Annotated in this window: 478 protein-coding genes, 3 tRNA genes, 1 other RNA gene, 10 pseudogenes, 2 riboswitches and 1 other annotated feature (2 of these 495 running past the window's edge); of the genes and pseudogenes, 339 read left to right on the forward strand and 153 right to left on the reverse strand. The window is 41.3% G+C overall.

Going from position 1 to position 461,373, the window contains the following annotated elements; translation table 11 throughout:
* From B9Y89_RS11725 to spo0A, 10 genes are all read left to right on the forward strand, one after another.
* Positions 1-324 carry the final stretch of a polyprenyl synthetase family protein gene (locus B9Y89_RS11725; RefSeq protein ID WP_303393580.1) on the forward strand. 564 nt of this gene lie to the left of the window's left edge, so only the last 324 of its 888 coding nucleotides appear in the window; its start codon lies off the left edge, out of view; its stop codon occupies positions 322-324.
* 85 nt (positions 325-409) lie between these two features.
* Positions 410-631 (forward strand): hypothetical protein, encoded by a 222-nt coding sequence (locus tag B9Y89_RS11730; RefSeq protein WP_085523408.1) that lies wholly within the window; start codon positions 410-412, stop codon positions 629-631.
* Between the two features lie 674 nt (positions 632-1,305).
* Positions 1,306-1,917, forward strand: a complete 612-nt coding sequence (locus B9Y89_RS11740) for a CNNM metal transporter family protein (protein WP_085523410.1) — start codon at positions 1,306-1,308, stop codon at positions 1,915-1,917.
* 5 nt (positions 1,918-1,922) lie between these two features.
* The gene (gene dxs / locus B9Y89_RS11745; RefSeq protein ID WP_085524717.1) at positions 1,923-3,824 is read left to right on the forward strand and encodes a 1-deoxy-D-xylulose-5-phosphate synthase; all 1,902 of its coding nucleotides are present in this window, start codon (positions 1,923-1,925) and stop codon (positions 3,822-3,824) included.
* A gap of 4 nt (positions 3,825-3,828) precedes the next feature.
* Positions 3,829-4,647 carry a TlyA family RNA methyltransferase gene (locus tag B9Y89_RS11750; protein WP_085523411.1) on the forward strand — a complete coding sequence of 273 codons (819 nt, stop codon included), beginning with the start codon at positions 3,829-3,831 and terminating at the stop codon, positions 4,645-4,647.
* Positions 4,648-4,734: 87 nt separating this feature from the next.
* Positions 4,735-6,438: a DNA repair protein RecN gene (gene recN / locus B9Y89_RS11755; protein ID WP_085523412.1), complete on the forward strand. Its 1,704-nt coding sequence runs from the start codon at positions 4,735-4,737 to the stop codon at positions 6,436-6,438.
* 117 nt (positions 6,439-6,555) lie between these two features.
* Positions 6,556-7,857: a SpoIVB peptidase gene (gene spoIVB / locus B9Y89_RS11760; protein ID WP_085523413.1), complete on the forward strand. Its 1,302-nt coding sequence runs from the start codon at positions 6,556-6,558 to the stop codon at positions 7,855-7,857.
* 36 nt (positions 7,858-7,893) lie between these two features.
* Positions 7,894-8,031 (forward strand): hypothetical protein, encoded by a 138-nt coding sequence (locus B9Y89_RS19060; protein WP_176222199.1) that lies wholly within the window; start codon positions 7,894-7,896, stop codon positions 8,029-8,031.
* 292 nt (positions 8,032-8,323) lie between these two features.
* On the forward strand, positions 8,324-8,791 hold the full coding sequence (locus B9Y89_RS11765; protein ID WP_085523414.1) for an NUDIX hydrolase: 468 nt from the start codon (positions 8,324-8,326) through the stop codon (positions 8,789-8,791).
* A gap of 344 nt (positions 8,792-9,135) precedes the next feature.
* Positions 9,136-9,945 carry a sporulation transcription factor Spo0A gene (gene spo0A / locus B9Y89_RS11770; protein WP_085523415.1) on the forward strand — a complete coding sequence of 270 codons (810 nt, stop codon included), beginning with the start codon at positions 9,136-9,138 and terminating at the stop codon, positions 9,943-9,945.
* A gap of 131 nt (positions 9,946-10,076) precedes the next feature.
* Here spo0A and B9Y89_RS11775 read toward each other — a convergent pair whose 3' ends face one another.
* Complete coding sequence (locus tag B9Y89_RS11775) at positions 10,077-10,628, reverse strand: DUF3231 family protein (protein ID WP_085523416.1); 552 nt, start codon at positions 10,626-10,628, stop codon at positions 10,077-10,079.
* Between the two features lie 404 nt (positions 10,629-11,032).
* Between B9Y89_RS11775 and B9Y89_RS11780 the strand changes: the two genes are divergently transcribed.
* The gene (locus B9Y89_RS11780; protein ID WP_085523417.1) at positions 11,033-11,236 is read left to right on the forward strand and encodes a hypothetical protein; all 204 of its coding nucleotides are present in this window, start codon (positions 11,033-11,035) and stop codon (positions 11,234-11,236) included.
* Positions 11,237-11,275: 39 nt separating this feature from the next.
* Here the strand turns inward: B9Y89_RS11780 and B9Y89_RS11785 are convergent, their stop codons facing one another.
* The 3 genes from B9Y89_RS11785 to B9Y89_RS11795 are packed head-to-tail and all read right to left on the reverse strand — an operon-like array spanning position 11,276 to position 13,702.
* Positions 11,276-12,301 (reverse strand): FUSC family protein, encoded by a 1,026-nt coding sequence (locus tag B9Y89_RS11785; protein WP_176222200.1) that lies wholly within the window; start codon positions 12,299-12,301, stop codon positions 11,276-11,278.
* A gap of 29 nt (positions 12,302-12,330) precedes the next feature.
* Positions 12,331-13,419 (reverse strand): mechanosensitive ion channel family protein, encoded by a 1,089-nt coding sequence (locus B9Y89_RS11790; protein ID WP_085523419.1) that lies wholly within the window; start codon positions 13,417-13,419, stop codon positions 12,331-12,333.
* Between the two features lie 40 nt (positions 13,420-13,459).
* Positions 13,460-13,702, reverse strand: a complete 243-nt coding sequence (locus B9Y89_RS11795; protein WP_085523420.1) for a DUF2627 domain-containing protein — start codon at positions 13,700-13,702, stop codon at positions 13,460-13,462.
* Between the two features lie 129 nt (positions 13,703-13,831).
* Here B9Y89_RS11795 and B9Y89_RS11800 point away from each other — a divergent pair, with 129 nt between their 5' ends.
* The 9 genes from B9Y89_RS11800 (at position 13,832) to B9Y89_RS11840 (ending at position 25,236) form a co-directional block, all read left to right on the forward strand.
* Entirely contained in the window at positions 13,832-15,898 is a 2,067-nt protein-coding gene (locus B9Y89_RS11800) for a sigma-54 interaction domain-containing protein (protein WP_085523421.1), read from the forward strand.
* A 331-nt stretch (positions 15,899-16,229) separates the two neighbouring features.
* On the forward strand, positions 16,230-17,324 hold the full coding sequence (locus tag B9Y89_RS11805) for a Leu/Phe/Val dehydrogenase (RefSeq protein WP_085523422.1): 1,095 nt from the start codon (positions 16,230-16,232) through the stop codon (positions 17,322-17,324).
* A gap of 32 nt (positions 17,325-17,356) precedes the next feature.
* On the forward strand, positions 17,357-18,469 hold the full coding sequence (gene buk, locus B9Y89_RS11810; RefSeq protein ID WP_085523423.1) for a butyrate kinase: 1,113 nt from the start codon (positions 17,357-17,359) through the stop codon (positions 18,467-18,469).
* Positions 18,470-18,474: 5 nt separating this feature from the next.
* Positions 18,475-19,899, forward strand: coding sequence for a dihydrolipoyl dehydrogenase (lpdA, locus tag B9Y89_RS11815; RefSeq protein ID WP_085523424.1), 1,425 nt, complete (start codon positions 18,475-18,477; stop codon positions 19,897-19,899).
* Between the two features lie 68 nt (positions 19,900-19,967).
* A complete protein-coding gene (locus B9Y89_RS11820; protein WP_176222297.1) occupies positions 19,968-20,906 on the forward strand; it encodes a thiamine pyrophosphate-dependent dehydrogenase E1 component subunit alpha in 939 nt (312 codons plus the stop codon).
* A 13-nt stretch (positions 20,907-20,919) separates the two neighbouring features.
* A complete protein-coding gene (locus tag B9Y89_RS11825; RefSeq protein WP_085523426.1) occupies positions 20,920-21,903 on the forward strand; it encodes an alpha-ketoacid dehydrogenase subunit beta in 984 nt (327 codons plus the stop codon).
* Positions 21,904-21,924: 21 nt separating this feature from the next.
* On the forward strand, positions 21,925-23,196 hold the full coding sequence (locus B9Y89_RS11830; RefSeq protein ID WP_085523427.1) for a dihydrolipoamide acetyltransferase family protein: 1,272 nt from the start codon (positions 21,925-21,927) through the stop codon (positions 23,194-23,196).
* A gap of 189 nt (positions 23,197-23,385) precedes the next feature.
* Positions 23,386-23,817, forward strand: coding sequence for a BrxA/BrxB family bacilliredoxin (locus tag B9Y89_RS11835; protein ID WP_176222201.1), 432 nt, complete (start codon positions 23,386-23,388; stop codon positions 23,815-23,817).
* A gap of 162 nt (positions 23,818-23,979) precedes the next feature.
* Positions 23,980-25,236 (forward strand): ammonium transporter, encoded by a 1,257-nt coding sequence (locus B9Y89_RS11840; protein ID WP_085523428.1) that lies wholly within the window; start codon positions 23,980-23,982, stop codon positions 25,234-25,236.
* A 58-nt stretch (positions 25,237-25,294) separates the two neighbouring features.
* Here the strand turns inward: B9Y89_RS11840 and prli42 are convergent, their stop codons facing one another.
* The gene (gene prli42 / locus B9Y89_RS19065; protein ID WP_176222202.1) at positions 25,295-25,387 is read right to left on the reverse strand and encodes a stressosome-associated protein Prli42; all 93 of its coding nucleotides are present in this window, start codon (positions 25,385-25,387) and stop codon (positions 25,295-25,297) included.
* Positions 25,388-25,637: 250 nt separating this feature from the next.
* Here prli42 and B9Y89_RS11845 point away from each other — a divergent pair, with 250 nt between their 5' ends.
* The 7 genes from B9Y89_RS11845 (at position 25,638) to rnz (ending at position 34,957) form a co-directional block, all read left to right on the forward strand.
* On the forward strand, positions 25,638-26,753 hold the full coding sequence (locus tag B9Y89_RS11845; RefSeq protein ID WP_085523429.1) for a M20/M25/M40 family metallo-hydrolase: 1,116 nt from the start codon (positions 25,638-25,640) through the stop codon (positions 26,751-26,753).
* A gap of 113 nt (positions 26,754-26,866) precedes the next feature.
* On the forward strand, positions 26,867-28,072 hold the full coding sequence (locus B9Y89_RS11850) for a DNA polymerase IV (protein ID WP_085523430.1): 1,206 nt from the start codon (positions 26,867-26,869) through the stop codon (positions 28,070-28,072).
* A gap of 52 nt (positions 28,073-28,124) precedes the next feature.
* Complete coding sequence (gene helD / locus B9Y89_RS11855) at positions 28,125-30,455, forward strand: RNA polymerase recycling motor HelD (protein ID WP_085523431.1); 2,331 nt, start codon at positions 28,125-28,127, stop codon at positions 30,453-30,455.
* Positions 30,456-30,620: 165 nt separating this feature from the next.
* Positions 30,621-31,565: an AAA family ATPase gene (locus B9Y89_RS11860; protein WP_085523432.1), complete on the forward strand. Its 945-nt coding sequence runs from the start codon at positions 30,621-30,623 to the stop codon at positions 31,563-31,565.
* Complete coding sequence (locus B9Y89_RS11865) at positions 31,562-32,752, forward strand: DUF58 domain-containing protein (RefSeq protein ID WP_085523433.1); 1,191 nt, start codon at positions 31,562-31,564, stop codon at positions 32,750-32,752. Before B9Y89_RS11860 ends, B9Y89_RS11865 begins: the two co-directional genes overlap by 4 nt.
* Positions 32,739-33,947 carry a DUF4129 domain-containing protein gene (locus B9Y89_RS11870; RefSeq protein ID WP_085523434.1) on the forward strand — a complete coding sequence of 403 codons (1,209 nt, stop codon included), beginning with the start codon at positions 32,739-32,741 and terminating at the stop codon, positions 33,945-33,947. The genes B9Y89_RS11865 and B9Y89_RS11870 overlap by 14 nt, the downstream gene beginning before the upstream one ends.
* Before the next feature lie 98 nt (positions 33,948-34,045).
* Positions 34,046-34,957: a ribonuclease Z gene (gene rnz / locus B9Y89_RS11875; RefSeq protein WP_085523435.1), complete on the forward strand. Its 912-nt coding sequence runs from the start codon at positions 34,046-34,048 to the stop codon at positions 34,955-34,957.
* Here rnz and namA read toward each other — a convergent pair.
* Positions 34,954-35,976, reverse strand: a complete 1,023-nt coding sequence (gene namA, locus B9Y89_RS11880; protein WP_085523436.1) for an NADPH dehydrogenase NamA — start codon at positions 35,974-35,976, stop codon at positions 34,954-34,956. The two genes, rnz and namA, sit on opposite strands and share 4 nt — an antisense overlap.
* A 136-nt stretch (positions 35,977-36,112) precedes the next feature.
* A complete protein-coding gene (locus B9Y89_RS11885; protein WP_254901240.1) occupies positions 36,113-36,850 on the reverse strand; it encodes a glycerophosphodiester phosphodiesterase in 738 nt (245 codons plus the stop codon).
* 210 nt (positions 36,851-37,060) lie between these two features.
* Between B9Y89_RS11885 and B9Y89_RS11890 the strand changes: the two genes are divergently transcribed.
* The 3 genes from B9Y89_RS11890 to B9Y89_RS11900 are packed head-to-tail and all read left to right on the forward strand — an operon-like array spanning position 37,061 to position 40,498.
* On the forward strand, positions 37,061-38,680 hold the full coding sequence (locus tag B9Y89_RS11890; RefSeq protein ID WP_085523437.1) for a M20/M25/M40 family metallo-hydrolase: 1,620 nt from the start codon (positions 37,061-37,063) through the stop codon (positions 38,678-38,680).
* Positions 38,681-38,713: 33 nt separating this feature from the next.
* Positions 38,714-39,685, forward strand: a complete 972-nt coding sequence (locus B9Y89_RS11895; protein ID WP_176222203.1) for an MBL fold metallo-hydrolase — start codon at positions 38,714-38,716, stop codon at positions 39,683-39,685.
* 15 nt (positions 39,686-39,700) lie between these two features.
* Entirely contained in the window at positions 39,701-40,498 is a 798-nt protein-coding gene (locus B9Y89_RS11900; protein ID WP_085523439.1) for an SDR family NAD(P)-dependent oxidoreductase, read from the forward strand.
* Positions 40,499-40,536: 38 nt separating this feature from the next.
* Here the strand turns inward: B9Y89_RS11900 and B9Y89_RS11905 are convergent, their stop codons facing one another.
* Complete coding sequence (locus tag B9Y89_RS11905) at positions 40,537-41,559, reverse strand: ABC transporter permease (RefSeq protein WP_085523440.1); 1,023 nt, start codon at positions 41,557-41,559, stop codon at positions 40,537-40,539.
* A 2-nt stretch (positions 41,560-41,561) separates the two neighbouring features.
* Positions 41,562-42,425 (reverse strand): ABC transporter permease subunit, encoded by an 864-nt coding sequence (locus tag B9Y89_RS11910; protein WP_085523441.1) that lies wholly within the window; start codon positions 42,423-42,425, stop codon positions 41,562-41,564.
* Between the two features lie 300 nt (positions 42,426-42,725).
* Here B9Y89_RS11910 and B9Y89_RS11915 point away from each other — a divergent pair, with 300 nt between their 5' ends.
* Positions 42,726-43,028, forward strand: coding sequence for a DinB family protein (locus B9Y89_RS11915; protein WP_254901241.1), 303 nt, complete (start codon positions 42,726-42,728; stop codon positions 43,026-43,028).
* A 9-nt stretch (positions 43,029-43,037) separates the two neighbouring features.
* Here the strand turns inward: B9Y89_RS11915 and B9Y89_RS11920 are convergent, their stop codons facing one another.
* From B9Y89_RS11920 to B9Y89_RS11930, 3 genes are read right to left on the reverse strand one after another with little or no spacing between them, the layout of a single operon-like run.
* Positions 43,038-43,250 carry a hypothetical protein gene (locus B9Y89_RS11920; RefSeq protein ID WP_085523443.1) on the reverse strand — a complete coding sequence of 71 codons (213 nt, stop codon included), beginning with the start codon at positions 43,248-43,250 and terminating at the stop codon, positions 43,038-43,040.
* A 41-nt stretch (positions 43,251-43,291) separates the two neighbouring features.
* The gene (locus tag B9Y89_RS11925) at positions 43,292-43,636 is read right to left on the reverse strand and encodes a YolD-like family protein (protein ID WP_085523444.1); all 345 of its coding nucleotides are present in this window, start codon (positions 43,634-43,636) and stop codon (positions 43,292-43,294) included.
* 16 nt (positions 43,637-43,652) lie between these two features.
* Entirely contained in the window at positions 43,653-44,888 is a 1,236-nt protein-coding gene (locus B9Y89_RS11930; protein WP_085523445.1) for a DNA polymerase IV, read from the reverse strand.
* Between the two features lie 377 nt (positions 44,889-45,265).
* Between B9Y89_RS11930 and B9Y89_RS11935 the strand changes: the two genes are divergently transcribed.
* The 5 genes and pseudogenes from B9Y89_RS11935 to B9Y89_RS11955 all read left to right on the forward strand — a co-directional run bounded on the left by B9Y89_RS11935 (position 45,266) and on the right by B9Y89_RS11955 (position 48,561).
* Complete coding sequence (locus tag B9Y89_RS11935; RefSeq protein WP_085523446.1) at positions 45,266-45,700, forward strand: GNAT family N-acetyltransferase; 435 nt, start codon at positions 45,266-45,268, stop codon at positions 45,698-45,700.
* Positions 45,701-45,907: 207 nt separating this feature from the next.
* Positions 45,908-46,933, forward strand: a complete 1,026-nt coding sequence (locus B9Y89_RS11940) for an Rpn family recombination-promoting nuclease/putative transposase (RefSeq protein WP_085523447.1) — start codon at positions 45,908-45,910, stop codon at positions 46,931-46,933.
* Between the two features lie 219 nt (positions 46,934-47,152).
* A pseudogene (locus B9Y89_RS11945) lies at positions 47,153-47,606 on the forward strand (ASCH domain-containing protein).
* Positions 47,607-47,669: 63 nt separating this feature from the next.
* Positions 47,670-48,092, forward strand: coding sequence for a metallothiol transferase FosB (fosB, locus tag B9Y89_RS11950; RefSeq protein WP_085523448.1), 423 nt, complete (start codon positions 47,670-47,672; stop codon positions 48,090-48,092).
* A gap of 22 nt (positions 48,093-48,114) precedes the next feature.
* On the forward strand, positions 48,115-48,561 hold the full coding sequence (locus tag B9Y89_RS11955; protein ID WP_085523449.1) for an NUDIX hydrolase: 447 nt from the start codon (positions 48,115-48,117) through the stop codon (positions 48,559-48,561).
* A gap of 161 nt (positions 48,562-48,722) precedes the next feature.
* Here B9Y89_RS11955 and B9Y89_RS11960 read toward each other — a convergent pair whose 3' ends face one another.
* Entirely contained in the window at positions 48,723-50,009 is a 1,287-nt protein-coding gene (locus tag B9Y89_RS11960) for a DUF2254 domain-containing protein (RefSeq protein ID WP_085523450.1), read from the reverse strand.
* A gap of 140 nt (positions 50,010-50,149) precedes the next feature.
* On the opposite strand from B9Y89_RS11960, the gene B9Y89_RS11965 reads away from it, so the two are divergent.
* Positions 50,150-50,938 (forward strand): GNAT family N-acetyltransferase, encoded by a 789-nt coding sequence (locus B9Y89_RS11965; protein ID WP_085523451.1) that lies wholly within the window; start codon positions 50,150-50,152, stop codon positions 50,936-50,938.
* Positions 50,939-51,615: 677 nt separating this feature from the next.
* Here B9Y89_RS11965 and B9Y89_RS11970 read toward each other — a convergent pair.
* Entirely contained in the window at positions 51,616-51,936 is a 321-nt protein-coding gene (locus tag B9Y89_RS11970; RefSeq protein WP_085523452.1) for a thioredoxin family protein, read from the reverse strand.
* A 185-nt stretch (positions 51,937-52,121) separates the two neighbouring features.
* Here B9Y89_RS11970 and B9Y89_RS11975 point away from each other — a divergent pair, with 185 nt between their 5' ends.
* A complete protein-coding gene (locus tag B9Y89_RS11975) occupies positions 52,122-52,445 on the forward strand; it encodes an iron-sulfur cluster biosynthesis family protein (RefSeq protein WP_085523453.1) in 324 nt (107 codons plus the stop codon).
* 97 nt (positions 52,446-52,542) lie between these two features.
* Positions 52,543-54,036: a gluconokinase gene (locus B9Y89_RS11980; RefSeq protein ID WP_085523454.1), complete on the forward strand. Its 1,494-nt coding sequence runs from the start codon at positions 52,543-52,545 to the stop codon at positions 54,034-54,036.
* Positions 54,037-54,096: 60 nt separating this feature from the next.
* Here B9Y89_RS11980 and B9Y89_RS11985 read toward each other — a convergent pair whose 3' ends face one another.
* Complete coding sequence (locus tag B9Y89_RS11985) at positions 54,097-55,014, reverse strand: hydroxymethylglutaryl-CoA lyase (protein WP_085523455.1); 918 nt, start codon at positions 55,012-55,014, stop codon at positions 54,097-54,099.
* A 355-nt stretch (positions 55,015-55,369) separates the two neighbouring features.
* On the opposite strand from B9Y89_RS11985, the gene B9Y89_RS11990 reads away from it, so the two are divergent.
* The 6 genes from B9Y89_RS11990 (at position 55,370) to B9Y89_RS12010 (ending at position 60,136) form a co-directional block, all read left to right on the forward strand.
* Complete coding sequence (locus B9Y89_RS11990) at positions 55,370-56,803, forward strand: MDR family MFS transporter (protein WP_085523456.1); 1,434 nt, start codon at positions 55,370-55,372, stop codon at positions 56,801-56,803.
* Positions 56,800-56,946 (forward strand): hypothetical protein, encoded by a 147-nt coding sequence (locus B9Y89_RS19070; protein WP_176222204.1) that lies wholly within the window; start codon positions 56,800-56,802, stop codon positions 56,944-56,946. Before B9Y89_RS11990 ends, B9Y89_RS19070 begins: the two co-directional genes overlap by 4 nt.
* Positions 56,947-56,950: 4 nt before the next feature.
* Complete coding sequence (locus tag B9Y89_RS11995) at positions 56,951-57,571, forward strand: NUDIX hydrolase (RefSeq protein ID WP_369596730.1); 621 nt, start codon at positions 56,951-56,953, stop codon at positions 57,569-57,571.
* Between the two features lie 73 nt (positions 57,572-57,644).
* Complete coding sequence (locus tag B9Y89_RS12000) at positions 57,645-58,187, forward strand: GNAT family N-acetyltransferase (RefSeq protein WP_085523458.1); 543 nt, start codon at positions 57,645-57,647, stop codon at positions 58,185-58,187.
* Positions 58,188-58,378: 191 nt separating this feature from the next.
* Positions 58,379-59,158: a class I SAM-dependent methyltransferase gene (locus tag B9Y89_RS12005; protein ID WP_085523459.1), complete on the forward strand. Its 780-nt coding sequence runs from the start codon at positions 58,379-58,381 to the stop codon at positions 59,156-59,158.
* A gap of 225 nt (positions 59,159-59,383) precedes the next feature.
* Positions 59,384-60,136, forward strand: coding sequence for a MerR family transcriptional regulator (locus B9Y89_RS12010; protein WP_085523460.1), 753 nt, complete (start codon positions 59,384-59,386; stop codon positions 60,134-60,136).
* Positions 60,137-60,466: 330 nt separating this feature from the next.
* Here the strand turns inward: B9Y89_RS12010 and B9Y89_RS12015 are convergent, their stop codons facing one another.
* Entirely contained in the window at positions 60,467-61,378 is a 912-nt protein-coding gene (locus B9Y89_RS12015) for an aldo/keto reductase (protein ID WP_085523461.1), read from the reverse strand.
* Positions 61,379-61,516: 138 nt separating this feature from the next.
* Between B9Y89_RS12015 and B9Y89_RS12020 the strand changes: the two genes are divergently transcribed.
* From B9Y89_RS12020 to B9Y89_RS12220, 41 genes are all read left to right on the forward strand, one after another.
* Entirely contained in the window at positions 61,517-61,807 is a 291-nt protein-coding gene (locus tag B9Y89_RS12020) for a hypothetical protein (RefSeq protein ID WP_085523462.1), read from the forward strand.
* 29 nt (positions 61,808-61,836) lie between these two features.
* Positions 61,837-62,640, forward strand: a complete 804-nt coding sequence (yidC, locus tag B9Y89_RS12025) for a membrane protein insertase YidC (RefSeq protein WP_085523463.1) — start codon at positions 61,837-61,839, stop codon at positions 62,638-62,640.
* 164 nt (positions 62,641-62,804) lie between these two features.
* The gene (locus tag B9Y89_RS12030; protein ID WP_441351483.1) at positions 62,805-63,794 is read left to right on the forward strand and encodes a threonine/serine dehydratase; all 990 of its coding nucleotides are present in this window, start codon (positions 62,805-62,807) and stop codon (positions 63,792-63,794) included.
* Between the two features lie 19 nt (positions 63,795-63,813).
* Positions 63,814-65,502, forward strand: coding sequence for a PucR family transcriptional regulator (locus B9Y89_RS12035; RefSeq protein ID WP_085523465.1), 1,689 nt, complete (start codon positions 63,814-63,816; stop codon positions 65,500-65,502).
* Between the two features lie 233 nt (positions 65,503-65,735).
* The gene (locus tag B9Y89_RS12040) at positions 65,736-66,941 is read left to right on the forward strand and encodes a M24 family metallopeptidase (RefSeq protein ID WP_085523466.1); all 1,206 of its coding nucleotides are present in this window, start codon (positions 65,736-65,738) and stop codon (positions 66,939-66,941) included.
* A 16-nt stretch (positions 66,942-66,957) separates the two neighbouring features.
* Positions 66,958-67,920: a cyclodeaminase gene (locus tag B9Y89_RS12045; RefSeq protein WP_085523467.1), complete on the forward strand. Its 963-nt coding sequence runs from the start codon at positions 66,958-66,960 to the stop codon at positions 67,918-67,920.
* Positions 67,921-67,936: 16 nt separating this feature from the next.
* Positions 67,937-69,139, forward strand: a complete 1,203-nt coding sequence (locus tag B9Y89_RS12050; protein WP_085523468.1) for a cystathionine gamma-synthase family protein — start codon at positions 67,937-67,939, stop codon at positions 69,137-69,139.
* Between the two features lie 12 nt (positions 69,140-69,151).
* Positions 69,152-70,354: a M20 metallopeptidase family protein gene (locus tag B9Y89_RS12055; RefSeq protein ID WP_139822796.1), complete on the forward strand. Its 1,203-nt coding sequence runs from the start codon at positions 69,152-69,154 to the stop codon at positions 70,352-70,354.
* Between the two features lie 163 nt (positions 70,355-70,517).
* Positions 70,518-71,570, forward strand: coding sequence for a homoserine dehydrogenase (locus B9Y89_RS12060; RefSeq protein WP_085523469.1), 1,053 nt, complete (start codon positions 70,518-70,520; stop codon positions 71,568-71,570).
* 17 nt (positions 71,571-71,587) lie between these two features.
* On the forward strand, positions 71,588-73,042 hold the full coding sequence (locus B9Y89_RS12065) for an aldehyde dehydrogenase family protein (protein WP_085524721.1): 1,455 nt from the start codon (positions 71,588-71,590) through the stop codon (positions 73,040-73,042).
* Between the two features lie 80 nt (positions 73,043-73,122).
* Complete coding sequence (locus B9Y89_RS12070; protein ID WP_085523470.1) at positions 73,123-74,667, forward strand: BCCT family transporter; 1,545 nt, start codon at positions 73,123-73,125, stop codon at positions 74,665-74,667.
* Positions 74,668-74,942: 275 nt separating this feature from the next.
* Positions 74,943-76,058, forward strand: a complete 1,116-nt coding sequence (gene mmgD / locus B9Y89_RS12075; RefSeq protein WP_085523471.1) for a citrate synthase — start codon at positions 74,943-74,945, stop codon at positions 76,056-76,058.
* A gap of 64 nt (positions 76,059-76,122) precedes the next feature.
* Positions 76,123-77,559, forward strand: a complete 1,437-nt coding sequence (locus B9Y89_RS12080; RefSeq protein WP_441351501.1) for a bifunctional 2-methylcitrate dehydratase/aconitate hydratase — start codon at positions 76,123-76,125, stop codon at positions 77,557-77,559.
* A 13-nt stretch (positions 77,560-77,572) separates the two neighbouring features.
* Positions 77,573-78,487: a methylisocitrate lyase gene (prpB, locus tag B9Y89_RS12085; RefSeq protein WP_085523473.1), complete on the forward strand. Its 915-nt coding sequence runs from the start codon at positions 77,573-77,575 to the stop codon at positions 78,485-78,487.
* 317 nt (positions 78,488-78,804) lie between these two features.
* Positions 78,805-79,344 carry an NUDIX hydrolase gene (locus tag B9Y89_RS12090; RefSeq protein WP_085523474.1) on the forward strand — a complete coding sequence of 180 codons (540 nt, stop codon included), beginning with the start codon at positions 78,805-78,807 and terminating at the stop codon, positions 79,342-79,344.
* 14 nt (positions 79,345-79,358) lie between these two features.
* Positions 79,359-80,525 carry an endonuclease Q family protein gene (locus tag B9Y89_RS12095; RefSeq protein WP_085523475.1) on the forward strand — a complete coding sequence of 389 codons (1,167 nt, stop codon included), beginning with the start codon at positions 79,359-79,361 and terminating at the stop codon, positions 80,523-80,525.
* 118 nt (positions 80,526-80,643) lie between these two features.
* Complete coding sequence (spoIIM, locus tag B9Y89_RS12100) at positions 80,644-81,267, forward strand: stage II sporulation protein M (protein ID WP_085523476.1); 624 nt, start codon at positions 80,644-80,646, stop codon at positions 81,265-81,267.
* A 113-nt stretch (positions 81,268-81,380) separates the two neighbouring features.
* Complete coding sequence (gene fur / locus B9Y89_RS12105) at positions 81,381-81,833, forward strand: ferric iron uptake transcriptional regulator (RefSeq protein WP_085524722.1); 453 nt, start codon at positions 81,381-81,383, stop codon at positions 81,831-81,833.
* A gap of 160 nt (positions 81,834-81,993) precedes the next feature.
* Positions 81,994-82,218, forward strand: coding sequence for a YqzK family protein (locus B9Y89_RS12110; RefSeq protein WP_085523477.1), 225 nt, complete (start codon positions 81,994-81,996; stop codon positions 82,216-82,218).
* A 1-nt stretch (position 82,219) separates the two neighbouring features.
* Positions 82,220-83,107, forward strand: a complete 888-nt coding sequence (gene xerD, locus B9Y89_RS12115) for a site-specific tyrosine recombinase XerD (RefSeq protein ID WP_085523478.1) — start codon at positions 82,220-82,222, stop codon at positions 83,105-83,107.
* A gap of 12 nt (positions 83,108-83,119) precedes the next feature.
* Positions 83,120-84,304 (forward strand): phosphopentomutase, encoded by a 1,185-nt coding sequence (gene deoB, locus B9Y89_RS12120; RefSeq protein WP_085523479.1) that lies wholly within the window; start codon positions 83,120-83,122, stop codon positions 84,302-84,304.
* Positions 84,305-84,325: 21 nt separating this feature from the next.
* Positions 84,326-85,153, forward strand: coding sequence for a purine-nucleoside phosphorylase (locus B9Y89_RS12125; protein ID WP_085524723.1), 828 nt, complete (start codon positions 84,326-84,328; stop codon positions 85,151-85,153).
* 1 nt (position 85,154) lies between these two features.
* Positions 85,155-85,973 (forward strand): purine-nucleoside phosphorylase, encoded by an 819-nt coding sequence (locus B9Y89_RS12130; protein ID WP_085523480.1) that lies wholly within the window; start codon positions 85,155-85,157, stop codon positions 85,971-85,973.
* A gap of 29 nt (positions 85,974-86,002) precedes the next feature.
* Entirely contained in the window at positions 86,003-87,304 is a 1,302-nt protein-coding gene (locus tag B9Y89_RS12135) for a pyrimidine-nucleoside phosphorylase (protein WP_085523481.1), read from the forward strand.
* Between the two features lie 233 nt (positions 87,305-87,537).
* Positions 87,538-88,725, forward strand: coding sequence for a D-alanyl-D-alanine carboxypeptidase family protein (locus tag B9Y89_RS12140; protein ID WP_085523482.1), 1,188 nt, complete (start codon positions 87,538-87,540; stop codon positions 88,723-88,725).
* A gap of 88 nt (positions 88,726-88,813) precedes the next feature.
* Entirely contained in the window at positions 88,814-89,164 is a 351-nt protein-coding gene (gene spoIIAA / locus B9Y89_RS12145) for an anti-sigma F factor antagonist (RefSeq protein ID WP_085523483.1), read from the forward strand.
* Positions 89,165-89,608, forward strand: coding sequence for an anti-sigma F factor (gene spoIIAB / locus B9Y89_RS12150; RefSeq protein ID WP_085523484.1), 444 nt, complete (start codon positions 89,165-89,167; stop codon positions 89,606-89,608).
* Between the two features lie 11 nt (positions 89,609-89,619).
* The gene (gene sigF, locus B9Y89_RS12155) at positions 89,620-90,378 is read left to right on the forward strand and encodes an RNA polymerase sporulation sigma factor SigF (protein WP_085523485.1); all 759 of its coding nucleotides are present in this window, start codon (positions 89,620-89,622) and stop codon (positions 90,376-90,378) included.
* A 124-nt stretch (positions 90,379-90,502) separates the two neighbouring features.
* On the forward strand, positions 90,503-91,126 hold the full coding sequence (locus B9Y89_RS12160; RefSeq protein WP_085523486.1) for a stage V sporulation protein AA: 624 nt from the start codon (positions 90,503-90,505) through the stop codon (positions 91,124-91,126).
* Entirely contained in the window at positions 91,119-91,538 is a 420-nt protein-coding gene (locus B9Y89_RS12165; protein ID WP_085523487.1) for a stage V sporulation protein AB, read from the forward strand. The genes B9Y89_RS12160 and B9Y89_RS12165 overlap by 8 nt, the downstream gene beginning before the upstream one ends.
* Positions 91,539-91,557: 19 nt before the next feature.
* Complete coding sequence (spoVAC, locus tag B9Y89_RS12170) at positions 91,558-92,016, forward strand: stage V sporulation protein AC (protein WP_085523488.1); 459 nt, start codon at positions 91,558-91,560, stop codon at positions 92,014-92,016.
* Positions 92,017-92,031: 15 nt separating this feature from the next.
* Positions 92,032-93,045 carry a stage V sporulation protein AD gene (gene spoVAD / locus B9Y89_RS12175; RefSeq protein WP_085523489.1) on the forward strand — a complete coding sequence of 338 codons (1,014 nt, stop codon included), beginning with the start codon at positions 92,032-92,034 and terminating at the stop codon, positions 93,043-93,045.
* Between the two features lies 1 nt (position 93,046).
* On the forward strand, positions 93,047-93,397 hold the full coding sequence (gene spoVAE, locus B9Y89_RS12180) for a stage V sporulation protein AE (protein ID WP_085523490.1): 351 nt from the start codon (positions 93,047-93,049) through the stop codon (positions 93,395-93,397).
* Between the two features lie 5 nt (positions 93,398-93,402).
* Entirely contained in the window at positions 93,403-93,963 is a 561-nt protein-coding gene (locus B9Y89_RS12185) for a stage V sporulation protein SpoVABEA (protein WP_085523491.1), read from the forward strand.
* Positions 93,956-95,461, forward strand: a complete 1,506-nt coding sequence (locus B9Y89_RS12190; protein ID WP_303393585.1) for a spore germination protein — start codon at positions 93,956-93,958, stop codon at positions 95,459-95,461. Before B9Y89_RS12185 ends, B9Y89_RS12190 begins: the two co-directional genes overlap by 8 nt.
* A gap of 145 nt (positions 95,462-95,606) precedes the next feature.
* Complete coding sequence (lysA, locus tag B9Y89_RS12195) at positions 95,607-96,935, forward strand: diaminopimelate decarboxylase (protein ID WP_085523492.1); 1,329 nt, start codon at positions 95,607-95,609, stop codon at positions 96,933-96,935.
* 50 nt (positions 96,936-96,985) lie between these two features.
* A riboswitch (FMN riboswitch) is annotated at positions 96,986-97,126 on the forward strand.
* Positions 97,127-97,240: 114 nt separating this feature from the next.
* Positions 97,241-98,326 carry a bifunctional diaminohydroxyphosphoribosylaminopyrimidine deaminase/5-amino-6-(5-phosphoribosylamino)uracil reductase RibD gene (gene ribD / locus B9Y89_RS12200; RefSeq protein WP_254901242.1) on the forward strand — a complete coding sequence of 362 codons (1,086 nt, stop codon included), beginning with the start codon at positions 97,241-97,243 and terminating at the stop codon, positions 98,324-98,326.
* Between the two features lies 1 nt (position 98,327).
* Complete coding sequence (gene ribE, locus B9Y89_RS12205; RefSeq protein WP_085523493.1) at positions 98,328-98,951, forward strand: riboflavin synthase; 624 nt, start codon at positions 98,328-98,330, stop codon at positions 98,949-98,951.
* The gene (locus B9Y89_RS12210; RefSeq protein ID WP_085523494.1) at positions 98,944-100,146 is read left to right on the forward strand and encodes a bifunctional 3,4-dihydroxy-2-butanone-4-phosphate synthase/GTP cyclohydrolase II; all 1,203 of its coding nucleotides are present in this window, start codon (positions 98,944-98,946) and stop codon (positions 100,144-100,146) included. The genes ribE and B9Y89_RS12210 overlap by 8 nt, the downstream gene beginning before the upstream one ends.
* 12 nt (positions 100,147-100,158) lie before the next feature.
* Positions 100,159-100,623 carry a 6,7-dimethyl-8-ribityllumazine synthase gene (gene ribH / locus B9Y89_RS12215; RefSeq protein WP_085523495.1) on the forward strand — a complete coding sequence of 155 codons (465 nt, stop codon included), beginning with the start codon at positions 100,159-100,161 and terminating at the stop codon, positions 100,621-100,623.
* Positions 100,624-100,734: 111 nt separating this feature from the next.
* On the forward strand, positions 100,735-101,106 hold the full coding sequence (locus B9Y89_RS12220) for a GNAT family N-acetyltransferase (RefSeq protein ID WP_085523496.1): 372 nt from the start codon (positions 100,735-100,737) through the stop codon (positions 101,104-101,106).
* Here B9Y89_RS12220 and B9Y89_RS12225 read toward each other — a convergent pair.
* Complete coding sequence (locus B9Y89_RS12225; protein ID WP_085523497.1) at positions 101,100-101,501, reverse strand: DUF309 domain-containing protein; 402 nt, start codon at positions 101,499-101,501, stop codon at positions 101,100-101,102. The two genes, B9Y89_RS12220 and B9Y89_RS12225, sit on opposite strands and share 7 nt — an antisense overlap.
* Positions 101,502-101,624: 123 nt before the next feature.
* Between B9Y89_RS12225 and B9Y89_RS12230 the strand changes: the two genes are divergently transcribed.
* From B9Y89_RS12230 to B9Y89_RS12300, 15 genes are all read left to right on the forward strand, one after another.
* Entirely contained in the window at positions 101,625-101,864 is a 240-nt protein-coding gene (locus B9Y89_RS12230; RefSeq protein WP_085523498.1) for a hypothetical protein, read from the forward strand.
* 56 nt (positions 101,865-101,920) lie between these two features.
* On the forward strand, positions 101,921-102,736 hold the full coding sequence (locus B9Y89_RS12235; protein ID WP_085523499.1) for a segregation/condensation protein A: 816 nt from the start codon (positions 101,921-101,923) through the stop codon (positions 102,734-102,736).
* Complete coding sequence (gene scpB, locus B9Y89_RS12240; RefSeq protein WP_176222205.1) at positions 102,729-103,304, forward strand: SMC-Scp complex subunit ScpB; 576 nt, start codon at positions 102,729-102,731, stop codon at positions 103,302-103,304. The genes B9Y89_RS12235 and scpB overlap by 8 nt, the downstream gene beginning before the upstream one ends.
* A 173-nt stretch (positions 103,305-103,477) precedes the next feature.
* Complete coding sequence (locus tag B9Y89_RS12245; RefSeq protein ID WP_085523501.1) at positions 103,478-103,822, forward strand: hypothetical protein; 345 nt, start codon at positions 103,478-103,480, stop codon at positions 103,820-103,822.
* Positions 103,823-103,949: 127 nt separating this feature from the next.
* Entirely contained in the window at positions 103,950-105,098 is a 1,149-nt protein-coding gene (locus B9Y89_RS12250; protein WP_254901244.1) for a D-alanyl-D-alanine carboxypeptidase family protein, read from the forward strand.
* Positions 105,095-105,688, forward strand: coding sequence for a nucleoside recognition domain-containing protein (locus tag B9Y89_RS12255; RefSeq protein ID WP_085523502.1), 594 nt, complete (start codon positions 105,095-105,097; stop codon positions 105,686-105,688). The genes B9Y89_RS12250 and B9Y89_RS12255 overlap by 4 nt, the downstream gene beginning before the upstream one ends.
* 3 nt (positions 105,689-105,691) lie before the next feature.
* Positions 105,692-106,222 carry a spore maturation protein gene (locus B9Y89_RS12260; protein ID WP_085523503.1) on the forward strand — a complete coding sequence of 177 codons (531 nt, stop codon included), beginning with the start codon at positions 105,692-105,694 and terminating at the stop codon, positions 106,220-106,222.
* A gap of 189 nt (positions 106,223-106,411) precedes the next feature.
* Positions 106,412-107,131: a pseudouridine synthase gene (locus B9Y89_RS12265; protein WP_085523504.1), complete on the forward strand. Its 720-nt coding sequence runs from the start codon at positions 106,412-106,414 to the stop codon at positions 107,129-107,131.
* A 129-nt stretch (positions 107,132-107,260) separates the two neighbouring features.
* Positions 107,261-108,913: a cytochrome c biogenesis protein ResB gene (locus B9Y89_RS12270; protein WP_085523505.1), complete on the forward strand. Its 1,653-nt coding sequence runs from the start codon at positions 107,261-107,263 to the stop codon at positions 108,911-108,913.
* Entirely contained in the window at positions 108,910-110,112 is a 1,203-nt protein-coding gene (gene ccsB, locus B9Y89_RS12275; RefSeq protein ID WP_085523506.1) for a c-type cytochrome biogenesis protein CcsB, read from the forward strand. The genes B9Y89_RS12270 and ccsB overlap by 4 nt, the downstream gene beginning before the upstream one ends.
* A gap of 57 nt (positions 110,113-110,169) precedes the next feature.
* Complete coding sequence (locus B9Y89_RS12280) at positions 110,170-110,889, forward strand: response regulator transcription factor (protein ID WP_085523507.1); 720 nt, start codon at positions 110,170-110,172, stop codon at positions 110,887-110,889.
* The gene (locus B9Y89_RS12285; RefSeq protein WP_139822797.1) at positions 110,886-112,670 is read left to right on the forward strand and encodes an ATP-binding protein; all 1,785 of its coding nucleotides are present in this window, start codon (positions 110,886-110,888) and stop codon (positions 112,668-112,670) included. Before B9Y89_RS12280 ends, B9Y89_RS12285 begins: the two co-directional genes overlap by 4 nt.
* A 43-nt stretch (positions 112,671-112,713) precedes the next feature.
* A riboswitch (cobalamin riboswitch) is annotated at positions 112,714-112,892 on the forward strand.
* 122 nt (positions 112,893-113,014) lie between these two features.
* Positions 113,015-113,989: an ABC transporter substrate-binding protein gene (locus tag B9Y89_RS12290; RefSeq protein ID WP_085523509.1), complete on the forward strand. Its 975-nt coding sequence runs from the start codon at positions 113,015-113,017 to the stop codon at positions 113,987-113,989.
* A complete protein-coding gene (locus B9Y89_RS12295) occupies positions 113,952-115,010 on the forward strand; it encodes a FecCD family ABC transporter permease (RefSeq protein WP_085523510.1) in 1,059 nt (352 codons plus the stop codon). Before B9Y89_RS12290 ends, B9Y89_RS12295 begins: the two co-directional genes overlap by 38 nt.
* Before the next feature lie 7 nt (positions 115,011-115,017).
* Complete coding sequence (locus B9Y89_RS12300) at positions 115,018-116,235, forward strand: ABC transporter ATP-binding protein (protein ID WP_085523511.1); 1,218 nt, start codon at positions 115,018-115,020, stop codon at positions 116,233-116,235.
* Between the two features lie 33 nt (positions 116,236-116,268).
* Here B9Y89_RS12300 and B9Y89_RS12305 read toward each other — a convergent pair whose 3' ends face one another.
* Positions 116,269-116,757: an inorganic diphosphatase gene (locus B9Y89_RS12305; RefSeq protein WP_085523512.1), complete on the reverse strand. Its 489-nt coding sequence runs from the start codon at positions 116,755-116,757 to the stop codon at positions 116,269-116,271.
* An 88-nt stretch (positions 116,758-116,845) separates the two neighbouring features.
* A pseudogene (locus B9Y89_RS19660) lies at positions 116,846-116,950 on the reverse strand (ferredoxin); the annotation flags it as partial.
* Positions 116,951-117,044: 94 nt separating this feature from the next.
* On the opposite strand from B9Y89_RS19660, the gene B9Y89_RS12310 reads away from it, so the two are divergent.
* From B9Y89_RS12310 to B9Y89_RS12330, 5 genes are all read left to right on the forward strand, one after another.
* Entirely contained in the window at positions 117,045-118,085 is a 1,041-nt protein-coding gene (locus B9Y89_RS12310; protein WP_085523513.1) for a YpbB family protein, read from the forward strand.
* Entirely contained in the window at positions 118,082-119,575 is a 1,494-nt protein-coding gene (locus tag B9Y89_RS12315) for a RecQ family ATP-dependent DNA helicase (protein ID WP_085523514.1), read from the forward strand. The genes B9Y89_RS12310 and B9Y89_RS12315 overlap by 4 nt, the downstream gene beginning before the upstream one ends.
* 3 nt (positions 119,576-119,578) lie before the next feature.
* Positions 119,579-120,178 (forward strand): CPBP family intramembrane glutamic endopeptidase, encoded by a 600-nt coding sequence (locus B9Y89_RS12320; protein ID WP_085523515.1) that lies wholly within the window; start codon positions 119,579-119,581, stop codon positions 120,176-120,178.
* Positions 120,168-120,386 carry a hypothetical protein gene (locus B9Y89_RS12325; RefSeq protein ID WP_085523516.1) on the forward strand — a complete coding sequence of 73 codons (219 nt, stop codon included), beginning with the start codon at positions 120,168-120,170 and terminating at the stop codon, positions 120,384-120,386. Before B9Y89_RS12320 ends, B9Y89_RS12325 begins: the two co-directional genes overlap by 11 nt.
* A gap of 198 nt (positions 120,387-120,584) precedes the next feature.
* Positions 120,585-121,034, forward strand: coding sequence for a DUF2663 family protein (locus tag B9Y89_RS12330; RefSeq protein WP_085523517.1), 450 nt, complete (start codon positions 120,585-120,587; stop codon positions 121,032-121,034).
* 35 nt (positions 121,035-121,069) lie between these two features.
* Here the strand turns inward: B9Y89_RS12330 and B9Y89_RS12335 are convergent, their stop codons facing one another.
* From B9Y89_RS12335 to B9Y89_RS12345, 3 genes are read right to left on the reverse strand one after another with little or no spacing between them, the layout of a single operon-like run.
* The gene (locus tag B9Y89_RS12335) at positions 121,070-121,639 is read right to left on the reverse strand and encodes a manganese catalase family protein (protein WP_085523518.1); all 570 of its coding nucleotides are present in this window, start codon (positions 121,637-121,639) and stop codon (positions 121,070-121,072) included.
* Between the two features lie 28 nt (positions 121,640-121,667).
* On the reverse strand, positions 121,668-121,931 hold the full coding sequence (locus B9Y89_RS12340) for a spore coat protein CotJB (RefSeq protein WP_441351484.1): 264 nt from the start codon (positions 121,929-121,931) through the stop codon (positions 121,668-121,670).
* A gap of 6 nt (positions 121,932-121,937) precedes the next feature.
* Entirely contained in the window at positions 121,938-122,165 is a 228-nt protein-coding gene (locus B9Y89_RS12345; protein ID WP_085523519.1) for a spore coat associated protein CotJA, read from the reverse strand.
* A 145-nt stretch (positions 122,166-122,310) separates the two neighbouring features.
* Between B9Y89_RS12345 and B9Y89_RS12350 the strand changes: the two genes are divergently transcribed.
* From B9Y89_RS12350 to B9Y89_RS12590, 49 genes are all read left to right on the forward strand, one after another.
* On the forward strand, positions 122,311-122,694 hold the full coding sequence (locus B9Y89_RS12350) for a hypothetical protein (RefSeq protein WP_085523520.1): 384 nt from the start codon (positions 122,311-122,313) through the stop codon (positions 122,692-122,694).
* A 5-nt stretch (positions 122,695-122,699) separates the two neighbouring features.
* Positions 122,700-123,479, forward strand: coding sequence for a metallophosphoesterase (locus B9Y89_RS12355; protein ID WP_085523521.1), 780 nt, complete (start codon positions 122,700-122,702; stop codon positions 123,477-123,479).
* 81 nt (positions 123,480-123,560) lie between these two features.
* Positions 123,561-124,139, forward strand: coding sequence for a genetic competence negative regulator (locus tag B9Y89_RS12360; protein ID WP_085523522.1), 579 nt, complete (start codon positions 123,561-123,563; stop codon positions 124,137-124,139).
* 213 nt (positions 124,140-124,352) lie between these two features.
* Complete coding sequence (locus B9Y89_RS12365) at positions 124,353-125,279, forward strand: D-alanine--D-alanine ligase (RefSeq protein ID WP_085523523.1); 927 nt, start codon at positions 124,353-124,355, stop codon at positions 125,277-125,279.
* A gap of 169 nt (positions 125,280-125,448) precedes the next feature.
* On the forward strand, positions 125,449-126,720 hold the full coding sequence (locus tag B9Y89_RS12370) for a Glu/Leu/Phe/Val family dehydrogenase (protein ID WP_085523524.1): 1,272 nt from the start codon (positions 125,449-125,451) through the stop codon (positions 126,718-126,720).
* Positions 126,721-126,825: 105 nt separating this feature from the next.
* On the forward strand, positions 126,826-127,833 hold the full coding sequence (locus B9Y89_RS12375; protein WP_085523525.1) for a YpdA family putative bacillithiol disulfide reductase: 1,008 nt from the start codon (positions 126,826-126,828) through the stop codon (positions 127,831-127,833).
* A complete protein-coding gene (locus tag B9Y89_RS12380; RefSeq protein ID WP_085523526.1) occupies positions 127,833-128,804 on the forward strand; it encodes an asparaginase in 972 nt (323 codons plus the stop codon). Before B9Y89_RS12375 ends, B9Y89_RS12380 begins: the two co-directional genes overlap by 1 nt.
* A 122-nt stretch (positions 128,805-128,926) precedes the next feature.
* The gene (prsW, locus tag B9Y89_RS12385) at positions 128,927-129,607 is read left to right on the forward strand and encodes a glutamic-type intramembrane protease PrsW (RefSeq protein WP_085523527.1); all 681 of its coding nucleotides are present in this window, start codon (positions 128,927-128,929) and stop codon (positions 129,605-129,607) included.
* 119 nt (positions 129,608-129,726) lie between these two features.
* Positions 129,727-130,692, forward strand: coding sequence for a spore cortex-lytic enzyme (gene sleB, locus B9Y89_RS12390; RefSeq protein WP_441351485.1), 966 nt, complete (start codon positions 129,727-129,729; stop codon positions 130,690-130,692).
* A 15-nt stretch (positions 130,693-130,707) separates the two neighbouring features.
* Entirely contained in the window at positions 130,708-132,024 is a 1,317-nt protein-coding gene (ypeB, locus tag B9Y89_RS12395) for a germination protein YpeB (RefSeq protein WP_085523529.1), read from the forward strand.
* Between the two features lie 90 nt (positions 132,025-132,114).
* Positions 132,115-132,768, forward strand: a complete 654-nt coding sequence (locus B9Y89_RS12400) for a flagellar brake protein (protein WP_085523530.1) — start codon at positions 132,115-132,117, stop codon at positions 132,766-132,768.
* A gap of 46 nt (positions 132,769-132,814) precedes the next feature.
* A complete protein-coding gene (locus B9Y89_RS12405) occupies positions 132,815-133,021 on the forward strand; it encodes a DUF5359 family protein (RefSeq protein ID WP_085523531.1) in 207 nt (68 codons plus the stop codon).
* An 89-nt stretch (positions 133,022-133,110) separates the two neighbouring features.
* Positions 133,111-133,785, forward strand: a complete 675-nt coding sequence (gene cmk, locus B9Y89_RS12410) for a (d)CMP kinase (protein ID WP_085523532.1) — start codon at positions 133,111-133,113, stop codon at positions 133,783-133,785.
* Between the two features lie 4 nt (positions 133,786-133,789).
* Positions 133,790-134,380 (forward strand): lysophospholipid acyltransferase family protein, encoded by a 591-nt coding sequence (locus B9Y89_RS12415; protein ID WP_085523533.1) that lies wholly within the window; start codon positions 133,790-133,792, stop codon positions 134,378-134,380.
* A 133-nt stretch (positions 134,381-134,513) separates the two neighbouring features.
* The gene (gene rpsA, locus B9Y89_RS12420; protein ID WP_085523534.1) at positions 134,514-135,656 is read left to right on the forward strand and encodes a 30S ribosomal protein S1; all 1,143 of its coding nucleotides are present in this window, start codon (positions 134,514-134,516) and stop codon (positions 135,654-135,656) included.
* Between the two features lie 85 nt (positions 135,657-135,741).
* Positions 135,742-136,350, forward strand: coding sequence for a YphA family membrane protein (locus tag B9Y89_RS12425; RefSeq protein ID WP_085523535.1), 609 nt, complete (start codon positions 135,742-135,744; stop codon positions 136,348-136,350).
* 97 nt (positions 136,351-136,447) lie between these two features.
* Positions 136,448-137,764, forward strand: coding sequence for a ribosome biogenesis GTPase Der (gene der / locus B9Y89_RS12430; RefSeq protein WP_085523536.1), 1,317 nt, complete (start codon positions 136,448-136,450; stop codon positions 137,762-137,764).
* Between the two features lie 13 nt (positions 137,765-137,777).
* The gene (gene plsY / locus B9Y89_RS12435) at positions 137,778-138,380 is read left to right on the forward strand and encodes a glycerol-3-phosphate 1-O-acyltransferase PlsY (RefSeq protein ID WP_085523537.1); all 603 of its coding nucleotides are present in this window, start codon (positions 137,778-137,780) and stop codon (positions 138,378-138,380) included.
* Positions 138,381-138,392: 12 nt separating this feature from the next.
* Positions 138,393-139,442: an NAD(P)H-dependent glycerol-3-phosphate dehydrogenase gene (locus tag B9Y89_RS12440; protein ID WP_085523538.1), complete on the forward strand. Its 1,050-nt coding sequence runs from the start codon at positions 138,393-138,395 to the stop codon at positions 139,440-139,442.
* Positions 139,443-139,519: 77 nt separating this feature from the next.
* Positions 139,520-139,780, forward strand: coding sequence for a stage VI sporulation protein F (locus B9Y89_RS12445; protein WP_085523539.1), 261 nt, complete (start codon positions 139,520-139,522; stop codon positions 139,778-139,780).
* 251 nt (positions 139,781-140,031) lie between these two features.
* Entirely contained in the window at positions 140,032-140,226 is a 195-nt protein-coding gene (locus tag B9Y89_RS12450; RefSeq protein ID WP_085523540.1) for a DUF2768 family protein, read from the forward strand.
* 18 nt (positions 140,227-140,244) lie between these two features.
* The gene (locus tag B9Y89_RS12455; protein ID WP_085523541.1) at positions 140,245-140,958 is read left to right on the forward strand and encodes a hypothetical protein; all 714 of its coding nucleotides are present in this window, start codon (positions 140,245-140,247) and stop codon (positions 140,956-140,958) included.
* 191 nt (positions 140,959-141,149) lie between these two features.
* Entirely contained in the window at positions 141,150-142,628 is a 1,479-nt protein-coding gene (spoIVA, locus tag B9Y89_RS12460; protein ID WP_085523542.1) for a stage IV sporulation protein A, read from the forward strand.
* A gap of 243 nt (positions 142,629-142,871) precedes the next feature.
* Entirely contained in the window at positions 142,872-143,144 is a 273-nt protein-coding gene (locus tag B9Y89_RS12465; protein WP_085524728.1) for an HU family DNA-binding protein, read from the forward strand.
* Between the two features lie 145 nt (positions 143,145-143,289).
* Positions 143,290-143,853: a GTP cyclohydrolase I FolE gene (gene folE / locus B9Y89_RS12470; RefSeq protein WP_441351486.1), complete on the forward strand. Its 564-nt coding sequence runs from the start codon at positions 143,290-143,292 to the stop codon at positions 143,851-143,853.
* Positions 143,854-143,893: 40 nt separating this feature from the next.
* Positions 143,894-144,139: a trp RNA-binding attenuation protein MtrB gene (gene mtrB / locus B9Y89_RS12475; RefSeq protein WP_139822799.1), complete on the forward strand. Its 246-nt coding sequence runs from the start codon at positions 143,894-143,896 to the stop codon at positions 144,137-144,139.
* Between the two features lie 216 nt (positions 144,140-144,355).
* Positions 144,356-145,120, forward strand: a complete 765-nt coding sequence (locus B9Y89_RS12480) for a heptaprenyl diphosphate synthase component 1 (RefSeq protein ID WP_176222206.1) — start codon at positions 144,356-144,358, stop codon at positions 145,118-145,120.
* Positions 145,120-145,833 carry a demethylmenaquinone methyltransferase gene (locus B9Y89_RS12485; RefSeq protein ID WP_085523546.1) on the forward strand — a complete coding sequence of 238 codons (714 nt, stop codon included), beginning with the start codon at positions 145,120-145,122 and terminating at the stop codon, positions 145,831-145,833. Before B9Y89_RS12480 ends, B9Y89_RS12485 begins: the two co-directional genes overlap by 1 nt.
* Before the next feature lie 25 nt (positions 145,834-145,858).
* The gene (gene hepT, locus B9Y89_RS12490; RefSeq protein ID WP_085523547.1) at positions 145,859-146,827 is read left to right on the forward strand and encodes a heptaprenyl diphosphate synthase component II; all 969 of its coding nucleotides are present in this window, start codon (positions 145,859-145,861) and stop codon (positions 146,825-146,827) included.
* 133 nt (positions 146,828-146,960) lie between these two features.
* The gene (gene ndk / locus B9Y89_RS12495; protein ID WP_085523548.1) at positions 146,961-147,404 is read left to right on the forward strand and encodes a nucleoside-diphosphate kinase; all 444 of its coding nucleotides are present in this window, start codon (positions 146,961-146,963) and stop codon (positions 147,402-147,404) included.
* A 237-nt stretch (positions 147,405-147,641) separates the two neighbouring features.
* Positions 147,642-148,409 carry a CheR family methyltransferase gene (locus tag B9Y89_RS12500; RefSeq protein WP_085523549.1) on the forward strand — a complete coding sequence of 256 codons (768 nt, stop codon included), beginning with the start codon at positions 147,642-147,644 and terminating at the stop codon, positions 148,407-148,409.
* 110 nt (positions 148,410-148,519) lie between these two features.
* On the forward strand, positions 148,520-149,677 hold the full coding sequence (gene aroC, locus B9Y89_RS12505) for a chorismate synthase (RefSeq protein ID WP_085523550.1): 1,158 nt from the start codon (positions 148,520-148,522) through the stop codon (positions 149,675-149,677).
* Between the two features lie 248 nt (positions 149,678-149,925).
* Positions 149,926-150,948 (forward strand): anthranilate phosphoribosyltransferase, encoded by a 1,023-nt coding sequence (trpD, locus tag B9Y89_RS12510; RefSeq protein ID WP_085523551.1) that lies wholly within the window; start codon positions 149,926-149,928, stop codon positions 150,946-150,948.
* Positions 150,941-151,705, forward strand: a complete 765-nt coding sequence (gene trpC, locus B9Y89_RS12515) for an indole-3-glycerol phosphate synthase TrpC (RefSeq protein ID WP_085523552.1) — start codon at positions 150,941-150,943, stop codon at positions 151,703-151,705. Before trpD ends, trpC begins: the two co-directional genes overlap by 8 nt.
* Entirely contained in the window at positions 151,702-152,352 is a 651-nt protein-coding gene (locus B9Y89_RS12520) for a phosphoribosylanthranilate isomerase (RefSeq protein ID WP_085523553.1), read from the forward strand. Before trpC ends, B9Y89_RS12520 begins: the two co-directional genes overlap by 4 nt.
* On the forward strand, positions 152,339-153,535 hold the full coding sequence (gene trpB, locus B9Y89_RS12525; protein ID WP_085523554.1) for a tryptophan synthase subunit beta: 1,197 nt from the start codon (positions 152,339-152,341) through the stop codon (positions 153,533-153,535). Before B9Y89_RS12520 ends, trpB begins: the two co-directional genes overlap by 14 nt.
* Positions 153,528-154,343 (forward strand): tryptophan synthase subunit alpha, encoded by an 816-nt coding sequence (trpA, locus tag B9Y89_RS12530; RefSeq protein WP_085523555.1) that lies wholly within the window; start codon positions 153,528-153,530, stop codon positions 154,341-154,343. The genes trpB and trpA overlap by 8 nt, the downstream gene beginning before the upstream one ends.
* Positions 154,340-155,428, forward strand: a complete 1,089-nt coding sequence (hisC, locus tag B9Y89_RS12535; RefSeq protein WP_085523556.1) for a histidinol-phosphate transaminase — start codon at positions 154,340-154,342, stop codon at positions 155,426-155,428. Before trpA ends, hisC begins: the two co-directional genes overlap by 4 nt.
* On the forward strand, positions 155,418-156,521 hold the full coding sequence (locus B9Y89_RS12540; protein ID WP_085523557.1) for a prephenate dehydrogenase: 1,104 nt from the start codon (positions 155,418-155,420) through the stop codon (positions 156,519-156,521). Before hisC ends, B9Y89_RS12540 begins: the two co-directional genes overlap by 11 nt.
* Before the next feature lie 9 nt (positions 156,522-156,530).
* The gene (gene aroA / locus B9Y89_RS12545; protein ID WP_085523558.1) at positions 156,531-157,823 is read left to right on the forward strand and encodes a 3-phosphoshikimate 1-carboxyvinyltransferase; all 1,293 of its coding nucleotides are present in this window, start codon (positions 156,531-156,533) and stop codon (positions 157,821-157,823) included.
* 165 nt (positions 157,824-157,988) lie between these two features.
* Positions 157,989-158,858 carry a hypothetical protein gene (locus B9Y89_RS12550; RefSeq protein ID WP_085523559.1) on the forward strand — a complete coding sequence of 290 codons (870 nt, stop codon included), beginning with the start codon at positions 157,989-157,991 and terminating at the stop codon, positions 158,856-158,858.
* A 19-nt stretch (positions 158,859-158,877) separates the two neighbouring features.
* Positions 158,878-160,128 carry a tetratricopeptide repeat protein gene (locus tag B9Y89_RS12555; protein ID WP_085523560.1) on the forward strand — a complete coding sequence of 417 codons (1,251 nt, stop codon included), beginning with the start codon at positions 158,878-158,880 and terminating at the stop codon, positions 160,126-160,128.
* Between the two features lie 61 nt (positions 160,129-160,189).
* Positions 160,190-160,729, forward strand: a complete 540-nt coding sequence (locus B9Y89_RS12560; RefSeq protein ID WP_176222207.1) for a ReoY family proteolytic degradation factor — start codon at positions 160,190-160,192, stop codon at positions 160,727-160,729.
* Between the two features lie 88 nt (positions 160,730-160,817).
* Positions 160,818-161,285, forward strand: a complete 468-nt coding sequence (locus B9Y89_RS12565) for a DUF2487 family protein (RefSeq protein ID WP_085523562.1) — start codon at positions 160,818-160,820, stop codon at positions 161,283-161,285.
* Positions 161,286-161,407: 122 nt separating this feature from the next.
* Positions 161,408-161,920: a ubiquinol-cytochrome c reductase iron-sulfur subunit gene (locus B9Y89_RS12570; RefSeq protein ID WP_085523563.1), complete on the forward strand. Its 513-nt coding sequence runs from the start codon at positions 161,408-161,410 to the stop codon at positions 161,918-161,920.
* A gap of 3 nt (positions 161,921-161,923) precedes the next feature.
* Positions 161,924-162,595, forward strand: a complete 672-nt coding sequence (qcrB, locus tag B9Y89_RS12575; RefSeq protein WP_085523564.1) for a menaquinol-cytochrome c reductase cytochrome b subunit — start codon at positions 161,924-161,926, stop codon at positions 162,593-162,595.
* A gap of 30 nt (positions 162,596-162,625) precedes the next feature.
* Complete coding sequence (locus tag B9Y89_RS12580) at positions 162,626-163,396, forward strand: menaquinol-cytochrome c reductase cytochrome b/c subunit (RefSeq protein ID WP_085523565.1); 771 nt, start codon at positions 162,626-162,628, stop codon at positions 163,394-163,396.
* Positions 163,397-163,451: 55 nt separating this feature from the next.
* Complete coding sequence (locus B9Y89_RS12585) at positions 163,452-164,033, forward strand: lipoprotein heptaprenylglyceryl N-acetyltransferase LhaT (protein ID WP_085523566.1); 582 nt, start codon at positions 163,452-163,454, stop codon at positions 164,031-164,033.
* Between the two features lie 130 nt (positions 164,034-164,163).
* Positions 164,164-164,949: a sporulation protein YpjB gene (locus B9Y89_RS12590; protein ID WP_085523567.1), complete on the forward strand. Its 786-nt coding sequence runs from the start codon at positions 164,164-164,166 to the stop codon at positions 164,947-164,949.
* A gap of 31 nt (positions 164,950-164,980) precedes the next feature.
* Here the strand turns inward: B9Y89_RS12590 and B9Y89_RS12595 are convergent, their stop codons facing one another.
* Positions 164,981-165,856 (reverse strand): YitT family protein, encoded by an 876-nt coding sequence (locus tag B9Y89_RS12595; RefSeq protein WP_085523568.1) that lies wholly within the window; start codon positions 165,854-165,856, stop codon positions 164,981-164,983.
* Between the two features lie 141 nt (positions 165,857-165,997).
* Between B9Y89_RS12595 and B9Y89_RS12600 the strand changes: the two genes are divergently transcribed.
* From B9Y89_RS12600 to B9Y89_RS12670, 15 genes are all read left to right on the forward strand, one after another.
* Positions 165,998-166,342 carry a nucleotide pyrophosphohydrolase gene (locus tag B9Y89_RS12600; protein WP_085523569.1) on the forward strand — a complete coding sequence of 115 codons (345 nt, stop codon included), beginning with the start codon at positions 165,998-166,000 and terminating at the stop codon, positions 166,340-166,342.
* Entirely contained in the window at positions 166,342-167,145 is an 804-nt protein-coding gene (gene dapB / locus B9Y89_RS12605; protein ID WP_085523570.1) for a 4-hydroxy-tetrahydrodipicolinate reductase, read from the forward strand. Before B9Y89_RS12600 ends, dapB begins: the two co-directional genes overlap by 1 nt.
* A gap of 9 nt (positions 167,146-167,154) precedes the next feature.
* Positions 167,155-167,568, forward strand: a complete 414-nt coding sequence (mgsA, locus tag B9Y89_RS12610) for a methylglyoxal synthase (protein WP_085523571.1) — start codon at positions 167,155-167,157, stop codon at positions 167,566-167,568.
* Between the two features lie 22 nt (positions 167,569-167,590).
* Positions 167,591-168,727 (forward strand): N-acetyl-alpha-D-glucosaminyl L-malate synthase BshA, encoded by a 1,137-nt coding sequence (gene bshA / locus B9Y89_RS12615; protein WP_085523572.1) that lies wholly within the window; start codon positions 167,591-167,593, stop codon positions 168,725-168,727.
* 5 nt (positions 168,728-168,732) lie between these two features.
* On the forward strand, positions 168,733-169,941 hold the full coding sequence (locus tag B9Y89_RS12620; RefSeq protein ID WP_139822800.1) for a CCA tRNA nucleotidyltransferase: 1,209 nt from the start codon (positions 168,733-168,735) through the stop codon (positions 169,939-169,941).
* Entirely contained in the window at positions 169,914-170,894 is a 981-nt protein-coding gene (locus B9Y89_RS12625) for a biotin--[acetyl-CoA-carboxylase] ligase (protein ID WP_254901245.1), read from the forward strand. Before B9Y89_RS12620 ends, B9Y89_RS12625 begins: the two co-directional genes overlap by 28 nt.
* Positions 170,895-170,914: 20 nt before the next feature.
* Entirely contained in the window at positions 170,915-171,757 is an 843-nt protein-coding gene (gene panB, locus B9Y89_RS12630; RefSeq protein WP_085523574.1) for a 3-methyl-2-oxobutanoate hydroxymethyltransferase, read from the forward strand.
* Complete coding sequence (gene panC / locus B9Y89_RS12635) at positions 171,754-172,602, forward strand: pantoate--beta-alanine ligase (RefSeq protein ID WP_085523575.1); 849 nt, start codon at positions 171,754-171,756, stop codon at positions 172,600-172,602. The genes panB and panC overlap by 4 nt, the downstream gene beginning before the upstream one ends.
* Before the next feature lie 192 nt (positions 172,603-172,794).
* Positions 172,795-172,974, forward strand: coding sequence for a YpmA family protein (locus B9Y89_RS12640; RefSeq protein ID WP_085523576.1), 180 nt, complete (start codon positions 172,795-172,797; stop codon positions 172,972-172,974).
* Positions 172,971-173,447 (forward strand): hypothetical protein, encoded by a 477-nt coding sequence (locus B9Y89_RS12645; protein ID WP_085523577.1) that lies wholly within the window; start codon positions 172,971-172,973, stop codon positions 173,445-173,447. Before B9Y89_RS12640 ends, B9Y89_RS12645 begins: the two co-directional genes overlap by 4 nt.
* A gap of 25 nt (positions 173,448-173,472) precedes the next feature.
* Complete coding sequence (locus B9Y89_RS12650; RefSeq protein WP_085524729.1) at positions 173,473-174,654, forward strand: pyridoxal phosphate-dependent aminotransferase; 1,182 nt, start codon at positions 173,473-173,475, stop codon at positions 174,652-174,654.
* A 26-nt stretch (positions 174,655-174,680) separates the two neighbouring features.
* The gene (asnS, locus tag B9Y89_RS12655) at positions 174,681-175,973 is read left to right on the forward strand and encodes an asparagine--tRNA ligase (protein ID WP_085523578.1); all 1,293 of its coding nucleotides are present in this window, start codon (positions 174,681-174,683) and stop codon (positions 175,971-175,973) included.
* A gap of 133 nt (positions 175,974-176,106) precedes the next feature.
* Entirely contained in the window at positions 176,107-176,820 is a 714-nt protein-coding gene (locus tag B9Y89_RS12660) for a DnaD domain-containing protein (protein ID WP_085523579.1), read from the forward strand.
* A gap of 6 nt (positions 176,821-176,826) precedes the next feature.
* Positions 176,827-177,498 carry an endonuclease III gene (gene nth, locus B9Y89_RS12665; protein ID WP_085523580.1) on the forward strand — a complete coding sequence of 224 codons (672 nt, stop codon included), beginning with the start codon at positions 176,827-176,829 and terminating at the stop codon, positions 177,496-177,498.
* 74 nt (positions 177,499-177,572) lie between these two features.
* The gene (locus B9Y89_RS12670; RefSeq protein WP_176222208.1) at positions 177,573-178,847 is read left to right on the forward strand and encodes a glycoside hydrolase family 18 protein; all 1,275 of its coding nucleotides are present in this window, start codon (positions 177,573-177,575) and stop codon (positions 178,845-178,847) included.
* Positions 178,848-179,065: 218 nt separating this feature from the next.
* On the opposite strand, the gene B9Y89_RS12675 is transcribed toward B9Y89_RS12670, so the two are convergent.
* Positions 179,066-181,762, reverse strand: coding sequence for a transglycosylase domain-containing protein (locus B9Y89_RS12675; protein ID WP_176222209.1), 2,697 nt, complete (start codon positions 181,760-181,762; stop codon positions 179,066-179,068).
* Positions 181,763-181,817: 55 nt separating this feature from the next.
* Entirely contained in the window at positions 181,818-182,429 is a 612-nt protein-coding gene (recU, locus tag B9Y89_RS12680) for a Holliday junction resolvase RecU (RefSeq protein WP_085523583.1), read from the reverse strand.
* A 108-nt stretch (positions 182,430-182,537) separates the two neighbouring features.
* On the opposite strand from recU, the gene B9Y89_RS12685 reads away from it, so the two are divergent.
* The 3 genes from B9Y89_RS12685 (at position 182,538) to B9Y89_RS12695 (ending at position 184,402) form a co-directional block, all read left to right on the forward strand.
* Entirely contained in the window at positions 182,538-183,536 is a 999-nt protein-coding gene (locus B9Y89_RS12685) for a DUF2515 family protein (protein ID WP_085523584.1), read from the forward strand.
* 132 nt (positions 183,537-183,668) lie between these two features.
* Positions 183,669-183,971 (forward strand): hypothetical protein, encoded by a 303-nt coding sequence (locus tag B9Y89_RS12690; RefSeq protein ID WP_085523585.1) that lies wholly within the window; start codon positions 183,669-183,671, stop codon positions 183,969-183,971.
* 65 nt (positions 183,972-184,036) lie between these two features.
* Positions 184,037-184,402 (forward strand): YppE family protein, encoded by a 366-nt coding sequence (locus tag B9Y89_RS12695; protein ID WP_139822802.1) that lies wholly within the window; start codon positions 184,037-184,039, stop codon positions 184,400-184,402.
* Positions 184,403-184,436: 34 nt separating this feature from the next.
* On the opposite strand, the gene B9Y89_RS12700 is transcribed toward B9Y89_RS12695, so the two are convergent.
* The 7 genes from B9Y89_RS12700 to B9Y89_RS12730 form a co-directional block, all read right to left on the reverse strand.
* A complete protein-coding gene (locus B9Y89_RS12700) occupies positions 184,437-184,637 on the reverse strand; it encodes a hypothetical protein (protein WP_085523587.1) in 201 nt (66 codons plus the stop codon).
* 119 nt (positions 184,638-184,756) lie between these two features.
* Positions 184,757-184,987 carry a spore germination protein GerPB gene (locus tag B9Y89_RS12705; protein ID WP_085523588.1) on the reverse strand — a complete coding sequence of 77 codons (231 nt, stop codon included), beginning with the start codon at positions 184,985-184,987 and terminating at the stop codon, positions 184,757-184,759.
* Positions 184,988-185,053: 66 nt separating this feature from the next.
* Positions 185,054-185,434 carry a spore germination protein GerPE gene (locus B9Y89_RS12710; protein WP_176222210.1) on the reverse strand — a complete coding sequence of 127 codons (381 nt, stop codon included), beginning with the start codon at positions 185,432-185,434 and terminating at the stop codon, positions 185,054-185,056.
* Positions 185,434-185,619 (reverse strand): spore gernimation protein GerPD, encoded by a 186-nt coding sequence (locus tag B9Y89_RS12715; RefSeq protein WP_085523590.1) that lies wholly within the window; start codon positions 185,617-185,619, stop codon positions 185,434-185,436. The genes B9Y89_RS12710 and B9Y89_RS12715 overlap by 1 nt, the downstream gene beginning before the upstream one ends.
* Entirely contained in the window at positions 185,616-186,263 is a 648-nt protein-coding gene (gerPC, locus tag B9Y89_RS12720; protein ID WP_254901299.1) for a spore germination protein GerPC, read from the reverse strand. Before gerPC ends, B9Y89_RS12715 begins: the two co-directional genes overlap by 4 nt.
* Before the next feature lie 66 nt (positions 186,264-186,329).
* Complete coding sequence (locus B9Y89_RS12725) at positions 186,330-186,539, reverse strand: spore germination protein (protein WP_085523592.1); 210 nt, start codon at positions 186,537-186,539, stop codon at positions 186,330-186,332.
* A gap of 107 nt (positions 186,540-186,646) precedes the next feature.
* Complete coding sequence (locus tag B9Y89_RS12730) at positions 186,647-186,910, reverse strand: DNA alkylation repair protein (RefSeq protein ID WP_085523593.1); 264 nt, start codon at positions 186,908-186,910, stop codon at positions 186,647-186,649.
* A 123-nt stretch (positions 186,911-187,033) separates the two neighbouring features.
* On the opposite strand from B9Y89_RS12730, the gene B9Y89_RS12735 reads away from it, so the two are divergent.
* From B9Y89_RS12735 to B9Y89_RS12760, 7 genes are all read left to right on the forward strand, one after another.
* A complete protein-coding gene (locus B9Y89_RS12735; protein ID WP_369596731.1) occupies positions 187,034-187,468 on the forward strand; it encodes a MarR family winged helix-turn-helix transcriptional regulator in 435 nt (144 codons plus the stop codon).
* Positions 187,469-187,585: 117 nt separating this feature from the next.
* Complete coding sequence (locus tag B9Y89_RS12740; protein ID WP_085523595.1) at positions 187,586-187,933, forward strand: hypothetical protein; 348 nt, start codon at positions 187,586-187,588, stop codon at positions 187,931-187,933.
* Between the two features lie 194 nt (positions 187,934-188,127).
* The gene (locus B9Y89_RS19075; protein ID WP_176222211.1) at positions 188,128-188,271 is read left to right on the forward strand and encodes a hypothetical protein; all 144 of its coding nucleotides are present in this window, start codon (positions 188,128-188,130) and stop codon (positions 188,269-188,271) included.
* Between the two features lie 163 nt (positions 188,272-188,434).
* Positions 188,435-188,638, forward strand: coding sequence for a DUF2188 domain-containing protein (locus B9Y89_RS12745; protein ID WP_085523596.1), 204 nt, complete (start codon positions 188,435-188,437; stop codon positions 188,636-188,638).
* 179 nt (positions 188,639-188,817) lie between these two features.
* Positions 188,818-189,885, forward strand: a complete 1,068-nt coding sequence (locus B9Y89_RS12750; RefSeq protein ID WP_176222212.1) for a CdaR family transcriptional regulator — start codon at positions 188,818-188,820, stop codon at positions 189,883-189,885.
* Between the two features lie 132 nt (positions 189,886-190,017).
* Positions 190,018-191,157, forward strand: a complete 1,140-nt coding sequence (locus B9Y89_RS12755; RefSeq protein WP_085523598.1) for a glycerate kinase — start codon at positions 190,018-190,020, stop codon at positions 191,155-191,157.
* A gap of 13 nt (positions 191,158-191,170) precedes the next feature.
* On the forward strand, positions 191,171-192,625 hold the full coding sequence (locus B9Y89_RS12760; protein ID WP_369596732.1) for a GntP family permease: 1,455 nt from the start codon (positions 191,171-191,173) through the stop codon (positions 192,623-192,625).
* Between the two features lie 50 nt (positions 192,626-192,675).
* Here B9Y89_RS12760 and B9Y89_RS12765 read toward each other — a convergent pair whose 3' ends face one another.
* Positions 192,676-193,536 (reverse strand): chemotaxis protein, encoded by an 861-nt coding sequence (locus tag B9Y89_RS12765; protein ID WP_085523599.1) that lies wholly within the window; start codon positions 193,534-193,536, stop codon positions 192,676-192,678.
* Positions 193,537-193,980: 444 nt separating this feature from the next.
* Here B9Y89_RS12765 and B9Y89_RS12770 point away from each other — a divergent pair, with 444 nt between their 5' ends.
* The gene (locus tag B9Y89_RS12770) at positions 193,981-194,997 is read left to right on the forward strand and encodes an LCP family protein (RefSeq protein ID WP_254901246.1); all 1,017 of its coding nucleotides are present in this window, start codon (positions 193,981-193,983) and stop codon (positions 194,995-194,997) included.
* A gap of 121 nt (positions 194,998-195,118) precedes the next feature.
* Positions 195,119-196,171: a DUF2325 domain-containing protein gene (locus B9Y89_RS12775; RefSeq protein ID WP_085523601.1), complete on the forward strand. Its 1,053-nt coding sequence runs from the start codon at positions 195,119-195,121 to the stop codon at positions 196,169-196,171.
* A gap of 431 nt (positions 196,172-196,602) precedes the next feature.
* On the opposite strand, the gene B9Y89_RS12780 is transcribed toward B9Y89_RS12775, so the two are convergent.
* Positions 196,603-197,583: a TIGR00341 family protein gene (locus tag B9Y89_RS12780; protein WP_085523602.1), complete on the reverse strand. Its 981-nt coding sequence runs from the start codon at positions 197,581-197,583 to the stop codon at positions 196,603-196,605.
* Between the two features lie 221 nt (positions 197,584-197,804).
* Here B9Y89_RS12780 and B9Y89_RS12785 point away from each other — a divergent pair, with 221 nt between their 5' ends.
* The 21 genes from B9Y89_RS12785 (at position 197,805) to B9Y89_RS12885 (ending at position 221,804) form a co-directional block, all read left to right on the forward strand.
* A complete protein-coding gene (locus B9Y89_RS12785; RefSeq protein ID WP_085523603.1) occupies positions 197,805-199,853 on the forward strand; it encodes a thioredoxin domain-containing protein in 2,049 nt (682 codons plus the stop codon).
* Positions 199,854-199,973: 120 nt separating this feature from the next.
* Positions 199,974-202,256 (forward strand): DEAD/DEAH box helicase, encoded by a 2,283-nt coding sequence (locus B9Y89_RS12790; protein ID WP_085523604.1) that lies wholly within the window; start codon positions 199,974-199,976, stop codon positions 202,254-202,256.
* Entirely contained in the window at positions 202,247-203,491 is a 1,245-nt protein-coding gene (locus B9Y89_RS12795; RefSeq protein ID WP_085523605.1) for a ribonuclease H-like domain-containing protein, read from the forward strand. Before B9Y89_RS12790 ends, B9Y89_RS12795 begins: the two co-directional genes overlap by 10 nt.
* Positions 203,492-203,734: 243 nt before the next feature.
* Positions 203,735-204,304 carry an SLOG family protein gene (locus B9Y89_RS12800; protein ID WP_085523606.1) on the forward strand — a complete coding sequence of 190 codons (570 nt, stop codon included), beginning with the start codon at positions 203,735-203,737 and terminating at the stop codon, positions 204,302-204,304.
* Positions 204,305-204,379: 75 nt separating this feature from the next.
* Positions 204,380-204,694: a cell division regulator GpsB gene (gpsB, locus tag B9Y89_RS12805; protein ID WP_085523607.1), complete on the forward strand. Its 315-nt coding sequence runs from the start codon at positions 204,380-204,382 to the stop codon at positions 204,692-204,694.
* A 56-nt stretch (positions 204,695-204,750) separates the two neighbouring features.
* Positions 204,751-205,151: RNase P RNA component class B (gene rnpB, locus B9Y89_RS12810), an RNA gene on the forward strand.
* Positions 205,152-205,266: 115 nt separating this feature from the next.
* Positions 205,267-206,403 (forward strand): THUMP domain-containing class I SAM-dependent RNA methyltransferase, encoded by a 1,137-nt coding sequence (locus tag B9Y89_RS12815; protein ID WP_217807187.1) that lies wholly within the window; start codon positions 205,267-205,269, stop codon positions 206,401-206,403.
* Positions 206,404-206,483: 80 nt separating this feature from the next.
* Positions 206,484-207,995 (forward strand): carboxypeptidase M32, encoded by a 1,512-nt coding sequence (locus B9Y89_RS12820; RefSeq protein WP_085523608.1) that lies wholly within the window; start codon positions 206,484-206,486, stop codon positions 207,993-207,995.
* A 32-nt stretch (positions 207,996-208,027) separates the two neighbouring features.
* Positions 208,028-208,438 carry a CoA-binding protein gene (locus tag B9Y89_RS12825; protein ID WP_085523609.1) on the forward strand — a complete coding sequence of 137 codons (411 nt, stop codon included), beginning with the start codon at positions 208,028-208,030 and terminating at the stop codon, positions 208,436-208,438.
* Positions 208,439-208,753: 315 nt separating this feature from the next.
* Positions 208,754-210,736: a DNA topoisomerase IV subunit B gene (parE, locus tag B9Y89_RS12830; RefSeq protein ID WP_085523610.1), complete on the forward strand. Its 1,983-nt coding sequence runs from the start codon at positions 208,754-208,756 to the stop codon at positions 210,734-210,736.
* 3 nt (positions 210,737-210,739) lie between these two features.
* Positions 210,740-213,178 carry a DNA topoisomerase IV subunit A gene (parC, locus tag B9Y89_RS12835; protein WP_085523611.1) on the forward strand — a complete coding sequence of 813 codons (2,439 nt, stop codon included), beginning with the start codon at positions 210,740-210,742 and terminating at the stop codon, positions 213,176-213,178.
* A gap of 128 nt (positions 213,179-213,306) precedes the next feature.
* The gene (locus B9Y89_RS12840; protein ID WP_254901247.1) at positions 213,307-214,788 is read left to right on the forward strand and encodes a spore germination protein; all 1,482 of its coding nucleotides are present in this window, start codon (positions 213,307-213,309) and stop codon (positions 214,786-214,788) included.
* A gap of 27 nt (positions 214,789-214,815) precedes the next feature.
* The gene (locus B9Y89_RS12845; protein WP_176222213.1) at positions 214,816-215,910 is read left to right on the forward strand and encodes a GerAB/ArcD/ProY family transporter; all 1,095 of its coding nucleotides are present in this window, start codon (positions 214,816-214,818) and stop codon (positions 215,908-215,910) included.
* Positions 215,907-216,992 (forward strand): Ger(x)C family spore germination protein, encoded by a 1,086-nt coding sequence (locus B9Y89_RS12850; RefSeq protein ID WP_085523614.1) that lies wholly within the window; start codon positions 215,907-215,909, stop codon positions 216,990-216,992. Before B9Y89_RS12845 ends, B9Y89_RS12850 begins: the two co-directional genes overlap by 4 nt.
* A 125-nt stretch (positions 216,993-217,117) precedes the next feature.
* A complete protein-coding gene (locus tag B9Y89_RS12855) occupies positions 217,118-217,690 on the forward strand; it encodes a YitT family protein (RefSeq protein WP_085523615.1) in 573 nt (190 codons plus the stop codon).
* Between the two features lie 90 nt (positions 217,691-217,780).
* Positions 217,781-218,935 carry a stage II sporulation protein P gene (gene spoIIP / locus B9Y89_RS12860; protein WP_176222214.1) on the forward strand — a complete coding sequence of 385 codons (1,155 nt, stop codon included), beginning with the start codon at positions 217,781-217,783 and terminating at the stop codon, positions 218,933-218,935.
* A 104-nt stretch (positions 218,936-219,039) separates the two neighbouring features.
* A complete protein-coding gene (locus B9Y89_RS12865) occupies positions 219,040-219,435 on the forward strand; it encodes a fluoride efflux transporter FluC (RefSeq protein ID WP_085523617.1) in 396 nt (131 codons plus the stop codon).
* Complete coding sequence (gene crcB / locus B9Y89_RS12870; RefSeq protein WP_085523618.1) at positions 219,432-219,794, forward strand: fluoride efflux transporter CrcB; 363 nt, start codon at positions 219,432-219,434, stop codon at positions 219,792-219,794. Before B9Y89_RS12865 ends, crcB begins: the two co-directional genes overlap by 4 nt.
* A 112-nt stretch (positions 219,795-219,906) precedes the next feature.
* The gene (gene resA, locus B9Y89_RS12875) at positions 219,907-220,461 is read left to right on the forward strand and encodes a thiol-disulfide oxidoreductase ResA (RefSeq protein ID WP_254901248.1); all 555 of its coding nucleotides are present in this window, start codon (positions 219,907-219,909) and stop codon (positions 220,459-220,461) included.
* Positions 220,462-220,482: 21 nt separating this feature from the next.
* Positions 220,483-221,187, forward strand: a complete 705-nt coding sequence (locus tag B9Y89_RS12880; protein WP_085523619.1) for a cytochrome c biogenesis CcdA family protein — start codon at positions 220,483-220,485, stop codon at positions 221,185-221,187.
* 20 nt (positions 221,188-221,207) lie between these two features.
* Positions 221,208-221,804, forward strand: coding sequence for a TlpA family protein disulfide reductase (locus tag B9Y89_RS12885; RefSeq protein ID WP_085523620.1), 597 nt, complete (start codon positions 221,208-221,210; stop codon positions 221,802-221,804).
* A gap of 49 nt (positions 221,805-221,853) precedes the next feature.
* Here B9Y89_RS12885 and B9Y89_RS12890 read toward each other — a convergent pair whose 3' ends face one another.
* A complete protein-coding gene (locus tag B9Y89_RS12890) occupies positions 221,854-223,815 on the reverse strand; it encodes an LTA synthase family protein (RefSeq protein ID WP_441351487.1) in 1,962 nt (653 codons plus the stop codon).
* Between the two features lie 473 nt (positions 223,816-224,288).
* Here B9Y89_RS12890 and mug point away from each other — a divergent pair, with 473 nt between their 5' ends.
* Positions 224,289-224,807 carry a G/U mismatch-specific DNA glycosylase gene (mug, locus tag B9Y89_RS12895; RefSeq protein ID WP_085524734.1) on the forward strand — a complete coding sequence of 173 codons (519 nt, stop codon included), beginning with the start codon at positions 224,289-224,291 and terminating at the stop codon, positions 224,805-224,807.
* Here mug and B9Y89_RS12900 read toward each other — a convergent pair.
* The gene (locus B9Y89_RS12900; RefSeq protein ID WP_085523621.1) at positions 224,804-225,901 is read right to left on the reverse strand and encodes an NAD(P)/FAD-dependent oxidoreductase; all 1,098 of its coding nucleotides are present in this window, start codon (positions 225,899-225,901) and stop codon (positions 224,804-224,806) included. The genes mug and B9Y89_RS12900 overlap by 4 nt on opposite strands.
* An 89-nt stretch (positions 225,902-225,990) precedes the next feature.
* Positions 225,991-226,213, forward strand: a binding site (T-box leader).
* 56 nt (positions 226,214-226,269) lie between these two features.
* On the opposite strand from B9Y89_RS12900, the gene tyrS reads away from it, so the two are divergent.
* The 3 genes from tyrS to B9Y89_RS12915 all read left to right on the forward strand — a co-directional run bounded on the left by tyrS (position 226,270) and on the right by B9Y89_RS12915 (position 229,174).
* Positions 226,270-227,526, forward strand: coding sequence for a tyrosine--tRNA ligase (gene tyrS / locus B9Y89_RS12905; protein ID WP_085523622.1), 1,257 nt, complete (start codon positions 226,270-226,272; stop codon positions 227,524-227,526).
* Positions 227,527-227,654: 128 nt separating this feature from the next.
* Entirely contained in the window at positions 227,655-228,605 is a 951-nt protein-coding gene (gene glsA, locus B9Y89_RS12910; protein WP_085523623.1) for a glutaminase A, read from the forward strand.
* Positions 228,606-228,691: 86 nt separating this feature from the next.
* A complete protein-coding gene (locus tag B9Y89_RS12915; protein WP_085523624.1) occupies positions 228,692-229,174 on the forward strand; it encodes a ribonuclease H-like YkuK family protein in 483 nt (160 codons plus the stop codon).
* Positions 229,175-229,201: 27 nt separating this feature from the next.
* On the opposite strand, the gene B9Y89_RS12920 is transcribed toward B9Y89_RS12915, so the two are convergent.
* The gene (locus B9Y89_RS12920) at positions 229,202-230,560 is read right to left on the reverse strand and encodes an MATE family efflux transporter (RefSeq protein ID WP_085523625.1); all 1,359 of its coding nucleotides are present in this window, start codon (positions 230,558-230,560) and stop codon (positions 229,202-229,204) included.
* A 176-nt stretch (positions 230,561-230,736) separates the two neighbouring features.
* Here B9Y89_RS12920 and B9Y89_RS12925 point away from each other — a divergent pair, with 176 nt between their 5' ends.
* From B9Y89_RS12925 to B9Y89_RS12940, 4 genes are all read left to right on the forward strand, one after another.
* Positions 230,737-231,954, forward strand: coding sequence for an alanyl-tRNA editing protein (locus B9Y89_RS12925; RefSeq protein WP_085523626.1), 1,218 nt, complete (start codon positions 230,737-230,739; stop codon positions 231,952-231,954).
* A 98-nt stretch (positions 231,955-232,052) separates the two neighbouring features.
* Complete coding sequence (locus B9Y89_RS12930) at positions 232,053-232,397, forward strand: YojF family protein (RefSeq protein WP_085523627.1); 345 nt, start codon at positions 232,053-232,055, stop codon at positions 232,395-232,397.
* Positions 232,398-232,423: 26 nt separating this feature from the next.
* On the forward strand, positions 232,424-233,092 hold the full coding sequence (bshB2, locus tag B9Y89_RS12935) for a bacillithiol biosynthesis deacetylase BshB2 (protein ID WP_085523628.1): 669 nt from the start codon (positions 232,424-232,426) through the stop codon (positions 233,090-233,092).
* A 116-nt stretch (positions 233,093-233,208) separates the two neighbouring features.
* Positions 233,209-233,586 (forward strand): retropepsin-like aspartic protease, encoded by a 378-nt coding sequence (locus B9Y89_RS12940; RefSeq protein ID WP_085523629.1) that lies wholly within the window; start codon positions 233,209-233,211, stop codon positions 233,584-233,586.
* A gap of 4 nt (positions 233,587-233,590) precedes the next feature.
* Here B9Y89_RS12940 and B9Y89_RS12945 read toward each other — a convergent pair whose 3' ends face one another.
* On the reverse strand, positions 233,591-234,412 hold the full coding sequence (locus tag B9Y89_RS12945; protein WP_085523630.1) for an SPL family radical SAM protein: 822 nt from the start codon (positions 234,410-234,412) through the stop codon (positions 233,591-233,593).
* A 263-nt stretch (positions 234,413-234,675) separates the two neighbouring features.
* Between B9Y89_RS12945 and B9Y89_RS12950 the strand changes: the two genes are divergently transcribed.
* Positions 234,676-235,191 (forward strand): GNAT family N-acetyltransferase, encoded by a 516-nt coding sequence (locus B9Y89_RS12950; RefSeq protein ID WP_176222215.1) that lies wholly within the window; start codon positions 234,676-234,678, stop codon positions 235,189-235,191.
* Here the strand turns inward: B9Y89_RS12950 and B9Y89_RS12955 are convergent.
* The gene (locus B9Y89_RS12955) at positions 235,188-236,417 is read right to left on the reverse strand and encodes a winged helix-turn-helix domain-containing protein (protein WP_085523632.1); all 1,230 of its coding nucleotides are present in this window, start codon (positions 236,415-236,417) and stop codon (positions 235,188-235,190) included. The two genes, B9Y89_RS12950 and B9Y89_RS12955, sit on opposite strands and share 4 nt — an antisense overlap.
* A gap of 169 nt (positions 236,418-236,586) precedes the next feature.
* On the opposite strand from B9Y89_RS12955, the gene B9Y89_RS12960 reads away from it, so the two are divergent.
* Positions 236,587-236,850 carry a hypothetical protein gene (locus B9Y89_RS12960; RefSeq protein ID WP_085523633.1) on the forward strand — a complete coding sequence of 88 codons (264 nt, stop codon included), beginning with the start codon at positions 236,587-236,589 and terminating at the stop codon, positions 236,848-236,850.
* Between the two features lie 61 nt (positions 236,851-236,911).
* Here the strand turns inward: B9Y89_RS12960 and B9Y89_RS12965 are convergent, their stop codons facing one another.
* From B9Y89_RS12965 to B9Y89_RS19610, 3 genes are all read right to left on the reverse strand, one after another.
* On the reverse strand, positions 236,912-238,402 hold the full coding sequence (locus B9Y89_RS12965) for a M1 family metallopeptidase (protein WP_085523634.1): 1,491 nt from the start codon (positions 238,400-238,402) through the stop codon (positions 236,912-236,914).
* 163 nt (positions 238,403-238,565) lie between these two features.
* The gene (locus B9Y89_RS12970; protein WP_085523635.1) at positions 238,566-239,018 is read right to left on the reverse strand and encodes a CBO0543 family protein; all 453 of its coding nucleotides are present in this window, start codon (positions 239,016-239,018) and stop codon (positions 238,566-238,568) included.
* Positions 239,019-239,050: 32 nt separating this feature from the next.
* The gene (locus tag B9Y89_RS19610; RefSeq protein WP_085523636.1) at positions 239,051-239,554 is read right to left on the reverse strand and encodes a CBO0543 family protein; all 504 of its coding nucleotides are present in this window, start codon (positions 239,552-239,554) and stop codon (positions 239,051-239,053) included.
* Between the two features lie 157 nt (positions 239,555-239,711).
* On the opposite strand from B9Y89_RS19610, the gene B9Y89_RS12980 reads away from it, so the two are divergent.
* From B9Y89_RS12980 to B9Y89_RS13010, 7 genes are all read left to right on the forward strand, one after another.
* Positions 239,712-240,437, forward strand: a complete 726-nt coding sequence (locus B9Y89_RS12980) for an ABC transporter ATP-binding protein (protein WP_441351502.1) — start codon at positions 239,712-239,714, stop codon at positions 240,435-240,437.
* A complete protein-coding gene (locus B9Y89_RS12985) occupies positions 240,437-241,459 on the forward strand; it encodes an ABC transporter permease (RefSeq protein ID WP_085523638.1) in 1,023 nt (340 codons plus the stop codon). The genes B9Y89_RS12980 and B9Y89_RS12985 overlap by 1 nt, the downstream gene beginning before the upstream one ends.
* Positions 241,460-241,495: 36 nt before the next feature.
* Complete coding sequence (locus B9Y89_RS12990) at positions 241,496-242,152, forward strand: TetR/AcrR family transcriptional regulator (protein WP_085523639.1); 657 nt, start codon at positions 241,496-241,498, stop codon at positions 242,150-242,152.
* Positions 242,153-242,165: 13 nt separating this feature from the next.
* On the forward strand, positions 242,166-242,789 hold the full coding sequence (locus B9Y89_RS12995) for an NUDIX hydrolase (protein ID WP_085523640.1): 624 nt from the start codon (positions 242,166-242,168) through the stop codon (positions 242,787-242,789).
* Positions 242,790-242,804: 15 nt separating this feature from the next.
* Positions 242,805-243,344: a cysteine hydrolase family protein gene (locus B9Y89_RS13000; RefSeq protein WP_085523641.1), complete on the forward strand. Its 540-nt coding sequence runs from the start codon at positions 242,805-242,807 to the stop codon at positions 243,342-243,344.
* 40 nt (positions 243,345-243,384) lie between these two features.
* On the forward strand, positions 243,385-244,035 hold the full coding sequence (locus B9Y89_RS13005; protein WP_254901300.1) for an NAD(P)-binding domain-containing protein: 651 nt from the start codon (positions 243,385-243,387) through the stop codon (positions 244,033-244,035).
* 218 nt (positions 244,036-244,253) lie between these two features.
* Positions 244,254-244,808: a histidine phosphatase family protein gene (locus B9Y89_RS13010; protein WP_085523643.1), complete on the forward strand. Its 555-nt coding sequence runs from the start codon at positions 244,254-244,256 to the stop codon at positions 244,806-244,808.
* 154 nt (positions 244,809-244,962) lie between these two features.
* Here the strand turns inward: B9Y89_RS13010 and B9Y89_RS13015 are convergent, their stop codons facing one another.
* On the reverse strand, positions 244,963-246,192 hold the full coding sequence (locus tag B9Y89_RS13015; RefSeq protein ID WP_085523644.1) for a macrolide family glycosyltransferase: 1,230 nt from the start codon (positions 246,190-246,192) through the stop codon (positions 244,963-244,965).
* A 234-nt stretch (positions 246,193-246,426) separates the two neighbouring features.
* Between B9Y89_RS13015 and B9Y89_RS13020 the strand changes: the two genes are divergently transcribed.
* The 4 genes from B9Y89_RS13020 to B9Y89_RS13035 all read left to right on the forward strand — a co-directional run bounded on the left by B9Y89_RS13020 (position 246,427) and on the right by B9Y89_RS13035 (position 249,372).
* Positions 246,427-247,083 carry an HAD family hydrolase gene (locus tag B9Y89_RS13020; protein WP_085523645.1) on the forward strand — a complete coding sequence of 219 codons (657 nt, stop codon included), beginning with the start codon at positions 246,427-246,429 and terminating at the stop codon, positions 247,081-247,083.
* A gap of 238 nt (positions 247,084-247,321) precedes the next feature.
* A complete protein-coding gene (locus B9Y89_RS13025) occupies positions 247,322-247,564 on the forward strand; it encodes a hypothetical protein (protein ID WP_085523646.1) in 243 nt (80 codons plus the stop codon).
* A gap of 78 nt (positions 247,565-247,642) precedes the next feature.
* Positions 247,643-248,773, forward strand: a complete 1,131-nt coding sequence (aroB, locus tag B9Y89_RS13030) for a 3-dehydroquinate synthase (protein WP_085523647.1) — start codon at positions 247,643-247,645, stop codon at positions 248,771-248,773.
* A gap of 20 nt (positions 248,774-248,793) precedes the next feature.
* Positions 248,794-249,372 carry a histidine phosphatase family protein gene (locus tag B9Y89_RS13035; protein ID WP_085524735.1) on the forward strand — a complete coding sequence of 193 codons (579 nt, stop codon included), beginning with the start codon at positions 248,794-248,796 and terminating at the stop codon, positions 249,370-249,372.
* Positions 249,373-249,444: 72 nt separating this feature from the next.
* On the opposite strand, the gene ehuA is transcribed toward B9Y89_RS13035, so the two are convergent.
* The 4 genes from ehuA to ehuB all read right to left on the reverse strand — a co-directional run bounded on the left by ehuA (position 249,445) and on the right by ehuB (position 252,567).
* Positions 249,445-250,218 carry an ectoine/hydroxyectoine ABC transporter ATP-binding protein EhuA gene (gene ehuA / locus B9Y89_RS13040; protein ID WP_085523648.1) on the reverse strand — a complete coding sequence of 258 codons (774 nt, stop codon included), beginning with the start codon at positions 250,216-250,218 and terminating at the stop codon, positions 249,445-249,447.
* Positions 250,211-250,936 carry an ectoine/hydroxyectoine ABC transporter permease subunit EhuD gene (gene ehuD / locus B9Y89_RS13045; RefSeq protein WP_085523649.1) on the reverse strand — a complete coding sequence of 242 codons (726 nt, stop codon included), beginning with the start codon at positions 250,934-250,936 and terminating at the stop codon, positions 250,211-250,213. Before ehuD ends, ehuA begins: the two co-directional genes overlap by 8 nt.
* Entirely contained in the window at positions 250,933-251,598 is a 666-nt protein-coding gene (locus B9Y89_RS13050; RefSeq protein ID WP_176222299.1) for an amino acid ABC transporter permease, read from the reverse strand. The genes ehuD and B9Y89_RS13050 overlap by 4 nt, the downstream gene beginning before the upstream one ends.
* A gap of 72 nt (positions 251,599-251,670) precedes the next feature.
* On the reverse strand, positions 251,671-252,567 hold the full coding sequence (gene ehuB, locus B9Y89_RS13055) for an ectoine/hydroxyectoine ABC transporter substrate-binding protein EhuB (RefSeq protein ID WP_085523650.1): 897 nt from the start codon (positions 252,565-252,567) through the stop codon (positions 251,671-251,673).
* A gap of 496 nt (positions 252,568-253,063) precedes the next feature.
* On the opposite strand from ehuB, the gene B9Y89_RS13060 reads away from it, so the two are divergent.
* The 6 genes from B9Y89_RS13060 (at position 253,064) to B9Y89_RS13080 (ending at position 257,862) form a co-directional block, all read left to right on the forward strand.
* Complete coding sequence (locus B9Y89_RS13060; RefSeq protein ID WP_085523651.1) at positions 253,064-253,924, forward strand: formate/nitrite transporter family protein; 861 nt, start codon at positions 253,064-253,066, stop codon at positions 253,922-253,924.
* Positions 253,925-253,955: 31 nt separating this feature from the next.
* Positions 253,956-254,558, forward strand: a complete 603-nt coding sequence (locus B9Y89_RS13065; protein ID WP_085523652.1) for a GNAT family N-acetyltransferase — start codon at positions 253,956-253,958, stop codon at positions 254,556-254,558.
* A 175-nt stretch (positions 254,559-254,733) separates the two neighbouring features.
* Positions 254,734-254,877: a hypothetical protein gene (locus B9Y89_RS19080; RefSeq protein ID WP_176222216.1), complete on the forward strand. Its 144-nt coding sequence runs from the start codon at positions 254,734-254,736 to the stop codon at positions 254,875-254,877.
* Between the two features lie 192 nt (positions 254,878-255,069).
* Complete coding sequence (locus B9Y89_RS13070) at positions 255,070-255,612, forward strand: O-acetyl-ADP-ribose deacetylase (RefSeq protein ID WP_085523653.1); 543 nt, start codon at positions 255,070-255,072, stop codon at positions 255,610-255,612.
* A 111-nt stretch (positions 255,613-255,723) separates the two neighbouring features.
* Positions 255,724-256,731 carry an NAD(P)/FAD-dependent oxidoreductase gene (locus B9Y89_RS13075; protein ID WP_085523654.1) on the forward strand — a complete coding sequence of 336 codons (1,008 nt, stop codon included), beginning with the start codon at positions 255,724-255,726 and terminating at the stop codon, positions 256,729-256,731.
* A gap of 186 nt (positions 256,732-256,917) precedes the next feature.
* Positions 256,918-257,862 carry a metal ABC transporter solute-binding protein, Zn/Mn family gene (locus B9Y89_RS13080; protein ID WP_085523655.1) on the forward strand — a complete coding sequence of 315 codons (945 nt, stop codon included), beginning with the start codon at positions 256,918-256,920 and terminating at the stop codon, positions 257,860-257,862.
* Positions 257,863-257,906: 44 nt separating this feature from the next.
* On the opposite strand, the gene B9Y89_RS13085 is transcribed toward B9Y89_RS13080, so the two are convergent.
* From B9Y89_RS13085 to B9Y89_RS13105, 5 genes are all read right to left on the reverse strand, one after another.
* Positions 257,907-258,323: a Fur family transcriptional regulator gene (locus B9Y89_RS13085; protein WP_085523656.1), complete on the reverse strand. Its 417-nt coding sequence runs from the start codon at positions 258,321-258,323 to the stop codon at positions 257,907-257,909.
* Positions 258,301-259,173, reverse strand: coding sequence for a metal ABC transporter permease (locus tag B9Y89_RS13090; protein ID WP_176222217.1), 873 nt, complete (start codon positions 259,171-259,173; stop codon positions 258,301-258,303). The genes B9Y89_RS13085 and B9Y89_RS13090 overlap by 23 nt, the downstream gene beginning before the upstream one ends.
* The gene (locus tag B9Y89_RS13095) at positions 259,166-260,053 is read right to left on the reverse strand and encodes a metal ABC transporter permease (protein ID WP_176222218.1); all 888 of its coding nucleotides are present in this window, start codon (positions 260,051-260,053) and stop codon (positions 259,166-259,168) included. The genes B9Y89_RS13090 and B9Y89_RS13095 overlap by 8 nt, the downstream gene beginning before the upstream one ends.
* Positions 260,040-260,756 (reverse strand): metal ABC transporter ATP-binding protein, encoded by a 717-nt coding sequence (locus B9Y89_RS13100; RefSeq protein ID WP_085523659.1) that lies wholly within the window; start codon positions 260,754-260,756, stop codon positions 260,040-260,042. The genes B9Y89_RS13095 and B9Y89_RS13100 overlap by 14 nt, the downstream gene beginning before the upstream one ends.
* A gap of 129 nt (positions 260,757-260,885) precedes the next feature.
* Positions 260,886-262,133, reverse strand: a complete 1,248-nt coding sequence (locus tag B9Y89_RS13105; protein WP_085523660.1) for a YeeE/YedE family protein — start codon at positions 262,131-262,133, stop codon at positions 260,886-260,888.
* 244 nt (positions 262,134-262,377) lie between these two features.
* On the opposite strand from B9Y89_RS13105, the gene B9Y89_RS13110 reads away from it, so the two are divergent.
* The 3 genes from B9Y89_RS13110 (at position 262,378) to B9Y89_RS13120 (ending at position 264,568) form a co-directional block, all read left to right on the forward strand.
* Positions 262,378-263,877, forward strand: coding sequence for a sodium-dependent transporter (locus B9Y89_RS13110; protein WP_085523661.1), 1,500 nt, complete (start codon positions 262,378-262,380; stop codon positions 263,875-263,877).
* Position 263,878: 1 nt separating this feature from the next.
* Positions 263,879-263,983, forward strand: a complete 105-nt coding sequence (locus B9Y89_RS18810; RefSeq protein ID WP_139822803.1) for a methionine/alanine import family NSS transporter small subunit — start codon at positions 263,879-263,881, stop codon at positions 263,981-263,983.
* 399 nt (positions 263,984-264,382) lie between these two features.
* Positions 264,383-264,568, forward strand: coding sequence for a Fur-regulated basic protein FbpA (locus tag B9Y89_RS13120; protein ID WP_139822804.1), 186 nt, complete (start codon positions 264,383-264,385; stop codon positions 264,566-264,568).
* A 17-nt stretch (positions 264,569-264,585) separates the two neighbouring features.
* Here B9Y89_RS13120 and B9Y89_RS13125 read toward each other — a convergent pair whose 3' ends face one another.
* A complete protein-coding gene (locus tag B9Y89_RS13125) occupies positions 264,586-265,557 on the reverse strand; it encodes a bile acid:sodium symporter family protein (protein WP_085523664.1) in 972 nt (323 codons plus the stop codon).
* A 277-nt stretch (positions 265,558-265,834) separates the two neighbouring features.
* On the opposite strand from B9Y89_RS13125, the gene B9Y89_RS13130 reads away from it, so the two are divergent.
* Both B9Y89_RS13130 and B9Y89_RS13135 read left to right on the forward strand, forming a co-directional pair.
* The gene (locus B9Y89_RS13130) at positions 265,835-266,272 is read left to right on the forward strand and encodes a GNAT family N-acetyltransferase (protein WP_254901249.1); all 438 of its coding nucleotides are present in this window, start codon (positions 265,835-265,837) and stop codon (positions 266,270-266,272) included.
* Positions 266,273-266,550: 278 nt separating this feature from the next.
* Complete coding sequence (locus B9Y89_RS13135) at positions 266,551-267,174, forward strand: GNAT family N-acetyltransferase (RefSeq protein WP_369596733.1); 624 nt, start codon at positions 266,551-266,553, stop codon at positions 267,172-267,174.
* 70 nt (positions 267,175-267,244) lie between these two features.
* Here the strand turns inward: B9Y89_RS13135 and B9Y89_RS13140 are convergent, their stop codons facing one another.
* Complete coding sequence (locus tag B9Y89_RS13140; protein ID WP_085523666.1) at positions 267,245-267,508, reverse strand: hypothetical protein; 264 nt, start codon at positions 267,506-267,508, stop codon at positions 267,245-267,247.
* 737 nt (positions 267,509-268,245) lie between these two features.
* On the opposite strand from B9Y89_RS13140, the gene B9Y89_RS13145 reads away from it, so the two are divergent.
* From B9Y89_RS13145 to B9Y89_RS13175, 7 genes are all read left to right on the forward strand, one after another.
* Positions 268,246-268,728, forward strand: coding sequence for a DUF2975 domain-containing protein (locus B9Y89_RS13145; RefSeq protein ID WP_085523667.1), 483 nt, complete (start codon positions 268,246-268,248; stop codon positions 268,726-268,728).
* A 9-nt stretch (positions 268,729-268,737) separates the two neighbouring features.
* Positions 268,738-268,953 (forward strand): helix-turn-helix domain-containing protein, encoded by a 216-nt coding sequence (locus tag B9Y89_RS13150; RefSeq protein WP_085523668.1) that lies wholly within the window; start codon positions 268,738-268,740, stop codon positions 268,951-268,953.
* A 96-nt stretch (positions 268,954-269,049) separates the two neighbouring features.
* Positions 269,050-269,841 (forward strand): DUF817 domain-containing protein, encoded by a 792-nt coding sequence (locus B9Y89_RS13155; protein ID WP_085524738.1) that lies wholly within the window; start codon positions 269,050-269,052, stop codon positions 269,839-269,841.
* A gap of 152 nt (positions 269,842-269,993) precedes the next feature.
* Complete coding sequence (locus tag B9Y89_RS13160) at positions 269,994-270,260, forward strand: hypothetical protein (protein WP_085523669.1); 267 nt, start codon at positions 269,994-269,996, stop codon at positions 270,258-270,260.
* A 103-nt stretch (positions 270,261-270,363) separates the two neighbouring features.
* A complete protein-coding gene (locus tag B9Y89_RS13165; RefSeq protein ID WP_441351488.1) occupies positions 270,364-270,942 on the forward strand; it encodes a non-oxidative hydroxyarylic acid decarboxylases subunit B in 579 nt (192 codons plus the stop codon).
* Between the two features lie 14 nt (positions 270,943-270,956).
* Positions 270,957-272,378, forward strand: coding sequence for a non-oxidative hydroxyarylic acid decarboxylases subunit C (locus B9Y89_RS13170; protein ID WP_085523670.1), 1,422 nt, complete (start codon positions 270,957-270,959; stop codon positions 272,376-272,378).
* 17 nt (positions 272,379-272,395) lie between these two features.
* Complete coding sequence (locus tag B9Y89_RS13175; protein WP_085523671.1) at positions 272,396-272,629, forward strand: non-oxidative hydroxyarylic acid decarboxylases subunit D; 234 nt, start codon at positions 272,396-272,398, stop codon at positions 272,627-272,629.
* Between the two features lie 191 nt (positions 272,630-272,820).
* Here B9Y89_RS13175 and B9Y89_RS13180 read toward each other — a convergent pair.
* Positions 272,821-272,894 (reverse strand) — tRNA-Pro (locus B9Y89_RS13180).
* Between the two features lie 228 nt (positions 272,895-273,122).
* Here B9Y89_RS13180 and B9Y89_RS13185 point away from each other — a divergent pair.
* The 6 genes from B9Y89_RS13185 (at position 273,123) to B9Y89_RS13205 (ending at position 282,092) form a co-directional block, all read left to right on the forward strand.
* Positions 273,123-275,114 carry an acetoacetate--CoA ligase gene (locus tag B9Y89_RS13185; protein ID WP_254901250.1) on the forward strand — a complete coding sequence of 664 codons (1,992 nt, stop codon included), beginning with the start codon at positions 273,123-273,125 and terminating at the stop codon, positions 275,112-275,114.
* 118 nt (positions 275,115-275,232) lie between these two features.
* Complete coding sequence (locus B9Y89_RS13190) at positions 275,233-276,936, forward strand: ABC-ATPase domain-containing protein (RefSeq protein ID WP_085523673.1); 1,704 nt, start codon at positions 275,233-275,235, stop codon at positions 276,934-276,936.
* 284 nt (positions 276,937-277,220) lie between these two features.
* The gene (locus B9Y89_RS13195; RefSeq protein WP_085523674.1) at positions 277,221-277,718 is read left to right on the forward strand and encodes a DUF4362 domain-containing protein; all 498 of its coding nucleotides are present in this window, start codon (positions 277,221-277,223) and stop codon (positions 277,716-277,718) included.
* Positions 277,719-277,995: 277 nt separating this feature from the next.
* Positions 277,996-278,124, forward strand: a complete 129-nt coding sequence (locus B9Y89_RS19390) for a hypothetical protein (protein ID WP_254901251.1) — start codon at positions 277,996-277,998, stop codon at positions 278,122-278,124.
* Between the two features lie 56 nt (positions 278,125-278,180).
* Entirely contained in the window at positions 278,181-279,707 is a 1,527-nt protein-coding gene (hutH, locus tag B9Y89_RS13200) for a histidine ammonia-lyase (protein ID WP_085523675.1), read from the forward strand.
* Between the two features lie 216 nt (positions 279,708-279,923).
* Positions 279,924-282,092, forward strand: coding sequence for an anthranilate synthase component I (locus B9Y89_RS13205; RefSeq protein WP_217807189.1), 2,169 nt, complete (start codon positions 279,924-279,926; stop codon positions 282,090-282,092).
* Between the two features lie 88 nt (positions 282,093-282,180).
* On the opposite strand, the gene nhaC is transcribed toward B9Y89_RS13205, so the two are convergent.
* A complete protein-coding gene (nhaC, locus tag B9Y89_RS13210; RefSeq protein ID WP_085523677.1) occupies positions 282,181-283,599 on the reverse strand; it encodes a Na+/H+ antiporter NhaC in 1,419 nt (472 codons plus the stop codon).
* Positions 283,600-283,816: 217 nt separating this feature from the next.
* Here nhaC and B9Y89_RS13215 point away from each other — a divergent pair, with 217 nt between their 5' ends.
* Positions 283,817-285,478: an FMN-binding glutamate synthase family protein gene (locus tag B9Y89_RS13215; protein ID WP_085523678.1), complete on the forward strand. Its 1,662-nt coding sequence runs from the start codon at positions 283,817-283,819 to the stop codon at positions 285,476-285,478.
* A gap of 221 nt (positions 285,479-285,699) precedes the next feature.
* On the forward strand, positions 285,700-286,239 hold the full coding sequence (locus B9Y89_RS13220; protein ID WP_085523679.1) for an NADPH-dependent FMN reductase: 540 nt from the start codon (positions 285,700-285,702) through the stop codon (positions 286,237-286,239).
* A gap of 29 nt (positions 286,240-286,268) precedes the next feature.
* Here the strand turns inward: B9Y89_RS13220 and B9Y89_RS13225 are convergent, their stop codons facing one another.
* The 4 genes from B9Y89_RS13225 to modA all read right to left on the reverse strand — a co-directional run bounded on the left by B9Y89_RS13225 (position 286,269) and on the right by modA (position 289,538).
* Positions 286,269-287,117 carry an MBL fold metallo-hydrolase gene (locus B9Y89_RS13225; RefSeq protein ID WP_085523680.1) on the reverse strand — a complete coding sequence of 283 codons (849 nt, stop codon included), beginning with the start codon at positions 287,115-287,117 and terminating at the stop codon, positions 286,269-286,271.
* Positions 287,118-287,242: 125 nt separating this feature from the next.
* Positions 287,243-287,959: an EcsC family protein gene (locus B9Y89_RS13230; protein WP_085523681.1), complete on the reverse strand. Its 717-nt coding sequence runs from the start codon at positions 287,957-287,959 to the stop codon at positions 287,243-287,245.
* A gap of 116 nt (positions 287,960-288,075) precedes the next feature.
* On the reverse strand, positions 288,076-288,735 hold the full coding sequence (gene modB, locus B9Y89_RS13235) for a molybdate ABC transporter permease subunit (protein ID WP_085523682.1): 660 nt from the start codon (positions 288,733-288,735) through the stop codon (positions 288,076-288,078).
* The gene (gene modA, locus B9Y89_RS13240; RefSeq protein WP_176222219.1) at positions 288,732-289,538 is read right to left on the reverse strand and encodes a molybdate ABC transporter substrate-binding protein; all 807 of its coding nucleotides are present in this window, start codon (positions 289,536-289,538) and stop codon (positions 288,732-288,734) included. Before modA ends, modB begins: the two co-directional genes overlap by 4 nt.
* A 162-nt stretch (positions 289,539-289,700) precedes the next feature.
* Between modA and B9Y89_RS13245 the strand changes: the two genes are divergently transcribed.
* From B9Y89_RS13245 to B9Y89_RS19395, 10 genes are all read left to right on the forward strand, one after another.
* Positions 289,701-290,039, forward strand: a complete 339-nt coding sequence (locus B9Y89_RS13245; protein ID WP_085523684.1) for a YckD family protein — start codon at positions 289,701-289,703, stop codon at positions 290,037-290,039.
* Between the two features lie 330 nt (positions 290,040-290,369).
* Positions 290,370-291,341, forward strand: a complete 972-nt coding sequence (locus B9Y89_RS13250) for an efflux RND transporter periplasmic adaptor subunit (protein WP_085523685.1) — start codon at positions 290,370-290,372, stop codon at positions 291,339-291,341.
* A gap of 6 nt (positions 291,342-291,347) precedes the next feature.
* Complete coding sequence (locus tag B9Y89_RS13255) at positions 291,348-292,031, forward strand: ABC transporter ATP-binding protein (RefSeq protein ID WP_085523686.1); 684 nt, start codon at positions 291,348-291,350, stop codon at positions 292,029-292,031.
* Positions 292,028-293,206 carry an ABC transporter permease gene (locus B9Y89_RS13260; protein ID WP_369596734.1) on the forward strand — a complete coding sequence of 393 codons (1,179 nt, stop codon included), beginning with the start codon at positions 292,028-292,030 and terminating at the stop codon, positions 293,204-293,206. Before B9Y89_RS13255 ends, B9Y89_RS13260 begins: the two co-directional genes overlap by 4 nt.
* Positions 293,207-293,278: 72 nt before the next feature.
* On the forward strand, positions 293,279-293,950 hold the full coding sequence (locus B9Y89_RS13265) for a response regulator transcription factor (protein WP_085523687.1): 672 nt from the start codon (positions 293,279-293,281) through the stop codon (positions 293,948-293,950).
* A 10-nt stretch (positions 293,951-293,960) separates the two neighbouring features.
* Positions 293,961-295,187: a sensor histidine kinase gene (locus tag B9Y89_RS13270; RefSeq protein ID WP_085523688.1), complete on the forward strand. Its 1,227-nt coding sequence runs from the start codon at positions 293,961-293,963 to the stop codon at positions 295,185-295,187.
* Between the two features lie 385 nt (positions 295,188-295,572).
* On the forward strand, positions 295,573-296,691 hold the full coding sequence (gene proB / locus B9Y89_RS13275) for a glutamate 5-kinase (RefSeq protein ID WP_085523689.1): 1,119 nt from the start codon (positions 295,573-295,575) through the stop codon (positions 296,689-296,691).
* A complete protein-coding gene (locus B9Y89_RS13280; RefSeq protein ID WP_085523690.1) occupies positions 296,688-297,935 on the forward strand; it encodes a glutamate-5-semialdehyde dehydrogenase in 1,248 nt (415 codons plus the stop codon). Before proB ends, B9Y89_RS13280 begins: the two co-directional genes overlap by 4 nt.
* Positions 297,936-298,034: 99 nt before the next feature.
* Positions 298,035-298,970: an alpha/beta hydrolase gene (locus tag B9Y89_RS13285; RefSeq protein WP_085523691.1), complete on the forward strand. Its 936-nt coding sequence runs from the start codon at positions 298,035-298,037 to the stop codon at positions 298,968-298,970.
* A gap of 202 nt (positions 298,971-299,172) precedes the next feature.
* On the forward strand, positions 299,173-299,295 hold the full coding sequence (locus tag B9Y89_RS19395; RefSeq protein WP_254901253.1) for a hypothetical protein: 123 nt from the start codon (positions 299,173-299,175) through the stop codon (positions 299,293-299,295).
* 22 nt (positions 299,296-299,317) lie between these two features.
* Here B9Y89_RS19395 and B9Y89_RS13290 read toward each other — a convergent pair whose 3' ends face one another.
* Entirely contained in the window at positions 299,318-300,307 is a 990-nt protein-coding gene (locus B9Y89_RS13290) for an MBL fold metallo-hydrolase (RefSeq protein ID WP_085523692.1), read from the reverse strand.
* Between the two features lie 153 nt (positions 300,308-300,460).
* Between B9Y89_RS13290 and B9Y89_RS13295 the strand changes: the two genes are divergently transcribed.
* The 13 genes and pseudogenes from B9Y89_RS13295 to B9Y89_RS13360 all read left to right on the forward strand — a co-directional run bounded on the left by B9Y89_RS13295 (position 300,461) and on the right by B9Y89_RS13360 (position 310,309).
* Positions 300,461-301,024, forward strand: a complete 564-nt coding sequence (locus B9Y89_RS13295; RefSeq protein ID WP_085523693.1) for a TetR/AcrR family transcriptional regulator — start codon at positions 300,461-300,463, stop codon at positions 301,022-301,024.
* 119 nt (positions 301,025-301,143) lie between these two features.
* Positions 301,144-301,905: an SDR family NAD(P)-dependent oxidoreductase gene (locus B9Y89_RS13300; protein WP_085523694.1), complete on the forward strand. Its 762-nt coding sequence runs from the start codon at positions 301,144-301,146 to the stop codon at positions 301,903-301,905.
* A 19-nt stretch (positions 301,906-301,924) separates the two neighbouring features.
* Positions 301,925-302,377, forward strand: coding sequence for a MaoC family dehydratase N-terminal domain-containing protein (locus tag B9Y89_RS13305; protein WP_085523695.1), 453 nt, complete (start codon positions 301,925-301,927; stop codon positions 302,375-302,377).
* The gene (locus tag B9Y89_RS13310; RefSeq protein ID WP_085523696.1) at positions 302,370-302,789 is read left to right on the forward strand and encodes a MaoC/PaaZ C-terminal domain-containing protein; all 420 of its coding nucleotides are present in this window, start codon (positions 302,370-302,372) and stop codon (positions 302,787-302,789) included. Before B9Y89_RS13305 ends, B9Y89_RS13310 begins: the two co-directional genes overlap by 8 nt.
* 79 nt (positions 302,790-302,868) lie before the next feature.
* Positions 302,869-304,491 carry a long-chain fatty acid--CoA ligase gene (locus B9Y89_RS13315; protein WP_085523697.1) on the forward strand — a complete coding sequence of 541 codons (1,623 nt, stop codon included), beginning with the start codon at positions 302,869-302,871 and terminating at the stop codon, positions 304,489-304,491.
* Positions 304,492-304,528: 37 nt separating this feature from the next.
* Positions 304,529-305,698 carry an acyl-CoA dehydrogenase family protein gene (locus B9Y89_RS13320; protein WP_085523698.1) on the forward strand — a complete coding sequence of 390 codons (1,170 nt, stop codon included), beginning with the start codon at positions 304,529-304,531 and terminating at the stop codon, positions 305,696-305,698.
* A gap of 32 nt (positions 305,699-305,730) precedes the next feature.
* The gene (locus B9Y89_RS13325; protein ID WP_085523699.1) at positions 305,731-306,048 is read left to right on the forward strand and encodes a hypothetical protein; all 318 of its coding nucleotides are present in this window, start codon (positions 305,731-305,733) and stop codon (positions 306,046-306,048) included.
* A 157-nt stretch (positions 306,049-306,205) separates the two neighbouring features.
* Positions 306,206-306,391: a type Z 30S ribosomal protein S14 gene (locus B9Y89_RS13330; RefSeq protein WP_085523700.1), complete on the forward strand. Its 186-nt coding sequence runs from the start codon at positions 306,206-306,208 to the stop codon at positions 306,389-306,391.
* A gap of 132 nt (positions 306,392-306,523) precedes the next feature.
* Positions 306,524-307,728, forward strand: a pseudogene (locus tag B9Y89_RS19400) (MFS transporter); the annotation flags it as partial.
* A gap of 183 nt (positions 307,729-307,911) precedes the next feature.
* On the forward strand, positions 307,912-308,079 hold the full coding sequence (locus tag B9Y89_RS19085; RefSeq protein WP_176222221.1) for a hypothetical protein: 168 nt from the start codon (positions 307,912-307,914) through the stop codon (positions 308,077-308,079).
* 133 nt (positions 308,080-308,212) lie between these two features.
* On the forward strand, positions 308,213-308,557 hold the full coding sequence (locus B9Y89_RS13350) for an ASCH domain-containing protein (RefSeq protein WP_085523704.1): 345 nt from the start codon (positions 308,213-308,215) through the stop codon (positions 308,555-308,557).
* Positions 308,558-308,594: 37 nt separating this feature from the next.
* Positions 308,595-309,335, forward strand: coding sequence for an AAC(3) family N-acetyltransferase (locus tag B9Y89_RS13355; protein WP_254901302.1), 741 nt, complete (start codon positions 308,595-308,597; stop codon positions 309,333-309,335).
* Positions 309,336-309,556: 221 nt separating this feature from the next.
* Positions 309,557-310,309 (forward strand): DUF1189 domain-containing protein, encoded by a 753-nt coding sequence (locus B9Y89_RS13360; RefSeq protein ID WP_085523706.1) that lies wholly within the window; start codon positions 309,557-309,559, stop codon positions 310,307-310,309.
* Between the two features lie 124 nt (positions 310,310-310,433).
* Here B9Y89_RS13360 and B9Y89_RS13365 read toward each other — a convergent pair whose 3' ends face one another.
* A complete protein-coding gene (locus B9Y89_RS13365; RefSeq protein WP_254901303.1) occupies positions 310,434-310,706 on the reverse strand; it encodes a TM2 domain-containing protein in 273 nt (90 codons plus the stop codon).
* A 102-nt stretch (positions 310,707-310,808) separates the two neighbouring features.
* A complete protein-coding gene (locus tag B9Y89_RS13370) occupies positions 310,809-311,969 on the reverse strand; it encodes an MFS transporter (RefSeq protein WP_176222222.1) in 1,161 nt (386 codons plus the stop codon).
* A gap of 173 nt (positions 311,970-312,142) precedes the next feature.
* Here B9Y89_RS13370 and B9Y89_RS13375 point away from each other — a divergent pair, with 173 nt between their 5' ends.
* The 13 genes from B9Y89_RS13375 to B9Y89_RS13425 all read left to right on the forward strand — a co-directional run bounded on the left by B9Y89_RS13375 (position 312,143) and on the right by B9Y89_RS13425 (position 324,547).
* On the forward strand, positions 312,143-314,374 hold the full coding sequence (locus B9Y89_RS13375; RefSeq protein ID WP_176222223.1) for an FUSC family protein: 2,232 nt from the start codon (positions 312,143-312,145) through the stop codon (positions 314,372-314,374).
* 60 nt (positions 314,375-314,434) lie between these two features.
* Positions 314,435-315,421, forward strand: a complete 987-nt coding sequence (locus B9Y89_RS13380; RefSeq protein WP_085523709.1) for an aldo/keto reductase — start codon at positions 314,435-314,437, stop codon at positions 315,419-315,421.
* A gap of 112 nt (positions 315,422-315,533) precedes the next feature.
* Positions 315,534-316,181, forward strand: a complete 648-nt coding sequence (locus B9Y89_RS13385; protein WP_085523710.1) for a lysozyme family protein — start codon at positions 315,534-315,536, stop codon at positions 316,179-316,181.
* A gap of 59 nt (positions 316,182-316,240) precedes the next feature.
* Positions 316,241-317,323: a tyrosine recombinase XerS gene (gene xerS / locus B9Y89_RS13390; RefSeq protein ID WP_085523711.1), complete on the forward strand. Its 1,083-nt coding sequence runs from the start codon at positions 316,241-316,243 to the stop codon at positions 317,321-317,323.
* Positions 317,324-317,660: 337 nt separating this feature from the next.
* On the forward strand, positions 317,661-319,151 hold the full coding sequence (locus B9Y89_RS13395) for a carboxylesterase/lipase family protein (RefSeq protein ID WP_085523712.1): 1,491 nt from the start codon (positions 317,661-317,663) through the stop codon (positions 319,149-319,151).
* 272 nt (positions 319,152-319,423) lie between these two features.
* Positions 319,424-319,498: a putative holin-like toxin gene (locus B9Y89_RS19615; protein WP_369596744.1), complete on the forward strand. Its 75-nt coding sequence runs from the start codon at positions 319,424-319,426 to the stop codon at positions 319,496-319,498.
* Between the two features lie 434 nt (positions 319,499-319,932).
* Positions 319,933-320,277 (forward strand): ArsR/SmtB family transcription factor, encoded by a 345-nt coding sequence (locus tag B9Y89_RS13400; RefSeq protein WP_176222224.1) that lies wholly within the window; start codon positions 319,933-319,935, stop codon positions 320,275-320,277.
* A 13-nt stretch (positions 320,278-320,290) separates the two neighbouring features.
* A complete protein-coding gene (locus tag B9Y89_RS13405) occupies positions 320,291-321,592 on the forward strand; it encodes an arsenic transporter (protein ID WP_254901254.1) in 1,302 nt (433 codons plus the stop codon).
* Positions 321,593-321,729: 137 nt separating this feature from the next.
* Positions 321,730-322,149: an arsenate reductase (thioredoxin) gene (gene arsC, locus B9Y89_RS13410; RefSeq protein ID WP_085523715.1), complete on the forward strand. Its 420-nt coding sequence runs from the start codon at positions 321,730-321,732 to the stop codon at positions 322,147-322,149.
* A gap of 30 nt (positions 322,150-322,179) precedes the next feature.
* The gene (locus B9Y89_RS13415) at positions 322,180-322,506 is read left to right on the forward strand and encodes a YnfA family protein (RefSeq protein ID WP_085523716.1); all 327 of its coding nucleotides are present in this window, start codon (positions 322,180-322,182) and stop codon (positions 322,504-322,506) included.
* A 384-nt stretch (positions 322,507-322,890) separates the two neighbouring features.
* Positions 322,891-323,520: a hypothetical protein gene (locus tag B9Y89_RS13420; RefSeq protein WP_085523717.1), complete on the forward strand. Its 630-nt coding sequence runs from the start codon at positions 322,891-322,893 to the stop codon at positions 323,518-323,520.
* A 157-nt stretch (positions 323,521-323,677) separates the two neighbouring features.
* Entirely contained in the window at positions 323,678-323,845 is a 168-nt protein-coding gene (locus tag B9Y89_RS19090; protein ID WP_176222225.1) for a hypothetical protein, read from the forward strand.
* Between the two features lie 108 nt (positions 323,846-323,953).
* Positions 323,954-324,547 carry a class I SAM-dependent methyltransferase gene (locus tag B9Y89_RS13425; protein WP_085523718.1) on the forward strand — a complete coding sequence of 198 codons (594 nt, stop codon included), beginning with the start codon at positions 323,954-323,956 and terminating at the stop codon, positions 324,545-324,547.
* 13 nt (positions 324,548-324,560) lie between these two features.
* Here the strand turns inward: B9Y89_RS13425 and B9Y89_RS13430 are convergent, their stop codons facing one another.
* The gene (locus B9Y89_RS13430; protein WP_085523719.1) at positions 324,561-325,283 is read right to left on the reverse strand and encodes a DUF4396 domain-containing protein; all 723 of its coding nucleotides are present in this window, start codon (positions 325,281-325,283) and stop codon (positions 324,561-324,563) included.
* Positions 325,284-325,469: 186 nt separating this feature from the next.
* Between B9Y89_RS13430 and B9Y89_RS13435 the strand changes: the two genes are divergently transcribed.
* The 8 genes from B9Y89_RS13435 (at position 325,470) to B9Y89_RS13470 (ending at position 334,053) form a co-directional block, all read left to right on the forward strand.
* The gene (locus tag B9Y89_RS13435) at positions 325,470-325,799 is read left to right on the forward strand and encodes a metal-sensitive transcriptional regulator (RefSeq protein WP_085523720.1); all 330 of its coding nucleotides are present in this window, start codon (positions 325,470-325,472) and stop codon (positions 325,797-325,799) included.
* A gap of 14 nt (positions 325,800-325,813) precedes the next feature.
* Positions 325,814-328,210 (forward strand): heavy metal translocating P-type ATPase, encoded by a 2,397-nt coding sequence (locus tag B9Y89_RS13440; RefSeq protein WP_085523721.1) that lies wholly within the window; start codon positions 325,814-325,816, stop codon positions 328,208-328,210.
* Between the two features lie 48 nt (positions 328,211-328,258).
* Positions 328,259-328,465, forward strand: a complete 207-nt coding sequence (gene copZ, locus B9Y89_RS13445) for a copper chaperone CopZ (protein WP_085523722.1) — start codon at positions 328,259-328,261, stop codon at positions 328,463-328,465.
* A 155-nt stretch (positions 328,466-328,620) separates the two neighbouring features.
* Complete coding sequence (locus B9Y89_RS13450; RefSeq protein ID WP_085523723.1) at positions 328,621-329,775, forward strand: AI-2E family transporter; 1,155 nt, start codon at positions 328,621-328,623, stop codon at positions 329,773-329,775.
* Between the two features lie 92 nt (positions 329,776-329,867).
* Positions 329,868-330,491 carry a sporulation membrane protein YtaF gene (gene ytaF, locus B9Y89_RS13455; protein ID WP_085523724.1) on the forward strand — a complete coding sequence of 208 codons (624 nt, stop codon included), beginning with the start codon at positions 329,868-329,870 and terminating at the stop codon, positions 330,489-330,491.
* Between the two features lie 131 nt (positions 330,492-330,622).
* A complete protein-coding gene (locus tag B9Y89_RS13460; protein ID WP_085523725.1) occupies positions 330,623-331,324 on the forward strand; it encodes a response regulator transcription factor in 702 nt (233 codons plus the stop codon).
* Between the two features lie 244 nt (positions 331,325-331,568).
* Positions 331,569-331,946: an ArsR/SmtB family transcription factor gene (locus B9Y89_RS13465; RefSeq protein WP_085523726.1), complete on the forward strand. Its 378-nt coding sequence runs from the start codon at positions 331,569-331,571 to the stop codon at positions 331,944-331,946.
* The gene (locus tag B9Y89_RS13470; protein ID WP_085523727.1) at positions 331,930-334,053 is read left to right on the forward strand and encodes a heavy metal translocating P-type ATPase; all 2,124 of its coding nucleotides are present in this window, start codon (positions 331,930-331,932) and stop codon (positions 334,051-334,053) included. The genes B9Y89_RS13465 and B9Y89_RS13470 overlap by 17 nt, the downstream gene beginning before the upstream one ends.
* Before the next feature lie 76 nt (positions 334,054-334,129).
* On the opposite strand, the gene B9Y89_RS19620 is transcribed toward B9Y89_RS13470, so the two are convergent.
* Entirely contained in the window at positions 334,130-334,531 is a 402-nt protein-coding gene (locus tag B9Y89_RS19620; protein WP_369596745.1) for a DUF1189 family protein, read from the reverse strand.
* 286 nt (positions 334,532-334,817) lie between these two features.
* Between B9Y89_RS19620 and acs the strand changes: the two genes are divergently transcribed.
* From acs to B9Y89_RS19405, 11 genes are all read left to right on the forward strand, one after another.
* Positions 334,818-336,767: an acetate--CoA ligase gene (acs, locus tag B9Y89_RS13480; RefSeq protein WP_085523729.1), complete on the forward strand. Its 1,950-nt coding sequence runs from the start codon at positions 334,818-334,820 to the stop codon at positions 336,765-336,767.
* Positions 336,768-336,924: 157 nt separating this feature from the next.
* The gene (locus B9Y89_RS13485; RefSeq protein WP_085523730.1) at positions 336,925-338,625 is read left to right on the forward strand and encodes a pyruvate oxidase; all 1,701 of its coding nucleotides are present in this window, start codon (positions 336,925-336,927) and stop codon (positions 338,623-338,625) included.
* Positions 338,626-338,687: 62 nt separating this feature from the next.
* Positions 338,688-340,184 (forward strand): helix-turn-helix domain-containing protein, encoded by a 1,497-nt coding sequence (locus tag B9Y89_RS13490; RefSeq protein WP_176222226.1) that lies wholly within the window; start codon positions 338,688-338,690, stop codon positions 340,182-340,184.
* A 157-nt stretch (positions 340,185-340,341) separates the two neighbouring features.
* Positions 340,342-341,955 (forward strand): BCCT family transporter, encoded by a 1,614-nt coding sequence (locus tag B9Y89_RS13495; RefSeq protein ID WP_085523732.1) that lies wholly within the window; start codon positions 340,342-340,344, stop codon positions 341,953-341,955.
* Positions 341,956-342,010: 55 nt separating this feature from the next.
* Positions 342,011-343,549, forward strand: a complete 1,539-nt coding sequence (gene hutH, locus B9Y89_RS13500) for a histidine ammonia-lyase (protein ID WP_085523733.1) — start codon at positions 342,011-342,013, stop codon at positions 343,547-343,549.
* Positions 343,550-343,603: 54 nt separating this feature from the next.
* On the forward strand, positions 343,604-345,265 hold the full coding sequence (gene hutU, locus B9Y89_RS13505; protein ID WP_085523734.1) for a urocanate hydratase: 1,662 nt from the start codon (positions 343,604-343,606) through the stop codon (positions 345,263-345,265).
* Between the two features lie 116 nt (positions 345,266-345,381).
* Positions 345,382-346,596 (forward strand): imidazolonepropionase, encoded by a 1,215-nt coding sequence (gene hutI / locus B9Y89_RS13510; protein ID WP_085524742.1) that lies wholly within the window; start codon positions 345,382-345,384, stop codon positions 346,594-346,596.
* Positions 346,589-347,539 carry a formimidoylglutamase gene (hutG, locus tag B9Y89_RS13515; protein ID WP_085523735.1) on the forward strand — a complete coding sequence of 317 codons (951 nt, stop codon included), beginning with the start codon at positions 346,589-346,591 and terminating at the stop codon, positions 347,537-347,539. Before hutI ends, hutG begins: the two co-directional genes overlap by 8 nt.
* Before the next feature lie 173 nt (positions 347,540-347,712).
* The gene (locus B9Y89_RS13520) at positions 347,713-348,393 is read left to right on the forward strand and encodes a Crp/Fnr family transcriptional regulator (RefSeq protein WP_254901255.1); all 681 of its coding nucleotides are present in this window, start codon (positions 347,713-347,715) and stop codon (positions 348,391-348,393) included.
* Positions 348,394-348,441: 48 nt separating this feature from the next.
* On the forward strand, positions 348,442-349,389 hold the full coding sequence (locus tag B9Y89_RS13525; RefSeq protein WP_085523736.1) for a WD40/YVTN/BNR-like repeat-containing protein: 948 nt from the start codon (positions 348,442-348,444) through the stop codon (positions 349,387-349,389).
* Between the two features lie 587 nt (positions 349,390-349,976).
* The gene (locus B9Y89_RS19405; protein ID WP_254901256.1) at positions 349,977-350,234 is read left to right on the forward strand and encodes a hypothetical protein; all 258 of its coding nucleotides are present in this window, start codon (positions 349,977-349,979) and stop codon (positions 350,232-350,234) included.
* A gap of 777 nt (positions 350,235-351,011) precedes the next feature.
* On the opposite strand, the gene B9Y89_RS13535 is transcribed toward B9Y89_RS19405, so the two are convergent.
* The 9 genes from B9Y89_RS13535 to B9Y89_RS13570 form a co-directional block, all read right to left on the reverse strand.
* Positions 351,012-351,227 carry a hypothetical protein gene (locus tag B9Y89_RS13535; protein WP_085523737.1) on the reverse strand — a complete coding sequence of 72 codons (216 nt, stop codon included), beginning with the start codon at positions 351,225-351,227 and terminating at the stop codon, positions 351,012-351,014.
* A gap of 142 nt (positions 351,228-351,369) precedes the next feature.
* Positions 351,370-351,519 carry a M3 family oligoendopeptidase gene (locus tag B9Y89_RS18815; RefSeq protein ID WP_139822806.1) on the reverse strand — a complete coding sequence of 50 codons (150 nt, stop codon included), beginning with the start codon at positions 351,517-351,519 and terminating at the stop codon, positions 351,370-351,372.
* Positions 351,520-351,751: 232 nt separating this feature from the next.
* Complete coding sequence (locus tag B9Y89_RS13540) at positions 351,752-352,081, reverse strand: hypothetical protein (protein WP_085523738.1); 330 nt, start codon at positions 352,079-352,081, stop codon at positions 351,752-351,754.
* Positions 352,082-352,252: 171 nt separating this feature from the next.
* Positions 352,253-352,945: an N-acetylmuramoyl-L-alanine amidase family protein gene (locus tag B9Y89_RS13545; RefSeq protein ID WP_085523739.1), complete on the reverse strand. Its 693-nt coding sequence runs from the start codon at positions 352,943-352,945 to the stop codon at positions 352,253-352,255.
* 48 nt (positions 352,946-352,993) lie between these two features.
* The gene (locus B9Y89_RS13550) at positions 352,994-353,851 is read right to left on the reverse strand and encodes a polysaccharide deacetylase family protein (RefSeq protein WP_085523740.1); all 858 of its coding nucleotides are present in this window, start codon (positions 353,849-353,851) and stop codon (positions 352,994-352,996) included.
* A 387-nt stretch (positions 353,852-354,238) separates the two neighbouring features.
* The gene (locus B9Y89_RS13555) at positions 354,239-355,405 is read right to left on the reverse strand and encodes an acyltransferase family protein (RefSeq protein ID WP_176222227.1); all 1,167 of its coding nucleotides are present in this window, start codon (positions 355,403-355,405) and stop codon (positions 354,239-354,241) included.
* Positions 355,406-355,419: 14 nt separating this feature from the next.
* The gene (locus tag B9Y89_RS13560) at positions 355,420-356,067 is read right to left on the reverse strand and encodes a GDSL-type esterase/lipase family protein (RefSeq protein ID WP_085523742.1); all 648 of its coding nucleotides are present in this window, start codon (positions 356,065-356,067) and stop codon (positions 355,420-355,422) included.
* Positions 356,068-356,534: 467 nt separating this feature from the next.
* Positions 356,535-358,382 carry a sensor histidine kinase gene (locus B9Y89_RS13565; protein ID WP_085523743.1) on the reverse strand — a complete coding sequence of 616 codons (1,848 nt, stop codon included), beginning with the start codon at positions 358,380-358,382 and terminating at the stop codon, positions 356,535-356,537.
* Positions 358,379-359,059, reverse strand: coding sequence for a response regulator transcription factor (locus B9Y89_RS13570; protein WP_085523744.1), 681 nt, complete (start codon positions 359,057-359,059; stop codon positions 358,379-358,381). Before B9Y89_RS13570 ends, B9Y89_RS13565 begins: the two co-directional genes overlap by 4 nt.
* 427 nt (positions 359,060-359,486) lie before the next feature.
* Between B9Y89_RS13570 and B9Y89_RS18820 the strand changes: the two genes are divergently transcribed.
* Positions 359,487-359,792, forward strand: coding sequence for a type 2 periplasmic-binding domain-containing protein (locus B9Y89_RS18820; RefSeq protein ID WP_139822807.1), 306 nt, complete (start codon positions 359,487-359,489; stop codon positions 359,790-359,792).
* Here the strand turns inward: B9Y89_RS18820 and B9Y89_RS13580 are convergent.
* The 12 genes and pseudogenes from B9Y89_RS13580 to B9Y89_RS19425 all read right to left on the reverse strand — a co-directional run.
* Positions 359,755-360,627, reverse strand: coding sequence for an AraC family transcriptional regulator (locus tag B9Y89_RS13580; protein ID WP_085523746.1), 873 nt, complete (start codon positions 360,625-360,627; stop codon positions 359,755-359,757). The two genes, B9Y89_RS18820 and B9Y89_RS13580, sit on opposite strands and share 38 nt — an antisense overlap.
* A 220-nt stretch (positions 360,628-360,847) precedes the next feature.
* Positions 360,848-361,477, reverse strand: a complete 630-nt coding sequence (locus tag B9Y89_RS13585) for a hypothetical protein (RefSeq protein ID WP_254901257.1) — start codon at positions 361,475-361,477, stop codon at positions 360,848-360,850.
* A gap of 102 nt (positions 361,478-361,579) precedes the next feature.
* Positions 361,580-361,900: a hypothetical protein gene (locus tag B9Y89_RS13590; protein ID WP_085523747.1), complete on the reverse strand. Its 321-nt coding sequence runs from the start codon at positions 361,898-361,900 to the stop codon at positions 361,580-361,582.
* 19 nt (positions 361,901-361,919) lie between these two features.
* Positions 361,920-362,585: pseudogene (locus B9Y89_RS19410) on the reverse strand (Tn3 family transposase).
* Between the two features lie 172 nt (positions 362,586-362,757).
* Positions 362,758-363,317, reverse strand: a pseudogene (locus B9Y89_RS13600) (YdeI/OmpD-associated family protein).
* 112 nt (positions 363,318-363,429) lie between these two features.
* Positions 363,430-364,386 (reverse strand): aromatic acid exporter family protein, encoded by a 957-nt coding sequence (locus B9Y89_RS13605; protein WP_441351489.1) that lies wholly within the window; start codon positions 364,384-364,386, stop codon positions 363,430-363,432.
* A 520-nt stretch (positions 364,387-364,906) separates the two neighbouring features.
* Positions 364,907-366,511: an ABC transporter permease gene (locus tag B9Y89_RS13610; protein ID WP_085523749.1), complete on the reverse strand. Its 1,605-nt coding sequence runs from the start codon at positions 366,509-366,511 to the stop codon at positions 364,907-364,909.
* A gap of 27 nt (positions 366,512-366,538) precedes the next feature.
* Complete coding sequence (locus tag B9Y89_RS13615) at positions 366,539-367,420, reverse strand: ABC transporter ATP-binding protein (RefSeq protein WP_085523750.1); 882 nt, start codon at positions 367,418-367,420, stop codon at positions 366,539-366,541.
* A gap of 137 nt (positions 367,421-367,557) precedes the next feature.
* A complete protein-coding gene (locus tag B9Y89_RS19415) occupies positions 367,558-367,935 on the reverse strand; it encodes a hypothetical protein (protein WP_254901258.1) in 378 nt (125 codons plus the stop codon).
* 63 nt (positions 367,936-367,998) lie between these two features.
* Positions 367,999-368,178, reverse strand: a pseudogene (locus B9Y89_RS19420) (TetR/AcrR family transcriptional regulator); the annotation flags it as partial.
* Between the two features lie 300 nt (positions 368,179-368,478).
* The gene (locus B9Y89_RS13625; protein WP_085523752.1) at positions 368,479-368,862 is read right to left on the reverse strand and encodes a VOC family protein; all 384 of its coding nucleotides are present in this window, start codon (positions 368,860-368,862) and stop codon (positions 368,479-368,481) included.
* A gap of 116 nt (positions 368,863-368,978) precedes the next feature.
* Positions 368,979-369,164, reverse strand: a pseudogene (locus B9Y89_RS19425) (helix-turn-helix domain-containing protein); the annotation flags it as partial.
* A gap of 83 nt (positions 369,165-369,247) precedes the next feature.
* Between B9Y89_RS19425 and bla the strand changes: the two are divergent.
* Positions 369,248-370,147, forward strand: a complete 900-nt coding sequence (gene bla / locus B9Y89_RS13635) for a class A beta-lactamase (RefSeq protein ID WP_441351503.1) — start codon at positions 369,248-369,250, stop codon at positions 370,145-370,147.
* 369 nt (positions 370,148-370,516) lie between these two features.
* Here the strand turns inward: bla and B9Y89_RS13640 are convergent, their stop codons facing one another.
* Entirely contained in the window at positions 370,517-371,962 is a 1,446-nt protein-coding gene (locus tag B9Y89_RS13640) for a DHA2 family efflux MFS transporter permease subunit (RefSeq protein WP_085523754.1), read from the reverse strand.
* A 267-nt stretch (positions 371,963-372,229) separates the two neighbouring features.
* Positions 372,230-375,391 (reverse strand): efflux RND transporter permease subunit, encoded by a 3,162-nt coding sequence (locus B9Y89_RS13645; RefSeq protein ID WP_085523755.1) that lies wholly within the window; start codon positions 375,389-375,391, stop codon positions 372,230-372,232.
* A 158-nt stretch (positions 375,392-375,549) separates the two neighbouring features.
* On the opposite strand from B9Y89_RS13645, the gene B9Y89_RS13650 reads away from it, so the two are divergent.
* Positions 375,550-376,407: a TetR/AcrR family transcriptional regulator gene (locus B9Y89_RS13650; RefSeq protein ID WP_085524745.1), complete on the forward strand. Its 858-nt coding sequence runs from the start codon at positions 375,550-375,552 to the stop codon at positions 376,405-376,407.
* A 436-nt stretch (positions 376,408-376,843) separates the two neighbouring features.
* Here the strand turns inward: B9Y89_RS13650 and B9Y89_RS13655 are convergent, their stop codons facing one another.
* From B9Y89_RS13655 to B9Y89_RS13690, 8 genes are all read right to left on the reverse strand, one after another.
* Positions 376,844-378,766: a glycoside hydrolase family 28 protein gene (locus B9Y89_RS13655; RefSeq protein WP_139822809.1), complete on the reverse strand. Its 1,923-nt coding sequence runs from the start codon at positions 378,764-378,766 to the stop codon at positions 376,844-376,846.
* Positions 378,767-378,783: 17 nt separating this feature from the next.
* Positions 378,784-379,863, reverse strand: a complete 1,080-nt coding sequence (locus tag B9Y89_RS13660) for a M24 family metallopeptidase (protein WP_085523757.1) — start codon at positions 379,861-379,863, stop codon at positions 378,784-378,786.
* 39 nt (positions 379,864-379,902) lie between these two features.
* Entirely contained in the window at positions 379,903-381,183 is a 1,281-nt protein-coding gene (locus B9Y89_RS13665) for a TRAP transporter large permease (protein ID WP_085523758.1), read from the reverse strand.
* On the reverse strand, positions 381,184-381,681 hold the full coding sequence (locus B9Y89_RS13670; protein WP_176222229.1) for a TRAP transporter small permease: 498 nt from the start codon (positions 381,679-381,681) through the stop codon (positions 381,184-381,186).
* Between the two features lie 61 nt (positions 381,682-381,742).
* Positions 381,743-382,753 carry a TRAP transporter substrate-binding protein gene (locus tag B9Y89_RS13675; protein WP_085523760.1) on the reverse strand — a complete coding sequence of 337 codons (1,011 nt, stop codon included), beginning with the start codon at positions 382,751-382,753 and terminating at the stop codon, positions 381,743-381,745.
* A 15-nt stretch (positions 382,754-382,768) separates the two neighbouring features.
* Positions 382,769-383,584 (reverse strand): 5-deoxy-glucuronate isomerase, encoded by an 816-nt coding sequence (iolB, locus tag B9Y89_RS13680; protein ID WP_085523761.1) that lies wholly within the window; start codon positions 383,582-383,584, stop codon positions 382,769-382,771.
* Between the two features lie 55 nt (positions 383,585-383,639).
* Positions 383,640-385,145 carry a tagaturonate reductase gene (locus B9Y89_RS13685; protein ID WP_176222230.1) on the reverse strand — a complete coding sequence of 502 codons (1,506 nt, stop codon included), beginning with the start codon at positions 385,143-385,145 and terminating at the stop codon, positions 383,640-383,642.
* 31 nt (positions 385,146-385,176) lie between these two features.
* Positions 385,177-386,682 carry a UxaA family hydrolase gene (locus tag B9Y89_RS13690; RefSeq protein WP_085523763.1) on the reverse strand — a complete coding sequence of 502 codons (1,506 nt, stop codon included), beginning with the start codon at positions 386,680-386,682 and terminating at the stop codon, positions 385,177-385,179.
* Positions 386,683-386,862: 180 nt separating this feature from the next.
* Here B9Y89_RS13690 and B9Y89_RS13695 point away from each other — a divergent pair, with 180 nt between their 5' ends.
* Entirely contained in the window at positions 386,863-387,867 is a 1,005-nt protein-coding gene (locus B9Y89_RS13695) for a LacI family DNA-binding transcriptional regulator (RefSeq protein WP_085523764.1), read from the forward strand.
* Positions 387,868-387,903: 36 nt separating this feature from the next.
* Here B9Y89_RS13695 and B9Y89_RS13700 read toward each other — a convergent pair.
* The 5 genes from B9Y89_RS13700 to B9Y89_RS13725 all read right to left on the reverse strand — a co-directional run bounded on the left by B9Y89_RS13700 (position 387,904) and on the right by B9Y89_RS13725 (position 392,302).
* Positions 387,904-387,974 (reverse strand) — tRNA-Ala (locus tag B9Y89_RS13700).
* 6 nt (positions 387,975-387,980) lie between these two features.
* Positions 387,981-388,055, reverse strand: a tRNA-Gly gene (locus tag B9Y89_RS13705).
* Positions 388,056-388,273: 218 nt separating this feature from the next.
* Complete coding sequence (locus tag B9Y89_RS13710; RefSeq protein WP_085523765.1) at positions 388,274-389,938, reverse strand: amidohydrolase; 1,665 nt, start codon at positions 389,936-389,938, stop codon at positions 388,274-388,276.
* Between the two features lie 51 nt (positions 389,939-389,989).
* Positions 389,990-391,462 (reverse strand): sodium:solute symporter family protein, encoded by a 1,473-nt coding sequence (locus B9Y89_RS13715; RefSeq protein ID WP_085523766.1) that lies wholly within the window; start codon positions 391,460-391,462, stop codon positions 389,990-389,992.
* Between the two features lie 291 nt (positions 391,463-391,753).
* Positions 391,754-392,302, reverse strand: coding sequence for a GNAT family N-acetyltransferase (locus B9Y89_RS13725; protein WP_085523767.1), 549 nt, complete (start codon positions 392,300-392,302; stop codon positions 391,754-391,756).
* 194 nt (positions 392,303-392,496) lie between these two features.
* Here B9Y89_RS13725 and B9Y89_RS13730 point away from each other — a divergent pair, with 194 nt between their 5' ends.
* Positions 392,497-392,784, forward strand: coding sequence for a hypothetical protein (locus B9Y89_RS13730; protein ID WP_085523768.1), 288 nt, complete (start codon positions 392,497-392,499; stop codon positions 392,782-392,784).
* A gap of 31 nt (positions 392,785-392,815) precedes the next feature.
* On the opposite strand, the gene B9Y89_RS19490 is transcribed toward B9Y89_RS13730, so the two are convergent.
* Positions 392,816-393,433, reverse strand: coding sequence for a lytic transglycosylase domain-containing protein (locus B9Y89_RS19490; protein WP_303393581.1), 618 nt, complete (start codon positions 393,431-393,433; stop codon positions 392,816-392,818).
* A gap of 237 nt (positions 393,434-393,670) precedes the next feature.
* Positions 393,671-393,835 (reverse strand): hypothetical protein, encoded by a 165-nt coding sequence (locus B9Y89_RS19095; RefSeq protein ID WP_176222231.1) that lies wholly within the window; start codon positions 393,833-393,835, stop codon positions 393,671-393,673.
* A gap of 524 nt (positions 393,836-394,359) precedes the next feature.
* Between B9Y89_RS19095 and B9Y89_RS13740 the strand changes: the two are divergent.
* Both B9Y89_RS13740 and B9Y89_RS13745 read left to right on the forward strand, forming a co-directional pair.
* Positions 394,360-394,737, forward strand: a pseudogene (locus B9Y89_RS13740) (CAP domain-containing protein); the annotation flags it as partial.
* Between the two features lie 147 nt (positions 394,738-394,884).
* Positions 394,885-396,153 carry an MFS transporter gene (locus B9Y89_RS13745; RefSeq protein WP_369596735.1) on the forward strand — a complete coding sequence of 423 codons (1,269 nt, stop codon included), beginning with the start codon at positions 394,885-394,887 and terminating at the stop codon, positions 396,151-396,153.
* A 91-nt stretch (positions 396,154-396,244) separates the two neighbouring features.
* Here B9Y89_RS13745 and B9Y89_RS13750 read toward each other — a convergent pair whose 3' ends face one another.
* On the reverse strand, positions 396,245-396,541 hold the full coding sequence (locus B9Y89_RS13750; protein WP_085523771.1) for a hypothetical protein: 297 nt from the start codon (positions 396,539-396,541) through the stop codon (positions 396,245-396,247).
* Between the two features lie 254 nt (positions 396,542-396,795).
* Between B9Y89_RS13750 and B9Y89_RS13755 the strand changes: the two genes are divergently transcribed.
* Positions 396,796-397,614, forward strand: a complete 819-nt coding sequence (locus B9Y89_RS13755) for a DUF2935 domain-containing protein (protein ID WP_085523772.1) — start codon at positions 396,796-396,798, stop codon at positions 397,612-397,614.
* Between the two features lie 9 nt (positions 397,615-397,623).
* Here the strand turns inward: B9Y89_RS13755 and B9Y89_RS18830 are convergent, their stop codons facing one another.
* Positions 397,624-397,746: a DALR anticodon-binding domain-containing protein gene (locus tag B9Y89_RS18830; RefSeq protein WP_139822810.1), complete on the reverse strand. Its 123-nt coding sequence runs from the start codon at positions 397,744-397,746 to the stop codon at positions 397,624-397,626.
* A 119-nt stretch (positions 397,747-397,865) separates the two neighbouring features.
* Entirely contained in the window at positions 397,866-399,158 is a 1,293-nt protein-coding gene (locus B9Y89_RS13760; RefSeq protein WP_085523773.1) for an Nramp family divalent metal transporter, read from the reverse strand.
* Between the two features lie 169 nt (positions 399,159-399,327).
* On the opposite strand from B9Y89_RS13760, the gene mntR reads away from it, so the two are divergent.
* Positions 399,328-399,759 (forward strand): transcriptional regulator MntR, encoded by a 432-nt coding sequence (gene mntR, locus B9Y89_RS13765; protein WP_085524747.1) that lies wholly within the window; start codon positions 399,328-399,330, stop codon positions 399,757-399,759.
* A gap of 106 nt (positions 399,760-399,865) precedes the next feature.
* Here the strand turns inward: mntR and B9Y89_RS13770 are convergent, their stop codons facing one another.
* Positions 399,866-401,302, reverse strand: a complete 1,437-nt coding sequence (locus B9Y89_RS13770) for a PAS domain-containing sensor histidine kinase (RefSeq protein ID WP_085523774.1) — start codon at positions 401,300-401,302, stop codon at positions 399,866-399,868.
* A gap of 126 nt (positions 401,303-401,428) precedes the next feature.
* Between B9Y89_RS13770 and B9Y89_RS13775 the strand changes: the two genes are divergently transcribed.
* The gene (locus tag B9Y89_RS13775; protein WP_085523775.1) at positions 401,429-402,475 is read left to right on the forward strand and encodes a M20/M25/M40 family metallo-hydrolase; all 1,047 of its coding nucleotides are present in this window, start codon (positions 401,429-401,431) and stop codon (positions 402,473-402,475) included.
* 43 nt (positions 402,476-402,518) lie between these two features.
* Here the strand turns inward: B9Y89_RS13775 and B9Y89_RS13780 are convergent, their stop codons facing one another.
* Positions 402,519-403,358 (reverse strand): patatin-like phospholipase family protein, encoded by an 840-nt coding sequence (locus tag B9Y89_RS13780; RefSeq protein WP_085523776.1) that lies wholly within the window; start codon positions 403,356-403,358, stop codon positions 402,519-402,521.
* A 130-nt stretch (positions 403,359-403,488) separates the two neighbouring features.
* Here B9Y89_RS13780 and B9Y89_RS13785 point away from each other — a divergent pair, with 130 nt between their 5' ends.
* Entirely contained in the window at positions 403,489-404,130 is a 642-nt protein-coding gene (locus tag B9Y89_RS13785; protein ID WP_085523777.1) for a queuosine precursor transporter, read from the forward strand.
* Positions 404,131-404,142: 12 nt separating this feature from the next.
* Positions 404,143-404,637, forward strand: coding sequence for a preQ(1) synthase (gene queF / locus B9Y89_RS13790; protein WP_085523778.1), 495 nt, complete (start codon positions 404,143-404,145; stop codon positions 404,635-404,637).
* A 99-nt stretch (positions 404,638-404,736) separates the two neighbouring features.
* On the opposite strand, the gene B9Y89_RS13795 is transcribed toward queF, so the two are convergent.
* From B9Y89_RS13795 to kapB, 6 genes are all read right to left on the reverse strand, one after another.
* The gene (locus B9Y89_RS13795) at positions 404,737-405,777 is read right to left on the reverse strand and encodes a hypothetical protein (RefSeq protein WP_085523779.1); all 1,041 of its coding nucleotides are present in this window, start codon (positions 405,775-405,777) and stop codon (positions 404,737-404,739) included.
* Between the two features lie 129 nt (positions 405,778-405,906).
* The gene (locus B9Y89_RS13800) at positions 405,907-406,320 is read right to left on the reverse strand and encodes a (4Fe-4S)-binding protein (RefSeq protein WP_176222232.1); all 414 of its coding nucleotides are present in this window, start codon (positions 406,318-406,320) and stop codon (positions 405,907-405,909) included.
* A gap of 76 nt (positions 406,321-406,396) precedes the next feature.
* On the reverse strand, positions 406,397-406,606 hold the full coding sequence (locus B9Y89_RS18835; RefSeq protein ID WP_139822811.1) for a hypothetical protein: 210 nt from the start codon (positions 406,604-406,606) through the stop codon (positions 406,397-406,399).
* Positions 406,607-406,796: 190 nt separating this feature from the next.
* Positions 406,797-407,279 carry a dihydrofolate reductase gene (locus B9Y89_RS13805; protein ID WP_085523781.1) on the reverse strand — a complete coding sequence of 161 codons (483 nt, stop codon included), beginning with the start codon at positions 407,277-407,279 and terminating at the stop codon, positions 406,797-406,799.
* A gap of 30 nt (positions 407,280-407,309) precedes the next feature.
* On the reverse strand, positions 407,310-408,266 hold the full coding sequence (locus B9Y89_RS13810; RefSeq protein ID WP_085523782.1) for a thymidylate synthase: 957 nt from the start codon (positions 408,264-408,266) through the stop codon (positions 407,310-407,312).
* 21 nt (positions 408,267-408,287) lie between these two features.
* Positions 408,288-408,677: a kinase-associated lipoprotein KapB gene (gene kapB / locus B9Y89_RS13815; RefSeq protein WP_085523783.1), complete on the reverse strand. Its 390-nt coding sequence runs from the start codon at positions 408,675-408,677 to the stop codon at positions 408,288-408,290.
* 153 nt (positions 408,678-408,830) lie between these two features.
* On the opposite strand from kapB, the gene hpaB reads away from it, so the two are divergent.
* The 3 genes from hpaB (at position 408,831) to B9Y89_RS13830 (ending at position 411,989) form a co-directional block, all read left to right on the forward strand.
* The gene (gene hpaB, locus B9Y89_RS13820; RefSeq protein WP_085523784.1) at positions 408,831-410,288 is read left to right on the forward strand and encodes a 4-hydroxyphenylacetate 3-monooxygenase, oxygenase component; all 1,458 of its coding nucleotides are present in this window, start codon (positions 408,831-408,833) and stop codon (positions 410,286-410,288) included.
* Positions 410,289-410,370: 82 nt separating this feature from the next.
* Positions 410,371-411,318 (forward strand): hypothetical protein, encoded by a 948-nt coding sequence (locus tag B9Y89_RS13825; RefSeq protein WP_085523785.1) that lies wholly within the window; start codon positions 410,371-410,373, stop codon positions 411,316-411,318.
* A gap of 23 nt (positions 411,319-411,341) precedes the next feature.
* Complete coding sequence (locus tag B9Y89_RS13830) at positions 411,342-411,989, forward strand: hypothetical protein (protein ID WP_085523786.1); 648 nt, start codon at positions 411,342-411,344, stop codon at positions 411,987-411,989.
* Here B9Y89_RS13830 and B9Y89_RS13835 read toward each other — a convergent pair.
* The 4 genes from B9Y89_RS13835 to B9Y89_RS13850 form a co-directional block, all read right to left on the reverse strand.
* Positions 411,982-413,133, reverse strand: coding sequence for an acyl-CoA dehydrogenase family protein (locus B9Y89_RS13835; RefSeq protein ID WP_085523787.1), 1,152 nt, complete (start codon positions 413,131-413,133; stop codon positions 411,982-411,984). The genes B9Y89_RS13830 and B9Y89_RS13835 overlap by 8 nt on opposite strands.
* 167 nt (positions 413,134-413,300) lie before the next feature.
* Complete coding sequence (trhO, locus tag B9Y89_RS13840) at positions 413,301-414,227, reverse strand: oxygen-dependent tRNA uridine(34) hydroxylase TrhO (RefSeq protein WP_441351490.1); 927 nt, start codon at positions 414,225-414,227, stop codon at positions 413,301-413,303.
* An 82-nt stretch (positions 414,228-414,309) separates the two neighbouring features.
* A complete protein-coding gene (locus B9Y89_RS13845) occupies positions 414,310-414,540 on the reverse strand; it encodes a DUF2164 domain-containing protein (protein ID WP_085523788.1) in 231 nt (76 codons plus the stop codon).
* 59 nt (positions 414,541-414,599) lie between these two features.
* Positions 414,600-415,037, reverse strand: coding sequence for a BrxA/BrxB family bacilliredoxin (locus B9Y89_RS13850; protein WP_085523789.1), 438 nt, complete (start codon positions 415,035-415,037; stop codon positions 414,600-414,602).
* A gap of 176 nt (positions 415,038-415,213) precedes the next feature.
* On the opposite strand from B9Y89_RS13850, the gene B9Y89_RS13855 reads away from it, so the two are divergent.
* Together B9Y89_RS13855 and B9Y89_RS13860 are read left to right on the forward strand one after the other, a co-directional pair.
* Entirely contained in the window at positions 415,214-415,621 is a 408-nt protein-coding gene (locus B9Y89_RS13855; protein ID WP_085523790.1) for a ribonuclease HI family protein, read from the forward strand.
* Positions 415,621-416,538, forward strand: coding sequence for a DMT family transporter (locus B9Y89_RS13860; RefSeq protein WP_085523791.1), 918 nt, complete (start codon positions 415,621-415,623; stop codon positions 416,536-416,538). Before B9Y89_RS13855 ends, B9Y89_RS13860 begins: the two co-directional genes overlap by 1 nt.
* 30 nt (positions 416,539-416,568) lie before the next feature.
* On the opposite strand, the gene B9Y89_RS13865 is transcribed toward B9Y89_RS13860, so the two are convergent.
* Positions 416,569-416,793 carry an IDEAL domain-containing protein gene (locus B9Y89_RS13865; RefSeq protein WP_085523792.1) on the reverse strand — a complete coding sequence of 75 codons (225 nt, stop codon included), beginning with the start codon at positions 416,791-416,793 and terminating at the stop codon, positions 416,569-416,571.
* Between the two features lie 212 nt (positions 416,794-417,005).
* Between B9Y89_RS13865 and zwf the strand changes: the two genes are divergently transcribed.
* A complete protein-coding gene (zwf, locus tag B9Y89_RS13870; protein WP_254901259.1) occupies positions 417,006-418,514 on the forward strand; it encodes a glucose-6-phosphate dehydrogenase in 1,509 nt (502 codons plus the stop codon).
* A gap of 14 nt (positions 418,515-418,528) precedes the next feature.
* Entirely contained in the window at positions 418,529-419,143 is a 615-nt protein-coding gene (locus B9Y89_RS13875; RefSeq protein ID WP_085523793.1) for a cyclase family protein, read from the forward strand.
* Between the two features lie 44 nt (positions 419,144-419,187).
* On the opposite strand, the gene B9Y89_RS13880 is transcribed toward B9Y89_RS13875, so the two are convergent.
* Positions 419,188-420,414 (reverse strand): MFS transporter, encoded by a 1,227-nt coding sequence (locus B9Y89_RS13880; RefSeq protein WP_085523794.1) that lies wholly within the window; start codon positions 420,412-420,414, stop codon positions 419,188-419,190.
* Positions 420,415-420,573: 159 nt separating this feature from the next.
* Here B9Y89_RS13880 and B9Y89_RS13885 point away from each other — a divergent pair, with 159 nt between their 5' ends.
* A complete protein-coding gene (locus tag B9Y89_RS13885; RefSeq protein WP_085523795.1) occupies positions 420,574-420,870 on the forward strand; it encodes a hypothetical protein in 297 nt (98 codons plus the stop codon).
* Between the two features lie 133 nt (positions 420,871-421,003).
* Here the strand turns inward: B9Y89_RS13885 and dat are convergent, their stop codons facing one another.
* The 10 genes from dat to B9Y89_RS13935 all read right to left on the reverse strand — a co-directional run bounded on the left by dat (position 421,004) and on the right by B9Y89_RS13935 (position 428,463).
* On the reverse strand, positions 421,004-421,843 hold the full coding sequence (gene dat / locus B9Y89_RS13890) for a D-amino-acid transaminase (protein WP_085523796.1): 840 nt from the start codon (positions 421,841-421,843) through the stop codon (positions 421,004-421,006).
* A 72-nt stretch (positions 421,844-421,915) separates the two neighbouring features.
* On the reverse strand, positions 421,916-422,683 hold the full coding sequence (locus B9Y89_RS13895) for an SDR family NAD(P)-dependent oxidoreductase (protein ID WP_085523797.1): 768 nt from the start codon (positions 422,681-422,683) through the stop codon (positions 421,916-421,918).
* Between the two features lie 75 nt (positions 422,684-422,758).
* On the reverse strand, positions 422,759-423,556 hold the full coding sequence (locus tag B9Y89_RS13900; RefSeq protein WP_085523798.1) for a GDSL-type esterase/lipase family protein: 798 nt from the start codon (positions 423,554-423,556) through the stop codon (positions 422,759-422,761).
* 19 nt (positions 423,557-423,575) lie between these two features.
* Entirely contained in the window at positions 423,576-423,878 is a 303-nt protein-coding gene (locus B9Y89_RS13905) for a hypothetical protein (RefSeq protein WP_085523799.1), read from the reverse strand.
* A 5-nt stretch (positions 423,879-423,883) separates the two neighbouring features.
* Positions 423,884-424,309, reverse strand: coding sequence for an acyl-CoA thioesterase (locus B9Y89_RS13910; RefSeq protein WP_085523800.1), 426 nt, complete (start codon positions 424,307-424,309; stop codon positions 423,884-423,886).
* A gap of 108 nt (positions 424,310-424,417) precedes the next feature.
* On the reverse strand, positions 424,418-424,549 hold the full coding sequence (locus tag B9Y89_RS13915) for an FbpB family small basic protein (protein ID WP_085523801.1): 132 nt from the start codon (positions 424,547-424,549) through the stop codon (positions 424,418-424,420).
* Between the two features lie 77 nt (positions 424,550-424,626).
* Entirely contained in the window at positions 424,627-425,184 is a 558-nt protein-coding gene (locus B9Y89_RS13920; protein ID WP_085523802.1) for a GNAT family N-acetyltransferase, read from the reverse strand.
* A gap of 118 nt (positions 425,185-425,302) precedes the next feature.
* Positions 425,303-425,605, reverse strand: coding sequence for a DUF3870 domain-containing protein (locus B9Y89_RS13925; RefSeq protein ID WP_085523803.1), 303 nt, complete (start codon positions 425,603-425,605; stop codon positions 425,303-425,305).
* Between the two features lie 4 nt (positions 425,606-425,609).
* A complete protein-coding gene (locus B9Y89_RS13930; RefSeq protein WP_254901260.1) occupies positions 425,610-427,295 on the reverse strand; it encodes a thiamine pyrophosphate-dependent enzyme in 1,686 nt (561 codons plus the stop codon).
* Between the two features lie 4 nt (positions 427,296-427,299).
* Positions 427,300-428,463 carry an LL-diaminopimelate aminotransferase gene (locus B9Y89_RS13935; RefSeq protein WP_085524750.1) on the reverse strand — a complete coding sequence of 388 codons (1,164 nt, stop codon included), beginning with the start codon at positions 428,461-428,463 and terminating at the stop codon, positions 427,300-427,302.
* Between the two features lie 188 nt (positions 428,464-428,651).
* Here B9Y89_RS13935 and B9Y89_RS13940 point away from each other — a divergent pair, with 188 nt between their 5' ends.
* Genes B9Y89_RS13940 through B9Y89_RS13950 form a run of 3 tightly spaced genes read left to right on the forward strand, consistent with a single transcriptional unit; the run spans position 428,652 to position 432,168 of the window.
* Positions 428,652-430,145, forward strand: coding sequence for an aldehyde dehydrogenase family protein (locus B9Y89_RS13940; RefSeq protein ID WP_085523805.1), 1,494 nt, complete (start codon positions 428,652-428,654; stop codon positions 430,143-430,145).
* A 14-nt stretch (positions 430,146-430,159) separates the two neighbouring features.
* A complete protein-coding gene (locus B9Y89_RS13945) occupies positions 430,160-431,335 on the forward strand; it encodes a saccharopine dehydrogenase family protein (RefSeq protein WP_085524751.1) in 1,176 nt (391 codons plus the stop codon).
* A gap of 53 nt (positions 431,336-431,388) precedes the next feature.
* On the forward strand, positions 431,389-432,168 hold the full coding sequence (locus B9Y89_RS13950) for an IclR family transcriptional regulator (RefSeq protein ID WP_085523806.1): 780 nt from the start codon (positions 431,389-431,391) through the stop codon (positions 432,166-432,168).
* Positions 432,169-432,208: 40 nt separating this feature from the next.
* Here the strand turns inward: B9Y89_RS13950 and B9Y89_RS13955 are convergent, their stop codons facing one another.
* Both B9Y89_RS13955 and B9Y89_RS13960 read right to left on the reverse strand, forming a co-directional pair.
* A complete protein-coding gene (locus B9Y89_RS13955; protein ID WP_085523807.1) occupies positions 432,209-433,399 on the reverse strand; it encodes an acyl-CoA dehydrogenase family protein in 1,191 nt (396 codons plus the stop codon).
* A gap of 18 nt (positions 433,400-433,417) precedes the next feature.
* The gene (locus tag B9Y89_RS13960) at positions 433,418-434,608 is read right to left on the reverse strand and encodes a CaiB/BaiF CoA transferase family protein (protein ID WP_441351491.1); all 1,191 of its coding nucleotides are present in this window, start codon (positions 434,606-434,608) and stop codon (positions 433,418-433,420) included.
* 289 nt (positions 434,609-434,897) lie between these two features.
* Here B9Y89_RS13960 and B9Y89_RS13965 point away from each other — a divergent pair, with 289 nt between their 5' ends.
* On the forward strand, positions 434,898-436,256 hold the full coding sequence (locus B9Y89_RS13965; RefSeq protein ID WP_085523809.1) for a dipeptidase: 1,359 nt from the start codon (positions 434,898-434,900) through the stop codon (positions 436,254-436,256).
* Between the two features lie 13 nt (positions 436,257-436,269).
* On the opposite strand, the gene B9Y89_RS13970 is transcribed toward B9Y89_RS13965, so the two are convergent.
* Complete coding sequence (locus B9Y89_RS13970) at positions 436,270-436,833, reverse strand: HAD-IA family hydrolase (RefSeq protein ID WP_085523810.1); 564 nt, start codon at positions 436,831-436,833, stop codon at positions 436,270-436,272.
* 306 nt (positions 436,834-437,139) lie between these two features.
* Here B9Y89_RS13970 and B9Y89_RS13975 point away from each other — a divergent pair, with 306 nt between their 5' ends.
* Positions 437,140-438,561 carry an alanine/glycine:cation symporter family protein gene (locus B9Y89_RS13975; RefSeq protein WP_085523811.1) on the forward strand — a complete coding sequence of 474 codons (1,422 nt, stop codon included), beginning with the start codon at positions 437,140-437,142 and terminating at the stop codon, positions 438,559-438,561.
* 50 nt (positions 438,562-438,611) lie between these two features.
* Here B9Y89_RS13975 and acnA read toward each other — a convergent pair whose 3' ends face one another.
* The 5 genes from acnA to B9Y89_RS14000 form a co-directional block, all read right to left on the reverse strand.
* The gene (gene acnA, locus B9Y89_RS13980; protein WP_085523812.1) at positions 438,612-441,341 is read right to left on the reverse strand and encodes an aconitate hydratase AcnA; all 2,730 of its coding nucleotides are present in this window, start codon (positions 441,339-441,341) and stop codon (positions 438,612-438,614) included.
* Between the two features lie 135 nt (positions 441,342-441,476).
* Positions 441,477-442,205, reverse strand: coding sequence for a GntR family transcriptional regulator (locus B9Y89_RS13985; RefSeq protein ID WP_085523813.1), 729 nt, complete (start codon positions 442,203-442,205; stop codon positions 441,477-441,479).
* On the reverse strand, positions 442,198-442,959 hold the full coding sequence (gene nagB / locus B9Y89_RS13990) for a glucosamine-6-phosphate deaminase (RefSeq protein WP_085523814.1): 762 nt from the start codon (positions 442,957-442,959) through the stop codon (positions 442,198-442,200). Before nagB ends, B9Y89_RS13985 begins: the two co-directional genes overlap by 8 nt.
* Positions 442,956-444,119, reverse strand: coding sequence for an N-acetylglucosamine-6-phosphate deacetylase (gene nagA, locus B9Y89_RS13995; protein WP_085523815.1), 1,164 nt, complete (start codon positions 444,117-444,119; stop codon positions 442,956-442,958). The genes nagB and nagA overlap by 4 nt, the downstream gene beginning before the upstream one ends.
* A 165-nt stretch (positions 444,120-444,284) precedes the next feature.
* Positions 444,285-444,608, reverse strand: coding sequence for a MerR family transcriptional regulator (locus B9Y89_RS14000; RefSeq protein ID WP_085523816.1), 324 nt, complete (start codon positions 444,606-444,608; stop codon positions 444,285-444,287).
* A gap of 300 nt (positions 444,609-444,908) precedes the next feature.
* On the opposite strand from B9Y89_RS14000, the gene B9Y89_RS14005 reads away from it, so the two are divergent.
* From B9Y89_RS14005 to B9Y89_RS14015, 3 genes are all read left to right on the forward strand, one after another.
* Positions 444,909-445,910, forward strand: a complete 1,002-nt coding sequence (locus tag B9Y89_RS14005; RefSeq protein ID WP_176222233.1) for an acyltransferase family protein — start codon at positions 444,909-444,911, stop codon at positions 445,908-445,910.
* A 190-nt stretch (positions 445,911-446,100) separates the two neighbouring features.
* Positions 446,101-446,400 (forward strand): hypothetical protein, encoded by a 300-nt coding sequence (locus B9Y89_RS14010; protein ID WP_085523818.1) that lies wholly within the window; start codon positions 446,101-446,103, stop codon positions 446,398-446,400.
* 138 nt (positions 446,401-446,538) lie between these two features.
* Positions 446,539-446,961: a DUF2621 family protein gene (locus tag B9Y89_RS14015; protein ID WP_085523819.1), complete on the forward strand. Its 423-nt coding sequence runs from the start codon at positions 446,539-446,541 to the stop codon at positions 446,959-446,961.
* Between the two features lie 168 nt (positions 446,962-447,129).
* Here B9Y89_RS14015 and B9Y89_RS14020 read toward each other — a convergent pair whose 3' ends face one another.
* The 7 genes from B9Y89_RS14020 to yneA form a co-directional block, all read right to left on the reverse strand.
* Complete coding sequence (locus B9Y89_RS14020) at positions 447,130-447,606, reverse strand: CcdC family protein (RefSeq protein ID WP_441351492.1); 477 nt, start codon at positions 447,604-447,606, stop codon at positions 447,130-447,132.
* Between the two features lie 345 nt (positions 447,607-447,951).
* Positions 447,952-448,788, reverse strand: coding sequence for a M15 family metallopeptidase (locus B9Y89_RS14025; RefSeq protein ID WP_176222234.1), 837 nt, complete (start codon positions 448,786-448,788; stop codon positions 447,952-447,954).
* Positions 448,789-449,195: 407 nt separating this feature from the next.
* Positions 449,196-449,408 (reverse strand): YneF family protein, encoded by a 213-nt coding sequence (locus B9Y89_RS14030; protein WP_085523822.1) that lies wholly within the window; start codon positions 449,406-449,408, stop codon positions 449,196-449,198.
* 75 nt (positions 449,409-449,483) lie between these two features.
* Positions 449,484-449,927, reverse strand: coding sequence for a sporulation inhibitor of replication protein SirA (gene sirA, locus B9Y89_RS14035; protein ID WP_176222235.1), 444 nt, complete (start codon positions 449,925-449,927; stop codon positions 449,484-449,486).
* A 125-nt stretch (positions 449,928-450,052) separates the two neighbouring features.
* Complete coding sequence (gene tkt, locus B9Y89_RS14040) at positions 450,053-452,044, reverse strand: transketolase (RefSeq protein WP_139822812.1); 1,992 nt, start codon at positions 452,042-452,044, stop codon at positions 450,053-450,055.
* A gap of 170 nt (positions 452,045-452,214) precedes the next feature.
* A complete protein-coding gene (locus tag B9Y89_RS14045; protein ID WP_085523825.1) occupies positions 452,215-452,451 on the reverse strand; it encodes a DUF896 domain-containing protein in 237 nt (78 codons plus the stop codon).
* Between the two features lie 217 nt (positions 452,452-452,668).
* A complete protein-coding gene (gene yneA / locus B9Y89_RS14050) occupies positions 452,669-452,959 on the reverse strand; it encodes a cell division suppressor protein YneA (RefSeq protein WP_085523826.1) in 291 nt (96 codons plus the stop codon).
* A 155-nt stretch (positions 452,960-453,114) separates the two neighbouring features.
* Between yneA and lexA the strand changes: the two genes are divergently transcribed.
* Complete coding sequence (lexA, locus tag B9Y89_RS14055) at positions 453,115-453,738, forward strand: transcriptional repressor LexA (protein ID WP_085523827.1); 624 nt, start codon at positions 453,115-453,117, stop codon at positions 453,736-453,738.
* Positions 453,739-453,872: 134 nt separating this feature from the next.
* Positions 453,873-454,436, forward strand: coding sequence for a hypothetical protein (locus B9Y89_RS14060; RefSeq protein ID WP_085523828.1), 564 nt, complete (start codon positions 453,873-453,875; stop codon positions 454,434-454,436).
* Between the two features lie 17 nt (positions 454,437-454,453).
* Here B9Y89_RS14060 and B9Y89_RS14065 read toward each other — a convergent pair.
* The 7 genes and pseudogenes from B9Y89_RS14065 to B9Y89_RS14095 form a co-directional block, all read right to left on the reverse strand.
* Positions 454,454-454,624, reverse strand: a pseudogene (locus B9Y89_RS14065) (DUF4256 domain-containing protein); the annotation flags it as partial.
* Between the two features lie 6 nt (positions 454,625-454,630).
* Positions 454,631-454,910: pseudogene (locus tag B9Y89_RS14070) on the reverse strand (VOC family protein).
* 335 nt (positions 454,911-455,245) lie between these two features.
* On the reverse strand, positions 455,246-455,533 hold the full coding sequence (locus tag B9Y89_RS14075) for a hypothetical protein (protein WP_085523830.1): 288 nt from the start codon (positions 455,531-455,533) through the stop codon (positions 455,246-455,248).
* A gap of 26 nt (positions 455,534-455,559) precedes the next feature.
* The gene (locus B9Y89_RS14080; RefSeq protein WP_085523831.1) at positions 455,560-456,213 is read right to left on the reverse strand and encodes a helix-turn-helix domain-containing protein; all 654 of its coding nucleotides are present in this window, start codon (positions 456,211-456,213) and stop codon (positions 455,560-455,562) included.
* Entirely contained in the window at positions 456,200-457,339 is a 1,140-nt protein-coding gene (locus tag B9Y89_RS14085; RefSeq protein ID WP_085523832.1) for an FtsK/SpoIIIE domain-containing protein, read from the reverse strand. Before B9Y89_RS14085 ends, B9Y89_RS14080 begins: the two co-directional genes overlap by 14 nt.
* Complete coding sequence (locus B9Y89_RS14090; RefSeq protein WP_085523833.1) at positions 457,339-457,527, reverse strand: hypothetical protein; 189 nt, start codon at positions 457,525-457,527, stop codon at positions 457,339-457,341. The genes B9Y89_RS14085 and B9Y89_RS14090 overlap by 1 nt, the downstream gene beginning before the upstream one ends.
* 130 nt (positions 457,528-457,657) lie before the next feature.
* The gene (locus B9Y89_RS14095; protein ID WP_085523834.1) at positions 457,658-458,050 is read right to left on the reverse strand and encodes a hypothetical protein; all 393 of its coding nucleotides are present in this window, start codon (positions 458,048-458,050) and stop codon (positions 457,658-457,660) included.
* Positions 458,051-458,357: 307 nt separating this feature from the next.
* Here B9Y89_RS14095 and B9Y89_RS14100 point away from each other — a divergent pair, with 307 nt between their 5' ends.
* The 4 genes from B9Y89_RS14100 to B9Y89_RS14125 all read left to right on the forward strand — a co-directional run bounded on the left by B9Y89_RS14100 (position 458,358) and on the right by B9Y89_RS14125 (position 461,013).
* A complete protein-coding gene (locus tag B9Y89_RS14100) occupies positions 458,358-458,567 on the forward strand; it encodes a helix-turn-helix domain-containing protein (protein WP_085523835.1) in 210 nt (69 codons plus the stop codon).
* A gap of 723 nt (positions 458,568-459,290) precedes the next feature.
* Positions 459,291-459,701, forward strand: a complete 411-nt coding sequence (locus tag B9Y89_RS14115) for a hypothetical protein (protein ID WP_085523838.1) — start codon at positions 459,291-459,293, stop codon at positions 459,699-459,701.
* Positions 459,702-459,715: 14 nt separating this feature from the next.
* On the forward strand, positions 459,716-460,138 hold the full coding sequence (locus tag B9Y89_RS14120; protein WP_085523839.1) for a helix-turn-helix domain-containing protein: 423 nt from the start codon (positions 459,716-459,718) through the stop codon (positions 460,136-460,138).
* A 2-nt stretch (positions 460,139-460,140) separates the two neighbouring features.
* Positions 460,141-461,013, forward strand: coding sequence for a tyrosine-type recombinase/integrase (locus tag B9Y89_RS14125; protein ID WP_085523840.1), 873 nt, complete (start codon positions 460,141-460,143; stop codon positions 461,011-461,013).
* Positions 461,014-461,133: 120 nt separating this feature from the next.
* On the opposite strand, the gene B9Y89_RS14130 is transcribed toward B9Y89_RS14125, so the two are convergent.
* On the reverse strand, positions 461,134-461,373 hold the 3' portion of the coding sequence (locus B9Y89_RS14130; protein WP_085523841.1) for a holin. The gene runs 36 nt beyond the window's last position; 240 of the gene's 276 nt are visible here — the last part of the coding sequence; its start codon lies off the right edge, out of view; the stop codon is at positions 461,134-461,136.

Below are 461,373 nucleotides of genomic sequence, written 5' to 3' on the forward strand. Positions count from 1 at the left end.
GTTGAGGCCGGTGCCAAAATTGCCGGCGCCGCTTATGAGCAACAAAAGGCGTTGATGTCGTATGCTCGTTATATTGGGCTCGCCTTCCAGATTCGGGATGATATTCTGGATGTTGAGGGTGAAGAAGGTACCTTAGGAAAATCAGTTGGTAGTGATGTGACCAACGAAAAAAGCACGTATCCGAAATTGTTAGGACTTGAAGAAACGAAAATTAAGTTAGATCACTATATTGAGAAAGCCCTTCATAGTCTCCAAGAGGCGAATGTCCCTTTTCCTAGGCGATTACAGGAATTAGCGTATTATATCGTTGAAAGAGATTATTAAAATAAGTGAAATGACTCATTCCTCTGTATATGTTTTTGTTCTAGATATCAAACTAAGAACAAACATGAAACGGAGGGATTTTATTATGTACAATCCGAGACAATGGCAAATCGAAAACTTGAAAAAGTCAGGGGTTCCTGCCGATCTCTTTGATGATGTCATCATTTCTGATTATGAACCCTATCCGGGACATCTTAATAAAGTGAAACAATCGTCACATGCCTTATCGGATGTTGAAGAACTGTCTACTCAAGAGAAGTCGGATTCGAAAAGCTGGCAACAGCGGAACAATGACGATTGGGCTTAACTTATAGTGCATTGAAACTGGATAGTAAGTATGATATAATAATCACAGAATGCCAAGGTGGTGCAGTATTCTAGTCAGCCAACCGTTTTTGAAGGCGGGCCTAAAAATCCGCCAAAGGGCACATCGATGAAGTTCCTGATTTTGGCTTGGAGCGCCCAGCTTTGGGTCAATATTGGGAGTAAAGAATGTAGGGCGATCCACAAGGGCATGTGGGCGATGACCCTGCATTCGCGGAGACTCAGAGCAGCTTGTAGCTGTTTTGAGGAAAACCTGATGATGGCCGTCTGATTAGACGTCACCTGTCAGTGTAGCCTGCCTTGAGTGGGGATGAGGGGATTATGACTTTATAGGCACACCGTGTTTGGCCGACTGGTTGTGGCTAATGTCATATGAAATTATCGCTGCAAAAGAGGCTAAGAAACGGCTTGGACTGTTGAGGAAAACTCCTAGACTGTTCATTTAATGACATTTAAAGGGGATTGTAGTGCGGACTAAGTGGTGATCCAGTTCAACGCTTGGTGACAACGTTGGTTAGGCTTTAAATGGAAACTACCGGGACGGCGACGTCTGGGCAGCCTTTCGGGAAAACCTACTGGACCTAAGCCGCAGCGTTTACCCTTTAAGTGACCACCGTTTTATTCCTATCTTTTACATATAATAAGGAAACGATTAGGATGAAGATTAATATAAAGAAATCCATAAAATGGAGTTTAGGAATAGCCGTTATCACGCTCGTGTTAGCGGCTCTTTTTTCGATAATCTCCAATGGCCTTTTAAGTGGTCTTTCATGGTATGCCGGTGTTGTTATCGTATTGGCCATTGTCATAACGGGCATTTGTTTTGATATTATTGGCGTAGCGGCCACTGCCTCTGATGAAAAACCATTTCATGCTATGGCTGCGGATAAAGTTCCAGGGGCCAAACATGCTATTATGATTGCCAGGAATGCCGATAGATTTGCGAGTTTTTGTAATGATGTGATTGGTGATATCTCGGGTGTTGTCAGCGGGACGGCTTCAGCCGTTGTTGTCTTAGATTTGGTCATTTCGCTCGGACAGGGAGAAGGGTCATTTCTCTATAGCCTTATATCAGTTATTTTCGCGTCTCTGGTAGCGGCCTTAACGGTTGCTGGGAAGGCTTTTGGCAAAACAATTGCTATTAGTAATGCCACGAAAATTATCCATTATGTGGGTCGATTATTATACTTCTTTGAGACCCGGTTCCGTGTTAAAATTATTAATACCAAAAAAAAGAAGGTCACGAATCGTAACGTCAAAGGTGAGTGATGACATTGGATTTAGAATCCATACAAAATCCTGATTTTTTAAAGACCTATTCGGTTAAAGACATGGAGGCACTAGCCCAAGATATCCGGCAATTTTTAATTGAAAAATTGTCAGTGACGGGGGGGCATTTAGGTCCTAACCTTGGTGTCGTTGAATTAACTTTAACGCTGCACAAACTATTTGATAGTCCTAAGGACAAAATTATTTGGGATGTCGGACATCAATCTTATGTTCATAAAATATTGACTGGCCGATCTAATCAATTTGACGGCATCCGTCAATTCCATGGTATGTGCGGATTTCCGAAGCGGCGTGAAAGTGAACATGACGTTTGGGAAACGGGACATAGTTCAACATCTCTTTCGGCTGCGATGGGAATGGCAACTGCTCGAGACATCAAAGGGACAGATGATCATGTGATAGCAGTCATCGGTGATGGTGCGTTGACCGGCGGCATGGCATTGGAAGCGCTCAATCACATTGGGCACGAACAAACTGATATGACAATTATTTTAAATGATAATGAAATGTCAATCGCCCCCAATGTTGGCGCCCTTAATAATATGTTAGGACGTTTGCGAACGGCTGGGAAATATCAACGTGTCAAAGACGACGTTGAATTGATTATGAAAAAAATCCCTGCTTTTGGAAGCCGGTTGGCATCGGCGGCTGAACGTGTCAAAGATACTTTTAAATACATGTTTGTTTCAGGAATGTTTTTTGAAGAATTAGGCTATACGTACTTGGGTCCGGTGAATGGTCATGATTTTGAAGATCTTCATACGAGTATCCAATATGCCAAAAAGACAAAGGGGCCGACAATTGTTCATGTCTCGACGCAGAAAGGTAAAGGCTACAAACCAGCCGAGACGGATTCTGTAGGAACATGGCATGGTCCCGGACCTTATAAAATTGAATCCGGTGACTTTATCAAACCAGTTGATCCGCCGCCTGCTTACAGTCAAGTGACAAGCGATACAATTGAAGCCTTGGCTCATGAAGATGATCGTATTGTGGTCATTACGCCTGCCATGACAGTGGGGTCAAAACTTGAAAAGTTCCGAAAAGCATTTCCTGATCGGCTGTTTGATGTTGGCATTGCTGAACAGCATGCGACAACGATGGCAGCGGGTCTAGCGACACAAGCAATGAAACCCGTTGTTTCGATTTATTCAACATTTATGCAAAGGGCTTATGACCAATTAGTGCATGATGTCTGCCGCCAGAACTTAAATGTGTTCTTTACTGTGGATCGTAGTGGTTTAGTAGGGGCTGATGGTGAAACCCATCAAGGTGTATTCGATGTTGCCTTTTTACGCAGTCTCCCTAACATGGTCATCATGATGGGTAAAGATGAAAACGAGCTGCGCCAGCTTGTTAATACAGGCATTCAATATGATGAAGGTCCGATTGCTTTAAGATTACCAAGAGGTAATGGTCTCGGTGTGCCAATGGACAATGATTTACAAACGTTTCCCATTGGGCAGTGGGAAACGCTACGTGAGGGTACGGATCTTGCCATACTCTCCTTTGGTCCAATGCTGCAAACCGCTTTAACTGCTGCCAAGCAACTGCAATCTGAAGGTGTATCAGCCAGAGTCATTAACGCACGATTTATCAAGCCTTTGGATGAACAGATGTTGCAGGGCTTAGCTGAAACAGGGATGCCGGTACTGACGGTTGAAGAAAGCATTTTACAAGGTGGTTTTGGCAGTGCTGTGCTGGAATACTTTCATCAACATGGCTACCATCATCAACAAGTAAAGAACATGGGAATTCCTGACCGGTATATTGAACATGGCAATGTCAAAGATCTACTTAAGGAAATTGGCTTAACGGATCAAGACATTGTTCGCGAAGCCAAATGGCTGCTTCCGAAAACTCAGGAAACAAAGAAGGCGCACTAAGTCAATGAAAGAACGTATTGATGTCATACTCGTTAACCAAGGATATTTTGATTCGAGAGAGCAAGCTAAACGCGCGGTCATGGCCGGTCTTGTTTTCTCTGGATCAGAACGCATTGACAAGCCCGGAAGCAAGATTGATGCCAATACTCTCTTAAGGGTTAAAGGCCAATCAATCCCTTATGTTGGTCGGGGTGGTCTGAAACTTGAAAAAGCACTTGACGTTTTTGATTTAACGGTGAAAGATCATCGAATGCTTGATATCGGATCATCGACAGGTGGTTTTACCGACTGTGCGCTGCAGAATGGTGCTGCACTTGTTTATGCATTAGATGTCGGCTATAATCAATTGGCGTGGAAGCTGCGCCAGGATGAGCGTGTGGTTGTTATGGAACGGACAAACTTCCGTTATAGCACACCGGATGATTTCATTTGTGGTACTCCATCTAGGGCAACGATTGACGTATCCTTTATCTCTTTAAAAATGATCTTCCCAGTTTTAGATGCTATATTAACTCCTGATGGTGAAGGAATTGCTCTGATTAAACCTCAGTTTGAGGCTGGGCGTGATGAGGTCGGTAAAAAGGGGATCGTTCGGGACCCTGGTGTACATTTGGATGTGATTAAGGATATTGTCACGTTTATGAAGGAAACGGGGTTTAGTGTACTTAGTCTAGATTCGTCTCCGGTCACTGGTGGAGACGGTAATATTGAATTCCTATGCCATTTTAAACGTCATGGGCAAGAGGATGCAGAGATCGTCCCTAGTGAAGCAGATATAAGACATATTGTTGAAAAAGCCCACCAACGTCTGAAGCAGCGATAATCGTTGCTTCTTTTTGTATGGGTTGACGATTGGCATGATTAAGCTAATATAGGATTAGGAACATTCGTTTCGGAAAGGATGGTTGCCATGCTCGCCGAATTACATATCGAAAATTTTGCTATTATTGATGAAGTCCATTTAACCTTTGAGAAGGGGTTGACGGTTTTAACTGGGGAAACGGGTGCGGGAAAATCCATTATTTTGGATGCGATTCATCTGCTTCTTGGGGCCAGAGGTTCAGTGGAATACGTCCGTCATGAAGCTAATAAGACGGATATCGAAGCGCTGTTTCACATCGGAGATGATCATCCTAGTCATCAGGGATTGGATGAACTAGGGATTGAGATTGAAGAAGGCATTTTAATTATCCGGAGAACCATTTCGAAAAATGGTAAAAGCACGTGTCGCATCAATGGAAAACTCGTGACATTGGCTCATGTACGAACAGTTGGTCAATATTTAGTTGATATTCACGGTCAGCACGAACATCAAGAATTGATGCAATCCGACAAACATATCCTGATGCTTGACAGATTTGGCGGTGAACCTCTTAAAGAGGCTAAAACTTCTTATAAGGTGCATTATGATGAAGCTAAGGCTATTCAGACAAGAATACAGACCTTACAGGAAAATGAACAGCATGTTGCACAACGATTAGATTTATTAGCTTATCAAATCAATGAAATTGGTGAGGCTGAATTGACGGTTGGTGAGGAAGAAGATCTTCTCGAAGAACGGACAAAATTGGCTAACTTTGAACGCTTGTATCAAGGCCTTAACCAGAGTTATGACGCAATTAACAGTGACAATAAAGGGTTGGATTGGCTTAGACAGGCTATGAACGAATTAGAAGATGTTCAGGAGCTTGATAAAGGATTAAAATCCGTGTACGAACAGGTTGCTAACAGTTTTTATATTCTTGAAGAACAGGCCTTTTATCTTCGCGATCAATTGGACACAATGGAATATCAGCCGGAAAAGTTGGAAATGATTGAAACAAGACTTAATGATATTCAAATGCTTAAACGAAAGTATGGCTCAACGATTAGTGATATTCTCGAGCACTTTGACAATATACAAAAAGAGTATGATGAATTAAAGCATCGCGATGTAACTTTAGATGGGTTGCAACATGATTATCAAGTCGCGATGGATAAACTCAGAGAAAAGGCTGATCGCCTTCATAACCTTAGGTTAGAGACGGCAGACAGTCTCGCTCAAAATATTAATCAGGAATTAAACGACTTATACATGGAAAAAGCCGTATTTGATATTTCAGTACGGCAATCAGATCAAATCGAACGAATAGAAGGTTATGGAGCAAACGGGGCTGATCATGTTCAGTTTTTGATTGCTAGTAATCCTGGCGAACCGCTGAAACCACTGGCAAAGATCGCTTCAGGCGGAGAGTTGTCCCGGATTATGTTAGCGATTAAATCACGTTTTAAATCATTTCAGAATGTCACCTCCATCATTTTTGATGAAGTCGATACGGGTGTCAGTGGCCGTGTAGCGCAAGCCATGGCAGAGAAAATATACGGTCTGTCAGCGTCTTCGCAAATTTTTTGTATTACGCATTTACCACAAGTTGCTGCGATGGCTGATCACCATCTATATATATCTAAACAAACCGATAATGAACGGACAGCGACGAAGGTCGATACCTTAACGGCAGGCGAGACCGCACAAGAAATCGGACGTATGATCTCAGGGGCAGAAATGACCAATTTAACCATGCAGCATGCCGAAGAATTGCTTGATCTTGCTGAGGAAATGAAATCAGGCTCATGAAAAGCTATCCACTCTTGGATAGCTTTTTCGTTACAAATAGTTATAATTCAGGCCACGGAAGGTAACCTTATAAATGCGGTGATAAAAGGTGTGGGTTAGGAGCGAGGAGAGTGAAATATGAGGCGTTCGGACTTCTTTAGAAAGGTGACAGGCATGATTCTCCTTGGCTTCTTATTGAGCCTTGGATTTTTTCAACCCATTAAAGAATATTTCCATATACCCCAAGAAATAACACTTTTTAATAGTGAGTCTTCAACGCTCGCTTCAAGTATACCGGCATCGGCCAACCTTGATGTTACTGATCAGAACATTGCGGCTGCATCAGCAACAAAGGATCAAGTTCAAATGACGGGAAAAAAGACAGGGGACACTGAGATGACTGTATCAGTCGGTAACGTTCCTGTAAAAAAAGTCGATGTGAAAGTGTCACCTGATTTAAAATTGGTTCCAGGAGGGCAATCAGTCGGTGTACAACTTAGTTCGAAGGGTGTCATGGTTGTAGGATTTCATTTAATTAAAACCCAGCAAGGTGAAAAATCACCCGGCGAAAAAGCAGGTATACAAGTCGGGGACATCATTACTAAAATCAATGGCAATCAAATTGAAAGCATGTCAGACGTTAAAAAGTATGTGAGGCAATCTGGTGAATCAGGCGAACCACTCAAATTAACGGTCAAGCGTCATGACAAGGTTGTTAAGAAGGAACTGCAACCTGTTAAGGATAAACAAAGTCAGAAGTACCGAATTGGTATCTATATTCGTGATTCGGCAGCAGGGATTGGTACGTTAACCTTCTACGATCCCAAATCCGGAAAATATGGCGCTCTCGGTCACGTGATTTCAGATATGGATACGAAGGAACCGATTGTCGCCGATGATGGAAAAATTGTTAAGTCTGAAATAACCGCGATTGATAAAGGCGAAGATGGTCAACCAGGAGAAAAAATTGCTCAGATTAAGTCAGATGGTAAGGCTATAGGTAATATTACTAAAAATACACCATTTGGTATTTATGGTGAACTCAATCAAGAACTTAAGAAAAGCCAATTCAATAAGCCAATGCCAATTGCCTTACCGAAGGAAGTTAAAGAGGGTCCGGCAAAAATATTAACGGTTATAGACGGAAATAAAATTCAGGCTTTTGATGTTAAAGTCGTGAACTCCATCTCGCAGAAATTCCCTGCAACCAAAGGCATGGTGATCAAAATCACTGATCCTAAATTATTGGATAAAACCGGCGGTATTGTTCAGGGGATGAGCGGCAGTCCGATTATTCAAGATGGAAAAATAATTGGCGCTGTGACTCACGTTTTCGTTAATGACAGTACTCAAGGCTATGGCGTTCATATCGAATGGATGCTGAAAGAGGCGGGTATTGACATTTATAAAGATGATCAAGGCAGAAAAGAAGCGAGCTGATCCAAGCTCCTTCTTTTTTTTGCTATCTGGTTTTGAATGATAAAAATTATTGGAACGATTGACGCTTATTTTGGAACGGTTCGGGTTGAATCTGGAACGGTGAATGCCCGTTTTGGAACGGTCAAGGCTCAATTTGGAACGATGAAAACATTCCTAGGAACGACCGGTTTTTGAACGCCAGCCGTCAAATAAGCAACGCTCAAGAACAAAAGGGATAAAATATGGAGAACTTTTGGGACGCATTTTGCGTCTTTTTTTAATGTGAAATTGCCGACGATGCCTTGGCAGGGATCTACAATATGAGTGGAGAAGTTGGTTGAAGCATGATATTGATTTAGAGCAGTGCTTTCACTTAAAAGAAGCTATAAACGAAAACGAAAAGAAATATAAATAGAGGGGATATTGAATTGTTGAGGCATAGAGAAGTTAATTGAAGCAGGAGTTTAGCAGGGGAGGAAGAACAAACATGGATGCCGTATTTGAAACTGAACAATCAATTTTTAATTATCGTGTAGCAGGAGTTTGGATAGAAGGGGATCATGTATTGTTACATAAGGCAGTAGACGATGATCATTGGGCACTTCCTGGGGGCAGAGTCAAAATTGCCGAAGAATCTGAAACAAGTATTAAAAGAGAAATGGTTGAAGAACTTGGCATCGAAGTTAAGGTTAATCATACCATTTGGATCATTGAAAACTTCTTTAACTTCGGTTCAAGAGACTATCACGAAATTGGATTTTATTATAACATTTCACCGGTTGATCGTTCATCTCACCTTACAACCGATGCTTTTTACGGACTTGAGGGAGAACGGCTCATTTATCAATGGGTCCCCATTGAAGAACTGAACAATCTTATCTTATATCCCGTCTTTTTAACAGCAGCTTTAAAAGACATACCTACGCATACGGAACATTTGGTTGTTAGACAATAAATTCAAACGATGTTTGGAGGATTAAAATAAATATTGCTCATTTTTATCCTTTTCTAGAAAACTCGAATGTAACGGATAAAAATGGCGTTAATTGGCTACTTTATTATCAAAAATAGTAGTTCAAAAGTGACCTATTTGATAAGAGCGAGTTAAGGGTTTAGCTCGCTCTTTAAGATTTTTCGACAAGCGTGTTGATTATTGACTCTATTCGTCGAAAAAACGAGTATTTGGGAGAAAACAAGAGTAAAATCGAAAAAACCTAGAAATTTTGAAAAACAGAAAAGGAATTCTTTTATTTTTGTCGAAACTGTATTATGGGAAAATAAGCTTGAGGAGGAACTGCATTGGAAAAAATTAAAGTGGTTTTAACGGATGATAATCAGGAACTCACAACGTTGATTCAAGAGTATATGTCCACACAGGAAGATATTGAAATTGTTGGAACAGCCTTTAATGGGCAAGAATGTCTGTCCGTTATACAAGACACGAAACCAGATGTTCTTGTATTAGATATTATTATGCCTCATTTGGACGGTCTCGGAGTTTTGGAACATATCCGTAGTGATGGATCAATGCCGCAGCCGAATATTATTATGTTAACGGCGTTTGGACAAGAAGATGTGACTAAAAAAGCGGTTGAGTTTGGGGCTTCTTATTTTATTTTAAAGCCATTTGACATGGAAAACTTGGCGAATAACATTCGGCAGGTCAACGGGAATAAGACACCGTTAATGCAAACGGGTCGCAGTGTTGCCGAAAGCATGGTACAGGGAACGAATGTTGAATCTAAGCCAAAAACCCAAAATCTCGACGCCAGCATCACAAATATTATTCACGAAATCGGTGTTCCAGCGCATATTAAAGGCTATATGTATTTACGTGAAGCGATTTCCATGGTTTATAAAGACATTGAGTTACTAGGTTCCATTACTAAAGTCCTTTATCCAGATATTGCGAAAAAGTACAAAACGACATCAAGCCGCGTCGAACGCGCGATTCGTCACGCTATTGAAGTAGCATGGAGTCGCGGCAACATCGAATCGATCTCGAAAATGTTCGGCTATACGGTTTCCATGTCGAAGGCGAAACCTACAAACAGTGAATTTATTGCGATGGTCGCTGACAAACTGAGGATTGAACATAAGGCGGTATAACTCATAGAATCTTACATAAATGACTATTGAAGCAAAGCACTTTATGGCAGAGTTCAGAGCTCTGCCTTTCCTTGAGTTAAACGAATGTATGTAGCAGGATTATAAAAAGCGATAGATGTCGCTGCGACTTTTTAATGATCATTAGGCATACCTGGTGGATAATAGTGGGGTGGAACCTTTATCCAGCCTCGCTTACGCATGAACACTTTCATTTCCGCACCGAATACAGCTTTTTCAGCTTGAAACTCCATAAACATGAGTGAAACATCACTTCTTATGGCTTGGGTAGATGCTGTAGCGCATAATGTCGTTGCATAAGCTGTTTTTATTGAAATACCGTTTGCAATTTCATCGTCCGTTAATTTGACACCTAAAGGAATGTCTTTTGGGTTGGAATCTGGCTTGTTTTCTGGCATTGGCGGTAAAGTGACGCCTTCTTTTAGCATGAAATTTTCTATCCGCTTTGTTTGTGTTTGACATTCTTTTTTACTTTTTTGAAGAACCTGCCTCAGTTCATCATCTGTGGTCGTATTTAGGGCTGCTTTCATATACATTTCCGCTTCATTAATAGTTGTATAATAAAACCAACAATAATAAACTTCACCTACATGTAAGGGTTGCTTGGGTTCATTGTCAACAAGGGTTTTCATTGTCTTCAAAGCCGCTTCAATTGGATTAGCCATGCTTAAGCCTCCGTACATTTTAAAAAATTTTTTCGCTGTGTACGATATTCGTGTTAGATTGGAAAGATGCTTTAACGTTTCTTTCTGATCGTGTTAATAATCCAAAGCGTTTGTAGAAACGAGGCAATCATTGCTATTGCTGTTTGGACGACGTTTAGTTTTCTGTTTTGTTGTCTATTTGTAAACAATTTTATCACCAATAACACCTTCCTTGCCGTTATACCTAAAATTAGTTTGCCCATACTGTTTATCGAAATATGCAAATTTATCATGGCGTTTGTTTTTCGTTTTACAAATCGCTATGACTTTATGGAGCCAAAAAACTTGAAATCACGCCTATAACCTTTTATCATCATACTCAATGAGCCACATTTACTTGATGTTTTTGATAGGAGGAAGAAACAATGGAAGATAAAATAGCAATAACTTCTGGTGATGTTGAAATAATATATAATATGGCGACAACGTTGTTTCAGGCGTTATCTATGGGTGAAACCTTGACTTCTGAAGAGCAGGAGTTATTGAGAAAATTATTTGACAGCGTTAGCGAAGAAGAGCAACAAGAGTTAGAGTCTACATATGATCAGGTTGTGAACTATTTCAGATAAATAATTAAAAGGGCTTGGATGATCATCCAAGCCCTTTTATTAGGAATTTCTATGTTTCTGTGCTTTATTCTGGAGTTCCTCGATCACGTCATGCAAAGACAGCAATTCATATAAAAGTACCAGGCGCTCAGAAAAATGGTGTCTGTATAGGTCACTCTGCGTACAATTTTCATGTTCTCGAATATGAACAAAAAGATCATCCAATTGTTCGACCAAGACATAGTGCTTGTCGGATATGCCTTCGCCAAGATTTTGATAGATTTCGCCAAGGGAACATCCAACTTTTTTAATTAATGCTTTCTCAGATTCAGTGTAAGCATCTTCAGGCAAATCAATATAGATCATGTTACCTATGTGGTACATGACTTTTTGTAATTGTTCAAGGATGCGCTGATCACGATTCAATGTGTACAATTCTTCAGTAGAGCGGCGATGAAAACGGGTTTCATTCTGCTGGTAGCGAACGAGACGAAAGGCGCGCTCCAAATCATGATTTAAATTTTGGTATTTCGTCATCGTTTGTTCACATTGACCCAGTTCATTCGTGAAATATCGATTAAGAATATCGCCCGTCTCATAGTAGATGGTTGTAATTGACTTTTGAATCATTTGCAAGTACTTTGGTGGCAAAATAAAGTAATTAATCAGTGTGGCCACTGTTATCCCCGTTAATGTCGTAGCGAGACGAATCATAAACGAATCTAAGTAATTCCCATAAGTTTCCGGAATCATGGCGACAGCCGTTAATACAGCTACGATCATACCAACGTGCAATTTCAAGATATGACAGGTGATTAAGGTTAAACAAGCTGCTAATGTATAGGTTATGGCATGTTCTTGTAGAATGAATTCAAAAAACATTGCATAAGCAGCACCGATTGCTGATGCCGGGAATCGTATAAGTCCTTTTTTTATGGAGTCCGCGGATGTAGGCTCAATTGATACGATTGCAGCAACAACCGCGAACATAGGTGGCCAATGCAGCCATTCACAGATATAGGCTGTAATTAACGCAGCAAGACACGTTTTTATAATACGATTACCGATCCAATGACTGACATTCATTCGTTTCCATCTCCAAAACTTGGTGTTCATTAATGATCGCGTTGACCTTCCTGACTAGGGTGCTCTTGGTAAAAAATATCTTGAGACGGCAAAGCCAATTTCACGCCATTCCTATCAAGAATGGCCATAATCTTAAGATTAATATCTTCTCGGACACTTAACCATTTGTCCCAATTGGTGCTTTTAGTAAAAAAGTACAATAATATATCGTGACTTGATGGATTAAACTCGTAAAAATGGACATAAAACTCTGGGTCAATATCATCATGATCATGAAGCAGACTGCGTATATCGTCTGAACATTGCTTAATTAACTGTGGTTCCGTGTGGTAGTGGAGGCGCAAATGAAAATAAATTTGCCGCTTCCCCATTCGCGACCAGTTAGTAATAGGATCATTGGCTAATGTAGAATTTGGAACTGTTACTAAGGATTGTTCGAAGGTCCTCACTTTTGTTGAACGAAAATTAATATCTTCAATAATCCCTTGGACTGAGGGTGTTTCAATCCAATCGCCGATTGTAAATGGTGTTTCCGTGATAATGATAATACCGCCGAACATATTGCTTAAAGTATCCTTAGCTGCTAAAGCGATGGCTAATCCGCCGAGCCCCATTCCAGCCACTAATCCGTTAATGGGATATCCCCACTCATACGCAATGATGGTAATTACAAGGACAATAATGGTTAATTTAGACACCTTTGTAATAAACGGTGTGACAATTTGATCAAATTTAAAATTGTATTTGGTTTTGACACGATAGAAAATGTCATGAACGGATGTGTCAGCCAAATTATAGAGTCCCCAACCGACCAGTCCGATCAAGATGGTTCGAAACAAGTGGGAAATCAACATGTCAATATCAGCCGAAAAAGGAAGATAGGTTAATGAAAAATAAATGCCCAGCCATTTAAATGCAAAATTTAATGGACGGTGAAAAGCGGTCAGTATCCTGTTATCCCAATCGGTTTTTGTACGTGTTGTTAGGTTCGTAAAAAATTTAAGAAAAACCTTTGAGATAGGTGCGCTTAAAAACCAAAATAAGATAAAAATGAGGACGGCGATACCGATATTGACGAAATTAAATGACTGAAACCAATTTACAAGATCGTCGATCATACCAAAACTCCATTCAAGTAGCGAAATGAAGCCGCAACATTTAGCGGCCTTTATTTTTATAACGTTTAGAAACATAGTTGCGTTTTCGGTCACGGTACAAAATCCAACCAGCAACGAACGCGATCCCTACTATGAATACAATGAACCCGACTAGAAATTGCAACCATAAAAAAGGGTAGGGAACGTTTAATAAGTTAAATAGGGTATCACGCATTAATTTAACGCCATAAACAGCAAGGATACCGGGAAAAACTAAAATAATCAAGGCCATCAATCGGGTCATAAACAGTCACCTATTTTCTCAGACTCTAGTTGTTATTTTAGACAAGTTTCAGCACACTGTCCATTGTATGAAAAGAAATTCTCGGATATAATATAGGTATGAAAAAACTTGCAAAGGTGGTGACTGTCCATGAAAACAGTTGCCATTATTGGCGGCACAGATCAAGCGTTAAGATTAATGACGGCATTTTCAACCCATGATAATATTTCAATCCAATGGTTGATTGTTTCGGATTCAGCTGATCCTGCCATCTCGTATGCTGAAAATCAAGGTATTAAAATATCTCACAATTGGGAACGTGTCATTGCTGATTCGATTGATTTGATCGTTTTTACGGTACCGAACCATCCTAAATTCATGTCAATCGCCCAGAATAAAGGGAATGGCAGTGTTATTATTCCTTATCAAGTAGTTGAACAGATGACCAAATTAGTTGATGAAAAGGAAGCTCTCATTCAACAATTGAAGGATCAAACGTATCAACAAACGATGATTTTAACCTTGACTCAGGATGCTATGATTGCGATCGATGTGAATGAACAAGTGACCGTTTTTAATCCTAGTGCCGAGCGTATGACGGGCTTATCGCATCAAGATGTTATGGGTCGGGCAATTCAAGAAGTTATGCCGACGTCAAAGTTGCCACGGGTTTTGGCATCGGGTCAATCTGAAGTGAATCAGGGCCAAGATCTTGATAACGGAACCAAAATTATTACAACTCGGCAGCCGATACGTGCTCATGATGGCTTCATCTATGGCGCTTTTGCAGTGTTCAAGGATATTACAGAGGTTGAGCAACTGGCTGAAGAAGTCACGAATCTGAAAAGTATTCAAACTATGTTGAATGCAGTTATTCAGTCTTCAGAAGAAGCGATTTCTGTTGTTGATGAGCACGGTAAAGGGATCATGATTAATCCTGCTTATACGAGAATGACTGGATTAACGGAAGAAGATGTTATCGGGAAACCGGCAACAGCGGATATTTCCGAAGGGGCCAGCATGCATATGAAAGTCTTACAAACACGTAAGCCGGTCAGAGGCGTCCGCATGAAGGTTGGACAAGCCAGAAAAGATGTCATTGTTAACGTCGCTCCTATTATTGTGAATGGCAAGTTAAAAGGCAGCGTGGGGATTATCCATGACATGTCAGAAATCACGAATATGACAAAGGAACTGAACCGTGCCCGACAAATTATCCGAACATTGGAAGCGAAATATTCATTTGATGACATTAAGGGTCACTCCGAGGAAATTGAGCTCGTCATTGAACAAGCTAAATTAGCGGCTACGACACCAGTAACGATTTTATTACGCGGTGAATCAGGCACGGGCAAAGAGTTATTCGCTCACGCGATACATAATGCTAGCAAACGAAAATATAACAAATTTGTTCGCGTCAATGGTGCGGCTATTTCGGAACACTTATTGGAAAGTGAATTGTTTGGGTATGAAGAAGGGGCTTTTACGGGTGCTAAGAAAAGCGGCAGACGAGGATATTTTGAAGAGGCGGATGGCGGGAGTTTGTTTCTTGATGAGATCGGTGAATTGTCATTGCAGATGCAAGCTAAGTTATTGCGTGTTCTTCAGGAAAAAGAGATTGTTAGAGTTGGCGGCACGAAGCCGATCCCCGTCAATGTACGAGTGATTACAGCGACAAACGTTAATCTTGAGAAACGCATCGCTGATGGAGCTTTTCGCGAAGATCTATACTATCGCTTGAATCGAATGCCAATTTTTATTCCGCCCTTAAGGCAACGCAAGGAGGATCTCGCCCCGTTGAGCCATCATTTGTTAAATAAAATCAACCAAGACTTTGGGCGTAATGTGGAGCGCATCTCAGAGGCGGCACTGGATCAATTAAAGGTCTATCATTGGCCGGGGAACGTTAGAGAGCTCGAGAATGTCTTGGGCCGAATCGTGATTCACATGGGTTTTCATGAAAATGAAATTATCGCGGGTCATATCCCCACATTGAAACATGAATCATTGGAGGATACGACACAGCCAATAACGATTGATAGCAATGGTAAATCGCTAAATGCTACAATGGAAACTTACGAAAAACAAGTGATTCAACAAGCTTTGGCTGAAAATAACGATAATAAAACAAAAACGGCCCAACAGTTAGGCATTTCCGTCCGGGCGCTTTATTACAAATTGAACAAGCACAACCTTGAAGAAAGTAGCACGCAATAACTTGCATGTGTGCAAAATATTGCAGAGATGCGATCATTGAAATGAAGCGCTTTCATAGAAATCGGACTTGGCATTGAAATTGCATATGACTGTTGAATGAAAATGGCGTTCAATCGATGGGGATCTATTTAACCAAAAGGCTGTCTTATAAATGATTGCTGTTTTTAAGAAATCTTAGATGAAATCACGTAGACTCCTGCGGGAACTGCGGCCAGAGAGCAACAATCTATACGAAAAGAGCTTGCCGAAAAGATCCCTTCGTCAAATAAACTGAACGCTATGAATGTTGAGGCTAGTTGTAAAGGCTTGAGGCAAACAAGGAGGCTACATGATGGAAATTACAAAATATATGGAAACGCATGATTATGAACAATTGGTTGTCTGTCAAGACAGGGAATCTGGATTAAAAGCATTTATTTGCATTCATGATACGACGCTAGGTCCAGCGCTTGGTGGAACAAGGATGTGGACGTACGATTCAGAAGATGATGCTATTGAAGATGCGATGCGCTTGGCTCGCGGCATGACTTATAAAAACGCAGCTACAGGACTTAATCTTGGCGGCGGTAAAACAGTCGTGATGGGTGACCCGCGAAAAGATAAAAATGAAGCCATGTTTCGTGCACTAGGTCGGTTTATACAGGGATTGAATGGTCGTTACATTACAGCAGAGGATGTTGGAACAACGGTGGATGACATGGATTTGATTCATGAAGAAACCAATTATGTCACAGGGATTTCTCCAGAATTCGGATCATCTGGTAATCCGTCTCCTGTCACAGCTTATGGTGTTTACAAAGGAATGAAGGCATCGGCCAAAGCCGCATTCGGTGATGATTCTTTAGATGGGAAGACGGTTGCTGTTCAAGGGGTTGGTACAGTCGCATTTACGCTATGCGAACATTTGCATGAAGAAGGAGCCAACTTAATCGTTACGGATATTAATGAAGAAGCCGTCGAGCGCGCCGTAAAAGCCTTTGGTGCCAAAGCTGTTTCTACCGATGAAATTTATAGTGTCGATTGTGACATTTTTGCTCCTTGTGCATTGGGTGCGGTCATTAATGATGATACGTTACCTTCCTTAAAAGCAAAAGTGATTGCAGGATCGGCGAATAATCAATTGAAGGCTGATGAACATGGTGAAGCCTTGTACAATAAAGGCATTGTTTATGCACCGGACTATGTTATTAATGCTGGCGGGGTTATTAATGTAGCTGATGAGCTCATCGGATATAATAGCGATCGAGCGTTGCGTCGGGTCGAAGGGATCTACGATAATTTGATGAAGGTTTATCAAATTTCTGATCGTGATCATATCGGTTCCTATAAAGCGGCTAATCGTTTGGCGGAAGAGCGTATTCAAGCATTGAAAAATGCTCGCAGTACATTTCTCAAGAACGGAAAAGATATTCTTAGTATGCGTTAATAACCACGAAAAAGTGTGATGGAGGTCAGGCAATGGCCAAGACAACAGACTATCGAATTTTAGCCATCAACCCAGGCTCTACATCAACAAAAATATCTGTGTTTGCGAATAATAAAGCGATTTTTACGACCAAAATTCACTATGATACTGATCATTTATCAGCTTATCAATCAATGACAGAACAATATAGTATGCGGAAAGCGTCCATATTAGAGCACCTTGATCATGATGGTCTTAATTTGTCTAGATTAGATGCTGTTGTCGGACGTGGCGGTTTGCTCCGTCCCATTGAAGGTGGTACCTATGAAGTAAATCAACCGATGTTGTCCGATTTACATCAAGGATTTGCTGGACAACACCCTTCGAACCTTGGCGGCATTATCGCGCATGATATTGGTCAACAATTGAATATCCCCGCCTTTATTGTTGATCCTGTCGTTGTTGATGAACTGGCACCTGTGGCCCGGTTTTCTGGCTTGCCTGATGTTGAAAGGAAGAGTATTTTTCATGCCTTAAACCAGAAGGCTGTAGCCAGAAAGGCGGCTCAACAATTGGGTAAGAACTATCATGAAGCACGAATGATTGTCACACATATGGGCGGCGGTGTTACAGTTGGCACGCATGACTGTGCCAAGGTCGTTGACGTTAATAATGGATTGCATGGTGAAGGACCGTTTTCCGCTGAACGAGCGGGCACTGTTCCGACTGGCGATCTTATCCAAATGTGTTATTCCGGTGACTATGATGTCAATGAACTTATGAATAAAGTTGTTGAGCGCTCAGGTCTTGTTGGATATTTGGGGATCAATGATCCTGATCAAATCGAACAAATGATTGCAAATGGTCATACTCAAGCGGAACAGGTTTATGATGCAATGGCGTATCAAATGGCTAAAGAAATTGGTGGAGCTGCCACGGTTTTATGTGGGGAAGTCGATATTATTGTATTGACAGGTGAGTTTGCTTACAGTAAAACGCTAATATCAAAAGTCACTAAGCGTGTTGATTGGATTGCGGATGTTGTTGTTTTACCTGGTGAAGATGAGATGCAGGCGCTTGCGGAAGGGACGTTGCGTGTGTTGACAGGCGAAGAGCGCGCAAAACAATATCAGGGACAATCTATAAGTCAAATGGAAAGGACGTGAGATAAGTGGCCGAAAACTATGACCTTGTGATTTTAGGTGGTGGCACCGGTGGCTATGTAGCGGCTATCCGGGCATCGCAATTAGGGTTAAAAACCGCCATAGTAGAGTCGGATGTATTAGGCGGCACGTGTCTTCATCGCGGTTGTATACCAAGTAAAGCATTGCTTCGTAGTGCTGAAGTTTATGCGACGGCACAGGCAGGAGAGCAATTTGGTGTCTTTGCCGATCGTATTGAACTTGATTATGGGAAAGCCCATGAACGTAAATCGCAAATTATCCAGCAGTTACATACCGGTGTTAAGCAGCTAATGAAAAAAGGACAAATTGATATTTATAACGGCTTCGGACGGATTCTTGGACCCTCAATTTTCTCTCCGATGCCTGGAGCGATTTCTGTGGAAATGAAAGATGGCAGTGACAACCAAGTGCTAATCCCTGAAAATGTCATCATAGCTACAGGGTCAATGCCGCGATCTCTGCCTAATTTAGCTATTGATGGTGATCGAACTCTGACGTCAGATGATGTGGTCAACATGACTGATCTACCCAATTCTTTGCTCATTGTTGGAGGTGGCGTGATCGGCGTTGAGTGGGCTTCCATGTTCGCTGACTTTGGGGTTGATGTAACAGTGCTTGAATATGCCAATCGGCTGATACCAGGAGAAGATCAAGCGCTTTCCAAAGAATTGCAAAGGCAATTGAAGAAAAAAGGGGTACGTGTTGTCACGGGTGCGGCAGTGCAAGCCGACACGCTTGATAAAGGTAACGATGATGTCAAGGTGTCCGCGGTCGTTCAAAATGACACACAAGTCTTTACAGCTGATAAATTGTTAGTGTCCGTAGGAAGGGTGCCGAATACGCAAGATATTGGCTTACAAAATACAAGTATTAAAACGGAACGTGAATGCATTCAAGTCAATGAATACGGTCAAACTCATGAATCGCACATATATGCCATTGGCGATGTTATAGGCGGTTTACAGTTGGCTCATGTTGCTTCGCACGAAGGGATAACGGCTGTCGAGCATATTGCGGGTGTCTCGACTGACCCGGTTGATTCATTAAAGGTTCCCCGCTGTATCTATACACGTCCTGAAGCGGCTAGTCTGGGATTGACCGAAGAACAGGCCAAGGAAAAGGGTTATGACATCAAGCAAAGTACGTTTTCTTTTAACGCGATTGGTAAGGCGCTTGTTTTTGGAGAAGCTGATGGGTTTGCCAAAATGATTGTGGATAAACAGACTGATGATTTATTAGGTGTTCATATGATGGGTCCGCATGCGACAGATATGATATCCGAAGCAGCCCTTGCTCAATTACTAGATGCAACACCTTGGGAGATTTCGGAAGTGATTCATCCTCACCCAACGTTATCAGAAATTATGGGGGAAGCGGCTTTGGCTGTTGACGGCAACGCCATTCATTCTTAAGGGAGGTTATTCCATTGGCTGAAAAGCGTCATGAACAACTTGGTTTATCTGATGAAACGGTATTTAATATGTATGAGGCCATGTTGTTGGCAAGGAAAATTGATGAACGGATGTGGTTATTAAATAGGGCGGGCAAGATACCATTTGTGGTGTCGTGTCAAGGTCAAGAAGCAGCACAAATTGGCGCGGCTTTTGCTCTTGATCGCGCAAAAGACTACATCGCACCTTATTATCGCGATTTGGGTCTAGTTTTAGCATTCGGAATGTCAACCCAGGACATTATGCTGTCTGGTTTTGCCAAAGCTGAAGATCCCAATTCAGCGGGTCGACAAATGCCAGGGCATTTTGGCCAAAAGAAAAATCGGATTATGACGCAGTCATCACCGGTGACAACCCAAGTGGCTCATGCGGTTGGGGCTGCTCTTGGTGGGAGAATGAGGGGCGAAGATATAGTCGCCTTAACAACATTTGGTGAGGGCTCATCGAATCAAGGTGATTTCCATGAATCTGCCAATTTTGCTGGTGTACATCAATTACCCGTGATTTTCATGTGCGAGAACAATAAATATGCGATTTCAGTTCCAATCAAGAAACAACTCGCTTGCGAACAGGTTTCTGATCGTGCAGCTGGTTACGGCATGCATGGCGTAACGGTGGACGGTAATGATCCGCTCTCTGTTTATGAGGCCATTAAGGAGGCGGCTGATCGAGCGCGGGCTGGCAATGGCCCTTCGCTTATTGAAACGGTATCCTATCGATTAACCCCACATTCCAGCGACGATGATGATCGAGCGTACAGAGAAAAAACTGAGGTTGATGAAGCTAAAGAGAAAGACGGAATCATCTTATTTGCTCAATATTTACGAGACAACGGTGTGATGACAGAAGACAAGGAAAATGACCTTCAAGAACGGATCAAGCGTCTTGTTGATGAAGCGACAGATTATGCCGAAAACGCCCGCTATGCTGAACCCGAATCGGCATTAAACTACGTTTACGAGGAATAGGAGGAGACATTAAATGCCTGTGATTTCATATATTCAAGCTGTAAACGATGCGCTGCGCGAAGAAATGAACCGTGATGATCATGTGTTCGTTATGGGTGAAGATGTGGGCATCAACGGAGGGGTGTTTAGAGCAACAGAGGGCTTGATTGACCAGTACGGAGAAGACCGGGTGATTGATACACCCTTGGCTGAATCGGCGATTGCTGGTGTGGGGATCGGGGCAGCGATGTACGGGATGAGACCTGTTGCTGAAATGCAATTTGCTGACTTTATTATGCCGGCGGTGAATCAGATTGTATCGGAAGCTGCAAAAATACGCTACCGGTCTAATAATGATTGGCAGGCGCCGATCACTATACGCGCTCCTTATGGAGGCGGTGTTCACGGTGCACTTTATCATTCTCAATCGGTTGAAGCCTTGTTTGCTAATGTCCCTGGTTTAAAGATTGTCATGCCTTCGACTCCCTATGATGTGAAAGGGTTGTTGAAAGCTGCGATTCGGGATAATGATCCTGTTTTATTTTTTGAACATAAACGCGCGTACCGCTTAGTTAAAGGTGAAGTGCCCGAAGAAGATTATACGTTGCCGATTGGCAAAGCCGACGTCAAGTGTGAAGGAGATGACATTACCGTTATCACGTACGGATTATGTGTTAACTTCGCCTTGCAAGCAGCAGAAAAGCTTGAAAAAGAGGGGGTATCTGCGCACATCCTTGATTTACGCACTGTATATCCGCTTGATCAAGAGGCCATTATTGCGGCTGCGGCTAAAACGGGGAAGGTTTTGCTTGTGACTGAGGATAATAAGGAAGGTAGTGTGATGAGTGAAGTTGCCGCCACCATTTCCGAACATTGTCTGTTTGATTTAGATGCTCCAATCCAAAGGTTAGCAGGACCTGATACTCCATCCATGCCCTATGCGCCGCCGATGGAGAAATACTTTATGATGAATCCGGAAAAAGTTGAGCATGCCATGCGTGAGCTCGCAGAATATTAACATGGAACGGAGGGAAAACCTTTGGCCAAAGAAAAAGTGTTAATGCCGCAACTCGGGGAAAGTGTGACCGAAGGAACGATTAGTCAATGGTTGATCAGTCCTGGTGATCATGTTAATAAATATGATCCGATCGCCGAAGTCACAACCGATAAAGTGAATGCCGAGGTTCCCATTTCACTGACAGGTGAAATCGTTGAACTTGTGGCAGGAGAAGGCGATACCATTGAGGTCGGTGAGTTGATTGCCTATCTTGAAACAGAAGAAAAGGCTTCAAATGATGATGTCGGTAAAAATAATGCCCAGTCGGTCGCGGATACTCATACAACACCAGATCATTCAAGCGAATCATCGATGAAAAAGCGTTATTCACCAGCTGTCCTACGTTTGTCTCAAGAACATGACATTGACTTGAATCAAGTTGAGGGCAGTGGAAAAGGCGGCCGGATCACACGGAAGGATTTAGAGAAGTTGATCGCTTCCGATCATTCATCACCAGCTAATAATGGGGCTAATCCGGAACCGCAGCCAACGCCGCAGCCGAAACAACCAGCACAGTCGCAAGATCGTTCAGTTGATATCCCGATTGGCGAAGGGGATCGTGAAGTGCCAGTAACAGGCGTTCGTAAAGCGATTGCCGATAATATGGTCAAAAGTAAACACGAAGCACCGCATGCTTGGACGATGATAGAAGTTGATGTAACGAATTTAGTCAATTACCGGGGTCAAATTAAAGATGAGTTTAAATCCAAAGAAGGCTATAGTTTGACATTTTTGCCGTTTTTTATTAAATCCGTTGTGGAAGCATTAAGGGAATATCCAAGAGTCAATGCGATGTGGTCAGGCGACAAAATCATTGAGAAAAAAGACGTTAATATTTCAATGGCGGTTTCAACGGATGATGCCTTATATGTTCCAGTCATCAAGCAAGCGGATGAGAAAAGTATTAAAGGACTCGCGCACAGTGTCCATGATTTGGCTGGAAAAGTCCGGCGTCAGCAGTTGTCTGCCGATGATATGCAAGGCGGAACGTTTACTGTTAACAATACAGGATCATTCGGTTCGGTTCTGTCCCAGCCGATTATCAATTATCCGCAAGCGGCGATTCTCTCAGTGGAATCCATAGTAAAGCGTCCGATTGTTATGGATAATAATATGATTGCTGTTAGAGATATGGTGAACCTATGTCTTTCGCTAGATCATCGGATTTTAGATGGGCTCATTGCCGGTCGTTTCCTCCAAAGTGTGAAGAATAAATTAGAAAATATAACTGAAGACAATACATCGATCTATTGATTAAAGCTGCCGGCCGGAGCCAACAGCTTCAATCAGAATAATAGGGGGTCTTAAGGATATGGAGGTGTTGCTTACTCAAGTAGATACCCTAATCTAAGATCCTATAAACATTAAAATGTTTTCAGTTTTGCATTGGGTTATAAAAGCGTTAAAATGAGTATAAAGATAGACAAAAGGAGTGAAGATACAGTGAGTATGGATTTTAATATTTTTATGAACGATGTCGTTGATAAGTCCCGGAATGAAATTACTGAAGCGGGTTATCATGAACTTCGCACGCCCGAGGCTGTCGATGATGCACTTCAGAAAGACGGAACGGCGCTGGTTATGGTCAATTCCGTTTGCGGTTGTGCTGGCGGTGTTGCTAGACCAGCTGCTTCCTACGCAGTTAATTGCTACCATCGTCCTGATCAATTCGTGACCGTATTTGCGGGTCAGGATAAAGAAGCGACAGAGCGTGCGCGCGAATACTTTGAGGGCTACCCACCGTCGTCACCATCGTTTGCGCTTTTAAAAGATGGGAAAATTACATCAATGATTGAGCGTCATGATATTGAAGGTTTCGAGCCTCATGAAGTGGCGGCCAAACTTGAGAAATTATTTGATGACCATTGCGCATAAAAAAAAGTCCGGTATTTACCGGGCTTTTTTTTATGCGATATTTTAATTAGGGTGTTAGGTTTCATTACAAATAAGTTTGAAATGAACACAACCTTGATTATGATAATAACTAAATAAAGAAGCAATCATGTTATAAAATCTTACAAACGGGGGTTGCGTAAAATGGAAGGTACTCTAGACAGTCTTTGGACAATGATTGGTGCCATTTTAGTTATTTTAATGTTGGGGGGCTTCATTTTACTTGAAGCTGGTTCGACGAGGATGAAAAATGCCGGTCACATTGCTGGGAAAACAATCTTAACATTTGGTATTGGTTCATTAGTGTTCTGGGCACTTGGGTTTGGCCTGATTTTTGGCGATGATGCTGGTGGATTTTTAGGACTAGGTCACTTCTTCTATGACGGCGGTCAATTTGCCGATACGAACCTATCGACACCTGTTTATTTCGTTTTTCAGTTAGCTTTTGCTGCAATTTCTTTAACGATTGCGTTTGGTGGCTTTGCAGAAAGAGCGAAGATGGTCGTCTACGTTATTTTCTCCATCATGTTTTCCATTGTCGTTTACCCAATTATTGCCCATTGGGTATGGGGCGGCGGTTGGTTATCATCACTTGGAACACAAGATTTTGCTGGGTCAACCGTTGTACATCTAACTGGAGCGATGGCTGCCTTAGCAGCAACAATCATTTTAAAACCACGTCTTGGGAAATATGGGAAAAACGGGGTTGTCAATTCGTTTCAAGGACATAATCAAGTTTATACATCACTCGCTGTCTTATTGCTATGGGTCGGCTGGTTTGGATTCAATGCTGGTAGTACTGTTAGTGTTGCGGATGCCTTTTTCGGTTATGTAGCATTGAATACCCAATTGGGGGCAGCTGCGGGTGCTGTCAGTGCATTAATTGTTTCATGGATCATATACGGTAAGGCTGATGTGTCTTCGATTTTAAATGGGACGATTTCAGGACTTGTTGCTATAACGGCATCATGTGCGTTTGTTGAACCATGGGCTGCTGTTGTGATTGGTCTTGCTGCGGGTGTGATTACGATTTTGACAGCCCGGATGCTTGAGAAGAAACAAATAGACGATCCAATTTTTGCGGTATCAGTCCACGGTACCCCAGGTGTATGGGGGACATTGTCGACAGGTCTATTTGCAACACCTGAACTTGCAAGCATCGGTCAAGCAGGATTGTTTTACGGCGGCGGTTTAACGCAGTTAGGTGTGCAAGTGTTAGGTGTTGTGGCATCTGGAGCGTTTGCCTTTGTCATTTCTTATGTATTGTTAAAATTGACGCAAGGACTAACAGGTTCATTACGCGTTAGCAAAGAAGAAGAAATGATGGGACTCGATATGAGTGAACACGGCGTCTATGGCTATCCTGAGTTAATGTACGATGATCCAAATAAAGTGAGTTAACAATTGAAAATAACATGCATGACAGACCGTGAGTCGGGTGCTCACGGTCTATTTCATATTAAAGCATCATACCGAGCGATCCGAGGAGTGTTGTTAATATTAATGCGCCAAGCATAATCCAAACAACGGCCTTGAAAGTTTTATTTTTCATAGCAGCAACCTCCCAATTGATTGTCCCTTCACCATTGTATAAAGGGTGGACAAAAAAGACAAGGATATCCATCTAAAATAAAAGGGTTTAACAAATGACAGTTAAGAAAATACTTGCAGGTAACGATAAGAAAGGAGATTAGATGCCTAACTCGATAAAAAAGGACAAGCATTAGGCTAAAAAATATATACAAATTCCGTTATAATAGATGCTGTGACGATACATACATATAGGAAGGTGCTGAAACAGCATGGCTAATCAAGATCGTGTGTTAAATACATTTTTGGAACTTGTACAAGTTGATTCTGAAACGGGTGAAGAGAGTACCATAGCTGAAACTTTGAAGGAAACGTTTACGAATCTCGGGCTCAGTGTTGAAGAAGATCAAGCTTGCGAACAGACGGGTCATGGTGCTAATAATTTAATTATTACTTTTACTGGTGAGGACGGCTATGATCCAATTTATTTTACTTCACATATGGATACAGTTGTTCCTGGTAAAGGGATACAACCTGAGGTCAAGGACGGCTACGTCACCTCTGATGGGACAACGATTTTGGGTGCCGATGATAAAGCAGGATTAGCTGCTATGATAGAGGCTATCCGCGTCATTCAAGAAGATCAATTGCCGCATGGTGACATTCAATTCGTGATTACCGTTGGTGAGGAGTCCGGATTGGTCGGTGCCAAAGCTTTGGATGACAAGCTTGTTCACGCCAAGTATGGCTATGCTTTAGACAGTGACGGTACTGTCGGACATATTATTACTGCCGCACCAACTCAAGCGAAATTGAATGCAACAATTTACGGTAAGACAGCTCATGCCGGTGTTGAACCTGAAAAAGGTGTTTCAGCCATAACAATTGCTTCTAAAGCGATTGCTAAAATGCCGTTAGGTCGTATTGATAAGGAAACAACGGCTAATATTGGTCAGTTTCAGGGCGGTCAGAAAACCAATATTGTGTGCGATCAAGTCGATATCCTTTCTGAAGCTCGTTCCTTGGTTAAAGAAAAATTAGATAAACAAGTCGAGGCCATGCAGAATGCCTTTAATCAAGCTGCGGAAGACATGGGGGGCAGTGTGGATATTGATGTTAATATCATGTACCCGAATTTTAAATTTAAGGCTGACGATCATGTTGTTGAGATCGCCAAACGAGCCGCGAAGGCAATTGACCGGGAACCTGTGCTACTTGAAAGCGGCGGCGGCAGCGACGCTAATGTGATTGCCGGAAAAGGGTTTCCGACCGTTAATTTAGGTATTGGCTATGAGAACATTCACACGAAAGAGGAAAAAATGCCGGTGGCTGAATTAGAAAAAGCTGCGGAAATGATTATCGCCATCGCAAAAGAAGCGAAACAATAAGCACGGTGGAGGGTGGAGACTCGTTCCGAAGTACGGAACGAGTTTTTATGTGAACCCAAAACGGCTGATGGGTTATAATAAAAGATAGAATAAGATGGATGAGGTGATCGGTGATGAGTCATCAGCATCCGAATGGCAATATCATTTTTCATATTGATATGAACAGTTTTTACGCTTCTGTAGAAGTCGCTAACCACCCAGAATTAAAGGGTAAGCCGCTTGCGATTGCCGGAAGAGCGGAAGAGCGGCGGGGTATTGTCGTAACGAGTAGTTATGAGGCGCGGGCACAAGGCGTCAAGACGACGATGCCGGTATGGGAAGCGAAACGATTATGTCCGGATTTGATTGTGAGGCATCCCGATTTCTCTTTGTACCGGGAAACATCAAGGCAGATTTTTGCGATATTAAAAGATTACACGGAACTTGTGCAAAAGGTATCAATTGATGAAGGTTATATGGATGTGACAAACAGTAGTACTGGCACGCACCCTGTTGAGCTCGCTCGACAAATACAAGACCGCATCTTGCAAGAGATCAGCATTCCTTCAAGTATTGGTATTGCGCCGAACAAGTTTTTAGCTAAAATGGCGTCTGATATGCAAAAGCCGCTCGGAATGACCATCTTAAGAAAACGAGATATTAGTGAAAAATTATGGACGCTTCCGATTGGTGATATGCATGGCGTCGGTTCAAAGACAGAAGAAAAATTACGGGGATTAAACATTGACACAATCGGTGATCTAGCCAATACGCCGGCACTAAAACTAACTGAATGGTTTGGGGTCCAAGGAGGGCGCCTGCATGAGCGCGCCAACGGTCATGATGCAAGGCCTGTGGATCCTTATGCTGAAAACACTTTTAAAAGCATTGGTCAGTCGACAACCTTGTCTCGTGATACGACTGAGACCCAAGTTGTCAGACAAATATTTGGGCAATTAGCCTCTAAATTGGAAGCACAATTGCGGCAAAAACAAGTTTGTGCTTATCACCTCAGCATGATGATTCGCTATAGTAATTGGCAAACAATCACCCGGGCGACGATGCTAAGTCAACCAGTTTTCCGTCAGGATGATCTCGTTCGTTTAGCGATGGAACTGTTTGATCGTCACTGGGATGGTCGGCCCCTTCGTCTTTTAGGGCTTACGACATCGTCGTTTGAAAATATGGCTACGGCTACGAAACAACTTGATCTTTTCAGTTACGAAAATGATGCTAAACAAGAGCCTATTAATCATATGATTGATGAATTGAATGACAAATACGGAAAAACGATGCTTAAGCGCGGCAATCAGTTGTATCGCAATGATCAATCGGAGTAAACTAGAAGGAATGATTTTAGGGAAGAATGAATTGAATTTGGGGGTGGCCCGAATGAGTATTGATCAAACGGAATGGAAACAAGAGCAGCAGCGGGTGAATAATGTTATTGACCAAGCTAAAGAGAAAATGAAAACATTAAAAGCAAGCGGTGCTGATGTGAAATCGGACGTTTTGCACTTACGCCGGAATTTTTGGGATGATGTGACGGTCAACTTTGACGAACCTGATGATATTATTGAAACTTATGCGAGTATTACTCAACAAGCCGGAGTATTATCGGAACGTGAACGCAGCCATGGTCTCGTCAATCAACAACTGAAAACATTAGAAAGGATCACGGCATCACCTTATTTTGGTCGCATTGATTTTCATGAGAATGGGGAAAAGACGTCAGAGCCTATCTACATTGGCATCGCTTCATTACTTGATCGACATGATAACGACTTCTTGGTTTACGACTGGCGGGCACCTGTCTCAAGTCTTTACTATGATTATCCACCGGGCCCGGGTGAATACGATACACCTGAAGGGACCATTGCCGGAAATATTGATCTCAAACGACAGTATGTCATTAAAGACGGCCACATTGATGGCATGTTTGATACAGGGCTAACCATTGGTGATGGTTTGTTGCAACAGGTGCTCGGCCAAAATGCGAGCCAGCATATGCAAAATATTGTCGCAACCATTCAACAAGAACAAAATCGCATCATCCGTAATAGCGGCAATCGCATATTAATTGTTCAAGGTGTAGCTGGTAGCGGCAAAACGTCGGCCGCTCTTCAGCGGGTCGCCTATTTACTATATCGTCATCGCGGCGTTCTGCAATCAGAAAACATCCTGCTGTTTTCACCTAACAACATTTTTACCAGCTTTGTTTCTTCTGTTCTTCCAGAGCTTGGTGAAAATAACATGCAGCAGTCAACGTTTCAGGAATACTTAGAGCATCGGCTTAGAGACATGTTTACTATCGAAGATGCGTTTGCGCAACAAGAGGCTCTTCTAACAATCGATGACCCTGAGACTTACAAACAGATGCAAACCAGCATTCAATTTAAGGCAAGTCTGGATTTCAAAGATATGATTGATGCTTATTTACGGGAACTATCTGAGGCGGGGATTGTGTTTCAGTCGCTTGTTTTTCGTGATAATGTTCTAGTTTCTTCAGAACAGATGCGGCAACAATTTTATGCCTATGACTCAAACATCTCTATTCCTAATCGTATGGAAATGTTGGTGGAATGGCTGAAGACTCAGATTAATCGTCAAGCCCGAATCGAACTGAAGAAAAATTGGGTCGAAGATGAGATTGAGTTATTAGATCCTGAGGATTATCGCAAAGTGTATCAAAAGATGCAGAAAGAACAACCTGATGTTGATACGTTTGCTGATTTCGAAACGGAACAGACGATGCTCGCCAAATTAGTCGTTAAAAGAGCTTTTCGACCCTTGCTTCAAACTGTTAAACAGCTTGATTTCATTGATGGTACCGCCATTTATAAGCGATTATTTACCAAATGTATGCCACAGTCGGCAAGTCTTCCGGATGATTGGGAGACCATAGGGGCGAAGACGATTGAACGTATTAGCCAAGGACAGCTTGCCTATGAAGATGCAACACCTTATCTATATCTCAAAGATCATATTGAGGGTAGACGAACGAATACGGCGATCAGGCATGTATTTATCGATGAGGCGCAAGACTACTCACCGTTTCAATTTGCCTTTATCCGATTTCTGTTTCCTTACAGTAAAATGACGATTCTGGGTGATCGGCACCAAGCTATCTTTTCACATGCGATTCATTCATTGACAGAACGTCTGCCGCAATTATTCCCTAAGGATGAGCAGGAAACGTTCTCGATGAATCGAAGTTACCGGTCAACCCGGCAAATTGTAGAATTCACCCGTGAACTATTGCCTGATGGAGGGTCCATCGAGGCTTTTAATCGCGAAGGCAGCCGACCGACACTTACGACAGTCTCTGATACGGCATCATTACGACATCATGTTGTTGAACAAATTCGCTGCCTGCAAACGGGTGATCATCAAACCATTGCCGTGATCTGCAAAACGTTTCAAGAAGCTGAGTCGACCTATGAGGCGCTTCGTGATGACATCGACCTGAATCTCATTGATAAGGAAACGGTCACTTATGAAGCAGGTGTTCTTGTGATTCCAGCTTATTTGGCCAAAGGGATTGAATTTGATGCGGTGATCATCTATAATGCTTCAGCTCAGCAATATGCACGAGAAGATGAACGACGGTTGTTTTATACCGCTTGTACCCGGGCTATGCATGAACTGTACATTAATGCGCTAGTTCAACCCACGCATTTACTTGATGATGTTTCGCATGATAAATTTGTGTCCGATTCATGAAGCGAAACCACCCGATCTTCTCATTTTAGAAGATTTGAGGTGGTTTTTTTAATGGGTAGCTGGTAAATGATTTGAGCAATATTGCCGCAATTCTTGCAATCAGATAAAATGTGAATAATAGAGATTGTTTTAAATTTTTTGATGTAATATGTACAGGGGGTCACAATGAAACATTTATTAGAAGATTTAAAGACGAATATCGGCAAGGTGCTTGTCGGTAAAGATGATATTGTCGAACTACTAACGATCGCCTTAGCAAGTGGTGGTCATGTTTTGCTTGAAGATGTTCCTGGGACAGGAAAAACAATGATAGCGAAAACGCTAGCTCGTTCAATTAATGGTCAATTTCAAAGAATCCAAATGACACCGGATATTTTGCCTGGTGATGTGACGGGCATTCAAATGTATAATCCGAAGACCCAAACGTTTGAGGTCAAATACGGGCCGGTCATAACTAATATTTTGTTAACTGATGAAATTAACCGGGCGACACCGCGGACGCAATCGAGTCTACTCGAAGTCATGGAGGAACGCCAAGTCACCATTGAAGGGCAAACCGTCACCGTTGATCCGCCATTTCTAGTGATCGCCACGCAGAATCCAATAGAACAACAAGGAACGTTTCCGCTCCCGGAAGCGCAAAAGGATCGGTTCTTTATGCAAATTCAATCGGGTTATCCGTCAAAAGAAGAAGAACGGCATATTCTGCAGCTATTTCGTAGCCATTCACCTCTTGAGGCCTTGCAAACGGTTGTTGAAATGGAGGATATTATCCAATTGCAGAAGGCGGTCACTCAAGTGTCGTTTTCAACTGATGTGGAAAACTATTTGCTAGATGTTGTGCAAGCGACACGGCAAATGGACATCATCGATGCCGGGGTTAGTCCGCGTGGGACCTTAGCATTGATGCGTGGGGTTCAAGCGCGTGCCTATCTTCATGGACGTGATTTTGTTATTCCGGAAGATGTTCAAACACTAGCGGCTCCCGTACTCGCTCACCGTCTTGTTTTGACGATGGAAGGTGAGATGCAGTATACCAAGCGGCAGGCTTTGCAAACCGTCATGGAAGGTATCCATGTGCCGGTGGAAAACGGTGCGGTTGAGCGATGATAGAAGAGCGAAAAGTGCTTTTTCCGTCGGTGGCACAGTTAATAACAGGCATTTCTATATTAGCTATTTTCATCGGTTATTTTTTTGAAATGGAACAACTACTCGTGTTGGACGTCATGATTCTCCTTTTGCTATTGTTCCTGACCACTTATCTTAAATGGATTGGAAAAGATCTAACCTTAACGAGTCAAACACCCAAGCTTAGAATGTACAAAGGTGATCGTAGCGAAGTGGTGTTAACCATTCAGAATCCGAGCCGGTGGCCGGTGATCAGCGGTCAATTGACAATGTCGGCTGATGATCAAGTGACCTTTCCGGGGATACAAAAATCAGCTACAGGACACTATGCTGTTCCGTTTAAGCTCTCGGGACGTCGTGAACGAACCCTTCGTATCCCTGTTGAAGGTCTCCGCCGCGGGCATGCCAAACTCAAAATCCATGATATCAGACTCTATGATCCATTCAATCTATTATACTTTCAGATTGATTTTGGTTGGAGGATTCATTCCACGATGGTTGTGTTTCCTAATCAGAAAGCCATCGGTGGTTTACAACGTGTCACAACGATGTCTATAGGTGAACAGGCGAGCCAGCAGTCACTGTTTTTCGATCAGACGCAGCCTATGGGGATTCGCGAGTATCAATCAACGGATTCTAGTAAGCATATCCACTGGAAAGCAAGTGCTAAGACAGGTGAACTACAGACGAAAACATTTGAGAGGACGACGCGGATGATTTGGTCGATTGTGCTGTGTCATCATCCCGTTACGCAAAGGAAAATAACGATGGCACAACTGGAACAACAAATCGCTTATGCCGCTCACTTATGTTGGATCGCGGAAAAACAAGGGATTCAGATCGAATTGTTCTGTAATTCAAAACCCCGAGGTGACACGTTGCTGCATTTGCCACCTGATTCTGGACGGATTCACTTGTTCAAAGCACTCGAATTTTTGGCACTGATTAGCAACAAGCAAATTAAAATTCGTCCGGAATTAGCGTTTAAAGACATCGGCCGACGTTTTGATGGTCAACGTGTCGTCTTTTTTATGAATCAATACGCGACAGGCGATCAGCAATTGATGGGGCAATGGTACCGACAAGGGCATAAGCTGTTTAGATTGGATCTTGACAGCGGCGCTTTAAAACGATTAAGCGGGGGAGGACAGCCGGATGCCGTCTCATAAGCACATGACTGTTTTTCTCTATTTCCTACTTGAATTATCAATGGCAATGGTGCTGTTTGCACCGGTTGATCCAAGTGGATCATTCTGGACATCGGCGGCTGTCCTTTTAATCATGGGAGGCGCTCACTGGACTTGTTTCTACCTCATTTATAAAAAATCGGGTGAGTTAGTTTTAGCCGCTTGTTTAGCCTGTTCCGTCCTCATTGGCCTCATTACTTTTCTATCTGGTGTCGCTTTTATGTTTGCGGCTATTCTATCTGGATATCTTTGCTGGCGCGTCATTCGCAGCTTTGAGCGTTATGAGCAAGAGGACGTTTGGCGCTTATTTATTAATGCTCTTACAATTACCTTCATTTATTTTGTGATTGCACCATTGTTTCCTCCTATTCATGTTGGATGGTTAACAGTTGTCCCAGTGTTTTTGATGCTTGCGATTCGTTTAGCCTTGAATGTTGTAGGTGGCGACATTGACTGGCGCGGGTTCTATGTTGTTGGAGGGACGGCTGGATTAACGATCGTTACCGGTTTGTTGATTTTCCTCCTAATGCCAGTTTGGAAGACAGTAATTGGATGGGTTGGTAGTGGTATTGCTGGTATCGTCTATTTGATTTTAAGTCCGATATTCAAATGGCTTCGTTCCCTTGTGTCTTATGACCATTTAAATGTGGATATGGGGACATTGGGTAAGGAAAACGAGAAACAACCGAACAAGATGCAAGAGGCTCTTGCGCATACATCACCGGATACCTCATGGTTGTTATGGATAGAGTTTGTTGTCGTTGCTCTAATTGTCATTGTCGTTTTTATTGTTTTATGGCGCAAACGGTTCAAAATGTCATGGGATGAAACGAGTGTTCAAGTATCTTCAGGTGAACAAGGACTTAGCCGTACGTCCGGTCGTAATGGGCGATTTACCCAGCGTGCAAAGCCGCCAAATGATGCGGTTCGAAAGGCCATGTTCCAATTTCAAAAGAAAATGAAAAAGGCTGGCTTTGGCAGGCATGTACATGAAACATTGAGCACTTGGCTCGAGCGTCTGCCGATATCTACCGATGAACAAACGACCCTGAGCCATCTTTATTACCAAGTTCGTTATGGGCAATATACTCCAAGCGATGCCGAAGTGAGACAATTCGAGACTTTAACGAATGCCGTTTATGACCAGGTGAGGCGTCACTCCAACGATCAGTTTTAAAATTAAGGCTATGTTAAAGGTCATTTAAGGATTTGCCTATGCAGATGGCCATCAAGTACAATAAGAGAGATAAATGAGATGAAATCGTGGTGGTAAAAATGGAATTAGTTTTTTTAGGGACAGGTGCCGGCGTCCCTGCAAAGGAACGGAATGTCAGCAGCGCTGCGCTCGTCATGCCTGAGCATCAAGGGGAGATGTGGCTGTTTGACTGCGGCGAAGCGACGCAACAGCAAATCCTGCGTACGAAGGTGACGTTACCTAAAGTCAAGCATATATTCATCAGTCACATGCATGGGGACCATATTTTTGGGTTGCCAGGTTTACTAGGTAGCCGGTCGTTTCAGGTCAAAGATGAACCGTTGACGATTTACGGTCCAAAAGGAATTAAACGATTTGTCCAAGAAGCGCTCCGTTCATCCAATACCCATTTGCAATATCCATTAGAGATCATTGAAGTCGAAGACGGTGCTGGCTACGAGATTGGGGCAATGACTGTCACAGTACGGCGCTTGGAACATGGCATTCCATGTTACGGTTACCGTGTGAGTGAGGCGGACAAGCCAGGGACGCTACTTGTTGATAAATTGCAGGCTGAAGGGGTAGAGCCGGGCCCGATATATAAGCAATTTAAAGAACAGGCAACCGTTACATTGGCTGACGGACGGACGTTAAATAGCGCTGATTTCATTGGTGATGCCAAAAAAGGGAAACATCTGGCCGTGATCGGTGACACACGCTTGTGTGATGCCGCTTCCGAACTGGCGCGGGATGTTGATGTACTTGTCCACGAGGCGACATTCATGGATCATCAAGCTGAAGCTGCTCGACAATTTCACCACTCAACGGCCAAACAAGCGGCAGAAACAGCTAAAGCGGCCGGAGCCGCTTCGCTGATTCTTACTCATATTAGTTCAAGATATAAAGATAGTAGTCAAGACCTTTTGGTTGAGGCACAGGCTTCGTTTGCCAATAGTTATTTGGCCGAAGACCTGTGGAGTTATACGTTCTAATATTTCCAACCGCGTTCATATTGACGTGGTCCTTTGATTTCAGTCCTTAATTCTTTGGCAGCTGTTAGCGGCCAATAAGGGTCACGCAATAGTTCGCGGGCAAGTAAGACCAGATCAGCGCGGTCATTTTGTAGAATTTCTTCCGCTTGCCAGCCTTGTGTAATCAGGCCGAGAGCCCCGGTAGCAATTTCAGCTTCATGTTTGATCCTATCCGCGTAAGGGACTTGGTATCCTGGAAAGGCGTCAACTCCGACAGGGACAACACCGCCGGAACTGCAATCGATAAGATCAACGCCGCGCCTTTTCATTTCTTTCGCATAATAAATAAAATCATCTTGGGTGTTGCCGCCTTCCGCATATTCATTTGCACTAATGCGGACGAACAACGGTCCGTTCCACACATCATTAACAGCCTCGATGACTTCTGCTAAAAAGCGGAATCGATTCTCACGAGAGCCGCCGTATTCATCATTACGGTGATTGGTTAAAGGACTTAAAAATTGATTAATCAGATATCCGTGCGCGCCGTGAAGTTCGATTATGTCGAAACCAGCTTGTTTGGCACGATAGGCACCATCTTTGAAAGCCTGAACGGTTTCTTTAATTTGCCCCCCTGTCATGGCTTCAGGCGTTGACATATCTTCGTTGAAAGCTAAGGCGGAGGGAGCATGAATGGTACCGTTAAGATTTGCCTTTCGTCCGGCATGTCCTAACTGAATCCCAATTTTGCTGTCTTGCTCATGGACGAGATCAACGACTTGCTTAAGGCCGTCGATTTGTTCATCATCCCAAATGCCCAAGTCGTAATCGGATATCCTACCTTGCGGGGTGACGGCGGTTGATTCGACGATAATTAATCCGACTTGGCCGACAGCCCGGCTTGTATAATGAGTTAAATGCCAATTCATAACCTTGCCGTCTTCATTGCTACACGAGTACATGCACATCGGTGACATAACGATGCGGTTTTTTAATTCAACATTTTTTATTTTATAAGGTGAAAATAACTTTGTATTCATCCTTCATCGCAACCTTTCTCTAATATTATGACTTTATAGAACGATATTATAGCATAAAAAAAACACTCACTCTTCTAATATGCTTTAAAGGTCATCAAAAAACCTCCACCACTTGCGAAAAGGGTAGAGGCTTTGCTTATGGCTTATATTGTCTTCGGACTTTGTCAGCGACAGCTGGAACATCAGTAATGATAGCGTCAATATCCCAGTCCATCATTTGCCGCATGGTGCGTGCCTGATTAATGGTGTAAGCTCGGACCGCAAACTGATATTTATGCATTTGCTTAATTAATCCCGGCGTAATGTTGCGCCGGTGCGGATGAATGCCCGAAGCATTCAGTGCCTTGGTGTATGTCCATGGCTCCGGCATTGGTTTTCTATATAATAAAGCTGTATTGGCCTCAGGGGCCATTTGCTGCAAATGATACAGACTATCATGGTTAAAGGATGAAAAAAACGTTCGCTCCATCATATTGAACTGATTCACAAGATCTAGAACGGAAGGCGTTAATCCTTCGTATGCAAAGCCATTGTTTTTCAATTCAATATTGAGATGCATTGAGGTCGGACCAATCCACTTCAGAACCTCTTCCAATGTAGGAATAGTTGTATTGTGATACAACCGCCACCATTTTCGTGTTCCTGCCCGTAATGATTGCAATTCGCTAACGGTCAGGTCCTTTACGTATCCCACACCGTTGGTTGTCCGGTTAACTTTCTCATCATGAATGACGACGGGGATGCCGTCTTTTGACAGCTGTACATCCAATTCGATACCGTCTGCTTTTTCTTTTAGTGCGTGTTTAAATGCCGGCATCGTATTCTCGGGGAATTTATAGTTCGCACCGCGATGCGCAAAAATTTGTGTTTGCAATACCGGTTCCCTCCAATCACTATTTATATCTTAAATCGGACGATTCATTTATTAAAGGATTTTACTTAAAAAAATCGAAATACTGTAGCAGGAATATCTATGGATCAACATAGAATGATCACACCACTATAGGATCATCACTAACATCCACAACGTCGTGCTGCGAATGCTGATGTTAGCACATCATATGCGTCACTGGGAGGCGATTTGATGAATCAGAAATGGCAATCGAAGGAGCAACTCACTCGTCTGTTAACACAATTAGTTGAATTTCCTAGTATCACGCATTCAGATGCGGAAATCGCCATTAGTGAGTATATCCAATTACGATTAAGCGAATGGCTTTATTTTCAAGAACATCCCGATCAATTAGCGCTGCACCCAACAAAGGATGGTCGCAAACTCGTTTCCGCCTTATTTAAACATCCATCATCCAAGAAAACAATTGTCCTTTTGAGTCATATGGATGTTGTTGATGTGGAAGATTACGGTGAATGGAAGAACCTTGCTTTTCGCCCGCAAGAATTAACCGATACTTTCTATAAAAATATCGCACAGATCCCTGAAGATGTGCAAAAAGATATGGCACAAGGCGAATGGTTATTCGGCCGTGGTTCTATGGATATGAAAGCGGGCTTATCGCTCCAACTAAGTCTACTTGAACAAGCGTGCTCAAGTGAGTTTGATGGTAATGTCTTGTTCTTAACCGTCCCGGATGAAGAAGCGAATTCCTTAGGAATGACAACAGCTGCTCATATTCTGTTGAAACTGGCTGATCAATATGATTTGGAATATAGCGCTTGTTTGAATACGGAACCGATATTTTCACGCTATCCAGGTGACGACCAATACTATGTCTATTCAGGTTCCGTTGGAAAAGTTTTGCCGGGATTTTTTTGTTACGGTAAAGAGACCCATGTTGGTGAACCCTTTGCAGGTGTTAATGCCAATCATATGGTCGCACAACTTTCGAAATTGATGGAATTGAATACCGATTTTTGCGAGCGCGTCGGTGATGAAGTGACACCACCGCCGACGAACCTCATGCAAAAGGATCTTAAAGAAGGCTATTCCGTACAGATTCCACATACGGCCGTGGCTTTATATAATGTGATGTTAATGGAAAAATCATTGGATGCCATTCATGCACAACTGCTTGATATCGGGAAGCAGGCAGCAAAAAATATTCAGACACAGTTTTATGAAAGAGCTAAACAATTTTCTGAATGGGTGAGTTATCAACCTGATCCGATCGGCGTTAACGTATTAACCTATGGAGAGTTGCGGCATGCAGCTATTGAACGTTACGGCCAGGATGAAATCGATCGGCGGGAGATGTATACGCTCACTAATTATCAAGACCTTGGTGATCGTGACTTAACAACTCGTTTGGTGTTTGATTTAGCGAGTTTATGTAAACATTTGGCACCGATGATTGTCTTGTTTTACAGTCCGCCGTTTTATCCAGCTGTTGCTTCACATAACCATGAGCGTATTCAAAAGGCCATCGCATCACTGCAGGCTGAAGCCGAGCAACAATTCGCGATTAAGTGGGAACAGCAACATTTTTTCCCGGGCTTGTCGGACTTGAGTTACACCTCTTTACGCGAAGATGGGGCGTCACTCGGACAGTTAACAGGCAATATGCCTTTGTATGGTGAGCGATATGATCTGCCTGTCGAAGCGCTGCAAAAGCTTGATATCCCGGTGATGAACGTTGGTCCCTATGGTAAGGATGCCCACCAATGGACGGAACGTTTGAATGTTGATTTTTCATTCGGCCCCTTAAAGCGCCTGTTAGCACATACCGTCCAAGAACTGTTAAAATAGAAGGATACTAGCAGGAGAATGGGGAGACGGGAAATGACCGCGATTCATCAAGTAACGGACGGCATTTGGCAGATCACCCTGCCAACGCCGTTTAAAATTGGACCTGTAAATGTTTATCTCATCCATACTGACCGGTGGACACTGGTTGACGCAGGGGTAAAAACAAAAGAAGCGGAACAACTACTCACGGAGAGCTTGTCCGTGCTCGGATTGACACTCAGGGATATTCAGCAAGTTGTATTGACGCATCATCATCCTGATCATATTGGTTTGACTCATCTATTTCAGGAGCACGCGGCGATTATGGGTCATCCACGCGTTGAACCTTGGCTGTCGAAGGATACACGGTTCACAGCTCGTTATGAAATGTTTTTTGATCAACTTTATCGGGAAATGGGTGTTCCAGAGGCTTACCGGGACAAGGTACCGACTTTAAAAGACTATTATCATTATACGTCGACAGGGACCTTAGATGTGACGATTGATGCCGGTGATACGATTGAAGGATTAGATGAGTGGCGACTCATCTATACACCAGGACATGCACAAAGTCATCTCTCCTTAATAAGAGAGGCAGATGGCGTACTATTGGGAGGGGATGTGTTGTTAGAACATGTTTCATCCAATGCGATTGTGGAACCGCCTTATCACGATGAAGAATCGGAACCTTTGACTTTGCTGCAATACCGGAAAACGATGCAAGCGTTACTAGATGAGCCGTTCAACCTGACATTGCCGGGCCATGGGGAGCCTTTTTATAACGGGAAAAAATTGATCGACCAACGATTACATAGACAAAAGGAACGTAAGGACAAAATTTTTAACCAAATAGCGAGTGAGGGCAGTTCAACGTTTGCGTTAGGGAAAGCATTATTCTCACGCGTGTATGAGAGCCAGCTTGATTTGGTCATGTCCGAGGTGCATGGATTTCTCAAGTGGCTTGAAGTGGATGAACAGGTATCGACAGTTTTAAATGATGGGATCGTTTATTATAAACAAAAATAAAGCGGAGGCAAGAATATGGCTGATCACAAGTTACAACAAAAAACCATTGTTATCACCGGTGCTTCCGGTGGTATTGGAAGTCAGATGGCTTTGCTTGCCGCAAGTCTTGGTGCTGTTCCTATCTTGGTTGCGAGATCAGTTGACAAACTTCAAGCTTTAAGCGCTGACATTTATGAACAATATCGTATCGAGGCTGATTATTATGCGCTTGATGTCAGTGATGTTGAGGCCGTCAGTCGGACGTTTGCTGAAATCCAGGCCAATCATCCTCCGATTGATGTGCTGATTAATAATGCTGGTTTTGGTGTTTTTGATCATTTTCATGAAGCTCGTATGGATGATGTGAAGAAGATGATTGACGTTAATGTCGTTGGACTGATGGCCTGTACACGAGAAATAATGCCGCAGATGATGGACCGGCGCCAAGGGCATATCATTAATGTGGCTTCTGTTGCCGGAAAATTGGCGACACCGAAATCAATTGTTTATTCGTCGAGTAAGCATGCGGTTCTTGGGTTTTCCAATGGATTACGCATGGAACTTGATGGTACAGGGATCCATGTCACAACGGTTAATCCAGGGCCGATTCGCACGAATTTTTTTAATATTGCTGACCCTGACGGGGTTTACTTAAAGAATGTGAACCGGTTTTTGCTTGAACCCGATCAAGTCGCCAAAGCAGTGATGGCTGCGATTAGGAAACCGAGGCGCGAGGTTAACCTGCCGAAGTATATGAATATAGGAACGACATTATACAATCTTGTACCAGGATTGATTGAGAAAACTGCCGGAAAACTATTTAAAATGAAGTAGGTGAGCCCATTAACTACGGTTAATGGGCTTTGAGGATCTTAGCCCTGATGCGTTTGGTTGTGCCTGACGAAAGCAAACGCATTTTCACCGGCATCGGGCGCGGATTGGTGTTGGTTGTTAACCGTGGTTTTTCTTCGTGAATGATGAGGTTCCGATGCCGACTTAAGCCCTTCGAGTACAAAATTCATGGCGAGAATGGCTAAGGCAAACATCACGAGTGGTGTTAGTGGGATCCATGGGTGAACTTCTAAATATTGATAGCCTTTTCCGATTAATCCTGACCATTCTCCTGAAAGGGAAGTAAAGGTAGTTCCACCAGGGCCCATCCCAACGTCGGTTCCACCGAAGAATAATTGTAACAAACCTAAATGGACAAGAATGATCAGGACTTGTATGACCTGCTGTGCAAACTGAATCCAGAGTTTGGGTGCTAAATGGGGCATAATGTGCTTTTTCAAAATATGAAACCGGCTTGCCCCCATAACTTCAGCACCGGTAATGAATGCTTGTCTTAAAATGTAAGTCATATCACTTCCGATCTTAAGTGTTGTTGTTGGCAAAGCAATCACCGTTAATATGACAACTTCAAAAATCACGCGTGTCCCAAAACTGTATTCGAATTGTCCAATCGCTCCCTGTTCCATCAAAACGGGTTCTAACAAAAGATACGCTAATAAGGCCATCGGAACGTAATGAAAGGATTCCGCTATTTTAGATATCATTTGGTTGAATCGCATGAGGTACTGGCCATAGAAAATCCCTAATACAAACGAAATCATCATACGAAAGATAGCAACCAAAAAGGCAATGCCAATTGTCCACTTGGCGCCTAGCAAAACTTTATAAAATAAGCTTTCTCCTAAATTATTAGTCCCAAGGGGTGGATAGTCCGCTGGTGTTAATGGGGATGATGCCGCAAGTTGACCATCCTCATACAGAACATCTTTTTCTGGTATGTAACTATCGAAGACAAAAGTATGGATGATACTGGATATAAAAAGAATAAATAAAAACAAGAACCCGGTCAGAAACAGCGGATTTTTGCAAAGTGCTTTGACCATAGTTATATTTCCACCCTTTCTGCAGTGGTCTTTTCAATCACCACTTGCCCAATAGCTAAAAATAGAAAGATAGGCAGAAAAAGCATGAGACATCCCACTGTTAAAATGGTCGGCGTCAAACGTTCTAACATAAAGTTGATCAGGCCGTTCACATTAAAAATATATTCAGCAATTAAGACATTCGAAAGCATCACCCAGAGTACATACTTGGAATCAATGAAAATACGGATGAAGGCATTGCGGAATATATGACTAAGAACAACGTGGTGCTTCTTTAATCCTTTTCCTTTTGCTAGTTCCACGTATGGTTGTTCCTTCTCGACATCAAAATCTAAAACCATTGTTCGATAAAGCATTAAGCAGGGTATAACTGTCAGCGCCATCATTGGTAAAGCAAACGCTTCATCCTCTCCATAGGAAGCAACATTAAAAAGGTCGAACCCCGTTGTTTGATATACCCATATCGTTCCAAAAATGAATAAAGCCATGATCAAGACGTCTGGTAGCGATTCCAACATAAATACAATAAATTTAACCGGCTTGACAAGCTTTTCCGGCAACATAGCTGTCACGCATGCGGCGGCTAACGCCAATAAGAAAGCACAAGTGAAACTGACAAAGAACAACGTCATTGTGTTCTGCCAAGGTTCAAGCAATCTTGGTAGCAATGCTCGTCCAACCCCGTTATCAATATATGTGAGCGACCATGGCTGGGCCATATTGGCAACAACGTTGCTCAGACTGCTAAGATATGACGGAATATTCAGATGAATACCATCAAACAAAGCGGGTACCGAGCCAATTAGGAATAGTCCGAACCCTGCTAGAATAAATTTTAACGATAAACGGTAGGTGAGGTGTTGCAATTTGACTGTCTCCTTATATATTTGGACTTAGTAAACAATTATGAATAATAGGTCATTAATCCTAAGTATATCTAATCATTCTTCTTATGACAAGATAGTTATTTAAATATTTTAAAAATAATGGGTACAGGGGAACCTATTTCACTAATCACTATCGTCAAGCGGGGAAAGTGTTAATTGCTCCAGTTGAAGTGAAATTTACGGATACGAACTTAAGCAACTGATCTTGTTTATGTCTCGAATGAGCGAAAGAGCATTGTGAGTGAACAAGCCAATTGAAGGAGCATTAGGGGATTTGCTTTGAAAAAGGGAGTGACCCCGGTACATTCTGAGTCAGTTATCAATGTAGAAGACATACGTCATGTTTTTAAAGAGGTGGATCTGCTTGTTGATGAATTTCTAAAGACGTTCCAAGGGCAATGGGATCTTTCCCTGACCGGGCCTGTTCCTTGGCAAGATGAAGAGGAATCACTGACAACATTGTGGCTCTTCACACATACAACCACCCATGAATTTCATCACAAAGGGCAAATGGTATCAATGGGCCGGCAATTAGGGTATATACCGTTCGATACGGATTTGATAGAGCCAGCCAATGATTAAACTTGTTGGTTAGCGGTATTGATTATTTTCAGCCCAGTTAGTATACTGGCCGCTTCCGTCGCAATGCGGGCAATCATCCGGTGACATATCATCAAAAATATGTGAAGGCATATGAAATCCTGTGCCGTGGCAGTCGGGGCATTTGCCTAACAACTCCATGTTTGATCGGTGTTTTTCATACTTTCGGGCATTCCGATTGGAAATGGCTTTCATCAATCCCATTCTGTTCACCTCAGCATTAGGATGGTCAATCAAATGGGATTTTATGATTCGCCAACATCCAGAATATCACTGAACTCGATCCACGTCTCTCCGTTATTATTGGCTATCTTTATTTGGCCTCGTTCGGCATCCCATTTCTGGATCGTTCCTGTCACCAACAGGTCATCATAAGGGTGAAAAACGTGTAATTGTATGGGGTGGCCTTCTGTCATAGCGGCGGTCATTTTCTGTCCGATAAGCGCTGTTTGTTGCTCATCGAGTATAGGTTTTCCGTGTCTTTCCAGATCTTTTTGATGTTGTTGGATTTTCTGTTTATGTTCTGGCAGCATCATCCGGCTTGACTCCCACATCAGATTATGTCCAGGTGTTAGTTTATTTGGGTTCATGTGTTCACCTTCTTTCTTATTTATAATGGCCGCCAATCTTTTCTGCCCGGCTAAATGCCTGCCCAGCCTTAGTCAGAGAGGAGGCATGGACAAGCGCCGCCGGTCCATATTTAGCATAAATAGCATCCATGGCTTGATTAAGATTATCCTTTTTGATCGATCTGTCAAACAAATTGAGTTGATACACATTGTCCGGTTCGAGCTGCGATAGCGCAACACCGACACTACGAACGGGCAAACGATCCCAGTGTTGACAAAAAAGTTCAAACGCTGCCTGGAAGATATCCATCCCAAAATTCGTAGGGGCAAATAATTTTGATTGCCGGTGAAAGCCGGTTGGCTCATCAAAGTTAGCCCCACGGACGCCGACGGAAATCGTATGTCCCCGGTAATGCTTTGATCGCGCACGACGCGCGACTTCCTCGCTCAATTCCAGTAAAACAACCTTGATATCTTTCAACTTCTCGTAATCCCGAGGCAACGTCATATGATGGCCGACGGCTTTTTGCCCATCATGGGTTTTGACGGTGACAGGGGAGTGATCGATCCCATTGGATGTTAACCAGAGCCGTTCACCATTGATGCCCCAGCGTTTCTTCAGAATATGTACGGGAAATTGGGCGAGTTGGCCAATGGTACGAATGCCCATGTGCTCGAAATGGTGGGCCATCCGACTACCAACACCGAACATATCCCCGATCGGTAATGGCCACATTGTTTGCTGCATATTGGCATGATTTAATTCAAAAATCCCTTCTTTTGATTTCTTAGCAAACGCATCACAGGCGATTTTGGCCATCACTTTGTTGGGTCCAATACCAACTCTCGCTTTGATGCCGTTGGTATCTTTCTCAATAGCGTCTTTAATCTTCTGTGCTATTTCCCAAGGGTTACCAAATAACTGTTGGCTACCCGTCACATCTAAAAATTGCTCATCCACCGAAAAGATTTCCACCAAATCCGTGAATCGTTCGAGTATCTTCGTAATTCGAATCGAAACATCAATATACCGTTCCATGCGGGGCCTGATGATCACCGCCTGCGGACATTTCTGCTGCGCTTCCCATAACCGCCAAGCATTTTTTACGCCATATTGTTTGGCAAGCGGGCATGCAGCTAAAACAACACCGCTTCGCCGCTCGGGGTCACCCGATACAATAACCGGTTTATCTTGCAGATTCGGGTTATCTGCTTTTTCCACCGAAGCATAAAACGACTGCATATCAACAAGAAAAATGACTTTGTTTGTCATGGAAAGAAATCACCCTTCAGAACTAGGTATAAGGAATGGGAACAAAAGTTCTAACAATATTATATGCGAATGTGTGTTCTTTATTCAATGGTAATTGTTGCATGTATCGTACATGTGACGTCGTTATGTGAACCAAAATGAAAATTATTCAAAAGTTGACTGCTATGAAGTACCATTAAAGAAAAGCATTTTTCTTTAATGGATGTCGTGTCGTTTAGAAAAGCTGTCAAGGAGGGGCAACGAAATGCCGGTAACTACCTGTCAATCTTTGTTTGAGTCAAACTGGATCAAATGAGGATTATGGCTTGAGTGGTGGTCATTAGAGATTTTGAACAAACGTTTACAGGATTAAATATGAATGGGGGGGGACGGTTAGTTTGGAATATAAAAATGTTAATCAGCTACCTAATCATGAACTGCTGAACGGTATTTTATGCTTGCATGAAAGTATTTTCAAAGATTCTGATACCCTCATTACCCGAATGGAAAGCAAGCCAAAATTACTTATTACAATGGGGTTGGAACAAGGAAAAGTAGTAGGATATAAAATAGGTTATGAACTTGATTCTGACAAGTTTTATAGCTGGCTAGGCGGCGTTGATGGCGGTTATAGAAATCAAGGGATAGCATCCGAGTTAATGAAGACACAACATAACGATTTAAAAGAGAAGGGTTATAAAATTGTCCAAACGAAAACAAAAAATAAATGGCGAAACATGCTCATTTTGAATATCAAACAAGGTTTCAATGTCATTAGGACATACACAGACGAAAAACGGGAACCAAAAATCATTCTTGAAAAAAATTTATGAAGCTGAAACGACGGATGGACTATTGTGCTACAGTAAATAATGGTAATATTAGTGACTTAGCCCATTATTTCAGGCCAATAATAAGAAGTGTAAAAAATAATACGAACACTTGTTTCTGTATCGAGTTTATATTATAATAAATGCAAACCTCTACGAATAACCTCTTAGACATTAATTGTCATGAATCCAAAAGGATGTGGTAAACTAATGTCAAATTCATCTATGGTTTTAATTCACGAAGAAGCGCCCGCTTATACCGATTATGACCGTCTTTGGAAAGACCTTGTTACCAATAAGTTTGATGATTTTCTTTTGTTTTTGATGCCTGAGCTTTATGAACAAATTAATTGGCAAAAATCGCCGGATTCGCTGGAACAAGAATTTCACCGGCTGTTTCCGGAAAAGAAAGGGAAGCGCGTCTCAGACAAATTGCTAAAAGTGCAATTAAAAAACGGCCAAGCGCAGTGGATCCTTGTGCATGTTGAAATCCAAGGCTCAAAGGATCGGGATTTTTCTGAACGCATGTTTCAGTACTTCTACCGGATTTTTGACAAACATCAAGAGAAAATCGTTGCAATTGCTTTGTTAACTGATGAATACCCATCTTTTAAACCGACAGCCTTTACTTACAAGTTTTACGGGACACATCTTTCTTATAACTATAATACATTTAAACTCTTGGATATGAATGAAGCAGAACTTCTGAAATCAGACAATCCTTTTGCCTTGGCTGCTCTAGCTGGTATGTACGTTGCTAAAAGTAAGGACAATGTTAATCAACGCTATCAGTTCAAACGACAGTTATTCCGTCTTTTGTTAAGCGACAATCCAGGGATTCCAAAAGAGGATATATCCGATCTTTTGTATTTTATTGATTTTTTGATCAAAGTGCCATCCAGCTTAACGAAGCAACTTGAACATGAAATGGAGCCAGTTTCCCGAGGAGGTGATCGAATGACACAGTTCATGGATGGGGAATTGCCACCAACCATCAAGGGACTAGTTGAAAAAATGAAGGAAAGAGGAATGGAAAGAGGAATGGAAAGAGGAATGGAAAGAGGAATGGAAAGAGGAATGGAAAAAGGAATGGAAAAAGGAATGGAAAAAGGAAAGTCTGAAGAACAGAAAGCGATAGCAAGAGCATTGCTAGAAGAAGGTCTAGCAATAGAGACCATAGCTAGGGCGACAAAACTTGATAAAGAAACACTTAATCAAATCAAGAATGCGGAGTAAATGAGTCATTTGAGGTAAAGATTCACTTTGAGTATATTTATGATCTCCCTGAACGTGAGAGCGTATCATTTTTAGACATGGATGAAAGTGAGGTTAGGTACGGAGTGCCATACCTATAGGTTAGTGGCACTCCATTTATCTGAAATGTCTTTAAACTAAGCCATACACAATTTATAATGTGTAAATAGATAGAGAAGACGGAGTGTGGAGGAACAAACTATGAATCAAGCAGCACAAATCTATTGGAATGAATATTGGAAAGGGCACAAAAAGCCTCAGTCAGTGAGTGCATGGCAATTCGGGGCTGATCCGGACAAGTTAGCTCAATTAGTGATAGATGGTTGTAAAAACAGCTACGTGTTCGGCCTATGTTTTCTATGAGTTGGGCAATGAACCGTTACCAACAACGGAGGATTATAGCATTATTTTAAACAGTGATGACCTACCTTTGGCAATCATTAAAACGGTGGAAGTGATGTTCACACCGATGAATGAAGTTTCTAAAGCATTTGCTATTGCTGAAGGAGAAGGGGACCGAACATACCAATATTGGTGGGAGACTCATGAACAATTTTTTAGAAGAGAGCTAAGTGATATAGGACGTGAATTTTCAGAAGATATGTTGCTTGTCTGTGAGCGTTTTAAAGTAGTTGATGTGAAGGAAGAATCCTAGTATTCGGTAATGGTGCACTAATTGAACAGGCTATGAAAATGATAACTGACAGGAGTATATAATTTGAATATTCAAGGAATTAACCATTTACTGTTTTCGGTGTCAAATTTAGAAACATCCATACATTTTTATGAAAACGTGTTCAATGCAAAGTTATTAGTTAAAGGAAACAGCACAGCTTATTTTGATTTGAATGGACTTTGGCTTGCCCTTAACGTAGAAGAAGATATACCCCGCCAGGAAATTCTTCAGTCTTATACGCATATCGCTTTCACTCTTGCTGAGGATGAATTCAGTAAGGCGTATAGACATTTGAAAAATTTGAATGTCAACATTCTTGAAGGAAGGGAAAGGGACGAAAAAGATAAAAAATCCATTTATTTTACTGATCCAGATGGCCACAAACTTGAATTTCATACAGGTTCCTTACAAGATAGAATCAATTATTATAAACAGGATAAACCCCATATGCACTTTTACGTTTAGTTAGTCGGAAAGGTTGATTTCAATGACTGATTACATATTAGATTTGAGAAAACGTGTGGGAAATATGCCCTTGGTATTGAGTGTGGCGGGTTGCCTCATAGTTGATGAGCAGCATCGTGTGCTTTTGCAACATCGAGTGGACAATGATACATGGTCCATTCCAGGAGGTATCGTAGAACCGGGTGAATCTGTCGAGGATACTGTAAAAAGAGAAGTGTATGAAGAGACAAACCTTCAAGTCAACCAAATTGATTTTTTTAATATTTATTCCGGTGATTCGCAGCACTATATTTACCCTAACGGAGATGAAGTATTCTTTGTCAATATAGTATATGTAAGCAGGGAATATTCCGGGCAGTTAATGATAGATCATGTTGAGAGTAAGAATACAAAATTTTGGGATATCAACGAATTGCCTCAATTAACCCCACCTAACAAAAAAATATTAGCTGAATTTGCTCGTTACTGATTCGTTTAGGGATCACCCAAAAATGTTCGTGGTCACATTTTTGGGTGGTCAATTTAAAAGGCTCAGAATTCCTTTGCCTTTCACGTTGCGTGGTGTTTTAGTGGCTACAGACATTCAGGTGGTATGGCATGATTGTACACAAGTATTTGCTAATCATTGATTCACTCACAAGCATGATCCACCTTTTCAACCATCCTGCTCAGATGCTGAGCGTCCAAAGTAGATAAATTGTCCCAATCGACGACATCCAAAACATAGGCCTTAAACTGCCAAACGTCTTTTTTGACAGGTTTATCACTGACAAGCGCAATTTTATATAGAACTTCAAGAAGACCATGGATCACCGAAACATCACCTTGACCATAGTAGCGAATTTGATAAAAACTCTTGTATAGATAATCGCCAAATGTTTTCGGTTCGATGATGAGTCTCAATTGATCTTTGTTGTCCGTATAGTACGCCCAAGGCTTGTGATCTTTCCCTAACTCAATTAACAACCCACCAAGACGGTTAATGCAGTTAATCGCTGTATGGGGGTCGTTAATGGATGGTGAGATTGACTTAAGAGCGATATCCACTATTTTTTGCATGGCAAATTCGATGTCTTGAATCGGCGTTCGCTCATCACCAATGATAATGCCTTGTGGTGATTTCAGTCCATCTGAATTTCCTTCAGACCAATAGAAAAACAGTGGCATGTTTTTTGGGACATAATCACCGATTTGAAAGTTTGCCTTAAGCACGACGTGATGTTTTTGAGCCCAGTCGATAAGGGATCTATAGTCAATTGTTTGAATATATCCTGATCGGTCAGAATGTATCACTTGTTGTGTTGTTGCTTTAAGACCATTAAGATCGGCATCATCCCATTCTGTATATCTGCCATAATAGTTTCTGGACAAGACCTTATTGATAATGCCTGATGCTTCATTTCTTATTCTTCCGATTAAAAAATTGACCTTAACCCAACGAGAGGCATGATGCATAAACAGAATAAAACAAGCTAGACAAGCAATAGCGATGATGACGGCTGCTATGGGGCTGATTAATGCTTTTTTTGAGTTCTCGGTCAATAGCAAAAGGTTGATTAAGATGAATATAAATCCAAATGAATCAACACCCAGCACATGCTGGGTCACTCGGCTGCGCATGAAATCTTGTAACGTTCTTGGTGAAAACAATGAAGAATAGGTTGTCAGCACAACCATGATGGATGAAAAACTGATTGTTGTCATTGTTAAAATTGCCGTTATTAGTGATGAATATAACGTCTTCGCTATCTTTTGATCGGTTAACCATAAATCAGGGATGTGTTTAGCTATATTTGCCATCACCCAATGATCGACAGTTGCTACAAGGGTAACAGCAATTAAAGATAAGATACTATATATTGTCGGTACAAACCAAAAACTGTCGCGAATACTTATCCATAATTGGGTCCGGTTCATGTTGAATCACACCTTTCTAGATAATACCGTTATTCCCTGTGGGTGCGACCGAAAAACTTGTTTTATTTATAAGAAATTTTCCTTGAAATGCTTTCTGTTCGTGATATGATAGTAGAAATTTATTTGAAGGGGGCAGGGGAATGATTCGGCAATTAAGTGAAGAGGATCGCCAAGCTTGTTCTAAGCTGGTGCAAGATAGGCCGGCGGAGAATTTGTTTATTATTGGTGATTTGGAAGCTTATGGGTTTGATGAAAGTTTTCAGGATGTATGGGGTGACTTTGATAAAAGCGGGCAAATGCGGGGCATTCTGCTTCGCTACCGGGATAATTTTATTCCATATGCTCCGGCAGCATTTGATGCTAAGGGATTTGCCGCCATTATTGATCAAGATACCCGTGATCACAAAATCTTGTCCGGTATTGCTGGGATTGTAGAGCAAGTGATGCCTTATCTAGAATCTTTGCCTACGAAGACAAGGGATTTGTACTATGCTAAATGTGAACAATTGGAGCCGCTAAAAAGGGTCAGTGCCGATGTTCGTCAAGGAAGTATCGATGATGTTCCTGCTATTCTTAAACTGCATGAGCAGATACCTGAATTTGAAGCACAAGAGGGACGCGGAGAAAGCTTAAGCAAGAACATCGAGACAGGTGTGGCCCGGATCTATTATGTCAATGAGGGCGATACTATGGTTTCCAGTGCGATGACAACGGCGGAGAATAGCCAATCGGCCATGATTGTTGGTGTTTGTACACTTGATGAGTATAAAAAGCAAGGATATGCTACTTCTTGTATGGTGCAACTATGCCGTGATTTGTTAGCTGAAGGAAAAGAATTGTGTTTGTTTTATGATAACCCCGACGCTGGCAATATATATAAGCGGTTAGGCTTCAAAGATATCGATCGTTGGGTGATGAATGATCTATAGGAATTATAGAACCCCCAAAGAGACCCAAACGCTTATTCAAGCGAATGGGTCTTTTTTAGTGTCACCCGGAACGGACTAACCGCTCAGGAGTTTTCCGATGACGCCGGCAAGCACAACTCCGGCTCCAACAAGTCCTAAGATAATTAAAATGTCTTTAAATGTTAACTGGTTCATATGATTCCCTCCCTCTACAAAATCTAAGAGGAGTCTGCTGTACAGACTCCTCTTAGATAAAAAATAAAGAGTCTGTTCCTAAAAAACAGACTCTACCCGCAAAACGGCATAAAGGAGCCTGCTTAACCAAGGGTATGGGTGTGAATCAACCCTAGGTGACAGGCTCCTCCGGATCACGCCTTTTATTAAGTTACGCTCATTATAACATGAACCTGATGCGTTTTCATTAAAATTGATGGATTTTGTTCAAAAATTAATCAAAAGAGGAAACGATGTGGAAATACGGCGCATGAATCATGAATAAATGAAAAAAATATGGAGTGGGAGGTGAATGTGACCATGAGTGAACACGTCAATCGACCGCAAAAGCCAAACCATGCGCAAGACAAAGCACAGCAAGAGAAACGAGATGGTTACGGCAACAAAAAAGTTGAAGGCCCGAACCGGCCATCGACGTAAATTCAGTAAAAAACGCTCGGTCTTCAACAGACCGGGCGTTTTTATTACTTCTCTAACTTGTTAAGAAACTCGTTAACGTCTTCAGGGCTTTTGGCATCGGCACTGTGTAAGTGCGCGATCTTTTCGCCGTTCTGAAATACGAGTAAGCTGGGAATACCCATCACTTCATAGGTCTGTGCGGCTTCTGGAAACGCATCGCGGTCAATTTGGTACCAATCGTATTGTTGATGTTCTTCGATAATATCACCGATAAACATATTCATGCGCTTGCAATCAGGGCACCAGTCCGCTTCAAACTTGATAATGGTTGGTTTGTCGCTATTAATGGCTTGGTTCAATGTTTCTTGTGTATCAATATTTGTCAATTTTTATCACCCCTATATAGAAAGTCTATAACGATACTCTCATCATAGCAAATTATGCCTATCAGGCGAAAACATCATGCTTAAGAAACGTTAAGAGACATATAGAGTGAGGCATGGATACAGCGAATGGTGATTTTAATATGGTACAATGGTAGCGTGAAAAATTGGGATAAGGAGTTCAAAGAATGGACATTCATATAACGGAAGCAGCAAGAGAGCGGCTGGGTCAATCGATCAATAACGATCAGTATCAGTATATCAAAATTGCTTATGATACAGTGGGATGCGGTTGTGTTAATGATGGCGTCTTTCATTTAATTTTAACGAATGTTCCGGATCAAGGTGATCGAGAAATTGAAGGCGAATTACTACCGTTTTTGATTCAAGAACAATATGAAGTGTTCTATGATAAGACGATGGTGATTGATTATGCTACTAAATACAATATATTTCAACTTAAGAGTCCGAATCAAATGCTTGATCCACGGATGAAGCTTACGACAACTTAATAAGGGTAGTTATATCTAGTCTATTGAAAGTAGATAAGGTTTCGCTCATAATTGGGAGCGAGTGTGCATGAAGGTAGATGAGGAGGTTAGGCACAGCATGATATACACAGGAATTGATATTGGAACAACCAGCACGAAGACAACAGCTTATGATGCTTCTGGATCCGCTGTAGCCCAATCGGAAAAAGATTATCCGTTATTAACGCCGGAAACAGATTATGCAGAACAGGATCCTGAAACGATATTTCAGGCGGTTATGCAAACGCTAACGGACGTCAGTCAGCAGGTTGTTCAGCAAGGCAATACGATTGCGGCGGTTAGTTTCAGCGCGGCAATGCACAGTTTGATTGGATTGGATGCTAATAATGAATGTCTCACGCGTTCGATTATATGGGCTGATCGCCGGGCTAAATGGCAAACTCAGAATTTGAAGGAGTCATCAGCAGGCAGTACGCTCTATCATCGAACGGGAACGCCGATCCACCCGATGTCCCCCCTTACCAAGCTCATGTGGTTTAAGGAAGAACAACCTGAGCTCTTTTATAAGACGAAAAAGTGGATATCAATTAAGGAATATATATTTTACCGGCTCTTTGGTGAATTCGTTGTTGATTACTCAATTGCCTCGGCAACGGGAATGTTTAATTTAAAAAACTTAGAGTGGGATGAGGAAGCACTTCAGATTGCGGGTATTGACAGCGGCCAGTTATCCCAGCCTGTACCGACGACGTATGTTGTCAAAGGTCTACATAAGGATAATGCCACCCAACTTCAGATCGCTGCAGATACACCTTTTATCATCGGAGCGAATGACGGCGTGCTCGCTAATTTGGGTGTTGGTGCGATTCGTAAAGGTGTGGTGGCTTGCACAGTCGGCACAAGCGGTGCGGTTCGTGCGGTTGTTGATCACCCGATTACGGATCCTAATGAACGCACCTTTTGTTATGCGTTGACGGACGAGCTGTGGGTGATTGGCGGACCGACCAATAATGGGGGAATTGTTCTTCAGTGGTTGCGGGATAACATTTTCTACGACATGAAAAAACCAGATGATGGTGATCCTTATGAAGCCATGACAGCATTAACGACATCCGTGCCACCGGGTGCTGAAGGGTTATTGTTTGTACCATCTTTAGCCGGTGAAAGGTCACCGTCTTGGAACCCTGACACAAAGGGTGTGTTTTATGGTTTAACACTGAATCATACCCGTGCCCACATGATCAAAAGTGCGATGGAAGGCGTTATGTTACAACTGTACACTGTTGTTGATGCACTGCAAAAAATGGGGGTTGAGCCGAAAGAGTTCCGGGCAACTGGAGGATTCACCCATTCTCCTGAATGGTTGCAAATGGCGGCAGATATTTTTGACGCACCGATAAAAATTCCAGCCAATCCACAAAGTGCTTGTTATGGAGCGACCCTGTTAGCTAAACACGCGCTCGAAGACCAGGGAAGTATCCATGAATATGATGATATTGCTATGGGAGAGGCGATTGATCCTGATAACGAACGAACTCACGCCTATGCTCCGGTTAAAAAGCGATTTATGGAAGTTTCCCGGATTAGTTCCGATCAATTAAGTGTTTATTAGGATATAAGTATGGTTAGCAAAACCCGTTGGCGAGTGATTGCCAACGGGTTTTTATTAGAATTAATTCTGCGCTGAAGCCTGTTGCTTAAGATCATAGAGTTTACTGTCGAGTTGTCTTGTGATATGTGGTTTTACAATATTGACAGCTTCAATGATTGAATCCATGTTGATACCTGTATCAATACCCATTTCGTGTAGCATAAATATGACGTCTTCTGTGGCAACATTGCCACTCGCACCAGGGGCGAATGGACAGCCGCCGAGGCCTCCGGCTGATGTATCAAACCGAGTTACACCGGCCTCAAGACAAGCGTAAATGTTAGCAAGAGCGGTTCCTCGGGTATTATGAAAATGGCCGGTGATGGACAGTTGATGACCTAGTTCTTTTTGCAAGTGTGAAAAGACGTCATAAACATCCTTGGGATTAGCCATACCCACTGTGTCTGCGACGCTGAGTTCATCGACACCCATATCAGCAAACCGCCGGCAGAGTTGGAATGTGGCTTCTGGATCGATTCTACCTTCATATGGACAATAAAAGGCTGTTGATATACAAGCCCGTATAAACTTATCATCCATTTTTAGGTTCTGAATTAAGGGCTGCCATTCTTGCAAACTTTCTTCAGTTGTTCGATTAATATTATTTTGATTAAAGGAATCACTCACGCCGACAAAAACAGCGATGTGATCAGCCCTTGATGCATAAAATCGTTCAACTCCCTTTTTGTTGGGGACTAATACATAATTCGTTTGGTCATCAAGGCAACCGTGAATAATTTCTTCGGCATCTTTCATCTGCGGAACCCATTTTGGTGAAACGAAAGAGGTTAGCTCCATTTCTATAACGCCTGCTTGCTTTAACGATTGGATAAAAGCAATTTTGCTCTCGGTTGGAACAAGATTTTTTTCATTTTGTAAGCCATCACGAGGCCCAACTTCGACAAGCGTTACTTTTTCGGGTAGTATTGATCCGGACATAAAAAACCGCCTCCTAAAGCGTTTTCATTATTATTTTATCTGCATAAGCTGTTGTTTGGCAAATATATTGTAAAAGGGTTATGCTGGTGAAGAAATCGGTATCATTGATATAAAAAGTGGATAACAAAAAACTATTTGAAAAGATATCGGCTGTCCCTTAGTAGCTTAACTAAGGGACAGCTTTGATATTTGACCCGATAATAACAGTATGATATTAATAGAAAGTCCAATATTAGTTAACCAAGCGAAAAGATAAAATCTTAAATGATGAAATTGACTCAAGAGACTCAAAAATGATTGATATTTTCATAGAGTGATCAATTATAGAAAAGAGACAAAGGGAGTGGGATCGAGGATGGAACATACACATTCACAGAATCAGACGTTTAAAAAGGCCCCAATTGTTGCATTACTCCTTTCAGGGGCATTTATCGCTATTTTAAATCAAACCCTCATGATCACAGCGATCCCACCGATTATGGATGAAATGCATGTCACGGCAAACACGGCACAATGGTTAACAACCGTTTTCATGCTCGTCAATGGTGTCATGATTCCGGTAAGTGCTTTTTTAATTGAACGATTTTCAACGAGACAATTGTTTATTACGGCAATGGGCATTTTTGCGGTAGGCACTGTGATCGCTGGTATAGCCCCTAACTACGGCATATTATTGTTCGGCAGGGTTGTTCAATCGAGCGGAGCCGGTATTATGTTGCCGCTTATGCAAACGGTGTTTTTAATGATTTTTCCTATAGAGAAACGTGGCGCAGCGATGGGTCTAATCGGTCTTGTCATTTCCTTTGCTCCGGCTATTGGTCCGGCGCTTTCCGGCTGGGTGACAGCCAATTATTCCTGGCGTGTTTTATTTGCTATCATTTTACCTATTGCGATTATAGACATTATAATTGCCATTTTCGCGATGAGAAATGTGACCCAACTAACCTATCCAAAAGTCGATATCATATCAATTATTTTGTCATCCTTTGGTTTCGGTGGTTTGCTATATGGGTTCAGCAATGCAGGAAACAATGGCTGGGCAAGTACTAATGTGATCATTGCATTAGCGATTGGTGCAGTCTCGCTCTGTCTATTTATCTGGCGGCAAATGAGGATGGAGCATCCTATGCTTGAATTTAGAGTGTTTAAGTACAAGATTTTCACCATAGGAACAATCATTGGTATGATCACGTTTATGGGTTTAATTGGGGCTGAGACCCTCATTCCTCTTTATATGCAAAACATGCGGGGTTTCACGGCAATGGAGTCCGGTCTTGTACTTTTGCCTGGGGCGCTCATCACGGGGATTATGTCACCCATTACGGGTCGCATCTTTGACAAAGTCGGTGCGCGGTGGTTAGCTATTTTGGGATTGTCAGTCATCACTTTGGGGACATTTCCTTATACCAACTTAACGCCTTCAACATCATTCGCATACTTAACAATCATGTATGCAGTGCGCATGCTGGGCATAGCCATGGTTATGATGCCGGTGACGACTGCAGCGTTAAATCGACTGCCACGGCATCTAATTCCTCATGGCACGGCGATGAATAATACAATGCGACAAGTTTCAGGATCCGTCGGAACAGCATTGCTCGTTACGGTGATGACCAATAGTATCGTTTCGGCAAAACAACAAACCGTTCCTCATCCAGAAATACATGGTGTCAATATCGCCTTTTTCGTGGCTACTATTCTAGCCCTTATTGGTGTTGGTTTATCATTTTTTATAAAGAAGACCTCCCCCTCAGCAGAGAAACAAGAAAGTAACAAAATGGAGGCGTGAGAAAAGAAAAGGATATTATTAGGGGCAGTCACATCTTCAGTGCTGTCCCTTTATTTAATGGACTTACGATTTCCGAGAAATTCCCTTATACTTATAATGATGTTATTGATTTAACAGAAGGGAAGTTAAATTATGGAGAATGAACAGGTGAAAATATTTGATGAACATCGAAATCAAATCGGAATGACCACGCGTCAAGAAGCACATAAAGTCGGTTACTGGCATGAGACATTCCAATGTTGGTTTGTCAGTCGAGAAGATCAAACATATTACATTTATTTTCAAATTCGTAGTGCTACCAAAAAGGATTTTCCAAATCTTTTAGATATTACAGCTGCTGGACACTTGTTAGCTGATGAAACGGTCGAGGATGGGGTCAGAGAAGTGAAAGAAGAACTGGGCATTCATGTCTCTTTTGAAAAACTAGAGCCGTTAGGAGTTATAGAAGATAGTATCATTCAAGAAAATTTTGTTGATAGAGAGTTCGCGAACGTCTTTTTATATCCATGTCAATATCCTTTTGCTGAATATAAACTACAAAAAGAAGAAGTATCAGGGATTGTTAAAGCAGATTTTAACAATGTTTATCAACTTTGGTTGGGAGACAAACGTGACATCAGCGTTGAGGGGTTTGAAATAAATGAGGATGGAAGACGTGACCCTATTAAAAAAACGGTCAGTAAAAATAGTTTTGTTCCACACAAGCATTCCTACTATGAAAGCATTCTAAAATGGATTGATCAGCGTATTAACCACACCCAAACGTGAAGGTGAAATTATTGTCATTAAAAGAACAGAAATTTTGATTCATAGATTAGTAGAAAAGAAAAGGGGTATTTCATTGGTTCATCATTTAATAACAGACCGTTTGCTTTTACGTCCTTATAAACGAACAGATGCTTGTAGGGTTCAAGCATTGGCAGGAGAGAGAGAAGTCGCAGAAACAACCCTAGCGATTCCTCATCCCTATCCAGTCGAAGCTGCCGAGTCTTGGATTGAAAGTCATGCCAAGCTCATTGAGAATGGGGAGGCTTATCCGTTTGCGATGGTTTTACGTGATGACAATTGGCTCATCGGCACAATGACTATAAGAGTTGATCACCAGCATAACAAGGGGGAACTGGCTTATTGGGTCGGCAAGGATTATTGGGGACAAGGGTATGCGACAGAAGCCGCTAAAAGAATTACCCAGTTTGGTTTTGATGAACTAACATTAAATCGTGTTTTTGCCCAAGCAATGAGCAGGAATAAAGGTTCAACGAAGGTGATGGAAAAGGTTGGGATGAGCTATGAAGGGACCCTGAAACAAGAGCTTTTCCATTGGGGAAAGTATGAAGATGTTGATGTATATGGCCTTTTGAGATCGGCGTATGATCAGCAGTAGGTTAGGAGTTGTATAGATGATCCAACTCAAAAATATGGACATTTTTTATCAATTAATAAAGATGGCTACATAATAAATGACACGAATATTAATAATGATAAGTTAATCTTATCAATACGTATAATAACATAAACATATCTTTATCCTTGTTTCTGAGTTATTATAAAATTAGAACAAGGAAGGAGAGCGACATGCCTATTGATTTTCATAATAGTGAAAACCGCTCGACGTATGCGACAAGGGAAACAAATCTCAGTTGGATGAACAAGGTAGATGAGATCGTCAATATTAAAGGAAAAACAGTCCTAGATATAGGATGTGGAGGCGGAATTTACACAAAGGCCCTTGCAGACATGGGGGCCGCTCATGTAACAGGCTTAGATTTTTCAGAACAGATGCTGACCTCTGCACGGGAAACCTGCAAAGGATATCATAATATTGATTTTAAAGTTGGTAACGCTTTAAATACAAAATTGCCCGGTAAACAATTCGATATTGTTATGGAAAGAGCCGTCATCCATCATATTAAGGATTTGGACACTTGCCTTGAAGAGATGTTCAGACTCCTTAAAAATGAGGGTTCATGCATCATTCAGGATAGAACACCCGAAGATAGCCTGCTGGAAGGTAGCCCATCTAATATAAGGGGATACTTTTTTGAAAAATATCCTGAATTAAGTGATAGGGAAAGGTTACGACGGCATTCAAGTAGTGATGTCCAGCAAATTTTAAGGAATGTCGGTTTCCGTGAGATCAAAGCATATCAATTATGGGAAACGAGAAAAGTTTATAACACATTAACGGAGCTGAGAAACGATTTACTTAATCGCACGGGGCGTTCAATTCTTTATGAATTGACTGATAATCAGCTGGAGAATCTTGTTGATGAGATTCAACAGCAGGTAAAACAAGTCAATGAACGAATGATTGTTGAAAAAGATCGATGGACGATTTGGAAGGCCATTAAATAGTTAAAAGATGATGACTCCGATTTAAAGTAGGTTGATAACAATATCAACGGCGGTTGATGAGGGGCCACCACCTTCTACTAAGTATGTAGCTGCTTTTGAGTATTTCTCCGCAACAGTGTGCTAATCTCTGAGTATATTGTTTCGGAGGATTTTTTATGTCAAGTTTGATTTGACCCTCACGTTGCGTGGTACTTTATAGTAGCAGATGTAGGGAGGTCAGGATGGATGACAATGAAGGTAAAGGAAGTCGCTAATTTAGTCGGTATTAGTGTGCGCACACTGCATCATTATGATGACATTGGCTTACTAGCCCCGGAGGAGACAACCGAATCTGGTTATCGCCTATATTCCAACGAGAACCTTGAGACCTTGCAACAAATTTTATTTTTTAAAGAACTTGGCTTCCCTCTTAAGAAGATTAAAGCAATCATCAACAGTCCGTCTTTTGATCGCCTCGAGGCATTAGAACTCCAACGGCAAATGTTACTTGAGGAGCGCAAACGTATTGATAGAATGGTTGCGACGATCGATAAGACAACACAACACATGAAAGGAGGGGTTGAAATGTCAAACAAGGAAAAGTTCGAAGGATTTGATTTTAGCCATAACCCTTACGAGCAAGAAGCTCGTGAGCGTTGGGGCGATAAAGCTGTTAATAGATCTAACGCTAAACTAGGAAACATGTCAAAAGATGAACAACAAGCGATGAGCGATAAGATGAATGCCATCTATCGCAGACTTGCGGCTCTTCGAAAGGAATCACCGCAATCGGATGAAGCCCAAGGAGCTATTAAAGAGTGGTATGACTTTTTGAACAGCAACTTTGGTGGTTATTATTCTCTGGATGTATTCAAAGGGTTGGGGCAAATGTATGTTGATGATAAGCGCTTTACCCAAAACATCGATCAGTTTGGCGAAGGCTTAGCGGTATTCATGCGTGATGCCATGGCAATGTATGCTGATCGCAACAAAACATAATTCTAAAAGCAACAATCTTTTATAGCCATCTACAAAATGGAGGCTGGAACAAAAGTATATAGTTACAAAATCATCCGAACGATTAAAAAATCAGTTCGGATGATTTGTTGAAAATAGTCATTCCTGTCATCGCTTCGTCAAAATCCTTCGCTTGCCGCGGGCACGGCCTCAGCTAACTTGGTAAAGAAAACCCCTTTACCAAGTGGATCTTCGGCTCGTGCTGTTCCCGCAGGCGTCTACGTATTTTGACGACGCTTAGAATTTGCTTTCATATCTTATTGTTCGGTTTTTTGAGTATCCTGTTTTAGATTTGTCCCAGCCTCTTGTTTCTTACCGATGATTGTCGTACTTGTTAGCTTTTGAAATCGATTGAATCGCAGCCAGCTCTTTCGCCGATAGTTCTGGGGAGACAGACGTTTGAATATTGTTTTCCAGCTGTGATGGTTTGCTGGCCCCGGGAATAGCGGCAGCTACGGCTGGATGATGCAGGGCATATCTGATTGCGGTTTGTGATAATGGTCTGTTTCCTGACGTCTGTTGTTGGAGCTGCTTAACAATTTCCTGAAGTTCTTCGGCGGAATAGTCCAGATATCCATTCTCTGGAATTTTGTTCTCGCCATTGTCAGATAGAATACCTTTGCCAACGGGGCCGCGGGTGATCACGCTGATGTTGTTTTCAGCGAGCAGTGGCAACACGGTTTCTTCAGGGCGCCGGTCTAAAATACTGTATTGCATCATGACACTGACGATGTTTGAACGATGGACATATTCCCGGATAACATTGGGACGGATAGAGCTGATGCCGTAGCAACGGATGTATCCTTCTTGTTTTAATTCTTCAAATGCCGCAATGGTTTCATCAATCGGATCATCGATCGTACCGCCATGAAGCTGGTAGAGGTCAATATAATCTGTGCCTAGACGTTTCAAGCTCTGTTTGCACGCTTCTTTTATGTAGGCTTTCGATGGATCCCAGTGCCAGTTTTCTTTACCGGCTTCCCAGTGGTTGCCGCCTTTTGTTGCTAGGATCACGTCCTCACGCCGCCCTTTAAGCGCTTCACCAACTGTTGTTTCCACGTTACCAAATCGGTATAGATCAGCGGTGTCGACAAAGTTAACACCTTCATCAATCGCTTTCTGAATCATATAGACACCGTCTTGGTGATTCTCAGGTAAGGACATGCTGCCAAGGCCGATTTCACTGACGAATAATTCTGATTGTCCTAATTGATGGGTTTTCAAGTAAACGACCTCCTTTGTAATTCTATTTCTATTATAAGAACCTTGACCCACAAAAGTCGAGTCATGAAACCTCGTTGCTTTATAGACGTAAATGAAGTAGGATAAAAATATGAGTCCAATTTGAAGGAGGGAAACAGTGTGTTCGAAATGTTATTTGACTTGCCGATGGATCTCCAAATCTATTTGTTTTTAATGTCCGCACTGTTAATGATCTCCCTTCAGTCAGCTTGGAGTTATTTTCCCGGTACCTATTACTTTTACGCTTTTTACGGAACTAAGCCGATTGATAGGGCTTATATTATAAAAAGTTTACGATATAGCGTTGGATTGACACTTCATCAGATTGTTGATTGGATAACGAGATGTGCTCAGCGGAAAGACCGGTCTAGTGATGATGACGACGATCATTGTCTTCTCCTTATTTTATAAATATGAGTGGATATTTAAGGAGGAGACGATTGAAACAGTTATTACAATTATCTTTAATCACGAGTATAATTCTATTATTGAGCGGATGTTCAGGGAACGGGAATGCTGCTGGAGGCTTTCTCCATGAAACATTCGTAGCGCCATTTACCCATCTAATTGAATGGACAGCAGGTTTATTTTCTGGGAGTTACGGTCTTGCGATTGTCCTCATTACATTGGTGATTCGCGGGGTATTGATGCCATTTATGCTGAAACAATTTAAAAATCAGCGGCAAATGCGCGAAAAGATGGCGGTTATGAAGCCTGAAATGTCGGACATTCAGGAGAAAATTAAGCAAACCAAAGATAAAGCGGAGCAGCAAAGATTGCAACAAGAAATGATGATGCTTTACCGGAAGCACGGTGTCAATCCATTATCAATGGGATGTCTCCCGCTCATCATCCAAATGCCGATTCTTATGGGATTTTATTATGCGATTCGGAGTTCTGAGGATATTGCCACGCACAATTTTCTCTGGTTCAATTTGGGGGCTCCAGATATTCCGCTAGCATTGTTGGCAGGCGTGATTTACTTTTTACAATTCAGGGTTCAACAAAGCTTTATGCCGGCGGCAGCGACAGATAATCAACAGGCGAACGAGATGATGAAGTGGATGGGATTAATTTCACCAGCTTTTATTCTCATTATTTCTTTTAATGCTCCAGCTGCATTGCCGCTCTACTGGTCGATCGGTGGATTGTTTTTAATCGGGCAAGCTGTTTTTGCCAATAAAATTTATTTTCCCCGTTATGAGGCCTCACAGGTGGAGAATACGAATAAAACAACGGAATAATTGACGAACACGCACACGAGTTGTGCGTGTTTTTTACAGCCAATTCGTGATAATTTTTATGTCGAAAGGCTTCTCGAATTCATTCTCATTTCGTAACATATATAAAAGTTATCTTTTAACGAATCGTTTTAACGGGTACATAAAATATGAGGGAGATGACGCTATTGAATAACGATGAAGTAACGATGGCCCATGTTTGGAAAGCCAAACGGCGGATTCGTTCGCTTGTAAGACCGACACCGTTAATCCATTCTGCGTCTTTGTCAGATGTGACAGGGGCCAATGTTTATCTCAAACTGGAGACGATGCACCCAACAGGGGCCTTTAAATTGAGGGGGGCAGCCAACAAAATTTTAAGTCTTTCACTAGAACAGCAGCGGCAAGGTGTCGCCACTTTTTCTACTGGTAATCACGGTATTGCGGTCGCCTATGTTGCCAAACAATTAGGCATTCCGGCTACCATTTATTTATCAAGACGAGTGCCGCAAACAAAGATCGATCAACTCGAGAGATTAGGTGCCCAAGTTGAAAAAGTTGGTGAGAACCAGGATGATGCTGCAGCGTGCTGTTATGAATACCAAGATAAAAAGGGCTATACCGTCATTAAACCGTTTGATGACATTGACATTATTGCCGGTCAGGGCACCATCGGCCTGGAAATTCTTGAAGCATGTCCTGACATTGATAAAATGCTTGTTCCGTTATCAGGAGGCGGGCTGTTAGCGGGTATCGCTTTGGCTCTCAAACAAACGAATCCTCATATCGATGTGACCGGCCTGTCAATTGAAGGGGCTGCCGTCATGCATGAAAGTTTAAAAGCAGGTCATCCTGTCATTCTGCCGGAAGAGGATACATTGGCTGACAGTTTGCTTGGCGGTATTGGTGCTGATAACCTCTATACATTTAAAATGGTTCAACGATACATGGATCATAGTTTGCAAGTATCAGAGACGGCAATTGCGGACGGCATGATCCATCTTTTAACTCACCACAAAATGGCGGTTGAAGGTGCAGCCGCTGTGGGTCCCGGTTGGTTGCTTCAGCAGACGCTTGAGCCCGATCAGACTGTTGTTGCTGTCATAAGTGGAAATAATGTCAACGTTAATGAATTAGCTCGGCTTGTGACCGATCAAAATCATCAACATCAAATGTAATAGGCTGGAGTGAAGACCCTTGGATTTGACAATGTCTGAAGTGATGCAGTTGTCGATTATGGAAACGGCAAAGGTTAAAACCGCCCAACGAAAACTAAAAGGATCCCCTGTCGAATGGGTATCGGTGATTGAAACGCCTGTTGAAAATTTTATCCGGAAAAATGAATTTGTTTTAAGTACGGGCGTTGGATGTGGTCAGGACCCCGAGTTATTGAAAGAATTTGTGATAGATGTGATGGATTCGGGGGCCACGGCTCTAGCGTTTGCTACGGGGCGTTTTGTGTATGACATTCCCGACAATATTCTTGAGATGGCGGAAGAACAAGGTTTTATTATTATTGACATCCCTTGGGAAATCCGGTTTAGTGATATTTTGCAATTGGTGATGGAAAAGTTAAATAGTGTGAACCGGGAACAATTGAAACAAACGGAACATATTCAACAGCAACTCATTCATTTGGTCTTACGGGGAAAAAGTTTTAATGAAATTCTTCAATATCTTTACCATCATTTACAAATGCCTTTAGCCATGCTTGACCGTAAAGGTGAACTATTGACCCAGACTCATTTTAATAAAGGCTTGTTAGATAATCTTTTATCTGAATTGCATGATAAATTCCAGGGTAATCAATCCGCAGTGGGTACTGACCATCCTCTATATCAGAATCTTGTGAAACTACCGCGTAAGCCCCAATCTATCTATGCGATGGCTATTGAATCCAATGGCTATTTGCAAGGGTATTTGTTGCTTGGTTCGGAGAGTCAGACCTTCTTATACAATCCGATGGTGATGCATATTTTAGAACACGCCACAACAGCGGCGGCTCTATGTTTTCTCAAACAAAATACCATTGAAGAGACGGAACTACGTATTAAGGATGATTTTCTATTAAATATGGTCAAAGGTAAATTATTTCTTGATGAGGATATCTATCACCGGGCTGCCTTCTTTGATTATGATCTTGAGCTTCCATACACATGCATTATTGGCGAACTTAAGAATTTACCTGAGATTTACCGCGACCATTCATCAACACGCTTATCCTTTGACGAGTGGCTCCGTGGTATGAATTACTACATTCAAAAGGAAATTAATCAATCTGGAGAAACTTTGCAGCGACGATTAATGACAGCTTTCGATGATCAAACGATTATTATCTTCTTGGAAAGCTCTGGCGGGAATCAACAGGCCTTCGTCAACGATTTTTTAGATAGTGTGGAACGTCGGCTTCATTCTCTACTGCCAGGTTTGACCGTTTTATGGGGGATTGGGACGCATAAAGACGGGATTGAGGTATTTGATCGCAGCTATGAAAAAGCAACGATGGCTTTGGATATCGGAAAACGTCAAAACAGAAGTGGAGAGCGGACTTTTTTTGCTGATACCCAGATGAACCGCTTGTTGTTGACAATTGCGGATCATCAAGAAATCAAGGATATGACCTCGGGTATCATCAATCCAATTATAGATTATGACAAAAAACGTGACATGGATTTGATTGGGACGTTTATGGCTTATAACCGGAATAAAGGCAATGTTAGTCAAACCGCGCGCATTCTTAATCTGCACCGTCAATCCTTGCTATACCGGTTACGGAAAATAGAAGCTTTAACCGAATTATCTCTGGTTAATGCGGACGACTTGTTCTTGTTGGAATTAAGTATCAGACTTTGGACATTAGGAGATTTGAAGAAACGACAGATTTAAAAGGATCTTTTATTTTAAACCAAGTTTTAGAACCACGTTTTTATGGTTCTCGGCTTGGTTTTTTTGTGTAAGTCCCCATATACAGTGCCTGGCACCTCTAAAGACACGGCACTGCTAAATATGTATGAATCAATTAACGAAAATTTATACAATTTGGTCATTGTCGATAATGTAGGCCGTTGAGTAAGATAATAGTACATTACTTAAAGGTTAGCTGGAAGGAGGCGTCGGATATGTTGCCATTTGCAATCAACGAATATCAAGAGAGGATCAATCAAGTTAAAGACATCATGCAGAAGCGGGGAATTGAGGTATTGTTGATTACAAACCCGGCGAACATGAACTATTTATCGGGTTATGATGCCTGGTCATTCTATGTGCATCAAATGTTAGTGATTATTTTGGATGAAGATCAACCGTTGTGGCTGGGTCGATATCAAGATGCTAATGGGGCCAAAGCAACAACGTGGCTTTATGATGACAACATTATTCCATATCCGGATTATTATGTTCAATCGAAGACCTATCATCCTATGGGATTCATCGCGAGCATTTTAAGTCAAATTGGCCAGGGTAATCGTCATATCGGCGTTGAAATGGAGAATTATTATTTTTCAGCGAAAGCCTATGAAATGTTAAAAACAAATCTACCTAACGCCACGTTCAAAGATGCCAGTCAACTTGTCAATAATGTTCGTCTGATAAAATCGGATCAAGAAATTGAATATATAAAACGTGCGGCAGAGATTGGCGGGCATGCCATGCAAAAAGGGATTCAGGGGATCCATGCAGGTGTTCGTGAAAATGATGTCGCGGCAACAATCTATCATGCTTTAATATCTGGCACGGACACATACGGTGGTGATTATCCAGCTATCGTTCCATTACTGCCAGCAGGGAAAAAAACATCAGCGCCTCATTTGACATGGTCGGAGGATCCCTATCAAGCAGGTGAAGCAGTGATTGTTGAGTTAGCAGGTTGCTATAAACGGTATCATGCGCCTCTTGCCCGGACTGTTTCCATTGGCAAGCCGTCACAAGCATTCAGTGATTTATCCCTTGTTCTTACAGAAGGCTTAAATAAGGCGCTGGAAGCAGTAAAACCAGGGGTCACTTGTGAAGAAATTGAGCGGGTGTGGCGTGAATCCATTGCCAAACACGGCATCAAGAAGGAGTCGCGTCTTGGCTACTCCATGGGACTTAGTTATCCACCTGATTGGGGAGAGCATACCGCTAGTCTGCGCCCGGGCGATCAAACAGTTTTACAGCCAAACATGACTTTTCATATGATTCCGGGTCTCTGGTTCGACAATCAAGGCATTGAAATTAGTGAGTCATTTCGTGTTACAGAACAAGGTTGTGAGGTTTTTTCTAATTACCCTCGTGAACTATTGATACAGGAACCGTTACCAATTGATCAAAGCGGTAAAATCAGTTAAGAAGAGGTGAATCAAATTGGATATTTTTCAAGAAAAGGAGATTCGATCGACCGTTTCTCTTAATCATGAAGTCATCACTGTTATTGAATCCGCCTTTAATCAATTGATGACCCAATCGGTGCACATGCCTCCGATCATGCGGGTTGACGTTCCGGAAAACAACGGGGAGGTTGATGTGAAATCGGCCTATATCCCTGGGTATGATACCTTTGCCATTAAAGTATCCTCTGGTTTTTTCGATAACTGGAAACAAGGATTACCGAGTGCGAGCGGTTTAATGATGCTGATTAGCAGTCAGACCGGTGTTCCAGAAACCATTTTGCAAGATAATGGGTATTTGACAGATGTACGGACCGCTGCAGCTGGTGCGGTCGCGTCAAACTATTTAGCACGTGAAGCCACCCAAATTGCTGGTATTATTGGTTCAGGCGCACAAGCCCGCTACCAAACGAAGGCATTGGCTCTTGTCCGCAATCTTCAAGAGGTGATTGTCTACGGACGGACACCGGAAAAAGTCCAGCAATTTAAGAAGGATATGGAGCATGAATTAAAGATTCCCGTCAAAATGGCCGAATCGGCGGAAACCGTTGTTCGTAATAGCGATACCGTGGTGACGACAACACCAGCAGAGTCACCGGTTATCCGATCTGATTGGCTGCATCCAGGGCTTCATATCACTGCAATGGGTTCGGATGCTGAGCAGAAACAAGAGCTGGATTCAGATGTTTTAGAACAAGCGGATAAAGTTGTCTGTGATGTTAAAAGTCAATCTCTTAGGCTTGGAGAATTGCGTAGCTGTCCATCGGATCAAGTGATCAATAATGTCTATGAGCTTGGGCAACTGACAACGGGTAAGGTTAAGGTGCGTGAACGTGAGGATGCCGTTACCGTCTGCGATCTTACCGGAACCGGTGTCCAGGATACAGCTATCGCCCGCTACGCTTATGACAAGTTGAAACAACCAACTTATTCAAAATAATGAGGGAGGAGATCATATGACAAAGGACATTAACCAAGGAACAAAAGCTGTATGGGCTGGGGAGAAGGATCAACTTGCATTTGGTGCGACACAGGTTCCTGTTGTGCATAGTGTATCATTCGGGTATGAGGACATGGATGAATGGTACGATGTTGCTATCGGCAAGAAACCGGGTCATATCTACGGGCGTAACACGAATCCAACGGTGCAAGCATTCGAAGATAAAGTTAAGGCATTAGAAGGAGCCGAAGCGGCAACGAGTTTTTCAACGGGGATGGCGGCTATCAGTAACACACTTTCGACTTTCCTTGCTCCAGGGGACCGAGTTGTTTCTATAAAAGACACATATGGCGGCACGAACAAAATTTTCACGGAGTTTTTACCTAGACAAAATATTGATGTTGAGCTCTGTGAAACCGGTAATCACGAAGCATTGGAAGCCGAGATCGCTAAAGGCTGTAAAATTCTTTACCTTGAAACACCGACAAATCCCACTGTGAAAATAACAGATATTGAAAGAATGGTTACAGCTGGTAAACAAGTAGGAGCCATGGTGATTGTCGATAATACGTTTGCGACACCTATCAATCAAAATCCATTGACCTATGGTGTTGACCTAGTGATTCATAGTGCCACGAAGTTTTTAGGCGGGCATGCAGATGCACTGGGGGGTGTCGTTTGTGGTGATAAAAATCTTGTCGAACCTATTTATCATTACCGAGAAATTAATGGGGCAACGCTTGATCCTATGGCCGCTTATTTACTATTAAGGGGCATGAAGACCCTTAAATTAAGACTTCGCCAACAAGGAGACAATGCGATGGAGCTCGCTAACTATCTCAAAAGCGTTGAGTGGGTGGATGATGTCTTCTATCCGGGACTTCCGGAACACTCCGGTCATGATATTGCAACGAAGCAAATGCGTCATTATGGAGCGATGTTGAGTTTCTCTGTTAAAGGCGGGGTTGAGACGCTTAGGCATTTGCTTCCTTCCTTGAAATATGCCAACCGCGCCGCCAATCTCGGCTCGGTGGAAACAGTCGTTGGTCCGTCACGAACAACCAGTCACGTTGAATGTACGCCTGAAGAGCGCGCAGCTATGGGCATTCCAGAAGGTCTGATTCGCGTCTCCGTTGGTATTGAGGATATTGATGATATTATCCAAGACTTTCAAACCGCTTTTGAAGGCTTACCTAAAGAACGGTTGGTTAACGGATAGGAGGTTGCCCAATTGCCTATAAAATCAACGGATGTCAAAGCGAGAGCTGATGCCATCCAAACTCAGTTGACCCATTGGCGCCGCCATCTTCACAAGTATCCGGAATTAGGTTTTGAAGAAACAGCCACATCACAGTTTGTGGAGCAAGAATTAAGGAAAATGGGCGTTTATGAGCTAGTTAAAGACATTGGTGGCACAGGAATTGTTGCGATCCTTCACGTTGGCGCGGGTCCAGTGGTCGGGCTCCGCGCTGACATGGATGCCCTTCCGGTTCAAGAAACAACGGGTGAAGACTATCAATCTCAAAATGTGGGTGTGATGCATGCTTGTGGCCATGATGCTCATACAGCCATGTTACTTGGAGTCGCCCATCTTTTAGCTGACGAATATAAGCAAGGTCACCTCCATGGCACGATTAAATTACTGTTCCAGCCTGCCGAAGAAACAGCAGACGGCCACGGCTTGACTGGTGCTCCATATGTGCTCCAGTCAGGGGCGCTAGATGATATTGATATGATCGCGGCATTGCATATGTGCCCATGGCGTAACCCCCATGAAATACAAATCAATGACGGTCTGAGCATGGCTAATATTGATAATTTTAAAATGATAGTTAAAGGATCAGGAGGACACGGAGGCTATCCTCATCAAGGAAGCGATCCTATTTGGATGACTGCTAACTTATTACAAAATGTGTATGGGCTCATTAGCCGGCGGATTGACCCCTTGGAGGTTGGAACAATCAGTGTCGGTGAGATCAAAGGCGGTCAGGCACCCAATGTTATTCCAGAGGATGTCTATTTATCGGGAACAATGCGCTCGTATACACCGGAAACACGGGCGCAGTTGATTCATGAACTTAAGTCAATTACCGAGGTGCTACAAGGATTTGGCGGGACTGTAGATTTGGAAATAGAGCGGGGTGAGCCAGCGTTAAACAATGATCCACATGTCAATGAACTTATCCGTGCTGCTGCTACATCTGTGGATCCTGAAATAACAATTTATAATGGACCGTTTGGCATGGGTGGTGAAGATTTTGGCCACATAATTGAGACCATCCCCGGTGCGATGTTTTTTCTCGGATGTGCCCTTTCTGATGGGAAGCAACGTGATTTACACACATCAGGTTTTCAAATCGATGAACGGGTTCTGCCGATCGGAACGGCGATATTAGTTGAGACCCTTCATCAAATGATTAAGGACTGCCGGTAACAAGATTGGAGCACTTCCCCGCTTTTCTAAGGACTACCCTTATCATTTTAACGGAGAAGGAAGGGATCGACTAAAAACCGCAACGTTCTGTTGCTGCCGCTAATGCTAGTACATCCTGTGCGTTACGACGTAGTAAAAATGATTATAGAGGGAGGAATATGTTTTGGCTCATAAATTAGCTTTTGTCGGGTTTGGTGGTGTTGGGCAGGCTTTAGCAGACATTATCTTGGACAAAAAGGAAACCTTGAAAGAACAAATGGGAACGGAACCTATCATTGTTGCCATTTCTGATGTTATGAAAGGAGCCGTTTATCATCCAGATGGCTTAGATATTGAGACTTTATTGAAAACAGTGAGAGAAACGGGTTCGGTTGAGCAATATCCTAATGTTCCGGGCTTAAAGACAGGAATGAATAGCATCGAAACGATTCAACAGACGAATGCAGATACCATTGTTGAAGTGACTTATACAGATGTACAAACGGGTCAACCGGCGATTGATCATTGCCGGATGGCGTTCCAAAACAGTAAAAACGTGGTAACGACGAATAAAGGGCCGATTGCACTTGCTTACCATGAATTATCACAACTTGCAGCCGATCATCATGTCTTTTGGGGATTTGAGGGCACGGTCATGAGTGGGACACCAGCACTACGAATGCCGAAAACAACGCTTGCTGGCAACGAGATTACAGAAATCAAAGGTATTCTAAATGGCACAACCAATTATATATTGTGTGAAATGGAAGCTGGTTTAACTTATGATGAGGCTCTAAGTAAAGCCCAAGAACTCGGGTATGCCGAAGCGGATCCCACAAGTGATGTTGAAGGCTACGATGCCCGCTACAAAACCGTTATTTTAGCCAACTATGTGATGGGGGCGCCATTGGACGTTTCAGATATTAAGTGCCAGGGAATCACGGGTCTGAATCAAGGGGATATCGAAACTGCCCAAGAGCAAGGTGAAAAGTGGAAGCTGATTGCCAGGATTCGAAAAGAAGAGGGGGGCATCAAGGCAAGTGTTCAACCTGAGCGAATCTCCGCTGATGATCAGCTTGCGGCTGTTCATGGCCCTGTGAATGCCATTATTTATGAATGTGATCTGGCTGGAACAATCATGTTGACGGGTGCGGGTGCAGGTTTGCAGGAAACAGGTTTCTCATTGCTTATTGATCTAATCAATGGGGTGCGAGATCGATCTTTGGCCAAAACATGACGAAAGGCGGGTTATTAATGACGACACAAGTTAAACTGCAGAAAATGTTTTTAGCAGGTGAATGGGTGAGCCGATCACATACCATTGACGTTTTTAACCCACAAAATAGTGAGATGATAGCATCAGTACCGGCGGCTTCCCGTGAGGACATGTTATTGACCATAGAAAAAGCCAAAAAGGGCACGCAGATGGCTTCGAATATGCCAGCTCATCAGCGGATGACCATCATTCATCATGCGGCCGATTATATCGAGGCTCGCCGTGACCGATATGCTCAAACCATTGCCACGGAAAGTAGTAAAACGATTCGCGAAGCGACGGGTGAAGTGAAAAGGTGTATCGAGACCCTACGCCTTAGTGCCGAGGAGGCCCGGAGAATTACGGGTGAGACGATTAACTTTGATCAAGCGGAAGGTAGTGAACATCGGGTCGGTTATTATTATCGGTTTCCGATTGGGGTTATAGGTGCGATTACTCCATTTAATGATCCGCTCAATCTCGTCGCTCACAAAGTGGGGCCGGCGATTGCGGCAGGTAATGCGATTGTCGTCAAACCAGCGTCAGTGACGCCATTAAGCGCTCTACTGTTAGCGGAGGCATTTGAGAAGGCGGGGCTAGCCAAGGGCATTCTCTCAGTTGTGACGGGTTCGGGCGGTGAGATTGGCGACACGTTAATCACACATCCCGATGTTAAAATGATTTCATTTACCGGTGGCTTGGAAACGGGACGAACAATTGCTCATAAGGCGGGGCTAAAAAAAGTAAGTATGGAGCTTGGTTCCAATTCACCGGTGATTATTTTAGAAGACGCGGACTTGGATAAAGCGATTGAGGCGTGTATATCCGGAGGATTTTCCGCCGCTGGGCAAAATTGTATCGGTGTGCAACGAATTCTTGTTGAGACTCCCGTGTACGAACGATTTGTTGAGCAGTATGCGCAAGAAGTAAGTCGATTAACCGTCGGGGATAAATTTTCGGAGTGGACGGACGTTGGCCCCATGATTAATGAACAGGAAGCGAAACGGGTTGAAAATTGGGTCAATCGTGCTGTCTATAGAGGCGCAACGCTGCTGACAGGTGGTCGACGTGAGCGCGCTTTTTATTATCCGACAGTCTTGACAGATGTTCCGAAAGATGCAACGTTAACCCGTGAAGAAATCTTTGGACCGGTTGTTTTGATCTATCCTGTCCCGGATCTTTCTCATGCCGTCGATTTGGCCAATGATGTCGATTATGGCCTGCAAGCAGGCATTTTTACCCAGAACTTGGATAAGGTCTTTCGTACGATTCGAACAATCGACGCGGGTGGTATTATGATTAATGATAGTAGTGATTACCGCATTGATGGTATGCCATTTGGCGGTGTGAAGGGATCCGGATTAGGGCGTGAAGGCGTCAAGTATGCGATCGAAGCTATGACGGAACCCAAAGTTGTTTGCTTTAATCTTAACGATCGATTAGCTAGTGAATAAAGGGAGCCTGAGTCTCGGGCTTCCTTTTTTAGACAAAATATATTCTGATAATTGAAAAAGCATTTGTTAGGAGGGTTTCGGTGGTTAACTATTTTAAAAACAGTGTTTTTTGGGTGTCATCTGTTATTGTTCTAGGTTTTGTGATATGGGGGGCTGTTTCACCTGATTCGCTGTCAAAACATGCATCATCAGTGTATGGATTTACGGCGAACGCATTCGGGTGGTTTTATCTTGTGACTGTGCTCATCATTATCTTATTTTGCCTGACGCTTGCATTTAGTAAGTGGGGAAAGCTTAAATTAGGTCGCGATGACGATGTGCCCGAATATTCATTATTTACTTGGATCGCGATGCTTTTTAGTTGTGGATTCGGTATCAGCATTGTTTTCTGGGGTGTTGCCGAACCGATGACCCATTTTATAAAAACACCTCCGGTGGATGTCAACGCAGGAACGCCTGAAGCAGCTCGGGTAGCTATGCAATACACCTTTTTTGATGAGGGGATTCATCAATGGGCAGCATTCACAATTGTCGGCTTGGCCATTGCTTATTTCCATTTCCGAAAAAAAAGACGAAGTATGGTTAGTGAAACATTGAATCCTGTTTTACGAGGAAGAAGTCAAACATCAGTTAAAAAGGTGATCGATATCCTTGCGATCATTGCAACCGTTGTTGGTGTTGCGACTTCTCTAGGCATGGGCATTTTGCAAATCAACGGTGGTTTAAATGAAGTGTTGGATGTCCCGAAAACAATCTGGACCGAATTGGCCATTGTGGGTATCATGCTTATTTTATATATGCTATCTGCACTGACAGGATTGAATAGAGGGATAAGGTACTTAAGTAATATTAATCTGTCACTTGCGCTTATATTAATGATCGTCGTCCTATTCTTAGGTCCAACGGTCTTTGACTTGAAAATCTTTGTCACTGCATTAGGTGATTACATCCAAAACTTCTTCCAAATGAGTCTGCATCTTCAACCCTATGAAGGAGGATCCTGGGTGAAAAAATGGCCGGTCTTCTATTGGGCTTGGACGATTGCGTGGTCGCCATTTGTTGGCATGTTTGTCGCTAGGATATCGAAAGGTCGAACCATTCGGGAATTTATTTTGGGTGTGCTTCTTGCGCCGCCTTTCATCGGTTTAATATGGATTTCAATATTTGGTGGTGCAGCGTTACATATGGATCTTTTTCAAGGTACATCAATCGCTGATGCCGTTCAAGGTGATATCACGAGCGCATTATTTGTTACGTTGCAAAACTTTCCTTTAAGTACTTTACTATCGATTTTGGTGATTCTATTAATTTTCACCTTTTTAATTACATCAGCTGATTCAGCCACGTTTGTCCTAGGGATTATGACATCAGAAGGAAATATGAATCCTCCTGTTATTCTTAAAGTCATTTGGGGCGTTCTCATTTCAGCCATCGCCGCTGTATTGATTGTCAGCAGTGGGCTGGAAGGTCTGCAAACAGCCTCACTGATTTCTGCGCTGCCGTTTGCTGTGATTATTTTCGGCATCATTGCTTCTTTGATTAAATCTCTCCGAAAAGAATCGGTTGGGCAAGTAACAGATAGGCGAGCCCATATATATAAAGAGAACCAAACAGAAGCTAAATAAAAAATGGGTCTCGTCCTTAACATGTCTTTTTGTTGGGGGCGAGATTTTTCCATTAGTGAAACCGTTTTAAAAAATCGCTGATTTTCACGGTGGATCATGTTATGATGATAGTAGTCAGACTAATGTATACACTTAGAAAATTTTTGTCAGGTCATTTTTAGCAGGGAAGTTAAGGAACATCGGCTAAATTTCGCAGCATCCTGTTGCAACGCCGGTCTAAGCACGTCCTGTGCGCGGCAACATAGTAAAAATGATTTCAGAGGGAGGAGAACTTATTGGTAGCAGAGCAAACCTATCAACCGGGGCTTGATGGTGTCGTCGCTTCGCAGACAAGTGTTTCTTACTTGGATGTCGCAGCTGAAGAAATTGTGATTAGAGGTTACGATTTAATTGAATTAGCTGAAAATAAGTATTACCTTGACATTGTAGGATTACTATTGGAAGGTCAATTGCCTGATCCATCGAGAAAAAAGGTGATTGAGTCGGAGTTGAAGCAAGACTATCATTTACCTGATGAAGTTCTAACATTGTTCAGGCAGCTTCCGAAGCAGACCCATCCGATGGATGCGCTTCGAACCGGTATTTCATTTTTAGCGGGTTATGATGCTGATATTGAAGACCGCACGGAAGCAGGAAACCGGAAAAAAGCGCTTCGTCTATTAGCTAAAATACCGAATATTATTGCTAATAGTTATCATATAATTAATGGTCGCGAACCTGTTAGACCAGACAATACCTTGTCTTATAGCGCTAATTTTTTGCGCATGATGACCGGGCGTGACCACAACCAATTGGAAACCGAAATTTTTGATCAGTCGCTGGTCGTCTATAGTGAACATGAGATGCCCAATTCAACGTTTACTGCGCGGGTCATTGCTTCAACACATGCTGACATTTATGGTGCGTTAACAGGAGCGGTCGCTTCATTGAAAGGCCATTTGCATGGAGGGGCGAATGAAGCTGTGATGCGTATGCTTTTGCAAGCGGATACAAGCGATGGGTTTAGAAAAATCCTTTATGATAAATTAAAGAATAAAGATCGGATTATGGGCTTCGGTCACCGTGTCTATATGAAAAAGATGGATCCAAGAGCCAACTTGATGAAACGGGCACTTAAACGTTTAGCGGATGAAAAAGGTCGCCTGGATCTTTATGATATGTGTGTAACGGGTGAAGAGGTGATGAAAGAAGAGAAAGGGTTATATCCTAATCTCGATTATTATGCGGCACCGGTCTATTATTTACTAGGTATTCCTATTGACTTATATACGCCAATTTTCTTTGCCTCCCGAACTGTCGGGCTCGGTGCCCACGTCATTGAACAACATAACCATAATCGACTGTTTCGGCCGCGTGTCGAATACAACGGCCCACGCAATCTGCATCCGTAGGTAAGTTTAAGAATAAGATATTCATAGATAATTATAGACAGAAAGGAAACGATCGATGACAGAGATGAATGTACAAAACAAATCGAGAACCGATGCGTTGTTAGAGGAGATTGCGGACTATGCTGTGAACGAGCAGATTACTAGTCAAGAAGCGTTGGAGACAGCCCGCTATGTATTGATGGATACGTTAGGCGGCGGTTTTTTGGCACAACGTTATCCAGAGTGCAGGAAACACTTGGGGCCAATAGTCCCGGGAACCATCGTCCCAAACGGGGTTCGTGTGCCAGGTACGTCGTTTGAACTTGATCCCGTTCACGCTGCTTTTAATATCGGCTGTATGATACGATGGCTGGATTATAACGATACATGGTTGGCAGCGGAATGGGGACATCCATCAGATAATTTGGGAGCTATTTTGGCGACAGCTGACTATATCAGCCGCAAGCGGGTTGCTGAAGGCAAACAGTCCATTAAAATGGAACAAGTACTTCAGTCCATTGTTAAAGCCCATGAAATTCAAGGGGTGCTTGCACTTAATAATAGTTTAAATAGACATGGACTGGATCATGTGTTGTTCGTTAAAGTCGCATCAACAGCTGTCGTGACGGCCATGCTTGGTGGGACAAAAGATGACGTGGTCAACGCCTTATCACAAGCATGGATTGATAATTCTAGTTTGCGGACCTATCGCCATGCCCCGAATACCGGTTCAAGAAAATCCTGGGCAGCGGGTGATGCATGCAGTCGTGCTGTTCGCTTTGCATTAATGACATTGAATGGTGAAATGGGTTATAAAACGGCATTATCGGCTCCAGGATGGGGATTTCAGGATGTTTTGTTCGGAGGTCAAAAGCTAACGCTCGCACGCAAATTAGGTTCTTATGTGATTGAGAATGTTTTATTTAAAATTTCCTATCCAGCAGAGTTTCATGCACAAACAGCGCTTGAAGCGGCCATTGAACTTCATGATGACGTCGCCGGTCGTATTGATGACATCGATCAGGTAACGATTACTACTCACGAATCGGCGATCCGTATCATTGATAAGACGGGCCCGCTGGAAAACCCGGCTGATCGTGATCACTGTATTCAATATATTACAGCCGTTGGCTTGATTTACGGTGAACTGACGGCTGATCATTATGAGGACACCGTAGCCCAAGATCCGCGCATTGATCGTCTTAGAGATAAAATGACAGTTGTTGAGGAACCGCGGTACAGTCAAGAGTATCTTGACTCAGAGAAACGTTCGATTGCGAATGCCGTTCAAGTAGAGTTTAATGATGGTTCCAGCACTGAACAAATTGCGGTTGAATATCCGATAGGCCATCGTCGTCGCAGAGACGAAGGCATTCCGCTTCTGTTACAAAAATTTGAGAACAACTTACGAACACGATTTCCTCACAGACAGGTCAAACAGATCTATACGCTTTGTCAAGATGAAGCAACACTCAAAAATACGAATGTCAATGATTTTATGAAACTTCTCGTGACACCGTGAAAGGAGTCTATTCATGACTTGGATTGTGAATGAAGCATCATCCCAGGAACAATTAGCTGAAACGTTTAAACAATACATGCACGATAGCGAAATTTTAAAAATACCTGGTGCGCATGATGGCATGTCTGCTCTGATTGCTAAGCAAACGGGTTTTGAGGCCATCTATCTATCGGGAGCTGCTTATACAGCGAGCCGAGGTTTGCCTGATCTAGGCATGATTAACTCAGAAGAAATTACAGCAAAAGCGCGTGAGTTGGTGAGAGCTTCAAATTTGCCTGTCCTCGTTGATATTGATACTGGGTACGGCGGAGTACTAAACGTTGCGCGAACCGCTCAAGAGATGTTAGAAGCGCGTGTGGCTGCTGTGCAAATCGAAGACCAGGAGCTTCCGAAAAAGTGTGGTCATCTTAATGGAAAGCAATTAATACCTAAAGAAGAGATGATGGAAAAAATTCATGCGATTAAGGAAATTGCTCCTCATCTCGTTGTGGTCGCTCGAACAGATGCGAAAGCCGTTGAAGGTGTTGAAAGTGCCATCGAACGGGCGAATGCTTATGTGGAAGCGGGCGCCGATGCCATTTTTCCTGAAGCTTTCACAACGGAAGATGAATTCCGTCAAGTAAGCAGCTCGATATCCGCACCGCTACTCGCCAATATGACTGAATTTGGAAAAACACCTTATTATACAGCTGATGAGTTTGCCGCTTTTGGTTACAGTATGGTCATTTATCCAGTAACTTCCCTTCGCGTGGCTGCCAAAGCCTATGAAAAAGTGTTCCAGGACATTTATCAGAAAGGCACGCAAAAAGATCGCTTGGATGATATGCAAACCCGGGAAGAATTGTATGATACGATCCAACACTATGATTATGAAAACTTAGATAATAAAATCGCAAAAACGATTTTGCCAGAGATGGAAAATAAATAGATATTTTTAAATGAGAATGAGACAAAAGTATATTCGTCAAAGAATCATCCGAACTTGTTGATTAATCCGTTCGGATGATTTGTTTTAAATCGTCATTCCTGTCATCGCTTCGTCAAAATACGTCGCCTTCCGAGGGCACGGCCTCTCCATATTTTGACTACGCTAGAATTTGCTTGAGATATCTTACTTGTTCGGTTTCCTGAGTATCTTGTTTTGGATTTGTCCAGCCTTGCTCATACTAAGCCAAAGTTGCCTAAATTATGTTATCCTTAAAATAAAAATAGGTAGGTATGTTAATAATAGAAAGTGGTGACGGCATGAGTGATTTAACAGAAAAGACGATTCAGTCTAAGGACATTTATCAAGGAAAAGTGATCAATCTACAGGTTGATGATGTTGAATTACCGGATGGAGGGACCAGCAAACGCGAACTCGTCAAACACCCTGGTGCGGTTGCGGTCATCGCGGTAACCAAAGATGGACGTCTCGTTTTAGTCCGGCAGTATCGTAAAGCTTTAGAAAAAACGATTTATGAAATTCCAGCGGGGAAATTGGAACCGGGTGAGGCGCCTGAAGTAACAGCTAGACGTGAATTGGCGGAAGAGACTGGTTTTCAATGTGATCAACTTGAACCTCTCGTATCTTTTTACACATCACCAGGTTTTGCGGATGAGCTTGTCCATGTGTTCTATACTGATACGCTGACAGACGGCGAACAGCAACTAGATGATGACGAATTTCTCGATCAACACGAAGTCACGGTAGACGAAGCCTTACAAATGATTGCTGCCCAAACCATTCATGATGCTAAAACCGTCTATGCAGTGCAGTATTTACAACTAAAGAAACATATTTAAAAAGGGCGATTCTATTGAAACATTATTATTCTGACTTACACATCCATCTCGGGAGAACCCCTTCAGGACGACCCGTTAAAATCACTGGTTCTGACTCACTAACGATTGATAACATTCTGACTGAGGCTTTTTATAGAAAAGGTATGGATATTGTTGGCGTCATTGACTGCCATGTCCCAGAAATCCTTGAACATCTTAAATCAATGGCGTCTGATGGGGCCGTTGACGAACTCGCCGATGGTGGCGTACAGTACCAAGGTTTAACCTTGATGCTCGGCACAGAAATAGAAGTTTATGATCACCATTGTCATGGACCGGCTCACGTACTCGCCTTTTTTCCTTATATTCATAAAATAGAGCAATTTAGCCAGTGGCTTGCGCAACACGTTACTAACATTACCCTTAGTACCCAAAGATACTTTGGGACCATCCAAGCGTTACAAACAAAAATCCATGATCTCGATGGACTATTTATCCCAGCACATATATTCACACCATTTAAGAGTGCCTATGGTGTGGCTGTTAAACGCAGTTTAGGAGAAATCTTTGATCTTGATCAGATTGACGCTGTCGAGTTAGGGTTGAGCGCTGACACCGGTATGGCTGATCAAATCCCGGAGTTGCATCAATTCACGTTTCTAACCAATTCTGATGCTCACTCCACCCCAAAAATTGCTAGAGAATATCAGACATTCGCGATGGAGGCACCGACATTTTCGGAATTCAGACGCGTTCTGAAAAAACAAGGCAACCGAAACGTGGTCGCTAATTACGGTCTGAATCCACGCCTTGGAAAATATCATAAAACATGTTGTGCAATTTGTTTCCATCAAATTAGGGATGACGTCCGTGTCTGTCCTTATTGTGGGAGTCAACGCATAATAACAGGTGTATCCAATCGTTTACAGGAACTGAAGTCGGAGCATGGGAAAAGTCCGGAGCGTCCTCCATACATTCATCAAGTTCCTCTTGAGTTTATACCCAAAGTAGGCCCCAAGACCCTTACCAAATTAATCACGGCCTTTGGCAGCGAAATGAATGTGATGCATGAGGTGAGCACTGCTGAATTACAGGATGTAGTTGGACGGCAAGTCGCAAATTTAATCGTTAAAGGGCGGGATGGCAGCCTAGCTTTCGAAACAGGCGGTGCTGGCCGCTATGGAAGAGTTAAAGATGAATAACTCGTGAGGTACTAGTTACGGGTCATTTTCTGATGCAAACTATTAAAATCCTAGTCATAGATTGTCCCTTCTATCATATAAATAAACTAAGCAATGTGATTAGGAGGGAATACCATTGATGCAATATAAACAAGCTTTGGTTCGCCACTTGCAGGATAATATCTCTATCTATGTTTTTACGATTGTTTTATTTGTTATGGGAATTATATTTGGTGCAGTGATTGTCAATAGTTTGCCTTATGATGCCAAAAACGATTTATACCATTATTTGAATCAGTTTTTTACTGAAATGAATAAAGGAGCGATTGCTGCCCCAAATACGATGTTAGGCGAGAGTTTCTCCCATTCCTTACAATACCTTGGATTCATCTGGATATTAGGATTGTCAATTATTGGGCTTCCCATTGTTTTCATTCTATTATTCATTAAAGGGATTGTCGTTGGTTTTACTGTTGGGTTCCTCGTCAATCAAATGGGATTACATGGTTTCTGGTTAGCACTTGTTAGTGTGTTTCCGCAAAATCTGATGATCATTCCTACATTTATCATTGTCAGTACGGCGTCCGTAGCTTTCTCTCTACGTATTATCCGGCAGTTGTTAATGAAAAGTCGAAAAGAACCGCTGTTTCCGCAATTTACCCGCTACGCTGGGGTTATGTTTGGTATTTTGGCCATTGCATTCGTGGTTGCCTTGTATGAGGCCTATTTATCTCCCGTATTAATTAAAGGTGTTGTCGGTTGATTATCAAATTATAATTATTATAAAAAGCAGATTAAAATTATTATAATTTGACACTCGTTTTCGCAATGCTTATAATTATGATGTAAGATTGCGAGGGAGGCAATGTCATGACTATGGAGAGCCGGCTTGATCGAATAAAAAAGCAACTTCATTCACAGAAATATAAATTAACACCGCAACGCGAGGCCACTGTACGCGTTTTACTAGAAAACGAAGAAGACCATTTAAGTGCCGAAGATGTCTACCTCCTCGTTAAAGAAAAAGCGCCGGAAATTGGTTTAGCGACCGTGTATCGGACGCTTGAACTGTTATCAGAATTGAAAGTCGTTGATAAAATTAACTTTGGTGACGGGGTTTCAAGATATGATTTACGACAAGAAGGAGCTGACCATTTCCATCACCATTTAGTGTGTATTGAATGTGGAACGGTTGATGAGATTCAAGATGATTTGCTTGGTGATGTTGAAAAAATCGTTGAAAGAGATTGGCAGTTTAAAATTAAAGATCACCGCCTAACATTCCACGGAATTTGTCATCGATGTCAAGAAAAGAGTCAAGCAGAATGATAGTGTGGTAGCCAAAACCTTTTCCATATCTAAACCGGGAAGGGTTTTTTAATCAACTAAGAATACATATTAGATTCGGGTGGACATGTATATTTCACTAGTGTTTTGGCATACCTTGTAATAAAGATAGCTATGCCGGGGTGAGATTATGAGGTCTGCAATGAAAACAATTTTTGATACAATGAAAGTGTTTCTTCTATTTGTCAGTTGCACGGTTTTATTCTATTTCGGGTTGAAGTGGTTAGATCAAAATTATGATAGCTTTCATAAATACGATGAACCTGATGGAAAAGCGGTTAAAGTTTTTTCACAAAACGATTCGAAAACTAGTGAGGATCTGGGTTGGCCTAATCGTTTGCTACAATTTATAAGAGACGGGGAGTAACATGAAGGATCAAATCAATGATTTTATTCACTACTTAGTTGTCGAACGAGGATTATCAGATAACACTGTTAAATCGTATCGACGTGATTTGTTACAATATGTCAATTATCTCCAAAATTCCTATGTTAAGGCATGGACAGATGTCAACCGTGATCAGATTTCCTATTATTTATTGCATTTAAAGGACGCTGGGCGGGCTTCTTCGACGGTTGCGCGACAAATCGCTAGTATTCGTGCTTTTCATCAATTTTTATTGCGGGAAGGCATCGCGGGGCATGATCCCTCACATCATGTCGGTGTTCCGAAGACCGAGCGAAAACTGCCTAAAGTCCTATCAATGAAAGAAGTGGAATCGCTACTAGATACGCCTAACTTAATGCGTCCCATTGGTGAACGGGATAAGGCCATGTTGGAAGTTTTATATGCGACGGGTTTACGTGTCACTGAATTGATAGAGTTGAACCTTGACGATCTGCACCTGACCATGGGTTTTTTGCGCTGTATTGGTAAAGGCAATAAAGAAAGGATTATTCCCCTTGGAAGACAAGCGATTCAAGCAGTACGTACATATATTGAAAATGGCAGACCTCGAATGTTAAAAACATCCCATACTGATGCGTTGTTCTTGAATCATCATGGACGTCGTATGTCTCGTCAAGGATTTTGGAAAGTTCTTAGGGGATTGACACGTGATGCAGGGATTACTAAAGCTTTGACGCCACATACCTTACGCCACTCATTTGCCACTCATCTTTTGGAAAATGGAGCTGATTTACGAGCTGTGCAAGAAATGCTTGGACATGCTGATATTTCAACAACGCAAATTTATACTCATGTATCGAAGCATCGACTGAAGGATATTTATGCAAACTATCATCCAAGAGCGTAAGGAGGAGATTTTGTGACTGGACACACATTTAATCGGGTCTTTTTAATTGTATTGGATTCTGTAGGTATTGGTGAAGCCCCTGATGCACCACAATTCGATGATGCGGGGGCCGATACATTTGGCCATATTGCGGACAAGATGGATGGCTTGCATTTGCCGAATTTAAGTCAATTTGGGCTTGGTAATATTCGTGCATCTATTCAAGGTGTTGAACCTGTCGATCGCCCCGAGGCGGATTATGGACTGATGCAAGAAGCATCTAATGGAAAAGACACGATGACGGGTCACTGGGAGATTATGGGTCTCTATATTGATAAACCGTTCGTGACCTTTCCAAATGGTTTTCCTGATGAACTCATTCAACAATTAGAGGCTAAGAGCGGGCGAAACGTGATTGGTAACAAGGCTGCCTCTGGAACCGAAATTATTAAAGAATTAGGCGAGCAACATATGGCAACCGGTGACTTGATCGTTTACACTTCTGCTGATTCCGTATTACAAATCGCTGCACACGAAGACGTCATCCCCGTTGCTGAACTTTATAGGATCTGTGAGATGGCCCGTGAATTAACTATCGATGAGCCTTACATGCTCGGACGTGTGATTGCTCGTCCATTCATTGGTGAGCCGGGACAGTTTGAAAGAACAGCTAATAGACATGATTATGCGTTGAAGCCGTTTGGTCATACGGTCATGAATGAATTGGAAGAGCAAAACTTCGATGTTATTGCTCTAGGGAAAATCAATGATATTTATGATGGGGAAGGTGTCACCCGAGCAATTAAAACAAAGGATAATATGGACGGCGTCAATAAACTAATCGAAACGCAAAATGAGACGTTTAATGGCCTGGCGTTTCTTAATCTTGTTGATTTTGATTCTAAGTATGGTCACCGCCGCGACCCTGAAGGCTATGGTGAGGCACTGCAAGCGTTTGACCGCCGTTTACCGGAGATAGTAAAGCAGCTAAAAGATGATGATGTTCTAATCATCACGGCCGATCATGGTAATGACCCAACTTATAAAGGGACTGATCATACGAGAGAACTTGTACCTTTATTCGTTTACCATAATCAATTAAATGGAGGGCATCAGTTGTCAAAGCGGGAGACATTTGCGGATATCGGTGCAACTGTTAGTGATAACTTTAGCATTCCAATGCCCAAACATGGAACAAGCTTTTTAAGAGACATTTAAATGGGGCCTGAGGTGAGAGATATGGCAATCAAAACATACGTACAAGAAGCACTTGAAGTTTTACAGGAAAAAGTAACGATAACCCCAGACATCGGTTTGATTCTTGGGTCAGGTCTAGGTGTGATGGCCGAACAGTTGGAAGATGCGGAAACAATTCCTTATACTGAATTGTCGCATTTTCCGGAGCCAACGGTTGCTGGACATGCTGGTCAGTTTGTGTTCGGTCATTTGAATGGGGTCCCTGTGGTTGCGATGCAGGGTAGGTACCATTACTACGAAGGGTATACTTTAACACAAGTAACCTTTCCTATTAGAGTGCTGCATGAATTGGGGATCAATCAATTAGTGATTACCAATGCGGCTGGAGGCGTTAATACGGGTTTTGATCCCGGAGACCTGATGTTGATGACCGATCACATTAACTGGATGAATGACAATCCATTGATTGGACCTAATGATGAAAAATTAGGAGTGCGATTTCCAGAGTTGGCAGAGGCCTATGATAAAGATTTGCAGCAGCTAGCAAAAGCGGCTTCGGCGTCAGCTGGCATTGATTTACGTGAAGGCGTTTACATTGCCGTCACGGGTCCGAGTTATGAAACACCCGCAGAAGTCAAGATGATACGCAAGCTTGGGGGCGATGCTGTCGGCATGTCAACCGTTCCAGAAGTCATTGTCGCTAAACATGCCGGTATGAAAGTTCTCGGCTTGTCTTGCATATCAAATATGGCCGCCGGTATTCTTGACCAACCGCTCAGCCATTCAGAGGTGATTGAAACAACGGAACGAGTCAAGACCGATTTTCAAGCACTAATCAAAGCCATTGTTCAACGGATGGGGGACAAATAATATGTCATTACAGGATAAAGTTAGTGAAGCCATTAAAATCGTTCAAGAGCATGCTCATGTCGAACCTCAAGTAGGTCTGATTCTTGGCTCCGGTCTAGGCGATTTAGCTGAAGACATTAAGGATGCCTTGGTCATTCCATATAAAGATATACCGTATTTTCCAGAGTCGACAGTTGCCGGGCATAAAGGCCAACTCGTCATCGGTGAATTAAATGGCAAACAAGTGGTGGCTATGCAAGGCCGGTTTCACTTCTATGAAGGTTACAACATTCAAGACGTGACGTTCCCGGTCCGGGTTATGCAGGGGCTTGGTATTCACCGTTTAATTGTGACGAATGCCTGTGGAGGCATGAATCAATCATTCGAACCAGGTGACTTGATGATTATTAATGACCATCTTAATATGACCGGTGAAAATCCACTCATTGGTAAGAATGATGATACTTTTGGTCCGAGGTTCCCTGATATGAGCGAAGCCTACAGTAAAGATCTTAGAAAGCTTGCGAAATCAATAGCTACTAAAGAAGATATTAAAGTACAAGAGGGTGTTTACGCTGGGATTACTGGACCTTCATTTAATACACCAGCTGAACTGATTATGCTACGTCATCTCGGAGCAGATGCTGTTGGTATGTCAACGGTGCCTGAGGTGATTGTCGCGAATCATATGGGCATGGAGGTCCTTGGTATTTCTTGTGTCACGGATATGGCGATTGGAGAAGCATTGGAACCATTGACGCATGATCAAGTCGTTGCGGTTGCTGATCAGACAAAGCCGACATTCATCCGCTTGGTTCGTTCGACATTAGAAGCAATGTAAACATCTTTATCATGATGAGGTGAAGAGACATGCGAATGGTTGACTTAATTCAAAAGAAGCGCGATGGTAACGCGTTATCTGCAGAAGACATTCAATTTATCGTTCATAATTATACAAACGGGAATATTCCTGATTATCAGATGTCCGCTTTCGCAATGGCCGTTTACTTTCAAGGAATGGAAGACGACGAAATTGCTGATTTAACCTTGGCGATGGCAGGATCCGGTGATTCTATTGACTTGACACCGATTGAAGGGATTAAAGTTGATAAACATTCAACCGGGGGTGTAGGTGATAAAACCAGTTTTATTGTAACACCGCTTGTTGCCGCGGCTGGTGTTCCCGTTGCCAAAATGTCAGGAAGAGGGTTAGGTCATACAGGTGGCACGATTGACAAATTGGAAGCGATTGAAGGTTTTCAAACAGAGCTAACAAGGGATCAATTTATTGACAATGTCAATAAGCATAAACTATCCCTTGTCGGTCAAAGTGGTAACTTAGCTCCAGCTGATAAAAAATTATATGCACTTAGAGATGTCACGGCGACAGTGGATTCGATCCCGCTCATTGCTAGTTCAATTATGAGTAAAAAAATTGCCTCAGGTGCTGATGCGATTGTTCTTGACGTAAAAACAGGTTCTGGCGCTTTTATGAAAACGCTTGAGGCATCCAAAGCGCTTGCAAACGAAATGGTGTCTATTGGCAACAATGTTGGTAGAAACACCATTGCTGTCGTCAGTGACATGAACCAGCCGCTCGGTTATGAAATCGGCAATGCCAACGAGATTAAGGAGGCTGTAGAAGTCTTAAACGGGAGAAATATTGAAGACTTACGCAAACTATCATTGGAATTAGCGGCTCACATGACCGTTTTAGCCGAGGCTTATCCTGATTATAAGACGGCTTATCAGACGCTTCAGAAAAAACTTGATAACGGTGAAGCGTACGAAGCATTTAAAACATTTATAGCCAGTCAAGGCGGCGATGTAGCATCCATTGATGATTTAGATCAGTTGCCACAAACGGAGTATCATGTTGAAGTAAAGGCGGAGCAAAGTGGCTATGTTACCGGAATTGATGCTGAGTCTGTAGGTGTTGCTGCGATGCACCTTGGAGCAGGCCGAGCAACCAAAGATGATGTCATCGATCATGCCGTTGGGATTACGTTGAAACATAAAATCGGTGATTATATCAATAATGGCGATGTTATAGCGGTATTACATAGCAACAGCAACAATCCGACATCTGTCATCGAACAACTGAAACATGCGATTGCTATTTCTAAAGAAGAACAACAGAAACCAGTACTGCTTTATAAAGTCATCGACTAATGCTTTTGTAAAAAAATTACTAATAAGGAATAAAATAAAACATTGCTAAGTAAAACGTTTGACTCTTTGTCAAGCGTTTTTTTATTCGTGCTCAACTAAAAACAGTTATTTTACTTTCCCACTTACTATAAAGTAAATTTTTTCTTTAAAGTTTTATGCAGTTGGGTTTTAGATATGCAAAGATTGGAAAGGATAAAGAAGACATAATGTGTATCTATTGGAGGGATCAAGCGATGAAAAAAATAAAACAACTGACGACAGCTGGATTAGCAACATTAATGATTTTTATTCTAACAATACCTGCATCTTTTGTTCAGGCAAAAGAGAAATCAACGTCTGAGCCTATCGTCGAGAATGTGAAGTCAGCGATTTTATTGGAGCAAGATACTGGTGAAGTTCTGTATCAATCCAATGCACAAAAAGAATTACCGCCGGCCAGTATGACGAAAGTTATGACAATGTTACTGATTTTCCAAGCGCTTGATCGCGGTGATTTATCATTAAAGGATAAAATTAAGGTGAGTGAACACGCAGCATCGATGGGTGGGTCACAAGTCTATCTTGAAACCGGCGAGGTCATGACGGCTAAAGACATGATCAAAGCGATTGCCATTGGATCAGCAAACGATGCTTCGGTGGCGATGGCTGAACACATCGCGGGTTCCGAGAAAATGTTTGTGAAACAGATGAATCAAAAAGCTAAGAAAATGGGGCTAAAGCACACGCATTTTGAAAATCCGACGGGACTTCCTGAAGAAAACCATTACTCAACTGCTAAGGACATGGCCACTATGGCTAAGGCATTATTGCATTATAAAGATGTTTTAGAATATACATCGACATATGAAGATTACCTGCGTGAAGATACGGATGATAAATTTTGGCTAGTTAATACAAATAAGCTTGTGAAAACCGAAGACACGGTAGATGGCTTGAAAACAGGTTTTACGAATGAAGCTAAGTATTGTCTGACCGCGACCGCCAAGAAAAATGATATGCGCGTGATTTCGGTTGTTATGGGGGCGCCGTCGACAAAAGAGCGCAATAAACAAGTTATGAATATGGTGAATTATGCATTCGCGAATTATAAAACGAAACAACTTGTGAAAGCGGGTAAGCATGTCAAGCAAGTGCCAGTGAATAAGAGTGCGCGCGGAAATGTTTCTGTTGTTACCAAGGATCGTGTTGTCTTATTAACGAAAAAAGGGGACAAATTAAACCAAATCAAAAAAGACATTAAAATGAATCAAAATTTGCAAGCACCTATTGATAAAGGCACGGTTGTCGGTCGCTATGTAGTCAAGAGGGATGGAAAGACTGTGTCGGAAACGCCTTTAATTGTTAATGAAAAGGTCGAGGAAGCTTCATGGTGGCAATTATTTAAACGTATGGTCGGAAAAGCAACGAATGGGTCGTGGTAAGTCGAATCACCACTAGTTTTGTCATGATGAAGGATTGACAGATGCAAATAGCGAAAAGACTCATTAGCCCAAAAAGGAGGAGAGGCCAGTGAGTCTACAGATCAATCTGGAAACAAAAAATCAAGTGTTGTGTATCAGACTTTCAGGTGAATTGGATCATCATACGGCTGAACAACTACGTAATCAAGTGAATTTGGCTTTACAAAACCAAAATATAAAACATATGCTTTTGAACTTAGGTGAACTCAGATTTATGGATAGTTCGGGTTTAGGTGTGATTTTAGGTCGATATAAGCAAATTGCCGCGGGTGGCGGTGAAATGGTTGTCTGTTCGATTTCACCTGATGTTCGCCGTTTATTTGAAATGTCAGGGTTGTTTAAGATTGTTAGGTTAGAAGAAGATGAGTCCTTTGCTCTTCAAACTTTGGGGGTGGCTTAGATGAATAAGAATGAAATGACGCTGGAATTTTCCGCACTTAGTGAAAATGAATCATTTGCTCGTGTGACAGTGGCTTCGTTTGTCGCTCAGTTGGATCCAACAATGGATGAATTAACAGAGATCAAAACGGTTGTCTCCGAAGCGGTTACGAATGCGATTATTCACGGTTATCAAAACAACGGTAAAGATAAGGTTTATATTAAAGCAGTATTGGTTGACGGAACGGTTAATATTATGATTCGTGACGAAGGCATTGGAATTGAGAATATTGATGAGGCAAGACAGCCGCTATTTACAACGAAACCAGAACTCGAACGATCGGGAATGGGTTTTACCATCATGGAAAATTTCATGGATCACGTCGACATCATGACAAACGAAAATCAAGGCACAACCGTTCATTTAACGAAACATTTGTCAAAGAATAAAGCGTTGTGCAATTAGGAGACCTGCCTATGAATGTCAATGTCGAAAAGACGTCCAAAGATAAACTGTTGGATAATGATGAAATCAAAAACCTAATTCATAGAAGTCAACAAGGGGAGCAAGAAGCCAGAGACTTAATTGTTGAAAAAAACATGCGGCTCGTATGGTCTGTCGTCCAAAGGTTTCTTAATCGCGGATATGAATCCGATGATTTATTTCAAATCGGCTGTATTGGTTTGCTAAAATCCGTTGATAAATTTGATTTGAGTTATGAAGTGAAATTTTCGACATATGCTGTTCCGATGATTATTGGTGAGATTCAACGTTTCATAAGGGATGATGGAACGGTAAAGGTCAGCCGTTCTTTAAAAGAAACCGGCAATAAAGTTAGGAAAAAAAAGGACGAGCTATCTAAACAGTTAGGACGGAATCCGACTGTTCAAGAATTGGCGGAGGCCCTTGATATATCGGTCGAAGAAGTCGTGATGTCACAAGAAGCCATCCGCTCACCATCTTCCATTCATGAAACAGTATATGAAAATGATGGCGACCCCATCACTCTAATGGACCAAATTTCTGATGATGATGAACATAAGTGGTTTGATAAAATTGCTTTGCGTGATGCCGTGCAGCATTTACAGGAACGCGAACGACTCATTGTTTATTTACGTTATTTTAAAGATCAAACGCAATCGGAAGTTGCCGGACGTTTAGGCATTTCGCAAGTTCAAGTATCACGATTAGAAAAGAAAATATTAGAGGATATTAAAGGCCAGATGGTTGATTAACCATCTGGTTCTTTTTTGTCTTAAAGAAAGTTTTCTTTATGTAATGGGAATTACTGGACCCTTTAATTGTTTCGCATGAATGGAGCCATTTAGAAACATACTAAAGTTCAAAGGGGGTCGTGTGATGTCAGAGGTATCCATTTACGTTCGTATGCGGCAAAAAATAATGGTGAACGTCAACGAAGTGGTAACCATTGGTACATTGGCAAACATTGTTGCCCCTGAGCATATCAAAAAGCGGTTGGTTAGTATGAATATTTATCACATCACGCCAGCCGATAATAAGTTTACGGTTGTTGACGTTATGGATATTATCACAAATATTTATAAACAGTTTCCAGAGGCCGACATTCAAACCGTTGGTCCCACACAGACCATTCTAGAAGTTAAACCAAAAAAGCGAAAAAGTCGACCGCTTCTCTTTTTACTCATTTGGTTAATCTTGTTCATTGGTTCAGGTCTTACGATTATGAACTTCCATGAGGATGTGGCTATGGGAGAGGTTCATCAAAAATTATATTCACTTATTACAGGGGAGCATAAGGGTAAACCACTGATATTGCAAATCCCATATTCATTGGGATTAGGTATCGGGATGATCCTTTTTTTTAACCACATTTTCAAAAAGAAATTTAACGAAGAACCCAGTCCGCTAGAAGTTGAGATGTTTAATTATCAGCAAGATCTTGATCAGTATGTGATTGTTCACGAGTATCAGAAACGGCAAACAGGACAATCAAATGATTGAAGAGGTTGTTCTTATCATCATCGGTTTCTCTGGCGGATTGGCGGTTGGCTGTGGATTTGTAGCTTTTTTAACCGTGCTTGGCATCATTCCGCGTTTAACTCAGTTATCAAAAACGAACCACCTCATTAGGTGGCTTGAATGGGGTGTTGTATTAGGTGCCATCATTGGAACAAGTATCAGTTTATGGAATATTAAGTTAGCGCTACCGTCATTTTTACTGATCCCGATTGGTCTGTTCTCTGGTTTGTTTATCGGTATGCTGGCAGCGGCCCTTACGGAAGTTTTGAATGTGCTGCCTATATTAGCTAAAAGAATTGGTATTAATCAACAAATTTTAATATTACTAATGGCTATTGTTCTAGGGAAAATTTGTGGCTCTTTATTCCATTGGACTTATTTTGTCAACCATTAACAGCCTAAGGAGGAAGCAAATGAGTAAGAAGTTAAATGATCAGAAAAACTATAAACAAAATATAAAACCTTATCAGCCAAAACCTAAATATGTAAAAAATTGTATCAAAGCCTTTATTATAGGAGGATTAATTTGTCTCATAGGTCAACTCATTGAGAATGCTTATTCTGCAATGTTTGATTTCTCGGAGAAGACCGCTGGTGATTATACAGTGGGTACGTTAATTTTGATTTCATCTTTGTTAACGGGATTTGGGGTATACGATCGCATTGGTCAATTTGGAGGAGCTGGTGCATTAATCCCTATAACAGGATTTGCTAATTCGGTGACGAGCTCAGCACTGGAAAGCAAGAGTGAAGGCATTGTTTTAGGCATAGCAATGAATTTATTCAAACTAGCCGGGGCTGTGATTGTCTTTGGTATCCTCTCGGCTGTTGTTTTTGGCTTGTTAAGAGTTTTCATAGGAAATTTAATGTAGGTCAGGGGGCAAATTATGGCTAAAGTTGGAAAACAAACATGGCAATATCAAAATAATATTTACTTACATTCAACTGGGACAACAGTTGGTCCATTGGAAGCAAAAGGTCCATTATCAAGCCATTTTGACCTTTCACATAATGATCTTCATTGCGGAGAGACGAATTGGGAATTAGCCGAACGTCGACTTATGAGGGAGGCAATTGACATATGTTTGAAAAATGGAGAGAAACAGCCAGAAGATGTAGATATGTTCCTTGCTGGTGATTTGCTTAATCAAACCGTCACCTCAAACTTCATTGCAAGTGAGTACCAAATACCTTATTTGGGAATGTTTGGGGCCTGTTCAACATCTATGGAAACTTTAAGTGTGGGTGCATTATTGGTTGATACGGGATATGCTGAGCAATCTCTGTGTGCTGTTAGCAGCCATAATTCAACGGCCGAACGACAATTTCGTAACCCTACAGAGTATGGAGGACCTAAGCCTGACACGGCAACATTTACTGTAACAGGTGCAGGAGCTGCCCTTGTCAATCAAGAATCATCACCTGTTCGTTTGACTTCATCGACTATTGGTCGTGTATTAGATTGGGGCATTGGTGATCCAAATGATATGGGTTCAGCTATGGCCCCGGCAGCAGCTGACACGATCTATAATCATTTACAGGATATGGGTCGTCAACCTGAAGACTATGACATGATCGTTACGGGAGATTTGTCTAGTGTTGGAAGTCCAATCGTCAAACAATTGCTGTGGGAGAAAGGTATGGATGTGAGCAATGTCCATCAAGACTGTGGTTTAATGATTTATCGGCCTGATCAACCTGTTTTTGCCGGCGGCAGTGGGACAGCCTGCTCCGCAGTTGTTTCTTACGGTTATATTGCCAATCAAATTCGACAAGGGACGATCAAGCGAGCTCTTATTGTTGCAACAGGGGCACTCCTTAACCCTATGATTATTCAACAAAAACAAACGATCCCTTGTATAGCACATGGTGTTGTACTTGAATCGGCGGGAGGCGAGTAACATGGAATACCTGTTAGCGTTTGTCATCGGCGGGTTGATTTGTGTTGTCGGACAAATCTTTTTAGATGTATTTAGATTGACGCCTCCATATGTGATTGTCACATTTGTCGTATTAGGGGCAGCATTGGATACATTTGGATTGTATGATAAATTGATTGAATTTGCTGGTGCTGGAGCAACCGTTCCAATCACCAGCTTCGGCCATTCTTTACTCCATGGAGCGATGCAAGGTGCGGAAAATCATGGATATATTGGTGTCGCTATGGGGGCCTTTCAACTAACGTCTACCGGAATAACGTCAGCAATATTATTTGGTTTTCTCATCGCCTTAATTTTCAAACCGAAGGGATGATCACCGTGGTCAAACATGTCATTTTAATAACCGACGGTGACAAATATGCCCGTCAGGCAGTTGAGTTGACTGCCGATAAACTCGGCTGTCGATGTATTTCCCGATCGTCTGGAAATCCGACGCCATTAACCGGGCCGCAGTTGGTGGAATTTATACAAGAAACACCTTATGACCCAATACTAGTCATGTTTGATGATTGTGGTTTTAACGGGGAAGGTCCAGGAGAAAAGGCGCTAGAATTTGTTGCTACTCATGAGGACGTCCAACCACTTGGTGCTATTGCCGTTGCTTCTAATAGCAGCTTTCATGAGTGGTCAAGAGTCGATGTCAGTATAGACCAATTCGGCCATCTCAGTGAATATGGTGTAGACAAAGATGGTGTTCCTGATCTGGAACTGGGTCGTGTTGCCGGTGACACTGTCTACGTTCTCGATCGCCTAAATCTGCCTGTGATTGTTGGCGTTGGAGATATTGGCAAAGTCGGTGGATTTGACCGACCGGAAAAAGGAGCTCCAGTAACTATGGAAGCCGTCAAGTTAGTGATGGAAAGGAGTGGTTATCATTAAACAAGGGGAAAAACATAAAGAACCGATTAAAAAGCGTATTGAAGAGAATAAGGCCTATATGAAGGAACGGCTCAATATTGGCAGTCGCAACTTCGATGTCGGTGTTCGTGAATTTGACATTCTAAGTAACAAAGTTGAATTATATTATTGTACACCATTGACAGACTCCACACTCGTGGTGCAAATGTTTAGAGAAATGCTGCGAATGGTGGATCTGCATCAGTCAAACATAAGCTTGCGAAAAACAATTAAGCAGCATATGACACACCAACAAGTCAAAGAAATACAAACCTTGGATGAAGTTGTTGACAACATGTTATCTGGGTTAATTGTTATACTAATTGACGGCGAAACAGTTGGGTTAGTCATGGATGTCCGTCACTATCCCGGGCGTACCCCTAAAGAACCCGATGTAGAAAAAGTGGTTCGAGGTTCTCGGGATGGTTTTACAGAGAATATTATTGAAAACACAGGGTTAATTCGTCGGAGAATCCGGGATGAACGGTACCGGAGTGACATTATGCAAATTGGGGAGCGCTCAAAAACAGACGTTTGTTTGTGTTATCTTAATGACGTTGCGAATCCAGAATTGGTTAAGACGATCAAAGAAGAACTGAAAAAGATTGAAGTTGATGGTATTCCAATGGCAGATAAAGCTGTTGAAGAATTTCTCATTAACCAAGGCTATAATCCCTATCCGATGGTTCGCTATACTGAGCGTCCTGATGTGGCTTCTGCCCATGTCTTTGAAGGACATGTCTTAATAATTGTTGATACATCACCTAGTGTGATTATTTTGCCAACAACCTTGTTTCATCACGTTCAGCATGCTGAAGAATATCGAGAGACCCCGGCAGTTGGAGTATTTATGCGTTGGGTTCGATTTATTGCGATGCTTATGTCGGTGTTCTTAATGCCTATATGGTTGTTACTGGTTCAACATAATGAGTTATTGCCAGCTTCGATTGATTGGATAGGCCCCCAAAAAGAAGCTTATCATATTCCCTTAGTGTTACAAATTCTGCTCGCCGAAATTGGAATTGAAATCATTCGGATGGCGGCCATACATACACCAACATCGTTGTCAACGGCCCTTGGCTTAATTGCTGCTGTCCTTATTGGACAAATAGCGATTAAGGTTGGTATCTTCGTTTCAGAAGTGATCCTTTATACCTCGGTTTCCGCGATTGGTGCCTTTGCAACGCCGAGTTATGAGTTAGGTGTGGCCAATAAAGTGGTGCGATTTATTCTTATAATAGTCGCCGCTGCGTTTGGTGTCCCCGGATTTGTCATTGTCTCGACTGCTTTAATTATTTATCTTGCCAGGACAAAGAATATCAACACTCCTTATCTCTGGCCACTTATTCCATTTAATCCAATGGCATTCCTTAATATTATGATTAGAACAACCATGCCAATGTCAGAAATTCGACCAAGTATCGTTAGACCACAGAATAGTACAGAGCAACCGTCCAACCAAGGTAAGCGTCAAAATTAAGTTCAATCTTGGGATGTCTATTAATTGATATCCCCATTTTTTATCGTTTGATTATTTCGCTTGTTTACTTCATGGCTTGACTCTGCTATAATTATGTGAAATTTTCAATTTAGCAGTAAAAAACCAGCATAAAGGAGTACGGATTATGCGTGGGACACAGTCAATCAATCATTTAGGCCATTTAACAATCGGTGGTGTCGATACCACATGGTTGGCTCAATCATTCGGCACCCCTCTTTATGTATATGATGTTGCGTTAATGAAACAGAATGTTAACTTAATGAAACAAGCTTTTGAGGAGTTCCCCGTCCAATGGCAAATAGCTTATGCGAGTAAAGCATTTTCATCAGTGGCGATGTACCAACTCGTTGATCAATTAGGTCTAGCGCTGGATGTTGTGTCGGGCGGTGAGCTATATACAGCTATCCAAGCAGGATTAGATCCGAAACACATCCATTTTCATGGCAATAATAAAAGCGAACAGGAGTTGTCATTTGCGCTTGATCAGGGTATCGGTACAATTATTGTTGACAACGATTTTGAGTTAGATATGTTATCAGAATTAACCGTGGCTAGGCAGCAATCCGTTGACGTGTTATTCCGCATAACACCAGGGGTTGAAGCACATACGCATGAATATATCACGACGGGGCAGGAAGATTCGAAATTCGGATTCAATGTCAATGATCAGACGATTGAGAACGCTGTCCGGCTGGCCCAGAGTCATTCATTAATGAATTTAAAAGGACTGCATTGGCATATTGGGTCGCAAATTTTTGAATCGATGGGCTTTGTTACAGCGATAAAAAATATGTTTGGACATATCAAAGCTTGGCGGGATCGTTTAGGTTTTACACCTGAAATTCTCAATGTCGGCGGAGGATTTGGTATACAATATACAAAGGAAGACGATCCAATACCCCTAGATACTCATATTCGTGAAATTGTCCAACAAATACAACAAGCAAGTGAACAACTTAAAATGCCAGTTCCTGAAGTATGGGTGGAACCGGGGCGGGCACTCGTTGGTGAAGCTGGAACAACGCTTTATACAGCAGGTGCCAAGAAGCATGTACCGGGGATCCGAACTTATTTGTCAGTTGACGGTGGTATGACGGATAATTTGCGTCCAGCTCTGTATCAATCAAAGTACGAAGCGATGAATGCATCGAAGGCAGATATTAAGGCAGACCAAACCGTGTCTTTGGCAGGCAAGTGTTGCGAATCCGGCGATATGCTGATTTGGGATGCTTGTTTACCTGAAACATTACCTGGTGATTTAATTGCTGTCTTTTGTACAGGGGCCTATGGCTATTCGATGGCGAACAATTATAACCGATTGCCGCGTCCTGCCGTTGTGTTCGTTGAAAATGGTGATGCCCAGTTGGTGGTTAGACGGGAAACTTATGCTGATCTTGTTCGACATGATCTGGATTATACTTTGTCGCTTTCAGGTGTGGGTAATAAAAGCTAATGATTAGACAAGTTGATGATTGAGCTATTATACTAAATACAGTTGAATAAGGAGACCTTCGGGGCAGGGTGTAATTCCCGACCGGCGGTAGTGAAATGAACGATGTGTTTCTAAGTCCGCGACGCGCAAATGCGCTTGATCTGGTGAGATTCCAGAACCGACAGTGAAAGTCTGGATGGGAGAAGGTTAACAACAACCTAATGGGACTGTCTTTATGTCCTAATTGGGTTGATTGGTATAGTAGATAGTCCCGGAGAAGCTTTGCTTTTTCGGGGCTTTTTAATATGGATTGAGGTGAGAAACATTTGTCTGATGAACACTATATGTCACTGGCTTTAACATTAGCCGAACAGATGCAAGGACAAACGAATCCTAATCCGGTTGTTGGAGCAGTAGTTGTTCGCGCTGGGTCAATTGTCGGATTGGGTGCCCATTTACAAGCAGGCGGCCCACATGCGGAAGTTCATGCCCTAACAATGGCCGGCAAACAAGCTGAAGGTGCCACCATATATGTGACCCTTGAACCTTGTAATCATTATGGGCGAACACCGCCTTGTACGGATCTCATCATTAAATCAGGCATTAAAAGAGCGGTCATCGCCACCATTGACCCTCATTCTAAAGTGAGTGGAAGCGGGATTACGAAACTAAGAAACCATGGCATTGATGTTACTGTCGGGGTCATGGAAAAGGAAGCCCAAGACGCTAATAAAATATTTTTTCACTATATCGGTCAACAACGCCCCTATGTTACCGCAAAGATGGCGCAGAGTATTGATGGCAAAGTCGCTACAAAGACAGGGGCAAGTCAATGGATAACATCGAAACAAGCTCGTGATGATGGCCACTTACTTAGACGAGACCATGACGCAATCTTGGTGGGCATTGGTACGGTTCTTAAGGATGACCCAACCCTGACCAACCGATCGTCTCTAGGGGGCAAACATCCAACGAGAATCATTCTTGACCGCGAGTTACGTATCCCCTTGAATGCAAAGGTTGTGGCAGACAGAAAAGCGGATACTTGGATTTTTACAACCGAATATGCTGATCAAGACAAATGGGCGTCCTTATCGAATGATGAACATATCAAAGTCATTGATACAAAGGCAGGTACGATCGATGAGGTTTTAGAGACGCTGGCATCTGCTGAGATCACATCACTCTTAGTTGAAGGAGGCCCGACAATTATGGGACAGTTCTTACAAGGAGGGCATGTTCAGGAGCTAATTGTGTATACCGCACCGAAAATCATTGGTGGACAAGCTGCTTATACATCGGTGGCAGGAGAAGGCATTGACTTATTGGACAACGTCCAAACATTCAATCATATTCATACAGAATCCATAGGAACAGACACTAAAATGATTTATAGACAAGAAGGGATCTAAGATGTTTACAGGTATTGTCGAAGAAATGGGCATTATAAAAAAGGTGGAACAAAGCGGAAATGCGATTGATATGAGTATTAAGGCAGAAGCAGTCATGACTGATCTCCAGTTAGGTGATAGTGTTGCTGTTAATGGTGTATGTGTGACTGTTAAGGCGTTGCTGGATGATGGTTTTTCCGTCGATTTGATGCCGGAAACTGTGCAAACGACCTCTCTCAGAGACTCGAGCCCAGGATCACGAGTGAATTTGGAACGGGCATTAGCCGCTCAGGATCGATTCGGAGGCCATTTTGTTACCGGTCATGTCGATGGAACAGGAATGATAAGCAAAATAACCCCCGTTGACAATGCGGTGTATATGGATTTGCGCATTCCGTCCGAATTAAGTGATGAGCTCGTAAGTAAAGGATCCATTACGGTTGATGGTGTGAGTTTAACCGTGTTTGGGGTTACGAATGATGAAGTGACAATTTCACTGATCCCGCATACGCAAGAAAATACTATTTTTGCCGACAAAACCGTCGATGATACGGTCAATATTGAAACAGATATATTGGGGAAATATATCAAAAAGGCAACTCAGCCCTATACTTCGTTTTCTAGAGGAGATGAAGCAGATGTTTAATCACGTCGAAGCGGCGATCGATGATCTTAAAAAAGGGCAAGTCGTCATCGTATGTGACGATGAAGATCGAGAAAATGAAGGGGACTTTGTGGCCATTTCTGAATTAGCGACACCAGAGACGATTAATTTTATGATTCGACATGGACGAGGTTTAGTTTGCGCACCATTATCGGAACAAAAAGCAGCGGACTTGGAACTTACTCCCATGGTGGGTCATAATTCAGATCCTCAAGGAACAGCATTTACTGTTAGTGTCGATGCGACCGACTCAACGACGGGCATTTCCGCAAGTGAACGGGCAACGACGGTGAATCAATTAGCGAAAAAAGATGCCAAACCTGCTGATTTTCATAAACCGGGCCATATCTTTCCGTTAATAGCTAAACCGGGCGGTGTGTTAAGACGCGCAGGACATACGGAAGCAGCCGTTGATTTAGCCAGACTTTCGGGCCACGAACCAGCTGGTGTCATCTGTGAAATTATTAACGAAGATGGTACCATGGCACGAGTCCCTGACTTAAAGGTGATAGCCGATCAATATGACATCAAAATGATGACGATTCAAGATTTAATTGCTTATCGACGCGAAAAAGAAAAATTGGTTAACCGGGAGGTGAGTGTACAGTTACCGACTGATTTCGGTCAGTTTAGTGCTGTTGGCTATACGAACCAACTGGATGAAAAGGAGCATGTGGCTTTAATTAAAGGAGATATACAACCAGATGAACCTGTCTTGGTTCGAGTTCACTCCGAATGTCTTACAGGGGATGTTTTTGGTTCTCATCGTTGTGATTGCGGTCCGCAACTCCATGCTGCTCTTAATCAAATTGAAGCAGAGGGTAAGGGGGTTCTTTTGTACATGAGACAAGAAGGCCGAGGAATTGGTCTCATGAACAAGTTGAAAGCATATAAGTTGCAGGAACAAGGCTATGATACGGTTGAAGCCAATGAAGCTTTAGGATTTCAAGCTGATTTGCGGGATTATGGTATCGGTGCTCAGATATTGCGGGATTTAGGGATCCAACAAATGCGGTTATTAACCAATAATCCCCGTAAAATAACCGGTATCAAAGGCTATGGTTTAAAAGTGGTCGATCGGGTTCCCTTGCAAATACCACCAAGAGCTGAGAATCAGCGATATATGCAAACGAAATCAGAGAAATTAGGACATTTGTTACATTCTGATAAATTATAGGAGGAGAAGGATATGACCCAAGTGTTTGAAGGAGAACTCCAAGGAAAAGGGCTAAAGATTGGCATTGTAGTCGCTCGATTTAATGATTTCATTACAGAAAAGCTTCTGAATGGTTCGCAGGCAGGGTTACAACAGCTAGGTGTTGAGTCAGAGGCTATTGAAGTCATTTGGGTACCAGGCGCATTTGAAATCCCGTTTGCCGCTAAGAGGTTAGCGCAATCCAAACGCTATGATGCTGTTATCACTGTTGGCTGTGTCATCAGGGGGGCAACACCTCACTTCGATTACGTTTGTCGTGAAACAGCTTCGGGCATTTCACGAGCGGCTTCAGAAACAGGCATTCCGGTAATTTTTGGCGTTGTTACCACCGATACCATTGAACAAGCGATTGAAAGAGCTGGTACAAAAGCAGGAAATAAAGGGTATGACGCTGCTTTTTCAGCTGTTGAAATGGCAAATTTGAATCAAAAACTTTGAGTTCACACATGCACTTTTTATTGATTTTTGGTTATAATATAGCAAAATGCATTTAAACACGTTATGATAGTATGTGTTACAAACTAACTCAGGTATATTGAGGGGTTTATTATGCTAATTCGCTATAAACGGACTTATGAAAAGATTGCAATGGGTTTGCTATCTTTTGTGCCGTCCGAAAAAGATCTGAAACAATTACAAAGCACGATGAAATTATATGAAGAAAATGAAGCATGGCAGCTGTTTCTTTGGAAAGAAGAAGATATCATCGGGATTCTCGGTGTTAAAGTTGATGATGAAACAGAAACAGCTGAACTTCATCATGTGAGTGTGAGTCCATCACATCGCGGCCAAGGCATCGGTCGTAAAATGGTTTGTGCATTACAAGAGCTATTTGCCGAGCGCTATCATGTTGCTCCGACAAAACAAACCGAGGATTTTTATGATAAATGTGAAACGGAAAATCAAGTAGAGGATTACTGACGGTTTTTAGTGGCCTGTTGATAATATAATCGGATAAGGGCCAGATCGGCAACAGGTAATGTTATATCTTGATAAGGATCACCTTTGTCAATGCGCTCTTTAAGTTGATACAATAAATGAATCACTTGGTCGTCTTCTAGCCCTAATCGTCGCAGTGCCTGGCGGTTAGGGCTTAAATTATTAATCGCCTTACGAATCATTTTTTGGGCGCCAATTAAATTTCCTTGGCGGTAGTGGTATAAGGTCACAGCTACTTGAATCAGACCAACCCAGTGAATGTCCCGGTAGCCTTTGGGCTTCTGTTTCCATTCCGTTTCCAAAACTTCGTGGCATTCGAAATAATCCCTGCGACATTGAAATAAATATAAAAATTCGATGTAGCGGTGTGGATACACTGACGATTCCTCCTACAGTCACAATTCCACTCTTGACTATGACATTCATCTAGACAATTTATAAGGTTTAAGCATAGTTTAACATAGAATAAATGTCTATTCTTTACTGAGGTGGGATGTGTGATGGGGAACGATTATTATTCAATTTGTTCAAAGGCGGTGGGCCAGGCAGTGCAATTTGAAACAACGGATGGAGCAAGTTATCAAGGACTGGTGACCCGGGTTGATCATAACTATATAGAATTGCAGACATTTGAAGCTATCGAACGCGAACTGAAGTTGCTAGTGAAACCCAAACAACATGTCATGACCGTACCATTAGCCGGCATTGTTTCTCTTAATTTTTTGACGCTTAAATGGTGAGGGCCTTCATTGTTCAGCATTCGTTTTGGACACCGAGATGAACTTTTAACAAAAAAATGAGCTTATGCTATAATACTGTCAGTTTTAGTAGGTGTGATAAATTGGAGTATAAAGTTAAAATTAATGCCTTTGAAGGGCCGCTGGACTTGCTCTTACATTTAATAAAAAAGTTGGAAATTGATATCTATGATATTCCAGTAGCGACCATTACTGAGCAATATTTAGAGTATATTCATCAAATGCAAGAACTCCATTTGGATGTGGCTAGTGAGTATCTTGTGATGGCTGCGACGCTGGTTGAATTGAAGAGCCGCATGTTGCTACCCCAACAAGAAGAGCTTGAAGAAGAGGCTTTAGAGGATGAATACGCTGTCGAAGAAGAAGATCCCCGTGCAGAACTCATGCGCCGGTTATTGGATTATAAACGATATAAAAAAGTGGCTGAGGCACTGCAAGATAAGGAAGTTAGTCAAAGCCATGTATATGTGAAGCCACCGAGTGACTTAAGTGAGTTTCAGCATGACACCGATATGAAACCACAAGTGACCAATGTCTCCCTTTATGATATGATCTCATCGCTGCAGCATTTGTTTCGGAGACGAAAGCTTGAAGCACCGTTACAAACGAAAGTTGAAAAGCAAGATCTGCCGATTGGGACACGGATGAAAGAAGTTATCCGGACATTAAGCATACTTCAGGAGCCTCAGCCATTTGCCGTGCTGTTTCCTTATCCAAGCCGTTCGCATATGGTTGTGACATTTTTATCTCTTTTGGAATTGATGAAGGAGGGGCAAATTACCTGCACACAAAAAAATAATTTTTCCGACATTATGGTACAGTTGACCGAAGGAGAAGACGTTGCCTATGAATAATGAGAAACTGGCAGCATTAGAAGCCATGCTTTATTTGGCCGGCAATGATGGATTGACAGAGCAACAAATTCAGACAGCCTTAGCTGAAGATGATGTTGAGCACGTCATTCAAGCATTCAATGATTTATTAAACCGTGATGATCGTGGTTTGGAACTTCAAGAAATTGCCGGGACTTATCAATTAATCACGAAAACGCAACTTTCCCCTTACATAGAAAAGATGGTACAGGCCCCGCGGCCGTCAACATTGTCACAGGCCGCATTAGAAACATTAGCTATTATCGCTTATAACCAACCGATTTCCCGGGCGGAAGTGGAAGAAATTCGAGGTGTCAAAAGTGAGAAAGCCATTCATACGTTAGTTTCCCGTGACTTGGTTAAGGAAGTCGGGCGTGCAGAAGGAACAGGACGTGCGATATTATACGGGGTAACGGATGAGTTCTTAACTTATTTTGGGCTAAGATCGCTTGACGACTTACCGCCGATGCCCTCAGATGAGACGTTGGATAATGAACATGATTCTGATTTGTTTTTTGAAAAATTCCAGCAAACAATTGATGATTTATAAGCCATCACTTCTGAATAGTTGCTTCCCGGCCTTTTTTGGCCGGGTTTTTGTGTGTGTATGCATTGATGTCATAGCTAGATATGACCATCATACTTATAAAAAAGGATAAGTTGCTTCAAGTGTATGGCGTGTTCACAGAGGGAAAGAGGATAATAAGAAGGGGGACAAGTATAATGGTACAAATGATTAATAATTGGAATAATTATCTGTTCACGGATCTTGACAGGTTCATGGAAACGTATATGAGGCTTGTTAAAACATTGATTATTTTCAGTCCGCTATTCACGGTGTTTCCTGTATTCTTTATTGGTTCGGCATTGGCTTACTGGTCAGCGTGGAGCCTTTTCACGATGATACTTAGTCTGATTTTAACAATACCTTGGATGATAACACCATTCTTATTAGCTATGAGAATAGCGCGGGATAATCGACGTTTTGTCATTTACTGGGCGATAGCCAGTGGTATTGGGATAACAATCTGGTCAATTTTACTGGTTCAAGGGCAACTATTGATCTAAAAGAATAATGAAAAAAACACCCAATCGATTCATAAACAAGCCGTCTCTGCATAGACTTGTACAAATACTGTATTAAGAATTAAGTAGGAGAGCCTAAATGAGGTTTGACCAAGGGACGGGATGAATCGTGAGCAAAAAAGTTTTATTGATTGTATTGATCATGCTATTGGTTATATCGAGCACCCCTATTGAAGTTTCTGCGAACAAAGGGAACAAGAATATAAGCGTGTCAGGACGAGCGGCGATCTTAATGGATCAAACCTCGGGCCGGGTTCTTTTTTCTAAAAATATACATAAACAAATGAGGATTGCAAGTATTACCAAAGTCATGACAGCAATCTTGGCGATTGAATCAGGCAAAATGGATGAGATGGTTAAGGTTAGTGATAACGCGTACGGGACCGAGGGATCATCTCTCTATCTGAAAAAGGGTGAGAAAATTAAGCTCAAGGATCTTGTTTACGGTTTGATGCTAAAATCAGGAAATGATGCGGCCGTGGCGATAGCTGAAAAAGTCGGTGGTAGTGTCCAAGGTTTTGTTCACTTAATGAATAAAAAGGCGCGGGAATTAGGAATGTTCGACTCACACTTCGCTAATCCCAATGGTTTAGACACTCAAGAAGATCACTACTCAACTGCCTATGATATGGCCATTTTAACAAAGTATGCAATGTCCAATAAAACGTTTCGAAGGATTTTTAAAACGAAACATTATAAGGCGCCTAACCCGAATGATAAATGGGATCGGAGCTGGAAGAATAAGAACAAGCTATTGTTCAATTATGACTATTCTACAGGGGGGAAGACGGGGTATACCAAAAGAGCCGGAAGAACATTGATATCGACAGCGACAAAAGATGATATGGACCTTGTGGTCGTTACACTCGATGACGGCAATGACTGGGAAGATCACAGAAATCTGTTTAACTGGGGCTTTAAGACCTATGATATGGTTACGATTGTAGAAAAGGGTAAGATTTCAGGCATTGAGAAACAAGCTTATAAAGACCGTCTCTATACGCATAGATCGTTGGTTTATCCGTTAACCGATAAAGAAAACGAGAACCTTTCCACTCATCTAAAGTTATATAAATTTGATGAGGCGTCGAAATGGCCGGAACACGAACCAATTGGTTATCTTAATGTAGAGAGTGGTGATGAAGCACTTACGCGTATGCCGTTATTTATGGAACAAGTGGAACAGGATGAAAGCGGCGGATTTTGGTCTTTGTTTAAAAAGCTATTTACCAGCAGCTTAGGATGGATAGGGTCATGATTAATCTAATATGGATCAGCCTGTTTTTAATAGGGATCAGCTATGCTGCCGTTCATGGTACTATGGATGAAGTCAATCAAGCGATCTTCACTTCGGCTGACGAAGCCGTAACAATCTGTATCGGTTTAGTGAGTATTCTTGTGTTTTGGCTAGGTCTTATGAAGATCGCAGAACAGTCGGGCCTGTTAGAGAGACTAGCCAAATTATTCAAACCGATAATAAAACGATTGTTTCCGGATGTCCCCGAGGACCATCCCGCAATGGGCTATATTTTATCAAACACGGTCGCGAATATCTTTGGCCTCGGTAATGCTGCAACGCCTATGGGGATCAAGGCGATGGAACAACTCAAACAATTAAACGATGGGCGTCCGGAAGCGAGCCGTTCAATGATTACCCTACTTGCATTGAACACATCTAGTTTAACGATTATACCTACAACGATTATTGCGATTAGGATGAAATTTGAATCCGTTCATCCTACAGAAATTGTAGGAACAACGATAGCGGCAACGGCTTGCTCAACAGCCGCAGCGATTATGATTGATCGTATTTTCTATTACCGGCGGAAGCGAAAAGGAAGGGAATAGCCCATGAGTCTTATTACGACGATTTCAGTCTGGATTGTTCCTGTTCTTATCGGCGTTGTGTTGCTCTATGGTACATTAAAAAAAGTACCTACTTATGAAACGTTTGTCGAAGGTGGAAAAGAAGGCTTTAATATAGCGGTTTCGATTATTCCTTATTTGTTAGGGATGCTCGTGGCCATTTCTGTTTTCCGTGCATCAGGTGCAATGGATTTTGTTATTCAATGCATCAAACCTGTCTTAAATATCGTCGGTGTTCCGGCGGAGATTGTCCCATTGGCCGTGATTCGCCCCATATCAGGTAACGGCGCCCTTGCCATGGTGTCAGATATTTTGGAAACATATGGGCCGGATTCATTTATCGGACGTCTGGCGTCAACCTTACAAGGCAGTACCGACACGACCCTATACGTTATTACGGTTTACTTCGGTGCTGTCGGTGTTAAAAGAATTGGCGATTCATTAAAAGTCGGATTATTGGCTGACCTTGCCGGTGCTATTGCGGCGATTGCAATTGTGACATGGGTGTTTAGTTAAGCATTATCGACTAAGGTTAAAACGCCCTTCAACGCCGGTGCTAGGCGTCATAACCACCTGAATGATTCGGGTGGTTTTTTTAGTGGGAGCAATCTAAGGAATGGGGGCGTAACTTTTCGTTAACAATGATTGATACTGATACTTGAGAAAAGTGACCCCTAAGAGTATGATGGACGGTGAGGTGAGACCATGGAACGCTTGCAAAAAATGATTGCGAAAGCAGGAATTGCATCAAGACGAAAAGCTGAACAACTAATTACAGATGGACAGGTCACTGTCAATGGTAGGACCGTGACTGAATTAGGTACAAAGGTCGCCGAAACAGATAAAATCGAAGTGAATGGCGTCCCAGTTGAAAAGGAAGAACCGGTGTATTTGCTTTTCTATAAACCAACAAGTGTGATTTCCAGTGTAAAAGATGATCGGGATCGAAAAGTTGTGACCGACTATCTTCCTGAGATTGACGAACGCGTCTTCCCGATTGGTCGATTAGATTACGATACATCAGGGGTATTATTGTTAACAAATGACGGTGATTTTGCTAATAAGATGATGCATCCAAGCTATAAGGTAGAAAAAGAGTATATTGCTAAAATTAAAGGCATTCCGTCAAAAGAAGACATTCGTAAATTACAGAAAGGTGTTAAATTGGAGGATGGGGTCACGGCGCCTGCTAAGGTTAAACTGCTGTCATCAGATAAGCAAAAACAGACTGCAATCATCCAGATCATCATTGCAGAAGGAAAAAACCGTCAAGTTCGGCGGATGTTTGCGGTGCTGGGCTATGACGTTATCAAATTAAAACGCGAACGCTATGGGTCATTGACTCTAGGATCACTTAATGCTGGTGATTACCGAATGTTAAAGCCTTATGAAATCAAGCAACTTTACCAACTAGCTGTCACATAAGTGTCATAAATCGATGATTCCAATGGATGGTTTTTAACGTTATAGTAGAATTGGTTGCTTTGTATGTAAACGATGATACATAAATGTGGAATTGATAAAGTCCCGTAGTAGTATTAGAGGTGTTAACAAATGAGTCAGACAATCCATTGTGAATGCGGGCATCGGAATCCTGAGGGGACGATTTTGTGTGAGGCTTGCGGGAAACCGCTAGATGACTCACAAACAAAACAATTACTAACGATGCGATATGAAGGTAGCGCGCGACGATCGCAAACTTATAAGAAAACGATCATTGATAAAGTATGGAATACATTTTCGTCTGTAAAAGTTGGTATTACTTTAATCCTTCTTATTCTAGTTGCGATTGCGATTGGGACGATTTTGCCGCAATTACAATATACGCCAGCCACTGAAAATACCGCTTTACAATACTATCAAGAGCAATATGGATCTGTCGGAAAAGTCTACGTCAAACTTGGTTTTCATGAATTGTACAAATCTTGGTGGTTTGCCACATTATTAGGGTTGCTTGGTACCTCTTTAATTATTGCTAGTATTGATCGCTTCGTTCCGCTAAGGAGAGCACTTAAAAATCAGAGTGTAACCCGGCATGAGCGATTCATTAAACGCCAGCGTGTCATCAGTCAGACGATGGTTGATTCCGATGAACAGCGAGAGGCGATTTCGAATAAAGTTAAGGCGGCCTTAAAGAACAAAAGATATAAGATAACGGAACATAATGGCGATTTGTTAGCAGAAAAAGGGAGATTTTCGAGATGGGGACCTTATGTTAATCATATTGGTCTGATATTGATTTTAATATCCGGCATGCTTCTGCTATTTCCGGGCGTCTATGTCAATCAATCAATGTGGGTCCGCGAAGGGGAACAAGTCGCCGTTCCCGCGACGGATCACCAATATTATATTAGGAACCATAAATTTATCGTAGAAAACTATGATAAGAATAATGAGACATATCAGGAAGCGATTCAGAAAAATGGCGGTGTCGTTAAAAATTATCAAACGAACGTCAGTCTCTATAAGCAAGAAGGGAACTATGTGTTAGGATCAGAGCCTGAACTGTCAAAAGTTAAGGATGATGATATTAAGGTTAATCACCCGCTTGAGTTTGGCAATTATAAAGTTTATCAGCAATCCTATCAATTTCCTTTATATAAGATGTCCTTTAAAATGGTCAACCCTGATTCGGGTAAAGCCCATGGTCAGTTCACTGTTAATTTGGACGAGCCTGAATCTGTTTATCAGCTGAAGGATGGTTACAAGGTCAAAGTTATTAAGTATTTCCCGGATTTTTACTGGAATCAGAACGATGAACCTGCAACCCGATCACCGGTGCCTAATAATCCGGCATTTATTTTTAAACTTTTTGCTCCCGATAAGCCTAAGGGTGAAGTTAATTTTATCGGGATAAAGAAAAACTATGACGTTTTCGGTGATAATAAATATTCCATTCAGTTTGTCAATGCCGATACCAAACCCATGTCCGGTTTAGTTGTCCATAAGAATTTGGCTCTTCCACTTGCCTTTGTGGGCGCGATTATATTTTTAATGGGCGTTGCTCAAGGCATGTATTGGAACCATCGCCGAATTTGGCTCCAACATAAAAATGGTCAAGTATGGTTAGCTGCCTTAACGAACAAAAATTGGATGAGCATCAAAAAAGATATAAACGATGTTACCTCAGAAGCTGACTTAAATCCACCGGTTGATCGGTTAGATGATCAAGAATCAACTGAGGAAGAAAGGGGGAGCGGGACATGACTCTCGTAGAAAGCAGCAGCATCTTGTTACTCATATCATTTATTTTATATACGATTGGAACGATTGTTTTTACTGTTGCAGTGACTGGGAAAAATTTTAAGAAAAAAGGGCAAACAACGCCTGCTGATCGATTAGGGCGGCGCGGTTATATTATAACAATCATTGGTTTTCTTACACAGGTTGGTTTTTTTGTCCTTCGGTGGATTGCTAGTCATCACATTCCTGTCAGTAATTTATTTGAATTTGTGACGTTCTTCTCAATGACGCTTATTCTTGGTTTTATTATCATTTATGGTATGTACAAAAATAACAGTCTTGGTGTGATTGCTTTACCGATTGCTGTGATTATTATTGCTTATGCCAGTGTCTTTCCATCCGAAGTTCAACCACTTATTCCGGCCTTGCAGAGCTATTGGTTATATATTCATGTGACCACAGTGGCGCTTGGTGAAGGCATCTTATCTGTGAGTTTTATTGCAGGATTAATTTATCTCATCCGGGTGATTGATCAAAGTCACCGGTCAAAGAAAACTTTCTGGCTGGAATTTATTATGTATACGATTCTGTGTACTTTAGCTTTTGTTATTATTTCCTTTACCTTTAAGCAAATGAATTATGATGTGGCATTTAATTGGGTTAATGAAAAAGATGTTCAAGCTGAACTTCACTATCATATGCCAGCTATCGCTGGACCCGATGGGGGAGAGATGATTGATGAAGGATTCGGGCCGCTATTTGAAGCGCCGTCATGGATGAATGGTGCCAATGCGCCGAGGAAACTCAATACAATGCTTTGGTCCATTCTAGGGGGCTTGGTCTTGTATGGATTATTGCGCCTTGCTATTCGACAGCGTTTAAGCCGGCCGCTGAATCGTTTGTTAAGTCAAGTTAATGCACCATTAATGGATGAAATCAGCTATCGAGCCATTGCGATAGGATTCCCCGTATTTTCATTAGGTGGTCTATTGTTTGCAGCGATTTGGGCTCAAGAAGCTTGGGGACGCTTTTGGGGTTGGGATCCTAAAGAAGTATGGGCCTTAATCACGTTCTTGTTTTATGCTGCATATTTGCACTTCCGTCTATCACGAGGTTGGAGTGGTGAGAAAGCGGCATGGCTCAGCGTTATAGGTTTCGTCGTTATCATGTTCAATCTCGTGTTTGTGAATCTAGTTATTGCTGGACTTCACTCTTATGCTTAAAAAACTGTGTTAGTGTTGTCATCACTGGTTATATTCATTTCGTCTGGAGGGATTGTTGTGAGCGAAGAACAACAAACGGTACTTGTTGTGGATGATGAAGAGCGGATTCGTCGCTTACTAAAAATGTACTTAGAACGTGAAGGTTACGGGGTTGAAGAAGTTGATAACGGTGAAGATGCGCTTGAGTTAGCGATTAACAATGACTATGATTTAGTTGTCCTTGACCTCATGCTACCAGGAATGGATGGGGAGGAAGTTTGCGCCAAGCTTCGCGAGCAAAAAGCGACGCCCGTATTAATGCTAACAGCGAAAGGTGAAGAGACGAATCGTGTCCAGGGATTTGAGGTTGGTGCTGACGATTATGTCGTCAAACCTTTCAGTCCGCGCGAGGTTATCCTTAGGGTTAAAGCATTACTCCGCCGTTCTTCAACGACGAAGTTTCTAGAAACAGAAACTAAAACAAAAGAAGTTTTGGTCTTTCCGCATATAACCATTGATCACGATGCTCATCGCGTCACAGTTGACAATCAATACGTTAATTTAACCCCTAAAGAGTACGAATTACTTTATTATCTTGCCAATGCTCCAGACAAAGTTTTTTCGCGGGAAGATTTGCTACGCGATGTTTGGAATTATGAGTTTTTTGGAGATCTGCGAACCGTTGATACGCATGTTAAACGATTACGTGAGAAACTCAATAACATATCGGAGGAAGCAGCGGATATCATTGTCACGGTTTGGGGCGTTGGTTATAAATTTGAGGTAGGTAACAGCTGATGTTTTGGAAAAGCGTTGTTGTTAAACTATGGGGCACCATTTTGTTATTGGTGTCCGTTGTTTTATTTTTCTTAACGTTTCTCTTATTGCAGTTGTTTGAGAACTTTCACGTCAATGAAGTTGAGGATCAGATGGAAGGAATTGGTGTGAAGGTTAATGAAATTGTTTCAGATCACCAAAAGACAGGTTCTGCTTTAGAGGCGGTGTCACAAATCACCGATGCTTATTCGGCCCGTGCCATCGTTCTTAATCGTGACGGTGCCTATTGGATTTCACCTGCTAAGAATAACCTTCCAAAATTACCGAAACCTGCGATTACCGACGATCCGAAATTATCTGATGTGCTAACAGAACAAGAAACAGTTTCGAAAAAAGGGGACTTTTCGTTTGAAATAGATGGTCAAGCCCAGCATAACCGCATTTTAATCGTTGGCGTTCCGATTGAAACATTTGACGGAGAGCCTGGTGCAGTGTATGTCTATCAATCCTTGGATGTAATAGAGGAGACAACTGATAATGCTAAGAAAATCATCTATATTGGTGCTGGCATTGCCATTATTTTGACAACGATTTTTGCCTTCTTTCTATCAACCCGGATTACATCTCCACTTAGGAACATGCGTCAAGCAGCTCTAGAGGTAGCTGAAGGTAAATTTGATACCCATGTACCGGTTCTGACTAAGGATGAAATTGGTGAATTAGCGACTGCTTTTAACAAAATGGGAACTCAGTTGACCGCAAATATTACGGCGCTGAATCAAGAAAAGGAACAATTATCAGGGATTCTTAGCAGTATGGCCGACGGCGTGATGACGTTAAACGAGAAGGGTGAAATGCTAATCACGAATCCTCCGGCTGAACAATTTCTTGCTTCTTGGATGTATGAGAAAAATGTTTTTGATAGGGACGACAAGCCCTTACCTGAGCCGGTTAAAACGTTGTTCCAAGAAGTTACGCGTACGGAAAAGGAACAAGTAACAGAGGTAACTTACCAGGGCCGTAGTTGGGTGCTCCTAATGACACCTCTCTATAATCAGACGGAAGTTCGTGGTGCTGTAGCCGTATTGCGTGATATGACAGAAGAACGCCGGCTCGATCAATTAAGAAAGGGATTTATCGCGAATGTATCCCATGAACTACGTACACCCATATCAATGCTGCAAGGATATAGTGAAGCGATTGTTGATGATGTTGCCGGTTCTGAAGAGGAAGAGAAGGAAATTGCTCGCATCATTTATGAAGAGTCGTTGCGAATGGGGAGGCTTGTGAATGAGCTTCTTGATTTAGCGCGTCTTGAAACAGGTCATTTTCAGCTGAATACAACGGACATTCGTATGAATGAGTTCTCTGAACGAGTCGTTAGTAAATTTAAAACCATGGCCCGAGATGAAGGCATTCAATTGCTCTATGATGGCCTGAAACATGATGATATCATGTTAACAATAGACCCTGACCGTATCGAACAAGTCGTGACGAATCTCATTGACAATGCCATTCGCCATAGCAAGGCGGGGGGCTATGTTAAAGTTCAGGCACGTGAGCAGCATGACCATATCCGCATAAGTATTACGGATACGGGATCAGGTATTCCAAAAGAAGATTTACCGTTTGTGTTTGAACGATTTTATAAAGCCGATAAAGCACGAACGCGCGGTAAGTCAGGAACAGGTCTCGGACTGGCCATCGCAAAGAATATTGTTGAAGCTCACGGCGGTCAAATATCGGTGCATAGTAAAGTTGAGAAAGGAACGACGTTTGCTTTTACGTTGCCTCGTGGATAATCATTGCAAGAGGGTTGTGAATTTTGTAGACTTGTGTAGAAAATAGAATAGTGGATGTGTAGGTGTCGTTAGACTTAATAGGGAATTTGGTGTGAGACCAAAACTGTCCCCGCAACTGTTATTGTTGACGAATGAACATCATCACTGGGTGCTGCGAGCCCGGGAAGAGTTCTAGTAGGATGAAGCATGAGTCAGGAGACCTGCCTACGCATCGAGAGTGTTTCTATACTTCGGGGCTCTGAGTTTTGGAAACGACGGATTTTTGCGATGACTGAATCGTGCCGTCGTGACGAAAGTTCATCCAATGGATGGGCTTTTTTTACTTATAAAGGGGGAATCTTTTTATGAAATCATGTTTTCGTTTAACAGTTTTAGTTCTACTCACCCTCATGCTGGTTATCATGACGGCATGTGGCAATCAGTCAAAGCAAAATCAAACCGACCAAGATAATGGAGGCGACCAGCAAGAACAACATAAGGAAGCTGATCAGGCTTTCCCGGTAACGATGAAAGATCAGACCGGAAAACAAGTGACGCTCAAACAGGCCCCGGAACGGATCGTATCCTTGCTTCCAAGTAATACGGAAATCGCATTTGCTTTGGGTCTTGATGATCAAATGGTCGGTGTTACCAACAATGATACTTATCCAAAAGCTGTCAAAGATTTACCTAAAGTTGGCGGTTTAAAAATTAATGTTGAAAAGGTTGTTTCGTTAAATCCTGATCTCGTGCTCGCGCAACAGATTAATAAACCTAAGGCCATAAAGAAACTGCGGCAATCGGGTATCAAAGTGTTTGTTGTCAAAAATCCAACAACGCTTAATGGTATCTACGATTCTATAACAACTATCGGCAAGTTAACAGGTATGAGTGATCAAAGTCAGCACGTTATTGAGGATATGAAAACAACGATTTCTGATGTTAAACAAAAGGTAAAGAAAGCTGATGTTAAGAAAAAGAAAATTTGGACAGAAATATCGGCCTCACCCAATATTTATACAGCGGGTCAAGGGACATTTATGAATCAACTTATCCAAATCATCGGAGGAAATAATGTTGCTAGTGATTTGCAAGGTTATCCCAAAGTGACCGAAGAAGCAGCTGTTAAATATAACCCCGATATCATCATATTAACTTATGGTGATCAAAAAGCAGTGCAAAGTGTGTTAAACCGTGAAGCTTGGCAAAATGTCGGCGCGGTTAAGAACGAACGTGTGTACACCATAAATACTAATCTCGTTTCAAGGCCCGGTCCACGGATTTCTAAAGGAGTCGTTGAACTTGCGAAGCGCGTTTATCCGGATGCTTTCGGGCAATAACCGGATTGTCCTTCTCTACCTATGCACTTTTTTATTAGCGATGACAGCCATAGTATTAGGGATTGCCAGTGGGAGTGTGGCACTCCCTTTTTTTAAAGTGATTGATATTATTGCTTCACATTTGTTTTGGGGTCCAGTATCTGGTGATCCGGTTGTTAGTGACAACATTATTTGGTTGATTCGTATGCCTCGTGTGCTGGTCGCCTTTCTTGTTGGAGCTGCCTTAGCTGCCGCTGGTTGTGCGATGCAAGGATTATTGCGAAATCCATTGGCTGACCCTTATACACTTGGTGTGTCCTCAGGGGCTTCTGTTGGTGCTGTTTTTGTCATTTATACCGGTTGGTCGTTGCCGATGCTTGGTTCCCTGACGTTACCGGTGATGAGTATTACCGCAGGATTGTTGACCTTATTCATTGTCATCGGACTAGCCCGGGCCGTTCGGAAAGATCTATCCAATGAAGTGGTGATTCTCTCAGGCATTATTGTGAGTTCTTTTTTGGGAGCATTGATTTCACTCATGATAGCTTTATCTGGAGAGAATATGCGGGCCATCGTTTCTTGGTTGTTAGGCAGCGTCGCCATGAAGAGCTGGCGGCATGTACAGATGACGCTGCCGTTTTTTTTGATCGGGTGGTTGTTGCTAGCCGTTCGTGCTAAAGAAATCAATATTTTTGCTTCCGGTGAACAATCTGCACATCACATGGGGGTGAATGTTGCACGAACGAAACTTTGGATCCTTATAGCGTGCTCATGTCTGACAGGGGCTGCTGTGTCTGTATCCGGTACAATCGGATTTGTTGGTCTCGTTATCCCTCATATGATCCGGATGATGGCAGGTCCAAATCAAAAACATCTGCTATTTTTATCCATTGTGAACGGCGGGACCTTCTTAGTAGTCACCGATTGGTTGGCGAGAATCTTACTATCGCCGGAGGAATTACCTTTGGGGGTCATCACAGCTTTGGTTGGGGCACCAGTATTTGCCCTCATTTTAATTCAAAGTCGAAAGCATAAGGGTTGAGGCAAGGATGATATATCTACAAAATGTGAATGCGGGTTATGAAAACAAACGGATTTTACATGATATAAACGCATTTATTAAAAAAGGTGAATTTTTCGGGATCGTTGGCCCGAATGGTAGTGGTAAAACGACATTACTCAATACACTAACGCATACAATACCGTTTAGTGGTGATATCTTCATCGACCATGATCAAATCAAGGCGATGTCTGCAAAAGAACGGGCACAAAAACTAGCAGTCCTAATGCAACGCAATCCGATGCCGTTTGCCTACACTGTCAAGGAAATTGTTGAAATGGGGCGATACCCCCAGCAAAAAGGTTGGCTAAATGCTTTGCGGGCTAGGGACTATCAAGTTGTCAATGAAGTCTTGGAAGCGGTCGATGTTAAGTATTTGTCGACGCGCTCGATCGCATCGCTGAGCGGTGGTGAATGGCAACGTGTATTGCTTGCGAGAGCTCTTGCTCAAGAAGCCGATGGTTTGTTGCTGGATGAGCCGACGAACCATTTAGATGTTCATCATCAAATCCACCTGCTTAATACAATTGACACAATGGCAAGACGGCGGAATATCACGGTTGTTGCCATTTTTCATGATCTTAATTTGGCGAGCCTTTATTGTGATCGTATTTTAGTTTTACAAGAAGGTCGCGCCCAAGCTATTGGTCCGCCTGAGAAAGTATTAACCCCTGACTTGCTGGAACAGGTCTACGGTTCTGCCGTCATCAGGAAAAGTCATGTCCAGACTCATAAACCTGTGTTTTATATGAATCGGCAAATAGATGACTGGGTTTCGCTTAACATGCAGATTGATGCGTCAGTGTTAACGTGGTCAACCCCTGTGAAAATCTATAGTGAATTTAACCGTAGTGAGGCCTTTGAATGGTATAAGGGGTTATCCTTGACCAATCAACCGGAAAGTTCGTTTTTACCATTACAATTCGATGGAAATGGTACCAGTACGTTCTGTCTGCATGAACAATTTGAAGGTGATACCGAGCACATCTATTGGCTGAACGCTGGACAATCTATGGACGTCATCCTTGTGATTTTAGAAGCGGAAGTATCAGAGGTAGATATGCTTAAATTATATCATCGTCTCCTTATTCGATTACAAGGACAGACCCATATCATTCTCGGAACGAAGATGGGTAGAAGGCAAACGATTGATCAAGAGCATGTGATCTATCACGTTGATCAGGTTTTAATGAAACAAGGGGACTGACTTTTTGAGTCAGTCCCCTTGTTCATTATCGCCTTAACCTTTCGCGCGTTCAATGCATTCGTCAACGAGTTGGGCCGCCTTTTCAGGACCTTCCCAATCACCGATTTTTGTTTCTTTGTTTTCAAGGTCTTTGTACACTTTGAAGAAATGTCCGATTTCATCAAGGACATGCTTTGGAACGTCATTCAATGTATTGACGTCATCAAAACGAGGATCTTCAGTCGGTACAGCTAGAAGTTTCTCATCTTGACCTTTATCATCACTCATGTTCAATACGCCGATAATGCGTGATTCAATCACACATCCCGGAAATGTCGGGAATGTTGTGTAGACGAGAACATCAAGTGGATCACCGTCAAGCGCAAGTGTGTTGTCTATGTAACCATATTCGGTTGGATAATGCATGGGTGAGTAAAGAACACGGTCTAATTTAAAAACACCTTGATCCTCGTCATACTCATATTTGTTCTGACTGCCTGTTGGAATTTCGACAAATACGTCAACGACTCTATTATCTGTCATGTTATGACCTCCTTAATAATCATCATGATTATTATAGCAACTTTTGCTGAATGATAAAAGATTTCCTGAATATGATCATGATATTCCGTTATTGATACCAGTCTGGATCCCCGTTAAAAGGAGCATCAGCAACCCGAATAGAGTCGGTGGGACAGCCTTTGTATACATCTATCATATCACTAACCTGTGGAACTCAATATTTCAATAGCATTCATTCCCGGATAAGCGACAATGTTCGCTATGTTTTGATAAAATAGTGATAGACTTATGGAGCGGGGTGTTTGTGTGTGCTTTATCAGCAAAAAATGTTATTGCACCTCTTGAAGCTGTTTAATGGGGAACGGAGTATATATGGTATCTATCACTTATTGAAAGGGAAGAAATCAGCACAGACTCTCCAAGATGCCACAATTTTTAACCTTCAATCCTATTTTGGAACAGGGAGTGACCTACAAAAACATGAGCTTGAACAAATGGTGGGTGATCTTCAGCAAAAGGGATGGATCCACTCTGTGGCCGATGATGGCTGTTACATAGTAACCGATAATGGCTTAAGCCAATTAGCTGCCGCTCCTTTTCAATTCCCACCCCATATCAACGGTTGGCGTTACCGTGAGCAAGCGCGTTTGTTTTGGCAACGATTACGATTGACGGTGCAAACACTTTCGCACTTAATCAATCACCATAGCGGTTTTTCGCCGGTTATCACGGATTACGATGTCCTGCAGAGTGTCAGGGAGTATTTGCTACATATGAGAGCTGAACGGTGGGAGGTTGCACGGTCACTTTATCATGAGCTAGAACAATTATTAAGATCAGCCCCTGAAGTCGAGGCGGAATTAATTGTTCGTCAGTTATCAGGAAAAGGTGTTTCGGGGTTAACACTTTATCAAGTTGCTCAACGTCTGAAATTGGAGCCTTTGCAAGCCGAGCATCTGTTGATGAATCGCCTTCACTATATTTTACAGACGATATCAGTGGATGACTATCCTCATCTATATCAGCTTGCTGGACATGAAACTGGGGCGTTGACTTATACCGCTTTGAAGACCGAACGAATGCTAGAGCAGGGATACATGTTGAATCAAATAGCAGAGCTGCGTAAATTAAAGCGGAATACGATTGAAGATCATATTGTTGAGATCGCTATGAACCGGCCATCTTTCGATATATCGGTTTATGTTGATCTTAATAAACAGCAATACATCCTAAAAACGGTGCAAATGACGCATTCCAAGCGGTTGCGTGACATTAAGGAAAAGTTACCAGATGATTACCGTTACTTTGATATTAGGCTCGTGTTAGCCAAGGGAAGGGGTTCATCGTGAAAGCAATAATGGAGCATACGCTTAAGCAACATTTCGGTTATGACTCGTTTCGACCTGGACAGGAAGCGGTAATTATGGACATCTTGACCGGTCATGACGTGTTTGCGATGCTACCGACGGGAAGTGGTAAGTCGATGTGTTATTTGTTACCTGGCAAACTTAACGATGGATTGACTATTATTGTGTCACCGTTGCTAGCACTTATGGAAGATCAAGTTCAAGGTGTACGGGCCTTGGGTGAGAGACGCGTGGCTGCTTATAATAGTTTTCTTACACTGTATGATAAACGAAGGATCTTACAGCAGTTGTCATCACTCCGTTATTTATATGTGTCACCGGAAGCACTGAATCAGGCTGAACTATTATCTCATTTAAAAAACGTTAAAGTTTCCCTGTTCGTCGTTGATGAAGCCCATTGTGTGTCACAGTGGGGACATGAGTTCAGACCAGATTATATGAAACTTTTGCACGTCCGCCATGAATTGGGCGACCCACAATGTCTGGCGTTAACGGCTACTGCCGATGAACGGGTTAAACAAGATATTATTCAGTACTTAGGGCTTACGAACACAAGAGAACATATAGACAGTATTGACCGTCCAAACATTGCTATGAAAGTGGATAAGTTTGAACGGGTGTTAGATAAGCAGCAGCGATTAATTAAATACACCCATCGATTACAGACTCCGGGGATTGTTTACTTTTCTACCAAAGAGTGGGCGGAACGGGGAGCAGCATTGATTGCTGATAAAACAGGGCTCAGAACGGCTTATTATCACGGGGGATTGGATACGGAGGATCGTTTGTTGATTCAACAGCAGTTTATCAATGATCAATTGGATGTGATTTGCTGCACCAATGCGTTTGGCATGGGTGTGAACAAATCGAATGTCCGCTTCGTGATTCATTATGACATGCCGAAAAATATCACCACCTATATTCAGGAAATGGGTCGAGCAGGACGTGACGGCAAGCCAAGTTTGGCCATTATGCTCTTTGCAGAAGAAGATGTTTATCTGCCTAGTAAGCTCATTCAATCAGAATATCCGAATGGGGCCATGTTGGCTGCCTTGCTTGACTGGTATCAAGAGCGGAGCAATTCCTCGGAAGCGGATATTACGACATATGGATTAGAACTTGGTATGAGCGAAACAGCTGCACGCTTTACAGCAGCGCAACTACAGAAATGGGGACATCTACAAGATCAGGGACAATTACGCGACAAAATCGAGTCACAAATGGTTGAACGTTTAAACATCAAGCAAAAAGAACTTCAGGATGTCGTTGCCTGGATCAAAGGCCATGGATGCCGGCGTGATAGCATCCTCCATCATTTTGGCGAGCAAAAGGAAACGGCTATCAATGGATGCTGTGATGTATGTGGATTGGATGTCGAGGTATTTATGCAAGAAGAAACTAACGCAGTGAGACCGCAGCAGATACCCGACTGGCGCACAGTATTACAAAATCTATTAGTGACAGGTGGCTAAATCATGGGGCGTAAATTGGATATCAAGCAATTGACTGATCAAGACATAATCGCTTCTTTATATTATTCCCAGCTGTTGATGGCGGTTATCGGGTTGTTATTCTATTGGTTATTATTCCCGACTGAAGAAAATCTGTTTGATTTTTGGAGATGGGACGGCTCTGATGTTCTGATCTATGGGGTGTTATTAAGTATCGGCATTGCTGTTTTAGAGATCGCTCTGGAGATGTTTTTGCCTAATGACTGGCTAGATGATGGCGGTATTAATGATCGGATGATTCGCGCGTTGTCTATGCGTCATATGTGGTTGGCCATGTTAGTCGTTGCCTTTGTAGAGGAAGGATTTTTCCGGGCTTTGCTGCAGACAACTTATGGACTGGTCGTTGCAAGCTTTTGTTTTGGCCTCGTCCATGTTCGTTATATTAAGCGACCGTTACTGATTATTGTTGCTATCCTTCTAGGGTTTTATCTCGGTTGGTTGTTTCAGTATACGAATAGCCTTTGGGTACCTATCGCCGCACATTATACGATTAATGTCGGGTTAGCATTATATGTAAAACATGAAGAGAAATGGGGTAAGGAGGGGACAGATCATGACGGTTGAAAAAACAAATTCGGATGTTAATTCTCTACCGCCGCGCCGTGTTCGTCATAAGAAGGCCAATCAAAAAGGAAATGCTGCGAAGGAACGAAAAGATCATCAAGAAAAGCAACACAAAAATGACGGGGTTTTCATTGCTCGTGCCATTTTAGTTCTTTTTTTTGTCATGTTGTTCACTATCTTCGGATGGATTTTATATACTGAGTCTTAAAATTCTTGTCCTATTTTCATGGCTTCCTTCATAAATTGTACAAGAAGTACTTCCCCCGGTTTGATAAGATCACCATATCATTTTAAAAGGGAAGTAAGGAACGTCGGCTTAAACTCGGCACCGTTCTGGTACGGACGCCGACGCTAGCACATCCTGTGCGTCGCGACGTAGAAATATGTTGTAGAGGTAGGGACTTTGATGGATGAGTTCAGACGAATGGTGCAGAAGGGTGAACTTTCGGGTTATACCTATGACCTGTTAGTTAAGTTGAAGGAGAACAAAGATAAGGAACAACAATTGAAACATGTCCGTAATATTTTTGGTTTCGTGATGTTGGCGATCTATTTTTTGGCTTTGTATTATATATATCATCATCTGCTTGGCTCCTATACCAACTTACAACAACTAACAGATCTGTTCGCCAATACATTCGTTGTTATTGGCTTGTTTGGGATTGCCGTGGGTTCTGTTGCTTGGAAAATATTAAATGATAAGCATGATGATGCTGATGACGACTATAACACTTTACGTGCTGAAATGATCGATCGCAGTGAAGAACTTTGGGGTTCGGAGCTGCAAGGGGATCATCGGACAAAGGTGTGCCGGAAGCTGCAAAAGGATTATGATATCAATTTATTTCATAAATAAAAAATGAGATGCTGGGCAAAAGCATCTCATAAAAATTAAAAAATTTTCTGTTGATCGCGCTCATCTTTTAATATGTCTACAGCTTCACGGAATCTTTGTGAATGCACAATTTCTCTTTCCCGTAAAAATTGAAGCGATTCATTCAAGAACGGGTCATCGGACATATTGATAATCCATTGGTACGTGGCCCGTGCTTTTTCTTCGGCCGCAATGTCTTCATATAAATCGGCAATAGGGTCACCTTTAGCTTGAATGTAGGTTGCTGTCCAAGGACTGCCCGCGGCGTTGTGATAAAACAACGCTTTATCATGGTTAGCATAGTGGCCACCAAGACCCGCTTCTTTCATTTGTTCGGCTGTGGCGTCTTTCGTAAGTTTATATACCATGGTTGCGATCATTTCCAAATGGGCAAACTCTTCAGTACCGATATCATTTAAGACTCCGATCACTTTATCTGGAATCGAGTATCGCTGATTCAAATAACGAAGGGCAGCAGATAATTCACCGTCAGCCCCGCCGTATTGTTCAATTAGAAACTTTGCGAGTGTCGGATTACATGTACTGACTTTAACGGGATATTGCAGTTTTTTCTCGTATACCCACACGAGTATGACCACCTCTCATTATAATACTCTATACTTGCCAAGGCCACGGTGCATCCTTCCATGCCCATGGATAAGTCGAATAGCTATTGAACTGGACTAATGGACCGAATTTTTCTTCAAATGGTTGTCTTAATTGTTTGCTCTTCTTAACATATGAATTATATTGCTTTAGGGCCTCTAGATCTTGCGGATGTGTGTTCAAGTAATGGTTTAACTCCACGATCACAAAGTCCACTTCTTGAATTTCCTCTAACATACGATAATATTCTTCAGGCATTTGCTTATGTGACACTGATTATCACCCCTTCCAATGATCTTCATAGGGATTTGAATAAGGTCCAAATAGAAGCGGCCATAAGGTTCCGCGTTTGAGCGCTTCTTGCGGTGAAAATTGCTCAAGGTTAGGGGGCTGAAAACCCACATATAGCTCAGGTGGTGTCTGGTACGTTTTGACCCGAATCGGTTCACATGGATCAAACGGGCTGACATAGGGTTCATAAGTTTTTTGGGTCGTGAATCTATCCATCATGTCCCTCCTTTATTGGCTACTCATTTGTTGTATATGAGGGAACGGCTCGTCACATGTTCAATAAATTCTCACGAGAATTAGTTTGCTTGGTGGGGCAATGTCGTGTATGGGAAACATAGAATGGTTGTGTGGAGGGGTTATGATGTCGTCTGTCATGTGGTATTTTATGGGTTTTGCATGCATGTACCAGGGGGCCGTATTATCACCAACATCCCAGACATTGTCTGATACTTTGGTTTTCTTTATTTTTAGCCCTATCGATTTCGTCCGCGTAGCTGTCTTTATTGTCGCGTCTTTCTTGATTTTTTCCTATCGTTTAAGATACGATTTAAAGAACATCTTGTTATTAAAACGTGGGAAGCGTTTGGTATCAAATGAATCATTACGCTTCTTGTTATTTTTGGGGACGAGTATCGGATGTCTGATATTATTTCCTGTCTATATGGCCATAACTCTTGGACTTACGATCATGCATTTAATGTTATCCATGGGACAGTGGCGTCCTGTCCAGCGTGAAGAAAGGTAGAGGCTTTGCTTATTATTGTTATAGTTGCGTTCATTGTCATTATTTTATCTATCATGTTTATGTTTTACGAAGCGCATTGGAATCATATTGTGCATAACCATGTCACAATTGATGACTTGCCCGCTTCATTTTGCGGGTTCAAGATTTATTTTATATCAGATGTTCATCGGCGGGTGATTTCCAATAAAATGTTGGCGCTCGCAGCATCGCATCAACCAGATATCGTTGTAATCGGTGGAGATTTAACAGAACGCTACGTACCATTATCACGGACAGAAAAAAATATAAGCCGGCTTAGTAAAATCGGCGTTCCTGTATATTTCGTTCGTGGGAATCATGATGTGTATGTGTATAGTCAAAAATTAGAACAAATATTAACAAAGCACGGGGTTAAAATAATACGAAACCGTTCAGAAACAATAACACGGTACAACGAAGCCATGAATATCGTAGCCGTTGATGACTCAACCAATGAAGAAGATGACCTTGAGCAAGCGTTAGATTCAACACAAAAAGGTATTCGTTTGTTAATCAGTCATAATCCAAATATAACGGAAAAAATTCGGGAGCATCATCAGATTGCGCTAGTGATATCAGGACATACTCATGGTGGACAAATTCGAGTATTTGGCTGGGGCCCTCGAGAAAATGGCGGGATTAAACAAAAGCCGTTTGGACCGCTTATCATCAGCAATGGCTATGGGACAACAACACTTCCATTTCGTCTTGGTGCTCCGCCGGATACAAGGTTTGTGACTTTAGTTTCGACTTTAAATGACGAGTAAAATTGAGTCATTAGAAGAACAGGACATTCATATTAAGCATACAGTATATAAAGAGATGCCACAGGTAAGGAGGACGGTTATATGCGGTTGGAACGGTTAAACGGTGATAAGATCAAAATTTTTCTAACGTTTGATGACCTTAACGAACGAGGTATTTCGAAAGACGATCTTTGGGAGGACTTACCGAAAGTTCAGCAATTATTTAAAGAGATGATATTAGAAGCGGATGATGAATTAGGGTTTGTCGCCGAAGGCCCGATTGAAGTTGAAGTCTTTTCCTTACCGGCACAGGGAATGGTGGTTATTGTTTCCAAGAGCCTTGAATATGACTTTATTGACGAACCCAATGACTTCATAGAAATGCAAGTCACTTTAGATGAGAGTTATGATATCTTATATCGATTTGATGATATTGAGCCTGTCATTGATCTGTCCAAAAAGCTGTTATCAATGGGAGTGACAGGCGGACAATTATATTCGTATAACAACACATATTACTTAATATTTGAGGAACTTGATTTCCTTGAACAGTACGATGTCATGATTGCGGTATTATCGGAATATGGTAGTCCATCAACCATGACCGACCATTACCTAAATGAATATGGCAATCCAATATTGACCTTTTCGGCCGTTCGGCGGTTAACAGAATACTTTTAATAATGACCTCACATTTGGTGAGGTTTTCTTTTATACATTTATGTTCTACAGACTGAAATTATTCGTGTTATGATAGATAAGGCGAATGAACAATGGCAGGATCATTGAATATTTTCTTGGACCATTAATAGCATAATTATTATAAGCAGTTCTGTAATCAGACCTTTTGGTATCAGGACGAAGGATAACAATGATTACAGTGGGAGGATCTACATGAAAATAGGTGTCATTTACGGAGGGACTTCATCTGAACGTGATGTGTCATTGTCGACAGGTAAAGGCATTATTCAGGCACTGAAACAAAATGGATATGAAGTCACAGCAGTTGATTTTCACCCTGATCGGCTTGAGTCGATTTTATCACTAGAGGTGGACTTAGTATTTATCGCCTTACATGGAAAATATGGAGAGGATGGACGAATTCAAGGTTTGCTTGAGATTCTCGGCATCCCCTATGTGGGTTCCGGGATTATGTCATCATCTTTAGCTATGGACAAGGCTCGAGCGAAGGTGTTATTTGAGCAGGCAGCCATTCGTACAGCAAAAGGACTGACGATCGCGGCCGATCATTTACCTTTACAGGATTCTCCACTTGGGTACCCTGTTGTGATCAAACCGAACAGTGAAGGTTCAACGATCGGATTAACCATTGCGCATGATCGTGACACTTTTATGAAGGGAATTAATGAAGCTTTTAAGTTTGATCAACAAGTGTTAGTGGAGGAATTTGTAAGTGGCAATGAGATAACCGTTTCGGTAATTGAGGAGGATAAAAAAACTCGGGCCCTGCCGGTTGTTGAAATTGTCCCGAAAAACCAATACTATGATTATGAATCGAAATATGCGCCAGGGATGAGTGATCATTTCGTACCGGCAAGAATTCCTGAGTCTGTGATGCAAGTGGCTCAAGATTGGGCAGTTCAGGCCCATAATATTTTGGGATGTGAAACGTATTCACGCGTTGATTTTATTTGGCCTGAAAACGATGAATTCCCTGTCATTTTGGAGGTTAATACGCTTCCGGGTATGACCCCAACAAGTTTATATCCAGATGCAGCAAGAGCTATCGGATTATCATACGAACAGATGATTGATCATTTGATTAGGCAATCCATTACATCCAAACAATCACCTGTCTAAATGTATATTGACTTTAAGATACTTATTAATATGAAATTCTCGGGAATTTTTGTCCAAACGTATTGAAAATCGGAATGAGATTCTCTATATTTAATTTGTAATTATCGTAGCTTGAATGGCATTGTTTAAAGATAAATTTCAACTGAGGATAGGTTTTGGGAGGTAAACTATGGTAGCCAATGAAAACAGTGAACAAACAAACGAAAAACTTGATGTATTGGAGTCTACCCGCACAGTCATTAGTCAAGCATTGGAGAAATTAGGTTATCCTGAAGAAGTGTTTGAATTATTAAAAGATCCGATGCGCTTGTTAACCGTCCGGATTCCGATACGAATGGATGATGGCTCAATAAAAATATTTACAGGCTACCGTGCCCAGCATAATGATTCTGTTGGACCAACAAAGGGTGGTGTCCGCTTTCATCCAAACGTGACAGAGACAGAGGTGAAAGCGCTGTCAATATGGATGAGTTTGAAAGCAGGTATCGTCGATCTCCCGTATGGCGGGGGAAAAGGTGGCATTATTTGTGATCCAAGGGAAATGTCGTTCCGAGAACTGGAAAAATTGAGCCGTGGTTATGTCCGGGCGATTAGTCAAATTGTCGGTCCGACCAAAGATATTCCGGCCCCTGACGTCTTTACCAATTCACAAATCATGGCGTGGATGATGGATGAATACAGCCGGTTGCGTGAATTTGACTCACCTGGTTTTATTACCGGCAAACCTTTGGTGCTAGGAGGTTCGCACGGACGTGAATCAGCAACGGCCAAGGGTGTCACTATCTGTATTCGCGAAGCTGCCAAGAGAAAGAATATCGATATTAAAGGTGCGAGAGTGGTTGTCCAAGGTTTCGGTAACGCCGGAAGCTTTCTCGCTAAATTCATGCACGATGCAGGAGCGAAAATCGTCGGTATTTCGGATGCTTATGGTGCTTTGCATGATCCCGAAGGTTTGGACATTGATTATTTGCTCGACCGGCGTGACAGTTTTGGAACCGTCACAAAACTGTTTAAGAACACGATAAGTAACCAAGGGCTTCTTGAGCTTGATTGTGATATCCTTGTTCCGGCAGCGATTGAGAATCAAATCACGGAGCAGAATGCGTCCAAAGTGAAGGCGAGTATCGTGGTCGAAGCAGCTAATGGTCCAACCACGCTTAAGGCGACAGAAATTTTAACGAATCGAGATATTCTGCTTGTCCCAGATGTGCTTGCCAGTTCCGGCGGTGTTACCGTCTCTTACTTCGAATGGGTACAGAATAATCAAGGTTACTATTGGACGGAAGAAGAAGTCGAAAAACGTTTAGAAGATGTTCTCGTCAATTCCTTTGAAAATGTTTATAATACGTCCAAGAACCGTAAAATTAATATGCGTTTATCCGCGTATATGGTCGGCGTGCGGAAAATGGCCGAAGCCTCCCGATTCCGCGGCTGGGTATAGCACGGATGACTTGCAACCATTTAACGCTTCCCCTATGATTTATAGGGGAAGTTTTTTGTTGATACAATAATTACTGTAAATGTTAAACAATAGGAGTTGTCGGTGATGGTAGAGCGAGAAGATGTTATTATAGTCGGTGCCGGTCCATGCGGTCTGCAGACCGCTATCCGTTTGCAAGAACAAGGTTACAGGCCGTTAGTTATCGAAAAAGGGAATATTGTCCAAACCATTTATCGATATCCGACACACCAAACTTTTTTTAGTTCGAGTGATAAACTTGAAATCGGCGACATGCCGTTTGTTATTGAGGAACATAAACCCCGTCGCAACCAAGCTTTGTCCTACTATCGTGAAGTTGTCAAAAGGAAGCATATCAGGATTCATTCCTTTGAAGAAGTGACTCAAGTGCGTAACAACAGCGAGGGCGCCTATACGGTTGTGACATCAGACCGTGACCAGCTTCAGCAAAGGTATGAAGCACGCTACGTCGTGATCGCTACGGGGTATTATGATCATCCTAATTTTATGAATATCCCCGGTGAAGAGTTGCCAAAAGTGTACCACTATTTTAAGGAACCTCATCCGTTCTTTGATAGCGATGTTGTTGTCATTGGTGGAAAAAATTCATCAGTGGATACGGCCATGGAATTGAACAAGGCAGGTGCCAGAGTGACTGTCATCTATCGGGGATCGGAATACTCTGAGAGTGTCAAGCCGTGGATTTTACCACAGTTTCATTCATTGGTTAAGAATGGGTATATTAATATGATCTTTGATGCTAACGTGATTGAAATCAAGCCTCATACTGTGACTTATCAAACGAAGGCAGGGGAGGTTGTATGTCTAGATAACGATTTTGTCTTTGCGATGACGGGGTATCATCCTGATCATTCTTTTTTACAGGATATGGGCATTGATATTGAAGACGAAACAGGGCGTCCGACCTTTAATGGGGCAACAATGGAATCCAATATTTCTGGTATTTTTATTGCCGGTGTTATTGCCGCGGGCAATAATGCCAATGAAATTTTTATTGAGAACGGACGTTTTCATGGGAACGCCATCGCTAAAGAAATCGCCAAACGAGATGGAAAAATAAATGATGATAGGTGATGTCAATGGGTAAAGTGGTCTTAATCACGACGGGTGGTACCATTGCGAGTAAAACGAACCAAGACTCAGGAAAATTATCCTCGGGTGCGATGACAGGTGAAGAGCTTGCATCTATTTGTAATTTACCTAATGATATAAATATCGAAATTGATTCTGTCTTTCAAGTGCCGAGCATGCATATCACTTTTCAACATTTGGCGGAATTAAAAGAGAGCATAGAAGGCCATTTAAAAGATCCATCTGTTGAGGGTGTGGTTGTCACCCATGGGACGGATACCCTGGAAGAAACTGCTTACTTTTTAGATTTAACGATTGCTGATTCACGCCCAGTGGTTGTAACGGGTTCCCAACGTCCACCGGGCAGGCTGGGAAGTGACGCTTTTATTAACATCAGGCATGCGGTTTATGTCGCCTGCAGTAAGGAACTTCATGATGCGGGCACCGTCGTTTGCTTTAATGAACGCATCTTTGCTGCGAAATACGTCAAAAAAGAGCATGCCTCAAATATCCAAGGCTTCAATGCCTTTGGGTTCGGTTATTTAGGGATCATTGATAACGATGTTGTTGAGATTTTCCAAAAACCGATAAAAAGGGAAACGTATGAATTGACAAATCAACTCCCTGAAATTGATATCATTAAATGTTACTTAAATGCCGATGGGAAATTCATCAAAGCAGCAAGAGAAAGCGGTGTTGCCGGCATCGTATTAGAAGGCGTTGGACGCGGGCAAGTACCCCCGGTCATGATGCCAGAAATAGAACAGGCAGTAGCCGACGGGATTAATATTGTCATAACGACGAGTTCTGAGGAAGGTGCTGTATACACAACCTATGACTATAAGGGCAGTACGTTTGATCTGCAAAATCAAGGCGCTATTCTTGGGAAAGATTACGATTCTAAAAAAGCACGTATTAAGTTAGCTGTTGCTTTAGCCTCCAATCATCAAAATTTAGAAGAGATGTTTTATTAAATCAGGAACCTCCCATAAAAATTTGGGAGGTCGTTTTAATTGCGCTTAAAACATAATCGCCCAATGTGATATTTCTTGTTATAATTAATAATAGGAATAACACAAGTAGTGGAGTGACAAGAATGTTATCGGTCATATCAGCGGCACTTGCACCAGGACTTGCTCTTTTATGTTATTTTTATTTAAGAGATCAATACGAGAGCGAACCTGTAGGCATGGTTTTAAAAACATTTATATACGGTGCATTACTTGTGTTTCCGGTGATGATGATTCAGTTTGCCTTTGAAACAGAAAGTGTCTGGCAAGGTACCCTTGCTCAGTCTTTTGTAGTCAATGGGTTATTAGAAGAATTTGTGAAATGGTTTGTTGTCATATATAGTGCCTACCATCATTCTGTTTTTAACGAACGTTATGATGGTATTGTCTATGCGACAGCCGTCTCTTTAGGTTTTGCAACGGTTGAAAACTTTTTTTACTTATATGCTTATGGTATCGATTATGCTCTGTATCGAGCGTTACTGCCTGTCTCAAGTCATGCTTTGTTTGGCGTTTCGATGGGGTATTATATTGGTAAAGCAAAATTTTCCACAAAAAAGAAAACGTTTCTTTTTTATGCCTTAATGTCCGCCGCTCTTCTACACGGATTTTATGATTTTATGTTATCGGCTCAAAAAGCTTGGTTGTATGTTCTTATTCCATTTATGGTTTATTTGTGGTGGAGTGCCTTAAAGAAAGTGAAGTTATCTCATCTTCACCAGCAAGATTGGATGCGTACGGTTCCTGCTTCCAAACAAAAATCCTAAAAACGTAACGACCTTATTGGGTCGTTTTTTTTATGTTTAAGAGATCTATAAGTATAAAAATACAACATTGACAGAAACTACACATACATAAGTTAACCAACTCATAGGGAGGATGGATGATGAAGAACTTACGTCGGATGGGTCTGATATTTGTCCTAGCGCTGTTAATAATTCCGATTTATAATAGCCAGCCGCAAAAAGCGCAGGCATTTTCCCCTCAAGTCATCCAAAAGGGCTCGACAGGATTAGACGTGATCGAATTACAAGCCCGGCTTCAATATATTGGCTTTTACAAAGGTGATATAGACGGTATTTTTGGATGGGGTACCTATTGGGCTCTTCGTAACTTTCAAAAGGATTTTGGAATTAAAGTGGATGGCCTTGCTGGGACTAAGACTAAGCAGAAACTCGTGTCGAAAAGCCAGTACAACAAAGATTGGGTGTTGAATAACGTCCGGAATGGCAACGAGTTTACTTATTATGGTGATGTTCCACTGAAAAAGCAGACTGATGAATCCTATGATGGTGATGGGAAAAAAGATGCGAATCAAGGTAAGGGGCAAAAACAGAATAATCAAGCTAAACAACCTGCCCCTAACAATAATCAAAACAAACAACAAAAGCAACAACAACAGCCAAAAAAGCAACAAACAAACAATCAAGCTAATCGCCAGCAGCAACAAGATCAAAAAGATCAGAAAATAACGATTAACAATCTGCCTGAAGGTTTTACGCAAAATGATGTCAAGTTAATGTCAAATGCGGTCTACGGTGAGTCACGAGGTGAATCTTACAGAGGTCAAGTTGCCGTCGCTGCTGTTATTTTGAATCGCATTGACAGTGCCAAATTTCCCGATACTGTTTCAGGGGTTATTTTTAAACCAGGTGCGTTTACTGCCGTTGCAGATGGTCAAATCTATCTGACCCCGAATCAACAAGCTAAGGAAGCGGTAATGGATGCCTTGAATGGTTGGGATCCATCACATGGGGCGATTTACTATTTTAATCCCAATACAGCTACAAGCGATTGGATTTGGTCACGGACGCAAATCGGCAAAATCGGTAAACACATTTTTGCTAAGTAATGGAGGTGAAAATTTATGGTAAAGAATATTATTATCGGCATCCTTGTCGTTGGCCTAGCCGGGTCAGGTTACTGGGGGTATCAGCAACATCAACAAAAAGAAAATATTAAGAATATGACAGAAAGTAACTATCAAGGGGCTTATCATGAACTCACTTACTATGTGGATAAAATCCATGACAGGATAGGATCAACTTTGGCCATGAATTCACGTCAGTCCGTAGATCCAGCTTTAGCGGATGTTTGGCGTTTGACAGCCATGGCTCACAGTAACGTTGGGCAATTGCCTTCAACCATCACGTCTTTTAATGATACGGAAGAATTCCTATCAAACATTGGACAATTCAGTTACCAAAATGCGATTAAAGACCAAGGAAAAACCACTTTATCAGATAAAGAGTATCAGACTTTAGAGAAATTGTATTCGCAATCAGATCAAGTTGAAAAGTCTTTACGTAAAGTGCAATCAGATGTCGTCAACAATAATTTGAAATGGATGCAAGCTGGGAAAACCAATGATCAGCAACAAGATAATCAACTGGTTAGCGATATTCAGTCTGTTGATCAAAAAGTCGCTAAGTTCGAGAATGACTGGGGACCAGAAATGGATAGGGCAAGTTTTGATGATGCCGGGGCTCTCAATAAACTAGATGGTGAAGAAATGTCTAAAGATGAAGCAGTGAAAAAAGCGAAGAAATATTTAAAAGTTACAGATGTCAGTAATGTAGCAGTGCAGCGTTCAGGGAAAGGTTCTGACTACAAGGCCTATTACATCAATATGGATGCTGCCGGAAAAGGAACATCCTTTGATGTTACGATGACGCAAAAAGGCGGTCATATCGTTTCATTTATGAAAAATCGGGATATCAAGAACGCAAATCTTAGTCTATATCAAGCTTCTCAAAAGGCAAAAGCATACTTAAAACAATTTGGATATGAGAATATGCAGCTAGTCAAAAGTGATCAATATAATAATCATGGCGTGTTAACGTTCGTTAAATCGAAAAAAGATAAGCGACTGTATCCAGCATCAATCCGCCTAAAAGTGGCGCTTGATAACGGTCATGTCCTCGCCTTTGATGCAACAGATTATCTCGCTAATAAAGATCTTAACGTTAAAGATAAGTCATTTAAGTTGTCGAAGAAAAAAGCATTAAAACAATTAAACGGTAAGGTGAAAGTTCAGGAAACACATCATGCCATTTTCCAGAATGAATCAGGTGATTTCGTACCTTGCTATGAATTTCTAGTCACTAAAAAACAAGACACTTACCGGATTTTTATCAACGCGAACAATGGCCAAGAGGAAAAAGTTGAACTCTTGAAAAAGTAAAGGAAAGAGAAGCCCTCAAAAGGGGGTTTCTCTTTTTTTATAAAAATGCCATAATTAAGATAATGAAAGGAAATACTAGGGGGTCAATTTATGTTTAAAATCGGGGGGAAAATTGAACTGGAATTAACAGATAATCAAATGACATATCAATATACGAGCAAGATTGTCGACTACAAGCATGACCACTTACATATACAATTCCCATTAAATCAAACCACTCAAAAAACATCTGTCCTTCATGATGGCACCATGTTACAGGCGTATTATTATGCTGATGGACAAATATACAAGTTTATAACTGAAGTCACTGGTAAAGACTATCAGACAAATCTGCCGTTAATGCTGTTAAAAGTTCCAGATCAAGCGCGCATTCAGAAGGTGCAAAGACGGGATTTTGTTCGGGTCGATGCGGCTGTGGATGTAGCCGTTCATCCAGCCTATCAAGAGAAACAGCCATTCACGACCATTAGTACGGATATAAGCGGAGGTGGACTCGCCGCTATCTTACCTGCTGGTCATGAACTTTACCAAGGTGACAAGGTTGTTTGTTGGTGTGTTCTGCGGCTAAATAATGGTAATCCATCTTATGTTAAAGCAAATGGCGAAATCAAACGACTTTTTTGTGATGACCGTACAAATCACCAGAAAGCATCAATTCATTTTTTGAATGTATCACCGAGTGATCAACAAAAAATTATCCAATTTTGCTTTGATCGGGAACGGTATTATCGGCAAATGAAATGATGTGCGTCTCAACGCAGTATAAATGATTGTAGAAGGAGCATTTTGGATGAAACAAATAGAGAAATGGATTTTAAGGCTCGTTTGCATTCAATTTGTCATATTAATGATTGGTCAATTGTTGGTGACACAGGAGCAAATGGCTCCTTATATTAATAAAGCTGTCCGATATGAAGGCGTTATTGGAGAAAAACAGACAAAAGCAGTGAAAACGATGGAAGAAGCGCCTATCATGTGGTATGATATAAATAAATAGAATGGAGAGAGCAGGTATCCTCCTGCTTTTTATTTTGCACTTGTTAAAAGTGTTCTAACTTTTTTCTGAAAAAGGCGTTGAATTTTCCAATGAATCAAAGGCTACAGGTTGCTATTGATGGGCCAGCGGCTGCTGGAAAAAGCACAGTGGCAAAACAAGTTGCTGGACAGCTGGAATACATTTATATCGATACAGGTGCCATGTATAGAGCACTTGCCTATCACGCTTTAAAAACCCATACGGATTTACATAACGGAGAACGTTTGTCGGAACTATTAGATGCTTCTGAAATAACACTGGAACCCGTTAAGCAGGGGAGACAGACCGTATTGCTAAACGGGGAAGACGTGACTAAAGAGATTCGTTCACAGAGTGTAACGAACCATGTGTCACTTGTTGCTCAATACCCAGCCATCCGTCAAGTGATGGCTGATCGCCAAAGAGAAATGGCTGCCGGCGGTGGCATTATTATGGACGGCCGGGATATCGGATCCCATGTCCTTCCTAATGCTGAAGTTAAAATTTACTTAATTGCTTCAGTGAATGAGCGAGCTGAGCGTCGTTATCAAGAGCAGTTAGCGGGTGGCCTGCAAACATCTCTGGAACAATTAAAAGCGGATATTCGCCAGAGAGACAAGCTTGACAGTGAACGTGAAGTTTCTCCGTTAATCAAGGCTGAAGATGCCGTTGAAATTGATACGACCTCGCTTAGTATAAATGATGTCATTCTTCGAATTCTTGAAGTCATAAAAGAAAGGGTATAATGCATTGAAACTTTACTCTTTTGGGCAATGGGTAGCCAGAAATTATTTTAATACGTTGTACCGGATCAGTGTAACCGGTGAGGAGCATATTCCGGATAATGGAAGTCTGCTCGTCTGTAGTAACCACATTAGTAATCTTGATCCGCCATTAATCGCTTCTTTTTTACGAAAAAGAGAATTAAGTTTTATGGCGAAGGAAGAATTATTTAAGGTACCCGGGTTTAACAGGCTGATTACCTCGCTGAATGCTTTTCCCATTAAGCGGGGTAAAGGTGATCGGCAGGCGATTCGAAAATCCGTAGAAGTTTTGAATGAAGGTCGGGCGCTCCTCATGTTCCCAGAAGGCAATCGGAATAAGAGCGATGATAGATCGCTTGGAACAGCCCAAACGGGTGCCGGCTATTTTGCTTTACGAACGCAAGCTCAAGTTGTTCCGTGTGCTGTAATTGGAAATTACAAGTTTGGTCATGAGGTTCGTTTAAAATTCGGCCCGACAATTGATTTTTCAAACATGAGGGAACAAAAAGCTAAGCCAAAGGAAGCGGTACAAGTTATTATGGAACATATCCAATTATTAATTACTCAGACAGAGTGAAAAATAATTACTAAGACACCGCTCGAAAGGTTTTTAGTGTATTCCGCTTGACAAACGCTTACATTTGTTAGAAGTTAAAAGGAGACAATTTATATTAGTGTTGTTTTTGCTCAATTAAAGGAGGTCACTGTCAATGGTTGAAGAAATGAATAACGAAATGACGACATTTGAATCCCGTTCAGAAGGGGATGTTGTAACCGGAACCATCACAAAAGTTGAAGACAAACATGCGTTAGTTGACGCCGGTTATAAAGTTGAAGGGATTTTACCGATCAGCGAACTATCAAGTTTGCATGTCGAAAAAATGGAAGATGTCGTCCATCAGGATGATGAACTTCAACTGAAAGTCATAAAAGTCACTGATGAAGAGCTGGTTTTATCTAAAAAGGAAGTCGATGCTGACAAAGCTTGGGACAACCTTGAAGATAAATATGACCATCACGAAACGATTTCCGTTGAAGTTGCCGATGTTGTTAAAGGTGGTTTAGTTGCTGATTTAGGTGTGCGCGGTTTTATTCCAGCATCTTTGGTTGACCGTCAATATGTCGAGGATTTTTCCGAATATAAAGGGGCAACCTTAGATGTTAAAATTATTGAATTAGACCGTGAAAACCGGAAAGTAATTTTATCACATAGGGCTGTACAGGATGAGGAAGCCAATAAAGAGAAAGAGGATATTCTAGGTCGTATAGAATCCGGTCGGGTGTATGAAGGGACCGTTCAACGACTAACTGACTTCGGTGCTTTTGTTGATATTGGTGGTGTTGATGGGTTGGTTCATATTTCTCAGTTGGCCCATCAACATGTTGAACATCCTTCAGATGTCGTTCAAGAAGGTGCATCTGTCAAAGTTAAGGTGTTATCCGTTGATCGTGATAACGAGCGCATTTCTCTATCAGTTAAAGCCACTCAACCGGGTCCATGGGAACGGGCAGCGGAACAATTGGATGTTGGTGACGTAGTTGAAGGAACAGTGAAACGCCTTGTTCCGTTCGGCGCTTTTGTTGAGCTAATCCCAGGTGTTGAAGGGTTGGTTCATATATCAGAGATTTCCAATCGACACATTGGAACTCCTGATGAAGTTCTTGAAGAAGGTGAAAATGTTAAAGTTAAAGTCTTAGATGTTAACGCTAGCGAAAAGCGTGTGTCACTGAGCATTAGGGAATTGGAAGACCAATCAGCCAATGAACAACCAGCGATCCAATATGAGGATGAAGATAACAATGGCTTCTCACTCGGTGATGTGATTGGTGATCAGCTGAAAAAATTGAAATAAGGTAGAGGTGCGGTTTTAATGCCGCACCTTTTTATATGTTTACACCGGGATCCGCCAACCTATAATGGTTAGTGAGGTGAGTCGATTGCCGCTAACTATTTTTTATTGGGCTATGTGGTCTTTATGGGTCTATTTTACGTTTTTAGCTAAAAAGAACAGAACGCGGGATTATGTTGTAATTTTTTTATTAGCGAGCATTAGTTGTGCGACTTTTTCCGTATCGATACCAACTTTGGATATTAACGTCACATATTTGTTGTTCCTCTTTGTTGGATTGTATTTATTTCGACCTAAGAAGATGCGGTTAACACTCTACTATGTGTTTATCATTTTTAGTTTAATGCTCCTATACGTCTTATACTATATCTATGTTTTATATGATCCAGCTATTTTTTTGTTGTTTGACGATTGGGCTTTGGCGATCGGTTTGTTTCTTATTATTTGTCTATTAGTTAAAGATCACCGCATGAGATGTGCCTCATTGATTATGGGCCAGTGTATGGGTGAGTTTCTTCGGGTGGTTGTCTTTTATCGCTTTGACCATACCGTAGGTCATGCAGGATTCCTTAACCAAATGGCGATGGTCCTAGTTTTAGTTGTAGCGGGACATACGATCGGTAATCTGACAAAACAATGGCATTATTATATGGCTAGTCGCGTGCAATCGGATATGAACAAACAGTCAAAATTTTAATTGTACGGGGTTATGATTTTTGTTAAGATAAGAAAGCCTTAACAACAGAAATAATTTGTTTTTTTACATAAGTGGTTGATGAAAGGATGTCTGTGATATGTCAAAACCTGTTGTTGCCGTCGTTGGTCGACCTAATGTTGGAAAGTCGACCATTTTTAACCGGGTTATCGGTGAGCGGATTGCTATTGTTGAAGATACACCTGGTGTGACGCGCGATCGCATTTATGGAACGGGAGAATGGTTAAATCATACATTTAACATTATTGATACGGGTGGCATCGAAGTTGGGAATGAACCGTTACTTGAGCAAATGAGAGCACAAGCCAACCTCGCTATTGATGAAGCCGATGTCATTGTTTTCGTTGTGGATGGTATGGATGGTTTAACCTCGGCCGATGAGGAAGTGGCTCAAATGTTGTACCGGTCTGATAAACCCGTTGTGCTAGGTGTCAACAAAATTGATCATCCCAGCCGAACCGTCCAATTATACGAATTTTATTCATTAGGTTTAGGGGAGCCACACCCTATGTCTGGTGAGCATGGGACAGGTTTGGGAGATTTGTTGGACGAGGTTATTCATCATTTTGATGAAGGTCTTGGTGCTGATTACGATGAAACCGTTAAGAAGTTTTCATTAATTGGTCGGCCGAATGTTGGGAAATCATCGCTTGTGAATGCCATATTGGGAGAAGATAGAGTCATCGTAAGTGATATTCCTGGTACGACAAGGGATGCAATTGATACCTCCTTCACGAATCATGGCCAGGATTACGTCATTATTGATACAGCTGGGATGCGTAAACGAGGGAAAGTCTATGAAAAGACTGAAAAATACAGCGTATTACGTGCGCAGCGAGCGATTGAAAACTCTGATGTGGTTTTAACGCTCATTGATGGGGAAGAAGGTATTATTGAACAGGATAAAAAGATTGCGGGTTACGCTCATCAAGCAGGACGCGGTGTGATTATTGTTGTTAATAAGTGGGATGCCGTTAAGAAAAATGATAAAACGATGGATGAGTTCCGGCAGAAGATTCGTGACGAATTCCAATTTCTTAGTTATGCGCCGATTGTATTTGTATCTGCTAAAACAAAGTCAAAGCTGCATCAACTGATTCCTGTCATTAACACTGTTGATGAGAATCATAGTATGCGGGTTCAAACCAGTGTTTTGAATGATATTGTTATGGATGCTGTGGCTATGTCACCGCCGCCAACATCTAAAGGGAGACGGCTTAAAATTTATTATGCGACACAAGTGGGAGTTAAACCACCGTCGTTTGTTTTCTTCGTCAATGATCCTGAAATCATGCATTTCTCGTATGAAAGGTATCTTGAGAATAAAATTAGAGAAACGTTTGGTTTTGCCGGCACACCGATTAAAATTTTCACACGGAAACGGAGCGACGATTAAGGGGGAGGATGACATGGTTGTTGCGTTAACTTGGTTCGTCTCCTATCTTATTGGGGCGATTAGTTTTAGTTATCTCATGACAAAAAAGATTAAAAAAGTAGATATAAGGCAGCTTGGTAGTGGTAATGCCGGAGCGACCAATACGCAAAGGGTTCTTGGGACGGGACCAGCTGTTACTGTCCTATTATTAGATGTTGCTAAAGGCATCGTCGCTGTTGTTTTAGCACGATTATTGGGATTAGATGATTGGGCTGCTGCGGCTGCTGGGTTATTTGCCATCCTTGGCCATAACTGGCCGGTTTATTACGGCTTTAGGGGCGGAAAAGGTGTTGCCACAACGATTGGTGTTTTTGCCGTTTTGAATGTTATTCCGACCCTCTTAGCTGGGATTATCACAATTATTGTGATTGCGGTGACTCGCTATGTATCACTTGGATCATTGTTGCTGATTACAGTTACCCCTTTTATGACTTATTTTTATAGTCAGGATTCTCTTTCGCTTCTTATTGTTGAGTGTCTGATTATGGTCCTTTCTTATTGGCAACACCGGACCAATATCAGCAGACTCATAAAAGGCGAGGAAAGTAAATTAGGACAAAGCAAGAAAACATCTTAGGGAGGTCAAAGGATGCGCGCGATTGCAGTTATAGGTGCTGGCAGCTGGGGAACGGCTTTAGCCATGGTGCTTGCCAATAATGGCCATGATGTCAAACTATGGGCTCGACGGGAAGCGCAAGTCAATGAAATTAACAACCAACATTCGAATCATAAATACTTACCTGATGTTACTTTGCCAACACAAATCCAAGCCTATCAGCAAATAGCAGATGTTGTCGAAGGCGTCCAGCATATTATTCTGGTCATCCCAACTAAAAGTCTCAGAGGTGTATTGAACGAGTTGAAGGCGTGTTTAACGACACCGGTGACATTAACGCATGGAAGCAAAGGAATTGAACCGCAATCGTTCAAACGGGTTACCGAAATCATTATGGAAGAAATGCCTGCTTCTGTATTAAGGGGCGTCGCCGTACTATCCGGCCCGAGTCATGCTGAGGAAGTGAGCCGTAAACAGCCGACAACGGTGACTGCCTCTTCTGAAAATCCTGATGTTGTTAAAGAGGTACAAGATTTATTTATCAATCAACATTTTAGGGTCTATACCAATAAAGATATGGTCGGTGTCGAACTCGGAGGCGCATTGAAAAATATTATTGCTCTTGGTGCTGGTATTTCTGACGGATTAGGCTATGGTGACAATGCAAAAGCAGCGCTGATTACTCGTGGGCTTGCCGAAATCAGTCGTTTAGGTACGAAAATGGGTGCCGAACCATTGACTTTTACGGGACTAGCCGGCATGGGTGACTTGATCGTGACATGTACAAGTGTTCATAGCCGTAACTGGAAAGCGGGGCATTTATTAGGACAAGGTCATCAACTTGATGACGTTCTTGATAGAATGGGAATGGCTGTTGAAGGCGTACGGACGACAGAAGCGGCTTTTGCTCTTGCTGAAAGGGTTGATGTTGAAATGCCCATTACCGAAGCTATCTATGAAGTTCTATTTCGTGAAAAACATCCAAAAACGGCTGTTGATGAGTTAATGAATCGTGATAAGACGAGTGAACATGGGGGATTAACTCATATTTTGTCTAATGTTTCCCTGCACGAAAAGGATTAAGATTTAGGATCTAATCATCACACTAGGAGCCCTTCTGCATATAATGTCTTGAAAGCATGGGAAAAAGGAGGGCTTCCATGGACCCAAACCATCCATTTTTTGATAAGATTGAACAGAACACAAATGTTAAAAAGGAAGACATCTTTTCTTTGGCCAATTCAGTGGCCAATGCCAATTTTCAAGATGAACAAACGGTTCGCCAAATTGTCTCACGCGTTGCTCAAATGGCGAATACGTCAATTTCCAAAGACAAAGAAGAGCAAATCGTGAAAGCCATTGTTGACAATGATGTGCCGATGGATTTTTCTTCCTTGGCTAAAATGTTTGATAAAAAGTAAAAAATCTGGGCTATCGTCTGCGACATTCATGCTAACAACGGCATACGCTAATCATGAATACACAAATCAATTCTAACGAAGGGCTTTGTGTATGGAAGGTTTTAGTCATTAAAACTGAAAGGGAGGTTCGCCTTTCCTTTCAGTTTTTTTATGTTTGGTCAAGCCATACGGCAGACCTTTGTCAAAATAGAAATGATATTGTCAGGCCCGGAAAATGTGCTATAATACGTATGGATTGGAGGAAGAGAGACATGTCCCCAGGTTTGATGAAGATGTGGATTTCATTTTTGGCCATATTTTTATTAGTGGTTGCTGCGGTGTTCATAATGTTGAGTCGATATAAATTATCGGGCCTTTTCCGTTTGATTGTCTCTTTTATTGCCTATGCGTTTTTATTTATTGGTGGCATTCTTATGATTATGATTATCTTTTCGAGTCCGGTTTAGTGGTAAGGGAGAACTGACATGAAGCGAATTATAAAATACATATTAACCATGACATTGATTTTTGCGTTAACGGGTTGTGTCGATCCTGAGAGTAATCAGTCGCAAACTCATAAGGCTTATCAAACAGATATTAATACAGTTGAAGCAGCTGTTCGCGCTTTTAAAGAAGCGAAGATAGGCTTGCCTATTGAGAATTTTAATGAGGATACACCAAAATATCTAAGGTACAAAATTGATTTTAATCGCTTAGTTCCAGATTATTTGCCAAAGCCGCCTGCGAATGCCTATCAAAAAGGTGGATATTTTCAATATGTGATTGTTCATCCTGAACAAGAACCCCAGGTTAAGGTTTTGGATGTGGCGATTTACAACCAAGTAAAACGCATACAAAAGAAAGTTGATCGATTTCGTGCGCGCCATGGTTATGCGCCACTTGCTGATATGATTACACCAGGACGTTATAAGATCAATTTTGAACAGTTGGGGTATGACAGTCCGCCCAAAGTCACAAGTCCTTACAGTGGACAACCACTGGGGTTTGTTTTAAATAACGATTCCCAAGTGTTTATCAACTATTTACCTGATATTTATCAGACACTGAATAATACTGATAAAACCTATAAACCAGGTGAAGATTTGCGTCAGGTTTTAGTTCAGAATTCCCCGTATGTGCCTGTAAAGTCCTTGCCGTATACGTTAAAGAATGGTGACATTGTATTTTTAATAAAATAATTGGTATGAAAACCTCTCGCTCCAAATAGGGATAAAGCGAGAGGTTTTTTTGCCTGGATCCATCGCATTCATAACTATGATTTTGTAAAATCTATTTTTATAAAAAAAGCATAATCAATGGACAAAGTCATAGTTATATAGTATCGAATCAGGTTGAAGTCGATTCATTATGCTGTACGGGAGGGTATAGAATGGAAAGAGTCGATATTTTTAAAGATATCGCCGAGCGGACAGGTGGGGATGTCTATCTTGGTGTCGTTGGTGCTGTCAGGACTGGTAAATCCACATTTATCAAAAAGTTTATGGAGTTGGTGGTTTTACCCAACATAGAAAATGAATCCGAACGGGCGCGGACACAAGATGAACTACCGCAAAGCGGCGCAGGCAAACAAGTCATGACAACGGAACCTAAATTTGTGCCAAACAATGCGGTTTCTGTGAATGTTGATGAAGGTTTGGAAGTGAATACCCGACTTGTGGATTGTGTCGGATATGCAGTCAATGGTGCCAAAGGATTTGAAGATGAGAATGGGCCGCGAATGGTCAATACACCGTGGTATGATGAACCCATTCCATTTCAAGAGGCTGCAGAAATTGGTACGAGAAAAGTCATTCAAGAGCATTCAACATTAGGCGTCGTTGTCACCACAGATGGAACGATCGGAGACATTGCGCGCTATGATTATTTAGAATCAGAAGAGCGTGTGGTTGAAGAACTTAGAGAAGTCGGTAAACCATTTATTATGGTGATCAATTCGGCTCAGCCGCACCATCCGGATACAGAGGCATTGCGGAAACAGCTTAATGAAAAATATGATATTCCGGTATTGGCGCAAAGCGTTGAAAATATGACGGAACATGACATTAACAGTGTTCTGCGAGAGGCGTTATATGAATTTCCGGTATTGGAAGTCAATGTTAACTTGCCAAGCTGGGTAATGGTCCTCCGTGAAGATCATTGGTTGCGAGAAAGCTATGAGGAAGCGGTGAAGAATACCGTTCAAGATATTAAACGCCTTCGTGATGTTGATCGCGTGGTCGGTCATTTTGATGATTATGAATTCATTGATAATGCATCTCTTGCAGGGATTGACATGGGCCAAGGGGTGGCTGAGATTGATCTTTACGCCCCCGATGACCTGTATGACCAAGTGTTAAAAGAAGTTGTCGGTGTTGAAATCAGGGGAAAAGATCACCTCTTACAGTTAATGCAGGAATTCTCTGAGGCAAAGCGTGAATATGATCAAGTGTCGGATGCCCTTACAATGGTCAAACAAACCGGATATGGTATTGCGTCGCCGGCATTGGAAGATATGAGTTTGGATGAACCTGAAATTATTCGCCAAGGGTCACGCTTTGGTGTTCGTCTCAAGGCGGTGGCGCCATCCATTCATATGATCAAAGTGGATGTTGAATCCGAGTTTTCACCGATTATTGGAACCGAAAAGCAAAGTGAGGAACTAGTAAGGTATTTAATGCAAGATTTTGAAGATGATCCACTTTCTATTTGGAATTCCGATATATTCGGTCGATCCTTAAATTCTATTGTCCGCGAAGGTATTTCCGCCAAATTATCGTTAATGCCGGAAAACGCCCGGTATAAACTTAAGGAAACACTTGAAAGAATTATCAACGAAGGATCCGGCGGATTAATTGCTATTATTTTGTAGAAAAAACCTGAAAGGCTTCCTGTCACATGGACAGGAAGCTTTTTTATTGTTTAAAAAAAGTTGTCTATAATTCTGTAAAATGGGCTATAATGTTAATAGAATGAAGGAAATTCAGGACTTTTTTAGCTAAATTCCATAGAAATTGTTGAATTATGTCCTAAGTTCCTTTATGATTAGCGTTGATAGTAGGTATATGACTTTGAAAATCATATGAACAGCATTCCTCGAGAGGAGGTGAGAATGTTGAATAAAACGGAATTGGTTAATACAGTTGCAGAATCAACTCAACTATCAAAGAAAGATGCATCCGATGCCGTTGACTCAGTGTTCTCCGCAATTACTGATTCACTTACAGAAGGTAATAATGTTCAATTAATTGGTTTTGGAAACTTTGAAGTCCGTGAGCGTTCAGCGCGTAAAGGACGTAATCCACAAACCGGAGATGAAATTGAAATTCCGGCCAGCAAGGTTCCGGCATTCAAACCTGGGAAAGCCCTTAAAGATGCTGTAAAGTAATACATAGGGCAGAAAAAGAGCCACTTATAGTGGCTCTTTTTCTTTTGTAGGCTCGACTACGTTATGAACGCTAGATTTGATGGAATATTTACGTTTGGTGTATAATCTTATAAGACGATATGTGCCTTGAATGGAGGACAAATCTTTGAGTATAAATCGAGAAAAAATTCAACAAGCTGTTACAATGATTATTGATGCTATTGGTGAGGATCCAGAACGAGAAGGACTCATTGATACACCTAAACGTGTAGCCAAAATGTATGAAGAAGTCTTTGCTGGTCTTGATCAAGATCCTAAGGAATATTTTGAAACCATTTTTGGCGAAGAGCATGAGGAATTGGTCTTAGTCAAGGACATTCCATTCTATTCTATGTGCGAACACCATTTACTCCCGGTTTATGGCAACGCACATGTTGGTTATATTCCGCGTGATGGGAAAGTAACGGGTTTAAGCAAATTAGCAAGAGCGGTCGAGGCAGTGGCTAAGCGTCCTCAGTTACAAGAGCGAATGACGACGACCGTTGCTAATGCCATTGTAGAAAGTCTTAACCCTCACGGTGTTATTGTTGTTATTGAGGCTGAACATATGTGTATGACCATGAGAGGTGTCAAAAAACCAGGATCGAAAACTGTTACCTCTGCTGTAAGAGGGACATTTGAACAAGATGTTTCATCACGGTCTGAAGCCATGTCACTCATTAGAGATTAAGCTCAAGAATCGACAGAGGAAGCAAGACAATTTATTCATAATGATTGTAGATGGAGGTGTGCTTGTGGAGCAAAATAATAGTAATGAATTCTTTGTTGTCAAAGCGAATGAAGATGGCGTTAATGTCATTGGTTTAACGCGTGGAGCGGATACCCGTTTTCACCACTCTGAAAAACTTGATAAAGGTGAAGTGATGATTGCCCAATTCACGGAACATACGGGTGCTGTGAAAGTTCGAGGAAAAGCAACGATTCAGACCAGGCACGGCGAAACAGAAGCCGATTAAAAATTGTGATATAAAAAATGGAGGCAGGTCCTCCATTTTTTATATCACTTAAAGAAAAATATAAGTCAACTAATGCTTTCGACATTAATGCTTGGCGATAAGCCGGGTTATCTTTAATAGGGTTGTATTTTGGCTTTATGGGTTTGGTTGATTTGTGCTATAATGATTTAAGTGCTTAACCTATAGCTAGCCGATCATTCGCATGGGGGATCTATGATGACAGAGAATCGCCAGTTGAAACAGCTGATGGATCATATTAAACAATACATACAGCAACCTTATTTATCCCGGTTTATCAAGGCACCGGACATTGATGAGGAACAAGTTGACCTGTTATATCAACTTGCTCAGCCGATACATGAGAATACTGAAGACTACGTGGCATCAATCGTCCTTGTACAAACAGCGTTAAATACACATGATACGATTTCAGTAGATGCTTCCCAAGTGATTGGCAAAGAACGGGAGTTAACGGTATTAGCCGGTGACTATTATAGTGCGCTTTACTATTATTTGCTATCAACATTGAAGGATAACCAAACCATCAAAGCCGTTTCTGAGGGTATTAAAGCCGTTAATGAAGCCAAGATGGCTTTATATAAGAATGATTTATCGTGGGCGCAAATGCTGAGTACATTAAGAGTCATTGAGACAACGATTATTGATAAGGTGTGCTTGTCCCTAGGATACAGTGAAGATCGGCGCATCATCCAAGATTATTTCTATCTCAAACGGTTATGGAAGGAAAAGAACTTGTTGGTGCAAGGAGAAGGGTCGTCATTATTTGAACAAGCCTTCAAAAAACGTCCTGATATTAGGTCAGGGATTATTCAAGTGTTTGAAGATGCGATCCAAGGATTGTTGCCGATATTTGTTAATGGACAGAAGCCACTTCCTCGTTTGATATCGGATGTCATAAAGCGAAATCAATGGCTCAATCAGTTTCAAGGGCATAAATTGATTGCGGAAGAAGGATCTTAATGCAGCCAGATGCCAAAAAAGAAAAAGTTCATCACGTCTTTCAAAGTATTTATAAAAAATATGATTTTATGAATTCCTTAATAAGTTTTAATCAACATAAATTATGGCGCAGGAAGGCAATGGCTCTTCTTGACCCACAACCTGGTCGTGAGGCGCTAGATGTTTGTTGTGGTACCGGTGACTGGACCTACGGACTCTCACAAACACTTGGTCAAGATGGTTGTGTGATCGGTCTTGATTTCAGTGATAATATGCTAAAGGTTGCGAAGCAAAAATCCGAACATTCTTCTTTTGATAATTATCAATTTGTCCATGGGGATGCCATGAACATGCCTTTTGCGGACAATCGTTTTGACTATGTTACCGTAGGTTTCGGCCTTCGCAATGTACCTGACTATTTGCAAGTATTGAAGGAAATGCATCGTGTGTTAAAACCCGGTGGACGGGTGATCTGTCTGGAGACATCCCAGCCGTCCATTCCGGTCTATAAACAATTATATTTCTTTTATTTCAAATATTTGATGCCGTTATTGGGTAAAGTCTTTGCCAATAGTTATAAAGAGTATGTCTGGTTGCAGGAATCAACTCGACATTTTCCTAATAAGCAAGTACTAGCCGATTTGTTCCAACAAGCTGGTTTTTTCAGTGTGACCTATGACTCGTTAACGGGCGGTATTGCAGCGATTCATACCGGTCAAAAATCTGTTGAATGATAACTTATATATAAAGGTGAACATTATGAGTTTAAGTGCCATCTATAGACAATTGAAAAAAGATTTGAACAATATTGAAACCGAACTTGAAGCGGCTGTTACGGCAAAGCACCCTATTTTACAACAAGCGTCTTTACAATTATTAAAGGCAGGAGGGAAACGAATCCGTCCTGTTTTTGTTTTGTTGTCGTCTGAATTTGGTGATAGACAACGTTCGTTAGTGAATAATGTGGCTGTCACATTAGAATTGATTCATATGGCCTCTCTTGTTCACGATGATGTTGTTGATAATGCAGATCTTAGACGGGGTAAAGAAACGGTTAAAGCGCAATGGGATAATCGTGTTGCTATGTATACAGGGGATTTTATTTTTGCACAGGCCCTTGACCTTATGTCGGAATTTGAAAATGTTAAAGCTCATGAAGTTCTTTCTAAAGCGATTAAAGAAATGTCTCTCGGTGAAATTGTCCAAAGTCAAAACCAAGGAGACTGGCAGCAGAATCTCAGACAGTACCTGTTAAGAATTAAACGTAAGACGGCTATTCTTATGGCTGTAAGTTGTCAGTTAGGAGCCATGGCAGCAGGTGCCAGTGCTTCTATTCATAAAAAACTCTACTATTTTGGTTACTTCACTGGAATGTCCTTTCAAATCACAGATGATATTCTCGATTTTGTAGGAACTGAGGCTCAATTGGGTAAACCGGCCGGCAGTGATATTAAGCAGGGAAACTTAACGCTACCAGCTCTCTATGCTTATCAATGGGGTGAGAACCAAAATGAGCTTCAGCAGTTGGTCACTATGACTAATAAATCAAAGGATGAATGGGATCAGATTATCAAGGTCATCAAACAGTCAGGCGGAATAGATTATGCCCAGGGTTTGAGCGATCGCTATTTACAGAAGGCCTATGATGTTCTTCATACATTACCGGACGAGCCGGCTAAATCGTCGCTTCGCAAAATTGCTGATTATATTGGCAAACGTAAGTATTAAACGTACGTTTTCTTCGGATGTCACTGGCAGTCAGTGGGGTCCGAACAATTGTTAAATAGGATTGTAATCGCTTTTACATTTTGGTAGACTATAGACAGGTATTTAGATAGATATAGAAAGTGAGGATGCTGAGATGGAGAAAACATTTTTAATGGTTAAGCCGGACGGGGTTCAACGTAATTTAATGGGTGAGACCGTCAAACGATTTGAACAAAAGGGATTTCAACTAACGGGTGCCAAATTAATGCAGATTGATCGAAAGTTAGCGGAAACGCATTATGCAGAACATAAGGACAAGCCGTTCTTTAACGATTTGGTTGATTTCATTACATCGGGTCCTGTTTTTGCTATGGTGTGGCAAGGTGATGGGGTCATCGCCACAGCCCGCCAGATGATGGGAGCTACCAACCCTAAGGAAGCGGCACCGGGCACGATTCGAGGCGACTTTGGGGTCCAGTTAAGTCAAAATGTGATTCATGGTTCCGATTCTCCAGAAAGTGCTGAAAGAGAAATCGATTTGTTCTTTAATGATAGCGATGTTCTTGGTTATCAAAAAGCGATTAATCAATGGGTTTAATGAAAACATGGCTTATCGTCAATCTAGTTATACATGATGCGAGTTCGTTCGACGTTGTTACAAGAGTGGCGTTTTAGCTGAACATCCTTTATCTTAGCCGAACTTCTTTATTGAAGAAAGTTTTTATATTTTCTTTAAGTTTGAAAAAAACCAGCCTTTAAAGGCTGGTTTTTTTGATTGTGAGAAAGTATAATTATTCACTATAAACCTTAGTTTAATATAAATGGGGGGGATTAATTGGAAGATGGTTATGACTGGTTTATTAAGCAAATCAATCACGTGTTAGGGATTGATTTAACCCAGTATAAGGAAGAACAAATGAAACGACGATTGACATCGCTCAGGAACAAGTATCAATTAGATCATTTTTATGATTTTTATACGCTCATCCAGCAATCACAAAAAATCAAACACGAATGCCTAGATAAGATGACGATCAATGTTTCTGAATTTTTCCGTAACCGCGAGCGCTGGAAGGATCTTGTTGCGACATTGACCCAGTTGTGGACGGATAAGAAGCGATGTAATATTTGGAGTGCTGCATGCTCAACGGGGGAAGAGCCTTACACACTTTCTATTCTATTTCATCAAATGCTCCCGATACCTCATAGGATTTATGCTACTGATATTGATGAAAAGGTGCTGGAAACTGCTGAGAAGGGGATCTATGATTACCGTCAGTTTAAAGAATTATCTGCTGATGAAGTGTCGCGGTATTTTATTAAAAAAGATGAAGGCTATATGATTAAACCGGTGTATCAACAAAGCGTAACATTCTGTCAACATAATCTACTATCATCTACTTATGAAGGCTGTTACGATTTAATTGTGTGCCGGAATGTCTTAATCTACTTTACTGACGAAGCGAAAATGGGTGTGTATAAGCGATTTAGTGAAGCGTTGAATCGTAATGGTATTTTGTTTGTCGGCAGCACTGAGCAAATCTTCAAACCTGAAGTCTATGGTTTGAAAGCTATTGGTAAGTTTATCTATCAAAAAATATAAGAGGCACACTTTCCCGCTTCGCTAAGCACTACCCTATCATTTTAGTTGGGAGATAAGGGACGTATCCTAAAAATGGAAAAATAGTAAAATGATTAATGAGGGAGGATATTATGAGATTTTTAACAGCAGGGGAATCACACGGGCCACAATTAACTCTAATTGTAGAAGGGCTGCCATCCAACTTAGAATTGCTTTCAGAGGATATTAATGGTGAATTAAGGCGTCGACAAGGCGGCTATGGGCGTGGTCGACGGATGAAAATCGAAAAAGATCAAGCTCAGATTGTTAGCGGTGTTCGTCATGGCTATACGACAGGGGCACCAGTGGCCATCGTCATTGAGAATAAAGATTGGAAAAACTGGGAGTCAATTATGGGCCCTGATCCGGTTGATAGTGAAGTGAAAAAACAAGTGACCCGGCCGCGTCCGGGACATGCTGATTTAAATGGAGCGATTAAATATGGCCATCGCGATATGCGTGATGTTTTGGAGCGCTCATCAGCTCGGGAAACAACGGTTAGAGTTGCCGCTGGAGCGATTGCTAAGAAGTTATTGAAATCATTTGGAATTGATGTCGGGGGTCGAGTAGCGGAACTCGGTGGTGTCCGCGATTCATATACTTTTGATGGTGACTTAGAGCAACTAAAAACCGTCACTGAGGCATCTCCTGTCCGCTGTATGACATCTGAAACGGGAGATGCGATGATGGCTGTCATTGATGAAGCTAAAGCTAATGGTGATTCCGTGGGGGGGATTGTCGAAGCAGTTGTTACCGGTGTGCCGACAGGATTAGGTTCGCACGTCCATTATGATCGAAAATTGGATGCGCGGATGGCTATGGCTGTCACGAGTATCAATGCCTTTAAAGGTGTGGAGTTCGGCATTGGATTTTCCGCTGCTGAGAAACCTGGAAGTCAAGTCCACGATGAAATCACCTATGAAGATGCTGGTTTCTCTAGAAGTACAAACAATCTTGGTGGTTTTGAAGGCGGTATGACAACGGGAATGCCTGTAATTGTACGTGGTGTGATGAAGCCTATTCCTACCCTTTACAAGCCATTGCAGAGCATTGATATTGATAGTAAAGAACCGTTTAAAGCAAGTATTGAACGCACAGATAATTGTGCTGTTCCAGCAGCCAGTGTCGTTTGTGAAAACGTCGTCGCCTGGGAAATCGCAAATGCGTTTTTAGAAAAATTCGGTGGAGATCGACTCGGTGAGATTACCGTTAATTACGAAAATTACTGTCAATGGATGGCTGATTTTTAAGGGAATAGTTAGAAGGATCGAGTATTGAAATCTTTATAGGAAAGAGAATGGATCATCTCTTGACAAACTATAGAGGGCTTCGATACGATAAAGGATAATTAAAAACTGAATGGTTTAAGAGCCAGAGTATGAGATGAGAATTTAGCCGAGTCTGAGATGAATCTTAGAATCATGTAAGAAACCTCCATAGGCTCAGCCTGTGGTTTTTTAAAATATTATTGAGCATAGCCGAGTAGGAGTTGAGTTGAATGAAAGAACAATTGAGCCGCTTAGTCAGTGGTGAAACATTAAGCCGAGATGAGTCTAGGAAAGTTATGAATACGATTATGTTAGGTGAAGCAACCGACAGCCAGATTGCTTCATTATTGTCAATTCTTCGTTTCCGTCATGAAACTGTCGATGAACTCACTGGATTTGTGGATTCGTTGCGTCAACACGCAGAGACGTTGACCCATTCCTTTGATGTGATCGACACTTGCGGTACTGGCGGTGATGGATTAAATACTTTTAATATCTCTACAGCAACCGCGATCTTGTTATCTTCCATGAATGTCAAAGTTGCCAAACATGGCAATCGTGCTGTTTCTTCGAAAAGTGGGTCTGCCGATGTTCTGGATCATTTATCCATTCCAGTCCAAACGACTATGGATGAGGCCTATGAACAGTTAGAGCAGCACAATATGTGTTTTCTATATGCCCCTCTTTACCACCGTTCAATGAAATATGCGGCGCATCCACGAAAAGAATTAGGATTCCGGACGTTTTTTAATATTTTAGGTCCGCTTATTAATCCAGCTAATAGCCAAAAACAGATTATCGGTGTTTTTGATTTTGAACTAGCTAAAAAGATGGCTTATACACTGCAAAATCTGGGTGTGAAGAGAGCGGTTCTAGTGAGCGGTGACCAGGGATTGGATGAATGTTCGATTACAGGCCAGACACGAGGGTTATTAGTGACCCAAAATGAGATTGAAGCATTCACAATAACACCTGAAGATGTCGGTTTAACCACTGGACGGCTTGAAGATATTCAAGTCCAATCGGCGCAAGATAGTGCAGCGTTGATTGAAAACATCTTAAAGGGAGATGGTCCAGAAACCGCAACTGATATTGTTTTACTGAATACCGGCACAGCTTTATATGCCGCTGGAAAAACAACGACCATTAGTGAGGGCGTGCATCAAGCAAGGACATATATAATTAACGGAGCGGCCTATGAGCAACTTAAACTTTTGAAGATGGATGGAAGAAGGACTGAACAACATGCTTAATGACATCATTGCTAAGAAAAACCAAGAGCTAAAAAAAGATGCACCCCGGAAAATCATGAATCGAGAAAGTCCGCACCGATCATTGAAAGTAGCTTTGCAGAACGCCAATCGATCTGTTGGTCTTATTTCAGAGGTGAAGAAAGCGTCGCCGTCAAAAGGTCTGTTTGCCGAACAATTTGAACCAGAAAAAATTGCTTCAGCCTATGAAGCAGCTGGGGCGGATGCGATTTCGGTCTTGACTGATCAATCGTTTTTTCAAGGTTCTGCTGACAATTTAATCTCGGTCAAGCGCCACGTTCAAATACCGGTTTTACGTAAGGATTTTATAATTGATGAGCGGCAGATTACCGAGAGTGATGCTATTGGCGCCGATGTGATTTTACTCATAGCTGCGGTCCTATCGCCTCAAAAATTGCATACATTTTATCAAATGGCAAAACAACTTGGTTTAGAATGCTTAGTTGAGGTCCATAACGGCGATGAGCTTGCTCGACTCTTAGATGTTTTCGTTCCCGAAATCATCGGCATCAATAACCGTGACCTTACAACCTTTAAAACCGATATACAGCATACCGAAGATTTATTGAGCGACGTACCGCCTGAAAGTCTATTAATCAGTGAATCTGGTATAAAAAACAATCATGATATTGGGCGGCTGAAGCGTCTTGGCGTTCATGGTGTTTTGGTTGGTGAAGCTCTGATGACCTCATCAACTCCTGAAGAAGGCATCCGTAACTTGTTCGGTGAATCACGATGATGCTGAAGTATTGTGGAAATCAAAGCCTAACTGATTATCAAAAAAGTCGGGAATCCCATGCTGATAATATTGGGTTCATTTTTACACAAGAAAGCAGACGGACGGTGACTGCTCAGGAAGTACAACAATGGGTGCGAACGTTGCCACCCAAACCTGATCAACAGCTCGTCGGTGTCTTTGTCAATCAGCCACTGATGGTTGTTATAAAGACTGTAGAAACCGTACCGTTAGACATCGTTCAACTTCACGGTAGTGAATCAACCGCTTATATCAAGGAATTGCGGAAAAATAGTGATGTGCAGATTTGGAAAACAGTGTCGCATACCCCGGAAACTGCGACACTGTTGAAAACTTATGGAACAATTGTTGATGGTTTTCTTGTTGATACAAAAGTTCATGGTGAATGGGGCGGCACGGGACAAGCATTTGACTGGTCATATATTCCTCAATATGCGGAAATAGCTCACGTGTACGGTAAACCTTGTTTTATAGCTGGTGGCATTAAGGTTAATAACGTTCAAGAACTCTTAGACTATCAACCGGATGGGATCGATATTGCTTCAGGTATTGAAGTGCAGGGAATGAAATCTGCGGCATTAATGGAAGCATTAGAAAGAAAGGTTGTTGACAATAATGAGTTTGCCTAATGATTTGGGACGTTTCGGTGAATTTGGCGGACGATTTGTTCCAGAAACATTGATGTATGCCTTAGAAGAATTAGAAGTAGCTTATGAAGAAGCCAAACAAGATCAGGCCTTTATGACCGAGTATCACGAGCTTCTTCAAGCCTATTCTGGTCGACCTACTCCCGTTACCCGAGCTGAACGGCTGTCAGCTAAAGTGGGTGGGGCGACGATTTACTTGAAACGGGAAGACTTAAACCATACGGGTGCGCACAAGATTAATAATGCGATCGGTCAGGCCTTACTAGCCAAACGAATGGGCAAAAATAAATTGGTTGCCGAAACAGGTGCAGGTCAACACGGCGTCGCAACGGCAACGGTGGCGGCCTATTTCGGAATGAGCTGCAAAATATTTATGGGCCAAAAAGATATTGAACGTCAGGAATTGAACGTATTCAGAATGAGACTCTTGGGGGCGGAAGTTGTTCCTGCTGAATCAGGAAGTCGGACATTAAAAGATGCAACAAATGATGCTTTGCGTTACTGGGTCGCTAATGTCGAGGATACATTCTATTTAATCGGGTCCGTTGTAGGACCTCATCCGTATCCACGGATGGTTCGCGACTTTCAACGCGTCATTGGCGATGAAGCTCGAGAGCAGTTCTTCGAATTAACGGATCGACTTCCCGACCATATTGTTGCCTGTGTCGGGGGCGGAAGCAATGCGATGGGAACTTTTTATCCATTTTTAGACGATGAGGGTGTCCGAATACATGGGGCTGAAGCCGCTGGTCATGGCATTGATACGGAAGAACACGCTGCGACCTTAACTCATGGGGGAAAAGGCATCATCCATGGATCGATGACCTATCTTCTACAAGATTCATATGGGCAAATTCAAGAACCTTATTCGATCTCAGCAGGTTTGGATTATCCAGGAATTGGCCCTGAACATTCCTATTTGCGAGATTCCGGACGGGTTGCCTATGAAGCGATCACAGATAATGAAGCCATCGACGCACTTCAAGTCTTAACACAATACGAAGGGATTCTACCGGCATTAGAAAGTGCACATGGTCTAGCTCTCGCGATGAAAATTGCGAAAGACTGTCCTGCCGATCAAACTATTTTACTTTGTTTATCTGGGCGGGGCGACAAGGATGTCTATACCATTCAGCAGATGTTAGAAGGTGATAGCGATGACTAGACTCGACACCCATCTTTCCGATCATCCTTTATTTATACCTTTTATAACAGCAGGTGATCCATCTCCTGAAGTGACGATCGATTTGGCGTTGATGTTGCAAGATTTAGGGGCGAATGCAATTGAATTAGGCATTCCATTTTCCGATCCTTTAGCTGACGGACCTGTGATTCAACGAGCGTCTGCGCGGGCATTATCACACGGCGTTACTTTAGAAACCTCCATGAACTTAGCTAAACAAATGCGGAAGCATGGTGTGACAATCCCTATTATTATATTTACCTATTATAATCCTTTGGTACAATTGGGAGAGCAGCAATTTATTAATTTGGCCAATGATTGCGACATTGATGGGGTGCTTGTTCCTGATCTTCCGTTTGAGGAAAGTCACGAACTGAAACGTTCATTAAATGAAAACAAACTAGCGTTGATTCATTTAGTCGCTCCGACAACGAGTGAAGAGCGTCTACAAAACATTTGTCAAAACGCTGATGGGTTCTTATATTGTGTATCTTCTCTTGGTGTTACAGGAGAACGCGGACAATTTGCACCAAGTGTTTATACCTTTTTACAGCGTGTTAAAAACTATAGTGACATTCCGATTGCTGTCGGCTTTGGGGTGTCATCACGGAAGCAGATGATGGATGTTAAAGATGATGCCGACGGCGTTGTCGTCGGCAGTGCGATTGTCCGAGAGATAGAAAACAATCAGCATGGCTTGCTTGAGCCAACTTCCAGACAACAAGTTGTCGCAGCTATCCGTGAAAGGTTGTGGAATAAATTTTTTGATAAGCAGGGAGTTGGTGAATGATGAAGGAGCAACTCAAAACACTTCAACCCTATAAACCGGGAAAGAATATTGAAGATGTTAAAGCTGAATTAGGCTTGGAGAAAGTTGTTAAACTCGCATCTAATGAAAATCCGTTTGGCAGCTCACCTAATGCTATACAAGGGATGGAGCGCGTATTTGGTGAACTAATGGTTTATCCTGACGGCTATGCGGCTGATTTAAGAGAAAAGGTCAGCCGCCACCTGGGTGTGTCTGAAGATCGTCTTATCTTTGGAAATGGAACTGATGAAATCATTCACATTTTATCGAGAAGCTTGCTAGAACCTGGGACTAATACAATAATGGCTGATTTGACGTTTCCACAATATAAACGAAACGCCGTTATAGAGGGGGCGGAAGTCAAAGAAGTTCCTTTAAAAGAAGACGGTCGTCATGATTTAGAGGCAATGTTAGCCGCCATTGATGATGAAACACGGATCATCTGGCTATGTAACCCGAATAATCCGACGGGAGAGTATATCCGAGATTATGAACTCAGGACTTTTTTGGATCAAGTTCCAGCATATGTAACAGTGGTTTGTGATGAGGCTTACTTTGAATATGTCACAGCTTCGGATTTTCCTGATGCTGTGACGTTATCCAATGAGTATCGTCAGCTATTTGTGACTCGAACTTTTTCCAAAGCCTATGGACTTGCAGCCCTTCGGATTGGCTACGGGGTAGGGCATGCGGATCTTGTTCAAGGGATTGAACCGGCTCGGGAACCTTTCAATGCTTCACGATTAGCCCAGGCTGCAGCTGTTGCTGCTTTGGATGATCATTCATTTGTCGATGAATGTTCTCGAAAAAACAGACAGGGCCTTGAAGCTTTTTATGACTTCTGTGACATATTTCAGTTAAAGTATTTTCCATCACAGACGAATTTTATCTTAATTGATTTCGGTGTGTCCGGTGATGTGATTTATAACTATCTATTAAAGCAAGGCTATATTGTTCGATCGGGAGAAGCGTTAGGTTATCCCAATGGTGTAAGAATAACAATCGGGACAGAAGCGGATAATGAAGCGGTTATTCAACATTTAAAGGATTATATCCATGACAGATAAGGTTTTGATTGCGGGTCTTGGACTCATCGGCGGTTCGTTGGCCAAGGCCATTCGCAATGTACATCCAGATGTCCATTTGATGGGTTATGATGTTGATGAAGATATTCTGAACCGGGCTAAGGTCTTAGGTGTTATCGATGAAACAACGACAAGTTTAGCAACTGCCAAGACGGCTGATGTTATCATTTTAGCCGCTCCAGTAAACAACATATTGTCATTAATGACAGAATTGTCAGGGTATGATCTTAAGGATGACGTCATTATCACGGATGTTGGCAGCACAAAGCAGAATATTACCGCTGCAGCCAAACGGGATTTTGCTGGACAATACACCTTTATTGGCGGACATCCGATGGCGGGTTCTCATAAAACGGGTGTAGATGCCGCACAAGCTCATCTGTTTGAAAATGCCTATTATTTTTTGACACCGATTCACGTCGAAGATAAAGCATCACTAGACCAATTGATTGAGTTATTAAAAGGCACTCGTGCCAAATTCACACCGATTACACCTGATGAACATGATCGTGTCGTCGGTGTGATTAGCCACTTTCCTCACGTTGCCGCTTCGGGTCTTGTCCATCACCTTATGAATGTTGCTGAAACGGGTTCCCAGAATGTCCGAAAGTTAGCGGCAGGAGGGTTTCGTGACATTACTCGGATTGCGTCATCAGATCCAAAAATGTGGGCGGATATTGTTCTTGACAATCAATCAGTGCTTCTCGACTTGTTTGAGGAATGGCAACAAGTGATGGATCGTGCTAAATCCATGATCCAAACTGGCAATTGGGAACAAATTTATACCTATTTTTCCGATGCTAAAGTTTACCGTGACCAGTTCCCTGTCAAAGACAAGAGAGTGGCGCCGGCATTTTATGATTTGTATGTTGATGTTAATGACGAACCAGGTGTGATAGCTAAATTAACGGAAATGATTGGTGCCGCTGGTGTCAATATTCAAAATATTGGTGTGATTGAATGGCGTGAAAATATTTTAGGCGTGTTAAGGTTGACGTTTTCCCGTGAACCTGATCGTCGAGCAGCGACGGCCATTCTAGAGGGCAATCAATATAAAACTTATATTAATGATTAGGTGATTGACATGAAAACAACAACTTTAGCACCACCTACTGGATCCCTAGCAGGCACCATTGAAATCCCTGGTGATAAATCGATATCACATCGGGCGGCGATTTTTGGTGCTATGGCTAAAGGAGAAACTATTATCGAGGGATTTTTGTCATCAGAAGATTGCCTACGAACCCTTGAGAGTCTTTCAATGCTTGGAGTACGTATCAATAAAGAAAATGACGTTGTCACCATCAAAAGTGATGGATACGACGCTTTTACTGAGCCCGAGCGTGTCCTTGATATGGGTAACTCTGGTACAACGATCCGTCTGTTGCTTGGTGTGCTCGCGGCACGGCCATTTTATTCGGTTTTAGCAGGTGATGAGTCTTTACATAAACGGCCCATGGGCCGGGTTATCCGTCCGCTATCACAAATGGGTGCATCGTTTTTGGGCAGGGATCGTGGAAACTTAGCCCCACTAACTGTTAATGGCGGTTCGCTACAGGCCATGGCATATGAATCACAAATGGCGAGTGGTCAGGTCAAATCAGCGATTCTGTTAGCTGGTATACAAACGAATGGGGGCACCAGTGTGACAGAACCTGCTCAGTCCCGTGATCATACTGAAAGGATGATTCCTGCTTTTGGCGGGAACTTGGAGCAGTATGAACTTACCTCAACCGTCAAGGGGCCGCAAATGCTTCACGGGGCTCATGTTAAAGTTCCAGGAGATATTTCTTCAGCGGCGTTTTTTATTGCTGCTGCGCTAATAACACCTGGAAGTGATGTCATGCTTCGCAATGTCGGTATGAATCCAACCCGCACCGGTATTCTGAATGTGCTGGATGCCATGGGCGCTGACTATCAAGTGGTTAATGAAACTCATTTTAATCAAGAACCTGTGGCTGATTTACGTATTCGCTATTCAGAATTACAATCCACTGTTATTGAAGGAGATTTAATTCCACGATTAATTGATGAAATCCCAGTGATTGCGTTAATGGCCACACAAGCTCAAGGAACAACAACCATTCGTGATGCCGAAGAATTAAGGGTAAAGGAAACCAATCGCATTGATGCTACGGTGACTGAATTAAGTAAGTTGGGCGTTGAAATTGAAGAGACCCGTGACGGGATGATCATACACGGACATCCTGGTCAAGCGTTCACGGGGGCCAAAACAACGAGTTATGGTGACCATCGCATCGGCATGACGCTGGCGGTAGCTTCATGTAATGCTGACACCCCAGTAACGATTGACGATATTGAAGCCATTGATGTATCATTTCCCGGATTTCTATCAATATTGAATAGTATAAAATAAAACATAATTTTTAGAAAAGTTGTTGAATTATTTACTGAGACCATTTATAATAAGGTCAATGGTTTCTCTCCACTCCATCCATACATGTTAACCCGGTTATAACCGGGTTATTTTTTTTGCTTTTACTTCATAGCGTGATAGTAATAGCCGATTGGAGTGAGAGACGTGAAATATGCTATTCGTGCCAAATATTTGGACAACCTAACTTTATTTGTAACAGAGAATGGAAAGATCGTTCATCGGCATTATGGTCCATCACAACTCAATCTCCTTAGGGTTGAGGCAGCTGATGTTGATCTCCAGCCTGGTCTTGTTTATTATGAGCCTAAAGTTGGGTCGTTCACTGATTTTAATCAACAAAAGATATGGTATAAGCACCTGATTGGACAAGGTGTAACGACGTTATTGACAACGTTTAAGGTAAGGAGACCCAAAGAGTTTAAAACAAAGTTACAACAGGCCCGTCATCGTATGATTAATTGCCCTGTCGATTTTGTTATCGGTGCATTAACGGATGTCAATCGTCTAACCCCCGAATTATACCGACTTTGTGCTAAAGAAAAATTGCCCTTCATTGTTGTTTCATTTTCAAATGATACAGATCTCTATAATAAACCGTGGCAATGGATTCGTGATGCTGTCAATGACTATCAACCGGTTATCTTCATAGAGCATGATCAAGTGCAGCCTTTATCGTCTCGGAAGTTGCGTAAAATCCAGCGAAAGTGGTTATCATTTGCCCAGGGCTTGAATTTAAATGTTTTTTCGCCCCCTCACAAATGTAAAGCTATCCATCCATCAGTTTTAAAAGCTTTGGGGCTTTATCCATTTAAAGGAGCTTTATCATCCGGGAGTGATTGTGATTATTATATCGAATCATTTGATGGAAGGGGCAATCTTCATTATGATGGAGAGGAAGAAATGGATATCGTGACATTAAGAGGCCGGGTTCTTAAAGCCGCGAATCAATATTTTTATCATCCCGGATATGGTCAAGAATTAACGGTAAGAAAACCGAAACGACTGACGGTTTAATTAGAGGGAGAGTTAGCGAATGAACGAAATTGATACAGCGATCGCTCATGTCCAAAACGGCGATTATGAAAAAGGGATGGCCATCCTCAAACAAGTGGCTCAGACAGCTGATGACGATACGCTGTTTAATATAGCCCAACTTTACTTCGAATGGGGGCGTATACCCGAAGCTAAAGATATTCTTGAGCGATTATTGGTTAAACATCCTTATGACAGCAATCTGGTTTTGTTTAAAGCCGAAATAGAAATTGATGATGACAAAGAAGAAGAGGCTATTGATTTATTAACAAAGATTCATGAGCTTGATGAAAATTACTTAAGCGCTCAGCTATTGCTCGCTGATTTATACCAGCTTCAAGGATTGGAAGAAGCGGCTGAATCCCGTTTGAAGAAGGCCTATAAAATGGCACCTAATAATCCTGTCCTTTCTTATGCCTTGGGTGAATTTTACCGGACAAGCGGTCAAGCGAACCATGCTATCAATTATTATAAGGACGCAATGCATGCAGAAGAATTAGAACATGAAGATGTCATGCTGAAGCTGGGGGAAGTTTTAAGTCTTAACGGTCAGTTTGAAGAAGCACTAATTTATTATAAAAAAGGGATTGAGCAACATCAAACATTAGATGGCTTGTTCGGTTATGGTGTGACGGCTTATCAAGCACAAAAATATCAAACAGCCATTTCAGTGCTAGAAGATTTAAAAACAATGGATCCGCAATATAGTACATTGTATCCGGTGCTTGCCGGTGCTTATAAGGAAGAAGGGGCCGTGGAAGAAGCTTTACAAACATTAGAGTCCGGCATACAATTGGATGAACACAATGAACGCTTGTATGAAGAAGCTGCTCAACTCGCTAAGAACGCTTCCAAATATGATGAAGCCGTCAACTATTATCAGGAATTGCTTCGCATTAGCCCTGATAATGAGGACGCGCTAAAATCCTTTGCCTTGTTGCGGCTAGAGCTTGAGGACTATGAAGGAATCATTGATTTGCTTGGATCCAGAAATGACGATGATCCTGAATTAAATTGGTTTTTGGGTAAAGCATATTTTGAAGAAGATGACATGGAACAAGCGCTGAAGGTCTACGAAAATGCGAATGCTAATTTTGCTGAGGATCCCGGTTTTCAAAAGGAGTACGGCGAAATTCTTTGGCAACTTGGAAAGCGTGACAAAGCATTGAGTCATTTGAAACAATCATTGGCTCTGGACCCTGATAATAATGAATTGGCGTTATTTGTCGAAAGAATTGAGCAGGATTTTTAAGTTAATCCAAGAATTCGTTAGAATAAGAGGAGATGTTACCTTTTAAAGGGGATGGTTGCGGTTGGAACAAGTTATAAGTGCTGATCAAAAACGTTCTTTTTTAAAGTGGTTTTTAAGCCACTACCAGTTAAAGAATCGTGAATGTGTATGGTTGTTAAATTATATGGCAAGCGATGAACAATTGCTTAATTTGATGAAGTTTGTTGAGGATGTATCTGATTGTCCAAGAGCAATGGTGATCACCGACACTAATATGGATAAGCAGCCATTTCTGTACAAAAAACAGCAAATCGAAACCACACAACCTGAAAAGGCTTTTCACGATATTCGAATGGATCAGGATGCACCCATCTATATTCAATTGAATTTTATTGCCCCATTCCAGTCGCCGGCTTTCGTGGCCGTATTGGAAGAGAACCCCTTTTATGAAGACCATCGCGATATCGGTAATTGGTATGGGGAAGCGGCTCGCGACGTATTGGAATATGCTGAGCAGCATTTTCAGAAAGAGAGGCTTTATCACGCGATTGATCAGGCACTGGATCAAGGCGACTCTAAAGCATTCCATCATTTAACCAGACAATTGAAAGATTTACAATAAAAACCCCAAGCTAGGGGTTTTTATTTATTATTGATTCAATTTCGTTTACAATAACTATGCAAGGTTGATTAAGAAGGGAAGATCGAATATGAAATGGCAGGCCTCAGACATGCAAACCTTTATGTCAGACAAGCAATATATTGACACGGTAATCATTCCGCTTGTACCTGTGGAGTGGAGTGAAACAATGGTGAATACGGTTCGTGAAGGGGGATATATCCAAACAATGGCTATGGCGATTGAAAAAGAACTTAAAGGACGGATTGTTGAAAGTCCGCCATTTACTTATTTAAAACAGGAATCTCTTGAGGAACGAATGAAACGGATTCAAATGTGGAAAGATGAAATAAAATCCAGTGGCGTTAAATATGTCATTTTTATGACATCTGATGTTGACTGGAAGCAAAAAGAATCTGAGCTAGGTGAATTATTATGGATGCCAGCCGTTCCACTTGAACATATGGATAGTCGGCATCGAGCCGACTTTTTGGAAGAAAATATGGGATCAATTCTCAAAACTATTACAGATCACTGGACCCAAGGAACTCAACAGTGACCTAGTCAAACTACGGCTGTATATTGACAGTCGCAGAACGGTTGCGCTATCATAAGTATGTCCTAGTAATATGTGTGTCATATCTAATAACTGAATGTCCTACGTAGAATGGGGGGAAAATGATGAGCAACGAAAAACATGACGTAACCAGGCGTCAATTTCTCAACTACACATTAACAGGCGTAGGTGGCTTTATGGCAGCCGGCATGTTAATGCCAATGGTAAGGTTTGCGGTAGATCCATTGTTGAAGGAAGATAAGGAAACTAAGTTTGTACAAGTAGATATGAAGGAAAGCGATGTGACCGAAACCCCTGTTAAGAAAACACTTACCCGAGATGTTGTTGATGGCTGGCATGAATTTGAAGAGGAGAAAACGGCTTACATACTTAAAGGTGAAGACGGCGGTATTTTAGCTCTCTCGCCAATTTGTACCCATCTTGGTTGTACCGTGGGTTGGGAAGCTTCTGGACACGCGAATCACTTTTATTGTCCGTGTCATGGCGGCACATATACCAAATATGGTGTCAACTTGCCGGGTACCCCGCCTCCGGCACCGCTTCATGCCTACGAGGTTAAAGTTAAAGATGATGGTTATATTTATTTAGGTGAAGCTAAACCGAGAGGAGGGGCTTAATCGATGCTGAACAAACTATATGATTGGGTTGATGAACGGCTTGATATCACTCCCATGTGGCGTGATTTAGCCGATCATGAAGTACCCGAGCACGTTAACCCCGCCTACCATTTCTCCGCCTTTGTCTATTGTTTTGGCGGGTTAACGTTTTTTACCATTGTGATTCAAATTTTATCCGGTATGTTCCTAACAATGTACTATGTGCCTGACGTTGGTCGAGCTTGGGACTCTGTTCAATATTTGCAGAATGAAGTGGCTTATGGACAAATTGTTCGTGGCATGCACCACTGGGGTGCTAGTGTTACGATTGTTATGGTCTTCCTACATACGCTCCGAGTCTTTTTCACCGGTGCTTACAAAAAGCCACGTGAACTAAATTGGGTTGTCGGTGTCTTGCTATTCTTTGTCATTCTTGGCTTAGGTTTTACTGGATACCTTCTCCCTTGGGACATGAAAGCTTTGTTTGCAACGAAGGTAGGATTGCAGATTGCTGAGTCGATACCGTTCATTGGCGATTGGGCGAAATTATTATTACAAGGAAGCGATGTTGTCGGTGCTCAGACAATCGCGCGTTTTTTTGCTATTCACGTGTTCTTCCTTCCTGCAGCTTTACTAGGTTTAATGGGAGCACACTTCATTATGATTCGGAAACAAGGGATCTCTGGACCACTTTAGGTTACTTTTTAAAACAAAGGAGGGAGACTTATGCATCGCGGTAAAGGTATGAAGTTTGTCGGTGATTCACGTGTTCCTCAAAAGAAGGGGTTCATACCTCCAAAGGATTATTCAGAATATCCGCATAAAACTGAAGCATTTTTGCCTAACTTTTTATTAAAAGAATGGATGGTTGGTGCTGTATTTCTTGTCGGATTTCTAGTTATGACGATAGCGGAAGAACCGCCGTTGGAAAAAGAGGCAGATCCGACAGCTTCCGGTTACATACCGCTGCCTGACTGGTATTTTCTATTTCTTTATCAGTTATTGAAATATCCATATGCTTCCGGTGATTATAAAGTGATTGGAACGATTCTCATCCCTGGTTTGGCTTTTGGGGCCTTATTACTTGCACCTTGGCTCGACCGTGGCTTTGATCGCCGTCCATTAAAACGACCGGTTGCGACGTTGGCAATGTTATTGGCAATTGTAGGCGTCTACTATTTAACTTGGGAATCCGGTGTTACTCATAACTGGAAACAGGCAGCTCAACAAGGAAAAATTGTTGAGAAAGTAAACATTGATAAAAGCTCAGCAGGATATAAGCTTTTCAAGGAAAATAATTGTGTCAGTTGTCACGGCGGTAATATGCAAGGTGATGGTCCCGGACCATCGCTTGTTGGAAAGAACTTAAAGCCTGATCACGTAGCGGATGTCGCGAAAAACGGGGTCCCGCCAAATATGCCTGCTGGTGTATTTAAAGGGACAGATAAAGAATTGAAACAACTTGCTGAATTTGTATCAAAAGTAAGTAAGAAATAAGCTGGCTAATTTAATTAGTCAGCTTTTTCTTAATTCAAGGGAAGGGAACGTCAAGATGGGCTTTTATCAATATTTTTTGAAACAAAAACCTTTGCTATGGCTGCTTTTTGTCGGTAATGTTCTTGGGACAGTTTATGGGTATTATTGGTATGGGAGTCAATTGTCACATACACCTTGGTATTTTATGCCGTTTGTTCCGGATAGTCCGACAGCAAGCTTGTTCTTTTGCTTGGTTCTATTGGGCTTTCTTATGAACAAACATTTTCCGCTAATGGAAGCGTTAGCCGTGATGACCCTATTTAAGTATGGCGTCTGGGCTGTCGGCATGAATATTACATCAGGATTGCTGGGACAATCGTTAACATTCACTCATTATATGCTCATTGTGTCTCATGCGTGGATGGCGATTCAGGGCTTGCTATACATGCCGTTTTATCGGGTTAAACCGATTCATCTATGGGTGGCCGGTTTATGGTTAGTTCACAATGAAATCATTGATTATATATTTGATCAAATGCCCGAGTATCCGTTCCTTAATGAGTATCAGTCCGTTATTGGTTATTTAACTTTCTGGTTAAGTGTATTGACGATTGTTTTAGTTTATTTCACTTGTGGCTCTGTTAAACGTGACGGTTGATTTCACTCCAGGCGTTCGTTTTCCACGACCTTATTTATAAGTATCATCGTTACCATGCTTTAACTGAACAATAGGTCTACTCTCGTCCCATCTAGCATAAAAATGACTGTAAGGGAGGGGGACGAGACGTATGAAGGGTTTTGTCTATTGTGGCATGACGCTCTTGTTCATTCTGCTTATACCGGCCACCGGTTTGGCTAAGGAGCCTGAAGAAGCTTGGGACAAACTGTCTGATCTTTCTGACCAGGTCTTTCAACTTACGGAAAGTGGTCATTATCCTGCCGCTGCTGATGCGTTACATCGCTTCGAGGAACAGTGGGAGGATTATAGTGAATTGACAAAAATGACACCGGACAATCATGAACGTATTCTCAAATCGAGTATTGGTAAGTTGGAGCAATACCTGGACTCTTTGGACTTTGATAAGGAAGAAAAACAAGAGGCAGCTACGGAGTTTCGGCTGGTCGTTAACGCTCTGACAGATGATTCAACACCTATGTGGATGCAGTTTCATGATGATATGAACAGTCATTTTGAGCGAATGACAAAAGCTTTGAAGGCGGATGGTAGCAGTCAGTTTCAATATGAATTAAATCAATTTATGAATGATTATGACATGCTATATCCTTCCATGTTGATTGATGTCGATCAATCATCGATGAGAAAGGTTCAACAAGCAGTTCAAGATTTGGCTACTCAAAGCGATCAACTAAGTGCAAACAGCCAATCACAATCACAATCGCTGAAAACTTTGGAAAACCGTGTTCAGACGGCTTTTGAAATGCCTCATTCGTCAAATAAAAACTTGCATTCTTTTCAATGGACAGCGCTTCCAATCGGCGGACTTATCATTTTAACATTATTGTACGTTGCTTGGCGTAAATATCAAGGAGAGAAGTCTTACTCGATTTATTAGAAAACGTCCACCGCTCGATCGGTGGACGTTTTTATTCGTCGAAGAGCGGCCGCTTATTTTCATCAAGCGTAAATCCTTCACCTAAGACATCATGGATATCTTCCACGGCGACAAATGCATGAGGATCTACGCTTGTAATGACATTTTTCAATCGAAAAATCTCATTACGGCTGACGACACAATATAATACATCGCGGTTATGACCTGTATAGCCGCCGCGTGCAGAAAGCAGGGTTGCGCTGCGGTCGAGTTCTTTAATAATTTTTTGGGCAATCACTTCGTTATGATTGGATATGATCATGACAGAATTGGCTGCATAAGCTCCTTTTTGAATAAAATCAATCACTTGTGCTGCAACAAAAACCGCGACAAGCGTGTACATTGCTTGTTTGATGTCAAGATAAATTAAAGACGATATGATAACAACAGCATCAATAACGAACATGGTTTTGCCCATTTGCATACCAAAATATTTATTACAGAGACGTGCAATGATATCCGTACCACCTGTTGTTCCGCCATAACGGAAAATAATACCGAGACCACTTCCGATAGAAACACCGGCGAATAGCGCGACAAGCGTCATATCTTCTTGGAGAGGAAAATTAAATGTGATTAAATATTGGAAAATCCAAATTGAAATGGATAAAGCAGTTGTACCAATAATGGTATAGATAAACATCGATCGACCCAACAGGCGCCAACCAATGATAAACAAGGGAAGATTTAAAATAATATTGCTGATACCGGGATCAATCGCGAATAGGTTGTATAAAATCAGGGTAATCCCGGTGAGCCCGCCTTCACCTAAATTATTTTGCATATTAAAATTGACAAGACCAAAGCCAAAAATCAATGATCCCAATAGTATAAAGACAACATTTTTTGTTTTGATAGGTATGCGCATGTTAACCCTCCAAGATTAATTTGCCACAACGATACAAGTATAATGAAACTTCGCGCATCCTTCAAACATTAAATTATTTGTCAAACGCTGTCTTAATCCGCTAATATAACTACATAAGGGTTATTAGGGGAGACTTGAGAAATGTCAGAAAAACAAACGATAGAATTGATGCAAAAACAAGTTGACGACTATATTAGTCAGTTTAAAGAAGGTTACTTTTCACCACTCGCCTTAACGGCCCGGCTAACGGAAGAGTTGGGTGAGCTTGCGCGGGAAATCAATCACTATCATGGTGAGAAGCCGAAGAAATCAACGGAAGCAGCGAATACGGTGGAAGAAGAATTGGGTGATTTATTATTCGTTGTGATTTGTATGGCTAATTCATTAAATATTGATTTAAGTGAAGCCTTACAGCGTGTGTTGGACAAGTTCAATACACGTGATCAAGATCGCTGGACAAAAATTGATACAGAGGGGGATAGATAATGGCACAAACCATTAACATTGCCGTGGCTGGTCCAAGAGGAAAAATGGGGTCTGAGGCGATACATATGATTCAAGAAACGTCTCATTTTAACTTAGCTGGTGTCATTGATCACAAGCATGAAGGAAAAATGGTGGCGGATCTGCCGGGGCTGCCCGAATTAGAACGGCCCGTTTATACAGATATTGACCGTTGCTTTTCCAATGAAACGGTAGATGTCTTAATTGATTTTACGCATCCTGATATTGGTAAAAAACATATTCAAAAAGCGATTAATTATAATATTCGTCCCGTAATCGGTACTTCCGGATTCACGAGTGAAGATGTCGATTATTTTACAAAGGAAGCTAAGGCAAAAGAGTTGGGGGGAATGATCGCACCTAACTTCGCTGTCGGTGCTGTCCTTATGATGAAATTTAGTCAAATGGCTGCCAAATATTTACCGGATGTCGAAATTATTGAGAAACACCATGATCAGAAGAAAGATGCTCCATCTGGAACGGCGGTTAAAACTGCTGAAATGATTCATAACAACCGGGAAGAGATGACACAAGGTCATCCCGAAGAACAAGAGCTTATTCAAGGTGCTCGCGGTGCGGAAGATCAAGGTTTAAGAATACATAGTGTCCGTTTACCTGGCTTGGTGGCTCATCAAGAAGTAATCTTTGGCGGAGACGGTCAGTTATTAACGGTCAAACATGATTCGTTTAATCGTAAGTCATTTATGTCGGGTGTTCGTTATGCCGTTGATACTGTCATGAATTTAGACACAATTGTATATGGCCTAGATCAAATAATGGATTGAGGGATGATCATGAAAATTGCTTTAATTGCTCATGACAAAAAGAAAGACGACCTTGTCCAGTTTTCCCTAGCTTATCAACCGATATTAAAGGATCATGAACTGTTTGCTACGGGGACAACCGGAAGTCGTGTCATGGAAGCGACAGGTCTTGATATTTACCGTTTTCAATCAGGGCCATTAGGTGGCGATCAGCAAGTCGGGGCCCGGATTGCCCAAAATGATATGGACTTAATTATTTTCTTTCGTGATCCACTAACGGCACAACCTCATGAGCCGGATATTAATGCTTTGATTCGTTTAGCTGATGTGTATAGTATCCCGCTCGCAACCAATATGGCAACCGCTGAAATTTTGATGCATGCCCTTGAACGCGGTGAGCTGCATTGGCGTGAGGTCATTCGTTCTAGGCAGCAACAAGATTAGCAAAGAGATAGGGGAGAGCTATATGACACTTAAAATTGGTATTACTTGTTATCCAACGGTAGGCGGTTCCGGGGTCGTTGCTACCGAGTTAGGAAAGAAGTTGGCAGAGAAAGGTCATGAAGTTCATTTCATTACATCCAGCCTCCCCTTTAGACTGGAAAAAGCCCCTAGAAACATTTACTTTCATGAGGTGGAAGTCAACCAATATGCTGTTTTCCGTTATCCACCTTATGATTTAACGCTCGCCAGTAAGATGGCTGAAGTAGCTAAAAGGGAAGGTCTAGATTTATTGCACGTTCATTATGCTGTTCCACACGCGGTCTGTGCTTATCTTGCCAAACAAATGGTTGGCGATTCGCTCAAAATTGTAACAACCCTTCATGGGACTGATATAACGGTTTTAGGCTATGATCCCTCATTAAGCCATATGATTCGTTTCGGTATTGACTACTCGGATGCGGTGACGGCTGTATCTAATGACTTGATTAGGCAAACACAGGAACTGTTAGGAACGTCAAAACCGATTATACCTGTATACAATTTTGTTGATGAGGCGACTTACCATGAACTTGATTCCGGTGATTTAAAAGCAGATTTGGGCATTCAAGCAGATGAGAAGGTGATTGTTCACATTTCGAACTTCCGAAGAGTGAAACGTGTACCTGATGTTGTGGAGGCATTCGCAAACATTCGTAAGTCAGTTAAAGCGAAGTTACTTCTAATTGGGGATGGACCTGAATTAACGGTTTCAACGTCCTTAGCTGAACAGCTTGGTATTCGCGATGACATTATTGTTTTAGGGAAACAGGAAAATGTCTCTGATATCTTATCAATCAGCGACTTAGCCATGCTGCTATCAGCTAAGGAAAGCTTTGGGTTGATCTTGCTTGAAGCGGCTTCATGCGGAGTGCCAGCCATAGGGACAGCGGTGGGCGGCATTCCTGAAGTGATTGAAAATGATGCCAGCGGATTTATCGTTGATGTGGGAGATACGGAAGCCGCCGCCACAAAGGCTGTGCAATTATTGACGGATTCAACACTTCATGAATCTATGGCCCGTCACGCGGTTGAACTTGCGAGAACGCGGTTTCATTCAGACAAGATTGTAGAACAATACGAAGCTGTGTATCATCAAGTGTTAGAGGGTCAGGAGGTCTAACAGTGATGTCCCAACGATTTGAACAAGCTGCACCTGTTTTACACATATTAAACGAGGCGGGTTATGCCGCCTATTTTGTCGGGGGTTCGGTCAGGGATTTCTATTTAGGTCGGGATATTGCGGATGTCGATATTGCAACATCGGCAACGCCACATCAAGTTATGGACTTGTTTGACAAAACGTTTCCCATCGGTATTGAACATGGCACTGTTTTGGTTCGCTTTCAACATAACGATTATGAGATTACCACATTTCGATCAGAAGCGGATTACGATGATTTTAGGCATCCATCAACGGTCCGCTTTGAAACGTCTATTGAGAGCGATTTACAACGCCGCGATTTTACCATGAATGCAATGGCACTTGATAAGCATCAAGAATTATTGGACCCTTATGGAGGTCGTGTTGACTTAAGCAAGTATCTGTTACGGACAGTAGGTCGAGCGAATGACCGTTTTCAAGAGGACCCGCTTCGCATTTTACGCGGGACGAGGTTCTCTGCCCAATTAGGCGTTTCTCCAACTGAAGTGACAACATCAGCGATGCAAAATCAGGCGCATCTTTTAGAAAAAATTGCGATTGAAAGAATCCATACTGAATTCACAAAGCTGCTTGCGGGCCGCTATTTAAAACATGGGATTAATTTGTTGATTCAAACGAACTTGCATCATTATTTACCCTATATGGCCCGGCGATCCGATGAATTATTGAAATTGGGGCAAGACCATCTTTGGCAATTGGATACGAATGATCAACGCTGGGCGGCTTGCCTATATCGGCTGGATTTAGGCGATGATCTGGCCTTTTTTTTAAAACGATGGCGATTTTCCAAAAAAAGTTCTGGGCATATTCAAGTCTTAGTGAATGGACTTAAAACCTTCAGAAGGGAACACTTAACGCCATGGTTGATCTATCGGACAGGTATTCAAGCCTCGCGCCAAATTAGTGCCATAATAGATCTTTTAAATTCGGGAGAGGGAACATATGTACAGAGGGTTGAAGCAATGATTGAACAACTTCCTATTCATTCCAGAGCAGAATTGTTTGTCGATGGGCATGATTTGGTATGTTGGATTGAGCAGAAGCCGGGTCCATGGATTGCGGAAGCTCTAGAGCGGATTGAAAAAGCTGTCACCTCGCATCAGGTTTTAAATCAAAGTGATGCCATCAGAAGGTGGGTGGAAACGTGTCTGAAACCAGAAATGAAATTTTGAAGCAACTTATCATCCATAAAGGTGAATATGTTTCCGGACAAATGCTTAGCGATGCCATTGGTTGTTCCCGAACAGCCGTCTGGAAACAGGTTAAAGAGCTTATTCATGGCGGTTATGAGATTGAATCCGTTAATAGAAAGGGTTATCGTTTATTAAGTTCAAGCGGTCAACTAACGGTTACTGAAATTCAAACAGGCTTGAATACACAAACATTGGGGACGCGTATACATTTATATGATCAATTGCCGTCAACGCAAAAAAAAGCCCATTATTTCGCGGAGGAAGGAGCAGAAGAAGGGACAATTGTAATTGCTGAAGAGCAAACACAAGGACGGGGCCGTTTAGGCCGTGCCTGGCATTCTCCAAAAGGAACAGGTATATGGATGAGTACGATGCTCCGACCTGATATTAAACCGCGCCAAGCCCCGCAGTTGACACTATTAACGGCTGTAGCTCTTGTCAAAGCAATAAAAAAGGCTGTAGGCATTGAATGTCAAATTAAATGGCCGAATGATATTTTATATAAGGGCAAAAAGCTTGTCGGCATTTTAACAGAGTTACAGACGGAAACGGATTCAATCAGGGCTGTGTTGGTTGGGACCGGACTGAATGTCAATCAATCAAAGGAAGACATACCAGAGAATCTCCATGACGTGGCGACTTCGCTTAAGATCATCAAGGGTGAAGAGGTGGATCGGATACGTCTGATACAGTGTATTTTAGAAGCTTTTGAATCGCTATATCTGACTTACTTACAAGAAGGGTTTAACATCATTAGATTGATGTGGGAAAGCTATGCTTTAACAATCGGTCAATCCTTGACAGCACAAGCGACTAACGGTGAAACGGTGACAGGCATCGCCCAAGGCATTGATGAAGCAGGGCTATTACTTCTTAAGGATGAACAGGGAACGCAATATAAGGTTTTGTCCGCTAATATTCGTTCGGTTTAATAACGAAGGGAGCATTGATGATGACATCCATTGGAACGTTTCGGACCATGAAGCAACAGAATGAATCGATTGCTATGATTACTGCATACGATTATCCGTCGGCTAAGCTCGTCGAAAGTGCTGATGTCGATATGATATTGGTCGGGGATTCCGTCGGTATGGTGGCTATGGGATATGATTCAACGGTACCGGTGACGTTGGATGATATGGTGCTACATACAAAAGCTGTTAAACGCGGTGCCAAACATGTTTTTACCGTCACGGATCTTCCATTTATGACTTATCATGGATTGATTTCTGAAACATTGACAAATGCTAGGCGATTAATGCAAGACGGCGGATGTGATGCTATCAAAATGGAAGGGGCAGGTCCTATCTGTGACCACATTCGAACTTTAACACGAGCTGGTGTACCCATTGTTGCTCATTTAGGACTTACACCCCAATCCGCCGGTGTACTGGGAGGATATAAGGTACAAGGCAAAGGTTTGAAAGATGCCAAGCAATTAATCAATGATGCCAAATCCGTTGAAGACGCTGGCGCATTTGCTTTGGTCTTGGAGTGTGTTCCACAACAACTTGCACAGAAAATCACAACACACTTAACAATCCCCGTTATCGGTATTGGAGCTGGTGCCGGAACTGATGGCCAAGTGCTTGTCTATCATGATGTTATTGGCTATGGAGTGGAGCACGTTCCAAAGTTTGTGAAGCAATATGCTCAAGTGGGTGAAACGATTCAGCAAGCGATTTTGGACTATATTCAAGATGTTAAAAATGACGCCTTTCCTTCCGATGATCATAGCTTCAACATGCAAGAGGATACATTAAAGGCTCTTAATAAAAGCAGGGATCAATCATGAAAGTGGTTACAACTCCAAGGGAATATCAATCGCTAATCGCTGATTATCAAAATGAGGGTCAATCGATCGCCTTCGTACCAACGATGGGTTTTTTACATGAAGGTCACTTATCATTGATTGATAAGGCTAAAAAAAAGTCTGATATTGTTGTTATGAGTATTTTTGTTAATCCGACCCAATTTGGCCCGAATGAAGATTTTGACAGTTATCCAAGGAATCTGTCAAGAGACAAGGTTTTAGCTGAGCAATATGGCGTCCATATCGTATTCATTCCTAAGGTGGAGGATATGTATCCTAATAACCGGATGTTTATGGTGAATGTTTTGGATCGTGTTGATGTCTTATGCGGAGCCAGTCGGCCAGGTCACTTTGACGGGGTTGCGACAGTGTTGTTAAAGCTTTTCAACATCATCCGACCGGATACTGCTTTCTTTGGCATGAAGGACGCCCAACAATTGGCAGTTGTTAAAGGTCTGGTTGAAAGTTTTCATATGCCTGTGACCGTTGTGGGCTGTCCGACCGTTCGTGAGGCCGATGGGTTAGCGAAAAGTTCTCGCAATGTTCGTTTAACCGACATTGAAAGGACAGAGGCCGTTCATATTTTTAAAGTGCTTGAAAAGGCGAAACATGATTATGAACAAGGGGTTTTAGCTATTCAGTCGATTCAATCGACCGTTTTAAATGAACTAAATAGGTATATTAAGAATGGAAGCATTGATTATGTAGAGGTTTACACTTATCCTGAACTTAATTTTCAATTTGAAACAGCTAACCAAATGATCATTGCTGTTGCCATTCAATATTCACAAGCTCGACTGATCGATAATGTTGTGATTGAACTTTAATGAGTTGATTCTTGCCAAATCGATTGTTTTTGATTACGATAAGAGATGAAAAAAACGAAACCCGCGGTAAGGTTTCGTTTAAAAGTGTCTGGGTTAGGTTAGGTGATTTTCCCTTTGCTATCTGGGTAGTTATAGTGTAAGCACCACCTGCTGCGACTATGAATAGAAAGTTTTGTGTCAAGGAGGATATCAATGGGAGAACAAGCAGAATTGGTTTCAACTGTCAATATTCAACGCATGGATGAATTATATCAAATCATCGATATTCTAAATAAAACGTTGAAGCATCAGGGCTACATATTTGGATTGTCGCAGCATGAGGAACAGTGGGTGTTTCGTATTTATCAGACACAAGTGAATGGATCATCATGAAAAAAATTATTTTCTCGATCTTAGCCGTTGTAGCCTTGCTCGTTTGGCAAGGTTGGAGTATTTATGATGATGCTCGAGGCTATCAGAATAAGCAAATCAATGCTGCAAAAGAGACACTTAAGAATCGAGCGGATGTCAAAACCATTAAGAATATACATCCGTACTATGGATCGAAAACGTATATGATTGCCAATGTAAAACTTAAAAAAGGTTCTGAAGCCTATATTTGGTTACCTCAAGCAGATGATGGAACAGTGGTTGTCAAATCAGCTGAAGAAGGTGTGACGGCGGATCAAGTTGCTGAAACGGTTCGTAAGACAGAAGGTGTTAAGTCGGTGGTCGATGTGACATTAGGAATGTTTAACGGAATACCAGCATGGGAGATCAAATATATCACTGAAAACGATCAATATGTATTTGGCTATTATGCATTTGCAAATGGTGATTATATGAACAATATTAAAATTAGTTAGTATGAAGGGATGGCGGTTTATTTTTATGGAATTATCCAATCGGGCGGAACAAATTACACCATCATCGACATTAGCCATCACAGCTAAAGCTAATGAATTAAAAAGCCAAGGGCACGATGTCATCGGTTTGGCAGCAGGTGAACCAGATTATAATACACCCAACCACATTATTCAAGCAGCTACGGAAGCCGCTAAGAATGGTCATACGAAATATACCCCATCAGGTGGCATGCCGGCCTTAAAGGAAGCGATTAAAGATAAGTTCCAAAATGATCAAGGGCTTAATTATGAAACCAATAATATTATCGTGACAACGGGAGCCAAACACGCCTTATATTTAACGTTTCAAGCTTTGATTAATCCAGGTGATGAAGTCATCATTCCGGCACCATATTGGGTCAGCTATCCCGAGCAAGTAAAATTGGCTGGCGGAAATCCGGTAGTTATCCCCGCTTTGGAAGATCATCACTTCAGAATAACTGTGGACCAACTTAGAGGCGTCGTAACCGAGAAAACGAAAGCGTTGGTTATCAATTCACCGAGTAACCCAACAGGGATGATATACAAACCTGAAGAACTTAAAGCTATTGGTAAGTTTTGTCTAGAAAATGGCATAACTGTGGTTTCAGATGAAATTTATGAGACGTTGATTTATGATGGTGCTGAGGTAACATCAATGGCCTCCTTGTCACCTGAACTGAAAGACAATACGGTTATTATAAATGGTGTTTCTAAATCACATGCTATGACAGGATGGCGTATTGGATACGCAGCGGGACCGTCTGATATGATTAAAGCTATGACCAATATTGCAAGTCACAGTACATCTAATCCGGCATCAATATCCCAACATGCTGCTTTGGCAGCTTATACAGGACCTCAAGAGCCTTTGAAGGACATGAGGGATGCGTTTGAGGAACGACTGAATTATGCCTTTGAGCGTGTTATTAATATTCCAGGATTAGCATGCATAAAACCTAAAGGCGCTTTTTACTTGTTCCCAAATGCACGTAAGGCAAGTGAGATGTGTGGTTTTAATCATGTATCGGAATGGGTTAAAGCATTGCTTGAAGAACAGAAAGTCGGGTTAGTCCCAGGTGAAGGATTTGGCGCTCCTGATTATGTAAGATTGTCCTATGCCATATCATTGGAACAAATGAAAGAAGCGCTAGATCGTATTAACCAATTCATGGAAGATCATATTTAGTAACAATTTGGGTTGGAGGTAGTCGCATGAAGACGACGATTTCGCAAGTGCATCAATTCGTCGGTCAAGACATTAAAATCGGTGTTTGGCTGGCCAACAAACGTTCAAGCGGAAAGATTCAATTTTTACAACTTAGAGATGGAACAGGTTTTATACAAGGCGTCATCGTTAAAAAAGCCGTTTCTGAAGCAGCTTGGGAGGCGGCACAACAACTGACCCAAGAAAGTTCCTTTTATGTCTACGGAACGGTTCAAGCGGATGATCGGGCACCGTCAGGATTTGAATTGACGGTTAATGATATCGAAGTTATACATATCGCTGAAGATTATCCAATTACACCTAAGGAACATGGAACGGAATTTTTGATGGATAATCGCCATTTGTGGCTCCGTTCTAGTCGGCAGAACGCGATTTTGCGTATTCGTAATGAAATTATTAAAGCGACTTATGAGTTCTTTAATAACGAAGCATTTGTCAAAATTGATCCGCCAATTCTTACTGGGAGTTCAGCGGAAGGGACTACAGATTTATTTCACACCCAATATTTTGATCAGGATGCCTATTTATCGCAAAGTGGACAACTTTATATGGAAGCGGCCGCAATGGCCTTTGGAAAAGTGTTTTCGTTTGGTCCGACCTTTCGTGCTGAAAAATCGAAAACACGTCGCCATTTGATTGAGTTTTGGATGATTGAACCGGAAATGGCGTTCATGGATCATGAGGAAAGTTTGCAGGTACAAGAACGTTATGTCTCCTATGTCGTTCAGTCTGTTTTGGATAATTGTAAACAGGAGTTACAGACGTTAGACCGTGATGTTACAAAATTAGGTCAGGTGACAGCTCCTTTTCCACGTATTACTTACGACGATGCGGTTCAATTACTGTTGGAAAAAGGATTTGATGATATCGAATGGGGTGAAGACTTTGGTGCACCGCATGAAACGGCCATTGCTGAAAGTTTTGATAAACCCGTATTCATCACAAACTATCCAAAAGATATTAAAGCTTTTTATATGAAACCTCATCCCGACAATGACGATGTTGTTCTCTGTGCCGACTTAATTGCACCAGAAGGTTACGGAGAAATTATTGGCGGCAGTGAACGCATTGATGATTTAGAACTGATGAAACAACGATATGACGAGCACCAACTCACAGATCCTGCATATGAATGGTATCTACAGTTGCGTCAATATGGATCTGTGCCTCATTCTGGTTTCGGTCTTGGGCTTGAAAGAACAGTCGCTTGGATTTGCGGTATCGAGCACGTTCGTGAGACAATTCCTTTTCCGAGGTTATTAAATCGTTTATATCCGTAAGTCTAGGCTTTTGGTTGAATGAATTTAAAGGAGCTTGCCATAACGGCGGGCTTCTTTTTTGATTTGGAAAGAATTTTAGAACTTTTACTATTGGCCCATCAGGCATGATATAATACATCCAGAGGTGTCGAATATGGAACAAAACGTATTAACTCATTTATTGATGAACAATCAATTGCAGCTCCCCAAGTTATTATTGGATTATTATAAGCAACTCGATTTGAATGAAGAAGAGTGCATGCTTCTTATTCATATCCATCGATATATTAGCGATGGTAATACTTTTCCCACCCCGGACGAGCTAGCTGAACGAATGACTGTAACAACAGAACAATGTGCTCGTCATTTACGGCACTTCGTCCAAAAAGGACTCCTGTCATTGAATCAGTCTGATCAACAAGATATGTATTCAGAAGAATATTCACTTATGCCTTTGTGGGAACGGATCGTTCAACTTTTTAGTCAAGATAATCAAACCCAGCAAGATAACCAACAACAAATGTCCTTATATACATTATTTGAAAATGAATTCGGACGCCCGTTATCCCCCATTGAGTGTGAGACATTAGGCATGTGGGTTGATCAAGATCAGCATGAACCGGAGATTATTAAGGCTGCCTTAAGAGAAGCGGTCATTTCCGGTAAACTCAACTTTCGTTATATTGATCGGATATTATTTGAGTGGAAAAAGCAGGGTGTCAAGACATTAGAACAAGCCAAAGCCTTCGGTGAGAATGTACGCAAACATTATAAAAATAAACAAACAATGACCAGCCATGAAAAAAAACCGGCCATGCATTTACCTTTATATAACTGGTTGGAATCATCAGGTGGAAATGGGAGGTAAGGGTCTTTGCTGAATCAAAAACAAGTCACTTATGTTCTAGACACACTCGGGGAGATGTTTCCCGAAGCAAAATGTGAATTAACTCACAGCAATCCTTTTGAGCTAACGATTGCTGTGATCCTCTCGGCACAATGCACGGATGCTCTTGTTAATCGTGTCACACCGTCTTTATTTTCCAAATATCAAACACCGGAAGATTATTTATCGGTATCATTGAATGAGTTAGAACAAGATATTCGTTCCATCGGGTTGTATCGCAACAAAGCCAAGAATATCCGCAAGTTATGCCAAATCCTCATTGATGATTATGATGGGAGAGTTCCTGAGAAGCGTGAAGCTCTAATGGCGTTACCTGGAATTGGACGGAAAACAGCTAATGTGGTGACCTCAGTAGCTTTCGGCCACCCAGCCATTGCTGTTGACACACATGTTGAACGGGTAAGCAAACGTTTGGGGATCTGTCGTTGGAAGGATAGTGTCCTTGAAGTTGAAAAAACTTTGATGAGAAAATTACCTGAATCTCTTTGGGCTGACTCTCATCATCGGTTGATTTTTTTCGGGCGTTATCATTGTAAAGCACAATCGCCGCAGTGTGATACATGTCCATTACTTGACTTATGCCGGGAAGGACAAAAGCGGATGCGGCAGAGGGCTAAAGTGGATGCTGAATCGTCATAAGCAAAGGTGACACCTGGACAAATTCCTAGACATATAATACAACATGAACAATGGTCAAAGAAGGAGGCTTGACTATGGACGTTTATGTTGTTAAATCCGGGGATACCGTCTACCAAATTGCTCGAAATTATGGGGTGTCATCTCAAGATATCCTGACTGTGAACCAATTAGCGAATCCCGGTCAGTTAGTTGTTGGGCAGACGTTGCTTATACCGACGTCTGAAAATACTTATACGATACAGCCCGGTGATTCATTCTGGTCGATTGCCGAGCAATTAGGAGTTTCGTATCGTTCACTTGTTGCTGCAAATCCGCAACTTCAAGGCCAGACATTATATCCAGGAATGGTGATTCAATTACCTCAAGACAGTACCCCTGAGATTATTGTCAATGCTTATCTGGATCCATCGCAAAGTGGCGTGGAGTCATTTAATCAAGCAAAGTCCGCCTTAACCTATTTGAGTGTATTCAGCTATGAAGTAAATGCACAGGGAGAATTAACCCCTCCAGGTGCGTACGAATCCGAGCTATTAGGAGCCATTAGGCAGTCAGCTGTAGCACCGTTAATGGCGATTACCAATATTGTAGAAGGTCAATTTGAGCAAGACGTGGCCTTGTCAATTTTTAACAACCAAGATATTCAAGATACATTTATTAGTAATGTATTATCCGTTCTAAGACAAAAGGGTTATCAAGGTGTTAATCTTGACTTTGAATTCATTGGTGCTGAAGGTCGAGAAGCCTATAATCAATTTTTAGAGAGTTTCACTCAACGTCTACATGCAGAAAATTTTATCGTGAGTACCGCGTTAGCTCCGAAAATAAGTGCTGAACAAACTGGTACCTTATATGAAGGGCACGATTATGCGTTTCATGGTCAAACAGTGGATTTCGTTGTCCTTATGACTTATGAATGGGGTTGGAGTGGTGGCCCGCCAATGCCAGTTAGTCCGATTACGCAAGTTGAAAACGTGATCCAATTTGCATCAAGTGTGATGCCTCAAGATAAGATTGTCATGAGCATCCCTTTGTATGGTTATAATTGGACCTTGCCTTATCAGGAAGGCGGTGAATTTGCCACTGCTGTGTCGACCGATCAGGCTGTACGTATAGCCTTACAAAATAACGTCAGTATTAAGTATGATGAAGAAGAAGCGGCGCCGTATTTCCGTTATACGGATAACCAAGGTTCTGAGCATATTGTTTGGTTCGAAGATTTACGAACGATGCTTGCAATGTTTCAACTGGTAAAAGACTATAACTTAGGGGGAATTAACTTTTGGAATTTGGCTTTTCAGTTCCCAGCTGTCTGGCCGCTGGTAACGAGTGAATTTACGGTACAACAATAAGTCTAAGAGCAATAATAGGGATGTAGGCACCATGATTTATGTTAAGGGACATTCCTGAAAAATAAGGAACACAAATATAAACGGAAAGTAAGATATATCATTGGAACCAAGGGAATAAATAGGTGTGAGTCATAGAAAAAGCCCTCCTGATTCAAATCAGGAGGGCTTCATTTGTCTAAATGTCATAGGGAGAACCGATATAAGGGAAAGAGCTTCCCTTATGTGGTTTCGTCATTGTTCTCATCATTTTCTTGCGTTGATGGATCATTATTATCCGTCTGATTGCCGTTATCTTCATCATTGTTACCTTCATTTCCGGTTTCATCATCACCAGAGTTACCAGGTGGACCATTGTCTTCACCTTGATTGCCACGACCCGGGTTATCAGATGGGCCATTACCAGGATTATTTGGCTTACCTGGTCCATCGTTATCTTTTGGGTTCTTCTGCTCAGGTGGAATATCCGGGATCCCTTGTTTTGGAACCTTCACTTGTACGGTCTGCGGATCACTCATTCGGTTCTGTGATTCATCACTTTCATTAATGAGTTTAGCCGTTACTGAGAACGTATGAGTTCCAGGTTTTAGATTGTCGACGGTCATTGTTTGATCTGTTGTAGTCCCCAATGGCTGATACTTACCGTCAATTTTTTGCTTGACGATGAATTCAATTTTACCATCTGAACTCGTATCATGGTCCCAAGTGACTTCGGCTGTCTTCTCTTCTTGCTTGTATGATGCTTTCAGATTTTTGACTGATTCGAGTTGCTTGAATTTATTGGAAACATCATTCGGAATATTATGTCCCTTAACAAATAACTCATAATCAATCTGGTTTTCTGGTGTACCATCACTTGGCCGCTTCATCGTGCCTTTTTCGACGCCCATCCGTACGACGGTATTTGGCTTCTCGAAATCCGACGTACTCTGTGAAACCAATCCAGTCATGACATTTTTAAACAATGTTTGTGGTAAATGCTTGACATTGCTATCCGCCATATATAATGGAATGGTTTTGTCTGAGTCTTTTTCTTTGACAGTGTTTCTTGAATAGCCTGACCAAACAGCAGTGGTTAGTTTTGGTGTATAGCCGACAAACCATTCATCTTTGACTGCGCCGCTAGGTAAACTAAATTGGTCCTCCATGGTACTTCCAAAATCAGTTGAGCCTGTTTTACCTGCTAAAGGAACCCCGGGGATATTAGCATTCGTCCCGGTACCCCATTCAACTACGTCTTTTAACATGTCTGTGATCATGTAAGCTGTATAGCTGTTCATGGCCGCGTTATCTTTGTGATCAAGTTTAATGGTACGTCCATCAGGAAATACGACCTTTTTTACTGCAAACGGCTCGTTATGAACGCCGCCGTTACCAAAAGATGCATAAGCACCAGCCATTTTAACAGGCGTTGAGTTAAAAGTGCCGATGGAGTAGGACGGAACCACTTTATTAATACCGATGCCTAGATTATTAGCAAACGATTGGACTTGATCTTTTCCCTTCTCATCCATGACAGTCTCCATTGTCTTAAACGCAGGGACATTCCGGGATTTAGCAAGGTGATATCTGATTGTGTGTTTACCAGTGTAGTCACCATCCCAGTTTTTTAACGTTTTGTCATCATTATACTGATAGGGTTCGTCAACAAGCATTCTTGCCGTTGGCCAATAGAGATACTCAATAGCTGGACCATAGTCCATAATTGGTTTGGCGGTTGAGCCAACTTGGTTCGTTTCTGTCAATCCATTATTAGGTTTGTTGAAAGCGTAATTGATATCTCCATTTGTAAAATTGTGAGCTCCGCCAATTGCTCGAATGGCACCGCTCTTAGTGTCCATAACCGTTGCTGCGGATTCAAACTGTTTCTCATGTTCGATACCTTGATAAAATTGCTTGTTACTAAGTGCTTTTTCAACCTTCTGTTGCGCCGTTTGATTCAAGGTTGTATAAATTTTTAATCCACCGGATTGGAAATCTTTATGAGATACGACACCTTGTTCTTCTACAAGCTGATGTTCAACATAGTCAACAAAGGCGGCATACTTGGTGTTATCTTGTTTCTCAGGTTTATCTTCTAACATTTCCTTGATGGAGACTTTCTTAGCTTGTTCAGCTTCTTTCTGGCTAATCTTGTCATTATCGACCATTGCGTCTAGCACTTGATCACGCCGCTCCTTAGCTTTCTTAGGGTGCTCAACGGGATCATAGGCAGATGGTGCATTTGGTAAACCAGCCAACATGGCAGATTGGGCAAGCGATAATTGATCAAGTTCTTTAGGCCCTAAACCAAAGTAATTCTGTGCAGCAGCAGCAACTCCAGATGCTCCTTGACCATAATAAATCCGGTTTAAATATAATTCGAGGATCTGGTCTTTAGATTTTTTTTGTTCTAGTTTAACTGCTAAATAAGCTTCTTTAATCTTGCGCGTTAATGCCTTTTCCGGTGACAGATAGGCGCGTTTGATGAGCTGCTGGGTAATTGTCGAGCCACCTTCAGCACCGAAACCTTCCGTTATATTGGCAACGACGGCACCCCCGACCCTAATGGGATCAACTCCAAGGTGTTGATAAAATCGCCGGTCTTCAATGGAGATTACGGCGTCTTGAACAAGTTTAGGTATCTGTTCCAAATTAACATGTGTCCGCTCATTAGTACCGAAAGCGTTTGTCGCAAATTGACCTTCGTCATCATAGAGTTTTGTAGTACCGGAAGCTTTGAGCTTTGACATGTCTAAAGGCGGGGTATCACTGATAATTTTGGCAACTGTAATCGTACCCGCGAGTCCAGCTAGCAAAAATAATAGAACGAGACTAAGGATAATTTTCTTAAAGAGGCCACGTTTTTTCTTTTTGCCTTTTTTTTGATTGCTTTGTTGGGCTTGCCTTCTTTCGGTTCTTGATCTGTATTCAGACATATTCATCACCTTTCAATCAAAAACCTGTTCAAAATACAAATTTCGTAGGTATTTGTTAGTTTGTGTCTAAATAGACGCGGTCAATCACTTTTAAATAATCGATTCTTGGCATAAATCCTGTAGGGACTTGGTAACCATAAGCTTCAGCGACCGTTTTTGGGATTGATTTTCGACCGCCCTTCAATTTATTATCCCAAACATTGAACAATACATCGGCGTCAAGAAGATAGATTTGGTGACTTTTCGTAAACTGTAGAAGCAGGAAACTCAACCCACCATGTTTTTTAACATTAATCATGTGACGAATTTGATGCTCATGAATGTTTTGTAGCGGGAACGCAGTTTTGTTCTGCGTTGCCTTAGCTTCAAAGTCGAGATGATAACCCCTATAAATTCCGTTGTAATCCGTGGTTGACGGCTTTCTAAAATAAGCCTCAGTAATTTTGGCCGCACTTCGTTTTGGATAATCAACATTGACAATTTGGACGGGAGTCGGTTTTTTATGAATGATAGCCTTTTGTTCATCACGATAATATTCATTTGTTTTATCGATATCTTCTTCAAATGTCATACCGCGGTTGCCGTAATCAGTCGGGCGGCTTCCTCGCGGTTGGTTTTGCTGACCGTTTTTAATATACCGTTTTCCATTAGGGTAGTAAATAGCCATAATCAAATCTCCTAAGGTAAACATTCATCACATATTATAACGCAAAATCGATCGTATGATAAAAAATAACGACAAGATTTTGTGACAAATGGAAAGTGAGATTGCCTTATGATATCAAAAGACTTTGCCCTTATCAAAGAAAAACGCCGAGAGTTGGTACCATCATTCAATGAACGCCAATTGATTAAAAACATTCATGCGGAAACAAACAAGCAAAATGTCGACAACATTTCCCGTACCAAAGCTTATTTGGCTTTCTACAAACGCCACCCTGAAATTGAATGGGCTTTGCTCGCTAGCATGGTTTCCAGGAATGCCGGCTGGAATATGACCGATTTACAGACGCATCCGTTCCAAAGGATCCTATCAGATCAGTTGCAAACCATTCTATTTCATACATATGAACGTCCCAATTGGTTGATTTTTGCTGATGCGTACCCGCAGCTGCTCCTTTACGAGCACTCAAAAAAGAGTCAGGTGCCTATGTTTCATTTATTAAAATGGGTTCATGCGTCCGTCTTTATGGAACGCGAGTGGAATCAATTTTGGCTATCGGGACATCGTCGTCTTTTGTGTATTGGGCAAATTATTAATGAACAGAACGTGATTGAAGCACCTGTCATACACCATCCGTTCTATCATTCGACGGTTTTCGATAACATTTGGTTTTATCTCCAAGATATGATGCGAATGAATGCCGTCATTTTTCCGACAATGACGGGTGATTTATACGGCTTTTCTGTCTTTCACTTTAGTCATCTATCTAAGCGAATTGACCTTGGAAAACAGTTGACATGGTTACTATTCGCTTCACCTGAGTGTAAGCAGATAAAACGGTTTGCTCTTAGCGTTGAGCCAACAGGGGCGCGTTATGATTATGAACAATTTTTTGACCATGGACCCCTTCATGATCATTTACCGCTTAGAAATGTGTATAGCCCCATTCATCATAAACGCTTGCAACCCTTGGATTGGTTTACCGGTCATATCAAGAGCAACTGGTATCAACCCCCGCGTATTCCTAAGTATATCCTGTCATCATGGTATAACCGTAAAAAACAGCGAATTGATCACTGGAGCGCACACATTCCCTTTGGTTTGTCGTAAAAATGGGTAAGCCTCCGAGAAGAAACAATTTCTTTGCCGAACCGGCACTTCTTTTGTCAAGTCGGAAGGGACTGATAGGGATGAAGAGAATGTATTTAACTAAGCGAATCTCAATTAAGGAGGGCGACTCAGATGAAATCCATAGAGCCACAAAAAGGGGTCGATCGTGCAACCTTTGAATTTAGAATGGATGCCTTGCAAATGCGTGTCGATCAAGTGGAAAGGAAAATCGCGAATAAGGCAGATGACATTGTGTCAGTACAGATCATGCATCATCGTCAGGAAATTGATGATATCTACGAAGCCATCGAAAACATTGATGAACAGATGAAAGCGATTGAAGAACAGCTTAACAGATTCACAGAAGCGTCTACTAGTGGTAACTCTGAAAAAAACAGCAGAAATGACTCGTTGAGGCTGGCTGTTACAACATAATATGATCAAGTCGTGATGTATGATATAAATATGTTAGGATGGAGACACGGAGGTGTCTCAGAGCCTTGGAAACGAAAAATAGAGAACGCTTAAAAGAACTGACCGAACAGTTACGAACATATAATGACCAAGCCTATGACCAATTTGTGACATATTCTAAATCAAAAGATTATGAAGTTGACTTTTATGGTGAAGTCAAACCTTTTGCTGATAGTGTGAAGCAGGTTATTGATGAATGGAAGCCGCTGGTCTTGGAATGGATTAATGCTGAACACCCTAAGTATGTTTATCATGTCCAAATTAATGATACGTACGATAATATTGAGATAACATCAGTCACGGCTTGGCAAAAAGATACGCGACGGCGTCGATTTATCAACACCATAAAATCCATAGACTATGTTTTGGAGACCATTTTGAAACAATTATAGCGTCAACGCGCGGTTCGCCGTGCGTTGGCTTTTTTTACAGAAAAATAATGAACTTAACTAGTACGAATAAAAAGTAAGGAATACCGATTATCATAATTAGTTTAAACATCCAGTAGCTGATGCTCTCTAACAATTCTTCACTGCCCATATGATTGACGCGCTGTTCGATTTCTTGAGCTTCTTGGGCAACATTTTCTTCAATTCTGTGAAACTGGCGAAATTTTTCGGCTAACATGGACAACCCTCCCGCTGGTCTTTAATTCATTCATATGGTTGTCCACATTCGTATATGACACTTTTAATAGATTTTTTAATAGATGTCCTTGGTGGTTTATATAAAAAAAGCCGTCGATTTTATGACGGCGCAGGAAGAGGGACGTAAGGGGCTTCTATACCATAAGATCCAGAGGGTTCATAGGAGGGTTGTTCTAATGCTGGACCTGGAGCTGAAAATCCCCCTGTATTATACAAATTGGAAATTGGTTTAATCATGCCTGAACTTCCAACTTGAAGCACTGATGAATTAGATAAACCTTGGATCTTAAGCATCTTTATATCAATGTCTTGGTTAATAAAGAAATTCATGGTTGCATCGCTCCAAAAGTCATGGCTGATGGGCTATGTTAGGTTTATCTATAACAATAGCAGCCTTTATTCTGTAGAATTGGGTGGATTTAAAAAATGGCGAATGTGCTTCAGCCTTGATTCCGTCTGAACGGTTTCAGTCGAACCCACCTGGATGACGACTGATGATGATGTACCTAGGATCCGTAGAGAGTCAACACTAATGGCCGGATTTTCATGGATGAAACTTGTGTGTACCGGCTCATAAATATGCGCTTTGGGTATAGGGTCGGTAAAAATAGGGAACGCCTTAAATGACGCTTCGCCTTCATAAAACATTGGATATTCTCTTTGTAGGGCGAATACGCGGCTGACTGGTGTAAGGGATTTGGAATCGCCGACCTCAATGACAGAGCTGTTGGAGACTGAATTCATATATAATTCATTCACAAACGAATAGCGTTTCATCATGATCCCTGTGATGCAAACGGTACATAAGTATCTCCAACAATAATTGACTCAGGAGGTGTATCGAATACGGATGACGAACCAATGGTTTCCGCATCTCCAATTAACACTACTGAAGCTGAAGCAACACCAATAATATTGATATCACCCACATTGATTCCTCTATTGACGACTTGAAAATTCAAGATGGATCACGTCCTTTTGGTAAGTTTTCTATGAACATTTTAAATGCCCCGCGAACATCATTAATGACTTTTTCAGTCACTTGATGCCTTTGTTCATGGCGATCCTTTGTTTGATCTTTGATTTGGTTAAGGTAATATTGAATACGATGTCCAAGCTGTTTTTTAACATCATCTATAATAAAGGTGCGATAGGGAGGGTCAAGCGTATATTGAAAATGATTTTCTATAGACTGTAAATCATTCAATGCATGCTCATTAAAATAGTTCTGCAGCTGCTCTTCAATATCATCATACAATGAATCATCTTTCCCATGAGACACACTTGATTCTTGATCTGATGAAACGGATTGGGAGTCAGTTCTAATCGTTTCCTGATCGACAGAGAAATCTTCAATCGATTCGTCATTATTTGCAGGATTTAAACCAATATTTAGTGTGCCCTCTAAGGATTCAATCTTCAATTGGTCAAATTTATAATTAACGGTCACTGGTTCTTTTTTATTCAACTGTTCGACTGATTGATTTAATTGATTAACCGATTGCTCGAGTTCGTTGATTCGTCTATCCTGTGTCTGGATGATGTCTTGTAATTGTTTGATGTGTTGGGCTGGATGGTAGTAGTTATATGGAGCGTTCATTGGCATCACCTCGATCCCATCCTATGATAAGAACATGGAATAGGTGCTTGCCTAGATGATGATTTTAATGGATTAAATATTCTGGTCAAAGACATCGGAATCGTAGGTTTGGGTCTGATTTTGATTCGTTTCCGTATGGATATGGTCCCCTGTATTAAAAGACCCTGCACCGGCAAAAGATTTTGATGCTGAAGAAGGTGCGACACGATAAGTATCACCAATATTAAAAACGGATCCCCCAGAAAGCGTATTGATTTTTACGGCACCAACAAATCCAGGCATATCACCAACACCTTTTATTAAATGCTGACATCTACAATAGTTTATGTTGAGCAGGGTGTGATCGTTCAAATTAAAAAATCTTACTCTAAAAAGATAAATGAGATGGCTCACAGCTCCTGATTTTGCTTTTTAGCAAACGCTGCTCGTTTCACAAAAGTTTGTTCTTCATCAATCAGACCACACGTGCCACATTGGATTTTTCGTTCCGGCCCTTGATAACGAATATGATGTGGATCAGGATTTGTGTTCGTAAATGTTTCAACAATATCTCCGGTGTGGGGATCCAATTTAACCGGTTGTGGGACTTGATTAATAATATTGAATCTTGTTTTATTGGTTTTACAGTTCGGGCATAAATAGGGTTGGCTCATAGAACTATCCCTCCATGTTTTTGTTATAGCTTATCAATACAGTCAAAAGATTATACAGGGATTGACAGCGGTGAAACGCTGAATTATAATATATCTTTAATTCAAGATGATGGAGAGATGAGGATGAGTGAATATCAAGATCCGTCACTACGGCTATTCATCATATTATCACGGACGAATAAAACCATTGCTGAACTCGTTCGTCAAGATATTAAGAACCAAGGCTTAAACCCGACCGAATTTGCTGTCTTGGAACTACTGTATCATAAAGGAGATCAGCCGATACAAAAGATCGGTGACCGATTACTGCTGGCCAGTGGTAGTATGACATATGTTATTGATCGGCTTGAAGGCAAGGGCTATTTACGCCGGCAGCCGTGCCCAAATGACCGCCGGGTAACTTATGCAGTAATTACTGAATCCGGGCAAACCCTAATGGATGACATTTTTCCAAAGCATCACGAATCGCTACAGCGCATATTCGGCGGCTTAAGTGACGAGGAGAAACAGCAAGCAGCAGATTTATTGAAAAAATTAAGCTTTAATGCTGAATTATAGAAGGTGTCCATCAAATGAATGCTCTTATAAGAGCATTTAAGTTTACATAATATTATTATCGTTAATTTTATAATAAAATCTTTTTGATGGGGGATAATAATCGTAGAGGTGATGGTAATGAGTGTCGATCTGGAAACGTTAGAAACAATAACATCCGCTTTAGATAGGCTGAAAGGTAACGGCGTGATCATTACTAAAGATGAAATCGACGATCGCGATAAAACGTCGATGCAGTTAGAATCATTTGCTTTAGAAAATTATGAACGGCCCGTGGATGATTACTTATCTGTTACAACCCTGCAGCTGGCAGGCGGTGGAGAAACAATAACGGATGAAAACAGTGAACCGTTACCGTATAGTTCATACGATATTCCGCTAGAAGATATTCAGTCGTTTAACGTCACTGATGGTCAAGTCTATCTCAAAACAAGTCGCGGAGAATATACGATTTCGAGTTTACAATAACATCAAAGCTGATTTTATACTTAATACCACTCCCTTGGTCCTATGTTGACTAAGGGTTTTTTATTTGATCATTTTCTGTGTCAATTTATGGAGTGTTTGCTCTGGGTGAATGTATGGGAACATAAGTCGGATATGGGTTACAACACATAACAACTTTGGATCATGTCCATGCTATCTGTAAGAGGTGATAAGACGTGAATCCAAGGAAGCGCAACGTCAAATGTGTTGATTTCGGCGGCTACTATGTTGGCAGTTATCCGCACGACGAAAGCGAAATGGATGTTGCAATCGATGAATTAGATCATGACCCTTTGCATGATACGGATTCCGAAGAATAAAATGTCATGTTTTCCTCAAACCGTTCATATTTTTGAGCGGTTTTTTCGTGCATGGGGATAAATCCTCCACGACGTTTGAATAAGTATGTTTAATCTTTGTCCATGTTCGGGAATGGGTTAATAGAGTAACTTAGATGAAAATGATAAGAAAGGCGTGTCAAGCATGAATCAGTATTATGTTGTACCGGATAAAGACGCATTAGGATGGTATGTCAAAATTGAAGATACCGCTCCGATAGAACTTTATGATAAAAAAGATAAAGCGATTGACGCTGGCGTGCATATTGCAAAGGATCATCGGCCAAGTCATTTATCCATACTAGATTCTGATCATAATGTGGAAGAAGAACGTATATACAAAGTGTAGGCAAACTTGTTTCTTGAAAAGCAAAGGGAGCTAGCGAGCTAGCATGGTGCAACGCTTGGATAATATTATCCAAGCGTTGACTTTTTGGTAAGTATTATTGTTTTTCTATCTTTTGTTAACAACGGACATCGCTTATAATTGAAATGAAAAAGTTTTCATATCATAAGCAGGTGAGTCCTATGCTAACTCCTGAAATTGCAGAAACTATTGGACGGGAGACAATGAAGACCCTCGGACGCAATATTAATATTATGGATGAACGGGGCATTATTCTAAGTTCTGGAGATCCGGAAAGAATCGATACCTTCCATGAAGCCGCTAATGAGGTCATTGAGAAGGGTGAAGCGCTTGTTATTGATACGGCGAATCAAAGGATGTGGCGTGGTACGAAACCCGGCATGAATTTGCCTATCAAGTTTCAGGGTGAAGTTGTTGGAGTGGTCGGTATTTCTGGAATTCCAGAAGAGGTCAAAGACTTTGGTTCACTTGTTGTTACGATGACCGAACTCATGCTGCAACAAATCTATTTAATGAAACAAGTGGAATGGCAATACCGGACCCGAGAATTTCTGTTGGAAGATATTTTAAGCGAACATCCTCCATATCAAAAAATTGAGCAAAAATGTCGACTGCTAAATATTAATATAAATGCCCCTTATACAGTGTTTGTGTACCGTTTGAATCAAGCTAAAAAGCGATTTTCTCTTCATGAAGTTTATGATCAAGTCGAGCATCTTTTGCCGGCTTCAGAAGGGATATACGGTTTTGTTGGTGCTGAGACATTTGTCGTGATTTTATCTAGTCAAACCGATGATCCGCTTATCTACAAAAAGGTCCAAGAACAGTTATCCTATTTTTATGAAGACGTGCAAACAGGCATTGGAAGGACTTCTAAGCAATCGAATGCGATTCATCGTCATTACCAAGAGACCGTTCTTGCGATGGATATTTCGGATCAAGCGTATGTAAAGGTGAGTGATTATGAAGCTCAGCTTTTACTATATACAATTAGTCAGGCAGAACGGGAAAGGTATCAACACAAAGTTATGAAATCCCTTTCTAAAGATTTGCAAATCACGCTGTCTGTGTTTTTTGCGAACAATCTCAATCTTAGCCGGACGGCTAAGCAATTGTTTGTGCACCGGAATACACTCATCTATCGCATAGAAAAAATTCAAGACCTGACTGGGTACGACCCGAGGAACTTTCAAGATGCTGTTGCTCTGCAGTTAGCTGATTGGTGTTAATATAAGGAAAAGTGCACAAAAATCACGACATTGTGGTCGTGATTTTTGTTAATTTTACCGATACCCTAGGAATAGGTTTTAAAAATATAATGAACTTAGATTGAAAACGCATTCAGTTATTGGAGGATGTTTATGAATATACTCATTGCACCGGATTCATTTAAAGGTAGCGTTACAGCGAAAGCCGCAGCCCAAGCGATGAAATCGGGAGTTTTAAAAGGCCATCCGGATGCCGTGGTGACTATGATACCTATGGCTGATGGTGGGGAAGGAACGATGACGAGTTTAGTTGATGCCACGAGCGGTTCTGTTTATCAAGTTGAAGTTGTGGATCCTTTAGGACGAAGCATTTTGGGAGAGTACGGTGTGACAGGAGACGGTCAAACGGCTGTGATTGAACTCGCCTCCGCGTCAGGATTAGACACATTAGCAGCAGAAGAACGAGATCCTCGTATTGCTTCAACGTATGGCACAGGACAGTTGGTGCTTGATGCATTGAACCAGGGTTTACGTCATTTCATAATCTGTCTCGGAGGCAGTGCGACGAATGATGGTGGCACTGGTTTACTTCGTGCCCTTGGTTATCGCTTTCTTGATGCGAAAGGGAGAGAATTAGAACCTGGGGGCCTTGCCCTGCAACGTCTGCATATCATAGACAGCAGCCAGGTTGAGTCACAAGTGCATGAAGCAACTTTTCAAGTCGCCTGTGATGTTAATAATCCATTGGTAGGTTCTAATGGAGCATCCGCGATATTTGGACCCCAAAAGGGCGCAACATCGGAAATGGTTCAATCGTTGGATCAAGCATTGACCGTGTTTGCGGATTGTATTGAGCGACAAACGGGCCAATCGGTTCACCAATGGCCAGGGGCAGGTGCCGCTGGGGGGACCTCTGCAGGACTGCTGGCATTTTTGAATGCAGAACTTAAGCCAGGCATTCAAGTTGTTACAGAAGCTGTGGGTTTCAGAGATCAACTCAAGGATGGTCAATTTGATATGTTATTGACTGGAGAAGGAAAAATTGATGGGCAAACAGCATCAGGAAAGGTTGTGGCCGGGTTGGCCGCCATTGCTCAACAATATCATCTATTAACCCTTGCGATTGCAGGTTCAGTTGAAGATGATCTACAGCCCTTGTACGAAAAAGGACTAACAGCAGCATTTAGTATCACTGACGGACCGATGTCCTTGGATAATGCGATGGACAATGGAGACATTTTGATAGAAAAGCAAGTGGAACAAATGATTCGGTTGTATTCAGTTACATTCTAGGAGGGGAAATATCGTGGAGTCGTCTATGGCAAGTGCAGGCCCTTATTTACTAATTTTATTATTAATCAGTATTGCCGTTATTGTTTTGTTAACATCAAAGGTTAATCTACATCCATTTTTATCAATTATTGCAGCAACTTATGTATTTGGTCTCGGTGCTAATCTTATCGGGCAATTTATGTTTGAGAAGCCGCTTATTGATAGTGTCTCACAAACTATAACTTCCGGTTTCGGTGGGATTTTGGCGGAGATTGGGTTAGTTATTATATTTGGTACCATTATTGGAAAAGTTTTCGAGCAAACCGGCGCGGCCGTAACGATGGCCGAAACAGTATTAAAGTGGACCGGAAACCGTTATCCGGCTTTGGGAATGTCGATCATTGGTTGGGTGGTATCAATCCCGGTATATTGTGACTCAGGCTATATTGTGTTGTCATCACTAAATAAATCTGTTGCCAAGAAGGCCAATGTTAATGTGATTGTAACAAGTGTTTCATTAGCAACCGGTTTGTATGCGTCACATACATTTGTTCCGCCGACACCAGGACCGATCGCCGCAGCAGGTAACTTAGGTGTTGCTGCAAACGGTTTGATTTGGGTTATTTTATTTGGGGCATTTGTATCGTTTTTTACTATGGCCGCTGGTTATATTTGGGCAACCAAGTTCTCAAAGAAGTTAAAGGTTGATCTTCTGGAATCAAAGGAAACCTTTGAAGAATACAAGGCGAGCTTCAATAATATTCCGAGACCCTTCCAAGCGTTTGCACCGATCCTCATTCCGATTGTTCTAATGGCTCTCGGTTCAATGGCCAACTTTCCTGTTGGATCATTGCCTGACGGAACGAAGGAAACACTCCTTTCCGGATGGCTATACACAGTGATTAATTTCATCGGCCAACCTGTTAATGCTCTATTTATTGGTGTTATCTTTGCATTTTTGCTACTGGCAAGAGGGCGTGGAAAAGAAGTGTTAACAAAATGGGTCGGTGACGGGATGATTGATGCTGCTATTATCATCATGATTACCGGTGCTGGCGGTGCCTTTGGTACAATAATCGCGGCGACCCCGATTGCCGATTATATTAAAACGCTGCTTGACGGTGGATCGATTTTTGTTGGTGCAGGTGCTTTGTTTATTTTATTTTTGATTGCTGCACTATTGAAGACCGCACAGGGTAGTTCCACAACGGCTTTAGTTGTTACCTCAACCATCGCAATGCCACTTCTATCTATTCTAGATTTAGATGTCATGATGGGTAATATCCCCATTGGTCAGGTGCTTGCGGTATTAGCCATCGGTTCAGGGGCAATGGTTGTGAGTCACGTTAATGATTCCTACTTCTGGGTGGTATCACAGTTTACGGGAATGGATGTGATGACTGCATATCGGGCACATACGATGGCTACATTAGTTCAAGGTCTTACTGGAATTGTCATAACGTTCCTGCTTGGTTTAATATTTTTATAATTTGAAGCCTACTTCATTTCCTTATGGAGGTGGGCTTTTGAATGTAATGTTTAACGGTTGACAGATTGCCAAGTTTTGATGAGACCATCCACAATTAGTTTGATCACGGCTTCATCTGTATCGTATTGGAGATGAGAAAAGGGGTTCCAGCTCGTGAAAATACCGCCAACATTCACTTGAATATCCTTCGTGATTGCCCTATCATATTTGTTGTTTAAGGCTTTTAAAGGATATCCGAGAATGTCATCCTTGTCATAAATATTGAACCATCCCCCTTTAAGGTGAGGATAATATTGGTTGATTGAGGGCGCTGGGATCTTCACTGGATGACCGAAATCACTGAATCGAAGTGACCACAAGGCTAATGGACTGCCAAGGGTATAAAACAATGCCAATGTTTCACTTTTTTCAAGTGGTGTGTGGCTGTTCATTTCTTCTGTCAACATACCAATATTCGAATGCTTGAATTGCAAATCATAAAAATAGTTGCTAGCAATGACGGATCCGAGACTATGGCTAATCACGCATAACGGCGCTTGAGGTCCAGCTTTTATTGAGAGTTCCCTTAGAGACTGCGCTAGCACACTATGGACCTTGTCATAGTTATGGTCTCGAAAGGATGTTGGTTGGTATGCGACGGCATCTGCCAAAAATTCGATTGTGAATTGTCGTAATCGATGATAATCCAAGTTTCCGCCTTGTTGTAATTTTTGCAGCAAGACTTTCTCTTCCTCTTCAAAGACGGATGACCAGAAGACAGGTTGGAACACGAGTCCGGTTTCTGTAACATTCATGTCTTTTTGTAGCCGTTTATTGAACTGCTTGTCAATTTTTTTAATCATCTTTGTGGCAAAGGTCTTTTTTTGACTTCCGGCACCATGGATGATGGCAACAGCCAACTTCTGAGTCATTGTAATCCCCCATTCCTTATATTCATTATAAAGCTTTTTAATCCAGCTTGTAAGCTTATAGATGTAGCAAATGTCAATAAAGGTAAATAAAATGTTGACTTTGTAAACGCTTTCATTTATAATGAATCATAGGTTGAACAGCATTCGTGGCTGTTATCGTATCTAGCGTAGGCGGTGCTAGGTACAGGTTAAGGGCACATAGCTTGCCCTTAATATAAAAATAATTTTTATTCGAGCAGCTGCCTCATAAGGGAATGGGGCAGCACTTTTGTTTGCTTTAATGTATAGTGGTATTCTATGAAACTTTTTCGGGAATCATTTTGCTTAATGTTAATCAAATGATGTCATTGATATTCTACTATGTTATATTTAGTAAGGAAACCTAACGTGTTTTACAACCCATTTAACATAAAGGCGAGGTATTTAACATTGAATGAATCAAGGATGACCAGAAGAAAGGCAAAAAGACCAAAAAAATGGCTGAAAAGAACGCTTTTAACGGTTCTTGTCATTGTGTTAATTTGTGTCATTTATGGTTGCTACGTATTATACCAAACGTATGGTGCTTATAAAGATGCGCATGAAGATTTAGGACGATCAGGTGATAAATCAGCGCTGAGAAATGAAGCGGTCACCGTTGGGGATGACCCAATTTCAATATTGCTAATGGGTATTGAAAATTATTCATCAGGTGGAAAGAATGGCCGTGCCGACACGCAAATCGTTGTCACACTGAATCCTGAAAAGGACAAGATGACAATGGTCACTGTCCCTCGTGATACAAGAGTAGAATTGAATAATATAGGCAAATATTCAGGTGATCATAAGATTAACTCGTCATATACCTATGGTGAACTAACGGATTACGGCGGAAATAGAAAAGCCGTTGAAACTGTTGAAAAATTGCTTGATGTCCCGATTGATAAATTTGTTGCCGTTGATTTTGCTGGCTTTCGTGACGTTGTCAATGCATTAGGCGGTGTAACGGTTGATATTAAACATGGTTTTTGGGAAGAGAACATCTTTAACGATAATAAACGCATTTATTTTAAAGAAGGTAATACTAAATTAGATGGTGAAGAAGCCTTAGCCTTTGCGCGGATGAGGAAACGGGATGTGAATACGATTTATTCCCGCGATGAACGACAGCGGCAGTTCATTAAAGCTGCGATTCATCAGACGATTTCAGCAGGGACGATTTTTAAAGTCGATGACATTTCTAACGTGCTCGGTGAACATGTTAATACCAATCTTGGACCGAGGGAAATCTATGCGCTACAAAAACAGTACTCTTCTATGAGTAAGTCGATAAACACACTTCATATTGACGGACAGAATCAAACGATTAATGGGTCAGCCTATTTTGTTCCGGATGAGAACAGTCTTCATAAGGTTGGGCAAAAATTAAGGCAGTTGTTAGGCGTTGATGATACAACAGATACCAATGATGCTAATTACTAGATAGAATATTTTTGGGAAGTCGTCAATTTTTGGATTGGCGGCTTTTTTTAGTTATATCAGATTTAAAAAGGATTTTCTTCTTGAAAAGAGAATTCAATATGAACAAGGAGGTTACATACTGATGGATAAATTGAAAGTTTTTGAAATGGCAAAAACAGATCTTAAACAATTGATAGAACAGATGCAGCCTGAATCTTTACATACGAATGTCAAACAGATTCAACAATATATCACTTTTCTAGAATCGCTTGTCGCTATTGAAGGCGTTTGTGATGATGAGCCAAACAAGGAAGAGACATGCATTGATGAGCAGGAAAATTTTGAAAACAGTCAACCTATGGAGGAAGAGCCTGTTTATTCATTTGAACGTAAATTAAAAGGGGGCTATCTCCCGGATATTGATGCCTACGTTCCTGAGACAATTGTCAGGTCACTCGACTTAAAGGATGGAGATCAAGTTAAGGCTACAGAAAAAGGGTTGGATCACAAACAGCGTCTTCGTTATCATTATGAATTGGCACAAAAGGGAAAGGGGCAAAATGATCCCAATCGTTGTGAAATAAAATATTGTATTGTAGAAAAAGATCAAAATTTATGGGTTTGTCAAAAGAACCTTGCTGGTGAGAACATTAGGATTGACGATATGCCGTTTACAATTAGAATTCGAGAATCCGAAGTTCAGGAATTTCGCTTAGCTGAGGGGGATATTGTTGATGTTGCCTATTATGCGAACAATCCTGTCAATAGTCGCGTCAATTGGAAACATGAAATTGAAGATGAGATCTATCATACGCCACTGCCATCAAGTGTTTATAAAGATAAGTCTTCTTCTATAAAGGCAGTCGAAGAACATCCTGATCTGAAAAGAAAAACAATTACGCTCATAGGATGCATCGACCGTCAGACCATTTATAAGGATCATCTGACTCAATTAGGTGCTGTCGTTCAGGGATTGGATGGCACTGAAGATGAGCAACGCGTATCGTCCATGATTGTCCGGGCAGATTTGGTCCTTATTATTATCCCGGCTGTTAGCCATAGAGGCAGTGGTGTAGCCAAAAAACATTGCAAAGCCAATGATATCCCATTTGCCACCGTTGAAAGTATTGGAACCACCACTGTCGTCAATCGAGCTCTCAATCTCGCTCGCGAATTAAAGTATGAGCAAGTATAATCGTATGAAACTTGGTGGCCCAGGAGCCGATTACATCGAGTAATCGCAGTGGTTTGATCGGCTTCATAAGGATCGGTCAGACCGCTGTGATTTTTAATTTTTCAAGGCAGTTCACGGAATAAATGCCTAAGAAAATATGGAACCATTCTGGCTAAATCATTGCTCGTAAAACTCTATTGTTTCAAAACAAGTCACATCAGCTATAATTTATATATTTTACCAATTGTTGATGTCATCAGATTGGGGTACAGTAACTGTTAAGATAAATGAACGAGGTGATTTGAGATGTTTCAGATAAAATCCAAGCAAAAACAAACGTCCGTCCTTACGATTGTGGGAATCATCTTCAGTCTTGTGCAAACAATATGGCTTTATTGTACAATTAAAAAGGAAAATCGCAATTAAAGTATCCCTTTAATCCTTAGTGCGGATTAGACAAAGTTTATAATAATAATAGCTGTTATAAGCAAAATACTTATGATAAAAATAAATAATAGAGATAACTTGCGTGAAATATTTGCCTTCTGTAGATCTTGCCAATTGACGGGCTTAATGCCGCCTAACCAGAATACGACTACTGCAGACAGCAAAATTGAATTAACGTTGACCATTAACAGAATAAACGGAACAACGGCTTCAGACCAATTCCCCGTACCGAGAATCATACCCAAAACAACAGCTGGCGGCAGTAAAGCCACGGAAACCATGACACCCACAAGTGCTCCTTCATTCCTTTTAATAAAAGAAAGTGCCCCTGCAGCACCTGAAGTGAGCGCAGCAACAACGTCAATAATTTTGATATTTGTTCGAGAGAGAAATTCATCACTATATGCCGGAATTTGAAAGAAAAAACCAAACAAAGCAGCGGTTAATATAGGAATACATACACCAAATAACGATGTGAGTAAAGATTTGCGTATTAACTTGAAATCGCCGAGAACTGAAGCAAATGAAACTGCGGTTACCGGTCCAATAATTGGAGCAATAACCATGGCCCCAATGACGATTGCAGGACTATTCTTTATAATGCCGATCGTTGCAACGATGGCTGAAAAAATAATAAACAACATATAGCTGACACTTAGCTGGCTTGATCCTTCAACGGTTGTATATAATTCATGTCTGCTGGCTCGCTGTAGCTCTTTTTTTTCGTTCTTTTGTTGTTCTTCATTACGAGGAAGATAAGTTTGCACAGGCAGTAACATGGCTTGATAATCATCTTCCCCGCCAGGGATTTTTTCTAAATAATTGAGGATTTTTTCTACATCATCTGTTTCCACAAGAATTCTTGTCAGTCGCTTTTCCTTTGATTCTTCGAAAATCCAATAGGAGACAACAGGAAATCGTTCCGTGACTTCCTCCATATTTAAAAAATCCCTTGGAGCATAAATCTCAAGCAACTGTAATTTCATACTGCATCCGTCTCCCGTTACTTTGAAACATCATATGACTTATTGTTGCCATTTTTTTCTCTTCATAACGAAAAAATTTGAGTGTTTTTTCATCAGGAGAATAAATATAAGCCTCTGGAGACTTGATAACGCCTTAAATAATTTTGATAATATTGGGGAATAGGATAAAATGAGCTATGGGTAAACAGGAAGAATCATCTAAATAAGGGAATGATGCCACCATGTCTAGAGAGCTTCGTAAGCCTAACAGATTGGTCGATGAAAAAAGTCCATACCTATTACAACATGCTTATAATCCTGTTGATTGGTATGCATGGAGTGATGAAGCATTTGCCAAGGCTAAAGCTGAAAATAAACCCGTATTTGTTTCCATAGGATATTCAACTTGTCATTGGTGCCATGTGATGGCAGAAGAATCATTCGAAGATCCGGACATCGCACATATTCTTAACGAAAAATTTGTTTCGATTAAGGTTGATCGGGAAGAACGGCCCGATTTGGATGCGATTTATATGACAGTTTGTCAAGCGATGACCGGGCAAGGCGGTTGGCCGTTGAATGTGTTTTTAACCCCGGAACAAAAACCGTTCTATGCAGGTGTTTATTTTCCGAAGGAGAGCCGTTATGGTCTGCCGGGTTTTGTTGATGTTTTAACACAGTTATCTGACCATTTTCAAAATAACCGGGATAAGCTTGATGAAACAGGGGCGAAAGTGGCTTCGGCATTAGCCAAAATGAATGAACGTGAGGGTGTGGCTTTAGAACCAGGTGTAGTAGAGACGTGTGTCGAGCAAATGACGAGAGACTTCGATCATCAGTACGGTGGATTTGGTCAGGCGCCGAAGTTTCCGGCACCCCATCAGTTGTTATTCTTGCTCCGTTATCACCATTGGCACGGTCATGACGAAGCGTTACAAATGGTGTTGAAGACGCTAGATGCGATGGCGGCTGGCGGTATCTATGATCATATCGGTGGCGGTTTTGCAAGATATAGCGTTGATCAGAAATGGCTTGTGCCGCATTTTGAGAAAATGTTATATGATCAAGCAATGCTGATGATGGCTTATACTGAGGCTTATCAAGTTACAGGGCGTGAGGATTATAGATCGGTGATTGAAGAGATCATTGACTATTTACAACGGGAAATGCTCGGTCCTAACGGCGGCTTCTATAGTGCGGAGGATGCCGATTCTGAAGGAGAAGAAGGCAAATTTTATCTTTGGACGAAAGCAGAAGTTGTTCAATTGTTGGATGCTGATGAAGCAGAATTGTTCTGTGATGCGTATGATATCTCTGAGGATGGCAATTTCGAAGGAAAAAATATTCCTAATAGGATTCATACATCTAAACAGTCATTAGCGGATCGGCATGGCTTAACTGTGGACGATGTTCAAAGACAACTTGATAACGCCAAACACAGGTTGTTTACATACAGGGAGAAACGTGTTCACCCGCATAAAGATGATAAAATCTTAACGGCGTGGAACGGGCTGATGATCGCAGCTTTAGCTAAAGCAGGAGCGGCATTTCAACATCGGGGAGCATTGGATATGGCTGAACGCGCGTTTTCATTCATTCAAACCGAATTGACGCGTGATGGCAAGCTTATGGCCCGTTATCGGGACGGTGACGTGAAGTATGAAGGCTTTCTGGATGATTATGCTTATATGCTTTGGGCTTGTGATGCCCTTTATGAAGCGACTTATCAAACTGACTACCTGCGGAGTATGAGGTTATACGCTGACCTTCTTGTTGGGACGTTTTATGATGACAAAAACGGCGGATTTTTAATTAATAATCCCTATCATGATTTGATTTATAATCCAAAACAAGCTTATGATGGCGCGCTGCCGTCGGGAAACAGTGTAGCCAGCTTAATGTTATTCAAATTGGCGCGTCGTACAGGCATTCATCAATTTGAAACCTACGCTGAGCCGACCATTCGATTTTTTGCTGACGAGATCAATCAACATCCATCAGGATTCACCTGGTTGTTAACGGCTTACATGACGATGCACGCGAATACCAAAGAACTCGCGATTCTTCAGGGAGAAGATGATGAGGCTTATCATCTTGCGTTAACGTTGTTACAAACGGGTTTTCATCCTGAACTGTTTGCCGTTGCTGGTGAAGCTGAAGAGCTGCAACAGGCGGCACCGTTTACCCAATCGTTTCACGCTAAAGACGGCCGTACCACTTATTACCTGTGCCACGATTTTATGTGTGAACGACCCACAACTGATTTTTCGTTAATTAAACAAGCGTTATAAAAGCGGCTGCAAGCAGTCGCTTTTTTATTTGGCCAAATGTCTTTTATAATAAGGAAAACGTGATATAATAAAAATAACGAACGTTTATTCGTTAAGCAAACGGATAGAGGGGTTGGAGTTATGCAAACAAGACAATCCATGAGTGAGCTAGTTCAAGATTTGAAACAGGATGAGAATATTGTCCATTGGCATACAATGCCGGGTCAACCGGCGAAGACACGTCCCTTTCCGAACAGGGTCAATGAATCTATCAAACAAACTCTAAAGAATCGGGGGATTGACGCCCTTTACTCCCATCAAGCGGATGCGCTTCAACACGCGATGAACCACGAGAGTTTTGTTGCCGTGACGCCGACGGCTTCGGGGAAAACTTTGTGCTATAATCTACCTGTGCTGCAGAGTCTTGTTGAAGATGATAACCGCCGGGCATTGTATTTGTTTCCAACAAAAGCCTTGGCGCAAGATCAAAAGAGTGAAATGAATGAAATGATAGACGATATCGGTATTCCATTGAAAAGTTATACTTATGATGGTGATACCCCGGGTAATATTCGCCAGAAAGTGAGACAGGCGGGTCACATTGTGATCACGAATCCAGATATGCTGCATTCATCAATTTTACCACATCATACCAAGTGGGTGTCACTGTTCGAAAATCTGCATTACATTGTTATAGATGAACTGCATACTTATCGGGGGGTGTTTGGTAGCCATGTCGCGAATGTCATCCGACGTTTAAAACGGATTTGTCGTTATTATGGGAGTGATCCTGTATTTGTGTGTACGTCAGCAACCATTGCCAACCCGAAAGAACATGCTGAACAGCTGACAGGTGAACGAATGCGATTAATTGATACCAATGGGGCGCCGTCGGTACGGAAGCACTTCGCTTTTTACAATCCGCCGGTTGTTAATCAAGCTATGAATGTCCGCCGCAGTGCAACGTTGGAAGTCCAACAACTGGCTAAACAATTTCTACAGAATCAAATTCAAACGATTGTGTTCGCCCGCAGCCGCGTGCGCGTTGAACTGCTTTTAAGTTATATGCAGAGTATCAATACAGGCCGGAGTGACCGCGCTTCGATTCGTGCCTATCGCGGCGGTTACTTACCGTCGGAGCGACGGGATATTGAACGAGGATTACGCTCCGGTGACATTCAAGGTGTCGTTAGTACTAATGCTTTGGAGCTTGGTGTCGACATTGGTCAGCTTCAGGCGTGTATTATGACGGGCTATCCTGGTTCTATTTCCAGTGCTTGGCAGCAAGCAGGACGGGCAGGCCGCCGTCAGGATGAGGCTGTCATTGTGCTTGTTGCGACCTCTAGTCCGCTGGATCAATATATTATTCAACATCCGGATTACTTTTTTAATCGAAATCCAGAGTCTGCTCGGATCAATGCCAATAATTTGATTATTCTCGTCGATCATATAAAATGTGCAGCCTATGAATTACCATTCCATGAAGACGATTATTTCGCTCCCGATGTTGCAGTGAATGAAATATGCACTTATTTAGCGGATGAGGATGTACTGCATTATCAAGGTGGAAAATGGTACTGGATGAATGATGCATTTCCTGCTAATAATGTAAGCCTGCGTTCGGCGTCCCAGGAAAATGTTGTTATTATTGATCAAACGGACACTGCCAAAACACATGTGATTGGTGAAATGGACCGGTTTAGCGCGATGACGTTGCTACATGATGAAGCAATTTATATTCATCAAGGTGAGCAATATCAAGTAATAGAGCTGGATTGGGATGAGAAAAAAGCTTATGTCAAGGCTGTTAGTGTCAATTACTATACGGATGCCAATCTTGCAGTACAGCTTGATGTTCTTGACATTGATAAGAGCAAACAACATCATGATCAAGCTCATGTTGCGTATGGGGATGTCACGGTTCGAGCTAAGCCAACAATTTTTAAAAAAATCCGTTTTGATACACATGACAATGTTGGGTGGGGGCCGATCCATTTACCTGAAGAAGAGACCCATACAAGTTCAGCGTGGGTGAGTTTTGCTCCGGAATTGATTGATCAATTTGGTAAGCAGCGTTTCGAACAAGCTTTGCTTGGCATTAGCCACGTCTTGCGGCACGCCGCACCGTTATTTGTGATGTGTGACCCTGTTGACTTACAAGTTGTACCAAAAATTAAAGCGTCACATAATGAACAACCGACGATTTTTATTTATGATAAGTATCCAGGTGGGATCGGGTTAAGTGATAAACTCTATGAAAATATGTCGTTCTTAATCAATGAAGTTGAACAAATGATTGATCGCTGTTCGTGTCGTGATGGTTGTCCATCATGTATTGGTACACCTGACAGTGACCAAACGGCGGGAAAATCGACGGTGCTTGCCTTACTTTCCCATATAAAGGAAGTTAAGTCTTGTCGCTGAAAAAACAACTCGCTAGATATAAACAACATTTAAAAAGACCTGGTGAAGACAAAGGAAGCCGGCCACAACCGGATGCTACGGGCAACGGCCTTCCTAAGGGAATCATGGAGGCTGCTGATCAATTGGCGGCTGACATTAAGTGGTATGACGGTCAAGCGATATTATTTAAAGAAACCATGGTTGACTTAAACGAGGTTTATAACGGGAAGCCGTTGCACACAATTTATCCTACGATTAACGAGTGGCAAAAGGTTAGTGGCGACCATCCCTTATCGGCAAAGGGTCTTTCTGCCAAGGATCTCCTATTTTTCGACACGGAAACGACCGGTCTTGCCGCCGGCGCTGGACATATGATTTTTTTATTAGGGACGGGGACCATCTTAGACCATCATCTACGAATCAGACAGTACTTCCTGCCGGGGCCAGGTCACGAGGCCGCTTTCTATCATTATTTTCTAGATGATGTCCATCAATTAGAAAACTTAGTTACTTTTAATGGAAAATCATTTGATTGGCCACGGGTCAAAACGAGACATCAGTTTGTTAAACATCAAGTTCCGCACTTGCCTGCCTTCGGTCATTTTGATCTTTTGCATGCCTCACGCCGGTTATGGAAAGATCAATTATCATCAGTTAAATTGCAAACGATTGAACAATCGGTTTTGAGCATGGATAGGGTAGGGGATGTCCCTGGTCATATGGCCCCATTTCTCTATTTCCAATTTCTTAAAAGGCCCAATGTTGCCTTGATCGAAGGCATACTACAACACAATGTTGATGATATTAAGACCTTGGTGGCTCTCTATAGTCATCTCTCAAACTTAGTCATTGATCCAGCGAGAGCAACGACAATTGAGCGATATCAGATCGGTCGGTGGCATGCTTACCTAGGAAATGTTGAAGCGGCGATTGCTTGTTTGCAGGACAATAAGTTACTTCAAAGTCATTATGAAGGTGATGCACAAAAATTGTTGGCACGCATGTATAAAAAAATTGGCGATTACCATCGCTCGTTTGATGGTTATATGCAGCTTATCCATAACAGCTGCGGCAATCCCGAAGTCTATATTGAAGCGGCAAAATTAGCCGAGCATCAATTTAATGATTATCATTTGGCGCTTAAATTAACAAGACAAGCGAGAGACTGTTGCGATTCCCAAGACCATCCGTCACAAAAGATTATGGCTGATTTAAGTCGGCGTTTCGAACGTGTCAGAAAAAAAGGTGGATTATAAGCGGTAGACTATTCCCCGGGTAAGCGCAAAATCAGCTAAAATTCGTAAATAAAGTCATGAAAATGTCAAATTTTATCGCTTCATTACGGCTTTTGCGGAATCACAAAACATTGTAAAATAGAAGTAACTTAATGACAGGAAAGGAATAGGCAGCATGGCAAAGACAATAGTGGTTTTATACTTTGTAATGGTAGGAGCTGTATTTTTGGTGATGAATACCATTTAATGGGGTTGAGGATGTAGATGGGACAAGTGTATGTGATCACGGGTTATAAGCCAAAAGAATTAGGCATATTCTCTAATCAACATCAAGGTATTGAAGTGATCAAACACGCGATAAAAATGCAACTCATTCAACTTCTTGATTATAATCTTGAATGGGTCTTGACAAGCGGACAATCTGGGGTAGAATTATGGGCATGTGATGTTGTGCTTGATTTAAAACAAGATTATCCTGAGTTGAAACTGTCTATTCTAACCCCCTTTTTGGAACAGGAATCTATGTGGCCCGATGTAGTCAAGGAACAGTACACTCGAATATTATCGACAGCCGACCATGTGGATAGTATTACCAAGCGTCCTTATGAGCACCCTTCACAGTTACGATTAAAGAATGACTTTTTGATTCGAAAAAGTGATGGACTGTTGATTATCTACGATGAGGAGACACCGGGATCGCCCGATTATTATTTGCAGCCAGCGGAAAATAAAGCGAGCCACTCCCATTACCCCATTATCACCATTAACCGGTTTGATTTGGATGTGGCCGCGCAAGATCTTCAAGAACTCGATCCTAATTATTGGAGTCAATAACGATTCTTTTGGTTGACAATAGAGTATGAATTTGAAAAAATAAACTTTATGATGAACATACGTTGAGGTGATTTTTTGGAGCAGAAAGATCACGGTTTGACGCAGTTAACTGCGAAAGAGATTTTGGAAAGAGAATTTAAAACGGGCTTGCGAGGCTATCAATCCGAGGAAGTCGATCAATTTTTAGATGTTATTATAAAAGACTATGAAGCTATGACGAATGAAATTGAAAGACTTCGTCAGGAAAATGAACGGTTAAAACAAGATATCAGTCAGCAAAAATCTGAACAACGTCGCCCAATGACCGGGCAAGGGCAGACAAACTACGATATTCTTAAACGATTGTCTAATTTGGAAAAACATGTTTTTGGCAGTCGGTTGAGTGAATGAGCTTGACGTTTACCTGTGTAACCATTATAATATAATTCTGTCATACAAGGTGATTCATGTTTAGACAATCGCTGTGTTCATTATCGGACATAGAGGAAAGTCCATGCTCGCACGGCCTGAGATGGTCGTAGTGTTCGTGCTCAGCGAAACAATAAGCTGGGGTAGCTTGATTATCAGGCTAACGGCAAGGCAATCACCTAACGCATCTTTTTGAGATGCTAAGGTGTGGTTCCTTTGAAAGTGCCACAGTGACGTAGTCCCATTGGAAACGATGGGAGTGGAACGCGGTAAACCCCTCGAGCGAGAAACTCAAAATTTGGTAGAGGAACCTTCCTGAAGGAACTAAACAGATGGAGGGGCTGATGATGCTATCATTGGCAGATAGATGATTGTCGCCGGAGGTACAAGAAGTGATTACTTCGATGGAGTACGCCGGAACAGAACATGGCTTACAGAACATGATGAACCCAAAAACTAATCTAATGACAAAGGCCCTGTTTAAGGGCTTTTTTTATTGCCAATTCTATACACAAACGTTAAGTAAAAATGATGATAGAAGGAGTTCTGACTTTGTGTCTAAAATCAAGTTGATAGCGACAACAGCTATGGGTTTGGAATCCGTCGCAAAACGGGAATTACTGAATTTAGGATATCGGGATTTTGAAGTAGAAAATGGGAAAATTACCCTTAAAGGTGATTTCAAGGATATTTGTTATTTAAATCTTTGGTTACGAACGGTTGCGCGGATTAAGTGGGAAATCGGCACATTTGAGGCAACATCATTTGATGAATTGTTTGAGAAAACGAAGGCGCTGCCATGGGCAGAGATTTTACCTGAAGATGCTGAATTCCCTGTTGTTGGAAAATCAGTTAAATCACAATTGCATAGCGTGCCCGATTGCCAAGCAATTGTGAAAAAGGCGATTGTTGAGAATTTGAAAGCGTCATACAATACGTCTTGGTTCGAAGAGAAGGGTCCATTCTATAAAATTGAAGTAGCCTTACATAAAGATCAAGCGACGTTATCCATTGACACCACCGGTCGTGGTCTGCATATTCGCGGATATCGTTATTACCATAGCGAAGCACCACTAAAGGAAACCTTGGCAGCAGCGATGATTTACTTAACCAATTGGACACCGGATAAGCCGTTTGTTGATCCGTTTTGCGGTTCGGGAACATTGCCGATTGAAGCAGCAATGATTGGGCAGAACATCGCTCCAGGATTTAACCGTGATTTCATCTCTGAACAATGGCCGAATATTGATCGCACCCTTTGGGATCGGGCGAGACAAGAAGTGGAAGATGTCGCTGACTACGATCGTGTATTAGATATTACTGGTCATGATATTGACCACCGCATGATTGAGTTATCGACAAGCAACGCCCAAGAGGTAGGCTTGCATGATGTGATTCGCTTTAAACAAATGCAAGTTACCGATTTTAACACGCAAACATCATCAGGTTATATGGTGGGCAACCCGCCCTATGGTGAACGAATGAACGAACGAAAGCAAGTCGCAGAATTATATCAGCAAATGGGGAAAGTTCTAAATGACTATCCAACGTGGTCGTTTTACTTTTTAACATCTCATCCTGACTTTGAAACATTGTTTGGACGTCAGGCTTCAAAAAAAAGAAAACTATTTAATGGAACAATCGAAACCCATTATTATCAATTTTTCGGAAAAAAGTCACCCAAGTCATAAATATCTTGGGATGGGCAGGAATTCAGCTATAAGTAGCGAAAGGTTATTATCATAAGGAAAAGTATAAGTAGGTGAATGGGATGGCCAATATTCGAGAGATTGAACAACAATACTTTGATTATGTTAATAAATTGCAACATTACGAAGAAGCCAGCGGTGTTCTAAACTGGGATTTGCGCACCGGTGCTCCGAAAAAAGGTGTTGAACAACGTTCAGAAGTGATCGGAACACTTTCGGAAACCATTTATAACATGCAAACATCGGATCAAATGAAGGCGTACTTAGATGCCCTTGAAACGCCCGATGTGCAATCGGAGTTATCGGACATCACGAAAAGGTCTGTAGCTGAATCAAGAAAAGATTATAATTTGAATGTTAAAATTCCAGCGAATGAATTTAAAGAATACGTTATTTTGCAATCAAAATCAGAAAATGTATGGGAAGAAGCCAAGGAAAAATCCGATTTTTCCTTGTTGCAGCCCTATCTTGAGAAATTAGTTGAATTCAAAAAACGTTTCGCGGACTACTGGGAACCTGAAGGCTCACGATATGATGCTTTATTAGATATGTTTGAGCCAGGCGTCAAAGAAACCGACATTGATCGTGTTTTCAATGAGCTGCGTGAGCATATTACACCGCTTGTCCAAGCGATTTCGGAAGCTGGTAACAAACCGGAAACCCAGTCTTTACAAAAGTCGTTTCCCGCTGCAAAACAGCGAGCTTTTAGTGAATATATTCTTAATGAAATGGGCTATGATTTTGCAGCAGGGCGGCTTGATGAAACGTCCCATCCTTTTGCAACCGGATTAAACCGTGGCGATGTTCGTGTGACAACGAATTATAATGAAAATGATTTCCGTCTAGCTGTTTTTGGTACCATTCATGAAGGCGGCCACGCGCTTTATGAACAGAATATTGGTGGAGAACTTGAAGGCACACCTTTGGCTGGCGGAACTTCAATGGGTATTCACGAGTCCCAGTCCCTGTTTTTTGAGAACTTTGTCGGTCGAAGTTATGGTTTTTGGAAGCGATACTACGACGATTTTAAAACCTACACAAACGGTCAATTTAATAACATGGGGCTTGATGATTTTTATCGTTCCATTAATGTGGCTGGTCCATCGTTTATACGTATTGAGGCGGATGAATTAACCTACCCTCTCCATATAATTGTTCGTTTTGAACTTGAGCGGGCTTTGTTTAGGGACGAAATTACAGTTGCTGATCTTCCAGGGTTGTGGAATGAGAAGATGGCAGAGTATTTAGGTATTCGACCCCAATCAGATCGGGAGGGCGTCTTGCAAGATATTCATTGGTCCGGAGGAGAATTTGGTTATTTTCCTTCGTATGCCTTAGGTTATCTTTACGCAGCTCAATTTAAGCATACAATGGATCAAGAAATTGACGTTGAACAACACTTGGAAAAAGGGAACATCGCGCCCGTTAGAGAATGGTTAACACAGCATATTCATCAATATGGTGCCATGAAAAAACCGAAAGAAATTTTGCGTGATGTAACCGGTGAGCCGATGAATGCCAAATACTTAATAAATTATTTAACGAATAAATACAAAGGGATTTATCAATTATAAACGGTGCATCCGTTTTATAGGGAGGTATCTTCTTGACAGTTGTCAATCCCGACCATGAAGATATTCAAACGATTTTATATCAGGCGAAACGCATTGCTGTTGTTGGATTATCTGATAAACCCGAGCGTACGTCCTATCAAGTAGCAAAATATATCCATGACGCTGGATACGACATTATTCCCGTTAACCCTAATGTGGATCAAGTCTTTGGTTGTAACGCTGTTTCCAAATTAGAGGACATACAGGGTCATGTGGACATTGTCAATGTCTTTCGAAGAAGTGAATACTTACTTGATGTAGCCAAAGAAGCTGTGTCTATTGATTTTGATGTTTTCTGGGCACAGTTGGGTTTAGTGAATGAAAAAACGTATGATTTCTTGCAAGAGCATGACAAAACGGTGATTATGGATCGATGTATAAAAATTGAACATACCGGTCTATAATGGTTGGTACTCACCCCATCTGTTCGATTAGATGGGGTGTTTTTTTCACCACCCGTGGTTTTATAAAATAAAATAAAAAATAAAGTCTTTTAAGGAAACAGGCGTTCTGATATTCTTGTATATAGAGCTTTCAGAAGAACTGAGCGGAGACTTCCTGCTACGCTAAGTACTACCATATCATTTTAGCAGGGAAGTAAAGTCGACGTCGTAAAAATGATTGCAGAGGGAGCACTTCCCCGCTACGCTAAGTACTACCATATCATTTTAGCAGGGAAGTAAAGTCGACGTCGTAAAAATGATTGCAGAGGGAGAACGATGACTTTGACAAATATGATGAATCAATATAATGATGATTCCATTCAAATTTTGGAGGGGCTTGAGGCCGTTCGAAAACGACCGGGAATGTATATAGGCTCAACTGATGCCAAAGGGCTACATCATTTAGTTTTCGAAATTGTTGATAACTCGGTTGATGAAGCATTGGCAGGTTACGGTGATGTTATAGATGTGCACGTACATAATGATCAAAGCATCAGCATTTCTGATTATGGCCGGGGAATGCCTACAGGTACCCACCGAACAGGCAAACCGACACCTGAAGTGATTTTCACCATTCTTCATGCCGGTGGTAAGTTTGGACAACAAGGCGGATATAAAACGAGTGGCGGTTTACATGGTGTTGGTGCGTCTGTTGTTAATGCGTTATCCGAGTGGTTAGAAGTGACGATTTTCCGTGATGGTCAAAAATACCGGCAGCGATTTGAGAATGGCGGACGTCCGGTGACCACACTTGAGCATAAAGGGAATACGAGGAAGTCAGGAACAACGATTCATTTTAAACCAGATCCTACAATTTTTACTAACACAACATTTCATCATGAAACATTAAGTGAACGTCTACGAGAGGCCGCTTTTCTTCTAAAAGGGGTAGCAATCACTCTGAAAGATGACCGTACAGAGGAAGCGGAGACCTATCAATATGAGTCAGGTATCCAAGCCTTTATTGACTACTTAAATGAAGACAAAGATACGTTGCACGCAGTGGCTGCATTCGAAGGGAATAGTAACGATATTGAAGTTGACGTTGCTTTTCAATTTAATGATGGTTATGCTGAGAATATTCTATCATTCGTTAATAATGTTCGGACCAGAGATGGAGGAACACATGAATCCGGATTTAAAACAGCTGTCACCCGTGCTTTTAATGATTATGCCCGTAAGACAGGTCTGATTAAGGAAAAGGATAAAAACTTGGATGGCAGTGATATTCGTGAAGGATTTACAGGTATTGTGTCGGTTAGAGTCCCTGAGGCTCAGCTGCAGTTTGAAGGGCAAACGAAAAGCAAGTTAGGTACAAGTGAAGCACGTTCAGCTGTTGATACGATTGTTTCCGAGCAGTTAACTTACTTTTTAGAGGAAAACCCAAAAGTGAGTGAAATGTTGATTAAAAAAGCTGTTAAAGCTCAACAAGCTCGGGAGGCGGCAAGAAAAGCGCGAGAAGATGCCCGCAACGGTAAGAAAAATAAGAAAAGAGAATCGGTGTTAAGTGGAAAATTGACACCAGCAGCATCCAAAAACAGAGAGAAAAATGAACTATATCTTGTTGAAGGCGATTCAGCTGGTGGATCGGCGAAACAAGGCCGCGATCGTAAGTTTCAAGCGATTCTGCCACTTCGGGGAAAAGTCATCAACACAGAAAAGGCTAAACTCGGTGATATCTTTAAAAATGAAGAAATCAACACAATTATTCACGCGATTGGTGCTGGTGTTGGCGCAGATTTCAATTTAGAAGACTCCAGTTATGATAAAGTCGTGATTATGACAGATGCCGATACGGATGGGGCTCATATTCAGGTGTTGCTCTTAACATTTTTCTACCGTTATATGCGTTCATTGATTGAATCCGGAAAGGTCTTCATTGCTTTGCCGCCGCTTTATAAAGTCAGCAAAGGCAGTGGGGCGAAACAAAAGGTCGAGTATGCTTGGAATGAGGACGGTCTTCAGGCCGCCATCAAAGAGGTTGGAAAAGGTTACGCGATACAAAGGTATAAAGGCTTAGGTGAAATGAACGCTGAGCAACTTTGGGAAACGACGATGAATCCAGAGACGCGCACCTTGATTCGGGTGAAAATTGACGACGTCGCCCGTGCAGAACGCCGGGTTTCTGTCTTGATGGGGGATAAAGTTGATCCCCGTCGAAAATGGATTGAATCCCATGTTGCATTTGGTTTGGATGAAGAAACAAATATACTTGAAAACGAAAACTTGTCTGTGACTGAAATAGAGGGGGATCAGTAACTTATGGCAAACTCAGAGAAGTTGTTGGATCTTCCATTGGAAGAAGTGATCGGTGATCGATTCAGTATTTACAGTAAATATATTATCCAAGAACGGGCTTTACCGGACGTTCGCGATGGATTGAAGCCGGTACAGCGGCGGATTCTTTACGCGATGAATCAAGACGGGAATACATCTGAAAAGCCTTATCGTAAAGCTGCGAAAACGGTTGGTAATGTCATCGGAAATTATCACCCCCACGGTGATACATCTGTTTATGATGCGATGGTTCGTATGAGTCAGGAATGGAAAGTGCGCAATCTTCTCGTAGAAATGCATGGAAACAACGGGAGCCTTGATGGTGATCCACCCGCAGCCATGCGTTATACGGAAGCGCGCTTGGCCCCCATAGCTTCACAATTATTAACAGATATAGACAAAGAAACTGTCGATTTTGTTCCCAACTTTGATGACACTATCAACGAACCGATTGTGTTACCAGCTAAATTCCCTAATTTACTCGTGAACGGGTCAACGGGTATCTCCGCGGGGTATGCGACAGATATTCCACCGCATAACTTGTCAGAAGTCATTGATGCGACCATGATGCTTATTGATCAACCTAACGCTGATTTGGCGCAAGTGATGACCGTGTTGAAAGGTCCCGATTTTCCGACTGGTGGTATTGTCCAAGGCAAAGAAGGAATTGAAAAAGCCTACCGCACTGGGAAAGGCAGAATTGTCGTTAGAGGGAAGGCAGAAGTCGAAAGCCTTCGCGGCGGTCGTGAGCAGATCATCATTGATGAACTCCCGTATGAAGTCAATAAGGCGAATATGGTTAAAAAGATGGAAGAATTGCGTCTTGATCGAAAAGTCGAAGGTGTCGCAGAGGTTCGCGACGAAACGGATCGAACCGGAACGCGAGTCATTATTGAATTGAAAAAAGACGGTGATGCCGAGGGTGTTTTAAACTACTTTTATAAAAATACTGATCTGCAAATCACGTATAATTTCAATATGGTGGCTATACGGAATAAAACACCGCAAATCATGGGATTAATGGACATCCTGAAATCTTATATTGATCACCAAAAGGATGTTGTAACAAAACGCAGCCGCTATGAGTTGAATAAAGCAAAAGATCGTCAGCACATTGTTGAAGGTTTGATTAAGGCCGTCTCTATTCTTGATGACGTGATTCAAACGATCCGTGCCTCCAAAGATAAAAAAGATGCGAAACAAAACTTGATGGACGCTTATAGCTTTACAGAAGCGCAGGCGGAAGCAATTGTTAACTTGCAACTGTATCGTTTAACGAATACAGATATTCAAACACTGGAGCAAGAAGCGGAAGAACTGAATCAAACCATTGAAAGATTAGAAGCGATTTTGAACAGTGAATCGAAACTTAAATCAGTCATCAAGCAAGAGCTTAAGCAAGTGAGGAAAGCGTATGGGGACGAACGCCGAACGAAGATTGAGGATGAGATTGAAGAGATTAAAATTGACCTGGAAGTCATGGTCGCACCTGAAGATGTCATGCTTTCCTTGACAAAAGAAGGTTACATCAAGCGATCCAGTCTACGGTCTTATATGGCAAGCAACGGTGAAGACGCCCCCATGAAGGATACGGACCGTATGCTATTGAAAGAAGAAATCAATACAACCGATACGTTATTAGTCTTTACTAGCAAAGGAAACTATCTTTATTTACCTGTACACAAAATACCGGAAAAGCGTTGGAAAGAACTAGGTCAGCATTTAGCGTACCTTGTGCCTATTGATCAAGATGAAAGTGTCGTGCATGCGATTAAGGTTCAAGAATTCTCTGAGGATCATTATTTAACGTTTATCACACGAAATGGACAAGTAAAACGAACCCCACTAGCTGATTACAAAGCGCAACGACATGCCAAACCGTTAATGGCTTTACGTCTTAAGAATGACGATGAATTAATTGATATTCATCTCACAGATGGTGATCATGATTTGTTGCTTATGACCCGGTACGGTTATGCGCTATGGTTTCATGAAGGAGAAGCCAAACTCGTAGGTCAGCGGGCGGCTGGTGTCAAAGGGATTCAACTAAAAGATGAAGATTACGTCGTGGGTGCAAAAACATTTGGCGTCGGGCAGCGCCCGAATCTTGTGATAGCAACTCAACGTGGTGCGATAAAAAAGATGGCCATTTATCATACGTTGGAAAAATCATCACGCGCTAAAAGAGGTGCATTGAGCCTGCGTGAGTTGAAAAAACAACCTCACCGCATCGCTGGTATTGCTTTAGTCTACGGTCAAGAAACGATTCATCTACAAACTGAGAGCCTTGAACAAGTCGATGTTGCTGTGGATGAATTGCGTACGAATGACCGCTTGAGCAATGGTCATTATGTCTTGGACCAGGACCAATCAGGGGAAGTTCAGGAACTTTGGTTAACTTATCCTGACAATCAGGAAAAATAAAGACGATATTTCATCTAAAGAAGGTGTTCTAAAACGAGCACCTTCTTTTTTTATGCTTTGATATATATGTATAAAATGCCTCATGATGTAAAATAACTAAATTGATAAATGGAAAGGACGGTTAAATGATGTTCTTTAATAACAAACGCAAAGAAAATGATAAAAAAAGCTTGCAAGAGTTAATGAAAAGAGCAAGCCGTTCTTTTGACTTCACCCAATACACATATCAAGCGGGTCAACATAAGGTTTGGATTTATTATTTAAGAACGCTAATCAATAATGAGACACTTAATAGAAGTGTATTACCTTATTTACATAAAAAGGTTGACTCGTTTGAAAGTTTCGTTAATGTCATTCCTATTGAAGATATCAAGGTGACTAATGATGTAGATAAGATAAAGGCAGAATATTTACGTGGTAAAGTGATTATACAAGAGGATCGGGAAAACGGAAATTGTCTCATCATTAATATTCCAAAAAATGAAAGCCGACAAATTAGTACATCAGAAGTTGAATTTTCGGTTGTGGGGCCCAAGGAATCTTTTATTGAGAATATGGACACGAATATTAATTTGATTCGCAAACGATTGCCTTTACCACAGTTAGAATTCAAAGAAATGACCATTGGTAAATTGACGAAGACAAAAGTTTCTGTCTGTTATATCAAAGGTATCGCCAATGACGAGAATATTAACACCATTACGCAAAGATTAGAAGACCTAGAGTTTGATCAAATCAATGATAGCACCTATCTTATGCAACTGATTTCGGACCACTCGTCATCCATTTTTCCATTATTCATTAATACGGAACGGCCAGACAGGGTGGCGGCAGTTCTTGCAGAAGGTAAAGTATGTGTGTTAACCAGTGGATCACCTTCTGTCTTAATTATGCCGACCACCCTTACCGAGTTTTTTTCAGCCGTTGAGGATTATTATATTAATTGGATTATGGGAACAGCCTTCCGAATCATCCGATTATTCTCTGTAATGTTTTCAATATTTGCGACGCCGCTTTATGTTGCGGTTCTAACGTATCACTTTGAAATGGTTCCCAAGGACTTATTAAGCACATTGATATCGTCACGGGCAAACATTCCGTTTCCGCCTATACTGGAAGTCTTATTTTTGGAGTTAACGATTGAGCTTCTTCGTGAGGCAGGAGCAAGATTACCGACAAAAGTCGGACAAACACTCGGTATTGTGGGTGGGATCGTCATCGGTCAGGCATCGGTGGAGGCGGGTTTGACAAGTAATATTTTGTTAATTGTTGTGGCTTTAGCCGCCCTAGCTTCATTTACAACCCCGATTTATAAAATGGCCAATACCATCCGTTTATTGCGTTTTCCGTTTGTTATATGTGCACAAATATGGGGACTTGTCGGTATTATGATCGGTTTGGCTTTTCTACTCACGCATCTCATACGCTTGGAATCATTAGGTCGACCTTATATGGAACCCATTTATCCATTAAGACTCTCGGATGTGAGTGATGCGATATTACGAATGCCATTCAGTCGGTCGACACGTCGTCCGATGCTTATGAGGCCGAAAGATCGAAACCGTGTGAATTCGAAGCGTGCTGCCAAAAGGAAAGACATCGACGAGTAATCATTCAATGCAATGGGAGGAAGACTGATGGGCAAGGTACATGTTCCGGAAAACAGACAAGTGTCTGGGTTTTACTTATTCTATCTCATTCATACGATGCAAGCCGGTGTCGGTATGCTTGGTTATCAGAAATATGTGACCGATGTCTCCGAAAATGATGCTTGGATATCTGTTTTGATTGCGGGATTGTCCGTTAATGTGATTCTCTTTTTTATGTTTAAGCTATTAGACAAACATAAAGGTGATCTCGTTGAGGTGAATCGTCTTTATCTAGGAAAGTGGATTGGTGGGCTAATCAGTACGATTTATGCTGTTTATTTTATAACGGTGGGTGTGACTGTCTTAAGAACCTACACAGAAATTGTTCAAGTTTGGGTGTTTCCGAAGTTAGGAACAAGCTTTTTTGTGTTAACGATTCTTTTATTAATATATTATATCGTTTCCGGTGGATTTCGCATCGTCAATGGTGTCGTCTTTCTTGGTGTTGCTGTACCATTTTGGCTGCTTGTGATTTTGTTTTTTAATATTCCATTTTCAGATTTCACCTCAATTTTTCCAGTTTATGATCACTCAACCACAACGATTTTAAAGGGATCAAATGTGGCATTGTTAAATTATTTGGGGTTTAGCTCACTGATGATCTTTTATCCTTTTATTAAAGATGGAAATAAATCAAAAAAATGGGCTCACTTAGGGGCGGTTTTAACCACAGCGGCTTATACATTAATTATTGTGGTAGCCATTGCTTTTTTCAGTGAAGGGCAATTGAATGATACTTATTGGGCTACTTTAAGTCTTGTTAAATACGTGCAATTTCCGTTTCTTGAACGGCTGGAGTTTATTTATATCTCATTTTGGTTATTAATTGTCCTGCCTAATATAGCTGTTTCATTTTGGGCGGCAAGCCGGATATTGAAAAGAGTCTATCCTATCAAACAAAAGCATGCACTTATTTTAATATTGATTCTTTCAATGATCGGTTCAGTCTTAATAACCACACGTCAGGGGATCAGTCAATTGAACACACAGACAGCATTATTTGGTACGATTCTCACCTATATTTATATCCCTGGCTTATTCGTGTTGTCACTGATTTTTGGGAAAGGGCGGACGAAGGAATGATTCGTATTGTTATCATTATCCTGACATGTTTGATGTTATCTGGCTGTGTCCAACAGAGAATTCTCGACCAAGTTCAATCCGTTCACAGTGTGGCTTTTGACTATGTCGATGATGACAGCGTTAAGGGAACGCTCACAATGCCAAAATTCAACCCAGACAAAACCGTTGATATATCTGTATTTCAAAAAGTAAGTCCATCGAACGAATCGTTTAGATTAAGTGCCAATAGCGCTTCACCCAAAGCCATTACAAGTGGCCAAGCCCGGGTGGCATTATTTGGACAAGAACTTGCAGAAAATGGTGTTGTTCATACAATTAATACTTTATACAGGGATCCAAGTGTGGGGACAAGACTCTATTTAGCCGTAACGGAAGGTAAAGCGGGTAAGTTCCTGGAAAAAAGTTACCCATTAGCAGATTCACCATCGTTATATATTTCTGATCTTATTAAACAGAATATTAATGGGGATAATCTGCCGAGAACCGATCTGCATTATTTTGTGAATCAGTATTACGATCCTTTTCAAGATCCATTTTTACCCCTGCTTAAATTAAGTGAAGATAAAGTTAATGTTGTAGGTCTAGCGATATTTGATGGGTATAAATATGTCGGGAAAATCAATATGCATCAGGCCTATGTTTTCAAGTCAATGCTTCATGATTCCGATTCTGGGAAATATCCGATCAAATTTGGTGATTATAGCCGTCCTAATACAGCTGTTGTCGAAACCTTGGAATCTAAACGAAAGCGGAAGGTTAAGATGACATCAGGCACTCCCGTTTTCGATATTACTATCAAGATAAGAGGAAAAATTAATGAAAACATTAAGGATATTAACTTAAAGGATCCTAAGACAATAAAGAAAGTTGAAAAGGAAATGGAAGATTCGGTTAAGAAGAATGGATTAAACATGCTTAAAGTTCTTCAGGAAAAGCATGTGGATCCACTCGGCTTTGGAAGTGATCTTAAGCATCAGGTGAGAGGTATTGATAGTTCCGAGTGGCGTGATGAATTATATAGTCGTGCTCAGTTTAACATTCATGTAAAAGTTAATATTGTCCAAACAGGAATCACTGAATAACGGCTGTTCTGTATCGGGTTGATTTTAAGCAACATTGCCATATCATCAATAGACTTGTGCTTTTTTGTAAAGGTCATCGAGCCTGTCTCATATATATAATTAAAAAGCACTGAAAGGATCTTTTGATGATAAAAAAAGCCACAGCAATCTTATTGGCAAGTATGATATTGGCGATGGGCATCGATGGTTTCATTGTTCCCTATCAACTTCTGGATGGCGGTATGATCGGCATTGGTTTAATTATTAAATATACATTTGGCTTTCGGCCTGGTTTGACGATTTTGTTCTTCAGCTTACCGATCTACATTTTTATTTTTTTCTATCGGCGTCGTTACTTTTATAATAGTTTACACGGTTTACTTATCTCATCGTTTTTTATTGATTTGTTTGCGCCGTTACGAGGCCAGTTTCATTTGCCATTAATCATGAGCGCGATTCTAGGAGGTCTGTTAGTCGGTATTGGTATCGGTACCTTGCTTCGATTTGAAACAAGTACCGGTGGCCTTGATCTGCTGGCCTTATTTATTGCTGACAAATGGCCGTTAAATGTAGGGATTATTATACTTATAATGGATGCGAGCATCTTAATAATCGGTTCGGAGACAGCAGGGATTAACCTAGCCTTTTCTACTGTGATTGTATGTTTAGCCGGATTAATGACAACGCTATTAACAGTGAAATCAGATTCTCATTCTTAATTCTATCAGATGAGTCATAATCACAAAGACTAGCTAATATATATGTCTTAATAGAATTCATAGCCAGAGTATGAGAAAAGGAAGATGCTCATGTTTCAACCGATAACCCCTCAACAAAATGCGCCGCTTCGAAAAATTTCCGGTTTATTTATAGCTTTTCTTGTCGGCATCTTTATCATTTGCGGGATTTTATCGTCACAAATGCTGAACAACGTCTTGTTTGTCGGAAAGATTAACCAAGCCTTAACCGAATTGAAAGCGGAGTTTATTGTTGATTGGATGAGTGCGGAGAATCCTTATTTAGCAGAAATATTACCTGCAAACTATCAAGAAAATAGCTTTTCGCAGCAAGCATTAACAGCCGTAACGAATATTAATTTTCAAGATGAACGGAGCTTTCTTGGCAATGAATTACCTGGCTTCTCAATATTTGATACAAAAATTTTGGCAGCTGGCCAAGGGACCGATTATACCAATATTCCTGTTGAATCACCGCCACCGATGGAATATATTAAAGATCAGCGTAATCAAGCTGGAAATCAAGAACAGAATGATGAGAAGCAACCGCCCGTACAATCGGAAGATGTTCAGGGGGCGAAGGTCTTTATGTATCACACGCATTCTTATGAAGCGTATCTTCCTTTATTAGGGTTAAAAGGTGCTGATAGCGCCGCTAAAGCTTCATCTAATGACGCTAGTAAGAGTGTTTTACATGTGGGAAAAATGTTGAAAGACCAGTTGTCCCAAAAAGGGGTCAAAGCAGTTCATGATCAAACTTATGTGCCACGCATATTGAAAGAACATAAAAATTGGGATTGGTATGATTCTTACCAAGCTTCAAGAACTGTTGTGAAGCCGGCGATTAATAGTAAAACGGACTATGACCTATTGATCGATATTCACCGGGATTCACAAAGAAAAAAAGAGACCACAGCAACGATTAATGGTGAAAAGTATGCTCGAGTATCATTCATATACGGTGAAGCCCATAATGGTTACCAGAAGAATCTTAGTGTTATGAAAAAGTTGAATAAACAGCTCAATGATCAATATCCGGGTTTGAGTCTCGGGGTTTTCGGAAAAGGAAAAACAGAAGGGAACGGGATCTATAATCAAGATTTAGGATCCAATGTAATTTTGATAGAAATTGGCGGTGTTGATAACACAGAAGCTGAACTCAATCGAACGGTTGAAGCTCTATCTAATGTGTTTAGTGAATATGTGAAACAGGCTGAACATATATAATTGACGAATAGACACAGTTCGGATACAATTTGTTCATACAAAACAACCCCTGTCAATGAATGGCGGGGGTTTGTTTTGAATTCTTGTCAGACGGAGTGACACCAATGAAAATGTCGATCTGTATTGGCCTGTTTGGCATGGTAGGCGCATCAATGAGGTATGTTATCAGTCTTTGGTTGAATGTGTCAGCTTACGGTTTTCCTTATGGCACATTACTGGTCAACTTAACCGGTTGTGTCCTGCTCGGATGGTTAACCTCTTATATCAAAAAGCTTGATGTATCCGATTATATTAAAAATGGTGTCGGTACTGGTTTGCTTGGTTCATATACCACTTTCTCAACGTTGAGTACTGAGACCGTGCAATTATTCTATGATTCGTGGCCATTAGCCTTTGTTTATATTCTTTTCAGTGCTCTAGGTGGTTTAATTGCGGCGTATATGGGTTACAAACTCGGCGAGCGCCATTATCGGAATCATAAAGAGGTGCAACATCAATGATGGGTTGGATAGGCCTTTGTATAGGAGCTTTTTTTGGTGCGATTGGACGATATTTATTAAGTCGTTGGAATAAAGGGAGAATGATTCCATTAGGCACACTAGCTGCTAATCTGATTGGGTCGCTTTTGCTTGGAATCGTTATTGCCTTGCCATTATCTATGGAAACTCGTTTAATGTTAGGCACAGGTTTCATGGGATCGTTAACGACTTTTTCGACGTTTAATGTGGAGAACATAGAAGGGATGTTAAAAAAACATTGGCGCCAAATGGTGCTTTATATGACACTCACTTTTTGTCTTGGCCTTATTCTGGCCTTCATTGGTATGAGGATTGGGCAATTTATGATTAGCATCTTTTGACATCTTTCTGACAACTATGTTAACAATGGCTTTTATGATTCACGGTAGCAGGTAATCATGATATGGTACAATTGATTAAGTGGGTTTTTGAGTCTTAGGAGGCACTACACCAATGGATGAACAAAAGCGAAAAAAAATATACATGAGTAAAAATCGTCGGCTGGTGATCCGAACGATTATACTTATCCTTTTGGTTGCGGCAATTAGCTATACAATCTATGAAATTTTCACCAATGAAGAGCCCGTTAAAGCCGATGATATGGCACGTGATTTTACGCTTAAAACGGCTGATGACGAGAAGCTCCAGTTGTCTGATTATCGGGGCAAAGGGGTGGTATTGAATTTCTGGGGAAGTTGGTGTGATCCTTGTAAACGGGAAATGCCGCACTTAAATGCTGCTTATCATAGCGATAAAGTGAATGATGTTGAAATTATTGCAGTCAATATTGAAGAATCTTCCTTAACCGTTAAACAATTTGTTGACCGTTACAAACTGGACTTTCCGGTTCTCATGGATCGGGATGGTATCGTAAAGGATGCTTATGGTATCAAACCAATACCAACGACCTTTTTTATTAACCCTCAAGGTAAGGTCGTTAAAGTTAAGAAGGGAGAAATGACAAGTACTCAAGAAGTGTTAAATTATATGAAAGAGATTCAACCATAATCGTTCCGGGAGGGTTTTAAAATGGGTGTCAACGTCAATGCTTTTTTGGCATTTGGTGCGGGGTTACTATCATTTGTATCACCATGTACCTTACCCCTCTATCCGGCCTTTTTGTCCTACATTACCGGTTTATCAGTTGATGAATTGAAACAAAAGGGCATTATTCAAAAGCGTGCTTTATTACATACATTGTTTTTTCTCATTGGGTTTTCAATTGTCTTTTCGGCTTTCGGATTTACGTCTACATTAATCGGACAGTTTTTATTTAAAAACATGGATATTTTTAGACATATTGGTGCTGTTCTCATCATAATCATGGGGTTGATGATTCTTGGCGTCTTTACTCCCCAGTTTCTGATGCAAGAGCGCCGGTTATCATTTAAGAATCGTCCAAGCGGTATGATTGGTTCGGTATTGATTGGAATGGGGTTTGCAGCTGGATGGACCCCGTGTGCCGGTCCGATATTAGTAGCCGTATGGGGAATGGCAGCCACACATCCGAGTATGGCCTATTTTTATATGTTTCTATATGTGATCGGCTTTGCGATTCCTTTCTTTTTACTGGCATTCTTCATTGGAAAATTACAGTGGATTCAGCGACGCTCACAAACATTTATGAAAGTCGGCGGAATCATCATGATAATCCTTGGTATCATGTTATTTTTTGATTGGTTAAGTTTAATAACGGTCTATTTAAGTAAGCTCACAGGTTTTCAAGGTTTGTAAAGTGAAGGTGTGATGATGGTTTGAATAAAAAATGGATTCTAATTTTTGTGGTAGCCGCAGCCGTCATTTTTATTACAATTTACTTGAATCAGTATAATGATGCGTTGGGTTCCGATGATACCAATGCCGGTAAAGATGAATCATTGTCGACCCAAACGTCATCAAGTCAGCCTTCCAAAAAGGAAGCCGCACCACAGGTGACGCATCCCGCGCCCTCGTTTCATCTGGAAACAGTTGATGGAGCAAAGTCGTACAGTTTAGAGGATGCCAAGGGCAAACCCTTGATTCTCAATTTTTGGGCATCATGGTGTGGACCTTGCCAAGACGAAGCTTCAGGCTTTCAAGGGTTGTATCAGAAATATAAAGATGATGTACAGATTTACGGCATTAATCTAACTCAAAAAGATAACGTCAAGGCCGCCAAACAATTTATGAAAACCTATGATTTATCGTTTCCCGTATTAATGGATAAGAAGGGAAAAGTGTCGGAAAAGTATTGGATCAGACCCATTCCAACAACGTTTTTTATTGATGCTGATGGCACCATTGTTTATGTCCATAAAGGTTATTTAAAGGAACAAAAGCTGGAAAGGCTGATTCAGCAGTTAATTGGATAAAATAATAAAGCCCAAAAAAACCCGTGAACAATTGTTCACGGGCCTTTTATTAATGTTTGTTATCAGCTTTCTGCTTCTTACTATTACTATTGTTGGCTGCGTTATCTTCGTCATTAAAACGGAGAAGATCACCGAAAATGACGTTATCTGAGAGATTTAACTCATGTCGAGCTTCCTTGATGAACGGTTGACAAGACTTAATATCAACTTTTTTGCCTTTAAGTTTCTCGCCATCCTGTTTTTCATAACAAATCTCATGCTTGGCAGAATAGACATATTGGTCAGTCGCAAAACTTCCATCACGGAAAATCGTGAAATCCCTATGTTCAGGTGAGAATAGGGAAGAGCCAAACGCAATATCGTCTTCAGCCTTAACCCCTAATAAGTTAAGAATCGTACTTTTCAAGTCAATTTGACCGCCAACGGTATGCATGACCTTTGATTGTTTCCCGTCCATTCCAGGAATATGAATAAAAAGCGGGACCTCTTGTAATTGTTGATGACGATATGGAGTAATTTCATCAACACCAAGAATTTTGGTCATGGCTTTATTATGATTCTCTGAAATACCATAATGATCACCGTAAAGAATGATAATGGAGTCATCATATATTCCAGCGTCTTTTAATTTTTGGAAGAACTGTTTTAACGCTTCATCTTGATACCGCGCTGTTTGAAAATAGCGATTCACGACACCATCATTCGTATTAGCTGGTTCAATCGATGCCTCTCCAGGATCCAGTGGAAACGGGAAGTGATTAGACAGTGTAAGAAATTTAGAATAAAACGGTTGCTCAACATCCTTTAACATAGGTACAGCTTGTTTAACAAAAGGTTTATCCTTCAGACCATAGTTTAACGTATTATCTGGTTTCATGTTAAAATATTTTTCCGAATAAAACTTGTCATAACCCAAGGTTTGGTACATAATGTCGCGATTCCAAAAACTTGCATGGTTGCCGTGAAAAGAGACGGACTGATAACCCTGTTTATCTAAGATTTCCGGTGTAGCGTTGTATTCATTCGACGGATAGTTCATGAATACAGATCCGCCTGGTAACGGATATAATGAATTGTCAATTAGGAACTCAGCGTCGGATGTTTTACCTTGTCCCGTATTATGGTAAAAATTATCAAAATAGAATACTTTGTCCTTCAAATCATTTAGAAACGGTGTGACCTCTTTGCCGTTTAGCTTGTAATCAATTAAGAAGTTTTGTGTCGATTCCATTGATACTAAAATCACGTTCTTATTCTTAGCAGCACCAAAAAACTTGTCACTGGGTTGAACATCATGCGCCTTAACATAGTTCTTTACATTAACAACATCACTTGAATCCGCCAAGGCCTTTTGTGTCGATGCTTTGACATTCATGGCGATATCATAGACGTGATAATTATATAATCCAAGCAGTTTTACAAGTTTAGCGCGGTCGAAGGCGCGCGTTAGTAACTGTGATCTTTGACCTTCAGCAAGTGAAAGATTGACCATGAAAATCCCGATAGCTAAAGCAAAAATTGTCATTTGAACAGCAAACCGAGATTTTTTGGTTTGACGTATTTTCATGAAAAAAGCTAAAGCAATGACTGCAAATACGTCCAGCCAAAACATGAAATCAAAGCCATGGATTAATGATCCTGTACTGTGGCCTAAATCACCGGCGTTTTTCCACATAAAAATATCGGCAAACGTGAGAAAATCATTAAAAAAGCGGCCGTAGACAACGTTGGCGTATAGTAAGCCTGTCAACACGACTTGAATGACTATTATAGCAACGCGATGCCACACCCCTTTAAAAAATAAGCTGAATCCGAAAAAGAAGAGAGCCGAACTCAGAGGCGAAATAAACAAGATAAATGCCTGCATGCTATTTTCAATGTTTAAATCAAGAACCCAGTTAAATACGATATAAGATTTCAACCAAAATAAGAGAATGGCTATCATGAAAAAATTATACTTATTTAACCCTTTGAGTCCATTTTTGAAACCATTTTTTATTTTATCCATCATAATGCCGGTTTCCTCCTTGTCTTTCAAGGTCGACACATTTTCAACCATATGACTTATAATATGCCTTCATGAATTTCTTGTAAAGATATTTTTTTAAATAAATATTGGCAATGTCCCTCTAGAGCTTCATTTAGATTCTCCAAGCTTCATTTGATTAAAATTTATACAAACATTATAAATTGAATGGAGAATGTAATGTGTTGTAACCTTGTCCCTTATTGTATGTGTTATTAGTTGTTACGACAATGGGGTATTAAGACCTATTTTTTGTAATAATTAAAAGGAGATTCATGATTGTATACATTTATTCGTGATTTAGGATTAATGTGTGTATGTTATATCTATTATGAGGCGTAATTATAATCAATGTTCAAGGATTACTTCCTCGCTTTGTTAAGTAACGACCATATTATTTTAGTCGACACTAACCCATCTTTGTATGGTGCGAGGTAAAAATAAGAGGAGTGTTGATGTTGAAATCGCTTGAAGATCATGTTGAAGCTGGTTTAAACCTATTATTTGTCGGCTTTAATCCGTCCCTAAAGTCTGGTGAAACGGGTCATCACTATGCGAATCCGAATAATCGATTCTGGTCGATACTATATCGATCTGGTTTGACTGAGCGAAAACTAAAACCAGAGGAGGACGCTCATGTCTTAAAATATCATTATGGTTTAACGAATATCGTTGATCGTCCGACCAAAGGGGCAGAAGGGATTTCTAACGACGAATATAAGAAAGGCGCGGAAAGATTGAAGAGAAAGATTGAAACCTTGCACCCTGCCATTGTTTGCTACGTCGGTAAAGGGGTTTATCAAGCCTTCAGCGGTCGACGAAAAGTGTTATGGGGGGAGCAAGAAACTTCGATGATACCAGGGACAATCGATTTTGTTGCTCCCTCCTCCAGCGGGCTTGTCAGAATGAAATTAGATGAAATTGTGGCGATTTATCAAAAATTATTACCATTATTAGAAGGAAACAGAACGCATTAAACGTCGCCACGTTTGATTTGTGAAAGGATGTGTCTCTGATGCCGATGATGAACGGCCCATAACCGCCGACTGATAGATACTTTGTTTTTATTAATCAAACAAGCTTTCTTTTGACCCAAGGATATAGTGGTTTGGATCTCCATTGACGGTTCAAAAACATATCCCTCACCGTTAGTCAAATAACCTTTAATATTTTGCCAAAGAAGTTCCCCCATTTGTAGGGGATCCATTGCTGATAAGCTGTGGTTGGGATGTTGATTGATCGTTGCTGTCCGGCCTACTGCAAATATATAGGGATACTTTTTGACTTGTAAGGTATTTTCGATAAGTAAATAGTCATTTTGATCGGTCGGTAATTTAGCTTTTCGAAACATGTCCATTGCTTTGTCATTCATTAACCAGAGCAAGTGATCATGAGGGATCGTTTGTCCGGTTTTAGCTTGGACACCATTTAGATAAACTTCTTGAATCGGCGTGTCTAACCAGCATTCAATTCCCATCTTTCCAAGATGTTTTTCAATTTTGGAACTAATATTTGGATGATGGTTCGCCAGCAAACGGCCGTTTGCGAGTATTCTAACGGGTTCAGTCACGTGATGGCGGTGTCGCCATGCCTTAATGGCTCCAGCAAGTTCAATGGTCATTTTATCGTCACCGACAATGGATAATTCACCTTGCGTGCGTACCTTATCAATCACCTCTGGGAAGCGATAGTCTGGTTTAATTGTTAGAGCCGATTCACGCGCTCCCGTAATATTGGTCTCACCGGTTAGTGTGCCATTGTTAAATGAAATCAAATCAAAGGAAAGAACACGGCCGGTTTGGGTGAGGACCTGCTTCGTGTTCGGATCTATGGAAAGAACAGCATCTTGTAAAAAAGTGGCCTGAGCAGCTTCAGTTAAAGGTTCAATCGCTAGGCTGATATCGTCCAAAGCATCGATACCTTCAGCAAATCCTGAAAACAACCCAGCGTGGTAATGGATAGGAGACGGTGAAATTAGTGTTACTTCAGTATCGGGCAGATTTGTTTGACGCAACTGTTTTATAATATGTAAATGAGCCAGTCCAGCTCCAACTAATAATAATTGTTTCATTGTCTTCACTCACTAACTGTCCAAATGTATGATCAATCGTTGACCCTCATTATAATTTATGGTAAAAGGGTATATATACAATATTATAGTAGAAATCATGGATGGGATGCCAGTAGCTAATATGTCCCTGTTTCAGAAAGCTGGTGGTTGCTGCGAACCGGCACAGACTTATAAGCGAATTACCTCCCGGAGTGCTTCTGTGAATGATACTGAGTAACAGAAGACGGTGACAGCCGTTATATGAATGAGCCGGAGTCTTTTTTTTTGCAAAGATTCAAGAAGGATGGTACCGCGCGTATTAGCGCTCCTTATATAGGAGGGCTTTTTTTATTTGGTAAAAATGATTGTAGAAGGAGTCATGATGACAAATGGATATTATTCAAGATTTAGAGGCCAGAGGGCTTATTTATCAAACCACAGATATTGAATCGCTAAAGGAAGCTTTAAAACAACCCATTCATCTCTATTGTGGGTTTGATCCGACCAGTGACAGTTTACACGTTGGCAATCTGCTCATGATTATTACGCTTCGTCGTTTTCAAGAAGCAGGCCATTTTCCGATTGGTTTAGTTGGAGGTGGCACAGGATTAATTGGTGATCCAAGTGGTCGCACATCAGAACGACAGCTCAATGAGGAATCAATCGTACGTGAATGGGGACAGAAAATTAAAGATCAGTTATCAAGGTTTCTTGATTTCGAACGGGACAATAATCCCGCACGGGTTGTGAATAACTATGATTGGTTAGGTGGATTGACATTAGTTGAATTTTTACGGGATACAGGTAAACATTTTCCGCTTACTTACATGATGTCTAAGGATTCTGTACAGACGCGTATAGAGGAAGGTATTTCATATACTGAGTTTACGTACATGATGCTGCAATCTTATGACTACTTGAATCTTTATACCAAAGAAAAGGTTCGCTTGCAGATTGGCGGCAGTGATCAATGGGGTAATATCACCGCTGGATTAGAATTAATCCGTCGTACGGGTCATGAGGAACCGGCTTATGGTTTGACGGTCCCGTTAATCACGAAGAGTGATGGTACGAAGTTTGGCAAAACAGCGGGTGGCGCTATCTGGCTTGATCCAGAAAAGACAACACCTTATGAATTTTACCAATTCTGGTATAACACGGATGACCGTGATGTGATTCCATTTCTGAAGTCATTTACATTCCTGAGTCTGGACACCATTGCTTCTTTACAACAGGAGCAAGAAAAAACACCGGAACAGCGTCCGGCCCAGAAAGCTCTTGCTGAAGCGATGACCCGTTTCATTCATGGTGAGGACGCGCTGGAACAGGCGGTTAAAATTTCTCAAGCTCTATTTAGTGGTGACGTCAAACAATTGTCAGGTTCGGATATTGAGCAAGGTTTTAAAGATGTGCCATCCTATACCATGACTTCAAAAGAAGATGTTGGATTGCTGAATGTCCTTGTTGAGGCGGGTGTAACAGGCTCCAAACGACAAGCGAGGGAAGATATTAAAAATGGAGCGATTTATGTCAATGGTGAACGAATTCAAGATATGCAATATACGCTAACAGCCGATGATCGAATTGACGACCAGTTTATCATTCTTCGCCGCGGTAAGAAAAAATATTATCTCATTCAGTATTAAATAGAACCTCTACGGACTGTGATGCGACAGTCCGTATTTTTTTAATAAATTTATGTCTATTGAATACCCATTTTAGGGTATCCAAATACTATTGGGGATAATGGGCTACAAAAGGGTGGATGATGATAATGGCAGCTGACATGACATCAGCCGATTTAGAACAGTTAATTCGTGAAAACCGTCATTTAACGGACGAAGGGGAGTTAGCAGGATATATTCCAGAACTCGCCAAACAAGATACGTCAATTTTGGGCATGTCTATAGCCGATTTAGATGGACAAGTAATAAGTGTGGGTGACTGCCAGCATTCGTTTACATTGCAGAGCATTTCCAAAGTCATTAGTCTTATGGTGGCGCTTGTTGATCATGGTTACGATTATGTCTTTTCGAAAGTCGGTATGGAACCAAGCGGTGAACCGTTTAACTCGATTTCCAAGTTGGAAACCGTCGAAAGTCATAAACCGTTAAACCCGATGATTAATTCTGGAGCAATTGCGGTTGCTTCGATGGTTCAAGGGCAAAGCGTTGAAGACAAGTTCGAACGGGTGAGCCAATTTCTTAAAGACATGACAGGAGCAGAAACCATTGAGTTTGATCACAGTGTCTATGAATCAGAGAAACGAACAGGTGATCGTAATCGATCCTTGGCTTATTTTATGAAAAGCACAAAGGTTATTAATACTGATGTTGAGGCAGCGCTTGATCTTTATTTTCGGCTGTGTTCAATCAAGGTTACTTGCAGTGATTTAGCAAAAATAGGGGCTTTATTCGCCAATGGCGGGGTCATACCTGTTAGTAATCAAAGGTTGGTTGGTGGTGATATTATTCGCGTCGTCACAACGATTATGTTGACAGCAGGGATGTACAATGAATCAGGTGAAAGTGCCATGCGGACGGGATTGCCGGCTAAAAGTGGCGTGAGCGGCGGTATTCTGTCATTGGTTCCGAATCGAATCGGGATTGGTATCATCGGTCCTGCGATTGATCAGAAGGGTAACAGTATTGCCGGTATGAATGTTTTAGAAGCCCTGTCTTCAAAATATAACTTGCATTTATTAGAGCCTAATAACTACGTTTAACCGTTAATTAGGTATATGTCGATATATGATTGTCTTAGTATGCATATTGTATATTAATTGGATGTATGGAAAGAAGGGGGCTGTTTATGCTTTTTACGAGTCCAACGACAGGCCAAATGACTATTGACGAAGTGATGGCACAAATCAAAGCGTTTATCAATGAAGCACCTAATGATCCTTACCGAATCGTTGTGGGTACCGACTCACAGACGAGTTCACGTTCAACGTGTTTTGTCACAGCATTGATTGTTCATCGGGTGGGAAAAGGCGCCCGGTTTTATTTCCGGAAATTTAATCAGAAGCCAGTTCATCAATTAAGCTACCGCATTTACAAAGAAACAGAATTTAGCCTAATGACGGTTGAGTATTTTAAAAACAAAGGCGTGTTCACTCAGCTCTCGGAATGGCCTGTTGAAATCCATTTAGATATTGGGAATCATGGTAAGACAAGGACATTGATTAAAGAAATTGTCGGTTGGGTCACAGCGGTTGGCTATACCCCGAAAATAAAACCGGATTCTTTTGGTGCGAGTTCAGTCGCAGACAAATTCACGAAGAAGACGAGTTAAGAGGGATGTCTGCTGCAGACATCCCTCTTAAGATGATTGAGGCATTCTATGTCTTGACTGTAATACAAGCAATCTGATAAATAGACATACCGCACCCGCTGTCAACCCAATGGATAGACCAATCCAATAGCCAAAAGGTCCAAACTGTGTGTAATGAGCGATGAGATACCCCGACGGCAACCCAATCAGCCAATAGGAAATTAGAGCGACAACAAAGGTCATGTTCACGTCCTTATATCCGCGTAAGGCACCTTGGAGGGGCGCGGCTATTGCATCACTAAGCTGAAAAAAGATTGCATAGATGAGAAAATGAGCCGTCATCGTAATCACTTCAGGATTCTGTGAATAGATGCGAGCAACCGAGTCATTGAATAGATATAAGAGCCCGGAAAACATAACCGCTAACAGAACAGCAGCTCCCATACCTAAATAGCTATAATGGATCGCATCTCGATGACGCCCGGCCCCGACTTCAAAGCCAACCGCGATGGTGAGGGCCATGGAAATGCTAAACGGCGGCATATATAGAAACGATTCGAAATTAATCGCCGCTTGATGGGCGGCTAGAACAACGGTTGAGTAATCACTCATAAAAAATGTCACCGCAGAAAAAATACTCGTCTCAAAAAAGATTGAAAAACCAATTGGTAAGCCCAATTTTAGATGGTCAGACCAGGCTTTGATTGATACGCGATAGAGCTTGGTAAAAACTTGGTAGTCCCTAAACGGCTCAACCCGAATAACGATGTATAAAGCGATGATCATAATGAGCCAATAGGTTAACGCGGAAGCAGCCCCGGCCCCGACACCTCCAAGCGCCGGAGCGCCAAAATGTCCGAAGATAAACATATAATTAAGCACGGCATTAACGGGTAGAGAGACAAGGGTCATGATCATCGTCACACGCGTTTGTCCTAAGGCATCAATAAAACAGCGGATCGCAGTATAAATAAATAATGGCAAAATTCCCACAGCCAAAGTGGCTAAATAGCCTGTTGCGATTGATTGCACACTTGGTGTCACATTTAATCCTTGTAAGATTGGCTCGAGAAAGATGGTCCCCAGCCCAATAACAATTAGACCAATCACAATGGATAAGTAAATCGCCTGCAACAATGGATAGGCGACACGATCAGCATGATCTGCGCCAATCAATTGTGAGATAATAGGTGTCAAACCTAAAATAATTCCGGTCAAACCTGTAAAAATCGGCACCCACAAACTTGAACCAATGGCTACGCCTGCCAATTGGTCAGTTCCTGCCTGACCGGACATTACTGTATCGATAAAATTCATAGCATAGGTCGCTAATTCCGTAACCAGTATCGGGAGTAATATTGAAAATAATAGTTTACATTTTTCTTGAAGCGTATGAGTCTGATGCATGATTCGCCTCCTTCCCACTAACGAAGGTCGATTGAAACCCATTCATCTAGTGACCATCAGGATTATAGCATAGGTCATTTTGCAAAAGCCATATCGGAAAATTTATGTTCATATGCAAATGATGATATAATAAGGGACGCTAGACAAGTGAAAAGGTCAAGTGGGAGGTTAAGATCATGTCAACACATAAGCCATTATATTATAAAGATGCTTACATAACGGCCTTTGACGCCCATATCACCAAGCAAGGTCAAGATGACGACGGCAGATCATTTGTCATCTTAGATGAAACAGCTTTTTACCCAACGGGCGGGGGTCAACCGCATGATATAGGAACTTTAAACGGCATTAAAGTTATTGATGTTGATAAGACGGCAGAAGGGATTCGGCATTATTTGGAAAAACCTTTGCCAGAGGATCATACTGATGTCAAAGGCTTGATTGATTGGGAGCGGCGCTTTGATCATATGCAGCAGCATAGTGGGCAACATATTTTATCAGCTGTGTTTGCCGATGAATTTGAAATGCCGACGATTGGCTTTCATTTGGGGGAAACCCATGTCACGATTGACTTAGACACAGATCATTTAGAGGAAGACCAAGCACAGGAAGCGGAACGTCTTGCCAACGACATTGTGTTTGAGAACCGTGCCATAGTGACAAAGTGGGTGAATCAGGATCAAATCCCAGATTACCCTTTGCGTAAAATCCCTGAAGTCGACGGTCAATTGAGGTTGGTCGTCATTGAAGGGATCGACTATAATGCTTGCGGCGGAACGCATCCAGATATGACCGCTGAAGTTGGCCCGATAAAAATTTTAGGTTGGGAACGTCATCGTCAAAAAATCCGATTAACATTCGTTTGTGGCCGCCGGACATTACATGTTCTGTCCGAACAAAATCAGATTTTACAAGCGTCCGGTCAAAAATTTGATGGCTCGCCTAAAGAACTGCCACAAAAAATCGACAAACTCATGCAAAATTACAATGAAGTGGACGACACTTTGAAGGCGACGAAAAGAGAACTTATGGATTATGAAATGAAAGACATGTTAAGTCGAGCCTCGGACATTAATGGGACAACCTTGATTAAAGGTGTGTTTTTCACTCATGACATCAAGGAATTGCAACACATGACCGGAGCGTTGACCGAGGGTCGGACGTCAACAATAAGCTTAGTCGTTTCCAAACATGAGGGACGTCTCCATGTTGTGGCAGCCAGCAGCCAGGATCATCCGCTGAATATGAACGACATTATGAAACAAGGGCTCAAGCTGATTGACGGTAAGGGCGGCGGTAATAGCAATCGGGCGCAAGGGGGCGGAAAGGCCTTACTTAGCGGTGAAGGGTTATTACAGCAGTTTAGTGATATTGTCAAAGCAAAATTGGGATAAAGGAGCACTTCCCCGCTTCGCTAAGCACTACCGTATCATTTTAGCAGGGATGAAAGGTCGACGAAGTAAAAATAATTGTAGAGGAAGGGGAGAATGACATGGAAGCCATAGCTAAACGGGATGTACAAGTGGCCTTGGAAGCTTATAATAACAAGTCAGTCTATTTGCATTTGGAAACAACAAGCGGTGCCTACACAGGTTATCGGAACCAATCCTTAACCGCTAGTGCCTATATCCGAAATACACAAGTAATGTTCACGCGTGCTGTCATTTCTGGAGAAGGGCCCTTTCGAGTCGGCTTAAAACTTGATCAAGGCTGGGTCTATGCAGAGGGTCTAACCGATTGGGAGATTGATGAACAACAGCGCTTATTGCTGGCCGGTCATGACGATCAAGGTCGGTTAGCAGTTGCGCTAGAGATTAGTGAACAGCCATTTGATTAATCGTATTTTATTAGGAGGGATGAACTATGAACGAACATGTACTCATCGCTTTTCCCCATCCCGATGACGAGTCGTTTGCAGCGGGCGGTTTAATGGCTCAATCTGTAGCCAAAGGGATACCCGTCACTTACGCATGCGGTACCCTGGGTGAAATGGGACGGAACATGGGAAATCCGTTTTTCGCGAATAGGGAAACGCTGCCGAATGTAAGAAAAGAGGAATTGCTTGCTGCTTGTAACGCATTAGGTGTGACCGATGTCCGCATGCTGGGATTTCGCGATAAAATGCTTGAATTTGAAGATCCGGATGAGGTTGCTGACAAAATTGGTGAAATTATTGCTGAAGTGCAGCCGACATTAGTGGTGACGTTTTACCCTGGTTATGCGATTCACCCTGATCACGATGCTTACGGCCTTGCGGTTGTCAAAGCGGTTGCCAAGTTACCAAAGGAAAAACGGCCCGAATTATATTGCAAAGCTATTACTGATGATGCCGAAGTGATTTTGGGACCACATGATATCGAGATGGATGTTAGCGATCAGTTTGACCGTAAAATTGCCGCGCTTAAAGCGCATCGCTCACAGACAGAGATCATGCTATCACAATATGATACGAACAATCCAAAAGAGGACAATCAATTATACGGTTGGTTAAGCCGTGAAGTTTTCTGGGATTACGGCAACAAGCTATCTTAATAGAAACGGCCAGTTCAGCGATATGAATTGGCCGTTTTTGTGTGTTTAAAAAAGCGATGCATGTCCGACAATGCTGATGAATAGAGTTTAATAATTAACAGTCAGTAGGTGATGATATGCATATTCGTATAGAAAACCAATTACCCATTGCAGAACTAAGTCTTCAATATCTGAACCATGAGCCAGTTGAGTTGAATCACGTATTAATTGATACGGGATCCGCAGCTACCGTACTTGATACAGATTGTGCCTCAGAAGCAGGGGTTATGTTCCACGTACTCTCGGGAAAGCCCGCAAAAATGTATGGGGTTGGCGGTCAGAGTGAATGGGTTTATCAGCAGCTGATTCATGATATCTCGTTTAATCATGTTACGTTTCCGTCTTTTACCATTCAATTAGGTGATATTCAAGGTCAATACGGATTTGACGCGATTTTAGGGACGGATTTTCTCAAGCGATACGGACTGACGCTTGACTTCGGTTTGATTTCTTGAACCTTTAAAAAGGCAGGAAGCCTTCTTGACTAATAAAGATGTTAGTGTTATCAAAGTGTTTGTTTAATTGCGCCAATAAGAAGTGGTGAGCATTCCGTCGGTACCAATGGCTCCAATGATGTTGATCATAGATAGATTTAATTCCCATACGCTCGGTGCGGCGGCCGCCGCTGCCGTCACCCATGAAAAAGTCATCGATGCAGACACGGGACGTGATTTCAGCTAACTGTTGCGCGAAGTTATCACTGTGTGGGAGAAGAGGTGCGACCGCGACTTGTGCATCGAACCCAGCGTCCGTAAACGTCTTAATGGCCTGCATTCGTGCCTGAATCGGCGGTGCCGAGGGAGCAAATGCGCGTCTGACATCCTCACAATCAGTTTCAATCGTCATGCTGATACGAACACGTGATTTCATTTGAGTTAATAAATCTAGATCACGTGTTACAAATGGACTCCGCGTTTGCACGAATAAAAAGTCCGGCACCTCATCCACTAAAACCTCTAATAAATGTCGTGTCGTTGTAGTTTTCATTTCAATAGGTTGATAAGGGTCGGTACTGGATGACATAAAGATGGTGACCGGTCCTTTTTTCTTGGCGTTTCTGAGTTCACGGTATAACTTGTCCTGTGTGACTTGCTTGACGTCAACCCAGGTCCCCCATGCCTCTTTCCGGAATAACCCCACAGGCATTTGCCTTACGTAACAAAATTCACATCCATAAGCACATCCGGTGTAAGGATTTAACGAATGTGAGTATCCTTCAAGATAACCACCTGTTTTCGTCAGTATTGACTGAGGTGATTTATATTCAATATGCTTTTGCATGATCGTCAACTCCATTCTTGTTCATTTTACAATAAATAAAGGTGGCAACACCATTTGGCGGGATTGTGAGTTGAACTCGCGGGATTATCGACTGAATTCGCGGGATTAATTGCCGATTTGGCTGAATTGACACATGATTTGCGGAATAACCCATCATCATTTAAAATACTCAACTCTAAGCAGGCTTCTTCTATTGAGCAGAGAATTTATTAAAAAGGTCAGTTTTAAAAGTCATGATGATAGAGAAAGCGAGGCGTCATTATATGATACGAGAAGCGTTAAAAACAGATATTAGTAGCATTGCTAAAGTCCACGTTGACAGTTGGCGGTCAACCTACGGGTCCATTGTTGATCAAGATGTGCTCCAGCAATTATCTTACGATGAGAAAGAGAAACAATGGCAACAAATTCTAGACCAAGATTCCAAGCTGAACCGAACATTCGTTGCTTTCGATGATACCGGTGATATGGCCGGCTTTTTGAGTGTTGGATCGAATCGTCTTGAACCATATGCTTATGAGGGTGAGCTCTATGCCGTTTATTTATTGTCTGACTATCAGGGACAAGGATATGGCCGTCGGTTATTGAAAAAGGGTGCCGAACATCTATATGAGCATGGGATCGATAATATGACCGTCGCTGTGTTAAGTGAGAATCCTGCAGTTGGTTTCTACCAACGAATGGGAGCACAGCCACTTGGCTATCAAACGATTCGCATCGGGCGATTGGATGTGCAAGAAACCATTTTAGGTTGGTCGTCTTTGTATGCTTTGAATTAGATATTGAGGGTATTCGGTTCGGTTTGTTCAATTACAATATCACGGGCTTGGTGAAAAGCGGCGAACCTATTCAGTTCGTCTTGAATAGAACGGCGCATTTCCGGCGTTAATTCAATATCAGGTTCAAGTTGAAGCAGACGGATAAGGAGACGCTGATCCTTTCTGTCCAATCGTGGGTCGATGCGTCCAATCAAACGATCTCCGTATAAAATGGGCATGGCATATGGTCCGTAACGCCGTTTCGATTGTGGTGTGTAAATTTCCCATCGGTAACGGAAATCAAACAGATCCACTAAACGTTCTCGGCGCCACAGTAAATTATCTAAAGGTGATAGAAACCGGATTGGACCATCTATAGACACTGGATCCTTAGACACTTCTCGATCCATTTCTCGAAGTTTGTCAAGGTCATCAGCTAGAATGAAATACGGTCGTTTGACGTTATTAATATCCAAGGGTATGACGGTACCTGCCGAAACTTGTTCGTCAATCTCGGCACGACGTTCAGCAGCCGTCATCTTTTGCCACCCAAATCGAGCATCCTGCGGGTCAAACAGGCGGTACGCTCGCATGTATTTTTTAGTAAGTAATGCTTGAGCTTCCGACATGCTGAGAGTTTCCGCATGCTGACGAATATTTTCAGGAATCGTGCGCTTGGTGATAGCAAAAAAGCGTTCATTGCCTTCCCGATAGACAACTCTTATAAAACCACCATCAAGCAGAAGATTCAAAGCCTGTGATGTTTCTTTTGTGTTTGGTGTTTGGTTATCCCAATAACCATGCACGCGGTTGTTTGATTTAAATGCGCGCGATGGCAGCGGTCCCTCAGTTTCCAAACGATTAAGAACAGCTGTGGCAACGTGATCCAATTGCTTTAGCGGTTGCTCAACCTGCCTTTGTAGGCGTTCACGAACAGGTCCAAGAATTGAATAATCCTCGATGGGCATCACACATGCAGCATTAGCGATGTATTCAAGGACTTTACCTTGGGTTAGCAATATATTTAAATGTTCGGGTTTGTATCCCGACAGTCGATTGCCTAAAACCAAATGTTGGTTACGCTCCACGACGGAAACGGGGTCAAGCTGGACACACTCAAGTTGGCAGATCATTTGTAGTACTGTCTCAGGATCAGAAGCTGGAGTACTTTCATGATGAGAAACTAGCCCCTGTTTCTCAAGCAGGAAACGACGGACAGCCGAACGATTTACAGAGAAGGGTTTCATAGACATTCACCTTTTTACCTGACATAGTTAATCTATATATCATATTGTACTGAAAATAGACATAATAAGAAAGCTGTGCTAAAAAAGGCAGGTGATAAAGGTATAGACGTTGAATATAACATACCGAAGAACCACTTTTAATAACCGTTTTTAGGAAAGGGAGACCAATATGAACCGGAAATTCGGTCTATTGTTAGCTATCATTGTGTTACTTATTATTTGGGCAAAAATCGATATCATAGCCATCGTAGAAAAACAGTTGGGTATCCAAAGAGATGCCAATCTATTGACAGATATCGTCTTTTCTACATTGGCTAAGTTTTTTAATATGGTTGGTCAACTATGGGACTTTCTATTATCCGAAAACGGCTTGATCTTAATCGCCATCATTTTAGTTTACCGTTTGCTTCGTAGTTGGCTTGGAAAAAAATAAACCTAAAAGGCTATAAAACTAATCAATCCCGTCTACCTTTCTTAGACGGGATTGATTATTGCTATCGTTGATCTGAAATAAACACCCTGTGATTATTAAAGAATTCGGTAAGATCCTTTCCACTGGATGTCTCCATGGCCTTGATGAAATCAGAAGTGGTTGTGACATCGAACTTTTTAGCTTTGAAATAATCATTCATGGCTTCATAGAAGACGTCATCACCGAGTTTTAAGCGCAAGTCATTCAACGTTCTTGAACCATAATCATAAATGGTAGAGTAATAGGTATTGATGCCACCTTCAGCCGCATGCTCAGTAAATGTTGCTACCGGTGATGATAGGTGAGCGTAGTCCGCCTCCGGAGCCGGTGTTGTGAGTTGATCAAGCGTACCGTCGTATAATGCCGCAGAATAAGTGGCAAATGATTCGTCCAACCATGGTTCATCATGTTCATTATTACCGATGATGCCATAGAACCATTGGTGGCCAATCTCATGGGCGGTCACCGACTCCACTTGTTGATCCGTTGTTTGTCCGGCAAAACTGATCATGACAAGTTGCGGATATTCCATGCCGCCGAACCATCCTTCCATGCTGACGATATCCAATTCAGGCCAAGGATAACGCCCGAATTTATCACTGAAGAGTTGAATACTTCTTTCACCTGATGCCATGAGCGCATCAGCATGTTTTGCGTATTGATCCGTATAATAGACATTGACTTTGACGTTGTTCACTTTTTTCGTTTCCTTATGATAGGTGGGATCCATCTCAAGTGCAAAGTCCCTGACATGATGGGCTTTGTAACGGTGCGTCGCTTTCCCGTTTTTAACTTTCGGTTGACCGATTTCAGTACCCGTTGTCGCGATCACTTGAGACGCATCTGTCGTCAGTGTGACATCAAATTGACTCGTCAATGAATAGAAAGCTTCACCGTAGGGGTAATATGGATCAAGATTCCAACCTTCGTTATCGTAGACAGCTAGAATAGGGAACCAGTTTCCAAGTGATACGGTTTGATTGTACCAACCAAACCGATCCTGTTGGTGCGGGACTTTGACATTAAAGTCCATGCGAACAGTGGCGCGTTTTCCTGTTTTTAGTTTGACGTCAGAAATGTGCAACTTGGTTTTGTTGACTTTATAATTTGCTTGTTTGCCGTTAACTTTAACGTTTTCGACCGTTATACCGCCATCATTTTCTGTAAATACATCGGCATTTGGCCAGAGATTGAAGTAGACATTTTCCAAATCAGAACCAAGATTGTTTTTAAAACTAACTTCCATCGACCCTGCTACTGAATGCTTTTCAGCATCATACCGGATGTCCATATCATATTTAGGTTTTGCTGGCCCTAAACCAACAGAAGATGGCTTAATCGGTGCCTTCAGATATTGTTTAAATGTAGATTGCGGTACGTTGACATCCTTACCTGTATGATTAGTGTTTTTAGGAATGGAACCAACCTGAGCATGGACGGAAGGAACTGACATACCAAGGATTAGGCAGATGCCTGTCACTGCCATTATGCAAGTTTTTAACAAATGATTCATTGAATGTTTGACCTCCTCAAAATTAGATTCATCATAAACATTCAATGAACAATGAATAACTCCCTTGGTACATATGGCTGATTATTGGAATTAGGCTAAAAGTCATTCGACGTACTCAGTCTCGATCGTTAGGCTCAGTTTAACCTAATAAGGTTTTTTATTCCTATTTATTGATCAATCGCATGAAGGAACGAATTAGAATAAGAAGTATAAATTCACCTGTGAATGTGAACAGCCATGACCAGTCTTGATATTTAATGAGATCAGTATATCTCTCGAAGCTCACTTCAATGATTGTTAATAAAGTGGTGTATAGAGCTGTGTGTAGGATCATCTCGGTAAATGTTGATTGATAAGTTCTCTTATAAAGATATACAGCGACAACTGGGAGTAAAAGATATTCAAAAAGAATACTTGAACTGAAATATTGACTTAAAAACTTGACAGGATACTGAACAAGGTTTGCTCCAACAACTAATGTACCAAGAAAAGAGTCGATATAGGCTGTTAATAAGAAAACGATCAGCGATTCTTTTTTTCTGGGAGATTGTTTAAAACTATAATACAATAGTATGAAGCCAACAATAAGAAATATCCATAGTAATAATCTGTTCATAGGCTCCTACTCCTTCAAGCAATCTTGTTGCCTTATATGTCGAATGATTGGACGTTAAAAATCATCATTAAAGAGATAATAATAAAAATAGAGATAAGGTATGCAGTGTAAGGTCTTCGATGGTGAAGTCTTAACATGGGAAACATAATACAAAGAAATATCAAGGACCAGCTCAAATTCCAGCCATGATGATAAATGATGTGCCCAAAGAGTCCCCCGATCCATTCAATCCCTATATAGATCGCAATCCATTTCCCGATATGAATCCACTTCTTTATAGAAGTTGTAGGATAGTTAGATAAAAATAGTATGACTGTACACGGGAAAACAATGAATGTATAGAGAAGGGATACAATCGTGTAGGAAGGAATTAAATGAGCCTGAACTTCCCACAAAGGATATTGGAATGTTAGAAAAAAATATAATAAATTCATGGTCGACATATAGAGCATTGTGGTGTGATATTCATATAAATGTTCCCAGTCACCCCATCGCAAGGCTGCAAATAATGCCCATATAGTGATTGTTATGTGCATTGATATCTCCCTTTACGGTGTCGAAGTTAGTTACAGTTTAGTTTGCCCAAAAAGTTCAAATTAATAATGACAAGACTATATCATTTCTGTGTTCCCAAAATTGGCCATAAGCATGTTATAATACAGAGTGAGTAATCACTCATCAAAAGGAGGCCTTATTGTGGAAACCCATTTTCTTCAAGCTAAAAGTATCAGTCAAATTTATGGATCCCATCAGGTGTTAAGAGATATTAATATTAATATCAACAAGCCAGAAATTTACGGATTGTTAGGACCATCAGGCGCGGGAAAGACGACATTGGTGAAGATGATTGCTGGTCTTGAATCACCAAGTACTGGTAAAATTTATGTTTTGAATACCGAAATGCCTCATTTAAAGGTTATGGAGAAGATTGGATATATGGCACAGTCAGATGCTCTGTATAGTGAATTGACAGCGAAAGAGAACCTAAACTTCTTTGCCTCATTGTATGGACTGAAAAAAAGAACCATTAACCATCGTTTGGAACAAGCTTTTAGCAGTGTTGGATTAGAGGATGCGATCAATCAAAAAGTAGGTCATTATTCCGGGGGGATGAAACGTCGTCTATCGTTAGCGATTGCAATGATTCATCGTCCGGCCTTATTAATTTTGGATGAACCGACAGTAGGCATTGATCCGGTGCTAAGACAGCGGATATGGAAAACATTTCAAGAGTTCAAGCGAAATGGCACATGCATCATCATCACCACACACGTGATGGACGAAGCGGAAAAATGTGATCGATTGGGCATGGTCCGTGATGGCAGATTAATGGCTGAAGGGACGCCAGAACAACTCAAAGCAGAAACAGATAGGGCAACCATTGAAAGTGCATTTTTATACTATGGGGGGACAGAATGATGCGAATTCAAGCGATGTTTATCAGAATTATTAAGCAATTTTTTCGCGATCCACGAACTTTAGCCCTTTTAATTATTGCCCCGTTATTTGTATTAACTCTATTATCCTTAGTTTTTACAGATAAAACCTATCATCCGGATATTGCTCTCGTCGATCCACCAGCAATCTTTGAACATAAGATCGAGACCACAAAGGCCACTGTTACAGTGTTACCTGAACATGAAGCCAGTGAACGATTGCATGACACAGAGTTGGATGCCATCGTCCGTTTTAATGCTCAAAAACCGATGTTAACCATAGAGGGCAGTGATCCTAGTGCGAATCGGGCTACGCTCCGGGCCATCCAACAAGTGTTTAAAAGCAGTCAAGGGACAGTTAACCAATCGATTGATATTAACTATTTGCATGGTTCAGAAGACATGAATACATTTGATAACTTTGGACCTGTTTTTATTGGCTTTTTTGCGTTTTTCTTTGTCTTTTTGATTGCTGGTGTATCCTTCCTTAGGGAAAGAACCACTGGAACATTGGAACGGTTGTTGACAACGCCATTACGCCGGTTTGAAATTGTTGTTGGATATATTCTTGGATTTGGATTTTTTACAGCTATTCAAACGTTCGTTTTGGCATGGTTTGCGATTTATATTTTAGATATGATGATGGTTGGAAACTTTATGTATGTGATTTTAGTAACCCTGTTAACTGCCTTTACAGCGCTAACCTTAGGGACATTGTTATCAGCATTTGCTAATAATGAGTTACAGATGATTCAATTTATTCCCTTAGTGATTGTTCCACAATTTTTTTTCTCTGGCGTTTTCAATTTAGAAACGGTGTCTGATTGGGTCAGTTGGATTGGTCCTATGACACCTCTCTATTATGTCGCTGATGCTTTAAGGGACGTCATGATTAGAGGCTACGGCTGGCAAGAAATCGCACTTAATATCTATGTGTTACTCGGATTCGCTCTAGTATTTATGACACTGAATGTGCTGGCATTGAAGAAGCATCGTCGGCTATAATGGAGACAATGAAGTAAGCAAGGGGTTTTTGATATTATGGTTGATAAGGATCAAGTCGAATCCATATATGAATTAACGATAGAAGACAACAAACAATTAACTGAAAAGCAGCGAAACATTATCAAAGCGGCGGTTGATATCTTTGCAAGAAAAGGCTTTGCAGGTTCGTCTACAAGTGAAATCGCTAAACAAGCTGGGGTAGCTGAAGGGACGATTTTCCGGCATTATACCACGAAGAAGGCGTTACTCATCGCCATTGTTTCACCCGTCATGAGTCGATTAGTTGCCCCTTTCTTAATCCAAGATCTTAACAAGGTTCTTGATCACGACTATGAAACCTTTGGTGATTTCCTTAAAGCTTTGCTACTGAATCGACAAGTGTTCCTAAAAAAGAATTTGCCGATTCTCAAAATTATGCTGCAGGAAATCCCATTTCAGCCGGAATTGAAAGAACAATTTAAACAACATGTAGGTAGGCAAGTGTTTAATAAATTGGCCGTGATTGTTGAACATTATCAATCCAAAGGCCAAATTATTAATATCCCGGCGTCATCTGTCATTAGGATGACGGCGTCGTCCGTTGCGGGCTACCTTTTATCAAGGTTTGTCCTGCTACCAGAAGTTGAATGGAATGAAGAGATTGAAATGGATCGTACCATTGAATTTATAATGAAGGGTCTAACCCCACAATAGAAAGGAAGATTCTATGGTCGAAGAACCTCAATGGCTTCAATACGCCAAACAATTGCAAGCGATTGCTCAAGCTGGACTTCATTACGGTCATGATGCTTTTGACAAAGAGCGGTATGAGCAGATTCGGGCAATGAGTGTTGACATCATGAGTCGCTATACGGAGCTTGATGAGCAGAAAGTCAGAGATTTATTTGCAAATGAATCAGGCTATCAAACACCGAAAATTGACATCCGTGCTGTCGTTTTTAAGGATGACGCTATTCTTCTCGTCCGAGAAAAATCGGATGGGCAGTGGTGTTTGCCCGGGGGTTGGGCTGATATCGGCTTTACATTGAGTGAAAATGTACGAAGAGAGGCAAAGGAAGAGGCGGGGATCGACGTACAGCCAAAACGAATCCTTGCCGTTCATGACACTGAACACCATAATGTTCCAATCGCGCCGTATGGCATCTATAAATTGTTCGTTCAATGTGACGGGTATGGTGGTGATTTTCAAACCAATATTGAAACAAGTGACGCGCAATTTTTTCCCTACAATCAGTTGCCACCCCTATCTGAAGGTCGCACAAATCATGAACAGTTAAAGATGTGTTTTGAGGCAAGGGATACTAGTACGTTTGAACCTGATTTTGATTAAAAAGGGGAATGGTGTATGCGAGCTTTGCTAGTGATTGATGTGCAAGAAGGGTTGTTGCAGTTGACGGATTCTAATCAAACAGTCGCAAGTATTAAACAAATTATGAATGATTTTCAGGCTAAGAAAGAGCCGATCATTGCAATGCGCCATTTTGATGAAGCAGAAGGCAGTCCGGTGCAAAAAGGAACGTCTGGTGTCAATCTTCATCCTGACATTGAGGCTAACGTTGATCATATTGTAGAAAAACAAACGCCGAGCGCTTTTTTTAACACAAGTCTACAACCGTTATTAGAGCAATTAAAGATTGACCATGTCACCATTGTGGGTTATAACACGGAATTTTGTTGTCAATTCACGGCAATTGCCGCTTATGATCGCGGGTATCAGGTGACCTTCATTGAAGAAGCAACTGGGACGGTTAATACTGCTGAGGACTATGAATTGCCTGATCTCAATGTTCAGGATTTCGTCGAAACCGTCTTGCATCAGTCCGGAGTGATTGAAGTTTTAAATCTAGAAGAATATCAAGATCACTATAAACCCATTCATACATAAAAGGTACGGAGGGATTGCTATCAGTTATTTACTAGTTGGCATCGGTCGCTTGGGTCACGCCCTCATGACACAATGGAATCGAGCGGGCATTCAAGTTGCCGTCTTTCATCCTCATTCTGATAAGAAACATTCGTTCACACAGAAATATGAGCTTGCTAAAGCAGTGTCATTGGATGATTTTCATCGTTTTTCAACAGTCATTTTAGCGATACCGCCTGGTGCGGTATCGGAATTTATCAATGAGCATGAGTACCATTTTTTGAAAGCGACAACCTTTATTAATATGGCAACGGCCCAAGATACAGAGGAGATCCAACAAAAGTTTCCCCAATTATCGATTGTTGCCATGAAGTTAATGGGAAATGCCGCCGATTTGGAGCTTCGGGGAAACGGTTTGTTTGTGACCGAGCAACCCGTTAATCAACCTGTCAATCATCTTTTCAGTGCTATCGGGAACATCGTCATTGATGAAGAACAGACTGTTTCCAATGGCAACAAACTCGCAACCTATTATGCGCTAAAAATGGCCACTGAGCTTGAAGCTGAGGCGAAATTTCAAAACATAGATCCTATCTATGTTGAAAGAATGCTCACATCCTTGGCTCCAGAAGTGATTCGTGCATACGCTCAAGAAGAGTTAGGCGGGTTCGGCAAAAAGGTTTTAGAAACGTTGCGATTAGAGGATAGCTAGATAAATACGAATATCCATATTATCCCTAGAAAAGGGTTGCTCGTGAACAATATGAGTTTTTTTGTCAGTCATCATTCACATTCCTTTCTTTACATCGTTTTTTATATTATACTATATATTTTTTGAATTATTTCAACAAATATAGACTGGAATCAAAGGGTGAATATAATAATATTATGTTAACTAATTAATAGGGATATAAAGGAGATCTATCATTTATGCAAGAGATTTATTTAATTCGACATTGCCAGGCATTAGGACAAGACCATGAAGCCGCATTGACAGATGACGGTAACAGGCAAGCCTATAAATTGGCTCATCTATTAGAAAATAAGGGCATTGGTCAAATTAAGTCGAGCTCATTTAATAGAGCCATTGCTTCCATTCAGCCATTAGCAACGATGTTAAACATGAATATTGAAACAGATGAACGCTTATGCGAAAGGGTGCTGAGTCGACATCCAATGGAAGACTGGTATGAAAAATTAGCACAGTCGTTTATAGATTTGGATGTGACATATGAAGGGGGCGAATCCTCTAGAGAAGGCATGAACAGGGGAGTGAACGTGATTAACGACATATTATATGCAGAAAATGATCAGTCCGCAGCTGTCGTGACCCACGGAGGCTTGATGTCACTCATTTTGAAACACTATCAACCTGATTTTTCCTTTTCAGACTGGGAAGGCCTCTCAAATCCTGATGTTTATTTATTGAATTTTAATAGCGCGAATGAACTTAAAGATATCCAACAAATTGCACTTAAAATATGATAGTAAAAAGCGGCTTGGAACGGTCAGCAAGTGTTTTGTTACGGTAAACCCGGGATACTCTCAGAAGACTGGAAGCTGATGTTCTTTCCTATCAGCCTAAACTAACCCCCAACTATTGTTCAGTCGGGGGTTAGCTAATATGTTGATTTTTAGTTTATGTCGTTTCTGAATACTTTTTTGAATGATCTTCATGATCGAAATGATAATCCTCCATAAATTGCTGAATGGTATCAACGGCCCGCTTATAACCACCAGAGTTTTTGAATGATTCACTGATTTTGGCAGCCTGCTGTTGGTAAGTCGAGTTTTTGATCACCTCATTAACCGCTTGACGAAGGTCGTTTGGAGAAACGGTATCGATATTTAAGCGAATTCCTGCTCCGAGTTCTTCAACGCGCTGGGCTATGATGGGCTGGTCGTTTCCGGCCGGTAACATCACAAGCGGTAATTGATGATAGAGCGCTTCATTTGTACTATTCATACCACAATGGGTAATAAAGACATCCGTATGTTTCAACACTTCCAGTTGAGGAACATAAGGTTTGACGATAAAATGATCGGGAACAGCTCCAAGACTAGAGATATCAATTTGTTTGCCGACACTCATAATAACCGTCCCAGGAAAATCAGCGAAGGCTTCAATGACCTTTTGATAAAGATCAGGTTGATTATTTAAAACGGTTCCCATCGACATGAAAAGAATTGGCTGATGAGCAGTCGACGGGAGGAATGTTGATTCACTGTCTTCCCGCTCAGTCAAGGAAGGACCGACAAAGGTATAAGTGTCATCTGAAAACTTCTCTGCTTCCATTTGAAAATATTTTGAAGTAAAAACAATATTTAAATCCCCTTCACAAAGCATCGCTTGGGGAAATTCAGGTAGATCAAGGTCATACTTCTCACGCCAATGGTGTATCCATGGGTTTAAGCGATCAGGATCTATTATGGTTTGGGACTGGGATTGTTCGTGTAATTTTTCGAACATCGTTCCCTGATCATCGATGGCAAAAATGCTCCATGTTGATATTGAGGGTAATTGGTGTTGTTTGGCTATCATTTTCCCTGGTAATGCATTGGCATCATATAGAACACAGTCAAACGAATCATTTTTAATATCCTCAGAAACCTTATCAACGGTGCCTTCTATCATTTGAACAAAGTGGTCCATGATCACATTGGGTTCTTTTTCCTCCATCATTTGATTGATGTTTATCCCTGAACCCAAAGATCGGAATTCAGCACCCGTATTCGTGATTTTGGAACTAAAGTCGTCAGTGGCATAGTAGACCACTTGATTGCCTCTTTCAACTAGTTCCTTAACAACGGCAAGGGTTGGATTGACATGTCCTTCAGCTGGGAGATTGATATACAAGTACTTTGCCATTATAATCCCTTCTTTAAAAAAGTTTACTATGATTAGAATTCCATTTTAAGTTAATGCATCCTAGATTTTAAAGAGTCATTTGATTTAGGTCCATTGTAATAAAAAACTTGAACCGATATTATTGTAAACTGTTTTAAATCATTCAAGCATGACAACTAGCTTTTTGGTATAATTCAGGTAATGATTCATATAAGATTCTAGATTATAAAACAAGGTTGAAAGAGGCCAATACATATGTTTGAAGCTGTTATTTTTGATTGCGATGGTTTGTTGATTGATACAGAAACGGCATGGTACAAAGCGGTTAAACAACTGTATCATGACCATGGACACGATATTTCTCTCGAACAATACTTACAAAGTGTCGGCGGGTCACTTGATGCCTTCAATCCTTACGAACAATTGCGCGATTTGTTGGATCAACCTGTCGAAGTTGAGGATTTGATTCAGGCTGCTACGAGGACGCAGGAAGCACTCATGGAGAAAGAAACATTAAGACCCGGGGTGAAAGATTACTTGCGATCAGCCAAGGAAATGGGGTTGCAGATCGGACTTGCTTCAAGTTCTGATTTTGATTGGGTGTCGTTTCATACGAAAAATCATGGTATTTTTGATGATTTTGATATTGTTGTAACCGCAGATGATGTCAAGCAAGTCAAACCAGCCCCTGACCTTTATTTGCAAGTTTTGGAAAAATTACAAGTAGCGTCAAATCATACGGTTGTTTTTGAAGATTCACTGAATGGTTTGCATGCAGCAAAAACGGCAGGGACGACCTGTGTCGTTGTTCCTAATGAAATTACCCAAGGTTTGAATTTTGATAGAAGTGATCGCGTCATTGCTTCCATGGCAGACGTCAAGTTATCGGATTTATTAGCTTCTTTATCATGAAGGCATAAGTGACAGGGGTGTTCGGTATGAATCGTCTCATGAAGACTCGTCTTTTGTTATCGGCATTGATTGTCCTGTCATTTTTGTTCATTGTTTTTATGGCAAGTTATTTGATTAAGCTGATTTGTGTCATTGTGCTATTGAGTTGTTTCATTTTGTTAAAACGCAGGTGGAAAAAGTAAAAGGTGGGATTGCCGATTTTGTGACTAACAAACTTGGGAGATTGGGGGATTAAGAAATGAAGCAATATCTGATTTTTATAATAAGTCTTTTGCTGTTATTTGCTGTATTTCAAATGTTATCAGGATGGATCATGACGTTGGCCTATACACCAGATATCTCTGATGCTTGGTATCAAAGTGAAAACTTATCACATGAGGTGACTTTTAATGGGAATGGTTCAATCATTCCAACGATCATCAGCACTGGTTTAGCAGGAACTATCGCATTTTTGGTTGTCAAAAAAATTAAAAATATATGAATGATTGATTTGAAAATGGAACAGTTGGCAAGGGATGGACGATATTTGTAATATGATTATTAGCAGGAGGCATTTGCCATGGCACAGTTACATATACCCATCAAAAAAGTGGTTGATCAGTCCTATGATATTGAAATCGGTTTTCATCTTGTTGATGTTCTAATCAATGATTTGAAAAGTGATCTAGTCACGGGTGTCAATAAGTATGCGATTATAACAGATTCAAAAGTCAAAGACATCTATGGTGATCAACTTTTAGAAAAAATGAAACAGCAAGGATTTGATGTTGAATTATTCTCATTTCCATCAGGAGAGACATCCAAAACTCGGCACACGAAAGCAAGCATTGAAGATCTAATGTTAGAGAAGTCATTCGGCCGGGATAGTTGTATCATTGCTATAGGCGGTGGTGCGGTGACTGACTTAGCGGGTTTTGTTGCCGGTACCTTCAGCCGGGGTATTCCTTGCATCAACTATGCGACAACCTTGTTAGCTGCCGCAGATGCGTCGGTAGGCGGTAAGACGGCTGTTAACACACCTGTAGCTACTAATTTAATTGGTGTATTTCATCAACCTGAGAAGGTTTATATTGATTTGGCAACTTGGTCAACGCTGCCCGTTCGTGAATTAAGAAGTGGACTGGCTGAGACGATCAAACATGCTTGCCTGGCCGATGAAGAGTTTTTTGTTTACCTAGAGGAGAACATTGATAAAATTGTCTCTACTGATGGCACACTTATACTGAATCAAGCTGTTTGTGAACATATTGCTTTTAAAAATTGTGAAATCAAGTATAGTGTCGTTGAAAAGGATGAGTTGGAAACCAATTTACGGCAAATTCTCAATTTGGGGCATACAGCAGGTAGGGCCTTAGAAGCTTTAAGTGGTTATCAACTTTTTCATGGAGAAGCGGTTGCGATTGGTCTCGTAATTCAAGCCAAATTGGGACAGAGATTGGACTTTTTACTTGAAGAAGATGTAAATCGAATCATTTCCCTTCTGAAAAAGTCTGGATTACCGGTGCAAATGCCAAGTGATATAAGTCATGAATCTTTATTAGAAAAAATGTATACTGACAAAAAAGTTCGAAAAGGAAGTATTCGTTTCGTGTTTCAAGATCGAATCGGGAATATGAAGCAATTTGAAAATAGTCATTACTCTATTCCTGTCGATGAAGCTCTGATATTAAAAACACTTGAGGAATGTTGATAGAAAAGGGGTTGGACATCATAACAACAATTTGTTTAGTGCGACACGGCGAGACGGATTGGAATGCTTTAGGAAAATTACAGGGGAAAACCGATATTCCATTAAATGAAACGGGGCGACTTCAGGCAAAAGAGTGTCAGCAGTTTCTGGAAAATGATGATTGGGATGTCATTATAACAAGCCCTTTGCAGCGGGCTAAGGAAACAGCTGCCATTATTAATCAAAATTTACAAGCGCCTCTTGAAGTCATGAATGAATTTCAAGAGAGATCTTTTGGCGAAGGGGAAGGCCTAACTATACCTGAGCGTGATGAGCTCTATCCAGGTAGAACCTATCCCGATCAGGAAGAATGGGAAGATATGCGCGATCGGGTGATGGCGGGCATTCATGCCATCAATGAGAAGTATCATAACGCGAAAATTTTACTTGTTGCGCACGGTGCCGTGATTAATGCGATTTTAACAACTTTGTCGGATGGTGACGTAGGGTCTGGGAAGACGAAGCTTATTAACGCGTGCATCAGTAATATCGAGTATTTAGAAGAGCAGTGGCAGGTTAAGGCGTTTAATCAAGTGTCGCATTTATCTCATTATAATTAATGGGTTTTATCCATCCATTTAAATCAATAAGGAACATATTTAAAGAGCGCGTCCTGAAGGACACGCTCTTTTTTAACCGGCGCGGAACCGGCTGAGAAACGACTGTAATCGGTCGCTTTTCGAATGCTCTAGTACTTGCTCTGGTGTCCCTTCTTCGGCAATTGTACCATTATCTAGGAAGAGGACACGGTCAGCGACGTCACGAGCGAACTCCATTTCATGTGTGACCAAGATCATTGCCATTTCGCCTTCTTTGGCTATGTCACGGATGACTTCAAGGACTTCACCGACAAGCTCCGGGTCAAGCGCAGAAGTGACTTCATCGAACAACATCACTTTCGGACGCATGACAAGGGCACGAGCCATGGCCACACGTTGTTTTTGTCCGCCGGAAAGTTGGTTTGGATAGACGTCTAATTTATCACCTAAACCGACTTTCTCTAGCATCTCGACTGAACGTTGTTTAGCTTCGTTCTTAGAGATACCTTGGACGTGAATCGGAGATGTCATGCAATTTTTTAGAATCGTCATATGAGGGAATAGGTTAAAATGTTGAAACACCATCCCGATGTCGCCACGGACCTGGCGCAAATGTTTTTCATTGGCAGGCACTTGTTTACCGTTCTTCTCCATGTGCCAAAGTGAATGACCATCGACCTCGATGATGCCAGAGGTTGGCTGCTCCAGTGTCATGAGCATACGGATAATCGTTGTTTTTCCGGAACCACTTGGGCCGATCAGTGCAATCTTTTCAGCAGGGGCGATGTCTAGATCAATTCCTTTAAGAACGTCAACATCCCCAAATGACTTATGAATGTTTTTATAACTGACAATCGGATCAACCATTTGCGACCACTCCTTCATCATCAATCTTGCTTGCTCCTGTAGGTTGGCTCTTATCAAAGCGGCGGTTCAGTTTCTTTTCAAGTTTACTAATAAGTAGGGCTGAAGGATAACTCAGAATAAGGAAAAAGGCAGCAACAAGAGTTAAGGGTTCTAGATAAGCCCAGTTCGCTGAACCGAAGTTTTTCGCCATTAACAGCATACCTGAAACGCTAATGGTTGAAGCCAGAGGGACTTCCTTAAACATAATAATCAAATAGTTACCGAGCATTGGAATCGTTGGTGGAATCGCCTGTGGTAAGATGATTTTAGTCCACTTCTGCCGAGTTGATAGATTCAATGCTGTTGCGGCTTCCCATTGCCCTTTATCAACCGACTCTATTCCGGAACGATAGATTTCTGAAATATAGGTGCTGAAATGAATCCCTAATCCCAGTATGGCAGCTGTTATCGGATTTAAAGTTACGCCTACAGTGGGCACCATTGGCCATGCATAGTATAAGAAGAATAACTGAACCAGAGGGGGTGTTGACCGAATGAATTCAATAACAGTCGTTATCACCCATTGAAGCGGCTTTAATGGAATTCTTTTAACGAAAGTCCAGAAAAAACCAAAAACTAAAGCAAATACGTAGCAGGCGATGGTGAGTCCAAGTGTGATCCACATACCTTTGAAAATCAAGGGAAAACAATCAAATACGGTACTCCAATCCCAAGTCATTCACTCGCCACCCCTTTCGATGACAACCGTTCTAACCATTTTGTTAATCCAATTAATGGCAGTGCCATTATAAAATAAAAGATAAGAATTAACCCAAAAACGGTTGGTGCCAATGAAATATGAGTACTCCTAAAAATGTCACCATGGTATAGAATATCAGATAAGCCAATGAGGGAAACGAGCGATGTCGCTTTCAACATTTGAACAAGGTAATTACCAAATTCGGGAAGCATCATGCGAACGGCTTGTGGAAAAATCACTAAACGCATACGCTGAAACCGTGACATATTCAGGGCAGTTGCGGCTTCCGTTTGCCCCTTACTAACGGACAGTATCGACCCACGTACCACTTCTGACATATAGGCGCCATAATTGAGTGATATGGCTAAAACGCCTGCCCAAAGACCGGGCATACTTTCGATACTTTCAAATAGGCCTGGCAGGGCAAAATAGAACCAAAATAATTGGACAATTAAGGAAGTTCCCCGGAAAATTTCTACGAAAAAACCGGTAAACTTGCGAATCAATTTATTATTAGAAAGCCGGCCAAAACCGGCGATAAACGCCATTGAGTAACCCAAAATAGCGGATAGGACTAAAACGTATAGCGTGATATCGATGCCTTTAATTAATACTGAGAAGATTTCGCTATATTGACTAATTCGGCTCACCCTTTCTGTAGCAGGAAAGCAGATCCCTTGTTTAGGGATCTGCCCATCCTAATCAATATCCCTTTATCCTTTGCAAAGGTCTTCAGTCGTCAGATCTTTTTTAATAAGGTTTCTTTCACCAAATCCAGAAGGTTTGACAAGTTCCAGAAGTTTGCCATTGTCTTTTAACTTTTTAAGTTCTTTGTTATAAGCTTTTCTTAATTCATCACTATCTTTACTGAATGCAGCGGCACCGTAACTTGGTACACCTTCAACATCCGGCTGCTCAAAATCAGTAACGAATTCGAGTTTGCTTTGGTCAGCTGATTCAACGGCCATTTTCAATGTCATTTCCGTTGCTGTTGTGACGTCAGCACGTCCTGATTGGATAGCAGAGAATGTTGCCGGAATATCAGGAGCCTGATTAATTTGCTTTTCACTGACCCCTTGGGATTTTAAAAAGCCAATTTCTGTTGCTCCAGACATGACAGATACGTTTATATCAGAATTATTGGCGATATCTTCATAACTATGAATATCTTTTGGATTGCCTTTTTGGACAACAATACCTTCGCCGTATTTTAGTTCCGGTTCACCAAAGTCTGCTTCTTCGCATCGTTTGGGCTGAATAGCCATCCCTGCAGTAATGACATCAAATTGACCGGCTTTTAAGCCTGGAATGAGTTGGCCGAAATCGGCAAGCTTACCTTTCATCTTATCAACACCAAGGTTTTTGAAGATCTCCTTAGCAATAGCTACAGCCTCACCTTTAAGCTCACCGTCCTCTTTATAGGCATAGGGTTTTTCGTTCGCAAACCCAACGGTGACCGTCCCTTTATCTTTTAGTTCGGCTAATTTACTTTTACTTCCGTTTCCACTTCCACTGTCGCTATCACCGCTGCTCGTTTCATCAGAAGAACCGCAGGCAGATAATAAAATCAGAGATAGACATAACACCAAAACTGTTGTAATTTTTCTCATTTCTTAACCCCCCATAGTATTTCGAACCAAGCATTGATGAAAAAACGATTTTTGAACAATGCTTGTTTCAAAATTTAAAAATTAATGGATCTTCGACGATCACTTGTGCACAATAGTTATGTAGACATCACCTCCATAAAAAATGGTAAAGTATGAAAGATGTAGCGTAATCTATGCCTGTATATAACTTTAAATGGAAGCTATGACTCGTTCAAATTCGATATATAGTAATTATTGTGAAAATTAAAAGGTGTGAACGTTTTAAATGCACCTTTCTTTTAATAGCCTAGATATCCTCTATAACAGTCGAATATGCTCTTGTTTCCACAGAAATGAATAAAAAATGCCAGGTACAAAGACTTGTTTTTTGGCCCTCACTATGAAGAAAATGTCTTAGTCTTAATATAAATGTTATGTAGACGGAAGACGGAAAATGTTATGATCTTTAGCTATACGGGTAAACAACCCATATTCTAATAAAGTCGGAGGGTGACAAATGGCTTACAATAATCACAAGTCAAATAATCAAGAAAATAAACTAATACAACCTTCAAGACAATATTTTGTCCCTTCGCAAATCATGAATACATTTAGCCAGAAAGGGAAAGATCACCTTCAAAAAGAGATGTCCGCGCAGTTTATTCTCTCAATAAAAGCTGGAGCCTTTATGACGTTTGGTGCTGTTTTTTCAATTTTGCTGACCATGGGCGTTAATCAGCAGGGCTTAGCTTATTTGTTATCCGGTCTTGGGTTTGCGACGGGATACTTAATGGTATTTATGTCTGAAGCTATTTTATTTACAGAAGTGAATGTACTGCTTCCTACCTATCTATTACAAAAACCTTATTGGCTTCAAAAACGTCACTTAAAATTCTGGCTTGCTACCTATATAGGGAATATCATCGGTGCGTTGTTTGTTGCGATGCTCATTCTTTTTTCCGACTCGATGGATCCAAGTTTTTCAAAAGAGCTGGAGACGCTTCTGAGTCATAAAATGAAATTCAGTGAACACGGCTGGTGGGGATGGCTTCAGGTGGTTTTATCAGGTATTGTTGCCAATTGGTTGATCGGCATGGCGACATTTTTGACGACATCCGCACGGGATCTAATTGGCAAAATGGCGGGTACGGCACTTCCGGTGATCTTGTTCGTTGCCGGGAATTTCCAACATAGTGCTGCAAACATGGGATATTTTAGTCTTGGAGTGATTGCCTCAGATCAATATAGCTGGACTGACTACTTGTTCTTTAATCTAATTCCTGCAAGTATCGGTAATATCATTGGCGGGGCGATTCTTGTGTCACTATTGTTTTCGTATGCTTTTCGTAATGAGATGAATGGGCAGTTAGATCAGTAACATCATCAATTATAAAGAGGTGTGGATAAAGTTGGATCCGATTCTATTGGATTTCCCTTCAGAAATTAAGACGCGTAGACTGATTCTGCGGATGCCAAAGCCAGGGGATGGTCAAGTCATTAACGAAGCCATCTGTCATTCAATTAATGATCTAAGACCTTGGATGGCCTTTGCAAAAGACATTCCAACAGTTGAAGAGAGTGAAAAAAATGTTCGGGAGGCCTGTGCTAAATTTATATTAAGAGAAGCTTTGCGCTTTCATATCTTTCATAAAGAGGGAGGTCAGTTCATTGGTTCAGCGGGGTTGAGTCACCCGCATTGGGATCTACCCAAATTCATGATAGGGTATTGGCTCAATAGTTATGAAAAGGGTCAAGGCTATATGACTGAGGCGGTTCAAGGATTGACTGATTTTGCATTTCACCATGTTGGGGCAAAACGGTTGGAAATGCTTATCGCTGTTGACAATAGGAAAAGTCAGAAGGTCGCTGAGAGAGCTGGTTATACTTTGGAAGGTGTTTTAAAAAATGAAGACCGTCTCATGGACGGGCGTCTTGCGGATAGTTATCTATATGCTAAAACACCGGATAAGATGGAGAGAACTCATTATGGAGTTCCAGATGAGAATAAATAGAAAAAGGGCATAGTATAATGGTATTTAAGATGATGAGTACCAATTTAATTTTATTTTAGACGATTTTAAAGTATTTTGTGGTTATTTATTGAATATAGTGTGATATACTGCGATTAAATGGTTATATCTCCATCTAATCATCGTATAACTGAATTATAGAGGGAGTGAATGAGAAATGAAAAAGTTAAAAAATGTGTCGGCGGCTGAAAATCGACCCGTTCCTCCGGGGATTCTTCCAGACTTCTTTTTGAAACGTAACAAAGCAAACACAAAAAAAGCTCGCACCAATGGCGAGCAATCTAAAAAATTTGTTCAATAATAATTATATCAAACAACATTGAGTGATCCAATACTCAGGTTGGCAGGGGACTATCCTATAAACGGATCAGTCCCTATTTTTATTGTTTTCGTGTTAAACTGAAGAAAATGACGAATGGTTGAAACCTAAGGCACTGTTGATTCGTACTATTACAGAGTGTGTGTTCGATTCAAAAACTTTAAGGGTGAGGGTATGTCAAGGTTAAATCTGCTTCAAGCAGATATTACGAAATTGGATGTTGATGCCATTGTTAACGCTGCTAATGAGTCATTACTTGGCGGTGGGGGTGTGGATGGTGCTATTCATAAAGCAGGTGGTCCGCAAATTTCACAGGAATGTCAGATCATCAAGAAGCGACAAAACAACTGCCCAACAGGAGATGCCGTTTATACATCAGCAGGAGATATGCCTTCACGATATGTTATTCATACGGTTGGGCCAGTCTGGTCAGGGGATAGTCAAACCGAACAAGCATTGCTGCAAAGTTGCTATGACCAATCTTTAATGTTGGCTGAACAGCTTGACGTTGAAACAATAGCTTTTCCGAATATCAGTACAGGGGTCTACGGATATCCAAAACAACAAGCAGCAGACGTCGCCATCCAAACGGTGAAACGTTTTTTTCAAACTCAACCTGAGTCCTCAATTCGTAAAGTGTTTTTTGTTTGTTATGACGAAGAAAATTATCAACTCTACAAACGTATGCTCAAAAACAGGGAAGGATCATACGATTAATTATTAGTGATTTAAATTTGCAAATGAGCCTCCTTTGCGTCATACTAGCATAGTGATAATTGATAATCGTTTTCAAAGCATAATTGTTTTGACATACAGGGGGAAAGGAACATGAACGATACGCGATATGACGTTACAATCATCGGTGGAGGTCCGGCTGGCCTGTTCACCGCTTTTTACGCGGGTATGCGCGATATGAAAGTGAACATCGTTGAGGCATTGCCGCATTTGGGCGGGCAACTTTCGGCTGTCTATCCGGAAAAATATATTTATGATGTCGGTGGTATTCCTAAAATAAAAGCACAACATCTCGTTGACCAACTCACTGACCAAATGATGCAATTTGCACCAGATATCGCCTTATCGGAAACAGCGAAAGGTATTGAAAGAGATGCCGATGGTTTTGTTATTCAAACAGATAAAGCTGAACACCGATCCAAGGCAGTTATTATTACCGGGGGCATTGGCGCGTTTGAACCAAGGAAATTAAAATTGGATGAAGCAACACAATATGAAAATGGTAATTTGCATTATTTTGTGAAAGACGTTAGTCAATTTGAGGATAGAGATGTTCTCATATGCGGCGGTGGCGATTCAGCTGTCGACTGGGCTTTAATGCTTGAACCTATTGCGAAATCCGTAACATTAATTCATCGGAACGACCGTTTTAGGGCTCATGAGCAAAGCGTCACTAAGCTTCATGAATCATCGGTTAAGGTTATGACTCCTTACGTTCCCGCAGGTCTGGAAGGCGATAACGGCAATATTGACCAGGTGACCATCGCCAATCCAAAAGATCCTGAAGATGTTCAAACGGTCAAGATTGATGATATGATTGTTAATTATGGGTTTGTATCATCATTGGGGCCGCTTAAAGACTGGGGCTTGAATATCGAGAAGAATTCGATTGTCGTGAATGGCAAATACGAGACGAATATTGAAGGTGTTTACGCGGTCGGTGATATCAATTCGTATGATGGCAAGATTAATCTCATCGCGACAGGATTCGGTGAAGCACCTGTTGCCATCAATGAAATCAAGATGAACATTGACCCGGGCGCGCGCAGACAACCTATGCACAGTACAACGTTATTTGAGCAAAAAGCCAAACAATCATAAATAAAAGATTCAACACTCTCTCGACTTTCGAGGGAGTATTTTTATGTAAAAAAGGAAATATCAATAAAGGCAGTGAATCGTAATCATTTCTATTTACAAAAGAGTAGATTACTATGTATAATGTTAATCGTAATGATTATGATTTGAAGTTGATGGCAATAGTAAGAATAGAGGACGTGACAGGCTTTGAAAAAAAAGGTATATATACTCATAATGCTGGCGATGGTTGTTGCGAGTGTGTCAGCTTGCGGATATCTGGATCAAGGGAATGAGGATAACGGACATCAATCATTAACAATCTATACGAGCATGTACCCAATTTACGATTTTACACGAACAATAGCTGGAGAGCGAGCGAATGTTAAGCAAATCATTCCCCCTGGCGTTGAGCCGCATGCCTATAGACCAACAGCCAAGGATTTGATTCAGCTGAATGATGCTGATGCGATGATTTATTTAGGTGCGGGTTTAGAACAATGGGCCGAACAAGCTAAAACAACAGTGCAAACGAATGTTGAATTTGTGAAATTAAGTGAAAAAATTGATCTCATTCCCCTTGAGAAAACTGGCCATGACCATGCAGATTCATCCCATCATGAAAGTGAGAATGATCCTCATTATTGGCTTGACCCTATGCGGGCTAAAACGATGGCTGAATCCATTAAAAATTTGCTCATCAAGTTAGATCCTAAAGGGGAAGCGATTTATAAGCAGCGTTACGAGACCGTCGTTGCGAAATTAAATGATTTAGATCAAGCTTATAGCAAGTTGGTTAATACGACATCTAACAAGGATATACTTGTGTCTCATGCCGCGTTCGGTTATCTTGCTAAAAGATATGGTTTGAAACAAATTCCAATATCAGGTATTTCTCCGAATGAAACACCGACCCCACGAAAATTAAAGCACACTATTGAGCAAGCTAAGCGTCATGATATCAAGTATATCTTTTTTTCAAAGTTGGTTAATACGGAAGTCGCCGAAGCTTTGCAGGAAAGGCTCGGTACAGACCCCCTTGTATTAAACCCAATCGCTAATGTTAGCAAACAAACATTTGATGACCGCGGTGTTAGTTACTTCAGTTTAATGCGAGACAATCTTAATCAATTGAAAATAGCTTTAAAAGATTAAAAAAGCAACCGGATGGTGATCCGGTTGCTTTAGTGTGTGATTTTCTATGAGGATTGACAATGATAACAGTGACCGTAAATTTCAAATTTGTGGCCGCTGATATCAAAGTCATTGATATGCTCATTAATGGTCTCCATTGGGCAAAATTCAATGAACTCTGTTTTGCCACACTTTGTGCAAATGAGATGATGATGATGACCCTGATGACCACAAGCATAACGATAATTTTTTTCTCCACTTAACTCTGTACCTTCCAAAATGCCGATATTTTCAAAAAGGGATAGATTGCGATAAACGGTATCATAACTGAGTGTAGGGTATTCAGTTTGCATATATCTCAGCACATCTTTGGCGGTCAAATAACGATCTTCCTGAGCAAATAGTTCAACCAACATTTTCCGTTTATCTGTGTACTTATAGCCGTGTTTTTTTAGAATATTAAGAGCCTTTTGGACTTCCATGGAGCATCCCCCGTTTAGCATTCACCCGTATATGCCGATATAGGATGAAGAATAAGAGTATCACAGCAGCACTTATGATGACCGCGCCGCCTGTCGAAATGTCAATAACTAATGATAATAATGATCCCAATAATACAGATGTCTCGCCGGTGATCACGGAAACGAGAACGAGTTGCTTGAAACTATGCGCAATGACTAATGAGGCAGCTGCGGGCAGAATCATCAATCCAGCAACGAGCATGACGCCGACAACTTGAACCGAGACAGAGATAACAATGGATAAAACCAAAGTGAACAATACGTTCCCCAATCGATAGCGTTGAGGGTTAACCTTGGCTAATTCTCGATCAAACGTCGTGACCAAAATAGTATGATAAAATATTATAATGAAAACCAATGCCATTATCGTTGCGATTACTGTCATTATAACATCCCCATGTGTCGCGGCAAGCAAGTTACCGAACAGAGCATTATAAAACGTATTATTATAACCATCAACGATATTGAAAATAACTGTTCCGAGTCCAATACCACAGCTTAATACAGCGGGGATAGCGGCGTCAGCAAATCCTTTGAAATGATCACGCAACCATTCAACAAGGAAGGCACCTGCGAACGCGAAGAGCGTTCCGTAGACTGGCGGAGGTACGGCTGTCGGTAAAGGGAGGATGTCTCCGACGACGGCCCCCAAGGCAATCCCGGCTAGTGTCATGTGTGATAAGGCCCCGCTAATATGAGCAACCCGTCTCGTAACGGCAAAAACCCCAATTAAGGGAGCGCTAATACCAATCATAACCGCGACAATAAGAGCTTCTAGTAAAAAGTCATAATCTGTGAGCCAATCAAGCACCATGCTCACCCCCATAACCTCGGGATAACTGTTTGCCCATTTTTTTTCTTCCTTGTTTATGAACCGTTGTTGCCGTCATCACAATAAAACTTAAAACGGCAAACGTACCGCCAGGCGGCAAATTAAGCATGAATCCCGATATCATCCCGGTTAATAACTCGAGTTCACCAAAGAGGGCAGAAAAAAGTAACAACTGCCGAAAACTGCGTGCGTAGTTTAAGGCTGCTAAAACTGGCAAAACAACAACTGCGGAAATAAGCAGCACGCCAACAATCAACATCGTGGCGCTGATGACACCTGCTGTCATGAATAAAAATAACCATTCGGTTATACTTTGTTGCCTCCGTGATAGCAATGATGCTGTGTCTCGTTCAAAGGCTATAATGATCAAAGGACGGCGAAACAAATATAGGAGACAACCAACAATCATAGTCAAGCTGACAATCACCATCAACTTTTCTCGGGTTACTGTCAGCAAACTTCCAAACAAATAAGCATTTAGATCGGTGTTAACAGCGTCTGCAAAGTTAAGTAAAACAATACCTAATCCTAAAGCACTTGATAAAACGACTGGAATGGATAGTTCTTCAAAATATCGAAACGCTTTTGATAAAGGTTTAAAAACAAATGAACCTAGAAAGGCAAACACCATGGCAAAATAAGTTGGTGATATAAAAGTAAATACCGGAAAGAAAGATTTGATCGCAAAACCGCTTGCTAGTCCCGTAAAAGCAAGATGGGAGACTGCATCAGCTATCAAAGCCTGTCTGCGTACAACAATGAATGCTCCCAGTAGCGGGCAGAAACCGCCAATGATTAAAGCCGCCCACAATGAACGTTGTAAAAAGGGGTACGTCAAAAACGCTTCAATGGCATTCATCCGGGTCACCTTCTTTGATCTGGCATGTCTCATGTGCCGATCCTTGATTCAAATAAGTGATGCGGTCAACGATGGCTGACATAGCGTCGATGTCATGGGTGACGAGTAGGATGGTATATGTCCGGGCCGCTTTCAGGTACGTCAGCAGTTCATAAAAAGCTTTGACTGACGCTTCGTCAATCCCAACGGTAGGTTCATCAAAAATCAGCAAATCGGGATCACTGACAAGAGCACGGGCGATAAAAACGCGTTGCTGTTGACCACCAGATAATTCACCAATCGGCCGTTTGGCGTGTGCAGCCATGCCGACCGTAGCCAACGTCTCTTGGATTTGTAGTTTATCCTGCCGGTTTAACCAGTGCCATATTTTCTTTTGATTATATAAACCCATGGCAACGACCTCATACACGGTTGCGGGGAATCCAGAATTAAAACTATTTGATTTTTGCGATACATAACCGATTTTATGCCAATGACGAAATATCTTTTGTGGTTGGTCAAACAAGTTGACTTGCCCTTTGTAATCTCGTAATAATCCTAAAATAATTTTAATTAAAGTGGATTTTCCAGAACCGTTAGGACCGGCTAAGCCAATAACCTCACCGCTATTTATGGTTAAATTGATATGATCTAAAACTTGTTGTTTGTCATAAGTATAGGAAACATTACTAACGTCGATAATGGATTTACTGTCATTTGTCATAAGGTCACATCCGAAATCATAATCATTACGAATTATAGTATATATAAGAAAAAGCGTAATGTAAATAGTAATATTTACGATTTGTGAACAAAAAATAAAAACCCCGCGGATGCGGGATTTTTATGATGACTAGCAGAAGCTGTCTTTGGATTTTGGAACAGACATGCCGAACAAAGGTCTAATATATAGCGCAAGAAAAGTACCAGCTAGCGCCATAATCATCCATACCCAGCCGTGCAGACTGAAAGAAGCGATACCGCCAAAATAGGCACCAATATTGCAACCAAAGGCAATCCGAGCACCATAACCCATAAGAAGACCACCGACAATGGAAGCGATCGCTCGCTTGAATGGAACCTTTTTCATCGCAAACAATCCACCAGCAACCGAAGCAAGAAAAGCTCCTAAAATGACGCCGAAGTCAAGGACGCTTGTCGAATGGGCAAGCACTGATTGATCAAGAGATGCACTCTTAGCGCCCGACCAATACGTCCACTGTGTCACATCGATACCAACAGCCTGTGCGGCTTTAGCTCCCCATAAAGCAAATGCGGATGTGACGCCCCATGGGTTTCCGCGAACCATTAAAGTAACAGCATTTAATACAGCAAGCGCTATGGCTGCCGCCCAAAGCGGCCATGACCCACGGAAGAACCGTTTAACGCCACTTGTTGTCGGTAATGGTTTAATTTGTGGCGGTTGTTTTTTTCTACGGATGACATAGGTTAATAGAAAGATCACGGCAAATACAGCTAATTGAACGATCCATGCACCTAAAAAGCCAAGCCCTGTGCTTTCAGCTAATGAAATTGCAGGGAAGGACGGTAGTTCATTCACCCAGAATCCCCAATGCCAGGTTCCTAAAAAGGATCCGACGATAAAAGCGGCTAAGGTAATGAACATAGCCGAACGACCACCGCCAACTGCATAGAGAGTTCCTGATGCGCAGCCGCCGCCAAGTTGCATGCCAATACCGAACATAAAGGCCCCAACAACCACGCTCCAACCAACGGGAGACACATAACCTGTGGCTGTCTGACCGAAGAAGGCGAATCCGCTCGCTAGAATGGGTGCGAATAATGTACAAGCAACGGCAAGCATAATCATATGTGCCCGCATCGCCTGACCGTTTCCAACGGCTAACAACCGCCTAAATGCTGATGTGAATCCAAAACGTGCATGGAATAATGTATAACCAAAACCAATACCAAGCCAAAACGTTAGTAATTGTCGTAGGTCGACAACACTTAAAATCGCATAGCTCAGCAATAAAGCAACAACCAGACCGCAACCAATCAATAGTTTCTGTGGATGGGGCAGCACTGTCTGATTTAACTGGTGCTGCTTAGTCTGCATCGTTGATTGATTCATAGCCATATATAAAGCCTCCAATTCTTATCAATTATATCGGATTAATAGTACTAAATTATCATAGTAAATTCATACCTATTTGTAAACCGAAATGTTCTCCATGGTATTAAAAATATAAAATAGGAATGCTTTGACATTTACTCGCATAATAGCTATACTAATAACGAAATTGTCAGAAAAGCCAAAAACAAGATAACCTTCTGGCAATATCTAGGACTATATTCTTATTTATAGGGGAGGACAAAAGTCTATGGAAAATCGCTCGCAATGGGGGACGCGCGCCGGGTTTATATTGGCTGCCGTCGGTTCAGCAGTTGGTCTAGGCAATATATGGCGCTTTCCTTACGTTGCCTATGACAATGGTGGCGGTGCATTCTTTCTGCCTTATTTAATTGCACTTTTGACGGCTGGTATTCCGATTTTAATTATGGAATTTACGCTCGGTCATAGGTATCGGGGGTCGGCACCATTAGTGTTCAGAAAAATGAATAAAAAAGCAGAATGGCTTGGTTGGTGGCAAGTCTTTATCGCATTTATTATTTCAACCTATTATGCTGTTATTATTGCTTGGGCAATGGCATACGCTATTTTTTCTTTTAATCTTTCATGGGGAAATGATACAGCAGGATTCTTGACAGGCGACTATCTTAAGCTCGTTGATGCCGGCCAGTTTGGAAGTCTTGTACCAAGCGTTTTGATTCCTTTAATCATTGTATGGGTTCTTGTATTAGGAACGTTATTTAAAGGGGTTCGAAAAGGGATTGAAGTTGCCAATAAAATTTTTATTCCGACATTACTTGTCTTGTTTTTAATTATCGTTATTCGCGCTGTGACATTGGATGGAGCACTGCAAGGATTGAACGCGATGTTTCAGCCGGATTGGTCGCAAATTGCGAATGCGGATGTATGGATTGCTGCTTATGGTCAAATCTTCTTTAGCTTATCGATTTGTTTTGCGATTATGATTACTTATTCCAGTTACTTGCCTAAAAAATCTGATATCAATAATAACGCCTTTATTGCTGGTTTTAGTAATTCCAGTTTTGAATTACTTGCGGGTATTGGTGTTTTCAGTGCCATCGGTTTTATGGCCAATACGACTGGGCAGCCTGTTGAAGAAGTTGTGAATTCAGGTGTCCTATTAGCGTTTGCTGTCTTTCCGGAAATCATTAATCAAATTCCCGGTATACCAGGATTATTCGGATTTTTGTTCTTTGCATCACTCGTTTTGGCAGGAATGTCATCACTGATTTCAATATGCGAAACTTACATTGCCGCTTTTCAAGAGAAATTCAATATTTCTAGAACAAAAGCAGTCGCGATCGGCGGCGGTCTTTCAGCCGTTATTTCACTAGTTTACGCCACCCAAGGCGGTCTTAATTTCTTAGACACCGTTGATCACTTTGTCTTATCAATGGGCGTCGGATTAGCTGGATTAGTCGAAGTCATTGTCATTGCTTGGGTATTGCGTAAGGTCAAGAACCTACAGGAATATAACAATGCGCTTTCTGATATTAAGGTTGGCAGTTGGTGGGTCATCTGTTTGACGGTGATAACACCTATCTTGATGACGTTTATGATGGCTCAATCCATCTATACGGATTTGACTGAGCAATATAGCGGTTATCCATGGTCGTTCCTCATCATTTGTGGTTGGATTATGCTAGCTCTAACTTTGATTGCCGGATTTATCTTTACCAGTGTGAAATGGAAGTCGGGTCTAGAAAAGCAAGATAAGGAGGTCAGTTAATATGAGCGGTGGCGCTATTACAATGATGGTTATCGGAATGGTGATTATTTGGGGCGGTCTTGGAGCGAGTATTTTTAATGCGGTTAAAATAGCGAAACAAAAATAACATTATAATGTGGCCCGCAAGGATGATACTTGCGGGCCACTCTTTTTTTCGTTATGTCGATTCAAGTTTTTCATTCGACAAGCTGTATGGGCATTCCTCTTTAATCTAATGGCTCTGTTAAACGTGACTGTTGATTTCACCTCAAGGGGTTCGCTTTCCGCGGGTAACGCTTCAAACCTCCTCATGTCCACAGGAATATCCTGCGGGGTCTTCAGCTGTTGCTGTTCCCGCAGCAGTCTCACGCATTTCTCTCCCATCAACGAAGGGCACAAAAAACAACAATGGCCTTTAAATAGCCAATCTAATAAAAGCACGTGAAATCTTATAACAGGTTCAATGAAATCAGTTTATGTCATTTATATAATTAGTTTGAACCAAAACGGGTTGAGGAGAATGCCTATGACTGAACTTAGAAAAGCGGTTGAGCAAAGGAAGGCAGCGTATATTGAGATCCTTCAAAAAGCTGGTATTTATAAAAAAGCCAGTCGTGATTTACATGAGCTGACGTTAAGTGAGTTGGAAAAAGAAATCAGCTGGTGCTCGGATCCCATTAAAAAAGATATGGGAAGCTCCCATACCTCTTAATGAAATTCCTAATGTCTTTAGTTGAAAGTCTTTGGTTCATTTGACTTTGACGCTTCGACTGATTTATTTTTTTTATTTCTAAACAACGTCGCAACAATAGGGCCAGATAAGTTATGCCACACACTGAAGATTGCGCTTGGTACCGCAGCTAAAGGGGAAAAATGAGCAACCGCCAAGCTTGCTCCTAGCCCGGAGTTTTGCATGCCAACTTCGATGGAGACAGCTTTTTGTTTGTCAGGGGTCATCTTAAGTAACTTTGCTAGTCCGTAACCCACAAGCAAACCAAGAAGATTATGAAGCATCACGATCGCAAAGATTTCAAGTCCGGTGCTCGCTATTTTTTCATTATTCGTCGCAACAACCGCGGCGACGATAGCGACAATAGCAATCACAGAGACAAGGGGTAAAACCTTGACACCCGCCTCAACTTTTCCGCGCAACAGCATTTTCACTAGTAATCCTAATATAATCGGAAGAATGACAATTTTTATAATGGATAAGAACAAGGACGTCACTGAAACCGATAACCATTGGCTGGCAAATAATAATATAAGTGCTGGCGTTAAAATCGGTGACAACAATGTTGATACCGTAGTGATCGCTACGGATAATGCCGTGTCTCCTTTGGATAAATAGGTCATAACGTTAGACGCTGTCCCGCCGGGGCAACAGCCGACAAGAATAATCCCAACCGCAACTTCAGGAGATACCGCAAATACGGTGGCCAACAAAAACGCTAACAATGGCATGATGGTATATTGAGCCAATACCCCGATTGCCACTTCTTTTGGCCGCTTAAAGACTTCCTTAAAGTCTTGGGTCGACAGCGTCAAACCCATGCCAAACATGATGATACCTAAAAGTGGAACAATGTAAGCAGAGATCCACGTGAAACCGCCCGGCATCATAAAGCCCAAAATGGCAAATAAAATCACCCATACCGCAAATGTACTGCTAACAAAATTACTTAAACGCTCTAAAGCTTTCATGTAATGCCCCCTTAAAAAGTAATATAAAAAGAATGATATTACATATTTTTCGCATTCGCAATATATTTCTGAATTTATGTTCTGAACATCTTACTATATGAACCCAGTTATGCTAATTTATTGTCGACAATACAAGACATTTTTCGAGCAATGCATGCAGGATATTGAAATTTTTAGTAGAAGTACTTAAAGCACAGGTTGGAATTGAAAACGAGGGATGGATAAAAATGAAGATACGAAATTCTGTTAAAGCTGTTATTTGTTTAGGGGATATCAATTGATCGGAGATGATCATTTCATGATAGCCATTAACTCTAAAACGATTCCTTCTTCAATAAAGAACCTTCTCTCTTGTGCTACTTCCGAAGAGAACGTTGATGGATCATATGAGCAATATAAACATTCTCAACATTTAAAATTATATGGATTTGAGCAAGGAGTAACATTTGTTGGTTGTATAGGCATTAAGTTTTTCAATTCAAATAAAGGTGAGATCAAACATATTGCTGTTTCTCCCAGTGAAAGAGGAAACGGGATAGGAGGCAAGATGATAAAGTTTGTCTGCCAAGAGCATTTGTTGAGTATGATTTCTGCTGAAACCGATCAAGACGCAGTTGGTTTTTATAGAAGGTTGGGTTTTAATATAACAAGTTTGGGTGAAAAGTACCCTAACGTAGAAAGGTTTTTATGTGTATATAATGGGGTTAAGGTATGAAATATGTTGTACGAGGGGCAGCAATATCTCAAACAATTACTTTATTTGGTTTCACGTATTTGAAGATGAAATTTAATCATAGAGGATAAATTAAGATGTTACGAAAGATGTTACAGAGACAAGTCAACCAATTTCCCGATTAATGAGGGGGAGAGTTTTTTATGTTGGCTCTTTTCTAAAAGAGTGTTGTTTTTTAAATAGGACCTATGACAGCTAAAATGTCGAAAATTATTGATTGGAGCGGAAGGTGCGAGACTCCTGCGGGAGGAGCGGGACAGGTGAGACCCCACAGGCGCAGAGCGCCGAGGAGGCTCACCGCCCGCCCCGCGGAAAGCGAGCATCCTGGAGCGGAAATCAACCCCTCCTCTGAAATAGCAACAAAGTTTACGAAAACAGCCTTTATGTTAATTAGAGAGATAAGACCTGAAGATGCTGAAAACTTCGTATGTTTAATTAAGCAAGTTGAAACTCAAGCTAATTTTATGCTTATGGAGTCCGGAGAAAGAAAGACTTCTATAGAACAACAACGTCAACAATTAGAACGTATGGAACAGCAAAGTCATTCAACAATATTTGTTGCAGAACAGGAAGAAGGAAAGTTAGTAGGCTATTTGGTTGTTATTGGTGGAAGTGTAAAGAGAACAAAACATTCTGCGTATCTTGTTATTGGTATTCTAGAAGAGTACAGGGGACGAGGAATAGGAACAAAGCTCTTTCAACGCGTAGAAGACTGGGCCATCAATCACAATATTTCACGATTAGAGCTGACAGTCGTCACTCAAAATGAAGCAGGCGTAGCTCTATATAAGAAAACAGGATTTGAAATAGAAGGTATGAAAAGACATTCACTTGTAATCGATGGTGCATTTTTCAACGAGTATTTAATGTCAAAATTATTATGACCCACAACATAGGTGTACACGTTCTTCACAATTGTTTACCTTCAGTATAGACCCATTGTCATTTAGTCATCTAATTTACAATACCAACAAAGAAAATACCGATGATCACTGAAACAACTGATACATATTTTAAAAAACCTTTTTCTCTTCTTGCAAAAGCAACAACTCCAAGGATAACTCCAATAATGTATATACCCATGCCAGCAAAAATCGCCGATAAAAAGTCTGACAAGCTTGTTGCTGACCATAAATCTAATGGCGAGAGTGGTTCAATTACTATAAACAAACCGATAACAACTAAAGCAACTGAGCATATACTGTATTTTTTATTCAAATAAGACATCCTTTAAAGTAAATTTACTTAATTATAACATTATTTAACTTTTAATGATGTATATATGGCGAAACGTTCGGGAACGTTTATCATTCTTCCATGGAATTGTGGGATGATCTAACAGAAAACTACGATTTAGTGATTTTTTGTGGCTGCACAGTTAAATAATCATTCATGTGAGTCAATTTCATAAATGCTTATATTCATCATTGATCCGAACACTCGAATGGTCTAATGTATTAATGTTTGTTAATTCAGCGCGTTAACATCGTTGATTGGAACGGCGGGCGGCGACTCCTGCGGGAATAGCATGAGTCTTGAGACCCCGCAATGCGATCAAGGATGATCAGCTAAATGCGTCACGTCCTGTGACAACGCTGATCCTACCCACATCCTGTGGGCATGAGGCTCAAGCCATGCCCGCGGAAGGCGTCCGCCTAGAGTAGATATCAACAGGCCAAGCACACTGACAAATGTTTGGGTTTTCTGCTTTAGTCTTGAATGATGAAATTGACTCATGTACTAAAACTAAAGAAGCAGATTTGTTGCATGGTTATAAATTGAATCGTTTAAAGTTATGAAGCATTCCCTTGTTATGAGGAATGCTTTTTGTCTTGTCTAGAAATTGAGTGATTCCCATAACAGTATAAATGCAATTAAATACAATAATTATTTATTGTAAATCGATAAAACATGTGTTAAATTCAAATTGACAATAACGAAGTGAGGTGCTTTCTGTGAAACGAGTGTCAACGTTCTTTTTAAAGATAGCTGTTATTCTTATTGGACTCCCAGTTCTTGCTGTGTGCATCTTTTTAGTGCCTGAGATAGCGAGTTATGCAGCAGAATTGTATCCAGATATGACTTATATGAAATATCTCGTTTTAATCGATTTGTATGCAGCGGCGATTCCTTTTTACTTTGCTCTATATCAAGCTTTTAAACTTTTACACTATATTGATAAGAACAAAGCGTTCTCGGAATTATCTGTAAGAGCATTAAAAAATATAAAACACTGTGCAATTACAATCAGTATCCTGTATGTAGTGGGCATGCCACTCTTTTATCTCATGGGGGAGAAAGATGACGCCCCAGGTATCATATTAATCGGAATGGTCATTATTTTTGCTTCATTGGTGATTGCCGTCTTTGCCGCTGTTCTTCAAAAACTGTTAAAAGAAGCGATTGATATAAAATCAGAAAATGATTTGACGGTCTGAGGTGATAACATGGCAATGATAATCAATATAGATGTGATGCTGGCTAAAAGGAAAATGAGTGTAACAGAACTTTCGGAGAGGGTTGGAATAACGATGGCTAACCTTTCTATATTGAAGAACGGAAAGGCAAAAGCCATTAGACTTTCAACTTTAGAGGCCATTTGTAAGGCTTTAGAATGTCAGCCTGGAGATATTTTAGAATACCGAAGTGATGAAGACACCTAAGATTAATCGTTCAATGAATCCACATTCATAACAGAGGAGTTACTCATGAACTTCATTCAAAATGATTCTCAGAAAAAAACTTTGAAGGGACAAATCATGAGAGTAATAATACAACTCATTCGTTTTGGTTGGGAGCAGGCCCTATCATGTTTGTTTCCTGTCGTTATTTTTGCCTCTTTGGCTTTTACACAAATCATGCCACTTCCCTTACTACCACGGTATGACTGGCTCCTCATCATCTGCCTTCTTATGCAGTGGTGGATGGTGTGCTCTGGGCTTGAAACACGAGATGAACTCAAGGTTATCACATTGTTCCACTTGATTGGACTTGCTCTTGAACTTTTTAAGGTACATATGGGTTCTTGGTCTTATCCAGAGGAAGGGTACTCCAAAATTTTTGGAGTGCCTTTGTACAGCGGATTCATGTACGCAAGTGTAGCGAGTTATCTTTGTCAGGCGTGGAGGAGGCTTAATGTTGAACTGGTAAAGTGGCCACCGTTTTTGGTCGTAGTTCCTCTTGCAGCTGCAATTTATTTGAATTTTTTCACCCACCATTATTGGATTGACGTCCGCCTGTGGCTATTTGGGCTTGTCATGATCGTCTTCTGGCAATCAAAGGTTACATACGAAGTTGGCGAAGCCCGTTACCGGATGCCACTCGCTCTTTCTTTTCTGCTGATCGGATTTTTTATATGGATAGCCGAAAATATCGCAACCTTCTTTGGAGCTTGGGAATATCCAAATCAAACCGATGCATGGAGTCTCGTTCATCTAGGAAAGGTGAGTTCATGGCTCTTATTAGTGATTGTTAGCTTTCTTATAGTAGCGACGCTCAAGCAAGCTAAGGGAAATGTTTACACTAGGAAAGGTATGAGTCAATTTTTATAACTGTTTTACTTCCTTAGATTTTCGATTTGTCGTAATATTCATGTGTCGTCTTGAGCTGCTTCTTAAAAACTACAAATACGAGTTCTATGTCACATAAACAGATGAAGACGTGTGAACAATACCGGTAGATTTTCATGAAAGGAGTTCAAATTATGGGACAAAAACAATGTAATGTTTTCTTGGCGGAATCTCCTGACCAATCATGGATGACATTTTGTACATCGGATGGCTATAACAAAGACGAAGCCCGCTCAAAGATTGAAGAAATACTCGAAAACGAGAAAAAAGCTTCTTCTTATCAATTGGATTATTTGGGTTTTGTCGACTTCAACGATATGGAGCCGGGGATTGCTGAGCAAACAGATCACTTTGAAAAATATGACCCAGTTTGGTTATTGAATACCTCGAGGCATCATTAAGTGTTGAAAGGCTCATTAAAAATGAATGCCGGGTTCTCCCGGCGTCATTTTTATGGCTAAGAAATGTCTGCTACTTATAAAAGGCAAGGAAGGAGGGAGCAGCTTGCGACTAATTGTGGGGATTTCCGGAGCAACAGGAGCCATTTTCGGCATCCGAATGCTTGAGTTCCTGCAAAGAGCGGGAGTGGAAACGCACCTCATCTTATCCCAATGGGCTGAAGTCACCGTTCATTTGGAGACATCCTATACGATGTCGGAAATAAAACAGCTTGCATCATATGTTTACTCACCCAAAAATTTGGCTGCTTCAATTTCCAGCGGGTCCTTCCAAGTCGATGGGATGGTTATCGCTCCTTGCAGCATGAAATCATTGGCTTCGATACGGCACGGCCTGGCTGATAACTTAATGACAAGAGCAGCTGATGTGCTTTTAAAGGAACGAAAAAAGTTGGTGTTATTAACACGCGAGATGCCATTCAGTGATATCCATCTTGAAAACATGCTAGATCTGTCAAGGATGGGTGTCACGATTTTACCGCCGGTCCCCGCCTTTTACAATCATCCTCAATCCATTGACGATCTGGTTAATCACATAGTGGTTCGAACGTTGGACCAATTCGGTCTTGATACCGAAGAAGCGAAACGTTGGAACGGCATTCATGCTACAACAAAAAATCGATAATCGGAGGGAGTACCATGGCTTATCAAGATTTAAGAGAATATATGGATAAATTGAAAGAAGAAGAACAGTTGTTAACGATCAAAGATGAGGTCATGCCCGAACCGGATTTAGGAGCAGCCGGAAGGGCAATCACGAATCTTGGTGAACATTCTCCTGCTATGTTGTTCAACAACATTAATGGGTATGAGAATGCACAAGTAGCCATGAATGTGATTGGATCTTGGCCCAACCATGCGTTGATGATGGGGTTGCCGAAAGATACACCGGTAAAGGAACAATTTTTTGAATTTGCTCGTAGATGGGATCATTATCCAGTCGAGGTAGAACGGGTAGAAACAGCACCATTCCAAGAAGTCGAAATAACTGAGGATATCAATCTGTTTGAAATCCTGCCGCTGTTCCGGCTGAATAGAGGAGATGGCGGGACTTACCTTGATAAAGCCTGTGTCATTTCTAAGGATCCATCCGATCCGGACAATTTTGATAAACAAAATGTCGGTATTTACCGTATGGAGGTGAAAGGAAAAGATCGTCTTGGTATTCAGCCCGTCCCAATGCATGATATTGCGATTCATTTACGGATGGCTGAAGAAAAAGGAGAAAATCTTCCGGTTGCCATCGCACTTGGTAACGAACCCGTGATTACGACAATCGGCGGATCGCCGATTGGTTATGACCAATCGGAGTATGAAATGGCAGGAGCCATTCAGGGAGAGCCCTACAAGGTCGTAAAGGGAAAAACTGTGGATCTAGACCTTCCGAGAGGAGCAGAAGTCGTTTTAGAAGGTGAAATTCTTGCTGGTGAACGGGAAGTAGAAGGGCCATTCGGAGAATTTACTGGTCATTATTCTGGTGGAAGAAAAATGCCAGTCATTCAAGTTAACCGGGTTTACCATCGTAAAAACCCGATCTTTGAACACTTGTATATCGGTATGCCATGGACAGAAGTGGACTATATGGTAGGAATTAACACCTGTGTCCCGATTTATAAAGACTTGAAAGCAGCGTTTCCAAATGAAATTGAGGCCGTCAATGCCATGTATACCCACGGATTTGTTGCGATTGTTTCCACAAAACAACGCTTTGGCGGGTTTGCCAAGGCTGTTGGCATGCATACAATGACAACCCATCATGGCCTTGGCTATTGTAAGATTGTGATTGTTGTTGATGAGGAGGTTGATCCGTTTAATTTGCCGCAGGTCATGTGGGCACTATCAACTAAGATGCACCCAAAACACGATGTCATCACAATTCCGGATGCTTCAATTGCACCTTTGGATCCTGGGTCAGAACCGGCAGGAATTAGTGACAAAATAATCCTTGATGCGACAACACCTGAAGCACCGGAAAATCGCGGCCATTATTCCCAACAGTTAGACGAACCGGTGGATACGAAGAAATGGGAAAAAATACTTTCTGACATGATGAGTAAATAAGTGAGGAGGTTGGAGCCATGAAAAAAATTTGCCCGCGTTGTGAAAGCGAAAAAGTAGAAAAGATCGCGGAATCTCCGGTGAGCGGAAAATGGGACATGTTTTTGTGTCATACATGCCTATTTTCTTGGAGGTCGACGGAACCTGAGGCGATTCAAGATCCGGAACTGTATAACAAACATTTCAAAATTGATCAGCATGATATTCCAAACTATGATAATGTCCCTGTCATACCGGAACGAAAAACAAAATAAATGAACTTGAAGGCTTGCAACAATTTGTAAAGTATATCTCAACCCAAAAAAAGATCCGTATCAACTTTAATAGTGATACGGATCTTTTGTTTAATGAATTAAATATTTTAGATTCATTCTGTCTTGAAAATTCCAGTCAGTTCAATGAAGGTTAAATGGAGACACATAATATGCTAAATAATGTTCTTGAATCGGGATGACAGGACTTGAACCTGCGACCTCAGCGCCCCCAGCACTGCGCTCTACCAAGCTGAGCTACATCCCGGTATTATGAAAATGTTAAATGCTTGGTAGTTAGTAAAGTTCGGAACGCCTAAAACCTTGTATATTATATTATATAAGGTCATCGGTTATTCATCAATAGCTATTTACAAGCATAATTTTGAAAGGGTTTACACAGGCTTTGGGCTTACTTATAATTAAAGTAATCCAAAATGAATTAAATTTCTAAAAACAACTGGACTTATGTTCTTACAAACTGGAGGGACGCTGTGTGACAACTGAAGGGGATTTGCTGTGGCAACCGTCGCAAGAATGGATCAATGAAACGAACATGGCCGATTATATGAAATGGCTTAAAACTGAGAAAAAAATAGATGTCAAAACCTATCAAGAACTATGGGAATGGTCTGTGAATGGACCTGAATCATTTTGGGCTTCACTTTGGGATTATTTCGATATCCAAACATCGACTGCTTATGAGCAGGTTATGAGTGATGATCCTATGCCTGCGACACAATGGTTTCCTGGAGCAAGGCTGAATTATGCTGAACATGTATTCCGCAATATGAAGGATGATGGCGAGGCGATAATCCATGCATCAGAACTACGTGTTCAAGACTCGATGACATGGGATGAATTGCACCGACAAACGGCAGCATTTGCTAATACATTGAAGCAAATCGGTGTCGAGCAAGGGGATCGTGTTGTAGCCTATGTGTCTAATATTCCGGAGGCCGTGGTCGCTTTTCTTGGGTGTGCCAGCATCGGTGCAATATGGTCAAGCTGTTCACCGGAATTCGGTTCTCGCAGTGTGGTTGACCGCTTTAAACAAATTGAACCCAAGGTCATGGTGACGGTTGATGGTTACCGGTTTGCGGGTAAAGATTACGATAGGATGTCTGTTATTCGCGAGATTCAGCAAGCGATTCCGAGTCTGGAGCATACGATTGTTGTTCCCTATTTAAAATCACAGCCCAATATTAAGGCACTGAAGAATGCGATGTTTTGGGATGACATGTTAGCAACCTATGCATCAGACACTCTCTCTTTTACTCATGTGCCGTTTGATCAACCCTTATGGATTTTATATTCGTCTGGAACGACAGGTATTCCCAAAGCGATTGTGCAAAGCCAGGGCGGTATTTTATTGGAGCATCTTAAAGCCCTAACCTTGCATAGTGATCTCAAAAATGACGATCGCTTCTTTTGGTACACGACAACGGGGTGGATGATGTGGAACTTATTAGTTGGTGGATTGCTCACAGGTTCCAGCATCGTTTTATATGATGGCAGCCCCAATGACCCTGATCTGAATGCTATGTGGCAGTTTGTCGAGGATGCGGGGATTACCGTATTTGGTACAAGTGCTGGTTATTTGACGGCCTGTATGAAAGCCGGTCTCGAACCGGGCAAAACCTTTGATTTAAGCCGTTTAAAAAGTATCGGTTCAACAGGTTCTCCGCTGCCGCCTGAGGGCTTCTCATGGGTTTATGAGAATGTCAAACAAGATTTGGCGCTTGGCTCTGTAAGTGGTGGAACGGATATGTGTACGGCCTTTATCCTCAATTGTCCTATATTACCTGTTCATGCGGGTGAACTGCAATGCCGCGGTCTTGGGTGTGCTGTTGAGGCTTATGATGATGATGGTCAGTCGCTCTTTGAAAATATCGGGGAACTCGTAATCACTCAACCCATGCCGTCTATGCCAATTTATTTTTGGCATGATCCTGACGGAGAGCGATACCAAGATAGCTATTTTGATGTCTATCCAGGCATCTGGAGGCATGGCGATTATATTAAAATCACCTCCCGCGGTAGCTGTGTGATTTACGGTCGTTCAGACGCAACCATTAACCGCGGCGGTGTCCGTATGGGAACAAGTGAAATTTATCGCGTTGTCGAAGGGCTTTCAGAAGTTACCGATAGTCTCATCGTTGATGTCAAACAATCACAGGGTCGGTCATTCATGCCACTGTTTGTCACGTTAGAGGACCAAACAGAACTGGATGATGCATTGAAAGGGAAAATCAAACAAAATATTAAAGATGGATGTTCACCGCGGCATATTCCGAATGAGATCTATGCGGTCGATGATATCCCTAGGACAATCAACGGTAAAAAACTTGAGGTTCCGGTAAAAAGAATACTAAGCGGCGTCCCTGCTAATAAGGCTGCCAATAAAGGCTCGATGCAAAATCCTGAGATTTTAGATATATTTATTCAATTGGCTGAACAATGGCAGAAAGAATTTAAAAACGCTTAATATGCTAACGCTCTCATTTGAGGGCGTTTTTTGTTTCTGATAGCCTCCCTTTGTTTGATTTGAGCGTAAAATATGGTTTAAATTAAAAGGTGGAATGGAAAAAGAGGAGGCGACGCACATGCAACAGTTGAAATCCACCCTCAAACGAATTGATGGTAAAGGGTATAAGGCTTATAAAGATATCCAGGGGAATTATCGTTTTCCGGATTATCAGTTGGCGATTGATTATGTCCAAGGGGACCCTTTCGCCAGCCCATCAAAATTCCGGGTGATTATACCGAGGGAGACATCAGCTTTTGGTGATGAAGCCACGGCGACGAAGTCTCGAAAAGTGGCCAGTGAAGACGACATTACGCGGTTCATTGACCGTGCGATTAAAAAAGAGTCCGGAAGTATAAAAGGCTCTGGAAAAAGTGGTTTGTTGACCATTGACGTACCGGGACAGGAAGTGATTGAGCGGACAGCCGTGACATTGACTCCTAAAAGTATCATTGTCTGTTTGTCCGTAGGTTTGCCAGCTCAGGGGCGACGCGTTCTTGGACAACAAGCTGAGAAAATATTTTTAACATTATTACCGAACGTGATCAGGCAGTCGGTTTTATCAATTCAAGCATCTGAGGTTGATCGTGTGACAAAGTTAGCGGATCAACAGCAAGCTATCAGACAATATATGCAAGATCATTCATACATAACGTTTGTCGCTGATGGCGCGATTCTCCCTCGTGCAAGTGGTGTCAACGACCGTCCGCTCCAAAAAGGAAAAGTTGTGCCATTTGAAAGTCCTGAATCAATGAAGGTAAGTATTGATATTCCTTACCGAGACAAGCCTTTGACCGGTATGGCGATTCCTAAGGGGATTTCATTGATTGTCGGCGGTGGTTTCCACGGCAAAAGTACTTTGTTAGAAGCCTTGCAGAAAAGTGTTTATGACCATATTGAAGGCGATGGCAGGGAGTTTGTCTGTACCGATCCGACAGCTGTGAAAATCAGGGCAGAAGACGGACGAAGTGTTGAAAAAGTTGATATTTCACCGTTTATCAATGATTTACCGTATGATAAAGATACCGCGAGTTTTACAAGTGAAGATGCCAGCGGGAGTACATCACAAGCGGCTAATATTATTGAAGCTTTGGAAGCAGGAACGGAAACGATACTCATTGACGAGGATACGAGTGCAACGAATTTTATGATCCGCGATGCCCGTATGCAAGCACTTGTGGCCAAAGCAACAGAACCGATTACGCCGTTTATTGATAAAGTGACACAATTGTATGCTGACTACGGTGTCTCAACGATTCTTGTTATGGGCGGTGCCGGCGATTATTTTGATGTGGCTGATCAAGTGATTCAAATGGATAAATATGTTCCTTATGATGTGACTGATCAAGCGAAATCAATTGCTAAAGATATCGTGTATCAACGGCAATCAGAAGGCGGCTCTGGTTTTGGTGATATTCAAGCGCGTACGCCAACAGAAAAAAGTGTGGCTATGTTGAATGACCGGAAGAACAAAGTCAAAACCCGGAGTAAGTACACGATTCAATTGGGTAAGACAACCATCGCCTTGAGTCACGTCGAACAAATCGTTGAAGATAGTCAAACACGGATGATTGCGGAAATTTTAAGCAGCGTCGCGAAAGAACAGACCTTTAAACAAAATCGGACTTTATCGGAATGGTTGGATCAAGTGGAGGAAGCCATGGATGATAAAGGCCTAGATACATTCGGCGCCTATAAAGGACATCCCGGTGAACTGGCGCGTCCAAGACGTTTTGAAATTGCTGCGAGTTTGAACCGATTGCGGACATTGGAAATAAAATAGAGGAAGAATCCCCAAGGGACATATGACCTTGGGGATTCTTTTATGTGTTAAGGGTTATATTGTGAATATTAAGAGATTAACTGGAAAAAGATAATAAATGATCATGATGATGAGTGATTTCAAATAGAAATGATCGTCCATGTAGGTGAGCTTGACAAAAAAGTTCAAATGGACCAAATGGTTATTAGAATAGACACTTCGTATATAGGGGTACATCTTGGTCATAACCCCCGTATTAGTGAAGCGATTTTCTGATATAACCGTCTTTATATGGAGGTATTAAGTTGAAAAAGCGAATGCTTGGAATAGGAATAATCCTATTTGTTTTAATAAACACATTTGCGTTAGGTTATGAAAAAGCATCTGCTAAAGACGATAAAGTTAATCATGCAACGTTTGAAGAGCAGATCAAAAATTTCGGTAAAAAGTTAACAGATAAAGTTCCTGAAAATTACAGCAGAGAGGATGCCTTAGAGAATGGCGATATTACACCAGAGCATATAACGCAAAAACAACGAGAAAAAATTAATCAGTTTATGGCAAACGTAAGGAATAATAAACCAGATTTTATCCGGTTTGTTCAATTCTTCCCTAGCGGCACATTAATTAAGGAATATCAATTTAACGGAGACCTCATTTATTATCGTGCTGACAGCACAAGAATTAAAAACTCGAGGGATAAAGTTTATACTGACTACTGTAAAGACCTTGAGAAGAAAACAAAGCCCTTTGAAGGGACTTTTCTAACAAATTGTTATCATTCCAAATCAATTGAGTTTTAACGCAACCAGCTTTTATAAAAGCTGGTTTTAGTAGCTGGGCAACAGTTATCGAATTGACTACCCTGTTATTTAGAATACTCTAGGAATGTCTTTCATTGGGATAAAGAAGGTAGAAATACCCTGTTAAAAGAATATTTTGGCTTTAATTCAGTACACTGAAAAATTAACTCAATAAATTATTATTGTGTTAACACACTAAAATATGGGATAAATTCATTGACTTTCCATTTGAAACCGATTACAATAAAAGCAGTTATTAGATTATTGGAGAGTGTGAATGGCAATGTCTATATACGATAATCGGCAAATCGGTAAGCGGGCGATATTAGTTGCCTTTGGTAAAGAAACCGATACACGGGTTAATAGGGGTTGTATTGATGAAATCACTGTGATTTCGTCGGTATAACCTCTTTTTTTATTGTTACTTTATTACGGTGAAGCGAGAGGAGCTGGACCTAGACAATGATGATATTGGATGGGCATTCATTAACATTAAATGACGTCAAACAAGTGCTGTTTGAGAAAGAGAAAGTACAGGCTTCAGATGAGAGCTGGAAGCGTGCTAACAAAAGCCGTCAAGCTGTAGAAAATGTTGTTCGTGATGGTAAGACCGTTTATGGTATTAATACCGGATTTGGCAAGATGAGTGATGTATTAATTGAAAGAGACGATGTCGAAGATTTACAGTTAAATTTGATTCGAAGCCATGCTTGCGGTGTCGGCGAGCCGTTTCCTGAAATCGTTAGCCGCGCAATGATTCTATTGAGAGTCAATGCCCTCTTAAAGGGATATTCGGGTGTAAGCAAACAGCTGATCGAAAAACTGTTGGTACTACTTAATGAACACATTCATCCCGTCGTGCCCGAGCAGGGGTCACTCGGGGCAAGCGGCGACCTTGCTCCACTGTCTCATTTAGCCCTTGTGTTAATCGGGGAAGGGGACGTTTTTTACCAGGGTGAAAGCATGCCGACAATGAAAGCCTTTGGCGCTGTAGGCATCACGCCGATAACATTGAGTGCCAAAGAAGGCCTAGCCCTCATTAATGGTACGCAGGCAATGACAGCGGTTGGGGTTGTTGCCTATTTGGAAGCGGAAAAACTTGCCCAGCAAACTGAGGCAGTCGCGTCAATGACAATGGAAGGATTACGCGGTATCATCGACGCTTTTGATGAGGATCTCCATATCGCAAGGGGTTATCAAGAACAAGTCGATGTTGCTGAAAGAGTGCGTCAATATCTAACTGGGAGTCAACTCATCACGAGACAAGGAGACATCCGTGTTCAGGATGCTTATTCGCTGCGTTGTATTCCTCAAGTCCATGGCGCAACATGGCAAACCATGAACTATGTCAAAGAAAAACTCGAAATTGAGATGAATGCGGCAACGGATAATCCACTCATTTTTGCTGATGAGGAAAAAGTCATTTCGGGTGGCAATTTTCACGGTCAGCCGATCGCGTTGGCGATGGATTTCTTAGGGATTGCTGTTGCCGAACTTGCCAATATTTCAGAACGACGTATTGAACGCCTTGTTAACCCTCAGTTAAATGATTTACCGCCGTTTTTGAGTGCAAAGCCAGGACTAGAATCCGGGGCAATGATCATGCAGTATACTGCAGCCTCACTAGTGTCCGAAAATAAAACACTCGCCCACCCGGCAAGTGTCGATTCCATTCCGTCTTCAGCTAATCAAGAAGACCACGTGAGTATGGGTACGATTGCCGCAAGACATGCTTTACAGATCGTTGCTAATACAAGAAACGTCGTTGCGATTGAATTGATTTGTGCACTTCAGGCCACAGAGATTCAAGGTATGGATCAAATGGCTCCGCACACACGCAAGATTCATAGAAAGGCCCGTGACGTCGTGGAGGCTATTACAAAAGACCGTGTTTTTTCAAAAGACATTGAGACCGTTGCCTTATGGATGAAAGATGGAAAATGGGATAAGATATTAACACTAGGAACCCATCGAAAGCAATCCATTTAAAAGGGTGGGTATAAATTTGAATAGGGACGTGCTCTCCTTTCATCCCTCACCCCAAATTTTATTTGAAATCTTTCCATTTTTATTCTAAAATAGCTAACAACCGCTAGATGAGTTGAGACAGGATTAGCTTAGTTTTTGAGATTAAGAGATGAGCGTGAGATGAGACAAGGAAGATATTGCTTTTCCTGTTCTCCTCAAGTTAAGGAGGACATTTTTTTGAGTTTATTATCTAATTTTTCTGCTACTACTGAAACCACTAAGTATGAGACTTCTGGTTACATCGAGGTCGAACGGACGCACGTCCCCATCAGTAAAGATCATGCGCAAAAAGATCTGTTACCGGCCCTGAATCAGCATAAGGGCGCTCTATTCACTAGTCGTTTTGAATACCCAGGTCGATATACTAGATGGGATATCGGTTTCGTCGACCCGCCGATTGAATTGAAAGGTTATGAGAGGCAGTTTGTCATTAATGCGTTGAATGAACGTGGCGAAGTGTTACTACAGGCAATGGCAGATAGTCTAAAAACAACTTCTGACATTGACAGCCTGCGGGTGACACGGACGACATTATCGGGATATGTTGGGGAAACTGAGGAACTGTTTACTGAAGAACAACGGAGTAAGCAACCATCAGTGTTTACGGTGATTCGTGCCATAAGTGCATTATTTTACTCGACGGAAGATGATTATTTAGGTTTATATGGGGCATTCGGTTACGATTTAGTCTTTCAATTTGAATCCATCCCACAAACCCAACAACGTGACGCTGATCAAGCGGACATCACACTGTTTTTACCCGACCAGTTAACCGTCGTTGACCACCAGATGGATGCGGCTTATGAGTTAACTTATGAATTTTCCTATCAAACAATCAGCACAAAAGGTCTATTGCGTCATCATCCGTTGACAGAAGCGACTCCACCCGTTTATCAAGATGTTAAATCTTATGAATCAGGCAATTATGCTCGCATTGCCAGGCAGGCTAAAGAGGCGTTTTACCAAGGGAATTTATATGAGGTGGTCCCATCCCAAACGCTTTATGAACCGTGTAAGGATGATCCAGCCGATATTTTTGACCGGCTATTAGACCTGAATCCAAGCCCATATGGATTTTTAATCAACCTAGGTGATGAACATTTAATCGGTGCGAGTCCAGAGATGTACGTTCGGGTTGAAGGGGATCGAGTGGAGACATGCCCAATCTCTGGAACGATAAAAAGAGGTCGAAATGCTGTAGAAGATGCGGATCGAATTCGGGAATTGCTGAATTCAACAAAAGACGAAACCGAACTCACGATGTGTACGGATGTTGATCGTAATGATAAATCACGGATATGTGAGCCAGGGTCTGTCAATATTATCGGTCGCAGGCAAATAGAGATGTATTCGCACCTGATCCATACTGTCGATCATGTGGAAGGCAAGCTTCAATCGGGATATGATGCTTTGGACGCGTTCTTAACCCATATGTGGGCGGTCACAGTGACTGGAGCACCGAAACGAGCCGCCATACAGTGGGTCGAGGATCATGAAGCATCGCCGCGGAAATGGTATGGCGGTGCGGTTGGCTATATGAAATTTAATGGTGATATGAATACGGGCTTAACACTCAGAACGATCCGCTTACAACATGGTTTAGCCGAAATAAGAGTGGGTGCAACCTTACTCCATGATTCTGTACCTGATGATGAGGAGCAAGAAACCTTAACCAAAGCCCAGGCGATGTTAAAAACGGTCCGGAACGAACAGTCGTCCACTGCTGATGACGGATCTGATTTACAAAAACTGACCGGCGGTATCGGGAAGACATTGTTACTTGTTGACCATGAAGATTCATTCACTCATACATTGGCCAATTATTTCCGCCAAACAGGGGCAACCGTACAAACGGTTAGGCAGAGCCAGGCACAGCAATTGCTGTTATCACATGCGAATATTTTTGATGGTGTTGTGCTGTCACCAGGTCCTGGGCGACCGGATGATTTCGACATGCAGACAACGATCAAGCTTAGTCTAGAGCATAACCTTCCAATATTCGGTGTATGTCTCGGTATGCAAGGTATTGTTGAATATTTTGGCGGCGGGATTGATACAATGATCACACCCACACATGGGAAACAAACAACCGTCACAACAAGCCAGGCGTCAAAACTGTTTCACAAGCTCCCAAAATCAATGGCTGTGAGTCGCTACCACTCATTGTATGCGGGTGATATTCCAGAAGATTTGGCCGTGACAGCGTATACTGACGAAAGGATTCCGATGGCGGTAGAACATAAGACACAGCCTGTTTTTGGGGTGCAATTCCACCCGGAATCGTTACTCATGATGAACGATGATGTCGGTTTGACGATCATTAATGATTTAGTAACCTTGATATAATAAAAAATGGCTCCTTATTGGAGTCATTTTCACAATAAAGAGATCTGTCTTAATGACAGATCTCTTTATTACTTTATATTACAGGTAATCAGACCCCAGCATCTGCTTTTTGGTTTGAATAACCATTTTTCTTGGTGTAAACAATAGAAAATCCAATTAAGGAGAAAATAATAGATATGATCGGTACGCAATAGTTTAATACGGCATATGGGCCATAAGCCAATGCGCCAACACCTAATGTGTTCATGACAAAGACAGCGTCTGTACTCCAAGGTACTAAAGAAGAAGTAATGGTCCCGCCGTCTTCCAGAGCACGTGACAGGTTTTTCGGGTGTAATTTTTTATCTTGATAGGCTTTTGCATACATTCTTCCGGGTATAATAATGGATATATATTGTTCGGCAGTAATGACATTTGTCAAAAATGATGAAATGACTGTTGTAGCTGCTAAACTTCTACCGGTTCGAGCGATCTTTAAGATTTGTTCAACGATCACTTTCAACATGCCTGTGCTTTCCATAATGCCGCCGAAAACCATAGCCACGATAGCTAATGACACGGTGTACATCATTGAATTTAGTCCGCCTTGGTTCAAGAGTTCATTGACCGTGTCATTTCCGGAGTTGATTTGGTAGCCACTTTGTAGAGCGTTGACCGCACTTCCAATATTGCCACCCTGGATCATGATGTTCGCAAGAAAGCCAAGAATGATCCCCACTGTTAGCGCCGGTAATGCAGGAACTTTTTTCACAACAAGCAGAATAACAACAAGCGGGATGAGTAATAGCCACGGTGATATCACGAAATGCTGTTGCAGACCTGCCATAACGGCATTAATATCCTGTAGATTTATTGAGTTTCCTACAAATTTCATGCCCATAATTGTATACACAATGAGCGCGATGACAGCTGCAGGGACAGTTGTATAAAGCATATGGCGAATATGCTCAGACAATTTCGATCCCGCAATGCCAGATGCAAGGATGGTAGTATCGGAAAGAGGTGACATCTTATCCCCAAAAAACGCTCCGGAAACGATTGCACCGGCAGTCATGGCAGAAGGGACCCCCATACTAACGCCAATGCCCATTCCAGCGACACCCACTGTACCTATCGTCGACCAAGAACTGCCCATCACTAATGTAACAATCGTGCATATCACAAAGATAGCGGCCAAAAAATAGGAAGGACTGATGATTTCCAACCCATAATAAATCATTGTGGAGACAATGCCTCCGCCGATCCATGCACTTATGATGATACCAACCATCATCAAAACAACGACAGCAGGAAGGACTTTCTTTATACCTTCATAAATAGATTTTTCCAAATCGTCCCATGAATATCCGCATGCCCATGCAATAAGAGCTGCTACCGCTGCACCTAAAAGAATGGGAATGTGCGGGCTTCCGTCAAATGAAAGAATCGTAAATGCCATTGCAGCAATCATGACCAGGAAAGGAATGATTGCTAAACCAAATGTCATATGTCTTTTATATCGTTCCATAACGAATCACCTCATTTTGGTTCACTGTTGCATTATCACTTTATCTAACTAATGTATTAAAACATGATTCAGAGTATCACGGATTTTAATCACCGTCAAGACAAACTTCTTCATTGGTCTTGGTGTTTTTGTTACATTACTACTTAATTGAAATTCATTGCAATAAAATCACGAAAAATGTCACAAACTAAGTCTGTCAATTTAGGAGGTGCTTATTATGTGGAACTGGATTTCCAATCTTTTTACAATTATAGGTTTTGTTGTCGCAGCCGTTATCATCTTGGCATTGTTAATCACCTATATTGTCTTGTATTTCAAAGATAAAAACCAGAAACGCCATCCGATCCTCCGGAATTACCCAGTTTTAGGAAAAGTACGGTACTTTTTTGAAAAAATTGGTCCGGAAATGCGCAGTTACTGGTTCAATAGTGATACGGAAGGGAAACCCTTTTCTCGACACGAATATGAACATGTTGTTAAAACAGCAAAATACAGTCGTGATGTCGAAGCCTTTGGTTCTCAACGGGACTTTGAAGCAGAGGGTTTCTTCATTCGAAATAACATGTTTCCGAAATTGAAAGAAGAAATGGTCCTCGATCGAAAAAGCAAGGTGAAAACCAAGCGCTACATATTGTTGCGGGACACCTTGTTTGCGCAACGAGATGAAGAATTTGAAGAACATGAGGATCTTGCCTATTTGTTAGATAAAAGAGACACCATTGTTCTCGGCGAAAAAACCGCCCGGAAACCATTTAAAGTTCGGGGTCAAATCGGTATGTCGGCCATGAGCTACGGCGCATTAGGCCAACACGCCATTACAGCTTTATCTCATGGATTAGGTATGGCAACCGGGACATGGATGAATACCGGTGAAGGTGGATTATCACCTTATCATACTAAAGGTAATCCAGATATCATCATGCAGGTAGGACCTGGATTATTCGGCGTTCGTAGTCAAGAGGGTGATATTAGTTGGGATGAGGTTAAGAAAAAAGGGGAAATGGATCAAATTAAAGCGTTTGAATTAAAGCTGGCTCAAGGGGCGAAAACGCGTGGGGGTCACGTCGACGCTGAAAAAGTCACGGAAGAAATCGCCGATATCCGGGGGATTGAGCCTCATCAATCGGTTGATAGTCCTAACCGTTTCCATCAGTTTAGCAATCCAGAGGAAATGTGTGATCTGATTGAAAAATTCCGAGATGTTTCAGGTAAGCCCGTTGGTATTAAAGTGGTTATCGGCAGCTATGATTCATTGTTTGAACTGGCTGATTATATGAAGAAAAGTGGAAAGGGACCCGACTTCATCACCGTAGATGGAGCTGAAGGTGGAACAGGCGCCTCTTATCAAGAATTAATGGATAGTGTTGGGCTCCCAGTAAGAACCGCTCTACCTATTGTTGATGCCACATTACGGCGTTTTGGCGTTCGTGATCGCGTGAAAATTTTTGCCTCAGGAAAGTTGTTCACACCTGATCGCATTGCTGTTGCGTTAGCGATGGGAGCAGATCTTGTCAATGTCGCCCGCGGCTTAATGATTAGCGTGGGTTGTATTCAAGCGATGAAATGTCAATCGAACGCCTGTCCTGTTGGCGTAGCGACAACAGATCCGAACCTTCAGAATGCGTTAGTGGTCAATGAAAAAAAATACCGCGTCACTAACTTTGTCACAACCTTACGCAAAGGTTTGTTCCGTCTCGCCGCCTCTACGGGTGTTGATTCACCTGTGAAAATTCGCCTGCAACACATTGTGTATAAAGATCAAGAAGGTGTATTGCATACTCTAGAAGAGATTTATGGAGCTATCAGAGAAAAAGTCGATAACATTAAATATCCCGTTGACAGTACAACCGATCCTGATTTAGTAAAAGATCCGAAATAAGGCCTAAACCCAGCCGTTTTGAACGTTTTTTAAGATGGCTGGGTTCTTTTATTGTTATAGGATCCCGAGGTTTGCGAATTGACATTATAAATTGTTTAACCATACACTGTTACTATGTTAATGAGTTCACGTTAGATGAAGCGGCAAACCATCCTCATATGAAGATTATCATTGATCATGGAAGAGAGATATATGCCGTCCATTAGGAGGGTGTTTTGACTATGAAACTATTAGGCATTTCAGGCTCTGCGGCAGGATCGAAGACCGCACTCACTGTTCAACATGTGCTTCAAGATACCACTAAACAACAAACAGGTACTGATGTTGAGTTATTGGATTTAAAGGATTATCAAGTCCAATTTTGTGATGGCAGAGATCCGTTTACTTATAAAGGTGATACCAAAACTGTGATTGATAAAGTGCTCGCTGCAGATGCTTTTGTGATCGGCAGTCCGGTATACCAAGGATCCATAACCGGTGCCTTGAAAAATCTGTTTGATGTATTACCCATGGCAGCTTTGCGTCATAAAGTCGTGGGCATTATTGCTAATGGGGGCAGCCCTCATCACTATTTGGCTGTGGAAAATCAATTGCGGCCGATACTGAGCTATTTTAGGTCTTATATTGCTCCAGGCTATACCTATGTTTTAAAAAATTGCTTTGATAATGACAATCAGTTGATTGACCCGACCATTTTGGAGCGAATCTCCATTTTGGCTCAGGAGATCGTGACGATGCATCAGGCGCTGAATGAAAACTAATGGCCCTGTATGAACAGGACCATTAGTTATTAATGCTTATATTGATTAACGTAACGTCCATGGTCAGGAATGGCCAGACTTTCAAATGACTCACTTAACTTGTGCAGATTTATGGACAGCTCCGTCCCGGACATTGGTAATCCGTGACCAGTGACAGCTAGTTCCGGTTTTAAAGCTTCCAGTTGGTTGACGGAATCCCACGCCGCTTGCCAGTCGGTTGTGAGGTATCTAGGCGGACCGCTGATTTCTTGTTTTTGTGTAAAGACTTTTAAGAGTGCGTCCTGTCTCACAGTGATAAACGCATCACCAGCAATGAGGGTGCGGTCTTCTTCTCTGAACAAGGAAACGTGCCCGGGTGAATGACCCGGTGTATGGATCCAGCGCCAACCTGCCATTCCCGGAATATTTCCGTTCTTGGGAAGGGTTTTGACATGATGACCTAAATCGACAGGTTCGTTTGGAAACAATGCTGACATTTTAGCTATCATGCCGCCTTCAACCGATGCATCGGGCTGCGGGTAACGGGATTCACCGGTCAAATAGGGTATTTCCTTTGCATGAGCGTATACGGGAACATGCCAGTGTCTGACAAGATCAATGACAGCTCCGACATGATCGAAATGTCCGTGTGTTAGAATGATGGCCTTTGGTGCACGATCCTGACCAAAGCGTTTTTTGACTTCAGCAATGATATCATCAGCTGATTCCGGCATTCCTGCATCAACTAAAACCCAATCTTGCTCCTTCTGTGGATCTCCAACGAAACAGACATTAACGATCTGAATGGGCAGTACATAGACATCAGGCAATACCGCTTGTCCAATCCCACTTGTTACCGATGTCATAGGTATGAATTTTTTATCCATGCTATTGTTCATATCGTGTTCATGATCGATCGTTCTCACCCCGTTTCAGTATTAAAAATGGCACATCTATAGTATTGCTTCACTTGCACAAAATATTTCTAATGAAACATAAAAGCGCCCAGATAGCTGGACGTTATTTAACAATCGAGTATACGTAGTCTGTAAGCATTCATGGCTGTCGTTCCTAATCGGTCAAGAAATCGGTAGTTAACAACGGCACCGACGATGGCACCAAATCCGGGGATGAGTTGCATCAATTTAGCCAAGTCCATGTAATCGCGATATTCTTGTTGAAATGCCTGCCAGTCAAGATTGTCAAGGGAAGGGTAGGCCTGTAATGTTGTCTGCCAGTGTTTTAATTGCCAAACAGATTCAATCCGCTTTTCTTCACTGGAGAAAGCGACTTGAAAGATGTGCAGGAGATACAATCGCTCGCTGTAGTCACGTACATTATAACCATAGATAGCTGCTACATCGTAAAGAAATTTCATTTTAATGCTGAGCAACATGGGAAAGTCAGCTAGAGCCAGCCAAAATCCACCGGCCCCTGTCCCAGCACCTTCAACCGATGCTGTCCGTTTGTAGATTTTTAATTTTTCCCGTACGCGCGTTTCGCGTGCTTGTAAGGATAAGCCATTAAGTGGTTGCCGACGGGTGGTTATTTCCGATCCAAACAGGACAGTTTTGACCATATTTTTAATGCTTTCCGTGGCTATATCGTGAACTTTTTGCGGGATTTTTTCATTCATTTTATTTTGGATCGACTTCGCTGCATGACCCAGTCCCCAAGACGGTTTAAGCATTTTTTTTTGCCAGTTGACGCATTGGAGACGAGCATAGTCTTCATAGGTCATCAAATGTCACCCCTCAAAGGATTGTCAGTATTATCATTTTAATTCATATGATGAGCTTTGCCTTCGCAATACAGCCCTATTTGTTGTAAGACCGTGGTCCCAGTTACCAGTATTCCTCAGGATTTAACGATATAAGTCAACATTAAGAGAAAGAACGAAAAAATAACAATAGTTATGACCCAGTAATAAGCTTGTGTCCTGTTTCCGGCTTCAACAGCTAGGTAAATTGCTGTGGGGAGTGTTTGGGTTTTCCCTGGAATATTCCCGGCAAACATTAACGTTGCTCCAAATTCCCCAATGCTTCGTGCAAATCCAAGAACATAGCCCGTGATGAGTGACCGCCACGCCATGGGTAGTGTGACGTACCAAAAGACTTGCATCTCACCTGCTCCCATGGATCGAGCCGCATCTTCAAACTCATGATCAATTTGTTCGAATCCTGATTTTAATGTCATATAAATGAGTGGAAAAGCCACCACGAAAGCTGATACAACAGCGGCGCCTTTAGTAAAGACGAGGGATTGTTCAAAAATCGTTTCGATAAATACCCCGAACCAACTATTCTGTCCCAGCAATACGAGCAGACCAAATCCCACAACGGAAGGAGGAAGAACGAGCGGCAATAGAAACATCGTTTCAATGAGACTTCTCCCTTTAAATGATCGCTTTTTCATAAGCCACGCAGCGGATATCGCGAGTATAAATGCGATGATACTGGCTACAATGGTGACTTGAAGGGAGATCATGATTGGAGACCAAAATTGATGTAGGGTCATTGGGCTCTCTCCTGTGAATACGGTGTAAACTGATATGATTTAAAAATTTTCATGGCATCAGCCGTCTGTAGCCAATGGAAAAAAGTTTTCGTTTGTTGTAAATGCTCTGTCCCTTTAATCATGCCAGCCGGATAGATGATCGGTTGATGGAACGCTTCATTGATAACAGCCACTTTTTTAACCGTTTGACCTGCCGCTTGCAGGTCTGTTTGATAGACGAGACCGGCTTCGGCATTGCCTGTTTCAACATACGCTAGTACTTGGCGAACATCATTTCCAAATACCATCTTTGACTTTAAGGATTCCCATAGATGACGATCTGTTAAAATCTGCTTTGCATATTTACCAGCCGGAACGGTATCCGGGTAACCGATAGTGATATTCCCAACATTGGACGATGCTAAATCGTGAAGATTTTTTACTTTTGGTGTGTCTTGATTCGCGATTAAAATCATCCGGTTTTTCAGTATGGGAGCTCTATTGATCAAACGGTCTTGATCTTCAAGCCGGTCCATATATTTTACAGACGCGGATAAATAAGCATCAGCACGGGCTCCTTCACTAATCTGCTGCTGTAATTTGCCCGAAGCGGCATAACTGATCAACAAGTTGATATGAGGATGGGTGGCCTCATAGGTCTGTTCAATATCCTGCATGGCATCCGTTAGACTGGCCGCCGCGAGAACATACAAATCGACTTTGTTAGATTGGTTACGTTTCCCGTCATGTCCCCAGCTAAATACGACGACCATAATAATGGCTAACAACACAATAATCAATGTTATTATCAATCGTTTGTTCATGGTTCTCTTCTCCCTTTTGTCAATAAATTCATTATGGAATAAGACAGTACAATAGACAATACTTTTGGACAATGATTGATCATAAATAATAATCAATTTTATGGTTAAAATCATCAGTAATACAAATAATAACAATAATACTTAGAAAAGGAGGAACCTAAGTTGAAAAAGTTATTGTCACAAGGAATGATTGCCCTAGTTCTTGGATTCACCCTATTTGGTACCTCTCCAGTTCAGGCCGAGGAACATCACAAACCCATCGATTTTAAAGATGTAGAACTGTCAGAGCAACAAAAAGGAGAATTGGAAAAACTTCATAAAGACATGCTCCAAACGAATAAACAACTGATCCAAAAGTATATTGAATTCGGTATTGTCTCTAAGGAAAAGGGCGAAAAAATTATCACACATATGGATAGCCACTTTAATCACATGAAAGAGAATGGGTTTATTCCAAAATGGGATAAACACCATCACCGAAAAGACGATAAGAAACAATAACCCCAGCAGCACCTCATTGATGCGTTCATCATATGAGGTGCTATTTTTTTATCTTTTTTTAAGTAAAAGTTAAGAATTCTATTTCATAATAAATTTATCCCAGGAAGCAAAGGAGTGATCATCGTGGAAATAAAACAAAAGTGGCTATCCATTATCCTCTGTTTAACATTATTGTTCAGCATATGTTCAATGGTTGGTGTAGGTTATTTGGTGTACAAGAACCAGCAAAGGCCGGACATGAGCCGAAATTTCGGGCAAAACATGCCGTCCAATTTTAACGGTCAAGGCCAAAGAAATAACAATTAAAACAAGAGAGAGGAGTGAATACATATGAAAAAATGGTCAGTGATTGGTGTGATATTGGCTTTAGTTATTGGCACGGGAGCATGGTTTTTTCTGAAAGATGAACCGCAAAAAACCATGGCCAAGACCCCAACCGTTTCTGTTCAAAAAGGAAAGTTAGAAGTTAACATTAGTGGATCAGGATCTATATCATCCGCAGCGAGTCAAGATGTCAGCACAGATGAAAATAAAGAGGTTTATGATGTTGATGTTTCCAAAAATGATCAAGTCGATCAAGGGGATACGTTATTGACTTTTTCAGATGGGACGGAACTAGAGGCCCCCATAGGAGGGACACTTACAAAGTTCTCATTGGAAGAAGGAGATCGTGTGACAGCTGGGAAAGCCATTGCTCACATAACTAACTACAATGACTTGCAAACGACCATTCAAGTTGATGAAATGAACATTTCGAAAGTCAAAACAGGACAAAACGCCACAATTAAAGTGAGTGCGTTCCCGGATCAGTCATTTACAGGTAAAGTCACCCGTGTGGCTAAAGAAGGAAATGTATCTAACGGTGTGTCAACATTTGATGTCACGATTCATATTAAAAAAGCCGGTGATCTTAAAGTCGGTATGACGACAGAAGCTAGTATCACAACCAAGAGTAAAAAAAATGCTTTATATGTGCCGGTTTCCGCTATCCATGAACAAAGTGATAAGAAGTATGTTCTCTTAGTTACCAAAAAAGGACAGAATAATCAAGCGAACCAGACGAAACAGCAAACGGTGACAACAGGTATTGCCAATGATGAATATGTTGAGATTACAAAAGGTCTAGAACAAGAGGACCTCATCCAACTGCCACCCGTTGCAAATGATTCACAAGATAGTAACGCTCGCCAACAAATGCAAGGTCGCATGGGTGGAGTTGGTAACAACAGGGGCGGATTTGAAGGTATGAGACCCGGAGGTTCTGGAGGAGGTCCCTCTGGAGGGGCATCAAGAGGGAGATGATGACTAATGACAAAGCCTATTATTCAATTAGATCGTATGATGAAATCATATCAGTTAGGTGACGACCATGTTCTAGCGCTCAACGATGTATCCCTGAAAGTCTATCAAGGAGCGTTTCTATCTGTGATCGGTCCTTCTGGATCAGGAAAATCAACGTTTATGAATATGATTGGTTGCCTTGACCGTCCAGATTCTGGTCGTTATCTACTTGACGACGAGGAAGTCGCTCAGATGAATGATAATCAATTAGCTGACATCAGAAATAAAAAAATTGGTTTTATCTTTCAAAATTTTAATCTACTCGGAAAATTTACAGCGCTGGAAAATGTGGCCTTACCTTTGAGTTATCGCGCAATCAGCACTAAAGAACGTCGGGAGCTTGCCTTCTCATGCCTGGAACAAGTGGGTCTGTCAGAACGAGCCAACCACTTGCCTAATCAACTGTCGGGTGGGCAGCAACAAAGAGTGGCCATTGCCAGGGCCTTGGTCGGTCAGCCGCCGATACTATTGGCTGATGAACCGACGGGCGCTCTCGACAGTGAAACAAGCCATGAGGTTTTAGATACGATGAAGCAGTTACATCAAGATGGCCACACCATTATTTTAATCAGTCATGACATGGATGTCGCGAAAGCAGCTAGTAAGAGGATCCAAATCAAAGATGGCCAATTATATCATGAGAGGAGGTGAGTCGATTGACATTTTGGCAATCTATAAAGATGGCATTACGTCATATAAAGGGAAATAAATTTCGTGGATTTTTAACCATGTTAGGCATGATTATTGGTGTGTCATCGGTCATTGCGTTAGTTGCCTTAGGACAAGGTTCCAGTCAAGACGTTAAAAGCAGCATTAATAATCTTGGCACGAATCGGTTAACCGTTAATATTACTGACTCGGATGAGATTAAGTTCACAAGAGACGATGTGGACAAGCTGGGAAGTCTAGACGGGGTTGAAAGCGTTGCTCCTGTTGTATCAGGAAGGGTTACGGTTGCTCATGGTGAGACATCAACCCAGATATCACTGACGGGGACGACAAGTGCGTATCCAAACGTACAGCACACAGAAATGAGCCAAGGACGATTTTTATCTGACATTAGCAATGAATATCGATTAAAAACCGCTGTTCTAGGTGCGAACACAGCGCAAACCCTATTTGGCGGCCAGGATCCTATTGGCAAACAAGTGAAAATTAATGGCACTTCATATAGAATAGTAGGTGTGTTAAAGTCAATCGGCGGTTCCATGGGTCAAAGTGGTGATGATGTTGTCATTGTCCCACTAACAACGGCCCAAACCATTGTCAATACCACTGATATCCCGACGGTTCAACTTAATGTTCAATCTCAGGATATTGTTGATCAAACCATGATGAACGTTAAGATGTCGATGGCAACTCAATATCCGGATAAAGACGACAGCTATAGTGTTTTTAGTCAGGAGGATACCATGGATGCGATGAACTCCGTATCGCAATCAATGGCGACATTACTCGGTGGTATTGCCGGAATTTCCCTTCTCGTCGCGGGTATTGGTATTATGAATATTATGCTTGTTTCTGTGTCAGAGCGCACTAAAGAAATTGGCATTCATAAAGCGATTGGTGCCAAACGACGGGATATATTGCAATTATTTTTGATAGAGGCTGTTGTGCTTAGTTGCTTAGGAGGGATGATCGGTGTTGGAGTTGGTTTAGCTGTCACCAAGCTTTTATCCATCACCATGGATATGACGGCGGTCTATTCAGTCAGTATTCCTAGTATAGCCTTTCTTTTCTCACTCATTGTCGGAATTGTATTTGGTGTATTTCCAGCGATTAAAGCCGCAAAATTGCATCCGATACAAGCCCTTCGTTATGAATAAAAAATTGTTTTCCTTAGGCGGTCGTCAGTGGACGATCGCCTAATAATGATAGTATTATAGGGAGATCATTTTATGCGATTACTTATTGTGGAAGATCATCGTGATTTATTAAACTCATTGGTACAAATTTTATCACCTGAATATCAAGTTGATACAGCAGATAACGGGGAAGATGGCCTTTTTTTATCAATGCAAGATATATACGATGCGATTGTTTTAGACGTGATGTTGCCTGAGATGAGCGGGTTCGAGATCGTGAAAGACATGCGTCAAAAAAGCGTGACCACCCCTGTCTTGTTTTTAACGGCTAAAGATTCATTAAATGATCGCGTCAATGGTCTTGATTTCGGAGGAGATGATTACTTAGTCAAACCGTTTGAAATTGATGAGTTGAAGGCGAGAATTCGATCGTTACTACGACGCAGTGGTTATTTAACAACACATCTTACTTTGAAATATAAAGGTATCGAGCTCAATACTGCGGAGAAGTCTCTCAAAGTTGATGACCATCAGATAAAATTGACCATTAAACAATATGAGTTGCTTGAATACCTCATTCATAATGCCGGAACAATCCTAACTAAGGAACAGCTTTTTGATCGAATCTGGGGATTTGATTCCGATACAACTATTGGTATTGTCGAAGTGTTTATTCATCACTTAAGAAAGAAACTTGAACCTTTCGGCTATGATAAGGATATACAAACAATCCGGGGCATTGGGTATATGTTAAATGATCAGTAAGGGGAATCCTATGTTTCGACAAACAAGAGTACGATTAACCATCTGGAATGCCTGTGTTTTTATCTTACTCATCAGTATCTTAGGAAGCGTGGTTTATTTCTATTCGAAGACTTACCTATATAAAAACATTGATCGCTCGATCGATCAAATGGTTCATCGCATTCAAACAGTCGATCGCTTGCCGCAAATCTCCCAATTGGCCCGTAACCCGAGGATGACAGTACTGATCTGGGATGACAATCATAACCTTGTCAATCCGGTGCCTCAAAATACATTATTTCATACAGATCAATCTCAATTTGTACAAAAACAGCACAATGAACTACAAGTGATCCAAGTTAAAAACTATTACTTTAAATCGCTGACGATTCCTGTCCAAGGATCGATGGGTGATTTAAATGTTCAAGTCCTTCGTGACGTCACGTCCGAAAAAGACATGCTTAATCAATTAGTTATTATTATGATCGTCGGATGTGGCATTGGCATTATATTGGCTGTTATAGCTGGACTTTTCTTGTCGAAGAAAGCACTGGTTCCCATTAATCAAGCATGGCAAAAACAACAGCAATTTGTTTCTGATGCATCTCATGAACTCCGAACGCCTTTATCCGTCATACAATCCAAGCTCGGGCTGCTCTTTCAAAGCCCATCATCCTCGATTCAAGACAAAGCTAAGGATATTTCTGTCGCACTTAATGAAAGTCGACGACTGACTAGGCTGGTCTCAGAATTATTAACTTTGGCACGATCAGATTCTGATCAACTTGAAATGGACAAAAAGCTTTTCTCACTAGATGAACTGCTTAAAGATCTTGTTGATCATTATCAGGAGATTGCGTCTTATCAGAACAAAACATTAACACTAGATACTTCAGGGCCGGTGACTTTTAATGGCGATCCCGAACGCATGCATCAGATGATGGTGATTTTTATCGACAATGCTTTGAAGTTTACTGGGGAGAATGGTGACATTAGACTTTCTTTATCTGAAAGCCATCATTCTATATCTATACAAATTAATGATAATGGGGTGGGGATACCCGATCGTGATATCTCTAAAATTTTTGAACGTTTTTACCAAACCGATCAGTCGAGAACGGCTGAAGCGGGCACAGGGTTAGGGTTGTCGATTGCTGAATGGATTGTTGACAAACATTGGGGTACGATTAACGTTCAAAGTAAGTTGGATGAAGGGACACGTTTTAATATTGTTTTACCTAAAAATCAAAAGCGTTAAAGATGAGGCCTGCAATGACAATATTTAAAAAATCAATATTATAATGATAAAACCTTGACATTCAAGGTCATGTGCAACATAATAAATTTTAAATTATCAATATTCGGCACTCGAAAAGGGCTAGTAAATTATGATTGAGACGAAAGAGAGTGGCATTCATCGGCTGAAAGGTGCCATCGTTTTTCAAATAATTGAACCTACCCTTCTAAGCTGTCGGGCGAATAACCTGACCGTTTTCCAGCGTTAAAGGGAAGAGAGGACATTGATGCTTTATCACATTAAATGTCAAAAAAGGTGGTACCGCGGAGCAGATACTCTTTCCGTCCTTTGCTAAATCTGGCAAAGGCGGGAAGAGTTTTTTTAGTTTAGAGGAAGGCGTGAGTCTATGGGGAAAAAAAGAATTGTCGTCAAAATCGGCAGCAGTTCATTAACCAATGCGAACGGCGGCCTTAGTCGAGAAAAATTACAGGAACATACCCGTGCGTTGGTGCATTTAAAGGAACAGGGTCATGACGTGATCGTGATTTCTTCAGGAGCTGTATCAGCTGGTTTCAGTAATCTAGGTTATGTATCTCGGCCCATTACAACAGCAGGGAAACAAGCGGCTGCAGCGGTTGGCCAAGGGTTGCTCATCCAAGCTTATACCGAAGCGCTCAAAGCACATGGCATCGTGACATCGCAATTGCTATTAACAAGAAACGTTTTTGTCGACCAAGATCAGTACAGTAATGTCTACGGCACCCTAACTGAGCTACTGAAGCGTTCCGTCTTGCCGGTGATTAATGAAAATGACTCCGTTGCTGTTGATGAATTAACATTCGGGGATAATGATCGGCTTTCAGCTTTGGTCAGCGGTCTTGTCCATGCTGACTTTTTAATCATGTTGACTGATATTAACGGTCTGTATGAAGATAATCCTTATACTCATCCATCAGCCAAACGTTATGACTTCTTACCCAATATTTCCAATGAACTTTTGCAGCAAACGGGTGAAACGGGATCTAAATTCGGCACAGGCGGGATGAAGTCAAAGTTAATAGCGGCGCAGACTGCTGTATCACTTGGTGTTAACGTCTTTGTAGGTAGGGAATCAGGATCCGACAAACTTATCCGGATTTTGGATGGTCATGGTGATGGCACATATATTGGTGATAGCCATCATAATGTGCGAAAACCGAAGCAATGGATTGCTTTTCACTCATCTATTTCAGGCAAAATTGAAATTGATGAAGGCGCGGAACAAGCGATTGTTTCAGGTGGAAAAAGTTTGCTTCCAGCTGGAGTAACAACGGTCAATGGCTCATTTGCGGAAGGTGACGTCGTTGAGATTATTAATAAACATCATAAGGTCATCGCAAAAGGTCAAGTCAATATCTCATCTGAGGAGTTAGAGACGGTAAAAGGACGCGCTGGATGGGAGGCCATGTTAAAAACACAAAGGCAACGTCCTGAAACCATCCATCGCGACCGGTTAGTTATCACTCTAGAGGAGGTTTTCACATGAACGAATTGCTCACTAAAGCAAAACAGGCGAAAGAAGCCACCCTTGAATTGAACATGAAAAACACGGATCAGAAAAATCAAGCCCTGCACTTAATGGCTGAGCAACTCACTAACGAGACAGCTTTTATTATACAAGAAAATGAGAAAGATGTTATCCAAGCCAAGCAGAACGGCTTATCTAAGACTTTAATTGACCGCCTCATACTTAGTGAGGAAAGAATATATGATATGGCAGAAGCGCTTAAACACCTAGCAAACTTACCTGATCCCATTGGCGACGTTTTGGAATCGTGGGATCGCCCAAATGGCATGAATATTGAAAAGGTTAGGGTTCCTTTAGGAGTCATTGGCATGATCTATGAAGCTAGACCAAACGTGACCGTTGATGCTGCCAGTTTGTGTTTAAAAACGGGCAATGCCGTTCTTTTACGTGGCAGTTCGTCTGCCTTAAACTCTAACATGGCTATTGTTGCTGTTATTCACCATGCTCTCAAGGCCTGTGATTTTCCTGTGGCTGCTGTCCAACTTCTGGAAGATACGAGTCGGGAAACGGCTTCCCATATGTTTACGCTTAATGAATACCTTGATGTTCTGATCCCGCGCGGGGGTCAAAAGCTCATTCAAACTGTGGTCGAGCAATCCACTGTTCCTGTGCTTGAGACAGGCGCAGGCAATTGTCATTTATTTATTGATGATACAGCTGACGTACAGATGGCGATTGATATTGCTGTGAATGCTAAAACACAGCGACCTTCCGTTTGCAACACCATTGAGAGCCTTGTTGTTCAGGCAGACTGGGCGAGGGAACACCTACCTGAGCTCATTCAATGTCTGCAAAGTCAGGATGTCGAACTTCGTGCTGATAACAAGGCACGAGCCATCACAGACAATCTATTCACGGCAAATGATACAGACTGGGAAACGGAATACTTAGATAAAATTTTAGCTATTAAAATCGTATCAAACGTTGATGAGGCGATTAACCATATCAATCATTACGGTTCCAAGCATTCAGAAGCGATTATTTCTGAGTCGGCAGACCATGTGCAAGCTTTTTTCAATTCAGTAGATGCTGCCGCCCTTTATCATAATGCCTCGACGCGATTTACCGATGGCTTCGAATTCGGATTCGGTGCTGAGATCGGTATTAGTACACAAAAACTGCATGCTCGTGGACCTATGGGGTTACCTGCATTAACGTCAACGAAATATATGATTCGGGGAACGGGTCAGGTCAAAGCATAGTCCTAGGGATGCCTTGATTGAATTTATTCCAAGTTAGGCATAAAATAGAATCAGCATACTATCTGGTCAATTCTAAAAACACCTTAAGGAGGCATAAATATGGTGCTCGATCCACAAGTCAAAGCTTTACTTGAACAAATGGAAGCTTCCGATGTGCCGCCGATGGAAAGCTTATCACCTGAACAAGCTCGGGCAGGCTTCCAATCATTAAATGACTCTTCCACTGAGGAACTTGAACCAGTGGGTTACCTTAGCAACCGAGTGATACCAGGACCGGGCGGGGATCTTCCGATTAGGATTTATACGCCAGAAGGAACTGGCCCTTTTCCAGTGCTTGTTTTTTATCATGGTGGCGGATGGGTGATCGGTGATTTGGACAGTCATGATAATATGTGCCGTTCTTTGACCAATTTGGCAAACACTGTGGTTGTGTCCGTGGATTATCGTCTTGCACCTGAACATAAATTCCCTGCTGCCGTTGATGATTGCTATACGGCTTTGCGATGGGTTTCTGAACATCCTTCTGAGCTGAACATTGATTCATCACACATTGCCGTGGGCGGGGATAGTGCTGGGGGAAATCTATCAACTGTTGTCTCTTATTTAACTAAACAGCGGGGAGGACCACAATTAGCTTATCAACTGCTTCTATATCCATCGACACATATCTCGGCTGATACCGCCTCACACCGTGAAAATGGCGAGGGCTACTTTTTAACAACTGAGAGTATGACTTACTTTCGCAATCATTATCTCAGAACGGTCGAAGATGCCGAAGATCCATTAGTCTCCCCATATCTTATTGAAGATCTATCGGGTTTACCGCCAGCCATGGTCGTTACTGCCGAATATGACCCATTACGTGACGAAGGCGAAGCTTATGCGCGTCGATTAAAAGAAGCAGGTGTCCCTGTAATAGCAAAAAGATACGATGGCATGATTCATGGATTCATCAGCATGGCTGAGCAGTTAGATAAAGGGAAACAGGCCCTGCAAGACGCAGCTCAAGCCTTACGCTCGGCTTTTGATGAATAGTAAAAGGGACACATCTAAATTAGGATACTCAGGAAGCCGAACAATAAGATATGAAAGCACGTTCTAAGCGTCGCTTGAAGATGCAGGAGCACGAACGCCTTAGAATAAGCCTCTTTGGACTGCGACGAAGCATTTTGCTTCTCTGAAAAGGCTTGAAGATGCAGGAGCACGAGCCGAAGATCCACTTGGTCAAGGGGCTTTCTTGACCAAGTTAGCTGAGGCCGTGCCCGCGGCAAGCGAGGATTTTGACGAAGCGATGACAGGAACTATCATTTTAAATGAATCATCCGAACGGATTCATAAACAAGTTCGGATGATTCTGTGACTTATATACTTTTTTGCTTAATTTAAAGCATCTTACAGTCAGGCTGGCTTCTGTAATCCAGAAAATCTATGTCCAAGTGAAAATGGGAACGGAATTGTTCGAAATAGTCGACAAAGTCATATCCTTGCGCAATTAACCGTTCGATATGCTTTGCAATGCCAAGAATTTCTGAACCCAAATAATGCCTGTTTTGCCGATGGTTTTTACGAAAATAAAAAATTTCCTCATAAACAATATCCTTTGGCTGCACACCGCGCTGAACCGCTTGTTTTGTCTTTTCTTCGCGTTCATAGATTTTATCAATATATTGTTGTAATCGCTCTTGGTACGCTTGTCTTGAAAATGAACCTTTGTGATGCGCAGTCACGAAATATTCGGCATCTGTTTCCAGTGTTCGTTTAGCTGATGCTATAAAATCATTGATATCTGAATCAGCATCATTGTACCAAGGGCCAAATGAAGTCAAATCATAATCGCCGACAAACAGGACGCCATATTCGGGAAAATAAGGACAACAAAACCCTTCCGTATGTCCAGGGGTATGTAGCATGGTCATGGTCGTTCCGGCTACTTCTATGGGTTGATCGTATGCATAGCAGTCATCGGCAATATTGATGACGGGACCCCATCTTGGCTTGAGTTCGTCATTTCTCGATTGATGGCATTGATGCTCAACCTGGCGCTGAGCTTTTTCTTTCCCATACAATGCGTATTGGCCGCTTGCTTTCGCTAATTCGTAAGGATTGCATATTTTTTTTAAGTCATAGGGATTAATGCTGACATTGGCATTGGGGAAGAGATGGGCTCCCCAGATATGGTCGAGATGATAGTGCGTTAAATAGATGGTGCTGATATCTTTTTGCGTGAGATAGGCAAAAGCATCACGTCCCCCGCCGCAATCGATAAGAACGGATTCGTTTTCTCCGCCCAGTAACAAAGATGTTGAGAACGGGACTTTACTTTTGGTTTCTCCCATAATGATTTCAATTGGGCCGATCTTTTCTACAGACATGAAATTCTCCTTCCATTGTTGATATAACTGATTTCTGGATGGTTAATTTTGATTTTTTTTAACAGTGTTCTTGAATTTTCTGAATAGGTGTAATAAACTTAGATTATATTCATACCTACTGGTTAGTATCCTCCATCGGAAGAAGGTCACACAATGAAAGAACAAATCACCCGACAAAGTATTCAATTATTCGGTGAAAAAGGCTTCACAGAGACATCCATTCAAGACATCGTTGATGCGCTTGGGGTGACGAAGGGCACTTTTTATTACTATTTCTCATCAAAGAAACAACTTTTGGCTGATATCCACTTGTTGTTTATTGATGATATTTTAACACGAGAGAAAGACATTTTCGCGGATACGAGTAAAAATTCTGAAACAAAAATTTATGAGATCGTGAATATGTTAATCACCAGTATAAAAAAACGTGGCGCTGAGGCACGGGTGTTTTTGCGAGATCGACGTAATCTTGACCCTGATCAGGTTGCTGAGGTAGTCGACAAACGAGATCAATTTCGTTTGTATCTTCAAAAAGTGATTGAGATTGGCATTGAGAAAAAAGAGCTGCGCGATGATCTTCGTCCTGACATTGTGGCGTTTGCGATTTTAGGCGTTTGTAATTGGAGCTATTTTTGGTTTGATCCAGACGGACCTGTTTCTGATGAAGAGGTTGCCAGTATTTACGTCAAGATGATTTTGAATGGCCTTGAACGGTAAAATATAGGTTCTATAACATACCGACTGGTTAGTATTCTTTAAAATGAAACCGCTTTATGTGAGAACCGATGAATGAGCGTATCAATTTTTTATATAAATAATCAGAGGGGGAAGGATGAATGAAACGTTTTGAAGGCAAGGTGGCATTTGTAACAGGGGCGAGCAGAGGGATTGGCAAAGGTGTTGCGACGAAGTTTGCTGAAGAAGGAGCGAAAGTTTGTCTAGTTGATATTAATGAAGAGGTATTGTCATCCTCAGTGTCAGAGTTAACAGACCAGGGGTATGATGTTATTGGACAAACGGCTGATGTCACTGATAAAAAGCAAGTTGAGGCTGCTGTTGATGCCGTCGTTGCTGAATACGAGAAGATTGATATTCTCGTCAATAATGCTGGCGTGATTCGTGACAACATGTTATTTAAGATGGAAGAAGATGACTGGGATAAAGTCATGAATGTTCATTTGAAAGGATCGTTCAATTGTGCGAAAGCTGTGCAAAAACATATGGTCAATCATAAGTTTGGACGTATCATCAATACATCTTCCACATCTGCCCTTGGTAATCGTGGCCAGGCCAACTATTCGACTGCTAAAGCGGGACTCCAAGGATTCACTAAGACTTTGGCGATTGAACTCGGAAAGTTCGGCATAACTGTTAATGCGGTGGCACCAGGGTTTATCGAAACAGACATGACCAAAGCAACGGCCGAGCGTATTGGTATTTCATTTGATGAATTAGTCAGCCACAGTGTAAGTCAAATTCCCGTAGGTAGAAGCGGTAAGCCTGAGGACATTGCAAATGCTGTCCTATTTTACGCTATGGAAGAATCATCCTTTGTCAACGGCCAAGTCATGTACGTGGCCGGCGGACCTAAAGATTAATCATACGGGAGGGACCATAATGTTTGAACATGTCATCGGTAAACAGTCAAATCGCGTATTAAATGTTGTAGAAAGAGGGGCTGTTAAAACATTCGCTGAGGCCATTGGTGATCCTCATCCGATTTATACAGACCGTGAGTTTGCTCAAAAAACAAGGTATCAAGATAACATTGCACCACCGACATTTCCTCGTGTGTTTGAGTATGGCACGGTTGAAGCGCTAACCTTACCTGAGGCTGGGCTAATCCATGGGGAACAGACATTTACGTACCAGCGGCCGTTAATTGTTGAAGAGCCCTTGTATTGTTACACCGAGGTTGAAAACTACGTCGAGAAGCAAGCCCAATCTGGGAAATTAGGATTTTTAACGATGAAATATGCTGGAGAGGACGAGTCGGGTAAGGAAGTCTTCACTTCTCGATCCGTGATTGTGATCACTGAAGCGGTCCGAAAGGGGATGCAGCATGCCTAACATTAAAACACTGAATATCGGGGAATCGTTATCATCAGTCCAATTAGAGCCAGTTTCTCGACTTGATTTAATCAAATATGCAGGCGCATCAGGGGATTACAACCCCATTCATACCATTGATAAAGCAGCAGAAAGTGCCGGTCTCCCGGGGATTATCGCTCATGGTATGTGGACGATGGGCAACTTAAGTCAATTATTCACCCCTTTTTTTGAAGAAGGGTTTGTGCAAACCTTTACCACTCGTTTTTCAGAAATGGTGTTTCTAGATGATGTTGTCACTCTGCATGCTCAATTGAGAGCTAAAGAGCAGGATGTTCTCCATTTTGATGTCAAAGCTGTGAAACAAAATGGCAAAACAGCTATTAAAGGAAGCGTGACATTCCAATTGTTTGATGAAGTACAGAAGGTATAGTCCTAGAAAGATTGTTTTGTAAATGTCATATATTCTTTTTACCAAAGCGCGACATGATAAGAATAGGAGTTGAGTTGTTATGATGGATTATCCATTGCTATTAAAGTCTGTTCTGTACCGTGCAAATTTAGTATTTCCGGAAAAAGAAATTGTCTCGCGTGATGTCTCTTCCATTTTTCGTTATACATACGGCGATATGTATAAGCGCGTGTGTCAATTGGCTAATGCCTTAGAGCGGATCGGTGTTATGCCAGGGGATCATGTCGGTTCATTTGCTTGGAATAATCATCGCCATCTAGAGCTATACTTCGCTGTCCCTTGTTCTCAGAGAGTTCTGCATACGGTGAATATTCGACTCTTCAAAGAGCAGCTGATTTATTCTATTAATCATGCTGAAGATAAAGTGCTTTTTATTGATGAAGACTTGCTTCCAGTCATTGAAGGCATTGCTGATCAATTGACAACGGTTAAGAGCTACGTCGTGATGACAGATAAGAACCAACTTCCTGAACCCCCCCTCCCCAATGTTTATTTATATGAAGACCTCATTGATGGTGAACTACCTGCCTATGAGTTTCCGACATTTGATGAAGAAACCCCAGCCATTATTGCTTATACATCAGCAACAACAGGAATGCCAAAGGGTGTTGTTTATTCCCATCGCGGGCTGTATCTCCACTGCTTAACGGCTTTGGTTGGAGAGCTGGGTACGTATGAAAGGGACGTGACTATGCCGATCGTTCCCATGTTTCATGTCAATGCTTGGGGGCGTCCTTTCGCGGATACGTGGGTAGGAGCTAAACAAGTCTATCCTGGCAGCCGTCCGCAACCAGCCGACTTCGCACAGTTAATCCATGACGAACGAGTGACGTTTAGTGCCGGTGTACCGACGATATGGATGGCTTTGTTAAATCACGTTCGCCAAAATCCAGGGTGTTATGACTTCAGTAGCATTCGCTTCCTGATGTCCGGAGGAGCTGCATTACCTGCTTCTCTCACCGAAAGCTATGAAAAAGAGTTAGGGGTCAAATTGTATCAAGGCTATGGTCAAACAGAAACAACCCCCGTGACCTTTGTATCTCCTTTGAAGAGCAGTGTCGACCATGTATCAGATCAAGAGAAATATCGTCTCCGTACAAAAACAGGGATGATCTTACCTGGGCTTGAAATGAAAATTGTGGGTGATGATGGTCGCGAAATTGCCCATGATGGTCAAGAAATGGGCGAATTATTATTGCGCGGTCCATGGGTGATTGATGAATACTACAAAGATCCCAAGACAACAGAAGCTTCGTTTGTCGATGGCTGGTTCAAGTCTGGGGATATTGCGACATTTGATGAAAACGGTTTCCTCCAGGTTGTTGACCGGACGGGAGATTTAATCAAAAGTGGTGGTGAATGGATCTCCTCAGTTGATTTAGAAAATGCGATTATGGATCACCCGCAGGTAGCTGAAGCGGCTGTGATCCGCATTTCTAGTGAAAAATGGCAGGAGCGTCCGTTAGCTTGCGTTGTGTTAGAGCCTGACGCCAAAGAGCAAGTAACGAAGGAAGATCTTTTTAATGATCTCGCGGACAAAGTCGCCAAGTGGTGGATCCCTGATGACATTGTTTTTATTGATGACATTCCAAAGACTAGTGTTGGCAAGTTTTCTAAAAAAACTTTGAGAGAGCAATATGCACAAGGGCATTTGACTCGTTAAAAATTCTTCGGAACGTTGGAACAAAGGGGACATAAATATGAACTTTGAGTTATCAGATGAACTAATACAGATGAAGACAACCATTCGTGATTTCATTGACAATGAGGTTGAACCACAGGCCATGACCATTGAGGACAATGATTGTGTGCCTGAAACGTTATTGGAAAAATCAAAGGCATTAGGCTTGTTTGGTCTCAGCATTCCAGAGGAGTATGGGGGTATGGGTCTGAGCATGGTGGGGAAATCCGCGCTGTTTGAAGAATTGGGCCGAACAATCAATGGCTATACAACTATTCTCGGTGCCCATAATGGCATTGGTTCTGTTGGTATTGTTGAGTTGGCTGATGAAGAACAGAAACGCCGCTACCTCCCGAAAATGGCAACAGGTGAGAAGATTGGAGCTTTTGCCTTAACCGAGCCGCAGGCAGGTTCCAACGCGGCAAATGTTAAGACAACAGCCGTTAAGAAAGGCGACCGCTATATTTTAAATGGCCAAAAAATTTATACGACGAATGCCCCGATTGCGGATGTATTTACTGTCATGGCTTCTACAGATCCTAATAAGGGATCAAAAGGGATCACATCATTTATTATTGATCGAGATTCACCGGGGTTTCATGTTGGAAGCGTTGAAAAGAAAATGGGACTTCACGGCTCACATACAGCACAATTGTATTTTGATGATCTAGAAGTTCCCGAAGAAAATGTATTAGGTACGGAAGGTGCGGGCTATGTTAATGCTTTGAAAATTCTAGCAAACGGTCGTGCCGGACTCGCAGCACGATGTCTGGGTTCAAGTCAGTACCTGTTAGACCAATCCGTTAAGTATGCGCTGGAACGCGAACAGTTTGGAAAGCCTATCTTTGAGCAGCAAATCATTCAACATTATCTTGCTGATATGGCAACAGACATCGAGTCATTAAGATCGATGACCTACCGAGTGGCTTGGATGAGTGACCAAGGCATGAATGTGATTAAGGAAGCCGCTATGTTGAAATTATATGGTTCTGAAGTTTATAACCGTGTTGCTGATACAGCGGTTCAAGTACATGGCGGCGTCGGGTATATATCTGAATATCCAATTGAACGTTTCTATCGAGATGCCCGGATCACACGAATCTATGAAGGGACATCGGAAATTCAGAAAAATATTATCGCTGGGCAATTAAAGAAGGAGTATGAGAGACAGTTTGCTAAATCAAATTGACAACGAGTCATGATCGGCATGGAGGTCAAGGAATGAATAAAGTTTTAGTAAGAGAGCCAGAGCAGAAAAACGTTGTTGATCAACCTGTAAAAATGGTTATCTATACATTGCTGGAAGGATCTAACGATGTCGTGATTGTTGATGTTTATGGCGTGTTCGGTGAAGCGTTGTTAGAGTCGACCCGGGATACCTTACAGGAGTTGGTCCAGGAATATAAGATTGACTCAGATATGTACACGGATGCTCTGAGTCGCATTCACTTATGTAACGATCCTGCCCAAAAAACATCCTTGCAGCATGATTCCGCACTCGTTCTCACCCTTGATGTTAGCTGGACAATTGAGGGATAAGATAATAAAAAGATTCAACAGGTTTCTGAATCGACCTGTTGAATCTTTTTGTTGACCTTTTAACATAAAATGATTATAATAGTAATTTGGTTGTTTAATAAACTATTAATATAATGACTCACAAATAGACATTTTAACAAGAAAAAGGAGGAAAATTATGGCCAAACAGTCAATGGTTGCAAAGCAAAGGCAAACGAAAAAGTTTGCTGTTCAAGAGTATACACGTTGTGAACGTTGCGGCAGACCTCATTCAGTTTTACGTAAATTCCGTTTGTGCCGCATTTGTTTCAGGGAATTGGCTTATAAAGGGCAAATCCCAGGCGTCAAAAAAGCAAGCTGGTAAAGACCATCAGGGTAAAATCCTGGTGGTTTTTTTATTCCAACCTATGTTTTTTTGATGCTACAATGAGAGTATCTGAGAGAATGACATGGGGCTGTCACAATGGAAGGGGACATACAAACGTTTAAAAATTTCAGCTTCATTAAGTTTTGGATCGGTTCATTTATATCACAACTGGGTGATCAGTTTGGCGCGGTGGCTATTTCATGGTTAGTCCTACAAACAACGGATTCATCTGCAATGGTCGGCACTGTGTTAGCTGCATATGCGATTCCCATGTTAATCGCCAGTTTTTATGCGGGAGTGCTACTTGACCGTTTTTCAAGAAAAACTTTATTAATTATTGACAACGGGATTAGAGGATGCTTATATGCAAGCATGCCGCTTTTGTATTACATTGATTTTTTCAATATAGCGCTCATCATGTCAATCATGGTGCTCGCTGGTGCATTGTCGACCGTATCAAGAGTCGGTAGTGTTTCAGTTATTCCGAATATTGTAAGTCATAAAGAGCTAGATAAGGCGAATGCTTCTGTGCAAATCAGCTGGCAAATAGCGTACTTATTAGTCCGGCCATCGGAGGTGTCTTCACAGGTTTGGTCGGTGCACCAGCGACGCTATTTTTGAATGGCGTCACCTTTTGGGTATTTACAGCTCTGTTACTCACTATCACTCTCAATCCATTCAGCGCTCAAGATTCGGGAAGACAAATCTTGAAAAACCAAGAAAGTTTCATGGTCTCATTGAAAAATGGTATGCGTTTTCTTGTTAAGGATCGACTTTTACTTATCATGACCGGAGCGACGTTATTTTTTAACCTCACCTATGGACCATTAGAACCAGCTCTTCCAGTGTTCGTTAAAGATGTCATAGAAACGGGGCCTGAATTGTTGGGATTTTTATGGACATCGTTATCAATCGGGATGATTGTAGGTACTTTAATTTGGGTCAAAGTAAATCCGAAATGGAACCCTGTTACTATAACTTCTATCATCATATTTTTATGGGGGTTAGCTAATATTGGATTTGCTAATACCGATGGCATCATTATGGCTTTAGGCGCGATTTTTATGGCTGGTTTTGTGTTTGGCCCTTATAATGTCGTGACGACGACATATGAACAACGCTCAATTCCCGATCACTTAAGGGGCAGGGTGTTAGGGCTGATCAATAGCTTGACAGCGGCCGGTCTACCTTTGGGACAACTTTTAGGAGGGTTTCTCGTAGAAAATTTTAGTGTTAGAAGGACCATTTTATGGGCGGGGATCGCCTCTTTGATTGTTGCTTTTGGGATTTGGATAGGTAGAACTAGGATGCTTAAGAATGGCCGTAAAAAATTATGAGGACACTCATTTGAGCGAGTTGGGGCTGTCGCTGAAGCCAATATTTTATAACAACCATGAGGTTTTGTACGAATTCGAGACATTAAGTTTATTTGAGTGGTTAACGGCTCCCTATAAATATCACGTCCAGGGGCCAGTTTTTCAACGTAGGAATGTCGCATAAGGGAAAGAGGTGAAAGTTTGAAACGAATACCTTTGATTGTATCGCTTATTTTGTCTATTTTTGTAATGTTCTTAAACTTTTCAGATGACAGTTATTTTAATGGAACCGTGATGGCTATTGTTTCTGTTTTAGTCCTAATTGAATTGATCAGACAATCTATAAGTACAAATAACAAATCAAGTTAAGCAATTGGGCGAAAACGGATATTGATCTTTTAGTCATAACAGGTAGGTCATTCATCACACAGAAGCCGTATCGGCGTCCGGTCCAGAACGGCCATTTAACAAAACAAGAATCACATAAGTGGGAGTGGAGAAAATGGAGCACAATATGGGACTATATGAAATCCCTTTTAATTCAATTAAGTCAGGTAGAAAGACAGTAGAAGTAAGATTATACGATAATAAAAGGAGAAAGTTAAAGTTAGGGGACACCATAAAATTTACTAAAACCCCAGATAGCAATGAAACAATAACAGTTGAGGTTATTGGATTAAGGAAATACCCAACCTTCAAAAAGATGTATGAAAGTATCCCCGCAAATGATCTTGATGCTGTAGGTGGTTCAATTGATGAAATGGTAGAACAAACTTATCAAATATATAGTCCAGATAGAGAAAAGGAATGGGGTACAGTTGCAATTTCGATTAAATTATTGGATTGAGGATTAACCTCGAACACGAGAAAGTCTAACAACTGATCTGAAACAACTTGGTTTAGAAGCGGGAATGACGGTGATTGTTCATTCCTCACTCCGATCAATTGGTTGGATTTCAGGTGGGGCAATAGCTGTGGTACAAGCTCTCATAGATGTCGTGACAGAAGAGGGAACGATCGTAATGCCGACACACACATTTCCAATTTCAGACCCGATCAACATGGGAAATCCCCCACTTCCACAAACTTGGCATGAGGAAATTCGTGAGACAATGCCAGCTTATGATCCAAAGATTACTCCGACTGCTAGTATGGGAACAACAGTTGAGACATTTCGAACTTTTCCTTTCGTTAAGCGGAGCAGCCACCCTATCTATTCAATGGCGGCATGGGGGAAAGATGCGGAAAAGATGACGAGCAATCAAACCTTGGAATATGGAATGGGTGAAGGTTCTCCACTCGCTCGTGTTTACGAGGGGGACGGTTGGGTTTTATTCATCGGAACAGGATATGACACCAATACTTCCTTTCACTTGGGAGAAACCCGATCCGAGGTGCGAAACAAGGTTATAAATGGAGCACCGATTATAGAGAATGATCATCGTGTTTGGAAAACCTTTGAGGACGTCGAATTGGATTCAGATTGCTTCGAACAAATTGGAGCGGAATTTGAGAAAAAGGCACCTGTAAAAAGGGGTAAAGTTGGCTCAGCTTCATCAGTCTTGTTTAGTCAACGTCAAGCTGTCGACTTTGCAGAAAACTGGCTGCTCCAAAATGTTAAATAGATCCCAGAATAGACAGCTAATTAAAATCCTTTCGGCAATGTATGGGGGTTGTTGAAGAAATAGTCCCTAAATAAACTCATCCTTCCCTTAGTGCTCCGATATTTAAATAATTAGAAAAATGTAAACCCCCAAGAGGCTCTTTCCTTATGAGATTTGGCATGCTAAGCTTCTGATATATCGAATATAAATCATGATAAACATCGTGTTCAAGGGGGAGTTCGGTGTCGTTTATTAAAAAACTGCACTACAGTATTACCAATGTCCATAAGTATCCGAACATGACTGCTCTCGGTACAGGTAAAGCCTTTCTGTACTTGTTTCTTTTTTCGTTGATTTTCGGGACTATCTACAGTGTTGTCTTAGGGTTTCATGTCAATCAATCCGTCAGTCGGTTCGCTGATCATATTAAGAATGATATTCCGGAATTTAGGCTTGAGAATGGGACAATGCATGTGGAAGCCGATATGCCAATGGTTATTGATAAAACAGCCAACAGCGCGTTTGTCATCGACACGAGTGGCAAACTTGACCCAAGTTATTTGGATCAATATCAAACGGGAATTTTAATCTTAAAGCATCAAGTTATTAACAAGCAAAATGGCATGCAAACCCAAGTGTACCAATTTAGTGATTTTGGTATCACTTTTACGAAAAGTGATATCGTTAATGTCCTACCTTATTTAAACTGGGTAGGGTGGATTGTTGGAATCTTAGCATGGGTAGTTTTCTTTGCAGGGAAGATCGTCAGTGCATTGATTGTCGCCCTTATCGGCTTGATTGCAAGAAGTACGTACAAAGCAAATATGTCTTTCGGCCGCTTGTATAGTACGGCTATATATGCCTTGACGCTGCCCATTTTGTTTGATCTTGCCATTAAGGCATTTGGTATCAACCTTAATATTTTTGTGTATTATTTAATCGCGATCGGCTATATGGTTCTTGCGGTTAGAAGCACGAAACGATTAGAAGGTTAGATAAGGTCGCTTCTCTCAATGGAGTCATTTTCATCCTCAGGTAAGAGGATGAAAATGACTTTCTTTGTGTGCATGCTAGTCAGAGATTTACTAACAAAAAACCTCCGCCAGTGGCGAAGGCATGCTATCGCGGCTCGCGACACATACCGGGAATAAGGAAAATGTCGATAAACCACCAGATCCAAAGAATAAAAAGGAATAACCAACCAATCAGAATCCACGCGGTTAAATATCCAATTACACCTAATAGTAATTGGGCGATTCCTGAACCAACACGTCCGGTGTAAAACCGATGAATGCCGAGTTGCCCTAAGAAAAACCACAGTACATAGGCTAATACAAGGCTTCTCTGATGATTCGTGCCATTTGTATAAACTTGTTCTTCCAAAAGATTCACCTCACTCAATCATTTACCTTTTTACCAAAATTTCTAGAATACATCCATATTTTACTTGATTCATAGGTCAATAGCAATAATTTTGAGAAACTAAAAAACTGATCATTGTAAATTGTTTTGGGTTGTTTGTGACAATTGTAATTGGATGTAACCGATGATGATTAGAATGATCATGCCGATTAAAAAGGCGATGAAATAGGGAGAAACCACGTCACGTATAACACCGGTCAAGAAAGTACTAATAATCACACCTAGGGAGTATACGGCAGACATCATCCCAAAGGCTCTTCCATAGATGTCCTTTGATACGCTTTCTGTAACAGCGGTTGCTAGAGCAGGCATCATCAGACCAAAGCATAAGCCAATCAAGAATAACAATACCGGCAGAGGTAGTGACAAACTGAACATCGCATAGATTGACATAGACATGCCAAACAGGCCAACCATCATTCTTTTAAAGGGATTGAAGCGATTAATGAAAAAGAGTGACAGGACGATTAATGTTCCAAGACTCATATAGCTAAATAACTGACCAGTCGTAAATGTGGAAAGGCCTTTTTCAACGGTTAAATATGGGATCTCATAGATGAGGACCCCATGGATATACATAACCGCAAAACCTGATAAGTAAACAATTAGCAGGTTAGGCGTTGTTAATACACTCATCATATTCATTTGTTTTTGATTTCGATTCCTCACAATAATGTGCCGTTCTCGTAAAAAGCTTATGGCGTACATCCCTGTCAAAATCATAGCGGAGCCAATGAAAAAATACGTGTTCACATATCCAATTAAAACAACCATTTTGCCTCCGATGAGCGGGGCAACGATACTCGCTACTGTGAATAACATGCCGTTCACGGCCATGTTTTTTCCTTGCTGCCGGCTACTGGTTGCATAACCGGAAAGTAAAGCTAAGGCTGCGGGCATTAAGAATGCTAGTGCAAATCCGTTTAATCCACGGAGTATCAATAAACTAGCAGAGTCTGAAGCTAGACCGTGGGCAATAAACAATCCACCAGAAGCAAAAAGTGGACAAGTGATGAACATTTTCTTACCTAAACGGTCAATGAATGGTCCAGCGAGCAAATTACCTACCAAATTCATCATTGAAGAGACGCTGAGGATAATCCCTATTAGAATGCTTGATGCACCCAGTCCAGCGGCATAGGGTGTAAAAATGGGGGATTGAATACTCATGACAAGACAAATTAAGAACATGATAATAAAAATATGAGATTTGTCAATCGTAGCTTCCTTCATGATTTTCACCTCTGAAATCAATGTATTCAGAAGGGGGGGACAAATAGACGAGTAATAATACGCCCATGTTGATTTCTCTAATATGTTGTCCTAACCGTTGTGTCCCATTAACACACTCTTATTACTTGGCTTAAAATGGTTCTTTCATTTATGATGGTACTATGAATTCAAAAATGACAAGATTTCAAATGATTCGTTACTGGATGGCTCGATTACTGGCGTCAGATCCAGGGTTAACACGTCTGCAACGGGCATCCAGGGTCACTCTAAGTGTGATGACAGCTGTCCTCGTTATGAATTTGGTCAATATGTTTTTGGCTCATGCGCCGATGACCGTTGCTATTCTTTCCGGAGTTCTTGGCTTGATAGGAAGTTTGGTTGTGAACGACCCGACAGCCAAGGAGAAGAAAATCACAACATGGTTACTCGCTTTATCGAGTTCCAGTTTTATCACATTGGCGTCATGGCTGTCATTAGTCGGTTTTCATTTGCCTGATCTCGTCCTATTAAGTATTGTCTTTTTAACATTTTACTTGAGTCGATTCGGTTCACGCTATTTCTCACTTTGTATGGTCGGATTTATATCATTTTATTTCTCATCGTTACTGCAGATTCAATTTGCGCAGTTACCATGGTTCTATGTTGCTATTTTTGTTGGAGTCTCGGTTGCTTATACTTTTAACTTCATATTCTTTAAAGACCGGCCAGAGCGACTTTTAAAACGAAGCATGTCATCGTTTCATGTTCAGATCAATTTAACATTTGATCTCATGATTGATATGATTAGGGATTTAAAAACGAGTCAGAAGCGGGTTAAAAGTTTGAATCGAAATATTACCAAACTTAATGAGTACGTCAGGATGGTGTCAGGTCACTTTGAATCAACAGATCCTGGCGTAGTATGGCCCGGCATTCAAAAGCATCAACTTCGTCTTTACATTTTTGATGCGGCAATGCTCGTTGAGACCTTACCGTTAACGCTGAAGCGGTTAAAGGATCTACATGCCTTGGAGAAGGCCGATGTCAGGGACTCGCTTCTCAAAGTCATGCAGTCTTTAAGAGATGCAGAAGTGCTGCGGGAATCCTTTGATCCTGCTAATTTAAAGAACGCTGAAAACACCGTGGTTCAATTGAAGCAGCAGTTGGATCAGCTACAATCAGATGATAAAGCTTTTGAAAAGTGGCTTTATCTATTGCGTCGGATTGAATCCATTGCCAGTCATATCGTCATGGAAGCGAAAAGTATACAAGAAGCTCGAAATCAACATTTGAATGACCATTCTAATAACAGTCTTTCATCACAAGACGATGATGAACAAGCCAATGATGATGAAGAGGATTCTGAGGAGGAGTTAGAACCGGGGCTACAGCCAACGACAAAAAAAGCCTTTCAAGCAGCCTTAGCTGGAAGCCTTTCGATTGTGCTCGGTTATATTGTGTCTCCTGCCCATCAATACTGGATCCTGCTGTCAGCTTTTGTCATCCTGTTTGGGACGGAGTCTGTTGGCAGAACATTCGTGAAGGCAGGCCAAAGGTTTGCGGGAACGCTGTTTGGGGCCATTGTTGGTTTTGGTTTAGCTCACCTAATTTCTGGTCATATTGTTATTGAAATTACGGTCCTATTTTTCTGTATTTTTATGGCTTTTTATCTACTATCGATTTCGTATGCTCTCATGATCTTCTGGATTACCATGATGATTGCGATTATGTATGATTTTCTTCTTGGCGGGGTTACTGAGCAGTTGCTTGGTGCGCGTGTCCTTGATACTTTCATTGGAGCTGGTCTTGGTGCTGGTGTAACAGCCTTTCTCTTCCCCCATAAGACAAGGGATAAAGTAAGAGATTCAATGGTGGAATTTCTAGACAATCTTAAGGTGTATACTGAAGCTTACTTAGAGAAGTATATAGGAGAAACCAATACAACTGATTTAGCTGATAAAGCTTTAGAGTTAGACGAGCAGTTACAGCAAGTGAGAGATGATGCCGATCCTTTATTAAAAAGACCGGGCAACTTTGGTCGCTCAGGTATTGAAAATCAATTAACGGTGCTGACGGCGATGAATTTTTATGTTAAGCACCTTGTGTCATCTACGAAACGTGAACAAAGAGCAGAATTAAATGACGACATTAAGCAAGCATTAAAAGGTGTCGAAGCGGATATTGGCAAAAATATCGATATCCTATGTGAATGGCTAAATGAAAACACGAAAGAGCATGAGGCGGTGTTGGATTTGAAAAGGGAACGTGAATTCATCGAGCGTTCACCAGACTTGAACACTGCGAAACAACTCATTCACGATCTATATTACATTTGGCGGATCAATAAAGCGGTCTTATCGTTAGCCAAAGACCTGGGATCACATTCCGAAATGTCAATAAGGAGCGATACAAAGGAATTTTACTAAGGCTTAAAGTGGGGAAATATGATGATAAGCCTTGACTAATAAAAAAGGAGCATTTCAAAGATGAAAACACGTCATTTAGGACAAAGGGGTCCCGAGGTTTCCGCTGTCGGACTCGGTTGCATGGGTATGTCTGCCTTTTACGGAGAAAAGAATGACGAACAATCCATTGCAACCATACATAAAGCGATGGATTCAGGTATTACTTTTTTTGATACAGCTGATATGTATGGCGTTGGTGAAAATGAAAAACTGGTTGGACAGGCTTTAAAAAAGAAAAGGCAACAGATCACATTGGCGACCAAATTCGGGAATGTCATGGGATCCGACGGTTCGATTCAAGGGATCAACGGACGTCCAGAATACGTTAAGGAAGCCTGTGACAAAAGTTTGCGAAGATTGGGAACGGATTATATTGATGTCTACTATCAACATAGAGTGGACCCGGATGTTCCTATTGAAGAAACGGTCGGGGCCATGGGTGATTTGGTCAAGGAAGGCAAAGTCCGTTACCTCGGTTTATCCGAAGCCGCAGCGACAACGATCCGACGTGCTCATCAAGAACATGCGATTACAGTGTTACAATCTGAATATTCACTCTGGAGTCGTGATGTGGAAGGAGATATTTTATCAACGTGCCGTGAGTTAGGCATTGGGTTCGTTCCATATAGTCCACTAGGCCGAGGATTTTTAACTGGACGTTTCCAAAGACCTGAGGATTTTGCCGAAGATGATTTTCGTCGTCACTCTCCAAGGTTTCAAGGTGAAAACTTCGATAAGAATTTGCAGCTGGTTGACAAAATTAAAGACCTTGCGGATAAGAAAGGGGTCACACCTGCCCAGTTAGCACTTGCTTGGGTGATGGCTCAGGGTGAAGATATCGTACCGATTCCTGGAACCAAAAAAGAAAACTATCTGCTTGAGAACATTGAAGCGGTTGAGGTGTCTCTTAGCAATGATGAACTAAATGACATTGAATCGATTGCACCCAAGGGCGTCGCTGCTGGTGAGCGTTACCCTGAACAAGCAATGAAAAGTGTCAATCAGTGATAAAAAAAATATACTATGATGAAAAAAGACTCATTAACTATGGGTCTTTTTTAGTGTTCAATCTTCTTTTATAATGAAGGTAGATTAGAGAAGAGATAATGGGAGATAGGACATGAAACAGACAAGCAAAAAGAGCAGTCCCTTAGCAACATGGCTCGTTTTGTTGTTGATCATTTTTACCATCGGGGGAGTGATCAACTCTCACTCTGGTGAACCCGACAGAAATAAAAGAGATCGATTTGAAAACGTAAAAGATTATCAACCCATGATAGAAAAAATATTGGCCAAACATGACCTTGAAAAATATACACCCGTCATTCTTGCATTAATGCAGCAAGAGAGCAGAGGAAAAGGCGGCGATCCGATGCAGGCTTCTGAATCAGCAGGCCTTGCCCCGGGAAGCATTGACAACCCGAGAAAAAGTATTCGTCAAGGGATTCAACATTTTCAAAGTATATTAGAGCGTGGCAAACGCAGGCAAGTTGACTTTAGCACGATTATGCAGGCCTATAATTTTGGGCCAGGCTATATTGACTATGTGGCCAAACATGGTGGGGAACACAGTGAGGCACTGGCCAAGAAATTTTCGATGATGCAAGTTAAACGGAAACCAGAACTCTATGACTGTGGAGGCGACAAAAGTAACTTCCGGTACCCATATTGCTATGGGGATTTTACTTATAGCACCAAAGTGAATCGGTATATTGAATCACTAGAGAAGTCCACCCCAGTGAATGCTAGTCCGGAAGCCGCCAATTAAACCCTTAACATTCATTTTGTGTTATTTTATATGGTAATATTAATATTGGGTGAGAACATATGAGTCAGGAACATGATTACCATCGTCTAGTAGAGAAGGTCAAGGAGCTTCCTTGGTATGTGGAAGAGTTCATTGATCATAAACGTCGGAGGATGTCCTCGTCGACACTATTAAATTACTGTCACGATTATATCATCTTTATAGATTGGCTCCGGACCGAGGGATTTTATCAAGGCAATCGAAGCGAGTGTCCAATGAGTGTACTGGAAACATTAACACCGAAACATATTGAAAGTTTTTTATCCCATTTGGAGTTGCAGCTTGGCAATACCAAACGAACGGTCAACCGTAAGATTTCTTCGTTAAAGGCTTTATTTCATTTCTTGCAGAATATTGCGGAGACGGATGAACTTGAACCTTATATCTATCGAAATGTTTTAGCGAAAATTGATTTTAACAATGTCAAAGAGACCATGGAAACGGTGGCCAATCGAATTGAAGGTAAGATCCTACATAACGACGAATACGAACAATTCCGCCAATTTGTCGCGGCAGACTATGGTGAACAGCACCAAGATAATAAAAAAATGTATCATTTTCATCAAAAAAATCGCGAACGGGATACAGCGCTCGTATCCTTGCTCCTAGGTTCCGGTTTGAGACTGTCAGAAGTCGTCAATCTAGATGTCGATGATGTTGATTTTAAAAAACACAGTGTCCGCGTCATTCGCAAAGGCGGTAAAGAACAATTCGTTTATTTTAGCGAACAAGCCATGGTTGATTTAGATGAATACTTGCGGATTCGAAAAGATCGTTATCGGTTACCCAAGAATGAAAAATCGCTTTTTGTATCAACAGCGATTGGTCCGAGAAAAACATCAAGAAGGCTGTCAAATCGAGCCGTTGAAAAATTAATCGAAAAATATGCAGTTGCCTTTGGAAAACCGGCCTTAACTGTGCATAAGTTACGACATTCCTTTGCGACGCGCTATCATATGGAAAATAATGATGTGCCCAAGTTAAAAAAACATCTAGGTCATTCGTCAGTACAGACGACGATGATCTACACGCATATGACCGACAAAGAAATGAAACGCGCCATTGATCATATGGATCGAATGGATTCGGAAAGCGATGAGTGAAATATATATTATATTTTTCGGGGAATCGTCCCGATCATGTTAATGAAGAATTAGAAAAAAGTGACCAATTGATTGCTTCGCTTATAGATGAACTTGTGGAATTAAAGAACAAATAGTTGAAGAACGATTGATGTGGCGGAGTAGCTATTGAACGTCGATGTTAGTGCATCGGCGTTCTTTTTATTTCCTAAAACAATTAAATTATTCCTGTTTGAAACAATCTAGTTTGGATATTTCAGAGCCAAATATCGTTATGCTTTTTATTAGCTTGATGGTTGCATTTTTTATATAATAAACATAATAAAGCGTTTTCATTTTAAGAGAGGAAGAGATGCAGATGTCAGCCACTATAGTTGAAACGCGTTACGGACAAGTCAAAGGGGAACAAATTGAGGGGGTTTATGTTTGGAAAGGGATTCCATATGCGAGCCCGCCGGTTGGGTCGCTGCGATTTCGTCCGCCTGAACCGCCTGAAGCATGGGAAGGGATATGGGAGGCGACGGAGTTTGGTCCAGCTGCCCCGCAGACATCGCGACAAATCATGGCATTTTTGGGAGATGATCCAGAACATACGAGCGAGGATTGTTTGTATCTTAATGTTTGGTCGCCGGGAGCGGATAATAAGAAACGTCCGGTGATGGTCTGGATTCACGGGGGTTCATTTACGAATGGTTCAGGTTCTGGTGATGGTTACGATGGCATCTCTTTCGCATCCCTAGGTGATGTGGTCGTCGTTACGATCAATTACCGATTAGGTATCTTAGGATTTTTGCACCTGGATGATGTTGATGGTGAAAAATATGCCTCTTCTGGTAACTGCGGATTACTCGATCAAGTGGCCGCTTTAAAATGGATTCAAGATAATATTGAAGCATTTGGCGGTGATCCGAATCGCGTGACGATTTTTGGTGAATCAGCGGGTGCGATGAGTATCGGCGTATTAATGGCGATGCCCTCAGCACAGGGGCTCTTTAACCAGGCTATTTTGCAAAGTGGCGCCGCGAGTAATGTATTGACGCGTACGACAGCGACACAAATGGCTAACATCGTTTTAAATGCCGTAGAGGTAGCATCTGATGACTTGGCAAAACTTGAACAGATGCCGGTTGACCAACTATTAGAAGCTGCTTCAGATTTGCCTGCATTAGGATTGGGGCCTGTTATTGACGGAGTCACACTACCAGAGAGTCCCGAAGAAGCCTTATCTAGCGGTATTGCTAAAGATATTCCTAGTATGATAGGGACAAACCTCGATGAATTTCGGTTGTTTACTTTTTTTGATTCTAGCTGGAAAACATTGAGTGAGGAGGAACTGACTCTCCGTTTCGAAAAAGTATTTGGTGCACTTTGGCCAAAGTTGTCGGATCATTTTATTGAAAATAATCATGAGACTTTAAGCCAATCACTTTTTGATCGATTGATGACATTTAAGATGTTTACTTTTCCGGCAATACAATTGGCGGAGACCCAAGTCAAACAAGGCGCCACAGTATGGATGTACCGTTTCGATTGGCAGAGTCCGGTTTTTAATGGAGAGTTAAAAGCTTTTCACGCTTCGGAACTACCATTTGTTTGGCATAACATCAACAAACCGAAAGCGGGTAATATTACGGGCGAATCGTCCACGCGATATGAAATGGCTAATCAGATGCACCAAGCTTGGATCAGCTTTGCACATAGTGGTAACCCCAATACACAAGAAATCCCTGTCTGGCCAGGTTACGATACCAACGATCGATCAACTATGCTTTTTAATGTAGAAAGTAGGATAGAGAAAGATCCGAACCGTGAAGAACGCGTAGTATGGGAAGGTAATCCTGAGGACTAGAGATTATCGAAATACGGAATGAAAAATCAGCCTGTCGAGGTCAATCCGAAGACAGGCTGAAAGCTTTGCTTACATTAATTGTCTTGTAGCAGTTAGATTGACGGCCTTTACCCATTTACTTCCAAATCTTTTTATTACTAGATAAAACATATGTTCGAATGTCGTTATTTATGCTATAATTATGGTACAGCTACATAAGCAGGGTGGGCGGTGGCACCCGTCTATCGTTTCTCGTCTTGTGCATGTCGCAGCGAGAAAGGGGGTGTTGCCGAATGACAACTTATCAAGCACTGGTCCTTATGATCAGCTTTGCGACGTTAGTTGTCCTTATGAATAGAAAAAAGTAACCCACCCTGCCGGCCAGTAGGGTCAATGGATTACTTTTCCTGAAAGCCACCGCACTTCCTGCGGAGTAGCTGTATCGGACGTCGATGTTAGCGCATCGACGTCCTTTTATTTTATTTCCTAAAATAATTATAATATTCCTGTTTGTAAAAATCAATTAAAACAACAATACATGAGCTGATCATCCTTGATTGCATTGCGGGGTCTCAAGACTCATGCTATTCCCGTGAGTCGCCGCCTGCCGTTCCAATCAACGATGTTAACGCGCTGAATTGACAAACACTAATACATTAGACCGTTCGAGTGTTCGAATCAATGATGAATATAAGCATTTATGAAATTGACTCGCTTGCATAAATAAGTATGTGCTTATACAATAATCTTGTTGTTTAATATAAGTACATACTTATATATTAATAAAAAGATTCATTTGGAGGTGATTCAATTGGAGAAAGAGGTTAAAAAAGTTGCTAGTGTTCTAAAACTTGTCGGAGATAAAACCCGATTAACTGTGATTGGCTTGTTGTTGAAACGTGAGTGTTGTGTTTGTGAATTGGTTGAGGTTTTTGAAATGAGTCAACCTTCAATTAGCCAACATCTTCGTAAACTTCGTGACGCAGGATTAGTGAAAGAAAGACGCAAGGGGCAATGGATTTTCTATTCGTTGAATAGAGAAAGTGAGTCTTATCCGTTGATCGAGATGTTGTTAAAGCATATTCCAGATCAACAGGAAAAGCTTGATGCTTTGGAGGCTGAAGGCAAACGAATTTGCTGTGATTAATGGAGGTATTGGATTGACTTCTTCTGTAATTTTAGCATCATTGATCTTTATCATCACACTGGTATTAGTCATTTGGCAGCCAAAAGGCCTAGGCATTGGATGGACGTCTTGCGGTGGCGCGATTCTGGCCTTGATTGTCGGAGTCGTTGACTGGGGTGATGTCGTAACGGTGACAGGTATTGTTTGGAATGCGACATTAACCTTTGTTGCCGTGATATTGATTTCATTGATTCTCGATGAAATTGGTTTTTTTGAATGGGCGGCATTACATATGGCCCGAATTGCAAAGGGTAACGGGATTAAAATGTTTGTCTATATTATTTTGCTTGGGGCGATCGTGGCAGCATTTTTTGCCAATGATGGTGCGGCGCTGATACTGACACCGATTGTGTTGGCGATGGTTCGGCACTTAAATTTTGAAGAGAAAATGGTTCTGCCGTTTATCATGGCCAGTGGATTTATTGCTGATACCGCGTCTTTGCCGCTAGTCGTCAGTAACTTGGTCAATATTGTTTCTGCCGACTTTTTCGGAATTGGATTTGTCGAGTATGTGTCACGGATGATTGTACCATATTTGTTTTCAGTTGCTACTAGTATCGTTGTCCTTTATGTATATTTTCGCAAACGTATTCCTCAAAACTATGATCTTAGTCAATTGAAGCATCCAAAAGCGGCGATTAAAGATCACGGGATGTTTCGCTTGTCCTGGGCTGTTCTAGCTGTATTACTTGCAGGCTATTTCGGCAGTGAATTGATTGACATTCCTGTATCAATTGTAGCAGGTATCATTGCTATTTTCTTTTTGATCATGGCTCAACGGCGTTCAGCTGTTCCGACAAAACAAGTCATCAAGGGTGCACCGTGGGATATTGTGTTTTTCTCTGTTGGGATGTACGTTGTGGTCTATGGTTTACAAAATGTCGGGCTAACAAGTGTGCTGGCCAATGTGATTCAGGCAGCTGCTGAACAAGGGGGATTTGTTGCAACGATTGCAACAGGATTCATTGCAGCCATTCTTTCTTCCATTATGAACAATATGCCGACGGTGATGATCGATGCCCTTGCCATTGCGGACACAAACACGACGGGCATCATTAAAGAAGGTCTTGTTTACGCCAATGTGATTGGTTCTGACTTAGGACCGAAAATCACCCCTATTGGGTCATTGGCTACCTTATTGTGGCTTCATGTGTTGGCGTCAAAAGGCGTCAAGATTTCTTGGGGCTATTACTTTAAAATTGGCATCGTCTTAACTGTACCCACGCTGTTCATCACACTGACAAGCTTATATATTTGGCTTCTGGTGATTTCATAGGGAAGTTTCATTATAACAGGTTAAGGATTTTAAAAAATAAAAGGAGCCCTTCCCTGCTTTGCGAAGTACTACCATATCATTTAGCAGAGGAGAAAGAGCGACGTAGTAAAAATGATTGTAGAGGGAGCGAATCAACCATGTCAAAACCGATCATTTATTTTCTTTGCACCGGCAATTCCTTTCGGAGTCAAATGGCTGAAGGATGGGGGCACAAATATTTGGACGGTCAATATGAGGTCCATTCCGCAGGCATCGAAGCGCACGGGATGAATCCGAAAGCGGTTGAGGCCATGAAAGAAGTTGGGATCGATATTTCCGATCAGGAATCAAAGATCATTGATGCTGAGCTTTTAAATAAGGCTGATTATGTCATTACCCTTTGTGGGGATGCGAAAGACAAATGTCCCATGACGCCCCCTCATGTCCAGCGTGATCATTGGGGATTTGAAGACCCAGCTCAAGCAGAAGGAACCGAAGACGAACGATGGGATGTGTATCGTCGGGTCCGTGATGACATTGGCGACCGTATCAAGCAATTTGCGCGGCTTTCAAAGTGACAGCAATTCTGTAGAAAAAGGAGTCAAACCATGATGTATTCTGTTCTGGTATTTATACTTGCGGGGTTGGCTGAAATCGGTGGAGGGTACCTTATTTGGCTTTGGTTAAGAGAAGGTCACTCTTTCTATTGGGGACTTTTGGGTGGTCTAACTCTGGCTTTGTATGGCGTGATCGCGACGTTTCAAGTGTTTCCTTCTTTTGGAAGGGTTTATGCTGCCTATGGTGGGGTGTTTATTATTCTCTCGATTTTGTGGGGTTGGGGCATTGATAGAAAGGTTCCCGATCTATACGACTGGATTGGCGCTGGGATTTGTTTAGTCGGTGTATCAGTGATGCTGTGGGCGCCACGTCACTGATAGAGACCATATTCTCACGTAATTTTTAGGCCAGCATGGAAATGTGCTGGTTTTTCTTTTAAATTAATTCTTATAATTTTAGGCTTTCGGGTAAAGCGGATGAAAAACTGCTATGTATCATTGAGGTGAGATTAATACTTACAAAAAAGAGGATACGTCTAAAAAGTTTTAACGATAAATGTTAAATTTTTAATAAAGGAGACATTTTTTAGATAATGGGGTTTGGAGCAGGTATTGAGGCAATGAGGATTAAGGACAAGGATATGTATAAAGCGAATAAAATTCAGTGGTTGATTGTAAATGCATTTTTTGGGGCTTATTGATATAAACTTTTTGTCTTCATTTCTTCTGTATTTTTATAATAATGTGAAGGAGCGTTTCCTCTTGAAAAAATCTTATTTATTTCTAACGATAGTTTTTGCTTTTATTTTGATTATTGGTGTGGGATGCAGTAGTAAAACTAGTAAAGATGATCATATAGCTTATATTTCATCCAATACGAATTCTGATTACGTCAACACATTCAAAGATTTAAATCTAGGGATTCTTTATGATTTTGATATCGAACAACCTCATGCAGATAAAAGTTGGGTAACGGTTTGGGTTGAAGGTTATCGTAATGGCGAAAAAATGGATCCGTTTCATCTTACTGAGTTCTCTTATGGTTTGAGCCCTAAACAAAAGCAAAGTGGGCATTTAGGATTTGGGATCATAAGCCCTAATAAAACCCCGTCATTATTTATATACGCGCCTCCCGGAATGCAAAGCCCACATAAGATAAAAAATAACATCGCATTTTCTAAAGGAATTAGCATGTGGGATTACGCTATTGGAGACGGAAAGGAAGCTTTAGATGCGGGAGAAACAGAAATATTAGGTGTTTACAGGCAAGCCAAAAAATCTTTAGAAACATTTGATCTGCAAAGTGAAGATGCTATCAAAAAAATAATAAAAAAGGATAAAATGGTCCTTTTACTTAAGATAAAAGTGGAAAAAAGGAATGAAGCGGATTAATTAAAAATTATTGTAAAGCATGGTATCAGTATAATGGATCAAGCGTGGGCTACATCATTTTGGCATTCCTTATGCTCTGCAAAAATTAAAGATGACGAAGGCGATGCATACGTCAAAAACAGGCTGTTATTGTTGATAGGTGAGGAGGTAAAAGGGTATGACCACGAGTCAGTTTGTACGTATAATCGGTGTCATCTTATTGATCGTTGCTTTAATCATTTTACCTGTGTTTACAACCATCTACTATAAGATGTTCTATTACACTGGGGCTGTTCTTTTAATGATTGCCTTAATTTGCAAAGTTATTATTAATCCTATTCATTAGTTTTATTGGTGGAGTGGTCGCTTGGTATGAAAATGATAAAAGGTTCAATCAAATTCATGATAGTATGAAATAAGAAATACCAGAGTTTTAAGAAAGAAGTGAAATAAATTGGGCAAATGGTTTCCTGCCATTTATGATACATTGATGGCTCCGCTTGAGCGCCAAAAATTTAAAGAGATCAGAAGGGATCTGCTCGGAAAAGCTACAGGTCATGTATTAGAGATCGGTAGTGGTACAGGTGTCAATTTTCCTTATTATTTGCAACCTTGTCATGTGACAGCGATAGAACCGAATCCTGAGATGATCAATAATTCCCTAGATAATATTAACAATTCGTTAGTGCCAATTGATATCCATTTAGGGAAAGCAGAGGAGCTTCCCTACAAGGATAATAGCTTTGATACTGTTGTAGCGACGTTGGTATTTTGCACCATTCCGGATCCTCAAAAAGCATTGGATGATATCCATCGTGTTTTAAAGCCAGGTGGAAGTCTTGTATTATTTGAACATGTCAGTATGGATCATCCCGTTCTTTCGAAATTACAGGACGCATTAACCCCTTTATGGAAACGACTTTGTGACGGCTGTCATCTCAACCGGGACACGTTGACGTTAGTTGAGAATACTGGCTTTTATATAAAAAAGGTCGATTCCATGTCAAAGGGGCTCTTTTTGACGATTGAATGTTATAACCATGAATGATAGAAGCCATTAACTACATGGCATGTTTGATACCTTTCTTTACCAACACCCAATTGGCTGGATAACTTGTAAGGAATCCTAGCATCATAGCGATCTGCATCATAAACCAGAAGACCGCGGTGGTGGATTCAGGCATTTGAACGAAAAACACATAATGAGCAAGCGCCATCCATCCGAACATACCGATCTCAAAAGCAATCAGTGACCAGGTATCGGCTTTGATCGCATTCTTTAGAGCTTTTCCTGGTTCATCCTGTTTTTTAAATCCCATCCCGTAATATTGAAAAGCAATGCCAAAAATATAAGCCAGAATAAATTCAACCAAATAATCAGCAAACAGAGTGTTTCCAGCGATCGTTAGACCTGTTAGAGCAACAATAGGAACACCGATCATATCTCCCAATGAGCAACCGCTACTGCAATGAGTTGTTGAAACAAAAACACTTTGCCAAAAAGGTTTGCTGTTATGGCCATGGTGTCCCATGTGATTATGATGATGGTTCATGTTTCCATGATCGTGCTCCATATGCTCCGAATGATCATCTCCATTGTTCTTTGCCAATCCATAATAAGCCCAAATGCCCATAATCGGAAAGTATAGACCTGTGAGCGGCCAAACAATATTCATGATCGGCATCATTGTTTGCGGATATCGACTTACATCTATCGTGATCACAATGGCCTGTAGAATGCCTATGACAATAGCGATCCATGCTATCGTTTCTAACCCGATCATATCATCAATCCTTTCACCTTAATTTAAAACGTCTTATAAAAAATATACCCTACCCAGGCATTGAATAAACAAAGTAATTAATTTAGGATCAGCCATTTTAGTTTACGTTATTCATGTAAACCATTTGACTCAATATACCTCATAGGGGTATGATTAATATAGAATCCAATCCGAGGTGATTTTTCAATGGATGATGTCCAAAACAATACGGAATTAACCATGCAGCCCGATAAAAAGCCGGCTACACCAAGAACATCTGACGAAAAACAGCAGATGATGAACCGTTTGAAACGTGTAGAAGGTCAAGTCAGGGGTATACAGAAGATGATTGAAGACGACCGATATTGTGTTGATGTTTTGATTCAGCTTTCCGCCATTAAATCAGCATTAGATAAAGTCGGTTATTCGTTAATGGAACGGCATACGAAACATTGCGTAACCCATGCTATCCAGGAAGGTGACGGCGAAGCATATATTGATGAATTGATGAAGGTTGTCCAGCAGTTCTCTAAATAGACTGGGGGGATAATATGAGTGAAACAAAGGAAGTGTCATTAGGTATTGAAGGCATGACATGTGCCGCGTGTTCTACCCGGATTGAAAAAGTTTTAAATAAGATGGACGGAGTGGAAGCGAATGTCAATCTTGCTTTAGAAACTGCCAAGATTCATTATAAAAACGATGCGGTGAATACTGAAGACATTGTCGGGAAAATTCAAAAGCTCGGTTACGATGTGCGTAAGGCAACATCTGAATTTGATATTCATGGTATGACGTGTGCCTCGTGTTCGGCCCGAATTGAGAAAGTGCTCAATAAAATGGATGGTGTGGAAACGGCCACGGTCAACCTTGCTACAGAATCATCATCGGTCACTTATGATGAGGGCATGGTCACAGTCGAGGATATCAAAGCAAAGGTGAAAAAGTTAGGTTACGAAGCGCAACTTCAAGCTGGAGAACAGGCGCAAGAAGATCATAAAGAAAAGGAATATAAACAACAACTCACTAAATTTATCATGTCAGCTATCATTTCCATTCCTTTTATCTATATGATGGTGGGTAAGCTTGGCTTACCTGTTCCAGGCTTTTTAGAAAATGCATGGATGCAAGCTGTCCTAGCGGGTATTGTACAATTTTATATTGGTGCTCCCTTTTACATTGGCGCTTTTAGGGCGCTTCAAAACAAAAGTGCTAATATGGATGTGCTCGTCGCATTAGGTACATCGGCAGCTTACTTTTACAGCTTATATGGAACGATTCGTGCAACGATTGATCCTTCGTATGGAGCGGACCTTTACTTTGAAACAAGCGCCATTCTGATTACCTTAATTTTGTTAGGTAAATTATTTGAAACACGTGCGAAGGGCCGGACAACGGCTGCCATTAAGTCGTTGCTTGACTTGCAGGCTAAAGACGCCACGGTCATTCGTAACGGCGAGGAAGTAAAGATCCCGATTGATGATGTGCAAGTGGACGATGTACTCATGGTGCGACCGGGGGAGAAAATACCGGTGGATGGTATTGTGATTGAGGGGCAAACATCCGTTGATGAATCGATGATCACCGGCGAATCGATCCCGGTCCAGAAGACCCAAGATGAAGCGGTCATTGGATCAACCATGAATAAAAACGGCAGCTTCAAAATGAAAGCAAAGAAAGTCGGTAAAGATACAGCCTTAGCAGGTATTATCCAAACTGTGAAAGAAGCCCAAGGTTCCAAAGCGCCGATCCAGAGAATGGCTGATGTTATCTCGGGGTACTTTGTTCCCATTGTTGTTGGCATCGCTTTTCTGATCTTTGTTATCTGGATAACTTTAGTAACGCCAGGAGATTTGCCGCCAGCATTGGAAGCGACCATTGCTGTTCTCGTTATTGCTTGTCCATGTGCGTTAGGCCTTGCTACGCCGACCTCCATTATGGTGGGTACAGGCAAAGGAGCTGAATCCGGCATTCTCTTTAAGGGTGGCGAGTATTTGGAAGCGACACAAGGACTTAGTGCCATTTTGCTTGATAAAACGGGTACGGTGACAAAGGGCCAACCGGAAGTGACTGACTTGATCACAATTAATGAATCGAGTGCAGATGAATTGTTAAAGAAAGTCGCTGCTGCTGAAAATGCCTCTGAACATCCGTTAGCACAAGCGATTGTTGAGCATAGTCAAGATAAAGGCATTGAATTACCAGATGCCGATAACTTTGAAGCAATAACGGGTCACGGGATCAAAGCAACCGTGAACGATCAGATCATTTTTATCGGAACAAGGAAATTAATGGAATATCAAAATATCGCTTATGAAGGCTATGACCATACCATGGCCGATTTAGAGGATGCAGGCAAAACCGCTATGTTGATTGCTTATAATGACCAAATCCAAGGGATCATTGCCGTTGCTGATACCATCAAGGAAACGTCAAAACCAGCGGTTAAGACCTTAAAAGACCAAGGTCTTGCTGTTTACATGGTCACAGGTGACAACGAGCGTACTGCTCAAGCGATTGCGACCCAAGCGGGTATTGACCAAGTGTTTGCAGAAGTGTTACCTGAAGATAAAGCCGTTAAGGTGAAGGACCTTCAAAATCAAGGTCAAAAAGTCGCCATGGTTGGTGATGGCATTAACGATGCACCAGCATTGGCAGCGGCTGATATTGGCATGGCCATTGGTACGGGGACCGACGTCGCCATTGAATCGGCTGATATAACATTGGTCGGCGGTGACCTTGACCACATTCCGAAAGCCATAGAATTAAGCCGGAAGACTATGAAGAATATCAGACAAAATCTGTTTTGGGCATTGTTTTATAATTCCATTGGAATTCCCATTGCCGCTTTTGGCTTATTAGCCCCTTGGGTGGCTGGTGCTGCCATGGCCTTTAGTTCGGTTTCTGTTGTGTCCAATTCACTTCGCCTAAAACGCGTCAAGGTATAATAGCAGACACTTGTCTTCCCTTATCCTATAAGAAAGGGGGTTCTTACCGTGGAAAATACAACGCTTAACGTTGAAGGTATGACTTGTGCCCATTGCAAACAGGCCGTTACAGGGGCTTTAAAAGATCTCAACGGTGTCACAGACGTTGATGTCAACCTAGACAGTGGCAAAGTCGATGTCACTTATGATACAAATAGAGTTGATATCAAACAAATGGAAGAGGCTGTTGAAGAACAAGGCTACGATATTGCATAAATTATGGTCTATCCCCTAAGATTAAATGCTTGTCTTAGGGGATTTTTTAATGCCCAGTAGGATGTGAACTATTAAGAGATGTAGTAAATAGTGTGATATAGTATAAAATAGGATAGTTTTGGCTATTCTCACATGTGATAGAAAGGATCATGACTATGAATCGTTGGGCTTCCTCTTCGTTGATACGTTTTTTTGGAGGTAAAAACCTCATTTACCTTTTAGGAGTTATATTACTCGTTGGTTTGAATATTCTTGTTTACACAAAGGTTTCGTTTATTTTTCATCCTCTTGTTACTTTGATCAAAACAATCGTTCTTCCATCTGTCTTGGCCACCGTTGCTTATTATTTATTACGCCCTCTCGTTGGGTTGATGGAAAAGGCTGGTATCAAAAGGGTCTGGGGGATATTGATTGCTCTTGTCGTTTTAATAGGCTTGATCAGCTTACTTATAGTCTTAATGGTTCCTTTTTTTCAACGACAAGTAATGAGCCTTGCCGCGGAGTTCCCTCAATATCTTAAGGAGTTGGGCAATAGTATTGACCAATGGATCCGTAACTCTATGTTCGCGAATTATTATGATGATCTTTTTTCTCATCTGAATGGTGTTCTCGATTCTCCTCTGAAGAATCTGTCCGCTTATAAAGGGGAAGCGATTGAAGGCGTCACCAATTTTATTTCTCAGCTTACTAGCGTTGTGATTGCGATTATTACGCTTCCTTTTATCTTGTTCTATTTGTTAAAAGAAGGGGAAAAGTTCCCAAAGAAAGTGCTAAAGTTGCTTCCGCCCAAAATGCGATCAGATGTAAAGGATGTTTTTAGAGGGATTGATCATCAGCTCTCAGCCTATATACAAGGTCAAATGTTGGTCAGCTTCAGTATAGGGGTCATGATGGGGATTGGTTTTCTTATTATTGGATTGAATTATCCGTTCCTTCTAGCTGCGATTGCGAGTGTCACGAGTGTTGTCCCATACCTTGGGCCGGCGATTGCCATCACTCCAGCCTTAATTATTGCGATTGTGACATCTCCATTTATGCTTTTCAAACTGATTGTTGTATGGACAGTTGTTCAATTATTGGAAGGTAAGTTAATTTCACCACAAATAATGGGAAAAAGACTCCATATTCATCCTGTGACCATCATATTTATTTTACTTACAGCTGGTCATTTATTCGGAGTCCTTGGGATCATTATTGCAATCCCGGGCTATGCGATTTTAAAGGTTGTCGCCGGTCATACTTATTATCTCTTTCAACGCCGCTACAACCGTTATGTGAAGGAAGACAGTCAATATGACATTTATTCATAACCTCGAAAAGGAACCATTTTAATGATGAAATAACATAGGATGGGTTCTCTCCATATACTATCCTTAACAGGGTAGAAGGAGGTTATCCATCGATGCATTTATTTTCTTTATTAGTTTTGGCCTTTGCAGTAAGTTTGGATAGTTTTAGTGTTGGTACAACATATGGTCTGCGAAAAATGAGCATTCCCTTTTTGTCAATTGTGATTATTTCGGGGTGCTCGGCTTTTGCGCTTTTGCTTTCAATGAGTATTGGTGAAGCTATTGAATTCATTTCCCCAAAGGAAGTCAGTCAAATAGGGGGATGGATTCTGATTGTAATTGGATTATGGGCGTTATTTCAGTTCTTTCGGCCTGATCGAGAAAAAGAAGACGCTCCAAGATATCTTGTTAATTTAAAATTGAAGAAACTTGGTATTGTTATTCAGATTTTCCGTGAACCGGTAGCAGCAGATATAGACCAGTCTGGTACTATTTCAGGAACAGAAGCCTTTCTGCTAGGTATGGCGCTTTCATTTGATGCCTTTGGTGCAGGGATTGGGGTAGCTTTCATGGGGTACTCACCTATTTTGACGGCTTTTATCGTGGCATGTATGAGTGCTTTATTCCTATGGGCAGGTAAGTCATTCGGCCATTGTTTTTCGGAAGTAAAATGGATCAAGAACGCCTCTTTCATTCCTGGAGTTATATTAATTCTCCTAGGAATATGGAAAATGTGATAATACAGCACATCTTTACAAACTCTTAACACTAGCTTTACCCGTCATTTACAATGATCTATTAATATTGTAGTTGTGAGATGCTTATATATTCAATAGATCAAGTCAATTCGAATAAGGGCGGTTGTGAAATGAGTGAAAGAATTTTAGTTGTAGATGATGAAATCTCAATTGTCACATTGCTTGAATATAATTTGAATAAAGCCGGATACGAGGTAATCACGGCAACGGACGGGAATATGGCATTTGAATTGGCAAGAAAAGAAACCCCCGATTTAATCCTCCTCGATCTCATGCTTCCAGAGATAGACGGGTTAGATGTCTGCAAGCAAATCCGGCAAGAGCAACAGATGATTCCCATCGTGATGTTAACAGCTAAAGATGGTGAATTTGATAAGGTTCTCGGTCTTGAACTGGGTGCGGATGATTATATAGCTAAACCGTTCAGTCCAAGAGAAGTTGTGGCTCGCGTTAAAGCTGTGCTTAGGCGAGTTTCTCAAGGAGCCGGTGAAGGCATTCATCCTGAAGACCGCATCATCATTGGAGACTTGGTTATCTACACGGAGAGGTATGAAGCTTATTTCCGGGGAGAAGAACTTGAATTGACATTGAAACAGTTTGAGTTACTCGTCTACTTGATGAAACATGAAGGACGGGTCCTATCAAGAGAACGCTTGATGAATGCCGTTTGGGATTATGACTTCGTTGGTGATACAAGAATTGTTGATGTTCATGTCAGTCATTTGCGAGATAAAATTGAAAAGAATTCGAGAACGCCCAACTATATTAAAACCATCCGTGGTCTGGGATATAAGTTCGAAGCACCGCAATAACAAGCGTTTCACCTGATTACTATTAATCCCCAAAAATTGAAAGGTGTATGTTAAAGCTCACTGCATCCAAGAATTCAGTGTCTCTCCGCTTATAGGTATCTTCCAATCATGACGTTTGACGAATAACAAATTCTTTTTCAGTACGAAACCGAATGTTTTACAACATATTTGACAGGATAAAGTTCATCACATACACTAATATTCAAATGATTATTTGATTATTTGAATGAAAGAGGTGCAGGGTATGCCTCACGATCGCTGTGACGTGTTTTGTTACGATGAACATAAGGTGAACCGGTTAAAGGCCGAATTAACCCATATCAATGAAAGTACAGTGGTGAATATTTTTAAGGCATTGGCTGATGAGACCCGAATTAAGATTGCTTATGCCCTTTGTATCGAAACAGAACTGTGTGTCTGTGATGTTGCCAACACCATTGGCTGTACAACGGCCACGGCATCTCATCATCTTCGTTTATTGCGAAACATCGGCCTTGCTACTTCTCGTAAAGAGGGGAAACTGGTGTTCTATTCACTTGGAAATCAGCACGTCAAACAATTAATTCTACAAGCCTTTACAACCCAGGAGGAGGGGGTGAACCCCATTGGAACAAACGGTTGATCAACAAAATATTTATCGCATAGAAGGCTTGACCTGAGCGCACTGCTCTGCTCGGTTCGAGCAGAACGTTAAAGATATATCGACCGTAGAAGATGCTTCGGTCAATTTTGGTGCGTCCAAATTAACAGTTTACGGTCAAGCTAACATCAAACAGTTAGAAAAAGCCGGTGCTTTTGAAAACTTGAAGGTATATCCAGAGAACGAACAACATAACGAAGCAAAACAACCTGTATGGAAAAACCGAGAATTTCTACAGATTGTGTTGTCTGCCTTGCTATTTCTAGCCGGTTGGTTAATGGAAACGCAAGTCGAGGAAATGAGTGGGGTGGGGATCACCGCTTATGTCGCATCAATTATCATTGGCGGTCATAAGCTCCTCCGTACAGGACTTCAGAACCTCGTAATGTTACAGTTTGAGATGAATACACTGATGGCGATTGCTGTCATCGGAGCGGCTGCGATTGGTGCCTGGGGTGAAGGTGCGGTTGTGGTTATCTTGTTTGCGATAAGTGAAATGATGGAAAATTATTCAATGGACAAGGCTCGAGATTCGATCCGTTCACTGATGGAGATTGCACCGAAGGAAGCCATGATAAGGCGTGGTGATGAGGAACTAAACATTCCTATTGACGATATTCAAATCGGTGACATCATGATTGTTAAGCCGGGAGAGAAGCTGGCGATGGATGGGACTGTCGTTAAAGGGACATCAACCCTTAATCAGGCAGCTATTACCGGTGAATCTGCCCCGGTGACAAAAACGACTGATGATGAGGTGTTTGCCGGTACCCTCAACGAGGAAGGCCTACTGGAAGTTGAAGTTACAAAACGAGCCGATAATACGACCCTTGCGAAGATCATTCATCTCGTCGAGGAAGCTCAAGCTGAACGAGCACCGTCGCAGACATTCGTTGATAAGTTCGCGAAATATTACACACCTGCTATTATGGTCGTGGCTATCATCCTGAGCATTGCACCACCGCTTTTGTTTGGTGCCGCTTGGGATGCTTGGATTTACCGCGGATTGGCTTTATTAATTGTTGGTTGTCCTTGTGCCTTGATCATTTCCACACCCGTTTCAATCGTAACGGCCATCGGCAATGCCGCGCAAAGCGGTGTATTGATTAAAGGGGGCGTGTATTTAGAGGAAACCGGAGCGTTAGATACGATTGCTTTTGATAAAACGGGGACTTTGACAAAAGGCACACCTGCCGTGACAGATTTGATTCCTTTTGGAGATGCCAGTGAAAGTGACATTCTAACGATGGCCGCAACCCTTGAAAAGGGATCCGGGCATCCACTTGCATCCGCTATTTTGCTGAAAGCTGGAGAGAAGGACATCGACCTGTCTAAGTCAGAGGTCAATGATTTTTCTTCGATCACAGGTAAGGGTGTCAAAGCTTCAGTGAATGGAACCGTCTATCGTGTTGGTCATCCATCTTTGTTTGAAGAACTGGGAATCGATTTGTCAGAAGTGAACAACACTCTTGATGCCCTACAGATGGAAGGAAAAACCGTGATGGTGTTGGGAACAGAAAAAGAGATTATGGGCCTTATTGCTGTCAGAGATGTGATCAGACAAGACGCGAAGAAGGTCATTGAAAAACTTCATGGCTTAGGCATTAATCGGACAGTGATGTTAACAGGAGATAACGAAGCAACGGCCCAAGCCATTGGCAAGCAGATCGGAATAACGGATGTTCAAGCCGAATTGTTACCGGAAGATAAGTTAACAGCTATTAAACTGCAACGAGAAAATGATGATAAAATCGCCATGGTTGGTGATGGTGTCAATGACGCTCCAGCTTTGGCTACATCGACTGTCGGGATTGCGATGGGCGGGGCTGGAACCGACACGGCATTGGAAACCGCGGACATTGTCTTAATGGCCGATGATTTGGATAAACTGCCGTTCAGCGTTAAACTCAGTCGTCGGGCACTCGTCATTATCAAGCAAAATATGACCTTTGCCTTCGCTATCAAAGCTGTCGCGATTTTGTTGATCTTTCCAGGCTGGCTCTCGTTGTGGATGGCAGTGTTTGCCGATATGGGAGCCACCGTGATCGTCACGTTAAACGCCCTAAGATTGTTGAGAGTGAAGGAATGAATCCTGTCAGGAACGATATAAAAGCCTCCTGGGTCACGACGACTGACTCGGGAGGCTTTTTTTGTGCTGGCAACTATCAGTGTCTTACCTTAGGGTAGATGGTAATCATTCGTACGATTGTGATGATGAAGTAGATAGGGAGAACGAGATTTAAGATCCAATCGTTAAGGTGTAATAGATCCACAATTAAATAGAGTAGGATAGGCACAGTTAAAACAAAGGTACATATTTTCCATAATTGCCTGTATGTCAATTTTCTGTGTAAGAGTGTTCTTAATATCATACAGATGGCTGCAAGGAGCGATATGCCCATAATACATAAGATAACTAGCGGAAGGTAATAAAGAAATAAAAGATAGACTAAGTATAAAGCAAGTGGAACATCATTCGTAAATTCCCGCTCAGAAATAAGTTCAGGACTATTTAGCAGCAATGGGATGAACATAAGTATAAAGATATAACTGATCACATAACCCATATTGACACGATTTAGCCTGAATATGACGTCTTTTTTAGGCAATAAAAGACTGTTTTTAAAAGCAGTTAGTAAATCCAAAGGTTGTCAACCTCTCTAGGTCATCAATATCTATTTACTAGTATATATTAATATGTTTATTCGTCTGTAGCAAACCCTTCATTGAGATTATGGGAAAGGATAGGCCGGAGAAGACAGTCAATAGTTAAGAATTTTAGGGGCATGCTCCACTTTTTTTAGAATATAATCTTAGAAAACGCCCGTAATACAATTGAGAGGAGCAAACCATATGCCTGAAGAGGAAAAACATTTAGACACGCTTTTGACGGAAAATAGAACATTCACTCCATCGGAAGCATTCAAGGCACGAGCCAACGTCAACGACCCAAATATTTATGAGCGTGCGGCAGCTGATCCAGAGGCTTATTGGGCTGAAGAGGCGAAGAACATTACATGGTTCAGGCCATACAATAAGATTCTTAAGTGGGATCCGCCCCATGCTGAGTGGTTCGTCGGTGGTAAATTAAACGCAGCATACAACTGTGTTGATCGGCATCGCGAAGGGTCAAGAAAAAATAAAGCTGCCCTAATTTGGGAAGGTGAACCTGGGGACAGTCAAGTATTGACTTATGACATGCTCGGGCGGGAAGTCGATAAAGCAGCCCACATGTTAAGCAATCTCGGCGTGAAAAAAGGCGACCGGGTTGCGGTTTATTTACCAATGATTCCTGAACTGCCTATTTCCTTATTAGCATGCGCTAAACTTGGAGCCATTCACACAGTTGTTTTTGGCGGCTTTTCTTCCAAATCGCTACAGGAACGCATTGTTGACGCTGATGCCAAACTGGTGATTACGGCAGATGCGGGATGGAGAGGCGGTAAGCCGCTGCCGCTTAAAGCAAACGCGGATGAGGCAGTAGCGGGAACCTCGGTTGAACATGTTTTAGTTGTTGATCGTGTTGGCGAACAGGCTAAAGCTGAGAAGAATCCGGATCGTGATGTTAGCTGGCATGAATTAATAGCGAAACAACCCTCTACACCGTTCCCTGCAGAAGAAATGGATACGGAAGACGTGTTATATCTTCTATATACATCGGGAACAACGGGCAAACCCAAAGGTGTGACTCATACCACAGGCGGCTATATGGTCGGTGTGAACAATTCGATGCGAACGGTGTTTGACCTCAAAGATGAAGATGTTTTTTTCTGTACGGCTGATATTGGCTGGGTCACCGGCCATACCTATATTGTCTACGGTCCGCTCTCAGCAGGTGCAACCACCGTGATGTATGAAGGTGCACCCAATTACCCTGACCGTGACCGTTTTTGGGACATTGTTGAAAAATATGGCGTGACAACATTTTATACAGCACCAACCTCGATTCGGACATTTATGAAATGGGGCCCTGAATATGTCGAAAAACACAATCTTGATAGTTTGAGGTTACTAGGAACCGTCGGAGAACCGATTAATCCTGAAGCATGGATGTGGTTTCACAAGTACATTGGCAAAGAAAAGGCACCCATTGTCGATACGTGGTGGCAAACGGAAACCGGCTGTGCCATGATTGCCCCCTTACCAGGAATAACGGCAACTAAGCCGGGGTCGGCAACAAAACCGGTTCCGGGAATTAGTGTCGATGTTGTTGATCATGACGGCCATTCGGTTGAACCGGGTAATGGCGGCTCTCTTGTGATCACAAAACCATGGCCATCGATGCTTCGAACCATTTGGGGAGATGATGAACGATTCCGTAACACTTATTTTGGCGACTTCCCTGGTATCTATTTACCAGGAGATGGTGCACATAAGGACGAGGATAACTACGTTTGGATTCTTGGTCGCATGGATGATGTCATTAACGTCTCCGGACACCGTATTGGTACGGCCGAAGTGGAAAGTGCGTTGGTCAGTCATTCTTCCGTCGCAGAATCAGCAGTGATTGGCCGCTCACATGAAGTTAAGGGTCAGGCGATTACTGCTTTTGTCACATTAAAAGAAGGCGTAACTTCAGGGGACGAAATTATAAAAGAACTTAAACAGGTTGTTGTTAATCAGATTGGTGCCATTGCACGACCGGAGGAGCTAGTATTAACCAACGAACTTCCGAAAACGCGGAGTGCAAAAATTATGCGCCGACTCTTGCGGGATATCGCAGAAGGTCGTGACATCGGCAATACGACAACACTCGCTGATCCCAGTGTGGTTGAGTCCCTCCAAGCAGCTTTTAAAAGGTAATAACCTGTCCCTGAGTAAAAATCACTTTTAAACTTAAAAAAAGTTATGGCGAAAGACTGTTATCGGTCAAAAGATCGGTAACAGTCTTTTTTTGCAATATAATCCATGCAAATGGTCAATATTAGAGGATAGGACAATTGTTAAAGGAGGTTAGGCGATGTTTCGGAAAAAAGCCGGCGAAGCCATGATGGATCTGTTGATCGATTGGGGCGTCGATCATATCTACGGCATGCCAGGGGATTCTATTAACTCCATTTTCGAGCCGCTTAGGAAAGTGCAGGATGACATCAAATTTGTGCAGGTTAGACACGAAGAAGCTGGAGCGCTTTCTGCTGCAGCCTATGCAAAATTAACGGGGAAACTCGGTGTTTGTACAGGGATTGCTGGCCCTGGGGCCATTCATTTGTTAAACGGTTTATATGACGCCAAATTGGATCAAGTCCCTGTACTTGCGATTGCTGGTCAAGTAGAAACGGACTTGATAGGAACCGACTTCTTCCAAGAAGTTAATTTAGATCGACTGTTTGACGATGTTGCTGTGTATAACGAGCGGGTGATGTCAGCAGAACAACTGCCAACAGTTCTGAACCAGGCGATCCGCGAAGCTTATTCAAAAAAAGGTGTCGCCGTTTTGACGATTCCGGACGATATTCCGAAAATGGAAGTGGATAGTACGGCACGCCACACGGTGTCATTTAAGGTAGAATCCAATCCTCTTCCAGAAGAAAAAGATCTTGAACAAGCACAAGAATTATTAACTAAAGCGCAAAAGCCCGTGATTTTGGCAGGAAAGGGTTCGCGAGACGCAAAGGACACCCTGCTGAACTTTGCGGAAACGTTGGGAGCACCGGTTGTGCTATCACTCCCTGGAAAAGGGATTATACCGGATGAGCACCCCTATTGCTTAGGTGGATTAGGGCTCATAGGAACAAAACCTGCGTACCAAGCCATGAATGAGGCTGATACATTAGTGATGGTAGGCACATCGTTCCCGTTTGTCGAGTTCTTACCTGCTGATGCTCATACCATTCATATTGATGTTGATCCCACCGAAATCGGTAAGCGTTATCCGATTGATGTTGGGCTTGCGGGTGATGCTGAACGGACACTCAATTGGCTTAACACAAACCTTGAAAGGACAAGTGACCGATCATTTCTAGAACAATGCCAACAACATATGAACGCTTGGTGGAAGGAGATGGATCAGCAAGAAGCGGATGCATCAGTACCTATTAAACCCCAGCGGGTCATTCATGCCCTCCAACAAGTGGTTGATGAGGATGCCGTTTTATCGACGGATGTTGGGAATGTCACCGTTTGGATGGCGAGAAACTTTCGCATGACCCATCAGAAGTTTGTGATTTCGGGTTGGCTGGCCACGCTTGGCTGCGGTCTTCCGGGAGCACTGGCCGGAAAAATAGCCTATCCTGACAAGCAGGTATTTGCTATTTGCGGCGATGGTGGTTTTGGGATGACGATGAATGACTTTGTTACCGCCGTTAAATATCAATTTCCGATCATTGTCGTTGTCTTTAACAATGATAAGATCGCCATGATTAAGTATGAACAGGAATCGATGGGCAATGCTGAATTTGGTACGAATTTAAATAATCCAAATTTCGCTCGTTTTGCCGAAGCATGTGGCGGCATCGGCTTTCGCGTGGAACAACCAGAGGATTTGCTCCCGGCATTTAAAAGTGCGGTCGCGTCAAACAAGCCTTGTATTATTGATGTTGTGGTTGACGCTGAGGAAGCCCCTATGCCTGCCAAGATTACCTTTAGTCAAGCGGCCCGGTACGCCCAACATATGTTTAAAGAATTTATGGCAGAAGGGAAAATCGATTTACCGCCTCTATAACATTAATGCATGTTAATATAGACTTAAATCATAAAGATGACATCAAATAAGTAGGTGAAATGATGCCGGGTCTATTATTAGCAGATCGAGATCATACGGAACGAATGGGGATACGTTGGTTTATTCAATCCAATCGTATCCCATTTGAATCAATAGGAGAAGCAGGCAATATTGATGATACTCTGTCATATATTGAATCCTATCAACCTGACGTCGTGTGTTTGGAATTGGAAATGATTCCATCTAATCGAATGACCGACATCGTGTTAACGATTCGGCAATATGTACCGACCGTCATTTGTTTAACTGTGGAAGCCGTTTTTGAAAGAGCTGTACAGTCTATTGAATTACACACAATCTCCCTGCTTGTCAAGCCTCTATCACATGAACAATTAAAATTAACTTTGCAAAGAGCCGCCAAAAGCTCTATTAGTAAAATTCAAGAGGACAAAGGAACCCAACCATCCAGTACACATATATCTTATCCATCCTTGTTTATCAATCAGCCATTAAAACAGCAAGAATACAGTTTGATTTTATTACGTCCTGAAAAGACCGACCATGTATCGACATTATATCAATGGTTAGACCAATATCCCACGCCGTATCCGGTTACATACTTTGTTCTAAGAAAAGATGTTGCTTGTGTGCTGCGGGTTCCAAAACAAGATGAAACCATTATCCTGCAACAGGAAGGCCAACGCATGATCCAGCGATGGTCGAGTGAATATCCCAACCGCCGCCTGAATTTAGCCATTCATCCGGCTTCAGTTGAGTCAGCAAGTTTACATGCAATGTATTTGAAAACAATTAATCTATTTAAACTCAGTTTTTTCAAAGGTATGCAGCAGCTATTTTGGGTCAACCATGAAATGGATTTTGTCTCCATCGATCCTTTTTTGACACCTGAGGAGCAAAGGAAATGGATGACGTTTCTGGAAGAGGGAGATAAACAAGGCGTCAAGAACTGGCTGTATCAAAATTTTTCGGACTTTCAATCCCCTTATCCTGATCCCGAATTGATACGCGTCCGGTTTACTAGTATTTTGGCACAATTTCGGCGATTTATGAAAACGTATCATTTAGATAAACAGAAGGAAGTTGAGAGGCATTATCATGATATTTTCCAGACCATTTTGACAGCCCCTGTGATGTTCAGCATTATTCAGGAAATGATTCTATTTGTATTTGTATTAATGGATGGCGCCTCCAAACAAAAACAAGATGCAGCCACGGATGTGATTGAAAGAGGATTGCAATACATGGAAGCTCATTACCACCGACGTCATCTTGAACTTCGTGATGTAGCGGAACATGTTGGTATGAGTCCAAGTTATTACAGCCATCTGATCGTAAAGAAAACAGGACAATCCTTCCGTCAAATTCTAACCAACATTCGTTTGAAAAAGGCTTGCCGGTTGCTGACAGAAACAACGATGACTGTACGGGAGATTACGGATAAAGTGGGCTATGGTGATGCTAATTATTTTAGTCGAGTCTTTAAAAGAAATTTCGGTTTATCTCCTCGCCAATTTAGACAACACGAAAAAAGTAAGTAATATAAAGAAAAGTAAGGTTTTGACCTTGCTTTTTTTGTTGTTTTGTTTAATTGATTAAATATTTAGCTTTATTCAAATATAATACATCTATTTTTTTAAAGGTTTATAAATTAATATGATCATTGAAAGCGGATTCGAAATATAAGGAGGGAATACATTGAATGGTAAAAGGGTACGTTGGGGCGTTTTTTTGCCAATGGCTATTTTATTGATTGGAACAGTCCTTGTTGGGATTATTGCACCTACTAGTTTTTACAATTTACAAACAGTCATTGTGAATTTTGCTTTTAATAACTTTGGATGGTTATTTAGTTTAGTTGTCTTTGTATTAATATTTATTTGCCTGTTCTTAGGATTTTCAAAATTTGGTAATATTAGGGTTGGCGGTGATGATGCAGAACCTTTCATAAAGAAGTGGGAATGGTTTGCGATATCTCTTACAGGCGGGATCGGTACAGGTCTTTTATTCTGGGGAACGGCCGAACCCCTTACGCACTTTATGAATCCACCACAAGCACTAGGAATTGATGCAGGTTCAGAGGAGGCTGCAACTTTTTCGATGGCTGCAGTCATGATGCAATGGACACTTGCTCCTTATGCTCTTTACGTCATTTGTGGGATTTCAGTAGCTTATACACACTATAATCTAAAACTTCCCTACAGTGTAAGCTCTACACTTTACCCCATTTTGGGAAAAAGAGCCCTTGGATTAACCGGTACAATTGTTGACAATGTATGTATGTTTGCGATTGCGGGTGCTATGGCTGCGATACTGGGGGAAGGTGTATTGCAAATAAGTAGCGGAATTGGACATTATACATCAATCAATGACGGTCCGGTGTTGTGGGCTATTTTGATTCTTGCTATAACAGCTACATATATTATCTCTAGTTATACCGGCCTTCAAAAAGGGATTAAATTTCTTGCTGATAACAATGCAAAGATATTTATATTTTTATTGATTTTTGTGTTAATAATGGGGCCAACTGCCTTTATTTTCAATATTGGTACACAGGGGGCAGGAAGTTATTTAAGTAATATGGCAAAGTTACATTTATGGTTAAGTCCAATGGAAGGATCGAGTTGGTCGAAAGATTGGCCAATTTTTGAATGGGCACTCTGGGGTGCAAATGCTCCCCTTATTGGAATGTTTCTTGCGAGGTTGTCTTACGGTAGAACGCTAAGGCAATTTGTAACCTTTAATTTATTGCTTCCCGGTGGATTTGGTGCATTATGGTTTTGGGCCTTTGGTGGTTCTGCAATGTTTTTCGACTGGAAGAGTGGCGGCCAGCTTTGGAATATTATTAGCACTGAAGATGGAGGATTACAATTATCACTTTTTGCTTTTCTAGAAAAGTTTCCCCTTTCAACCATAATCGGTTGGGTGATACTTGTTGCCATTTACCTTTCTTTCACAACATTAGCCGATTCATTAACAACGACAATGTCTTCACTAACGACGACCGGGAACACGATCAAGAATCCAGAACCGCCGCCAAGAATTAAAATTTTTTGGGGATCGGTTATGGGATTAATGGCTTTACTAACAGTCACGTCTGGTACTGGTGGTGAAATCTCAGGTATCGATGCTGTTAAACAAATGGCGACGTTAGCTGGATTTCCAGTCCTTTTCCTGATAATTATGCAAATATTTTCTACTGTCAAATCAATTCTTAATCATGACAAGGTTGATCCTCCCAGTAAGACAACAGTAAACACTTATGTCAAAGGACAAAATACTGAGGTCGAATCTTCTACGACTAATTTATGATAAATATAATAGTTGTTCTAAATAACATTGTAACCGGAGTATCGGGGGTGCTTTCATGACAACAGATAGGAGAAGGATAACGATATCTGGAGGTGACCTAAGTATTGAAGATTTAATTTCGATAGCAAGATTTAATGTGTCCTTAAAACTATCGAATGACATAAAAGAAAAAATTAAACAGGCAAGAAGTTTAATAAAAAAATTTGTTAATGAGCAACGGGTTATTTATGGCATCACAACTGGTATTGGTGATAATAGCAAAATCAAAATTGATCGAGAAGAATCAAAAGAGTTACAAAAGAATCTACTTCGCAGTCACGCATGCGGGGTTGGTGAAGCTTTAGACAAGGAAATGACGAAATCTGTAATGGTAATGATGATAAAAAACTTATCGTTAGGTTATTCAGGCGTTAGATTGGAAACAGTGGAATCCTTAATTAAACTAGTCAACCACAATGTTATACCATTAGTTCCAAGAGAAGGGTCATTGGGGTATCTGAGCTATCAGGCACATATTAGTCTGGTCCTTATAGGGGAAGGTGAAGCTTATTATCAAGGGGAATTGTTGGAAGGAGAAACAGCTTTAAAGAGGGCTGGATTGAAACCTATAGATTTATACGAAAAAGAAGGATTGTCTTTAATTAATGGAACGGTTGATATGACAGCAATTGGAGCTATTGCAGTCTATGATGCTATTAATCTTCTTAAAACGGCTGATCTAGTGTCGATGGTAAGTTTTGAAGCATTAAGAGGAACTAATGATGCTTATGATGCAAGAATTAGTTGTGTGAAACCTCATCCAGGACAGAAAGCAACAATGACTAATTTGAATAACTTATTAAATGGTAGCGAAATAGCGGAGGAATTTAAAGGTCATAGAACTCAAGATGCTCTAAGTATTAGATCAATTCCTCAGGTTCACGGAGCATGTAAAGATGCGATAAATTACGCCAAACAAGTGATTGAAAGGGAAATGAATTCAGCTACGGATAATCCCCTGGTATTTGATAGTGAATCGGGTGGTGTTGCCATATCATCAGCCAACTGCCATGGTGAATCAATGGCTATGGCTTTGGACTTCTTGGCCATTTCTTTAACGGAAATAGCCAATATATCGGAGAGACGAGTCTTTAGACTTGTATCATCTCAGCACAGTGATCTGCCTCCATTTTTAGTTGAAAACGGAGGGGCTAATTCAGGATACATGATCCCCCAATACGTTGCAGCTTCATTGGTTTCCGATAATAAACGTTATTCTAATCCGTCTGTAGTGGATTCTATCCCAACCGCAGCAGGACAAGAGGATCATACCAGTATGGGTACATCATCTTCTTTGAAAGCGTTAAAAGTTATTGCTAATACGCAAAGAGTAATAGGGATAGAGTTAATGTGTGGGTGTCAAGGTATAGACTATTTGCGGCCTTTAAAATCGAGCCCAGGTATAGAAATTACTCATAATATTTTAAGAAGCTATATACCTAAGCTAAAGAAGGACAGGGTCATGTACAGTGATATTCAAAAGGTAGAAACACTAATAAAAACAGAAGAAATTCTAAAAGAAGTGGAAGATAGAGTAGGACAATTAATAACTTGAAGATGTTTTTAAATGCTTTTGTAAAGAGCAATATTAGCTATGGGAGGCAGTATCATGTCCAATGTAAAAGAAACAATCCGAGCACCGCGGGGGACTGAATTACACACAAAAGGCTGGATTCAGGAAGCCGCTTATCGCATGCTTATGAACAATCTTGATCCTGAAGTTGCTGAAAAACCGGGAGATCTCGTGGTATACGGTGGGATTGGCAAAGCAGCACGAAATTGGGAAAGTTATCACAAAATCGTTGAAACGCTTGAAATACTTGAAAACGATGAAACGATGCTCGTTCAGTCCGGAAAACCAGTGGCTGTTTTCAAGTCACATACGGATGCCCCGCGTGTTTTGCTAGCGAATTCGAATATCGTCCCGGCATGGGCCAACTGGGAAACCTTTCGTGAACTTGAGAAAAAAGGTCTAATGATGTTTGGACAAATGACAGCCGGAAGCTGGATTTACATCGGTTCACAGGGCATTTTACAAGGCACTTATGAAACGTTCGCGGAAGCCGCGCGCCAGTATACTAACGGATCGCTTAAAGGGACATTAACGGTGACAGCTGGTCTTGGCGGTATGGGTGGGGCTCAGCCGCTCGCTGTAACGATGAATGAAGGGGTTGTCATTGCGATTGAGTGTGATAAAGAACGCATTGAGCGTCGCATTGATACGAAGTATTGTGACGTCATGACAGAATCCTTGGGTGAAGCCCTTCGTATGGCAAAACAAGCGATGGTAGACGGAGAGGCGCTTTCCATCGGGCTGCTTGGCAATGCCTCTGAAGTTTTACCGGAAATGGTCCGTCGTGGAGAGGTGCCTGATTTTGTCACTGATCAAACGTCGGCGCACGATCCATTGAACGGTTATCTGCCAAAAGGCATGACACCTGAGGAAGGGGAAGTTCTCCGAAAGTCCAATCCAGATGACTATTTAAAACAAGCTAGAACAAGTATTGTCGATCATGTACAAGCGATGCTGGACTTGCAAAAGGCAGGCGCTGTAACGTTTGATTACGGCAATAATATTCGCCAAGAAGCCTATAATGAAGGCCTTGGAAACGCGTTTGATTTTCCAGGCTTTGTACCGGCGTTTATTCGCCCGCAGTTTTGCGAAGGGAAAGGCCCCTTCCGTTGGGCCGCGCTTTCGGGTGACCCAGAAGATATCCGAAAAATTGACGAGGCTATTTTAAAAGCTTTTGCTGATAATAAGCATTTGTGCAAGTGGATTAGAATGGCACAGGAAAAAGTAGCATTTCAGGGACTGCCGTCACGAATTTGTTGGCTTGGTTACGGGGAACGGGCCAAGTTCGGCAAAATCATCAATGATATGGTGGCTTCCGGAGATATCTCCGCTCCGATTGTCATTGGTCGAGATCACCTCGATTGCGGCTCGGTTGCGTCACCGAACCGTGAGACTGAAGGCATGAAAGACGGCAGCGACGCTGTTTCTGATTGGCCAATCTTAAATGCTCTCATTAACAGTGTGAATGGGGCTAGTTGGGTATCTGTACACCATGGTGGCGGCGTCGGTATGGGCTATTCCCAACACGCCGGTATGGTTATTGTAGCCGATGGGACAGAAGAAGCCGCCAAACGATTAGAACGCGTCCTAACATCCGATCCAGGCATGGGTATTGCACGCCATGTCGATGCTGGGTATGACCTTGCTGAAAAAACAGCTAAAGAAAAGCATGTTCGTATTCCAATGTTAGATCAATAAAATAAAGGAAGAGCGGTGAATCTCTTTCGCCGATTTTCCGTACTATTTTGATAGGGGTGAGGGAAACATTGGCACAAGCAGATATTCTTTTATATAATATCGAACAATTATTAACGATGGATAGAGATGATGGACCTGTTAAAGGAAAAGATATGAGTCAACTGGATGTCATTGCAGATGGTGCTATCGCTGTCAAGGACGGTCAAGTGCTGGCGGTTGGAACAACAACCGATTTGAATTATTTCCAGGCAAAAAAACGCATTGATTGTAAAGGTAAGCTCGTGACACCGGGTCTTGTTGAACCTCACACACACTTAGTATTCGGCGGTTCCCGTGAACATGAGATGGCATTAAAACAGCAGGGAGTTCCTTATCTTGATATTTTAAAACAGGGTGGCGGCATTCTGTCTACCGTCAAATCAACACGAGAAACATCGGAACAAGATCTGTTTAAAAAAGCGACGTTCCATCTTGATCGGATGATGTCATACGGCATTACAACGATGGAAGCGAAAAGCGGCTACGGTCTTGACTATGAAACTGAGATGAAACAAATGCGTGTGGCCAATCGATTGAAAGCATCGCACAAAATGGATATGGTATCGACGTTTCTCGGGGCTCATGCGATACCAGAGGAATATAAGGGAGACCCTGATGGCTTCTTAGATGAAATGGCTGCCATGCTCCCGGAAATTAAAGAAAAACAACTGGCCGAATATGTTGATATCTTTTGTGAAACCGGTGTATTTAGTGTTGAACAGTCACGGAACTTTTTAGAAAAAGCAAAAGCGACAGGCTTTAACGTCAAAATTCATGCCGATGAAATTGACCCGCTTGGCGGAGCGGAATTGGCTGCTAAACTAGGAGCGATCTCAGCTGATCATCTTGTCGGTACATCTGATAAAGGCATGAAAATGCTTGCTGAAAATAGTGTCATTGCAACGTTGCTTCCAGGAACATCATTTTATCTTGGTAAAGAAAACCATGCCCGGGCAAGAGATATGATTGAAGCTGGTACGGCGGTTGCGCTATCGACTGATTTTAACCCGGGAAGTTCGGTGACAGAAAATCTGCAATTCATTATGAATCTCGCTGCTTTGAATCTGAAAATGACGCCTGAAGAAATTTGGCATGCGGTGACCGTTAATGCTGCGAATGCCATTGGTCGTGGTGATCAAGCAGGGAAAATTGCTGTTGGCAGGAACGCAGATATTGTCATTTGGGATGCTGACAACTATCTTTACATTCCGTATCATTACGGTGTGAATCACGTGAACACAGTCTTCAAAAGTGGTGAAAAGGTGTTTGAAAGAGGTGGTCTTATTGGCTGATTTTGAACATTTATACTCTGCCGGAAAAGCTGGTTTTAAAGACAGTGAAGTCACAAAAGCCCACGAAATCATTAAACCGTGGAACGGGGAAAAAGTGGATGGATTCGGTATTCTCGGTGCGCCGCTATCCAAACCATCAATCAGTCATTCCGGTGCGGCTAGTGCGCCCGAGACAATTCGATCAGCTTTTTCTTCCTATACGACGTATGCGGTTGAGGACAATGTTGATTTAAAATCGACCCAATTACACGACTTTGGCGATGTTAGCATGCATGTGACTGATCTTATTAAGTCACAGCAACGCATCGAGGACACATTTTATGACGTGTTCCGATCACAGCCGGACATGTTCCCGATTATTTTCGGTGGGGATCATTCGGTTAGTGCTCCCAGTATCAAGGCTTTTTCCAAAGTTAAGGGAACCGTGGGCGTCATTCAATTTGACGCTCACCATGATTTGCGCAATTTAACAGACGGCGGACCCTCTAACGGAACACCCTTTCGCAATTTGATAGAATCAGGCACGATCAAAGGGGAACAACTTGTCCAAATCGGCATCCGTAATTTTTCAAACAGCCGGGAATATCGGGATTATGGACATGATCATGGAGTATCTATCCATACGATGGAAGATGTACGCAAACGAAGCATCACTGACATTTTACGAGAAAGCGTGAATGCTTTGAAGGAAAAAGTCGATGTGATCTATGTGTCAGTCGATATGGATGTGTTGGACCAGGCATTTGCTCCGGGATGTCCAGCCATCGGTCCTGGTGGTATGGACAGTGCAACTCTACTTGAGGCCGCGGGGTATCTTGGAAGTGAACCATCCATAGGCGCCATCGATATTGTTGAAATTGACCCGACAGTTGACTTTCGTAATATGACAAGCCGAATTGCCGCACATGTTGTTCTCAATTTTTTAAAGGGACGGATGACCTGAATAATTAAGGTTCTAAAAGAGTCAGGGTGCTCCCCTGGCTCTTTTAACACAGATGAAGTGTTCACAAAACTTCAACTTTCAAATTCTAACACTGACAGTTCTTCAATTTTCATCCTTTTAGTTTTATATTAAAATAAGTGCAGTAGAATAAGCGTTGTAAAAGGGGGATGAAGATGCCGCATATGATGGACATCTTAAGGGGGCTCCCGTTGTTCAGTGAACTGAATGATGAGGAATTGAAAAAACTAGAAGCCATTACGAAAAAAAAGACGTATTCAAAACGTCAGTATATCTTCATGGAAGGCGAGCCACGCGAGGCTGTGTATTTTATCCAAAAAGGATCGGTTAAAATATTCAAGGTTGATGAAAACGGCAACGAGCAGGTCATCAATCTGCTACAGAAGGGGGAAATGTTTCCCCATATCGGCTTCTTTGATACGACACCATACCCTGCAACTGCGGAAATTATCGAGACAGCAGAATTGTTTGTTATACGCATTGATGATTTTGATAACCTTTTGATTGAACAACCGGCCATTGCTTTAAAGGTCATGAAGATTATGGGGCAAAAGTTACTAAATTTACAGCAACGCGTTCAAGAACTCATTTCTCAGGATACTTTCCACCGTACCGTTCGCACGTTGCTAAGACTAGCCGACGAAGTGGGTGAAACAAATGATCAAGAGGTGCGTATAAATATGCCAATCACTAACCAGGACTTTGCCAACATGGTTGGATCGACACGCGAAACGATCAATCGGGTATTGGGACAATTGAAAAAGGAAGGCTTGTTAGAAACGGATCGTCACGGCATTTTCATTTATGACCTCCAAAAACTGAAAAACTATCATTAACAAGAAATATGAGAGAAATTAATAATGGACACATATGGGGGGCTGCTTATGAAATATTTTATCCTAAGCCTATCTATTATGATGATGGTTGGCTTAATTTTTTGTATTTGCTTATACCAAAATCAAGACCATATTACTTTTCCACAACTGAATCATCCAAATAAAATGCAAGAGCATACAAAATCAGCAAATGAACGAAAAGAGCCTCAGCCTGAGCCGTTACAACCAGTAAATAATAATAAGATGAGTTATACTTTACAAAACAACGAGTTAAACATGACTTACAATAAAGGAAATGATTGGGTGAAAGTTCCAATTGAAAAAGACTTATTATTTGAAGGGGAGTACAGGGGAAACAAACACGAATTGATTGAAGGTAGCTACATACTTACGGAAAATCGTGCTGCGTTCTTATATTCGGAAGGTGCAAACCGGGAATCAAAAAGGATAGTACTAAAATACTCCCTCGATCAAGGGAAAACGTGGAAAGATGGGGTTGTTACGGAATCTTTCCCATCCATGCGTTTTAGAAAAGTTGATTTCTTAAATGATCAGTTTGGTTATGTAATTATTTCTGGTGATCGAACCATGTCTCAGGAATATTCACGTGTTTTTTTAACGCATGATGGAGGGGAAAGTTGGGAAGCAACAACCGATTCAGGAGTAACGAGATTAATTTCAGATGGTGGGTTTATAGATGAAACGACAGGATTTTTGTCTTTTGGGACGATAAATCCTCAGAAACCGGACTTTTACGTTACACAAGATGGAGGGAATACTTGGAGTGAAGCAGTCATGAGTATTCCAGAGAAGTATGATAGAATCTTTGTTCAAGCTGAACTTCCCGTAAAAGAAGGTGATCATTTGTCCGTTTTGGTTAATCAAGGTCCTAATGGTGATTATGAAGGTGGAGAAGTGAAAGGCAAATTGATATCAAAAGATAACGGAAAAACATGGGATTTTTCGAAGGAGGTACAGCCAAATGAAGCAGAATAGACATATACGAAAAGTGATGGGATGGATTCTATTTCTTCTTGCATTTGGCTTCTTGTGTCTGCAATTAGGGTATTTGTTCGCTCATGAAAGATTTCAATTAGAGTATATTGATAATCGATTATTTTACATTATAAATATTGTTTGTGTTATCTGTTTGTTTCTAGCAATCTCACTTCTACTTAGACTCACCAAAGGTTATAAATTAATAGATGTCAGTATGGTGGTCGTATTTATTATCGTTCATGTGGTACTACTGGTTGACAGTACTAGGGAAGTTAAGAATATAACAAGCGTATCACCTGATTTCAAATGTTTTATCCATTAAAGAAAATGTAGAGAATGGGGAGGCCGTTTACTATAGATCGTATTACGGGATTTTCGCACGTCCAAAAGATAAATTATCAGATGAGATTGTTGGAGATTATAAAGTAAAGTGGTTAGCAAATGATATTGCAGCCGTTACTTATAAAACAGGTGATGATACTATTCAACAATTTATCGGAACATACGGGGATCGAGGAAATGGTACGAGTTATTATTACGTTGGAGCGGAAATACACGGGAAATGGCAAGGGAAAAACATCGAAGTGATTAGTAACTCAGAAGGAATCTCTGTTACGGAAAATCATAAAACTGAATTGTTTACGTGGGAAAATATCAAGCAGTTTGGTACACTTGCCGTTGTTTTAAAGAAAAATAATGAAGCTGTGTGGACCCTATCATTAAATGAAAACTTTGAGGTTCATTCAGATGCTTCTGAACCAACTGTCGGAAATATAAGTTTATATAAAGCGACTATTGAAGAAAATCAGCCATTAACGCTACACTATATGACTTCAAACTAAAAGGATCGGCATTGTTATTTTTATATTTTCATGTTAACTAATGTACTTAAATAGTGCTTAACCATGCAAAGCAGTTAATCCAGAAAAGGGAAGACTTAACACTCAACCAGTTCTAATCATTAAAATATGTAACAACATAGGAATAACGAAACAACTGACGAGCTTTTTATGTTTGAGTGAATCAACTTAATTACTATTTATTTTTGAAAAAGGAAGTTCAAATTTTCTTGTCAAAATGACTTAAATTTTTATCGATAAGTAAAGACATAACGACAATGCAGGATTTAAAATAATTACGTAAAATGTTATTTTTGCGTAATTATGTTTGGTTATAAATGGTAAACTGTAGTAAAAGCCTTAAAATGACTTTTTCAGTCAATCACAATCAATATCATTGTAAAAATCAGGTCTTTGCGGATGAACTCAGTTTTGCAGTTAAACTATACATTCATTGATGATATTTAATCAGCAATACTTTAATTTTTATTCATTAATAAAGCATTTTACATTAGTGTTCCAAAATCAGTTTGTTTTTCATTAAGATCATGATATCGTTATATCTTTGCTAAGCATCAACCAAACTTATTATCTGAAATAAAGTCTTTAAGTATTAATTAATGTATTGTATTGTTGAGATTTTTTATTTATAGCTTAGCGCTCGTTGTAATCACTATTGATGATTAGTATTTTATTGACCTGGATTGCTTTTAAATTGAATTTTTTAATTTTAGTTTACATAATATATATTATCGGAATCAATATAAATACCGACAATAATTAGCCTTCTGGACCCTTCTGATTTAAAACCGATTTTAAGAATAGAATAAAAAGAAACATAAATACGATAAAAGAACCCGCTGCAAGTGATTTAGCGACAATCGAATCTTTATTAAAAAAGTTATATAAATCAAGACATAAAAAACCTATAATAATAATTATAGAAACAATAGAACCAATTATTTCATTTCTTTGTTTTGACCTCTTTTGTTGCATAATTGACTTCCCCCCTACAAATCTAATCAACAGCTGATTGGTTTGTTGAATAACTTCTTTATAAATGTTCTAATATAATGTTCCATCATTACATTGCAAATCCACTTTGATATTATATCTTTGAGGAAAAGAACTAATCCAGTCAATGTGTGCGGAAGGTATCTACTTTTCTCTGAAAATCACTTACTTCTTTTTCTATGTAATTTAAATGCTCTTGCAACTGGGGTGATTCGCTCTCTCCTGGGAAAAATACATCTAAGTTCCATACTTCTGGATACTTTATTTTTTCCACTTTTACTCCCCCCCTCGTTTTACGGTTTAACCAACAAAACATACGTTCTGTATAAATTATTATGAAGTAAGTTGAATGATAAGTCAAAATTTTTGTCATCCAAAAACGCTCGTTTAATAGTTATATTTTATTCAACTATATGGCCCGCTTATTCAATTACTGCGCCCGATAATGGAATTGTGACCATTCAAAACCTTCTCACTTTATTTTTTTAATGGAAGTTTCCATCTTGTTACCTAGCTGGACGTTCACTCATTGCGCTTCCCATAACCATACCTCCGCCATGAACCGAATAGTAGAGAGGCATTTTTTCATATTTTAATTGTCTAGGTTTTATGATTTCTAATCGAATATCTGGACCACCAAAATAACTTGGCACATACCTTTCTTCAAGTGTGACTGGAAATTCATGCGTGACATCCCGCTTCTGCATCATTTCTAATGTTTGGATCCGTGATTCCTTAAGCATAGATTCAGTAAGATCATTTGTTGGTATTAAATCAATGACGCCGGAAATCTCCGGGTCGATCAAATGCCTACTTTTGCTTGTCTTTCCATTCATACTCGTTCTTCTCCTTAAATGCAATTATATTTCTTCAATAAATTTAAAGTAACCAAAAGGAGTGGCAACTATTTCGTTTTTCAGACCTATTGCTTAACCACTCCATTTTCGTATTATAACCCAACTAATAAAGAAAGCCATTATTCAGAATGGCGCCTAACCTCAAAGCTCCTAAAAGAACCAGTCTCCGATACCCTGTTCTTTTGATTGTGATCGGTATTCTTTGATTCCATCCACAATAGAAGCGGCAACTCGTTTTTGAAAGGGGTCAGTGTACATCTTGGCCTCATCCTGAGGATTCGAAAGAAAACCTACCTCTATCAAAACGGCTGGCATGTTCGTATCTCTTACGACAAATAAATCTTTCCGCTTAACACCCCGATCGGAGAATCCAGTGGCTTTGGCTACATGTTTTTGCATCGTTTCGGCCAAAGGAAGGGAGCCGTCGTGATAATAAAACGTTTGGGTTCCCGAAACATCTGGATTAGAGAAGGTATTTCCGTGAATGGATATAAATATATCCGCATTTAGCTTATTGGCAAATTTGGGTCTATATCGGCTTGTTTGGGAAATAAAACTGTCATCATCCCTTGTCATATAAACCTTGATGTCAGGTTCTTTTTTTAACATTTTTTCTACCTTTTTACCAAGGCTTAAAGTAAACGCTTTTTCATATCGGCCACTCGCACTTGTAGACCCCTTATCTTTGCCGCCATGCCCCGGATCAATGACAACCTTATAAACGTCATCGTCCTTATCTCCTTTGGCAGTGTTTTTATCTTTATCGTTGCTGCCACAAGCAGTAAGCAGCAAAACGGAAATTGAAATCAATATGATCATTAAAATACTTTGTTTTTGTTTCATAGTTAACCTTCTTTCATTATTTTATCGATCTTGATCAATTTTGGATGATTAGGTCTTTAAACGGTGGCAACGGTCATAACATTTAAAGTGCATCACCGGGACGGAAGCATCAATTTTTTTCATTTGAAATCCATGGTTCGTCAGCCAATCCAGTAATTTCGGTAAATATTTCGCTGTATTTGAGGTGTCATGAAGCAACACGATCGATCGGACCCCGCCCTGTTCTAATTTTTGGGTTTGATGAATCGTGTTGGTCACATACGCCTTGCCTGGTAGATCCCAGTCATCGCTGTCGACATTCCAATCCCATATTTTGTATCCATGGGACTTTAGAGCCTTCCTGAATGGTTGAATCAAATAGGGTACGCTTCCGTACGGAACGCGTACAATATTGGAACGAAAGCCTGTGATGTTTTTAAGTGTTTTTTGGGCTATGTTCATTTCATGGAGAACCGTTTGTTTGGAACGGTAGAACTGTCCCAACTCATGTGTTACACCGTGTAAACCAACCCCATGCCCCTCCTTAACTATCTGTTTTACTACCTCGGGACGCTCCTTCATGTGAGGTGCAAGCATAAAAAACGTCGCTTTGGCACGATATTTTCGTAAGGTTTCAAGAATCTCGTCTGTTACGGAAGAAGGACCATCATCAAAGGTTAAGTAAACGACTTTTCTTTCCGATGATTTTGAATCAGTTGATAGCTTTTTGGTTTCTTTTCCGGGTTTAACTTGAGATATCTTTTTCACAATTGCTTCATGCTCACTTTTCGTGGATGAAGAAGCAGAATTCCAAGCGAAATAACATACTAGGAAGGCAATAGACAGTAGGGCGGCCAAACTAATACCAACGTTCCTCTTTAATCTTCTTTTTGTACGATTCCTACTGCCAACCCGTCTTGATGTCATGGTTTTAGCTATCCTTTCTTTTCAATGATTTGTTGCTATATGGATAGATTAATAGGAAGAAAAAAAGATGAGGTAAAGATGATGTGAATATCAATTAAAGAATCTGACAAGGATTGCGATCGTCTTTAACGGCCTGAGAGGGTGATTTTGCACTAAAAGGCCTAGGCTTGTCTACGGCTGTAAGTATGAGTGGAGGCTTTTAAGTGAGTCCTCGGGTGTCAAATTCAGGGCATCCAAAAACATTTAGTCATAACAAATACCGTCGTCCAATGATCCCAGATGTAAATGGGCATCAGACGACGGTTCTCAACGATGTTGGTACCTGCGACAGGAGCTCTTTAACTACCAAATTGGATGATGACTATCGCTTCATTATTGCTTCCCAGCTTAGCTTGTTATGCCCCCGGAACGTCCGCTCTTCCTCCATATACTTCCTTTCATTTTATAACGGATAGGTTTCTCAATAAATTTCCAGGAAATCGAAGCAATCAGAAATACAGCTGCAATTTGTATGATCATATGGAATATCGCCTGCACTCCTCCCGACGTTGAAGAGGTGAAAGTCAACACAAGGATAGGGTAATGCCATAGATAAATGCCATATGAACGAACGCCCAACCAACGGAGTGGCCTGCATCCCAGAATACGACTGATCCAAGTTAACGGGTGAACCGCAGCGGTGATTACTGCAACTGTAGCCAAACATTGAATAACCATTCCCCCACGGTAAAGAAACGTATCGTATTGATTCGTCTGCCAAAACATCCAAAATAGGATGACAAGACCGGCTATACCCACTGTGTCAAAGGTGATTCGTAAGCGTTTATTATTAGTAACTTTTCCTGTCAATTTTTCACTGGACAAGCATAATGCAAGTACTGCACCAATCAATAAGGAAAACGCACGGGTATCGGTTCCGTAATAAACCCGACTTGTATCCATTAACCCTGGTTGATGGAGGAATGCCATATCAAGTACAGAAATCAGTGCAACGAGGACGATTGCACAGATGAGCCACTTGCATTTTGGAATGAAACGCAATCCCAATAAAAGTAAAAACGGCCAGAACAGATAAAATTGTTCCTCAACAGCCAGGGACCAAAGATGTAATAAGGGTGAAGACTGTCCAAAATGGGAAAAATAGCCGACATCACTGAAAATAAACCACCAATTTGTAACATAAAAAAACGAAGCCAGCCAATCCCCCCAGAGGTTAGCGAACCGGGAAAAGTGGAACAGCCCCATCCATACCGCCACCACGATCAGTAAAAGGAACAATCCCGGCAGCAGACGACGGGCGCGCCGAAGCCAAAAATCTCGCAAGTCGATCTGCCCTGTATTTCCCCATTGTCTAACCAAAATATCAGTAATCAAGTACCCGGATAAGACAAAAAATACGCCTACACCTAAGAATCCTCCGGGAGCCCATTTAAAACCGAAATGATAGGCCATTACTGCGCATACAGCGATCGCCCTTATCCCATCTAACCCCGGCATATAACGGCTTTTCTTGATCTGGGAGAATTTATTAACGTTTGTTTCTTTTGGATCCATCATTATGCCCTCCTTTATTGTTTCTTGGATGACTGGATCTGTTTTTCAATATAGTTTAGTAAAAGGGGGTAAAAATCCGCTTTGAAATGGACACCATCCTTGGAATGCAGGTTCTGATGCTTTTTAAACATCGGATATAAATCGATGTAATCGACCTTTTCCTTCGTTGCCATCTTTTTAAGTGCCTTATTATAATCCGGAATATTTTTATAACGCGGCTCTTTCTTTATGGCTTCTTTTGTCACCGGGGTAACCGATAAGACATGAATCTTCGTATCCGGCAACTGCTTCTTTATTTTTTTTATGAATGTCGCGTAATGACTCATCGAATTCTTTATGGGGTAGTCAACAGGCATGAGTATGTCATCCGACCCTAGCAAGATAAAGACATTTTGCGGTTCTCTTTTTGCTATTTGATCAACATCTTGCACCGCGAATTGAGCAGTGGCACCTGCATTACTGATTACATTTGAATCCTTTAACAACTCGGATAACCTTTTAAATAAGGAATCTCCATAAAATACACTGTTACTAAAAACAGATTTGTCATAGTCTTCTTCATCTGTAGAAACGCTTTGTTTTTCATTCTGTTTACTTCCACAAGCTGCGGTAGATATTGCGAGGGTTCCAATAAGCAAACTGAGAAATATTTTTTTAATCATGTCAATGATACCTCCTAAATTTTGATTAACTTGCTTTGACTTAGCTGGAGTCGGACAGATTGCGTATTCTTTGGGTCATCTAGTACTTATTCTCCTTCATCTACTGAGAGAGGAATTGAATCCTGTTAACAGTCAAAAACATTATAATCAATGGGAAATGATTTGAAAGGCAAATCTAATGGTTCAAACCTCCTTTCTTAAAGGTTTAAATTGGAAAAAACGATTGTTAAGAAATCCTGGGCCCCTCTTACTTTAAAAAGGTTAAAAGAGAGGGATGAAGATGAGGTAAAGATGATATTGATTTGAATTAAAGAATCACAAAATGCGTTGTGGGTTAACATTCATGTGGCTTATAAACTGTCAGTACGTATGAAAAGCCATCCGTTCATTGAGATGATTGAACGGATGGCCTTTTACATTGAACATTCGATTTTAATCTATGGCAACTTTCATCTGAAATGCTATGTCTACCCTTTTTTGTCTAAATAGAAGAAAAACAGTACGCCATCTTCCGTATTGGACACGCCATACTTAACACCGTGAAGCTCCAAAATATTTTTCGAAATGGCAAGTCCCAGTCCGGTGCCTCCTTCGGAACGCCTTCGGGAAGAATCTCCGCGGTAAAAACGATCCCATATTTTATCTAACTGCTCTACTTCAATGTGAGTACCTTTATTTTCTACACATATTTTTACTTGTTCATTATCTTCTACGGTTGAAATGATAATGTCCTGTTTTTCCGGTGTGTAACGGATGGCGTTTGTAATAAAATTTGTCAAGACTTGTTCAATACGATGTTGATTGGCCATCACTTTCAACCGATCAAGATAGGTGTAAACATTGACATGCTTCTTCGTTATATCTAAAGATAGTTGTTCACATACATTTTCAATGGTTTGAGCAATATCAAAAGCATCCATTTTCATTTTGTACGTACCGGACTCAAATTTTGCTAGCTCCAGCATATCCACAACCAACAGGTTCATTTTGTCCACTTCTTTTTCCATGGCTTTAAAGTAATGGTCTTTCTTGTGGCTCGCAACGCCATCCTTTAAAACGGAAATACAACTTTTTATAGTGCTTAAGGGCGTTTTCAACTCATGCGATACCCCTGAAATGAATTCTTTTCTTGTGTCTTCCAGCTTTTTTTCTTTCTCAATGTCTTGTTGTAACTGGTCAATGTGCGAATGTAAGGTGTCTGATAGTAAGTTGATATTTCTGGATAAGTCTCCAATCTCATCTTTTGATTTAACAGCAACGTTTTCCGAGAAGTCCAGGTTTGCAATTTTCCTGGTTGTCTTATTTATTCGTAACAGGGGACCTGCAATCGTTCTTGAGTAATAAATGGAAGCCAGAATAATAAGAAGTAATACAAAGCCTATGATATATACGGAATAAGTTTTGAACATTTGTATCGCCTCATCGACGGGTTGCAAGGATACCATTGAAAAAATATAAGTTGTGGCCCCATTCTTATCCTTGACTGGTTTAATGAACTGTTTGTACTTGATCCCGTTTCGTTTAAAATCAAGGACATGAAATGAATCATCGCGATACTGGACGTTGCCCAACAGTAAATTGGCCTGAAAGGTTTTGATCCTTTCCATAAACAAATGATTGGAATAGATAAATGGCACATTGCCGTTCGGTTGTACGACATCCTTTATGGTACCGTTTACTATTGTCACAGGTGGCTGAGTGTCATGTTTTACTGGATGTTCCTCATCAAGCATTTGTCCCACTTTTTTTTCCAGCACCTTGTTTTCCAAAAATATCCCCTTTTTAATTTCCAATTGCCTAGGCGTCAATGTCCCAAACGTTCCGCGGGGAAAAGTACCCCCTTTAGCGATTATATAAGGAACAAATGCACGCCCCTTCTTGATACCGTAAATACTGATTTCCGTTCCGCGGGAAAAAGGTAAACCCCCGGTTGCAACGTCTTCTGTGTTAACAAGATTGTATAATGGAACTTCAATTTTTTTCTTTGTGAACTCCTGATTTCGGGAGGGATTCAGTTTGACTTCTAAATAAAAATCATTCGCGTTCTCTAAGTTCCCATAACGATCCAATGTGGTGACCCAGGCGTGATGTTTTTGGTAAAAATCGCGTTCAAGCCGTTGAAGGGCTTCTTCATGTCCGCTGTTTTTTAAATACGCCTTTTCAAAAGAATGGATACTCGCTTTCATATCCTCTATTTTCTGACTTACATAATATTTTTTAAAGAACAGGGTTTGTCCAATCAGAAAGGCAGCCAAGATGAACAAACATAAGGCTGTTGTAAGCAAAAACAATTTGACAACAATTCGGTTCCTCATCCGTCACCCTCAAATTTATATCCAGATCCTATCATGGTTTTAATCAGTTTTGATTTGTCGCCTAGTTTATTTCTTAAATTACGAATATGGGTATTCACGGTACGATCATCACCCACATATTCATAGCCCCAAAGCCTCGTAATTAATTGATCTCTTGTAATGACAAGCCTTTGATTTTGCATGAAATACTTTAAAATTTCAAACTCTGTATAAGTCAAACGAATAGGCTCACCATCCACGGTGACTGTCCGTGAAGAAAGGTCTGCAAGAATCCCCTGACTAGATAACGTTTCATTTGCAGGATGATCTGTATGGCGTCGACTTTCAAGCAGACGTTTTGCTCTTGCCAACAAAATGGGGGGACTGTAAGGTTTGGTGACATAATCATCTGCGCCCAGCTCAAAACCAAGAAGTGTATCATCTTCATCCACCCGAGCTGTTAACATGATGATCGGGACATTCGAAGTTTTACGGATCCTTCGGCAAACAGACCAACCATCTAACTCCGGCAACATGATATCGAGAATGATTAAATGAATGTCCCCCTCTTGAAATAAAAATAACGCTTCATCTCCGTCTGACGCTTCCAAAACTTGATATCCCTCATTTAAAAAGTAATCTTTGACCACTTCACGTAAAATATCTTCATCTTCCACGATTAAAATTCTTTTTTGCATTGTTTTTCCCTCACGATTCTAAAAGGTTGGTCTCCAAGAAAATATCATGGTGATGTAAAGATGAGATAAAGATGTAAAACTTAAGTAGGAATCTTGAACCTGAATACTATTAAATAATGGAACTTATTCCTTCACCAAACGAAATATTCCCTTATTCCACAATACCAGCTAATAAGAGGTCAACCCTTAAGGCTAAAAAAGTTCTTAAGAACATGATACAATAAAATAAGGAACGACAAATAGCCTTCCAATTTTTGAAATAATTGGAAACATTCGAATCAGTGACCAATATCCGCAGTTCAAAATACAAATCGTCCATTTTGAGGATGATGCTCATACACTCTCAACCACTTATCGTACCATTGGCAAACACTTTGATTTCATGGTAGGGCCATACCTTGTAGACACTTGGAAGGATTATTTCCGTGTGTTTGAACTCGGAAGATACCGCTTTTGCTTTGCAGTATCTCGCAACCATCTGCTGGCTCCATACAAATCATTGTCTATCAAAGATTTGTATGGAGAAAAGGTTGCCGTGGTGAACGGTGGGGAAAGTACAGTCATTGATGAAATTCGTGATTCTTTAATAAGGAACCACCCTCAAATCCAAATTAAAGATGTTCTGCGAAGTGATGCAATATTGGCGCTAATCCTTGTTAGGGAAAAGCGCCCGTTTGATGAAGATTGTCACTCTGTTACTTTTTTAAAATCGGTATCCATATCTCGCTTTTGAAAGTTGGCGAGGTTACATCTTTATTCCTATTCCACAGGATTTCTGGACCTTCTATTTGTTCATAATTTGATGAAGGAAACCATTCAGAATAAATGCGTCCCCATACATCTTGCAGCGTGTCTGGAAATGGCCCGATTGCTTCAAATACTGCCCATGATGAAGCAGGAACCTCAAGATGTGTTAGGTTATCAGGACATGTTTTAGTTGTTGCCACACCAATATAGTGATCAAGTTCCCCTTTTTCCTCCATCCGCCCTTCAGAAAAGTTTGTGGATGCACTAAGCAGTCCCATAGGTTCGACATTAGAGAGTTTTTTAAGTTTATTTATCGCTTCATCATCTAAACTTTCCCACATAGAGGCAATTTCCGGATTAACTCCGTTGAAAATAATAGGAACTCTTTTTTTAATACCAACGATGCGAAATGCCTCTTTTTCTTCAATTCGATAGTTCATTTCAATTCCTCCTCTAATTGATAACTGAAAGGTCATTCGCGGATAGGCTTTTATTGTGTGACCATTATTTCTGGCTTCTGATGGTGTTATCCCGTGAAGGCTATGAAAAGCCCTCGTAAAGGAGTCCGGAGAATTGTATCCGTATTTCATAGCAACATCAATAATCCTGAAATTGCTATTGTTCAGCTCGAAGGCTGCAAGCGTGAGACGTCTTCGCCGAATATACTCCGACAACGTTACACCTGCCAGAAACGAAAACATTCGTTTAAAATGATACTCTGAACACAATGCCTGCTTTGCTACTTCATGACCGTCAATCCTATTGGTGAGATTTTCTTCAATAAAACTCAAAGCATCATTCATGTTTTTAAGTGAATCCACTTTAATGACCTCCCTTACATCAACAGAATAGCAGGAAGTGAAAGAATCTATCCGACTTATCATGCACACTTGTGTAGGATCAACTTATTATGCAACAAACTGGCCCGACTGATAAACAAATTTATTCCGCAACTGCGCCCGTTAATGGAAGACCGTTATTACTGAAAAGGTTACTTTAACATATGTACATTGTTTCATAAGTCAGATTATGACTTAAAGACTAGAAGGTAACGTAACTCATTAAAATTATGAAGAAAAATAAGGTTTCAAGGTTAATGATAAATGGATTTGGTTTCACCTTTGAGAACAATTTCACTCTTTTTACTAAACTTGCATCTAGCATAATAAACAAATAATAAAAAATCAGTAAACCAAATAGAAGCATTAAAATTGTCATTAATATTTCGCCACTTTGCCAGAAGGTTATTCCTAAAAATATGGCCCAAATACATTTAAAAACACCCAATAAGCTTTCAAATGGATTAGTTAGTGTTGCCATCATGTAATCCCCATGTTTATCTGTAATTGAGTGATCTTCGTTATGCCTTATTATAAATGTAATATGACCTGTTTGTAGTGTCATTGTAATTACTAATAAAACTAAGTAAGCTAATCCAAATATAGTACCTACTAGCAAAATATCCGAATTTAATAATTGATATAATGCCAATGGTAATGGAAACCACATTGCATACATTACCGCCATCAATAAATGCAAGAAAGCGTATTCATTATTTCTTGCCATTTTTTGAAACGTAAAAACTATTACAAAAAATATCAAAACTCCTATCCATCCCAAAATTATTGTAGAAAATAAAATAACTCCATAACTCCCTTCGCCTACTGTCAATTAGTTTAAGTACATTTTTTCACAAATCCAATATTAACATAAGTGTCTTGTCTTGCTTTAAGTCTTATTCCGTTAAATGGCCCTTTTCCGGAACAAAGGATTTTAATAATACTCATACAGGGATTCTTTAATATCATTCAACAAATCCTTCAATCCTTCGTCAGAATGAGAATCGGCCAACCTTTCAAGAAAAGCCATATATTCACCGTTATCATGGTCATCAAAATCATCAAGCAGGTCAATAATGATGGCATCTAACCGATCGAGTTCTTCCTTTGTACAACGTTCTAGAAAATCCATGGTTTCGTACATGTCTTTGCTCAGTTTCACATAAATATCCCAGGAATCCTCTTCCCACCATCGGTCATCCCACCGGTGCATCATCCATTTAATTTTTTCTTCATCTAACGTGGATCCTAACATGGGTTTGCTCCTTTCGTTATTATATGACCGATAAACCGTTGTTCTGGGCAACGGGGATGTCAAAGGGAAGTTCCGGTGGTTTGCGATTGAGATCAATGCGATACTTTCCGAACCGGTTTACATGTGCCGTGACATAAGGACTCAAATAGGAAATTAGTTCATCATCGTATCCATGCCCTTCTTGCATATACTCCTGTAGAACACGGGACAAAGAGAATACGTTATAAAAAATAAGGCAATTGGACACCAGATGGTTATACTTAATAAATTTGCGTTGTTTGACCCGGTCATTTTCAGCAATAATGCCTTAACGACCAAAGGATAGCCACTTCGTAAAATTATTGAAGGCCTCACTTTTGTTGGTGGCTGAATGAATGGTTTTTCTTAGCTCTTCATCCGACATATATTTTAATAAAAATTTGGTGCGGATCACTCGCATAAGTTCCCGGAAGGCTTGAAACAGTTTATTCTTTTTGGTGTAGGTTCCTAATTTATTAAGAATCGTAGAAGGTGTGATTCTTCCGGTTTGTACGGACATGGCCACCCGCAACATGTCGGGATAATGTGTTTCGATGAGTTCCCAATCAATCTCATCAGAAAACAGGCCCTCAATATGGTCATAAACTTCATCTTCTGCTGTAGGGCGAAACAACTTAAGGTTTTTCCAGTTACGAATCCGAGGCATCAGCTCAATGCCTAACACAGAGCGGACAGGCCAAAAACCGTTGCACTCTGTCCTTGTGTATCCGCGTGAAGAATATTGGGTTGAATGCCTTCCTCCAGCCTTCCTCCAGCTTCGATTTTGTTCAAAAAACGCAACAAGCGTTTAAACAGGTTGATTTGCTCACAAAACTCAGTTAATTTTTCTTCGTATTCATCTCATGTGACGAGTTTTCAACCCTTGACTCTCGAGTTTTGGACTGTTTGGCTTTAGAAAAATAAAGAATGTATGCTCTTTGCCGTCCCGGCGTCAATGCTTCAAAAGCCGTTTTCAAGGCTAGGAATTCATCGAATTTAGTTTGCAATTCTTCAGGAATATTGAATTCTGTTTTCTTTTTCACTTCCAAACCGGCTTTTTCAACTTCAATGGCTTCATAGACCTCTCAAGGTCGTTTCCATTTCAATGATATCTTGAACACTGGTAAACCGAATCTGGCGCGCCGCCTGTACGTTCTCCGTTTGTTGGATGAGGATACCATTAGGATCCTTTAACAAGGCACCTTTGTGAAACAGAAGTGCCCAATATTCTTTAAATCCATGGATTAATATGATGTTTTTATTCTCAAACGTATTAACAAGGATGACCCCACTTGAATTCTTCGGTCAGCTCACAGTCAAGAATGATTGTTCGCAATGTCTCAAATTCTTCCCGCCATTTATCAGCTCTACTTAAAAAGACATTAACCTTCGGATTCATTCTATTATTTTACTTTGTCATAGTCGTTTCCCCTTTTTGGGTTTTTACTTATTATGGTTATAGTATATCTATATATTTCAACAACAAGCCGAAGAGGAACGGGCGGCTGATGTTAAGGACTTTTAATTCTTTGTTTCGATCCTGCCTTAATAATCAAATAACGCTCCATCTCTTTCATTAAATAAAATAGAGAAGCTCGAGTCTCAAATTCTTCTCTGCTTTGAGGAAGAGGAAGGCTTTTCATTTCATCGTGCAGCATATTAAGTCGATCCAGGAATTGATAAGCAGTATTTTCTTCTTTCACAGCTCTACTTAATTGGTGAAAAAACTTTGCCAAGGTATTTCTTTGGGGGACCTTTTCATCGAGCCTTGATATTGTTGGCAGCATTCTCTCCAAGATTTTAAATTGTTTTTCCCTCATCTCAAAATAAAGATAATGTTTATCTTTTTTTATTAATATATGGTTTTCGGCATTTCGAATCGCTAGACTTTTCCCCTGATAGAACACCCCTTCCAGCTCAACCATTTCCTCTCCATTCCAGCCTTGATCTCCCTTATAAAGATAAACGGAATATTCATAAAGAATCTTTTTAAAATTAGCTTCAATTTCCTTTTGATATTGCGATAACTCATTCTCTAAATTAGGCATAAAGCTATTTAATATCAGGGCTGTACCACATCCAATGATTATTAGAAACAATTCGTTCTCCACAATCGAGAGGCTTATGTTTTCCAACGAATAAATATGTAAAATAATGACGATGCTCGTGATGAATCCACCCTGAATCCTTAACTTAACAAGGACTGGGATTAAAATGATTATAAGGAGTGTAAAAGTCAGCGGATGATATCCAAGTATTTCAAATATAATTCCGGAAATCACCATACCAACAAGACAACCAGCCGATCGGTGTAGCATTGTTTGAATTGATTTAACTTTTGTTTTTTCAATACAAAGAATTGTTAAGATTCCTGCTGAACCGTAAAATTGAAGGCCCATAAGCTGAGCTATAAAAATCGCCAGACCTGAACCAATAGCAGTTTTAAGTGTTCGTATTCCAATCTTCACTTGAATCATCCTTTACAAATGCCACTTTATATCAAATTCATTTATAACCGATTACTATAAAGCACTTAGAACAGCGATGCTAATTTTCCCTTATTGGTATTAATCTTAACATTTCTCATAATCTATCACTTACATAATTAAGTATATCATCGGTTTTTTTCAATGCACATAACTCCTATCTCATAGGTAACTACCCGAAATAGTCTATTTCATGTTATTTGAATTCGAACGATCACTTTTATTTTTCTAAGTACCTACATCAGAAATCAACCATCTTAATAGTTCCTACTTGTTCTTTTAAAGTTTCTACACTAAAAAGGATATTGAGGAAAATAAAACTGATCAAGTATGCTGCAATAGGAGGAAAGACGAATGAAGATCTATTAATAGTTTAAAGCCGCATTCTTCCATTGAAAAATGCGGCTTATTTCAAAAAATAGTTCTTTACTGTTGTTCAACAATCGCGTTCGATGCTTTATAGTTACTAATTTCACTTACTTCTTGGTTACTATTAAGTTCCTTAAATCATATCCCGTCTACTGTAACCAAGATAACCTATGACCATCAAAGCGATGCTAATGACAGTTACTGTAATGAAAATTGAAGCATCAAAAGCCTCCATTGGCATTTGTGGAATCCAGCTTTGAATGGCTGTTTTGGAAAACCATTCTGGTAAATCCAAGATACCGCCAAAGTAGTTTAGTACAAAGGAGTAGCCAAGGTAAGCATAAACCACTTTACCTAGTTTCGGTGCCCAGCCGAGGGCTAAAGCCGCAAGACCCGTAAAGAATAATACTGATGGTAAGAAGTTGTAGCCAGCAGCAAGAAAATCAAATATATCCATCGCCCGGCTATCCCCCATGGCTGTGATAGCTGTACTTCCAAGACCACCTGCGGCTAATAAAATTCCTACTAAACCTGCAAAAATTGCTAAACTAATACTGGTCCAATAAAATTGGCTGCGGGTCACTTTTGTAGCATAAAGCTGACTTAAGTGCAATCGGCTTTCTTCAGAGAAAAGTTTATTTACAAGGGCAATTGGCAAAATCGAAACCAAACTAATCATGACCATCATAATCGTTCCAGTGAACGATTCTTCAATGGAAACGCCTGAATGAGTAAACATTTGTTTCATCATTTCGTTACTTTCAAGGAAGGTCTGCATGTCTCCATAAATCGAACCATAGGCCGCCCCCATAATAACAAAAGCAATCAACCAACCAATCATCACGCCTTTGTTAATCTTGATAAATAAACCACGGACAGACAACAAGGATTTCTTTGCGCTTTCTCGACCTTCTCTTTCAGGAAGATAGCCAGCTCCCATATCACGGCTACCTTCAAGGGCAAAAGCAATGGTTACCACGATCACACTGAAAATCAAGGCAAAAATTAGTGGGATCCAGTTATTTTCCGTAAAGGGATAGGTCAAATATGTCCAACCTAGGGGATTGATCATTGATAAATCAACATTTGAGACGTCTGTTCCGGCACGAACAATATAAAGTAAGCCTACAATTCCAAGTGCTGAACCTGTTGCACCAGATGAAGTTGGCATAATTTGTGCCATAACCAAAGCAATCCCAGCACCGATTATCCCAGCAATTCCAACTGATGCCCCAAATAGAAATGAACCTTCTACAGAAATCGTATCGGCACCGAAACTCATCATTACTCCACCAACAAAGAGTGCCAATAAAATACTAACGAGAACTGTCTCTATAATTGCAGCGAGAGCGTTTGCTTGACGACCTATTTGAAATGCGCGTACAAGCTCAGTAAGACCAAGATCCTCTTCTTTACGAGTATGACTTACCACATGCAAAACAGCCAATATCATCGCAAACAAACCACAGAATAGCAACATTTCCTGCGCATACATTGCCCCTATAGTAAAATCAATTGCTTTTTCAACTGGCGTAGGGCCCACCATGGATATCATAGCAGGATTTTGCAAGGTTTCGTACATTCCCAGCAAACCTTGTCCTTTGGCTATTTCCTCAAAAGCTGGAACAAAAGCAGCTGAAAACAAGCCAAGTCCTAAAACCCAAACAATAATTTTTTTCCAATCACGTTTTAGATATTGTACAAACAGTGTATCCCAACGTGCAAACTTTTCCTTCAATGTATTTCACCCTCCTTTCTGGAACCTTTAGCCTTCATAATGACGCATAAACAAATCTTCAAGGGTTGGTGGTACAGATTCAAATGTCTTGACACCTAATTTGCTTGCTTCCATCAAAATATCATTGAGATAATGATTATCCGCAGAGAATGTCGCTTGATTATCTTTTTGTTTGAAATCAAATACTCCATTTACACTGGCCATTTCAGCCACATCACCTTCTGTTGCAATTGTTACAGTAGAACGAGTCAAGTGTCGTAGTTCATCAAGGGTTCCAGTTTCCACAATTTCGCCTTGGCGAATGATAACCACCTTATCCGCCAAGCGTTCTACTTCACTCAAGATATGAGAGGATAACAGGATGGCTTTACCTGATTCCTTGATTTTTTCAACTTCTTCTTGGAAGACTGCTTCCATCAAAGGGTCAAGACCAGACGTTGGTTCATCAAAAATATATAAATCCGAATCAACAGATAATGCTGCAATCAAACCGACCTTTTGACGATTTCCTTTCGAATATCCTTTGGCTTTTTTCTTAGGGTCCAATTCAAAGCGTTTAATTAAATAATCGCGTTTTTGCATGTCTCCGCCACCGTGCAATTTAAGGAATAGATCAATAATTTCGCCACCTGTTAGATTTCCCCACAAAGAGACATCTCCAGGGACATAAGAAATGTGTTTATGAATGTCAAGGCTATCTTTCCAAACATCCTTATCAAATATTTCCACATTGCCCGCATCTCGCCTGATAATTCCCAATAATGTACGAATAGTTGTCGATTTACCAGCTCCATTTGGGCCAATAAAACCTACCACTTCTCCAGTCCCTACCGTGAATGTCACGTCATTTAGCGCTTGAATCTTCCCGAATTTTTTTTGTAAACCTTGGACCTCTACAATTTTTGTCATAATACTCACACTCCCTCTTTTTTGACGAAAAATATTTGATTTGTATTGTCGTTTTCAATGTTAACTTTAAACCCAAGTTCATTATTAATCCTTTTCTAAAGGTAAATCCCTTAGTTCGGTCATATTTCACTCTCTTCTTATTTGTAAAAGCTATACTTCAGTATTTTAGAATAACTCTCCCATTCTTTAAGATATCCTTCTTCAACATCTTCAAAGGTATTTAATTGACTACTTGCTTTTTCCGCAAATCCGAACATCGTCCAATTAAGAATATCAATCGCTTTTTGAATATCAATGTCCTCACGAAATTTTGAATAGTCTATATTCCTATATAGTTTTTCAATCCCCTCTTCAACGATAGAATTAACTTTTTGCTTAATGTCCTCCTCCACTTCATCAGATTCCTCATGGGCTAAAGAAGAAAGAAAATCAAATACTTGAGGAAATTTTTTATGGACATACAATTTTTTTAATCCTAATTTCTCGATTCTTTTAAAAATGTCGGTTTCGTTCAAATCTATTTGCTCATAAATTTTCTCGACAACTTGAACCCCATATTCGATTAAATATAAGTAAAGATCCTTTTTGCTATTGAAATAATTGAACAATGAACCTTTAGAAATTTTAGCCTCTTTCACAATTTCATTTGTGGATGCTTTTTCAAAACCACTTTGAATAAATTCTTTTGTTGCGGCGTTAATTATAAGCTCTTGTTTCTCTGATTTTATGCTATTAAATATGGAAGTAATGATGGTTATCCCCTTTCGGCTACGATCAAATTGACCAGTTTGGTCAACTTAATGTAACACAAATGACCAAACTGGTCAATTAACAGTTTTTATTTCACAACAATAGAAATGTAATATGTTCACTTAAACTGACGGGGTTTCGTTCAAGAAGAACTAATTGATTTTTGGATTCAGAGCATTAAATATATAACCCCATCCTAAAATTAGGACAGGGTTAACATAAAGTTGGTTAAATTTGAAATAACACTTCACCAGTCTTAAACTTCCAATAGTGTTGTTTAGAATCTAGGTTCTTTCGTCATAACGTTACTACTGCTCTATTATCTGAATAAGGTTGCCGCATGTATCGTCGAAGACAGCTATTGTGACTTCGCCCATTTCTGTCGGCTCCATAGTAAACTTTACGCCTTTTTCTACTAATTCTTTGTACTCTTTGTGTATATCTGCAACCCCAAACATTGTTACTGGAATGCCATCAGCAAATAGCTTCTGTTGATACTCTTTGGCAGCAGGATGGTCATTCGGTTCGAGTAAAAGCTCTGTACCGTCCTGATCATCGGGAGAAACAAGCGTTATCCACCTAAATTCTCCGCTAGGAACGTCATGCTTTTTTACAAAGCCTAGCGTTTCTGTATAAAACTCTAATGCTTTGTCTTGATCTTGAACGAATATACTGGTAACAACGATTTTCATACTGTTGTTGCCTCCCTTGTTATTTGTGACTCATGGTGTTGCGTTAATAATCGTTTGCACGTCAAACACCCCACACATTCGTCAGAAAGTCCTGTCCCGATATTATAAAATGATTCTCCTTTCAGCAAATTTTTAAGTGGTTCATGATTAAACATAAGTACTCGATATTGTCCCTTTCGTTTTGATTTTACAAACCCTGCATTTTACAATGTAGTAAGATGTTTAGCGATCGCCTGTCGTGGAATGGAAAAGTCGTGCTTCATAATGAGACGTGCCGTAAGTTCATACAACGTTAGATTAGACCAAAGAAGCCAGTTCAATTTTCGATAGACCAAAATAGAAAGAGGTTATCAATTTGAAAAATACATATAAATCCAAATTCAGCTTGCGTAAGTTTACATTGTTTGTGTCGCTGTTCGCATTGATTACACTCGCCGCCTGCACGGATTCAACCAATTCGACTAATGTCTCATCTGAAGAGGAAAACGAAGTGGGACAAACAACAAAAACAGATGAAAAATTTGACCAAATCGAGAATGAGTTTAATGCTCGGCTCAGTGTCTATGCGATTGATACTGGTTCGAATCAGACCATCGAATATCGACCAGATGAACGTTTCGCTTTTGCATCCACCTACAAGGCATTGGCCGCTGCTATCGTATTACAGCAGAATACTATGGAAGAGCTTAAGGAAGTCATCACCTATACCAAGGATGATTTGGTTCCCTATTCTCCAATTACCAAGAAACACGTTGATACCGGGATGGCCCTTTTGAAACTTGCCGAGGCGGCAGTTCGGTCCAGTGACAACACCGCAGGGAACCTCTTACTTAAGGCACTAGGAGGTCCTGACGGATTTGAACAAGCCTTAAGGCAAATCGGCGATAACGTTACCCAAGCGGATCGATACGAACCCAATTTGAATGAATTTACCCCGGGAGATACTCGTGACACTAGCACACCGAAAGTTCTTGCCACCGACCTTCAGGCATTCGCAGTCGGCGACTTGCTTTCGAATGATGATCGCGAACGGTTCACGAATTGGCTTCAAGGAAATGCGACAGGAGATACGCTGATTCGCGCGGGCGCACCGAAAGGATGGGAAGTCGGTGATAAGAGTGGGGCCGGAAATTACGGAACGAGAAATGACATTGCAGTTGTTTGGCCGCCAAACAGGGAACCAATCGTTATTTCGATTATGTCCCGTCATGATACGGAAGATGCCAAATATGATGATACGCTAATTGCGCAGGCTGCCAAAGTCGCACTTAACGCCCTAAAGTGAGTTAAACTATAAAAAATAAACAAGAACCTAACCGAAGACCGATTATTCCTTCAAGGAGTAATCGGTTTTAAAGATCATATTCCTTATTGTTTGCCTCTGAAAACGGTTCGGCTGTACTACCTCTATCAAGAATATAGCAATGTAGATTGGACACGATTCTTGATTCTTATTAAGGTTTCTCACCTGTAATAGTATAATTTATTAGTGTAATAATACAGACTTTATAAAAAAAGAGCCATGCTAGACATCTGCACGTCCATTAACCTCTTCATCAGCTAAAACACATGAAAATAGGAAATGAAAGGATGCTAGCTTTGGCTCATATTCGTTTAGGGGAGTTCTGCAAATGACGTTACGCTCCCCTATTTATTAACTTTCAGCAACAGGCTCCATTGATTCTTTTGTGTCTTCTTTTGACGTTTTCATCGGCTTAATAAAGAAAGACAAGATTAAGGCAAAGAGCGCCAGACAAGCAGCGACCATAAAGGCAACCGAGACCCCATGAATCATCGGGTGTGAAAGGTGTTCCTGCACGGCATCTTTTGTGTTGTTCGTCATTACTGTGACGAGTGTTGCCGTTCCAATAGAGGCAGCAACTTGTCGCATCGTATTATTCATGGCCGTTCCGTGTGGAATTAACTGATCCGGAAGCTGGTTCAATCCGGCTGTCATGACCGGCATCATAACAAGAGATATTCCGAACATCCGGATGGCGTAAATGATCATCATGGTCGTGTATGTCGTCGAAGCGGTCATATTGCTGAATAGGAATGTCATGATAGAAACAACTGCCAGACCGATAATGGCCAGTGGTCGTGCCCCGATCTTATCAAAGACTCTCCCAGTAATTGGTGACATAATCCCCATTACAACTGCGCCCGGTAAAAGCAGCAATCCAGACTCGAGTGGTGAGTAACCTCGTGCATTCTGCATATAAAGCGGCAACAGAAGTTCTACGCCAATCATTGATACCATAACAATCATACCGATCAATACGGTTAGCGCAAAAATCTTGTTCTTAAATACCCTGAATTCAAGCATCGGAGTTTGAATGGTTAGCTGTCGCCATATAAATAAGCCAAGTGTGATAACACCGACAATTAAAGCGATGATGACTTCTGTACTGCTCCAGCCGTTGTTACCTGCGCTGCTGAAACCGTATAATAAACTACCAAATCCAAGCGACGACAAGATGATCGACACGATATCAATTTTCGGATAGGTTAACTTAGTGACATTTTTCAATGCAAAGGTTGCAAAAATAATATCAAGCAAAGCAATTGGTAAAATCATATAGAACAGTACTCGCCATGAATGGCTCTCAACAATCCAACCGGAAAGTGTGGGTCCAATTGCGGGAGCAAAAGCGATGACTAATCCTACCATTCCCATGGCCGCACCGCGTTTTTCGACAGGGAAAATAAGTAAAAACACCGTCTGCATTAATGGGATCATAATGCCTGCACCCGCTGCCTGCACAATTCTTGCAATTAACAAGAGCGGAAAACTAGGTGCAAATGCAGCGATCAGTGTCCCGGTCGCAAACAGACTCATAGCCGTAATAAATAGTTGCCTGGTCGAAAACTTTTGGATTAAAAAGGCGGTAACCGGAATCATCACCCCATTCGTTAGCATGAACCCAGTCGTTAGCCATTGAGCCGTATTGGCAGAAACGGATAGATCAGCCATGATTTTGGGTATAGCGGTATTTAACAGCGTCTGATTCAAAATGACAACAAATGCCCCCGCGAGAATCACAGCAATAATGACGGGTTTATTTAAGTTTTGATGAGACGATGACTGTTCATTTGCCATATTGACTCCACTCCTTTTATTTATTTCTCTGATATAAGATTGTTAAATTAATATAATCAAAAATAGTTAAGTGTCCGTTCTTTCTAGACGATGAAATGGCTTTTTATTAATTTGACCAACGGGTTATATTATATATGTTTATGACCAGTCAGTCAAAAAAGAAGTGTTAAAACATTTATTCAATAGTCAATCCATCACTTTGTTAATAAGTGCTATCCAATGATGGAATAAAACAATGATGCCGGATGACACGGCATCACTGTTAATTTATGCTTCACGATCTCTATTTTTGTTCTTTCTTCTTAGTTTACTGAGCGCATCATAAATGATCGGAACGATGACTAATGTCAATAATGTTGAACTTGTCAGACCACCGATGACTGTTATACCAAGGCTCTTACCAATAAATCCGCTGCCTTCAAGCCCTAAAGCTAATGGCAATAGTGCTCCGATGGTAGCAAGAGCGGTCATCAAAATAGGACGCAAACGGATAGTTCCAGCTTCAAGTAGTGCTTCGCGAATGCTCCAACCTTCTTGCTCTTTATGAATGACACGGTCAATCAATACAATCGCGTTGGTGACAACAATACCTATGAGCATGAGCGCACCGATCATTGCGGAAACACCCAACGGTTCACCGCTGATCAACAGGCCGATAAGTGCACCAATGATTGTAAACGGCAGGGAAAACAAAATGGCAAACGGTGCGAGTGCCCCACCAAATGTGATGACAAGAACAAGGTATACAATTGCTATGGCTGCGAGCATAGCGAGGCCGAGCTGTGTAAACGATTCTTGAATATCTTGAGTGACGCCGCCCATGGAAACTTCAATACCCGAAGGCAGATCCATCTCATCAATGTCGTTCTGCAGACTTTGTGATACGGCTGTTGCGTTATCGGTTGTCAGCTTGCCACTCACCGATACGTAGGTTGAACCGTTCCGGCGCGTAATGGTATCAGATGTTTCTCCTTTGTTTACATCCGTGACATCTTCGACCTTCACTGTTTTTCCGACAGGCGTTTGAATGTCTGTATTCTTAACATCATTGATGTTCGAATAATTTTTTTCATTGACCTGAAGGTAAACATTGACGCTCTCTCCATCTTTTTGAATGGTTGTCAGCATAGGCCTTTGTTGAGTTTGATTTAATGACTGGCTGATTTGCCCAGCTGTTAGCCCTAGTTCACTCAGTTTTTTCTGATTGGCAACAAGGGTGTACTCATCATAAGTTTCAGACATACTTGAACCGACATCTTTCAGGTTGTCCTGATCTTGCATAACTTTTTCGATATCTTGGACGACCGGTTTGATCGCATCCATGGAATCCCCTTTGACGAGGAGTTGGATTTGATTACTTCCACCTGTCGATGTGAAATTTTGGGATGCCCATTCGCCTTTGTTTGTTTGTGATTTCAGATCTTTAATAACCTGCTCTTTTTCCTCATTGAAGTTTTCAGTATCATCTTCATATTGAACAAAGAACATTGCTTGGTTCGAAGCCCCTGGATTCATCGGGTTTTCCCCGCCAAGAGAGTATTGAATGGTTTGGACATTTTCACGGTCTTCCAGATACGTTTCTGCATCAGCCGCACGCTTCTTGACACTATCCAACGTTTGACCGGGTTCTGGTTTATAAGTAGCAATCATCATTTTCTGCTCTTGAGAAGGTAAAAAACTGACACCAATAGCTGGTACAAGCGCCAAGCTTCCAATTAAAAGCAGAACAGCCAGGCCTGACGTGATGATCTTATGATTTAATGTCCAGTTCAGGATGCGTTTGTATCCCCGTGCCATTCTCCCGGGCCCTTCATTATGCGTCGTCGTTTCCTTTTTAGAAGGGGGACCTTGCTTCATAAAACTGTGTGCTAAAACGGGTACTACAGTCACAGCTACCAATAAGGAAGACAATAACGCAAGAACAACAGTTAATGCGAACGGCATGAATAGTTGACCCACCATGCCGCTGACAAGCCCCATTGGCAAAAATACAGCAATCGTGACGATGGTTGAAGAAGCAATCGGACGAAACATTTCCTTCGTCGCTTCACGTATTAGCGCTCGACCTTTAAGTTGTTCACCCTCTAAAGCCATTCTGCGATAGATATTCTCTATAACAACGATAGAGTCATCAACGACACGCCCAATGGCTATTGTCATGGCCCCAAGCGTCATAATATTCAAGGTAATATCCATTTGGTTTAACAGCAATAACGCCATAAGTAATGATAATGGAATGGATACTACAGAAATGAGCGTGGTTTTCACGTTTCTCAGGAACATGAAAATGATAATCATAGCGAACAAAGCGCCAAATATTGCTTTGCTCAGCATAGTATTAACAGAATTCTCGATTGGTTCTCCTTGATCAAAAGACGAGATCATGTTAATCCCATCAATGTCTTTTTCCAAATCGTTCATTTGCTCCTTTACACGGTTAACGACATCGACCGTGTTGGCGTCAGCTGTTTTGACGACTTGTATGCTGATGGATTTCTTCCCATTAGTTCTTGAGATAGATTCGGCTTTGCCCACCATTTTAATATTGGCGATTTCTTGAAGCTCCACCGTCGGGATGTTCGCTGTCTTCTGTGCAGCCCCCTGATTCCGACTTTCCTGTACTTGCGAACCGCTGTCATTTTGTTTCTGCGGTATCCCTTGGCTTTGAGTTGATGGTTCTGACGAAGGTGTGACAGGAATTTGCAATTGCCTTAAGTCTTTAAGTGTTGTAATGTTACCATCAACGACGATTGATTTCTTTGTATCATCGAATGTATATAAACCGAGTGGCACCTTGACATCGGATCCTTTGATCAATTGCTTGATCGTATCCTTTTGAAGACCTAACGATGCCATTTTATCTTGGTCAAATGTCAGCTGGACTTCATTTGCTTGCTGCCCCGCAACTTTAACAGAAGACACGCCTTGAAGTCCTTCAAATGAAGGGGCAATGTCATCTTCCACTTTATTTGTTAATTGTTCCAAAGATTGGTTCTCGCCTGTAACACTTAATGTAATGACAGGGAGACTGTTCATGCTTAACCGGGAAACCTCCGGATCTTGAACATTGGTCGGAAAACTGACCTTAGATACCGCCTCTGTCACTTCTTCTTCCGCTTTATCCATTTTCTTATCAAAATGATATTGAATTTGAACGGAAGACGTGTTTTGGTAAGAAGATGAACTCACGATATCAACGCCATTCAAATTCTGTACCGATTTTTCGATCGGTTTCGTAACCTTATCCGTCACTTCTTCAGGTGTGGAACCTGGATAGGGCGTTGTGACAGTCACAACCGGAGTATTGATATTCGGTATGGTCTCCATTTTCATATTAAGGCCTGCATATAAACCTGCGGCCGCTATGATAATCGTCATCAACCAAAGAGCAAACTTATTCTTTAATGTAAAGTTGATTAACTTGTTCAATGGAATCCCCTCCTTTTTTCTATAATTGACGTGTGAAATTGAACAATCTAAAATATAAATGACTGGTCGGTCACTTGTCAAGATGGTCAATCATGTTTAAAAAAGATGATGAATTTGTTTATAATACAAAGGAAAGATCCTTTCTAGGAGGATATAAAATGAAAGAAAAAGAAAAGTTAATTATAGAAGCGGCCATTAAACTATTTGCTAGCAAAGGGTTCACTGCTACCTCAGTTCAGGAGATCGTCCAAGAAAGCGGTATGTCTAAAGGAGCTTTCTACCTATATTTCAAATCAAAAGATGCTTTATTGTTTGCGATTTTCACCTATTATTACGAACGTATTCAAAACAAGATTCAAGATATAGAAAATAAAAATTTACCTTCCCGTGAAAAATTCCAGCAACAGTTGACGGTTTATTTTCATGAAATGAAGGAACATAAAGAATTTATTATCATGCAAGTTAGGGAGCAGGCCATCCCTTTCAATGAAGATATCGCACATTTTATAAAGAATATAAAAGCGAATCACTATATGTTTTATAAGAAAAACCTCCTTGACATTTATGGAGAACGTGTCAAACCTTACCTTTGGGATTTAACATGTATTTTGCAGGGAACGTTTCATTCTTACCTTGATCTGATCACCTTAGAAACAGTTAACATCGACCTGAAATACCTTTCGCAATTCATGCTTAACCGGGCCGATGATTTATTGGAAGGCCTTCTCGATACGAAGGAACGTCCTGTGCTATCTAGGAATGAAATGGATGAACTTATCCGGCGAAGTGTTGACCAAGTAGATCAAATATCAGTGGAGAAAGCGATTGATCAACTGAAAGAAAAGACAAACAACGAAGATCTTAGGGTTACGATTGATGTTTTGGAGGAGGAAATGAAGCGAAAATCCCCCCGAATGCCTGTCATCAAAGGAATGTTGACAAACCTTGACAGTTACCCAGAAGCCATAGAATTGAAGAAAAAGATGGAGTTATATTATCATATAGATACTGAATAGACCAATAATTAGAAAATTGAAAGTCTATATCCATGAGGATAATGATTTCAAATATTTATGCCGTTATACTATATAACAAAAGCGACCTTTTAAATAATAGTTGGGTCGCTTGTATAGTATATCATTGTGCAGTTGTTCTTTGCGTTTAATTTTGGTTATTCTTAATCTCTTCCAACAGAGAAATAACTTTTTCGTTTTGTTTGATTATTGTTTGATTTTGTTTTCTCATTTTGGTGAAGTCAAATAAAAATACGATTAAGATGACTAATACAAAAATGTCTACCACGGTTTGTCCCCTCACTTCATCCACGTAAGTTTGAACATATCACTATTAACTATTCTACCAAAATGACAAAAAGTCTTGAAGAAAAAATGCTACACAAAAAGAACGTTTATTTTCGCGTTCTTTTTGTGTTAGTGAATTTTATTCGATTTTTTACATCGTTTTGTATTCCATTATATAATTCAGCACTTTTGTAAGCTCTTCTTTTACTTGAACGGGAATATGATGGGCAGGTTGTTTCCCAATAAACTGCGTTAATTTTTTTAGCTTTTTATAGCCTTCTGTTTCTTTTCCCATTGACAAAGCGTGGCTGGCATTACTTAGTCGAGCCTGCATAGATTGTCTAATACCTTTCGGGTCGATGTCTCCTGTTTCTATTATGTTCGTTAAGTGATCTAAGTTAGCCGGTTTCACCGTAACGGTCTTCGTTTTAATGGCCTCAACGTTACCTGCTTGATCCACTGCCCGGTATTCAATGTCGGTTGTGCCTTCGTTTGAAATAAGGAATGCTTCCGTATATGTTGTCCAGTCGGAATTGTCCCCGATACGGTACTCAATGTGATCAATACCTGATACATCATCCATAGCTGTCAATTCTACTTTTGCCTGGTGTAGGTAAGAACCATCAGGTAACGTTTTCCCTATAATCTTCGCGGCGGTTTCCGGCGTTAATAAATCAGTAACCAGTTGTCCGTTAATCCGGACATTGTCTAACATTAAGTTTTCCACATTTGAGATCGACGCTGGCTTATCAACATTATTCAATGTGGAATTGATGATTCGGATATTGCTAACCGGTGAGCGTTTGTAACCCTTTAGAAGCAGGGCGTATTCCCCACCATGACTTTGAAGATTTTTCACTTCAATATTCCGGACAACGGGCGTGTAATGACCGGCGTCCCCCTCTTCATAGAGGAAATTGACTTTAATAACAGCCTCATTCACACTCTTAACCACATTATCCTTCAAATAAATATTTTCAATGACACCGCCTCTCACCGAATTCGTTTTAATGCGGAGAGCTCTTTCAAGATTTGGGCTGTCCATAAGATTATTCCTTGCATAAATATTTCTGGCACCCCCGGTTATTTCACTTCCCATTACAACCGCACCGTGGCCATCTTTCATGTGATTGCCTTGAATGATGATATTTTCACTTGGGACATCAATCCGCCTACCGTCCGCATTCCGGCCCGACTTAATGGCAATATTGTCATCTCCGTTATTGAAGAAAGCGTCCTTAATCAGAACATCTTGACTCGATTCCGGGTCAATGCCGTCATTATTCGGTCCATGACCGATAATGCTAACATTGTCAATGGTTATATTTTCTGACAATACCGGGTGGATGTGCCACATTGGAGAATTGCGAATGGTTACGCCACGAACTAGAATATTATTGCTGTTATAAAACTGAATCATATTGGGCCTTAGATAGTGGCCTTTACCAAATACCCTTTGCTTTACGGGAACGCCATTCTCTGCCATTTCAAATAATCGATCTCTATCTTTCCCCTGACTAGGTTCACCTTCATCCCAACCATGCTCCTCCTGTCCTTTCCAGGGCCACCAATGATTGTTATCGCCTTGCCCGTCAAGGATCCCTTGACCGGTGATTGCTACATTTTTCACACCGTTTGTATAGATAAACGGGGAATAATTATATAGTTCTACACCTTCAAATCTCGTTTTAACGACGGGAAGATAGTCGTCAGGATTTTGACTAAACTTTATCGTGGCGTCTTTTGTGACATGTAAATTAACGTTACTCTTTAAGTGAATGGCGCCGGTTAGAAAGGTACCCTCTGGAACGATAACACGACCACCACCTGCATCATGCGCCGCTTGAATAGCTTTTTTAAATGCTTCCGTTGACTCTGTCTCTCCGTTTCCCACAGCACCATAGTCTGTAACGAGAAAGTCTTGATCAGGGAAGGTCGGAGACTCAATGCTATCTAAAATTTTCGGGACTTTCTCCCAACCTTGTGCTGTTTCAGCCTTTGTGCCATTTGGAAAGCCCCCAATGGCACCTAAAATAAAAGTCGACATCATGGCCAACAAAAAGAATTTTCGCATCTTTATCCTCCTTATCATTAACAAGAGTGTCTTTCAAGAATGTCAGGTCTATAGACACGATCCCCGTTCATTTCAATTTTAATCTCAGGAAATTGGTTTGTTCGGGTCAAAAAGTCGTTGTTTTCGGTGCCGACCAAAATGGTATCCTCGGATTTTACCCCTGTAATGCTGGGATTCCATGCAAAGGCTTGATGAGCACCGATTACTTCAGTTGATTGGCCATGTGCCCGATACTCTCTAGGAACATAACCTGTTAAACCTCCTTGATGATGCCATCTCCACTCATCTTTAAAGCCGAAATAATTGTATGCATAGGCCGCTTCATGAAATAAATCAGCAACTTTAACGCCCGGTCGACTGCCTGTAATGAACGTTGCATCAACATTGGTGACGGCACGGTGTTTTTGTTTAATGTTATCTGGAACCTTGCCAAAATGAACGAGGCGGGAAGCTGAGGCAATTAAACCATGGCGGCGGCCGCCAATAACAATTAAAGCATATTTTTGAATCATTTGACGCGTTGGTAACGGATGACGATAATAGAATACCCGTTCATCTGCCGCAATCAGATTAGTTACTGGTTCGATTGATGATTGGATACAAAGGCTTGCAAGCTTAGCAGCCACTTCAAACTCTGCATCTCCTCTCTTTACATCCTCACATACCCTTTCAATAATCGTTCCGACATCTTTGCCCAAAGCTTTGTACCTTTCCTGTTCTTCAGCTGTCAAAGGCTGTCTTAAACGCGCTATGTCCGAAAGAACTGAACTTTCAAGAACCGGATTCTTGAATTGAAAAGCATCAAAAAGTTGTTGCTCACCCTGCGGATCAAACCAGTTATAGGTTTGAATGTCGCATGGCCACGGTATCTCTTCTTCAATGAGTCTTTGGGATTCAATGTTATTCGTCACTAAGGTTGTGTTATCTAAGGTTATAATAAATTTTGCACAAGCTTGGTCACTGGCTATCCCAATATGTCCCCGGCCACCCGTTAGCCAGGAAAAACTCGCTTGACTCGTTAGGGTTAAAGCATCATAATCGCTTGTTTCCAACCATGAACGTAGTCTGCCGATTTTAAAGTCCGTTTCGCTTGTCAAAGGGACTCACTCCTCAACGTCTTTTTGTAAATTCTAACGTTAATTAACGATTAGATCGGGAAGAAACATAACCATTTGTGGCACAAAAGTAACAATAAGCAATACGATAATCATGGTTATATAGAATGGCATGAGCGATTTAAACAATTTTTCAATCTGAAGTTTCCCGATTGCGCTCCCGACAAATAATGCCGATCCAACAGGTGGTGTAATTAATCCAATGGATAGATTAAGCATTAGTAGAACACCGAAATGGACGGGATCCATTCCCAGACTTGTAACTACAGGTAATAAAATAGGTGTGGCAATCAATATTAATGGGGCCATATCCATGATCATCCCGAGCATGAGTAAGATGATATTAATCAATAATAGAATCACGATTGGATTGTCCGAGAAGCTCACCAATCCTTCTGTAATTTGAGCCGGAACGCGTAAGTATGCCAATAACCATCCAAAAGGAGACGAAGCCGCAATTAGAAATAGAACCATTGAAAGTGTTTTCACACTTCTGAATAAAATAACTTTAACATGTGACAGCGGGACGTCTCGATACACAAAAAATGTTATGATAAAGGCATACACGGCTGCTATCGCGGCGGATTCCGTTGCCGTGAATACACCACTTACAATGCCGCCAATAATGATGATCGGTGTTAGTAATCCCATAAGACCTTCAGAAACAATCCTCGGAACCTCTTTAGCTGGTACCCGTTCCTCTTTTGGGTAATTTCTTTTTACAGCAATGATATAAGTAGTTATCATCAATGCTAAGCCTAGGATAATTCCTGGTAATAGTCCGCCTATAAAGAGCGAACCAATGGATACACCCCCGGCTGCCATTGAATAAATAATCATATTATGGCTTGGCGGGATAATCACGCCCTGGGCTGCACTGGAAACTGTGACACTGACCGAATAATCCGTGTCATATCCCTTCTTTTTCATCATTGGAATCATAACAGAGCCAACCGACGACGTGTCAGCAACAGAAGAACCGGAAATCCCGCCGAAGAATGTACTGGTTAAAACGTTAACCATAGCCAGGCCACCGCGAATTTTACCGATAATCAAGTTGGAAAAGTTGATCAGCCGTCGGGAAATGCCACCTTCATTCATGATCTCACCGGCTAGAATAAAGAACGGTATTGCGATAAGGGAGAAAGCGTTTAACCCACCCACCATACGTTGCATTAAAGCGGCAACGTCAATATCTAGATAGAGACCTGTTGCCAACGAAGAAACAATTAAAGCTAAAGCGATGGGTACTCTAATCATAATAAGTAGAATAAAACATCCTATTAGTATACTGATGCCCATTTAACTGTCACCCGCTTTACGCATTTTTAAAACTATCAATTGTTTGACTAAAAGTATTAAGCCATAGAGAATCATAAGCACACCGGCTGTGGGAATCGATGCATACAAATAACTTGATGGCAATTTCGTAGCCGACATGGTTGAATTCCCCATGAGTGCCGTAAATCTTAACCCCTCTGAAACGAATAAAGTGCCAACGCCGATAATGAGTAAATCAATCAAAATATCGCAAAATAAACGAAAAATAGGATTCATTTTGTTATAAACGACTTCAACACTGATATGCAGATGATCCCGAAATCCGATCGACATACCGATAAATCCAAACCACACCATTAAAAGTAACGTTGTTTCACTTGACCAATAAGGGGTATGATTGAAAATAAAGCGCATAAATACTTGATATGAAATAATCATTGTCATCGCTGCTAATAAAATCATCGCGAAAACATCCACTAGTCGATTCAGCCAATGATAAACTTTTAAAAATAGGTTCATCATATCATTCTCCTCAAAACTTATGGTAGGGGGAGCAGAGAATCACTCCCCCACCCGGTTTTTATTTTACATTTTCGATTTTCTCGATCATGTCACCGAATTGATCGCCGTATTTGTCGTAAACCGACTGAACTGCCTCACGCCAAGCAGAAGTATCATCAATTTTAATCATTTCGTTACCGTTGGCTTTAATTTTTTTTAGTGACGCTTCGACAAGCTTTTTCCACTCTTTTCGTTGAAGCTTTACAGACTCTTTTGCGGCTTCCTGAATCAATTGTTGATCTTTATCACTCAATTTGTCCCAAAGTTTACTTGAGGCAATAACAATTTCAGGGACAGATGAGTGTTTATTTATGGTATAATATTTCGCCACTTCATAGTGCCCCGTGGTAAAGTAACTAGGAATATTATTTTCCGCACCATCAATCACACCTGTTTGAATTCCTGAGTAAACCTCTTCAAAAGCCATAGGTGTAGCTGATGCACCTAATGCTTCTACCATATCGATGGCCATCTCTGATTGCTGAACTCTTATCTTAAGGCCCTTAAGATCCTCAGGTTTTTTGACAGGGTGTTGCGAGTTGTAGAAACTTCTGGCACCAGAATCGTAATAAGCAAGCCCGATCATGTTCGAAGACTTTAATGAATTCAGCAGCTCTTGCCCGATATCCCCATTAAACACCTTCCATTTATGCTCTTCGGACCGGAATAAGAATGGCATTGATAAAACACCAATGGAATCGGAGAACTCGGTTAACGGTGTCGCGTTCACTCGGGCTAAGTCAATAGTACCCAATTGTACTTGTTCAATGACACTTTTCTCATCGCCTAGCTGGCCGCCGGCATACACTTTAATCTTAATTCTGCCGTCTGTTTTTTCTTTAACAAGGCGAGCAAATTCCTTGGCGCCTAGTGTTGTTGGATAATCCTCCGGTTGGTTTTCAGCAAGTTTTAAGACCATTTGTTCTTTTCCATTATTCTTACTGTTACTTGCCTTTGATGAACTTTGACTACACGCGATTAAACTCATGGCCAATAGTATCAACAATCCGAAAATTGATAATTTTTTCATGCTAATGGCTCCCCTTTATTTCAACCATTTGTGTTCTGGATCATCAAAGGGGCGTAATGCACGTTGGGATTCCCCGCCCAGGAACCAAAGATAATAGACTTGATAGCCTCCCGCTGCTGCGACGGGATGATACCCCCTGTCGATCGCAAAACTGTCTCCGTGACGAACGGTATACGCATCATCAATGTCACCATCATCTGTATAATGAAGTTGGACACCAAACCCTTGTTCAGGATTGATTTGATAGTGATAGACTTCTTCCAACTTCACTTCTTCGGGATATTGATCTCTGTCATGTTTGTGCGGCGGGTAACTGGACCATTTGCCGGGGTGATTATAGGTTTCACCGAGTATGATTCGCTGCACCCGGTGTTCAGCATTGTCAGGGATAATATCATGAACTTCTCTTGTCCAGTTATCTTTCCCCCGATGATTAATAACAATATCCTCAGGTGTTACCACAAACGGTTCAAATTGATCTTCTGCCTTTGCTTTGCAAACGGCGATCTGAACATCCGCTTCCGCTTCAACCGCATAATCAGCTTGACATGGAAGATATACGGCTGTCGCTTTCCCTTCAAATACACCGTTACGTTGCCCTAGGTTATGCCACTGATGGTCTTGACAAGTCACCGATGCTTTACCAGACAGAATCACCAGAACAGTTTCATATTCTTCTGTAAATCCCTCATAGTCTTTTCCTTTTTCTAAGGCAATTTTCCCAAGTGCTAAATAGTTAAGACGCTCAAAGTCGCTGCTAATGATATCTTGATAACCGTTAAACCCTTCTTGACTCGACTTAAAAAATACGGATGGATTTGTTTGTAACAACAGAATAACCTCCTCTGATTTGATAACGCTTACAACAAAAGCATCATCTTCTCATTCATTGTGGATTAAGAAACTGATGAATCGCCTTCACCATGCCATTTTCTAAAATGGATTGGACGTATTCACTAACTGCCCTTGGCAGGCCATCAATGGTTGTAAGATTCATGTCCCATAGCTCTTCATTGGCTAGGACAGCATTGACGACATCGCTAATATCTTTGGTTCCGAACTGATAATCCTGCCACACCTCCTTAAAGAAGTTAAGCGTACTGGCATTATCGCGAATGGTGTAGCTTGCACCGTCATCTCGCCTTCCTATTAAATGATGATCTTCTATTTGATTTGAACGGTATAGCGTTATGATTGAAGCTAAAGAAAAACAAATCGTTTTCGGCAGTTGATTGTGGTCTTGTATCCAAGTCTGAATCGTTGGCAACAGTCGAGTTTTATATTTTGAAACACCATGTAAGCCAATGTCCAATAAGTAGTGTCTATTATAAGGATTATGAAACCGCTGAACGGTAGCATCAGCGAATGCATATTTTTCATGGTCATTCATATTTAAAACAGGCAATATGTTCTCATAAATCCCGGCTTTGATAAATGCATTTAGATTGGTGTCCTCCATGGCCTCAAGAACGGTGTCCTTTCCGGCTTGATAGGCAGCAGCATACATGAGGGTATGTGCGCCATTCAGTATCCGAACTTTCAAATGACGAAACGGTGTGACATCTGCCCAATGAACATTAAGCCCGGCTTTCTGAAACGGCAGTGACTGAGCAATGCGGTCATTGGCTTCGATAGCGAATAAATGGTAGGGTTCTCCGACTGTTAACAAAGCATCATGATAACCCATGTCCTTTTCCATTTGATCGGCTTCGTCCTTGGGATAACCCGGAACAATGCGATCAACTAAGGTGTGACAAAAATCATTACAAGTCTCCAACCAATCTATGAACTCAGCAGGCAGCTCCCAATCATTGGAGTATTTCAACACAGCTTGTTTTAAAATGGTTGCATTGTCATTAACAAGTTCACACGGAATGATGGTTAATCCTGCATCCCGTGCTCCATCAGTTACTTGATATCTGTGATACAAAAAGGCGGTTAGTTTTCCGGGGTAAGAGAGCGGTGCTTCTCCTTTTGTAAAAGGTTCCTTTGTATACTGTAATCCGGCTTCAGTTGTGTTAGAGAACACAAACTGTATGCTAGGGTTCTCAGCGAGATCAAGGACCTCCTCCCAATGGTTATAAGGATTAATTCCCCGACTGATAGCGGATATAATTTCTCTTCGAAAAACTTCTTTATGATCTTCCACACCTCTTAAAACTAGGGTATAAAGACCATTCTGTTGATTAAGCTTGGGAACGACTTTTCCATGAGGTGTGGGTTGAATCGCTGCAATTCGACCTTGAAATAACCCCTGTTTATTGAGTTCATGAATCATCCAATCAATAAACCCTCTTAGAAAATTCCCTTCCCCAAATTGCACAATTTTTTCAGGATAAGCCTCCAAGAACGTGTCATGATGTTCTGCGACTTGCTTATTGAGTTGCTGCAACAGTGATCACCTCCACGCAATATAATAAGACTTACAATGTCACGCCATCTTTGAAAATAGCTATTTCCTTGAAACCGTTTTGTTCATTTTTGGTCAAGCTTTTCCCTGAGGCAACATCGACGATATAGTCAAAAAATTGCCGTTTGATCGTTTCCATCTCTATATCTTCCGCTAAGGGACCTGCATTAAAATCAATCCAATTCTTCTTCTTCTCGTACAGTTGGTTATTTGTGGACATTTTCACTGTTGGAACAGGACCGCCGTAGGGCGTCCCTCTCCCCGTCGTAAACAACACAATATGAGCACCCGCTGCTGCCAAAGTTGAAACAGAAACCAAATCGTTACCTGGTCCTTGGACAATGTTCAAACCATTTTTTGATACACGACTGCCATAAGGAATGATATCTTCTACCTTCGCGAAACCACCCTTCTGCACACACCCCAATGATTTTTCTTCTAATGTGGTGATGCCACCGTCTTTGTTACCAGGCGATGGATTCTCATAGACCTCTTGATCATGTTTGATAAAGTATTCTTTAAATCCGTTAACTAACCTGACCAGATCGTTAAATACTTTCTCATCCGCCGCTCTTTCCATTAAGACATGTTCAGCACCGAACATTTCCGGAACTTCGGTTAGGATGGTGGTACCGCCATGTTCAATTAACATGTCTGAAAAAGCCCCAACTAAAGGATTTGCGGTTATTCCAGAAAAACCATCTGATCCCCCGCATTTTAATCCAACCTTTAACTTGGATATTGGAACATCCTGTCGTTTGTATGTCGCTGCCTTTTCAACTAATTCTCCTATCAACTGAAGGCCTTCCTCAATTTCATCACCGGCTTCTTGTGCGAATAAGAATTTAACTCTATCAGGATCATAGTGACCAATAATTTCTTTAAAAGCTTTAATGTTATTATTCTCACATCCCAGTCCGATAACGAGAACTCCAGCCGCATTGGGATGATTGACAAAATCACCAAGTATCTTTTGGGTGTTTTGGAGGTCATCACCTAACTGTGAGCAACCGTAGGGATGCGGAAAATTATAAATACCGTCAATGCCATCAGAGGTATCATAAGTTGATTGTCCCATTTTGGCTAGAAGTTCAGCCGTTTTATTGATGCACCCAACAGTATTCACAATCCAGATTTCATTTCTAATACCCACCTCACCATTGTCCCGGATATACCCTTTAAACGTCCGGTTTTCAACGGGATTGTATGTGGCAGCTTTATCTGATGATGGTTGATACTCATAATCTAGTAAACCTTCAAGCTTTGTTTTCATGTTATGGCTATGAATCCATTCACCACTTCCAATAGCTTCTGTCGCAATACCTATAGGATAGCCATATTTATAAATATCTTCCCCTTTGCTGATTGGCTTCAACGCAACCTTGTGCCCTTGTGGAACATCCTCCTTTAATGTGATCTTGGAATTGCCTACAACTAAGGTCGTTCCTTTTGATTGCGCTTTCAAAGTAATAAAAGCGGAATCATCATCATGAATTCGAATTTGGGATGAATTTGTCATTTAACATCACAGCTCCCATTTTTAAATAACAACGTTGTTATTTAATGGTGAAAATTTCAACGTTGTTATTTGCTCTTAAAAAGTTTAAACTGCAATTAACAACGTTGTTATTAGTCATCATATACCTTATTCAAAAAATGTTCAACCTTTTATTTCAAAAAATTAATGGAGGACTGGAAAATGGGAGTGACCATAAAAGATATTGCACGGATGTCAGGTGTTAGCTACTCAACCGTTTCTAAAGCACTTAATGATAGCCCACTTGTCAAACCGGAAACAAAAGAAAAAATCTTAAAGGCATCTAAAGAATTAGGCTATACACCTAACTTTGTTGCCAGAAATCTAGTCTCTAAAAAAAGTAAAACGATCGGGCTTGTATGGCCAACGATTGAACGGGTTGCTTTATCGTCTTTGGTGACTCAGGTTAACAAAGCAGTTGAGGATAACGGTTATTCAATGATCTTATCGGTTAACAAAATGGATGCTGCGATTGAAATGTTCAAACGCTTTCAGGTTGATGGAATTATTGTTTTTGAAGAAGATTGGGATAGTTCCATTGATCCAAACAATGTTTCACATATGCCCATATTATCCTACGGGGTTCCAGAACACCATGCCTATCCCGCTATTTCTGCAAACCCTCAAAAGGCAATTTTTGCTGCTGTTGATTATTTATATCAATTGGGCCATACAGATATCACATATATTGGCCATTTGTCCACTTCTGATCGAAGACAAATTGAAAAATACAAAGGATTTGAAACGGCTATTCAAGCATTTGGTTTGAATTCAGAAAAACCATTTTCTATTGATACGAAAGGTTTAGATTGGGATCACGGTTACCGTGCCGTAAAAAAACACTTTGCGTATAAAGATAAGACGACGGCGATCATTAGTGGCAGCTACGAAATCAGTGTGGGAATATTACATGGTATCAAAGAATTAAATCTTCGTGTCCCTCAAGATATTTCTATCATGGGTTATGATAATATCCCACATATGGGGATTTTAGAAACCCCATTATCGAGTGTTGGGGTACCCCTTGACCAGTTATCTAAGCAAATGGTTGACATGTTGCTAGATCTTATCGAGAATCCCGCGACAATGGCAACACCATTTACACATGCCTTGGAACCACAAATTAATGATAGAGGGTCATGCAGTGACCTTAAAAAAAGGCTGTAAATGCTTGTATATCAGCATTTACAGCCTTGTTACTAGTGGAGCTTACGGGGCTCGAACCCGTGACCTCTTGCATGCGAAGCAAGCGCTCTCCCAACTGAGCTACGTCCACGAAATGGAGCGGAAGACGGGATTCGAACCCGCGACCCCCACTTTGGGAAAGTGGTATTCTACCGCTGAACTACTTCCGCACATAATTCCTTATAACTATCCCCATCAATTACTCTAATTATATTATAAATAACCCTTTATATGCAAAATAGATATTTGAGTGGATTATAATCCGATTTTCGGATGAAATCTATCAAAAACACAAACCAAGCTTCCCATTTTGGGTTCGTTCGGTTTGTGTTTAGTAAAAAGAATAATTTTGACTTGCGAATTTGTTGTAAATTAACTCCATATAAATTTATTTTGCGAACATCTCTTTATTTTCATATACCATTTCCCCATCAATTAATGTTGCAAGCACTGTTATATCCTTAATTTTCTTTGGGTCAATATCTGTTGGATCCGCTTCTAATACAGCAAAGTCAGCCCGCTTGCCTATTTCTATACTACCAGTATTTTTTTCATCGAAAATTAATTCAGCACCATAAATCGTCATTGATTTTAAGGCGGTGATGACATCAATCTGTTGTTCAGGGCCAAGGGTTTCTCCTTCTCTTGTCAAGCGATTGACAGCGGCCCATACAGAGAATAAAGGCGATATTGGGGTTACTGGACAATCTGAATGTAAAGTAAACAGTAAGTCTCGTTCAACGACATCACGCAATGGACTGATTCTTCTTGCCCGTTCCGGCCCCAAAAACAGCCGTTGATGCCGATCTCCCCAATAGTATACATGATTGATAAAAGCAGAACCACAAACACCCAAATTTTTCATCGTATCTAAGTCTTCCGGCGTAGCTGTTTGGATATGTTCAATGCGATGACGATGATCGTCTCGTGGAACATTATTCAAAGCATTACTGTACCCTTCCAGGATGGAACCAATGGCCCTGTCCCCATTTCCATGAATAGCAATTCGAAATCCTCGTTTGTGTAAGTCTATTATCTCTCTATTAAATACTTGTTGCTCATGGAATAATTCACCCACTTTGTCTGGTTCATTATAATAGGGCTTTCTCAAAGCTCCAGTCAGACCTTGAATTGAACCATCTTGAAATAGCTTTGCACTGTCTAAACGGGCTTTACCATTAGATCTCGATCGAATTTCGGCGTCAAGTTGATGTGCGGTGTAACCGGCAAACATATTGTTTTCTTGTAAAAGCGTATGCATAATCATGAGTTGTGTACGCATTGGATTGACACCTTGTGCCGCTGCTTTAAGATGGACCTCCAATTCACTCTCTCCAAGATGCATCCCAACAGCGGCATCCGTATTCGTCGTAATTCCTTGGGCCAAATAATCTTGTGCGCCGTCTCCTAGGAGCGTCATCATTTTTTCAGTTGTCGGTTTTGGAATGACCGCTTGAATGGGAGCCATTGCCGGATGCTCATATAGGACCCCATTTAGACGTCCGTCATTTCCGCGTCCGAAATGTCCTCCTTGTGGATCCGAGTTGTCATCTTCAATTCCTGCCAAATCCATTGCCACTGAATTCGCAACAGCTAAATGAGCAGATATGTGGCTAACAAACACAGGATGATCGGGTGCTATCTTATCTAACTCCTCTCTTGTAGGGTGGCGTTGTTCTTCTAGAAGCGTATCATCATAACCATAACCTTGAACCCATTGTCCTTTAGGAGTATTATCAGCCTTTGTGCGAATACGTTCTAAAATGTCACTGATGTTCTTATTCGGTGGGGTACTACAATTCGCTTGATTCCGAAGTTGAGAATACATTAGTATATGATTATGTGTATCAATAAATCCTGGTAATAGTGTTGCTCCTTTTAAATCAATCATCTCTGTTTTTTGGGTTAAATTAATTTCATCCCGACTAGGCTTCCTTTCAGTCCATATTCTGCTAATAGATCCATTTGTTACAGCTACGGAACCTGCCTTTCGATTTTCACCATCGAGCGTTAAAATATTGGCATTAGTTATTAGTAAATCTATTTCCTTCATTTTTGGAACCTCTCCTTATACTGTGAAAATTGAGCATTTTAAAATATTTCTTCACACTTCAACATTCTTATCATCTGGAGGTGGCACAATCGTTTCATCATCTCTACCCCTTGCTGAATTCAGGTCTTCCCAATAGACAGCCCGCACCTGTTCAGTTTTGGAATGTTGAGTTAATAAACTGATTACAACGAGACTAAGTAAGGAAACTAAAAAACCGAATATCGTGTGATTGAGGTTAATGCCAAGGTATGGCCAACTTATTGTTGCGATACAAGCTAAAATCATACTTGATAAAACACCGATTTTTGTTACTCTCCTCCAAAACATGACAGCCAAAAAGGGAAGCACTAATATCGTAGCAGATAATCTTAACGCTCCTTGGTACAAGGTAATTATATCGGTGATATTGTAGGCTATAATTACGGCAAGTACAGATATGATCACAACGGTTAATCGGGACATGAACATTAGATTCTTTTCACCCGCTTTGGGGTTAATGATGCGTTGGTAAATATCTCTCGTTAGATTGGAACTACCTTGAAGAATAAAGGAATCAGCACCAGTCATTAGTGCGGAGAGCAAACCTACTAATACTATTCCTCCAATAACCGGTGGTAACATGTCAGTAGTGACATAAGAGAATACCAAATCCGGATCTATGTCCTCTGGGACATAATGCTTTGCAGCAAGACCTATAGAATAAGGTAAGACCGAAATAACCATTACAATAAGTAATCCTGTAAGCCCTGCCCCTTTAGCAATTTTTTCGGTTCTGGAAGCAAAAATTCGCTGCCATGTCGACTGCCAAATTAAATAAAAAGGACCAACAGATAATGCAAAAAGTAAAACATCACCCAAACCATTGGGCCCTAACGGAGACAAGTACTCAGTCGGTGTATTTGAAAGAATGTCTCCAAAACCACCTCCATAAACAATACTTGTAATGAACAATATGATAATGCCGCAGATTAAAACAACCGATTGAATGGCATCAGTGATAATGGTTGCCGGCAGCCCTCCCAAAATGGTGAATCCTAAGATGATGATGAAAGATAGAAATATGCCTGTTCCCATTTCCATTCCGAAAGCCAATTGAAAAACAGTTGTCATGCCAATCATCTGTAATGCAGTCGTTGGAACAGAATATATGATGGCAGACAAAATCGATGGCAGCAGACCTGATCTTCCTCCAAATCGTTCATTAAATAAGTCAGCAATCGTATACAGCTTCTGTCTTCTCAATGGTTTAGCTAAAAATAAAACCAACAACAGACCGAATATAGAGGCTGGAAAAGCAAATTTAAAAAATCCTGAAAGGCCTACATTAAATCCCATTCCAACCCAACCAATAAATACGGCTGCGCCACAATTGGTACTAATGATTGTGCCAACGATAGGCCAAAATCCCACATTCCAACCGGCAATGAGATAGGAATCAGAGGTCTTGATTTTGGTGAAAAAGTAAAATCCCATTGAGAACATGAAAATAAAGTAAATTAGCGTGTACGTTAAATACCAACCCACTTTTTTATCCCCCCTCAGGAATTGATACTGACGTCAGTACCAGTTTCTCACTTAAAACTAACACAATATTTCTCTATTTTCAATAAATTTTTAAAAATCAATTTAGTCAAAATTATCTTGATTGCTGATTTTTATTATTGAGGTGATGATGAAAAAAGCTGTAAATGCTTGTGATATCAGCATTTACAGCTTTTTTACTAGTGGAGGCTACGGGGCTCGAACCCGTGACCTCTTGCATGCGAAGCAAGCGCATTTCCAATTGAGCTAACGCCCCATCCTCAATCTGCTTCATTAATCATGTTCATTCCATTCTTCTTTCAACATACTGTAGATGATAAAATCATAAAATACGCCGTCAATTCTCTCAGCCTGTCGTAGACGTCCTTCCACGGTAAAATTCAGCCGTTCGGGAACAGCACGGCTTTTGGTATTGTCTTCAACGGCCTTGATTGCGATTCGATTTAATTGAAGTTCCTGAAACGCAAATTTGATCAGGCCTCTCACTGATCGGGTAATAAATCCTTGTCCTTGATGCCTCTCACCAATCCAATAGCCGATTTCGGCACTCTTCGTTCGCCAATCAATACTGGATAAACCCATGAGTCCAACGAGTTGCCCCTTATACAAAATGCCACATTGAAAGCCTTTTCCTTCAGTGAAGGATTGTAAAGATTTTTCAATAAAGGCTTTCGTATCTTCAGGTGTTTTCGTATCATCAACAAAAAATAAATAACGCCGCAAATGTTCCCTGGACTCATCCAGCAATCTAAAAACGTCGTCAGCGTGCCTCGTTTCTAACAACATTAATTGTAGCGTTCTATCAATATGTAATGTGAACATAACATCAACTCCTAGTAATTGATCGCTTGAACGTTCTTATTAAATTATTCAATATTTCTACATCGACATTTCAATCTCCTCTTTATGGCTGATAAAAAAGCGCAAACGCCCTCCACAGATGACTTTCCGCTTTGTTGTATCCAAACATAAGGTATAAATATAACCTATGACAGTACTTGGAAAGGTGGCCAAAAATGTCTTTTGATCGATACTATGACCTGTGTAATGAAAATATGGGGCAAGCGGTAGAGATAACTTGTCATGATGGGACGATTCGACGTGGTATTATAGAACGAGTGGACGAGAGATGTCTCTATTTAGGTGAGTTTCCCTCCGGTGGCTGTGATAACGACAGTCAGGGCTACGGTATGTTTGCATGGGGCTATGGTGCGGGTGGCTATGGAGGTTATGGTTACGGTGCTGGACCGATTGCATGGGCTTCAATTTGGGCGCTCGCTTTATTACCCTTCTTCTTTTGGTAAACCACTAAAACACCTGTCTAAGACAGGTGTTTTAACTATAATATGTTTCGAGAATTTGTTTAACATAATTTTGTGTTTCGGAAAAAGGAGGTACACCGTTATATTTCTCAACATTGCCTGGCCCCGCATTATAAGCTGCTAAAGCAAGCACTTTATTACCATTAAACCGGTCAAGCATTTGTTTAAGGTATTTCGTACCTCCATTAATGTTCTGCTCCGGATCAAGACGATTAGTGACGCCCAGAGACTGTGCGGTTGCCGGCATTAATTGCATCAAACCTGCGGCGCCTGCCTTACTTTGGCTCAATGGATTAAATCCACTTTCCTGTTGGACGACCGAACGAATCAACTGTTCATTCACACCGTATTGAGCAGACGCTTTTCGTATGATGTTGTCATATTCACTATTTGATCCATTAGTTTCGGGCACAGATCGGGTTTGAAATGGTATAAGTGAACGATCGAATGGCTCTGATATTGTAGGCTTGTTTTCGTTTGATGACTGCTTGATGGTTAGATATGAACGTAAAATATTAGCGAACAAACCGCTTGTCGGCGTTGAAGTTGGTGTTTGACTGTATCCGGATGTCGAGCTTAAACGATGGATCGCACGCGCCATCATCATTTCTCTGATACTAGAAATATTCATGCCTGTCATCCTCTTATTTCATTTCTTTTAAATTCCCCCTTTATTCTATCACAATTCCATGGATAGAAAAGACATTCCGTCGATTTTTTAATTATTGACTTTTATAGGTTTAGGGTTGGCTAACATTAGCCATGCTGTATATGATTAAAATTGTTAAGGATTAATATGACGAAGATCTGAAGTTTGCCCCATGCGTTTCAGGATTCTGTCTTAATCAACAATCATTAAATTGTTATGTTAGTTGATCCAATCATATTTCATATGATAGACAAAATGATCAATGGCTTCGTGGTGGTTCGCCTGAAACCGCTGATTTATGTGCTTTTTAGATTGAAATGATGGTTTTCGATCTTTTTTGATTGCATCATAAGATATGTTAACCGGTCGGTGTCGGCGTTGCAAACTGGCTCCCTCCTATGCATCTGCAAGTTTTATACATATCTATGTTGTCACCGTATCATTATTACTGTAATATTAACTAATTAAAGCATTATCCCCCTATTATGGGCATTCATAACGAATTATATCAATAAGAGGTCTACCCTCTTCGCTAAGCATTACCTATCACTTTACGATGTAGAAAAGAATGTCGGCTAAATCTACAACATAGTCAAAATAATTTTAGTTAGATGGAGGGCAACTCAAGTATGAGAAAATTCATGGCCCTGGTTGTCGCCCTTGTAGTTGTTATTCCTTTAGTATTTTCTAAACCAGTTGATGCTGATACAGATGGGCATCAAAGGACGTTTCATCAACCGGAATGGTTTCAACAATTCAGCGAAACTTTTAATATTGAATGGCAACAGATGAGGAATCGCTTTCAGTCAGAACAGGATCAAAAACCACAACAATCAACAAAAACTAAGAAACCTGGTGAGGATAAGAAGGAAAAAAAACCGGATTCATCCGATTCCGCGATTAAACCTTTTGAAAAACAAGTTGTGAAATTAACGAACAAAGAGCGGACCAAACGTGGTTTGAATCCGTTGAAAATCGATAAAAAACTTTCAAAAATGGCCAGAAAAAAATCAGAAGATATGCGCGATAGCGGTTATTTTGATCATAAATCACCAAACTATGGATCCCCTTTTGACATGATGAAACAATTTGATATTCACTTTACTGCTGCTGGTGAAAACATCGCTGCCGGACAAAAAACGCCTGAACAGGTTGTTGAAGCTTGGATGCATAGTGAAGGTCACCGTAAGAATATACTTAATGACAGTTTTACACATATTGGACTTGGCTATGTAGAAGGCGGAAAGTACGGAACCTATTGGTCCCAAGAATTTACCAGAAAATAAGCAATCATTTATTTAAGACTGACACCGTCTCCTGGTGTTGGTCTTTTTTTTGTTAAATGAGCGTAAAATATGTATGAAAGCCGTAGGCAATTAAAGCGCTTTCTGATAGTCTGAAAGATGCAGGTCAAAGGGATTGGGGGCATGCACATGTCGATGAATCGAAAAGAAGTATGGAGCTGGATGTTCTATGATTTCGGTAACTCAGCATTTGCCACAACCATTATGGTTGCTGTATTGCCGGTGTTCTATAAAACAGTGGCTGCTAAAAACTTGGAAGAAGGTCTTGCCCTGTCTTACTGGGGCTACACGCAGTCAGCCGCATTATTTATTGTAGCTGTTCTCGCTCCATTCCTAGGTGCGATCGCGGACTATTCTGGTTCAAAGAAAAAAATGTTATTAAGTCTTGCTTTTATGGGAATTTTGGCGAGTTGCGCTCTTGCATTAGTCAGTGAAGGTAACTATATCATGGCGTCTCTCCTTACAATTGTAGGTACGGTCGGCTTTTCAGGCGCCAATGTTTTCTATGATGCATTTTTACCGGAAATTGCTCCCAAAGATAAAATCGATCAAATCTCCAGTAAAGGATTTGGTTTCGGTTATGTTGGCGGTGGTATTCTATTGGTTATAAATATGCTAATGATTTCGAAATGGGATCTATTTTTCTCAAGCAAAACGGCAGCGACGCAAGTTACTTTTATAACTGTGGGGCTTTGGTGGCTCGTCTTTACGCTACCTTTGCTTCGAAATGTCAAAGAACGTAAGCCGGCAATGGAAACGTATCCAGGCAATATTGTCCTCATTGGTCTTGGGCGCATTCGTCATACGTTTCGCGATATACGTAAATATAAAATTTTGCTAACTTTCCTAATTGCTTACTGGCTGTATAATGACGGTATCTCTACCATTATGAAAATGGCTACCATTTACGGTAGCAGCATTGGCATCGGGACTAATGATTTAATTTTAGCGCTTGTCATCACGCAATTTATCGGTATTCCGTGCACGTTCTTTATCGGATGGATTGCGGGTAAAATCGGCCCTAAACAAACGTTAACGATGATTTTGGTTGTCTATACCTTTATCGTCTGTTTCGGGTATTTTATGACCACCGCCCTCCATTTCTATCTACTCGCTGCGGTCGTTGGTCTTGTTCAAGGTGGTGCCCAAGCTTTAAGTCGGTCTATATTTAGCAGTATGATTCCGGCTAACAAACACGCTGAGTTTTTTGGGTTTTATAATATTTCCGGAAAATTAGCAGCCATTGTTGGTCCCTTCGTCTTTGCTTTGACGAACCAACTCTTTCATTCCGAACGGATTGGCATTCTCTCATTAATCCTCTTTTTCGTGATGGGTATGTTTCTACTTAGCCGTATCGATATTGATAAAGGCAGAAGAGATGTTGAAGAAGCTTTATAACTAAGAGAAGCCTATCATCTATTATTATGAATCTTTATAAAAAAACCTCACGGAAATGGACCGTGAGGTGGACTCGTGTTTGCAGATTTACCTAGTAATAGTAAGGATAAGGGTAAGGACGGAAGGCAAAGATGTTACCTAAAGCGACGCCTGTTAATGCTCCGGCAAAACCACCGAAAAAGGAACCACCGCCGCCATAGCCCCAGGCAAACATTCCGGGGCCATCGAAGCCAGCACCGCCACCGACATCACCCATTCTCCTTATAAATACCGTCTCCCTTTCAACGGAATGAACAATGCCTCGGTGAATCATACCGTCATGGCACTCGATTTCCACCGGTTTATTGATATGCTGACAAGCTTGATGATAGATATGCTCAAAAGGCATGCACCCACGCTCCTTTGGGACAAGATTCAGTCAATCAATGCAAAGCCTTACTCACATCCTATGATGGTCAGTTACTTTCCGTATGGGGCAAACGAACAGGGCGAATACATATTTTTAACATATTTGACAAGCTGATTATCATATACCGTTATAAGAAAGGGGCACTTCGCCCGCTTCGCTAATTACTACCCTATCATTTGAGCGGGGAAGGAAGGTCGACGTAGTAAAATTAATTAAATAAGGGAGTGTTTGATGTGAACCAAACGAGTTATATCGAAACGACTTTATTTGAACATCGATTTTGGTTACAAATTCTTGGTGACCATGCGCGGTTTATTCATTCATCCTTAAGCCCAAATGAGAATCAGTATATTAGCACAGCCCAGGGTTACATTCAGATTTTTGATCAATTACTTACGAGGAGTCGACAAACGGGTTTATCAGATGATGAAATTGTATCTCTGACCCAATCGGCGGACCAGTATGCTAGGAGAATCCGCGCTTTTAAGCTTAAAATCCTGTCGGATCACTTATACGCTGATGTTAATATTCACCTTTCGCCTACCTTCATCAATCATATGGTCAATGAAGTTGAAGAGTACATTAGGGTGTTAAAATATCTAATGAAAGGTGAGATACCACAGGTGCCACATGAAATTCACCATCACATGTTATGGCTGCAAGATGCTTATGGTCATTCAGGAGCTATCAATGACCAATTAGACGGTACGGAATATACGCTTAAAGAAAAAACGCAGTCATTTACGAAGACCTTTCAACATTTCTATCTTAAAGCTGTTGAGATGGCCGGTTATTTACGCACTCATGTCAATGAATTCCCAGCTTTACAACGGTTTAACCAGCAGGCCAATACAGAAATGGCGATATTCAAAGATTTTCTCCGTGAATTAGAAGAAATGGAATTAAAAGGTGAAGTTCTTGACGTCTTAACACCGCTTATGGCTGATCATATGGCGCGGGAAGAATGTTATTATCTAATCAAGTTAGCGGAATCGCAAGAACAGCCATTACCCAATTGCGATCCCACTCAACCGAGAACCCATTCTGGATAACAGCCGCGTTTACATTTGCTCAGGTGCCTCAATACCGAGTAATACCCATCCATCAGCTAAAACAATTCTTACAACATTAACGACAGCTAACTTCAACAATTGATCATCAGAAGTTTGATCCCGTGGTACCACTTAATTGATCCTTCCTTGGAATGACTTCATTGCTACTCTCTTTGTCGTCGATATTAAACGTATGGATTGAATGTGCATATAGTCTACGCCATAAAAAGATGCTGTCAAGTGATTTTATTTTAAGAAAATGTTTGAAACAACAAAAAGAAATTCAAAGCAATAATTAATACCGAGATACTCCAAGAGACGATCGTTGTTATACGGTGGTTAACAAGTGAGCCCATTAACTTTCGGTTACTTGTTAACATAACTAGTGGAATGAGCGCAAACGGAATACCAAATGATAAAATCACCTGACTGAGTACAAGGGCATGGCTGGCATTAACACCCATGATAATAATAACCATAGGTGGGATCATGGTAATAAGTCGTCTAACATAAATCGGAATCCGGCGTTTAATATATCCCTGCATAATCACGTCGCCAGACATCGTTCCCACTGATGAGCTAGATAAACCAGCAGCAAGTAAGCCAATCCCAAACAACATAGCTGACAACGAGCCAATCATCGATTGGAATTGATGAAATGCTATTTCCAAGTCTTCTACATTTAGTCCGTTTGTAAAGAATAAACTCGCTGCAATAATAAGCATACTGGCATTAATCGCTCCAGCAATAACCATGGCAATCCAAATATCAACGAGCTCAAATCGAAATATTTTTCGCCGTTCTTGATCGGTCTTTCCCGTCACCCGACGTTGTGTTAATGAGGAATGCAAATAGATCGCGTGAGGCATGACAGTCGCTCCAAGTATCCCTGCAGCCAACATGATGCTATCTACGCCTTCAAACTTTGGTGTGAACAATCCCGCCAACAAAGGCGTCATTTCAGGCTTGGCAAAAAACACTTGAATCCCAAATGCCAACACCACAACAAAAATAAATCCAGTAATTGTTGCTTCCAAAGGTCGAAATCCTCGACGCTGCATTTCTAAAATGGCAAATGAGCCAACCGCTGCGATAAGTGCAGACGGAAGCATTGGTAGACCAAAAATTAAATAAAGGCCTAATGCCGCACCGATAAATTCAGCCAAATCGGTAGCCATAATAACAATTTCTCCTTGAATCCATAGAAGAATGGACACCCATTTTGGAAAGCGATCACGAGAGGCCTCAGGAAGGTTTCGGCCTGTCGAAATTCCCAACTTTGCTGATAAAGATTGGATCAAAATCGCCATTAGATTAGAAACAGCTATGACCCATAAGAGTAAATATCCATACTTGGAACCAGCGGCAATATTTGTTGCAAAATTTCCGGGGTCGATATAAGCAACCGCTGCAATAAATGCAGGACCAAGAAATGGAGTAATTTGTTTTAAACCTTTTGTTTTGCCTTCTAGTGCTGCTTTCGCTAGGTCTGATGTTTTGCTTTTAGAATAAACTTGATTTTTATCGACAACTTCCGTTTTCATACTAAGTACACCCCCCAAATTATTTCGTTGCGGACAATATGTTTCCCTAAGGAAACTTTTGTTCTTTATAGAAATATGATATGTTTTAATTAAAAAAATGTCAAGGTTTTGATCCATCGCTTCATCTGAAAACTTGGGAGGAATTGACGTGTCGACTGCTACGCCGACTATGGAAGATTATATAGAATCCATTTATTTATTGGTCCAACAAAAAGGCTATGCGCGAGTTTCGGATATCTCTGACGTTCTTCGCATCCAGCGCCCTGCTGTATCAAAAATGATTCAAAGATTGGATCAAGAAAAATATTTAATTTACGAGAAATATCGTGGAATCGTATTGACGAAAAAAGGAGAAAAATTTGGTAAGAGACTTTTACATCGCCACAAATTACTTGAGCGATTTTTAGAAACGATTGGCGTTCATTCAGAAAACATATACAGTGATGTCGAAGGTATTGAACACCATTTAAGCTGGGATGCGATTGACCGTATTGATGATCTTATCCAATTTTTTGAAGAAAAAGAAGATCGTATTAAGGAACTAAGGGATATCCAAGGTAAAAAGAATGAACATGATCATGATGGGGAAATTTCTTTCTAACCTTCAGAGACTATTTTACAAAAAAGCAAAAAACTCCGATCTCTTATCCAGAAATCGGAGTTTTTATCAACTATACAGCTGATGATGCTGTTATCATTGGTTGAAATTAGTTAGTCGCCAATGATTTCGGTAATGTCATCGTCACGGTTGTCCCCTTGTTAACCTTACTATCAATGTTAAATTGTCCATGATGATTTTCAATAATTTTCTTGCTCGTCATCAAGCCAAGACCCGTTCCCTTCTCTTTAGTACTATAAAAGGGTTCCCCGAGTTTCTTGAGTCGGTCTGGCGTAATGCCTGTACCGGTATCGATAAACCGCAGCATAACATAATGGTGATAATCATCAATGTAAATATTGATATTTCCACCATTTTCCATGGCTTCGATCGCATTTTTTATAACATTAATAAACACCTGTTTTAATTGGTCCGCTTCACATTCAACTTTTATTTCTTCGCTTGAAAACTGAGTTTGTATGGTGACATTATGCATGATGGCTTGTGGATTCATTAAAGTCACCGTTTTATTCATAATCTTAATTAAGTCCGTCACCTCAGTACTGGTTACCTGAGGTTTCGCCAAAATGAGCAAATCGTTAACGATTTCTTCAATCCGATCCAATTCCTGAAGCATCACATCCGCGTAGTTATGTTGTTTTAATAATTGAGCAAACCCTTTGACGGCAGTCAGCGGATTTCGAATTTCATGAGCAATACCAGCCGCTAGCTCTCCTACGACCGACAGTTTTTCTGTTTGTTGCAGCATTTCTTCGGTTTTTTTTCGATCTGAAATATCACGCAGGACGACTTGAATGGTTTCCCGCCCCTTGTATGATGTAGGAATCATTTTGATTTCGGTCTGCCGCATTTCGTGATCACTTCGACTGATGGTAATGTCCCGTAACTCTTGAATCGACTGTTGCTTAATCGTTTCATTGATAGCTGTTTCCAATTTCTCATGATCCTGTTTTTTCACGAATTCAAACATCGACCGACCGATCATTTCTCCTATCCGGGTAATGCCGAATAATTTCTTCCCGCTCCCATTAATAAAAATCCAACATCCGTCAAAGGTGACAACGCCAATCGTATCATGGGAATGTTCTACAAGGTCGCGGTATTTCTTTTGGTTCTCTTTTAATTGCTCTTCTGTTAATTTTAAATCGGTCACATCACGCGTTAAACAAAAATATTGTTCATGATCTTGACTCTCCAAATATTCGTAATGGCAAAACGTTGTCTCCACCCATATGTAGTCACCTTCTTGACGTTTCATCCTATAAACAACCTTGTCCGTATCATGAGTTTTCACAGCAAAGGCTTGTTCAACCTTGAGTCGGTCGTTCGGATGAACAAAATCAAATAAGGAATGATTCAAAAGTTCCTGGGATGTAAATCCTAATAAACGTTTGCAAGATGGTGAGACGTATATAATCGAACTGTCTGCGATTGAAATCCGGGATATCATATCCGAAAAACAATTGGTAAAGGCGACAAAATTCTTGATATCGTTATTATCTTGTGAGTTAGATGGCCTAAACACAGTACTTCATCCTCCAATGGTTTCTAAAAAACGTTCTCTATATAATTTAACATAACTAGGTATTATAAAGGTGTATGTTAATATGGAATTAATCGTTTTGTAGTAATTATAGGAGGTCATGATTCAATGAACAACGATTTCTTGCAAGAATTGCTCACCACCCCTTCCCCTTCCTCACAGGAAATGGATATCCAGAGGAAATGGATCGATTACGTTCGGCCTTATGCAGATAAAATTGACACGGACACAGCCGGAAATGCGATTGGAATCGTCAATCCCGATGCTGATTTTAAAGTGTTACTGGCCGGTCACTGTGACGAAATTGGCCTAGTTATTAAGAAAATTGACGACCGTGGTTTTCTGCGCATGGATAAAATGGGCGGCATTAGTCCCAAACCCGCGATTGGCATGAAAGTTGACGTCCTTGGCTACGGTGGAACAATCACCGGGGTCATAGGCGCTAACGCTGAACATCACGGCGGAGCCAAAGATGATTTAAGTTTTGATGACCTATACATCGATTGCGGTGCAAAAAGTAAAGAAGAGTTGGAAGAATACGTCACGATCGGTGATTTAGCTGTTTACAAGCGTGATCCGGAATGGCTTATGAACAACCGATTAAGTGGCCGTGGGTTGGATAATCGCACTGGTGCTTTTATCGTTGCTGAAGTCTTAAGACGCCTTGGTGAACGACGGCCAAAGGTCGGAGTCTATTCTGTAAGCACAGTCAACGAAGAAACCAACATGGGTGGTGCTCATTTTGCCAGCGCGGGAATCAATCCTACGATGGCAATTGCCTGCGATGTCACCTTTGCTACGGATTACCCCGGTGTCAATACGGACAAGCATGGTGATCTTCGGCTGGATGATGGGCCCGTTTTAGCTAAAGGGGCGCCCATCAATATTAAAATAAACCAATTACTACAGACAACAGCGGCCAAGTTGAATATGAACGTTCAATATGAGCTCACTTCAAGAAATACAGGTACAGATGCTGATCGTATGCGGCTTGCCGCTAGCGGCATCCCTGTAAGTTTAGTGTCATTGCCGCTGCGGTACATGCACTCTCCTGTGGAAACCGTTAGTCTCAAGGACATTGAAGAAGACATTGAACTTTTAACAGAGATGATCCTCTCGCTCGATGGTACCGAATCATTAAAGCCTTTAGATTAAACAAGCGCCCCCAGCTCTATCACTGGGGGCGAAATTTTCGTAACTATTCAAGAAAGGCTTTCAATTTTGGATACAACCGTTCAGCATCGCGATAACCCATATCATGCAAATGTTGTAATTTTTCTTTGCTGCGTTCAATCCGACTGACCTCTAAAGGTTCGGAAGGTTGAATCACAAATGTATCTGGGCTTTGTGCTATCTCATCCAGTGTCTGATTATAATTATGATGCCGGTTCATAATCGCTTTTTTTAATCCCGGATAGGACTTGTAGGTCCATTTTAACAAACTGTTTAACCGGGGTTTGGTTTTTCGGTAACCTTCATTCTTTGTCAGGATAACCACATTTTTCTCTTGACCATCGTGAATCGACTTTTTAAGCGGAATTGGGTCACTGATGCCGCCGTCCAGTAAATCATAGTTGCCAAGCTGAACAATGGGTGCCATATACGGAATTGAACTTGATGCCTTCAAGGCTGTCAGAATCTCACCATTTGAATGAAAATGATCAAAATAGACAGAGTTCCCTGTGTGACAGTCTGTTGTACCAATAACAAACGTTTCTGTACGCTGAAAGAAGGTGTCATAATCAAACGGTTCATGCTGATTCGGGATCGCATCAAAAATAAGATCCATACCGAATAGTTGCTTCTTGAACAGCCAATTTTTAAATGAAATATAGTCGGGATGATCAGCATAATCAATATTAACAATCTTATTTCTTCCGGGTTGTCGTGATACATAGGACGCTGCCATGCAGGCACCTGCGGAGACGCCAATGACATAAGGAAAGTAAAGATTATTTTCCATAAAAAATTCGAGGACACCAGCGGAATAAATCCCGCGCATTCCCCCGCCTTCAAGTACCAATCCAGTTTGCTGCATATCGATTGCCTCCATGAACGGTTTTACGCTTGTACATTCTAAGCAAAATCTAGTATAATCAATAACCGTGTTATCAGCAGAGTTCGAGACCCTCCTCTGCTTTAGCAAAAAAACTACGGGAGTTGATGATATGTCAAAAAAATGGGCAACCTTATTAGATGATGGCAACCCCATTAAATTAATGAGCTTAGTTATGATGTTCATGGTGTTCATTATGACCGCTAACATTGCTGCGGTTAAGATGTTTCATATTGGTGCTTTCACCATGACCGCCGGAATTATCATGTATCCTGTCACATCCTTAATCCTCGATAGTATAACAGAAATTTGGGGCCGGCGTCTTGCACAAAGGGTTGTGTGGATTGGGCTTGCCGGTAACGTATTGATGTTAATCCTATTCCAATTCGCTATTCATTTGCCACCTGCAGAAACATGGGCGAAACAGGATGCTTTTGCTGGCATCTTAGGTAGTGTTCCACGAACGGTAGCGGCGTCATTATCCGCTTATATTCTTTCACAGACGTTCGATGTTCGTTTATTTGCGAATATAAAAAAGCAAACGAAGGGTAAAATGTTATGGCTCAGAAGTTGGGGGAGTACAGCTGTCAGCCAGCTGATTGATACGTCAGTGTTTATGTTCGTCGCGTTCTTAGGTGTGATGCCCGTCGGCACAATTCTAACAGCGATTTTCTCGGAATATACCATTAAATTTAGTTATGCCGTTATCGGCACGCCCATTGTCTATCTTGTCGTTAAATGGGCCAAACGATAAGGAGGTCATTCTATGACTCGTCAAAACAATTCGATCAGTGATATCACTCACCTTGGCAATCAAGGAACTGAATATACATTTGATTATAATCCAAACTTACTCGAGACGTTTGAGAATCAAAACCAGCATCGTGACTATTTTGTTAAGTTTAATTTCCCTGAATTCACAACTCTGTGTCCAATCACTCATCAACCGGATTTTGCGACGCTCTATATTAGTTATGTGCCGGAGATTAACATGGTTGAAAGTAAGTCACTGAAACTATATTTATTTAGCTTTCGCAATCACGGTGATTTTCATGAAGACTGCATTAATACGATTGCCGATGACTTGATTAAGCTTATGGATCCGAAATACTTGGAGGTTTGGGGAAAATTCACACCTCGAGGTGGTATTAGCATTGATCCCTATGTCAATTACGGAAAAAAAGGGACGAAGTGGGAAACCATTGCCGCTGATCGCCTCGCGCAACATGATATGTATCCAGAAAAAATTGATAATCGATAAAAAGAAAATGCTTGGGTGATCTTCCCAAGCGTTTTTAATATTCAAGCGTTTGACTTCTAAAGGTAGACACTATATTGAATGATTATCCCCTCGCTTTTCTTAGCTACTAAGACATTGATTGAGCTTGCCTACAAATCCTTCAAAATGACCGTCCTGTTCAAGTGTATTGTAATGAACTTGGTCCATATACTTCTTTGCCTTTTGTAAAGACAGCATACCTTGTCGCATATGCTGCGAATATTTAGAAGAAGCTTCATTGATTTCAGGTGTTTGGCTAAAAAGTGTTGTTTGTTCCAAACAATCGTGATCAAAATGGAACACACGATCTTTTGGATTCACGGGTTCAATGGAATGAGGAGGAACGCTGTCAACCACCGCTGCCTCTAATTCCGGTATCAGTAACACATCAATATCATCGGGATAAAGCGGACAATAAAGTTTACTGACGACATAGCCTTGTTCGGTGGCTGACTGAGCGATCCGTGCTAAAATATGGGATTTTGTTGGGTTGGATACACCTTTTAATATCAACTGTTTATGGATATATTTCAGTGCATTAAAATTTGCAAACACGGGACCTTTTGACGAATGGGAACCGTAATAGGCATTCGGTAACTCCCGGTGACCTTCATGGATGTGATTGGATGAAAACAGGTATTGATGGATGTCATCACACCATTGCTTAACACATGTCTTTCGAACACTCTGATTGTGAATCGAACGGACAATATTAAGGTGTTCCTTCCCAAACTGAAATTGGTCTTGAGCATGTTGTATGGCTTGATCCATCCCCTTGTTTGTTAAAGCAGCTCCTTTAAAGGAGTCTCTTAATTCAATATATTCATACGGCCCAAACACAAAATTAGATAAGTATGTTATAACATGCTTATTAACAAACATTAGATGATGGGGGTAAATGATAAAACCATCGATAAACGAATCATCAACCGTGTTCAAAAAGTAATCAATGGATTCTGGGGGATCATTCAATTGAGCAACCCATCGATCAATATCCGTTGATTTCATAATCAAGTCAGGTTGGAAGACATAGATCCTTGACATGCGGTTAACGACCGTCGTCGATATTAACAACTTATTTGGCTCAAGTAGACTTCTTACAAACATATGATTCCGTTCCATCTAAGACCCTCCCCGGGTAACTCTGGAGCAGATTTCTGTTTATAATATATGCCCAAAGGTCATCATACGTTTATATAAAAATGAATTGAACCGCGGGCTTCTCTCCGCGGCTAAATCAGGTCGATGACTTTATAATGTTTTATGTGTGCCATCACAAAAAGGTTGTTGGTCGGAACAACCGCAGCGGCACAAGGCCACCCGAGTTTCCTTGGATAAGAATTGGCCGTCGTTATCAACAACTTGAACATGTCCATGAACAAATAGTGGTCCATTGTCGACCGCACGGATCGTTGTTAATTCAGGAGATACCTCTCCAGGTCCTCCGTCATGACGCTCGTATTGCAACGCTCCTGTTGGGCACATCTCAACCGTTTGTATGACATCCTCAACGTCAGCTCGCTCTAAATTAATCCACGGCTTCTTCTCGGGGTTAAAAGCATTCGGCAAATGCTTGACACAATATCCCAAATGGTTACACCGATTAGGGTCAAAGGTCACCGTTACATCACTTGAATGATAGTTATGTTTTTCTGTAGTGATCACAACCACCTCTTTTCCCTTGTAAACTCCCCATTATTCCCATCAAACATGTAAACAGCCAAAAAAAAATCTCCATGCTTTATGGAGACTGATCAGACCATCGAACAACCGGAATGACAAGCATTGAAATCAATGCTAAAGGAAACCAGAAAAAAGTGATGCTTATGAGACTTACCCACTTGAATCCTTCGCTAGAAGCAGTATATGTTGCCGTTTTCAACAGCATAAGACTGTAGATAACACCAATACAGATATATATTAACAATAGTGAAAGAAATGACGCACTCATACGCTTCACTCCAGCTTTTAGTGCTTTTGCTTTAATCTATGCAGGATGATGGCTGGGGGTGAAACGCAGATGGGCAATCAAGGGAATTGATGCAGTTCTTAAACACAGTCAGTGAACACGTACGTTCCGTACAGTCATTCATAAAAAAAATTAAGTGTGGAGCTCATATGCTCCACACCATAAAAAATTATTAGATTCGATCGTAGGTTAAATAGTAATAATCATAAGGGTTCTTGTCGTTCTTCTCCCCTTTTTCTCTTGCGACCTGCCTCCACTGATCGTGATCGATCTCAGGGAAGTAGGTGTCCCCGGAAAACACCTCATCGATGAACGTCACATATAATCGATCGGCAGAAGCGAACATCACTTTAAAAATCTCTGCTCCGCCGATGACAAACACTTCGTCGTTTTGTTCGTCAATGGCTTTTATAGCTTCCAAGGAATGAACAACTTGACATCCCGCTGCCTCGTAGCTTTCATTTCTCGTTAAAATAACGTTCTCCCGCCCTGGTAAAGGTTTTCCAATCGACTCATGAGTTTTCCTTCCCATAATAATCGGGTGTCCCATGGTCACACGTTTAAAAAACGCTAAGTCAGCGGGCAGGCGCCACGGGAGTTGGTTGTCTTGACCGATGACACGATTCTGATCCATCGCGACGATAAATGAAATCATATTCAAACGCTTCCCCTTTCCTTTTCCCAACTAGACAGCAATCGGTGCTTTAATGCCTGGATGTGGATCGTAACCTTGAATGCTGATATCGTTAATCTCAACATCAAATATCGAATCAATATTTGAGTTCAAATGCAGTGATGGGAAATCATGGGGTTCGCGACTTAATTGCGTCTGAATCTGTTCGACATGATTCAAATAGATATGTGCATCACCTAACGTGTGAATGAATTCACCAACAGCCAGCCCGCATTCATGAGCGATGAGATGCGTTAATAATGCATAGCTGGCGATATTAAACGGAACGCCAAGGAAAATGTCACCGCTACGCTGATACAATTGACAGCTTAATTTTCCGTCGGCAACGTAGAATTGAAATAGGCTGTGGCATGGCGGAAGCGCCATGCCGGAAACGTCTCCTGGGTTGTAAGCGACAACTAAATGGCGGCGACTATCAGGTTTGTTTTTAATCGAATCAATCACATTTTTTAATTGATCGATGGTTTCGCCACGAGCGGTTTCCCACTCACGCCATTGTTTGCCGTAGACAGGTCCAAGTTCGCCGTATTCTTTCGCGAACGCGTCGTCATCCAAAATCCGTTGTTTAAACGTGTCCATCACTTGCTTGTATTGTTCTTTAAATGACTCATCTTCCTGACTGCGTCGGCCAAAGTCGGTCATATCAGGGCCTGTGTAATCAGCACTCTCAACCCATTGTTTAAATGCCCACTCATTCCAAATATTGTTATTATGTTGAAGCAAATAACGAATGTTCGTATCACCTTTAATAAACCACAGCAGTTCACTGGCGATCAAACGAAACGGCACTCGTTTTGTCGTTAACAGCGGGAATCCTTTGCTTAAGTCATACCGCATTTGGTAACCGAACACAGACAATGTCCCTGTCCCCGTCCGGTCCCTTTTTTCTGTGCCATTATTTAAGACATGCTGGCACATATCTAAGTAGGCATACTCCCCATGTTGCAATGTGTTCATCCTCCTCGTCAGTCAGTTAGTTGGAAAATAGTCCGATTCTAAATCATTAAGGTTATTAAGTGCTTTTTCGGACCATGTATCGTCCCGTCCACGTAATTTTTCTTTCTCTAGATCTAATGCCTCCCGAAGTGATGCACGATAATCGGGGACTTGTCCGTCAAATGGGACCAAAGATGCCAGCTGCACGACTGCCTTTTCATGATGGGCCAATGCTTTCCGTTGATGAAACAAGGGCACATTTACCTCATTGGGTTGGTGAAGGTCCCCTTGTGTCGGATGGCGTAATACAGCTAAAATCTCCACGATCCCCACTTTATCATTGCGTTCCTCAACAAACCGGGCTACGTATTCACCCGTTTTATATCTTGTCCGGACTGTGTTGCCCGGTACTATATCTGCCATATGAATGTCTTCCTCTCTCCATTATTTTAGTTTCGTTACAAAATCATTTGAAACCAGTATAGCAAATTCATTCAATGAATTTAAGATGATTCTGGAACATCTACGTGAGTCCATTACTAATATATAGGTGAAGAATATTCGGAGGTGTCATAAATGTCCATTATAGATGGCGAAGAATATATACGTCGAATCAATGCGTTAAATTCTAATATCTGGGTAGGTGGTGAGCAAGTCACAGGTCCTATATCTAAACACCCTGCCTTTAAAGGGCTTATGGAATCTCAGGCCAAATGGTTTGATCTCAGAAACCAACCTGATTTACAGGATCGGTTGACTTGGACGTCAGACACAACCGGGAATCAAATCGGAACCTCTTACATGCCGCCGAAAACGATAGACGATTTGAAAAAACGCCGGTTAGCGATTCAAACCCTGGCTCGTGAGTCATGCGGGTTGCTTGGACGGTCTCCCGATTACATGAATACGGCATTGATGACGTTTGGAACTTCCGCTGACATCTTACAGGATCAGAGCACCGCATGTATGAACAACATGCGGGACTATTATGAATATGCCCGCGAACATGATTTAACCATCACACACACATTCGTCGAACCCCAAGTGAACCGCTCGAGTTTTTATATGGAAGAATCCAAGAATATCGTGTCAGCCCGGATCATTGATGAAAATGACGAGGGTATCGTGATCCACGGAGCTAGGTTACTCGCCACTCAAGGAGCAACAACCGATGAAATCATGGTGTTTCCATCAGGAGCAAGACTTCCAAAGACCAATCTAATGAAACCAAAAGCCTATGCATTTGCGATTCCGAACGATACGCCTGGTTTGAAATTTATTTGCCGGGAGTCGTTCGATTACGGCAAATCTCATTTCGATCATCCGTTAGCGTCCCGATTTGAAGAAATGGATACCATCGTTATTTTTGATCATGTGACTGTACCATGGAACCGTGTCTTCATCCATGGTGACATTGATGTTAATAATAGACTTTATCATGACAGTTCTTATTTTCCTCACGTCACTCACCAAGTGGTCTGTAAAAATGTTGTGAAGCTGGAATTCATACTAGGTGTGGCCCAAGCCATGATTGATAGCATTCATGTCGGTGAATATCAACATATCCATGAAAAAGTTTCCGAAATCATTGTCGCCCTTGAAGCCATGAAGGGGTTTATTTATTCATCGGAAGCACAAGCTGAACTTAACTCATACGGTATTATGACGCCTAATATTAAACCGCTTAGAGCAGCTACAAAATATTTTCCGACTGTCTACCCGCGTATGAGAGATATTATTCAAAACATCGGGGCCAGCGGTTTGGTATCTATACCCGGAGAAGCCGATTTTAATCATGAGCAAATAAGCGATGACCTCAATCATTATTTGCAAACATCGGAAGACTCCGGTGAGGATAAAGTCCGTTTATTTCGACTTGCCTGGGATTTATCTATGAGTGCCTTTGGGTCGCGGCAATCCTTATACGAACGCTATTTCTTCGGAGACCCTGTCAAAACCGCAACCATCCTTTATCATAGCTATGAACGTGAGGATGTTATCGAATGGGTTCGGCAATTTTTATATAAGAATTAAACCTTGACGCACTGGGCTTGTCTGAACATGAAACCTCATTCTCCGGCATACCCTTTTACAAAACAGCTAAGGTGGGAGCAGCATGAGTGAACAACATCTCCATCCGTTAACAGACGTCCGGCACCGGAGTGGCAAAAAAGGCGTGTTAGCTGAATGGGATCGAGCTTTGGCATCTGATAATGATCAAGCGCTCAGCTATTTACGGGACAGTCGCCTTGATTTTCCGACTTTTTTCATGATTGATCTAACATTGGATACATCTATGCACCCTCATTTGTCGGATCAACAACAAGTGGCTCATGCCCATATATCCAATGTACTGAAAGGAACGGATGACGGGTATCCAACACACCAGCATTTGTGCGATCAACACCACAAAATTCTTGATACGTTTTACTGGATGGTGCAAACCGGCGGGCATGAATTTCAAGATCGTATGTATACGCAGGTTATTGATCAAGCGATCATTCAACTATTATTAACGTATAAAGAAAATGTGCTAAAGGATACGGTCGATATCATTTTTCGTCGTCACCGCTACCACATTCACCGTCATTATTTGCTATGGGGGTTAGCGGCAACGGAATTACCTGATTATTTGCCGATGGTCGCCGACTACTTATTGTCTTCAAATCACAAAGATATTCACTTAGCAAAACAACTTTTAGCATTAGTCCCAGGAATCGAGCAAGCACGGACGCCAGATGAGGCGTTTGATTGCTTTGATGATTGGTTTGAACGTTATCACGGATTCTTGGAAGCTACGGGAGACAATTATGATGTTTCCCCTGCTCCCATCCCATTTGCGATTAATTATTTTGCTCAATACATAGGCAAACCGCAATGGATCAAACGGAAACAACCATTCATTGAAATGTATTCATTGTCTCAAGATTTCGAGCAACTTGATGGCGAACAGCAAGCAAGACTCGCTCATTTTTCAAACCAGTTACGTCTGCATGATCGTAACCGCTGGAATCAATGGATTCGCGAGCCTCTTACGCAGCAATTATCTACTGCTGGACTTTAAAACCATTGAAGGAGGTAAAAAGAATGGCCTATGCACCAATGAGTTCATTTGAAAACGCTATGCGCGATAATATTGTGGAGGCCGCCTATTCGTTATATCAAAGCAAGGCCTCTTTCGCCACGTATTATTATTCCAAATGTAATGAAGACTACTGGAAATTAACGAATGAAGGCGGCTTTTCGCTTCGCGACAACGCGTCACCATCGGCTGCCATTCAAGATATCTTTGACAACGGACAACTGTATGCGTTTGAGTGCGCAACAGCTATGATGATGATTTTATTTAAAGCGGTCCAAGAACAGGTCAGTGAGCAGCACTACAACCAGATATACCAGCGCATCTACTTATGGGATTGGAACACGCATCCTCATTTACCTATTCATATCCAACATGGCGTTCGCGGCGGAAGAAATGGAGATATTCGTTATTTCAAAAACCCCGCTGTCAATCCAAAAACCCCGCAATGGCAAGGAGAAAATGTTATTCAACTGCCAAACGGACAGTTCTATGGACATGGTATTGGTATGGGGACAGCTGACGAATTTATTCAAGAATTAAACGACAATCGCAGGCCGGGCGCTCAGCAGTCCGCTTACTTAATGAACCGGGCGACGCGACCGCGCTATGATGTCCTTCAGTCCTTCATCAATGGCGTACCATCTTTTAGCTAAAGGCCCGGCGCGCCATCATGGCCATGACGGCATCATCATTAGGGGGATTATGGACTCCTGGCAGCACGTCACGATAATATTTTTCAAATGGCAGACTTTTAGATAAGCCACTGCCGCCAACGATGCGCATGACCGTATCGACAACTCGAACAGCCGTGTTCGTCACTTCATATTTGACAGCTCCAAGCTCCGGAGCCATCTCATAGTGTCGTTCCGGTCGTTCATCCCAATCACGAGCAACGCTGTACATGAGTGTCCGTGCCCTAAGCACATCCATCTCAATACGGGCGACTTTGTCTTGGATATGTGGAAGGTCCTGTATCGGATGATCCAAACTATTAGGCTGATATTCTTTGGCGAAGCGGATCGCGTCATTTTTCGCGGCAATGGCCACACCCATGTAACAAGCGGGTATATGTAATAACCATGCGGCTGGCAATCGATCTTTTTTCGTGTAGTCAATCGTTTCAACATAAGCTTCCGCTGGTACTTCAACATGGTCAAAATAAATATCGTCACTTCGTGTTGCTCGCATACCAATGGTATCCCATGTTTGTTTGACATCAACCCCGTTCTGGTCGCGTTGAACTAAGAATCCGCCAATCTCATCGGTTCCCTCAATGTTTGCGTTAACAATAAATGTATCCGCGAGGGGAGCCAATGTTGTGAATGTTTTATGACCATTGATCACCCAACCATTGTTGCGTTTTGAAGCGACGGTGGCAGGTAATCCTCCTCTGACAGGGTTGCCCGTTTTTGGTTCGGTCATCGCCCGATTAACGATGGTTCCATTCTGAACAACGTCCTCACATAAGCGACGATAAACGGATTCATCCCATTCATGTCTTTGATTCAAATCCATCATCACACCAAGGTGCCACCCCATTGCTAAGGCAGTTGACGCATCACCTTGTGCCAGCGTTTCTTGGGTCAGCATCAATTCATACAAACTAAGGTCTTCACCGCCATACGTTTTCGGAATCGTCAAAGTTTGATAATGGTGTTGTTTTAATTGGTCAAAATTCGCAAATGGAAAAGCGCCGGTCCTATCATAATAAGACGAGTCCGGCTGAATGGCCTGCGCGATCTCGGAAGCCCGGTCAACAATCTTTTGTTGCCGTTCGTTACGGATAAAGTTATTCATTTCTCGACCCACTTTCCATCTTTTTTATATAAGGCTGTTGAGTCCCAGTTACACTATCGATCATTACAAAAATGGATGGGAAAAATAAATTAAAAAAACAACAATTTTTTATAAAATAGGCAATGTAAAAAAAGAGAAGCGTTTTCGCCTCCCTCTCTTTTACGTCATTACCCTTGCGATTGCTCCAATTGCTTATCTTTTTCGTAGCGATTGCGTGGATGTTCACGGCATTCTTCGGAGCAAGACCGCTTATATTGTTCTTCGCAATCCTCACAACAGACATGCTGCCAGTTACATTCTGGATTGGCACAGTTGACTAACCGATCTTCTTCCTTACCGCAGTGAAAACATGTTGCTATGACACGATCTTCTTCAGTCCGGTTAACAGGAACAGACATGCGCTCATCGAAGACATAACATTTCCCATCCCAATAACGTCCCTGCACGTTCTCATCTTTGCCGTAAGATACAATACCTCCGTGCAGTTGGTTGACGTCTTCGAAACCCTCTTGCTTGAGAAAGCCTGTGAGTTTTTCACAGCGAATGCCACCGGTACAATAAGCCAAAATCTTTTTATCCTTATGTTCACTTAAATTTTCGCGAATCCAGTCAGGCAGATCACGAAACGCATCAACATCAGGTAAAACAGCATTTTTGAAATGGCCGATGTCATGTTCGTATTTGTTACGTGCATCAAGAACAATAACATCATCACGTTGCAAATGCTCATAGAATTCCTTCGGTGATAGATGGTTCCCTGTTTCTTGATTTGGATCAAGATCATCGTCCAATTTTAAAGACACGATTTCTTCACGGTGCCGGACGTGCATTTTCTTAAATGCGTGGCCGCTTGTTTCGTCAATTTTAAATTCCATATCCGTGAATCGCGGATCTCTGCGTAACGTTGCAATATATTCATCGGTTGTCTCAGCGGGGCCCGAAACGGTTCCATTGAGCCCTTCAGAAGAAACCAAGATACGACCCTTTAATCCTAATTCCTGACATAATTGCAAATGCTCTCTCGTGAATGTGTCTGGATCATCAATTTTGACATATTTATAATATAAAAGAACGCGATAGGATTGATTTGACATAAATAGACACCACCTTAGTTCTCTTGTATTAAAAAAACACATCATCTATCATATCAAATTTTGTACGAACATGCATGGGATTTTAATCTTTTTTAAGCACAAGCATTTCTTCGATCAGCGAATCCATTTGTCGTTCTAATACCATGGAAGCGTCATTTAAAGCGCGATTATAAATGAGCGGCCCGATCTCCTTTAGGATAAAAGCATAAAGATTTTCAGCACCAATCATCCCTAGTTCTTCACTTCTCTCGTCATAGAAATAACCTTTTAATGCTTCAATAATTCTTTCCTTTTCATAAGGTTTTAACTCCATTTAATAATCCCCCAAATCATTAAAGACACCAAGCTTTTGCTTGGTGTCTTTTGTGTTAATTATTCACCGCAATACTGCTGATAAGCCCCTTGAAGATTACGAACGATATTTTCCGGTTCTTCGTCTTCGATGTCCTCTCGTGGGATAAAGTGGACAACGTCGTTACCTTTCAAAATCGCCATTGAAGGTGATGATGGCTCGTAGCCTTTAAAGTAATCACGCATCTCGGCGGTCGCTTCCTTATCCTGTCCAGCGAATACGGTGACAAGATGGTCAGGCTGCGTCTCGGACTTTAACGAAGCAACAACGGCTGGACGGGCCAAGCCAGCAGCGCATCCGCAAATCGAATTAACGACTACTAAGCTCGTTCCTTCGGTATTTTCCATAAATGAATCGACATCTTCAGGTGTTCGTAATTCGTTAAATCCAGCCTCGGTTAGTTCATCACGCATGGGCTGGACAATTTGCCGCATATATTCTTCGTAAGCCATTGACATATTAGATGATCCCTCCGGATATTGTGTCTTTAGCTCAATTTACCATATTGAAACGATACCATACAAATATCTGAACTAAGTCAAGCTTCTTCACTTAAGCAAAATGAACATCCCTCTTTTCAATCTGCAGCCATTTTGTGTATTCTATAAATATCTTACTTTAGGGAGGAAATGATTTGATCGATGTTTTTGTTGATGGCGCCAGCGCCGGTGATCCCGGGCCATCAGGCGCTGGTATATTTATAAAACATTCTAATGGAACGGTGGAAACTTACTCTGTTTATTTAAGTGATTTCGATCACAACCATACAGCCGAATTCAAAGCAAGTATCAAAGCTTTAAACATTTGTTTAGAGAAAGGTTACAAGAGCGTCGCGCTTAAAACAGATTCTCAACTTGTTGACGACGCGTTTAACAGGCGCTTCGTTAAAAAACAGACCTATAAACCTCTACTTAATCAATTGTTGCAATTGGCGGCAGATTTTGATCTTGTATTTATGAAGTGGATTCCGGGAAAAGCCAATAATCAAGCCGATTACCTGGCAAAGCAGGCGATTCATCAGCGAAGTGACGGTGAGGACTGATGACATTAAGAAAGTCGCTTATGGCCGATTCAGGCTTATTACTAGTTGCTTTTTTCTGGGGAACAACGTTCGTGATCGTTCAGGGGGCGATTCAGACATTACCGCCGTTTATTTTTAATGCTTGGCGGTTTTTGTGTGCTAGCCTTTGTTTATGTCTGGCCATTCCATTTATCAGGGGTTATGGACAAAAGAATGTGACGAGACAGACCCTGTTCAAAGGTGGCATACTCGGCACGTTATTATTCGCAGGCTATTCAACCCAAACGATGGCACTTATATATTCATCAGCGTCTAAGGTCGCTTTTATTACTGGGCTCAGTGTGGTCTTAGTCCCGATATTTGCGTTCATTATTTTACGAGAGCAGCCCAAACTGGCAGCGTTATTGGGCGTCGGGGCTGCTACGGTCGGATTATATTTGATGTCAATATTCAAGGATCTATCCATTCATGCCGGAGATTTTCTTGCGTTCTTATGTGCATTCGGTTTTGCACTACACATTATCTATACAGCAACATTCACCAAAAACGAATCAAGCCTTCACTTAACCATCATTCAATTGTTGGTCGTGTCGTTACTTAGTTTTTTGGGTGGCCTTGTGACTGATGGGGTCACAGCTACATTTCTACCTGAATCATTGATCCAGCCAGAAGTGCTTTGGTCACTTTTATCAACAGCCATCCTTGCGACGTCATTAGCTTACTTCATGCAGACTTACTTGCAATTATTCACACCGGCAACCCATGTTGGGTTGATCTTTATCATGGAACCTGTATTTGCTGCCTTGACCGCTGTGATATGGCAAAACGAACAGATACCCCTTCATGTTAAATGGGGATCAGCGCTCATTATGATCGGCATGTTGCTCGCAGAATGGCCGCAAAAAAGTCATAGTGATAGCGCCTCTAAAAACGTCTAACCCCCCCTCACAAGTAAAGGGGGGGTGTATTTATCGACAAAGTTTGGCGTATTCCTCACTCAATTGAAAAAAACGATCTCGGTCATTTTCATCTAAACAACGATCAATCTCACGTTGCAGACGGGTTTTTCTGGCCGTTAATAAGGCCTCATCTAAAACCATCTGGGCATAGATTTCACGGAAAGTTGAACGTGACTTTTGCTGTCGGGACATAGCCATTTCTTTGGTTTGCTCATGAAAACTTTTGCCTGACATCGCTGATTCCTCCCCTTGCCCTTTTTTTCATTATACCTCAATTATCTGACTTTTGCAACCTTTCTGATACCTATTTTTATTTATACTTTTTCACTAAAATAAACAGCATATTTGAATTCAAACAACCGTTTGATTAAAATGACTTAAGTACATAATGCATAATCTTTTATACTCTTGTGTCATTCTTGGTACAATGGGAGATAACCATCTAAATGAAAATGAAGCGAGGCATTGATATGACTGATGATAGCAACACAAAAGCAGCGATGATTTTGTTTGGAGCAACAGGTGATTTGGCCAAACGAAAGCTTTATCCGGCTTTATATAATATCTATAGGAATAGTCAAGAATTTCATGATTTCGCAGTCATTGGTGCTGCCCGCCGTCCCTGGGATCATGAAACATATCGTGAGCATGTGTACGCAGCCATACAACCGTTTGTAGCGGAGGGTGATGACGTGGGCGATTTTTTGGATCGATTCCACTACTATTCCATTGATGTCAATGACATTCAATCATACTTAGGCTTAAAAGATATGGCTGAACAATTGGATCACCAATATCATTTAAATGGTAACCGTCTCTTTTATCTGGCTATGGCACCGTCTTTCTTTGGTACAGTGACGCATAATCTTAATGATTCGAGCCTATCAAAAACGAATGGCTGGAAACGGCTCGTCATTGAAAAACCGTTTGGCCATGATCTCACATCGGCTCAACAACTCAACCAAGAAATCCGTCATGTTTTTGCCGAAGAAGAGATTTATCGTATTGACCATTATCTGGGTAAAGAAATGATTCAAAACATTCAAGTCCTCAGGTTTGCTAACCCTATTTTTGAATACATGTGGAACAACCGGTATATTTCCAATGTGCAAATAACTACGAGTGAACATGTCGGTGTTGGTGAACGGGCCGGATATTATGATAAGACCGGAGCTTTGATGGATATGGTCCAAAATCACGTGTTGCAAATGGTGGCTTTAACGGCTATGGAACCGCCGAGTCGATTGGATACTGAAGATATTCGCGATGAAAAAGTCAAGGCATTACGTTCCATTCGCCCTGTTAATGCTGACAATGTTCATGACCATATTGTCCGGGCCCAATATACAAGCGGAACAATCGATGACCAAGTTGTGCCAGGCTATCGTGATGAAGATGGTGTTTCACATACATCAACAACGGATACCTATATTGCTGGGAAACTTTACATTGATAACTTTCGCTGGTCAGGTGTACCATTCTATATAAGAACTGGTAAACGTCTTGCTGAGAAATCAACCGAGATTGTTGTTGAATTTAAAGATTCCCCAATGACCCATGATTTCAAGGGATCGGACATTAGACCCAATCTTTTGGTCATTCATGTTCAGCCTGACGAAGGTATTTCTTTAAAATTAAATGCTAAGAAATTCAGTACTTCCAATGAAACAATGCCGGTCACCATGGATTTTTCCAGCCATGGTTTGGATGAATACCGGGCCTCTGATGCTTATGAACGGTTACTATATGATTGCATTCGCGGTGATTCGACGAATTTCACACGATGGGACGAAGTGGCGTTATCTTGGGAATACGTTGATTCCGTGATCAAGGCATGGAACGAGGTTAACCTCCCCGTGAAAGAATATGAAGCTGGATCGATGGGACCCAGCGAGGCCGACCAACTCTTGGCGAAAAGTGGTCATAAATGGTGGCCGCTCAATCAAATGAATTAAATGGAGGTTTTTAAATGGTTAAAGTTCATGATGTCTCACTTCCGATTTATGAAGGGATGCCTGTCTACAAAGACAAATCTGAAAAACAACCGCAATTCGAAACAACGACTTCAGGACATGTCACGGAATCCCGCTTTACAATGGATGCTCATACCGGGACACACGTCGATGCACCTTTGCACATGATCGAAGATGGACAAACGATTGAATCCGTCAGTATTCATGATTTAGTCACCCCCATCAAATTGTTCGATTTGACGGATGTCCAGGATGGTATCACCGAGAGTGATCTGCAGAATCTTGATATTGAAGCCGGCGATTTCATCCTTTTTAAAACGAAAAATTCTTTTGATACCAGCTTTAATTTTGAATTTATCTTTTTAAAGGAATCGGGTGCTAAATATTTGGCCGAGAAAGCCATAAAAGGTGTCGGCATCGATTCACTAGGTATTGAACGGAGTCAAGCTGACCACGCTACACACCGGGCTTTATTTACGCAAGATATTATTATTATTGAAGGTCTCAAGTTAGATCAGGTTCACGAAGGCCGTTACCAAATGGTCGCAGCCCCTCTGAAAATGCAATCGATTGATGCTGCGCCAGCTCGTATTATCCTAATGGAAGATTAATGAGAACACCCCCGGCGTTCGATTTTTGCCGGGGGTGATTATCGTTATGTTGTTTTTAATTGATTTTGTTTTTGATCCGAAGTGTTGCCTGGGCGAATGGCAAAATAAGTAAATATTACAGCAAGAATCGTAAGCCCTGCTGCTGTTAAAAACATGATTTTGACAGAAGCATCCATAAGCATCGCAAATAACGGCGGGCCTGCAGCGACTCCAATGAATCGCATACTGCTGTACAAACTCGTAATAGTCCCTCGATTTTCTTTTTCTATACCTTCCGTAATAAACGCATCCAAGGATGGCAGAACAAATCCAATCCCAATGCCACCGATAAATAAGTAGCTTAAGAACCATAGTAAAGTGGGTTTGAAGCTCAATAAAACCATGGTCACGGCCAAAAGCAACATCCCGATAAACACGAGCCATTTCATCAGAACTTTATTTTGACCGATCTTCTTACCTGTCACAAGTGATGATACAGATAAAGCAAATAATGGGATGGCAATATATAAACCTTTTTTAATGCCTTTGGTATTGTAGTCGCTTTCCAAAAGTTCGGATAAATAGAACAGCGTTCCAAATAAAATGAACATAATAATACCACCCGTAAAGAAAACCGCTGCTAACCATTTACCTTTTTCCTTAAAAATATCTTTCACATTTTTAACAAATTTAGGAAACGGATCGGGTTTGTTCTGTTTTTTAGGTGATTTAACGAAAAAACCGACCAATAAAATTGAAATCAGGCATAAGACTGGAATTGATAAAAACGGCAGATACCATATGAATCCCGCTAAAAATGCTCCAATAATCGGGCTTAACACTTTACCAAATGTATTTGAAGTTTCAATCACACCCAATCCCCGGCTGACTTCTTGCTCATCTTTAAATAAATCGCCAACCGTTGGAATCACAACGGGGAATGCTCCCGATGCCCCAACGCCTTGTAATAAACGTCCAGCTAAAATAAGCAGATACGCGCCATCCATAAGCCATGAAGCCAAACCTGCAATAGCTCCTCCTATGGCGGCTATGATCAAACTCGGCAGGATAATTTTTTTCCTCCCCCATCGATCAGATAAATAACCTGCAATTGGTATAAAGATGATCGCTACAACAGAATAAACCGTAATAATGAGACTCGATTGAAAGGCACTGATCTTCAATTCCTGTTCAATGGTTGGCAAAACCGGAATTAACATTGAGTTCCCCAACGTCATCATGAGCGGAATTGAAGCCAGTGACAATAAGTCTAATGTTTTTTTATTTTCCATAAGCAGCTGCCTCCACGGTCTATATATGGTTGCTAATATTTTTCGATGCATGGATGGCATTTATTCGTATTCAAATTGGTAATAAATAACTAGAAGGACATTGGCATGAATAACTGTTGATTTGGAAAGATTAGTGAGATGAGAAGGAGGTTATATCAAGTGGAAATACCTGAATCAGAACAATTACAATCAAAATCAAAGTTGTCACCGCTTCAAGAAACCCAACAACTATTACAATCAGCGCTTGAATCGGTGACGAATGCCCAAGCAATGCACAATCGCCAAGCACTCATCCAAACCGAGCAATCGATTCAAAAGGCTCAGCAAACGCTGATTACAAGCTTACAATTCACAAATAACCAAGAAGAACAACAGGCTGTTGAATTTGCCCAGCAAGAACTTCAGCAGGCGCAACAAAAATTAATGAATTCCGAACATAATCCTCAGAATCAGTAAAACGACCACCTGAATACAGATGGTCGTTTTTTGAACTAAAAAAGGATAAAAACTTGTTTCAAACAAGGATGTTTACAAGCCCAAATATCACTAAGGGATTGCAACATTAAGACTTAATGAAGCCAAGTTTTCTTTAAACTTCTTTAGTATCAAAGTCCTCAACTATTGCTTGTTGTAGAGACTGAGTGATCGGGCCAGGTTGGCCGGAACCTATCGTTGTGCCATCTAAGGAGATGACGGGCATGACCTCCATGGTTGTACTGGTTATAAACATTTCATCAGCCGTTGTCAGTTGTTCTGGGGTCGGTGCACTTTCGATCACTTCAATGCCTTTATCCTTAAGCCATTCCAACACCTTTACCCGGGTAATGCCGTTTAAAATCAAGTTTGTTGCCGGATGGGTGATCACTTGATTGTCTTTTACTACAAAAACATTTGAGGAACTCCCCTCAGTCACTTGACCGTCACGGATGAACACCGCTTCCTGACATTGCTTGGTTTTCGCTTCTTGCTTAGCCATAACATTCCCCAATAAATTCAAGCTTTTGATATCACAACGCAACCAGCGGATATCCTCAAGTGTAACAACATCGATGCCTGATGCTAATAATTGATGAGGCCGATCCATCGGTTTCGTATACGCTGTTAATATACTTTGGGCATGATCGGGAAATTGATGCACACGAGGAGCCGCCCCTCGTGTGATTTGCAAATAAACAATCCCGGTGGATAACTCATTTTTGGTAACCAATGCTTTTATGTTATTTGTAATCTCCTCAAGTGAGTAAGGTAAGCTCATCTGAATTTCACGACAACTACGATCAAGCCGTTCCATATGTTCCTCCATAGCATATAAACGACCTTCATACACACGAATCACTTCATACACACCATCACCAAATTGATAGCCACGGTCTTCAATATCGACGTGTTCTGCTTCTCTATTTTTAAATGTTTTATTGAGCAAGATCATATTACCATCCCCTTTTTACGCTTAAAAGAAAGTATAAGTTCAACTAAGGCTTGGCGATAATCCAAGCTTTCTTTAAAATCCGAATACTGACATGCCACCATCGACAAATAATGTCTGTCCGGTTATGTAATTGGCACCATCACCAGCTAAAAACACGACCGGACCTACCAAATCCTCTAATTCTCCAACTCGGTTCATGGGCGTTTGCGCGAGAATATCTTCCAAATACGTTTGATCAGCAAGAAGATGTTCTGTTAATGGGGTCCGGAAATACCAAGGACCGACGGCATTTATATTTATACCATACGGCGACCATTCAAGTGCCAGTGTTTTTGTCATCTGAATCAACGCCGCTTTGGTTGCTCCATAGACAACCCCTGTCCGTAAAGCAACGGTCCCGCCAACTGATGTAATATTAATAATTTTTCCATAGTTTTGCTGTTTCATGACTTTTGCCGCTTCTTGTGACATCATGAAAGCGCCGTGAAGATTCGTATTCATGATTTTATGCCATTCTTCATCGGTCACGTCAAGTGCCGGAGTACGGATGTTCATGCCAGCGTTATTGATAAGAATATCTAAGCGACCCAACGTCTTAGTCACATGAGCAACCGCTTTTTCAACATCGGAACGTTTCGTTAAGTCACCTTGGAGGGGCAGCGCTTGTGACCCTGATCTTTCTATCAACTTAACGGTTTCATCCAAGTCGGTTTGCGTGCGTGACATCACCGCTACTTTCGCTCCCGCCTCGGCCAATCCGACAGCTAAGGCCTTACCAATGCCTCGTCCCCCACCCGTAACAAGGGCGACACGATCTTGCAATTGAAAAGATGGTAGCATTCTATCACTCCCTCTAGTTGCTTCTCTTCCCTGTTAAAATGATAGGATCTTACTTAACGGAGCAGAGAAGTGATCCTAAGGATTTAAAATAGCTTTCATTAAACGGTCAGCGATGAGCTGATAGCCTTTTTTATTAGGATGAAAATGATCGCTAGACAATAGATCTTTAGAACTTCCCTTAAATAGATCCTCAGTTTTGATAAACACGGTATTTTGATATAGGTCTAGGATCAACTGACAGGTATGGTTCCACTCTTCCAATATGGATTGAAATGCCGCATTTGCTTCACCAAAATAGTCCTCAAATGGATTGTATAATCCTATGAAATAAATAGGTGCTTGATGATTCAGCGCCCGTATTTTGACAAGAATTTGGTTAAATGACTGTCTAAAATCCTGACGCTTGGTTTCAAAGTCTTCAACTTGCAGATCAAGAAACTCCTTTTTAAGAACATTGACTAGATTATTACCGCCGATTGATAAAAAGATCATATCGGCCTGTTGTAATGCTTCTCTGACATTATCTTTTGGTAAAACGTCCAATAAGTCTTCTGTCGTGTCACCATGAATCGCATAGTTATTGAATGATAAATCCTGAATCGATGACAGGTCCTTTAGACGCTCCGTACTAATCCCTGCATATCCACCACCTTCTTCATAACCGACACCTTTCGTCAGCGAGTCACCGATTCCTACAACATTAAGATCCATCTCTTTATTATGTAAATTCGATTGAAACTGATCCAATCTTTGTGTGGACTCAAACAAGTGATTCTCTCTGGCAATAACTAGAAAAATCATTGCGGATATAAGGATCATAATCACCAATAACGATCCAATGGTTCGCTGTTTCCGTTTGTCTAAAGAAGACACCCCCCTTTTCTTACTTGCCTTAACGGATGTGAAAACGCGTAAGATGGTGGATTAAGTTTTCGGCGGTCAATATCCGCATTTGGGTGTCCCCAAGTAAATCGAAATGAGGATAATCAGCGTGATGATCAATCCACTCCGGTTTTAACCCGTATTGCTCGCCCCAATCAAGCAATTTCCCTAAATCATTACACCCTACTTTTGTTACCGTATGGTGGTCAGGGAATCTTGGGTCATACCAATAATGCGTAATGAAAGCCAACTCACCACGGCTAACCTTGTTTTTCCAGGACATTAATTCCTGACGATTGATTCCAAAAGCCATAACGGTTACTCCGATGTGGCCATAGCTTGACGATAGGCTGTATCTAAATCGGGGTAATGCTTTTTCATGATCAAAGGCTTAAAGCTTTCCTTTTTGACACAAATATGTTGCGTCTCTCCTTCAACGCAAATATCATTATTAGGATTAAAGACGCGATAACCATAGGTCACCTTAAGACCATCATAAGCTTCAATCCAAGTATGTATGGTGGCTTGTTCGCCATAGATGGCAGGCTTTTTGTAGCGGATGCTGACATCAATGACCGGGGATAGTATCCCGTCTTTTTCCATTCCCGCATAGTTAAACCCCAACTTTTCGATTAAATCGGTTCTTCCTAATTCAAACCATACTAAATAATTCGCATGATACACAACGCCCATCTGATCGGTTTCAGCGTATCTAACTGTAACTGATGTTTCAGATACAAACATATTGATCATCCTTGCTTCAATAATATAAAGTCATAGTCTTATTTTATCATAAGTAAGATGGATCAATTAATCCAAAAAAAAATAAAACAACGGAAGGTTTCCGCTGTTTTATTGAATCGTCTTTTTCGAGTGCTTCTTTTCAATGCGATCTTCAATTTTGGTCATCACCGAATCATCTTTTAAAATTTCAGACTTATTTTGTGAAACAAGATCTTTAAATGAAAAGCGTCGTCTACTCATCCTATCACCGTCCTTTACTCCATTATATAGTATTAATATTGACAAAAGGTGAATCATTTATTACAAAAGTTTGAATATTATTGATGAATTTCTTCCCATTCCCGTTTTAGAATACGGAAGATGTCCAAATCAACGTAACGCTCGCCCCATCGTTCCCATTCCTGTAATGTTCCTTCTTTTGTCAATGGGGCATATTTTAATAAAGCTTGCGCAGCGATATTATCCTTAATCATCATAGCTGTGATACGATTTAATCTTAATTGGTGAAAGCCAGCATTTAATAATCCCCTTAACGCTTCTTTGCCAATCCCTTTTTGCCAGTGTTTCCGCAATAATTCACCGCCGATCTCGGCCTTATTGGCCGACCAATCGATTTTATGAAAGCCGCCTGTACCATAGAAAGCATCGGTATCTAAGTCCGTAATCGCCCAACGTATGGCAGATGGAAACGGTTGATATAAGCGATATTGGCGAATAAAATCATCGGCTTCAAATGTATTACCCATAATGGCACCACCGTCAAACATCATTGTATAAGGATCTGAAAATAATCGGTAAACATCTTCAGCATCTTTAGGATGAAGTCTGCGAAAAAACAATCGTTTTGTTGAAAATTCCGGAAATCGATGCGCCATCAACGGTCCCCCCTTTTCGTAAACTCCGTTATATTCTATTGAAGGGCGAAATGATTTGTTCCTAGAACGAAAAATCTCCGTTGCAGGCCAACGGAGAAAGCATGGAATGAACCAAGTATTATTCAATGTAATAATAGTACATATCTTTGCAGGCGGCGATTAATGCCTCTTTGGCTTTTCCGTGATAGCTTGAAGCGATCATATCAATGACCGGTTCAAGTCCTTCTTTTAAAGACAATCCTTTCAACAGCTGATTGAAGTAGTTGTGGGCATGGCTCGTTAACAAAGTACATGATGCTTCTAAAATCACACCATATTGGCTGTCAACTTCAGCCGTGACCGTTAGCGTCTCGTACACATCTCGGGCGGCCATCCCCTTAGGCAGTTTGGCATGGCCAGCTAGCATCAGTGTTTGTCCCATAGTGTCACTCCTTGCGAGCAGAGTCTTCACGAATTGATGATATCGTTGACGTGATGGATATATTGTCGGGATCAGTCATGATCTCAATTAAGGTCGGTTGATGTGATTGTGACAATGCGGTCAGCAGCGCTTCTCGGAAAGCACCGTTAGATGTCACCTTATGCGCCTGCCAGCCAATAGTACCCGCTAGACCGGTATAATTAACATCACTTAGTGACGTTCCAATCACACGTTCTGGAAAATGTTTTTCCTGGTGCATGCGAATCGTTCCATACATGGCGTTGTTAAAGACGAGTGCGATAATCGGAATGTTTTCCCTAAGGGCGGTTTCCATCTCTTGCATGGTCATCATAAACCCGCCATCCCCCGATAATGACACAACTGTCCGATCGGCTTGGCTTAATTTGGCACCAAGAGCCGCTGGTAACCCATAACCCATAGCTCCGGATGTCGATCCAATATAGGTGTTCGGCTGCTTGAAACGATAAAAGGCGTGCAGCCATCCAGCAAAATTGCCAGCATCATTAGTAATGATGGCATCATCCGGAAGGTATTGCTGTAATTGTTGCGTTATAATGTTCAAATCACAATAGTTCGCGCTTGGCTCATCACCCGATTCTGGTAATAAAGAGACTTGTTCATAGGCCGAATGGCATGATTCAAGCCATGATTGCCATGGAGCATGGATATGGCCTGTCATCTCTTGAATCAACGATTCTAAGCCTTTTTTGGCATCGGTAAGGACAACGACTTCGGGTGCATAGACTTTATGAATCACATCGGGTTCTATATCCATATGAATCAGACGTTGATCCGATCGAATCAGTGAATAATCCTGCGTTGTGACTTCAGATAGCCGCGTACCTAAAGCCAAAATCACATCAGCGTTCTGCACCGTTTTCACTATATTAGAATGGGTACCAAGTCCCAAGTGTCCAGCATAGTTCTGATGATCATTCGGGAACACATCATGTCTGCGGAAAGCTGTGAGCACGGGGATATGAAACTGATCCGAGAAGTTAAGTAGCGCTTGCTCGGCACCTGCCATTTTAATACCTCCGCCTGCAATAACAACCGGGCGCTTGGCGGCACGCAGTTGATCGCAAGCGGCTGTAATGGCTGCATCATCCGGTGAAGGAATGGCTACAGGCATTGATCGCCTTTCTGTGAAGGTGATATCACCTTTTAGAACATCTTCTGGAAGTGACACGACTACTGGACCAGGACGACCGCTCTTGGCAGTGAAGAAAGCCCGTCGTAGTAACTCAGGAACACGTTTGGGGTCACGGACTTCTACCGACCATTTAGAAATAGGTGCAAAAAAACGGTCTAAATCCACTTCCTGGAAGCCTTCCCTGCCCCGAAAACTGCTGTGCACCTGTCCAAGTAACACAACCATGGGTGTAGAATCTTGGTAAGCTGTGTGCACACCAATTGATAAATTACACGCTCCAACGCCCCGTGTTGCCATAACAACTCCAGGTTTCCCCTCATTTTTGGCATAAGCATCGGCCATAAATGCAGCGCCGCTTTCATGGCGGGTTGAAATCAATCGTATCGCATCATGCTGATACAAAGCATCGAGCAAAGGTAAATAGCTCTCCCCGGGGACACAAAAAGTGTTCCTAATTCCCTCTTCTTCTAATATTTTGACAATGGATGTCGCACTATTGATGAGCAAGGTCGTCACCCTCCTATAAATAGACTTGCATGCGCCTAACTGCTTCTCGCAAAAGATGCTCAGGAACAGACAGAGACATCCGAAAGTACCCCTCGCCATAGGTTCCGAATGCAACACCTGGCGTGACTACGACACCGGCTTCCTCCATCATGACTTCACTAAACCCGGCTGACGTATAGCCCTCTGGAACCCGTGCCCAAATAAAGATACTTCCCTTAGGTTTGCCAGCGTCAATGCCGATTTTCCTTAGACCTTCAATCAAAACATCGGCTCTTTGACTATATATATCATTACGATCATTTAGTGCCGATAAATCACTCGTCAATGCGGTTGCCGCCGCTTTTTGAATCGGTAAGAACTGTGAGGAGTCAAGGTTGCTTTTAACTGTTTTTAAAGTATTGATCAAATCGGCGTTACCGACAATATAACCGATTCGCCAACCGGTCATATTAAATCCCTTAGATAACGAACCAAATTCGACTACAGCGTCTTTTGCTCCATCTACTTGAAGAATACTAGGTGCCTGATACCCGTCATAAGTCACAAGATTATACGCCGAGTCATGAGCGAGAATGACATTTCTTTGCCTAAAAAACCGAACCGCATGAGCAAAAAAGTCCAAATCAACGGTTGCTCCTGTTGGATTTCCAGGATAATTTAAGAAAGCCAGTTTAACAGCTTTATAATTTTCCTCAGAAAGCTCAGCAAAATCAGGCTGGAATTCAAGGTCAGGCTTTAATGGCATTGAACGAACCTTGCCTCCTGCTAGATGGGTAGCCATTCGGTAAACCGGATAGCTCGGATCTGGAATCATCACCTCATCCCCACGATCAATCATAGAAAAAACGAAGTGTGCGACTCCCTCTTTTGATCCAATAAGAGCGAGTACTTCTGAATCGGGATCTAAATGAACGTGGAATTTTTTCTGATAAAAATCGGCGACCGCTTCTCTAAATTCCAAACATCCAGAGAAACCAGAGTATTTGTGATTTCCGGGCTGATCCAGTTCTTGTACTAGACGTTCCTTAATAAAGTCCGGCGTTGGCAAGTCGGGATCACCGATGCCCAAATCAAGCAAGTCATGGCCAGTTGCTTTTAGACGTTGTTTTTTACCATTAATCTTATCGAATAAATACGGTGGTAATTCATCCATGCGATCGGCAGTTTTGATATTCATAGCGTCACCACCTCGTTTCAATATATAAAATGACATTTTAATAATTGCACTATTTTCTATATTTATGCCTAGTTTAATTGAAAATGACCCGCCGAACAACATTTTATTTGTCAAGTTCTATTTCACCCAATGAAACATATAGTTGTTTGTAGGCTTTGACTAAATGATCGTTTGATAGGAGGATTTGTATGGTAACCGCTACACCCCAATATCTCAACTATATTAATGGGACTTGGAAACCGGCTCGTCTTGGTTCCTTTGTTGTCAACACCAATCCCGCAACAGGAGAAACCTTAGGACACGTGACCGTTTCGTCTGCACAAGAAGTCAGTGAAGCCGTGGGAGCTGCTAAAGACGCCCAAGTATCTTGGTGTAAAGTCCCTGCTCCCGTTCGCGGGGAGTATTTATATAAAATTGGTGAACTACTAAAACAACGGAAAGAACATCTGGCTCGAACATTGACAAGCGAAATGGGAAAAGTGATTGATGAAGCGCGGGGGGAGGTTCAAGAAGCCATTGATATGGCGTTTTTCATGGGCGGTGAGGGCCGACGTCTTGTCGGGCAAACCGTTCCTTCAGAACTTCCGAATAAGCATGCCATGAGCTTACGGGAGCCCGTTGGTGTCGCTGGTTTAATCACGCCATGGAATTTCCCCATTGCGATCGCCAGTTGGAAGACGTTGCCGGCGATTGTTAGTGGGAATACAGTTGTATGGAAGCCAGCTTCCGATACACCTGCCCTAGCTTATGAATTTGTAAAAATATTTGAAGAAGCAGGTCTACCAAAGGGTGTCGTCAATCTCGTCTATGGTTCTGGCGGAACAGTAGGTGAAGCTATGGTTGAACATCCCGATATCGATATCATTTCCTTTACTGGTTCCAGTGACACCGGCAGTCAAATTAACGCTCGTGCCGGTGAATTGTTCAAACGCGTATCTCTTGAGATGGGTGGTAAAAACGCGATTATTGTAATGAATGATGCCGATCTTGATCTTGCGGTTGACGGGATTATTTGGAGTGCTTATGGTACGACAGGCCAGCGTTGTACAGCATGTAGCCGCTTAATTGTCCATAAAAATGTGAAAGCTGCTATAGAAGAACGACTACTCGAGCGTATTAACCAGTTAACTTTAGGTGATGGCCTTGATGAAGCAGTAGACATTGGTCCTGTCGTGAATAGCGAAGCTTTACAACACATTAATGCTTATATGAACGTTGCCAAGAAAGACGGGGCAACCTTGCTTTGTGGCGGACATATTACAAGGGAAGGACCATTAGCGAATGGCCATTATTTCAAGCCTACCCTTTTCACTGATGTCACAAATGATATGCGTATCGCCCATGAAGAGATCTTCGGTCCCGTTTTATCTCTTATCCCGGTTAATGACCTTGATGAGGCGATTCAAGTCAATAATTCCGTCGATTATGGTCTCTCAAGTGCTATTTATACGAATGACACCAATAAGACGTTTAAAGCCATGCACGAGCTTAATTCCGGTCTTGTCTACATCAATGCCGGAACGATTGGTGCGGAAATCCATCTGCCATTTGGCGGGACAAAGGCAACTGGCAATGGTCATCGTGATTCCGGCATTGCCGCTTTAGATGTATTCGCTGAATGGAAAAGTGTATATATTGATTACAGTCAAAAACTGCAGCGTGCCCAAATCGATAACAACTAAGGGGGGTTCTCATGATGAAAGTGGCTGTATTAGGATCGGGTCTTATGGGAAAAGAGGCGGCTCGGGATCTTATTGATAGTGACGGTGTTGAAAGTGTTGTCCTTGCTGATATCGATCTAGATAAAACCAAAGAGGTTTGCCGCTCACTTAGCAGTTCCAAACTTAGCGCGGCTAAAATCAATGCGAAAGATGATGTAGCGCTTGCTGATTTTATGAAAGATTTTGATGTCGTTATTAACGCCCTATTCTATACATTTAATGAGACTGTTGCGAAGACAGCCATTAAGGTAGGTGTCAATGCCTGTGATCTGGGTGGTCATATCGGCCATGCTACTGACCATGTTTTGGCCATGCATGATGAAGCGCAAGCTGCTGGTGTCACTCTTATACCCGATCTGGGTGTTGCACCGGGAATGATTAATATATTATCCGGTTACGGGTATCAGCAACTTGATACGACTGAAACGATCAAACTAATGGTCGGCGGCATTCCTGTTCAGCCGGAACCACCATTTGAGTATAATCACGTATTCTCCATGGAGGGTGTGTTTGATCATTATACTGACCCCGCACTCATCATCCGTGATGGCAAAAAGTCGGAAGTCCCTTCACTTACTGAAATCGAAACAGTCCATTTTGCCCGCTTCGGCCCACTTGAGGCCTTTCATACATCGGGAGGAACGTCAACATTGTCGACGTCCTACCCTGATGTGAAAAACCTTGAATATAAAACAATTCGTTACCCCGGTCATGCCGAGAAGTTTCGACTGCTCGTTGACCTTGGTTTGACTAGGCGTGATCATATGGTGGATGTTGGTGATCAACAAGTTAATACGAGAGATGTACTGCTCGAAGTGCTTGATCCGATTGTAGAACTTGGTGATAAAGATGATGTCGTCTTATTACGTATCCTCGTTTCAGGCTATAAGAATGGGAAACCACAAACCTATCAATATGAAATGACAACCTTTAATGATCCAACGAATCATGTGACAGCTATGGCACGGTCGACGGCCTATACTATTTCTGCTGTTGCGCAAATGCTCGGGAATGAAACGATTGATAAGAAAGGAGTCTACCCGCCTGAGCAGATTGTTCCTGGTAAGACTTACATTGACGCAATGCGAAGCCGCGACGTCCATATTCATGAAACGGTCAAAGCAGAAAAGATGTGCATCCGCCCACAATAATGATCGACGCCCCCGGCCACGCTGGGGGCATTTGCCAGAAAGGATGATGAGGCATGAACCAGAGTGTAGGCAAAGCCTTGGATATATTAGAACTATTGAAAAAGCAAGCCAGCCAAACACCCCTTGCACTTAAAACCATCGCCGATCACTTGTCCATGCCTAAACCAACTGCTTATCGAATATTGCAAACGTTGGAGTCTCGAGGCTTTGTGACCAAAGACAAGCCATCCGACACGGCCGTTTATTATCGACTTGGATTAAAATTGCTAGAGCTTGGTACCATTGTATCCGAGCAGCTTGAATTAAGGTCCGTTGCCTTACCTTTCATGACGGACTTAAGAGATTCGATTAATGAGATTGTTCATCTTGTCATCCGAGATCAATTTGAAGGGGTCTATATTGAAAAAGTTGAAGGTGAACAGCCGTTAAGATTGCACACCAAAATCGGAAAACGTTCACCGCTTCACTTAGGCTCAGGCCCCAAGCTGTTATTAGCCATGCAAGAAGATAGCTTCATAGATGAATATATAAAGGCATTGAATCAAAATAATCTATGGGATTATCATCTCATGAATAAGCAGGAGATTTTAGGAGAACTACGCTCCATTAATGGACAAGGGTATGCGATTAGTAAAGGTGAACAAGATCCGGAGACAATTGGTTTATCCTATCCCATTTACGATCATACAGGCGCTGTTTTAGCTGCTTTGACCGTCAGTGGTCCCGCTATTCGTTTCTTTGGGGAACGCGGTCAATCGATTCAAAAGCAGACGGATCGGACCGCCCAGCGTATATCTGAAGTGCTAGGTTACAGAAAAGTTGATCCATCATAAAACAACGCGCTAAAGTTATGTGAGCGCGTTGTTTTTGCTTTTATTCACTTGGCCATGCCGGCAACATTCGCCGTAGCGGTTTATCTTGACGGAGCCCAAGAACGTAATCCGCTTGCATTAAAGTATGAATCTCCCGCGTCCCTTCATAGATTACAGGGGCTTTGGAGTTGCGGAGATGCCGCTCTACCGGATATTCATTCGAATAACCGTAAGCACCGTGAATTTGGACAGCATCATTTGCGGTTTCGTTGGCAAAATTGCAAGCTTGCCATTTTGCTAAGGAAGTTTCACGCGTATTTCGGACACCGGCGTTTTTCAACTCTCCAGCTCGATAGACGAGCAGTCTGGCCGTCACGAGTTTGGCCTCCATATTCGCAAGCATTTGTTTGACTAACTGGTGCCCACCAATGGGCCTTCCAAAGGTCTCCCGCTCATGGCAATAATTTGTACTGGCTTCCAGACAAGCGGAAATGATGCCACAGGCACCCGCCGCGACGGTAAAGCGACCATTGTCAAGTGCTGACATGGCAATTTTAAAACCTTCCCCTTCCTCGCCCAATAGATTCTCTTTTGGCACGCGCACATTGTCAAAGAAAATGGAACCGGTATTACCGGAACGTATGCCTAATTTGCCTTTAATGGGTTGAGACGAAAAACCCGGCATTGACCGTTCAACAATGAACGCAGAAATCCCTTTATGCTCTTTTGACTTATCCGTATAAGCAAATACAATAAAGTGATCAGCGAGGTCACTTAATGAAATCCACGTCTTCTCCCCATTTAATACGTAGTCATCACCATCTTTCGTTGCGGTTGTTTGCATCGCTTTGACATCGGATCCGGCATTGGGCTCTGTTAAACCATAAGCAGCCAGTTTGTCTCCCTTCGCTTGTGGCACTAAATATTTCTGTTTTTGCGCTTCTGTCCCCCATTGCAGCAATGTCATGCTGTTTAGCCCTGTATGAACGGATACGGCGGTTCGAAAAGCGGTATCTCCACGTTCAAGTTCTTCACAAACGATAGCTAGGGCATTGTAGTCCATGCCGCTGCCTCCATATTGTTCGGGGATACAAACCCCCATTAAATTTAATTCGGCCAGCCGTTTGTAGATATCAGTGTCAACTTGCCCCTCCTCATCCCATTTGCGAATATGTGGCATGATTTCGTCATCAACAAAAGAGCGCACCATCTTTTGCAGCATTTGTTGTTCATCAGAATACTCAAAATTCATCAGTCCATCTCCTTTTAATTAAATAATATTTTGTTGACGCAACTGGTTACATTGTTCTTGGGTATAACCCAAGGCCGTTAGAACTTCTTCTGTATGTTCACCAACCATTGGCGGATGCCGGCGGTAACTCACCGGTGTTTTGGATGTTCCAATTGGGCTCGCTGCTACCTGGAAAGTGCCTGCCGTTGGATGTTCCATGTCCACCGCTATACCTCTTTCCTGGGCATGGGGGTCGTTGAACACTTGATCCATAGAATAAATGGGACCACATGGAATACCCGCTTCTCGGCATACTTTTACCCAAAAGTCGGCTGGTTTTTCTATGAAACGAGCCGTGAGTTGTTGCTCTAACTCCACCTGGTGTTCGATTCTTGAAGGATTATCTTTAAATCGCTCATCATCCGCCAGTTCAGTTAATGCCATCACATCACACAATTGGTAAAACTGATGATTGTTTCCAACAGCGATAACAATCGGATTGTCCTGTGTTGAAAATGTCTGATACGGGGCAATGTTCGGATGCTTGTTACCAAGCCGTCCAGGGACTTGCCCAGAGATCAAGTAGTTACTGGTGACGTTAACAAGTGAACTGACAGCGCTATCAAAAAGTGAAATATCAATAAATTGTCCCTCGCCGGATCTTTGTCGTTCGATTAAAGCGGATTGAATAGCAATATTGGCATTTAGTCCTGTTAACACGTCCGTAATCGCAACACCGACTTTCATGGGACCAGATTCCTCCGTCCCCGTAATGCTCATGAATCCACTCATTGCTTGTATTAAAAAATCGTAACCAGGGAAATGTTTGTATGGTCCTGTCTGTCCAAAGCCTGAAATACTGCAATAAATAATGTGTGGATGTTCCTTTCGTATGGCTTCATAATCGAGTCCCCATTTTTCCATGCTGCCTGTTTTGAAATTATGGATCAGTACGTCACTCTGCTTAATCAGTTGTCTCAGAATGGTGCGGCCGTCGTCAGTTTGTAGATTGAGCGTTATTGCTCTTTTATTACGATTGGTGGAAAGATAATAAGCACTTTCCTCGTTTTGAAAGGGTGGGCCCCATGTTCGCGTATCATCACTGCCTCCAGGGGCTTCCACTTTAATGACTTCAGCACCTAAATCACCCAAGACCATAGTACAGTAAGGACCTGCAAGAACTCGGGATAAATCTAAGACGCGGATACCGGATAATGCACGATTTGACAAATGCTTGTCACCTCCAATTTTTTGCTTAAACATAAGCAACGCCAGTTAAACGGCATATAAAAAATATAAGTCGCTCAACTGGCATCCATGTCCGAAGCGCCAATGCGGGCTAACGCAACAGCTTTCGTTCTTTCAGCACTTTTTAATTATAATATCATTTATTATAAATTATTTAAAAAATTCCGTCAACACCTGTTTTCCTCTATTCATAACAAATTTGTTATAATTGTAGAGGTCCCTTCGACAAGGCGAATACTCGGGACAATATGAAAATGGAGGTTGCTTACATATGACCGAAAAAGTGAAACAATATCTTACCGATCACCGTGATCAACATTTACAAGAGTTATCATCGTTCTTAGCTCTACCAAGCATTAGTTCACTATCGGACCATACGGAAGATGTTAGAAAAACAGCCGAATGGGTGGCGTCATCTTTAAAGTCAGCTGGCCTAGAAAATGTCGAGGTGATGGAAACCGATCGTCATCCTGTCGTCTATGGTGATTGGCTGCATGCTGATGCCAAACAAACTATACTTATATACGGGCACTATGATGTCCAGCCGGTTGACCCCATTGATTTATGGAAAACGCCACCGTTTGAACCGGATATAAGAGACGGGAAAATATATGCCCGCGGCGCCACTGATGATAAAGGTCAAGTCTTCATGCATATCAAGGCCATAGAAGCGATTTTACAAACGACGGGGGAACTGCCTGTCAATGTTAAATTGATTATTGAAGGTGAAGAGGAAATTGGCAGCCCTAACTTAGATTCATTTGTGGAAGGCCATAAAGAACAACTTGCTTCCGATATTCTGCTCGTCTCAGATACACCAATGATAGACAAAGGACAACCCTCCATCTGTTATGGATTACGAGGTTTAACAGGTTTGGAAATTAATCTAAAAGGGCCGAATAGTGATCTGCACTCAGGTTTATATGGTGGTGCCGTCAAGAACACGGCCGAAGCTTTAGCTGAACTATTAGCAACGATGCATAACACTGAGGGTGAAATTACCGTTGATGGCTTTTACGATGATGTTCGTCCTCTTACCGATGAAGAAAAGCAAATGTATGAGGAACTATCAGAGGATGAACCGTTAAAGCAGCAGTTAGGCGTTCAAGATCTCCACGGAGAAGCAGGTTATTCGACTAACGCCCGTCTATGGGGACGTCCAACTCTTGAAATCAACGGTCTATACAGCGGTTTTCAAGGTGAAGGTATCAAAACCGTCATTCCATCCGAAGCGACAGCTAAGATCACGTGCCGCCTTGTTCCTGATCAAGACCCTGCTGACATTGCCGAAAAAATTCGCCAACACGTCAAACGGAATCTCCCAGTAGGCGTTACCGTTGAAACAACTTTATTTGATCAAGCCAAACCGTTTATCACACCGTATGATCATCCGGCGATTCAAGCCGCAGGTGCGGCCTTAGAACAAGCTTATGGCGAAGAAGCCACTTATGCGCGTATGGGTGGATCGATCCCCGTTGTTGAAACGTTCCATACACTGCTTGAACTGCCAGCCGTATTAATGGGCTTCGGCTTGCCGACGGAAAACTTCCATGCCCCTAATGAACACTTCCATTTGGAAAACTTTGATAAAGGTTCTGAAGCTTTAGTCGATTTCTTATTTAAGGTCTGATCCCTATCGGGGGTCAGACCCCTTTTATGACATCAAAGAAGTCGGCATAATTCGATAAATATTCATCAGCTTGCCCGTGCTCATTTTGAAATAAGCAAGTCTTGATGCCTAGAATATGAGCAGGTATGACGTCCAACTCTCGATCACCCACGGCCAAATCAAGAGAATATTTTTTATGTAAATAACGGTACGCGGCAGGATCAGGCTTACGCGGATAACCATCATCACCGCACACCCACTCTTCAAAGTACTTACTCATTCCATGGTGTTCAATTATTCGCCCCACGACTTCTCTTTCTTTGTGCGTCATGATGACATTTGTCGTTTGTTGCAGAACATCCTTAATGTACGGAAAAGGTCCCATATTTCCGGGTGAAAGCTCGTCCTCTTTTTGTCTAAATTGATTCATTTGCTCTGGCGTTATCCCAAAATATTCAATCGCATGACCAAAAGAGACCTTCAGTTGAGCATAAATCTCTTCTTCAGCATAAGCCTCTTCCAATACGTCTCGCATCAATTTGGTATAAACCGGATATGTATCAAATAGTGTACCGTCAAAGTCCCATAAAATCTTCATGGTATGCCCCCTTCTTTTCATACTATTTTACTACTTCAATTGAGTTAGAGCCAGGTCTCTCTCAACCTATTGTTGATAATTATCTTTGGTAGAACCCAGAAAATGTGATAAAATTTTTCTGTCACAAGTCAATGCAGTGGTTTATTGGAGATCAATGTGGGGTAACTGCCTCCAATAATAGTCCTTTCGCCGTGTGACGACTTTTTCTTCCAACGGTATTTAAATGAGGTCCAACTCCATTAGATTAAAGTATTAATCTATTATGCGTGAGATTTGGCCTAAAACTAACATAATTGAGGTGTTTCCATGGATGTGTTGCAATTGGTCGTTGATTACCTTAATGGCAAGCTATGGGGATATGTTTTAATTATCCTACTCATCGGCCTTGGTTTGTACTTCACATTTCGTTCAAGGTTTGTGCAATTTCGCCTGTTCGGAGAAATGTTCCGTGTAATTAAAGAGGATACTTCCACACATAAGAAAGGTATATCTTCGTTCAAGGCTTGGACGATTAGTACAGCTTCACGGGTCGGCACAGGGAACATGGCCGGTGTTGCCCTTGCCATTTCAGCAGGCGGACCAGGCGCTGTTTTTTGGATGTGGATCATTGCTCTGGTTGGCGGAGCGACGAGTTTTGTTGAAAGCACATTAGCCCAGGTTTATAAGGTCAAAGATGGGGATGCCTTCCGTGGCGGGCCTTCTTACTATATGGAAAAAGCGCTTAATGCCAAATGGATGGCTATTCTGTTCTCAATTTTAATTACGATTACTTATGGACTCATTTTCAATGCGGTTCAAGCCAACACGATTACCGTTGCCTTTAATCAATCTTTTAATTTAAATCGCTTGGTATTGGGTATCGTTGTTGTTATATTGACAGCCTTAATCATATTTGGCGGTGTTAAAAGAATTGCCAATTTCACAGGTGTTGTTGTTCCGTTCATGGCCATGATTTACATCATTGTTGCCTTTTTGACACTTCTCATGAATATCACTGAAGTTCCTAATATGATCGCACTGATTTTCCAACATGCTTTCGGAATCAAAGAAATTGTAGGTGGCGGTATTGGTGCTGCGATTATGAATGGTGTCAAACGTGGCTTGTTTTCCAATGAAGCAGGTATGGGTAGCGCACCTAATGCGGCCGCGACAGCGACCGTCAGTCACCCTGCTAAGCAAGGTCTTGTGCAAACGTTAAGTGTCTTCACGGACACCCTACTGATTTGTAGTGCAACGGCATTCATGATTCTGATTTCAGGCGAATGGATCGGTACCAGCGATGGTATTACCGGTGTTACCTTAACCCAAAATGCATTAAATGAACTGCTTGGTGCTTGGGGTGGCCCATTTGTCGCGGTATCCATACTTTTGTTTGCCTTTAGCTCATTAATCGGCAATTATTATTATGGCGAAACCAATATTAAACTCTATACAAACGGTAATGCCATACTTAACCTATATCGTTTCGTTGTCTTAGCTATGGTGATATTTGGTGCTGTGACGAAGGTCCAACTTGTGTGGGACTTAGCGGATTTATTCATGGCTTTAATGGCGATTGTTAACCTTATTGCCATTGCTATACTCGGTAAAATCGCCTTCGCAGTCCTCAAGGATTATATGAAGCAGAAGAGACAAGGAAAAAACCCTGAGTTTGTTGCAAAAAATATCCCATGGCTCCGCAATGTTGAGTGGTGGGGTGGTTCGGCAGATCAAGAAAAGGATCATTAAGTCAATCATAAAAAAATCCCTGCTCGTAAGCAGGGATTTTTTATGGCAAATTATTGGTTTTCATTCATTTTGTTACGAAGCACCATTTGTAAAATGCCGCCGTGACGATAATAATCAACCTCAACATCGCTATCAAAACGAGCGAGGGCATCAAATTCTTTCTTCTTACCATCCTCATCAGTGGCAGTCACTTTAACAGTATCCTTAGGTTTAACCGTTTCATCGATGTCAACATCAAATGTTTCCCGGCCAGTCAAACCAAGGGAATCAATGCTGTCGCCGTCTTTGAATTGAAGCGGCAAGACACCCATGCAGACAAGGTTACTGCGGTGGATTCGCTCATAGCTCTCAGCGATGACAAATTTGATACCAAGCAAATCTGTACCTTTAGCTGCCCAGTCACGGGAGCTTCCCATACCGTAGTCATTGCCGGCAAGGACACACAAGCCTGTATTATCTTCTTGATATTTCATCGCAGCGTCATAGATTGGCATAACTTCCTCTGTTGGCCAATATGTCGTATAGCCGCCTTCTGTACCGGGAGCCAATAGGTTGCGAATCCGCACGTTAGCGAATGTGCCGCGCATCATAACATCATGATTACCACGGCGGGAACCATAGGAGTTAAAATCACGACGTTTAACCCCTTTATCTTGTAAATATTGACCGGCCGGGCTATCCGATGCAATCGCGCCAGCAGGTGAAATATGGTCGGTTGTTACGGAATCACCAAATTTACCAATCGCACGCAACCCTTTCAACGATTGAATGGCTTCAGGTTCACGCGATAAGTTTTGGAAGAACGGCGGATTTTGAATGTATGTGGATTCAGGATCCCAATCATACAATTCACCTGTACTGGATTCTAAGTTATTCCAACGCTCGTTTTCATCAAACACCCGTTCATATTCTTTTTTGAACATTTCAGGGCCAACTGATTGAGTCATCATTTCTTGGATCTCATCATTAGACGGCCAAATGTCTTTGAAGTAAACGTCATTACCGTCTTGATCTTTCCCAAAACTGTCATTGGCAAAATCAAAGTTCACGGAGCCCGCTAAGGCATAAGCTACAACCAACGGCGGTGAAGCTAAGTAGTTGGCACGGACAAGCGGATGAATCCGTCCTTCAAAGTTCCGGTTACCAGATAATACAGAAGACACGGTCATGTCATTATCTTGAATCGCTTTTTCGACCGCTTCAGGAAGGGGTCCGGAGTTACCGATACAAGTTGTACAGCCGTAACCAACAAGATTAAATCCGAGTTGTTCAAGATAAGGTAGTAAACCAGCATCAGTTAAGTAGTCCGTCACGACCTTTGAACCAGGGGCTAGACTTGTTTTAACGTAATCAGGAACATTCAGTCCCTTTTCAATCGCTTTCTTTGCTACAAGACCGGCACCCAACATCACGCTTGGATTAGACGTGTTCGTACAACTTGTAATCGCGGCGATCACTAAATCCCCAGTTTTCAAGTCTTGTTCAGAACCGTCATCATATTTGATAGTGGATTTTTTATAAATTTCATCATCTTCAAGACCAAAACCGTGATTACCCGCTTCGCGAGTCAATGTTTTGTTAAATTCATCTTTCATATCGGACAATAAAATTAAGTCTTGTGGACGTTTTGGCCCTGACAAAGACGGTTGAACGGTAGACAAATCGAGTTCTAGCACTTGACTGAATTGAGGTTCTTTAGCCTCTGGTGTGTAGAACATACCGTTCGCCTTGCAATATTCTTCAACAAGCTTAACCTGTTCCTCACTGCGGCCAGTTAAACGCATGTAATTCAACGTTTCTTCATCAACTGGGAAGAATGTTGCTGTAGCGCCGTTTTCAGGTGACATATTGGAAATAGTCGCACGGTCAGCCAATGACATTTGTGGCATGCCTGGTCCGAAGAATTCAACAAATTTGCCAACAACTTTTTCGGAACGAAGCAATTGGGTCACATTCAGTGCCAAGTCGGTCGCCGTCGTGCCTTCCGGTAATTGACCGGTTAACCGAACCCCAATCACGTCGGGAACAGGGACATAGGATGGTTGACCTAACATACCCGCTTCAGCTTCAATACCGCCGACACCCCAGCCAAGGACACCAATTCCATTAATCATTGTTGTATGTGAATCCGTACCAACAAGCGTATCAGGAAACGCAAGATTTTCTCCGTCTTCTTCAACACCGTGGACAACGGAAGCTAAGTATTCCAAGTTAACTTGGTGGACAATTCCAGTTGCGGGCGGAACAGCGCGGTAATTCTCAAACGCTTCAGTAGCCCATTTTAGGAATTTATACCGTTCTATGTTTCTTTCAAATTCACGCTCCATATTAAACTTTAAAGCTTCATTGGAAGCGAAACGATCGACTTGCACAGAGTGGTCAACGACCAGATCAACGGGTTTTTCCGGATTGATTTTTTGCGGGTCGCCGCCCATGTCGGCCATCGCTTTTCGCAAAGAGGCCAAGTCGACGACAGCTGGTACACCTGTGAAGTCTTGCAGGATGATTCTTGATGGGTTGAAAGGAACATCAACATTATCATCAAGCTGATCTGTACCCCATTTTGCTAGATTTTCAATATGTTCTTTTTTGATGACTTTACCGTCATATTGACGAAGAACGCTTTCAAGTAAGACTTTAATAGAATATGGAAGTCTATCAATATCGCCAAATTCTTTAAGTGCGTCCAGTTTGTAATAGTTATACGTCTTGCCACCTACTTCAAACGTGTCGCGTGCCTGATAGACATCGTTATTCGCTTTTTCTTGAACAGTTGGCATTACTTTCCACTCCCCTTTACTCCAACTTTACTACATTTACATGTAATATCATAAAACAAATTGTACTATAAGTAAAATTCAATCGTATTATGATTGATTATAAGTTTTACTTATGATAATTAACTTCATTGATCATTAAGGTTCCCGGGTCAATTTTATCGCAAATTTATAGCGATCAGCTCTATAGTTTGATTTTACCCATTCCAACACTTTACCGTTCGTAAGATAAGTCTTTCTGGTAATAGATAAGATGGGCTCACCAATGCCCACATTGAGACATTCTTTCTCGTCTTGTCCAGATAGAGTGGATTCGATGACCTGGTTAGCATAATCTATTTGGTAGTTCATTTGCTCCTCAATATAGGCATATAGAGAATGGCTGGCAATAGTTTCCGTTAATCCTTGAACCTCATTAGCAGGAATATATGTGCACTCTAATGCCATTGGTTCGTCGTCGGCAAGTCGGATGCGTTTAATTTCGTAGACAGGTTCATGAACAGAAATTTGCAGTTGCTCAGCGAGTTCGTCATCAGCAGGCATGATTTGAAAACCAGCCAGCTTTGTAGAAGGGGTTAACCCGCGTTCTTTCATATCTTCAGTAAAACTTGTAACCGTATGTAGCGTTTGTTCCATTTTCTTTTCGCCCACAAAAGTTCCCCGCCCCTTAATACGGTATAAATAACCTTGGTTGACCAAATTGGTAATAGCTTGACGAACGGTCATCCGGCTGACATTAAATTGCTCCGTGAATTCACGTTCGGACGGAATGGTTTCACCAATTTTGAGTTGATTGTTGTCAACTAAGGACTTAATATATTCTTCAATTTGGAAGTAGATGGGGACCGGGGAATTCTTATCAATCAATGTAACGCTCCCTCGCTTTCATTTGGTCATATCGAGATAAAGCGGCTTCATCAGCGATTAATATCATATTATCATATCCGATCAAAGCTGATGCAGGGAAACTCTCATCTTGTTCAACTTGGTTTAATAGTTGATGAATCGCCTCTGCCTTTGACTCTCCTGATGCGAGCAAAAGAATTCTACGACTCGTTAAAATGGTTTTAATACCGACCGTAATCGCCTGTGTCGGAACTTGGTTTATTTGTTCAAAAAAACGTGCGTTAGCCCGACGTGTGTCTTCCGTCAACTTGGTGACATGTGTTGTTTTCTGAAAGGATGTCCCCGGTTCGTTAAATCCGATGTGTCCATTTTGTCCAATACCGAGCAACTGTAAGTCAATGCCACCTAATGTTTCAATGAGCTGATCATAACGCCGGCATTCTTGGTCGAGATCATCAGCTACACCATTAGGAACGTGGGTATGCTCAGGAGAAATATCAATATCATGAAATAATTCCTGCTCCATAAAAGTCCGATAACTGTTGGGATCTTCTGGAGACAGGCCAACATATTCATCAAGGTTAACGCTCTTAACCTTACGATAAGACGTTCCATTTCTATGGTGATCTTCAATCATTTTTTCGTAGACGCCCTTAGGTGTCCCGCCTGTTGCCAGACCTAAAACCGTATTAGGAGCGCTTTGGACTTGGCGAATCATATAGTCAGCGGCTAACTCACTCATATGAGCATAGTTTGTGGCGCGAATCAGTTTCATGTCGTTAATTCCTCCCTCTGGAATACAATCTCACCACGGCAAATCGTCATATAGACGTCATTGTTATGATCAAGGATGGTCATATCAGCGTCTTTACCAGGCTCTAGTGTCCCTTTGCGATCAATCACTCCAGCTTGCTTTGCTGGATTCATTGCCGTCATATAAACAAGGTCTTCAATTGCCGCATCTGTAAAGGTAAGCATATTTTGGAATCCATGTTTCATCTGCAATACACTACCTGCTAAAGTCCCGTCATCTAATCTTGCTTCGCCGTCTTTAACCGTAACATCTTGTCCGCCAAGATCATAATGACCATTCTTTAAGCACTTAGCACGCATGGCATCCGTAATTAAAACAAGACGGTCTTTGCCTTTAGTTTTGTATGTGATATGCACAGCATCTGGATGGACGTGAATACCATCAGCAATGAGCTCGGTATACAATTGATCATGGTAATAAGCACCCCCGACAACGCCTGGCTCCCTGTGATGCATGCCACGCATCCCGTTAAATAAATGGGTAACATGAGTTGCACCGTTACTTACAGCTTCTTTAATATCCGTCATCGAACCATTCGAATGACCGATAGATGCCACAACATTGTGTTCTGATAAATGTTTGACAAACGATTGCCCGTTAGTCATTTCCGGTGCTACAGTCACAAGTTTTATCATGCCCCCACTCATGCGCTGCCATGCCTGAAATTGATCCATATTAGGTGTCAAAATGGCATCTAGCGGCTGGGCGCCTGCTTTGTCCGGATTAATAAACGGGCCTTCCAAATGAATGCCAATCACTTCGGCTTGCCCGGTATGCTCCTTATTTAAATAATGACCAACATTTTCAATCGCCTGATCAATTCTGTTGCGGCTTTCTGTCATCGTCGTCGCAAGATAAGAGGTCGTCCCTTCTTGAGGTAATGCCTGGGACATTGTATCCAATGCCTCTTTTGTTCCATCCATCACATCTGCACCATTAGCTCCGTGAATATGAACATCGATAAATCCAGGAACGATTTTATAGTCAGCCGGTAGAACAACAGCATCATCCGCGGCCTTGTCCGCACCATGAATTGACATAATGTTATGGTCTTCAACGGTTATGAGCGCGTTTTCAATTTTTTCAAAACCCGTATAGGTTGTACCTTGAAGTTTAATCATCGTTAAGCCCACCTCCACTTATCATTGACTGTATCTTCGTTTAATATATCATTATTGTTGTTTGGTTGTCTATACATCCATACCTAAATTAAAATCGCAAGTGGTCTATAAAACTAGTTGAGTTGGGTTCGTCAATAAAAAAACCGCCGCTTAAAGCGCCGGTTTCTACTTTCTTATTCTAAAGTGGGCGTTTAACTGTCCACGTAACATCGACTTTCTAATATCTTCTTTGTTCGCCTTCCGTGTTGCTTTCACCATTTCACGACGTATTTCGTTCGTCTGAACACCTTCTTCACGATGGTCAGCGATCTCCACCAAAGTTTCCACATCTAAAAATGAATATTTGCGCGTGCCCTTTTCGGATCGTTCCGGATAAATCAAGCTTCGATCTTCATAATACCGGATTTGCCTGGGTGTTAACCCTGTTAGCTCACTAACTGTACCGATCGGAATAACCTTTTTACTTTTATAAGGATATTCGGATGCCATCCCCTCACCTCCATCCGTTTGTAATTTTAGTTTACAAGTTCACTTGTTCATTAACAAATAATATGTAAGATTATTTATCATATGGTGTTGTAATGCAGGTGAATCCAAGTTGTGTATAGTGTTGTTTGCCATCATTCTATTCTGGGTAACCTTTTTTTGTTATCATTCTTGGGGGATAGAGTTAGGAAAACCAGTTTGTCATAAACATTTTAATGAATCGACAAATTTCAACTGTCACAAGTCTGTGCTTAGTAACGAAAGACTAATTAGCAAGATTACAATGAACGGAGGCGGTTTCTGGTGCAACAGCGCAGTCAGTATTTTGACAACGCAAAATTCTTACTGATTTTTTTCGTTGTGTTTGGTCACATCATCAGTCCGTTAAAAAACAATAGCGACTTCTTATTTGCCGTTTATAAATTCATTTACCTCTTCCATATGCCAGCCTTTATCCTTATTGCAGGTCATTTTGCTAAGGGGTATGACAAGCCAGGTTATTTCAAAAAAATATTTAAAAAAACGTTAGCTCCATATATCATTTTTCAAGTGATTTATTCCTTTTTTTACTATGTTATGGGGTACGAAGACACGCTCACTTTGACTTTGCTTGATCCGCATTGGTCACTATGGTTCTTAATGAGTCTGTTTTCTTGGTATGTGCTATTGAAAGTGTCAAAGGGCCATCCAATGATGGTCCCATTATCATTTATCGTAGGTATTGCTGTCGGATATTTCGATATATTCGATTCCGTCCTAAGTATCGAAAGAACGTTAATTTTCTTTCCGTTTTTCATACTTGGACACCATTTAAGCCGTGAACAATTTGCCGCCTTAGGACAAAAACATTGGCGTTCTTTGGCTACAATTGCTTTATGTCTCATACTAGTAGCGTGCTTTTTTATGATTCCGGATGCAGCCAAAGATTGGTTGTGGGGGTCAGCGTCCTATAACACTATGGGTGTCGGTGGTTGGCTTGGAGCTTGCTACCGTATGATGTTTTATATGTTGATGCTAACCGCCACATTCGGCGTTCTTGCTCTCATTCCGCGTGGATCATTTTCATTTACTAAATTGGGTAGCTATACGCTCTACATTTACTTATTACACGGTTTCTTTATCAAGACCATTAAGCTCCTCCCCTTCTATAAGAATATGGAGCATTTGACAGAGTACTTGTTACTATTCTGTGCCGCTATAGCGATTTGTTATTTATTGGGGAGCGGGCCGGTCCGACAACTCGCAAAACCATTGATTGAACTCAAACGTCCTAAGCCTAAGCAACCTAGTGATGTTTCAACTTAATTATCGATCCAATCCCTCAACTCCTCCAATGGATTTGAGGGATTACTATTATTATTTATGATAATTAGTTGACATAATATAATTATGGTTAGACTTTAAACGATTTCCCCTTCTATGTATAAACATGACTCACATGCGTACTCTATAACTGATTCAAATTTTTAACAATGATTAATGGAGGTCAATTTTTATGGCTCAACAAAACCAGCAATTACAACAAGCTTTTAACGCTGCGCAACAGGCAGAACAAGCTGTTCAGCAGGCACAGTCAAGTGGAAATCCACAACAAATACAAAAGGCACAGCAGCAGTTGCAACAAGCCCAGCAACAACTTCAGCAAGCCCAAACCCAAAGCCAACAAGGGGCTCAGCAACAGCAGCAACAACAACAGCAACAATTTCAACAAGCTCAGCAACAGCTTCAGCAGGCGGAACAAGCCCTTCAACAAGCTCAGCAAGGACAAGCACAGCAGAACAATCAACAACAATAATATGATTGGGTTCCCTCAATCGGGAACCCTTTATTTATAGACTTGTCCAATTATGAAAACTCATTTCCTTGTGTTACTTGATTATTGATGGCATTCGTCTTTATAATATTAAGTGATAAGTGCATGAGGTGATGAGCAATGTCCGGTACGTTCAGTTGGTTTATCGTCACTTGGTCTATCTTTTTATTTGTGTTTATGGCCATTGGCGGTTACTTTATGTTTCGCAAGTTTTTGAAAAGCTTGCCACGTGATGACGGGAATTCTATATTGGACTGGCAAAATTATTATATCGAACAAACCAAACATTTGTGGTCCCAAGAACAAAAGGATCTTCTGGAAGAACTTGTGCGCCCTGTTCCTGAATTATTCCGCGATGTGGCTAAGGGGAAAATCGCCGGGAAAATCGGTGAAGTTGCTTTAAGAAAAAACGCCCGAACGATGACCCAGGATTTAATTGTTGAGGGTTACATAAAAGCAACCCCTAAACGCGACCACAAGTATCTTAGAAAAACACTCATGAGGCATAATATCAGTTTACAACCTTATGAACATTTTTTTTAGAGAGAACTTGCCGGGGTGGCAAACCTTAATCGGCGATGGCTGAGCCTGAGCTTATATTTAATATCCAATATCCTCACTACGACGCCGGAACCCATCTAAGTAAAAACTTTATACTCTCCTAACGTGTAAAAAGGGTATCTCTAAAATGAGACACCCTTTTTTCGGCTACTAAACACGTTGGTCAATGGTCATTTGTTTCTCAAGACGGCGATACATAATATACATAGCTATCCTCCACGGAAGAATCATGCCGAACGCAAGTGTGAAGAACAATCCGCTCAATTGCGGAACCGTAATGGATTGTTCGAAATAAATTTTCATGATGGTTCGAATAATAACTAAAATCACTAAAATAAAAACAAAGGCCTTTGAACGCTTAAGGTAAATATCATGATCACGAACTTCAAATTTCGATGTTATGATAAGAAACAAGGAAAAGAACACACCAATGCTAAGCGCCTCAAAAAACTCTGACCACGGTACACGAGTAAAGGGTACCGTAAACATCAAAAACCCTGTTGACATGAAGAATGGAGGTAAAATAATTTTTTTTGCATTCGTTGGATGGTGGGAAGCTTTCAACCGAATGGCAATGATCGCTGATGCCAGCCCAATCCCAATTAAAACACTCACAATTTTTAGCATACTCATCGACCTTACCTATATGAATTCAAAACTCGATTATATTATAACGCTTTTATGAAAAAAATAAAATGCCTGCCTTGTCAACTATGTATTTCCGATTACAGTGCAAAGTTACCATTTATCTAAACATCATTAGGAATAGTAAGTAGCGTTTCGTTGTACCTTAAAGGGGTGTCTTAAAGTATGATAAGACTTTAGGACACCCCTTTTTTTAATGAACCCTATTTTTACCCCATTTCATATAAGGTCCTTTTAACTTCACTTATGCTTTTTATTTTTAAATGCAGCGATCTTGAATCTCTAAATTTATGAGCCTCAATACAGGTTTTTATTGGGGCAGTTCCCTTACTCGTTTCGCTTATATTCTTCAAGTGCCCAATCTTTTTTGTATATCTTAGTGGCTGCGTCCTTTCCTACGTAACGCAAATGCCAAGGTTCATACTCATAACCGGTAATGTCCTGTTTACCTTTTGGATATCGGACGATGAACCCGAATTCATGTGCATGTTTGGCCACCCAGCGACCCGCTTCGGTATCACCAAATGCTTGAATGAGCTTAAAGTCAACCGCGCGCGAGGTGATGTCCATAGCTAGCCCGGATTGATGTTCGCTCGTTCCTGGATGAGCACTGACTTGACTTGCCTTCTTTTCTCCATAGCGGTCAACATTCGAAGCAAACACCGTTTCCTGCCTTTCATAAGAACGATAACCCGATTGAGCAAACAATTGGATACCTTTGTTGTCCGCCGCTTGAAACAATTGCTTTAACGCGTCTGATGTAACCTTACGTACTTTACGCTTTTGGACTTTTTCATCGTATGGAAATCTCACGTCTGCATACTGTAAATTTTTCGGAACGAATCCATCCGGCAACTTATGGGATTTGTTCACAAGAACTTGCAAATCATTTGGATGAGCGACTGTCACCATACCATTGTCATTGGACTGATGCTGGTCAGCCTTATCCACTGTTTGACCTTCATTACTTTCAGATGATTGGTCGTTTTGATCTTGACTCTCTGTTTGCTTATTCTTATTCGCATCCTGACTTGATTGTTGCTCTTGCTGATTGTCTTGCTGTTCATGTGTTGATGAATCCTGTTTTCCCTGGGGATTGCAAGCTGATAAAGAGAGTATTGTTACGCCTGCCATCAACCACACTGTTGCTGTTTTTTTCCTCATGCCATTTATCCCCCTATTGAAATTTCCTATCATAGGTTAACAGAAAATCCGACAATAGGAAACCAACATTCGTATGAAATTTGTAGAACGATATAGCGTATTGTCTAGCGTTTGATCGGCTGGCCGTGGCTATTTTTCACTTCAATCCTCTTTAGCACGGCTAGCTTGATCACGGATGTATCTCATCAGAAAATATTCGTGGAGTGGAGCGTTTTTGTGCCAACCGTGTTCACTAGAATCCCATCATAGGGGGTTATTTTGTCGGCGAATCATCATCTACCTACTGCGTGTACGTACCGGAAATATGAATGGTTTCTTAGAATGTTCGATATTCCCAAACGGTGAATAGCTATTAAGAATCATGCTTGGACATAAAAAAACCACAGTTTTTAACTGTGGTTAACGCATTATTTCGATTGATTGTTCATGGCTTTCATCATTTGATTAATCTTCTTCTGCGATGGGTTTTGTCCCATTTGTGTCATCATGACACGCAACATTTTTTCATTGATAGGCGGATTCTTCTTAATATAACTCATCATATATTTACGAGCGGCGAAAAAGCCGGCCAACACGCCAACGATGATACAAACGACGCCCACTAGGATATACATCCACATATGGTGCTAGTCCTCCTTTAGTTTTTCTGTCCAAATCATAGTTTACTACAAACGAGTGGGCCTATACAATACCGATTATATGAGATGAGCATGTTTCACAGGTGCCAACCAGCCAAACCTTTGATGCCCGGCGTCAATGGCTAAAAAACAAGGATCAATATTCCGCAAAACTTCAAAAAAAACGGTCTCGGAACGTAAATCACCAGTGGCTTCCATATGCATCACATTATGGTCAATCGCTAGTTTGGCCATACTTTGTCCATATACTGAATGAATCATATATTCCCCTTGGTTGACAGTGAATTCCGAGGAACTGGCCAGTTGCTGTTGAATGTTCGTCTCAATTTCATGTACGGGGATTTTCTTTGTTATGTATGCCACTTGCTTATGTAGTTGTTCCCTATTAAAAGGGTCATGTGTATGGAAGGTTTCAACAAAAAGTTGAAATAATTTGGCCTCTTTACCAAAAAAACTGCGCGCGACTTCATTTTCAATTAAATAAATATAATAGTGCCTCATTGTCATCCTCCTTTTAGAGGTTTGTCCTATCATTATAGTGGATACTTCTTAAGGACATTGTCTAAACAAGGCGACAACAAGGCACTGATTTTGTCAAAGTTTGTCGGTTAGTAAAGAGAATCTAGTTAAAACAATTGTTTCATCTTGGAGACAACGTGATCAACGTTAAATCCATATTCAGACATCACTTTATCACCTTTTGCCGATGCACCAAAGCGGTCGATGGTTACCGTATCACCCTCGATGCCGACAAATTTATGCCAACCGAACGATGCCCCGGTTTCAACAGCTAAACGCTTCGTTAGTGACGTTGGTAAAATGCTGTCCTTGTAAGCTTTCGACTGAGCATCAAATCGATCAACAGAAGGCATGCTGACAACGTTAACGTGTATATTGTCCTGCGCTAATTGCTCTTGCGCTTCAACCGCTAAGCTCACTTCTGAACCAGTTGCTATAATGATACCTTGTGGTTCATCATTTGCTTCAGAGATCACATAAGCCCCTTTGGCAACACCATCCGCAGCATTCTTTGCTGATCCATCAAGTACAGGAACACCTTGGCGTGTTAAGACAAGCGCTGTTGGTTGATCCTCATTTTCAAGGGCTAACTTCCAAGCTTCCCGTGTCTCAATAGCGTCAGCAGGACGAATGACCGAAAGATTTGGCATAGCTCGTAATGATGCTAACTGCTCGACAGGCTCATGTGTTGGACCGTCTTCTCCAACCGCAATGCTATCGTGCGTAAAAACATATGTGACTGGCAAATGCATAATGGCTGATAGGCGTAATGCTGGACGCAAATAGTCAGAGAAAACAAAGAATGTTGAACCAAAGGGCTTGACGCCTCCATGGAGTCCCATGCCATTAACAGCAGCAGCCATCGCAAATTCGCGTACGCCGAACCAGACGTTTCTCCCTTGATAGGTACCTGGTAGGAAATCGTCGCTCTCTTTCATTAATGTTTTCGTTGATGAGGCAAGATCAGCGGCACCACCAAAAATTTGCGGTACGGATTTGGACAGCGCATTAATCACTTCACTGGAGGCTGCACGGGTTGCCAGCTTATCGCCAACTTCGAATGCTGGTAGGGATTCAGAATAGCCTTCAGGCAACGTGCCATTAATGGCCATCTCCAATTCTTTTGCGAGTTCCGGATATTCTTCTTTGTAGGCAGCAAACTGGCGATTCCAATCTTGTTCGAGTTGCTCACCTTTTTCAGCAATACGAGCAAAGTGTTGCTGAACATCTTCAGGAACTGTAAATGCATCATCGTAATCCCATTCATAACTTTTCTTCGCTTCAGTGACTTCTTCAGCACCAAGTGGAGCTCCATGAGCGTCTTTTGTGCCAGACTTATTCGGGCTGCCGAAACCAATGGTCGTCTTCACTTCAATAAATGTCGGTTTGTCAGTCGTTTCAGTTGCTTGACGCAAGGCTTCATTAATTTCATTAAGATTATTGCCATCCTCAACGTGAAGAACCTGCCATCCATAAGCTTCAAACCGTTTTTTAACATTCTCAGAGAATGCCATATGTAGGTCGCCATCCAGAGAAATATCATTTGAGTCATATAAAACGACAAGTCGACCGAGTTTAAGATGGCCAGCAAGTGAAGCTGCTTCAGCAGAAACGCCTTCCATTAAGTCGCCATCACCGCAAATAGCATATGTATGATGTTTAACCATTTCATATTGGTCACGATTGTATTTGTCAGCCAAATGCTGTTCGGCCATTGCCATACCGACAGCCATCGCTACGCCTTGACCAAGTGGTCCTGTTGTAGCTTCAACTCCTGGTGTATCCCCAACTTCTGGGTGTCCCGGGGTCTTGCTTCCCCATTGTCTAAATGATTTTAAATCATCGATGGATACATCATATCCATTTAAGTGCAGAAGACTATATAGCAACATAGAGCCATGACCTGCAGACAAAACAAAGCGATCTCGATTAAACCAATCGGGGTTCTTCGGATTGTGCTTCATGAAACTTGACCAGAGTGTATAAGCCATGGGCGCTGCACCCATAGGTAGACCTGGGTGTCCGCTATTAGCCGTTTCAACAGCATCAATAGATAGCGTCCGAATTGTATTAATAGCTTTTTGTTCAATTGATTGCATCTTAAACCAAACCATCCCTTCATATTTACTGCTTACATATCATATAGTTTAACACAAAACCATCACGTTCATCACTTATAAACTTTTGCAAAATCTAATCATAACTCTTATATTACAGTAAACATTGAAAGCCCAATTTTATATGAAATTGGGCTTTGAGCTGTATAACTTTAATGAAAGTCTTTAGATTGGCGTTGACTCTGTTTAAGTTTTTCCGGAGTGACATCTTGTCCTTCAGGATCGACAACCTTAAGACCATGCAATTGCTGCTTGAAGTTTTTTCTAAACGTCTTTAAATACTCTTCTCTCAATTTTTGCTGTTCCTGACTTTCTTCCTGTGTAAGCCCTTCTGCTTTTTTCTTGCGACCGAGCTCAGAAATGCGATTTAATTTATCTTCAGAAAGCATCTGCAAATCTCCCTCTACAATCATTTTACTATGTTGAACGAACAGGACGTGCTAGCATCGGGGTTGCAAAAGACCGCCCGAGCTTTTAGCCGATGGTCCTTTTCTTCTCTGCTGAAATCGTGATATAGGTACTTAACGGAGCGAGAAAGAGCTCCATTAATGCAAAATACTCTTCTTAGCTTAACGCATAAGGAAACGATCGTTCAAGCAAGCAGAATTACTTTTCTATTGGAATAACAAGTGTTTCACCAATATCGAGTTGGTAAGCATTAATATGATTAACTCTTTCCACCCAATTAACGAACTTTTTAATCGGCATATGATGTTGATCCTGAAAGTCTTCACCGATCTCCCATAGTGTATCCCCTGCTTCGACTTCAATAGTTTTAAATTGTCCCGCTTGAGCAGGATGCAATTGATCTGCAACTTCAAAAATTGAAAGAATGACTAAAATACCAAATATGAAATAAAGACAATAGGTTTTTGTGACTCGCTTAATCACTGTCATAATCATCAACCCCCTAAACGAATACATGTTCTTATGTAATTTAAGTTTAATGGGAACAATCGTTTGTGTCAAGATTTTTCGAACGAATGTTTGTATGGTGTGGAATTTCATGCTATACTATTATTAAGATGAAATTTGTTCCAAGGGGTTGACCAATTGTGAAACTATCAAACCGGCAACAAGCAATCTTAGATTTTATACGACAAGAAGTCCGCTCTAAAGGATATCCGCCTTCTGTTCGGGAAATTGGTGATGCCGTCGGATTGGCTTCAAGCTCAACGGTACACGGACATTTGTCGAGACTTGAGAAAAATGGTCACATCAGACGTGATCCAACCAAACCGAGAGCGATTGAACTGTTGGAGGAAGATGTGAATCAATCAACGGCACCTGCCCAGACAAGTATCGATGTACCCATTATCGGCAAAGTCACGGCAGGACAACCAATTACTGCCATTGAGAATGTCGAAGAGTATTTTCCCGTCCCAACCAGTATGGTTGGAGATGATGAAGCCTTTATTCTAAATGTTTCCGGGGAGAGTATGATTGACACCGGCATTCTTGACGGTGATAAGGTCATTGTGAGACAGCAAAGAATTGCTGATAACGGAGACATTATCGTTGCCATGACGGAAGAAGATGAAGCTACGGTTAAACGATTCTACAAAGAAGATGGGCATATTCGTCTACAACCGGAGAACCCAAATATGGAACCGATCATTTTAAATGATTGTGTGATTTTAGGCAAAGTCATTGGTGTTTTTCGAAATATACATTAAAAAGGGTGTCACTAAAGCATTCCGGAATGCTTTAGTGACACCCTCTTTTTGAATTGTGATTAAAAGTATTTATGGTATATGCATTTTATCGTTGTACATCCTAAGGAGAGCATAAATAGAACGGAGGAATGTCATTGGATTACAACGAGTATTGGAACCAGATATATGAGAAAAGTGACCAACTCAATTCACTAATTTCTTCTTACTGGAATCACTATTCCAATATGGAAACTTGGCAGTTTTGGTTTATTGTTTCCTTGTTGGTGGTTCCTTTAATCTTACTTTATTTCAAAGTGGACCGAGAAAGAATTTTCGAGTTATTTTTCTTCGGATATACAGTAAATATGTTGTGGACATTTACAGATATTGCACTAGAAGGTAGCCGTTACTTGGTTCATCTATACTTTTTTTTACCTATGTTACCGTATGCATTAAATTTGACTGCATCGTTAATTCCGGTGGGGTTTATACTTCTATATCAATATTGTACCAATAACAAAAAGAATTTTTATTTATTTACATTATTATTAAGTGCCATATTTTCGTTTGTTTTCGCACCTATTGAAAAATATTTAGGATTCATAGAACTTAGAAAAGGATTTAATCTCATTTATCTATTTCTTATAGACGTGGGGATTGCATTTATTTCTTACTGGTTTACAAAGATAATTTTAAAAATAAAAGGTGGTCACTTTTAGTGCCTGATGGAAGCGTAATTGAGCAAACACAGTTTTTCAGTATTAGCATCTAGCTTTGCCTGAACTGTAGCCCATTCAAGACCTTTATGGCCGTTTATGTTTTTCTCAAAACGGGCTTTTAATGCTCTGAGTAATTCTTCACGTTGTTCTAGTGACAACTCCTTTTTATTGCTGATTTTATTTCTCACTATCGTTTAATTCCCCTTACAGACTCGGCATAAGTGCTTGTCCATCCAAGATAAGTTTATCATAAATATTGTGGATCTCTCCCCCTCTGTATTACAAGTAAGAAAGATTGAAAACGAAGGGGTAAAGGAAAACTCATGCGTTACATTACTATTAATGCACATAAATTCTTGCCCCTTTAAGGAAAAGGTTGCAAGCATTTGTTCCTGCTTCCCCGGCTTCGTTTGTTCCGTAGCGCGAGATACTCGTAATATCCGAATCGTCAATAAGTGATGTGTAATAATTCATCGCCTCTTCTGCCTTTTTTCCCCCTAAAAAAAACAAAAACCCCTCGACGCCTGAGCGCCAAGGGATTCAAAGATTAATAGGTAGCCATATATTGATCGCGTTCCCACGGGTGTACTTGCGTGCGGAACAGAGTTTGTACCGAATAAATATAATCAAACTCTATTAAAATACTGATATAAAAGGAAATTGAAAAATAAATTTTTCACATCATTTCATACTCTATCGAATATTCTTGGGTATTTCTTGGGTGAAATCTTGGGTGATTTGGGTGTTTCGGGTGAATGCAATATTGCGGAAGATAAGGACGGCAACCCGACGAGGTTCCGTCCTTAATTTTACCCAATATCTTCTTCAACTTCGTTATTACTGTTATGATCTAGGGATCTAACCAAACTTTCTTGTATCGCCGCAGTACAAAACAACAGAGTTGAAACAATTGCTGACGTTGCAAAAATAAACGATGCGTATATCCATCTCAAAGGGTTTGGGGTTGTAACTGCACCCAAACCTAAAGCATCGTCCGCTCCTTCAGGCATTGGTTGTTTTAAACTAAACCCAACAGTTAAACCAGCTATCGCCCCTACTATCAAAATTAAAATAGCGACGATTTTCTTTTCTTTCATTATCTATATACCCCCCTAGTATTTTCTCAAATGGCACTATTCGACAAATCCCATTTAATAACCTTTTTCTTTGGGAAAAAGCGATGATAAAAGTTTGATATTATTTTCGCTTGGTACACCTTAAAATCATTCACAAATGAAGTGTCGTAATTTTTATCTGTGATAATCAGAACGGTTGGGAATACTTCTTTCCCGTACACTTGCCACGATAATTCTTTCCACAATTCACTACGTTTGTAAGCTTTATAACGTTCCAATTTATCTCTCATATTTTTGTTTGAATAAGTCAATGAGTTTTGTACTTCAATGAAAAACGGTGCGTTCTGCCAAATAGTAAATATGTCTGGTTCGATGGTTCCTTTATCACCAAATTTAGGTTCGACCTCGAACTGTTTGATACCACCAATTTTACGCATTTCCTTATAGCATTCTACAATTTTAAGAAAGTGACTGATTTTAGACGATCCTTTTTTGACAGTGGTTGGTTTAGGAAAATACATGAACGGCCTTGTATTAGTGTCAGCTTCAATATATCCATCACGTCTTAACCTTTTCAAAACATAATTTGCAGATGTCCGTGGGCTGTTCAAATTTCCAAAATAAAGCGTTGCAATATCATCCCTTGTCATTACCCTAAATCGTTCTAAATCTTTGATAATGGCCTTGTCACGTTGTCTCATCGTCATCACCCAAAACATTAAAAGGATTATCGTCAACAGACGATTGTTCATCCTGATTCGCCGACTTTGGAACTTTTAACGGTTCTAATATGACCTTGGCAACCTCTAAGTCAAGGAATGGTCCTTGTAATAACTCAATATCATCGCTTTTCATATACATGCGACCTGGTGTATTAATTGATATGTCTGCTGCATTTTCAACTGTGCGCCCTAATGTAATGTTTGAATTGATCCTGTCAGCGTGTTTAAATGCCATGCGAATAGTGAGATTGTTTTTTAATTTCCCGTCTAAAATGTCACTGTCTGGGCGTTGCATAGAAAGAATGAGATAGACGCCCAACGCCCGGCCAATCGCGCTTATATCCTCGATCGTACTCATGATGTCTTTTTCATCCTTAAGAAGCGCAACCTCATCAATGCAAACAACAATACTCGGCAAATGGAACGGTAGGTCTTTGATATGCGCTTTCTCGTGTTTATCCAGAAGATCACCGCGTTTTTTCAGTATATCGTTCACATATGCAAGATATCCATCTAACGTGATACTGCTCGTGCATACGCCTTCCACATGCGGCAAACGTCGGAAAACATGAAACTCTGAGCGCTTCAAATCGCCTAGTACAAGGCGTAGATCGTCCGATGAGTAATGTTTCACAAGCGTGCTTAAAATTGCTCTCAATTGAGTTGATTTCCCCGATCCTGTTTCACCAGCTATCAATAAATGAGGATGGTTTTCCATGTCATATAATCGCATTTTCCCGTGACGATCCACACCACAAATGATTGGCAAGTCATATTTTTTTAGTTTAAAATTCTCAAAATTATATTCAACACCACTAGGCATACTATATTTGTGGATTGATAGGACAAACTTTTTATATTCTCCGCTAATGTCGATGTTGTCACCGAATATTTGTTGAAAGACAAACCATTGCTTTTGAATTTGCTTTGGGTCGACCCCATCCGGTAGTGTGAATACAAATGTTGTTTTGTCTTCAGTGGAACGATAATCAATGATATAAGGATAAACTTGATATTTCTTTTTTCCAGTAGACACTTCTTTGTATAAATGAGCGTTTCTAAATACACGCTTGAGTTTTTGTTTGTGGGGATTACAAAATATCATCACAAAAACCTCCCTAGCGGATTGTTAATGAACAAATAACCAACACCGCATAGACCCATAATGATTAGTAAAACAAGCAATATAGAACTGATTTTCTGGGCATCTTCAACACGATCACGCTTTAATAAATGTCGCTCCCAAAATGCACACCCTATAATGACACCGCCGACAACACCAGCTACAATCACTTTAAATCACGCCCTCTCGGATTAAAGGTGTAATATCTTTTAATCCGCTTTTCTTGTCGGTTTCCTTCACAAATAAACCCGATCACGTAACCTAAGCCGATACAATAAGCACAAAAAGCAAGTTTTATGATCATGAAATCATTCCTCCTGATATTGAATATAGAATGTTTCCGCCCAATTCCTGCATGAACGATGTGTAGTTATTGTACAGACTTACAATTCCGTCATTTCCAAGCACCTCACCACCCAGGTTTCTCATATAAGAAACATATCCGTTGTACCAATCAATTGGTTTTAAGTTATTTATCATGTCTGGGTTGGCTAAAATGCTGTGGTTGTATAGATTCTCTGGGTAAGATTCTAAATTTACTTTTAGGTCTGACAAGCCGCCACAAGCCTTCATGTTACTAATGAATGTTTGTGGGACATCTAATGGGTCGATATCAAAGGTGACATCCTTTAAGTCGTGACCGTCCCACTTAAAATTCATTTGAAAAACATTCGATCGTTCTCCGCATTTCATAAAAGTCTCCCCTCTCTTTCCTCTCGATCACTCCGACTCTCATCTCCGTTCTCTCCTTTCACTCCCCTCTAAACAAATTGGCAAAATTACTGTTTTGATTAGTGAAGACAACTTTAAAACATTTGTTTAGGGTACTTTTGTTGCAACAATTGCAGATGATTTTGTAGTGGACTTTGTGGCTACATTTGTTGTTGCTTTTGTTAAATACTATGGCCTTTAAGATTGGGCGTTGCCTGTCCACCCAAATTAATTTTTGAAGGACAAACAGTATTTTTGTAGAAAGTAAGTATGTAGAGGTGGACAAAACATGTATAAATGTCGATTAAAAGTGATATTAGCGGAAAAGGATATGCAGCAAAACGATCTACTTAAAAAAGTGGATATAGGCCGAGGAACTTTAAGTCAATTAGTTAATAATAAAACAACACCTAATTTTGATACTGCTTATAGGATCGCCGAAACACTGGACATGAAAATCGAAGATATATGGGTGAGAGTTGATGATCCTGCCGACTGAACTGCTAGAACTCAAAAACAAATATATCGTTGTGTCTGCGGCAAAAGAGACACTTGAACGCAAGGGCATCCATAATCAAGCTATATGGGATGATCTCAAACAGATAAAACAGAAAATGCGGGAAAACGATTTGAGAGTTGAAAGGTCAGACAAAGAATCAATGCTACACGATTACTCGGTTTTCCGGATCATATGGAAAAGGATGACGGATGAAAATGAGTTGTCAAATGTCCATCTGAGGAATTGGATACGCGAATATATCAGGAAGATGAACTTTTGAAGTGAGGGGATAGTGATAATGAGATTACATTGTTTAAAATGCAAAAAGGTCGTGAAATACAGCGAAAAAGTATACCTAGATCAAATGAATACAGTGACCCATCAACGTTGTGGTACTACTTCATTTAATATTAAGGATACCGGAAGTTTTTACGAGATTGCTAACAAATATGAATTTTTTCATGATCTGATACCCTTTAGAGTGATTAAATGATTTTTATGTAAAAATTTCTGAAAGTTGTTGCATTAAAAACAATAAACAGATATTATAAAATCATCCCATATATAGTTTAAATCTCGGCCTACACGTCCTTGGCCGGGATTTTTTGTGCTCAAAAATTTCTCGAAAAGAATTTTATTTGACCCCTTGACCGATACGATTTCGTATCATATAATGAATATAGATCAAACGATACGAAAACATATCAAAGGGAGCGAGCGAAAATGGATCGATTTATTCGGTTAGACATGAAAGGTCATTGGAAAGGTACAGAACACCAAAGCAGCATTCTTGGAATTGGAGATGAAACAGGGGATTGGGAACAAGGCGTTAGCTGCTATCCGCTTGATGACGATGACAAAGGATATGCACTCGCAGAACTACGCGACTATTGGGATAACATTGCTTCACTTCATGACATCGAAGATTACGAAGATATGCAAGTAACGATCTTCCAAGGTGAATACATCACTGATGGAAGCGACGCTGAGAACATCGCAACTTGTGAAAGAACAATCTCGGAAAAAGACGCTATACCTTTGATGAAGCAAGTGTTCGAAGCTTACGAAGACTATTTCTACGGTGACATTGAAGAACATGAATACCACGAACGTCTTGAAAAAATCGAACTATAGAAAGGATGTTAAACATGAACGCCATATATCAAGTTATGACACCATCGGAAGTTGAAACAACCTTTGAGCTTCCGACTGGTTCTGTCCGCCGCGATCTACACCGCGATAAGGATAAATGGGAAAAATTCCGCAAATCCGAAGTTCGGAAAAGTGGCAGCACATGGTTGATTATGTCCCGTGAAGCACTACGGATCTATAAAGATGACATTAAAATGATTCCAGTTAAAGTCGATTGGGATTGGGTTGTCGATCATGTTGACAATGAGATGAATGATGTATTGGAAAATGAGGTTCTGACGTTTTTAAATGACGACATAGACCGTATATATGAGTTGTATATGGACGGAGTTAAGGATGGCATTGAAGATGGGAAATATCTTACGTTTACTGAGTGGTTTTACAGATATAAAGAATCTGAGGATGAAAAAAATATATAACAATGTATATTGAAGGCGTTATTAAACAATTTTTACGAAATCGAAGGGCTAGTGGTCTCGCTGACAAAACGATCGAACTTAGTGAATATGTTATGCGAGACTTCTCCCGTTACTGTATTAACACTGGCATTATAATGGTTAATGAATTAGACGAGGCATTCATTGAAGAATATTTTGTCTATCTCAAGTACGAAAAAACAAACCAGAAACACGGTGGAAGACTTTCAGATAATACGCTTGCTAATTATTTCAAAGTAATAAGTGTATTTGCCAAGTTTATTCAAAGACGGTCGTTTTTATCATTTGATATAACCCAAGGCATCTCCGCCCCTTCTTTAAGTAACGGTATTAAACAGACTTTTAGTATGGAGCAATTAAGGTACATAATCAATAATTCAAGAGAAGATTACAGAACATTATTCCGTTTAATGTTAAACTTGGGCCTACGCATCAGTGAAGGAATATCTTTGAAACGAAGTGACATTCATTTAGATGAATGTATGATTGAAGTTTACCGAAAAAAGGTTCGTAAATATGACTTGCTACCTTTTTCCCAAGAATTAAGGGATGACTTGGCGTGTTATTTAGATAAGCAGGAACAAGAAAATTTATTCACCTTTAAAGCTGATACTGTTCGTAGATATTTAAGAAGGTTGTGTGAAGGTGCTGAAGACAAACTCGGATTCGCTTCATTAAGCATAAAGCCTCATCTATTTAGACATACATTTGCAAAGCATTGGATCATGTCAGAAGGAGATGCGTTCAGCTTGCAGAGAATGCTTGGACACTCTTCTCCCCATATGACTTCTCACTATGTAAATCTTTTTTCAACCGATTTAGCGAAAAAGCACAAAAAACATGCAATAATAATATAGCCCTGCCATCCGAGGACAGCAGGGCAAGAACCAGAAAAACCCACCAAATAAACGGTGGGCAAATCCGGGACAAATTCTTTACATTAATTTAAATATACCATTGAAAATATTTCAATTCAACTATGCAGCTTTATTCTGTTTAGTCTTCCCTTCCCGCTTGTTAAAAGCAATCTCATACAGGCCAGTAGACGACAAACCGGCAATACCCCCGCCCCATAGCCTCAATACCCAATCAATATTGGTCATAGGTGTAGCAGCATAACCAATTGCAAGACCAGTGACCAATGCAATCAGTGGCACGAAATTTTTTGGCACAGACACAGTCCTTTTGATCAATTCCGTGACAGCAGTTACGATCGG

The organism is Tuberibacillus sp. Marseille-P3662, assembly GCF_900178005.1.
In the GTDB taxonomy this organism is placed as follows: Bacteria; Bacillota; Bacilli; order Bacillales; family Sporolactobacillaceae; genus Marseille-P3662.

Bases quoted from the DNA above. Each gene is read 5' to 3' on its own strand.
- B9Y89_RS11730 (WP_085523408.1), top strand. From the start codon at position 410: ATGTACAATCCGAGACAATGGCAAATCGAAAACTTGAAAAAGTCAGGG.
- B9Y89_RS11740 (WP_085523410.1), top strand. From the start codon at position 1,306: ATGAAGATTAATATAAAGAAATCCATAAAATGGAGTTTAGGAATAGCC.
- B9Y89_RS11750 (WP_085523411.1), top strand. From the start codon at position 3,829: ATGAAAGAACGTATTGATGTCATACTCGTTAACCAAGGATATTTTGAT.
- recN (WP_085523412.1), top strand. From the start codon at position 4,735: ATGCTCGCCGAATTACATATCGAAAATTTTGCTATTATTGATGAAGTC.
- spoIVB (WP_085523413.1), top strand. From the start codon at position 6,556: ATGAGGCGTTCGGACTTCTTTAGAAAGGTGACAGGCATGATTCTCCTT.
- B9Y89_RS19060 (WP_176222199.1), top strand. From the start codon at position 7,894: ATGATAAAAATTATTGGAACGATTGACGCTTATTTTGGAACGGTTCGG.
- B9Y89_RS11765 (WP_085523414.1), top strand. From the start codon at position 8,324: ATGGATGCCGTATTTGAAACTGAACAATCAATTTTTAATTATCGTGTA.
- B9Y89_RS11775 (WP_085523416.1), bottom strand. From the start codon at position 10,628: ATGGCTAATCCAATTGAAGCGGCTTTGAAGACAATGAAAACCCTTGTT.
- B9Y89_RS11780 (WP_085523417.1), top strand. From the start codon at position 11,033: ATGGAAGATAAAATAGCAATAACTTCTGGTGATGTTGAAATAATATAT.
- B9Y89_RS11785 (WP_176222200.1), bottom strand. From the start codon at position 12,301: ATGAATGTCAGTCATTGGATCGGTAATCGTATTATAAAAACGTGTCTT.
- B9Y89_RS11790 (WP_085523419.1), bottom strand. From the start codon at position 13,419: ATGATCGACGATCTTGTAAATTGGTTTCAGTCATTTAATTTCGTCAAT.
- B9Y89_RS11795 (WP_085523420.1), bottom strand. From the start codon at position 13,702: ATGACCCGATTGATGGCCTTGATTATTTTAGTTTTTCCCGGTATCCTT.
- B9Y89_RS11800 (WP_085523421.1), top strand. From the start codon at position 13,832: ATGAAAACAGTTGCCATTATTGGCGGCACAGATCAAGCGTTAAGATTA.
- B9Y89_RS11805 (WP_085523422.1), top strand. From the start codon at position 16,230: ATGGAAATTACAAAATATATGGAAACGCATGATTATGAACAATTGGTT.
- buk (WP_085523423.1), top strand. From the start codon at position 17,357: ATGGCCAAGACAACAGACTATCGAATTTTAGCCATCAACCCAGGCTCT.
- B9Y89_RS11820 (WP_176222297.1), top strand. From the start codon at position 19,968: ATGTATGAGGCCATGTTGTTGGCAAGGAAAATTGATGAACGGATGTGG.
- B9Y89_RS11825 (WP_085523426.1), top strand. From the start codon at position 20,920: ATGCCTGTGATTTCATATATTCAAGCTGTAAACGATGCGCTGCGCGAA.
- B9Y89_RS11840 (WP_085523428.1), top strand. From the start codon at position 23,980: ATGGAAGGTACTCTAGACAGTCTTTGGACAATGATTGGTGCCATTTTA.
- prli42 (WP_176222202.1), bottom strand. From the start codon at position 25,387: ATGAAAAATAAAACTTTCAAGGCCGTTGTTTGGATTATGCTTGGCGCA.
- B9Y89_RS11845 (WP_085523429.1), top strand. From the start codon at position 25,638: ATGGCTAATCAAGATCGTGTGTTAAATACATTTTTGGAACTTGTACAA.
- B9Y89_RS11850 (WP_085523430.1), top strand. From the start codon at position 26,867: ATGAGTCATCAGCATCCGAATGGCAATATCATTTTTCATATTGATATG.
- helD (WP_085523431.1), top strand. From the start codon at position 28,125: ATGAGTATTGATCAAACGGAATGGAAACAAGAGCAGCAGCGGGTGAAT.
- B9Y89_RS11860 (WP_085523432.1), top strand. From the start codon at position 30,621: ATGAAACATTTATTAGAAGATTTAAAGACGAATATCGGCAAGGTGCTT.
- B9Y89_RS11865 (WP_085523433.1), top strand. From the start codon at position 31,562: ATGATAGAAGAGCGAAAAGTGCTTTTTCCGTCGGTGGCACAGTTAATA.
- B9Y89_RS11870 (WP_085523434.1), top strand. From the start codon at position 32,739: ATGCCGTCTCATAAGCACATGACTGTTTTTCTCTATTTCCTACTTGAA.
- rnz (WP_085523435.1), top strand. From the start codon at position 34,046: ATGGAATTAGTTTTTTTAGGGACAGGTGCCGGCGTCCCTGCAAAGGAA.
- namA (WP_085523436.1), bottom strand. From the start codon at position 35,976: ATGAATACAAAGTTATTTTCACCTTATAAAATAAAAAATGTTGAATTA.
- B9Y89_RS11890 (WP_085523437.1), top strand. From the start codon at position 37,061: ATGAATCAGAAATGGCAATCGAAGGAGCAACTCACTCGTCTGTTAACA.
- B9Y89_RS11895 (WP_176222203.1), top strand. From the start codon at position 38,714: ATGACCGCGATTCATCAAGTAACGGACGGCATTTGGCAGATCACCCTG.
- B9Y89_RS11900 (WP_085523439.1), top strand. From the start codon at position 39,701: ATGGCTGATCACAAGTTACAACAAAAAACCATTGTTATCACCGGTGCT.
- B9Y89_RS11905 (WP_085523440.1), bottom strand. From the start codon at position 41,559: ATGGTCAAAGCACTTTGCAAAAATCCGCTGTTTCTGACCGGGTTCTTG.
- B9Y89_RS11920 (WP_085523443.1), bottom strand. From the start codon at position 43,250: ATGGGATTGATGAAAGCCATTTCCAATCGGAATGCCCGAAAGTATGAA.
- B9Y89_RS11925 (WP_085523444.1), bottom strand. From the start codon at position 43,636: ATGAACCCAAATAAACTAACACCTGGACATAATCTGATGTGGGAGTCA.
- B9Y89_RS11930 (WP_085523445.1), bottom strand. From the start codon at position 44,888: ATGACAAACAAAGTCATTTTTCTTGTTGATATGCAGTCGTTTTATGCT.
- B9Y89_RS11940 (WP_085523447.1), top strand. From the start codon at position 45,908: ATGTCAAATTCATCTATGGTTTTAATTCACGAAGAAGCGCCCGCTTAT.
- B9Y89_RS11955 (WP_085523449.1), top strand. From the start codon at position 48,115: ATGACTGATTACATATTAGATTTGAGAAAACGTGTGGGAAATATGCCC.
- B9Y89_RS11960 (WP_085523450.1), bottom strand. From the start codon at position 50,009: ATGAACCGGACCCAATTATGGATAAGTATTCGCGACAGTTTTTGGTTT.
- B9Y89_RS11965 (WP_085523451.1), top strand. From the start codon at position 50,150: ATGATTCGGCAATTAAGTGAAGAGGATCGCCAAGCTTGTTCTAAGCTG.
- B9Y89_RS11975 (WP_085523453.1), top strand. From the start codon at position 52,122: ATGGACATTCATATAACGGAAGCAGCAAGAGAGCGGCTGGGTCAATCG.
- B9Y89_RS11980 (WP_085523454.1), top strand. From the start codon at position 52,543: ATGATATACACAGGAATTGATATTGGAACAACCAGCACGAAGACAACA.
- B9Y89_RS11985 (WP_085523455.1), bottom strand. From the start codon at position 55,014: ATGTCCGGATCAATACTACCCGAAAAAGTAACGCTTGTCGAAGTTGGG.
- B9Y89_RS11990 (WP_085523456.1), top strand. From the start codon at position 55,370: ATGGAACATACACATTCACAGAATCAGACGTTTAAAAAGGCCCCAATT.
- B9Y89_RS12005 (WP_085523459.1), top strand. From the start codon at position 58,379: ATGCCTATTGATTTTCATAATAGTGAAAACCGCTCGACGTATGCGACA.
- B9Y89_RS12010 (WP_085523460.1), top strand. From the start codon at position 59,384: ATGACAATGAAGGTAAAGGAAGTCGCTAATTTAGTCGGTATTAGTGTG.
- B9Y89_RS12040 (WP_085523466.1), top strand. From the start codon at position 65,736: ATGTTGCCATTTGCAATCAACGAATATCAAGAGAGGATCAATCAAGTT.
- B9Y89_RS12050 (WP_085523468.1), top strand. From the start codon at position 67,937: ATGACAAAGGACATTAACCAAGGAACAAAAGCTGTATGGGCTGGGGAG.
- B9Y89_RS12065 (WP_085524721.1), top strand. From the start codon at position 71,588: ATGACGACACAAGTTAAACTGCAGAAAATGTTTTTAGCAGGTGAATGG.
- B9Y89_RS12080 (WP_441351501.1), top strand. From the start codon at position 76,123: ATGAATGTACAAAACAAATCGAGAACCGATGCGTTGTTAGAGGAGATT.
- prpB (WP_085523473.1), top strand. From the start codon at position 77,573: ATGACTTGGATTGTGAATGAAGCATCATCCCAGGAACAATTAGCTGAA.
- B9Y89_RS12090 (WP_085523474.1), top strand. From the start codon at position 78,805: ATGAGTGATTTAACAGAAAAGACGATTCAGTCTAAGGACATTTATCAA.
- spoIIM (WP_085523476.1), top strand. From the start codon at position 80,644: ATGCAATATAAACAAGCTTTGGTTCGCCACTTGCAGGATAATATCTCT.
- fur (WP_085524722.1), top strand. From the start codon at position 81,381: ATGGAGAGCCGGCTTGATCGAATAAAAAAGCAACTTCATTCACAGAAA.
- B9Y89_RS12110 (WP_085523477.1), top strand. From the start codon at position 81,994: ATGAAAACAATTTTTGATACAATGAAAGTGTTTCTTCTATTTGTCAGT.
- xerD (WP_085523478.1), top strand. From the start codon at position 82,220: ATGAAGGATCAAATCAATGATTTTATTCACTACTTAGTTGTCGAACGA.
- B9Y89_RS12125 (WP_085524723.1), top strand. From the start codon at position 84,326: ATGGCAATCAAAACATACGTACAAGAAGCACTTGAAGTTTTACAGGAA.
- B9Y89_RS12130 (WP_085523480.1), top strand. From the start codon at position 85,155: ATGTCATTACAGGATAAAGTTAGTGAAGCCATTAAAATCGTTCAAGAG.
- B9Y89_RS12135 (WP_085523481.1), top strand. From the start codon at position 86,003: ATGCGAATGGTTGACTTAATTCAAAAGAAGCGCGATGGTAACGCGTTA.
- B9Y89_RS12140 (WP_085523482.1), top strand. From the start codon at position 87,538: ATGAAAAAAATAAAACAACTGACGACAGCTGGATTAGCAACATTAATG.
- spoIIAB (WP_085523484.1), top strand. From the start codon at position 89,165: ATGAATAAGAATGAAATGACGCTGGAATTTTCCGCACTTAGTGAAAAT.
- sigF (WP_085523485.1), top strand. From the start codon at position 89,620: ATGAATGTCAATGTCGAAAAGACGTCCAAAGATAAACTGTTGGATAAT.
- B9Y89_RS12160 (WP_085523486.1), top strand. From the start codon at position 90,503: ATGTCAGAGGTATCCATTTACGTTCGTATGCGGCAAAAAATAATGGTG.
- B9Y89_RS12165 (WP_085523487.1), top strand. From the start codon at position 91,119: ATGATTGAAGAGGTTGTTCTTATCATCATCGGTTTCTCTGGCGGATTG.
- spoVAC (WP_085523488.1), top strand. From the start codon at position 91,558: ATGAGTAAGAAGTTAAATGATCAGAAAAACTATAAACAAAATATAAAA.
- spoVAD (WP_085523489.1), top strand. From the start codon at position 92,032: ATGGCTAAAGTTGGAAAACAAACATGGCAATATCAAAATAATATTTAC.
- spoVAE (WP_085523490.1), top strand. From the start codon at position 93,047: ATGGAATACCTGTTAGCGTTTGTCATCGGCGGGTTGATTTGTGTTGTC.
- lysA (WP_085523492.1), top strand. From the start codon at position 95,607: ATGCGTGGGACACAGTCAATCAATCATTTAGGCCATTTAACAATCGGT.
- ribE (WP_085523493.1), top strand. From the start codon at position 98,328: ATGTTTACAGGTATTGTCGAAGAAATGGGCATTATAAAAAAGGTGGAA.
- B9Y89_RS12210 (WP_085523494.1), top strand. From the start codon at position 98,944: ATGTTTAATCACGTCGAAGCGGCGATCGATGATCTTAAAAAAGGGCAA.
- ribH (WP_085523495.1), top strand. From the start codon at position 100,159: ATGACCCAAGTGTTTGAAGGAGAACTCCAAGGAAAAGGGCTAAAGATT.
- B9Y89_RS12220 (WP_085523496.1), top strand. From the start codon at position 100,735: ATGCTAATTCGCTATAAACGGACTTATGAAAAGATTGCAATGGGTTTG.
- B9Y89_RS12230 (WP_085523498.1), top strand. From the start codon at position 101,625: ATGGGGAACGATTATTATTCAATTTGTTCAAAGGCGGTGGGCCAGGCA.
- B9Y89_RS12235 (WP_085523499.1), top strand. From the start codon at position 101,921: ATGAGCTTATGCTATAATACTGTCAGTTTTAGTAGGTGTGATAAATTG.
- scpB (WP_176222205.1), top strand. From the start codon at position 102,729: ATGAATAATGAGAAACTGGCAGCATTAGAAGCCATGCTTTATTTGGCC.
- B9Y89_RS12245 (WP_085523501.1), top strand. From the start codon at position 103,478: ATGGTACAAATGATTAATAATTGGAATAATTATCTGTTCACGGATCTT.
- B9Y89_RS12255 (WP_085523502.1), top strand. From the start codon at position 105,095: ATGATTAATCTAATATGGATCAGCCTGTTTTTAATAGGGATCAGCTAT.
- B9Y89_RS12260 (WP_085523503.1), top strand. From the start codon at position 105,692: ATGAGTCTTATTACGACGATTTCAGTCTGGATTGTTCCTGTTCTTATC.
- B9Y89_RS12265 (WP_085523504.1), top strand. From the start codon at position 106,412: ATGGAACGCTTGCAAAAAATGATTGCGAAAGCAGGAATTGCATCAAGA.
- B9Y89_RS12270 (WP_085523505.1), top strand. From the start codon at position 107,261: ATGAGTCAGACAATCCATTGTGAATGCGGGCATCGGAATCCTGAGGGG.
- ccsB (WP_085523506.1), top strand. From the start codon at position 108,910: ATGACTCTCGTAGAAAGCAGCAGCATCTTGTTACTCATATCATTTATT.
- B9Y89_RS12290 (WP_085523509.1), top strand. From the start codon at position 113,015: ATGAAATCATGTTTTCGTTTAACAGTTTTAGTTCTACTCACCCTCATG.
- B9Y89_RS12300 (WP_085523511.1), top strand. From the start codon at position 115,018: ATGATATATCTACAAAATGTGAATGCGGGTTATGAAAACAAACGGATT.
- B9Y89_RS12305 (WP_085523512.1), bottom strand. From the start codon at position 116,757: ATGACAGATAATAGAGTCGTTGACGTATTTGTCGAAATTCCAACAGGC.
- B9Y89_RS12320 (WP_085523515.1), top strand. From the start codon at position 119,579: ATGGGGCGTAAATTGGATATCAAGCAATTGACTGATCAAGACATAATC.
- B9Y89_RS12325 (WP_085523516.1), top strand. From the start codon at position 120,168: ATGACGGTTGAAAAAACAAATTCGGATGTTAATTCTCTACCGCCGCGC.
- B9Y89_RS12330 (WP_085523517.1), top strand. From the start codon at position 120,585: ATGGATGAGTTCAGACGAATGGTGCAGAAGGGTGAACTTTCGGGTTAT.
- B9Y89_RS12345 (WP_085523519.1), bottom strand. From the start codon at position 122,165: ATGGATAGATTCACGACCCAAAAAACTTATGAACCCTATGTCAGCCCG.
- B9Y89_RS12350 (WP_085523520.1), top strand. From the start codon at position 122,311: ATGTCGTCTGTCATGTGGTATTTTATGGGTTTTGCATGCATGTACCAG.
- B9Y89_RS12360 (WP_085523522.1), top strand. From the start codon at position 123,561: ATGCGGTTGGAACGGTTAAACGGTGATAAGATCAAAATTTTTCTAACG.
- B9Y89_RS12365 (WP_085523523.1), top strand. From the start codon at position 124,353: ATGAAAATAGGTGTCATTTACGGAGGGACTTCATCTGAACGTGATGTG.
- B9Y89_RS12370 (WP_085523524.1), top strand. From the start codon at position 125,449: ATGGTAGCCAATGAAAACAGTGAACAAACAAACGAAAAACTTGATGTA.
- B9Y89_RS12375 (WP_085523525.1), top strand. From the start codon at position 126,826: ATGGTAGAGCGAGAAGATGTTATTATAGTCGGTGCCGGTCCATGCGGT.
- B9Y89_RS12380 (WP_085523526.1), top strand. From the start codon at position 127,833: ATGTCAATGGGTAAAGTGGTCTTAATCACGACGGGTGGTACCATTGCG.
- prsW (WP_085523527.1), top strand. From the start codon at position 128,927: ATGTTATCGGTCATATCAGCGGCACTTGCACCAGGACTTGCTCTTTTA.
- sleB (WP_441351485.1), top strand. From the start codon at position 129,727: ATGAAGAACTTACGTCGGATGGGTCTGATATTTGTCCTAGCGCTGTTA.
- ypeB (WP_085523529.1), top strand. From the start codon at position 130,708: ATGGTAAAGAATATTATTATCGGCATCCTTGTCGTTGGCCTAGCCGGG.
- B9Y89_RS12400 (WP_085523530.1), top strand. From the start codon at position 132,115: ATGTTTAAAATCGGGGGGAAAATTGAACTGGAATTAACAGATAATCAA.
- B9Y89_RS12405 (WP_085523531.1), top strand. From the start codon at position 132,815: ATGAAACAAATAGAGAAATGGATTTTAAGGCTCGTTTGCATTCAATTT.
- cmk (WP_085523532.1), top strand. From the start codon at position 133,111: ATGAATCAAAGGCTACAGGTTGCTATTGATGGGCCAGCGGCTGCTGGA.
- rpsA (WP_085523534.1), top strand. From the start codon at position 134,514: ATGGTTGAAGAAATGAATAACGAAATGACGACATTTGAATCCCGTTCA.
- der (WP_085523536.1), top strand. From the start codon at position 136,448: ATGTCAAAACCTGTTGTTGCCGTCGTTGGTCGACCTAATGTTGGAAAG.
- plsY (WP_085523537.1), top strand. From the start codon at position 137,778: ATGGTTGTTGCGTTAACTTGGTTCGTCTCCTATCTTATTGGGGCGATT.
- B9Y89_RS12440 (WP_085523538.1), top strand. From the start codon at position 138,393: ATGCGCGCGATTGCAGTTATAGGTGCTGGCAGCTGGGGAACGGCTTTA.
- B9Y89_RS12445 (WP_085523539.1), top strand. From the start codon at position 139,520: ATGGACCCAAACCATCCATTTTTTGATAAGATTGAACAGAACACAAAT.
- B9Y89_RS12450 (WP_085523540.1), top strand. From the start codon at position 140,032: ATGTCCCCAGGTTTGATGAAGATGTGGATTTCATTTTTGGCCATATTT.
- B9Y89_RS12455 (WP_085523541.1), top strand. From the start codon at position 140,245: ATGAAGCGAATTATAAAATACATATTAACCATGACATTGATTTTTGCG.
- spoIVA (WP_085523542.1), top strand. From the start codon at position 141,150: ATGGAAAGAGTCGATATTTTTAAAGATATCGCCGAGCGGACAGGTGGG.
- mtrB (WP_139822799.1), top strand. From the start codon at position 143,894: ATGATTGTAGATGGAGGTGTGCTTGTGGAGCAAAATAATAGTAATGAA.
- B9Y89_RS12480 (WP_176222206.1), top strand. From the start codon at position 144,356: ATGACAGAGAATCGCCAGTTGAAACAGCTGATGGATCATATTAAACAA.
- B9Y89_RS12485 (WP_085523546.1), top strand. From the start codon at position 145,120: ATGCAGCCAGATGCCAAAAAAGAAAAAGTTCATCACGTCTTTCAAAGT.
- hepT (WP_085523547.1), top strand. From the start codon at position 145,859: ATGAGTTTAAGTGCCATCTATAGACAATTGAAAAAAGATTTGAACAAT.
- ndk (WP_085523548.1), top strand. From the start codon at position 146,961: ATGGAGAAAACATTTTTAATGGTTAAGCCGGACGGGGTTCAACGTAAT.
- aroC (WP_085523550.1), top strand. From the start codon at position 148,520: ATGAGATTTTTAACAGCAGGGGAATCACACGGGCCACAATTAACTCTA.
- trpD (WP_085523551.1), top strand. From the start codon at position 149,926: ATGAAAGAACAATTGAGCCGCTTAGTCAGTGGTGAAACATTAAGCCGA.
- trpC (WP_085523552.1), top strand. From the start codon at position 150,941: ATGCTTAATGACATCATTGCTAAGAAAAACCAAGAGCTAAAAAAAGAT.
- B9Y89_RS12520 (WP_085523553.1), top strand. From the start codon at position 151,702: ATGATGCTGAAGTATTGTGGAAATCAAAGCCTAACTGATTATCAAAAA.
- trpB (WP_085523554.1), top strand. From the start codon at position 152,339: ATGAGTTTGCCTAATGATTTGGGACGTTTCGGTGAATTTGGCGGACGA.
- trpA (WP_085523555.1), top strand. From the start codon at position 153,528: ATGACTAGACTCGACACCCATCTTTCCGATCATCCTTTATTTATACCT.
- hisC (WP_085523556.1), top strand. From the start codon at position 154,340: ATGATGAAGGAGCAACTCAAAACACTTCAACCCTATAAACCGGGAAAG.
- B9Y89_RS12540 (WP_085523557.1), top strand. From the start codon at position 155,418: ATGACAGATAAGGTTTTGATTGCGGGTCTTGGACTCATCGGCGGTTCG.
- aroA (WP_085523558.1), top strand. From the start codon at position 156,531: ATGAAAACAACAACTTTAGCACCACCTACTGGATCCCTAGCAGGCACC.
- B9Y89_RS12555 (WP_085523560.1), top strand. From the start codon at position 158,878: ATGAACGAAATTGATACAGCGATCGCTCATGTCCAAAACGGCGATTAT.
- B9Y89_RS12565 (WP_085523562.1), top strand. From the start codon at position 160,818: ATGAAATGGCAGGCCTCAGACATGCAAACCTTTATGTCAGACAAGCAA.
- B9Y89_RS12570 (WP_085523563.1), top strand. From the start codon at position 161,408: ATGAGCAACGAAAAACATGACGTAACCAGGCGTCAATTTCTCAACTAC.
- qcrB (WP_085523564.1), top strand. From the start codon at position 161,924: ATGCTGAACAAACTATATGATTGGGTTGATGAACGGCTTGATATCACT.
- B9Y89_RS12580 (WP_085523565.1), top strand. From the start codon at position 162,626: ATGCATCGCGGTAAAGGTATGAAGTTTGTCGGTGATTCACGTGTTCCT.
- B9Y89_RS12585 (WP_085523566.1), top strand. From the start codon at position 163,452: ATGGGCTTTTATCAATATTTTTTGAAACAAAAACCTTTGCTATGGCTG.
- B9Y89_RS12590 (WP_085523567.1), top strand. From the start codon at position 164,164: ATGAAGGGTTTTGTCTATTGTGGCATGACGCTCTTGTTCATTCTGCTT.
- B9Y89_RS12595 (WP_085523568.1), bottom strand. From the start codon at position 165,856: ATGCGCATACCTATCAAAACAAAAAATGTTGTCTTTATACTATTGGGA.
- B9Y89_RS12600 (WP_085523569.1), top strand. From the start codon at position 165,998: ATGTCAGAAAAACAAACGATAGAATTGATGCAAAAACAAGTTGACGAC.
- dapB (WP_085523570.1), top strand. From the start codon at position 166,342: ATGGCACAAACCATTAACATTGCCGTGGCTGGTCCAAGAGGAAAAATG.
- mgsA (WP_085523571.1), top strand. From the start codon at position 167,155: ATGAAAATTGCTTTAATTGCTCATGACAAAAAGAAAGACGACCTTGTC.
- bshA (WP_085523572.1), top strand. From the start codon at position 167,591: ATGACACTTAAAATTGGTATTACTTGTTATCCAACGGTAGGCGGTTCC.
- B9Y89_RS12620 (WP_139822800.1), top strand. From the start codon at position 168,733: ATGTCCCAACGATTTGAACAAGCTGCACCTGTTTTACACATATTAAAC.
- panB (WP_085523574.1), top strand. From the start codon at position 170,915: ATGACATCCATTGGAACGTTTCGGACCATGAAGCAACAGAATGAATCG.
- panC (WP_085523575.1), top strand. From the start codon at position 171,754: ATGAAAGTGGTTACAACTCCAAGGGAATATCAATCGCTAATCGCTGAT.
- B9Y89_RS12640 (WP_085523576.1), top strand. From the start codon at position 172,795: ATGGGAGAACAAGCAGAATTGGTTTCAACTGTCAATATTCAACGCATG.
- B9Y89_RS12645 (WP_085523577.1), top strand. From the start codon at position 172,971: ATGAAAAAAATTATTTTCTCGATCTTAGCCGTTGTAGCCTTGCTCGTT.
- B9Y89_RS12650 (WP_085524729.1), top strand. From the start codon at position 173,473: ATGGAATTATCCAATCGGGCGGAACAAATTACACCATCATCGACATTA.
- asnS (WP_085523578.1), top strand. From the start codon at position 174,681: ATGAAGACGACGATTTCGCAAGTGCATCAATTCGTCGGTCAAGACATT.
- B9Y89_RS12660 (WP_085523579.1), top strand. From the start codon at position 176,107: ATGGAACAAAACGTATTAACTCATTTATTGATGAACAATCAATTGCAG.
- B9Y89_RS12670 (WP_176222208.1), top strand. From the start codon at position 177,573: ATGGACGTTTATGTTGTTAAATCCGGGGATACCGTCTACCAAATTGCT.
- B9Y89_RS12675 (WP_176222209.1), bottom strand. From the start codon at position 181,762: ATGTCTGAATACAGATCAAGAACCGAAAGAAGGCAAGCCCAACAAAGC.
- recU (WP_085523583.1), bottom strand. From the start codon at position 182,429: ATGGCTATTTACTACCCTAATGGAAAACGGTATATTAAAAACGGTCAG.
- B9Y89_RS12685 (WP_085523584.1), top strand. From the start codon at position 182,538: ATGATATCAAAAGACTTTGCCCTTATCAAAGAAAAACGCCGAGAGTTG.
- B9Y89_RS12690 (WP_085523585.1), top strand. From the start codon at position 183,669: ATGAAATCCATAGAGCCACAAAAAGGGGTCGATCGTGCAACCTTTGAA.
- B9Y89_RS12700 (WP_085523587.1), bottom strand. From the start codon at position 184,637: ATGTTAGCCGAAAAATTTCGCCAGTTTCACAGAATTGAAGAAAATGTT.
- B9Y89_RS12705 (WP_085523588.1), bottom strand. From the start codon at position 184,987: ATGAATTTCTTTATTAACCAAGACATTGATATAAAGATGCTTAAGATC.
- B9Y89_RS12710 (WP_176222210.1), bottom strand. From the start codon at position 185,434: ATGAAACGCTATTCGTTTGTGAATGAATTATATATGAATTCAGTCTCC.
- gerPC (WP_254901299.1), bottom strand. From the start codon at position 186,263: ATGCCAATGAACGCTCCATATAACTACTACCATCCAGCCCAACACATC.
- B9Y89_RS12725 (WP_085523592.1), bottom strand. From the start codon at position 186,539: ATGCCTGGATTTGTTGGTGCCGTAAAAATCAATACGCTTTCTGGGGGA.
- B9Y89_RS12730 (WP_085523593.1), bottom strand. From the start codon at position 186,910: ATGAGCCAACCCTATTTATGCCCGAACTGTAAAACCAATAAAACAAGA.
- B9Y89_RS12735 (WP_369596731.1), top strand. From the start codon at position 187,034: ATGAGTGAATATCAAGATCCGTCACTACGGCTATTCATCATATTATCA.
- B9Y89_RS12740 (WP_085523595.1), top strand. From the start codon at position 187,586: ATGAGTGTCGATCTGGAAACGTTAGAAACAATAACATCCGCTTTAGAT.
- B9Y89_RS12745 (WP_085523596.1), top strand. From the start codon at position 188,435: ATGAATCAGTATTATGTTGTACCGGATAAAGACGCATTAGGATGGTAT.
- B9Y89_RS12750 (WP_176222212.1), top strand. From the start codon at position 188,818: ATGCTAACTCCTGAAATTGCAGAAACTATTGGACGGGAGACAATGAAG.
- B9Y89_RS12755 (WP_085523598.1), top strand. From the start codon at position 190,018: ATGAATATACTCATTGCACCGGATTCATTTAAAGGTAGCGTTACAGCG.
- B9Y89_RS12765 (WP_085523599.1), bottom strand. From the start codon at position 193,536: ATGACTCAGAAGTTGGCTGTTGCCATCATCCATGGTGCCGGAAGTCAA.
- B9Y89_RS12770 (WP_254901246.1), top strand. From the start codon at position 193,981: ATGACCAGAAGAAAGGCAAAAAGACCAAAAAAATGGCTGAAAAGAACG.
- B9Y89_RS12775 (WP_085523601.1), top strand. From the start codon at position 195,119: ATGGATAAATTGAAAGTTTTTGAAATGGCAAAAACAGATCTTAAACAA.
- B9Y89_RS12780 (WP_085523602.1), bottom strand. From the start codon at position 197,583: ATGAAATTACAGTTGCTTGAGATTTATGCTCCAAGGGATTTTTTAAAT.
- B9Y89_RS12785 (WP_085523603.1), top strand. From the start codon at position 197,805: ATGTCTAGAGAGCTTCGTAAGCCTAACAGATTGGTCGATGAAAAAAGT.
- B9Y89_RS12790 (WP_085523604.1), top strand. From the start codon at position 199,974: ATGCAAACAAGACAATCCATGAGTGAGCTAGTTCAAGATTTGAAACAG.
- B9Y89_RS12800 (WP_085523606.1), top strand. From the start codon at position 203,735: ATGGGACAAGTGTATGTGATCACGGGTTATAAGCCAAAAGAATTAGGC.
- B9Y89_RS12820 (WP_085523608.1), top strand. From the start codon at position 206,484: ATGGCCAATATTCGAGAGATTGAACAACAATACTTTGATTATGTTAAT.
- parE (WP_085523610.1), top strand. From the start codon at position 208,754: ATGACTTTGACAAATATGATGAATCAATATAATGATGATTCCATTCAA.
- parC (WP_085523611.1), top strand. From the start codon at position 210,740: ATGGCAAACTCAGAGAAGTTGTTGGATCTTCCATTGGAAGAAGTGATC.
- B9Y89_RS12840 (WP_254901247.1), top strand. From the start codon at position 213,307: ATGTTCTTTAATAACAAACGCAAAGAAAATGATAAAAAAAGCTTGCAA.
- B9Y89_RS12845 (WP_176222213.1), top strand. From the start codon at position 214,816: ATGGGCAAGGTACATGTTCCGGAAAACAGACAAGTGTCTGGGTTTTAC.
- B9Y89_RS12850 (WP_085523614.1), top strand. From the start codon at position 215,907: ATGATTCGTATTGTTATCATTATCCTGACATGTTTGATGTTATCTGGC.
- B9Y89_RS12855 (WP_085523615.1), top strand. From the start codon at position 217,118: ATGATAAAAAAAGCCACAGCAATCTTATTGGCAAGTATGATATTGGCG.
- spoIIP (WP_176222214.1), top strand. From the start codon at position 217,781: ATGTTTCAACCGATAACCCCTCAACAAAATGCGCCGCTTCGAAAAATT.
- B9Y89_RS12865 (WP_085523617.1), top strand. From the start codon at position 219,040: ATGAAAATGTCGATCTGTATTGGCCTGTTTGGCATGGTAGGCGCATCA.
- crcB (WP_085523618.1), top strand. From the start codon at position 219,432: ATGATGGGTTGGATAGGCCTTTGTATAGGAGCTTTTTTTGGTGCGATT.
- resA (WP_254901248.1), top strand. From the start codon at position 219,907: ATGGATGAACAAAAGCGAAAAAAAATATACATGAGTAAAAATCGTCGG.
- B9Y89_RS12880 (WP_085523619.1), top strand. From the start codon at position 220,483: ATGGGTGTCAACGTCAATGCTTTTTTGGCATTTGGTGCGGGGTTACTA.
- B9Y89_RS12890 (WP_441351487.1), bottom strand. From the start codon at position 223,815: ATGATGGATAAAATAAAAAATGGTTTCAAAAATGGACTCAAAGGGTTA.
- B9Y89_RS12900 (WP_085523621.1), bottom strand. From the start codon at position 225,901: ATGAAACAATTATTATTAGTTGGAGCTGGACTGGCTCATTTACATATT.
- tyrS (WP_085523622.1), top strand. From the start codon at position 226,270: ATGGATATTATTCAAGATTTAGAGGCCAGAGGGCTTATTTATCAAACC.
- glsA (WP_085523623.1), top strand. From the start codon at position 227,655: ATGGCAGCTGACATGACATCAGCCGATTTAGAACAGTTAATTCGTGAA.
- B9Y89_RS12915 (WP_085523624.1), top strand. From the start codon at position 228,692: ATGCTTTTTACGAGTCCAACGACAGGCCAAATGACTATTGACGAAGTG.
- B9Y89_RS12920 (WP_085523625.1), bottom strand. From the start codon at position 230,560: ATGCATCAGACTCATACGCTTCAAGAAAAATGTAAACTATTATTTTCA.
- B9Y89_RS12925 (WP_085523626.1), top strand. From the start codon at position 230,737: ATGTCAACACATAAGCCATTATATTATAAAGATGCTTACATAACGGCC.
- B9Y89_RS12930 (WP_085523627.1), top strand. From the start codon at position 232,053: ATGGAAGCCATAGCTAAACGGGATGTACAAGTGGCCTTGGAAGCTTAT.
- bshB2 (WP_085523628.1), top strand. From the start codon at position 232,424: ATGAACGAACATGTACTCATCGCTTTTCCCCATCCCGATGACGAGTCG.
- B9Y89_RS12940 (WP_085523629.1), top strand. From the start codon at position 233,209: ATGCATATTCGTATAGAAAACCAATTACCCATTGCAGAACTAAGTCTT.
- B9Y89_RS12945 (WP_085523630.1), bottom strand. From the start codon at position 234,412: ATGCAAAAGCATATTGAATATAAATCACCTCAGTCAATACTGACGAAA.
- B9Y89_RS12950 (WP_176222215.1), top strand. From the start codon at position 234,676: ATGATACGAGAAGCGTTAAAAACAGATATTAGTAGCATTGCTAAAGTC.
- B9Y89_RS12955 (WP_085523632.1), bottom strand. From the start codon at position 236,417: ATGAAACCCTTCTCTGTAAATCGTTCGGCTGTCCGTCGTTTCCTGCTT.
- B9Y89_RS12960 (WP_085523633.1), top strand. From the start codon at position 236,587: ATGAACCGGAAATTCGGTCTATTGTTAGCTATCATTGTGTTACTTATT.
- B9Y89_RS12965 (WP_085523634.1), bottom strand. From the start codon at position 238,402: ATGAATCATTTGTTAAAAACTTGCATAATGGCAGTGACAGGCATCTGC.
- B9Y89_RS12970 (WP_085523635.1), bottom strand. From the start codon at position 239,018: ATGAACAGATTATTACTATGGATATTTCTTATTGTTGGCTTCATACTA.
- B9Y89_RS19610 (WP_085523636.1), bottom strand. From the start codon at position 239,554: ATGCACATAACAATCACTATATGGGCATTATTTGCAGCCTTGCGATGG.
- B9Y89_RS12985 (WP_085523638.1), top strand. From the start codon at position 240,437: ATGCGAATTCAAGCGATGTTTATCAGAATTATTAAGCAATTTTTTCGC.
- B9Y89_RS12990 (WP_085523639.1), top strand. From the start codon at position 241,496: ATGGTTGATAAGGATCAAGTCGAATCCATATATGAATTAACGATAGAA.
- B9Y89_RS12995 (WP_085523640.1), top strand. From the start codon at position 242,166: ATGGTCGAAGAACCTCAATGGCTTCAATACGCCAAACAATTGCAAGCG.
- B9Y89_RS13000 (WP_085523641.1), top strand. From the start codon at position 242,805: ATGCGAGCTTTGCTAGTGATTGATGTGCAAGAAGGGTTGTTGCAGTTG.
- B9Y89_RS13010 (WP_085523643.1), top strand. From the start codon at position 244,254: ATGCAAGAGATTTATTTAATTCGACATTGCCAGGCATTAGGACAAGAC.
- B9Y89_RS13015 (WP_085523644.1), bottom strand. From the start codon at position 246,192: ATGGCAAAGTACTTGTATATCAATCTCCCAGCTGAAGGACATGTCAAT.
- B9Y89_RS13020 (WP_085523645.1), top strand. From the start codon at position 246,427: ATGTTTGAAGCTGTTATTTTTGATTGCGATGGTTTGTTGATTGATACA.
- B9Y89_RS13025 (WP_085523646.1), top strand. From the start codon at position 247,322: ATGAAGCAATATCTGATTTTTATAATAAGTCTTTTGCTGTTATTTGCT.
- aroB (WP_085523647.1), top strand. From the start codon at position 247,643: ATGGCACAGTTACATATACCCATCAAAAAAGTGGTTGATCAGTCCTAT.
- ehuA (WP_085523648.1), bottom strand. From the start codon at position 250,218: ATGGTTGATCCGATTGTCAGTTATAAAAACATTCATAAGTCATTTGGG.
- ehuD (WP_085523649.1), bottom strand. From the start codon at position 250,936: ATGACTTGGGATTGGAGTACCGTATTTGATTGTTTTCCCTTGATTTTC.
- ehuB (WP_085523650.1), bottom strand. From the start codon at position 252,567: ATGAGAAAAATTACAACAGTTTTGGTGTTATGTCTATCTCTGATTTTA.
- B9Y89_RS13060 (WP_085523651.1), top strand. From the start codon at position 253,064: ATGGCTTACAATAATCACAAGTCAAATAATCAAGAAAATAAACTAATA.
- B9Y89_RS19080 (WP_176222216.1), top strand. From the start codon at position 254,734: ATGAAAAAGTTAAAAAATGTGTCGGCGGCTGAAAATCGACCCGTTCCT.
- B9Y89_RS13070 (WP_085523653.1), top strand. From the start codon at position 255,070: ATGTCAAGGTTAAATCTGCTTCAAGCAGATATTACGAAATTGGATGTT.
- B9Y89_RS13075 (WP_085523654.1), top strand. From the start codon at position 255,724: ATGAACGATACGCGATATGACGTTACAATCATCGGTGGAGGTCCGGCT.
- B9Y89_RS13085 (WP_085523656.1), bottom strand. From the start codon at position 258,323: ATGGAAGTCCAAAAGGCTCTTAATATTCTAAAAAAACACGGCTATAAG.
- B9Y89_RS13095 (WP_176222218.1), bottom strand. From the start codon at position 260,053: ATGAATGCCATTGAAGCGTTTTTGACGTACCCCTTTTTACAACGTTCA.
- B9Y89_RS13100 (WP_085523659.1), bottom strand. From the start codon at position 260,756: ATGACAAATGACAGTAAATCCATTATCGACGTTAGTAATGTTTCCTAT.
- B9Y89_RS13105 (WP_085523660.1), bottom strand. From the start codon at position 262,133: ATGGCTATGAATCAATCAACGATGCAGACTAAGCAGCACCAGTTAAAT.
- B9Y89_RS13110 (WP_085523661.1), top strand. From the start codon at position 262,378: ATGGAAAATCGCTCGCAATGGGGGACGCGCGCCGGGTTTATATTGGCT.
- B9Y89_RS18810 (WP_139822803.1), top strand. From the start codon at position 263,879: ATGAGCGGTGGCGCTATTACAATGATGGTTATCGGAATGGTGATTATT.
- B9Y89_RS13120 (WP_139822804.1), top strand. From the start codon at position 264,383: ATGACTGAACTTAGAAAAGCGGTTGAGCAAAGGAAGGCAGCGTATATT.
- B9Y89_RS13125 (WP_085523664.1), bottom strand. From the start codon at position 265,557: ATGAAAGCTTTAGAGCGTTTAAGTAATTTTGTTAGCAGTACATTTGCG.
- B9Y89_RS13150 (WP_085523668.1), top strand. From the start codon at position 268,738: ATGGCAATGATAATCAATATAGATGTGATGCTGGCTAAAAGGAAAATG.
- B9Y89_RS13155 (WP_085524738.1), top strand. From the start codon at position 269,050: ATGAGAGTAATAATACAACTCATTCGTTTTGGTTGGGAGCAGGCCCTA.
- B9Y89_RS13160 (WP_085523669.1), top strand. From the start codon at position 269,994: ATGGGACAAAAACAATGTAATGTTTTCTTGGCGGAATCTCCTGACCAA.
- B9Y89_RS13170 (WP_085523670.1), top strand. From the start codon at position 270,957: ATGGCTTATCAAGATTTAAGAGAATATATGGATAAATTGAAAGAAGAA.
- B9Y89_RS13175 (WP_085523671.1), top strand. From the start codon at position 272,396: ATGAAAAAAATTTGCCCGCGTTGTGAAAGCGAAAAAGTAGAAAAGATC.
- B9Y89_RS13190 (WP_085523673.1), top strand. From the start codon at position 275,233: ATGCAACAGTTGAAATCCACCCTCAAACGAATTGATGGTAAAGGGTAT.
- B9Y89_RS19390 (WP_254901251.1), top strand. From the start codon at position 277,996: ATGGCAATGTCTATATACGATAATCGGCAAATCGGTAAGCGGGCGATA.
- hutH (WP_085523675.1), top strand. From the start codon at position 278,181: ATGATGATATTGGATGGGCATTCATTAACATTAAATGACGTCAAACAA.
- nhaC (WP_085523677.1), bottom strand. From the start codon at position 283,599: ATGGAACGATATAAAAGACATATGACATTTGGTTTAGCAATCATTCCT.
- B9Y89_RS13215 (WP_085523678.1), top strand. From the start codon at position 283,817: ATGTGGAACTGGATTTCCAATCTTTTTACAATTATAGGTTTTGTTGTC.
- B9Y89_RS13220 (WP_085523679.1), top strand. From the start codon at position 285,700: ATGAAACTATTAGGCATTTCAGGCTCTGCGGCAGGATCGAAGACCGCA.
- B9Y89_RS13225 (WP_085523680.1), bottom strand. From the start codon at position 287,117: ATGAACAATAGCATGGATAAAAAATTCATACCTATGACATCGGTAACA.
- B9Y89_RS13230 (WP_085523681.1), bottom strand. From the start codon at position 287,959: ATGACCTATGAAGACTATGCTCGTCTCCAATGCGTCAACTGGCAAAAA.
- modB (WP_085523682.1), bottom strand. From the start codon at position 288,735: ATGACCCTACATCAATTTTGGTCTCCAATCATGATCTCCCTTCAAGTC.
- modA (WP_176222219.1), bottom strand. From the start codon at position 289,538: ATGAACAAACGATTGATAATAACATTGATTATTGTGTTGTTAGCCATT.
- B9Y89_RS13250 (WP_085523685.1), top strand. From the start codon at position 290,370: ATGAAAAAATGGTCAGTGATTGGTGTGATATTGGCTTTAGTTATTGGC.
- B9Y89_RS13255 (WP_085523686.1), top strand. From the start codon at position 291,348: ATGACAAAGCCTATTATTCAATTAGATCGTATGATGAAATCATATCAG.
- B9Y89_RS13265 (WP_085523687.1), top strand. From the start codon at position 293,279: ATGCGATTACTTATTGTGGAAGATCATCGTGATTTATTAAACTCATTG.
- B9Y89_RS13270 (WP_085523688.1), top strand. From the start codon at position 293,961: ATGTTTCGACAAACAAGAGTACGATTAACCATCTGGAATGCCTGTGTT.
- proB (WP_085523689.1), top strand. From the start codon at position 295,573: ATGGGGAAAAAAAGAATTGTCGTCAAAATCGGCAGCAGTTCATTAACC.
- B9Y89_RS13280 (WP_085523690.1), top strand. From the start codon at position 296,688: ATGAACGAATTGCTCACTAAAGCAAAACAGGCGAAAGAAGCCACCCTT.
- B9Y89_RS13285 (WP_085523691.1), top strand. From the start codon at position 298,035: ATGGTGCTCGATCCACAAGTCAAAGCTTTACTTGAACAAATGGAAGCT.
- B9Y89_RS13290 (WP_085523692.1), bottom strand. From the start codon at position 300,307: ATGTCTGTAGAAAAGATCGGCCCAATTGAAATCATTATGGGAGAAACC.
- B9Y89_RS13295 (WP_085523693.1), top strand. From the start codon at position 300,461: ATGAAAGAACAAATCACCCGACAAAGTATTCAATTATTCGGTGAAAAA.
- B9Y89_RS13300 (WP_085523694.1), top strand. From the start codon at position 301,144: ATGAAACGTTTTGAAGGCAAGGTGGCATTTGTAACAGGGGCGAGCAGA.
- B9Y89_RS13305 (WP_085523695.1), top strand. From the start codon at position 301,925: ATGTTTGAACATGTCATCGGTAAACAGTCAAATCGCGTATTAAATGTT.
- B9Y89_RS13310 (WP_085523696.1), top strand. From the start codon at position 302,370: ATGCCTAACATTAAAACACTGAATATCGGGGAATCGTTATCATCAGTC.
- B9Y89_RS13315 (WP_085523697.1), top strand. From the start codon at position 302,869: ATGATGGATTATCCATTGCTATTAAAGTCTGTTCTGTACCGTGCAAAT.
- B9Y89_RS13320 (WP_085523698.1), top strand. From the start codon at position 304,529: ATGAACTTTGAGTTATCAGATGAACTAATACAGATGAAGACAACCATT.
- B9Y89_RS13325 (WP_085523699.1), top strand. From the start codon at position 305,731: ATGAATAAAGTTTTAGTAAGAGAGCCAGAGCAGAAAAACGTTGTTGAT.
- B9Y89_RS13330 (WP_085523700.1), top strand. From the start codon at position 306,206: ATGGCCAAACAGTCAATGGTTGCAAAGCAAAGGCAAACGAAAAAGTTT.
- B9Y89_RS13350 (WP_085523704.1), top strand. From the start codon at position 308,213: ATGGAGCACAATATGGGACTATATGAAATCCCTTTTAATTCAATTAAG.
- B9Y89_RS13370 (WP_176222222.1), bottom strand. From the start codon at position 311,969: ATGAAGGAAGCTACGATTGACAAATCTCATATTTTTATTATCATGTTC.
- B9Y89_RS13375 (WP_176222223.1), top strand. From the start codon at position 312,143: ATGACAAGATTTCAAATGATTCGTTACTGGATGGCTCGATTACTGGCG.
- B9Y89_RS13380 (WP_085523709.1), top strand. From the start codon at position 314,435: ATGAAAACACGTCATTTAGGACAAAGGGGTCCCGAGGTTTCCGCTGTC.
- B9Y89_RS13385 (WP_085523710.1), top strand. From the start codon at position 315,534: ATGAAACAGACAAGCAAAAAGAGCAGTCCCTTAGCAACATGGCTCGTT.
- xerS (WP_085523711.1), top strand. From the start codon at position 316,241: ATGAGTCAGGAACATGATTACCATCGTCTAGTAGAGAAGGTCAAGGAG.
- B9Y89_RS13395 (WP_085523712.1), top strand. From the start codon at position 317,661: ATGTCAGCCACTATAGTTGAAACGCGTTACGGACAAGTCAAAGGGGAA.
- arsC (WP_085523715.1), top strand. From the start codon at position 321,730: ATGTCAAAACCGATCATTTATTTTCTTTGCACCGGCAATTCCTTTCGG.
- B9Y89_RS13415 (WP_085523716.1), top strand. From the start codon at position 322,180: ATGATGTATTCTGTTCTGGTATTTATACTTGCGGGGTTGGCTGAAATC.
- B9Y89_RS19090 (WP_176222225.1), top strand. From the start codon at position 323,678: ATGACCACGAGTCAGTTTGTACGTATAATCGGTGTCATCTTATTGATC.
- B9Y89_RS13430 (WP_085523719.1), bottom strand. From the start codon at position 325,283: ATGATCGGGTTAGAAACGATAGCATGGATCGCTATTGTCATAGGCATT.
- B9Y89_RS13435 (WP_085523720.1), top strand. From the start codon at position 325,470: ATGGATGATGTCCAAAACAATACGGAATTAACCATGCAGCCCGATAAA.
- B9Y89_RS13440 (WP_085523721.1), top strand. From the start codon at position 325,814: ATGAGTGAAACAAAGGAAGTGTCATTAGGTATTGAAGGCATGACATGT.
- B9Y89_RS13450 (WP_085523723.1), top strand. From the start codon at position 328,621: ATGAATCGTTGGGCTTCCTCTTCGTTGATACGTTTTTTTGGAGGTAAA.
- ytaF (WP_085523724.1), top strand. From the start codon at position 329,868: ATGCATTTATTTTCTTTATTAGTTTTGGCCTTTGCAGTAAGTTTGGAT.
- B9Y89_RS13460 (WP_085523725.1), top strand. From the start codon at position 330,623: ATGAGTGAAAGAATTTTAGTTGTAGATGATGAAATCTCAATTGTCACA.
- B9Y89_RS13465 (WP_085523726.1), top strand. From the start codon at position 331,569: ATGCCTCACGATCGCTGTGACGTGTTTTGTTACGATGAACATAAGGTG.
- B9Y89_RS19620 (WP_369596745.1), bottom strand. From the start codon at position 334,531: ATGGGTTATGTGATCAGTTATATCTTTATACTTATGTTCATCCCATTG.
- acs (WP_085523729.1), top strand. From the start codon at position 334,818: ATGCCTGAAGAGGAAAAACATTTAGACACGCTTTTGACGGAAAATAGA.
- B9Y89_RS13485 (WP_085523730.1), top strand. From the start codon at position 336,925: ATGTTTCGGAAAAAAGCCGGCGAAGCCATGATGGATCTGTTGATCGAT.
- B9Y89_RS13490 (WP_176222226.1), top strand. From the start codon at position 338,688: ATGCCGGGTCTATTATTAGCAGATCGAGATCATACGGAACGAATGGGG.
- hutH (WP_085523733.1), top strand. From the start codon at position 342,011: ATGACAACAGATAGGAGAAGGATAACGATATCTGGAGGTGACCTAAGT.
- hutU (WP_085523734.1), top strand. From the start codon at position 343,604: ATGTCCAATGTAAAAGAAACAATCCGAGCACCGCGGGGGACTGAATTA.
- hutI (WP_085524742.1), top strand. From the start codon at position 345,382: ATGGATAGAGATGATGGACCTGTTAAAGGAAAAGATATGAGTCAACTG.
- B9Y89_RS13520 (WP_254901255.1), top strand. From the start codon at position 347,713: ATGCCGCATATGATGGACATCTTAAGGGGGCTCCCGTTGTTCAGTGAA.
- B9Y89_RS13525 (WP_085523736.1), top strand. From the start codon at position 348,442: ATGAAATATTTTATCCTAAGCCTATCTATTATGATGATGGTTGGCTTA.
- B9Y89_RS13535 (WP_085523737.1), bottom strand. From the start codon at position 351,227: ATGCAACAAAAGAGGTCAAAACAAAGAAATGAAATAATTGGTTCTATT.
- B9Y89_RS13540 (WP_085523738.1), bottom strand. From the start codon at position 352,081: ATGAATGGAAAGACAAGCAAAAGTAGGCATTTGATCGACCCGGAGATT.
- B9Y89_RS13545 (WP_085523739.1), bottom strand. From the start codon at position 352,945: ATGAAACAAAAACAAAGTATTTTAATGATCATATTGATTTCAATTTCC.
- B9Y89_RS13550 (WP_085523740.1), bottom strand. From the start codon at position 353,851: ATGACATCAAGACGGGTTGGCAGTAGGAATCGTACAAAAAGAAGATTA.
- B9Y89_RS13555 (WP_176222227.1), bottom strand. From the start codon at position 355,405: ATGGATCCAAAAGAAACAAACGTTAATAAATTCTCCCAGATCAAGAAA.
- B9Y89_RS13560 (WP_085523742.1), bottom strand. From the start codon at position 356,067: ATGATTAAAAAAATATTTCTCAGTTTGCTTATTGGAACCCTCGCAATA.
- B9Y89_RS13565 (WP_085523743.1), bottom strand. From the start codon at position 358,382: ATGAGGAACCGAATTGTTGTCAAATTGTTTTTGCTTACAACAGCCTTA.
- B9Y89_RS13570 (WP_085523744.1), bottom strand. From the start codon at position 359,059: ATGCAAAAAAGAATTTTAATCGTGGAAGATGAAGATATTTTACGTGAA.
- B9Y89_RS13590 (WP_085523747.1), bottom strand. From the start codon at position 361,900: ATGTTAGGATCCACGTTAGATGAAGAAAAAATTAAATGGATGATGCAC.
- B9Y89_RS13615 (WP_085523750.1), bottom strand. From the start codon at position 367,420: ATGACAAAAATTGTAGAGGTCCAAGGTTTACAAAAAAAATTCGGGAAG.
- B9Y89_RS13625 (WP_085523752.1), bottom strand. From the start codon at position 368,862: ATGAAAATCGTTGTTACCAGTATATTCGTTCAAGATCAAGACAAAGCA.
- B9Y89_RS13640 (WP_085523754.1), bottom strand. From the start codon at position 371,962: ATGGCAAATGAACAGTCATCGTCTCATCAAAACTTAAATAAACCCGTC.
- B9Y89_RS13650 (WP_085524745.1), top strand. From the start codon at position 375,550: ATGAAAGAAAAAGAAAAGTTAATTATAGAAGCGGCCATTAAACTATTT.
- B9Y89_RS13655 (WP_139822809.1), bottom strand. From the start codon at position 378,766: ATGCGAAAATTCTTTTTGTTGGCCATGATGTCGACTTTTATTTTAGGT.
- B9Y89_RS13665 (WP_085523758.1), bottom strand. From the start codon at position 381,183: ATGGGCATCAGTATACTAATAGGATGTTTTATTCTACTTATTATGATT.
- B9Y89_RS13670 (WP_176222229.1), bottom strand. From the start codon at position 381,681: ATGAACCTATTTTTAAAAGTTTATCATTGGCTGAATCGACTAGTGGAT.
- B9Y89_RS13675 (WP_085523760.1), bottom strand. From the start codon at position 382,753: ATGAAAAAATTATCAATTTTCGGATTGTTGATACTATTGGCCATGAGT.
- B9Y89_RS13690 (WP_085523763.1), bottom strand. From the start codon at position 386,682: ATGACAAATTCATCCCAAATTCGAATTCATGATGATGATTCCGCTTTT.
- B9Y89_RS13695 (WP_085523764.1), top strand. From the start codon at position 386,863: ATGGGAGTGACCATAAAAGATATTGCACGGATGTCAGGTGTTAGCTAC.
- B9Y89_RS13710 (WP_085523765.1), bottom strand. From the start codon at position 389,938: ATGAAGGAAATAGATTTACTAATAACTAATGCCAATATTTTAACGCTC.
- B9Y89_RS13725 (WP_085523767.1), bottom strand. From the start codon at position 392,302: ATGTTCACATTACATATTGATAGAACGCTACAATTAATGTTGTTAGAA.
- B9Y89_RS13730 (WP_085523768.1), top strand. From the start codon at position 392,497: ATGTCTTTTGATCGATACTATGACCTGTGTAATGAAAATATGGGGCAA.
- B9Y89_RS19490 (WP_303393581.1), bottom strand. From the start codon at position 393,433: ATGAATATTTCTAGTATCAGAGAAATGATGATGGCGCGTGCGATCCAT.
- B9Y89_RS13745 (WP_369596735.1), top strand. From the start codon at position 394,885: ATGTCGATGAATCGAAAAGAAGTATGGAGCTGGATGTTCTATGATTTC.
- B9Y89_RS13750 (WP_085523771.1), bottom strand. From the start codon at position 396,541: ATGCCTTTTGAGCATATCTATCATCAAGCTTGTCAGCATATCAATAAA.
- B9Y89_RS13760 (WP_085523773.1), bottom strand. From the start codon at position 399,158: ATGAAAACGGAAGTTGTCGATAAAAATCAAGTTTATTCTAAAAGCAAA.
- mntR (WP_085524747.1), top strand. From the start codon at position 399,328: ATGGAAGATTATATAGAATCCATTTATTTATTGGTCCAACAAAAAGGC.
- B9Y89_RS13775 (WP_085523775.1), top strand. From the start codon at position 401,429: ATGAACAACGATTTCTTGCAAGAATTGCTCACCACCCCTTCCCCTTCC.
- B9Y89_RS13780 (WP_085523776.1), bottom strand. From the start codon at position 403,358: ATGCAGCAAACTGGATTGGTACTTGAAGGCGGGGGAATGCGCGGGATT.
- B9Y89_RS13785 (WP_085523777.1), top strand. From the start codon at position 403,489: ATGTCAAAAAAATGGGCAACCTTATTAGATGATGGCAACCCCATTAAA.
- queF (WP_085523778.1), top strand. From the start codon at position 404,143: ATGACTCGTCAAAACAATTCGATCAGTGATATCACTCACCTTGGCAAT.
- B9Y89_RS13795 (WP_085523779.1), bottom strand. From the start codon at position 405,777: ATGGAACGGAATCATATGTTTGTAAGAAGTCTACTTGAGCCAAATAAG.
- B9Y89_RS18835 (WP_139822811.1), bottom strand. From the start codon at position 406,606: ATGAGTGCGTCATTTCTTTCACTATTGTTAATATATATCTGTATTGGT.
- B9Y89_RS13805 (WP_085523781.1), bottom strand. From the start codon at position 407,279: ATGATTTCATTTATCGTCGCGATGGATCAGAATCGTGTCATCGGTCAA.
- kapB (WP_085523783.1), bottom strand. From the start codon at position 408,677: ATGGCAGATATAGTACCGGGCAACACAGTCCGGACAAGATATAAAACG.
- hpaB (WP_085523784.1), top strand. From the start codon at position 408,831: ATGTCCATTATAGATGGCGAAGAATATATACGTCGAATCAATGCGTTA.
- B9Y89_RS13825 (WP_085523785.1), top strand. From the start codon at position 410,371: ATGAGTGAACAACATCTCCATCCGTTAACAGACGTCCGGCACCGGAGT.
- B9Y89_RS13830 (WP_085523786.1), top strand. From the start codon at position 411,342: ATGGCCTATGCACCAATGAGTTCATTTGAAAACGCTATGCGCGATAAT.
- B9Y89_RS13835 (WP_085523787.1), bottom strand. From the start codon at position 413,133: ATGAATAACTTTATCCGTAACGAACGGCAACAAAAGATTGTTGACCGG.
- trhO (WP_441351490.1), bottom strand. From the start codon at position 414,227: ATGTCAAATCAATCCTATCGCGTTCTTTTATATTATAAATATGTCAAA.
- B9Y89_RS13845 (WP_085523788.1), bottom strand. From the start codon at position 414,540: ATGGAGTTAAAACCTTATGAAAAGGAAAGAATTATTGAAGCATTAAAA.
- B9Y89_RS13850 (WP_085523789.1), bottom strand. From the start codon at position 415,037: ATGTCAATGGCTTACGAAGAATATATGCGGCAAATTGTCCAGCCCATG.
- B9Y89_RS13860 (WP_085523791.1), top strand. From the start codon at position 415,621: ATGACATTAAGAAAGTCGCTTATGGCCGATTCAGGCTTATTACTAGTT.
- B9Y89_RS13865 (WP_085523792.1), bottom strand. From the start codon at position 416,793: ATGTCAGGCAAAAGTTTTCATGAGCAAACCAAAGAAATGGCTATGTCC.
- zwf (WP_254901259.1), top strand. From the start codon at position 417,006: ATGAAAATGAAGCGAGGCATTGATATGACTGATGATAGCAACACAAAA.
- B9Y89_RS13875 (WP_085523793.1), top strand. From the start codon at position 418,529: ATGGTTAAAGTTCATGATGTCTCACTTCCGATTTATGAAGGGATGCCT.
- B9Y89_RS13880 (WP_085523794.1), bottom strand. From the start codon at position 420,414: ATGGAAAATAAAAAAACATTAGACTTATTGTCACTGGCTTCAATTCCG.
- dat (WP_085523796.1), bottom strand. From the start codon at position 421,843: ATGATCTTGCTCAATAAAACATTTAAAAATAGAGAAGCAGAACACGTC.
- B9Y89_RS13895 (WP_085523797.1), bottom strand. From the start codon at position 422,683: ATGCTACCATCTTTTCAATTGCAAGATCGTGTCGCCCTTGTTACGGGT.
- B9Y89_RS13905 (WP_085523799.1), bottom strand. From the start codon at position 423,878: ATGGCTTTTGGAATCAATCGTCAGGAATTAATGTCCTGGAAAAACAAG.
- B9Y89_RS13910 (WP_085523800.1), bottom strand. From the start codon at position 424,309: ATGTTTGTATCTGAAACATCAGTTACAGTTAGATACGCTGAAACCGAT.
- B9Y89_RS13915 (WP_085523801.1), bottom strand. From the start codon at position 424,549: ATGAGTAGACGACGCTTTTCATTTAAAGATCTTGTTTCACAAAATAAG.
- B9Y89_RS13920 (WP_085523802.1), bottom strand. From the start codon at position 425,184: ATGGCGCATCGATTTCCGGAATTTTCAACAAAACGATTGTTTTTTCGC.
- B9Y89_RS13925 (WP_085523803.1), bottom strand. From the start codon at position 425,605: ATGGGACAAACACTGATGCTAGCTGGCCATGCCAAACTGCCTAAGGGG.
- B9Y89_RS13935 (WP_085524750.1), bottom strand. From the start codon at position 428,463: ATGAATATCAAAACTGCCGATCGCATGGATGAATTACCACCGTATTTA.
- B9Y89_RS13940 (WP_085523805.1), top strand. From the start codon at position 428,652: ATGGTAACCGCTACACCCCAATATCTCAACTATATTAATGGGACTTGG.
- B9Y89_RS13945 (WP_085524751.1), top strand. From the start codon at position 430,160: ATGAAAGTGGCTGTATTAGGATCGGGTCTTATGGGAAAAGAGGCGGCT.
- B9Y89_RS13950 (WP_085523806.1), top strand. From the start codon at position 431,389: ATGAACCAGAGTGTAGGCAAAGCCTTGGATATATTAGAACTATTGAAA.
- B9Y89_RS13955 (WP_085523807.1), bottom strand. From the start codon at position 433,399: ATGAATTTTGAGTATTCTGATGAACAACAAATGCTGCAAAAGATGGTG.
- B9Y89_RS13965 (WP_085523809.1), top strand. From the start codon at position 434,898: ATGACCGAAAAAGTGAAACAATATCTTACCGATCACCGTGATCAACAT.
- B9Y89_RS13970 (WP_085523810.1), bottom strand. From the start codon at position 436,833: ATGAAGATTTTATGGGACTTTGACGGTACACTATTTGATACATATCCG.
- B9Y89_RS13975 (WP_085523811.1), top strand. From the start codon at position 437,140: ATGGATGTGTTGCAATTGGTCGTTGATTACCTTAATGGCAAGCTATGG.
- acnA (WP_085523812.1), bottom strand. From the start codon at position 441,341: ATGCCAACTGTTCAAGAAAAAGCGAATAACGATGTCTATCAGGCACGC.
- nagB (WP_085523814.1), bottom strand. From the start codon at position 442,959: ATGAAACTGATTCGCGCCACAAACTATGCTCATATGAGTGAGTTAGCC.
- nagA (WP_085523815.1), bottom strand. From the start codon at position 444,119: ATGATTAAACTTCAAGGTACAACCTATACGGGTTTTGAAAAAATTGAA.
- B9Y89_RS14000 (WP_085523816.1), bottom strand. From the start codon at position 444,608: ATGGCATCCGAATATCCTTATAAAAGTAAAAAGGTTATTCCGATCGGT.
- B9Y89_RS14010 (WP_085523818.1), top strand. From the start codon at position 446,101: ATGGCTCAACAAAACCAGCAATTACAACAAGCTTTTAACGCTGCGCAA.
- B9Y89_RS14015 (WP_085523819.1), top strand. From the start codon at position 446,539: ATGTCCGGTACGTTCAGTTGGTTTATCGTCACTTGGTCTATCTTTTTA.
- B9Y89_RS14020 (WP_441351492.1), bottom strand. From the start codon at position 447,606: ATGCTAAAAATTGTGAGTGTTTTAATTGGGATTGGGCTGGCATCAGCG.
- B9Y89_RS14025 (WP_176222234.1), bottom strand. From the start codon at position 448,788: ATGAGGAAAAAAACAGCAACAGTGTGGTTGATGGCAGGCGTAACAATA.
- B9Y89_RS14030 (WP_085523822.1), bottom strand. From the start codon at position 449,408: ATGTGGATGTATATCCTAGTGGGCGTCGTTTGTATCATCGTTGGCGTG.
- sirA (WP_176222235.1), bottom strand. From the start codon at position 449,927: ATGAGGCACTATTATATTTATTTAATTGAAAATGAAGTCGCGCGCAGT.
- tkt (WP_139822812.1), bottom strand. From the start codon at position 452,044: ATGCAATCAATTGAACAAAAAGCTATTAATACAATTCGGACGCTATCT.
- B9Y89_RS14045 (WP_085523825.1), bottom strand. From the start codon at position 452,451: ATGCTTTCTGAAGATAAATTAAATCGCATTTCTGAGCTCGGTCGCAAG.
- yneA (WP_085523826.1), bottom strand. From the start codon at position 452,959: ATGACAGTGATTAAGCGAGTCACAAAAACCTATTGTCTTTATTTCATA.
- B9Y89_RS14075 (WP_085523830.1), bottom strand. From the start codon at position 455,533: ATGAAAGAAAAGAAAATCGTCGCTATTTTAATTTTGATAGTAGGGGCG.
- B9Y89_RS14080 (WP_085523831.1), bottom strand. From the start codon at position 456,213: ATGAGACAACGTGACAAGGCCATTATCAAAGATTTAGAACGATTTAGG.
- B9Y89_RS14085 (WP_085523832.1), bottom strand. From the start codon at position 457,339: ATGATATTTTGTAATCCCCACAAACAAAAACTCAAGCGTGTATTTAGA.
- B9Y89_RS14095 (WP_085523834.1), bottom strand. From the start codon at position 458,050: ATGAAATGCGGAGAACGATCGAATGTTTTTCAAATGAATTTTAAGTGG.
- B9Y89_RS14100 (WP_085523835.1), top strand. From the start codon at position 458,358: ATGTATAAATGTCGATTAAAAGTGATATTAGCGGAAAAGGATATGCAG.
- B9Y89_RS14115 (WP_085523838.1), top strand. From the start codon at position 459,291: ATGGATCGATTTATTCGGTTAGACATGAAAGGTCATTGGAAAGGTACA.
- B9Y89_RS14120 (WP_085523839.1), top strand. From the start codon at position 459,716: ATGAACGCCATATATCAAGTTATGACACCATCGGAAGTTGAAACAACC.
- B9Y89_RS14125 (WP_085523840.1), top strand. From the start codon at position 460,141: ATGTATATTGAAGGCGTTATTAAACAATTTTTACGAAATCGAAGGGCT.